Source organism: Bradyrhizobium arachidis (assembly GCF_015291705.1).
Classification (GTDB): Bacteria; Pseudomonadota; Alphaproteobacteria; order Rhizobiales; family Xanthobacteraceae; genus Bradyrhizobium; species Bradyrhizobium arachidis.
Genome location: NZ_CP030050.1, coordinates 57,082 through 506,270, shown reverse-complemented (window position 1 = coordinate 506,270; position 449,189 = coordinate 57,082). Strand labels below are relative to the sequence as shown.

Below are 449,189 nucleotides of genomic sequence, written 5' to 3'. Positions count from 1 at the left end.
ACGGCCATGATCCCGCAGTGCTGCAGCGCTATTGCAAGGACAAATGCGGCGTCGTGCTCGGCACCGGCATCGGCGATCTCTCGGGACAAGCCTTCCGCATCGCCCATATGGGCCATGTGAATGCGCCGATGCTGCTCGGCACGCTCGGAGTGGTCGAGGTCGCCCTGAACGCACTGAAGATCCCGCACGGCAAGGGCGGGCTGGAAGCGGCGGTGTCGTATCTCGGTGAAGAGGTGGCGGTGTAACGGCGCAAACCACAAACACCGCCGTCGTCCCTGCGAGAACTCTTCTTCCTTCTCCCCTTGCGGGAGAAGGTGGCGCGAAGCGCCGGATGAGGGGTTGCTTCCGCGAACTCAACAAACAGTTTTGCGCACGGATAGATACCCCTCACCCGTCTCGCCGCTGCGCGGCGAGCCACCCTCTCCCGCAAGGGGAGAGGGAAGATCAGCGCTCCACGCGATACGCCTCGACCTGCGCCTTCAGCTCATCCAGCGATGCCGTCGGCTTCTTCGGATCGACGCGATACTCCCCGCTCGCTAGCCATTTCAGCACCATCGCGTCCACCACAGGCGAATGGTGTATGACATCGCCGTAATTGGCGAAATCGTGCGTTACCGCCTTGATCGCGCGGAAATCGTGCAGGCGCACATTGGGAAGCCGCGTCAGGCGCCGCGCAATGACTGCCGTCAGATCCATGACGATGTTCAGTGTCTCCGGCGAAGCATCGCGCATCGCGACGAATTGCAGGATCGAATAGGGCGGGAAATAGATGTCGAACGTCACGTCGCGATGGCGCGTGATCAGACCGACGGCGTCCTGCTCGAAATGCCGCACCATGGCCTCATAGCCATAGCCTTCGCCGAGAAAGCGACGGCGCGAAGGCGCGGTGATATAAGCGAAGGAGGCGAGCGTCTTGTTCGCATTGTAATCGCGCGCGAGGTCGAAATCCCGCGGCAGGGCGTAGATGTCGTCAACATTCGCCAGTGCGAACTTGACCGGGAGATACGGCGCGGCCCGGCTGAGCGGCTCTCGCAGCGGCGGGACCGAGCGCAGCAACCCGAATAGGGATTCCTTCGCCATGGCCGCGCTGAACAGATAGGACGCAATGCCCTTGGCCGACCTGCGATAGAGATCGACGGAGAGATAAGGATCGGCCGCGATGTCCGCGGCATCGACGAAAATAAAGTCGTCCATCTCCCAGATCACGCGCCTTGCGCCGGCCTCGATCGCCTGCTCCAGGACGAAAGCCTGCTGGCGCGAGTTGGAGCCGGTCATCGCCAGCTTGATCGAATGGACACCGAGCGCGCGGTCGATGTCGCTCTGGCGGAAATGGATCGCCAGCGAGGTGCCCATGAAGGCGGTGTCGAACGACTGGCTGCGGATCAGCCCGGCATTCTGCACCCGCGTGTCGTCGGAATAGAAGGCGAGACGCGAGGCGCGGAACAGCTGCAGGGGATCGACGACATAGGTCAGCACTGCCGCGCCCAGCATGCACACGATGCTCGCGAGCAGAAAACGCCTCAGATGTGTGGGGGTGCCCTGCATCAGAACCGGAAATAGATGAATTCGCTGTGGCTCTGAATGCCCAGAATGCCGAACGCGAGCACCAGGGAGGCCGCATAGAGGGCCAGCGGACGCATGCGCCCCGCCCGCAAGGCCTCGCCGACGCGGCGGTTGCCGTGATCGTATCCCATGACCTCTTGCGTGTTCGGCGCCAGCCACACCAGCGCCGCGTAGATCGCAATCATCACCAGCGCCGCGATCTCCTCGCGGCCGAGGACGATGTTCGAGGGATCGGCCATCGCGTGCAGGATCCGCAGCGCCCAGGCGACGCTCTCGGCGCGGAAGAACACCCAGGCGATGACGACGGCAAGAAAGGTCAGCGCGGCGCCCGCGATGCGGACGGGGCGCGCAAGCAACGCCGGAACATCAGGCACCAGCGCGTTGAAAGCGTGATTGACGCAAAGATAAGCGCCGTGCAGCGTGCCCCACACCACAAAGGTCCAGGCGGCGCCATGCCAGAGGCCGCCAAGCAGCATCGTGATCAGCAGGTTGACATAGCGCAGCACGCGGCCGCGCCTGTTACCGCCGAGCGGGATGTAGAGATAGTCGCGCAGGAACTGCGACAGCGTCATATGCCAGCGGCGCCAGAAATCGACGATGCTGGCGGCCTTGTAGGGCGAGTTGAAATTCACGGGCAGGAAGATGCCGAACATCAGCGATATGCCGATTGCCATGTCGGAATAGCCGGAGAAATCGAAATAGAGCTGGAACGTGTAGGCAAGCGCACCGAGCCAGGCCTGGTCGAAGCTCGGCGAGCGCGCCTCGAAGGCGAGCGCAACCAGCGGCTGGATGCCGTCGGCAAGGCAGGTCTTCTTGAACAGGCCGATCGCGAAGATGATGATTCCGCACAGGATCAGATGCGCGTCCGGATGCTTGGTTTCCTTGCGCGCGAATTGCGGGATCATGTCCTTGTGGTGGAGGATCGGCCCCGCGATCAGATGCGGGAAATAAGTCACGAACAGCGCGTAATGCGGCAGTGCATAGGCCGCGACCTGGCCGCGCCAGGCATCCACGAGGAACGCAATCTGCGTGAAGGTGTAGAAGGAGATGCCGACCGGCAGCAGGATGTGGACGGCGATGTGCGTGCCGAGCAGCGCGTTGATGTTTTCGGTAGCAAACCCGGCATATTTGAAGATGCCGAGCACGAGGAGATCGCCGGCGACGCCAAACGCGAGCGCCGCCTTTCGTTGTCCGGGGGCGAGCTTCGCCACGATGAGGAGATGGCCGACGCCGTAGTTGAAGGCGATCGAGAGCAGCAGCAGGGCCACGAACTGCCAGTTGCCGATGGCGTAGAAAGTCAGCGAGGCCAGCGCCAGCCAGATCACGGGCGCCAGATTGCTGCGCCGCCCCAGCCAGAAATAGCCGGCGAGCACAGCGGGGAGGAACAGCAGGATGAACGGATAGGAGTTGAACAGCATCAGGCTGGACCGGCGGCGGGGATATGGCCCGTAAAAGCATAGAAGGGGCTGATCAACAACCCGGCGACTTGGCGCAGTGGCTGGAACGGCCATGCTGGCAATTCGCGGGCTTGTCGCCATATTATGGGCGACCCGCCGCTTTCTACGGCCGTCATTGCCGGGCTTGACCCGGCAATCCATCGCTCAAGAAATCGTCTTTGATGGATGCGCGGGTCAAGCCCGCGCATGACGAGATGGGTTCCGATGAGACGCAATGAGGATCGAGTGACCCAGGCCAAGACACCTTCAAAGCCCCCCGTCGCCCCGCGCCGGGCGCATTCCTTCACCCGGCACGGGATCACCGTGACCGACGACTATGCCTGGCTGAAGGACGAGAAGTGGCAGGAGGTGCTGCGCGATCCCGCGGTGCTCGATGCTGATATCCGCAAATATCTGGACGAGGAGAACGGCTACACCGAGAGCCTGCTCGGGCATACCTCGTCCTTGCAGAAGACGCTGGTGCGCGAGATGCGCTCCCGGATCAAGGAGGACGATTCCAGCGTGCCGTCGCCGGATGGTCCCTTCGCCTATTTCCGCAGGTTCCGCGAGGGCGGGCAGCACGAGCTGTTCGGCCGCATGCCGCGCGATGGCGGCAACGAGCATATCGTGCTCGACGGCGACGCGCTCGCAAAAGACCACAAATATTTCAAGTTCGGCGGCAGCCGGCACTCGAACGATCACAAGCTTCAGGCCTGGAGCGCGGACACCAAGGGCTCGGAATATTTTTCGATCCGCGTGCGCAACTGGGCGACGGGGAAGGATCTCGACGATCTCGTCGAGGAGACCGATGGCGGCGTCGTTTGGAGCAAGGATGCCAAGAGCTTCTTCTATGTGAAGCTCGACGACAATCACCGGCCGATGCAGGTGTGGCGGCACAGGCTCGGCACGAAACAGGCCGACGACACGCTGGTCTATGAGGAGCAGGATGCCGGCTGGTTCACCCATCTGCACGAGAGCACCAGCGGCCGCTTCTGCGTGATCGCCGGCGGCGACCACGAGACCTCGGAACAGCGGCTGATCGATCTCGCCAACCCCGAGGCGCCGCCGCGCCTTGTCGCGGCGCGCGAGGACGGCGTGCAATATTCGCTGGCCGATCGCGGCGACGAGCTGTTCATCCTCACCAATGCCGACGACGCCATCGACTTCAAGATCGTCACGGCGCCGCTTTCTTCGCCCGAGCGCAAGAACTGGCGCGACCTGATCCCGTATCGTCCCGGCATCTACATCATCGACCTCGATCTCTATGCCGGACATCTGGTGCGGCTGGAGCGCGCCAATGCACTGCCGTCGATCGTGATCCGCGATCTCGCCGGCGGGGAAGAGCACGCCATCGCCTTCGACGAGGCCGCCTACTCGCTCGACACGATGGGCTCCTACGAATTCGAGACGACGAACTTACGCTTCTCCTATTCGTCGATGACGACGCCGTCGGAAGTCTATGACTACGACATGGTCAAGCGCACGCGGACCTTGCGCAAGCGCCAGGAGATTCCGTCGGGCCACGACGTCGCCGACTATGTCACCACCCGCATCATGGCGAAGGCGCAGGATGGCGCCGAGGTGCCGGTCTCGATCCTCTATCGCCGCGGGCTCCAGCTCGACGGCTCGGCGCCGCTGCTGCTCTACGGCTATGGCTCCTACGGCATGGCGATGCCGGCCTCGTTCAGCGCCAACCGCCTGTCGCTGGTCGACCGCGGCTTCGTCTACGCCATCGCCCATATCCGCGGCGGTGCGGACAAGGGCTGGGGCTGGTATCTCGACGGCAAGCGCGAGAAGAAAACGAACTCGTTCGATGATTTCGCCGCAAGCGCCCGCGCGCTGATCGATGCGAAATACACCAGCGCAAAACGCATCGTCGGCCATGGCGGCTCGGCCGGCGGCATGCTGATGGGCGCGGTCGCGAACCGCGCAGGCGAATTGTTCGCCGGCATCGTCGCCGAGGTGCCGTTCGTGGATGTGCTCAACACCATGCTCGACGACACGCTGCCGCTGACGCCGCCGGAATGGCCGGAATGGGGCAACCCGATCGAGAGCGAGAAGGATTTTCGCACCATCCTGTCGTACTCGCCTTACGACAATATCGCAGCGAAGGAGTATCCGGCGATTTTGGCGATGGGCGGATTGACCGATCCGCGCGTGACCTATTGGGAGCCCGCCAAATGGATCGCGCGCCTGCGCGCCACCATGCGCGGTGGTGGCCCGGTGCTCTTGCGCACCAACATGGGCGCCGGCCATGGCGGCGCATCGGGACGGTTCGACCGGCTCGATGAGGTGGCGATCGTGTATGCGTTCGCGCTGTGGGCGGCCGGGATGGCGGAGGCCGGGGTGTAGCGACACCCACAGCCGTCGTCCCTGCCTAGTGCGCAATTGCGCACGGGCGCAGGGACCCATACCGCGTGATGTATCGGGAGGGTGCGAGAGCAGTACCGGCGAAGAAGTGTTCACTGTTAATCTTCGCCAAACTGCTCCCTGGGGTTATGGGTCCCTGCGCCCGTGCGCAATTGCGCACTAGGCAGGGACGACAGTGGGGATGTGGGGCGAGCTACCGCCCCACCAACACTCTCACACCGCCCCGTGCGCCTCGACATACAGCGCATAGACCGAATGGCTGCTCGCCATGTAGAGCCGGTTGTTCTTCGGGCCGCCGAAGCAGAGATTGGCGCAGCGCTCGGGCAGCTTGATGAAGGCGAGCGGCTTGCCTTCGGGGCTGAACACCATCACGCCGTCGAGATCCTCCGGCTTGCCCTTGAGCTGAAACACCTTGCGGCCGCCGACATCGGTCGGCTCGGATTGCAGCGCGCCGTTGGAGCCCCAGCCGCACCAGAGATTGCCGTCGCGATCGACGCGGAAGCCGTCGAGCGAGCCCTGGTCGGCGGCGTCGATCAGCTTGGTCTTGCCGCTCAGCGAGCCATCGTCGCCGACATTGTAGCTCCAGATGCTGCGGTTGGGCGTGCCCTTCCACTCGACGATGTAGAGCTTCTTCTCGTCCGGCGAGAAGGCAAGGCCGTTCGGGTTGACGAGGTCGGTGAGGACGGCGCTGAGCTTGCCGTCCTTGGCGATGCGGTAGACGTTGGTGGTGGCCTGCTCGGCCTTCTCCTTCTTGCCTTCCCACTCGCCGTTGATGCCGAACAGGGGATCGGTGAACCAGATGCTCTCGTCCGACTTCACCACGATATCGTTCGGCGCGTTCAGCCGCTTGCCCTCGAACTTGTCGGCGAGCACGGTGATCTTGCCGTCCTTCTCGGTGCGGGTGATGCGGCGGGTGACGGAGTGCTCGCAGGTGACGAGGCGGCCCTGGCGGTCGCGCGCATTGCCGTTGGCGTAGTTGGCGTTGGCGCGGAACACGCTGGTCTGACCAGTCTTCTCGTCGAACTTCATGATCCGGTTGTTGGGAATGTCCGAGAACAGCAGATAGCCGCCCTCAGGGAAATAGGCGGGGCCTTCGGCCCAGCGCATGCCGGTTGCGACCTGCTCGACCGTCGAGGAATAGAGCCGGTATTTGCCAAAGCTCGGATCGAGGATCTGGACGGCGGGATCGGGATAGCGCTGGTTCGGCGTGAAGGCGAACGACTGGGCGCCGGCGGCGCGGGCGAGAAGGGTGGATGCTGCCACGGCGCCAGCGCCGGCCACGAGGTTGCGTCGTGTGAAATTCATAAAAGTCCTCCCTGCTTGATAAAAGGCCGGCGCTTGATGCGGCCGGCCTGTTTCTTGATGTGGTCTGGTTTTGGTTTTAGCGGCCGTTCTTCTTCCGCCATTCCGCAAAATCGGTGAGCGTCTGCGGATCGGTGGCGGGATAGAGTCCAAAGATGCCGCGGCCCTTGCCGACTTCCTCGGTGACGAAATCCTCGAACGCGGTCATCTCGAAAGTCTCATTGGCGATCTCGTCGGCGAGATGCGCGGGGATCACGATGACGCCGTCGGCGTCGCCGAGGATGACGTCACCGGGAAACACCGGCGCATCACCGCAGCCGATCGGCACGTTGATCTCGATCGCCTGGTGCAGCGTGAGGTTGGTCGGCGCCGAGGGACGATGGTGATAGGCGGGAATGCCGAGCTTGGCGATCTCGGCGGAATCGCGAAAGCCGCCGTCGGTGACGACGCCGGCGACGCCGCGCTTCATCAGCCGCGTCACCAGGATCGCACCGGCGGAAGCCGCGCGCGCATCCTTGCGGCTGTCCATCACCAGCACGCTGCCTGCCGGGCAATCCTCGACCGCCTTGCGCTGCGGATGGGAGCGGTCCTTGAAGACATCGATGGTGTTGAGATCCTCGCGCGCCGGCATGTAGCGCAGCGTGAAGGCCTCGCCGACCATGGTCGGCTGGTCGGGGCCGACGGGATGCACATCCTGGATCATCTGGATGCGCAGGCCACGCTTGAACAAAGCGGTGGCGACGGTGGCGGTGGAGACGGATTTGAGCTTGTTGCGGGTGGCTTCGGATAGTTTGGTCATTTGGTACGCTCTCTCTTCTCGTCATTCCGGGGCATCGCGAAGCGATGAGCCCGGAATCCATAACCACGATCGGGAGTATGGATTCCGGGCTCGCGCCAAGTGGCGCGCCCCGGAATGACAGTTGTGTTAATAGATCGACGGCTCGCCGATCGGCGCGCCGAAATCGGTCTCGAGGAAGTCGAAGTCGCAGCCGTCATTGGCCTGCTTGATGTGCTTGGTGAACATCCAGCCATAGCCGCGCTCGAAGCGGCGCTCGGGCTGCTTCCAGGCGGCGCGGCGCTTTGCGAGCTCGGCCTCCGATACGTCGAGGTTGATGGTGCGCGCGGCGACGTCGAGCGTGATGCGGTCGCCATTCTGCACCAGCGCCAACGGGCCGCCGATGTAGGACTCCGGCGAGACGTGCAGGATGCAGGCGCCGTAGCTGGTGCCGCTCATGCGTGCATCCGAGATGCGCACCATGTCGCGCACGCCCTGCTTCACGAGCTTGGTCGGGATCGGCAGCATGCCCCATTCCGGCATGCCCGGGCCACCTTGCGGCCCGGCATTGCGCAGGATGAGGATGTGATCCTCGGTGACGTCGAGGTTGGGATCGTCGACCGCCTTCTTCATCGAGGGATAGTCGTCGAACACCAGCGCCGGCCCGGTGTGCTTGAGGAAGCGCGGCGCGCAGGCAGAGGGCTTTATGACGCAGCCGTCGGGCGCGAGATTGCCCTTGAGCACGGCGAGCGCGCCTTCCTTGTAGATGGGATTGTCGACCGAGCGGATCACGTCGGCATTGTGAACCTCGGCGCCGTCGATGTTCTCGCCCAGCGTCTTGCCAGTCACCGTGATGCAGTCGAGATGCAGATGCTGCTTGATCTGCCCCATCAGCGCCGGCAGGCCGCCGGCATAGAAGAAGTCTTCCATCAGATAGGCATCGCCGCTCGGCCGGACGTTGGCGATGACAGGCACCTTGCGGCTCGCGATCTCGAAATCGTCGAGGCCAATGTCCTGGCCGGCGCGGCGGGCCTGCGCGATCAGATGGATGATCGCGTTGGTCGAGCAGCCCATCGCCATCGCCACCGCAATCGCGTTCTCGAACGCTTTTCGGGTCTGGATCGTTGTCGGCGTCAGATCCTCCCACACCATCTCGACGATGCGGCGGCCGCATTCACTGGCCATGCGGATGTGGTTGGCGTCAGCGGCCGGAATCGAGGAGGCGCCCGGTAGCGTCATGCCGATCGCCTCCGCAATCGCCGTCATGGTGGAAGCCGTGCCCATGGTCATGCAGGTGCCGTAGCTGCGGGCAATGCCGGCTTCGATGTCGAGCCAGTCCTTGTCGGAGATCTTTCCGGCGCGGCGCTCGTCCCAGTATTTCCAGCCGTCGGAGCCGGAGCCGAGCGTCTTGCCCTTCCAGTTTCCGCGCAGCATGGGACCGGCCGGCAGGTAGATCGCCGGGATGTTCATCGAGGTCGCGCCCAAGAGCAGCGCCGGCGTGGTCTTGTCGCAGCCGCCCATCAGCACCACGCCGTCGACGGGATGGCTGCGCAAGAGCTCCTCGGCGTCCATCGCCAGCAGGTTGCGGTAGAGCATGGTGGTCGGCTTGAGCAGCGATTCCGACAGCGACAGCGCCGGCAGCTCGATCGGCAGGCCGCCGGCCATCAGGATGCCGCGCTTGACGTCGTCGACGCGCGACTTGAAGTGCATGTGGCAGGGCTGCGCGTCCGACCAGGTGTTGAGGATCGCGATGCACGGACGGTCCTTCCACTCCTCCGGTGCGTAGCCCATCTGCATGGTGCGGGAGCGGTGGCCGAACGAGCGGAGATCGTCGGGCGCGAACCAGCGCGCGCTGCGGAGCTGATCGGGTGTTTTCTTCTTGGTCATGATTGAGTGCCCCACTTCTGGACGGTATTCCGCTCGATGGCGCGGAAGATCAGGTTCTCGACAAAGAGCCCGATGATGATCACCGTCAAGAGGCCCGCGAACACCGCGGGTATGTCGAGCAGGTTGCGGTTCTCGAAGATGAACCAGCCGAGCCCGCCCTGCCCCGAGGACACGCCGAACACCAGCTCGGCCGCGATCAGGGTTCGCCAGGCGAAGGCCCAGCCGATCTTGAGGCCGGTCAGGATCGAGCCGAACGCCGCGGGGATCAGGATTTTCGCCACATAAGGCAAGCCGCGCAGGCCGTAATTGCGCCCGACCATGCGCAGCGTGTTGGACACGCTCTTGAAGCCGGAATGGGTGTTGAGCGCAACCGGCCACAGCACCGAATGGATCAGCACGAAGACCAGGCTGCCATTTCCGAGCCCGAACCAGATCAACGCCAGCGGCAAGAGCGCGATCGCCGGCAGCGGGTTGAACATCGCCGTCACCGTTTCCAGGAAATCGGTGCCGATCCGGGTGGAGATCGCAAGGATGGTGAAGATTGCAGCGAGCACGATGCCGGCGGAATAGCCCATGAACAAGACTTTTAGCGAGGTCCAGGCCCGCATCGGGATCGTGCCGTCCTTCACGCGGTCGTACAGCGTCAGAAGCGTGTCGTGCAGCGTCGGAAACAGCAGGGGATTGTCGAGGTAGACGCCGTAGGCTTCCCAGACCGCGGCGAGGAACAGGATGATGACGGTCTTGCGCACGAAACCGTCGTTCCACAACAGTTCAAGCACGCTCAGCTTGCGCTCGACCTCGCCTGCGCCGATGGTGGCGACCGGCGCGTCACGCAGCAGAATTCTCGCTTCGCCCATGCGCGGCTCCCCTAGTGCGCCGTTGCTTCGCCGGCAAACAGGAGATCGTGGATCTCCTTCTCGAGCCGGCCGGCGCTGCCGTCGTCATTGCTGACCTTGTCGACGTCGACGACCTCGGCCTTGACCCGGCCCGGATGCGGCGACAGCAGCAGGATGCGGTTGCCGATGCGGATCGCTTCGGCGATCGAATGGGTCACGAACAGCACGGTGAACTTGGTCTCGCTCCAGAGCTGGAGCAATTCGTCCTGGCAGGTCCGGCGCGTCAGCGCATCGAGCGCTGCGAACGGCTCGTCCATCAGCAAAATGTCCGGCTCCATCGCCATGCCGCGCGCGATCGCGACGCGCTGCTTCATGCCGCCGGAGAGCGTGTGCGGATAGGCATCGACCACGCGGGTGAGGCCGACCTTCTCGATATAGGCCCGCGCCTTCGCCTCGGCGTCCTTGCGCGACAGCTTTCGCGCCGTCAGCAGCGGGAACATCACGTTGGCGAGCACGCTCTTCCAGGGCAGCAGCTGGTCGAACTCCTGGAAGATCATCATGCGGTCGGCGCCGGGGCCGTGAATCTCGCGGCCGCTGATGCTCATGCGGCCTTCGCTCGGCGACATATAGCCGCCGACGGCCTTGAGCAGGGTGGACTTGCCGCAGCCGGACGGTCCGAGCAGCACGAAGCGGTCGGACTTGTCGACAGTGAAACTCACCCTCTCCGTGGCTGTGACGACTGCGCTCGAGGTCTTGTAGCGCAGCGTCACGGAGTTGACGTCGAGCAGCGCCATCAGTTGCCCTTCAGGTCGTGCGCGACGGGGAGATAGTAGTCCGTCCAGGCCTTGGGCTGGGTCTTCAGCGTGCCGGTCTTATAGAGATGGGCGGCGAACTTCATCGTGCCCTGCGGCTCGAGATTCCACTCCATCATGCCGGGCTGCTTGAGCAGATCGAGCAGCTCCTCGACCGAGGTCTTGTCGCCGGTGATCTCCTTGTAGATCTCGACCGCCTGCTTCGTATCGCTGCGGATCAGGTCCTGCGCCTCCTTGGTGGCATCGCGCACGGCCTTGATGATCTTCGGGTTGGCGTCAGCGAACTTGGTCGTGGTGAAGAATTGCGCCTGGCTGAGCGGGCCGCCCATCACGTCGGGCGAGTTCAGCACGACATGCGCGCCCGGCACGTTCTTCAGCTCCAGGAAGGTGAAGGGCGGGATCGAGAAGTGGGTGTGCACCTCGTGCTTCGGATTGGACAGCGCCGCATAGGCGTCGGGATGGCCGAGCTGCACGGTGTTGGCATCGAGCTTCGACCATTGGTCGGCGCCGAACGCTTCGGCGGCGGCGATCTGAAGCACGATCGCCTGGGTTGAGACCTTCACCGTCGGCACCGCGATCTTGTCGGCGGGCCCAAAATCCTTGATCGACTTGATGTTGTCGTCGCGGCTGATCAGCGTCATCGGCTGCGCCGAGGTCGCGACGATGCCCTTCACGCCGCCGCGGGTGCGATCCCACAGCAGCAGCAGATTGCCGGTGCCGGTGTTGAGGATGTCGACGCCGCCCGCGAGCAGCGCATCGGTCTGCGCGCCGCCGCCGGAGAAGGTGATCCATTTGGTGGTGACGCCGGAAACGCCGAGCGAAGCCGCATGCTTCTCGATCAGCTTCAGCTTCTCCATGATGTGGCTCGGCATGTAGAAAATGCCGGGCTGGCGCGACAGCGCGATCTCGGATTTCTGCTGCGCCTGCGCCGCGGGCGCGAAAAGGGCGGCGGCGGTGATCAAGGCCATGGCCGCAAGGCCACGCTGCAATTGCTTCATCATTGTTGTTCGTTTCCTCCGGCCGCCATTGACGTGCGATCCCGCTGATGCACTAATGCATTAGTGCATCAAAGGCAAGCCTGCCGGAGCCATTGCCATGGAAACCGTCCATACCGCGCCGCGCGCGGCCGCCCGCCTCGACCGGGCCCGGCAGGCCGCGCCGCAGGTGTTCGAGCGGCTGCGCAACGCCATTCTCGCACTCGAACTGCCGCCGGGCGCGCCGCTGTCGCGCACCGAGCTCGCCACGCAATTCGGCGTCAGCTCGACCCCGATCCGCGACGCCCTGATGCGGCTTGAGGAAGAAGGACTGGTCGAGGTGTTTCCGCAGCACGCGACCGTGGTCAGCCGGGTCGATGTCGGCCGCGCCGAGCAGGCCCATTTCCTGCGCCAGGCGCTGGAGCTCGAAATCGTCCGGCTGCTCGCGGAAGAGCATGACGCGGCCCTGGTCATCCGGCTCGACCACGCGATCGCGCTCCAGCAGCAATTCGCCAAGGCCGGCGATTTCGAGAGCTTCATCGCCGGCGACAATGATTTTCACGCGCAGCTTTATGCCGCCGCGGGCAAGCAGGAGCTCTGGTCGCTGGTGCGCAGCCGCAGCGGACATATCGACCGGCTGCGCCGGCTGCATCTGCCCTCACCCGGCAAGGCCCAGAACATCGTGCGCCATCACAAGCTGATCACGCGCGCGATCGAGGCCGGCGACCCCGATGCCGCGCAGCAGCACCTGCGCACACACCTGTCGGGCACCCTGAGCGAGCTGGACAAGATCCGGAGCCGCTATCCCGAGTACCTGACCGACTAGGGCTGCGATGAACCGTCACCGAACTCTGGAATAAACGTTCGGGCCAGTTCCACCGGCTTTTGCGGCACATCCGCCAAGACCATGTGCACGAAAGCATGCATAATGGCGACACCGGGACGAGCCGCGCCGGAAAACCGCCGCGTCGTCGCGAAGTGCTTGCAGGCTGGGCGGAATCCGCGCAACAATTTCATATTTGATGGCTTGATTTGGGGGCGCTGGAATGTCCCTCCGCCCCGGAGGATTTCAGACGTGGCCAACATCCTGATCGTGGATGACGACCCCGCCGTGCAGATCACGATCCGGCTGCTCCTGGAGAGGGCCGGACATCACGTCACCGTCGCCGGCGACGGCCGCCAGGGACTTGCAGCGTTCGAGGCCAGCCATTTCGACCTGTTGTTTCTCGACATCTTCATGCCCGGCATGGATGGGCTGGAGACGATGCGCCACATCCGGGCACAGTGGCCGGCCGTTCCGATCATCGTGATCTCCGGCCGTTCGGCCACGCCGGACGCCTATGCGGAGCCGGATTTCCTGAAGATGGCGACCAAGCTCGGCGCGGTGGCGAGCCTGCAAAAGCCGTTCGGGCCCGGCGCCCTACTCGCCGCGGTCGATGGCTGCCTGGAGGCGACTCTGCCGGAGAGGTCCGATGTCAGCTCCGGCCAGCGATGACGAGGACGGCTCCTCTGCTCCAGTCCAGAACAAGCGTGGCCATACGGGACGTCCAGCGAACATCCCCATGACGCTCACGACGCGGCTGGCCATCGCGATGATCCTGCTGGTGGCGGTGACCGTGGCCGCCGTCGGCTGGCTCGGCTATCGCAACATCACGCAAGCCGTCATTCCGCGCGTGCTGGAGCGGGTCGAAGCCCAGTCGCGGCTGCTGGCGACCAATCTCGAATCCTACGTTTCCGGCGTTCGCGGCGATCTGATCGGCTATCGCTCCGCCGCAGCCATCAACGGCCTGATCCGCGCTCACATCGGCGGCGGAATTGACGCGTCTGACGGCGTCTCGGAGCAGACCTGGCGCGAGCGCATCGCAACCCGGCTCGTGGCCGAGATCGAGGCCAAGCCCAGCTACGGGCAGTTTCGAATCATCGGCATTGACGACGACCAGCGCGAGCTGGTCCGCGTCGATCGCTCGGGCCCGAATGGGGCGGCACGGACCGTCCCCAATAGCGAGCTGGCGCACAAGACCGAGCGAACCTACTTCCAGGAAACGATCAAGCTCGCGCCGGGCGAGATTTACGTGTCGCCGATTGACCTCGCGACCCGGCAGGGCGGGACCACGGACTTGCACATTCCGACCCTGCGGGTCGCGACGCCGCTTTTCACGGCGGCGGGCAAGCCGTTCGGCATCATCGTCGCCAATATCGACATGCGTCCGGCACTCGAGCGCGTCCGCGCGGCGACGAGCTCGGGAGGCGAAATCTATGTCGTGAATTCGCGCGGCGACTATCTCGTCAATCCTGACCGCACGCGGGAATTCGGCTCGTTGCATGGCCATCCCACCAACTGGCGCAATGATTTTCCGTATTTTTCAGCCGCGGCCGGCACGCCCGACGTGTCGACGCACCTCACGACCGACGTCGCGGGCCGGCCAAGCGGCGCGGCGCTCGCGCCGGCGCTGCTTGCGGGCAAGGAGTGGATCGCGATCATCGTGACCGTTCCCCCGGCCGTGTTCGGCCGCGTGCCGGCCGCCATTCAGAAGACGTCCCTGCTCGTCGGCGTGCTCGCCGTGCTCGCCGCGGCGGCGCTCGCGGTGCTGCTGGCGCGCTCATTGACCCGGCCGATCGGACGCCTGACCGCGGCGGTGGAGGCCATCGGCAGCGGACGGCCGGCGGACATTCCGGTCGACGCCAGCGGCGAAACCGGCGTGCTGGCGCGCGCTTTTGCCCAGATGGTCGAAGAGACCAGGGCGAACACGGCCGCGCTCGAGCGCGAGGTCCGAGAGCATCGCCGCACCGAGGCCGCGCGAAGCCATCATGCGGCGCGCGAGCAATTGTTCAGCGCCGCGGTCGAATCGTCCGACGATGCGATCGTGATGCAGACGCTCGCGGCCATCATCACCGGCTGGAATCCGGCGGCAGAGCGCCTCTATGGCTATTCGGCGGACGAGGCGATCGGCCAGCCCACCTCCATCATAGTCCCGCCCGACCGCCGCGAGCAGGGCAAGGACTATCTGCGGCGGATCGCGAGCGGCGAGCCGATCGAGCGCTTCGAGACGGTGCGCGTGCGCAAGGACGGCACGCCGGTCGAGATCTCGCTCAGCCTCTCGCCGATCAGGGGACCTTCGGGCGAGATCGTCGGCGCCTCCGGCAGCGCGCGCAGCCTCACCGAGGCGCGGCGGGCCGAGCGCGTGCTGCAGCAGCGGCTCGAGGAGCGCCGCCAGATCTTCGACACCTCGCAGGATCTGATCATGATCATGGACGCACGCGGCCATGTCGCGCAGATCAGTCCGAGCAGCGAGACCATTCTCGGCTACAAGCCGGCCGAGATGATCGGCCGCAGCGGCGCCGATTTCGTTCATCCCGATCATCTGGAGCATTCCCGCGCGGAGATGCGCGCGCTGCGGCGCGGTGACCGCCCCAAGCTCGACGACACCCGCTGCTTCCACAAGAACGGGCACGAGGTCTGGCTGTCATGGCTCGGCAGCTGGTCCGAGCAGGCGCACCGGTTCTTCTTCGTCGGACGCGACATGACGGAGGCAAGGCTCGCGCAGGAATCCCTGCAAGAGAGCGAACGGCTCGCCCGCAACATCGTCGAGACCTCGCTCGACGCCTTCGTCCAGACCGACGAGGCGAGCAGGATCCTGAACTGGAACTCGCAGGCGGAACAGCTGTTCGGCTGGCGCCGCGACGAGGTGCTCGGCAAGAGCACGATCGACCTGATCGTGGCCGAGAGCGATCGCGCGCGGGTCCAGGCCGGCCTGAAGCGCTTCCTGGAAGAGGAGGACGGTAGGACGCTGAACCGCCGCCGCGAGCTCATGTGCCGGCGGCGCGATGGCAAGGAATTCAAGGCCGAGCTGAGCGTCACCGCGCTGAAGCGCCGCGAGGGCCTGCTGTTCAACGTGTTCTACCGCGACCTCACCGACAAGATCGCGGCCGAGGAGCGTATCCGCCACGCCGAGAAGATGGAGGCGGTCGGCCAGCTCACCGGCGGCGTCGCGCACGACTTCAACAACATCCTCACCGTCATCACCGGGACGATCGAGATCCTGGCGGAGGCGGTCGAGAAGGAGCCGCAGCTTGCGGCCATCACCAAGATGATCGACGAGGCCGCCGCGCGCGGCGCCGAGCTGACCCAGCATCTGCTCGCCTTCGCGCGCAAGCAGCCGCTGCAGCCGCGCGAGATCGACATCAATTCGCTGATCATCGACACCGCGAAGCTGTTGCGGCCGACCCTGGGCGAGCAGATCCAGATCGAATCGGTGTTCGAGGACGAGAACTGCGTCGCGATCGTCGACCCCAACCAGCTCACCACCGCGATCCTCAACCTCGCGCTCAATGCCCGCGACGCCATGCCGGGCGGCGGCAAGCTGATCGTGGAGACGGGTGCCGCCTATCTCGACGAGGTCTATGCCAGCGTCAACGATGTCAGGCCCGGGCATTACGTGCTGATCGCCGTGAGCGACACCGGCACCGGCATTCCGGCGAGCATGCTGGCGAGGGTGTTCGACCCGTTCTTCACCTCGAAGGGACCGGGCAAGGGCACGGGGCTCGGGCTTTCGATGGTCTACGGCTTCATCAAGCAGTCCGCGGGACACATCAAGATCTACAGCGAGGAAGGCCACGGCACCACGATCAAGATGTACCTGCCGCCCGGCAAGACGCCGACGGTGGCCACAGAGGGCGTGACACCGGTGACGATCGAGGGCGGACACGAGACGATCCTCGTGGTCGAGGACGACCGGCTGGTGCGCGACTACGTGCTGGCGCAGCTGCATTCGCTGGGTTACGTCACCTTGCAGGCCGCGAACGCCGCTGAGGCGCTCGCGATCGTCGCCACCGGCAAGCCGTTCGACCTGCTATTCACCGACGTCATCATGCCCGGCAAGATGAACGGACGGCAGCTCGCCGACGAGCTGACGAAGACGCGTCCCGATCTGAAGGTGGTCTACACGTCAGGCTATACCGAGAACGCGATCATCCATCACGGCCGGCTGGATTCGGGCGTGCTGCTGCTGGCGAAGCCCTACCGCAAGTCGGATCTCGCGCGGATCATCCGCAAGGCCCTGAGCGCTTGAGGCCTCGCTCTCGTGTCCCGGACGCACTGCAGCGCGCAGCGCTGCTGTGCAGAGCCGGAACCCAGAACGAACCAGCGCTTACGACGCGCGCTGGGCCGCGGTCATCACGATGCGGATCAGGTCGGCGGCGTTGCGTGCGCCGAGCTTCTTCATGATGTTGGCGCGATGGTCCTCGATGGTGCGCGGGCTGATGCCGAGCGTGCGGCCGGCTTCCTTGTTGGACGCACCGGAGGCGAACTGCTCCAGCACCTCGCGCTCCCTGCGCGTCAACGGCTCGCGTCCGGGGAAATGCAGCGAGCCGAATTTCGGCGAGGCGTTTTCCGCCTGCCTGCGAGCATAGGCCCCGATCGCCTCGTCGAGCCGGCCGACGATCTCGCTGCCGCGGAACGGCTTCTCGATGAAATCGAGCGCGCCGCTCTTGATGGCGCCCACCGCCATGGTGATGTCGCCCTGCCCGGAGATCATGAAGATCGGTGCCGGATAGTCCTCGCCATGCAGCTCCTTCAGGATGTCGAGGCCCGACTTTCCGGGAATGTGCACGTCGAGCAGGATCGCAGCCGGTGTGCGGTTTCGCGCGACGGAGAGCAGCGCAGCGCCGTCCGCAAAACAGATCACCTCATAACCCGCCGCCTTCAACACCATCGACAAGGTGTCGCGAACGGCAGGGTCGTCGTCGACCACGAAGATTTCACCGCGAGAGCTTTGTTCGGCCATGTGCCACATCCAGTTGGCATGAAGGACTCGCGTCCGCGCCAAACCGTTATGGCGATCGGCGCGGATTCGGCCCACCCGTATTTGTACGGGACATGGACTTAACGCACAAGTAGCGGCAGGGTGCCTAATTGCGGGGTACGGAGAATATCCATGCTAAATTACGCCGGCATACCCCCGCTCGCCGCGATGGCCGATACTGACAGCCGTCAGTTGATCGCAGCCGAACTTCGCTCTCTGATCGCGCGCATCGAGATCAGCATGCGTCTGATCGACGCGGCGATGGAGAGCGAGGACGACAGCGCATTCGCGGGTTCCACCGAGATTGTCGTGCTCGACGACGTCACGCCGCGTTATGCCACGGCGAGTGCCGCCCTCAACGCCTGCCGGGCGGAGCTCAGTCACGCCCTGCAACAATTGTCCGAATCTGGCAGCGCAGCGTAAGTCGCAATCAGCGCGGCTGACCAGCCGCAGCTGATTGCATGGCAGCTCCGCGCCTCAGGCGCGGTGCCGTTCCACGATCGCGTCGGTGGCGACACCACCCCAGGTGTGAATCGCCGGCAGGCCCATCGCGGTCTTGCCGAGATTGGCGAGGCTGATGCGCAGGGCCGCGAGGTCCAGCGGCTTCGGCAGGCTCTGGAGCTCGATCCCCACGGAGCGGGCGAAGCTGCGGGCGGCGCTGCGGCGCTTGCCGTCCATGCCGCTGATGACGATCACCGCACCGGCGAATTTCGCCTCCGCCATCTCGCGCAGCACGTCGATGCCGTCGCCGTCCTCCAGCACGAGATCGAGCGTCACGCAGTCGAAGCGCGCGGCGCGGAGCTTCTCGATGGCTTCCGCCACGGACGGCGCCACGGTGACTTCGTGGCCGGCCTGCTTGGCGGCGACCGTGATCAGGCTGCGCTGCGTGGCATCGTCGTCGACCACCAGCAGCTGAAGCGCACGCCGCTCGGCGACGTCGGGCAGGTTGGACGAGACAGGGGAGAGGGAACTTCTGGGCATTGCCGTATTCCTGAGATTGAGACCGGCAATGGGTACACGGTTCGCGCTTAGGCGCCGTAAAACCGCCGCGGCAAATTCTTCCAGATGTTTCAGCAAATATAAAGCAACGTCGGGGAAAGCGCGCAGTCCTGCGCAACTGCTCGCCGATCAGGCCGCCGCGTCGTGGCCGCCGGCTGCGCCGCGCTTCTTCCGGTTCTTGCCGCGCAGGAACTGGATGTCCATCTCGGCGCCGTTGACCCGCACCAGCTCGCAGCGGCGGTAGGCAAGACCGGTGGACGACAGCAGCAGGAAGAACTCCTTCAGGTTCAATCCCTGGATCGAGCCTTCCACCGTGAGGATGGCGTCGGTGTCGGAGATCGCATTGAGCTTGCAGTCGCGGCGCCAGGTGCCGTCGATGGCCATGATGCAGACATCATAGCCGCGACTGAACGTCACGCGTTCGGTGCCCTTGCCATCCTCGGCCATGCCTATCGTCCTGCCATGACCGCCATGCGCGGCGCCGCGCCGGCGAGCACCGGCTTGGCAACGGCGGCACGCGGGTCGTTCGGCTTGTAGAGGCCGCGCCGCTCCGGGATCGGCCTGAACGTATCGGTCAGACCGACCACGGTTTCGGCCGCACCCAGCACCAGGAAGCCGTCGGGCTCGATCTGGCGCGCCAGGCGGTTGAAGATGTTGATCTTGGTGTCCTGGTCGAAATAGATCAGCACGTTGCGGCAGAAGATGACGTCGAAGGTGCCGAGCTGGGCGAAGTCGTGCAGCAAATTGAGCTGACGGTGCTGGATCATCGCCCGCAGTTCGGGATTGATCTGCCAGGTCTCGCCGGTCTGCTTGAAATATTTCACCAGCATCTGGATCGGCAGACCGCGCTGCACCTCGAACTGGCTGTAGATGCCGGCCTTGGCCTTCTCCAGCACCTCCTGCGACAGGTCGGTCGCGATGATCTCGACACGCCAGCCGGTAAGGGCCGCGCCCATTTCCTTCAGGCACATCGCCAGCGAATAGGGCTCCTGCCCGGTCGAGCCGGCGGCGCACCAGATGCGCACGCTGCGCCTGCCGGCGCGCGCCTTGATGATCTCGGGCATGATGGTGTCGCGGAAATGATCGAACGGGACCTTGTCGCGGAAGAAGAAGGTCTCGTTGGTGGTCATGGCTTCGACCACGTCGGTGATCAGCTGGCGCGAGCCGGCCTGCAGCTTCTGCACGAGCTCGGCGATGCCGGACAGCCCCACCTTGCGGGCAAGCGGCAGCAGGCGGCTTTCGATCAGATATTGCTTGTCTGCGGACAGGTCGAGACCCGAATTATCCTTCAGGAACTTACGCAGATACTCGTACTCGGTCGGGGTCACGGATAGCCTCTTCGAAGCTGTACTGGGAACACTCTGGCCCAAACGTCAGGCCAGACACACTCAGACCATGGCTTGTCCGACCGGGATCAAACCAACTTCAGCGAACTTGTCGGCGATGATGTCTTTGTCGAAGGGCTTCATGATGTACTCGTTGGCGCCGCCGCTGAGCGCCTGAGCGATGTGAGCGACGTTGTTCTCGGTGGTGCAGAACACCACCTTCGGCTGGTCGCCGCCGGGCAGGCGGCGCATGTGGCCCATGAACTCGAAGCCGTCCATCACGGGCATGTTCCAGTCGAGCAGCACCGCATCGGGCAGCTGCTTCTGGCAGATCTCGAGCGCCTTGGAGCCGTCCTCGGCCTCGGTGACTTGGAATTCCAGGCCCTCCAGGATCCGGCGCGCGATCTTGCGCACGACGCTGGAGTCATCGACCACCAAACATGTCTTCATTTTGGTTCTCCGGGTTCGATGTTTCGTTGGTTCACGCAGCCATCTGCACTTCGGTCTTCAACTCGAGCACGCGGTCGACGTCGAGGACGACCATGAGCTGGCCGTCGAGACGGTGGACACCGCCGGCGAGCTTGGCCATGCGGGGGTCGAGGTTGACGGGGTTCTCTTCCATGCCGGCCTCGGGCAGGCGCAGCACCTCGCCGATCTGGTCGATCAGGAGGCCATAGGATTCACCGCGGAGGTCAACGCCGACCGCCATCGGCGCCTTGCCGTCCTCGGCCTTGGGCAGGCCGAGCCGGGCGCGCATGTCGATCACGGTGACGATGCGGCCGCGCAGGTTCAACACGCCGGCGATCTCGCGCGAGGCCAGGGGCACACGGGTGACGCGCTCGGGCATGAACACGTCCTGGACGCGGGAGATCGGCAGGCCGAACAGCTGGCCGCCGATCATCGCGGTGACGTATTCGACCATGGCACCTTCGCCAACTTGCGTCTTCTTGCTCATATCGTCTCTCCTCGTCCTAGCCGCTCTTTTGTTTGAGCATGATCTGGTCGGAAAACCGCTTCACACTTTTCCGGATCATGCTCTTAGGCCGCGGCCCGGCTCAGCTCGGAGGCGCCGGCCGCGCCCGCGGTCTGCTCCTTCAGCGCCGCGATCAGGCCGGGACGGTCGAACTTGGCGACATAGTCGTGGAAGCCGGCCTGCCGGCCGCGCTCGATTGCCGCCGGCGACACCAGCGCCGACAGGCCGATGATCGGCGTCGCCGCGAGGTTGTTGTCGGAGCGGATCACTTCCGCGAACTCGAACCCGTTCATGTCGGGCATCTCGATGTCGGTCAGGATCACGTCGAAGCTTTGCGCGCGCAGAGCGGCGAGGCCCTCCTGCGCGGTCGGCGCGGTGCGGACGCGGTAGCCCGCGGCCTTGAGCACCGGAGCCAGCATGTTGCGGAAGAAGGCGGAGTCGTCGACCAGCAGCACCGACTGCGAATGCATCGACGGCTTCATCTCCTTGCGGGTGAACCAGTCGGCGAACGCCATCGGCAGGAAATGGCCGACGTCGATCACTTCGGTGGCCTGGCCCTTGATCACGGCCGAGCCGAGAATGCCGGAGGAGGAGCCGCCGACCTCGATGTTGAGCCGTTCCTCGACGATGTCGATGATCTCGTCGACGACGAGGCCCATGGAGCGGCCGTCATCGGCGAACACCAGGATCGGCTGGGCGCCCTGGCTGGCGATGGTGACGCTCTCCATGGCGACCAGCGGCATCAGCTGCTCGCGGTACTGCACCATGTAGCGGCCGTTCGAGAACTCGATCTTGTCGGCCGGCAGCTCTTCCAGGCGCGTGACGAGCCCGAGCGGGACCGCCTTGGGCTGGGACGAGCCGGCGCGGAAGACGAGGAGCGAAGTGGTCTGCTCGCCCGAGCCGATGTGGTGCGCGCCGTTCTCGTCGGCCATGTCATGGGCCGAGGAGCCAGCGGCGGCGCCGAGCGCTTTCGCAATGCCGTTGGGGTCGATGATCATGATGACGGCGCCATCGCCCAGGATGGTGTTGCCGGAGAACATGTCGATGTGACGGAGCTTCGTCGACATCGGCTTCACGACAATTTCTTCGGTATGGAACACGCCGTCGACGACGATGCCAAACGTCTGGCTGCCGACCTGAGTGACCACGATGAAGCCGTTCTCGGGATCGGAGGCCGCGCCGTCGTCGATCTTGAGCAGCTTCTTCAGGTGGATCAGCGGCAGCAGCTTGTTGCGCAACCTGAGGACCGCGGTGTCCTTGATGCGCTCGATGCGGTGCTCGGAGTTGGCGCGGGCGCGCACCAGCTCGACCACCGAGAGCTGCGGGATGGCAAAGCGGTCACCGGCGGCTTCGACGATCAGCGCAGAGACGATGGCGAGGGTCAGCGGGATCTTGATGGTGACGGAGGAGCCTTCACCGGCCACCGACTTGATGTCGATGGTGCCGCCGATCTGGTCGATATTGGTGCGCACCACGTCCATGCCGACGCCGCGGCCCGAGACCGAGGTGATGGCAGCCGCGGTCGAGAAGCCGGGCGCGAAGATGAACTTGTGGATCTGGGCTTCGCTCATCTTCTCGAGCTCGGCCTCGGTGACGAGACCGGAGGAGAGCGCCTTGGCCTTGATCTTCTCGGTGTTGAGGCCGCGGCCATTGTCGGCGATGCAGATGATGATGTGGCCGCCTTCGTGATAGGCGGACAGCCTGATAGTGCCCTGCTCGCCCTTGCCGGAGGCGAGACGCTCGGCGGGGGTCTCCAGGCCATGATCGGCGGAGTTGCGCACCATGTGGGTGAGCGGGTCCTTGATCAGGTCGAGCACCTGGCGGTCGAGCTCGGTGTCGGCGCCGTGCATCTCCAGCTCGATCTGCTTGCCGAGTTCGCTGGAGAGGTCGCGGACGATGCGGGGCAGCTTCTGCCAGGCATTGCCGATCGGCTGCATGCGCGTCTTCATGACGCCCTCCTGCAGCTCGGCGGTGACGTTGGAGAGGCGCTGCAGCGGCACCTTGAACTCGGTGTCCTCGTTGCGCCTTGAGATCTCCAGCAGCTGGTTGCGGGTCAAGACCAGCTCGGAGACCATGGTCATCAGGTGCTCCAGCGTGTCCACGTTGACGCGGATCGACTGGTTGGCGATGCGGTCGCCCTCGCCGGCACTCTCGTCGGCCATCGACTTCTTCGGCGCGGCCTTCTCCTTGGCGGGCTTTGCAGTTTCCTTGGCTTCCTTCGCTGCGGGAGCGGGAGCTTCGGCAGCCGGCGCAGGTGCGGGCTCGGCCTTGGCAACGGGCGCGGGGGCTGGGGCTTCGATCGCGGTCTCGCGGAAGGCGCGCTCGAGCTCGTCGAGCGAGACCTCGCCCGGACGCAGCGGGCGCTCCAGGGTCTGGTCGATCAGCGTGCCCGTGGTCATCTCTTTTGCAGGAGCGGGTGCAGCGGCGGGCGCTTCCGGCACCAGCGGTGGGGCTTCAGCAACGGGAGCGGCAGCACCTGCCGCCATTGCGGCCATGCCCTGCTCGACCATCGCTTCCAGCTTGTCGATGAGATCGCGGTCGTTGCCCTCCGGCTCGGCCTCGGTTGCCTCGAGGCCGGCCAGAATCTCCTTGATGCGGTCGATCGAGGACAGGATCACGGTCACGGCCTGGCCGGTCACCGGCATGCCGTCGCGGAATTTGCCCATCAGGGTCTCGCCGGCATGGGCCAGCGCTTCGAGCCGCGGCAGGCCAAGGAAGCCGCAGGTGCCCTTGATGGTGTGGACGAGGCGGAAGATGTTATCCAGAATCTTGGCGTTGTTCGGCTCCTGCTCGAACTTCACCAGCTGATTGTCGACGGTGTCCAGGCTCTCGCTGGTCTCCGTCAAAAACTCCCGCAACAGATCATCCATGAGCTACGCCTTACTGACCTGGACCTGCACCTGGACGCCCGAGCCGTCGCGCCTGGCAATCGACGGAAGTCCGCTTCTGGATCGTTAGACATCCCCTTTCACGGTCCCGTTAATTTCAGCCTCCGTCCTAATACGGATATTGAAGAGAAGTTTGCCGTTCGGCCGGATGCGAAAACGTTTTTCGACAAAACCGGCGCCGCGCTGCGGCGGCAAAGCGCGTGAGGTAAACGCAATGACAATGGCGGGCTGAGCCGCGCGAGAAAGCCGTGCCTCTGAAGGGCGATACGCGTGAGGCGCGCGACACCGGATCGCGCGGCCCGCAAGCGGCAGCGCTCTCGCGGCCATCGGTTCCCCGCTTGCCTGGATTTGCGAAGTTCGCGTTTGCGGTAAACGGACGGTTACCCCGCGGCCGCGGCGCCCATTCCCGCGCTAACCCAGCCGCGCGCCGTGGCAACGCCGCCGCCGGGCAGTAATCCCGGCGCATGAAAGCCCCTTGCCGCTTTTTCCTGCGATGGCTGCAGGAAGCGGTGCGCAAGACCCTTGAGCGAATCAGCGCCCGTTCTTGTTTCGCCGCGAATGCGGCAGGCTGTCTGCCCCTAACGGCGATATGGACGATACACAACCTTTGCAATAGAATTTATCGCCGTGCAACTGGATGACGAACGTGCGCGGCGCCAATCATCCGTCGCATGTGCCGGATTGACCTGCATGACCGCGAGCAGCCGCCCACCCAATCAATTGCTGGAAAGGCTCGACGCGGCCGATTTCGATCTGCTGCGTCCTCATCTGGCGACGGTGGCAATGGTCAGGGAGTCTGTCTTGGGCGAGGCGGGCGTCGCGCTGAAACACGTCTACTTCCCGCATGACGGTTCCGTCTCCATCACGGTGGGTCTGTCCGAAGGACAGAGGATCGAGGTCGCGATGCTGGGCCGCGACAGCGTCGTCGGCGCCGGCGCGGCGCTGGCCGACGGCATCGCGCCGGCGCACGCGGTGGTCTTATTCCCTGGAACTGCCTCCATGCTGGAGATCGCGGCATTCCGGGCGGTGGCGGCCGCGAGCGCGCCGTTTCGCAGCCTCATGGTCCGCCATGAGCAGGCCATCCTCGCGCACGCCCAGCAATCTTTGCTCTGCAACACGCTCCACCCTGTCGAGGCGCGGCTGGCGCGCTGGCTGTTGCGGGCCCGCGACCTCTCCAACAGCGAGATGCTTCCGCTGACGCAGGAAGCGCTGGCGCACATGATGGGCGTCAGGCGCAACGCCATTTCGCTGGTCGCACATGCGCTCCAGCAGGCCGGCATCATCCACTACACCCGCGGCCAGATCGAAATCGTCGACCTGCAGGCGCTGGAGACGACCTCCTGCGGCTGCTATTCGGCGGTGAAAGCCCAGCATATGCGCCTGGTCGGCGCCCTGCCGTGACGATGGCGCCGGCTGCATGCCGTGATGCACACAGCGTCGCGGCGATCGGCGCGACCGGACGTCTTGTCCCAATTGCCAATATATCCCGACGGGCAGATGATGAAACTACCTGTGCGGGGAGTGATTTCGCTTGCCCCGACTTTGCTGGTGCGGGAGACGGGAGACAGCTTTGGAAACGATGGTGCGCCCATCCAACGGTTTCTTGTCCGCGCTGTCGGCAGACGATTACGAATTGATCCGCCCGCATCTGCGCACCGTGGACCTGCCGCATGACGCGGTGCTGGTCGAGACCGGCGAGACGCTCAGGCACGCCTTCTTCCCGCACCGCGGCGTCATCTCGCTGGTGGTGAAGCTCGCCAAGGGCGAGCATGTGCAGGTCGCCATGATCGGCCGCGACAGCCTGCTCGGGACGCTCTCGACCATGGGCGATGCCTGCGCGCTGAACACCGCCATCGTGCTGGTTCCCGGCGTCGCCTCGGTGATGGATCTCGACCGGTTGCGCGGCGCGGCCGAGCAGAGCAGCAGCCTGCGAACGCTGCTCACGCGCCACGGGCTGGCGGTCTACGCCCAGGTGCAGCAGACCGCGGGCTGCAACGTCGCCCATCCGGTGGAGTCGCGGCTGTCGCGCTGCCTGCTGCACACCCACGATTTGTCGGGCGACTACCGGCTGCTGCTGACCCAGGAGGCGATGGCGCACATGATCGGGGCTCGGCGCAACAGCGTGTCGCTGGTCGCCAACACCCTCCAGCAGGCCAATTTCATTCATTACAGCCGCGGGCACATCCAGATCCTCAATCTGGACGGGCTGCGCCAGACCGCGTGCGAATGCTACGCCACCGTGAAGGCCCAGTACGACCGGCTGCTCGGCCCGCACTGACCGGCGCCCGCGCATGGTAAACCCCAGGCTAACGCCGGCGCGCAAACACGCTCCGTCCTGCTACCGGAACTGAAATGCGAATGCCGTACACACGGGGCTCGCGCCGCACGCGCCGCGCGATCGATGAACCGCAATCAGGACAGGCAAAGCCATGTTTGAAGTGACCGTCGCGCCTGTTCGGAAAGCGGTCGATGCCGAGCCCGCGCGCGAGCCAGGAGCGTATGAGGCGCTGGTGGCGGAGATCGGCGAGGACGGTGCCCAGGAAGTGCGCACCGTGTTCTGGAGCGAGACCTGCGCACGCCTGCAATCGTTCCGCACGCTCGCGCTCGCGCAGCAGCACGCCAGGATCGCGCGCGAAGCGCATTCGCTGAAGAGCGCGGCCGGGACGTTCGGCTATATCAGGCTCGCGGCGCTGGCGCTGCGACTGGAGAAAACGGCGGAGACGCTTGAGGAGAGCGAATTCCACGATCTGCTGGACCGGATGGATGCCGCCTTTGACGCGGCGCGCGCGCAGGAGACGCAGAGGTAGAAAACTGCGTGCAAAGCCCGCCGTACTTCTACGGTTTGGGATTTTTAGAGATGGCTAATCATAGGTGGTGATAGTCGCCGAAAACCAGGAGGGTTTCCATGTTCACCTATGAGACCGCGGACCAGAAAGAGGTCCGTCGCTTCCGCATCGCGCAGTTCAACGGCCGCATGGCGACGGTGAAGTCTGGCGAGGCGACGGTGACTGGTTTCGTCCGTTCGGTGCTGGAGCAGGAATCGAGCATGCCGCCGCGCTGGACCATCACGATCATCCCCAACGCGCCGAAGGAAGAGCCCAAGCCGCTGCGGTCCGGCTCGCGCGCGCGTCCCTTCGCGGAAGACTATTTCTGAGCGCGGTCGGGATTTCCGGCCTGTCTCAGGCCCGGGCAATACAAGGATCTCAATCGATCGAATGCAGCAGCGCCGCACGGACGAGGTCCGCGGTGTTGCGCGCGCCGAGCTTGCGCATCGCCTCGGCGCGATGGCTCTCGAACGTGCGCGGGCTGATCTGCATCCGCAGCGCGCCCTGCTTGTTCGAATAGCCCTCGCTGATCAGCCGCAGAACTTCGCGCTCGCGCTTGGTCAGCCGCTTCTGACCGGACAGGCCGATAAGCTCGGCGCTGGGCAGGCGCTGCGGCTGCGCGGCGCGGGCGGGCTTCAATTCGGCGTCTTCGGTGCTGGAAGGGGCCGGCAGGACGCCCTTGTGAGGACCGGCAAGCTGCTTGACGAGGCCGCAAACGCGCTCGGTCTGCGCCAGCGCATTCTCCACCACCCGCTGCAAATAGGCGCGGTCGCTGGTGACAGGCGCGAGCTGATCGCTGTGATGCTTGATCTCGCCCATGTAGAGCAGCAGCGCAGTCAGGGGCCCGTTGAGCTCGCGGGCGATGGCGGCGGCCATTTCGTCGGCGGCCTTGGCCCGAGCCGCGTGCAGGCGGACGAAATCGAGCTCATCAGTTGGAGCAGCGCCGCTCTCATACCATTCCGACGGCCGCGAATCAGTGGCCGTATCATTCTGTGACCCCATGTGATCCGTTTACCGGAACCCACCCCGGTCTGTGGTTAACTTTTTGCTCCGTAAGACTACGGTGATTTTGACCGTTTTGTGCTGAAATGTCGACATCGGCACAATTTGTGCTTGCGGGTCGCCGCTGCTCACCGCGCCAGAGTTGAGATTTCCGGTCAAAGCCCGAACCGGCGCGCGGCAACCGCCTTAACCACGGCGTCCCGGCCGGACCGCGCGGCTCCTGGTTTTTACGGATTAATTAACAATGACTTGCTTCTCTTGGCAGGATTGAGAGCGCGCAAATGCCTCCCCGCCTCGGGCCTGTAGGGTTCTTGCGGGAAACGCTGCGAAAGAATTGCGTGCCATGAACGAGATCAATCGGCTGTCCGAGTTCTTGCAGAGGCTGACGCCGCTGTCGCGCAGCTGCCTGCTCAGCGAGCTCGAGCGGCTCGAGCTCTGCGGCATCGACATGCCGGGCTCGGCCGAGATCCAGGCGCGCCTGCGCGCCGAGTTTCGCAAGGACGGATCCAACCAGGCGCGCGCCACCAGCCCGTCGCGTTATTTCTTCGCGCCGCTCGAGCTGCTGCTGATCGACGGCGCGCCCGAGCATGCCAATATCGGGCGGATCTCGCGCAACACCCTCACCCCGATCTGGGAGTGGATTTGCCGCGACCTGCTGCCGACCATGGCGCGCGACTACATCAAGGCGATCAACGACCAGGTCGCCGCCAACAACCCGAAGGAAGTGCTGAAGACCGCCTCGATCTTCCAGACAAAGGTCATCAAGGTGCTCGAGAACACGCTGGCTTCAGCCGAGAGCACCGAGTTCGCGCGCGGCAAGCTCGCGCAGTACACCGCCTCGCGCGCCGCCTTCGACGACGTAAGAAAGATGCAGCATGTGCTGCGCGCCGGCGACGCGCTGCCGAAGTTCAACGAGAAGCTGCCCGAGAAGATCGCGAAATTCGACGATGGCCAGGTCGCGCAGATCACCGCGCAGCTCGACGCCTTCAAGAAGGCCCATCCCGAAGCGCTGCCCTACGCACTGACGCTGGTGGCACGGCGCCTGAAGACGTCCTGGCAATTGGTGCGCCTCGCCACCAAGGCGGCCGCCAGCAAGAGCGCCGCCGACGTCGCCGCGACGCCCTATGCTTGCGTTGTGCCGATGGTGCTCGACAGGCTCGACGACAAGCGCCTCGCCCTACGGGTCGCGCTCCGGCACAACCGCGTGCTGGTCGCGCGCGACCTGCTTGCTGAGATCTACGACACCGAACATGCGCTCAAGATCCGCATCGACGGCATCGAGGCCAGCGAATGGGGCGTCCGCCTTCAGCAATTGATGGACGCGATCGCGGCACTGGTATCCGCCGAGGTGAGCCGCTTCCCCTCCAATGTCGGTCACATCCTCGGCTCACGACGGCTACGCAGCCACGACACACTCGGCGGCAAGCTCTCCTATCTGGCCTGGAAGGGACGCGACGCCGTGCAGGACGGCGCGGCGGCGTTTCGCAAATTGATCGGGCAGACCTAGAGCATGATCCGGAAAAGTGTGCAGCGGTTTTCCGACGAGATCATGCTCAAACGATAAGGCGCGCAGCTAACGCGGCAGGCACAGGAAGCGATCCATAAATCGCCCTGACAGCACGAATCTGAACCACCAATAGACCATTCGCCGCATCGACATAGCTGTAATCCTCGACAGCCCACCACCGGCTGTGCGGAGCAATAGCGCAGGTGCAGCAAGGCGCATGTGAGGTATTTCACACTTCGGCCGTCGCGGCCGGACGCATTGTCGCAGAACTGTCACGAGCGCAGACGGAACATGCGCGCATCGCGCGAAAATGAGTTCGTCGCTCACGGCCGCTGCAACTATCCTCCGATGCTCCGCAGAAGCATTGAGAAGGAGGTCGCGATGAGACCGGCTCGATTGACATTGACGATGGTGGCGCTGCTCACGGGCGCGCTGGCGCTCACATCGGCGACGACGGCGCAGACGTCGCCGCCGCAGGGCAATGCGGCGCCGACCGCGGACAACGCTGTGCTGCTCACCGTCTTCTTCAAACACGACCAGTCCCGCCCGCTGAACGAGCTGAACGCACAGCTCGAGAAGCAAGGCTACTACAAATCCTTCCCGCCGCCCGGCGTCGAAGTCGTGAGCTGGTACGTGATGATGGGGATCGGCCAGGTGATCACGCTGCGCCTGCCGGCCTCGCGCTTACGCGAGGTCAATCGCGTCATCGAGGACACCGCGTGGGGTCCCTACCGCACCGAGTTCTATCCGACCTACGATTACAAGGCGGTCGGGATGGCGCAACACGACAAGGCCACAAGCAATTGAGGCGTCCATTATTCAATTGGGCGAAACGCAAACGGCTTCGTCCTATTGCAGGACACCGATGCTTCCTGCGCACGGACCGCGACGCGCGGGAATCTTCGGCGATGACGGTGTCACGCAACCGTCACGCACGCTCAGACGTAAAAACTTCTCTAGCGACATCCGTACAATTTTAGACGTGCTGAGCGCTTTAACGTTACCCAGATAATTCAACAATCGGCTGAAGCTCTCCATATTTGAAACTGCTCCCATCGCTAACACCGGTCGCGGAACGGGAGTGGTTGCGATGAACGATGAACTTGTAGAGCTCGCCGGACGAAGGCCCAAAACCTTCGGGCGGCGAAAAATGATGCCGCGCGCATGCGTCGCCGACAGCAAGCGCCATCTGCGCGCTTTCCTCGCCGAGGTGCTGGAGGATCTCGGCTTCGTCACCAGCGAATGCGCCAACGCCGAAGAGCTGCAAGCCGTGCTGACCGCCGACTTGCCGGACCTGATCCTGCTCGGCATCGCCGCCGACGGCATCGAGCCCGGGAAATTCCTGGAGACGCTGGTGCGCGAGGCCTTCGACGGCAAGGTTCTTGCCGTGGGCGCCCGCGAGTCGATCATCGTCAAGGCGGTGCAGCAGGTCGGCGAGGAATATGGCCTTGCGATGCTGCCGCCGCTGACGACGCCCTTTGCCGCGGAGACGCTGCGCGAGCGCATCGCGATGCTGCTGCCGGAGGAGCCGGCGCCGAGCCCGGCCGTATATGTCGGCGAGGCCCTGCATGCCGGCTGGCTCGAGCTCTGGTACCAGCCCAAGATCGACGCGCGCACGCTGATCCGCAGCGGCGCCGAGGCACTGGTGCGGATGCGGCATCCAACCTGGGGCGTCGTACCGCCCGCCTATTTCATTCCCGAGCCCCACGATCCGCATCTGCGCGACCTGTCGGAATTCGTGATCGAGCGCGCCGTGCAGGACTGGCACTATCTGCTGGAGCAGCAGAGCCCGGTCGATCTCTCGATCAACCTGCCGGCATCATATCTGAAGGAGCCGCAAGCCGCGCGCGACCTCTGCCGTCGCATGCCGACGCATCCGGCCTTCGGCGGATTGACGATCGAGATCGACAGCGAGGAAGCGATCCGCGACCTCGATCTTCTCGCCGAGGTCGCGCGCGAGGTGCGCCTGCACAATATCGGCCTGTCGATCGACAATCTCGGCGCCAACTGGCCGTCGCTGATGGACCTCGACAAGATTCCCTTCATCAAGCTGAAGGCCGACCGGCACTTCGTCACCGGCAGCGGCAATGATCGCCTCAAGCGCACGGTGTGCCGCCACATCGTCGAGCTCGCGCACGGCTACGGCGCGGGCACCATCGCCGAAGGCGTCGAGAGCCGCGCCGACCTCGTCGCCGCGAACGAGCTCGGCTTCGACCACGTGCAGGGCTACCTGTTCGGCAAGCCGATGCCGCTGAAGAAGTTTGCGCGGAGCGCGCTGACGCGGACCGTGATGGGCGGGGAGTGAGGCTATCGCCTCATTCAAACCGCCGCGCGACGCAGAGGGCGGCGCGCGCGGTCGCGGCGATCAACTCCCAAGGACAGCTCGGCTGGTTGTTTGAGCCTGATCTTTCGGAAGACCGCTGCACACTTTTCCGGATCAAGCCCTAGCGGCAGACCCAGACGCCATTGACCAGCACGCGGGCACAAGCTGGCGCCGCGACAGCGGCTCCCGCGGCCGCTGCGCCCACCGCTGCTCCACCGACGACGGCACGGCGCGTCGTTCGACGCGCGACGCCGGCGACACTCGCTGGAGTCGCCGGTCGCCCGACGCGGGCCTCTGCGCTCTGGATCGAGAATGAAAGGCCACCGTCTTCCGACCACTGCACCGCGCCCATGGCTGCGCAGACGATAATGGCACCGGCCAACCAGAAATGAGTTCCGTGTCGCATGACGCCCTCCTTCGCTTCAGGTTTCTGACAGAGCTATTTCGCATTTCGGTTCTTGCTTGCGCCCTTGAGAGGCGCCGAGGGCCGCGGGTTCGCCGATTCAGCAGCCTGAATACAAGACAGAAGATCAACGTAGCTTTGAGCGTAGGGGACTGAAGTTGCCTCGGCTTCGCAGCGATCCCGGACAGGACCGGCATTTGCGGTCCAGAGGGCGCTCAGCTGTTGCTGCGCGTCTGTTTCATCGCTCATGCATTCCTGGAGGCTCTGACCCAGAACGACTCCATTTGCCTTGTCATCAGCCACCGTCGCCTTGCACAGCACCTCCACATTCAAATGGGGGACGCGGTCAGAAACAGGCGTGACCGGTTGGCCTGCGAGAAGTGCCGCCGACAAAAGCGCAACCTTCATCCTGAGCTCCTCAGGTTCTGCCAGACCTTAAGCTGGAGCTGCTGCCGGCGTGGCTCCGCCCTGCTGGCCCCTTGCGATCAGCTGCTCGCAACCCTCCTGACGGCCGGCGGAGACCAGCTGCCGTTGATGATCGAAGGCGCCTTCTCGTTCGGCCAATACATCCGCAGCATCAGCACGAACTTGCCGGCGGGTGCGGGCAGCCAGTTCGATTCCTTGTCCGCTCCAGGCGAGTCCTTCTGGATATAGAGGTCGATCGTTCCGTCCGGATTCGGCTTGAGATTCTGACGAGCACTGATCGAATAGCGGTTGATCGGATTGGCGACGAAGAAGTACTTCTCGTCGTACATCGTCAGGGACCAGAAGCCACCGACAGGAGGAAGCTGCCCCTTCGGGAAGCGCATCACATACTTGTTGCTGCCGACGTAATCCTTGCTATCGACGTCCTTCTGCGACGTCGGATAGCAGGCATCCTGGATCCGGTTGGCACCGAGCCCGATGGCTGTGACCAGGGCGCGATTGAGGTAGTCGGTGCCGTAGACGCCGGTCTCCGTGTCGAATGCCCAGCCGTTCGTGTTCCTGATGGCCTTGTTGACCTTGAACTGGATCATGATGCGGTCGAAACCGACTTGCGGGATGCGCTTCGCAAAATCGGCGTCGAGTTTGCTGGCGTCAAAATCCTTGCCCGGAACGAGACCGATCTTCGCGAATTTGGCCAGCTCAGGAGCGTCGGCGGCCGCCGGCGGATTCCGTTTCATCAGTTGAGCCAGAAGGCTGAAATAGGCCACGGCGTCCATACGATTGACCTGCTCGCGCACCGCGGTGGTCATGTCGATCGCCGAATCGACCTTGCCAGCTGGAGGCGTGTAGGATTTCCCGTAGGCGCTCAGGGGGAAGAGCTTGCACTCATCCTGGGCGGCGTGCACCGCCGCGTAGTCCTCAGGTGTGCCGGTACAGTAGATGCGACCCAGAATCCATACGATGCTCGTGGGCGACTTGTATTCCTTCACGCCGGCAGGCAGCTTGCCTTTCCACCCCGGGCCTGTGATCGCATAAGTCTGCGCCCTGGTACCCGTCGTGCGCTTGCCCGGGACCTGGAATACGTTTGTCCAGCCATCAAGCATTGGAAACAGAAAATAGCGGTCCTTCATGTCGGGAATCCCGACGACCCAGGGCTCGTCTCCCACGTCGATCCACGCACTGGTGTAGAGCGTATCCGCGTTCGGAGCCGTCACATCCCTGAAGCTTGCGTCGGGATAGGTCCGCAGCTTGATGAATTGCCCCATAGGCCCGCGCGTGCCCTCGACGGAGGCCACATTGGTCATGACCCGTCGCGTTACCTCCATTGTCACGAGTGGATAGCCGAAGACGTAGGCATCAGTGGCAAGCCAGAAATCTTCGCCACCTTCGACCGCGCTCAACAAAGGACCGTCGTAATCCGCTCGGCCGACCGAGAGTGCAAGTGCCGAGATCGCGCTTCCCAAACTGCCAGACAAGAGATTCCGACGAGTCATGTTCATGACGCTACTCCCAAACCTGGTCTGATCTCGAAAGCTCAAACTGACCATGGACACCCCCGCAGCGATAGGCGGATTTCTGTCAGTCGAGCGAGGATGCCGATCACAGCCCCATCAGCAAACCTGCAGGGTGTTACCGGCCATGTGCTGTTACGTCATTGCGAAGAAGGCACGCGATGCATCGGGGAGGTCACTCTCCTCGTGCAATGAGATATCGCGCGCTGGCACGGACGTTGATCTAGATCAACGTTGGTGCTCGCACATGCCTGGTCCGAAATTGCGCCGTATCGAGCTCACGCGTACCGCCGTGCGAAGAACACGCAGGCGACCACGAGCGCGGTCGCGGCGATCATGCTCCAGGCGACCGGCTCGTGCAGCAGCAGACCCGCGAGCGCGAGGCCGAAGAACGGCTGGAGCTGCTGCAACTGACCGACGCGCGCGATACCGCCGATCGCAAGGCCCCGGTACCAGAAGATGAAGCCGACGAACATGCTGAAGACCGAGACATAGGCGAGCCCGATCCAGGCCGGCGCACCGACGCCGCTCCACGTCGGCGGCCATGCCCAGATCGCGACCGGCAGCATCAGCGGCAACGCAAGCAGCAGTGCCCAGGAGATCACCTGCCAGCCGCCGAGGCGGCGCGACAGCGCGGCGCCTTCCGCATAGCCGAGGCCGCACAGCACGATCGCGGCGACCATCAAGAGATCGCCGATGAGCGAAGCCGAGCCGTCGCTGGACATGGCAAAGCCCGCCACCGTCGCGCTGCCGAGCACGGCGAACAGCCAGAACAGCGGCTGCGGCCGCTCGCCGCCGCGCAGCACGGCGAAGATGGCAGTCGACAGCGGAAGGAGACCGATGAAGACGATCGAATGTGCCGAGGTGATGTGCTGGAGCGCGAGTGCGGTCAGAAGGGGGAAGCCGACCACGACACCGATGGAGACGATCGCGAGCGAGGCGAGATCCTTGCGCTCCGGCCGCGCCTGACGAAGCAGGAAGAGCACGGCCGCACCGATCAGCGCGGCAATGATCGCGCGCGCGGAGGTCAGGAACAGCGCGGAGAAGCCGCCGACCGCGACGCGCGTCGCCGGCAGCGAGCCGCTGAAGATGATGACGCCGACAATTCCGCTGCCCCAGCCACTGCCCGCAGATTGCATTTTCGTCTCGCTTGTTGGGTCGCCATCCTCGGCGTTCTGCGCTGGCGAGACCAGCGACAATCCAGTACAATCTGGCAAAACTGTATGGATATGGAAGGCAATACACCTTGGACGGCACGGCGCAGACGAAGGGACGCGGCGGAACGCGCACCCTTGATGTGATGAGCGCGATCCGCGCCAAGGTCGCGGGCCGCGCGCTCAGTGCCGGCGATCGCCTGCCCTCGATCCGCAGCCTTGCCGCGACGATGAGCGTCTCGCCGTCCACAGTGGTCGAAGCCTATGACCGGCTCGCCGCCGAAGGCCTGATCCGCGCCCGCCGCGGCTCGGGCTTTTACGTTTCGCCGACGGCTGCGCCGCCGCTGGCACTTGCCGAGGCCGAGCCGCGCCGCGACCGCGAGGTCGACCCGTTCTGGGTCTCCAGGCAATCGCTCGATACCGACACGGCCGTGCCCAAACCCGGCTGCGGCTGGTTGCCGCCGGACTGGATGCCCGAAGAAGCCCTGCGCCGCGCCACCCGCGCACTGGCGCGGACCGAGGCGAGCGTGCTGACCAATTATGGCTCGACGTCCGGCTCGCTCACGCTGCGCCGTCTGCTGCTCGCGCGCCTCGCCGAAGACGGGATCGAAGCCGCGATCAACCAGCTGATGCTGACGGGCTCGGGCACGCAGGCGACCGACCTGATCTGCCGCTTCCTGCTGCGGCCCGGCGACACCGTGCTGGTCGACGATCCCTGCTACTTCAATTTTCGCGCGCTGCTGCGCGCGCATCAGGTCAGGATCGTCAGCGTGTCCTACACGCCGTCGGGCCCTGACATCGCGCGCTTCGAGCAGATCCTCGGCAGTGAGAAGCCGCGGCTCTACATCACCAATTCAGCGCTGCACAACCCGACCGGCGCGACGATCTCGCTCCAGAGCGCGCACCGGCTCCTGACCGCGGCCGCGAGCCACGACCTCACCATCATCGAGGACGACATCTTCGGCGACTTCGAGCCGGAGCGCTCGCCGCGCCTGGCCGCGCTGGATGGCTTGAACCGCGTGATCCGCATCGGCAGCTTTTCCAAGACGCTGTCGGCCTCGGTGCGCTGCGGCTACATCGCCGCGCGGCCCGACTGGATCGAGCATCTCGTCGATCTCCAGGTCGCAACCAGCTTTGGCGGCCCGAGCCCGGTCGCGTCCGAGATCATCGCGAATGTCCTGGCCGGCGGCAGCTATCGCAAGCACATGGACGAGCTCCGGCAAAGGCTCACGCGCACGCGCCGCGACATCGCGCGAAAGCTTCAGGCCCTTAGCATCGAGCCCTGGCTGATGCCGCGCGGCGGCTTCTTCCTGTGGTGCCGCCTCGCGGGCGGGCAGGATGCCACGCAGGTCGCCCGCGCGGCGCTGAATGAGGATGTCGTGCTCGCGCCCGGCAACGTCTTCAGCGTGTCGCAGACCTCGCAAAACTTCATGCGGTTCAACGTGACGCACATGAACGAGCCGCGGATCTGGGACGTGCTGCGGCGCGCGTTGATGGCGGCGCCGGCATGATGGCCGACGAGAAGGCGCCGCGGACGACATTCAGTTCGCCTTGATGCCGGCCTCGCTGATCAGCTTGCCCCATTTCGTGCTTTCATTCTCGATGAAGCGGCCAAACTGCTCCGGCGAAGTCGGCGCGGGCTCTGCGCCGAGGGTCCGGATCTTCTCGGCGACCGACGGGTCCTTCAGCGCCTTCACGAAAGCTTCGTTCAGCTTGCGGACGATGTCGGGCGGAGTGCCGGCCGGTGCAACGAGCCCGAACCAGCCTACGGATTCGAAACCTGCGATGCCGCTCTCGGCCAGCGTCGGCACATCGGGCAGAGATGACAGACGGCGCGCCGAGGACACGCCGATCGCGTTGAGCTTGCCTTCGAGGATCAGCTGCTTCGATGCGGGAATATCCAGCACCGCGAAGGGGACGTGGCCGGCGAGGACATCGACCGTCGCCGGCGCGGTCCCGCGATACGGCACCAGCTCCATCGCGATGCCGGTCTTCTGCGTGAACAGCGCCGCCGTCAGGTGCATCGCCGTCGAATTGCCGCCATGTCCGATCGAGAGCGCGCCCGGCTTTGCCTTGGCGAGCGCGATCGTCTCCGCCGCCGAATGCGCCGGCACGTTGGCGGACGCAACGAGCACGAAGGGGATTTCCGCAAGCAGCGTGATGGGCGCGAGCTGCTTCGGATCGAACGGCATCGACGGATTGAGGTGCGGGTTCACCGTCAGCGCGCCTGCCGGCGCGACGCCGAGCGTGTAGCCGTCCGGCGCGGCCTGTGCGACCGCGGCCATGCCGATGTTGCCTCCGGCGCCAGCGCGGTTCTCGATCACCAGCCCTTGCTTGAGCTCGGCGGTGACCACCGGCTCGAGCGCACGGATGACAGTGTCGGCGCTGCCGCCGGGCGGGAAGGTCACGATGATCTTGATCAATTGCTCCGGATAGGCCGCCTCGCTGGCCTCAAACGGCAGCACGGCGAAAGTCGCGGCGGTCAGCATGGCCAGGATGCGGCGCCTTGCAACGTGATACACGTTCCCCTCCTCGATGCGTTCTCGTTACGCCGCCGCGGCGGTGATGCGCGCCAGCAAGCCCGATGGATTTTCCGGCGCGAGCTGTCCGCGCCAGGCGATGTGCTGGTCGGGCCGCACCAGCACCAGTTTTTCAGCATAGGCGCCGTTCGCCTCATCAGGCGCAATGTCGACCAGCGCGAGCGGCATGCCGCGCTCCGCCGCGGCGGATTTCAGCGGAGCCACGTCGATCGCCGGGTCGAGCCGCAACAAGGTGTAGCCCGGCCCGAATGCGTCGTAGAGCGACCGCCCATCGCGCAGGAACAGATGCGGCGCGCGGGCGCCCGGCACTGTGGAGGGCGTAAAACTGCCCATCGCGTAAGGAGGCGGGGTCTCGCCGTCATAGGCGATGATCGGCGAGGCATCGTAGTAGTAGCCGAAGTTCAATCCTGCACAGCAATATTGCTGAACGTTGAGATCATAGGCCGCCCTCGCCAGCGCCGCGCGCGCCGCGTGGCCGCGCGGGGTGTCGTCCTCGATCTCCATTGAGACGCCGCCGCGCTGCGCCATCATCTTCATCGCGTGATCCATCGCAAAGCGCGAGACCTGCTCGGTGATGGGCTGACGCTCCGCCTCATAGGCATCGAGGATCGCGGCCGGCGCCCAGCCGTTGAGATGCGCCGCCAATTGCCAGCAGAGATCGACGGCGTCCGCAATGCCCGCATTCATGCCGTAGCCGGCATAGGGCATCCACAGATGCGCAGCGTCGCCGCAGATGAACACCCGGCGATCGCGGAAGCGATCGGCCACGAGGCGGCGTCCGACCCAGTCCTCCTTGCTGAGGATTTTGTACTCGAAGCGCTCGTCCACACCGAGAATGGCGCGGATCGACCAGTCGCGATCGACAGAATCGAATTCAGGCTCGTCGGGCCTCAGATGGTTGTGGATCAGCCAGCGGTCGTGGCCGTCGATCGCAACCGTCGTGCCTGAGCGCCGTGGGTTGAGCGAGAGCACCATCCAGGCCGGCTTGTGCGCGCCCATCAGCTCCTTCAGTTGCGGTGCCTCGATGAAGGTCGATTGCACGCGCTGGATCACCGGCGTGCCGGACAGGCTCGCACCGATCGATTTGCGGACGAGGGAACGGCTGCCATCGCAGCCGATCACGAAGCTGGCTTCGATGCGAAGTGTCTCTCCGCTGTCGAGATTGCGCGCCTGCGCGACGACATGGTCGGCATCCTGTTCGATGTCGGTGATCTCGGTGCGGGCCAGAATGGTGATGCGCGGCTGTGCGGCGGCATGGCCGAACAGGATCGGCTCGAGATAGAGCTGGTTGATCCGGTGCGGCGGCTCGGGCGTCGGCCACCAGGTGTCGGGGCCGCCGGTGGCGCTGTAACGGCGCGCGCGCGAGGGAATGTCGATGCGGCAGAGTTCGATGCCGGTCGCCGTGGTCCGGTACGAGCAATCGTTCGGGAAGTCGGCGGGAAGCCCGGCGTCGCGCAGCTTGGCGGCGACGCCCAGCCGGCGGAAGATCTCCATCGAGCGCGCCGAGACGTGATTGCATTTGACGCTGGGCGGATCGCCGGCATGGCGGATCTCCGCGACGATAACGTCGATCCCGCGCGAGGCCAGGTCCATCGCCGCGGTCAATCCCACGGGCCCGGCGCCCACGACCAGCACCTGTGTCCTCATGCTCGTTTCCTCTTGCCCAGCGGATTCACCGTCCGCACAGCATGCATTTTATTGCAGGCTCGCTTATAAGATAAGCCAGAAAGAACTCATCAATTCATGAGCTTTGCCTATGAATGTCACCTTGCGCCAATTGCGGGCCTTCACCGGCGTGTACCGCACGCGCAGCATCACCCGGGCCGCCCGCGAGCTCGGGATCACGCAATCGGCGGCGAGCCTTCTGGTCCAGCAGCTCGAGAGCCAGCTCGGCGTCAAGCTGTTCGACCGTTCGACGCGCTCGGTGCAGCCGACGCTGGCCGCAGATGAGGCGTTCCTCGCCGCCGAACGCATGCTGAGCGATGCGCAGGGCCTGTCGCGGCGCATGCGGGACCTCGCGCAGGCGCGCGCCGGCCGCGTCGCGTTCCTCGCCTCCGCCGGCGCCGCCTCGGCGCTGCTGCCTCAGGTGCTGGCGAAATTCCGCGCAGCCCATCCCGACATCGAGATCGACATGCGAGATGTCGCCGCCGACGATCTCGTTCCGCGCCTGACCGCGACCGATGCGGAATTCGCGATCGGCAGCGTCGAAGGCGAATTCGCCGACATGACGATCGAGACGCTGACAAGCGGGCGCCTCAGCGCGATCGGCCGCCGCTCCGCCGACTTTGCCGCGCGGCGTTCCCTCACATGGGATGAGCTGGCGCAGATGCCGACGATCGCGATGCGCCGCGAGACGCGGATCCGCATCCAGATCGACCACGCGCTCGGCGCGCAGGGCAAGCACCTCGATCCGACCTATGAAGTGACACTGATCAACACCGCGCTCGCCATGACCGCTCAGGGGCTGGGACTTGCGATCCTTCCCGCGACCATGCTGCCGGCCGACCAGTTTCCGACACTGATCGCGCGGCCGCTGGTGCGCCCGGCCATCACGCGTCCGGTGTCACTGCTCCAGCGGCAGGGCCGGACCCTCTCGCCGGCGGCACAGGCGTTTGTCGCGACCGCGCGGACGGTGTTGGCGAGACCGTGACAAGGACTTGCCGCCGCGGTCCGGCTATTCGGCGAGATTGTGCTGCTGCCAGCGCAGCAGGTAGGCCTGCAATCGCCAGATCAGCGCGGACAGCGCAACGCCGACCAGCATCAGCACGACGACGGCGACCATCATTCCCGAGGCCTCTGCACGCGCCTCGGACTCGATGATCAGGCGCCCGATTCCCCGTTCCGCGCCGATGAACTCGCCGACGATCACCCCGATCAGGGCGAAGGAGATCGCCGGCGTCAGTGAGGCGAACACCCAGGCCATGGTCGAGGGGATGACCACCGTGCGGGTGATCTGCCACTCGCTGGCGCCAAGCAGCCGCGCTGCATTGATGAAGCCTTCATCGATCGAGCGGGCGCCTTCGAACGTGTTGAAGAACACGAGGAAGACGACCACGATCCACGACGTCACGACCTTCGAGGTATCGCCGATGCCGAAGGCCAGCACGATGATCGGCGCCAGCGCGATGCGCGGGATCGAATTCACCGCCGTGATGAACGGCTGGAAAATCGCGCTCAGCCGGTCCGAGCGACCCAGCACGAGGCCTGCGGCAAAGCCGCTGCTGACGCCGGTCACGAAGCCGAAGAAGGTGTTCTTCAGCGTCACGGCGGTCGCGATCCAGAGATTGTTCTCGGATCGCGCCATGCAGCGGGCGAATTCGCCATTGAACCAGCCGTTGAAGACACCGAGCTTGGACTTGAGACAGCTCAGGATCAGGAAATGCTCGAATATCTCTGAAGGCTTGGAGATGAAATAGGGATCGAGCAGATCCGGCACCAGCCAGGGAAGGCGGCCGTGCAGGTCGTAGCCCCATTGCCAGATCGACAGCAGCGCGACGCAGATCAGCGCCTGCCATGCCAACGTCCTGCCCGCGTGGCGCGATCGTCTCATGGCTTGCGGCCCTTGATGAACTCCTCGCCGAGCGAGTGCCAGATCAGTTGGAACAGCTCGGCATAGCGCGGCGTCTCCCGGATCTTCACCGCGTTGCGCGGACGGGCAAAGTCCACCTCGAAACTCTCCTTGATCCGGCCCGGCCGCGCGGAGAACAGGATGATGCGGTCGGCGAGCGTCAGCGCTTCGCCGAGATCGTGGGTGACGAACAGCACGGTCTGCTGCTCGCGCTCCCAGATGCGAAGCAGCACATCGTGCATGTCGATCTTGGTGTGGGTGTCGAGCGCGCCGAACGGCTCGTCCATCAGCAGCACCTGCGGCTCGACCACCAGCGTTCGCATCAGGGCGGCGCGCTGGCGCATGCCGCCCGACAATGCGGAAGGGTAGGCGTTGCCAAAGCCCTCGAGCCCGGCCTGCTTCAGGCACGCATTGACACGATCCTTCCGCTCCGCCACCGGGACACCCGCGAGCTCGAGGCCGTAGCCGATATTGTCGGCGACGGTGCGCCAGGGAAACAGGGTATCGCGCTGGAACACATAGCCGACATTCGGCGTCGCTCGTCCGTGAATGACGGGCGTTCCGTCGATCAGGATCTGACCGCTGGTCGGCTTGAGCAGCGTCGCGATCATGTTGAGGACGGTACTCTTGCCCGAGCCGGACGGTCCCAGGAGAGCAACGAATTCGCCGCGTCGGACGTTGAAGGAGACGTCGCGCACCGCCTCGATGGACGTGCCCGCCAATTGGAAGGTCTTGCACAATCCGCGCACGTCGATGCGCCGCATGTCTGGCGGCGCATCGAGCTGCGGCGCGTGTAAGGCCTGGACGCTCAAGCCGGATAGGCCTTGCGTGCGGCTTCAATGAAGCTGGTGTTGACGACATCAGCCATCGCGAGCGGCTTGATGCCGGTCATCTCGCGGAACCAGACCTTCTGGCCACGTTCGAAGCTGGCCGCATCGATGATGCAATCGTAGTCGGTGACCTTTTTCATGACCCCGCAGTCGAAAATATTCGCGTCGCGCGACGTGCTCCCGACATAGGGCTCGATCGCGTCATAGATCTCTTCGGGGGAGTGCCCCTTGATCCACTGCGTCGCGCGCCACAGCGCCGTGACGAACGCCTGCATCTTCTGAGGATCCTTGTCGATGCTCGACTGCAGGCAGAAATGCGACGTCACCGGGACCTTGCCGCCGATATATTTGGTCCAAACCGCCTCGTCCGTTCCGTCGAACAACAATGTGCCCCAGCCCTGCTCGACCGAATCCTTCAGGATCGACGGCGAGTTGATGAGAACGTCGACCTGCTTCGTTTTCAGCGTACCCATCATGGTGTCGACATTGCCGGTGCCGATCCAGGTCACCTTGTCGTCGAGGCCCATGGTTTCCATGTAATAGGAGGCCCAGACGTGGTTGGTGCCGCCCAGCGACGACACCGAGACGATCGGCTTTCGTCCGTCGGGCCGCTTCCACTTCGCCAGCGCGTCGAGCGTGGTGATGCCCTGATCGAACAGATCCTTGCGGATGATGAAGATCGCGGCGTTGCTGCGGGTATCGACCGGCATCAGAACCCGCGCGCTGCGGCCGTGATTGCTGAGCTGCATCGGGTGGGTGATGTCGCCGATGCCGATATCGCCCTGGGACGAGGCGATGATCTCCCGTGTCTTCACGCCGCTGCCGCCCTGGATCAGCTTGCAGTCGAGACCGGCCTCCTTGAAGAAGCCGATCCGGTCGGCGACGAATTGGGATTGATAGACGGGAATGGCCACCGGATAGATCACGCGGCCCGAGGGATTATCCGCCCACGCCCGCCGCGCCGCCATGGAGGCACCTGCGCCGGCGACAATCGTCAGCGCAGACCGTCTGGTGATCCTGGTCCTCATCACGCGTGCTCCCTCTCCTTGCCGGCCACCTTGTCGAGCGCGTTCAGCACCGCATCGCCCATCTCCTGGGTCGAAAGTCTTTTTGTGCCGGGTTCGGCGATATCTGCCGTTCTTGCGCCGGCGGCGAGAGCCGTATCTACGGCCTTCTCCAGCAGCGCGGCATCATCAGGCCGATTGAGGGTGATACGCAACATCATTGCGACGCTGAGGATCGAGCCGAGCGGATTGGCGATGCCCTTGCCCGCAATGTCGGGCGCGCTGCCGTGGACCGGCTCATAGAGCGCCTTGCGGCGGCCCAGCCGGTCCGGCGGCCCGAGCGAGACCGACGGCAGCATGCCGAGCGAGCCCGACGCCATCGCGGCGCAATCGGAGAGAATGTCGCCAAAGATGTTGCAGGTCACCATGACGTCGAACTGCGACGGCGCCCGCACGATCTGCATCGCGGCGTTGTCGACATAGAGATGCGTCAGCTCCACATCGGAAAATTCCGCTTGATGCAGCGCCGTCACCTCCTCGCGCCACAACACGCTGGTCTCGAGCACATTGGCCTTGTCGACGGAGCAGACCCGGCCCTTGCGCGTCCGCGCCAGCTCGAACGCGGTTCGCGCCACCCGGCGGACCTGGCTGGTGGTGTATTGCTGGGTGTTGAAGCCGCGGCGCTGGCCATCGGGCAGCGTTTCGATGCCGCGCGGCTCGCCGAAATAGATGCCGCTGGTGAGCTCGCGGATGATGATGAAGTCGACATCCTTCAGCACCGAAGCTTTGAGCGGCGCGGAATCCGCCAGCGCGGGACTGGCGACGATGGGCCGGAGATTGGCATAGAGGTCGTATTTGCTGCGCAACGACAGCAGGCTTCCCGCCTTGCGCGCCGCGGCAGGGACCTCAGTGGTCTCCGGCCCACCAGTCGCGCCCCAGAGGATCGCGTCGGCCTCCTCCATCGCTTCGGCGGTATCGTCCGGCAATACCTTGCCTGTCGCCAGATAGGGGATGAGACCATATTGCGCTTCGCGCAGCGCCACCGGAATGCCGCGCCGCGCCGAAAACCATTTGAGGATGCGATGCGACTGGTCGGTCACCTCAGGGCCGATGCCTTCGCCGCCGACCACGGCGACCTTGATCATGTTCGAGAGCGTGTTCATGCTTGATATCCTGCAAAGTGAATCCACGGCCGCGCGTCGCGGTCCGATGCCTGGAAAGCGCGAATCTCCTGGTCGCGCCGCAGTGTCAGCGAGATCTCATCTAAGCCTTCGAGCAGACCCGCGCGCCGGCGCGGATCGATCTCGAAGACGTGCCGTGACCCCGACGGCGAGGTGATCGTCTGCTCCACCAGATCGACGCTGAGGCGTCCCGCGCCCTGGCTCGCTTCGATCTCCGCGGCGAGGCTGTCGATGATGGCTTTGTCCAGCACCACCGGCAGGATGCCGTTCTGGAAGCAATTGGCGAAGAAGATGTCGCCGAAGCCGGATCCGATGATGGCGCGGATGCCCATTTCCTGCAGCGACCAAACCGCCGCCTCGCGCGAGGAGCCGCAGCCGAAATTCGGACCCGTGACCAGGATTTCCGCCTGGCGATAAGGCTCGCGATTGAGGATGAACTCCGGATTATCAGAGCCGTCAGGCAGATAGCGGAGCGAGCCGAACGCCCATTTGCCGAGACTGCCGCGAGCGGAATTTCCGATCATGCGGTTGATGCTGATGATGACATCCGTATCGACATTCGTGCGCATGATCGGCGCCGCTGTCGCGGTCAGCTTGGTGAAAGCTTGCGCCATCTATCGCTCCATGGTCCGGACGTCGGCAATGGCGCCGGAGACCGCCGCCGCGACGGCCATGGCCGGGCTCGCCAGATGGGTGCGGGCACGCGGCCCCTGCCGGCCGATGAAGTTCCGGTTCGACGTCGACACCGAGCGCTGACCGGGCGGCACGGTTTCGCCGTTGGCGGCAAGGCACATCGAGCATCCGGGCTCGCGCCATTCGAAGCCGGCGTCGATGAAGACCTTGTCGAGCCCCTCGGCCACCGCATCGCGCTTGACCGTCTCCGAGCCCGGCACGACCCAGGCGCGCACACCGGGCGCAACCTTGCGGCCGCGCGCGACTTCGGCTGCCGCGCGCAGATCGCTGAGTCGGCTGTTGGTGCAGGAGCCGATGAAGACCCAGTCGACCGGCGTGCCGGCGATCGGCGCGCCCGGCGTCAGGCCCATATAGTCGAGCGCGATCTCGATCGCGCCGCGGCGGGCCGGATCAGTGATATCTGCGGGATCCGGGATGCGGCCATCGACACCAAGGACATGCTCCGGACTGGTGCCCCAGGTGATCTGGGGGATGATGGCTCCGACATCGATCGACACCTCGCGATCGAATACGGCGTCGCTGTCGCTCCGAAGCGTCCGCCACGCCGCAACCGCCCGGTCCCACATCTCGCCCTTCGGGGCATAGGGACGGCCGCGGATGTAATCGAACGTTTTGTCGTCCGGGGCGATCAGCCCCATCTTGGCGCCGAGTTCGACCGACAGATTGCAGATGGTGAGCCGCCCTTCGATCGGCATGTCCCTGATCGCACTGCCGGCATATTCGACGGCGTAACCGGTGCCGCCGGCGGCGCCGACATGGCCGATCAGGGCGAGGATGAGATCCTTCGCCGTGACACCGAACGGCAATTTGCCATCGAACGTCACGCGCATGGTTTTGGGCCGGCGCTGGATGATGGTCTGGGTCGCCAGCACGTGGGTGAGCTCGCTGGAGCCGATGCCGAAGGCGAGAGCGCCGAGCCCGCCATGGGTGCAGGTATGGCTGTCGCCGCAGACGATCAGGCAGCCGGGCAGGCTGAGACCGAGCTCCGGCCCGATGACATGGACGATGCCCTGCCCCGGCTGGTCGATGTCGAACAGCTGGATGCCGCTCGCCGATGTCTCGGTCCGCAACGCCGCCAGCAGCTCCCACCCGGTCTTGATGGTGCCGGCCCGCCCGGACGCGGTCGAAATCGCATGATCGGGCGTCGCGAAGGTCAGCTCGGGATTGTGGACTGGAATGTTGCGGCTTTTCAGGTCGATCAGGCCGCGGGAGCCGCCGAGATCGTGCAGCAAATGGCGATCCACATGTAGCAGATCGGTATCATCGCTCAGCCGAGCGACGACATGCTGGTCCCAGATTTTGGCCAGCAGCGTACGACCGTGCGTGTCCACGATCCGTCCTCCCTATCCGGCATCTGATGTGCCGTATTGCTGCCGATCATGCCGACCGGCAGAGATGTTGGGAAGGAGGATAAAAGAGCGTTCCGCAAATGTGCAGTGACGGTTGGGCAGTCGGCCATCGCGGCCGGCGATGGCTGGCCGTCGGCACGGGCGAGGTCAGCTCCTGCTGCGGACGACCGTCAGGCGGTCGGAGCCGCTGCTCGCGGCGAGACGCGCACCATCCGGGTTGCGCAAATGGTCCACCAGCAGTTTCGTGACCGGTGGCAGCGATTTGTAATCGCGCACGCCCATGACCAGCTCGCGCCGCGCCCAGGACTCATCGAGCGGGATGGTGACGAGGCTGTCGACGCCGTAGCGGCCGCGAACGATCTCGAGCGGCACGACCCCCACTCCCATCCTGGCATCGATGACGCGGAACAGCGCATCGAAACTGCTGACGCGGATGCGCACCTTGAGGTGCTGCCCGAGCGCCGCGGCGGCCCGGACGCACAGCGTCTCGATCGAGCTGCCTTTCTCGAGGCTGACGAAGTCGAAATCGACCAGCTCGCGGAAGCGAACGCTGCTCCGGCCCGCCAGCGGATGGTCGCGCGTGACCAGCGCGACCAGGCTGTCGCTGCGATAGGACAGCAATTCCAGATCCTGTCCGTCGATGTTGCCGCCAAAGATGCCGATGTCGGCCCGGTTCTCCACCACGGCGCGGACGATCGCGGGGCTCAGATCCTCCTCGATGTCGATGTGGACCAGCGGATGCCGTTCCAGGAACAGGCTGAGCTCGTCGGCGAGAGCTTCGAGGATCGCGGACTTGTTGGCGCAGACCCGGATCAGCCCGCGCTTGCCCTGCCGGTATCCGGTCAGCTCGCTCTCGAGCCGGCTGAGGTTTCCCAGGATGATGCGGGCATGCTCGAGCAGGGCGAACCCAGCCGGCGTCGGCTCGATCCCCTTGGAATGGCGATGCAGCAGCTCGACCTGGAAACGATCCTCGATATCAGAGATGCGGCGGCTGACCGCGGACGCAGCAATGTTCTTCTTCTCCGCCGCCTTCGCGATGCTCTGCTCCTCAACGATCGCGACGAACAGCTGCAGCGTCAGGAGGTCGATTTTAGCCGTCATCGGGGGTCCTCGGGCGGGGGCTCAGACGGGGCGATTATAGCCTTCTTCAACCGCAGCCGGCGACTGATGGAACAGCTCGCGCGCCGCTTCCGTAGCCGATCAAACAAAAATGCCGAAAACAACCCCATGCACAGTAGCCGGCGGCTGCAAGATCAATGACTTACGCGCGAGCGGGAATTGGTGACGCGTCGGGCAAAAGTTCAAGAGCAAAACGAGCCAAGGGATCGCAGCTTATGGCCCGAAGGCGATCCATCGATCTTTTCATATTCTGCAAAAGAGATGCTCAAACTGCGCCAATGGTTGGAAGAGACTCGAGACTGTAGCCTTCGCTCAACATGGCCATAAACGGCCACACTGCAACGAGGGAGGACTGCATCCATGGAGTTCGGCGTCTTCGCCCTGGCGCAGCAGCGCGGTTATCATGAGACCTCGCGACAGGTGATCGACAACGCGGTCGCGCAGACCGCCCCGCGGAAGCCGCCGGTTTCGATACGGCCTGGTATGCCGAACATCCCTTCAACAATTGCAGCGTGTGCCGCCGCTGCTGATGGTGGCGCACCGCGCCGGCCTCACTGGCGAGCGTCGCCATCGAGGCGACCGGCGTTGGCGAGGCGCGACGCGGGTTGACGGTCAGCTCCGTCATCTCGCTGTGCATGGATCCACCCAGGCCTGCTGGTCGGCATCAACGTGACCTCGGCGACGCGCAGCGGCGACGGCGATCCCCCAGTCAATTTCCAGGGCTCGTTGCGGACGCTGCCGCAATTTTGATCGTTAAGAATGGGATGAGCGAATGATTGTCGAGTGTACGGCTGCAGGCCTGAGCGGGCGTCCCGCAGGGACGGTGACGAGAGCGCTCCTCTGCCTCGTCGCCGCGACGACGCTGGTGCTTCAGGCGGGCAACGCGGCGGCCCAGACGGCCGCGGAATCCTGGCCGAACCGCGCGATCACCTGGGTGGTGCCGTTCGGGGCCGGCGGCGTCACCGATCTCGTCTCGCGCAAGATCGCGGAGCTGCTGCGGACGCGGCTTGGGCAGCCCGTGGTGGTGGAGAACCGACCCGGCGCTGGCGGGACCATCGGGACGGAGTTCGTTGCCCGGGCCCAGCCCGACGGCTACACCGTGCTCTACGCCTCCGGCGGACCGATGACGATCCAGCCGAACCTGGGGATGGCGAAGCTCAACTACGACCCGCTCAAGAGCTACGTCCATATCCGCGGCGTGAGCTCGGCGAACCAGATCCTCGTCGCGACCGCAGCAGCGCCCTACAGCACGCTGGCTGAGTTCGTCGCCTACGCGAAGGCCAACCCGGGCAAGGTCAATTTCGGCTCCCCCGGCCCCGGCACCGCCCAGCACCTTGCCGGCGAGATGTTCCAGGCGGCCGCCGGCATCAAGCTGACCCACGTGCCCTACAAGTCGGGCTCGAGCCAGATGACCGACATGATGTCGGGCATCCTGGACGTTTCCTTCGATTACCTCGCCGTGCTCAGGCCGCTGATCGACACCGGTAAGGTCAAGGTGCTCGGCACCACCGGCGCGGCGCGGCTGGCCGCGCTGCCCGACGCGCCGACGGTGCTCGAAGCCGGCTACCCGGACGCCGTCAGTGTCGGCTCGACCTGGGTCTCGGTCCCGGCCGGGACCGACCCGAGAATCGTGGGCAGGCTCTCTGAGGCGCTGGCCGCAGTGCTCGCCGATCCCGGCATCGCTGCGGACCTCGCCACCAACGGCCAAGTGTCGATCGCCGACAAGGGGCCGGCCGAGATGGGACCGTTCATCGTCGAGGAGACCGCACGCTACAAGCGGGTTATCGAGAGCGCGGGCATCGCCGCGCATTAGCTCACGCGCACGGCGGTGGGCATCGTGCACTCGAAGGAGCGGCTGGCGAGCTCGAATTCGAACCTGAAGTCGTATTCGAATCTGGAGGCGCGAGGGATGTCGGCGCCGCCTCGATGGCGACCGCGGCCGTTCACGCGAACTTGGCGTCCAGACCGGAGATAGATTCCGCTTTCCGGACGCTCCTCCGGCATGAACAGCGCGTTGACCCTGGTCCGTGTACCAACGGTGATCCGGAACGAGGCCCAAAAGTCCTTTCGGATCAAAAGGCTCACTGTTTTCGGCTGTTCTCGATTCTGCTGGCGGAGAGGGAGGGATTCGAACCCCCGATAGGCTTGCACCTATGCCGCATTTCGAGTGCGGTGCATTCAACCACTCTGCCACCTCTCCTGAAGGCGCCATATAGGAGCTGCGGCCCCTGTGGTTGGGGGCGTTAATAGGCGAGGATGGCTGGCCAGACAAGGCGCGAAAGGGGAAAATCCGCTGCCTCTTTCGCCCGCCGTTCTTCAGCCCTGGAGGAACCGCCATGGAGCATCTCACGGTCAAGGCTAACGGGGCCAATTTCCACGTGGTCCGCGCCGGAGGCGGAAAACCGCTGCTTTTGCTGCATGGTTGGCCGGAATTCTGGCTGACCTGGAAGCCGGTGATGGCCCGCCTGGCGGACCGCTTCATGCTGATCGCGCCCGATTTGCGCGGCTTCGGCGACAGCGACAAGCCGGACGGGGCGTACGGTCCGGACGGCCACGCCGCCGACATGCTGGCGCTGATGGACCGCCTCGGCATCGACCGATTCGGCGTGGTCGGCCATGATGTCGGCGGCGCCGTGATGCAGCCGCTGGCCCCGCAGGCGGCGGAGCGGCTGGCAGGGCTGTTTTTCTTCGATTTCGTCTATCCCGGCATCGGGCCGCGCATGGCGGCGCCTGATCGGCTCAACCACATCTGGTACCAGTCCTTCCACCAGATGGAGATGGCGCCGGCGCTGGTTGGTGCGAGCCGCGAGACCTGCCGGCTTTACATCAGCCACTTCCTCAAGGGCTGGGCGCATCGGAAAGACGCCTTCGACGACGTCCTCGACGCGTTCGGCGACAACTTCTTCAAGGACGGCAATCTCGCTGGTGGCTTTGCGCATTATCGCGCCTCGCATGCCGGGCGCGTCGCGATGATGAAGGGCGAAGCACCCCAACTCCCGCCGATCATCGTGCCGACCTGCGTGCGCTGGGCCGAGCACGATCCGCTGTTTCCCTATGCCTGGACCGACCGGCTGGGCGAGACGTTTGGCGCGCTTGATCTCCAGATGTTTCCCGGCGTCGGCCACTTCCCGCACCGGGAAGACCCCGATCGCGCGGCCGCGGAGATCGCGGCGTTCTTTCAGCGCATCGGCTGGAGCTAGAGCATGATCCGGAAAAGTGCGCAGCGGTTTTCCGAAAAGATCCTGCTCAAACAATAACCTAAAGCGCGATGACGATTCATCCTGATCTCATCGCGCTTTGGGGCTCGCGGAAACCCAAAAACGGGTGGGACCGCCAGACGCGGTAAACACTGGCGGTCCCGGTGCCGCTCATTGAAATGCTGGCCAGGAAGGGCGGCTTCGCCGGCCAGGGTGAGGCGACGATGCGACCCTAGCGTGCAGCCTGTGCGCCGCAACGCAAAGCGGTCCTTAACCTAACCAGTCAAGGTTACTCCGGCGCCGCTTCCGTTCCGACGACGTCGGAACGGGGCTCCGGATCCCAGTGTTTGCGCGTTTTCCTGACGCGAACCGGCGTCCACTTCGCTTGAAAACGCTGGCTAGTCGTTCTTACCCTTTTTCTTCCCGTTCTCCGTGGAATCCCGGTCCTTGCCGTTGCCCTCCTTGCGGCGGTTGGTGAACCGGGCATTGCCGAGCCCGGTGCCAATGGTGAGCACGCCCCAGCGCGAGACATCCTGCATGAACGGCACCTCGGAGAGGCCCTGAACCACGCCGTCATTGTGCATCACGATCGCGGTGTCGTGCCCGCCGATCTCTGGGATACCCTCGATCAGGCTCGCCGGCAGGTTGAACTTGCTGCTCTCCCAATTGCCCGGCAGGTTCTGCGCGCCCTTCTCGATCGAACCGTCCGCGTTGATCACGCCGGGACATGCGATGCCGATGAAGGGCGCGAGCTTGAAGCCTTCGGCTTCGGCCCCGGTGATCAGTGCCTTCAGCATCTTCGTCAGCCGCTTCACCGCGCCTTCGCGCGTCGGCTCATCGTCGGCATGACGCCACAGCTCGGAGTCCACGACCTTGGCCCTCGACAGGTCCTTGGCTTTTTTCCAGCCGGTCTCGACCAGGCCGCAGCGGATGTTGGTGCCGCCGATGTCGACCGCGAGGATGCTGTCATGGGCCTCGAAGATCCAGGATGGCGCGAGGTGCAGCGCGCCGATCAGGCCGGCTTCATCGGGGTGATGGCGGATCGGCATCATGTCGATCTTGAAATCCTCGGATTTCAGGATGATCTCGGTGCGCGCGATCGCGAGCTCGCCGAGCCGGGAATCGCGAAAACCGCCGCCGACCACGATGCGCTCGGTCTTGGCCCAGGCCTTAGTCTTGAGGAAACGACGGGTGACGTAGGCGAGCTCCTGGGCAAAATCCTCGATCGCGCTGTGCACCACTGCGGAGGCCTCGGTGTCGTCGCCGATCAGGATGGCATCCAGCGTCTTCTTGCTGATGTTCTCCGACGGCTCCTTGCCGAACGGGTCCTCGCCGGTCTTGCGCAGCGGCTTGCGCCAGCGGTCGAGGATCTCGCGGAACGCGCTCTTGCTGGCGCGGTCGCCGAGGAAACCGTCCTCGTCCTTGATCTCGAGGTTGAAGCTGTCGACGTCCACCGACGGCAGCCGCTCCGCCCCGTGCTGGGCGATGCCCGTCGTATTCACCAGTTCGTCTGTTGCCATGAGAGCCCTTGCCCGCTTAACCGTCCGGCGGACTAACTGCGCGGGAACCCGATGGTTGCAGCGCGGACCGAGATTCGCTGGGGCCGTGGATGGGGCCCAAATCCTTCAAATCCGGGCCGTTTCGCCCGCTTTTCCTTGACTTGCGGAGACCAGCGGCTATAAGTCCCACAGTCGGCGCGGGGCGTTTCTCGCGCCGCTTGTTTTTGCGTGGGTTTTCAAAGGGATAACTCCCACCCGCACAAAACGCAGATAAACCCATAGCGACTGACAAAAAGCCGACCCGGACGATTCTCGTCGCGAGGCCGGGATTGAACACGGAGAAAAAAACGATGTTCGCAGTCATCAAAACCGGCGGCAAGCAATACCGCGTCGTGCCGGATGATGTTCTCGAAGTAGGCAAGATCGAAGGCGAAGTCGGCTCGATCGTGCAGTTGAATGAAGTTCTGGTGCTCGGCGGCGACACGCCGGTGCTGGGCGTTCCGACGGTCGCAGGCGCGTCCGTTGCGGTCGAGGTGCTCGACCACAAGCGCGGCCCGAAGGTCATCGCGTTCAAGAAGCGCCGCCGCAAGAACTCGCGCCGCAAGCGCGGCTACCGTGACGAGATCACGGTGCTGCGCATCAGCGAGATCCTGACGGATAACGCCAAGCCCACCAAGGGCCCGCGGCCGAAGAAGGAGAAGGTGGCAAAGGAAGCCGCCGAGTAACGAAAACCGATCACGCCAATTCACGAATTGATGCGTGCGACGTTTTGAAATGATTCCGTCAAGGAATTGACCTAGAACTACGCAGGATTTCGGAGACGAGCCATGGCTCACAAAAAAGCAGGCGGTTCATCGCGCAACGGACGCGATTCGAAGGGTAAGCGCCTCGGCATCAAGGCGTTCGGCGGGGAGATCGTCACTCCCGGCAACATCATTGCGCGTCAGCGCGGCACCACCTGGCACCCGGGCCTTAACGTTGGCATGGGCACGGACCATACCTTGTTCGCCAAGGTCGAAGGTCGTGTTGCGTTCCAGGCCAAAGCCAACGGCCGCACCTTCGTATCGGTACTCCCGATCGCAGAGGCGGCTGAATAGACGGTGGATCATTTGGAGTCCGCCGGGTCCTACCAAACCGGCGGAGTCCAGAGATCAAAAGATCGAAGGCTCCAAGGGGAGGCGGGAAACCGGCCTCCCCTTTTCTTTGACTTGCTCACTTTTCACTTAGTGACTTTCACGGAGCCGGACATGTTGCAGGATTTCTCGAGCGTGACCTTGCGGGAGGCGAGACCGAGCGTCGTCGCCACCGAGCGGCTGACCTTGCGGCGGCCGACCCTCGCCGATGTCAGGACCATCGCCCAGCTCGCCAACGACCTCCGCATCGCGGAGAACACCCGCCGCCTCCCCCATCCCTATTCGCAGGACGACGCCGTCGAATTCATCCGGGCCACGTCCGAGCTCGGCAGCGAGACCGTATTCCTGATCGAGCACGACAGCGGGCCGGTCGGCATGGTCGGGATCGACTGCTCCACGCCTGCCAATGCCGAGCTCGGCTACTGGCTCGGCGTCGAGCATTGGGGCCAGGGCTTTGCCACGGAAGCCGCGCGCGGCGCGATCGACTTCTTCTTCGAGGAGTTCGAGGACGACCATCTCTACGCCGGCGCACGCGTCACCAACCCGGCCTCGCGCAAGGTGCTGGAGAAGTGCGGCTTCCAGTGGAGCGGCGTGCAGCTGCACCGCTTCCTGGCGCTGGGCTCCTCGACGCCCGTCGACTGCTTCCGCCTCTCGCGCGGGGTGTGGTCGTCGCTGAAGAGCTGGAGCAGCGCGAGACGGATGAGGTAAGGCGCGAGGCGCTGCCGCAATCAACGTGAGGCAGGCAGAAGCGCAACCACATTCACAACTGGCGTCCCCGCGCACGCGGGGACCCATAACCACAGGAAGGAGTGTGGGACGAGGCGCCCACTCCGAGTCTTCGTCAAACCACGCCCTGGGTATGGGTCCCGGGCTCGCGACTTCGTCGCGCCCCGGGACGACGTTGTGGCTACACCGGCGGATTCACCTCCGCGCTCTCTCGCCCCAAATCGCGCTCCCGCAGATAGATGTAGAACCCCGCGCCGATGATGATGGCCGCGCCGACGATGGTGGCGACCTGTGGCACATCCCCGAATACGACGAAGCCGAAGATCACGGCCCAGACGATCATCGAATATTGGTACGGCACCACCACGCTCGCCGGCGCGAGCTTCAGCGAGCGGTTGACGCAGAACAGCGCAGTGACCGAGATGAGCCCGGCCAGCGCGAAGAACACGAGGCTGCCCGGCGTCGGCGGCACCCAATGGAATGCCGACAGCACCGCACCCAGCGAGAACGTGCCGATGAATTGCGAGGATGCCATCACGATGTCGGGCGTCTTGCGCAGGCTGCGCGTGATCAGCATCAACGTCGCGAAGGAAAGGCTGCCGCCGAGCGCGATCAGCGCCGGCAGGCTCACCGTCTGCGCCGACGGCCGCAGCGCGATCAGGACGCCGCAGAAGCCGATCAGAATCGCGGTCCAGCGCCGCCAGCCGACCTTCTCCCCCAAAAAGATCGCCGACATCGCTGTGACAAAGATGGGGCCGGCGAGATAATAGGTGATGACGTCGGCGAGCGGCAGATAGACCGTCGCGAGGAAGAAGGCGGCGACCTCGAGCGTCGAGAGCACGACGCGAAACAGCTGCAGACCCGGCCGCTCCAGATCCAGGAACTGGTGGCGCTGCATCCAGATCAGCGGCGCCAGCAGCAGCAGCGCCGCGCAGGCGCGCAGGAACAGGAGCTGTCCCACCGAATAGGTCCCGACCAGAAATTTGCCCATGGCGTCGCCGAACGAGAACATGAAGATCGACAGCACCATCAGCGCGATGCCGGCCAGGCGCGCGGAGCGGTCGTCATAGGCGGAGAGGTTTTTGAAGAAGGGCATCGCTATTGGTCGGAGTGTGAAAGTTCGTCGTCGCGAGCGGCTTGTCCGCCGAAGCTCGAAGAGCGAAGGCGGAAGCGAAGCAATCCAGACTGTCTCCGCAGCGGCAGTCTGGATTGCTTCGTCGCTTCGCTCCTCGCAATGACGGCTGAGACAGCGGCGGAAACCGGCGACTAGAGTCGCTTGCGGTCGTTTTAATGACGTGAGCCACCGCGACAAGCCCGCGCAAGCCGAATTGAACGGATTGTCGCACTCTTCGCGTCGCGGTAGCGATAGGCCGCCCACGAACGAAAGAGCATCGACATGACCGACTTCGATCCAGCCCAGCATCGCATGATCCCCACGCAACGCTGGTTTGAGGATTTCGTGGTCGGCGAGCGCTTCGTGCTGCCGAGCCGGACCCAGACCACCGCGGTGTTCGCGGCATTCCAGACCGCGAGCGGCGACACCCATCCCGTGCACTATGATGTGGAATATTGCCGCAGCCGCGGCATGCCGCATCTGCTGGCGCACGGCTTCCAGACCCTGATCCACACCGCGCCCGGCGCCGGCCTGTTTCCGTTCATGGTCGAGGAATCCCTGGTCGGCTTCCTCGAGCAGTCGAGCCGGTTCCTCAAACCGGTTTTCGCCGACGACACGATCTATCCCGCGCTGGAGGTCACCGAACTGGTGCCGGGCCGCACGACCGGCGCGGTGACGCTGAAGAGCACCGTGTTCAACCAGCGCAAGGAGCTGGTGCTGGAGGGCGTGCAGAAATTCCTGATCCGGCGCCGGCCGGGCTAGCGGACACGTCTCACGGCGCGAGCGAAGCAAGCGGGACCGCGTGAACCACGACGGAGAAGGTGCCGACAAACCCCGTGCACACTTCGCATCATGATGGTCCGCGATGGCACTGCTTCCGCCCTGCTCCGAGACATTCAAGCGTTCGCTCCAGCGCGCGACTTCAGCCGCACGGGCGCAAGGCCGCACGCATCCGGGCCCGCAGGATTTGCTCACCGCATTGATCGAGGACGAAGACGCATCGCCGGTGCTGAAGGCCTGCGGCATCGACCTCACGCGCCTGCGGAGGGATGTCGAGGCTGCGAGCGCGACGGAGCCAACGACGGGCCTCGGTCATCTGCTTCAGCTTGCCTTCAACGAGGCACAGCTGTCCGAACGGACGGTCGTGACGGGCGCCGACATGCTCGTCGAGCTGTTCGCCGAGCCGATCGGTCGCTTCCTTTCGGCGCAGGGCGCAACCCGCTACGACGCCCTGGTTTATCTGAGCCATGGTATCGCCAAGGGCGTAGCGGCCGATGTCGAAGCCGATCGCAGCGAGGCGGCTTATCTGGAGCTCGTTCTGCTCAATGACCCCTATACGCCATCGGAGTTCGTGACCTTCGTTCTCGAAAGCGTGCTAGGGATGGGCCGCGAGCGCGCCATCGCGATCGTGTTTTGCACCCATGCGCGCAAGCGCGGCTCCTGCGGGATCTTTCCCCGCATCGAAGCCGCGGCCTTTCGCGAAAAAATCCAGAACCTCGCGGCGGCCCGTCAGCACCCACTTCGCTGCGTCCTGCTGCCGGCCGGCGATGCACCGGCCCAGGACCGGCCGTCGCCAAATTGAGGCAAGACCGGGATCAGGGGTTAAGCAAGCACCAAAATTTGCGGAATTTCCTGGTTTTCACGGACAAGTCCGGGTTGCCGCTTCCCCGCCTCTGGCCTACCTATGGCCCATGAAATTCCTCGACGAAGCAAAGGTCTATATCCGCTCCGGTGACGGCGGGAACGGCTGCGTGGCGTTCCGCCGCGAGAAGTTCATCGAGTTCGGTGGTCCCTCCGGCGGCAATGGCGGCCGCGGCGGCAATGTCATCATCGAGGTCGCCGACGGCCTCAACACGCTGATCGACTACCGCTATCAGCAGCACTTCAAGGCCCAGAAGGGCGAGAATGGCATGGGCTCCGACCGCCACGGCGCCAACGGCAAGAACATCGTACTGAAGGTGCCCGTGGGCACGCAGATCTTCGACGAGGATCGCGAGACGCTGATCCACGATTTCACCAAGGTCGGCGAGAAGTTCGTGCTGGCCGAGGGCGGCAATGGGGGCTTCGGCAACGCGCATTTCAAATCGTCGACCAACCGCGCGCCGCGCAACGCCAATCCCGGCCAGGTGGGCGAGGAGCGCTGGATCTGGCTGCGGCTGAAGCTGATCGCCGATGCCGGTCTCGTCGGCATGCCCAATGCCGGCAAGTCGACCTTCCTGTCCAAGGTCAGCGCGGCGCGGCCGAAGATCGCCGACTATCCCTTTACCACCCTGCATCCGCAGCTCGGCGTCGTGAACGCCGACGGCCGCGAGTTCGTGCTTGCCGACATCCCCGGCCTGATCGAAGGCGCGCATGAAGGCACCGGCCTCGGCGACCGTTTCCTCGGCCATGTCGAGCGCTGCCGCGTGTTGCTGCATCTGATCGATGCAACCTGCGAGCATGCCGGCAAAGCCTACAAGACCGTGCGCAAGGAGCTCGATGCCTATGGCGGGCAGCTCACCGACAAGATCGAGATCGTCGCGCTGAACAAGATCGACGCAGTCGAGCCGGACGAATTGAAGAAGCAGAAGGACCGGCTGAAGCGCGCCGCCAAGAAGACGCCGCTGCTGCTCTCCGGCGTCACCGGCGACGGCGTCAAGGAAGCGCTGCGCGCGCTCGTCGAGGTGATCGGCGAGGCCCCGGTGTCGGCCAAGGCCAAGAGCGCGGCCGAAACGGAGCCGTGGTCGGCTTGATTTTTCTCGTCGTCCCCGCCTAGTGCGCAATTGCGCACGGGGCGCGGGGACCCATACCGCGTGATCCATCGGTTGTGGACGGTTGTAGTCCCGCTCGACGAGTCTTCGCCAAACCACTCCCTGGGATTATGGGTCCCTACTTTCGCAGGGACGACAGTGGAGTTTATGGCCACAGGCACGTGCATCACTGGCTTGTCATCGCGCCTGCGATAGCGCAGCATCAAGCAATCAAGAAAATGCAGGGGCGAGGCATGGCGCGCGCGAAGAACGTTCTCTGGATCATGTGCGACCAGCTTCGCTATGACTATCTCGGCTGCACCGGCCATCCCACGCTGAAGACGCCGAACATCGACGCCATGGCGAAGCGCGGCGTGCTGTTCTCAAAGGCCTATGTGCAGTCGCCGATCTGCGGCCCGTCGCGGATGTCATTCTACACCGGCCGCTACATGCGCTCGCATGGCTCGCACTGGAACGGCTGGCCCTTGCGGGTCGGCGAGCCCACGCTCGGCGATCATCTCAAGAAGATCGGCGTCCGCAACGTGCTGGTCGGCAAGACCCACATGGCGCCCGACCTCGAAGGCATGAAGGCGCTCGGCATCCCCCCGGAATCGGTCATCGGCGTGCACGTCGCCGAATGCGGCTTCGAGCCCTATGAGCGCGACGACGGCCTGCATCCGACCGGACGGCCGCGGCCCAAATACGACGAGTATCTGCGCCAGCAGGGCTTTGACGCACCGAATCCTTGGGAGCACTGGGCCAATTCAGGCGCAGCGGAAGACGGCAGCTTGCAGAACGGCTGGCTGCTGGTGCACGCCGACAAGGCCGCCCGCGTACCGGACGAGCATTCCGAGACGCCCTACATGACGCGGCGCGCGATGGACTTCATCGCCGAAGCCGAGACCGACGGCCGGCCGTGGTGCCTGCATCTGTCCTACATCAAGCCGCACTGGCCCTACATCGCGCCCGAGCCCTATGCCAGCATGTATTCGACCGATGACATGATCCCGGTGATCCGCTCCGAGCGCGAGCGGCAGAATCCGCATCCGGTGTTCGGCGCCTATATGGACATGCGCTACTCCCGCAATATGGCGCGCGATGAGGCGAGAGAGAAGGTGATCCCGACCTATATGGGCCTGATCACCCAGATCGACGATCAGATGGGCGTGCTGATGAAGTTTCTGGAGACGCGCGGCCTCTTGGACACCACCCTGATCGTGTTCACCTCCGATCATGGCGACTATCTCGGCGATCACTGGATGGGCGAGAAGGATCTGTTCCACGAGCAGTCGGCAAAAATCCCGCTGATCATCATCGATCCCTCGCAGGAGGCGGATGCCACGCGTGGCACCCGCAGCGACGCGCTGGTGGAAGGCATCGACCTCGCGCCGACCTTCGTCGATTATTTTGGCGGCAAGGTGCCGGGCCACATCCTCGAGGGACGCTCGCTGCTGCCGCTGCTGCGCGGGCCAACGCCGACGGATTGGCGCAAGGTGGCGTTCTCCGAATACGACTACGCCATGCAGGACGTGCGGTTGAAGCTGAACCAGCCGATCGAGCGCTGCCGCCTTTTCATGGTGTTCGATGGCCGTTGGAAATACATCCACGCCTCCGGCTTCCGCCCGATGCTGTACGATCTCGAAACCGATCCAGAAGAATATGTCGATCGCGGCGACGATCCGGAATGTGCCGCGATCATTGCGCGACTCCAGGCCGAGCTGTTCGACTGGGCGCTGCATCCGAACGACCACATCACCACGCCGCGCGAGAAGATCGCGAACTATGCGGACAACCAGCTGCAGGTGAAGGGCGGGGTCTTGATCGGCATCTGGGACGAAGCCGAACTCGCCGCGATCAAGGACGGCATCGCCCAGCGCGCGAAGATGTAGACTTCATGGTGAGGAGGCGCGACAGCGCCGTCTCGAACCGTGCAGACCCCGCTGCGACAGCCGGGCCTTCCATCCTTCGAGACGCGCGCAGGAGCGCGCTCCTCGGGATAAGGAATAGAGCACCGGCTAGCTAGCGATCAACCACGTGCCCTTCAAATTCCGGCTTACCCCGCACCAGAAAGAGTCGGTACCACTCGATATCCTTTCGCTCGGCGATTTCGGCGTCCGAGAGTTTCGTCTTCTCGCCGAGATTCAACTGATCGATTCCAAGATTTTGCCCGGCCACATAGATTGCGTAATCGCCCCGCTCGACATCCGCAGTGATTGCCGCATTATTGTCGATCACCGACATGACATGGATCCGTCCGCTTCCGGAATGAAAATGCACACAGGTAATCCGCTGCCATTCGTCCGGCGAAGGCGGCTGATCGCTTGATATCAGCTCAATCCAATGATCGTTGAGGTCCGCTTCCGTGCCGATCATCCGGAACGCGGGAACGCCGGCAAAGCCGCGTTTGGATTTAGCAGCATCCCAGTTCCAGTCATCCTCGCTGCCAAGCGAGCTCAATGGATCGTCGCACACGACGATCTGATAATTGCTGGCAAATAACCGGGCAGCACCGAGCAAGCGCCGAGTCATGTGCAGCACCTCAGTTAAAATCGGGCTCTAATTCTCGATCTTGTACCCCGTCGCCTTCACGATCGGCTGCCAGAAGGCCGTGTTGGCGGCCAGCTCCTTCGATAGCCCATCCGCGCTGCTCCCGACCGGGATCAGCCCGATCGCGGTGAGCTTCTCCTTCACCTCGGGCTTGGCGAGCGCGGCGCTTGCGGCCGCGCTGAGCTTGCTGGCGAAGTCGGGCGGGCTGCCGGCGGGGAGCCACATGCCGTACCAGGCGTCGGCAACGAGATCGATGCCGCTTTCCTTCAGCGTCGGAACGTCAGGCGCGAATGGCGAACGCTCGGCGCTCGAGACCGCGATGATCTTCACGCCCTTGGCGCGATGCTGCGGCAGCGCATCCGCCAGCGTGGTGATCCCAAAAGAAATGTGGCCGCCGACGAGATCGTTGAGGATCGGCGCACTGCCGCGATAGGGCACGCGCGTGAGCGGAATGCCGAGATCCTTCTCGAGCTTGGAGCCCATGAAATGCGGAATGGTGCCGTTGCTGGGCACGCCGAACGAGGCCTTGTCCGGATGCGCCTTCAGCCAGGCGACAAATCCCTTGAAATCGGCGACGTCCATCGCCGGACTGACCACCAGTGCGAATTCGAACCGCGCCAGGAGCGACACCGGCATGAAATCCTTGGCCGTGTCGAAGCTCGGTGTCGTCTCCACCATCGGCAGCAGGTACATGGTCGGCCCCGTCGTCACCAGCACCATGCTGCCGTCGGGGCTTGCGCCCTTCACCGCCTTGATGCCGATCAGGCCATCGCCGCCGGTGCGGTTCTCGACCACGATGGTCCGTTGCAACACCGGCGCCATCTCCTGCGCGATCAGCCGGCACAGCGTGTCGCCGCCGGCTCCCGCCGCGAAGGGAAAGATGATCTTGCTCAGCCCGGCCTGCGCCTGCACCTCGCCCGCCTGCGCCAGCAGCGGCAGGCCCATACATCCGGCGATGAATTTGCGGCGATCCATACGTGTCCTCCCCAGCCCATTATTGGTTGGCGGCATTAGAGCCGGGCCGGCGCTCAAGACAAGGCCCAAGGACAGCGCGGACCTTCGCCGTTTACCATTCTGGCCGCCTTGCGCCGGTCACCATCCTGCTGCAAAAGCAGGGCTCATCGGCGCCGCCCGTCGCTCCGCCGTTTCCCGAGCAATTCGTTACACGCGCCAGCACATACCCACATGGCCAGCCCCGAACTCAGTCAATTCCGCCGCATCGTCGTCAAGGTCGGCTCCGCGCTGCTGGTCGATTCCGACAAGGGCGAGGTGCGGGCCTCGTGGCTCGCCGCGCTCGCCGACGACATGGCCAAGCTGCACCGCGAGGGCCGCGACGTGCTCGTGGTGTCCTCGGGCTCGATCGCGCTCGGCCGCAGCCGGCTCAAGCTGCCGCGCGGCACGCTGAAGCTGGAGGAGAGCCAGGCCGCAGCCGCCGTCGGCCAGATCGCGCTGGCGCGGATCTGGTCGGAGGTGCTCGGGGCGCATGGCATCGGGGCCGGGCAGATTTTGGTGACGCTGCAGGACACCGAGGAGCGCCGCCGCTATCTCAACGCCCGCTCCACCATCGGCAAGCTGCTGGAATGGCGCGCGATCCCTGTCATCAACGAGAACGACACCGTCGCCACCAACGAGATCCGCTACGGCGACAACGACCGCCTCGCCGCGCGCGTCGCCACCATGGCGAGCGCGGACCTCCTGGTGCTGCTGTCCGACATCGACGGGCTCTACGACGCCCCGCCGAAGAACAATCCGAACGCAAAACTGATTCCAGTGGTGGAAAGCATCTCCTCCGAGATCGAGGCGGTGGCGGGAGACGCCGAGTCCGAGCTGTCGCGCGGCGGCATGCGCACCAAGGTCGAGGCCGCCAAGATCGCGACCACCGGCGGCACGCATATGCTGATCGCCTCCGGCAAGATCGAGCATCCCTTGCAGGCGATCGCCAATGGCGGCCGCTGCACCTGGTTCCTGACGCCGGCCAATCCCATCACCTCGCGAAAGCGCTGGATCGCGGGCTCGCTGGAGCCGAAGGGTACGCTGACCATCGACGCCGGCGCGGTCGCGGCGCTGCGTGCCGGCGCCAGCCTGCTGCCGGCCGGCGTGATCAAGGTCGAGGGCCAGTTCGCCCGCGGCGACGCCGTGATCGTGCGTGGCCCCGATACCAGCGAGGTCGGCCGCGGCCTGATCGCCTATGACGCCGACGACGCCGAACGGATCAAGGGCCGCTCCTCTCCGGACGTGATGGCCATCCTCGGCATCAGCGGGCGGTCGGAGATGATCCACCGCGACGATCTGGTGGTGGGCGGGTAAGGCCGCCTCCGTCATTCCGGGGCGGTGCGCTAGCACCGAACCCGGAATCTCGAGATTCCCCGGTGCGCAATTGCGCATCTGAGGTCCTGGTCCTTCGGACCATCCCGGAATGACGGCGTAGGTGGTGCGTGGATGGCCGGGTCAAGCCCGGCCATGACGCCGCGGCTGGGCCAGTGGCCGAGGCCCGAACCCGCGTTCCGAAGCCCAGCCATACCCTCCCCGCCCTTCGCAAAAGCGGGATTTCCGTGCTAGGACACCGCCTTAGCAGAAGGTTTTGACCCCCATGGCCGCCCCCCTCAAAGCCGTTGACGGCAATGCCGACCTCCAGGCGCTGATGTCCGATCTCGCCACCCGTGCCCGCGCCGCCGCGCGCGTGCTGGCGCTGGCGCCGCCGGAGCAGAAGAACCGGGCTCTGGAAGCCATGGAGCGGGCGATCCGCGCGAACTCCGCCGCGATCCTCGCCGCCAACGCCGAGGACGTCGCGGAGGCCCGCGCGTCGAGCAACATGACCGCCTCCTTCATCGATCGCCTGACGCTGACGCCGGCGCGCGTGGAGTCGATGGCCGAGGGCATCGGCATCGTGCGCGGCATCGCCGATCCGATCGGGATCGTCACCGAGAGCTGGCAGCGGCCGAACGGCATGACCATCGAGCGCGTGCGCGTGCCGCTCGGCGTCGTCGGCGTGATCTTCGAAAGCCGGCCGAACGTTGCGGCGGATGCCGGCGTGCTGTGCCTGAAGTCCGGCAATGCCGTGATCCTGCGCGGCGGCTCCGACAGTTTCCGCTCGTGCCGCGCGATCCATGACTGCCTGGTGCAGGGCCTGCGCGACGCCGGCCTGCCCGAAGCTGCGATCACGCTGGTGCCGACGCGCGACCGCGCGGCGGTCGGCATGATGCTGTCAGGATTGAACGGCGCCATCGACGTGATCGTGCCGCGCGGCGGCAAGAGCCTCGTCGCGCGCGTCGAGCAGGAAGCGCGCGTGCCGGTATTCGCGCATCTCGAAGGCGTCAACCACGTCTATATCGATGCCAGCGCCGACCTCGCCATGGCGAAGTCGATCGTGCTCAACGCCAAGATGCGCCGCACCGGCGTCTGCGGTGCGGCCGAAACGCTGCTGGTCGATCGCGCCGCTGCCGGCACAAATCTGAAGCCGCTGGTCGAGATGCTGCTCGAGGCCGGCTGTGAAGTGCGCGGCGACGATGCCGTTCAAAAAGCCGACGCGCGTGTAAAGCCTGCCAGCGATGACGATTGGGATACGGAGTATCTCGACGCGATCATCGCGGCGAAGGTGGTGGACGGCGTCGACGGCGCGATCGCACATATCCAGAATCACGGCTCGCACCACACCGACGCGATCGTGAGCGCGGATGAGGTTGCTGCGAAAAAATTCCTCAGCGAGGTCGATTCCGCGATCGTGCTGCACAACGCCTCGACGCAGTTCGCCGATGGCGGCGAGTTCGGCTTCGGCGCCGAGATCGGCATCGCCACCGGTCGCTTCCATGCCCGTGGCCCGGTCGGCGCCGAGCAACTCACGAGCTTCAAGTATCGCGTTCACGGCACCGGGCAGACGCGGCCGTAAAGTCGCAGGGCGGGCATTGAGCAACAATTTCGTCGTGCCGCGTTTCGTGGCGCAAGCGGTCCCGTCCCACACCGAGGGCATGCGCATCGGCCTGCTCGGCGGCTCGTTCAATCCGCCGCATCAGGCCCATCGCGCAATCAGCCGCTTCGCGTTGACGCGATTGCAACTCGATCGTGTCTGGTGGCTGGTGACCCCCGGCAATCCGCTCAAGGAGAACGGCAATCTGCATGAGCTCGGCGAGCGCATGCAGGCCGCGCGCGACGTCGCTGATGACCCGCGGATCGAGGTGAGCTGTCTCGAATCCGTCATTCGTACCCGCTATACTATCGACACGATCAACACCTTGCGCCGCCGCTTCTCGGGCCTGCGCTTTGTCTGGATTATGGGCGCCGATAATCTCGCTCAATTCCATCGTTGGCAGGACTGGCGGCGCATCGCTGCCCAGGTGCCGATGGCAGTGATCGATCGTCCGCCGAAGAGTTTTCGTGCCCTCGCCTCGCCCGCCGCCAGGGCCCTGGCGCGCTACCGCCTGCCCGAGGAAAAGGCGGCATTGCTCGCGGACCGGCCTGCGCCGGCCTGGGTCTTTCTGACCGGTTTGAAGCTTAATCTCTCCTCAACGGGCCTGCGGAACCCGGACGGGAGCTGGAAGGGAACCACGTGAGAGGGCGTGTGTGGAGCGGCGTGGGGCTTGGGGCTGTCTGGCATATTGAAACCCTTAACCCTACATGATGTAGTGTAACCGGTGGGCGCCGGATTCGGCGTTCGCGATACAGTGAAAGGAATGGTCCCTGACCACATCTGTATTGTCCAAGTCTGTTTTACCCAAGGTTGCCAAGCCTACGCGTAAAACATCGACCAAAGCGGCCTTGCAGGCGCAACCCGACGCCGACAAGACGCTGAGCCTGATCCTCTCCCGCCTCGAGGATATGAAGGCGGAAGAGACGGTCACCATCGACCTTCGCGGCAAATCGGCGTACTCCGACTACATGATCGTCACCACCGGCCGGGTGAACCGGCACGTCGGCGCGATCGCGGACAACGTCACGAAGGGCCTCAAGGAAAACGGCATCAAGAGCATCCATGTCGAGGGCTTGCCCAATTGCGACTGGGTGCTGATCGATTCCGGCGATGTGATCGTGCACGTGTTCAGACCCGAGGTCCGCGAGTTCTACAACCTTGAGCGGTTGTACACGCAGGGCCCAGGGGCGGCGAAAGCGATCTAGGCTCACCGAGCCGATTTCGAATCGGCTGACGCGCATGTTAGCGTCGTGCGCGCGCAACCTGCGCGCGGTCTCGAAAACGACTCTGAAGATATCATGCGCGTTGCTGTCATTGCGGTGGGCCGGCTGAAGCAGGGCCCCGAACGGGAGCTTGCCGACCGCTATTTCGAGCGGTTCGACGAAGCCGGTCGCAAGCTCGGATTCCGCGAGCTCAGCATCCACGAAATCCCCGAAAGCCGCGCACGCGACGCCGCGACGCGGATGGCCGAAGAGGCCGCGGCGATCTCCGCGCATGTTCCCGAAAAATCGATCCTGGTGGCGCTGGACGAGCGCGGCCAGAATCTCGACTCCACCGTATTCGCACGGCATCTCGGGCGCTGGCGCGACGAAGGTGCCGGTCATACTATCTTCGTGATCGGGGGGGCGGACGGACTTTCGCCCGAATTGCGCCGTAAGGCGAAGCTCGCGATCGCGTTCGGCGCTGCGACCTGGCCGCATCAAATGGTCCGCGTCATGCTTCTGGAACAGCTTTATCGGGCCGCCACCATCCTGGCCGGCCATCCCTATCACCGCGCGTGACGCGCGCCACAACGAGCACCTTTGCCTAACGCGATGCGAGCGCCTGCCCTTAACCTGCTGCTGATTGCGAGCGTCTCGGGCGCAAGCCTCGCGCAGGCTTGCATAAGCCTCGCGCAAGCTCAGACCGCAGCGCCGGTGCCGCAGACCGCGGCGGTCTCGCCCGACGCGATCAAGCAGCGCGAGCAGGAGCTCGAGGCCGCGCGCGCAAGGCAGAAGAGCGCGGAGGAGGCGCAGGCCAAGCTCAAGGCCGAGATCTCCTCGCTCGGCCAGGACCGCACCCAGCTCAATCAGCAATTGATCGATACCGCCGCCAATGTGCGCACTGTCGAGACCAAGATCGACGAGGCCGAAGCGCGGCTGCGCACGCTGAGCGGTCGCGAGCAGGAGATGCGCTCCTCGCTCGATTCGCGCCGCGCCGACATCGTCGAGGTGCTGGCGGCGTTGCAGCGCGCCGGAAGGCGCACGCCGCCGGCCCTGCTGGTACGGCCCGAGGATGCGCTGCAATCATTGCGCACGGCGATGCTGCTCGGCGCGGTTGTGCCGGAATTGCGCGGCCGCGCGGAGAAGATCGCCAGCGAACTCGGCGAGCTCGTGGCCCTGCGCAAGACCATCGCGAGCGAGCGCGACCAGCTCGCCTCCGACCGAGACAGGGTCAGGAACGACCAGACCCGCCTCGCCGCCCTGATCGACGAGCGGCAGCGCCAGCAGGCCTCGCGCGAAAAGGACCTCGATGCCGAGAGCTCGCGCGCCATCGCGCTTTCAAGACAGGTCGGCGATCTCCAGGGGCTGATCACCAAGATGGAGCAGGACCTGCAAAGCGCCGCCAAGGCCGCCGAGAAGGCGGCCGAGGCAGCAAGGCAGGCCGAGGCCAAGGCAGCCGCCAGCGCCAATGCCAGCGCAAAGTCCGGCCCTGGCGCTTTCAAGGACCGCTCCCGGACCACCCCTGCGATTGCCTTCGCGTCGGCCAAGGGGCTCCTGCCGCTTCCGGTTAACGGTAACAAGATCAGGGACTTTGGCGGTTCCGACGGGGTCGGCGGGGTCCAGAAGGGCATTTCCCTGGCCACCAAGCCCGGCTCCCAGGTCACAACGCCGTGTGACGGCTGGGTGGTCTATTCCGGCCCATTCCGCAGCTATGGACAACTCTTGATCCTCAATGCCGGGGGCGGGTATCATGTCCTGATCGCCGGGATGGAGCGCATTTCGGTAAACATCGGACAGTTTGTGCTCACGGGGGAGCCAGTCGCGACCATGGGGTCGACCTCTCAAGTCGCCTCCATTCTCGCCACGAACGCGAGTCAACCTGTGCTGTATGTCGAGTTCCGCAAAGACGGCACTCCAATCGATCCAGGCCCATGGTGGGCCGCAAATGAAGGCGAGAAGGTTCGCGGATGATGCGCAAGACTTCAGTTATTCTCCTCAGCGCGGCCACCGGTGCGGCGCTGACGCTGTTCGTTACCCAGCCGCGCGCAGTGTTCATGGGCTCCAGCGCGCGAGCCGCGACTGCGGACACCTATCGCCAGCTCAACCTCTTCGGCGACGTCTTCGAGCGCGTCCGCTCCGACTATGTCGAGAAGCCCGATGACACCAAGCTGATTGAATCCGCCATCAGCGGCATGCTCACCGGCCTCGATCCGCATTCGAGCTACATGGACGCCAAGAGCTTCCGCGACATGCAGGTGCAGACCCGCGGTGAGTTCGGCGGTCTTGGCATCGAGGTCACGATGGAAGACGGCCTGATCAAGGTGGTCTCGCCGATCGACGACACGCCCGCCTCGCGCGCCGGTATCATGGCCAACGACATCATCACCAATCTCGACGACGAGGCGGTGCAGGGCCTGACCCTGAACCAGGCGGTCGAGAAGATGCGCGGTCCGGTCAACACCAAGATCAAGCTGAAGATCATCCGCAAGGGCCAGGACAATCCGATCGACGTCACGCTGGTGCGCGACAACATCCGTGTCCGCTCGGTGCGCGCCCGCATCGAGGCCGACGACATCGCCTACATCCGCATCACCACCTTCAACGAGCAGACCACCGAAGGCCTGAAGCGCGAGGTCGCCAACCTCTCGAATCAGATCGGCGACAAGCTCAAGGGCTACATCATCGACCTCCGCAACAACCCGGGCGGCCTGCTCGAGGAAGCGGTCACCGTCTCCGACTCGTTCCTGGAGAAGGGCGAGATCGTCTCGACCCGCGGCCGCAATGCCGAGGAGACCCAGCGCCGCACCGCGCATGCGGGCGACCTCACCAAGGGCAAGCCGGTCATCGTGCTGGTCAATGGCGGCTCGGCCTCGGCGTCGGAAATCGTCGCCGGCGCGCTGCAGGACCACAAGCGCGCGACCATCGTCGGCACGCGCTCGTTCGGCAAGGGCTCGGTGCAGACCATCATCCCGCTCGGCTCGGGCAACGGCGCGCTGCGCCTGACCACGGCGCGCTACTACACGCCGTCGGGCAAGTCGATCCAGGCCAAGGGCATCGTGCCCGACATCGAAGTGCTCCAGGACGTGCCGGACGAGCTGAAGTCGCGCACCGACACCAAGGGCGAGGCTTCGCTGCGCGGCCATCTCAAGAACGACGGCGACGAGAAGACCGGCTCGCAGTCCTACGTCCCGCCGGACGCCAAGGACGACAAGGCGCTCAAGCTCGCCGACGATCTGCTCCACGGCATCAAGAACAGCGCCTCCGCAGCGCCGACGCCGGGCGGCGACAACAAGGCGACGGCCGACAGGCCCAAGGCCGCGAACTAAGGCAGCGCATCAAGCGATCCAAAGAAAAGGGCGGCTCCCAGAGCCGCCCTTTTTGCTTTGGAACTCAGGTCCGCGGCTCCGGAAGAGCGGCGCTTCCTCACCTCTCCCGCTTGCGGGAGAGGGGCGCACCTCCATCCGATTCGATCACGCCCCCCGGCCTCTCCCGGCCTGCCGCCACTTGACCCCGGCGTGGTATCGTCGGGGTGAGTGATTCGGGATCTCGCATGACTGAAACGGCCGATGATCTGAGCGCCCCGCTCGGACAGGACAAGCCGCGCCGCAAACGCCGGCTGCGGCTGCCGTTCACGGCCATGCAGCTCCTCGCCGTCATGCTCGGCCTGTTCCTCGTCACCTTCGCCGGTTTCGCCATCTTCAACAAGGATCCGCTCGGCGGCGAGCCGATGACGCGGATCGCGATCCGCGAGCCCAAAGCGACCGACGAGAAGCCGGTCGCCTCCGGTCATGGGCAGGATCAGGCCCAGACGAGCAAGCATGAGACCAAGGAAGCGGCGAAGCCGGCGGGCGAGCAGAAGACCGTCACCATGATCGACGGCTCCACCGGCGCGCGCCGTGACGTCGTGATCGGCGCCGGCGATGCCGCGGACAAGGGTGACGCGGCGGCCGCATCAGCCCCGCCGCCCGTCATGGCGGGGATCGACACGAAGCTGCTGGAGAAGTCGCGCTATGGCATGATCCCCGTGGTCGCCGGAGACCTGAAGCCCTTCAACGTCTATGCGGCGGACGCCGATCGCGCCAAGGCCGCCAAGATGCCGGTGGTCGCGATCGTGATCGGTGGCCTCGGCGTCGGCGCGGCAAAAACCACCGATGCGATCATGAAGCTGCCGGCCGCGGTGACGCTGGCCTTCACGCCCTACGGCGCCGATCCCGGCAAGCTCGCCGAACGCGCCCGCGCCCAGCGCCACGAGATCTTCCTCCAGATCCCGATGGAGCCCTACGACTTTCCGGACAACGATCCAGGGCCGCAGACGCTGCTAACCTCGCTCACCACCGACCAGAACATGGACCGCCTGTACTGGCACCTGAGCCGGATGCAGGGCTATGCCGGCATCACCAATTTCATGGGCGCCCGCTTCATCGCGACGGACGCGGCGATGCAGCCGGTCATCCGCGAGGCGGCCAAGCGCGGTCTCGGCTTCTTCGACGACGGCTCCTCGCCGCGCAGCATCGCGCCGCAGGCCGCCGGGAGCCAGGCGATGCCGTTCGGCAAGGGCGACATCGCGATCGACGCGGTGCCGACCGCGACCGAGATCGACCGCGCCCTCAACAAGCTCGAAGCGGCAGCGCGCGAGCGCGGCGCCGCAATCGGCACCGCCTCGGCCCTGCCCGTCTCGATCGAGCGCATCAGTGCCTGGACCCGGACATTGAGCGACCGAGGTATCCTTTTGGTGCCATTGACAACCGTGATGCTGAAATCAAAATCCAGCTAAATCAACGGATTGGTACGGCACGAGGTCGGCGGGGCCTGTTCGAGCCCTACCGACAGCACGCGGAGAGGTCTGGCGGAATGGCGCGTTACGAGGATCTGCCCTACCGGACCTGCGTCGGTGTGATGCTGATCAACCCAAAGGGACTGGTGTTCATCGGCCGCCGCGCCGGCGGCGTCGAGCATGTCGACGACAGCCATGTCTGGCAGATGCCGCAAGGCGGCGTCGATCCCGGCGAGGACACCTGGGAGGCCGCGCGCCGCGAGCTCTATGAGGAAACCAGCGTGCGCTCGGTCGAGCGGCTCGGCGAGGTTCCGGACTGGCTCACCTACGACATTCCGCGCACGGTGGCGGGCCGCGCCTGGAAGGGCCGCTATCGCGGCCAGCGCCAGAAATGGTACGCAGTGCGCTTCACCGGCAAGGACAGCGAGATCAATGTCGAGAAGCCCGGCGGCGGCGGCCACAAGGCCGAATTCGTGAGCTGGCGCTGGGAGCCGATGAAGAACCTCCCCGGGCTGATCATCCCGTTCAAGCGCCCGGTCTACGAGCGCGTGGTGCAGGAATTTTCCGCGCTGGCGGACGACTAGATCAGTCGTCGCGCCCTCGGTCGTCGTCCCCGCGAAGGCGGGGACCCATAACCCCAGGGAGTAGTTTTGCCACGGATGGCAACCACGAGCTTTCAACCGACGGCGGCCTGTGGTTATGGATTCCGGGCTCGCGCTTTGCGCGCCCCGGAATGACTGAGATGACCAACGAAAAACCCTACCGCCCCAACGTCGGCATCGCGCTGTTCAATGCCCACGGCCGCGTGCTGATCGGCCACCGCTTCAAGGGCGACGGGCCCGAGATCATCCTGCCCGGCCTCGACTGGCAGATGCCGCAGGGCGGTGTCGACGAGGGCGAGAACCTGCGCGATGCGGCGATGCGCGAGCTGTGGGAGGAGACCAGCGTCGTCAGCGCCGACTATCTCGGCGAGACCGACTGGTTCACCTACGAATTCCCGCCCTATGACGGACCGCAGACGCATCGCCTGGCAAAATTCCGCGGCCAGCGCCAAAAATGGTTCGCGCTGCGCTTCACCGGCAAGGACGACGAGATCGATCCGCTGACACCGCGCAACGACCAGCCCGCCGAATTCGACGCCTGGCGCTGGGAGCGCCTCGACCGCGTCGCCGACCGTGGTGCCGTTCCGGCGCGAGGTCTATCGCGCCGTGGCACGAGAGTTTGCGCCGTTCGGAAACTGAGCCTGCGAAAACAACCCCATGCACAGTAGAGCGGGGGGTTGAAATCATTAGAGATCTTTTTGTCGGGGGTGCGTGTAAGGGAGGCACCGCTCTCTCCCTCTCTCCCCCGCAAGGGGGGAGGGAACGCACCTCCGCTAGCGCGCTAGTCGGGGCTGATCCAGGCAAGTCCTAATTGATCGGTCCCACCGTGAACGGGCCGATGGCGATGACGTGGCAATCGCTGTCGCGCTTGGCGCACTCGCCGAGTGCGGCATTGACGGCGGTCTGCTCGTCGGCGGCTTTCAGGCCGAGACCCGGGCGGCCGGCGGTACCGACCGCAACCGCATTCCAGCCCATGGCATCGCCGAGCTTGCGCACGACGTCGTCGCGCGCGTCGGCGACGATCGAGGGATTGCTGGCGGCATGGAAGAAGCCGGTGATCCTGAACAGGGCCGGGATCGGCACGACGAAATTGTCGTCGACCGCGACGATCATGCAGGCGACGCCGGCGATGGCGCCGCACGATTCCAGCGAACGCCGCGCCGCATCCTCGGCGGAGGCTGCACCGAGCACCATGAAATATTGTCCGCCCGGGCCGAGTGCGACCGATCGGGATTTCGCCGCCGGCACGAACATGTTCTCGAGCCGCACCTTTTGCTGTTCGCGCACGATCGGAAAATCCTTCGACGCGAAGGCCCGCTCGGTCATGGCGTCATGCCGGAAGTACGGCGACGGCGGCATCGGCGGCTTGCCGTGGGCGTAGACGACGTTGTTGCCGACCGCATAGATCTCGCAGCGCCGCGGCGATTGCGCCGCATCGGCGCGTTTCTGGCACTGCTCGATCGCGCCGTTGCGCGCAGCCTCCTCGCTCGGCTGGTTCAACACCGAGCCGGTGAAGCCGCCGATATTCAGCGCGAAGGCCTTGTAGTCGCCGGCGGCCGAATAATCGCCGGCGAGGTAATTGCGGACGCGCTCGTTGATGAAGGGCACGCTGTCGGCGGCAAGCTTGCCCGTCATCGGCGCGGCGGATGGTGACGGCGTTGGCATCGGCGCCATCGCAGCGCCGGCATTCGACGGCGCCATCGGGGCCATCGGCGCCTTTGCAATTTGGGTCGGCGTTGGGCTCGGCGCCGCGGCCGTCGCAGTCGGCGTTGCGCTCGGCACGGCACTGGGAGTGACCGTCGGCGTCGATGCGGCGTTCGCCGTCTGCTTGAGCTTGGTGTTGTAGAGGAAGCCCGAGACAACGATGGCGACGATCGAGACGACGGCCACCACGAGCGGCCACATCCACACCGGCGCGGCGGCGAGCTTCGCACCCGCCTTCTTCACCTGCGGCTTGGCGTAGGTGCCGTCCTCGCGCCGCATCGCCACCATGTAGGCGTGCACGGGCGTCGGGATGTTCTTGACCTCCTGCGCGCCGATATCGGCGAACTGCACCGAGAGCTTGTTGGCGACCTGCTCGTGCACCGCGCGGGAGACGCAGATGCCGCCGACCTCGGCGAGGCCTTCGAGCCGCGCCGCGATATTGACGCCGTCGCCCAGCAAATCGCCGTCGCGCTCGACCACGTCGCCGATGGTGATGCCGATGCGGAACGACATCTGGCGGCTCGGTGGATAGGCCATGTTGCGGGTACGCAAGGACTCCTGGATGTCGATCGCGCAGCGCACCGCATCCACCGCGCTCGGAAATTCCGCGAGCACGGCATCGCCCGCCGTGTTGAAGATGCGTCCGCCCGCCTTGGCGATGAAATCGTCGACGACCTCCCGATAGGAGGCGAGACGCCGCAGCGTCTCCTCTTCGTCCTCCGCGACCAGCCTCGAGTAACCGGCAATATCGGCTGCGAAAATCGCCGCGATCTTGCGTTTCATCTGCACCCAGCCCCGGAACAAATTCGCGGGCGCAGAATGCCGCTATCTTCGGCGCGGTGCAACAAAGTTTCAGCGCCCGCCACGGTCGGTGACGAGCGCTGAACTTGTTCAGGAATTTTAGCTTGAGCCCCGGAGCGGAAGCCCCGGGGCTTAGTGCATAGCCGTGGTGTTGAGCTCGTGCTGGATGCTCTTGTAATGGTCGAGCCGCGCGATCGCGAGATCCAGCTCGGAGCCTTCCTTCTCGGACAGCTTTTCCTGCAGTTCCGCGATCTTGTCGGCGAACTGCGCCCGATCCAGCTCCTCGATCGACGTTGCGACGTCGGCGAGCACGGTCAGGCGATCTTCGGACACTTCGGCGAGCCCACCGGTCACGATGACCTTCTGCTTCTGGCCGCCGGTGATGATCGTCAGGATACCCGGCCGCACAGCAGCCACGAGGGGGGCATGTCCGGCGAGCACGCCGAAATCGCCTTCCCAGCCGGGGACATCGACCTGGTCGACCTCACCCGAGAATGCGAGCCTTTCCGGCGAGACGAGATCGAAATGGAAGGTGGCCATGGAGAACCTGCGAATGGTGAGTGGCGAATGGCGAGTGGCAAAAGAGAGAGCAGCTATTCGCTACTCCCTATTCGCTATTCGCCAGCTTAGGCGGCCTCGGCCGCCAGCTTCTTGCCCTTCTCGACCGCCTCTTCGATCGTGCCGACCATGTAGAAGGCAGCTTCCGGCAGGTGGTCGTACTTGCCTTCCACCAGGCCCTTGAAGCCCTTGATGGTGTCGGCGAGGTCGACGAACTTGCCCGGCGAGCCCGTGAAGATTTCGGCGACGTGGAACGGCTGCGACATGAAGCGCTCGACCTTGCGGGCGCGGGCCACGGTCAGCTTGTCCTCTTCCGAGAGCTCGTCCATGCCGAGAATGGCGATGATGTCCTGGAGCGCCTTGTAGCGCTGCAGCACCTGCTGGACCTGACGGGCGACCGCGTAGTGCTCCTCGCCGACGACCAGCGGGGAGAGCATGCGCGAGGTCGAGTCGAGCGGGTCCACCGCCGGATAGATGCCCTTTTCAGCGATCGAGCGCGACAGCGTGGTGGTCGCGTCCAAGTGCGCGAACGAGGTCGCGGGCGCCGGGTCGGTCAAGTCGTCGGCCGGAACGTAGATGGCCTGCACCGAGGTGATCGAGCCCTTCTGCGTGGTGGTGATGCGCTCCTGCAGCGCGCCCATGTCGGTGGCGAGCGTCGGCTGATAACCCACCGCCGAAGGAATACGGCCGAGCAGCGCCGACACTTCCGAGCCGGCCTGGGTGAAGCGGAAGATGTTGTCGACGAAGAACAGCACGTCCTGACCCTGGTCGCGGAAGTCTTCCGCGATGGTCAGACCGGTGAGCGCGACGCGGGCGCGGGCGCCCGGCGGCTCGTTCATCTGGCCGAACACCAGCGCGCACTTCGACTTCACGCTCGGATCCGGATTCTTCGGGTCCGCGTTGACCTTGGACTCGATGAACTCGTGATAGAGGTCGTTGCCCTCGCGGGTGCGCTCGCCGACGCCGGCGAACACGGAGTAACCGCCGTGCGCCTTCGCGACGTTGTTGATCAGCTCCTGGATCAGCACGGTCTTGCCGACGCCGGCGCCGCCGAACAGGCCGATCTTGCCGCCCTTGGCGTAGGGAGCGAGGAGGTCGACGACCTTGATGCCGGTGACGAGAATTTCAGCTTCGGTGGACTGGTCGGTGTAAGTCGGCGCTTCCTGGTGGATCGCGCGCAGGCCTTCCGTCTTGACCGGACCGGCTTCGTCGATCGGCTCGCCGATGACGTTGATGATGCGGCCGAGCGTGCCTTCGCCGACGGGAACGCGGATCGGAGCGCCGGTGTCGGTGACTTCCTGGCCGCGGACGAGACCCTCGGTGGTGTCCATCGCGATGGTGCGGACGGTGGACTCGCCGAGATGCTGGGCGACTTCGAGCACCAGGCGATTGCCGCCGTTCTTGGTCTCGAGCGAATTGAGAATGGCCGGGAGGTGGCCTTCGAACTGCACGTCGACGACGGCGCCGATGACCTGGGTGACGCGACCGACCTGGGCTGCCATTGAATGTCTCCTTCGATCCGAACTTCTAGACCACGGTCAGCTGACCGGGATGTTGCGTTGATGGGTACCGATGCGTCTTTGCTAGACGGCTTCGGCGCCCGAGATGATTTCGATCAGTTCCTTGGTGATCTGCGCCTGACGCGTGCGGTTGTAGACCAGCGTCTGCTTGCGGATCATCTCACCGGCGTTGCGCGTCGCGTTGTCCATCGCGCTCATCTGCGCGCCGTAGAACGAGGCGTTGTTCTCGAGCAGCGCGCGGAAGATCTGGACCGCGAGGTTGCGCGGCAGCAGGCGGGTGAGGATCTCGTCCTCTTCCGGCTCGTATTCGTAAGACGTCGTGTTGGCGGCAGCGCCCTCCTCGACCACCAGCGGGATGATCTGCTGGGCGGTCGGGATCTGCGCGATGACCGACTTGAAGCGCGAATAGAACAAGGTGCAGACGTCGAACTCGCCGGCCTCGAAGCGCGCCAGGACCTTCTTGGCGATGTCCTCGGCGTTGACGAAGCCGAGCTGGCGGACGCTGCGCAGATCGAGATGCTCGACGATCTGCTTGTCGAACTGACGGCGCAGCTGCTCGTAACCCTTGCGGCCGACGCAGAAGAATTTCACTTCCTTGCCCTGCGTGATCAGCGCCAAAGCGCGCTCGCGGGCAAGACGCACGATCGAGGAGTTGAAGGCGCCGGACAGGCCGCGCTCGCCGGTGCAGACCAGCAGCAGGTGGACCTGATCGCGGCCGGTGCCGGCCAGCAGCGTCGGCGCGCCGGGCGAACCCGCAGCGGCGCTGGCGATGTTGGAGATCACCGCGCTCATCTTGTCGGCATAGGGACGCGCGGCTTCCGCCGCGGTCTGCGCGCGACGCAGCTTGGAGGCCGCGACCATCTGCATGGCCTTGGTGATCTTTTGCGTCGCCTTGGTGGAGGCGATGCGGACGCGCATGTCTTTAAGTGACGCCATTCTTCGTCCCCAGCGATCAGCCTGTGGCTCGACCGCGACCCTATCCTTTCGTCATGCCCGGGCTTGTCCCGGGCATCCACGTCTTTCCCCTCCACGCGGCGACGCGTGGATGGCCGGGACAAGCCCGGCCATGACGGGCCTCTTAAGCGAAGCTCTTCGCGAAGCCTTCGACCACCGACTTCAGCTTGGCGGCGCTGTCGTCCGAGAGGTCACGGCTGTCGCGGATCGTGTTGAGGAGGTCGGCATTCTTGCCGCGCAGCAGCGACAGCAGGCCGTCCTCGAACGCGCGCACCTTGTTGACCGGAAGCGGGTCGAGATAGCCGTTGGTGCCGGCCCAGATCACGCAGACCTGCTCTTCCATCTTCAGCGGCGAGAACTGCGGCTGCTTCAGGAGCTCGGTCAGGCGCGAACCACGGTTCAGCAGGCGCTGGGTCGAGGCGTCGAGGTCGGAGCCGAACTGCGCGAACGCCGCCATTTCGCGGTACTGCGCGAGCTCGCCCTTGATCTTGCCGGCGACCTTCTTGGTGGCCTTGGTCTGCGCCGAGGAGCCGACGCGCGACACCGACAGACCGACGTTCACCGCAGGACGGATACCCTGGAAGAACAGGTCGGTTTCCAGGAAGATCTGGCCGTCGGTGATCGAGATGACGTTGGTCGGGATGTAGGCCGACACGTCGTTGGCCTGGGTTTCGATGACCGGCAGCGCCGTCAGCGAGCCCGAACCATGGTCCTTGCTGAGCTTCGCCGCGCGCTCGAGCAGGCGGGAGTGCAGATAGAACACGTCGCCCGGATAGGCTTCGCGGCCCGGCGGACGGCGCAGCAGCAGCGACATCTGGCGGTAAGCGACGGCCTGCTTGGACAGATCGTCGTAGATGATGACGGCGTGCATGCCGTTGTCGCGGAAGAATTCGCCCATGGTGCAGGCAGTAAAGGGGGCGATGTACTGCATCGGCGCCGGATCCGAGGCGGTGGCGGCGACGACGATCGAGTATTCGAGCGCGCCCTGCTCTTCCAGCACCTTCACGAACTGGGCGACGGTCGAACGCTTCTGGCCGACCGCGACGTAGACGCAATACAGCTTGATGTTCTCGTCGGGCTGCGCGTTGAGCGGCTTCTGGTTCAGGATGGTGTCGAGCGCGATCGCGGTCTTGCCGGTCTGACGGTCGCCGATGATCAGCTCGCGCTGGCCGCGGCCGATCGGGATCAGGGCGTCGATCGCCTTGAGGCCGGTCGCCATCGGCTCGCTCACCGACTTGCGCGGAATGATGCCGGGCGCCTTGACGTCGACGCGCATACGCTTGTCGGCCTGGATCGGACCCTTGCCGTCGATGGGATTGCCGAGCGCGTCGACGACGCGGCCGAGCAGGCCCTTGCCGACCGGCGCGTCCACGATGGCGCGGGTGCGCTTGACGGTCTGGCCTTCCTTAATCTCGCGGTCGGCACCGAAAATAACGACACCGACGTTGTCGGTTTCGAGGTTCAGCGCCATGCCGCGGGTGCCGTTCTCGAACTCGACCATTTCACCGGCCTGGACGTTGTCCAGACCATAGACGCGGGCGATACCGTCGCCGACGGACAGCACCTGTCCGACTTCGGAGACTTCAGCTTCCTGGCCGAAATTCTTGATCTGGTCCTTGAGGATCGCGGAAATTTCCGCGGCGCGGATGTCCATCAGCCTGCCTCTTTCATCGCGTGCTTGATCGAATTGAGTTTGGTGCGAAGCGAACCATCGACCATGCGGCTGCCCAGCTTGACGACGAGGCCACCGATGATCGAGGGATCGACTTTCACGTTCAGCGCGACGTCCTTGCCGGTCACCGACTTCAGGGCAACCTTGAGGGCGTCGAGATTCTTGTCAGAGAGCGCTTCCGCCACGGTCACGTCGGCCGTCGTCTCGCCCTTGAACTTGGCGACGAGGGCGCGATAGGCGCGGATGACGTCAGCCACCGCGAACAGGCGGCGGTTGGCGGTCAGCACTTTGAGGAAATTGGCGGAGATGCCGGCGATGCCGGCCTTGTCCAGCACAGCCCCAAGCGCCTTGGTCTGGGCCTCGGCCGCGAACACCGGGCTGCGGACGAGGCGCTTGAGATCGGCGCTCTCGTTCAGCAAGGCATCGAATTTATCGAGATCGGCCTTGACCTCGTCGACCACTTTCTGGTCGCGGGCCAGTTCAAACAAGGCCGTTGCATAACGGCCCGACACACCTGAAACGGACGTATCTTCTGCAGCCACAGACGCGCTCTTTTTGCTGTCAAACTCGCAAGGGAAAAACCGTCGCCACGAAGCGGCGCCTAGCGATCCAAGCCCTTGGAATTCAAGCGGGACTTCGATTTTCGGCCGACACGGGAGGTGCCGGGTCCGTTAAAATCGCGGCTTTGCTAACATAGCAGGCGCGCACGTGCAACATGACGCCAAATTAAAGGCATGAGGTTCGTTCGCCAGTTCGTCGCAGTCGCGCGCGCGGAATGATGAGCTCTCAGGCAACCTTTCCAGTCAACCTGCCGTGCCACGGAATTGCCGCGAGCCTTACGGCGACATCTCGCCATTTCGTTCCTGCCCCCAGCGCATAGCGGCCATGAACACGGATCGCAGAGGCGTGACAGCGGGCCGGCCTGCGCCCCCTTCCGAATACTTATCGAATTCTAAAGATCGGGAACAACGACTTCGCTTTACAGTATTCGTAAGTAAATTGAAGGTTAACGAATTATTAAAATGGAAAATTGCGGAACATCCGCTGCAATATCGGTGCCAGTCACAAGACATGTCATGACGACATATAATGGATTTACTGCCCAATTCACGCCTCATTGGGAATCGAAACGCCGTCCCGCTCACAAACTGATGGGGGCTCCACTTGCCACATATGTGGCAATACTAGCTTAGGGACCGATAAATGCTGTCTTTGAAGACGCTGGGCACCGTGACCCGGCCGCGCACGGCGATTGCCTTTGTTGCCGCAACTCTCATCGTCGGTGGAACTGCCACCGAAGCTTCCGCCAAATCCCGGCATCACCACCGGCACTCGCACCATCACCGCCACCACGCCCAGGCCGACACCAATGCCGGCGCAGAGTGGCGCAACGCCAATGCGTCCATGACCCCGTCCTCGGGCACCGGCCGCAGCTTCTCCGGCATGGCCTCCTATTACGGCAACGAATCCGGCAGCCGCACCGCCTCGGGCCAGCGCTTCAACCAGAATGCCATGACCGCGGCACACCGTTCGCTGCCGTTCGGCACCAAGCTCCGCGTCACCCATGGCGGCCAGAGTGTCATCGTCACCATCAATGACCGTGGCCCGTTCATTCGCGGCCGCGTGCTCGACCTCTCCACGGGCGCAGCCCGCGCCATCGGCCTCACCGGCGCCGGTGTCGGCCGCGTCACCGCCGAAGTCGTCTCGTAAGGCGTTCAAGACGCCTCACATTGCCCGCGCAGATTTCATCAGTTTGATGCGCGCATGAAACAAGCCCGCGGTCTTGGGGGACCGCGGGCTTTTTTATTCCCTGTCATTCCGGGGCGCGACGAAGTCGCGAGCCCGGAATCCATTGGGCGACAGAGTCTGCGGTGAAATGGATTCCGGGCTCGCGCTGCGCGCGCCCCGGAATGACGGTCGCTACAAAAAGCTCTGCGGATCGACGTCGACTTCCAGCTTCAGATTGCCTGTCGGCTTCGGGCACACCGCGAGCCAGTTGCGCAAGTAATCCGAAAGGTCAAAGCCGCGCGCCGACTTCACCAGGATACGGAAGCGGTAGCGGCCCTTGATCACGGCGAGCGGGGCTTCGGCCGGGCCCAGCACGACGACGCGCTCGTCGCGCGGGGCGAGCGCCACCAGCTTGCGGCCGAAACCATCCGCGCTCGGGCGGTCGCCCGCGGAGATGATCAGGCTCGCGAGCCGGCCGAACGGCGGATAGAGCGTTCTCTCGCGCAGGTCGATCTCGCTGTCGTAAAAGGCCTCGCGGTCGCAGGCGATCAGCGCCTTCATCACGGGATGATCGGGCTGGTGGGTCTGGAGATAGCCGACGCCGCGGCCCTGCTCGCGGCCGGCGCGGCCGATCACCTGGTTGAGCAATTGCCAGGTACGTTCCGCCGCGCGCGGATCGCCATTGCTAAGGCCGAGATCCGCATCGACCACGCCGACGAGATTGAGTCGCGGGAAATTGTGGCCCTTGGCGACGAGCTGGGTGCCGATGATGATGTCGACGCGGCCCTCGGCGATCTCGGCGAGCTCCGAGCGCATCGTCTCGATCGAGGTGATGAGATCGCTCGACAGCACCATGGTGCGTGCGTCCGGGAACAGCGCGGCCGCCTCCTCCTGCAAACGCTCGACGCCGGGCCCGACCGCGACCAGCGATTCCTCCGCCGAGCAGTTCGGGCAGAGATGCGGGCGCGGCATCGAGAAGCCGCAATGGTGGCAGACGAGGCGCTGGCGGAATCGGTGATCGACCAGCCAGGCATCGCAGATGGTGCAGGCGAAGCGATGGCCGCAAGCGCGGCACAGCGTCAGCGGCGCATAGCCGCGGCGGTTGAGGAACAGGAGCGCCTGCTCGCGCCGCTCGATCGCGGTCCTGATCTCGCCTGCAAGCCGCGGCGAGATGAAGCGGCCGCGCGCGGGCGGCTCGCGGCGCAGGTCGATGGCCTCGATATGCGGCATGTGCTGGCCGCCGAAGCGCGACGGCAGCGCGACGCGCTGATAGCGGTTCTTGCGCGCATTAACCTCGGATTCGACCGAGGGCGTCGCCGAGGCCAGCACGACCGGGATCTTTGCGATGTGCCCGCGCACCACCGCCATGTCGCGGGCGTGATAATGCACGCCCTCGTCCTGCTTGTAGGCCTGGTCGTGCTCCTCATCGACGACGATGAGGCCGAGATTGGCATAAGGCAGGAACAGCGCCGAGCGCGCGCCGACCACGACGGGCGCCGATCCCTCGGAGATCGCCGCCCAATTGCGCGCGCGGGTGCGCGGCGTCAGCTCGGAATGCCACTCGATCGGGCGCACGCCGAAGCGCTGCGCAAAACGGTCGAGGAACTGGCCGGTGAGCGCGATCTCCGGCATCAGGATCAGTGACTGTTTTCCGCGGCGGATGGTCTCCGCAACGGCCTCGAAATAGACCTCGGTCTTGCCCGAGCCGGTGACGCCGTCGAGCAGCGCGACGTGGAAGGTGCCGTTGGCCGCGAGGGCGCGCATCGCATCGACGCCGGCACGCTGCAGCGGCGAGAAATCCGGCCGGCCGAAATCGGGATCGGGTGCCGGCGGCGGCGGAGGCGGCGGCATCGGCTCGACCGTGAGCGTGCCTTCGTCGACGAGGCCATCGATCACGCCGGCGGAGACGCCGGCTTCCTTGGCGGCCTCGGACTTGCCGTGCAGCAGCCGGTCGGACAGCACCTCGATCACGCGCGCCCGCGCCGGCGTCAGGCGCCTGGGGGGATCACCGACCAGGCGCACGCCGGGGCGGACCCGCTCGGGACCCAAATTCTCGCCCATGCGCAGGCACATGCGCAGCACCATGCCGCGCGGGCTCAGCGTGTAATTGGCGACCCAGTCGACGACCGCGCGCAATTCGGGTTTCAGCGGCTGGATGTCGAGCTTCTCGCTGACCTCCTTGAGGCGGTTGTGCAGGCGCGGATCGGGGTTGGCGTTCTCGCCCCAGACCACGGCCAGCACCTCGCGCGGGCCGAGCGGCACACTGAGGAGATCGCCCGCCTTCAGCTCCATGCCGCGCGGCACCTTGTAGGAATAGGTCTGGTCGAGCGCGACCGGCACCAGCACGTCGACCATGCGGGTCGCGTTGGTAGGGGCGGCGTTGCTGCGCGACGTGTGATCCATCAACGGTCTTTGGAGGGAGAATCGGAACCTTGCGGCCTTCAGGCTAGCGCCGTGGCGCGGCCTTAGCGAACAGTAAACTGGTGTGATGCGATATACTGTGCGGAATCATTACGTCCAGAGCGCATGAGCAAAGCGGCCGCCCCCCCAATCGAGCTCGCCAGCGCCGATCCCACGATCGCGCTGGAGATGACGCGCTGGCTGGCGCATCTCGGCGCCGAGCGGCGGCTGTCGCCGAAGACGCTGGAGGCCTATGGCCGGGACTTGCGGCAGTGCCTGGATTTCCTTTGCAGCCATTGGGGCGAGCGCGTGACGCTCGAACGATTCGCATCGCTCGAAGCCACCGACATCCGCGCCTTCATGGCGATGCGCCGCGCCGACGACATTGCCGGCCGTTCATTGATGCGCGCGCTGGCGGGCCTGCGCTCGTTCGGCCGCTTCCTCGAGCGCGAGGGCAAGGGCAAGGTCGGCGCTCTCTCCGCCATCCGCGCGCCGAAGGTGGCGAAGAGCCTGCCTAAGCCGCTGCCGATGGCGTCGGCAAAGCGTCTTGCCGATGCCGACGAGCGCGCCGGCGAGGAACGCGAGACCTGGATCCTGACGCGCGATGCCGCCGTGATGGCGCTCTTGTATGGCTCGGGCCTGCGCATCTCCGAGGCGTTGGGGCTGAAGCGCCGCGAGGTGCCGCGGCCCGGCGAAGGCGACGTGCTGATCGTCACCGGCAAAGGCAACAAGACCCGCATGGTACCGGTGCTGCAGAACGTGCTGGAGCTCGTGCAGGAATACGTGTCGATGTGCCCGTATCCGTTGCCGGCGGAAGGCCCGATCTTCGTCGGCGCGCGCGGCGGTCCCCTCAGCCCACGCATCATCCAACTCGCGATGGAGCGGCTGCGCGGCGCGCTTGGCCTCCCCGACAGCGCGACGCCGCACGCGCTGCGCCATTCCTTCGCCACGCATCTGCTCTCGCGCGGCGGCGATTTGCGCGCCATCCAGGAATTGCTCGGCCATTCCTCGCTCTCGACCACGCAAATCTATACCGGGATCGATTCCGAGCGCCTGCTCGAAGTCTATGCGAGTGCGCATCCGCGGCGCTGAAGCTTAGTTGGCGAGATATTCGATCTCGTAGACATAGTTCGACCCGCGCCCGACTTCGACGCGAACCTTGGGTCTGAATTGCTGCAGCCGCTCGTAAAGCGGCGCCGTCACCTTCACGGTTTGACCCGCGATGATAACGATATAATCGGCCCTGCGCCCACTTGTTCTGCTGGCGTATTGAACACGGCCCTCGATCACGAGGCGGGACGTGAAGAGGTCGAGAACGAGCATCCGTCCGAAGAACCATGCGATGATGCTGCCGAACAGCACGATCGCGATCATCCCGCCGTACCCTTTCGCCTTGTCGCGCCATGAGCCTTGAGGCGCAGGGGCTCGCAGCTGGGAGCCGACGACCACCAGGCCGAAGAGAACGAGAAGGGCATTCATGTCGTTGATCGCGATGATCGAGCTGTTGACCCAGAGCACCACCAGCAGGAAGTAGGCCAGGCCGAACCAGATCACGATCTTGAGGATGATCGGAAAGGCCGCGCTGTTGCGGGCCTTCAGCAACGCAAACGCAGCGATGACGGCGGACGGCCAGAAGCAGGCTGCGATGAAATCCGCTGTGGTCATGTGACAGGACTAGAACAGCCAGACGGCAAAACCATTAATTGCATGCGCCATCCCGCTTGCCACTTGCGCGCGCCGCACGGTTCGGTCAATCGTTGGTAAATGAGCAGGAGGGGATTTTTATGAGCGCACATGAGAGCATGGAGCATGCCGAGCACGCCGAACACGCGTCCGGCTCGAACAAGAAGATCGCCCTCCTGATCGCCGTGCTGGCGCTGTTCCTGGCGATCTCGGAAACGCTCGGCAAGGGTGCGCAGACCGAAGCGATCAGCAAGAACGTCGAGGCCGCCAATCTCTGGGCGTTCTTCCAGGCCAAGAGCATCCGCCGCACCGTGGTCGTGACCGCGGCCGAGCAGGGCAAGCTCACGCTCGGCGCCACCACCGACGACGCGCAGAAGGCGCTGGTGCAGAAGCAGATCGACGACTGGACCAAGACCGCGCAGCGCTACCGCTCCGAGCCGGAGACCGGCGAAGGCACCGAGCAGCTCGCCGAGAAGGCCAAGCACGCCGAGCACGAGCGCGACGAGGCGACCGCGAAGTATCATCATTTCGAGCTGGCATCGGCCGCCTTCCAGATCGGCATCGTGCTGGCCTCGGCCACCATCATCACCGGCATGGTCGCACTCGCCTATGTCGGCGGCATCCTGACGCTCGCCGGCCTGATCATGACCGCGCTCGGCCTGTGGTGGCCGCACCTGATGCATTTGCATTAGGGAGCGTGTGGCGCGCGGCGTGACGCTACACAGACAGTGTCATGCCCCGGCTTTGACCGGGGCATCCAGTACGCTGCGGCCCTTCGGTTCAATCACGACTGCTGTTGGAATACTGGATCGCCCGGTCAAGCCGGGCGATGACAGCGAGTGTGTGGCGATGGCAGCGAGTCTGTAGCGAGCAGCTCACCGCGCCTCGTGCACGCTCTTCCTGAAGCGCTGGATCAGACGCAGCGTGCGGGACGACCAGCCTTCGCCGTTGCCGGCGATCAGCTCGCGGATGCGGCGTTTGATCGGGTCGACCAAGAGGTGCGCCTTGGCGCGCAGCTTCATGACGAGATCATAGAGCCGCTCGAACCAGTGCATCTCCAGCAGCTTGTCGCGCGTGACGTCGAACACGAAGGCGGTGACGCCGACGCCGAGCAGCTTTGCGAACAGGAACGTGGAGACGCCGCTCAGCCAGTATTCATGCGTGAGCAGCCACAGGCCGATCAGCTTCAGCGGAAACAGCGGGATGATCGGCACGACGAAGATGATCAGCGTCATGGCCGGCGACAGCGCATCGACGCGCTCCGTCAGCCATTGCTTGAACCGCGCGAGCGGGATGGCTGCGACAACCCGCGCGACGATCGGCTCGAGATGGTCCCACAGCCAGGCTTCGATCAGGAAGACGATCGCCAGCAGGACCCAGAGCGGTTGAAGTAGGCGGCGCAGCATGTGTTTCCCGCCCGATTCGGAGCTGGGCGTCGCCTACATATGGATGGCCCGCTTGCCGACTGCAAGCGCGGCTTCCTTGACGGCCTCCGAGCGGGTCGGATGCGCGTGACAGGTGCGGGCGAGATCTTCCGCACTGCCACCGAACTCCATGAGAACGCAGGCTTCATGGATCATTTCGCCGGCCTCGATGCCGATAATGTGCACGCCGAGCACGCGATCGGTCTTCGCATCTGCGAGAATCTTCACAAAGCCATCAGTCGTTTGGTTGACCTTGGAGCGGCCGTTGGCGGTAAAGGGAAACTTCCCGACGGTATAAGCCACACCCGCCTGCTTCAGCTCCTCCTCGGTCTTGCCGACGGAGGACACTTCCGGCGTGGTATACACGACGCCTGGGATAACGTCGTAATTCACGTGGCCGGCCTGGCCGGCGATGATCTCGGCAACCGCAACGCCTTCGTCCTCGGCCTTGTGCGCGAGCATCGGGCCTGCGACGACGTCGCCGATGGCATAGACGCCCTTCAGGCTGGTGGCGAAGTGCGGATCGATCTGCACCCGGCCGCGATTGTCGAGCGCAACGCCGGCTTCCTTCAGACCGAGACCATCCGTGTAAGGCACGCGCCCGATGCAGACGAGCACGACGTCGGCTTCCAGCGTCTCGGCGGCACCACCCGCAGCCGGTTCGATTTTCGCGAGCAATGCCTTGCTGTTCACTTCGACGCCGGTGACCTTCGAACCCAGCTTGAACGCAAAGCCCTGCTTCTCAAGGATGCGTTGGAATTGCTTGGCGATCTCGCCGTCCATGCCGGGCAGGATGCGATCCAGGAATTCGACGACGACGACTTCGGCGCCGAGCCGCTTCCACACCGAGCCGAGCTCGAGGCCGATGACGCCGGCGCCGACGATCAGGAGCTTGCCGGGGACCTTGTCGAGCGAGAGCGCGCCGGTCGAGGAGACGATGCGCTTCTCGTCGATCTCGATGCCCTTGAGACGCGCGATGTCCGAGCCGGTGGCGATCACGATGTTCTTGGTCTCGATGACCTGCGACTTGCCGTCGGCGGAGACTTCGACCTTGCCGGTGCCGAGGATCTTGCCGGTGCCCTTGAGCACGTCGACCTTGTTCTTCTTCATCAGGAACTCGACGCCCTTGACGTTGCCGTCGATGCCCTGCTGCTTGAAGTTCATCATGGCGGGCAATTCGAGCTTCGGCGCGGAAACGGAAACGCCCATCTTGGCGAAGGAATGCCCGGCTTCCTCGAACATTTCGGAGGCGTGCAGCAGCGCCTTCGACGGCATGCAGCCGACGTTGAGGCAGGTGCCGCCGAGCGTGGCGTTCTTTTCAACCACGGCGACTTTCATGCCGAGCTGGCTGGCGCGCACCGCGCAGACATAACCGCCCGGTCCGGTGCCGATGACGACGAGATCGTAGGTAGCCATGAGAGAAAGTCCCGTAAGGTTTTAGCGTGATGAGGATGTGTCAGCGTCCGCGCGGCGCGTCAGCGTCCGCCGGACACATCGAGAGTGGCTGCGGTGACGTAAGAGGCCTCGTCCGACAGCAGCCAGACGATGGCATTGGCGATTTCGTCAGATGTGCCGACGCGCTTCATCGGCACCAGATGGGCCAGACGATGGGCGCGGTCGGGCTCGCCGCCGGCGGCGTGGATCTCGGTGTCGATCAGGCCGGGGCGAATGCCGGCGACGCGGATGCCTTCGCTCGCGACCTCATAGCCGAGGCCGATGGTGAAGGAATCGATCGCGCCCTTCGACGCCGCATAGTCGACGTAAGTGTTGGGCGAGCCGAGCTTGGCAGCGACCGACGACAGATTGACGATGACGCCGCCCTTGCCGCCATGCTTGGTCGACATCCGCTTCACCGCCTCGCGCGCGCAGAGAATGGAGCCGGTGACGTTGACGGCCATGACGCGCTGGATGCGCTCGGCCGACATCTCGTCGACGCGCACGCCGCTCTTGCCGACGATGCCGCCATTGTTGACGAGGGCGCCGAGCGTGCCGAACTTGTCCGCTTCCTTGAACAAATTGAGGATGTCGTTTTCCTCGGCGACATCGCATTTCACCGCGATGGCCTTGCCGTTGCTGGCCTCGATCGTAGCTACGACCTCGTCGGCGGCCTGCTTGTTGCTGGCATAGCCGACCACGACGCGGAAGCCGCGCGCGGCCGCCGCAAGCGCGGTCGCCCGCCCGATGCCGCGGCTGCCGCCGGTGATGACAACGACTTTATCCGTCACGCGCGCCTCCATGGTTCGACACGCGCCGTCGCGAATGGCGACGGCGCTCGCAAAGCATCAGGGATCAGAGATCGAGCACCAGGCGCGCCGGATCTTCCAGGCTCTCCTTGACGCGCACCAGGAAGGTGACGGCTTCCTTGCCGTCGATGACGCGGTGATCGTAGGACAGCGCCAGATACATCATCGGGCGGACCTCGATCTTGCCTCCGACGACCATCGGGCGATCCTGGATCTTGTGCATGCCCAGGATGCCGGACTGCGGCGCGTTCAGGATCGGGGTCGACATCAGCGAGCCGTAGATGCCGCCATTGGTGATGGTGAAGGTGCCGCCCTGCATCTCGTCGATCTTGAGCTGGCCATCGCGGGCGCGGCGGCCGAAATCGGCGATGCCCTTCTCGATGTCGGAGATCGACTTGTGGTCGCAGTCGCGGACAACAGGCACGACGAGGCCCTTGTCGGTGCCGACGGCGACGCCGATGTGATAGTAGTTCTTGTAGATCAGGTCGGTGCCATCGATCTCGGCGTTGACCGCTGGGATGTCCTTCAGCGCCTGCACGACGGCCTTGGTGAAGAAGCCCATGAAGCCGAGCTTGGCGCCGTGCTTCTTCTCGAACGCGTCCTTGTAGTGGGCACGCAGCGCCATCACGTTGGTCATGTCGACCTCGTTGAAGGTCGTGAGCATGGCGGCGGTGTTCTGCACGTCCTTGAGGCGGCGCGCGATGGTCTGGCGCAGGCGGGTCATCTTGACGCGCTCTTCGCGGGCGGCATCATCGGCCGGCGACGGCGCGCGGACCTGCACGGCGGCGGCCGGCTGGTTCACCGGGGTCGGCGCGGAGGCGGCGCGCTCGATCGCAGCGAGCATGTCGCCCTTGGTGACGCGGCCGTCCTTGCCGGAGCCCGGAACGGTCGAAGCGTCGATGCCGGTCTCGGCGGAGAGCTTGCGCACGGACGGGGCGAGCGGCGCATCGGCCGGCGGCGCCTTCGCGGCCGGAGCAGGCGCGGGAGCAGCAGCGGCGGGCGCCGGAGCAGCAGCAGGCTTGGCAGGCGCGGCGGCGGGCTTCGCAGCGCCGGCGCCATCGGTGATCTGGCCGAGCAGCGCGCCGACCGCAACGGTCGCGCCATCGGCGGCGATGATCTCGCTCAGCGTGCCGGCGGAGGGCGCGGGGACCTCGATGGTGACCTTGTCGGTCTCGAGCTCCACCAAGGGCTCGTCGACGGCGACGGGATCGCCGGCTTTCTTGAACCAGCGGCCGATGGTGGCCTCGGTGACGGATTCGCCGAGCGTCGGCACACGAATTTCAGTCATGGTCTTTTCCTTAAGGGATCGCCAATGCGGTCATAGGTCGGTCGTCAATGGCCCGCGAAAAGCAAGCCATCCAGCAAGCCGGACGTTCGTACTCTGCACGGACGTCGCGGCGTACTGGATGCTCCGCCCCGGTGCGCGATTGCACACGAGGCGGGGCATGACGCAGTTCAAGAAATTCAGCTCAGTGCTTCGTCCAGGAATGCCTTCAGCTGCGCCTGATGCTTGGACATCAGACCAGTCGCGGTCGCGGCGGAAGCGGCGCGGCCAACATAACGCGGACGCCGGCTCACGCCGTTCACCTGGTTCAGCACCCATTCCAGATAGGGCTCGATGAAGTGCCAAGCACCCATGTTGCGGGGCTCTTCCTGGCACCACACCATCTCGGCTTTCTTGAAGCGCGACAGCTCGGCGACCAGCGCCTTCAGCGGCACCGGATAGAGCTGCTCGACGCGCATCAGGTAGATGTCGTCGATGCCGCGCTTCTCGCGCTCCTCGTAGAGATCGTAATAGACCTTGCCGGAGCACAGCACGATGCGACGGATCTTCTCGTCGGGGACGAGCTTGATCGCCTCGTTCGGCAGCATCTGGGCGTCATCATAGAGGATGCGGTGGAAGGTCGTTCCCTTCGCGAGCTCTTCGAGACGCGAGACCGCCCGCTTGTGGCGCAGCAGCGACTTCGGCGTCATCACGATCAGCGGCTTGCGGATCTCGCGATGGAGCTGCCGGCGCAGCACGTGGAAGTAGTTCGCCGGCGTGGTCGGATAGACCACCTGCATGTTGTCTTCGGCGCTCATCTGCAAATAACGCTCGAGGCGCGCCGAGGAATGCTCCGGTCCCTGGCCTTCATAGCCGTGCGGCAAGAGGCAGACGAGGCCGGACATGCGCAGCCATTTGCGCTCGCCCGAGGAGATGAACTGGTCGAACACGACCTGCGCACCGTTGGCGAAGTCGCCGAACTGGGCTTCCCACAGGGTCAGCGTGTTCGGCTCGGCGAGCGAATAGCCGTATTCGAAGCCGAGCACGGCCTCTTCCGACAGCAGCGAGTTGATGACCTCGTAGTGACCCTGCTCGTGACCGAGATGGTTGAACGGCGTGTAGCGACTCTCGTCTTCCTGGTCGATCAGGACCGAGTGGCGCTGCGAGAAGGTGCCGCGCTCCGAATCCTGTCCGGACAGACGGACGTGATGGTTTTCATTGAGCAGCGAGCAGAACGCCAGCGCCTCGCCGGTCGCCCAGTCGATGCCGTTGCCGGTGTCGATCGCCTTCGAGCGGTTATCGAGGAAACGCTGGATGGTGCGGTGAACGCGGAAGCCGTCCGGCACCTTGGTGATCTTGCGGCCGATGTCCTTGAGGATCGGCAGATCGACGCCGGTGACGCCGCGCCGTGCATCCTCTTCCTGGTCGGCGATCTTGAAGCCGGACCACTTGCCGTCTAGCCAGTCGGCCTTGTTCGGCTTGTAAGAGGTGCCGGCCTCGAATTCGGCATCGAGCCGCGAGCGCCAGTCGGCCTTTAGCTTGTCGACCTCGCCCTCGGTGACCACGCCTTCGGCAATCAGGCGCTTGGAGTAGAGAGTGAGGGTCGAGGGATGGGCCGCAATCCGCTTGTACATCACCGGCTGGGTGAACGCGGGCTCGTCGCCCTCGTTGTGGCCGTAACGGCGATAGCACCACATGTCGATGACGACGGGCTTGTGGAACTTTTGACGGAATTCGGTGGCGACCTTCGCCGCGAACACCACGGCTTCCGGATCGTCGCCGTTCACGTGGAAGATCGGCGCGTCGATCATCTTCGCCACATCCGACGGATAGGGCGAGGAGCGCGAGTAACGCGGATAAGTCGTGAAGCCGATCTGGTTGTTGACGATGAAGTGCACGGAGCCGCCGGTGCGGTAGCCCTTCAGGTCCGACAGGCCGAAGCACTCGGCCACCACGCCCTGGCCGGCGAATGCGGCGTCGCCGTGCATGAGCAGCGGCATCACGGAGATGCGCTGGTCCGGCGGATCACCGTGCTGGTCCTGCTTGGCGCGCACTTTCCCGAGCACCACGGGATCGACGATCTCGAGATGCGAGGGGTTGGCGGTCAGCGACAGATGGATGCGGTTGCCGTCGAACTCGCGGTCCGAGGAGGCGCCGAGGTGATATTTGACGTCGCCGGAGCCTTCGACCGCGTCGGGATTGGCCGAGCCGCCCTTGAACTCGTGGAACAGTGCGCGGTGCGCCTTGCCCATCACCTGGGTCAGCACGTTGAGGCGGCCGCGATGCGGCATGCCGAGCACGACTTCCTTCACGCCGAGATTGCCGCCGCGCTTGATGATCTGCTCGAGCGCGGGAATCAGCGATTCACCGCCGTCGAGGCCGAAGCGCTTGGTGCCGGTGAACTTGGTGTCGCAGAACTTTTCGAAGCCTTCAGCCTCGACCAGCTTCATCAGGATCGCCCGCCGGCCTTCGCGGGTGAACGAGATTTCCTTGTCCGGTCCCTCGATGCGCTCCTGGATCCAGGCCTTCTGCGCGGCGTTGCTGATGTGCATGAACTCGACGCCGAGCGTCTGGCAGTAGGTGCGCTCGCAGATCGCGGTGATCTCGCGCAGCGTGGCGTATTCGAGACCCAGCACGTGATCGAGGAAGATTTTGCGGTCGAAATCGGCTTCGCTGAAGCCGTAGGTGCGTGGGTCGAGCTCTTCGCGGTTGCGCGGGGCTTCGATGCCGAGCGGATCGAGCTTGGCGTGGAAGTGGCCGCGCATGCGGTAGGAGCGAATCAACATCAGGGCGCGGACCGAGTCACGCGTCGCCTGAAGCACGTCAGCGGAGGAGATGTCGGCGCCCTTGGCTTGCGCCTTGGCCGCGATCTTGGCACCGACCGCCTTCTCGACCTCAGCCCAGTTGCCGTCGAGGGCGGAGGTCAGATCGTCCTGCGGGCTCAGCGGCCAGTTGTCGCGTTCCCAGGACGGTCCTTCCGCGTTCTTGCGGACGTCGGCCGGCTGATCGTTGAGGCTCTTGAAGAACTCCTGCCACTCGGCGTCGACCGAGGACGGGTCCTTCTCGTAGCGGGCGTAGATTTCGTCGATGTAGGTGGCGTTGGTGCCCTGCAAAAACGAAGAGAGGGCAAAGGCTGCGTTCGCGTCCTGGCGAGACATACTTGAGTTCCTGGCGATTTCGGTTCGCGCATAACAAACGGCGCTGGCGTCGGGCTCCCCGGCAGAGGCCCGACGCGACTGGCACCATTTACCCTATTTGCTGCGAAACTTCGCCCGGAAAAGCACGAAGAAGTGAATTAGCCTTTCAACTTTTCGGCAAGCGTATGGCCGAGGCGCGCCGGCGACGGAGACACGGTAATTCCGGCCGATTGCATCGCTTCGGTCTTGGAACCGGCATCGCCCTTGCCGCCCGAGATGATCGCGCCGGCATGACCCATGCGACGGCCGGGAGGTGCGGTGACGCCGGCGATGAAGCCGACCATCGGCTTCTTGCGGCCGCGCTTGGCCTCGTCCTTGAGGAACTGGGCGGCGTCCTCCTCGGCGGAACCGCCGATCTCGCCGATCATGATGATCGATTCGGTCTTGGGATCGGCCAGCAGCATTTCGAGCACGTCGATGAACTCGGTGCCCTTGACCGGGTCGCCGCCGATGCCGACCGCGGTGGTCTGACCGAGGCCTTCCTGCGAGGTCTGGAACACGGCTTCGTAAGTGAGCGTGCCGGAGCGGGAGACGATGCCGACCGAGCCGGTCTTGAAGATGTTGGCCGGCATGATGCCGATCTTGCACTCGCCGGCGGTCATGACGCCGGGGCAGTTCGGCCCGATCAGGCGCGACTTGGAGCCGGCCAGCGAGCGCTTCACGCGGACCATGTCGACGACCGGAATACCCTCGGTGATGCAGACGATCAGCGGGATCTCGGCGTCGATGGCTTCGCAGATCGCGTCGGCCGCGCCCGGCGGCGGCACGTAGATCACCGACGCATCGGCGCCGGTCTTCTCACGCGCATCGCGCACGGTGTCGAACACCGGCAGGCCCAGATGCGTCGAGCCGCCTTTGCCCGGCGAGGTGCCGCCGACCATCTTGGTGCCATAGGCGATCGCAGCCTCGGAGTGGAAGGTGCCGTTCTTGCCGGTGAAGCCCTGGCAGATGACCTTGGTGTTCTTGTCGATCAGGATGGACATGAGGTCTGCTTTCGCGAAACTAACAGAGTGAGAGGGTCAGTGGATGCGGCGGTAGACGCCAGTGAGCACGTCGGCCCAGCCTTCCGCGTCCGGCGAGAACTGGATCTTCAACGAGTAGGAATTGTCGTCGATGATCTCGTAGACGTGGCGCGCATTGCCGCGGAGCGAGCCGCGCACCAGCGTCAGGGTCTTGCCGACCCACCCGCCGGAAGCGGGCGAGGGCGGCGTGTAGCCGAGCGAGTCGTACCAGAACAATTTGTAGGTCCGGTCGTCACGATCGTAGGTGAAGATGCCATGGGTCGCGAAGACCTGCTTGCCGTCGCGCATCTGCACCGAGTCCTGGATCAGGTAGAACCCGTTGAGATCCATGCGCGCGACGGTGCGCGAGGTCGCCGGGCCGCCTTCGGTCCAGCGCGATGGGAAGACCGTCTCTTCGCCATCCCATTCGCCGGCGAACGCGGCGAGACGCGCGTGCTCTGCAAGCGGAGATGATGCGGCGAGATGGTCCTGGGCCATGGCCTTAGCCTCCCTTGACGGCCTTCACGATCTTCTGCGCGGCGTCGTCGAGATTGTCGGCCGGCACCACGTTCAGGCCGGATTCACGGATGATCTTCTTGCCGAGCTCGACATTGGTGCCTTCGAGGCGCACCACCAGCGGCACGCTGAGGCCGACTTCACGAACCGCAGCCGTGACGCCCTCGGCGATCACGTCGCACTTCATGATGCCGCCGAAGATGTTGACCAGGATGCCCTTCACGTTGGGATCGGCGGTGATGATCTTGAACGCGGCCGCGACCTTCTCCTTGCTGGCGCTGCCGCCGACGTCGAGGAAGTTCGCCGGCGACATGCCGTAGAGCTTGATGATGTCCATCGTCGCCATGGCGAGACCGGCGCCGTTGACCATGCAGCCGATGTTGCCGTCGAGGGTGACGTAGTTGAGGTCGTACTTGGACGCCTCGATCTCCTTGGCGTCTTCCTCGGTCTCGTCGCGCAGCGCGAGCACCTCGGGGTGACGGAACAGCGCGTTGTCGTCGAACGACACCTTGGCATCGAGCACGCGGAGCTGGCCCTGCTTGGTCACGACCAGCGGGTTGATCTCCAGCATCGACATATCCTTGGCGACGAAGGCGGCGTAGAGCTGCGCGGTGAGCTTCTCGGCCTGCTTGGCGAGATCACCGGAGAGCTTCAGCGCGTTGGCGACGGTGCGGCCGTGATGGCCCATGATTCCGGTCGCGGGATCCACCGAGAAGGTCACGATCTTCTCAGGCGTGTTGTGCGCGACGTCCTCGATGTTGACGCCGCCTTCGGTCGAGACGACGAAGGAGACGCGCGAGGTCTCGCGATCGACCAGGATCGAGAGATAGAACTCCTTGTCGATGTCGGAGCCGTCCTCGATGTAGAGGCGGTTGACCTGCTTGCCGGCGGGGCCGGTCTGCACGGTCACCAGCGTTGCGCCCAGCATCTGCTTGGCGAACTCGGAAACTTCAGAGGCCGACTTGGCGATCCGGACGCCGCCCTTGTCGCCGGCTGAGGCTTCCTTGAACTTGCCCTTGCCGCGGCCGCCGGCGTGGATCTGGCTCTTCACGACATAGACCGGACCGGGCAGCGCCTTGGCGGCGGCTTCCGCGTCGGCGGCCTTGAGAACCGGGACGCCCTTGGAGATCGGCACGCCGAACTCACCCAGCAGCGCTTTGGCCTGATATTCATGGATATTCATATGGTCGCTCCCTGAACCCGCGGGCGGTGACCCCATGGGCCCACCTCAGTCTTGTGGCTGGCATACCATATACCACAGGAACTGCAACCCGGATTCTTTGACTTCGAGATCTCTGGACTGCTGAACCGAGAGCCCGCCCGGTCTGCCGGGCCCCGGAAGTGAAACCGCCGAAGACCGGGTTTCGGTCTTCGGCGGGATTGTTTGCGCCTTAGCGGCCGAGAAGATCGGGTGCGATCTTCTTGCAGGCGTCGACCAGGCCCTGCACCGCACCGACCGACTTGTCGAAGGCCTCGCGGTCCTTGCCGGCGAGCTCGATCTCGACGACGCGCTCGACGCCCTTGGAGCCGATCACGACGGGTACGCCGACATACATGTCCTTCACGCCGTATTCGCCGTTGAGGTAGGCGGCCGAAGGCAGCACGCGCTTCTTGTCGCGCAGATAGCTCTCAGCCATCGCGATCGCCGAGGCGGCGGGGGCGTAGAAGGCCGAGCCGGTCTTGAGCAGATTGACGATCTCGGCGCCGCCGTTGCGGGTGCGGTCGACGATCTCGTCAAGGCGCGCCTGCGAGGTCCAGCCCATCTTGACGAGGTCGGGCAGCGGGATGCCGGCGACGGTGGAGTACTTCACCAGCGGCACCATGGTGTCGCCATGGCCGCCGAGCACGAAGGCGGTGACGTCCTCGACCGAGACGTTGAACTCGTCGGCCAGGAAGTAGCGGAAGCGCGCGGAGTCGAGCACGCCGGCCATGCCGACGACCTTCTTGTGCGGCAGGCCCGAGGCCTTCTGCAGCGCCCAGACCATCGCGTCGAGCGGGTTGGTGATGCAGATGACGAAGGCGTCGGGGGCGTACTTCTTGATGCCGGCGCCGACCTGCTCCATGACCTTGAGGTTGATGGACAGGAGGTCGTCGCGGCTCATGCCGGGCTTGCGCGGCACGCCGGCGGTGACGATGCAGACCTTGGCGTTGTCGAGCGCTTCGTAGGAGTTGGCACCGGTGTAGTGCGCGTCGAAGCCGTCGACCGGCGAGGACTGCGCGATGTCGAGCGCCTTGCCCTGCGGCACGCCTTCGGCGATGTCGAACATCACCACGTCGCCCAGTTCTTTCAGGCCGATGAGATGAGCCAGCGTTCCGCCGATCTGACCGGAGCCAATCAAAGCAATCTTGTCGCGCGCCATGTGAACCTGTCCTTTAGACACGTAAGGAGGGGAAAACTGAGACGGGTGGTTATCCCTTTCGCCTCCCCCGTTCAAGTCGCTGGATGCCCATTTGTCGGGCTTGGCGCATATACAAGCGCAACCCCGTCATTCCGAGGCGCGACGAAAGTCGCGAGCCCGCAATCCATCAGGCGGCAGAGTCTGTGGCGCGATGGATTCCGGGCTCGTCGCTTCGCGACGCCCCGGAATGACAGCGCTGGCAAATAGGACTTAAGTCTCCACCAGCCCCTTGGTGGAGCCGCTGGCGGTGGAATCCTTGCGGCCGTGGGCCAGCGCCAGATAGGATTCCGAGCTCATCTCGATCAGGCGCGAGGCGGTCCGCTTGAACTCCATGGCCTCGTTGCCCTCGTGGGCGAGGTAGAGCGAGATCGGGTTGGCGTCCGCCGAGGCCATCAGCTTCACGGCATTGTCATAGAGCGTATCGATCAGCGTGATGAAACGCTTGGCGGCGTTGCGCTGGGAGAAGTCCATCACTGGAATATGGTCGACCAGGATGGTGTGATAGTCGTGCGCGAGCCTGAGATAGTCGGATGCCCCGAGCGGCTTCTCGCAGAGATCGGCGAACGAGAACCGCGCCACGCCGTGAGCCGAGCACGGCACGTGCAAAGTGCGGCCCTTGATCGAAATGTCGCGCGACTTGCATTTGGCGTTGCCGGTCATCTTCGCCCAGGCGCGGTCGAGCGCGGCGTCCGCATCGCCATCCGCCGGCGTCAGCCACATCGGCACGCCCTGGAGCTTCTCCAGGCGGAAGTCGGTGCGCGCGTCGAGCCGCGCCACGTCCATATGGTCGGTGATCTGCTTGATGAAGGGCAGGAACAGCGACCGGTTCAGGCCGCCTTTGTAGAGGTCGTCGGGCGCGACGTTGGAGGTCGCGACCACCACGGTGCCGAGCTCGAACAGCTTTGCGAACAGGCGTCCCAGGATCATCGCATCCGCAATGTCGGTGACGTGGAATTCGTCGAAGCAGAGCAGCCAGCTCTCCTCGAAGATCGCCGTCGCGGTCAGTGCGATGACGTCGCCGTCGGCGATCTCGCCGCGCGCGATGCTCTGGCGATAGTCGTAGATGCGCTCATGCGCTTCGGCCATGAACTCGTGGAAGTGTGCGCGGCGCTTGTGCTCGACACTCGCGTGCTGAAAGAACAGATCCATCAGCATGGTCTTGCCGCGACCGACCTCGCCATGGATGTAGAGCCCGCGCGGCGCCTCGTCCTTGTCGCTGCTGAACAGGCGGCTGAGCAGGCCCTGCTTGCGCTGCGGCTTGTAATTCGCGAGCCGCTGGTCGAGCGCGGCATAGGCTTCGGCGACCTCGGCCTGCGCAGCATCGGGCTCAATCGCGCCTGACGCGATCTGGGCCTGGTATGCCTCGCGGAATGAGGAGTTTGGGGTGGAGAGCATGGCTCTTTACCGCCAGAGATGGGCGGAAATTGCAAGCCGTGAATTGGTGGACGGGGTATGCGGTTTCATGTCCCGGACGTGGAACGCTGCTGCGCAGAGCCGGGACCCACTGTTTCGTTCATTGCTGGGAGCTATGGGCCCCGGCTCAGCAGTGCACCACTACGTGGCGCACTGCGTCCAGGGTACGAGAGCAGTGCTACTCACACAGCTCGTAAGCGTCCTCGACCACATACGGTCCGCCACCGGTCGATGCGCGCGACGAGAACAAGACAAAACGTTCGGCCATGAAGGCCTTGCTCGGGAAGTAGCCGCGGATCGAGAGATAGTCGGCGACGTCGCGGTCGGTGGCGTCATGCAAACGAGCCAGCGTGACGTGCGGGATGAACTTGCGTCCCTCGGGATCGAGACCGATCCGCTGCATCATGCGTTCGAGCTCGGCCTGCAATTCCATCAGCGGCTTGCTCGGCGCGATGGTGGCGACCACCGCGCGCGGCTTGCGGCCGCCAAAACTGGTCAGGCCCTGCACCTTCACCTCGAACGGCTTTCGGTCGACGCGAAACAGCATCGAGGCGATCTCGTTGGCGGAGGCGCCGTCGATATCGCCGATGAAGCGCAAGGTGACGTGATAATTTTCGGGATCGATCCACCGGGCGCCGGGAAGGCCGCCCCTGAGATTGGAAAGCGACTGGCCGATCTCGGCCGGAATTTCCAGACCAGTGAACAAACGCGGCATCGTTCAGCCTCCCGATGCTTGGGTACGACCCTCGAGGCGAGGACCATATCCAAATTAGAGCCGGCGACGAATCAACCGGTACCCTGATTCCTATCGCAGTTGTGTGACTCTGCGAAGCATGCCGCGCCTCACCCCGGTAAAACCCTGGGAATTAGGGTTAGCGCTGCCTGTTTTTCAACGCTGCTGCTCGTGGATCGTGCCAACGAATGCCTCCACAGTGGGCATGATCCTGCCGACGATGATGTCGACGCCGGCCGCTGTCGGATGAATGCCGTCGGCCTGGTTGAGCTTGGCGTCGGCCGCGACGCCCTCGAGGAAGAACGGATAGAGCGGCACGTCGAACGTCTTCGCAAGATCCGGATAAATCGAATTGAAGCGCGCAGCATATTCGGCGCCGTAATTCGGCGGCGCCAGCATGCCGCACAGCATCACCGGGATCTTGCGCGCCTTCAGACGCGCGACGATGTCGGTCAGCGCTTTGCGCGTCAAGTCGGGATCGATGCCGCGCAGCGCGTCGTTGGCGCCGAGCTCGACGATCACGCCATCGGTTCCATCGGGCACCGACCAGTCGAGCCGGTCGCGGCCGCCGGAAGAGGTGTCGCCGGACACCCCCGCATTGGTCATGTCGACGGCTATGCCTTTGGCTTGCAAGGCTTTTTGAAGTTTAATGGGGAATGCCTCCTGGCCCGGGAGACCGAGGCCGGCGCTCAAGGAATCGCCGAGAACGACAAGCTTGACCGGCTTTGTCGCCTCCGCCCAGGCCGGGTTCGCCATCGTCATCAAAGCGAGCATCAACACGGCTATGTGCATGAAGAATCCGCAACGCCTCTCGACCGCGCGTGCGGAGTTGCCATATGACCGGACCATGGACACTCGCATCGATCCCTCTTCGCTCGCCGACACCTCGTCGGACACCATCGCCATCTCCAACGTCAATCTTTCTTTGGGTACGGGCGCGGCGCGCGTTCACATTCTCAAGGATATCAGCCTGCGGGTCGGCCGTAGCGAGACGATCGGCCTGATCGGCCCGTCAGGCTCGGGCAAATCCACGCTGCTGATGGTGATGGCGGGGTTGGAGCGTCCTGATAGCGGAGAGGTGGTGGTGAACGGCACGCCTTTCAATGCCCTCGACGAGGACGCGCTGGCCCGCTTCCGCGGCCGCCAGGTCGGCATCGTGTTCCAGTCCTTCCATCTGATCCCGACCATGACGGCGCTGGAGAACGTCGCCGTGCCGCTCGAGCTCGCCGGCAATCCCGATGCCGCCAAGCGCGCGGCGCAGGAGCTGCAATCGGTCGGGCTCGGTGACCGCCTGCATCACTATCCGACGCAGCTGTCCGGCGGCGAGCAGCAGCGCGTCGCGCTCGCCCGTGCGCTGGCGCCCGATCCGGCCATCCTCGTCGCCGACGAGCCGACCGGCAATCTCGACGAAGCCACCGGCAAGCAGATCGTCGATCTCTTGTTCAGCAAGCATGCCGAGCGCGGCATGACGCTGGTGCTGGTCACGCACGATTCCTCGCTGGCGCATCGCTGCGATCGCGTGATCCGCCTGCGCTCCGGCCGCATCGACACGCAGACTGCGCCGGCATGAGCGCTGTGGCCGAACCGTTCGCAAAGCCGAGCGCCGTCGCGCTGTCGCTGCGCTACGCATTGCGCGAATTGCGCGGGGGCCTGCGCGGCTTCTACGTCTTCATCGCCTGCATCGCGCTCGGCGTGATGGCGATCGCCGGTGTCGGCTCGGTGTCGGCGAGCCTCTCCGACGGCCTCGCCCGCGAAGGCCGCACGCTGCTCGGCGGCGACGTCTCCTTCGTGCTGTTCCAGCGCGAGGCCAAGCCCGAAGAGGTCAGCTTCCTGCGCTCGCGCGGCACTGTCTCGACCGCCGCGACGTTGCGCGGCATGGCGCGCTCGGCCGAGGGCAAGCTGGCGCTGGTCGAGATGAAGGCGGTCGACGACGCCTATCCGATGCTCGGACAGCTGACGCTGGCGCCGCCTCTGCCGATGTCCGATCTCGTCGCAGAACGCGATGGCGCGTTCGGCGCGGCCGCCGATCCGACGCTTCTTGCACGTCTTTCCCTCAAGACCGGCGACCGCGTCACCATTGGCTCGGCGACATTCCAGATCCGCGCGACTGTCGAGGCCGAGCCGGACAAGCTCGCCGGCGGCATCGGTTTTGGCCCGCGCTTTTTGATCAGCGAGGCGGGCCTGCGCGCCACCGGCCTGATCCAGCCCGGCAGCCTGGTACGCTGGGTCTACCGGGTGAAGCTCCCCGATGGCGCCAACAGCGAGCGCGCCACCGAAACCTTCATCAATGATGCGCGCAACGCTGCGCCGCAGGCCGGCTGGGAGATCCGCAGCCGCTCCAATGCCTCGCCGCAGCTCGAGCGCAACATCAACCGCTTCACACAGTTCCTGACGCTGGTCGGCCTTGCCGCGCTGCTGGTCGGCGGCGTCGGCGTCGCCAACGCCGTGAAGAGCCATATCGACCGCAAGCTCGAAGTGATCGCCGCCTTCAAGGCGGTCGGCGCCACCGGCCGCGACGTGTTCGGCATTTACCTGGCGCAGGTGCTCCTGCTCGCCGCGATCGGCTCGGTGATCGGCCTTGCCCTCGGCGCCGCGATGCCGTTCGCGATCGTCGGCCTGTTCGGAAAATTGCTGCCGCTGCCGGTGGTGCCGGCCGTGCATGCCGACGAGCTCGCGCTGTCCTTCGTTTATGGCCTGCTCACCGCGCTCGCCTTCGGCCTGTGGCCGCTCGGGCGAGCGCACGACGTGCCGGTCGCCGCGCTGTTCCGCGACACCATCAGCTCCGAATGGCACCGGCCACGCGCGAGCTATCTCGTGTTCATGGGCGTCGTGATCGCCCTGCTCGTTGCGGTCGTGATCGGGCTTTCGTTCGACAAGCGCATCGCCGCGGTGTTCGTCGCGTCCTCCGTCGTCGTGTTCGCCCTGCTACGCGGCATCGCCGCGCTGCTGATGGGTATCGCGCGGCGCCTGCCGCGGACGCGGCTGCCGATGCTGCGGCTGGCGATCGCCAACATCCACCGGCCCGGCGCGCTGACGCCCTCGGTCGTGCTGTCGCTCGGTCTCGGGCTCGCCGTGCTCGTCACCATCACCCAGATCGACGGCAATCTGCGTCGGCAGTTCCTGGCAGCGCTCCCGGATCGTGCACCCTCGTTCTTCTTCATCGACATCCCGAGCACGCAGGCCGAGCAGTTCGACGATTATCTGCGGCAGATCGCACCCGGCGCGAAGGTCGAGGACGTGCCGATGCTGCGCGGCCGCATCGTCGCCGCCCGCGGGGTGCGCGCCGAGGACCTCAAGCCCAGCACGGATTCGGAGTGGGTCCTGCAAAGCGACCGCGGCCTGACCTATACCGCCGAGCTGCCGAAGGGCTCCAAGGTGGTCGAGGGCGAATGGTGGGGCCCCGACTATTCCGGCCCGCTGCTGGTCTCGATGGAGAAGAAGATCGCCGACGGGCTCGACCTCAAGCTCGGCGACGAGATCGTGGTCAACGTGCTCGGCCGCGACATTCCGGCCAAGATCGGCAATCTGCGCACCATCGACTGGCAGGGGATGGGCATCAATTTCGTGCTGGTGTTCTCGCCGAACGCCTTCAAGGGCGCACCCCACACCCACATCGCGACGCTGACCGAATCCGGCGGCGATGCGACCGGTGACGGCAAGATCATCAAGCAGGTTGCGGATGCCTATCCGATGGTGACCAGCGTGCGCGTGCGCGAGGTGATGGAGACGGTCGGCTCGGTCGTGACCAACCTGGCGCTGGCGATCCGCGGCGCCAGCGCGGTGACGCTGATCTCGGCGATCCTGGTGCTGGGCGGGGCGCTGGCCGCCGGCCACCGCCACCGGGTCTATGATGCGGTAATCCTGAAGACGCTGGGCGCAACCCGGCTGCGGCTGCTCGGCGCCTATGCCCTCGAATACCTCCTGATCGGGCTCGCCACCGCGGTGTTCGGCGTGATCGCGGGCAGCATCGCGGCCTGGATGATCGTGACACGGCTGATGACGCTGAGTTTCGTCTGGCAGGCCGGCAGCGCCGCCGGCGTGGTCGCGGCCGCACTGGTCGTCACCGTGGGGCTCGGGCTCGCCGGCACGCTGCTGGCGTTGAACAAAAAGCCCGCTACGGTGTTGCGGAATTTGTGACAAAATGTAGCGGGATGCCGCGCGGTAGCGGAATCGCACGATTCCTGCGATTAACCACGTCCGCTCGCCAGGATTGTGCCCGAGGGCGACATTCAGCCGCGCGTGGACGGTTGCAGCGAATGTGTTAGTTTCCCACATATCGAATGGGTTCGGAGCCCCCGATTGTTAGCCAAATTTAATGTCGGCAGACATCGGTATCCGGATAGAACTTGACGAACCGGCGGCGTGGCGACCCTCATGCCGGACCGGCCAACCAACGGGAATTCGACCATGTCGGACCTAGACCGTAACTACGCTTCTCCTTTCGGCAGGGCCGCCGGGCGTGTTGACGCCGCGACGGTCGACGCCGGCCTGCGCGCCTACATGCTGCGCATCTACAATTACATGAGCATTGGCCTTGCCATCACCGGCCTGGCCGCGCTCGGTGTCTACCTGGCTGCTGTGACTGACGTCCCGACCGCGGACGCCGTCCGCGTCGGCAAGCTGTTCCTGACGCCGTTCGGCTACGCGATGTTCGTCAGCCCCCTGAAGTGGCTGTTCATGCTCGCGCCGCTCGCGATGGTGTTCGTGATCTCGGCGGGCATCAACCGTCTCGCTCCCTCGACCGCCCAGATCCTGTTCTGGGTGTTCTCGGCGCTGATGGGCATCTCGCTGTCGTCGATCTTCCTGGTGTTCACCCACACCTCGATCGTGCGGGTGTTCTTCATCACCGCGGCGACTTTCGGTGCACTGAGCCTCTACGGCTACACCACCAAGCGTGACCTGACCGGCATGGGCTCGTTCCTGTTCATGGGCCTGATCGGCATCATCATCGCGAGCCTGGTGAACCTGTTCCTGGCGAGCTCGATGCTGCAGTTCATCGTGTCGGTGGTCGGCGTGCTGGTGTTCGCGGGCCTCACCGCCTGGGACACCCAACGGCTGAAGAACGACTACATCTACGGCTACGCTTCGGCCGGCGGTGACATCGCAGAGCGTGCGGCCATCACCGGCGCCCTGTCGCTGTACCTGAACTTCATCAACCTGTTCACGCTGCTGCTGCAGCTCCTCGGCCAGCGCGACTAAGCGCCAGACGAGAGAACGGACACGAACCCCGGCCGAGAGGCCGGGGTTTTTGTTTGGGCCCCGGTAGCTCTCCTCGTCATTGCGAGGAGCCCTTGCGACGAAGCAATCCGGAGGCCCTCCGCGGATGCATTTCTGGATTGCTTCGCTACGCTCGCAATGACGATGGGGAGACGGTGGTGGCCTCTTCCAGCAACCGGGCGAAGCCTCTAGTCTGAGGCCATGTCCGCACCCGATATCAGGCCCACGACCGAGGCCGACCTTCCCGCCATCACCGCCATCTACCAGCAGGCCGTTCGCGAGGGCACTGCGACGTTCGAGCTGGATCCGCCTGACCTAGCCGAGATGACCCGCCGTTACCGCACGCTGGTCGACGGCGGCTATCCCTATTTCGTCGCCATCCTCGACGGCAGCGTCGCCGGCTATGCCTATGCCGGTGCCTACCGGCCACGGCCGGCCTATCGCTTCACGGTCGAGAACTCGATCTACCTCGATCCGAGTTTCCACCGCCGCGGCATCGGCTCGCTGCTGCTGGAGCGGCTGATCACCGAATGCGAGGCGCGCGGCTTCCGCCAGATGATCGCCGTGATCGGCGATTCCGCCAATGCCGGCTCGATCGGCGTGCACACCAGGGGCGGCTTCAAGATGATCGGCACCCACCCCAATGTCGGGCTGAAGTTCGGTCGCTGGCTCGACACGGTGATGATGCAGCGCGACCTCGGCGAGGGCGCGAAGACGGTGCCGGGGAAGTAGGGCCTCGCCACGGCACCGCTCGTAGGGTGGGCAAAGCGAAGCGTGCCCACCATCAGGGCGATTACGGAAAGGTCGTGGGCACGGCGCTTTGCGCCTTTGCCCACCCTACGGCACCGTTCGTGCGGCTAGACCACCGCCAATTTCCGATCGATCACCAGCAGCACGCGCTCGAGCTCGTGGCCGCGGCGCAGGATCAGGCCGGTCGCCGAGATCACGCTGTACATGCCCTGCTTGCGCGCGAGGCGCGGGTCCTTCTCGATGCGGTAGATCGGCACTTCCGAGGCGCGGCGATAGACCGAGAACACGGCGCGGTCCTTCAGGAAATCGATGGCATAGTCGCGCCACTCGCCGTCGGCGACCATGCGGCCATAGAGATTGAGAATGCGGTGCAGCTCGAGCCGGTTGAACGTCACCCGGTTCGGCTGCGCGTTCGCCGCGACGGGCCGCGCCGCCGCGCGCTGCTCGCTCGGATCGGCATCCTCCGACGTCAGACTCATGGGAGCGCTCCTCATCGCACAGCATGATCGCGCCCGCGAAACCGTCCCAGGGTACCGCGGATCATGACAGTCACATGATCGCGCCAACCGCTCCTCGCCGCAAGGGCTCTTGCAGGAATCCGGGACAGGGCTCTGGGCTCAACCCGTCTGATCGGGTACGAATCGGAGCACACGCAAAAGTGGAACTCTGTCGCGGCAAACCGTCACGGGATCGTTAGCAGGAATCATACTGTCGCCGCTTTTCCGCCCAGTGCCCGCCGCCCTGCATTGCGAAAAGATTCGCGTGCGTTGGCCCGGTCCTTTCGGTTCCGGATTCCTCAGCCCCCAGCCCCCCGGGGTCGAACAGGATCGGGTCTGTACGCGCGACAAGGAGGGCCAACGCAAGTTGGTCCTTTTTTGTTTGTGTCGGATTGTTTCTGACGCGCTGTCATTCCGGGGCGCGCCGCTTGGCGCGAGCCCGGAATCCATTTCTCAGCTCGGATTGTGGATCGATGGATTCCGGGCTCGCGCTTTGCGCGCCCCGGAATGACGGGAGACAAGATCTCCTGAGACGATCTCGCGCATACTTTCGCTCTCCACATGAAGAGTTAGAGCGAGTGCGACGCTAGAGAGAAATTCGAATCAATGCAGCGACGTGTACGCCGCGCCCAGCATCGGGCCGGGCTTGTCGCGGCTGCCGTCCTGGACATAGACCACCGCGCCGTCGACGCCGTCGCGCGCGAGGTTCTCGAGCGGCACGGTCCAGCTTTCCGGACGGCCGGTCCAGTCGCCGACCTTGAGCAAATTGCGCACCACGTTGTGATAGGTGATCTGCTGTCCGCGATTTTCGCCGCGACCGATCGAGATCGGCACCGATTTGGCGACCGAGCAGATCCAGACCTCGCCATGCGAGACCGCCGGCTCCTTGCTTGCGGCCACCGACACGTTGATCTGCTTGCCCGAGAGCGACATCGTCACCGGCACGCTCATCACGCCACTGCTCTTGTCGGTCTTGCCGATCGCATTCTCGATGCCGGCACGATCGCTGCCGATGACATGCGCCGAGCCATTGACCACGACCTGCGGCGTGTAGACCTCGCGGTCGCCGCGCATGCGCGAATAAGCGCGCTGCCGCGCCGAGAAACGCGAATCCGCCAGCGTGTCCTTCCAACCGAGATAGTCCCAATAATCGATCGGCATGCTCAGCGCGATGATCGAGGGATCGCTGGAGAGATCGCCGATGATCTTGTCGGCGGGCGGGCAGGACGAGCAGCCCTGCGAGGTAAACAATTCGACAACGGCGCGCGGATCGGCGTGGGCGGGACGGATGATGGCGGCGATGGCGCAGATGCCGAGCGCTCCCGACCAGAGTGCACCGGACCAGCGCGAAACCAGATTAGAAGCCGTCATTGTCGTCATGTCGAACGTCACACATCGTCAGTCGTTGGGGGGAAGCTTATCGCCTGATGGTCACCGTAATCTTACGGGGCGCGGCACGTTCAACCGTCCTGGGCGGGATTTCCGCCGGGCGGGCCCATCTGAAGCATGCCGCAAACGCGCGAAGGCGGCCCTGTGATAGGCCGCCTTCGTTTAACCTTCTACTCACGTCGCAGTGAGCCACCGTTCACAAATTCGCGCTTAGGCCGCGAGCTTGCGCAGCACGTAGTGCAGGATGCCGCCGTTCCGGTAGTAGTCGAGCTCGTCCAGCGTATCGATGCGGCAGAGCAGCGAAACGCGCTGCAGCGAGCCGTCACCGGAGACGATCTCCGCGGTCAGCTTCTGGCGCGGCTTGAGGTCGCCGACGAGGCCACGCAGCGTAACCTTCTCGTCGCCTTTCAGGCCCAGCGACTGCCACGAGGTGCCTTCCTCGAAGGTCAGCGGCAGCACGCCCATGCCGACCAGGTTGGAGCGATGGATGCGCTCGAAGCTCTGGCAGATCACGGCGCGAACGCCGAGCAGACGCGTGCCCTTCGCAGCCCAGTCGCGCGAGGAGCCGTTGCCGTATTCGGCGCCGGCGAACACGACGAGCGGCACCTGCTCCTGCTGATACTTCATCGCGGCGTCGTAGATCGACATCTGCTCGCCGTCGGGCCAGTGCTTGGTCAGGCCGCCCTCGGGGATGTTTCCATCCGCGCCCTTGAGCATGAAGTTCTTGATGCGGATGTTGGCGAAGGTGCCGCGCATCATCACTTCATGGTTGCCGCGGCGCGTGCCGTACTGGTTGAAGTCGGCGGGGCGCACCTGGTGCTCGCTGAGATATTTGCCGGCGGGCGAGGTCAGCTTGATCGAACCGGCCGGCGAGATGTGGTCGGTGGTGATCTTGTCGCCGAACATCGCGAGGATGCGCGCCTCGACGATGTCGGTGACCGGCTCCGGCTCCTTCTTCATGCCATCGAAGTAGGGCGGGTTCTGCACGTAGGTCGAAGACATGTTCCAGCGATAGGTCTCGCTCTCGACAGTCTTGATCTTGCGCCAGTTGGTGTCGCCCTTGAACACGTCGGCATACTTCTTCTTGAAGATCGACGCGGTCACGAACTTCTTCATGAAAGCGTTGATCTCCTTCGTCGTCGGCCAGATGTCCTTGAGGTACACCGGCTTGCCGTCCTTGCCTTCGCCGAGCGGCTCGACGGCGAGGTTCTTGGTGACGCTGCCCGCGAGCGCATGCGCGACGACCAGCGGCGGCGAGGCGAGATAGTTCGCCTGCACGTCCGGCGAGACGCGGCCTTCGAAGTTGCGGTTACCGGAGAGCACGGCCGCGGCGACGATGCCGTTCTCGTTGATCGACTTCGAGATCTCCTCCGGCAGCGGACCGGAATTGCCGATGCAGGTGGTGCAGCCAAAGCCGACGAGATTAAAGCCGACCTTGTCGAGATCGGCCTGCAGACCGGAATCGGCGAGATAGCCCGCGACCACCTGGCTGCCCGGGGCGAGCGAGGTCTTCACCCACGGCTTGGCCTTGAGGCCCTTGGCGGCAGCGTTGCGAGCCAGGAGGCCTGCGCCGATCAGCACGCTCGGATTCGAGGTGTTGGTGCAGGAGGTGATGGCGGCGATGACGACGTCGCCATGACCGATCTCGTACTTCTTGCCTTCGACGGCGAAGCGCTTGTTGGGCTCCTCGGCTTTCTTGTACTCGGTGCCGAGTGCGAGCGAGAAACCTTCGGCGACCGACGGCAGCGCGATGCGGCCTTCGGGACGCTTCGGGCCGGCCATCGACGGCACGACGTCGGCGAGGTCGAGCGTCAGCGTTTCCGTGAACACCGGATCAGGCGACTTGGCGGTGCGGAACAGGCCCTGCGCCTTGGCATAGGCTTGCACCAGCGCGACACGCGCCGGCGCGCGGCCCGAGGTCTTGAGGTAATCGATCGCAGCGGCGTCGACCGGGAAGAAGCCGCAGGTCGCGCCGTATTCGGGCGCCATGTTGGCGATCGTCGCCTTGTCGGCGACGGAGAGATTGTCGAGGCCCGGGCCGAAGAATTCGACGAACTTGCCGACCACGCCGAGCTTGCGCAGCATCTGCGTCACGGTCAGCACGAGGTCGGTCGCGGTGACGCCTTCCTTCATCGCGCCCTTCAGCTTGAAGCCGACGACGTTGGGCAGCAGCATCGACAGCGGCTGGCCGAGCATGCAGGCTTCCGCCTCGATGCCGCCGACGCCCCAGCCGAGAACGGCGAGACCGTTGACCATGGTGGTGTGGGAGTCGGTGCCGACCAGCGAGTCAGGATAGGCGACCTCGAAGGTGCCGGTCTTCTTGCCGACCGTCATCTTCTCCTTCTTGGTCCAGACCGTCTGGGAGAGATATTCGAGATTGACCTGGTGGCAGATGCCGGTGCCGGGCGGCACGACGGAGAAGTTCGAGAATGCCTTCTGGCCCCACTTCAGGAACTCGTAGCGCTCCTGGTTCTGCTTGTACTCTTCAGTGACGTTCTTGGCGAAGGCCTTGTTGTCGCCGAAGAAGTTCACGATCACGGAGTGGTCGATGACGAGATCGACCGGCACCAGCGGGTTGATCTTCTCGGCATCGCCGCCGAGCTTCTGCATCGCGTTGCGCATCGCGGCGAGGTCGACGACGGCCGGAACGCCGGTGAAGTCCTGCATCAGCACGCGGGCCGGGCGGAAGGCGATCTCATGCTCCAACGACTTCTTGCGCAGCCACTTCGACACCGCGACGACGTCTTCCTTCTTGACCGAGCGGCCGTCCTCGTTGCGCAGGAGGTTCTCGAGCAGGACCTTCATCGAATAGGGAAGTTTCGAAATTCCCTTCAGACCATTCTTCTCGGCCGTGGGCAGGCTGTAATAGACATAGGTCTTGGCGCCGACCTTGAGGGTCTTTTTGCATTTGAAGCTGTCGAGCGAGGTCATGTAGGAAATCCCAATTGTTAGTTATACCCGGCAGGGTATTTTAACACCGTCAGCATAGCAGGCTGGGTCGCTTGCAGGGGCAGGTTGAGTTGCTGCATCAAGTAGTTCCGGGCTTATAGAAGCTTTCTAACCGCGCCGCCACAGCCACAATCGAACCCAGCAAGTCGCGAGCCAAAAATTCTGATGCGCTACCCCAAGTTTTCCTGAGGCCCAGCGTTTGGACGGGTTGATACCAGGCAAGATGCAGCTGTCCGGGCGAGGGGTCACCTGCGTGCGCGGCGGCCGCGAGGTGTTCGCCGGGCTCGATTTCGAGGCCGTCGCCGGCGAGGCCGTGGCGGTGGTCGGCCGCAACGGCTCGGGCAAGACCTCGCTGCTGCGGCTGATCGCCGGCCTGCTCGTTCCGGCTGGCGGCACGATCATACTCGACGGGGGCGACGCCGACATGACGCTGCCCGAGCAGTGTCACTATCTCGGCCATCGCGACGCCCTGAAGCCGGCGCTGAGCGTGGCTGAAAATCTGGCATTCTGGGCTGATTTCCTGGGCGGCGAGCGCCGCGACGCGGCTGAAAGCCTCGCCATTGTCGGCCTCGACCACGCCGCCCATCTGCCCGCAGCCTTCCTGTCCGCGGGCCAGCGCCGCCGGCTGTCGCTGGCCCGGCTGCTGACGCTGCGACGGCCAATCTGGCTGCTGGACGAGCCGACCAATGCGCTGGATGTCGCCGGCCAGGAGATGTTCGGCGGCCTGATGCGAGAGCATCTGGGGCGCGGCGGGATGATCGTCGCGGCGACCCACGCGCCGCTGGGGATCGAGGCGCGGGAGCTGCGGATCGGGGGGACGGCGTGAGGCGGCCTGACCCTCAGCTTTCCAAGCGGCCGGGCGCCGCTCTCTCCGTTCCCTCCCCCCTTGCAGGGGAGGGTCAGGAAGAGGGGTGCCGCACCGCACAGCCTCTCGGTTCTGGCGTTGGGGAGGCGAGCGCATTGCTGTTTGCAATCCGCCCCTCAAAGGCATCTCGCCCGAGGCTACCCCTCTCCCCCTCCCTCCCCCGCAAGGGGGGAGGGAGCGCGGTTTGCCTGGGGCGCGAGCCGGGCTCCCATGGCCGCCGCACCGCCGGAGCCACCCCATGACCGCCCTCGCCGCCCTGATCCGCCGGGACATCAGGATCGCGCTCCGCGTCGGCGGCGGGGCGCTGATCGGCGTGCTGTTCTTCCTGACCGTCGTCGTCCTGATGCCGTTCGCGGTGGGACCCGATCTGGCGCTGCTGTCGCGGCTCGGGCCTGCCATCCTGTGGCTTGGCGCACTGCTGGCGAGCCTTTTGACGCTCGACCGGCTGTTCATGGCCGACCATGAGGACGGCTCGCTCGACCTGATCACGATGAGCCGGACCCCGCTGGAACTTGCCTGCGCGGCCAAGGCGCTGGCGCATTGGCTGGCAGCGGGACTGCCGCTGATTGTCGCAACCCCCGTGCTGGGCCTGCTGCTCAACCTCGACATGGTCGCAACCGGAGCCGTGGCACTGACGCTCTTGGCCGGCACCCCGGCGCTGACCTTCACCGGCATGATCGGCGCGGCGCTGGCGGTGACGCTGCACCGAGGCGGGCTCCTGATGGCGGTGCTGGTGCTGCCGCTGTCGATTCCCGTGCTGATTTTCGGCGTTGCGGCCTCGCAGGCTGCGATCGTCGGCCCCATGACCTTCGGCGCGCCGTTCTCGATCCTGTGCGCGCTGTCGCTGGTCAGCCTCGTGATCGGCCCGTTCGCGGCCGCTGCAAGCCTGCGGCATGGGCTCGACTGACCATGGCTCGGCCGGCCTTGACCCCGATCAACTTTCGGTACGCACTTTTATGCTGATTGCGTGAGCGCCGACCTGTGATTAATCAGAAGACCATGACGCTGATCGACCTTGCCAATCCGACACGGTTCCTCGCGCTGACGGCGCGGCTGCTGCCGTGGCTCGCGGGTGCAACCGTCATCCTGCTCGCGATCGGTCTCTATCAATCGGCGCTTGCACCCGACGATTATCAGCAGGGTGCGACCGTCAAGATCATGTTCATCCACGTTCCCAATGCGTGGCTGTCGATGTTCGTGTGGGGCGTGATGAGCATTGCCTCGCTGGGCACGCTGGTGTGGCGGCATCCGCTTGCCGACGTCGCCGCGAAGGCGGCAGCGCCGATCGGCGCCAGCTTCACCTTCCTCGCGCTGCTCACGGGCTCGCTGTGGGGCCGGCCGATGTGGGGCACTTATTGGGAATGGGACGCGCGGCTGACCTCGGTGCTGATCCTGTTCCTGATGTATCTCGGCCTGATGGCGCTGTGGCGCGCGGTCGACGATCCCTCGCGCGCGGCGCGCGCCGCCGCGGTGCTGACGCTGGTCGGCGCGATCAATCTGCCGATCATCAAATTCTCGGTCGACTGGTGGAACACGCTACATCAGCCGGCCTCGGTGATGCGCATGGGCGGCTCGACGCTCGACAAATCCTTCCTGGTCCCGTTGCTGGTGATGGCGGTCGCGTTCACGCTGCTGTTCGTCACGCTGCATCTGGCTGCGATGCGTAACGAGATTTTGCGCCGGCGCGTCCGCTCGCTGCAGATGATGCAGGCGAGCCGCATCGCGTTTTCGAACGAGTTAAGCCCCGGTTCGCGTGAAGAGAACGCGTCAAAAGGGGCTGCGTGATCATGTCGCTCGGTCCCTACGCGTCCTTCATCGTGACGTCCTATGCGGCAGCCGCTCTCGTGGTCGCGATCTTGGTCGGCTGGATCGTGCTCGACTATCGCAGCCAGACCGAACGGCTGCGCGAGCTTGACCGCAGCGGCGTCACGCGCCGCTCGGGCCGCAGCGCGACGGACTCACGATGAGCGATCAAACCACATCTACGGCACCGCAGCGCCGCACTTTCCTGATGGTGCTGCCGCTCATCGCCTTCATCGCCCTGGCGCTGTTGTTCTGGTTCCGGCTCGGCAGCGGCGATCCCTCACGGATTCCCTCCGCATTGATCGGTCGTCCCGCGCCGCAGACCACGCTGCCGCCGCTCGAGGGACTACAGACCGGCAATGCGCAGGTGCCGGGGCTCGATCCCGCCGCATTCAAGGGCAAGGTCAGCCTCGTCAATGTCTGGGCGTCCTGGTGCGTGCCCTGCCACGACGAGGCGCCGCTGCTGACTGAGCTGGCAAAAGACAAGCGCTTCGAACTCGTCGGCATCAACTACAAGGACAGCGCCGATAACGCGCGCCGCTTCCTCGGCCGCTACGGCAACCCGTTCGGCCGCGTCGGCGTCGACGCCAACGGCCGCGCCTCGATCGAATGGGGCGTCTACGGCGTGCCGGAGACGTTCGTCGTCGGCCGCGAGGGGACGATCGTCTACAAGCTGGTGGGGCCGATCACGCCGGACAATTTGCGGACAGTGCTGCTGCCGCAGATGGAAAAGGCGTTGAAGGCGGGGAGCTGACGCTGGCCTCGCGCCGCGTACTCGACTGTCATCGCCCGACTTGATCGGGCGATCCAGTATTCCAGAGACGTCAGTCGTATACGGAGAGGCCGCGGCGTACTGGATGCCCCGGTCAAGCCGGGGCATGACAGCGGTATGCGGAGCGACGCTTCGCTTACCCCTTCCTCACGTCCCCCGCTTCCGCCTCGCTCGCCTCCAGCGAGGCCGGCTCGATCCCGTAGCGCTTGGTCAGCGGCATCTGGGCGAGGGCGAAGATCATGGTGATCGTGGTGACGCCGAACACCTTGAAATTCACCCAGAAGTCCGTGCTTTGCGTGCGCCAGACGATCTCGTTCAGCACCGCCATGCCGGCGAAGAACAGCGCCCAGCGCAGCGTGAGGATGCGCCAGCCCTGCGGCGTCAGATTGAACATCTGGTCGAACATCACGGCGATGAAGGAGCGGCCGAACAAGAGGCCGCCGCCGAGGATCGCGGCGAACAGGCCGTAGATGATGGTCGGCTTGACCTTGATGAAGGTCTCGTCGTGCAGCACCAGCGTCAGCGTGCCGAACACCAGCACGATGACGCCTGTGACGACCGCCATTATCGGGATGTGACGCGTCACCACATAGGACGCGATCATGGCCGCGACGATCGCGACCATGAAGGCGCCGGTCGCGGCGAACAGATTGAACTTCGCATTGACGAAGAAGAACACGAGCAGCGGTCCGAGCTCGGTCGCAAGCTTGAACAGTGGGTGCGGCTGGGTCTTGTCCATTCGTCAGCTTTCGATTCCGGCGATCGCGCGGGCGAAATCGCGCGCGGTGAACGCGGCGAGATCGTCGACGCCCTCGCCGACGCCGATGAAATGCACCGGCAGTTTGAATTTCTCCGCGAGCGCCACCAGGATGCCGCCACGCGCGGTGCCGTCGAGCTTGGTCATCACGAGGCCGGTGACCCCGGCGGTGCGATGGAAGGCCTCGACCTGCGACAGCGCGTTCTGGCCCACGGTGGCGTCCAGCACAAGCAGCACGGCATGCGGCGCAGTGTCATCCACCTTGCGGATCACGCGCACGACCTTCTCGAGCTCGTTCATCAACTCGGCCTTGTTCTGCAGGCGCCCGGCGGTGTCGATCAGGAGCACGTCGATGCCCTGCTCTTTCGCCGCGGTCAGCGCGTTGAAGGCGAGGCTCGCCGAATCCGAGCCCTGCGCGCCCGCGATAACAGGCGTCTTGGTGCGCTCGCCCCAGACCTTGAGCTGCTCGATGGCGGCGGCGCGAAACGTGTCGCCGGCGGCCAGCATCACCTTGCGGCCTTCGGAGGCGAATTTCTGCGAGAGCTTTCCGATGGTGGTGGTCTTGCCGGAGCCGTTGACGCCGACCACGAGGATGACGAACGGCTTCTTGGCCGTATCGATCACGAGCGGTTTTGCCACCGGCGCCAGCACCTTCTCGACCTCGGTCGCGACGACGTCCTTGACCTCGTCCGCCGAGATCGCCTTGTCGTAACGACCCGTGCCGACGGCCTCTGCGATCCGCACCGCGACCGACGTGCCGAGATCGGCGCGCAGCAGCACGTCCTCGATGTCGTCGAGCATGGCGCGGTCGAGCTTGCGCTTGGTGACGAGATCGGCGACCGCGGTCCCGAGCGAGGACGAGGTCCGCTTCAGCCCGTTGGACAGGCGGCGCCACCAGCTCAGCTTGGGGGGATCTGACGTGGTATCGTTCATGGCGGGGGTGTGTTAGCCGTTCCGGCTGCCAAACGAAAGTCTTGACCGAAAGTCCTGCGATTGCTCGATGTTCCCCAATTGACCGCCGACGAGATCCTGGCCCGTGTGCTCCACCGCGACGGCCTGATGCTGATCATCGACAAGCCGGCCGGTCTTCCCGTGCATCGCGGCCCCAAGGGCGGCCCCAATCTGGAGGATTCCTTCGACGCGCTCCGGTTCGGCCTGCCGCGGCCGCCGGTGCTGGCCCACCGGCTGGACAAGGACACCTCCGGTTGCCTCGTGCTCGGCCGCCATCGCAAGGCGACGGCGTCGCTCGGCCTGCTGTTCAAGCACGGCAAGATCGGCAAAACCTACTGGACCGTGGTCGAGGGCGGCCCCACCGAGGACGAAGGCACCATCGACATGCCGCTCGGCCGGCTCAATGCCGAGCGCGGCTGGTGGCAGAAGCCGGATCCGGACGGGCAGAAGGCGATCACCAACTGGAAGGTGATGGGCCGGGGCGACGGTTTCACCTGGCTCGCCATGGAACCGGTGACCGGGCGGACCCATCAATTGCGGGTGCATTCGGCCGCATCCGGCTGGCCGATCTTCGGTGATAACATTTACGGCAACGGCCCGCGCTTCGGCGAGCCGAAGCTTCACCTGCATTCCCGCGAGATCGTGGTGCCGATCTCCCGGAACAAGGAGCCGGTCCGCGTGGTCGCGCCCGCCCCGCCGCATATGCATGAGAAGCTCAGGGCGTGCGGGTGGAACGGGGAATAGCGGCGCTGTCGCTTAACCTCTCCCGCTTGCGGGAGAGGTCGCGCCGAAGGCGCAGGTCATTGCCCATGGTTTACGAAACCTTCAGCGCTCGCCTCTAATGATAGCGGTTGCTTAGAACAAGCTTCCGTCAATCCGCTCAGGACGAGCCGCGCGTCATGTCCAAGGCCGAGCTATCGATCATCGACGAGGTCGAATCCGCAATCCGGATGGGCTCGGCGGAAAAGGGCCTGGAAACCGCCCGGCGCGTCACCGACCTGTTCCTCTCCTCCGCCGGCAGTTTCGACGACGAGCAGATCGCGCTGTTCGACGACGTGCTCGAGCGCCTGATCCGCACCATCGAGCTGCGCGCCATTGCCGACATCGGCGCGCGCGTCGCCCTCGCCGAGATCAGCGCGCAGCTCGCGCCGATCGCGCAGGCGCCGCCCTCCGTGATCCGCCGCCTCGCCAACAACGACGAAATTCGTATCGCCGGTCCCGTGCTGCAGGAATCCGCGCGCCTCGACGATGGCGAGCTGGTCAGGATCGCCTCCAGCAAAAGCGAGCCGCATCTGCTCGCGGTCGCCGGACGCTGGTGGCTGAAGGAGATCGTCACCGACGCGCTGCTGGCGCGGCGCTATCCCAGCGTCAGCCGCCGCCTCGCCGCCAATCCGGGTGCGCGCGTGTCGGGCAACGGATTTGCCATCATCGTCGGACAGGCCGAGGGCGATCCCGAGCTCGCCGTCAATGTCGGCGTCCGCGTCGATTTGCCGTCGGAGCTGCGCCGGCAATTGCTGCGCTCGGCAACGGATGCGGTGCGCACCCGCCTGCTGTCGCGCGCGCCGCCGCATCTATTCGAGGAAATCCAGAGCGCGATCACGGCCGTCACCGTCGGCGTCGAGCGCGAGATGTCTGCAGTCCGCGACTTCGAAGGCGCCAAGCGGGCGATCGCCAATCTCAAGGCGGCCGGCCAGCTCAACGAGGCGACGCTGCTCGGCTTCGCCACGCAGCGGCGCTATGAGGAGACCGTCGCGGCGCTGGCCGCGCTGTCTGGCTCGACCGTCGAGGTGATTCGCCCGCTGATGCAGAGCCTGCGCGACGACGGCCTGCTGGTGCCGTGCAAAGCGGCGCAGCTCCGCTGGGAAACCACGGCCGCCGTGCTCGAAAGCCGCTATGCCACCGGCGCGATGAAGTCGGCCGACCTTGCCAGAGCGCAGGGGCATTTTGCGCGGATGACGCCGGAGAACGCGCGGCGGACGCTGCGGTTCTGGCAGGTCAGGGCGCAGTAGGGCGCGCTGCACCCTCGGTGTCGTCCCTGCGAACGCAGGGACCCATAACCACAGGGAGAGGTTTGGCGACGACTAGCCGTTGCTCTGCTTCGTTGGGACAAGCACCGTTTTCGACCGATAGATCGCGCGGTATGGGTCCCTGCGTGCGCAGGGACGACGTTGAGGATAGAGCGCGGCGAAATTCCTCGCAGCCGGATTACGCGGTCAGCCGCTCACCATCACTGCCGGCGATCCTCAGCGGCACGACGCTCCCCACACGCTCGCCCGCGACCGCCACCGGCAGATAATGCTCCGTCCGCCCCTGCCCGTCGCTCTCGATCAGCACCTCGCGCGTTGCGCCGATCTCGGCTTGCAGCCTCCGACGCAGGGCCACTTCACCGGCTGCACGCAGCCGCTTCGCGCGCTGCTTGATCGCACCACCCGCGACCTGCGGCATGCGCGCGGCCGGCGTGCCGGGGCGTGGCGAGTACGGGAAGACGTGCAGGAAGGTGAGGCCGCATTCCTCGACGAGATCGAGCGAGCGCGAAAACATCTCCTCGGTCTCGGTCGGAAAGCCCGCGATGACGTCGGCACCCAGCGCAATGTCCGGGCGGAGGCGGCGGACCTGTTCGCAGAACGCGATCGCTTGCTTCCGCGAATGCCGCCGCTTCATGCGCTTCAGGATCATGTCGTCGCCTGACTGTAGCGACAGATGCAGATGCGGCATCAGCCGCGCATCGTCGGCGATGGCATCGAGCAGATCGCTGTCGGCCTCGATCGAATCGATCGAAGAGATGCGCAGGCGCTTCAACTCCGGCACATGCCGCAGGATCTGCTTGGTCAGCATGCCGAGCTTTGGTGCGCCCGGCAGGTCCGTGCCGTAGCTGGTGAGATCGACGCCGGTCAGCACGATCTCGGCATGACCGCGCTCCGCCAGCGTCCGCACCTGATCGACCACCGCACCCATCGGCACCGAGCGTGAATTGCCGCGGCCATAGGGGATGATGCAGAAGGTGCAGCGGTGGTCGCAGCCGTTCTGCACCTGCACGAACACGCGCGGCAGGCCGCTCGCAAAGCCGTCGATCAGATGCGGCGCCATCTCCTTGACCGACATGATGTCGCTGACGGCGATCTTTTCGCTGGCGTCGATGTCGAACGCGTCGCGGGTCTGGCGCCACGCATCACTACGCAGCTTGTCGTCATTGCCGACGACGCGATCGACCTCGACCATCTCGGCGAACATCGCGCTCTGCGTCTGCGCCGCGCAGCCGGTGACGACGATGCGCGCTTCCGGCCGCTCACGCTTCAGCTTGCGGATCGACTGCCGCGCCTGCGCCACCGCTTCGTTGGTGACGGCGCAGCTGTTGATGACGATGGTGTCGGACAGGCCCGCGCCCTCGGCCTCACGGCGGATCACCTCGGCCTCGAAGGCGTTGAGGCGGCAGCCGAAGCTGACGACGTCGACGGTCATTACCCGACCGGCGCGAACAGCGCCGGATCGAAATTGCCTTCATATTCGAAGGTCGCCGTGCCGGTCATCAGCACGTGGTCGTCGCGCTCGCGCCATTCGATGCCGAGCTTGCCGCCGGGCAGCGTAATCTCGACATTGCGCTCCGCGCGCTTCAGCCGCGCAGCAGCAACGGCAGTCGCGCAGGCCGCCGAACCGCAGGCCCTGGTCAGGCCGGCACCGCGCTCCCAGGTACGGATGGTGATGTGCTCGCGATCGACGATATGTGCCAGCGTGATATTGGCGCGCTCGGGGAAGATCGGGTGGTTTTCCAGCAGCGGACCGAAGCGGCCGAGGTCGTAGGCGTTGACGTCGTCGACCCAGAACACCGCGTGCGGATTGCCCATGCTCACCGCCGAGGGCGAATGCAGGATCGGATTGTCGATCGGGCCGATCTGCAATTCGATGTAGCGGGTGTCGCGAAACTCTTCAGCGAGCGGAATGTCCTGCCAGCCGAACTTCGGCGCGCCCATGTCGACTGTGTAGAGATCGGGCGCCGGACCCTGCCAGGCATTGAGCAGGCCGGCCGCGGTCTCGAACGTCGCCGTGGTCTGGCCGGTCCTCTCGAAGATCCGCCGCACCACGCAGCGCATGCCGTTGCCGCAGGCGCCGGCCTCGGAGCCGTCATTGTTGTAGATGCGGATGAAGGCCTCGGTGCCATCGAGCCGCGGCTTCTGCAGCACCATGAGCTGGTCGTAGGGCACGCCGCCTTGCGCGGACGCCACCGCACGGGCATCGTCCGGCGTCACCGGCGAGGCAGAATCGCGCATGTCGACAACGACGATCTCGTTGCCGATGCCGTTCATCTTGGCAAATGCGTGGTTGGCCAGCGCGCTCATGAAAATTCCCGAATTTCGCCTGCCTTATATGGCGATCCTTACCGGCTTGGCCAGCCATTTGGCGCCGGCCAGGGTGGCCTGCCAGGTGAACTGCCATGACGCATCTGTCATGGGACGAATTTGGCGCTCGCGTGTTAGAACGGCGCGACTCGCGCGGACCGGGACACGCGGGCGGGCACAAGGGTGGATTTAGGCCTTGGTACACAAGGCCTTGGGGAGAATAAAATGATCAGGTTTCGTCGTCTCGCTCTGGCCGCGCTGATCCCGGCGGCGGCCATGTCGATTGGCCTGTCCAGCGCGCTGGCGCAGACCCCGAGCCCGGTACCGGCCGCATCAGCAAGTCCCTCGCCGGCCCCGTCGGCTTCGCCCGCCCCGGCCGCAAGCGCTTCGCCCGCCCCGGCCGCAAGCCCGTCGCCGGCGGCGAGCGCCTCGCCGGCCCCCGCGGCGACGCCTTCGCCCGCGGCCAGCGCCTCACCCAGCCCGGCAGCCCCGCCGCCCGCAGCCTCCGCCACGCCCGCCCCGGTGCAGACCGCCGACCCGTTCGGCCAGGAGACCACGCTCGAGGCCAAGAAGGTCGTGATGGTCAAGGGCACTGCCAATTGGGACTCGGCCTTCGACACCCTGATCGACGCATTCAAGGCGCTGAACACGCTGCTGGACAAGCAGGGCATCAAGGCATCAGGCAATTCGATGATCGTCTACACCTCGACCGACGACACCGGCTTCACCTTCCTCGCCGAGATTCCGGTCGAGCAGGATCCGAAGAACCTGCCCAAGGACATGAGCATCGGCAAGTCGCCGGAGGGCAAGGCGCTGAAATTCGTCCATCGCGGCTCCTACGACAACATGGACAACACCTATGAGGCGATCACCAATCACCTCGACGACAAGAAGCTGGAAGCCAAGGACACCTTCATCGAGGAGTACCTCACCGATCCCCTGAAGACGGCCGAGGACAAGCTGGTGATCAACGTGTTCGTGCCATTGAAGTGAGAGAGATGAAGAAGCCTGCCGTACTCGCCGCCGCTTTCGCCGCCACGCTGCTGGCAACGCCTGTGCTGGCCGACGATTTCCCCTCCGCCATCTCGGTAAGCGGCGAAGCCCATGTTTCCGCGGCACCGGACCTTGCGCAGATCGATGCCGGTGTCGCCAACGACGCCAAGACGGCGAAAGAGGCCTCCGATGCCAACAACGCGGCGATGGGCAAGGTGCTGCTGGCGCTGAAGGGCGCCGGGATCGCCGAGAAGGACTACCAGACCTCGCGCCTGTCGCTGCAGCCGCAATACGGCCAGAACAAATCCACCGGCGCCTCTCCTGTCGTCGGCTTCCGCGCCTCCAACCGCGTCACCGTGAAAATTCGCGACGTGACCAAGGTCGCCGGCATCATCGACACGCTGGTCAGCGCCGGCGCCAACGACATTGGCAACATCTCGTTCGAGGTGACGCAGGCGTCAAAACTGCTCGACGATGCGCGCGAGCAGGCGGTGGCCGATGCGCGCCGCAAGGCCGAGATCTACGCCAAAGCCACTGGCGTGACGCTGGGCGCGCCGCTGAGCGTCTCCGAAGGCAGTGGCCCGGTGCCGCTGTTCAAGGCGCGGATGGCGACAGCGCCGATGGCGGCCCCCGCCGCGGTCGCGCCGGGCGAGGAGACGCTGTCGGTGACGGTGAATGTGAGCTGGGCGATCAAGCCGAAAGAGTAGCAGACGTAAGAGGCTCACGACTCAACACAACAACGGTGTCGTCCCCGCCTAGTGCGCAATTGCGCACGGGCGCGGGGACCCATAACCACGGGGAGTGGTTGTGACGCGCAGGCGGTAACTCCGAACCCTCGCCAAACTCCGCCCTGTGGTTATGGGTTCCGGGTTCGCGACTTCGTCGCGCCCCGGGACGACAGCGGAGTAATGACGCCAAATCTCTGCTAAATCTCCACCACCTGCCCCGGCTTCATCGCGACGAACCGCTCCTGCGGAATCTTCGCGGCATCGAGCGCCTCCACGAGTGCCTTGGCTGGCGCGTCGATCGCTTCATCCGTCAGCTGGAACGTGCCGTGATGATGCCCGAGCGCGGCTTGCGCGCCGCAATCGGCCAGCGCTTTCACCGCGTCTTCCGGATTCATGTGCTGGTCGCGCATGAACCAGCGCGGCTCGTAGGCACCGATCGGCAGGATCGCGAGGCGCAGCGCCCCGTGCTTCTCGGCAACACGGCGAAAATGCCCGCCATCGCCATAGCCGGAATCGCAGACGACATAGATTTTCCCGGCCGGCGTCTCCAAGACAAAGCTCGCCCACAGCGCCTTGTTGCGATCGAACACGCCGCGCGCGGTCCAGTGCCGGGTCGGCACCAGGTGCACGGCAACGCCTTCGCCGAGCTCGACGCGATCGTGCCAGTCGAAGGCTTCAGCCTTGATGGTGCGATCGAAGCTCCGCATCGCCACGTCGTTGCCGAGCGGGGTGACCACGCGCGGGGCAAAATTCTTGGCAAGCCGCGACAGCGTCACGATATCGAGATGGTCGTAGTGCCCGTGCGAGACCAACACGACGTCGATCTTCGGCAGCTTCTCGAAAGCGATGCCGGGATCATTGTGCCGCTTCGGCCCCGCCCAGGCGACCGGCGAGACCCGCATCGACCAGACGGGATCCACCAGGATGTTGAGTCCGCCGGTCTGGATCAGCCAGCTGGCATGGCCGACGAAGGAGAGCCGCACCTTGTCGCCATCGACCCGCGCGGGCGGGATGTCGGCATGGGGGCTGGGGACCCAGTCCGGCCAGGTCTCACGCTTCCGGCCGCCGCCGAACTGCCAGCGCAGGACCTCGCCGAGCGATCGTGGCGACGCCCCGTTGGGATCGAAGAAGTGCAGGCCGTCGAAATGATCGGAGACGGGACCGTCATAGGTTTTCATACGGGACATCCAAACGGGCGGAACGCCGACCAGCGCGCCGGCCCCGGCCAGCACTCCGAACAGGCGGCGGCGGGTGATGCGCACGGGCGGCTTCAGCGATGATAGCGGAGGGAAGTCATGACCGGCTATATGGGCGGGACCGCCGAAAAAGGAACCCGTCGCCGGAAGTGGCCAGATTTCAAGGCCTTATTTCAGGGTTCGGCCCTGGCAAGGGTGCCTGGGCACCCTAACTTTCCTTGACTTTTGGGCGGGAGCGGCGTTTAACCCCGCCACTTTCTCGAAAAGGCTTTCTTTTCGACCCGCCGACCGGCCCTGGAGGCCGGAGGTCAACGCCCGACAGCGCTATGCGCCCTCGGGCGCAAAGGTGTTTGGACTTTCTTCTCCCTCGCCCCGCTCTTGCGGGGAGAGGGTCGGGGTGAGGGGCTCTCTCCGCGCGTGATGCGCGTGGATGGTCCCGTACCCCCTCACCCGCCGCGCAAGGGCGCGGCGACCTCTCCCCGCAGGCGGGGAGAGGTAAAAAAGGACAACGGCATTGTTCGACAATCTGTCGGAACGGCTTGGTGGCATTCTCGATCGTCTGACGGGGCGCGGTGCGCTGACCGAAAAGGACGTCGACGCCGCGATGCGCGAGGTGCGCCGCGCGCTGCTGGAGGCCGACGTTGCGCTCGAAGTCGTGCGCAGCTTCACCGAGCGCGTGCGCGAGCAGGCGATCGGCGCCACCGTCGTCAAGTCGGTCACCCCCGGCCAGATGGTGGTCAAGATCGTCCATGACGAGCTGGTCAACACGCTCGGCGCGGAAGGCCAGACCATCGACGTCAATGCCGTGCCGCCGGTGCCGATCATGATGGTCGGTCTGCAGGGCTCGGGTAAAACGACCACCACCGCAAAGCTCGCCCGCCGCATGGTCCAGCGCGACAAGCGCAAGGTGCTGATGGCCTCGCTCGACGTCTACCGTCCGGCGGCGATGGAGCAGCTGGCCGTGCTCGGCCGCGACCTCGACATCCCGACCCTGCCGATCGTAGCGGGCCAGCAGCCGCCGCAAATCGCCAAGCGCGCGCTGGAAGCCGGCAAGCTTGGCGGCTACGACATCGTGCTGCTCGACACCGCCGGCCGCACTACGCTCGACGAAGAGATGATGGCGGAAGCAGCCGCGATCAAAGCTGCGGCGAATCCGCACGAAGTGCTGCTGGTCGCGGACTCGCTCACCGGCCAGGACGCGGTGAACCTTGCGCGCGCATTCGATCAGCGCGTCGGCCTCACCGGCATCGTGCTGACCCGCGTTGACGGCGATGGCCGCGGCGGCGCCGCGCTCTCGATGCGCGCGGTCACCGGCAAGCCGATCAAGCTGATCGGCACCGGTGAAAAGACCGACGCGCTGGAGGATTTCCACCCCGATCGTATCGCCGGCCGCATCCTCGGCATGGGCGACGTGGTCTCGCTGGTCGAGAAGGCTGCGGCGAACATCGACGCCGAAAAGGCCGCGCGCACCGCCGAGCGCATGCGCAAGGGTCAGTTCGACCTCAACGACATGCGTGAGCAGCTGCTGCAGATGTCGAACATGGGCGGCATCAGCGGGCTGATGGGCATGATGCCCGGCATCTCCAAGATGAAGAACCAGATCGCGGCCGCCGGCATCGACGACAAGATCTTGAAGCGCCAGGTCGCGATCATCGATTCCATGACGCGCGACGAGCGTCGTCATCCCGACCTGCTGAAAGCAAGCCGCAAGAAGCGCATCGCCGCAGGCAGCGGCCAGAGCGTCGAGCACGTCAACAAGCTCTTGAAGATGCACCGGAACATGGCTGACGTGATGAAGGCCATGGGCTCGGGCAAGCGCGGCCCGCTCGCCGGCATCGCGCAGGCGATGGGCTTTGGCGGCGGCATGAAGATGCCCTCGCCGGAAGAGGTGAAGGCGCTGCAGGAGAAGATGCAGAGCGGCGGCGGACAAGGCCTGCCGAATTTGCCGAAGGATTTGCCGGCCGGTCTTCGCGGCGGCCTGCCCAACCTTCCTGGACTGACCGGGCTGAGCGGCAAGCCGACGCTGCCGGGCCTCGGCGGTTTCCCGGGCAAGAAGAAATGAGGAATTCGTCGCACGGGATCGCATCGGTCTCGCGTGACGCGGAATACCAATCAACCGAACAAAACGTACTTTGAAGGAGAACTGAATGTCCGTCGTTATCCGCCTCGCCCGCGCAGGCACCAAGAAGCGTCCCGTCTATCACGTCGTCGTCGCCGATTCGCGCTTTCCCCGCGATGGCCGCTTCATCGAGCGTCTCGGCTATTTCAACCCGCTGCTGCCGAAGGACAACGAGACCCGCCTGAAGCTCGACATGGAGAAGGTGAAGTCCTGGCTCGCCAAGGGCGCGCAGCCGTCGGACCGCGTGATGCGTTTCCTCGACGCCGCCGGCGTCAAGAAGCGCGAAGCGCGCAACAACCCCGAGAAGGCCGTGCCGCGCAAGGAGCGCAAGGCGCAGGCCGAAGCCGCCGCGAAGGCCTAAGGCCAGATCATGTCGGCGCTGGTCTGCGTCGCGCGGATCGGCGCCGCGCATGGTGTGCGCGGTGCGGTCAAACTATGGACCTTCACCGAAGATCCGTTTGCCGTGCGCCGCTACGGTCCGCTTCTCGCCAAGGACGGCAAGCGCCAGTTCGAGGTCGCAACGGCGCGCGAGGCAAAAGATCATCTGGTCGCGACGTTCAAGGGCGTCACGACCCGCGATGAGGCCGAGCGCCTCAACGGCATCGAGCTTTACGTTCTGCGCGAAAAGCTGCCCGCGACGGACGAGGACGAATATTACCATACCGATCTGATCGGGCTCGCCGCCGTCACCACCGACGGCGACGCGCTCGGCCGCGTGCTCGCGATCCATAATTTCGGCGCCGGCGACATCATCGAGATCGCGCCGCTCAAGGGGCCGACCATGCTGCTGCCGTTCTCGAACGCCGTGGTGCCCGAGGTCGACCTCAAAGGCGGCCGTGTCGTGATCGCGCTGCCGCAGGAGATCGAGGGCGATGATCAGGACGCCCCGAGTCGTCCTCGCGAAAGCGGGGACCCATAACCACGAGACGTGGTTTTGGCTAAGCTGGTGGCCCCGATCATCGCAAAACGAACTGCGGTGGTTATGGGTCCCGGGCTCGCGCTTCACGCGCCCGGGGACGACGAGAGTTGAGAGACCATGACAACCCCCTCACCCTGGCGCGCGACGGTGCTGACGCTGTTTCCGGAGATGTTTCCGGGGCCGCTCGGCGTGAGCTTGGCCGGCCGGGCACTCGCCTCCGGGCTGTGGGAGATCGAGGCGCGGGACATCCGGGCCTCCGCGACCGACCGGCACCGGAGCGTCGATGACACGCCTGCCGGCGGCGGACCGGGCATGGTGCTGCGGGCGGATGTTCTGGCGGCGGCGATCGATGCCGCCGAGATCGCTCCGGATCGGCCGCGTTTGCTGATGAGCCCGCGCGGTCGGCCGTTGACCCAGGCCCGCGTGGCCGAGCTCGCACAGGGGCCCGGCCCCCTGATCGTCTGCGGGCGGTTCGAGGGGATCGACCAGCGAGTGATCGATGCGCGGGGCCTCGAGGAGGTCTCGATCGGCGATTACGTGCTGTCTGGGGGCGAAATCGCAGCCCTGGCCCTGATCGACGCCTGCGTCCGGCTGCTGCCGGGGGTGATGGGCAAGGAAGCTTCGGGAACAGAGGAGAGCTTTTCCGACGGCCTGCTCGAATACCCCCAATACACCCGGCCGCAGCTGTTCGAGGGGGTTCCGATCCCGGAGGTTCTCACCTCGGGCGACCATGCCAAGGTCGCTAGCTGGCGGCGGGCGCAATCCGAGGCTCTAACCGAGGCCCGGCGGCCGGATTTATGGGCCCAAATCCCGCCCAAGCCCCCGAATCGGCCCCGTCGCCAAAAAACGCCAAAAAACAAGACAGACGGGTGACAAACGCTCCGGCTTGCCTTATAGGAGCGGCCACATCCGCAATGGCTGGATAAACGAATTTCGCGCAGCCCCCGTTTCCAAGGCTGGGCGCGCCGATGGAGATTTACCCATGAACCTGATCAAGCAGCTCGAGCAAGAGCAATTCGACAAGCTGTCCGCCGGCAAGGAGATTCCGGAATTCGCCCCCGGCGACACCGTGATCGTCAACGTGAAGGTCGTCGAAGGCGACCGCACCCGCGTGCAGGCCTATGAAGGCGTCTGCATCGGCCGTTCCGGCGGTGGCCTCAACGAGAGCTTCACCGTCCGCAAGATCTCCTATGGCGAGGGCGTCGAGCGCGTGTTCCCGCTGCTCTCCCCGATGATCGACTCGATCAAGGTGGTCCGCCGCGGCAAGGTGCGTCGCGCCAAGCTCTATTACCTCCGCAACCTCCGCGGCAAGTCGGCCCGCATCGTCGAGAAGCAGGACCGTCAGGCCGCCGTCGGCGAGTAAGCTTTCGCCACCAGGCAAGCTTTTCGAAAGCGCGGGGCTCGGCTCCGCGCTTTTTTGTTGCGTCAGCCGTGCGCGTCAAAGCCCTCGCGCTTCCAAATCGGCCTGCTATATATTCCTAGAATGTTTCCAGATCTGACCAGCTTCGTAAGCCCCCAGCGCATCGTCATCGACGATCGCTCGCGGCTGCCTGGCCGGTTCTTCGGACGCTTCGCGACCTCGGCAACGTCAGAGCTTACGCGCGCAGCCTAAAAGCTGCGCTGACGATTTTGTTGCCCGCGCGCTCGCCGCGCTCATCGCTTACACACAGTCTTCGGAGCTGACGCTCATGTCCAAGCCGACCACATTGTACGACAAGATCTGGAACGACCATCTGGTGCACGAAGCCGACGACGGCACCTGCCTGCTCTATATCGACCGCCACCTGGTGCACGAGGTGACCTCGCCGCAGGCGTTCGAAGGCCTGCGCGCCACGGGGCGCAAGGTCCATGCGCCCGAGAAGACGCTCGCCGTCGTCGACCACAACGTGCCGACCACCGACCGCACCAAGCCCAATCCCGATCCTGAGAGCATCGAGCAGATCAAGGCGCTGGCCGAGAACGCCAAGGAATTCGGCATCGAATATTACAACGAGTTCGACAAGCGCCAGGGCATCGTCCACGTCATCGGCCCCGAACAGGGTTTTACGCTGCCCGGCACCACCATCGTCTGCGGTGACAGCCACACCTCGACGCATGGCGCGTTCGGCGCGCTCGCGCACGGCATCGGCACCTCCGAGGTCGAGCACGTTCTGGCGACACAGACGCTGATCCAGAAGAAGGCCAAGAACATGCGCGTCACCGTCGACGGCAAATTGCCCGACGGCGTGACCGGCAAGGACATCATCCTGGCAATCATCGGCGAGATCGGGACCGCGGGCGGCACCGGCTACGTGCTGGAATATGCCGGCGAGGCGATCCGCGCGCTCTCGATGGAAGGCCGCATGACGGTCTGCAACATGTCGATCGAAGGCGGCGCCCGCGCCGGCCTCGTTGCGCCCGACCAGAAGGCCTACGACTTCCTGCGCGACCGTCCGAAGTCGCCGAAGGGCGCGGCCTGGGACGCGGCGATGCGCTATTGGGAGGGCTTGCGCTCCGACGAAGGCGCGCATTTCGACCACGAGCTGCGCCTCGATGCGGCAAAACTGCCGCCGATCGTGACCTGGGGCACCAGCCCTGAGGACGTCATCTCGGTGACCGGCATTGTGCCCGATCCCGACAAGATCGCGGACGAGGCCAAGCGCATCTCCAAGCACCGCGCGCTGAAATATATGGGCCTGACCGCGGGGACGAAGATCACCGACATCAAGCTCGACCGCGTCTTCATCGGCTCCTGCACCAACGGCCGTATCGAAGATCTTCGCGCCGCCGCCAAGATCGCGGAAGGCAAGCAGGTTGCAGGCACCGTCAACGCCATGGTCGTGCCGGGCTCCGGGATCGTGAAGGAGCAGGCCGAGGCCGAGGGTCTGGACAAGATCTTCATCAAGGCCGGCTTCGAATGGCGCGAGCCAGGCTGCTCGATGTGTCTTGCGATGAACCCGGATAAGCTGAAGCCGGAGGAGCGCTGCGCCTCGACCTCGAACCGCAATTTCGAGGGTCGCCAGGGCTTCAAGGGCCGCACGCATCTGGTGTCGCCGGCGATGGCGGCGGCAGCGGCGATCGCGGGTCACTTCGTCGACGTCCGGGACTGGCGCTAAGCCCGTCCCTGCAATTTGAACTAACCCGGCAAACGGCCGTTAATCGGCAGCGCCGACAGTGTCCTCGCGACGATCTCGCGAGGACACCTCTGATGGCCAACAAGCCTGAATATGTCGATCTGATCAGCGAGGCGACGCGCCAGCACCGCCGGCGCGCGACGCCGCTGCGCATCGTCGCCAAGCCTGAGGTCGAGGAGACCTCGAAGCTGAGCCGCTGGCCGCCGGCGATGTTTCGGCAGTGGAAGGCCGAGACGCTGATGCGGTGGAAGGCTTCGTCCTGGAAGCTGAAGGATTGGCTCTAAGTGATGGTGTCATTCCGGAGCGCCCGAAGGGCGAATCCGGAATCTCGAGATTCCGGGTCTGGCGCTTGCGCGCCATCCCGGAATGACCGCTCTAACTTATCTCACCAATAGTACCGGTACGGACGATGCCAGCGATGCCAATGGTGCCAGCGGCAGATGCGGCGCGGGCCGTAATAGGTCCAGATGATCCGGCAGCGGCGCGGATAGTGATAGTAGGGATAATAGCCGCCGTAATAATAGCGCCGGTGGAAGTGACGGTAGCCGTAATGCGGGCGATAGATCCCGTAGCGATGAAAGCCGCCGTAGCGGTGGAATCCGCCATAGCGATAGCCGCCGCCGTGAAACGCCGGCGCGGCGCGGAAGCCGCCGCCATGGAAACCACCACCATGGAAACCACCGCCGCGAAAGCCACCGAAATGTCCGCCGCCACCATGGAAGCCGCCGCCACGGAAACCGCCGCCGCCGTGAAAACCTCCACCATGTCCGCCACCACCGCCGCCATGGCGGACTTGGGTGACGAGATCTTCGGTCGCAGCTTTCGTCGCGGGTGACGTCGCCGGATTGATCAAGGTCAGCGCTTCAGCACGACGCACAGTCCCGGCCGACAGCATCAACGTCGCGGCCGCTGCGATCCCGAGCAAGCGCATCGGGCTTGCCCTGAGACCCAAACTCCTCAGCATGGACTTCTCCCTGAAACTGGACAGCGGAGTTGCGACGTTCGTAACCGGCCCGCGTCATCCCTGTTCATTTGCAGCCGCTCCCAAGATTAAGTTAGGGACAGCGACGTGAATGCCCCATGAATGAACGACGTTGCAGGCAACGCGGTGCCGCGAGGTGAGGATTCGAGATGACTGTCTACGCGATTGCGCAATTGAAGATGACGGACCGCGCGGCCTACGACCGGTATCAGGCGCGGTTCTTCGACGTGTTCAGGAAGTACAACGGACGCCTGCTCGCCGCCGATGAACATCCGCGCGTGCTCGAAGGCACATGGCCGCACGACAAGCTCGTCATGATGTCGTTTCCGGACGAGGCCGCATTCCTCGCCTTCTCGAATTCACCCGAGTACGAAGAGATATCACGCGATCGCAAGGCGGGCGCGCGAGCAACGGTGCTGCTGGTCAAGGGATTTGCGCCCGCCGGTTAGCGGATCACCAGAACGGCCCGTAGCCGAGCACGAACGGCGCGGGCACGCCGTAGGGATAGGGACGGTAGTAGACCGGCCGCGCGTAGTAGCGGGGATCGCGGCGCACGGCGGGCCGCACGATGTCATGGGCTCGCGCGTGTCGTCGCGCATCGAAAACCGCGATCCCTGCCGAGGCCTCGGGTATCGTCATCCTGTGCGCAGCGGACGCGCAGGGCAGACCGGCGGCGAGCGTGACGGCAACGGCGACTAGTGCAATCGATCTTGCCATGACCACCCTCACGAGGCCTCCGCGCTGCGCATTGAACTCGGCCCGTCAGCCCCGCCGCCAGTAGCAGCTCATATGCGGCGTGATCACGGTGCCGCTGGGCCTGTGCTCCTGCACATAGGCGACGTTGCATTCGCGGACCGCATCGGGGCCCGGGTTGTAGCGCGGATAGACGCCGTCGGGGCTGTAATAGGGCGTGACGCGCAAGCGCGCCGGAGGCCGCCTGCGCGGCGGAGGGACGTCGTCAGGCGAGGCCACCTGGGCCAGCCGGATCTCGGGGCCGGCCGTCTGGGCTTGGGCCTGACATTCGGCGCCGACAAAAAAAGTCGAAAACAACCCCATGCACAGTAGAACCGGTATCGCTGTTCCCGCCCGCATCACACCCACCACTGACCTCTGCCAACCCCTTGAAGCGCCGTACGCTCCCCGTTTTCGCGCGCGGCGTCAACGCCCCATCTATAAAGCCGGATGCATCGCCGCGGAACCCGGGTTAAGAGTGACCCATGTGGACGGAATTGAAAGCGCCCTCGCTGGCCGAGATGGAAGCGATGGCTCACGACGTATTCGAGCGCCTGCCGGCGGAGTTTCTTAAGCTCTGCGAGGGCGTGATCCTTCGCGTCGACGACTTCCCGACCGACGAGGTGCTCGACGAGATGGAATGCGAGAGCGAGTTCGACCTGCTCGGCCTGTTCCAGGGCGTCGGCCTGCCCCAGCAGAGCTTTGGCGACGTGGCGCGGCTGCCCAACATGGTCTGGCTCTATCGCCGGCCGATCCTGGACTACTGGGCCGAGCACGACGAGAGCCTCGGCCACATCGTCCGCCACGTCCTGATCCACGAGATCGGCCACCATTTCGGCCTCTCGGACGATGATATGGCCGCGATTGAGGCCAAGGCGGAGTAGAGCGGTATCGAGCCGCGGGCTCCCTAGCCTCTCCCGCAAGCGGGAGAGGGGGCGCCCTCGGCCGTGGCTTGATCCAGCCAAGCAGACGAGATCTGCCGAATTCGGCCTAGGATTCCCGCTCCGTTCGCGATAAACACCGGTTCCCTGAACCACCCCTGGGAAAGCGCAACATGGACAAGTTCACTACGCTGGAAGGCGTCGCGGCGCCGCTGAAGATCATCAATGTCGACACCGACATGATCATTCCGAAGCAGTACCTGAAGACCATCAAGCGCACCGGCCTTGGCAAGGGGCTCTTCTCCGAGCAGCGCTACAAGGACGACGGCAGCGAGAACCCGGATTTCGTCCTCAACCAGCCCGCCTATCGCAACACGAAGGTGCTGGTCGCCGGCGACAATTTCGGCTGCGGCTCGAGCCGCGAGCACGCGCCCTGGGCGCTGCTCGACTTCGGCATCCGCTGCGTGATCTCGACCTCGTTCGGCGACATCTTCTACAACAACTGCTTCAAGAACGGCATTCTGCCGATCCGCGTCTCGCAGGAAGACCTCGACAAGCTGTTCGACGACGCCGAGCGCGGCGCCAACGCGACGCTGACGATCGACCTGCCGAACCAGGAGATCCGCGGCCCCGACGGCGGCAAGGTCAAGTTCGAGATCGACCCGTTCCGCAAGCACTGCCTGATCAACGGCCTCGACGACATCGGTCTCACCATGGAGAAGAAGGCCTCGATCGACGACTACGAGGACAAGCTCAAGCGCGAGCGCGCCTGGGCCTGAGTTCGACATCCCGTTCGAGCCCCGGCGCCTGGCGCGCCGGGGCTTTTTCTTTGCCCTCGATATACCCTATAGCTTTTCCCTGATGCTGCCCGACATCGTCACCTTCTGGCACGGCCCGATGGATGCGCTGCGCCAGACCTGTCTGCGCTCGCAGCTTGCCGCTGGCCACAAGGTCACGCTCTACAGCTTCGATCCCATTCCCGGACTGCCCGCGGGCGTCGAGAACGCCGATGCCGAGGCAGTCCTGCCGCACGCGTTCTCCGAGCGCCTGCGGCCGCCGCAGCCGGACGGCAGCTGGCGCGACTGGACCACGCTTCAGTTCAGCGACTTCTTCCGCATGAAGTTGATGGCGATGGGCCTCGGTCTCTGGCTCGATGCCGATGTGGTGCTGCTGAGGCCTGTCGAGATCGATCTGGCAAAGCCGTACTTCGCCTGGGAGCGGTCGCGCCGGCTCGGCAACTCCGTGCTCTATCTGCCGCGTGGACATCAGATCGTTCGCGCCTTCGAGGCGCTGATGGAGCAGGAGGAGCTAACGCCGGAATGGCTGTCGCTGAGCCATCGCCTGAGCTTTGCGATGCGACGGCTGGGCGGCGGCTCGCAGCGCCTGTCCGATCTGCGCATCGCCATCTACGGGCCGCCGGCACTCACCATCCTCGCCAAGCGTTCGGGCGATCTTCAAAAGGCCTTGCCGAAGAAATCGTTCTACGCGGTGCATTCCGAGCCGAAGTTGTTTTTCGAGCCATCGAGCTATCTCGGCATCGTCACCGACCCCGAGGTGATCGGCCTGCACATCTCGGGCAAGGGACGCAGCAAGCAGCCGGCGGTGCCCGGCAGCCTCTATGCGTGGGCGACGGAGCGGTTCGCGTAGCGCTCCTGCTCGCGCACGGCGCTCTCGTGCCCCGGACGCGGCGCAGCGCGAAGCGGTGCGCTGCAGAGCCGGGGCCTAGCGAGTGGCGAAATGGGTCCCGGCCCAGCGGAGCAGCGTTGCACGCTGCACCGCGTCCGGGACACGAGACCTATCACCGAGGCGCCAGGCTCCAACCCTTCTCAATTTGATCCAGCGCAACGCGCCTCTGCATCATTGTGCGTAGTCTCGCTCCAAATCCACGATCCCCATGGAGCCTCGCATGAGCACCGCAAGCAGGCCGTATCCCATCGTCCAGGACCTCATCGAGTCCTTTGCCGCCTGGCTGAAGCATCGCCGCGAGATGAACGAGATGCGGCGGCTCGACCGCTCCGATTTCGACCGGATCGCGAGCGATCTCAGGATCGCGCCTGACGATCTCGAGGAATTGGTCCGCCACGGCCATCATGCCGCCGACGAGCTGCCGAAGATGCTGGAGCAGCTCGGCATCAACGCAGAGCGGCTCGGGCAGGCGCAGCCGCTGCTGCTACGCGACATGGAGCGGGTCTGCGCGCTCTGCACGCAGAAGCGACAGTGCGACCGCGACCTCACTGAGGGCACCGCCGCGGAGACCTATCACGGCTATTGCGGCAACGCCTCGACGCTGGAGTCGCTCGATCGCGCCGACCTCGCGCCGCACTGAGGCGACGCGCTCAATGCGCAACGCTCAGAAGCCGACCTTCTCGTTCACATAGAACGTGTTGAGGATGGTGACGCGGTCGCGATCGGTCTGGATCGGCGGGCGGCCGTGCCAGCTCATCCTGGTCAGGGTGTGATAGGCCTTCAGGACCACGAAGGCGTAGCCGACATTGGGCAGGAACGGGATCGTCTTCACCGGCTCGAGGCAATACGAGCCGACGTGAAACAGTCCCTTGAGCGAGGCCTGGTAGAGCGTCGTCCCCAAGGCTTCCTGGCTGGCGTCGGCCGGACAATAGAGCTGCATCGTCACGACCTTCTTGCGCGTGTCCGGATGCGGCTTGATCTGATAGCCGTCCCTGTCCACGTACACGACCGGCTTTGCCACCAACGTCAGATCCTCGGCTCTGGCTACCTTGTCGCCCTTGGCACGAATCTCCAGCCCGTCATGCAGCCGCTTCCGGATCGCCTGCTCGATGCTCTCTGACGTCAGCATGGCCGACACCGCGGCCCATGCCGGCCGCAGCGACGGCTCGATCTTGTCGACGTTCTCGCCGTAGAGGCGCAGCGCCATGCGCGTCCCGGTCCCGGTGATCGGATCGTAGCCCTGCGTGGGCACGCTCCGGATCAGGTCACGGTAGAAGTCGGCGGGAAAGAAATCGCGGAAGACGATGTGCGGAAACGGAGCCGCGGAATGATCGGCGGCCTCGATGCTGCGCACCGCGTGCGCGGTTAGTTCGTCAACCAGGTTGGCAGGAGCCGCGACTTCCGCAAGCGCCGTCATGGGGACACCTCGTCCAAGGTTGGGCCAAATATGTTCAACTGTTGCTGGAGTTAGCCTGCGACGTGGACCTGACGCAAGTCAACGGCGGCAATCGCGGCGGATATTCGCGCGGTCGTGATCAAAAAGCATCTCGGCGCCGCAGCATCAGACAAATCAAGGGATTAGCTGAGTTCCTGGCCGAAAATTCCCCTGCTCCGCCGCGCACGACGAAGCGCGTGCTCGGGCAATCTCAGCCCTTGCTCATCGCAGCGATCGCGTCCGCGATCTCGATCGTGCGGCGGGCCATGTCGGCATGCAGGCGCTCGACCATCGCGCCGTCGAGGCGGATCGCGCCGCGCGACACGTTCTCCGGCAGCTCGAACGCCGCGATGATCTTTCGCGCACGCGCGACTTCCTCCTCGGGCGGCGTGAAGATCACGTTGCAGGCTTCGATCTGCGAGGGATGAATCAGCGTCTTGCCGTCGAAGCCGAGATCGCGGCCCTGCGCGCATTCGGTGGCAAAACCGTCGGAATTGGCGATGTCGCTGTAGGGGCCGTCGAGGATCTCGAGGCCATGAGCCCGCGTCGCCAGGATGCAGTGCGTGATCATCGGAATCATCGCGGCGCGGCCCGGCAGCATGCGGATGCGCGTCTCGCGCGAGATGTCGTTCGGCCCGAACACGAATCCTGACAGCCGCGTGTTCGGATCGCGCCCGGCCGCGGCGAGTTCCTCGGCATGCAGCACCGCGCGCGCGGTCTCGATCATGGCCCAGACCTTGACGGTGGGCGCGGCGCCAAGCTCGGCCAGCTTGCGGCCGATCGTGTCGAGATCCTCGACGCTGGAGACCTTTGGAACCAGGATGCCGTCCGGCGAGGCCTTGGCAGCCATCGCGACGTCGTCGGCCCACCAGGGCGTGTCGAGGCCGTTGGTCCGGATCAAAATCTCGCGCTTGCCGAACTCCTTGGCCGCGATCGCGGCGGCAATGCCGTCGCGCGCCACCGCCTTGGCGTCGGGCGCGACGGAATCTTCGAGATCGAGGATCAGGCCGTCGGCGGCGAGATTACGCGCCTTCTCCAGCGCACGGGGGTTGGAGCCGGGCATGAACAGATGGCTGCGGCGCGGGCGGGTCATGCTACGTTCCTTCCGGTTTCCTCGTGTCTATTCTGGTCGAAGCCGATAGCACTTGGCCTGCCTATTCGAAAGGCTTGTTCGTTCCCCGGCTCTATGGTTAGGCATAGGTCATGATCACATTCCCGAAGCATTTGCTGGAAGGCTACAAGGCCTTCGCCACCCAGCGGCTGCCGACCGAGCAGAGCCGCTACCGCGAGCTGTCGGTGAAGGGGCAGTTCCCGGAAGTGATGGTGATCGGCTGCTGCGACAGCCGCGTCTCGCCCGAGGTGATCTTCGACGTCGGCCCCGGCGAATTGTTCGTGGTCCGCAACATCGCCAATCTGGTGCCGGTGTACCAGCCCGACGGCAACGCGCATGGCGTCTCGGCGGCGCTGGAATATGCGGTGACGGTGCTCAAGGTGAAGCACATCGTGGTGCTCGGCCACGCGCAATGCGGCGGCATCCGCGCCTTCGTCGACAAGATCGAGCCGCTCACGCCCGGCGACTTCATCGGCAAATGGATGCAGATGTTCATCAAGCCGGGCGAAGTGGTGGAGCAGCGCGACCACGAGAGCATGGCGCAGTTCGTCGAGCGCATCGAGAAGGCCGCGGTGTTCCGCAGCCTGGAGAACCTGATGACGTTCCCGTTCGTGCAGAAGGCCGTCGAGGGCGGCCAGATGCAGACCCACGGTGCCTATTTCGGCGTCGCGGAGGGGACCCTGTTCGTGCTGGACAAGGCGAGCAAGGAATTCAAGAGGGCGAATGGCGAATAGGGGATGGCGAATAGCCTATTCGCTATTCGCCACTCACCATTCGCCAGCTACGCCGCCTTCTTCTTCGCGCTGATCAGCTTGCGGTTGATCAAGACTTCCGCGATCTGGATCGCGTTGAGGGCTGCGCCCTTGCGCAAATTGTCCGACACGCACCAGAGCGCCAGACCGTTCTCCACCGTCGCGTCCTCGCGGATGCGGCTGATATAGGTCGCGTCCTCGCCGGCCGCCTCGTACGGCGTGGCGTAGCCGCCGGGCTCCTGCTTGTCGATGACGAGACAGCCGGGCGCCTTGCGCAGGATCTCGCGCGCTTCGTCCGCGGTGATCGGATTCTCGAACTCGATGTTGACGGCTTCGGAGTGGCCGACGAACACGGGCACGCGCACGCAGGTCGCCGAGAGCTTGATCTTGGGATCAAGAATCTTCTTGGTCTCCGCCATCATCTTCCACTCTTCCTTGGTGTAGCCATCCTCCATGAAGACGTCGATGTGGGGGATGACGTTGAAGGCGATGCGCTTGGGGAATTTCTTCGCGACCAGCTCGTCATTGGTGTAGACGGCCTTGGTCTGCGAGAACAATTCGTCCATCGCGTCCTTGCCGGCGCCCGACACCGATTGATAGGTCGAGACCACGACGCGCTTGATCGTCGCCTTGTCGTGCAGCGGCTTGAGCGCGACCACGAGCTGCGCGGTCGAGCAGTTCGGGTTGGCGATGATGTTCTTCTTCTTGAAGCCTTCGGTCGCGGCCGCGTTCACCTCGGGCACGATCAGCGGCACGTCCGGATCCATGCGCCAGGCCGAGGAATTGTCGATCACGACCGCGCCGGCGGCGCCGATCTGCGGCGACCATTCCTTCGACACCGAGCCGCCCGCCGACATCAGGCAGATGTCGACGTCGGAGAAATCGTAATGCTCGAGCGCTTTGACCTTCAGGGTACGATCGCCATAGGAGACCTCGACGCCGACACTGCGGCGCGACGCCAGGGCCACGACCTCGTCCGCGGGGAATTTGCGCTCATCGAGGATGTTGAGCATTTCCCGTCCGACATTGCCGGTCGCGCCGACGACTGCGACTTTGTAACCCATCGTTCACTCTCCGATGAAAAAGCCCGTTCCCGAAGCTGACGCTTAACCAGGAAGAGCAGCGCTTCTATGCGAGAACCGGCCCCAAGACAACGTTGGACCATGCCTGAAGGCCGTGGATGCAATCGCCTGAGGCCAGGACGGCCGAAACTCCTACCCAGCTCTATCTGGCGCTTGCAGCCTTCGCCGACGAGGTGGTCGGCACGCTCGCGCGCCTGTTTGCCTATGTGGGGGCGCTCGCCCTGTTTGCCATCCTGGCGCTGGCGGCCCTCAACCAGCTGCCTGACATGCGGGACGATGAGCCGGCCGCAAGGTCCGGCTGGAGCGTGGCCGACCGCTCGCATCCGGCCTTCGCCGTCAGCCGGCTGGATTCATCAGAAAAAACAGCCTCTTACACCATCTTCAGGCATCCCGAGGGCGGCCGCAGGGACGTGATGCGCTGGGCCGGCGAGGCGGACAAGCCTGTGGCCGAGCTCGAGATCTACCGGGAAGGCGGCGAATTCGACGTGACCCGTCCGGCGACGGCGGATCTAGCGGCCAATCTGGCCGCCCAGCTGGGCCTGGGCTCGACGACCCCGCTCGAGCAGGCCGGCCTGATCGACACCAAATTCGGCCCCGTGGCTCTGTTCCGGCCGGTCGGCACGGACAAGGCGGCGCCGTCCTGCCTCGGCTACCTCAAGCGCAACGAGGAGCCGGCGCTGCAGATCTCCGGCTTCTCCTGCCAGGGCGACACGCTGCCCGCCCGGCGCGCGGCGGTCGCCTGCCTGCTGAACCGGCTGACGCTGCTGGCTTCGGGCAACGAGCCGAAGCTGGCGGAATTCTTCGCCCATGCCGAGCTGAAGCGCCGCGCCTGCGATGGCGCTGCTGCCTCCGACTGGCTGCTGGGCGCGGCCAACGCGCAATTGCGCGGGGCGCTCTGATCGGCATCAAGTCCAAGTGGCTGGTATTGATGCAACTTTTGCCGGCCCGCACGATTATTCACCGCTGGTGTGACCCAATAGACCTAGTTGCAGCCACCCCGGCCGGGCTAGTATGGGGCGAAATCGACTGGCGGCCTGCCGCCTGAAGGGGACGTGATGAGCTCGAAATTCTCTGCGGCAACCAAATTGGCGACCTGGCTAGCGGCAGGCGCCGTCATTGCCGCGGCCTTCGCGACGCCGGCTGCGGCCGACACCAAGACCAAGCGCTATGACGAGCGCGGCCGCCCGGTTTACGGCCCGAGCGGCCCCAACGCGGTCTATCAGCAGGGCCGCACCCGCATCTATGTGAGCAAGCGCTCCTGGCTCGACGGCGGCACCGAGGTCAATCCGGGCGACCGCAAGTTCAGCGACTACGCCTTCCCGCCGGAGATCGGCTATCCGACCTTCGCACGCGAGAACAACAACCGTCCGATCGATCGCCAGCCGCTCTCGACGCCGGCCGATGTCGGCGGCTATCCGCGGAATTTCCCGCTGTACTGAGCGGACGTCAGGACCGAATCAAAAGGCCGGGCTCACGCCCGGCCTTTTTGCTTTTGCGAGGTGCCGTAGGGTGGGCAAAGGCGCTCTTGCGCCGTGCCCACGACCTCTCTCCGGTCGCAAAAATGCGTGGGCACGCTTCGCTTTGCCCACCCTACGATTCCTGTTGCTTGGGTGAGATGCGTGCGCCTCACGCGTTCGCTGCCGGATCGTACCGCCTACAAAATTCCTCGATCGCCTCGGAGCGGAAATCGCCGAGACGCTCGAAGATCAGCTCATCCGGCCAATCCCACCATGCGATGCGGCGCAGGCTCTCCGCGACGGAATCGGAAAAACGCTTGCGGATGGGGCGCGCGGGAACGCCGCCGACGATCGTGTAGGGCGCGACATCGCGGCTGACGACCGCGCCTGCGGCGATCACCGCGCCGTCGCCGACCGTGACACCTGGCAGCAGGATGGCGGCGTGACCGATCCAGACATCATTGCCGACGATCACCCGGTCGCCGCGGCGGTCCGCGAAGAAGTCGCGGTCACGCGTCGCGCCCGCCTCGTAATATTCGGGGACATAGGTGAAGCGATGCTGGGACGGCCGGCCCATCGGATGATTGGGCGCACCGATCCGCACCGAATTGGCGATGGCGGTGAATTTTCCGATCGCGGCGTCGGCAACCTCGCAATTCTCGCCGAGATAGGAGTAGTCGCCGAGCGAGGCATATTCGATGCGCGTATTGGCGAGGATCTCGCAGCGCCGCCCGATCTGCGCCTCGCGCTGGCGCACGGTTTCATGGATGATTGTTTCCGCGATCTTGGGGCGGGGTGCATCCATGAGGTAACTCCGGGAGCAGGTGCCGTAGGGCGGGCAAAGGCGCAAAGCGCCGTGCCCACCATCTCTCTCTAATCGCAATCGATTGGTGGGCACGCTTCGCTTTGCCCACCCTACGAGTGCGGTGCCCGCCTTACGCGTGCAGCTTCTGCAATTCCTTCAAAATCGCTTCGCCCATCTGCGTGGTCGAGGCCGCCGTGGTGCCTTCCGACTTGATGTCGGCGGTGCGCAGGCCACTGGCCAGCACCGCGGCGATCGCGGCGTCGACCTTGTCGGCGAGCTCGCCCATGTCGAAGGAATAGCGCAGCGCCATGCCAAAGGACGAGATCATCGCGATGGGATTCGCGAGGCCCTTGCCGGCGATGTCGGGGGCCGAACCGTGCACCGGCTCGTACAGCGCCTTGCGCTTCTTGCTCTTGACGTCGACCTCGCCGAGCGAGGCCGAGGGCAGCATGCCGAGCGAGCCGGTCAGCATCGCCGCGATGTCGGACAGCATGTCGCCGAACAGATTGTCGGTGACGATGACGTCGAACTGCTTCGGCGCCTTCACCAGCATCATGCCGCCGGAATCGGCGAGCTGGTGCTCGAGCGTGACGTCAGGATATTCGCGCTTGTGGACCTGGGTCATGACCTCGTTCCAGAGCACGCCCGACTTCATGACGTTGCGCTTCTCCATCGACGTCACCTTGTTCTTGCGCTTCCTGGCAAGCTCGAAGGCGACGCGGCCAATGCGCTCGATCTCATAGGTGTCGTAGACCTGGGTATCGACGGCGCGCTTCTGGCCGTTGCCGAGATCGGTGATGGTCTTGGGCTCGCCGAAATAGACGCCGCCGGTGAGCTCGCGCACGATGACGATGTCGAGCCCTTCGACCGCCTCGCGCTTCAGGCTGGAGGCATCGGCCAGCGCCGGATAGCACACCGCCGGGCGCAGGTTGGCGAACAAAGCGAGGTCCTTGCGAAGGCGGAGCAGGCCGGCTTCGGGACGCACCTCGTAGGGAACCGCGTCCCACTTGGGGCCGCCGACCGCGCCGAAGATGATGGCATCGGCGGCCAGCGCCTTGGCCATGTCGCCCTCGGAGATCGACACCTTGTGGGCGTCATAGGCCGAGCCGCCGACGAGGCCGGTGTCGGTCTCGAACTTGGCGATCCCGGCCGAATTGAGCCAATCGATCAGCCGCTTCACCTCGCCCATCACCTCGGGGCCGATACCGTCGCCGGGGAGCAGCAGCAATTTGTGGGTCGCCATGGTCGTTTCCTTCTCGATCCTCTCTTGTCATTCCGGGACGCGCCCTCTTAGGCGCGGGCCCGGAATCCATCCTCCCGATCGTGGTTATGGATTCCGGGCTCGCGCCAAATGGCGCGCCCCGGAATGACAGGTCGGCCGGAGTGCTAGAGCGGCGTTGCGCGCTTGGCAAGACACCATTGCCGCACCGCGGCTGTGCAAGGCGCACCGGGCCTGCCACAGTGCCAGATGCCGGAGAACCCCTTGCACGCGCCTGACCGCCCCCGACCCGACACGCACCCCGCGCGACTGATCCTGACCCTGTCGCTGGCGGCGACGGTCGGGCTCGGCATCGGCCGCTTTGCCTATGCGCTGGTGCTGCCCGACATGCGCGAGGACCTTGGCTGGTCCTACTCGGCGGCCGGTTTCATGAACACCATCAACGCCGTCGGCTACCTCGTGGGCGCGCTGGCCGCGTCGCGGCTGATCCAGCGGGTCGGCTGGGCGGCAGCGATCCGCGGCGGGACCCTCGCCTGCGTCGCCGCACTCGCGACCTGCGCGCTGACGGGCAATTTCGTCGCGCTGAGCCTCGCCCGCCTCGTGCTGGGCCTCGGCGCCGCGGCCGGCTTCGTCGCTGGCGGCGCGCTCGCCGCGACCATCGCGCAGTCGCACCCGGAGCGGGCCAATTTCCTGCTCAGCCTGTTCTATGCCGGGCCCGGCATCGGCATCCTCTCCTCGGGGCTGATCGCCCCGTTCACGCTGCAATATTTCGGGCCGGGCTCGTGGTGGATCGTATGGTGGGCGCTGACGCTGCTCTCGGCGGCGATGACCGTGCCGCTGTTCCTGACCCGCATCGAAACCGGCGCGCGCTTCTCCGAAGGCAGCCACGCCGCCTTCGCGATTCTGCCCGTGCTGATCTATCTCGCCGCGTATTTCCTGTTCGGTGCCGGCTACATCGCCTACATGACCTTCATGATCGCCTATGTCCGCGACGGCGGCGGCGGAGCGGCGGCGCAAGCCGCGTTCTGGGGCCTGATCGGCCTGTCGGCGTTCGTCACGCCCTGGGCCTGGCGCGGCGTGCTCGCGCTCGATCGCGGCGGGCTTGCCACCGCCATCATCCTCGGCACCAATGCGATCGGCGCCGGCTTGCCGATGCTCGGGCATTCCCCGACATGGCTTGCGATTTCAGCGGTGGTGTTCGGCGTCGCCTTCTTCGCCGTGGTTGGCTCGACCACCGCCTTCGTCCGCTTCAACTATCCGCCGCAGGTGTGGCCGACCGCGATCGCGGCGATGACGATCTCGTTCGGCGTGGGCCAGACGCTCGGCCCGATCGTCGTGGGTGCGATCACGGATGCGCTGGGGAGCTTGAGCTACGCGCTCAATGTGTCGGCGGCACTGCTGGCCTTGGGAGCGGTGGCGGCGCTGTGCCAGCGCAAGGTGGGGCCGAAAGCGGCGAATGGCGAGTAGCGAGTGGCGAATTGTGAGCCGCGAGCGCGTTTACGACTCGCCACTCCCCATTCGCTACTCGCTGCCTCAGCTCCCACTAAACGAATTATACCCCTGGTCTTCCCAGTAGCCGCCCTTGTATTCGTTGGTGACTTCCATCGAGACCACGTATTTCGGATTCTTGAAGCCGAGCTTCGTCGGCACGCGGATCTTCATCGGAAAACCATAGGCGCGCGGCAAAATCTCGTTCGCGTATTTGAACGTCATCTGGGTCTGCGGATGCAACGCGCTGCGCATGTCGAGCGGCGAGTTGTAGCCGTCCTTGTCGGCGCACTGGAACCAGACATATTTCGCGCGCGTGTCGGCGCCGATCAGTTTCAGGAAATCGCGCAAGGGCGTGCCGGTCCAGCTGCCGATCGCGCTCCAGCCCTCGACGCAGATGTGGCGGGTGATCTGGTTGACCTGCGGGAGCTTGTAGAGCTCCTCCAGCGTCCAGGACTTCTTGTTGTCGACGAGACCGCGAACCTCGAGCTTCCAGTCGGCGCCATCGATATCGGGGGCGTCATCGAGATCGTAATAGGCGTTGAACGGGAACGGCTTCGTAATCGCGCTCTCGGGGAAAGTCGGCGCCAGCGCGTCGGGATTGAAGATGAAGGCCTGCACGGCGTCGTTGAACTTCGAAACCTTCGCCAGCATGGTCTCGGCCGAAGACGAGTCCACCACGTCACAGCCGGTGAGCAGCGTCAGCGCCCCCAGGCTGGCGCCGCCAGCGATGAAGCGGCGACGGGTAAAATCCGGCATCGCCTTGATGGAGTCCTTGATCAGCAGCCGCTTGTCGACGCCGGGGATCAGGAATGAACGCTTGGCCATGATAATTCTCCTAATCAGCGGCCAATGATCATCGCGCGCAGGCTCTTCGGCACCAGCAGCGCGAGCAGGACGTGAATGACGAGGAAGGCGCAGATCGCGGCCATGCAGATGAAGTGGACATAGCGCGCGGTCGGATAATCGCCGAACAGCATCACCAGGTAATAGAGCTGCACCGGCTTCCACATGCCGAGGCCGGACAGCACGATCAGCACGCCGACCACGATGATGCCGGCATAGAGCAGGCGCTGGACGTAGTTGTAGACGGCGAGGTCGTCATGGCCGAGCTTGAAGGTCAGCGCGGCCCTGACGTCGTGGAGCACGCCGGACGGCGTGATCGGCAGCAGTTTTTTCCGGAAGCGGCCGGTGGCAAAGCCGGTGATGAGATAAGCAAGGCCGTTGATCATCAAGAGCCACATCGCGGCAAAATGCCAGAGCAGGCCGCCGCCGAGCCAACCACCGAGCGTGTATTCGCGCGGGAAGCTGAAGCCGAACAGCGGCGAAGCGTTGTAGATCTGCCAGCCCGACAGGATCATCAGGATCATGGCCAGCGCATTGATCCAGTGCATGACGCGGACCCAGGCCGGCTGGATCACTTTGGCCGGGGTGGCGCTGACCTGCTCGCCTGAGACTGTGAGGCTCGACATGATGGTTCCGTCCTGAACGTCGTCTGACACTGAATATACGCCGCTGCGTCGGCTTTCGTTACGCCCTGTCCGGCATCGAATCGATACCGTCAGGCTATGCCGGTCACAATAAAGCGAGCCGGGTGCCCCCGGCTCGCCGTTTTCGTCGCATCCGGTTTGGGGGATGAAACCGGGCTGCGCGGGGTTACGTCGCCGGCATCAGCACGGTGTCGACCACATGGATGACGCCGTTGGACTGGTTGACGTTGGAGATCGTCACCATCGAGGTGCCGCCCTTGGCATCGACGATCCAGGTCTTGCCGTCCATCTTCTTCACCGTCAGCTCCTCGCCTTCGGCGGTCTTCAGCTTCTTGCCGTCGACGAGGTCGGAGGCTTCGAGCTTGCCGGGCACGACGTGGTAGGTGAGGATCTTGGTCAGCGTCGCCTTGTTCTCGGGCTTGACCAGATTATCGACGGTGCCAGCCGGCAGCTTGCCGAAGGCGGCGTTGGTCGGCGCGAACACCGTGAACGGGCCCTTGCTTTCCAGCGTCTGCACCAGACCGGCCGCCTTCACGGCCGCAACCAGCGTGGTGTGGTCCTTCGAATTGACCGCGTTCTGGACGATGTTCTTGGACGGGAACATCGCGGCACCGCCGACCATGACGGTCTTCTCCTCGGCACGAACAGGCGCGACGACGGTCGCGGTGATCGCGAGGGCGCTGAAGGCGGCGGCAGCGAGATAGGCAATACGCTTCGACATGGAAAGTCTCCCGATTGAATGGTGACCGGCGATGGCCGGCGTTGAGTTGGGGCAACAACGGTGGCTGCGACCTTTTTTGCGTGAAGCAGCAGCACCGTCGTTGGCCGAACTACGGGAGGGTTTGCGCAGCGGTTTCGGGAAAAACTTCTTTGTGATACGTGAAACTATGTGGGCGCGTGTTCGTGTGCGAGCGCCGCGCCAACCGGACGGTGCCGTAGGGTGGGCAAAGCGCAGCGTGCCCACCAAACGCAAATGGAGGGAGATGGTGGGCACGGCGCTTCGCGCCTTTGCCCACCCTACGGCAGTGTGCCCGTTGCGGCAGTGTGCCCGCCTCAATCCCTGCTCTGCGGCGTCTGGATGAACCCGCGATTATGCGTCGGGCTGATCAGCAGCTCGTTGATGCAAACGCGCGGCGGCATCGAGGCGATGAACGCGATGGTGCGGCCGAGATCCTCGGACTGCAGCATCTTGGCCTGCTCCTCCTCGCTCGGCACCACCGGGCGCAGCTTCAGGATCGGGGTCGCCACCTCGCCCGGCATCAGACAGCAGGCGCGCAGGCCGTTGACGCACTCGTCCATGTTGAAGGAATGAGTCAGCGCCAGCACCGCATGTTTCGTCGTGGTGTAGGCCGGGCCCGGCATCCTCGAGACATGACGGCCGGCCCAGGACGAGACGTTGATGATCGAGCCGTCCTGCTGCTTGCGCATCGTCGGCAGCACAGCCCGCATGCAATAGAGCACGCCGTTGAGATTGACCTGGACCAGCTTGTCCCAGCCCTCCAGTTCCATGTCCTTCCAGCTGCGCTTGGGAACATTGATGCCGGCATTGTTGACGAGCAGATCGATCCGGCCATGCTTCGCGACGATCTGATCGGCCGCCTTCTGGGCCTGGTCCGCGTTGGCCACGTCCAGCGCGATGGCCTCGGCCGTGCCGCCGGCCTTGGTGATCTTCGCAACCACGGTATCCAGGGCGTCTTTGCGGCGGCCCGAAACCACGACGATCCAGCCGTCGGCCGCCAGCGCCTCGGCGCCGGCCTCCCCGATCCCGCTGCCGCCGCCCGTGACCCAGGCCACGCGTTTCCCGTTTTTGGTCATGCAAACTGTCTCCGTTGCTTCATTGGGGCGGTTTTTGCTAATCCAGCCCTCGGTTTTGACCGGCCTTGTCAGTCTTGCGGTCGAGGAAATCTTGCATGAACCAAGCAGCAAACGCCAATCTGTTTTCCCGCCTGTTCGACGGCCTCGACGACCCCAAACGCCTCGCGATCGAGACGCAGGACGGTGGCCATATCAGCTATGGCGATCTGATCGCGCGGGCCGGGCAGATGGCGAACGTGCTGGCCGCGCGCGGCGTAAAGCCCGGCGACCGCGTCGCGGTGCAGGTGGAAAAGTCCGTCGCCAATATCGTGCTGTATCTCGGCACTGTCCGGGCCGGTGCGGTCTATCTGCCGCTCAACACCGCCTATACGCTGAACGAGCTCGATTACTTCATCGGCGATGCCGAGCCGTCGCTGGTGGTCTGCGATCCCTCCAAGGCCGAGGGCCTTGCCCCGATCGCCGCCAAGGTGAAGGCCAGGGTCGAGACGCTGGGGCCCGACGGCAAGGGCTCGCTGACGGACGCCGCCGACAAGGCCAGCAGCGAATTTGCGACGGTGACGCGGGCCGGCGACGATCTCGCCGCGATCCTCTACACCTCGGGCACTACCGGCCGCTCCAAGGGCGCGATGCTGACGCACGACAATCTCGCGTCGAACTCGCTCTCGCTCGTCGGCTACTGGCGCTTCACCGACAGGGACGTGCTGATCCACGCGCTGCCGATCTATCATACGCACGGCCTGTTCGTGGCGACCAACGTGACGCTGTTCGCCCGGGCGTCGATGATCTTCCTGCCGAAGCTCGATCCGGACCTCATCATCAAGCTGATGGCGCGGGCCACGGTGCTGATGGGCGTGCCGACCTTCTATACGCGGCTGCTTCAGAACCCCGCGCTGTCGCGCGAGACCACCAGGCACATGCGCCTGTTCATCTCGGGCTCGGCGCCGCTGCTGGCCGAGACCCATCGCGAATGGTCGGCGCGCACCGGTCATGCTGTGCTCGAGCGCTACGGCATGACCGAGACCAACATGAACACGTCGAACCCGTATGACGGCGAGCGCGTGCCCGGCGCGGTCGGTTTTCCGCTGCCCGGCGTCTCCGTGCGCGTGACCGAGCCGGAGACCGGCAAGGAGCTGCCGCGCGAGGAGATCGGCATGATCGAGGTGAAGGGTCCGAACGTGTTCAAGGGCTATTGGCGCATGCCGGAGAAGACCAAGTCGGAGTTCCGGCCCGACGGCTTCTTCATCACCGGCGACCTCGGCAAGATCGACGACAAGGGCTACATCCACATTCTCGGCCGCGGCAAGGATCTCGTCATCTCCGGCGGCTTCAACGTCTACCCCAAGGAGATCGAGAGCGAGATCGACGCCATGCCGGGCGTGATCGAGTCCGCCGTGATCGGCGTGCCGCATGCCGATTTCGGCGAAGGGGTCACCGCCGTGCTGGTCTGCAACAAGGGCGCCGATGTCACCGAAGCCGCCGTGCTGAAGGCACTCGACGGGCGCCTTGCAAAGTTCAAGATGCCCAAGCGCGTCTTCGTCGTCGACGAGCTGCCGCGCAATACGATGGGCAAGGTGCAGAAGAACGTGCTGCGGGATACGTACAAGGATATCTACGCGAAGAAGTGAGGGGCCTTGACACCCTTCTAGACCCTCATCCTGAGGAGCGCGGAACGCGCGTCTCGAAAGGGCGAGGCCACCGCCCGGGCCTTCATCCTTCGAGACGCGCGTTCCGCGCTCCTCAGGATGAGGAATTGGCCGTCTGGATTGCCGCGCTCGCAATGACGGAGTGCGTGGCGTCTACTGCCCGCCCACCAGGCTCATCACAAACCTGCTTCCGACGACAAACAGGTAACACCCGAACGCGGCCTCCAGCGTCCGCTTCGACATCGCATGCGCGGCCTTCACGCCGAGCGGCGCGGTGACGAGGCTCATCGGCATCACCAGCACGGCGCCGATCAGCGAGACGTAGCCGAGCGCGAAGGGGATTTGCAGTGCTGCGACGGCCGGATAGGTCGCCGCCGCAGGCCAGCCGGCGTAGATGTAGCCCAGCGCGCCGGGGATCGAGATCAGCACCGCGAGCGCCGAGGAGGTCGCGACGGCCTGGTGGATCGGGCGGCCATAGAAGGTCATCAGCAGGTTCGAGAACAGGCCGCCGCCGATGCCCATCAGCGTCGAGAGGATGCCGACGCAGAGGCCGTAGACGCGCATCAGCGGCCCCTTCGGCAGATCGTCGCCGAACTTCCAGCCTTCGCGCGCGAAGATGAGACGCGCGGCCGCGGACCAGGCGACGCAGACGAACACGATCTTGAACAGTTTTTCCGGCGCGTAGCGCGCGATCACGCTGCCGGAGACAACGCCGATCACGATCGGAAGCCACCAGACGCGCAGGATCGACATGTCGACTGCGCCGCGCTTGTAATGCGCCTGGAACGAGCGGATCGAGGTTGGAATGATCACCGCGAGCGAGGTGCCGATGCAGAGCGGCATGCGCACCTCCAGCGGCACGCCGGCGATGCGGAAGCATTCGTAGAACACCGGCACGAGAATCGCGCCGCCGCCGATACCGAACACACCGGCCAGAAATCCCGAGAGCGCGCCGGTTGCGATCAGCAGTAGCGCGAGCTCGACGACGTCAGAAACCTCCAGGCCGCTCATCGGCGGCGATCCGTCGGCAGCTCTCGCGGATGCGCGACGCAGAAGGCTGCGGCTGCGGCGAGGACGGGCGCGGAGAGGACCAGAAGCAAACCTGCGAAACCCGGGCCTTGCCGACTATAGGCCTCAAACGCGGCAAGGCCGTCGATGGCGACGCCGGCCAGCGAGAAGGCAAGCAGCGGAAGCAGTTCACCCGGCAGGACGTCATTGAGGCCGCGCGCGGTGCGCGGGTGGGGGATGGACGTCAGGCTGACATGGGTGGGCATGGTAGGTCCTGGACTTGCTTGGAGGTAGTGCAACGTAGACCCTTCCGTTTTTCAGCGCTATCTCTGCCAGCCGGCATGCTCCCTTGCGAATTACGGAAGGATGACCATGGACCAACTGGCGGCGTTGGCGACCTTCGTGCGGGCCGTGGACCACGGCAGTCTGTCAGCGGCGGCGCGATCGGTGCCGAGCTCGCTGACTTCGGTGAGCCGCCAGATTTCTGCGCTCGAGCGGCATTTCGGCACGCGCCTGCTGGTGCGGACGACGCGACAACTCGCGCTCACGGAAGATGGACGCATGCTCTACGAGCGCGCCAAATCGATCCTCGGCGAGCTCAAGGAGATCGAAGAGAGGCTGGCCGGCAATCGCCGCGAGCCGTCGGGACGACTGCGCGTGAGCGCGCCGGCATTGATGGGGCGCCTGCTGATCGCACCGCTTCTCGGCGATTTCCTGCGCGCCTATCCATCGCTCTCAGTGGACTTGCTGCTGGTCGATCGCAATGTCGATCTGATCGAGGAGGACGTTCACCTGGCGCTTCGCGTCGGGCGCATGCCCGATTCGCAGCTGGTGATGCGAAAGCTCGCGGAGGTGCAGATGATTCACTGCGCTTCGCCCGATTACCTCGCACGCCGCGGCGAACCGCATACGCCTGCCGACCTGGCGCAGCATGATTGCCTGGTGTTTTCGGATGCGCCGGGCGCTGCAACCTGGCGGTTCGGCCGCGAGGCGAACAGCGGAGCGCGGATCCGCATCTCGGGACGGCTCTGGGTCAATAGTCTCGATGCGCTCGCCGTCGCCGCAGAGAACGGAGCAGGCATCGTCCGCGTGCCGTCATGGCAGGTGGAGAAACAGCTGGTGGAAGGACGCCTGCGACGTCTGCTGCGCGAGCACGAGCCTGCGCCGGCGCCGCTGAACGCGCTATATCAACCGTCGCGACTGGGCTCGACGAAGATTCGCGCCTTCATCGATTTCCTGGTCGAGCGGTGGCGCAGAAGCGATCCCCTCTGCCGGTGATCTCCGCGGCGGGGTGGAATGCAGGGTGCGCATATCCGGACCGGATCAAATCGGATGGTGAGGAGGGCGGTCGGCGCCCCGGTGAATGAGGCTGGCGACGCCTTTGGCCGATCTCAGTCCGGTTTGGACGGCATGGTCCGTTTAGAGGTGTTCCAATAGCAATTTCAACGCGCCTCGGCGCTTTCGAAATCGATGAATCAGGATTCTTTTCTTCGCTGGCGGACCGAGGCTCTGGTATACCAAGCCGCTGATTGGCCTTGTTTCATCAAGGCTCTAGGGCTGAACCGGCGTTCGATTTATGGCGATTTGGTGATTGCGCAGGCGAAACCGACTCCGTAAATAGAGCCGACCCTTCGCGATCCCCGCGCGCGCCCTGTTGGGCCGCCATAAAACATCAAAGCCCATGACCGCACGGATCGAACGACCGCTTTCACCACACATGCAAGTCTACCGCTGGACGCTGACGATGGCCCTGTCCATCGTCCACCGCGCCACCGGTATTGCCCTCTATGTCGGAACCCTGCTGCTGGCCTGGTGGCTGATCGCAGCGGCCTCCGGCCCCGCTGCCTATGCCCATGTCCAGGCCTTTACCGGCAGCATCATCGGCCGGCTGATCGTGTTCGGTTACACTTGGGCGCTGATGCACCATATGCTCAGCGGTATCCGGCACTTCGTCTGGGACCTCGGCTATGGCTTCAAGGCCAATGAGCGCGAGGCCCTGACCTGGGGCGCAGCGATCGGCGGCATCGCCCTGACGGTGCTGATCTGGATCATCGCCTATGCGATCGGAGGTGGACGATGAGCGCGACCGATACGCCGAAGCGCAGCATGCGTACCCCGCTCGGCCGCGTCCGCAATCTCGGCGCGGCGCATTCGGGCACATCCGACTTCTGGCGCCAGCGCCTCACGGCGGTGGCGATGACGCTGCTGATGATCCCGGTGCTGGTGATCATCATGATGCTGCTCGGCCGCAACCAGGCCGGCGCCAAGCAGATCCTCGGCTCGCTGCCGGTCGCCATCATCATGGTGCTCTTCATCATCGCCAGCGCCTGGCACATGAAGATCGGCATGCAGGTCGTGATCGAGGACTACGTCCATAACGAGAAGCTGAAGCTCACCGCGATCATGCTCAACAATTTCTTCTCGATCGCGGTCGCGCTCGCCTCGATCTACGCGATTCTCCAACTGTCATCCGGAGTGTAACCCATGGCCAACGAGACGAATGGCAAGGGCAACGGCGCTCCCGCCACCAACGGCAAAGCCTATCCGATCGAAGATCACACCTACGACGTCGTCGTGGTCGGCGCCGGCGGCGCGGGCCTGCGCGCCGTGGTCGGCTGCAGCGAAGCCGGTCTGCGCACCGCCTGCATCACCAAGGTTTTCCCGACCCGCTCGCACACTGTCGCGGCGCAGGGCGGCATCTCCGCTTCGCTCGGCAACATGCACAAGGACGACTGGCGCTGGCACATGTACGACACCGTGAAGGGGTCGGACTGGCTCGGCGACCAGGACGCGATCGAATACATGGTGCGCAACGCGCCCGACGCGGTCTACGAGCTCGAGCATTGGGGCGTGCCGTTTTCGCGCACCGAGGACGGCAAGATCTACCAGCGCCCGTTCGGCGGCATGACCACCGAGTTCGGCAAGAGCCAGGCGCAGCGCACCTGCGCCGCCGCCGACCGCACCGGCCACGCCATGCTGCACACGATGTATGGCCAGTCGCTGCGCCACGCGGCCGAGTTCTTCATCGAGTTCTTCGCCATCGACCTGATCATGGACGATCAGGGCACCTGCCGCGGCGTCATCGCGCTCAAGCTCGACGACGGCACGCTGCACCGCTTCCGCGCCCAGACCGTGATCCTCGCGACCGGCGGCTACGGCCGCGCCTACGCCTCCTGCACCTCGGCGCACACCTGCACCGGTGACGGCGGCGGCATGGTGCTGCGCGCCGGCCTGCCGATGCAGGACATGGAGTTCGTGCAGTTCCACCCGACCGGCATCTACGGCTCGGGCTGTCTCGTCACCGAGGGCGCGCGCGGCGAAGGCGGCTATCTCGTCAACTCCGAAGGCGAGCGCTTCATGGAGCGCTACGCGCCGTCCGCGAAGGACCTCGCCTCGCGCGACGTCGTCTCGCGCGCGATGACCATTGAGATCCGCGAAGGCCGCGGCGTCGGCAAGAAGAAGGACCACATTTTCCTTCATCTCGACCATCTCGATCCCGCGGTGCTCGCCGAGCGCCTGCCGGGCATCTCCGAATCCGCAAAGATCTTCGCCAATGTCGACGTGACGCGCGAGCCGATCCCGATCGTGCCGACCGTGCACTACAACATGGGCGGCATCCCCACCAATTATCACGGCGAAGTCCTGACCAAGAAGGACGGCGACGACAACGCCATCATCCCCGGCCTGATGGCGATCGGCGAAGCGGCCTGCGTCTCCGTGCACGGCGCCAACCGCCTCGGCTCCAACTCGCTGATCGACCTCGTGGTGTTCGGCCGCGCCGCCGCGCTGCGGCTCGCCGAGAAGCTCACGCCCAATGCCAAGCAGCCGGAGCTGCCGGCGAACTCCGCCGAGCTCGCGCTCGGCCGCCTCGACCACTACCGCTACGCCTCCGGCGGCACGCCGACTGCAAAGCTGCGCGAAGGCATGCAGCACGTGATGCAGAACAATTGCGCGGTGTTCCGCACCGGCGACGTGCTGAGCGAAGGCCAGAACCTGATCGAGAAGGTCCACAGCGGCATCACCGACATCGCCGTGTCCGACCGCTCGCTGGTGTGGAATTCGGACCTCGTCGAGACGCTCGAGTTCGACAATCTGATCTCGCAGGCGGTGGTGACGATGGACTCCGCCGCCAACCGCACCGAGAGCCGCGGCGCGCATGCCCGCGAGGACTTCTCCGCGCGCGACGACAAGAACTGGATGAAGCACACGCTGGCCTGGCTCGACGATTCCGGCAAGGTCAAGATCGAGTACCGCCCCGTTCACGACTACACCATGACCAACGACGTGCAGTACATCCCGCCGAAGGCGCGCGTGTATTGATTTGCTGCTTGTCATTGCCGGGCTCGACCCGGCAATCCATCCTTCAACGATGGAGGCGCGGGTCAAGCCCGCGCATGACGAAAGAAACCAGAGGCAGGACTAATGGTTGAATTCGCACTTCCGAAGAACTCCAAGATCACTGGCGGCAAGACCTGGCCGAAGCCCGCGGGGGCGACCGAGACGCGCGAGTTCCGCGTCTATCGCTGGAATCCCGACGACGGCAAGAATCCGAGCGTCGACACCTATTACGTCGACACCCATGATTGCGGTCCGATGGTGCTGGACGGGCTGATCTGGATCAAGAACCACATCGACCCGACGCTGACCTTCCGTCGCTCCTGCCGCGAAGGCGTCTGCGGCTCCTGCGCCATGAACATCGACGGCCAGAACACGCTGGCCTGCACCCGCTCGATGCACGACGTCAAGGACGGCGCGGTGAAGATCAACCCGCTGCCGCACCAGCCCGTGGTGAAGGACCTGGTCCCCGATCTGACCAATTTCTACGCGCAGTACGCCTCGGTCGAGCCCTGGCTGAAGACGACCTCGCCGACGCCGCAGAAGGAATGGCGCCAGAGCCACGAGGACCGCGAGAAGCTCGACGGCCTCTACGAGTGCATCCTGTGCGCCTGCTGCTCGACCTCCTGCCCGAGCTATTGGTGGAACAGCGACCGTTATCTCGGCCCCGCCGCGCTGCTCCAGGCCAACCGCTGGGTCTCGGACTCCCGCGACGAGGCGACCGGCGAGCGGCTCGACAATCTCGAGGACCCGTTCCGCCTCTACCGCTGCCACACCATCATGAACTGCGCCAAGGCCTGCCCGAAGGGCCTGAACCCGGCGGAAGCGATTGCCGAGCTCAAGCTCAAGATGGTCGAGCGCCAGATCTAGGCCTCGATTATGCTACGACCCCGGCCGCGGCGGCCGGGGCATTCTACGATCGGCGTCAGTTTGAGTAGAATTTGCCACGACCCGTGTCGCGGGCGAATCATTGGAACACAACCAAAGGTTCCATTCATAAGCCGCTTCCTTCCCGGCGGGAAATTCAAGTAAGCTCTCCGGCCAGGGACCGGGAGCGACCGTGCAGGGCGCGCAACGCAACTCGCTGAGACTGCTGCAGTGGATGATGGCTGCATCCCTGGCGCTCCCGATTGCGCTGTTCGTCTTCGCCTCTACGATCTCCTACACCTCAACCAACGATATCGCCGACCGCGAGATCGAGCGCACGCTCGACGTCGCGCATGAACACGCGCTCAAGGTGTTCGAGACCATCGACCGCAGCCTCGCCGAGATCAACGAGGTCGTGCGCGGCCTTCCCGACGATGCGATCCGCGCACGCGAGCCGGCGCTGCACCAGCGCCTGAAGCGCCTGACCGATTCGCTGCCGCAGCTGAAATCGGCCTGGATCTTCGATGCGGACGGGCGGTCGCTGGTCAACAGCCTCGTCTCACCGCCGCCGGAGCAGGGCTTTGCCGACCGCGATTATTTCCTCGCCCATGTCGACCACAGCATCGGCACCTTCATCGGCACGCCGCTGACGCCGCGTCCGCCCTATCAGGGCGCGCGCTTCTTCGGCGTCAGCCGCCGCCGCGACTCCGACGACGGCCGCTTCATCGGCGTGATCCAGGCGTCCGTCCTGCCGGAATATTTCGAGAGCTTTTACGCCCGGATCGGCTCCGACCCCGGCAGCTTCTTCGCGATCGGGCGCACCGACGGCACGGTGCTGGCGCATTTTCCGCGGCTCGACCGCGATCTCCGGCTCGATCCAACCGGGCCGGTCGGCCAGAAGATCGCAGCTCACCCGGACCATGGCCTCATGACCATCGACTGGGCGTCGGACGGGATCGAGCGCCGCATCGGCTACCGGCGCGTCGCCGAATATCCGATCTATGTCAGCGCGGGCCTCGAGACCTCGGCGATTCGCGCGCGCTGGTACGCCACCATCGGCCAGCATCTGGTGTTCGGCGTGCCCGCCACCGCGCTGCTGTTCCTGCTGCTGGCGTTCGCGTTCCGCCGCACCCAGCATCTCCAGGCCGAAGCCGCCGCGCGGCGCGAGGCCGAGGAGGCGCTCAAGCACAGCCAGCGCCTGGAGGCGCTCGGGCAGCTCACCGGCGGCGTCGCCCACGACTTCAACAATCTGCTGACGGTGATCCGCGCCTCGGTCGACCTGTTGAACCGGCCGCAGCTGACCGAGGAGCGACGGCAACGCTATGTCACCGCCATCGCGGACGCGGTCGCGCGCGCGGCCAAGCTGACCTCGCAGCTGCTCGCCTTTGCGCGGCGGCAGACCTTGAAGCCGGAAGTGTTCGACGTCGGCGAGCGGATACGATCGCTGCACGACATGCTCGCCACGCTGCTCGGCTCGGCGATCGAGATCGCGATCCGGCTGCCGGCCGAGCCCTGCCTCGTCAATGCCGATGCCGGCCAATTCGAGACCGCGCTGATCAACATGGCGACCAATGCGCGCGATGCCATGCAGGGCAAGGGCAGGATCACCTTCGCTGTGCAGGTGGCGACGACCGTTCCGGACACGCTGACGCATCTCGTCGGCAGCCACGGCTTTGTCAGCGTCGCGGTCAGCGATACCGGGATCGGCATTCCCGCTGCACGGCTCGGCCGCATCTTCGAGCCGTTCTTCACCACCAAGCAGGTCGGCCACGGCACTGGTCTTGGCCTGTCGCAGGTGTTCGGCTTCGCCCGGCAGTCCGGCGGCGAGGTGACCGTGATGAGCGAGGTCGGCCAGGGCAGCACCTTCTCGCTCTATTTGCCGCGCGTGCCGCCGGACCTGCTGCCGCAGCGTCAGGCGCCGAACACCGCGCCGGCATTGGCCGGCAGCGGCATGTCGGTGCTGGTGGTCGAGGACAATATCGAGCTGGCCAATTTCGCAGCCGACGGCCTCACCGAGCTTGGCTACAGCATCACGCTCGTCGACAACGCGACCGACGCGCTGGCCGAGCTCGTCGTCGACGCGGACCGCTTCGATGTCGTGTTCTCGGACGTGGTGATGCCGGGGATGACCGGGCTCGACCTCGCGCACGCCATCGGCGACCGCGGCATCGGCGTGCCGGTGGTGCTGACGACCGGCTACAGCGAGGCGCTCGCGCAGGAGGGCCGTCTCGGCTTCGAGCTCGTGCAAAAGCCCTATTCGATCGAGGAGCTGTCGCAAGTGCTCTACAGGGCTGCGCGGCTGCGCCGGGTGCGCGACGGCGCCGCGGAGTAACCGGTACCGTGGAACCGAAGGGAACCGATTGATTTCCTTTGCGTTGTCCGCGCATGCAGAAGCCGGCCGCAAAGCGCGAACAGGGCGAGAAGCCGCCCATCGTCGAGATCACCGGCGAGAATGGCGATGACGTCGCCCCGCCACCGCCGGAATTGCTCGAGCCCGATCCCGAGCTGTCGCCCGAGGAGGCCGAGCAGGCCCGCAAAGATTATCTGCTGACGCGGTTCTGGATCAGCGCGCGCGGCTTCTGGGGCCGCAACGGCGACCGGCTGGCCTGGCCGTTCTCTCTCGGCCTCGTCGTGCTGATCGTCCTCACCGTCGGCTTCCAATACGGCATCAATGTCTGGAATCGCGCCATCTTCGACGCCATCGAGAAGCGCGATGCGGCGAGTGTGTTTCATCTCACCGCGCTGTTCTTCCCACTCGCGATCGGCAGCATCGTGCTCGGCGTCGCGCAAGTGTTTGCGCGCATGAGCATCCAGCGGCGCTGGCGCGCCTGGCTGACTGCAAGCGTGCTGACGCGCTGGCTCAAGAACGGCCGCTACTACCAGCTCAATCTCGTCGGCGGCGATCACGAGAATCCGGAATACCGCATCGCCGAGGATCTGCGCATCGCGACCGATTCGCCGGTCGACTTCCTCGCCGGCGTGACCTCGGCGCTGCTCTCGGCCGCAACCTTCATCGTCGTGCTCTGGACCATCGGCGGCGCGCTCACCGTGACGCTCGGCGGCGCCGCGATCACCATTCCCGGCTTCCTCGTGATCGCCGCGATCCTCTACGCCGCGATCGCATCCAGCTCGATCATGGTAATCGGCCGGCGCTTTGTGCAGGTCTCCGAGGACAAGAACCAGGCGGAGGCTGACTTCCGCTACACGCTGACGCGCGTGCGCGAGAACGGCGAGAGCATCGCACTGCTCGGCGGCGAAGAGGAAGAGCGCGACGGCATCGACCGCAATTTTACCAGCGTGCTCGGGCAATGGGCGCGGCTCGCTGGACAACACATGCGCACCACGCTGGTGTCGCAGGGTTCGAGCCTCGTTGCGCCCGTGGTCCCTCTCTTGCTCTGCGCGCCAAAATTTCTCGACGGCAGCATGACGCTCGGGCAGGTGATGCAGGCGGCCTCTGCCTTCACCATCGTGCAGAGCGCGTTCGGCTGGCTGGTCGACAATTATCCGCGGCTCGCCGACTGGAATGCCTGCGCGCGCCGCATCGCCTCGCTGATGATGTCGCTCGACGGCCTCGAACGCGCCGAGCAAGGCGACGGCTTCGGCCGCATCAAGCGCGGCGAAACCAATAACGACGCCATGCTGGAGCTGAAGGATCTCTCCGTCACGCTCGATGACGGCACCGCTGTGGTCGGCGAGACCGAGGTGGTGATCGAGCCCGGCGAGCGCCTGCTGGTCGCCGGAGAATCCGGCACCGGCAAGAGCACGCTGGTGCGCGCCATCGCAGGGCTCTGGCCCTGGGGCGGCGGCAGCGTCAATTTCCATGCCGACCGGCGGCTGTTCATGCTGCCGCAGCGGCCTTACGTGCCGTCGGGCAGCTTGCGCCGTGCCGTCGCCTATCCCGGCGCGGCCGAGAACTGGAGCGAGGCGGAGATCGGCGAGGCCCTGCACAAGGTCGGCCTCGATCATCTCAAGGAGAAGATCGAGGAAGAGGGGCCGTGGGACCAGACGCTGTCGGGCGGCGAGAAGCAGCGCCTCGCCTTCGCGCGGCTCTTGCTGCACAACCCCGACATCGTCGTGCTCGATGAGGCGACCTCCGCGCTCGACGAGAAGAGCCAGGACAAGATGATGAAGATGGTCACCGACGAGTTGCCGAAGGCGACCATCGTCAGCGTCGCGCATCGCGTCGAGCTGGAAGCCTTCCACAGCCGCAAGATCGTGCTGGAGCGCCGCAAAGGCGGCGCCAAGCTCGTCAGCGACGTCGACCTGATCCCGCGCAAAGGCAAGCGCAAGCTGCTCGGGCGATTCCTGAGGCAGCGGAAGGCGCCGAAGAAAGCGGCATAAAGCTCTCTCCGTCGTCCCGGGGCGCGAAGCGCACCCGGGACCCATAGCCACAGGATTGAGTTTGGCGACGACTCGTAGTTACCAGTGTCGCCTCACACTCCTCCCTGTGGCTATGGATCCCGGGCTCGCGCTTCGCGCGCCCCGGGACGACACCTGTGATGGAGCGTTGGAGTCCCCACCAAAACCAGCTATGCATGCGCCGCCTGCAACGAGGACCACCTGCTTGACGCCCGACAACGCCCCATCAACCGCGCCGTTCGGCGCGTTTGCGCCGAATGCGGCGCAGGCCGCGATCATTCGCCTGACGCAGCAGTCGGGCTTGAAGCGCGGGGCGTTCCGGCCGTGGATGTCGCGGCTGGTCAACCTGCTGCGCGGCGGCCCGGTCGACGTGCAGTACCAGGGCGCCTCGTTCCGGCTCTACCACCAGGGCAGCGCCACCGAGCGCGGCGCGCTGTTCAATCCCGACTACAACCTCGACGAGCTCGACTTCCTGCGCCAGCACACCCCAGCGGGCGGCACCTTCGTCGATGTCGGCGCCAATGTCGGCACCTTCGCTTTGGTGATGGCGCGACAGGTGGGGCCCAATGGCAAGGTTGTCGCGATCGAGCCGCATCCGCTGACATTTGGACGGCTCTCGTTCAACCATGCCGCATCGAGAGCAACGCAGGTGCGCCTGGTGCAGGCGGCGGCCGGCGATAGCGACGGCGAGCTGATGATCGAGAGCGGCGGCGGCAATCTCGGCGCCACGCATGTCGTCACCGGCACCGCCAGCACCGAGGCGATCAAGGTGCCGTCGCTGCGGCTCACGCGCATTCTCGAAGAGGCCGGCGTCGCGCAGGTCGATTCGCTCAAGATCGACGTCGAAGGCTTTGAGGACCGCGTGCTGATCGGCTTCTTCCGCGACGCGCCGCAATCACTGTGGCCGCGCGCGGTAGTGATCGAGCATCTGTCACAAAACGAATGGCAGCAGGATTGTATTGCCGACATGGTGGCGCGCGGCTTTGCGATCGCGCGCAAGACGCGGAGCAATACGTTCCTGTCGCGTTGACGAGGACCAACAAACGGAGGTTACGATGATCGACCATCTGGGTTTCTCCGTCTCCGACTATGAGCGCGCGAAGGCGTTCTACGCCAGGGCGCTGGCGCCGCTGGGCTACAGCCTGATCATGGAGGTCACGGCAGAGCAGACCGGACACGCCGCAGCAGCCGGCTTCGGCGCGAACGGCAAGCCGGACTTCTGGTTCGGTGCCGAAGGCGCGATGAACAAGCCGCTGCATGTCGCCATCGCGGCGAAAGACCGTGCGACGGTCGACGCCTTCTACAAGGCCGCGATGGCCGCCGGCGGCCGCGACAACGGTCCGCCCGGCATCCGTCCGCATTACCATGCGAATTACTATGGCGCGTTCGTGCTCGATCCTGACGGCCACAACATCGAAGCGGTCTGTCACGCGCCGGAATAGGCGGGTTCCGAGACGCCGCGACAAGGAACATCGGCGCGCCATCATCGTTGTCGTTCTCCTGACAACTGATGTCGATGATGCTGATGCCGATCGAGCCGCCCGAGATTCCGCCGTCGACACCGGGCACTCCGAGTGAGCCGCCGCCAGGAATTCCGCCGGGCAATCCGCAGCCCGAAATCACGCCGCCGGTGCGCGAGCCCGGCGAATCACCGCGGCCCGACGAACTGCCGGGCCGCGTCCCTGAAGAGATTCCACCACGCGGACCGAACGGACCGCTCACACCGAATCCTGCGACGGACGCAACTTCGCCGTGACCATCACATGAGACGAACCATCACATGTGAGGCGATTGCAACCAGCGTCTGAATGCGCAATGAACGTCGCTATAGTGACGTGATTTACATGCAGAAATAAATCGGCCCGCGACTGCTTCGCTCGCCACAATCCGGCCTAACGCGTAGCTGTTCATCCCAACACTTCGTCAAAGAACCTTCCGGGGAAGTTCACCATATGACCAACCTTCGTTTCGTGCTGCTTGCGACCACGGCTCTGACCGCGATGCAATTGGCAAGCTCCGCATCGCATGCGCAAAGCGCTTCGCCGCTCGTGGTCGCGCAGGCCCAGACTCAAGAAACGGGCCCTGACGGAAAACCGAAGCAGCCGCCGAAGGCACCGCCAGGGGCTGCGCCGCCTGCAGCGCCCGCGCGCCCGGCTGCACCGCCGCCCGCTGCTGCACCGCCTCACCCGCCCGCCGCGCCGCCGCCGGCTGCCGCACCGCCACGCCCTGCAGCGCCTCCGCCGCCACCGCCTCCGCCTGCGGCCCGTCCGGCTGCTCCGCCGCCGCCCCCGCCGCCTGCCGCTCCGAAGCAGCCTTCAGCGCCGCCTCCGGCCGCGGCTCCACAGCAGCACGCCCCGACACCGCCGCCTCCGGCACCGCCTGCTGCTCGTCCGGCGCCGACGCCGCCAGCGCCGCCGCCTGCCGCGGCTCCGCAGCAGCATGCTCCGACTGCCACGCCGCCCGCAGCACGTCCGACCCCGACGCCTCCGCCGCCTCCGGCTGGAGCGCGTCCCGCACCTGCACCGGCGGCAACGCCGACACCCGCGACCCCGCCTGCGGCGGCTGCGCCTGCGGCCCGTCCTGGCGCGCCCGCGCCGGCAACGACTCCCGCTCCGACAGCGACGCCCGCTCCGGCGACAACGCCTGCGCCGACCGCAACGCCCGCTCCGGGCAGCACGCCTGGCGCGCCGCCAGCGGGCCGTCCCGGCGGACCGCCGCCCGGCGGCGGACGCCCGGGTGCGCCGCCGGCTGCGGGATCGCCGGCTCCGGGGGCCACGGCCACGCCGGCTCCCACTGGCACTCCGACCCCGCCGCCCGGACGTCCGGGTGCGGCGGCGCCGGCTCCCGGTGCGACGACGCCAGCGCCTGGCGCTGCTCCAGCCCCGACGGCGACGCCGACGCCCGGCCAACAGGGTGGAACGCCTCCCGCTGGCGCGCCCGCGGCCGGAGCTCCGGCTGCGCCGCCCCAGGCCGGCGGTCTCCCGCCCCGGCCCGCGGCGCCCGCAGGCGCTGCAGCTCCGACGGTCGTCCCCGGCTCCGCGGCTGCAACGCCTCCGCCCAACCGGGCCCAATACCGCCCGCCGACGGTCGCTCCGGCCTTCCAGGCCGCGCCGACGGTTGCAGCACCGCTGCCGCCGCCGCCGCGTCCGCAGCAGCGTGACCTGACGCCGCTCGCGATCGGTGCAGGCGTGGTGGCCGGTGCGGTCATCGGCGCCACCATCGCCGACATGCATAACCAGCGACAGGAGGTCGTCGAGGGCGGCCGCACCGTCTACACCGAGCCGGACCGCATCATCATCCGCGATCCAGGCGGGCAGGCCTATGTCCGCGGCAACGATCTCTATCGCTTCCGCTATGGCGCCCGCGACATCCGCACCTTCAACGAAGGCGGCGAAACCCGCACCGTCGTGGTCCGTCCCGACGGCAGCGAGGTGATCACCGTGGTCGGTGCGGACGGCTCGCTGCGGCGGCGAATCCGCAGGGACCCCGGCGGGCGCGAGATCATCATCATCGACAACACCTACCGCGATCCGCGGGCAGTCGGCGGCTTCTATGTCGACGTGCCGCCGCCGGTCGTGAACATTCCCTATGATCGCTACATCGTCGACGCCCAGGAAGCGTCGCCGGACGTGATCTACCAGACCATGGTTGCACCGCCTGTGCAGCGGATCGATCGGCGCTACTCGCTCGACGAAATCCGCTACAGCCCCAATGTTCGCATGCAGATGCCGAGCATCGACGTCAACTCGATCAACTTCGAGACGGGATCGTGGACCATCCCGCCGGACCAGGCGGCCCGGCTTCAGGTGATCGCCGACGGTCTCAACCAGGCGATCCAGCGCAACCCGCGCGAGGTGTTCCTGATCGAGGGACACACCGACGCGGTCGGCAACGAGGTAGACAATCTGTCATTGTCGGACCGCCGCGCGCAGGCCGCGGCCGAATTGCTGACGCAGCAGTTCGGCGTGCCCGCCGAGAACCTGACGTCGCAGGGTTATGGCGAGCAATATCTGAAGGAGCAGACGCAAGGGCCGAGCGTGATCAACCGGCGGGTCACCATCCGCAACATCACGCCGCTGCTCAACGGCGGCCAGGCCTCGCTGCCGCCGCCCCCGCCCGGCACCGCGCCGCCGCGGTAACGGCACCAACAAACGCAAATGGCCGGGAGCGATCCCGGCCATTTTTGTTTTGGGCGATTACGCGCGGCCTGGTGACACGGGTGCGAACTCGTAGGGTGGGCAAAGGCGCGCACGCGCCGTGCCCACCATCACTGCCTTCGTGGAAAGGTGGTGGGCACGCTACGCTTTGCCCACCCTACGAGAGCGGCGACTTTAACCCTTGTCGCTCTCGAGCTTGAAGATCTGCGAGCCTTCGCTGCCCGAGAGCAGGCCGGTCTTCGAATAGAGACCGAGCTTCGTGCGCGTGTCGGCGATGTCGAGATTGCGCATCGTGAGCTGGCCGATGCGGTCGGCCGGCGTGAAGGCAGCGTCCTCGACCTTCTCCATGCTGAGCCGTTCCGGCGCATAGGTGAGGTTCGGACTTTCAGTGTTGAGAATGGAATAATCGTTGCCGCGGCGCAGCTCGAGCGTCACCTCGCCGGTGACGGCGCGCGCGACCCAGCGCTGCGCGGTCTCGCGCAACATCAAGGCTTGCGAGTCGAACCAGCGGCCCTGATACAGCAGACGGCCAAGACGCATGCCGCTGATGCGATACTGCTCGATGGTGTCCTCGTTGTGGATGCCGGTGACGAGACGCTCATAGGCGATGTGCAGCAGCGCCATGCCGGGCGCTTCATAGATACCGCGGCTCTTGGCCTCGATGATGCGGTTCTCGATCTGGTCGCTCATGCCGAGGCCGTGGCGGCCGCCGATCGCGTTGGCTTCGAGGAACAGCGCGACGGGATCGGTGAACGTCTGGCCGTTCAGCGCGACCGGCTGGCCTTCCTCGAAACGCACCACGACCTTCTCGGCTTTGACGGCGCAGTCATCGCGCCAGAACGGCACGCCCATGATCGGGTTGACGATCTTGATGCCACTGTCGAGGCTTTCGAGATCCTTGGCCTCGTGCGTGGCGCCGAGCAGATTGCTGTCGGTCGAATACGCCTTCTCAGCACTCATCTTGTAGGCAAAGCCCTGCGCGGTCATGAACGCCGACATCTCGGCGCGGCCGCCGAGCTCGTCGATGAACTGCTGGTCGAGCCAGGGCTTGTAGATCTTCAGGCTCGGATTGGTCAGCAGGCCGTAGCGATAGAAGCGCTCGATGTCGTTGCCCTTGAAGGTCGAGCCGTCGCCCCAGATGTTGACGCCGTCTTCCTTCATCGCCGCGACCAGCATGGTGCCGGTGACGGCACGCCCCAGCGGCGTGGTGTTGAAATAGGTGATGCCGCCGGTCGAGATGTGGAAGGCGCCGGACTGGATCGCGGCGATGCCTTCGTGCACCAGCTGCGTGCGGCAATCGACCAGCACGGCCTTCTCGGCGCCGAACGCTTCGGCCTTGCGCGGGATCTCGTTGTAGTCGGCCTCATCGGGCTGGCCGAGATTGGCGGTATAGGCGTAGCAGCGCGCGCCCTTCTGCTTCATCCAGAGCAGCGCCGCGCTGGTGTCGAGACCGCCGGAAAACGCGATGCCGACTTTCTCACCCTTGGGCAGGCTTTTCAGGATCGTGGTCATGGGGCTTCCAATCGGGTCTCAAAGGGCTGGTGTCAGGGCGTGGTTTGACCGCGCGAATATCAAATTTCGCAGGGCTGGGCACGCATTTAATGGCTTAGACCGAGGGCTCGGGGCCTGTCCTGCGGCCGAACAGGCGCTGGCGGAGCCGGTAGGCAGGCATGTTCAGCCGGGTCAGGGCGGCATCGACCGCCGCGTCCGAGAACCGCGTCCGCGGCCAGCGGTAGATCAGTCCGTAGAAAAGCCAGATCACGACGAAGGTGACGAGGCCGGCGATCGAGACGTCGGTGAAGAAGTGACCGCCGAAGGCCATCCGCAGGCCGCTGGTGACAAGGCCGAAGATGACCGCGCCGGTATAGGCGAGCGGCCGCCAGGCCGGCGGCGCCAGTGCGGCGGGCGCCAGCGTCCAGAACGCGGTCGCGCCTTCGCCGGAGAAGAACGAGCAATTGCGCGTGCAATCGCCGCGCGGATCCCACCACGGCACGAATTGCTGATCGCCGGCAAACTCGGTTACGACCACCGGGCGCGGCCGGCCCCAATAGGTCTTGAAAGTGAGATTGGTGAGGACGCCGGCCGACAGCGTCAACGTCACGAGCAGGAAGATGATCGCGCGCCCCGACACCAGCAGCGGCCGGTCGGGCCTGATCATCTTGACCACGAGCGCGACCAGTGACGGCAGCGCGAACGCCCAGGCGATCCACATCGCAGCATCACGCGCGATGCCGGCCCACTCGTTCAGCTTGAGCGGAAACGTCTTGGTCTCGGGGTCGAAGAACAGCGACGCGAGCTTGAGATCGAGCTCGGGATAGAGGCCGAAAACCACGCCGATCACGAGCCACAGCACCAGGGCGATGAAAAGTCCAGTCCGGTTCATGGCGCGCGGTTTAGCGGAGTGGGACGGGGATGGAAACCCTGGATTCCAGCCGTTGCAACCAGCAATGAGCTGCTTCCACGACGTCGTCCCGGACAAGCGAAGCGCAGATCCGGCAACTGTTATGTTGGGTTGGCTTTCAGGTACGGCTTTCTGTCACGCATCATGGCATTGAGGACCGTTAGCAGCTTCCTGGCGACGGCAATGAGGGCGCGCTTGGCTGGTTTGCCGGCCCGTCGCAGCCGTGCGTAGAAGGCCTTGAACGGATCGGCCCTGCGAACCGCGTTGAGCGCAGCCATGTAGAGGGCCTCACGGACGCGCTTTCGGCCGCCGGCAATCTTGCGTTTGCCGCGGAAGGCTCCGCTGTCGACGTTGAAGGGAGCCAGGCCGGCGAGCGCCGCGATCTGCTTGGCTCCCACATGTCCGAGTTCCGGCATCTTCGCGATGAGTTGCATGCAAGCCACGGGACCCACGCCAGGCAGTGAGCGCATCAATCGCGCATCGTCCGCAATCTCTCGCTCGGCTTTGATTAGTCCCCTGATGTCGGCCTCGATCTCGGCGATCTCGCCGTCGAGGACTTCAATGAGGCGACCGATGCGCTCGGCCATGGCACGGTCGTCGGTCTCGCTGCGCCGGTTCTTCTCCTGCGCGCGCATGCGAACCAGCTGATCTCGCCGTTTTGCAAGTCCCGCCAAGGCGTTGCGGGCGGGATTGGCAGTCGGCTCCGTTGCTGGCTGCATGGCCCGCGCAAAGGCTGCCAGCATTCGCGCGTCGATCGGGTCGGTCTTGGCGAGCTGCCCGCTGGCGCGCGCGAAGTCACGAGCCCGGGCCGGGTTGATCCGGGCGAAACGGATGCCGGCCTCGCTCAGCGCTTCGCGAAGCTCGAGGTCATAAACACCCGTGGCCTCGAAGACGACCAGCACATCGCATCGCCAACGCGCCGCGATCTGGGTGATGGCCTGCGTCGCGTTGGCGATGCGCTCCGGCACGCCCAGGCCTTCATCGAAGATATCGAGATATTGTTTGGAGACGTCGATTCCGACGCAACGAAGGGGTATGATCACGGTGCCTGTCCCTGTGATGCGAGGTCTGTTGGCGCAGCCTCGTGCAACTGTTCAGGTTGGTAATGGAACGGGCGGGAGACCGAGCCGGCTCACGGCGTCAAGCGCCAAGGACCCAACGGCTTCCCGCCCAACCCATCCTGACAGACTTCCAAGACACAGGGACCCATAACCACAGGGAGGTGTTTGGCGAAGACTCGCAGTTACCAGTTTGCGCCAAACTCCTCCCTGGGGTTATGGGTCCCCGCGTTCGCGGGGACGACACCGAGTGTGTGGCAAATTGCTTCGCATCCGGTCGAACGACGCACGTGCCTTCACCGCACATCCGGCCTCGAATTCGACGGCAGCGGCGGGGGCGGCTTGTGCGGGGGCGCCGGGATACGCCAGGCGCCGGCATTGCGGCCGGCAATCAGCCAGTAGACCACGCCGGCAACGATGCCCGCGCCGGTCATGATCTCCAGATGCCGCCGCACGATGCCCTCGAACTGCAAGGTGTCGGGGTGGAAGGGAACGAGACCGAGATAGCAGGCGAGCCCGACGAGACCGCCGCCGACGGCATAAGCGAGAGCGCTGCGGATATAGAGTGCTTCAGTGACCGCGACGATCACCGCCGCCGGCACCAGCGCAAAGCCCGAGACGAAGATGAAGCCGAAGCCGAGCAGGATGTCGATCGCACCCTGATCGACGGGGCCCGCGCCGAGATCGGCGAACTCCGGAAACAGCAGCGCAATGACGACGATCATCCCACCGACGAAGCAGGCGGCAAGAAAGCCGATGAAGATGACGATGAGGCGGCCGATCAGTGCCATGAAGAATCTGTCCTTGCGGCCTCAGCTCGCCAGTTCCGCCGGTCTCATCTTGCGCCAGACGCCGGCGGTGCGACCTGCAATCAACCAATAGGCAGCGCCCGCGACGATCCCGGCGGCGACAATCGAAATGGGGTAGGGCCTAACAAGTCTTGGCGTGTTGTGCCCAGCCGGGATGAGTGTCTCCTCAAACGGAGCGACCACCAGATAGCAGACAAGAGCTGTCGCCGCGCCCGCAACGAGATAGACCCATAAGGCGCGGCGATCCGTCAGTTCCGTGATCGCTATTGCGACGCTTGCCGGCAACACGGTCGCGCAACATAGCACCTTGAAACCGAGGCCAAACAGTACGGTCACACCGATGAGAAAGTGCAGATGTGCGAGCCTTCCAAACGCCAGAAGAGCTTCATATTCCACCACCACGATGACGTAGAACGCCTCCGCGATCAGACAAGCAGCCAGAAACGCGAGCACGATGACCGGCAAGCGTCGGATCAGCGCCATCGCTAATCCGTCATTGCCATGGCGCGCAGCGCCTGGCGCTCGCGGGCCGAGAGCTTTTCGGTCTCCGACTTGAGCTGACCGCACGCGGCGAGGATGTCGCGGCCGCGCGGGGTGCGCACCGGCGATGAATAGCCGGCATTGAAGATGTATTCGGAGAATTTCTCGATCTGGTCCCAGTCCGAGCATTCATAGGCCGTACCCGGCCAGGGATTGAACGGGATCAGGTTGATCTTGGCCGGGATGCCCTTGAGCATCTTCACCAGCAATTTCGCATCGTCGAGCGAATCGTTGACGCCCTTGAGCATCACATATTCGAAGGTGATGCGGCGCGCGTTCGAGGCGCCGGGATAGTCGCGGCAGGCCTGCAGCAGCTCCTTGATCGGATATTTGCGATTGAGCGGCACGAGCTCGTTGCGCAATTCGTCGCGCACCGCATGCAGCGAGATCGCGAGCATGACGCCAATCTCCTCGCCGGCGCGCACGATGTTCGGCACCACGCCCGAGGTCGACAGCGTGATGCGGCGGCGGGAGATGCCGATGCCTTCATTGTCGCCGACGATGAGAAGCGCATCGCGCACGGCGTCGAAATTGTAGAGCGGCTCGCCCATGCCCATCATCACGATGTTGGTGACGCGGCGCGTGCCGTCCTCGCGATCGGCCCAATCATTCAGGCGATCGCGCGCGACCATCACCTGGCCGACGATCTCGCCCGCAGTGAGATTGCGCACGAGGCGCTGCGTGCCGGTGTGGCAGAACGCGCAGTTCAGCGTGCAGCCGACCTGAGAGGAGACGCAGAGCGTGCCGCGATCGGTCTCGGGGATGTAGACGCACTCGACTTCATGCGCCTTCTCGACATTGTCGCCGCTCGGCAGGCGCAGCAGCCATTTGCGGGTGCCGTCATTGGAGATCTGCTCGGCCACGACTTCGGGCCGGTCGACAGTGAAATGCTGGGCGAGCTCGGCGCGGATGCCCTTCGAGATCGAGGTCATGTCGTCGAAGCTCTGGGCGCCGCGGAAGTAGAGCCAGTGCCAGAGCTGCTGCACGCGCATCTTGCGCTGGGCAGGTGCGACGCCGATCTCGCCGAGGCGATCGGCAAGCTCGCTGCGCGACAGACCGATCAGCGACGGTTTTGCCGGCGGCACATAGGTTTCGAGTGGAGTCTTCTCCACCAATGTTGCGTTGTGCGGCTCGGCAGTCGGTTGCATCTATGGACCTGATGGTTTGGTCGTTCCGGGATGGTCCGAAGGACCAGACCCGGAACCTCGAGATTCCGGGTTCGATGCTTCGCATCGCCGCGGAATGACGGAAGAAAAATCTGGAACCGTCCCTATATAGCAACCGGAACACCCGATTGCGACCTTATCGCCTCAGCCTTAACGCCTAGGCGTTACCGCCTACAATCCTGGGCGATCTTGTCGAGCGCCTGGGCGAGGCCCTTCAGCGAGAAGGTGTCGGTCGTCTCCGTCCCCTTGGCCGAGACACCCTTGACCACGAGATCGGCGGATTTGCGCATGGCTTCCACCATCCGCTCTTCCTCGGCCGCGTTCTTGATCCAGAGGCCGTCGCCCTGCGTGTACATCGCAAACGCGGCGCCACCGACCTCGACGGTCGATTCCGAGCCCGGCTTCAGCGCGTAGCCGATCATGACCGAGACTTCGTTGTTCACCTTCTCCGCCGGCCGGGTCGAGACGAAGGCATAGGCGGGATCGCGCGGCCTGTTCGGCGGATTGGTCTTCGACGACGAGGGCTTTGCCAACGCGAAGCAGACCTTCTTGCCGTTGGGCGTCGCCGAATAGGCGCCCCAAGTGCCGAACTGGCCGATCAGCGTCGGCTCCGCGCCGCCGGCAACCGCAGCGGGCGGGGCCACGGGTTTGCTCTCGGGCTTTGCCGCCGTCTTTGCGGCCGGCGCAGCCGCTTTCGGTGCAGCCGATGCCGGCTTGGACGCCGGTTGCGCCGTCTGCGCCCGTGCGGACCCAGTGAGTCCCCACGCCGCTACGCCAGTCATCAAAGCTAAAATCAGCACCCGCCACATGCTGGAGTGGTTCCCTCAATATTGTGACTGGAAGATGGCCCGGCCGCGCGTTGTCCCCGGCGCAGGGATAGCCGGGAAAGCCCTGTTTGGGAAGGCAGTTAGCCGGTCATTCCTTCGATCGCGCGGCGCGCTGCGCGGCCCATTGTGCATCGCTCCAGCCGAGCAAATCCTCGGCACCAGAACTGCGCAGATGCGCGCCGCCGTCGATCACCACCATCTCGCCATTGATGTAACCAGCACGGTCCGACACCAGGAAGCTGGCGAGGTCGGCAAGCTCGCCGTGCTCGCCAGTACGGCCAAGCGGGTTGCGCGCGGTCCAGCCCTCGTCGCGGCCCTCGGGGCGGAGCTGCCCGGATGCGCCGGCGGTCGGGAACGGGCCGGGCGCGATCGCGACGGTGCGGATGCCCTTCGGGCCCCATTCCACGGCGAGGCTTCTGGTCATCGCCAGCACCGCCGACTTCGCCATCGCCGAAGGAACGGTGAAGGCGCGGCCGGTGATGGTCGAGGTCGAGAGGATCGAGAGCACGACGCCCTTGTGCTTGCTATCGATCCAGCGCTTGCCGGCGGCGAGCGTACAATACATCGCGCCATGCAGCGTCGGCGCCAAGATCGCGTCCGCCGCGCGGAACGACAGATGCTCGCTCTGCGCGATGAAGGTCGCCGCCGCATTGTTGACGAGGATGTCGAGCGGCGCCTCGCGCCAGATCTGATCCATCATGCCGTCGACCGCCGCGCCATCGCGAATGTCGCACGCGATCGTCGTGACCTTGCTGCCGGTCTGTTCGCGCATCTCGCGCGCCGCTGCTTCGAGCCGGTCGAGCTTGCGGCCGCAGATCACGAGCTCGGCGCCGAGCGCGAGGAAGCGGCGCCCCATCGCGGCGCCAAGACCCGAGCCGCCGCCGGTGACGAGGATGCGCTTGTCCCTGAGCAGACCTGTTTCAAACATCGTTTGAATGCTCCCTTTTCCGTCATTGCCAGCGAAGCGAAGCAATCCTGAGTCCGTCCGGCGGAAATAGTCTGGATTGCTTCGCTTCGCTGGCAATGACCAGGATAGGCCCGTGCGCTCCTCAAACAAAGAATCCTGATTGTAGGGTCGGCCCAAATCCGGCAAAACCGGGCCAACGATAATTCCGCCCTGAAACGCCAAGTGCTCTCAAGAAGGTGCTGCCATGAAAGCCATCCTCTGCTCGCAATATTGCCAGCCCGACGATCTCGTGCTCGCCGAAGTGCCGGATCCGGTGGCGGGTCCCGGCGAAGCCGTGATCGCGATCAAGGCGGCGGCGCTGAATTTCTTCGACATCCTGATGATCCAGGGCAAGTACCAGATCAAGCCGCCGTTCCCGTTCTCGCCGGCCGCGGAAGTCGCCGGCGTGATCGAGAGCATTGGTCCTGGCGTGACCGATCTGAAGGTCGGCGATCGCGTGGTCGCCTCCTGCGGCCACAACGGTGCGCGCGAGAAGATCGCGCTGCCGGCGGCGTCGATCGTGAAGATTCCCGACAATCTCGACTACGACCGCGCGGCCGGCATCATCATCATCTACGGCACCGCGCTGCATGCGCTGGAAGATCGCGCGAGCCCGAAGCCGGGCGAGACGCTCGCGGTGCTTGGAGCTGCCGGCGGCACGGGCCTTGCGGCCTGCGAGCTCGGCAAGCTGATGGGCCTGAAGGTGATCGCCTGCGCCTCGTCGGACGAGAAGCTGGAATTCGCCAAAGCGCACGGCGCCGAACTGACGCTGAACTACGCCAAGGAAGATCTGAAGGAAGGCTTGAAAAAGCTCACCGGCGGCAAGGGCGTCGACATCGTCTTCGATCCCGTGGGTGGTGCTTACGCCGAGCAGGCGCTGCGCTCGATCGCCTGGGAAGGCCGCTTCCTCGTCATCGGCTTTGCCGCCGGTGACATTCCGAAGATGCCGCTCAACCTCGCGCTGCTGAAAGGCTGCGACATCCGCGGCGTGTTCTGGGGCGCCTGGACCCGGCTCAACCCGGAGAAGAACCGCGCCAATCTCGAGAAGCTTGTGAAGTGGACCGCGGAAGGAAAGATTTCATCGCATGTCGATCGCACCTTCCCGCTGGCTCAGACCGCCGACGCCCTGAAGGTGCTGGCGGGACGTCAGGCCATGGGCAAGGTGATCCTGCATCCGTGAGGTGATGGGATGGCGGCGCGATACTGCGCGCACTCTCGCAATACATAAAACTGTCGTCGTCCGGCTTGACCGGACGACCCTGGATTCCAGAGACAGCAGAGACTTAGCCGAGAAGCCGCGGCGTACTGGATTCCCCGCCTTCGCGGGGAATGGCAGCGAAATTTGCGCGGGCAACGCAATGCCTTCCGCTGCTCGTGCGACGTTGCGCACGGCCCGGCTTGGTTAAAAATCCCTCAACGGATTACGCCAAAATGGCGGTGCATTCCCCGGCCTTGCCGCAATCAAACCCAAATATTTCCCGATTCGCGCAAACCGCCGTCGTTTTTTGGGCTGATTCAGACGGCGATTTACCGGTTCCAGTTTGCGGGGCGCTTCTGGACAATAATAAGAAGACTGAAGCCGGACTGCCCCCAGCGTTGCGTCAGTAATGGGGAGCATCACCATGGAGACGACGGCGTACCGTCAGTCCAGGGAGTCGCGGACGTTCGACTCCGATAATTCTGTGTCACAATCGTCCACCGCGGACTACATCCGTGCGCGTGCCGCACGGGCTGATCTTCCACAGGACGAGCCAATGCCGCTGTTCCTGTCCGACCCCCTCGGGGCGCCGGACCCGCGGGAATATGCGCCGCGGGCGCTGCGCTCGAGAACCAGGTTCATCCCGGCCATTCTCGGGACGGTTCTGGCGGTATCCGCGGCCACGATCCTGGCCGGGGTGTTCCAATCCGACCTGCGCGATCTCGTCGCCGCCTATGCCGGCGCCTCGACGCTGCAGACCGTCGCCTCTCCGCCGCCGACTGCACGGCAGACCCCGGCCAAGGACGCGGCCCGCGTCACCAATGCGGTGCTGGCGAGCGCCGACGCTCAGAGCCTACCGGCGCCGCCGGTGCCGAGCCGCGAAGCGATCGCGAGCGCTTACCAGACTGCGCTCCAAGCCCAGACGCCCGTGCAAGCGCCCGCGCCTGTCGCAGCGCAGCCAGCACCACCACCGCCCGAGCCCGTCAGGACGCTCGACGCCGACACGCTGGCAGGATTGATGACGCGCGCGCGGAGCCTGATCGGCGTCGGCGACATCGCCGCGGCGCGCCTGCTGCTCGAACGCGCGGCCAATGCGAGGGATGCAACCGCCGCGCTGCTGCTGGCGCAGACCTACGATCCTGCGGTGCTCGGCACAAGCGATGCGCGGACCGTCATTGGCGACGCGTCCACCGCACGCGACTGGTACCAGCGCGCCGCAAGCCTCGGATCGGCGGAGGCGCGGCAGCGCCTCGGCCAACTCTCGAACTAGAACTCTTCAGAGGACACCATGCGTAACGTCTATCGAATGGCGCTCGCTGCCATCATGACCGTCTGTGCCTTCACCGCCCGCGCCGAGCAGACCGAATACGATCCGGCCAAAGTCTCGGACAGCCTGAAGGCCATCTTCCAGTTCGGCTCGAACTCGACCAAGCAGGCGCTGAACGCCAATACCGTCACGCTGATCACAGGTACGATCGGTGGCACCTATGTGCAATTCGGCGCCGACCTCGCCTCCGTGCTCGACGACGGCAACAAGATCCGCGTGCTGCCGATCGTCGGCCGCGGCTCGGTGCAGAGCGTCGCCGACATCCTGTTCCTGCAAGGCGTCGATCTCGGCATCGTGCGCGCCGACACGCTCGACTATCTCGAGCGCAAGGGCTTTGCCAAGGATATCAAAAAGCAGTTCACCTATGTGACCAAGCTCTACAATGAAGAGATGCAGGTCATCGCGCCGAAGTCGATCGCGACGCTGAAGGACCTCGAGGGCAAGAAGGTCAGCGTCGATCTGCCGAACGGCGGCACCTTCGTCACCGCACTGACGGTGTTCGAGCGGCTCGGGATCAAGGCGAACTTCGTCTATGTCGAGCAGCGCATCGCGATGGAGAAGCTGAAGGCCGGCGAGATCGACGCCGTCATCGTGGTCGGCGGCAAGCCGTACAAATCGGTCTCGACGTTCGGCAATGACGGCCGCTTCCATCTCGCCAAGGTGGACTACGCCAAGCCGCTGCAGAGCGACTATCTGCCGGCGACGCTCACGGCCAAGGACTATCCGAACCTGATCAAGGAGGGCGAGAGCGTCGACACGATTGCGGTGCCCGCGGTGCTCGCGGCCTATAATTGGGCGCCGAACACCGAGCGCTATCGCAAGCTCGCGCTGTTCGTGGACGCGTTCTTCACGAAATTCCCAGCGCTCCAGAACCCGCCGTTCCATCCCAAGTGGAAGGAAGTCTCGCTTCCCGCGCCGCTCGCCGGCTGGAACAGACTGCCGGTGGCGCAGCAATGGCTCGACAAGCACGGCGTGGAGCCGGTGACACGCCAGCGCTTCGAGGCGTTTTTGAAGCAGAATCCCGCGGCCGCGAAAGTGTCCGACGCGGAGAGGGAAACGCTGTTCAAGCAATTCCAGGCCTGGGACGCGGAGAAGGCGCGGACGGAGGCGGGGAAGAAGTAGCGGGCGTCGTTACGACCGACGGCATCGCAGGCGCTGTCCACACACTCACTGTCATCGCCCGGCTTGACCGGGCGATCCAGTACTCCGAGACATCAATGATTGAATCCGGAGGCCGCGGCGTACTGGATGCCCCGGTCAAGCCGGGGCATGACAGTGGTGGGTGCGGCGGCGTGCAGCGAGCGACGTCTACTGCGCCACATCCCCCTCATCCACACCGCGCTTCAACACAGCACGCGCGGCTTCGCGATGCTCGTTGGTGATGTGGCTCGCGACCATGCGGATGGCGGCGGCGAGCACGGCGGCGTCGTCGGTGAAGCCGAGGATCGGCATCACGTCGGGAACGAAGTCGAAGGGCAGGATGAAATAGGCGATCGCGCCCAGGAGCGAGGCCTGGACATGGCGCGGCGTCTGCCGGTCGAACGCGCAGTAATAAGCCGCGAGCAGATCTTCCGCGAACGGCAATTGCGCGGCAACGCGCTTGAGCTTGCGCCAGAAGCGACGGCGAACGCTCTCGCGATCCTCCGCGAGCCGATCGGCCGGCTCGAAACCGACGCTGTGTTCGGCAGCCATGTCCTGCAAACTCCCCGTTCAGCCAGGGCGGCAGATCGCCGCATCCATTGCTGATCACAAGATGGGGACGCTGCCCGCCCCGACAAGATGTAAGCCCGGTGTCAGCCGGCGATGGCGTTCATCTTCTGGGCGAGCTCGATATCGAGCCTGGTGACGCCGCCGGCGTCATGGGTCGAGAGCACCACCTCCACCGTCTTGTAGACGTTCCGCCATTCGGGATGATGGTCCATTTTCTCGGCGACCAGCGCCGCGCGGCTCATGAAGCCGAACGCCTCGTTGAAATCCTTGAAGACAAAGGTTTTCCCGATGGCCTCGCGGCCCTGGACCTCGGTCCAGCCCGGTATGGCGCCCAGCGCCTGCTTGCGTGCTTCCGCCGTCAGCCGCTCTGCCATGATCGCCTCCGTCCTTCAGGGGAACTTTACCCTAACACCGTGCATATGGCCCGAGTTCACCGGGATTTGGCCCATCCGCTAACCATGACGGAGATGTAACCCCTCCGGACAAGAAATTTGCTACAATTACGGGCGTAAATCGCCGGCCGAGATGAAACTGAGCCTCAAGCGCCTGTTCGGGAGATCGATGACCGGGGGTCTGGACCTGGCCGAAACACCCAACTCGACGTCGCCGCGATCAGCGGCGCGGCGTACCGCGCTTGTCTCTCTCGCATTGGTGCTCGCGATCATCGGCGCTATCACCGGCGGCTATTATTTCGCGATGCGGCCGGTGACGCTGAAGATCGCGGTCGGCCCCGCCAACAGCGACGACGTCAAGGTCGTGCAGACGCTGACGCAGGCCTTCTCGCAGAATAAGAGCTATGTGCGGCTGCGGCCGATCCAGACCGACGGCGCCACCGCCAGCGCCGAGGCGCTTGCGGAGAGCAAGGTCGATCTCGCCATCGTGCGCGGGGACGTCGACGTTCCCAAGAACGCGCAAGCGGTCGCGACCCTGCGCAAGAACGTCGTGGTGCTGTGGTCCGTGCCCGGCAAGGGCAAGAAAAAGGGCGCGAAGATCACCAAGATCGCGCAGCTCGCCGGTCATCGCGTCGGCGTGGTCGGCCGCACCCAGGCCAACGTCAATCTGCTCAAGGTGATCCTGCAGCAATACGGCGTCGATCCCGCCAAGGTCGAGATCATCCAGTTCCCGGCCAATGAAGCCGCCGAAGCGATCAAGGCCCAGAAGGCCGATGCCTATCTCGCGGCCGGTCCCGTCAACAGCAAGATCACGGCGGATGCGATCGCGGCCTCGGCCAAGGACGGTGGCACACCGACCTTCATCGCGATCGATTCCGCCGACGCGATCGCACAGAACCATCCGGTCTATGAAGCCTCGGAGATTCCTGCCGGCACCTATGGCGGCTCGCCTGACAGGCCCGAGGACGAGGTCAAGACCATCAGCTTCTCGCACCATATCGTGGCGCGCAAAGGCATCTCCGAAACCACCATCGCGGCATTCACCCGCCAGCTGTTCGCCGTGCGCCAGCAATTGGTGACGGAATTCCCGCTCGCGGCGAAGATCGAGACGCCCGACACCGACAAGGACGCCGTGATCCCCGTGCATCCGGGCGCCGCGGCCTTCGTCGACGGCGAGGAAAAGACCTTCCTCGACAAGTACAGCGATTTCATCTGGTGGGGCCTGATGGCGCTTTCGGCCATGGGCTCGCTCGGCGCCTGGTTTGCGGGCTACCTGAAGAAGGACGAGCGCGACAACAACAGCCATCTGCGCGAGCGCCTGCTCGACATGATCACGGCCGCGCGCAAGTGCGAGACGACCGAAGAGCTCGACCAGATGCAGACCGAGGCCGACGACATCCTGCGCGATACGCTGCGCTGCTATGATCACGGCGCGATCGAGGAAGCCGCGCTCACCGCCTTCAACATCGCGCTCGACCAATTCCACGCCGCGGTCGCCGACCGCAAGGCCGTGCTGTTCAGCCTGTCGCAGAACCTGCAACGTACGGGCGCGCAATTCCGGGCCGCCGGCAACGCGTAAACGCTTGCGCGCGTAATTGCTGCGTCACATTGTCTCAATATAGCTTGCGCCGTCATTCCGGGGCGATGCGCCAGCATCGAACCCGGAATCTCGAGATTCCGGGTCTGGTGCTCGCGCACCATCCCGGAATGACGGCGAGATGCGCACGAGACAGCCAGCCCGCGAGCCAGCCATGAAGATCAAATTCTCCCGCCGCCGTTTCCTCACCACCAGCGCCGGCGCGCTTGGTGCGATCGCGATGCCCCATCTGTCGCGCGCGGCCGACCGGCCGGCGGTGACACACGGCGTGCAATCGGGCGACGTCACCGTCGACGGCGGCGTGGTGTGGGCGCGCACCGATCGGCCCGCGCAGATGCTGGTCGAGGTGGCGACGACGGAATCGTTCAAGGACGCCCGCGCGCTGCCGCCCATCGCGGCCCTGCCCGAGAGCGACTTCACCGCCAAGATGCTGCTGGAGAATCTGCCGGGCGGCCAGGACATCTTCTACCGCGTCCGCTTCCGCGATCTCTCGCACACTGCGATCGAGGGCGAGCCGGTGGTGGGCCGCTTCCGCACCGCGCCGGCCGACCGCCGCGACATCAGCTTCGTCTGGGGCGGCGACGTCGCAGGTCAGGGCTGGGGCATCAATCCCGACGACGGCGGCATGTTCACCTTCTCGGCGATGCGCAAGCATCGTCCGGATTTCTTCCTGCATTCCGGCGACACCATCTATGCTGACGGCCCGATCCAGTCCGAGGTGAAGCTCGCAGACGGCAAGATCTGGAAGAACGTCACGATTCCGGAGAAGGCCAAGGTCGCGGAGACGCTGGACGAGTATCGCGCCGCGCACAAATACAATTTCACCGACGACAATGTCCGCGCCTTCAATGCCGAGGTGCCGATCTTCGTGCAGTGGGACGACCACGAGGTGACCAACAATTGGTCACTGTCGAAGGAGCTGCCGGCGTCTTACAAGGTGCGCGACATTACGCTGCTCGCGGCGCGGGCGAGCCGCGCCTTCCACGAGATGTATCCGATGCGCGAGAGCATCGTCGAGCCCGGCCGCGTCTATCGCCAGATATCCTACGGCCCGCATCTCGACGTGTTCGTGCTCGACGAGCGCAGTTATCGCGGTCCGAACGGCGCGAATCTCGAAACCGCTTACGGCCCGGCCGCCTACTTCCTCGGCCCCGACCAGATCGCCTGGCTCAAGCGCGGCCTGCTCAACTCGCGCGCGACCTGGAAGGTGATCGCGTCCGACATGCCGCTCAGCATCCTCGTCTATGACGATGCCGCAAACAAAAAAGGTTCGGAAGCGTTTGCGCAAGGCGATGGCCCGGTGCGCGGCCGCGAGTTCGAGATCGCCGACCTGCTGCGCTTCATCAAGATGGCGCCGATCAAGAACACGGTATGGCTGACGGCCGACGTGCACTACGCGGCCGCGAACTACTACAACCCGGACAAGGCACAATTCCAGGAATTCGATCCGTTCTGGGAATTCGTCTCGGGCCCCCTGCACGCCGGGACGTTCGGGCCTGGCGAGATGGACAACACCTTTGGACCCGAGGTGCGCTTCGTCAAAGCGCCCGGCCCCGACAAGCAGAACCTGCCGCCCTCGGCCGGCATGCAGTTCTTTGGTCACGTCAAGATCGACGGCGCATCCGGCCAGATGACGGTGACCTTGCGCGACCGTGCCGACGTCGCGCTGTGGTCGACCACACTCGATCCGAAGCTTGGCTGAAGCCGCGCGGACGCGAGTGAGCGATCAGGCGCCGCGCGAGCGCAGGGCGGCCTCCAGTGCGTCGCTCGAGCAGGGCTTTTGCAGCCGGGGCCGCGCCTTGAATTCGGCCGGGATCCGGGTTTCGGCACCGTAGCCGGTCACGAAGACGAACGGGATTTGTGCCGCCGCCAGCCGCTCGGCGACGGCAAAGCTTTTCTCGCGGCCGAGCTCAACATCGAGCAGCGCGAAATCCGGCGCATGCACCGCGATCGCGTCCAGCGCCTGCGCGACCGATCCGACGGTGCGCACGCTCTTCGCGCCAAATCCAAGCAGGCGGTCCTCGAAATCGATGGCGATGATCGGATCGTCCTCGACGATCAGAATATCGCTGGGCACGTCGGCCGAGCCGTCCGGGGATGCAGGTATCATGGTGTTGGCTATCGAGGGCTGCATGTTTTTTTTGCCTTAAGGACAGCCTCAGCCCGATGCCTGCGCCCAGCGCATCGGAGGGTTCCAGGAACGAAACTCACCACAGAACAGTTTTGACGTCTGTCCACTTGTGCACACAGCCAGGACGCGGAACTCGCTAGTGTCGAAAGGAGAGCAGGGGATCGACGATGGACGCGCGCATCAGCAAGATAACCGAGGTCGATACCAGGCCCGCAAATAATCTGTTGCGGCGGTTGAGCGCGGCGGATTACGCGCTGCTCGCGCCGCACGTCTCCGTCGACAAGGCTGCGGCGAGCGAACTGCTCTACAGTCCCGGCGACGATGTCCAGGTGGTCCACTTTCCCTGCGGCCCGTCGCTTGCGACTTTTCTCGTCCCCAATGAAGACGGCCGTGATGTCGAAACCATTCTGGTCGGCCGCGAGGGCGCGGTGGGCGGCATCGTCAGCGAGGGATTCCTGCCGGCCTATACCCGCATCTGCGTCAAGTTCGGCGGACCGTTTGCGCGCATCCATGTCGGCAAGCTCGAAGCGGCCAAGCAGCGCTCGGCCTCGCTGCGCAACATCTTTGCCCGTTACGCCGACTGCATGCTGGCGCAGATCTTCCAGTCCACCGCCTGCAACGCCATCCACTCGATCGAGCAGCGCACGGCCAAGTGGATCCTGGCGGCGATGGAGCGCACCGGCGACGACAGCAGCGTGCCGCTGACTCACGAGCAGCTCGCGACGCTGCTCGGTGTGGGCCGCAGCTACGCCAGCCGCGTGCTCCAATCGTTCAAGGCGGAAGGTGTGCTCGATACGAGACGCGGTTCGATCCTGGTCCGCAACCGCGACGGCCTGCGCCTGCGCGCCTGCCTGTGCAACGACGCGGTGAAGATGCACTTCGAGGAGGTGCTGCGAGGGGTGTATCCGACCGAAGAGCGCGAGGCCGGCTAGGGTCTCGCTTCTTCCTTCTCCCCTTGTGGGAGAAGGTGGCTTCGCGAAGCGAAGCCGGATGAGGGGTCTCTATCCTCGCACACCGCAGCGGCTGAATTCGCGGAGACAACCCTTCACCCAAATGAGGTTGTGGCTAATGCGGAGCTGCCCTCTCCCGCAAGGGGAGAGGGCACAAAAATGCGCCCCGCGCTTTTGAACGTGATCGTGCTATGGTTGTACCCGCATGAGCGGGGCTTTTCTTCACACGATCTTCGATATCGCGGCGTGGCTGGCGGCAGCGGCTGCCGTTTACTGGCTGTCGCGACAGGGTTTGCGGTTTCCGGCGCAATCGTTCGAGCTGCCCTACATCGCCGCGCTGGTGTTCGGCGCCGGCCTTGGCGCCTATCTGTTCGGCTCGGTCAATCTGTGGCTGTCGGGGCAGAACGGCATTGCACGCTCGGTCGAGGGCGCGCTCGCCGGCGGCATCGTCGCGATCGAGCTCTACAAATGGACCGCAGGCATCGCCGTGCGCACCGGCGCGCGGTTTGCCCTGCCGCTGGCCCTCGGCGTCGCGATCGGACGGCTCGGCTGCTATTTCGCGGTCCTTGACGATTTCACCTACGGCACGCCGACGGCATTGCCGTGGGGCCACGATTTCGGCGATGGCGTTCTTCGCCACCCCGTGCAGCTCTATGAGAGCGCGGCGATGGCTTTGTTCGCGCAGCTCTATGTGCTGGCGGTCTTGAACCGGAATGCGTTTGTGATCACCAATGGTTTCTACCTGGTTCTCGCTTTTTATGGAGCGCAGCGCTTCCTGTGGGAATTCCTCAAGCCTTATGGGACGCTGATCGGGCCCTTCACGCTGTTTCACCTGCTGTCGCTCTCCATCCTGCTCTACGCCGCCGTCATGCTGGCGACGGCGTCCCAAGCGAGGCCTGTGCATGAACGCGCCGCTGCGTAAGTCGCGCCCCTACATCTTCTGGGGCCAGACTCAGTCCCTTTGCGAGATCTGCCTGAAGCTGGTGCCGACGAAGATCCAGATCCTCGACAACGAGGTCTGGTACGAGAAGCGCTGCCGGGAGCATGGCGTTCAATCGACGCTCGTCTCCACCGACGCGGCCTATTGGCGCCTGTGCAAGGATTTCATCAAGCCGGGCGACCGGCCGCTGCAATTCCAGCAGCGCACCGAATTCGGTTGCCCCTATGATTGCGGCCTCTGTCCCGACCACGAGCAGCATTCCTGCCTCGCCCTGATCGAGATCACCGAGCATTGCAATCTCACCTGCCCGGTTTGCTTCGCAGACTCCGCGCCGGCGCGAACGAAATTCACCCCGCTCGCGACGGTCGAGAAGATGCTCGACGCGCTGGTCGCCAGCGAGGGCGAGCCAGATCTGGTGCAGATTTCCGGCGGCGAGCCGACGCTGCATCCGGATTTCTTCGAGATTCTCGACGCCGTGCGCGCCCGTCCGATCCGCCACGTCATGATCAACACCAACGGCCTGCGCGTCGCCCGCGAGAAGGATTTCGTGGCGCGGCTCGCCGAGAACAGGCGCGGGCTGGAGGTCTATCTCCAGTTCGATTCGCTCCAGCGCGATGCGCTGATCAATCTGCGCGGCGCGGACTTGCGAAAAATCCGCCAGCAGGCGCTGGAGAATCTCGAGCATTACGGCGTGTCGACCACGCTGGTCGCGACCATCAAGCGCGGCGTCAACGATTCCGAGATCGGCGACATCGTCCGCCATGCGCTCACCTGGAAGTGCGTGCGCGGCGTCACGCTCCAACCTGTGCAGGATGCCGGCCGCAACGAGAATTTCGACAAGACCACCGACCGCATCATGCTGTCGGAGATCCGCAACCGCGTCATCGAAACCGGTGTGTTCGGCGACAAGGACATGATCCCGCTGCCCTGTAACCCCGAGAGCATCTCGATCGGCTACGGCCTGCGCAACGGCGAGAAGGTGCTGCCGCTGACGTCGCTGATCTCGCAGGAGCAGCTGGTTGCGGTGATGCCCAACACCATCAGCCCGGAAAAATATCCGATGCTGCGGGAGAAATTCCAGGAAAAGTTCTTGGACCTGTTCTCGCTGTCGTCGGGTCCTCTGAACACGAGCGAGCGCGTCTGCGAATTGCTATGCTGCCTGCCGAGCTTCGAGGTGCCGGAAGGACTCACTTACGAAAACGTCTTCCGCGTCACCATCGTGCAGTTTCTCGACCGCTTCAATTTCTGCGTCGGCAACGTCAAGCGCTCTTGCATCCATTTCGTGACGGAGCAGGGCGCGATCATTCCGTTCGACACCTACAATCTGTTCTATCGGAACGGCAAGATCGACGGCATCCGCGCTGCGCTCGCGGCAGAGACCAGCGCGGAAGGGGCCTTGCAGGAATGAGCGACATCGAGGGCGCGCCGGCCTCGCAGCCACCAGCGGAGCCTCCCGTTCAACCGCCGCGAGGCGGTCCGGGCGAAGGCGGTTGCATGTCCTGGATCGTGGCGATCGTCGGATTGCTCGTCTTGCTCGTTCTTATTTGCGTCATGATCCTTAGCCGAGACAATGTCCTGACCAGGCGCTGGGTAGGAACAGGCGCACTCGTCGCGTTAACGGGGGTCCGGGAATGAACGACGCGCCTCCTCCAATCGCGCCGAGCCAACCCTCGCCGGAAAGACGGCACGGCTGCCTGACCGCGCTCATGGTGATCTCAGGGGTCGTCCTGCTGCTGCCGGGTCTCTGCGCCCTGGTGTTCGGCGGAGGTTCGGTGATCGACGGGGGCAAGATCGATTCGGACATCGCGCCGCTGGTCTTCCTGGGCCTGGTCGTCGGCATCGGAGGCGTCGCCCTGATCTGGGCGGCGATCAAGGGGCGGAAGGCCCCGACCCATCCCGGAACCCAGCCCTAAGCCCCGGGAATTCCCGGACAAAATTCAGTCAACCAACCAGCAAAGAACGCATTGTTTTTTGGCGGTTTTTGCATATATTGCGCCGCAAACGCGTAGGGTGCCCGGTCGAGCTGACCGGGCTTCCTTTTTGGGCGAAGCCGGCCCCGTTTTCCACGTTTCCAGCGTTGTCCGTGAAGAGGTCCCGGTCCGACCGGCGAGATCGCGCTTAACCCATTGTTTGACCGCAAAGAAGCTCACTCATGAACCTCCGCAACGTCGCCATCATCGCCCACGTCGACCACGGCAAGACGACCCTCGTCGACAAGCTCCTCCAGCAGTCCGGCACGTTCCGCGAGAACCAGAAGGTGACCGATCGCGCCATGGACTCCAACGACCTGGAGCGCGAGCGCGGCATCACCATTCTGGCCAAGGCGGCCTCGGTGCAGTGGAAGGACACCCGCATCAACATCGTCGATACCCCCGGCCACGCCGATTTCGGCGGTGAGGTCGAGCGTATCCTGAACATGGTCGACGGCGCCCTGGTGCTGGTCGACGCCGCCGAAGGCCCGCTGCCGCAGACCAAGTTCGTGGTCTCCAAGGCGCTCAAGGTCGGCCTCAAGCCGATTGTCGTCATCAACAAGGTCGACCGCCCTGACGCGCGCCCGACCGAGGTCATCAACGAGGTGTTCGACCTGTTCGCGGCGCTCGACGCCAGCGAGGAGCAGCTCGACTTCCCGATCCTCTACGGGTCGGCCAAGCAGGGCTGGATGGCCGATAGCCCCGAGGGTCCGCAGGACAAGGGCATGGAGCCGCTGTTCGACCTGGTGCTGCGCCACGTCGCGCCACCGAAGGTCGAGGAAGGCCCGTTCCGCATGATCGGCACCATCCTCGAGGCCAACCCCTATCTCGGCCGCATCATCACCGGCCGCATCTCGTCCGGCGTGCTCAAGCCGAACCAGCAGGTCAAGGTGCTGCATGCCGACGGCAAGCTGGTCGAGTCCGGGCGCATCACCAAGATCCTGGCGTTCCGCGGTCTCGAGCGCACCCCGCTCGATGAGGCCGAAGCCGGCGACATCGTCGCCATCGCGGGCCTCACCAAGGGCACCGTCGCCGACACCTTCTGCGATCCCACCGTCGAGGTGCCGCTGCCGGCGCAGCCGATCGATCCGCCGACCGTGTCGATGTCGTTCATCGTCAACAACTCCCCGCTCGCCGGCACCGAAGGCGACAAGGTGACGAGCCGCATGATCCGCGACCGCCTGCTGCGCGAGGCCGAGGGCAACGTCGCGCTGCGCGTCGTCGAATCCGCCGACAAGGATGCGATGGAAGTGTCGGGCCGCGGCGAATTGCAGCTCGCGATCCTGATCGAGACCATGCGCCGCGAGGGCTTTGAGCTCTCGGTGTCGCGTCCGCGCGTCGTGTTCCAGAAGGACGAAGCCACCGGCGCCACCATGGAGCCGATCGAGGAGGTCGTGATCGACGTCGACGAGGAGCATTCCGGCGTCGTCGTGCAGAAGATGAGCGAGCGCAAGTCCGAGCTGATCGAGATGAAGCCGTCCGGCGGCAACCGTCAGCGCCTGGTGTTCTACGCGCCGACCCGCGGCCTGATCGGCTACCAGGGCGAGCTGCTTACCGACACCCGCGGCACCGCGATCATGAACCGCCTGTTCCACGGCTATGCGCCGTACAAGGGCGAGATCCAGGGCCGCCGCAACGGCGTCCTGATCTCCAACGACCAGGGCGAGGCGGTGGCCTACGCCATGTTCAAGCTGGAAGACCGCGGCCCGATGATGATCGAGCCGGGCTGGAAGGTCTACAAGGGCATGATCGTCGGCGAGCACACCCGCGACAACGATCTCGAGATCAACGTGCTCAAGGGCAAGCAGCTCACCAACATCCGCACGACGTCGAAGGACGAAGCCGTGCGCCTGACCCCGCCGATCCGCATGACCTTGGAAAAGGCGCTCGCCTATATCGAGGACGACGAGCTCGTCGAGGTCACCCCGAAGTCGATCCGCCTGCGCAAAAAGCACCTCGACCCGAACGAGCGCAAGCGCGCGGAAAAGGCCAAGGAAGCGGTGGCGTAAGCAGGCGAATGGGGAATGGCGAGTAGGGAATAGGGGCGTTTGCCAGAGCCGGCGTTATCTATATTCTATTCGCCACTCGCTACTCACCATTCGCTGCTCCATGCCCCTCCCCTCCTCCGTCGACGTCGCGATCATCGGGGCCGGTGCCGCCGGCCTCGGCGCCGCACATGCGCTCGCGGGCTCGGGCCTCTCCGTGATCGTGCTGGAGGCGCGGGGCCGGCTCGGCGGCCGCGCCTGGACCGTACAGGCCTCGCCCGATGTCATCTTCGATGTCGGCTGCGGGTGGCTGCACTCGGCCGACAAGAACTCCTTCGTCGCAATTGCCAAGAGACTGAATTTCGAGGTCAACACCGATCTGCCGCCCTGGCGCGATCGTGCCTTTGGCGAGGTGTTTCCGGAGCGTGAGCGGGATGAGTTCGCGCGCACGATCGACGAATTCTACGAGCGCGTCAGCGAAGCTGCGGAAGCGGGCGAGGATGCACCGGCCGAGCGCTATCTCGAGCCGGGCAATCGCTGGAACCCGATGATCAACGCCGTCTCGACCTATGTGAACGGCTGTGAGCTCGATCGGGTCTCGATCCTCGACATGGACGCCTACGAAGACACCTATTTCAATTGGCGCGTCCGCGCCGGGTATGGTGCGCTGATCGCGGCCTATGGTGCCGCCTGCCCGGTGGCACTGAACTGCAACGTCTCCATGATCGACCATTCCGGCCGGCGCATCCGGATCGAGACGTCGTCGGGCACGCTCACCGCGGACAAGGTGATCGTCACGGTGCCGACCAATCTGATCGCCGACGAAGCAATCCGGTTCTCGCCGCCGCTGCCGGCCAAGGTCGATGCCGCGTGCGGCCTGCCGCTCGGCGCCGACGACAAGGTGGTGCTGGCGCTGGAGGATGCGGAAGCCTTTCCGAAGGAAGGCAATCTGCGCGGCGCCACCATGCGCACCGCAATGGGCACCTACCACATCCGCCCGTTCGGCCAGCCCTGCATCGACGGATTTTTCGGCGGCCGCTTCGCGCGCGAATTGGAGGACGCCGGCGAGGGCGCCTTCGCCGCACAGAGCATCGACGAGATCGCGGACTATTTGGGCAACGACATCCGCCGCAAGCTGAAGCCGCTGGCAGAGTCGCGCTGGGGCTACGACCCCCTTGCCCGCGGCGCCTATTCGCATGCGCTCCCTGGCCACGCCGGCGATCGCGCCGTGCTGGCCGCGCCGGTCGACGGCCGGCTGTTCTTTGCCGGAGAAGCAACGTCGCCGCACTTTTTCTCGACGGCCCATGGCGCGCGGGACAGCGGCGAGCGGGCAGCGAAGGAAGTGCTGGCGGCTCTGGTCAAGCCGTAACGAATTACTCGATCACCCGGGCCCGCAGATCAGCATCCGGCACGAAGCACGCGTCGTACTTCCCAAAAATGCGATAGCGGTTGCGCGCGATGAGGCTGTAGACGGGATCGCGCAGCGGCTTCGGCACGGCGAACAGCGCCCGCACCCACGCCCAGCCAGGGAGCTGCGAGAGCACCGTCAGTGCGGCGTCCGACTTCATGAACACCTCGCCGCCATGGACGACGGCATTGGTATCGGGATCATCAGGATTGATGCCGAAAGCGCGCGCCAACCGGGCCCCATAATCCGACTGGATCGGCGTGAAGCGAAACCGCCTCGCGGTGTCGCGCTTGGCGACGAACCGCACCCAGCGCGAGCAGAAGATGCAAACGCCATCGAACAGAATGACATCATCGTCGGGCCATTTGCTCATTAGCGATTATCCAGCATCAAGAGCGCGACCAGCATCAGCACGATGGCCGGCCCCGTCTTCACCAGCGCGCCCAGCGGCTCGATCCAGAGGTCGGGCGTGAGGATCGCAGCGCCGAACATATAGCCGAGCGAAGCAACGATGCCCGCAACCAGCCCGACCGCGGCGATGCGGCGGAAGGCGATCAGCACGCCGATGCTCATGTCCATCAGGCTGGTGCCGATGGTGATGGGATCGACCAGCGCCGGCGGAAAGTTGTGCGCGCTCAGGATGCTGGCAGCGGCGCGATAGGACACGAACAGCGCAATGAAGCCGGAGACGAGCCAGAACGCGACCAGGCTCGCGAAGATCAGCGCCTTCACCAAAAACAGCCGCGCGAACCATTTGTCCTGGATGGTGGCAGGATGGCGCCCGATCGTCTCGGCGAGCGACTTCGGTGCGATGCCGGTGGCGGCGATCCATGCCGAGGGATCGCCGGTGACGCCGCGGCGCAGTTCGGCGATGGCGGTGGAGCGCATCGGCGGCGTCCAGCCGAGATAATTGGCGAGATCGCCGATCCTCGCACCGAGATCGAGCATGAGCGAGGGCATGGCGAGGCGAGGCCAGCCGTCCGTACCGAAGGCGCGGCGGAATTGCTTGATGACGCCGGCCATCGTGACCGGCGCGGCCTGCATCAGGTCCCAGGTCACGGCTTTCACGCCGGCATCGCCGATGTCGCGCGCGGCGAGCCAGGCGATAGTGGCCGAAATATCCTCGACCGCCACAGGCTGGAACGGCGTCGCCATCTCCTCCGCGGGCAGGTCGAGCGGAAAGGTGGCGAGCGCGCGCAGCATGGCGCTGCCGCCATAGGCCGACGGCGCAACGACAAAGCCGGGCCGCAGGATGGCGTGGGGAATGCCGGAGGCCGCGATCAGGCGTTCGGCCTCGCGCTTGGTCGTTGCGAAGGCGGTGCGATCGGCCTCTGCGGTCCCGGGAATAGAGATGTGAACCAGCCGGATCGCGCGGCCGCTGTCGGCAACGGCCTGAAGCAGGCGCGCGACGAAATCGCGGTGCACCGCATTGGTATCACTGCCGGGTCCATCCTGGAGCACGCCGAGACAGTTGACGACGACATCCACCGCGTGCTCGCCAAACAAGCGCGTCAGCGCGGCCGCATCGAGCGACAGGATCGGCAGCTCGAGATCCAGCGCGCCCATCTTCTGCGCCGGCGACAGGCTGCGGGCGACGCCGACGACGCAAAAGCCGCGGGCGCGCAGGTCGTCGGTGACGAAGCGGCCGATCAGGCCGGAGGCGCCGAGCACCAAGATGGTCCGCTCACTCATCACTTCTCTCAAAATGGTTTGGCGATCATCAACCACAGGATCAGCATCGTCGCGCCGAAGCCGGGGAAGCCGAATGCAAACCAGCGGCGGAACAGGGCGAAGTAGCGCTCCGGCAGCGCGCTGCGTTGCTCGGCGGCCTTGCGCGCGAGATCGCGCATCTCGATCTGCATGAAGACGACGGGCACCCAGAACAGGCCGGCAAAGACGTAGAGCGCGAGCGAGGCCAGCAGCCAGCGCTCGGTGACCGGCGTCGCCGACAGCATCATCAGCAAGCCGCCCGTGAGCGGCTGGAGCAGCACGGCGGAGAGCGTGAAGATCGCATCCGCGATCACCACCACGGAGGCGGTGCGCGCGATGAATGCTGCGTCGTTGGTGCGATGGGCCATCAGCATGAAGAAGGCGATACCGGTTCCGGTGCCGAGGATGACGACGGCGCCGAGCACATGGAGAAATTTGACCAGGAAATACAGCGTCATGGCTTCTTGGTCGCCACAGGTCTGGACGGGTTCAGCGCGCGCGCGAGCTCGCTGCTTGCGGCTTTGACCCCGGCTTCGGTCTCGATCATCCAATGACCCTCGCTGCCGACAGCGGGCAGTGTGCGGAAATCGGCCTTGCCGCCGCTGGCGCGAAACGCATCCGCCAATGCTTTCGAGAATGCCGGCGCAAAATAGCTGTCGTTGGCTGCAACGAGCCATGTGACGGGAATGCGCGCCGCCTTGCCGAACTCAGCCGCGGCCGACAGAAGCGTATGCGGCGCGCAGATCCGGTTCGGCTCATCATTGGCGTGGCCACCGCGGCCCGGCGCGAACGCGATGATCGCAGCGACGGCGTTCGGATCGGCATTGGCCAGCGCCAGCGCGCCCCAGCCGCCGGCGGAATGGCCGATCACGATGGCTGTGTCCTTGCGAATAAAATCCTGCTTTCGCAGGAATTCCAACGCGCGCGAGATTTCGTCCGCCGTTGCGCGACCGGAGCGCGTGTAATCCGCTTCATCGCAGCCGCCCTGGTCCTCGACATAGCGGCCGCCACTCGCACCATGACCGAGCCGCTCCGGCACCAGCACGGCAAAGCCACGTGCGACGAGAAAGGCCGTGAGCGCGCGGTATTCCGGCTGCGGCATTTGCGCGCGACGCAAGGCGTTCTGCGTCGAGGCATGCGCGATCACCGCGAGCCGGAATGGACCAGCGCCGGCAGGGCGAAACAACAGCGCATGCGCGGCAATGTCGTCGTCGGGCGATGGCACACGCCATTGTTGCCGGCGAAACGGTTCGCCCTCCTCACCCGACGCACCGAATGTGACCTCTGCACACAGCGGTGCCGTAGTCAGCAAGGCCAGCACAGGCAGGAGAGCGAGAGCGTTGAAGAGCCGCATGAATTGCCAAAGGCGAACACGGACAACCAACAGTGAGACTAGTAGGAACGAATCATTCTGGGCGGACTTTCTGCGCTGCCATTGCCATTCATTCGTTGCCGCAAGGCAGTTTTGCACCGACGCATGGCGCTGCGATGCCATTCGAACTGGCGTCCTGTCTTTTTTCGGTACAACATGGTTCAAATACTGATGCACAAAGTCCACACGTTAACCGATAATTAACGATAGGTCTTGCCGCCGGCGCGGCGACTTGGTTTGATCACGCCCATGAGCACAACCCTGATCGAGGTCCGGCCGGCCAAAGCTGCAGATGCAACTGCGGTGGCGTCCACCCATGACGAAGCCTGGCGTTCCGCCTATCAGGGCATCATTCCCGGCGCTGAACTGGAAAAGCTGATCAACCGTCGCGGCCCGCAATGGTGGGACAGCGCGATCCGCAAGGGCAGCCGCGTCAGCGTGCTCGTGTTCGGCGACAAGATCGCAGGCTATGCGAACTATGGTCGCAACCGCGCCCGCAGCCTGCACTTCGACGGCGAGATCTACGAGCTCTATCTGCGCCCCGAATTCCAGGGCCTCGGCTTCGGCCGCCGCCTGTTCGCCGCCGCCCGCCGCGACCTGATGCAGAGCGGCCTGAAGAGCATGGTTGTGTGGGCGCTCTCGGACAACGATCCCGCGACCGAGTTCTACCGTGCCCTGGGCGGCCGCATGGTGGCGCGCTCGTCCGAGCGTTTCGGGCCGAAGTCGCTCGACAAGGTTGCCTTCGCTTGGACTAACTAAGATTGGGACCAATTAGGCTGCTGAAAGATTAGCCGGCAGCCTTTCCCTTCCGTCGATACCGCCAGCCTTTTCCGCCGGTGATCGCGGGATTCATTATTTCACAAAAACACGATGGATCGGCGGGGCAAGCCCGCGTATGACAGCGCCAAAATCGCTGCCGGGCGCGATTTAAACCTCGGCAATAACGGAGTCTTGAATGCGTATCGATGCGGTCTCGATCGGGAAAAGCGTCCCCCACGACGTCAACGTCATTATCGAAGTCCCCGTGGGCGGCGAACCGATCAAATACGAGATGGACAAGGAGGCCGGCACGCTTGTCGTCGACCGCTTCCTGTACACGCCGATGCGTTACCCCGGTAACTACGGCTTCATCCCGCACACGCTGTCAGACGATGGCGATCCCTGCGACGTGCTGATCATCAACACCCGTGCCATCATCCCTGGCGCCGTGATGAGCGTGCGCCCGGTCGGCGTGCTGTTCATGGAAGACGAGGCCGGCGGCGACGAGAAGATCCTTGCGGTGCCGTCGTCGAAGCTGACGCAGCGCTACGACAAGGTGAAGTCGTATTCCGACCTGCCCGACATCACGCTGCAGCAGATCCAGCACTTCTTCGAGCACTACAAGGATCTCGAGAAGGGCAAGTGGGTGAAGATCCTGCGCTGGGGCGGCCCGGACGAAGCCCACAAGCTGATCCTCGAAGGCATCGAGCGCGAGAAGAAGAAGAAGAAGAAGGGCTGAGCTTTCCCCCTCACCCGGCTTGCTTCGCAATCCGACCTCTCCCCGCAAGCGGGGCGAGGTGAAGAAACGCTACACCGCCGGCTTCGGCAGCCCTGCGATCGCGCAGGCGGCGCGCAGCGTATTCACCAGCAGGCACGCCACCGTCATCTGGCCGACGCCGCCGGGCACCGGCGTCACTGCACCAGCCACGGCGAGCGCTTCCTGATAGGCGACATCGCCGACAAGACGGGTCTTGCCGTCCTCCTTCGGAATGCGGTTGATGCCGACGTCGATCACGGTTGCGCCCGGCTTCAGCCAGTCGCCGCGCACCATCTCCGGCTTTCCGACCGCCGCATAGACGAGGTCGGCGCGCTTCACGAGCCCTGGCAGATCGCGCGAGCGGGAATGCGCGATCGTCACCGAGGCATTCTCGTTCAGCAGCAATTGCACCAGCGGCCTGCCGACCAGGTTGGAGCGGCCGATGACGATTGCGTTCAGGCCTTCGAGCGAGGCGTGCACGCTCTTGGTCAGGATGATGCAGCCGAGCGGCGTGCAGGGCGACAGCGCCTCGAAGCCGCCGGCGAGGCGGCCGGCATTGTTCGGATGCAGGCCGTCGACGTCCTTGGCGGGATCGATCGCATTGATGACGGCCTCGGTGTTCAGCCCCTTCGGCAGCGGCAGCTGCACCAGGATGCCGTGCACGGCGGGATCGCGGTTGAGCTTTGCGACGAGCGCCAGCAGATCTCCTTGCGAGACGTCGGCCGGCAGCTTGTGCTCGAACGAGGCCATGCCCGCGGCCTGGGTCTGGGTGTGTTTTGAGCGGACATAGACCTCGCTGGCGGGGTCGTTGCCGACCAGCACCACCGCAAGGCCCGGCACCAGATTGTGCTCGCGCTTGACCCGGGCGACCTCATCGGCGACGCGCGCGCGGAGCTCCGCGGCGATGACTTTTCCGTCGATGATCTTGGCCGTCATGTCAGTTCCCTCAGTCTGTCGATTTGGCGTCTGCCGATTTGGCGTCTGCTGATTTGGCTCGGGCCAGCCGGCGCAGAGCTTCGCCGAGCCGCCCCGGGTCGCCATCAACCGCGATCTGCTTCAGCCGCGCGGTGGCACCGGATAGCAGTTTTACGTTGGCCTTGGGCACGCCGAGCGATTTCGCCAGCAGCACCAGAACGGCCTTGTTGGCCTCGCCGCCATCAGCGATCGCGCGCACCCGCACCTTGAGCACGCTGCGGCCATCGGCCAATTGCTCGATCCCGTCGATATCGTCGCGGCCGCCGCGCGGCGTCACCCGCAGCGCGATGCTGATCCCTGCGGCGGAGTAGCGCCAAGGTTCCCTGAAAGCGTCTTTGGCAACCAAGGCGCTCCAGCCCGCTCAGATCACGTTGGGGTAGATGTAGTACAAAATCACCCGCTCGATGAACATGATGAGCAGAATCACGATGATCGGCGAGATGTCGAGGCCGCCGAGGCTCGGCAGGAAATTGCGAATCGGCGCGAGAACCGGCTCGGTGATCCGATACAGGAACTCCGCCACCGCCGACACGAACTGGTTGCGGGTGTTCACGACGTTGAAGGCGATCAGCCAGGACAGGATCGCGGAGGCGATCAGCAGCCAGACGTAGAGATCGAGCACGATGATGACGATGTCGAGAACGGCACGCATGGCTTTTGAAGACTCTGGCTGCGGGTGGGATTGACGTCTTTCGCTAGATATCGGTTCCCCCCGGCCCAAACAAGGGAAGTCGGTGCCCGGATGGCTAAAACCCCCTTACGCCCGTCCTTGACTTGACCTTGGCGGGGACTTAAATGGCGCCCGGTTGTCGGCCGCGTTTACCAGAGCGGCCAGCAAAGGGGCCATAGCTCAGCTGGGAGAGCGCGTCGTTCGCAATGACGAGGTCGGCGGTTCGATCCCGCCTGGCTCCACCACGCTTCGCCCTTCGGGCTACGCGTGGCGTAGCCGCGCGGAGCCGAAGGGTGAAGCGTGGTGTCCGGCAAAGCCCGCAGGGCGAAGACGGACTGCCCCCGGAAAATCCCCCTACCTCCCGGTAAACCGCGGCGGCCGCTTCTCCATGAAGCTCGCGACGCCCTCCCGGAAATCGCTCCCGTTCAGCGCCACCATCATCTCGCGGTTGGCCTCAATCGTCGCTTCCGCCAGGGTCTGGAACGGCACCTCGTAGAGCTGGCGCTTGATCACGGCCATCGCGCTCGGCGAGACGAAATCGGCGAGGTCGCGCGCATAGGCGTAGGTTTCCTCGCGCAGCTTCTCGGGCGGGCAGAGCCGGTTCACCAGCCCGATCCGCAGTGCTTCATCGCTGGTCACGCGCCTCGCTGACAGCAAGAGATCCATCGCATTGGCATGGCCGACGATGCGCGGCAGCATCCAGCTGATGCCGTGCTCGGCAATCAGGCCGCGCCGCGCGAAGGCCGTGGTGAACACCGTGTTGTCGGCGGCAAAGCGCAGGTCGCAATAGAGCGCGTGGACGAGGCCGATGCCGGCGGTCGCGCCGTTGAGCATGGCGATGACGGGCTTGCCGATCGACGGATAGAAGCCGTAGCGCGTCTGCCAGTCGGGCCGGCGGTTCATGTCGAACGGCGGCAGGTTCGATGCGCGCCTGACGTCGTTGGGATCGAGCCCTTTCAGCGCATCCATGTCGGCACCGGCGCAGAAGGCACGGCCCGCGCCTGTCAGCACGATGACGCGGACATTGTCATCGGCGCTCGAGGCTTCCATTGCATGGCGTACATCGCGCTCCATGATCGGCGTCCACGCATTCATGCGATCGGGACGATTGAGCGTGATGGTCGCGATCTTGTCGCTCACCTCATAGAGAATGTGCTCGTAGGCCATGGCGCTCTCCCTTTGCCGGCACGCGTTCGCGCGTGCTCGTTGGCAGCGAGCCTAGCATATAGAGGGAAGAGGCAAGAACTTGCGCGAAGGCGCGATCACTCGGCGGCTTGCGCCAACACCACGCGGCGCGCCAGCCAGCCGTCGATGAAATGATCGAGCCAGGCGCGTTCCGCCACGTCGTACACGGCGCGATCCGCGAAATGATGATGCCGCTCGCGCGCGCCGGGCGCGCTGAGGCCGTCATAGCCGCGCGTGGTCCAGCAATGCATCATCGCGTAGGTCACATCAGGATGGAACTGCACACCGAAGGCATTGTCGGCGCGGAACGCCTGGATCGGAAAATCATCGCCTTCCGCCAGCAATTCGGCGCCCCGCGGCAATTCGAAGCCTTCGCGATGCCAGTGATAGACCTGCGCCGGCCAGTCCGGGCAGAGCGCGTGTCCTGCGGCAGTCGGGCGGATCGGATAGTAGCCGATCTGGGTCAGCGCCTGCGCATGCGGCGCGACGCGCGCACCGAGCTGCATCGCCAGCATCTGCGCGCCCAGGCAAACGCCGAGGAACGGCCGCTGTTCGCGGAGCGGAATTTCAATCCAGTCGATCTCGCGGCGGATGTAGTCGTCGGGATCGTTGGCGCTCATCGGGCCGCCGAAGATCACGGCGCCGGCATGCCGGTCGAGCGTTGCAGGCAAGGGATCGCCGAAGCGGGGACGGCGAATGTCGAGGCGATGGCCGAGCGTGCGCAGCGCGTTGCCGACGCGGCCGGGCGTCGAGGATTCCTGATGCAGGACGATCAGCACCGGCAGAAGGGGTTCGGAGGCGGCGGCGCCCGGCGCCCTCTTTCGGAAGGGCACCAGTTCTGCGCCACCAAACCTGTCCGTCCGGAACGACATGGCCTTTGCGAGTGCTATCGGTCTAGTTCGCCAGCATAGCTAAGCGAAGGTTAACATCGTGTGAGTTCGCGCACACACGCCTCGAGATTAAAGCAAGCTCCGGGCCACTACGGGGCTTCTTCAATGCCGCTGGCGCTGAAACCGGCTGGTGGCCGACAGGATGAAGCCGCGCGGGAAGAATCGCAGCGCGAACGGCACGATCTTGATGCCGAGGCCGGGCAGTACTGCCCGTTTGTTGGCCATCAGGCCGCGATAGGCCTCACGCGCAACCTCAGTGGCCGACACGTTGAGCAGGGCCGTATCATGGCCGGAGCCGACGCCGGCGCGCGCCTGGAATTCGGTCGGCACCGGACCCGGGCAAAGCACGGTGACGCGAACGCCGCGCGGCGCGAGCTCCGCCCGCAGGGCTTCGGTGAGGGAAATCACATAGGCCTTCGACGCGTAGTAGACGGCCATGCCGGGGCCCGGCAGGAAGCCCGCGACCGATCCGACATTGAGCAGACCGCCCTTGTTCCTGATCAGCTGATCGGCAAAACGCAACGACAGATCGGTCAAGGCGCGGACGTTGACGTCGACGATGCCGACCTGCTCGTCGCGGTCGCGCTCGATGGCATCGCCGAACACGCCGAAGCCGGCGTTGTTGACGAGATGGTCGAGCTCGACACCTTCGGCCGCAAGCGCCGCAGCGATCCTCTCGCCAGCGTCGTTGTCCTGGAGATCGCAGGCGATCACGATCGGCTTCTTGCCGCACTTCGCGGACAGCTCGTTCGCGAGCGCCTCGAGCCGGTCCGCCCGGCGCGCCGTCAATGCGAGGCGGTGGCCATTGGCGGCGAACACGCGCGCCAGCTCCGTACCTATTCCCGCCGAGGCACCGGTGATCAACGTTACCCGCTCAGTCACGATCGACGTCTCTTGAATTGAAGTGTTTTGGCCCCGCAATGGCGGAACGAGAGCATAGGCCGTGCGCGACAGGCAAGCGGCGCCGGCAGCATGGCTGCTTGAACGGACGGCAGGAGCGCGGGAAAGCTGCAGAATTTGCAGGTGAATCCGACACCGGCGCGGCGGCGGTTACATTAAAGTTTCGTCATGTGGTCGATACAACCGGCAGGCCGCCGGGCCGAAGCGGCTCAGCCGCCGATCGCGTCGTCCTTGACCTGACCGCCATTTTGGCCGCCGGCGCGCTCGGCGATGGCATGCTTCAGGTCGATGCGGTCGCGCTGGGAGATCCCGAGCAGGTCGGAGGCGCGCCAGACGACGTTGTCCTCGAACTCGGTGACCTGGCCGTCCGCATAGACCAGCTCCCACATCATCCGGACGATGCGCTTGCGGCCCTCTTCGTCGAGCGAGCGCATGATGACGCTGGTGAAATGGTAGAGATCGACCGCCTCGCCTTCGACCTGGGTCGCATCTGCGATCAGCCGGTCCGCGGTGCCGCGATCGAGCCCGAAATGGCTTTCGATCAGGCTGTGCAGCTTGCGCTGCTCGGCCGCCGTCGGCTGACCGTCCAGCGACACCACGTGGACCAGCAGCGCCGTCGCAGCCAGGCGATAATCGCTGTCGGCGAAGGCGCGATTCTGATCATGCGGGGCGACAATGTCGGCGATGAATTGGCGCAGGCCGTCGAGCATATAAGGTCCTACCGAAATCGATGACGCCGCAACAAGCGCGGCCGTGACCAGCATTATATGAGCGGGAAACCCAACCGGCGCAATGTGCGGCAGCTCCGCGCGCCGCATTACGTTTCGGCAATCTGTTCTCTCCGTCAAGTCCGGGCTTTCCACGTATTTCCGCGAGTAGGCGTGGATGCCCGGGTCAAGCCCGGGCATGACGGCGGAGAGAGTGTGGCGCGCACGTCATTGCGAGGAGCCGTTGCGACGAAGCAATGATGGAGATTGTGGCAGCGCCGTCAGCTCCTCACGGTATCTCGTACACCACCATCTTGTCGGCGATGCCGCGCAGCGCGGCCTGCTTCTGGATCGGCTTGATCGCGCGCCGCTCCAGCACCTCGGCGACCGCTGGGGCATCGAGCACCGGGCCGGTGATGTGGATCTCCTGCGCGGTCGAGAGGCTCTGCACGCGTGCGGCGATGTTGACGGTCTGACCGAAATAATCCTGCCGCTCGTTGAGCATCACCGCGAGGCATGGCCCTTCGTGGATACCGATCTTGACGATGAGGTCGGCGGTGCCGCGCTGCCTGTTGAGCTCGTCCATCGCCGCGCGCATCCGCAGGCCGGCGACGATGGCGTGCTCGGGACGGACGAAGGTCGCCATCACGGCATCGCCGATGGTCTTCACCACCGCGCCCTTCTCGGAGGAGATGATCTCGAGCAGCGCGTGGAAATGCGCGCGCACGAGATCGAAGGCGGCGAGATCGCCAACGCGCTCATAGAGCGCGGTCGAGCCCTTCAGGTCGGTGAACAGGAAGGTGAGGGAGGTGATCTGGAGCCGCTGATCGAGGCTGAGATTGTCTGCCTTGAACACGTCGCGAAAGGTCTGGTTCGACAGCATGCGCTTGGCGGTGAGGAACGGCTTGCGCTTGCCGATGAGATGATGAAGTGCCTCGGCCGCGATGAACACCGACGGCAGCACGCGCACGCCGGCCTGGTTCTCCAGCGACAGCCGCAGCGGACCCGGCCGCATCGTCGTGGTCCCGGTCGGCGCTTGTACCTTGTTGTACATGATGGCGAGCTGCTGGCGATCCTTGGTCGGCTCGCCCTGGACGTCGATGAACTGGGCGGCGTGCGTCACCGGCTCGAAGATGATGATGAAGTCGTTCGGCAGCTGCAGCGACATCGTCGCCTTCTCGCCGGCCGGCAGCTCCATCGTATCCAGCGTCACCTCGTTGGCCAGCGTCGCGAACGATTCCTTGTTGAAGTCGACGCCAGAGCTCCAGAACACCTGCTTGAAATACTCCCACACCGGCAGCGTATCGGGGGCATGCGCGGCGATGCGCCGGACGCGCGGATTCACGGTGAAGGAGACCTCGACCTGATCGTCGACCGAGGCCTTGTAGCCGCAGGCGCAGAGCGCGCAGTGATAATCGTCCGGCTTGAGCGCCTTCAGCGTCGTGTGGGCGCCCAGCACGCCGCCGCAGCCGGGGCACAGCACGTTCCAGCCGAGATCGAACAATCCGAGCCGCGCCGCGTGCAGGAAGGCGGAGATCGCGTGCTCTTCGTCGACGCCATGGTGCTTCGCGAAGTCGAGGACATTGACGCGGTTGAGCTCGTGATCCTCGCCGTCCGCGATCATCCGCGCGATCTCATCGACCACCTTGGCGTCGGCGGTCTGCTTCAGAACGGAAAACTGGGCCTGGATGTCGCTCATGGCGCAACTCTGTCTCTCTTGGATCACGCCATCGGCCAGGCCATCGCCTGTCACCGACGCGTGATGCGGAACATGGGTGAGTGGTCCGGCTGGGTCGTGACGACGCCGAGCGGAATCACTGGATTTGTCGTATCGGCGAGCTCGACGCGGAACGCGCCGATCAGCCGCGCCAGCGCCAGCACCGATTCGGCCTGCGCGAACGGCGCGCCGACGCAGACGCGCGGCCCCGCGCCAAACGGCAGATAGGCGAAGCGATCGGGCGCCTCCGCCGACATGAAGCGCTTTGGAATGAACGCATTCGGCTGGTCCCACAGCTTCTCGTGCCGGTGCAGCAGCCAGGGCGCGATCATGATGATGTCGCCCTTGCCGATCTCGACGCCGGCCGCGTTGTCCTTCTCGCGCGCCGCTCGCGCGACAAGGAAGGCGGGCGGATAGAGCCGCATCGTCTCCTCGATCACCGCGCGGGTGAATTTCTGCCGGTCGATGTCGGCCATGCTGTCGAGATGCTCGCCGCGGGTCTCGAGCGCCACCTCCTCCTGCGTCTCCGGATCGAGCGCGAGCAGATAGAGCGCCCAGAACAGCGCGGTCGCGGTGGTCTCATGACCGGCGAGGATCATGGTCGCGACCTCGTCGACGAGCTGTTCGTCGGAAAAACCCTTGCCGGTTTCAGGATCGCGCGCGGCGTCCATGAGATCGAACAGGTCGCGCGGCGGCGCGTCCGCCTTCTTGCCTGCGGCGCGCCGCTCGGCGATCAGCGTCGCGACGAACTCGGTCCAGCGCTTGCGGAAACGGGCGCGGGCAAGATCCATCGGGGTCGGCCAGGACACCGGCAGCACCATGTCGAGGAAATAGGGCCGTCCCAGCCGATCGGCATATTCCATGACGAAGTTGCGCAAGGTCGGCCCGTGCCGGTCCATGCCGAACGAGAACATCGTGCGCCCGGCGATCTCCAGCGTCATGCGCTGCATGACCTCGCGCAGATCGACCGGCTCGCTCGTGCGCGTATCGAGCTTGGCGATGGTCTCGTCGAGCACCGCGGTCATGTGCGGAACGAGGTTCGCGGTCGCGCGCGGCGTGAAGGCCGGCGCGAGCGTGCGGCGCTGAAACGTCCAGGAATGGCCTTCCGCAATCAGAAGGCCGTCGCCGAGCACGGGGCGCAGCATGCGGATGCCGGCCGGCGTGCGCGTGTAATTCTCGTAATTGCTGAGCAGCACGTGCCGGATTGCATCCGGCTGGTTCAGGATGAAGCTGTTGCGGAGGAAGAAGCGGCCCTTGATGACCTCTTCCTCATAGGCGCGCTGGCCCCAGGTCGCGATCATGTTGCGCCTGATCACGGCGACCCGGCCGAGGAACGACATGTCGTCGGGCGCACGCGGCGGTGCCGGAGGGACGATGGGCCGACGCACGCTGGCGATATTCATGGCTCCCTCCCGAGAGATATGGCGCAGGTCAATAGCTAGTAAGTCAGCTCGGCAATCGCAATCCTGTTCTCGGCGGCAGGCCAGAGCCGTGCCACAATCCGTTCTTCGCCAAATTGGGCCACGATGTTACGCCCAACCTCGCTGGCGGGAAGACGCAAGGTTGCTGCCGCATCCGTGGGCACGCCCGGCTTGACGTCGGCCGGCTCCTGGCCGTCGAACAGCACCACGTCCCGCGGCAGGCCGAAATAGCCGCGCGGGCGCGACATGATCACGACCGCGCCGGCATCCTTGTCCGCCGGGCCGAGCGGGCGCGCAGGCCTGAGGTGCACGACGTCGGACGAGCGCGGGAAGGGCGAGCGGTAGATGTGCGTCGTCGGCGCCTCCGGCGAGGTCAGGACGAATTCGAGCGACCATGAAGGATCGACCTGCGCCACGCCCCAGCGGCCGTCGGCTCCGGTCTTCGTGCTGTGCACCGCATTGCCATTGCGCTCGCCGGTCTGGGGATCGACGCGGAAGACATCGACGGTTGCGCCCACAACCGGACGATTGGTCGGCGCGCCGCCCGGCGTGCCCGTGACGAGGCCGCTCAGCCTGACGCTCTGCTCCGGCATGATCGCGATCCGCGCCGGCTCGCGTCCCGCGATGAACTTGTAGATCTCGCGGAAGGCGCGCGGGTGGAACGCCACCTCGCGATGGTCGAGCGCGCCGAGCACGAGATTGGTGGCGCCCTTCAGCTCCGGCCCCTCGTTGGTCACATTGGTCGGCGTGCCGGGCTTGCCGATGAAGCGGCCGTCGGCCTGCGCATATTTGTCCATGCCGTCGCTGCGCAAGGTGAGGAAGGCCGTGCCCGGCGTCACCTCGCTCTCGCCCTCGTTCAGGCCGCGCAGGAACGGGCCGCGGCCGTTGAACTCGTTGTTCAGTTGATCGTCGGTTGCGAACACGCCGTGATTGGGAGTGCCGCACAAGACGGCGTGGCTGACATCGCCGGCGCCGCCATTCCTGATGACGTAGCGGATCGCATTGCCACCGCGCGAGCTGCCGACCAGCGCCACGCGAGGAGCGCCAGTCCGGCGCTTCAGGTCTGCGATGGCGGCGGCAAGCTCGCGGCGCTGGTCCTCGGTCGAGGAGCGGCCGGCCTGCTCGACCTTGTCGTCGCTGCGCGCCAGCGGATCGGTGAAATTGATCGCCATCATGCGATCACGCGCGATGCCGTTGGATTCCATCCGCCAAAGCGTCGTCATCCAGAGCGCGTCGTAGTCGCCATTGCCATGGACGAACAGGATCGGCGGCACCTCGACGTTCTGCGCCGCGGGCGCGGTCTGGGCCAGCGCCCCCGTCCGCAAGCTCGCAACCGCGAAAGGCAGGCTGCCCACCCCTTGCAGGATCGTCCGTCGCGACAGCTTCATCTGTTCCTCCCCGGCAAGCCCATCTTTGCACTGCTTATACCGGCCTAACCACTGGACAGCGAAGGACTTTCGCGGGCATCACTGGTCTTGCCGGAATCACCCGAAGACCACTCCAAGCCCACTTCTGCCAGCCCATATGGAAGGGGATATGACCGAGCAGCCGAACCGTCAGAAAATTGCGGCCGACGGCATTACCGCGCCGCTGCGGTACACCGTCTTCCGGCGCATCTGGCTCGCCAGCCTGCTCTCCAATCTCGGCCTCTTGATCCAGGGCGTGGGCGCGGCCTGGGCGATGACGCAGATGGCGGCCTCGGCCGACCAGGTCGCGCTGGTGCAGACCGCCTTGATGCTGCCGATCATGCTGATCTCGATGCCGGCCGGCGCGATCGCCGACATGTACGACCGCCGCATCGTCACCCTGGTCTCGCTCGCGATCGCGCTGACCGGCGCGTCCGCGCTGACGATCCTGGCCGGACTCAAGCTGATTACCCCGGAGACGCTGCTCGCCTTCTGCTTCGTCGTCGGCAGCGGCAACGCGCTGTTCGGGCCGGCCTGGCAATCCTCGGTCAGCGAGCAGGTGCCGCCCGAAGCATTGCCGTCGGCTGTCGCGCTGAACGGCATCAGCTACAACATCGCGCGCAGCTTCGGTCCGGCGGTCGGCGGCGTCATCGTCGCCGCACTCGGCGCGGTGGCTGCCTTTGCCTGCAATGCGATCCTCTATCTGCCGCTGCTGGTGGTGCTGCTGCTGTGGCGGCGCGTGGTCGAACCCTCGCGCCTGCCGCGCGAGAAGCTCAACCGCGCCATGGTGTCCGGCTTCCGCTACATCACCAATTCGCCGCCGATCAAGATCGTGCTGTTGCGCACGCTGGTGATGGGTCTGATCGGCGGCGCCATCATGGCGCTGATGCCGCTGGTCGCGCGCGACCTCCTGCATGGCGGCGCGCAGACCTACGGCATCATGCTCGGCGCGTTCGGCATGGGCGCCGTCGTCGGCGCGCTCAACATCCACGAATTGCGCAAGCGCATGAGCGGCGAGGCCGCGATCCGCGCCTGCACCATCTCGATGGCGTTCGCGATGGCCGCGCTTGCCGTCAGCACCGAGCCGGTGCTGACCGCGGCGGCGCTGGTGCTCGCCGGCGCAGTCTGGATGGCGGCGGTCGCGCTGTTCAACATCGGCGTGCAGCTCTCGGCGCCGCGCTGGGTGGCGGGCCGCTCGCTCGCGGCGTTCCAGGCCTCGATCTCCGGCGGCATCGCGATCGGCGCCTGGGGCTGGGGCCATCTCACCGACTATGCCGGCGTCGAGGTCGCGCTGCTGGTTGCCGCCGGCCTGATGCTGCTCTCGCCGCTGCTCGGGATCTGGCTGACGATGCCGCGGGTCGGCGCCCGCAACGAGGATGCCGACGTGCTGGCCGATCCCGAGGTGAAGCTGTCGATCACCGGCCGCAGCGGACCCTTGGTGGTCGAGATCGAATATCGCGTGTCCCAGGAGAATGCGCGCGCCTTCCACAATGTGATGCAGGATGTGCAACTCTCGAGGCAGCGCAACGGCGCCTATGGCTGGTCGATCGCGCGCGACATCGCCGATCCCGAATTGTGGACCGAGCGCTATCACTGCCCGACCTGGTTCGATTACTTGCGCCAGCGCAACCGCTCGACCCTGTCCGAACGCGCGCTGCATCAGCAGGCGATCGATTTCCACATCGGTCCCGAGCCGGTGCGCGTCCGCCGCATGCTGGAACGGCCGTTCGGCTCGGTACGCTGGAAGGAAGAGACGCCGGACCGCGCGAGCAAGGAAGTGCTGCCGGTGGTCGCGACCGCGGCGGGGAGCAGTACGTAAGCCTCGTCACTGCCCGTGGTCGGTCAGCACCTTGTCGCAGGCCTTGCTGAGGCGGGAGCGGTTCTGCTTGAGACAGACGAGCACGGCACCATCGCCATTGTTCATCACGGCGCGGCAGTGACGGCTGACATCACGCGCGCAGGCATCGTGACCGGGCTGCTGTTGCGCGGATGCAGCCGATGCGCAGAGGAGCAAAGAAACAGTGAAAAGAAATCTGGTCATCGCGTAATGCCTCTACCCGGAAAGAAAGTCGGGCGAAGCTAGTGCGACGATCTCTCAGCCGCAACGGCTTTATTGGCAGCAGACATCTTCGTCGCCGCGTCGCCCCGGCTTGATACCGGGGCGCATCGCGTAGGGAGCTTAGATCGCAACGCTTGCGGCGTTGCAAATTCTCTTAATGACTGTCCTGGGCGTCAGCGACCTTGCGTGAAGCGCCCTTGGCGAGGTCCTTGTCCATCACCGCGCGGCAGCCGGCGCTCAGATCCGAGCGATGCTTCATCATGCACGCGGTGATCTTCGGAATGTTGGGGATTTCCGACGAGCAGAGGCGGAAGGCATCGCCGGTGCACATCTGCTGGGCTTCGGCCGAGAAGGCGAAGCTCGAGGTCGTCGACACGATCGAGACGATGACGGCAAAGCCCAGCGCCAGGCTGGTATCGCGAATCTTGCTACTCAAGGACTGGGCCGAGAAGGACTTGGTCATTTGAAGCTCCCATTGGCACCGCGGACAGCGAGCCCGTTGTTGATGGGAACTACGATGCTCCGCCAAAACAGTTTCCACTGTGATGACGGTCACGGGCAGGCCACCTTCTGTGACATCGGTCACTTTGGCGCACCCCGCTGAAATTCCACCGCGTCCGCTGTCGTGTTGGTGTCACGTTAACTGTTCCTTCGCATTAATGGCTCGTCGCGCGGGGGATTCCGCCGGTTTGGTTGCGTAATTGGAAAGAGTAGCGATGCGTAATGCGTTGGGCCTGATGCTGGCCAGTGTAGTTGCCGCGGTCCTCATCGCCGCCGGCGGTTGGTTTTATTATTCCGCGCGCGCCGACCAGGGCGCTCCCAAGACAGTTGCCGCCCGTGCCGCCGATCCGCTCCCGGCACCGGCGAAGCTCGCCGCCAAGGACGACGTCGAGACCACCGCCACGGTCGCGGCCAAGCCGACCGCATTTGCCCAGGCACCCGCGCCTGCGCCGGCACCGATCATGCCGGTCCAGCCGAAGCAAGCCTGCGCCAATCCGAACGCGCTCGGCGTCTCGCGCGTGGTCGAGATCGACACCACCGGCGGCCCCGGCTTCGGCTTCGATCATTTCAAGCAGTTCGACTTCCTTACCGACAAGGAAGTCGTGCTGACCTTCGATGACGGTCCGTGGCCGGTGAACACGCCCGCGGTGCTGAAGGCGCTCGCGGATGAATGCACCAAGGGCCTGTTCTTCTCGGTCGGCAAGCATGCGACCTATCATCCGGAAATCCTGCGCCAGGTGCTGGCCCAGGGCCACACGGTCGGCACGCACACCTGGTCGCACGTCAATCTGAACGGCAAGAAGATGACCGAGCAGATGGCCAAGGACGAGGTCGAAAAGGGCATCAGCGCGGTGAAATTCGCGCTCGGTGCCAACCCCGCGCCGTTCTTCCGCTTCCCGCAGCTTCAGCACAACCCGGCGATCGTGAGCTATTTCGGCACCCGCAACGTCGCGATGTTCTCGACCGATATCGACTCCTTCGACTTCCGGAAGGGCGCGACGCCGGAGAAGATCATCGAGACGGTGATGACGCGGCTCGACAAGCTCGGCAAGGGCATCATCCTGATGCACGACTTCCAGAAGCACACCGGCGAAGCGATGCCGGCGCTGCTCGCGCGGCTCAAGGCCGGCGGCTACAAGGTCGTGCAGATCAAGGCCAAGACGACGCTTCAGACGCTGCCGGAATACGACGAGGCGCTGATGAAGGACCTGAAGGTGCCGACCGCCAGCACGACCTTGCGTCCGATCTCGAGCGTGGTGCAGACGGTTTCGCAGTAACGAGACCCGTTAGGTCCAAAACTTTTTGCGTCATGGCCGGGCTTGTCCCGGCCATCCACGTTTTTGGACCAAGGCCGAAGACGTGGATGCCCGGGTCAAGCCCGTGCATGACGGCCGTTGTGGCAATCGCCTTACCAATAGATGCCGTGACGATGCAGCTCGCCGATGATGCGGCGCTCGGTCCATTCGCGTTTGTGCTTCGGCTTGCTGGCTTTCGCCAATGTCTTCGGCGCAGGCTGAGTTGTCGTCGGCGCTGAAGCTGTCGTGGTCACGGCCGGAGCGGTTGCCGCAACGGGCGCAGGGGCAGCGGCTGGAGCCGGAGGAGCCGGGATCGCCGGTGGACGGTCGGTATATTTCGGTGTCTCCGCGGCAGGCGCGACTTCGCTCACCTGGGTGGCCGCTGTCGTCGTGATTTGCGAAGCGGAGGTATGGTCCGTCGCCGCGGACATCGACAGGCTGCGGTCGCCGGCATGGGCAGATGCGGAGGCCAGCACCATGGCGGCAACCAGAATGATCTTGCGCATGTGAAATCTCCCCGTGTTTGCGTGACGCGGAGACTAGGAGAGGTTGGGTGCGAGGTTATGTGATAGACGTCACGAAGCTGGCGCCGCACGCGAATGCAGTCGGCAGGTGCCTGATAGCGATCGGGATCTAGGCGCTGGTGCCGCAAGAGGGATTCGAACCCCCGACCCCGTCATTACGAATGACGTGCTCTACCGACTGAGCTATTGCGGCGAACCCTGCCGGAACCTCGGCGATGCCGGTCCCGATACGCGCGCTCCTGATATCGGGCATGGCCCGAATTGGCAAGGAGAAGCGGGAGGCGAAATGCGCCTCACGCGCCCCAGCGGGACCAGAATCCGCGCCAGCCGCCGGCCTGCTCCTTGGCGTGACCCTTGGGCGTGCCGATTTGTTCCGTAAATTCATCGCTCGGACCCTCGTCATCGATCCCGGGATCGTCCGGCGCACGGACGATCGGGATGACGGCCTGGATCGGCGCGGACGCAGGCTTGCCGAGGTCGGCGCGGGTTCGGAACACCGGGGTTGCCGCAACCGGCGATGATTCGGCGGTCTCGGAGGCCGATTTGACCGGTTCGGCGGGCGCGACCGCCGGCTCTTCCTTGGCGGCGACTTCCTTGGGAGCTTCCGTGACGGTTTCCTTGATGGGTTCCTGGACGATCTCCTTGGCCTCGGGAGGCGAATTGTCCTGCGCGGCCGGCGCCGGAGCCGGTGAGATTACGGCCGGTTCCACCGGGGTTTCGGTCGGCGCCACCGTCACCCGCTTCGGGGGCGGGGCGGCCAGCATGGCCTCCTCGAAGGCCGAGGATTCGATCGTGGTGCCCTTGTCGGACGGAAGGCTCGCGACCGGCGTCTGCCACTGGAAGGCATCGAGCCGGCCGGTGACCGGGGAGACCGGACGCCAGCGGTCGCTGACATAACCGTCCGCGGTCCAGGCCGGATCGTGGCGGGCACGTACCGCGCGCAAGGTCCAGGCGCGGGCACGGCCGCTGTCGCCGTGCTCGGCGCGCTCGAGCTCGGCCATCAGCAGCGCCACGCGCTGGGGCGGATCGTTGACGTAAGGCGCCAGCACCTCGCGCGCCCGCGCGAATTCAGACGCATCGATCGCGGCACGCGCGATCGCGAGCTGGCCCTCGACATGGCCCACCTTGTCGGTGGGCGTCTTGGCGGCGAGCGTCTCGACCCGCTGCAAGCGCTGCCGCGCGGAATCGCCGAGCTTCACATGCGCATAGGCGTCGGCGAGATCGGGATGCGGATTGGCGAGCCAGGCGGCCTCGACCAGCTTCATGGAACGGCGCACCTGATGCGCCTCGCTTTCGAATTTCGCGGCAAGAACGGCGGCCGGCACCAAAGTCGGCGCGAGCTTGATCGCCTCCATCACGCTCTCGCGCGCGACGTCGCGGTCCATGGTCTCCAGTTCCAGCGCGCGTGCGGTGAGCAGCACGCCGCGCTGCCGGCGATAGGCCTTCTTGTCGATCAGGCCCGAGGCCAGATTGGAGTCGAGAATCGCGAGCGCGCCGCTCCAGTCGCCGCGCGCGCAGCGGAAGCCGAGCACGGCATGCGAGGCCCAGGTCGAGGACGGCGACAGCTTGATCGCTTCCTCCGCGATCATGACGGCGCCGACCGCATCGTCGGCGCGCTGCGCCTCGATGAACAGGCCGCGCAGGCCGAGCAGGCGCGTATCCTCACGCTCGGCCATGGCGCGGAAGACGCGCTGGGCTTCGTCGCGATTGCCTTCGAGCTGGGCCGACTGCGCGTGCAGCAGCAGCGCCAGCGGATCGTTCGGGGCAAGGCGCCGGGCAGATTCAGCGTGACGGCGCGCGAGCCCGACATCGCCGTGGCCGATCGCGAGCAGTCCGTGGGTGATGGCGTGGCGGCCGCGCGCGTGACGCTTGTCGCGGCTGCGGCGGCGCAGACGTCCAGGCGCGCGCCAGATCATCGTCAAGATGCTCCAGACCAGCACGACGGCCGCGGCGAAGACGCCAAGCAGAAACACGAACCTCGGCAACGTCGTCGAGGCGCGGAAACCGCCTGCGGTCAGGACGAGATCGCCGGGCTGATCGGCAACCCAGGCCGCGCCGGCCGCTGCCAGCGCAATCAGGACAAGGAAGAGGACGATGCGAAGCATGGCGATCCCTATACGCGCTGATTATTGCGCGAACCTTATTGAACAGGCTTGGCGAGATCCGCCATGGCGTCGTCAGCGAATTTGCGGGAGGCAGCGAGCGCGGCGTCGCGCGCATCGGCCTTGTCGAGCCAAGCCTGCGCCGGCGCTCGATCGGCCTCCGCCAGCGTCTTCAGCTCGCGCCGCGCCTCGACGAAATCGTTGCGGAGCGCCGCGGCCGTGACCCGCGCAACGATCGCGCCGCGATCGTTGCCGACCCCGTCGGTGCGCTCGATGCGGACGAGCTTCGACGCTCCGGCCTGGAGACGCTCGACGATGCCGGCACCCGCGGTGGGCGCTTCCGCCGGCGGCGAGAGCTTTGGCACGATATTGAGCAGCTCGCGGCTCAGCGCGACCGGCGTCGGAATGCCGCTCGCTGCGAACGCATCGAGCGGCTTCAGCACGTCGGGCTTGGCTGCGAACGACCGCGCCGCGGCCAATTGCGACTGATAGGGATCGCCGTGACGAACGGCGACGTCGAGCAGGGCCGCTGCCACCACATGACGCAGCGGCTTGTCGTCCATCGACTTGGCGTCGGCGATCTTCTCACCCTGCTGCGCAAGCTCGGCTCTTTCGGTCCTGCTGGCGCGCTCGAGTTGCGCGATGCGGTCGTTGAGAGCGGCAAGATCGGACGCGGCAACGCTTGGTGCAGATTTCGCGTCATTCAGAGAGCTCGCGGTCTTGTCGGACTGCGTGCGCAGATTGGCGATGTCGCTGCGCAAAGAGCTTGCGGATTTTTCCAGCGCGTCGATCCGCGCCGCCATAGCGGGATCGGCGGCGGGCCTGCCCGCCTTGGCTTCGACCGCGGCGACGCGGCCGCTGAGTGCATCGACGGTCGCGCTCGTCACTTGCGGCGCGGCAGGCGGCGCCTGCACAGCGGGCCAGCCCAGCAGCCAGCCGACCGCGATCACGAGCGCGGCGGCGACGGCGCCGGAGAACGGCGCAACGACCCAGGGCGAAATCGGCGCTGAGGCGGCGGGAGCCGACGCGACCGCGGCCTGCTCCTCGACGTGCTCCGGCTCAGCAGCGGCCGGCTCGGCTGTTGCCTGCTCGGGCTCGGCGTGCTCCGGCGCCGGCGGAGCGTCAGGCTCACTCGCCGTCTCCTGCGGCTGGGTCGAGACGTCAGTCGCCTCGAGGTCGATGGTCGGCGGGGTGCGCTTGGCACGGCCGGACTCGGGGGCCAATCCTGTATCTTCAGGCTTGTCGTCGGCCATCGTGACGGTTCCTCACACTTCCATACCAGAGCGGACCCGATTGCGTCGGATTCGGCCCGACCTCTTACGCCAAACGGGTCCTCAAAGCACGCTCCAAGGTATCAAATAAGGCATTTTCGTCCGGGGTTGCGGCCACCAGAACCTGCGACGCACCGGCTTCGCGCAGCACGGCGGCCACGTTCTCGGACAGGCAGCATTGCGGGATCGCCAGCGCCGAAATTTCAACGCCTTCGTCCCGCGCCGCATCCAGGAAGGCCCGCGCGCTGCGCCGGGAGTAATGCAGCACCGCCTCGATCCCTTGAGCAGCGAATCCGTCGCAGACATCGCGCGGAAGAATTTTGACCGGCGCCATGCGATAGGTCGTCTGCGTCACGACGCTGAATCCTTCGGCGCCGAGCTCGCCGCCGAGATCGCGCGACAGATCCGCACCGGCGAGATAAAGCAGCGTGGTTTTTGTCGTCAGCAGCTTCTCGCGCGCGCTCTGCATCACCTTGTCGCGCAAGGAAGCGGCATCGCCGCCGGCTACGATCACATTCGTGAAGCCGGTCTCGCGCGCAACCGCGGCCGTATGCTCGCCGACCGCAAACAGCGGCAGCTCCAAAAGCCCGAGATCCCGTAACTGCGGCGCCACGGCACGGATCGCATTGGCGGACGTCACGATGATGGCGCCGTAGCCCGTCTCGCTCTCGTCATGGAAAGCGACCGGTTCGAACTTGAGCACCGGCGCGAGCAACACCGCATGCCCCCGCGCGCGCAAATTGTCCGCGGTCGCCTCATTGTCAGGATGCGGCCGTGTGACAAGAATGGACATCGCTGGTGTTCCCGGGCACGACGCATTGACGAGGACGGCTGAGCGTGACGATTGCGCAAGCCGACCCCGGAATGCTACCGCGTTACCAGAACTCTGCTTTCCGGATGAGCGCAAGGGCGCAAATTGGGTAACAATTCGCCAATGCTGGTATTGGGCATCGAAACCACCTGCGACGAGACCGCCGCGGCGGTGATCGAGCGCGCGCCTGATGGGCGCGGCAGGATCCTGTCCAACATCGTGCGGTCGCAGGTCGAGGAACACGCCCGCTTCGGCGGCGTGGTGCCGGAGATCGCCGCACGCGCCCATGTCGACCTGCTCGACGGCATCATCGACCGCGCCATGAGCGAGGCCGGCATCGGCTTTACTCGGCTCGACGGCGTCGCGGCGGCCGCGGGACCTGGCCTGATCGGGGGCGTCATCGTCGGGCTCACCACCGCGAAGGCGATCGCGATGGTGCACGACACGCCGCTGGTTGCGGTGAATCATCTCGAGGCGCATGCGCTGACGCCGCGCCTCACCGATGGGATCGAATTTCCCTACTGCCTCTTTCTCGCCTCCGGCGGTCATACCCAGATCGTCGCGGTCACCGGCGTCGGCCAATATGTGCGGCTCGGCACCACCGTCGACGACGCGATCGGCGAGGCCTTCGACAAGGTCGCGAAGATGTTGGGTCTGCCTTATCCCGGCGGACCGCAGGTCGAGCGCGCCGCCGCAAGCGGCGATGCCACGCGCTTTGCGTTCCCGCGGCCGATGCAGGGACGCCCCGATGCCAATTTCTCGCTGTCGGGATTGAAGACGGCGGTGCGCACCGAGGCGAGCCGGCTGGCTGAGATCACGCCGCAGGATATCAGCGATCTCTGCGCCAGCTTCCAGGCCGCCGTGCTCGATTCGACCGCCGACCGATTGAGCGTCGGCCTGAAGTTGTTCCGCGAGCAGTTCGGCGCGCCGCGCGCGCTCGTGGCGGCCGGCGGTGTCGCCGCCAATCAGGCGATCCGCGGCGCGCTGGATGACGTCGCGCGGCAGGCCGGAACGCAGCTGATCATGCCGCCGCCCGCGCTCTGCACCGACAACGGCGCGATGATCGCCTGGGCCGGCGCCGAACGCCTCGCGCTCGGCTTGACCGACACGATGGAGGCGCAGCCGCGCGCGCGCTGGCTGCTCGACGCCAACGCGACGGCGCCGGCGGGTTACAGCAAGACGCGGGCGGGATACTGAATGGTATGGTGTCGCCAAGAGCTCAGCTTCACCTCGCCCCGCGTGCGGGGAGAGGTCGGGTTGCATCGCAGATGCAATCCGGGTGAGGGGGGCTCTCCGCGAGTCTCTCTGTCACCGTCTCCGCGGACCCTCCCCCTCAGCCCAATCCTCTCCCCGCAAGCGGGGAGAGGGAGTGGAGAGATCGAGCCATGACCGCGTTCCAGTCCGTCGCTGTGATCGGGGCCGGCGCCTGGGGCACGGCGCTGGCGACCGTGGCGGCGCGGGCAGGGCGGAACGTGACGCTCTGGGCGCGCACTGCGGAGCATGCGACGCGGATCGCATCGACCCGTGACAATCCGCGGCTGCCCGGCGTACGGCTGGCGCCTGAGATCGCCGTCACGCACGAGCTTGCCGACGCCGCACGTGCCGACATGATCCTGATCGCAACCCCGGCGCAGCATCTGCGCGGTGCGGTCAACATGCTCGCCTCGCATCTGGCGAAGCCGGCGCCGATCATTGGCTGCGCCAAGGGCATCGAGCACGGCACCCACAAATTCATGACTGACGTCATCGCGGAAGCCGCGCCGCAGGCGCAGCCTGCGATCCTGTCGGGCCCGAGCTTTGCCGACGACGTCGCGCGCGGCCTGCCCACGGCGGTGACACTGGCGGCGAAGGACGAAGCCTTGGCGAGCGCGCTGGTGCAGGCGCTGGGCTCGCCGACATTCCGGCCTTATCACTCCACCGACATCCGCGGTGTCGAGATCGGCGGCGCCGCCAAGAACGTGCTGGCGATTGCCGCCGGCATCGTGGTCGGCCGCAACCTCGGCGCCTCAGCGCTCGCCGCACTGACCACGCGCGGCTTCAGCGAGCTGGCGCGGTTTGGGCGCGCCTGCGGCGCCCGCACGGAAACGCTCTCGGGCCTCTCCGGCCTCGGCGACCTCTTGCTGAGCTGCTCGACCGCGCAATCGCGCAATTTCGCGCTCGGTATCGCGCTCGGCCGCGGCGAGGCCGCGCCGGCCGGCAAGCTGGCGGAAGGTGCCTTCACCGCGCCGGTGCTGGTCGAGCTCGCAGCGGCGCGGAACGTCGACATGCCGGTCTCGCAGGCGGTCGCCGCCATCCTGGACGGCCGGCTGACGATCGACGCCGCGATCGAAGGGCTGCTGACGCGCCCCTTCAAGGCCGAGGAATAGCACCCGAGCGTCGGGTAGTACTTCACGGCCTGTGCACGCTGGTCTAGCCTAGCGGTACACCGCAGGATCCCGGTCCAACAATAATCAAACGGATCCCAGGGGAAACCGCATGCGCAAACCGCAGCACGCGATCGTTTCGATCGCCATCGTTACACTTGCCGCCATTTCGTTACCGACCACGGCCTACAGCGAGGCCGCGATCTCCTATGACGAGCTCGCCAAGAACGAGGCCGCAGCCAATGCCGAAAACGGCAAGCGGGTCGCGCCCGTCAAATCCATCGTCAATCCGTCCAACGACGTCAGCTCCGACATGCAGGCCATGATCGGCGCGCCGTTTCCACCGCATTTCAATGCCGATCCGAAAACTCCGGCCGAATGGAAGGAGCTGATCGAGCGGCGCGCAAAGCTGTCGATCGCGAACGTTCCGACCATGAAGGAGAAGCTCGGCGTCAAGGTCGAGGAGACGAAGATCGCTGGCGTGCATTGTTTCATCGTCATGCCCAACAGGATCCCGCCCGAGAACCGGCGGCGCCTCCTGGTCCACGTCCATGGCGGCGGCTATGTGTTCGGGCCGGGCGAAGCCGCGTTGCCGGAAGCGATCATGATGGCGGGCTTTGGCGGCTTCAAGGTCATCTCGGTCGACTACCGCATGCCGCCCGATTTCCCCTATCCCGCCGCGATGGATGATGCGATGGCGGTCTGGAAGGAGGTCACCAAAGACCACGACTCACGCCGGATGGCGATCTTCGGCACGTCGACGGGCGGCGCGATGACGCTCGCGATGGTGCTGCGGGCCAGGGACGAGAAGCTGCCGAGGCCGGCGGCGATCGCGCCGGGCACGCCGTGGTCCGACATCGACAAGGTCGGCGACACCTATGCCAGCAATGAGTGGGTCGACAACGTGCTGGTGACCTGGGACGGCTGGCTCGGCCGCGCCGCAAAGCTCTATGCCAACGGGACCGACCTGAAGAATCCCTACATCTCGCCGATCTACGGTGACTTCAAGGGCTTCCCGCCGACCATCCTCACCTCAGGCACGCGCGACCTGTTCCTCAGCAACACGGTTCGCACGCATCGCAAATTGCGCCGTGCCGGCGTGGTTGCGGATCTCAACGTCTATGAAGGCCAGTCTCATGCGCAGTACCAGTTCAACATCAACGCGCCGGAGACCAGGGAAGCCTTCACCGACATTGCAAAGTTCTTCGATCGCTATGTGAAGGAATGAGTGCCCGCGATGGATATCGGATGCCCGTGCTTGTCGCGGGCATCCCCGTGCCCTAAACATCGCGGCGGCGAGACGGCGCATCCAGGAATGGAGTGAGGTGCAATGAACTACTGGCTGGTGAAATCCGAGCCCTCAGTGTGGTCCTGGGACCAGCAGGTCGCGAAGGGCGCCAAGGGCGAGGCCTGGACCGGCGTGCGCAATTACACCGCGCGCCAGAACCTCGTGAACATGAAGAAGGGCGACAAGGCGTTCTTCTATCACTCCAACGAGGGCAAGGAGATCGTCGGCATCGCCGAGATCATCAAGGAGGCCTATCCCGACCCGACCGACAAGACCGAGAAATTCGTCTGCGTCGATATCAAGGCCGACAAGCCCTTGAAGACACCGGTGACGATGGCCGCGATCAAGGCCGACAAGAAGCTCGCCGACATGGCGCTGGTGAAATATTCGCGCCTGTCAGTGCAGCCGGTGACGGCCGAGGAGTGGAAGCTCGTCTGCAAGATGGGCGGGATGTAGGCGCTACGAAATCCGCGCTTGCGTCTCCGGCAGCGCGAGCACCTCGCACGGCGAGGCAATGCCGCGCAGCTTGTGCAGTCCGAGCGCGATCAGAGGCATCTCCGTCTCCGCAGCAAGTGCGCCCGACACCAGCACGGTCCTGCCGAGCGGCTTGCACAATCCCTCGAGGCGGCTGGCAAGATTGACGGCGGGACCGATCGCGGTGAAGTCGAGCCGGTTGGCGGCGCCGATATTTCCCCACAATATCTCGCCGAGATGAAGCGCGACACCGAACCATAGCGGCGGCAATCCTTGCGCGCTGCGCTCCGCGTTGAGATACGCCATGCCGGCTTCGGCCGCGCCTGCGGCACGCAGCGCGGCATCGCAGGCATGGCGCGGTGACGCCTCGACCACCGGAAAGATCGCGAGCACGCCGTCGCCGATGAATTTCAGCACCTCGCCGCCGAAGGCATGGACCGCGCCGGCGATGCGATCGAACCAGGCATCGAGCGCCGCAATGACGTCGGCAGGTGGTGTGGTCTCCGAGAGGATCGTGAAGTTGCGCAGATCCGCATAGAGCAGCGCAGCCTGAATGGTCTCGCCGAGATCGCGCCGCAGCGGCGCCGTCAGCACACGCGCCGCGCTGCGCTTGCCGAGATAGGCCTCCAGCGTCGCCCGCAAGGTGGCGCGGGCGGCGAGCACGGCCAGCGGCGTTGCGGCAAACCGCGCGGCTTCACGCAATTGCGCGGTTTCACCTGACGTGAACGGCCGCGGTCCGATCCAGCCGAGCAGCGGGCCATCTTGTCGTCCGACGACGTCTTCGTGCACCTCGCCGGCCGCGATGTCGCGCAGCCAGCGGCGGCCGGCATCGTTGGGTAGGTCGGGCGCGAGGCCGCCCGGTGCAAAGCCGAGCGCTTCGATCACCCGGCCAGTATCGGCACGCCACAGCCAGGTCCGTTTCGCGATCAGGGGATGCGGCACCTCCAGCGTCAGGCTGCCGGCCGCAAGCGGGACGCCGTCGGCGACCAGATGAGCGCCGAGTTCCGCCAGCAGGCGATCGGCCCCGGGACTGTCCGAGGCGGCGTCGACGAGCCAGGCGAGGGTCGGGGAGAGCTGCATGATCCGATGATGGCGAAGCGAGACCGACTTTGTCACGAGCAATCCTTGACGGAGCTCCATGGCGCCGCCATGTCCCATCGTCAGCCCAAGGCAAGACCAAGGATGATCGCCGATGACCGAATCCTTCGTAGTGCGACGCGAAACCCAGATCGCGGCCCCCCGCGCCACCGTCTTTGCCTATTTGACCGACCCCGAGAAGATCCTGAGCTGGATGGGCTCGGATGCGACCACCGAGCCGCATCCCGGCGGACTCTATCTGCTCAAAGGCATCGGCCCGCGCGGCGGCGTCGGCCGCGGCGCCTTCCGCGAGGTCGTGCCGGTGCATCGTCTCGCCTACACCTTCGGCTGGGAGGGCGGACAGGAAGTGCCGCCCGGCTCGAGCCTGATCGAGATCGACCTGATCGAACGCGACGGCGGCACGCTGCTGCGCATGACCCATAGCGGCCTGCCGACCGAGGAGCAGGCGGCCGCGCACGCGACGGGATGGGCGCATTATCTGGGACGGCTCACCACTGCGGCAGCGGGCGGCGATCCCGGTCCGGACAGGGGTGTTTCGACGAAGGCGTAGCTCTCGTAAGGTGGGCAAAGCGGAGCGTGCCCACGCATTTTTGCGACCATGGAGAGATGGTGGGCACGGCGCTTCGCGCCTTTGCCCACCCTACGACAGCACGACTTAAACCGCCGCGGTCGCCACCACCTGCGCCAACAGCTGCTCGCGCCGCGCCTGCGAACGCTGGCCTTTCATCGTCGCCGCGAAGCGTTCGAGGATGCCGTCCTCGAAGGCGGTGACGATGGTGTCGTGGACGTAGCTCTTGCGGCAGATCGCCGGCGTGTTGGAGAGCTGGTCGGCGGCGGCGCGGATCGCGTCCAGCACCTGCTTCTTGCGGCCGCGCTGGCTGGTCGCCGGCGTGATCCGCGACAGCGATTCCACGACGACGGCGGACGCCATCAGTGTGCGAAAATCCTTCAGCGAAATCTTGATGCCGGCGATCTCGCGCAGAAACGCGTTCACCTGCGTGGTGTTGACCGCGCGCACGATGCCGTAGGCATCGCGATACTGGAACATGCGTTTTCCCGGGACGCCGCGCAGGACGCCGATGGCGCGGACCAGCTTGGCCGCGTCGCACTCCTTGCGCACCGCCTTGCCGCCCTTCGCCTTGAAGGTCAGCACGAAGGAATCGTCTTCCAGCGTGACGTTGGACTTCAGCAAAGTGGTGGCGCCGCGGGTGCCGTTGAGGCGGGCATAGGATTCATTGCCGGGGCGGATCGCGGTGCGCGCGATCAGCTCGATCACGGCCGAGAGCGCGAATTCGCGCGTCGGCTCCTCGCCCGACAGGAACGCCGAGACCTTGCGCCGGATCTTTGGCAGCGCACCGACGAGCTTCTCCAGGCGATGCGCCTTGCGGTGCTCGCGGACCTTCTCCCAGTCGGCGTGATAGCGATATTGCAGCCGCCCCGCGGCATCGCGTCCCACGGCCTGGAGATGCGAGTTCGGATCGGCGGAGTAGCGCACCTCGCGATAGGCCGGCGGCACCGCCATGGCGTGCAGCCGGCGGATGGTACGGGCGTCGCGGATATGGGCGCCGTTGGGACGGACGAAGGAATAGCCCTTGCCGCGCCTGACGCGGCGGATGGTCAGCTCGTTCTGGTCGCCGAGCCGCAGGCCCAGCTCCCTGGCGAGCGCCTCGACCGTCGCCGCGGGCGCCTGGTCGAAGACCTTTTTCGGGCTGGGACGGGTGGAACCGGCCGGTTTCGGCCATTGTCCGAGGGCCTTGGCCAGGGCAATAGCGGCAGGATCGGCTGAAGCGGGCCGCATCGTCCCGAGATTCTGCTGATCCATCATAGTGTTATGCCTTGGCCCTGTCTGTTATCGGTCAATGCCGCTGTTCTGAATTTTGTTCCTTGGGTCTCTTTTGGACCCGGGTTAGCCACTTAGGGTGTTCCGAACCGTATTGCGAGTCCCGAATCAGTGACAGACGGTTTCTAAATACCTCCGCCGGCGCATGGGCGCCCTGCGCGGGCCTATTCCGGAGCTTGGGGTAAAGAGCTGAAAGCCCGCTGCTCCGGCTTGTTTCAGATTTGCGACAGCCGGCCTACGCAGCTTGATGCGCCGCATGGCGCGCCGCTCGCCGAAGGTCCAGCTTGTGCTGCTTGTCGGGGCCGGTTAGCCCGACGCATAATCGATTCAACGATCAGGTCGGCTTGCCAGTCGCATGCGTTCGGCTTGGCGTAGGTGGAGGGAAACATGTCCGAGAAGATTTACGACGTCCCGGCGGAGTGGGCCAAGCGCGCCTGGATCGACCAGGCCAAGTACAAGGAGATGTACGCCCGCTCGATCTCGGACCCTAACGCCTTCTGGGCCGAGCAGGCCAAGCGCATCGACTGGATGCACGCGCCGACCAAGATCGAGAACGTCTCCTTCGCGCCCGGCAACATCTCGATCAAATGGTTCGAGGACGGAATCCTCAACGTCGCCTGGAACTGCATCGACCGCCATCTCGCCAAGCGCGGCAACCAGACCGCGATCATCTGGGAAGGCGACGATCCCTCGCAGTCCAAGCACATCACCTACAAGGAGCTGCATGACGAGGTCTGCCGGATGGCCAACATCCTGCGCACCCGCAACGTCAAGAAAGGCGACCGCGTCACCATCTATCTGCCGATGATCCCGGAAGCGGCCTATGCGATGCTGGCCTGCGCGCGGATCGGCGCGATCCACTCGGTGGTGTTCGCGGGCTTCTCGCCGGACTCGCTCGCCCAGCGCATCAACGATTGCCAATCCAAGGTCATCATCACCGCCGATGAAGGCCTGCGCGGCGGCAAGAAGGTGCCGCTCAAGGCCAATGTCGATGCGGCGCTCACGAAAGCCGACGGCGTCGACTGGGTCGTCGTGGTCAAGCGCGCCGGCGGCACGGTCGAGATGAATCCATCGCGGGATCTCTGGTATCACGACGCCGCCAAGATGGTGACGACGGAATGCCCGGCCGAGCACATGCACGCCGAGGATCCGCTGTTCATCCTCTACACCTCGGGCTCGACCGGCCAGCCCAAGGGCGTGCTGCACACCACGGGCGGCTATCTCGTGTTCGCCTCGATGACGCATCAATACGTCTTCGACTATCACGACGGCGACATCTACTGGTGCACCGCCGACGTCGGCTGGGTCACCGGCCACAGCTACATCCTCTACGGACCGCTCGCCAACGGCGCGACCACGCTGATGTTCGAGGGCGTGCCGAACTATCCGGATAATTCGCGGTTCTGGAACGTCATCGACAAGCACAAGGTCAACATCTTCTACACCGCGCCGACCGCGATCCGCGCCTTGATGCAGTCGGGCGACGAGCCCGTGAAGAAGACCTCGCGCGCGAGCCTGCGCCTGCTCGGCTCGGTCGGCGAGCCCATCAATCCCGAAGCCTGGGAGTGGTATCACCGCGTCGTCGGCGACGACCGCTGCCCGATCGTCGACACCTGGTGGCAAACCGAGACCGGCGGCATCCTGATCACGCCGCTGCCGGGCGCGACCAAGCTGAAGCCCGGCTCGGCGACGCAGCCGTTCTTCGGCGTCGTTCCTGAAATCGTCGACGCCGACGGCAAGGTGCTGGACGGCGAAACCACCGGCAATCTCTGCCTGACGCGCTCCTGGCCGGGCCAGATGCGCACGGTCTATGGCGACCATGCCCGCTTCGAGCAGACCTATTTCTCGACCTACAAGGGCAAATACTTCACCGGCGACGGCTGCCGGCGCGACGCCGACGGCTATTACTGGATCACCGGCCGCGTCGACGACGTCATCAACGTCTCCGGCCATCGCATGGGCACCGCGGAAGTCGAGAGCGCGCTGGTCGCACATGAGAAGGTCTCGGAGGCCGCCGTGGTCGGCTTCCCGCACGACATCAAGGGCCAGGGCATCTACGCCTATGTCACCCTGATGGCCGGTGTCGAGCCGACCGACGCTCTGCGCAAGGAGCTCGTGACCTGGGTGCGCAAGGAGATCGGCCCGATCGCCTCGCCCGACCAGATCCAGTTCGCACCGGGCCTGCCCAAGACGCGCTCCGGCAAGATCATGCGCCGCATCCTGCGCAAGATCGCCGAGGACGAGCCGGGCAGCCTGGGCGACACCTCGACCCTGGCCGATCCCGCCGTGGTCGATGATCTCGTGAAGAACCGGCAGAACAAGAAGTCGGCGTAGGGGACGCTGTCGTGCCCCGGACGCAGCGCAGCGCGCCTTCGCGGTGCGCTGCTGAGCCGGGTCCCGGCTCTGCGCAGCAACGCTACGCGTTGCAGCGCGTCCGGGACACGAGACTGTCTTTCGCGCCAACAGGAGCCTCCTCAACAACGCCCGTTCACACGCTCACACTCTTGTCAGCGCGCGAGCCGGCGCGGCCGCATCTTTCCGGCCGAGTGTTGTTTTCTTGTCATTTACTTTATTTCGAACATTTCCTTTGTTCCCCCTGCTGGCGGGCCCTTGGCGGCCGTGCGTGGAAACCATCCGGTTAACGCGCGCGGTTAAGAATGTCTGGGCATGCCGGCGATTGCCGGTTTTGCGTAGATTTCGACGGATCCGTTCAAGGGGAAATTCGATGTTGATGAGGATTGCGGTGGCGTTGGCCGCCACCATCGGAGCAGGGGTCTTGATGTCGACGGCGGCCGAGGCGCGGCCGGAAATGGTGGGAGCGCATCTCGCCGACTATTCGCCGGGCACCATTGTGGTCAAAACCAGCGAGCGGCGGCTCTATCTCATCCTCGATAACGGCCACGCGGTGCGCTACCCGGTCGGCGTCGGCAAGTCCGGCAAGCAATGGGCCGGCACCACCCGCATCGACGGCAAGTATCGCAATCCGGCCTGGTCGCCGCCCGCCGAGGTGAAGCGCGACAAGCCGAACATGCCCGACGTCATTCCCGGCGGCTCGCCGCGCAATCCGATGGGCGTTGCGGCGATGACGCTGGCCGGCGGCGAATACGCCATCCACGGCACCAACGTGCCAGGCTCGGTCGGCGGCTTCGTCTCCTACGGCTGCATCCGCATGCTCAACGACGACATCACCGATCTCTACGGCCGCGTCTCGGTCGGCACGACGGTGGTCGTGACGCGCTGATCGAACAGATCAGGACAGGACACAGAAGCCGCGTCATCCGACGCGGCTTTTTGTTACCAGAAGCGCCAGCCGCGCGCACACCAGCCGTCGCGATGGCCGCCATTGTAACTGCGGGCGTAACCGCCGGCGAGCAACGCCGCCGAAACGTTGGCGGTTCGGCTGGTCGCGACGTCGGCGAGAACGCGACCATATTTGTCCTGGCCAAGATTGTAGATCGTGACGCCGCCCTGGCCGAGCAGATTGCGCAGCGCGTCGCTGGCGGCCTCGGCCTTGTCCAACTCAGCTTGGCAAGATGCTTTCATCTCGGGCGCATCGATGCCGCGCAGACGGACCCGCGCGACCAGATCGCGTCCGTTCGGCTGACGCACGCGCGCGAGGAAAGTATCGCCGTCGACTGTGCGGACGACATCGACCGCTAGACGCGTGTCGGAATTGCCGGACTGCTGCACGATGATTTGAGCATCGCGTGACCGTCCATCATCTGCATGCGGAATGGGCCAGATCGTTCCCTGGCGGAAGCCGAGCACGATCGCCGTCACGACGCCGACCACGAACATCCACGGCAGCAATCCGGAGAAGCGGCGGCCGAACGGCGAGCCACTATATGAGGGCCGGTAGGGATGATTGGGGTCGAAGCGCGACATCCGCGCACGCTAGGGCTGAGTCGGCTGAACCGGCAAGATGCCCTAGAAATCCGAGGCGATACCTTTGCGCTCCCAATCGCCGTAGCGGGTCGGTTCAGGCCCCTTCGGTCCCTGCAATTCCTTAGGCGCCGCTTCGGCATGCGCCTTCGCCGCAGCCTGCCGGCGCGCTTCGGCTTCGGCCAGCGCGCGCTGGGCGGCCGGCGACAGCTGCTTGCGATCGGGAACGGAGGGCTGGTCACTCATCGTGGACGGTTCCTAGCGCAGGATCGCGGGACGCGCGAGGTCCAATATCGCATTGCTGAAATGGTGATAGTCGGCTGCAAAGGCGAGATGCCATTCTTACATTTGGCATATTCGCATGCCAGATGTTGGTTGGTTAAGGCATGCGCCCATCGCGGCGGAACTGCCGCTCGCTCAGAACCTTGCTTCCGCATGCCATCTCAACGTTTCGCCCCTCCGTCCGAAGTGCCTGGTCTTGCGGCACGGCGGATTGCCGCCGACATCGTCGACGGCGTGCTGCACAAGCACCGCACGCTTGACGACCAGCTCGACGGCAGCGGCGCCCATCCCGGACTGAAGACACTGGCCGACCGCGACCGCGCGCTGATGCGTCGCTTGGTCGCGACCGTGCTGCGCCGGCTCGGCACGCTCGGCCATGTGCTGTCCCGCCTGCTCGACAAGGGCATTCCTTCCGATGCGCCGCGCGCACAGAGCGCGCTCTTGATCGGCGCCGCGCAGATCCTCTGGATGGATGTGCCCGATCACGCTGCGGTCGATCTCTCCGTGCGTCTCGTTCAATCAGATCGCCGCGCCGCGCGCTATGCCGGCCTCGTCAATGCCGTGCTGCGCCGCTGCGCACGCGAGGGCAAGGCGCTGGTCGAGGAAGTCGCGACGCAATCGCTGGACCTGCCGCCCTGGCTGCTCGCGCGCTGGAGCGCGCATTATGGCGAGGCAACCGCAAGGGACATGGCGCTGGCGCTCGGCCACGAGCCCTCGCTCGACCTCACGGTGAAATCCGATGCCGCGCAATGGGCGAGCCGACTGCATGGCGAGACGCTGCCGACCGGGACGGTGCGGATGCTGCTGCACGGCTCGGTGACCATGCTGCCGGGCTTTGCCGAAGGACAATGGTGGGTGCAGGACGCCGCCGCCGCGCTGCCGGCCCGCCTGTTCGGTGACATCAAGGGCAAATCCATTGCCGATCTGTGCGCCGCGCCCGGCGGCAAGACGGCGCAACTGGCGCTATCGGGCGCGCAGGTCACGGCGATCGACCGCTCGCCCGCCCGGGTGGCGCGGCTGCGCGAGAATCTGACGCGGCTGTCGCTCCAGGCCGAGACCGTTGTCGCCGACGCCGTGGAATGGGCCGGCCCGCTAGAAGGTTTTGACGGCATCCTGATCGATGCGCCCTGCACCTCGACCGGCACGATCCGCCGTCACCCTGATGTCGCATGGCTCCGGCAGGAGTCCGACATCGCCGCCCTGGCCGCGCTCCAGCAGCGGCTGTTGAAGAAATCCGTCTCGCTGCTGAAGCCGGGCGGGACGCTGGTCTACTGCACCTGTTCGCTGGAACCGGAGGAGGGCGAGCAGGCGATCGCTGCCCTGCTTCAGGCAGAGCCCGGCCTGCGGCGCGTGCCGATCGAAGCGTCCGAGGTGTCGGGGCTCAGCGAAATCGTCACCGCCGAGGGTGACCTGCGCACCTTGCCCAGCCATCTGCCGAACGCCGATCCCAAGCTCGGCGGGCTCGATGGATTTTACGCGACCCGGCTCGTTAAATCCTGATTTTGCACCGGATTTTGCCACCACGATACTGATTCGGACCGTTCAAGGTGGTGTCAGCCGTCCGATTTTGGGATTAATAAGGATTCGTCGGAATCCTCTCCCCTCCAAGGCAAGGCGTGTCGGTCGCTCAACGCAGACGTATCTCGACGCTGGTGATGAACCGCTTCGCGCGGAACATGCTCGCGCGCGCGAGCGGCGGCCCCGTTGCGCTGTCGCGGGTCTGGCCCGGCCGCACCGATCGGCTGATCATCGCACCACACGACCTGCGCACCGCCGATGCGACCCGCGCCGCAGAGATCTATGCCGGCCGCTTCGTCTTCGCCGGCAAGATCGTCAATTGCCATGGCCGCTCGATCTTCGATCTGGAGCCGCCGTCGGAGGATTGGGAGGTCGCGCTGCTCGGCTTTGGCTGGCTGCGCCATTTGCGCGCCGCCGACACCGCGCTGACGCGAGCCAATGCGCGCGCACTCGTCGAGGACTGGATCGCCAACCCCGGCAACAAGCGCCGCCCGGTCGCGCGACGCGCCGACGTGCTGGCACGCCGCGTGATCTCGCTATTGTCGCAGGCGCCACTGGTGCTGGGCGACACCGACAACAAATTCTATCGCCGTTACTTGCGCGCGCTCGCACGCGAGATCCGCTTGCTGCGTTACACCATGGTCGACATCCCCGACGGGGTGCCAAAGCTCCAAGTGATGATCGCGCTGTGCTACACGACGCTGTGCCTCGCCAACCAGGCGCGTCACATCCGCAGCGCCTCGAAAAAACTCTCCGACGAGCTGCAACGGCAGATCCTGCCCGACGGCGGACACATCTCGCGCAACCCGGGCGCGTTGATCGAGCTCTTGATCGACCTGTTGCCGCTGCGGCAGACTTTTGCCGCGCGCAACATCGCGCCGCCGCCGGCGCTGCTCAATGCGATCGACCGCATGATGCCGATGCTGCGCTTCTTCCGCCACGGCGACGGCAATTTTGCGCTGTTCAACGGCATGAGCGCGACGCCTTCGGACCTGCTCGCGACGCTGCTCGCCTATGACGACACCCACGGCGCGCCGATGGCGAACATGCCGCATACCGGCTTCCAGCGCCTCGATGCCGGCCAGACGACGCTGATCATCGACACCGGGCCGCCGCCGCCGGCCGGCATCAGTCACGACGCCCATGCCGGCTGCCTGTCGTTCGAATTATCCTCCGGCATCAGCCGCATCGTCACCAATTGCGGCATGCCGACCACGGGTCGCGACAATTGGCGGCCGTTCGCGCGCGGCACCGCGGCGCATTCGACGCTGACCTATCACGACACCTCGTCCTGCCAGTTCGTGGAGATGTCGGCGATGAAGCGGCTGCTGCACGGCTCGCCCGTCACCAGCGGTCCCGTCGAGGTCGAGAGCTATCGCGAGGTGGTGCAGAACGGCACGCTGCTGACGACCTCGCATGACGGCTATCTCGCCAAATTCGGCGCGATCCATCGCCGTGTGCTGATGATCGCCAATGACGGCGCGCGCATCGACGGCGAGGACACGCTGTCGCCGCCGCAGGGCGGACGCTTCAAGGGCGCGGACGCCGATTTCGCGCTGCGCTTCCATCTGCATCCGGCCGTGAAGGCGAGCCGGCTGTCGGATGCCCGAGGCGTCATGCTGGTGCTGCCGAACCGCGACGTCTGGACCTTTGAAGCGCTGGATGACAAGGTCGACCTCGAGGACAGCGTGTTCCTGGCCGGCAATGACGGCCCTCGCCGCACCGCGCAGATCGTGATCCGCCAGGACGCGCGGCAGGCGCCCTCGATCCGCTGGAGCTTCGTCCGCTCCACCGCCTCGCCAACCGTCACCAATGCCCGCCGCAACGCCCGGCGCGAGCCGGAACTTCCGCTGTAAACGCGCGAATTCGGCCCTATCTCTTCGTTGTGAAAACGGCCGAAAGCTGCTATCGAGCGCTCGTTCGCGCGACTGGCGACCTTGGATGGAGCACCATCGGGAAGCGCGACACATATCTGCCGCGCGCCTGGGCATAGACACTCCCTGAACAGAGGATCTTGCTCATGACTGACCATCCCCGCCGCGTTACCCGCGCCCTTCTCTCCGTTTCCGACAAGACCGGCCTCATCGAGTTCGCCAAGGCGCTTGCCGCGCATGATGTCGAGCTGGTCTCGACCGGCGGCACCGCGAAAGCGATCGCCGCGGCCGGCCTCAAGGTGAAGGACGTCTCCGACCTCACCGGCTTCCCGGAGATGATGGACGGCCGCGTCAAGACGCTGCATCCGAAGGTGCATGGCGGCCTGCTCGCGATCCGCAACAACAAGGAGCACGCGGAGGCGATGAAGGCGCACGGCATCGCGCCGATCGATCTTCTCGTCGTCAATCTCTATCCGTTCGAGGCCACCGTCGACAAAGGCGCAGGCTTCGAGGATTGCATCGAGAACATCGACATCGGCGGCCCCGCGATGATCCGCGCCGCCGCCAAGAACCATGACGACGTCGCCGTCGTGGTCGAGGCAGAAGATTACAAGGCCGTGCTCGACGAGCTCGCCGCCAACAACGGCGCGACCACGCTGAAGCTGCGCCGGCGGCTTGCCGCGAAAGCCTATGCGCGCACCGCAGCCTATGACGCTGCGATCTCCAACTGGTTCAACCGCCAGCTCGAGATCGATGCGCCTGACTTCCGCGCCTTCGGCGGCCGGCTGATCCAGTCGCTGCGCTATGGCGAGAACCCGCACCAGACCGCGGCGTTCTACGCGACGCCCGACAAGCGCCCGGGCGTCTCGACCGCGCGGCAGCTCCAGGGCAAGGAGCTCTCCTACAACAACATCAACGACACCGATGCGGCCTATGAATGCATCGCCGAGTTCGACGCCAAGCGCACCGCGGCCTGCGTCATCGTCAAGCACGCCAATCCTTGCGGCGTCGCGGAAGGCGCGAACCTCGTCGACGCTTATCGCAAGGCGCTGGCTTGCGATTCCACCTCGGCCTTCGGCGGCATCATCGCGATGAACCGTCCGCTCGACGCCGACACCGCGCGCGAGATCACCAAGATCTTCACCGAGGTGATCATCGCGCCCGACGCGAGCGAAGAGGCCATCGCCATCATCGGCGGGAAGAAGAACCTGCGCCTGCTGCTCGCCGGCAGCCTGCCTGATCCGCGCGCGCCGGGCCTCACGGCCAAGACGGTCGGGGGCGGCCTGCTGGTGCAGAGCCGCGACAATGCCGTGGTCGACGACATGACGTTCAAGGTCGTAACCAAGCGTGCGCCGACCGACGCGGAGATGCGCGACCTGAAGTTCGCGTTCCGTGTCGCCAAGCACGTCAAGTCCAACACCATCATCTACGCCAAGGATCTCGCCACCGTCGGCATCGGCGCCGGCCAGATGAGCCGCGTGGATTCAGCCCGCATCGCGGCGCGCAAGGCGCAGGATGCGGCGAACGAGCTGAAGCTCGCCGAGCCGCTCACCAAGGGCTCGGTCGTGGCGTCGGATGCGTTCTTCCCGTTCGCCGACGGCATGCTCGCCTGCATCGAAGCCGGCGCCACCGCCGTGGTGCAGCCCGGCGGCTCGATGCGCGACGACGAGGTGATCAAGGCCGCCGACGAGCACGGCATCGCCATGGTGTTCACGGGGACACGGCACTTCAGGCATTGATGCCCCCGCTGTCGTGCACCGAACTCTCAACGGGTCGCCCCCGCCTAGTGCGCAATTGCGCACGGGCGCGGCGACCCATAACCCCAGGGAGAAATCGCAGCGCGAGCTGGTAACTACGAGTCGTCGCCAAATCACGGCCTGTGGTTATGGGTCCCGGCTCTGCGCTCCGCTTCGCTGCGCTTGTCCGGGACGACAGCGGAGCTAATTCTCCCGCACCCGCATCAACAGTCCCAGCCCCGTCACGAAAAACACCACCAGCACGGCCATGCCGGCCTTCTGGCTTGCCGTCGCTGCCGTGATCACCCCGATCAGCAGCGGGCCGATGAAGGACGTCACCTTCCCCGTCAGCGCGAACAGGCCGAAATACTGCGCGATGCGGTCCTTCGGCGCGAGATGGATCAGCAGCGTGCGCGATGCGGCTTGAAGCGGGCCGCCGGCGGCACCGATGAGACAGCCCAGCACGAGATACGCGCGCTCGGCCGCGCTCGAGAACAGCGGCGCGCCTGCTTGCGGCGGCGCGACCTCCACGAACAGCACACTGTCCTTGTCGACCAGGAGGATCGCCGCCACCGCCAGCAGCAGGATCAGCAGGCTGCCGGCGATGACACGCTTCGGTCCGAGACGATCATCCAGCTTGCCGCCAAGCCACGCGCCGAACGTGCCGGCGATCGCCAGCATGATACCGAAGGTGCCGATCTGGATGGTGTGCCAGCCGAACGTGCCCGCGGCATAGATGCCGCCGAATGCAAACAGCGATACCAGGCCGTCGGTATAGATCATGTTGGCGAGCAGGAACGCCGCGAGCGATTTCTGCTGCGGCAGACTCCTGATCGATTGCTTCAGCTCGAGCAAGCCTTCTCGCAGAGCCTCGCCCAACGGCCGCTTCGCCGGATAGTCCGGCGTGAACAGGAACATCGGCGTCACGAAGACGATGAACCATATTCCGGTCAGCGGCCCCGCGGCGCGATCGCCCTGGTGGGTTGCGGGATCGAGCCCGAACAGCGGCGTGAAGCCAAGCAGCGTGCGTCCGGTCTCGGGATTCGCAGCTAGGAAGCCGAGCACGATGATCAGGCTGACGATGCCGCCGATGTAACCCGTGGCCCAGCCGGTGCCGGAGAGCCGCCCGATCCGATCCGGCGGCACCAGGGTCGGCATCATCGCATTGTTGAACACGGTGGCGAATTCCGCACCGACGCTGGCGAGCGCGACCGCGGTGAGCAGCGGCGGAATGATCGAGGGATCGCCGGGCTTGCCGATCCACAGCGTGCAGGAGGCCAGCACCAGCACGGCACCGAATCCCGCGATCCACGGCTTCCTGCGACCGGACGCGTCGGCGATGGCGCCCAGCACCGGCGAGAGCAGCGCGATCGCAAGGCCCGCGGCCGCCATCGCAAAGCCCCACAGCGACTGGCCCGTGGCAGCATCTGGCGCAATGCTGGTGGCGAAATAGGGCGCGAACACGAAGGTCGTGATTAGCGTGAAATAAGGCTGCGCGGCCCAATCGAAGAAGATCCAGCTGATGACGGCGGCGCGCGGCGGATAGGTCCGCTGCACGCCGGCCATGCGCGCGTCCTCGGCGATCGTCGTCATCACGCGGTCCTCATCACGAACTGTTTTGCCTCTCAGGGCGCAAACCGTATAGCATTACCGTGACGTGTGTGAACTGGCCCGAAGCCACGGCGGAAATTTGATCATGTCGTCACCTTCGACGCGGCGGATATTTTTCGCCTTCATTGCCACTCTGGCGTTTGGTTTTGCGCCTGCGACCGCACAGGATGCGCGGCGGACCTATGTCCCGCCACCGCCCGACAGCGTCCACGCCGTTTCCGCCGAACACGGAATGGTGGTGGCGCAGGAGAAGATCTCCGCGCAAGTCGGCGCCGATATCCTGCGCCGCGGTGGCAATGCGATCGATGCCGCGGTCGCCACCGGCTTTGCGATGGCCGTGACGTATCCTCGCGCCGGCAATATCGGCGGCGGCGGCTTCATGGTGATCCATTCGGCCGAGCGTAACGAAGACGTCACGATCGACTATCGCGAGACGGCACCGGCAGCGACCACGCCGCAGATCTTCCTTGGTCCCGACGGCAAGCCCGACCCGGCGAAGTCGCGCGATTCCGCACTCGGCGTCGGCGTGCCCGGCACGGTCGCGGGCCTGGCGCTGGCATTGGAGAAATACGGCTCCGGCAAATTCACCCTGGCACAGCTGCTCGAGCCAGCGATTGCGCTTGCCCGCGACGGCTTCATCATCAGCGACGACATCGCCGACAGCCTGCCGGGCTGGCACCGGCGGCTCGCGCGCTGGCCGTCTTCGGCCAAGATCTTTTCACGGCCCGATGGGACTCCGCTCGGCGAAGGTGACCGGCTGGTGCAGAGCGATCTCGCCGACACGCTGTCGGCCGTGGCCGCCCAAGGTTCGCGCGGCTTCTATGAAGGTCCGGTTGCAGACAAGATCGCCAAGGCCATGTCCGATGCCGGCGGCATCATGACATCGGCCGACCTGAAAGCCTATCAGCCCGTGATCCGCGCACCCGTGCGCGGCACCTATCGCGGCTACGACATCGTCTCGATGCCGCTGCCGTCCTCCGGCGGCGTGGTGCTGGTGGAGACGCTCAACATTCTCGAAGGCTTTCAGCTCGCCGATCTGAAGCAGGGATCGCCGGCCTCGCTGCATCTGCTGATCGAAGCCATGAAGCGCGCCTATGCCGATCGCGCCCGCTATCTTGGCGATCCCGCCTTCGTCAACGCACCGATCGAGACGCTCACCGCGAAGGACTATGCTACCAAGCTGCGCGCGAACATTTCCATCCAACGCGCCACGCCATCGAAAGAGCTCGTGCCCGCCGCTGCCGCGCCGCGCGAGGGCAGCAACACCACGCATTTTTCCGTCGTCGACGCCCGCGGCAATGCCGTCAGCAACACCACCACGCTGAACTTCAGCTATGGCGTCGGCCTCGTTGCCGAGGGCACCGGCGTGCTGCTCAACAACGAGCTCGACGATTTCACCGCGGCGGTCGGGGCGTCAAATGCTTATGGCCTCGTCGGCTACGAGGCCAATCTGCCCGGGCCCGGCAAACGGCCGCTGTCCTCGATGTCGCCGACCATCGTGCTGAGGGACGGCAAGCCGGTGCTGGTGACGGGCTCACCCGGCGGCAGCCGCATTATCTCGACCGTGCTCCAGGTGATCGTGAACGTTCTCGACTACAGGATGGACGTTGCGGCTGCTGTCGCCGCGCCACGGCTGCATCACCAGTGGCTGCCGGACGAGGTCCGCGTCGAGAGCGGCTTTCCCGAAACTGTCCTGTCCGAGCTGAAGGCGATGGGCCACCTCGTCGTCGAGCCGATGGGCCAGACCTCGGCCAATTCGATTCTCGTGACCGCCAACGGGCCGCTCGGCGCGCCCGATCCGCGCACGCGAGGCGCAGAGGCAGCAGGGCAGTAATTCTGCCCTGCATGGCGCGAAGCCCTGCTCCGGCTTGCGCAAGCCGCCGCGCGTGCTACCACCGCCCGGGCAAAGAAACTGCCGGGAAACGCACATGACCATCGCCGATCCGAACCGGCGCATCGAACGCGCCGAGATCGAGGACACCAGCCTTCTCGCCTTCTACCGCGACATGAACGTCGCGGAACGCCGGACCTTCTGGGCCTGTGCGGCGGGCTGGGCGCTCGACGGCATGGACTTCATGATCTATCCGCTGGTGATCGGCACCATCATCGCGCTGTGGAAGGTTGATGCGGCCTCTGCGGGTCTTGCCGGCACGGTGACGTTGCTCGCCTCCGCGATCGGCGGCTGGCTCGGCGGCTATCTCTCCGATCACATCGGCCGGGTCAGAACGCTTCAGATCACCATCATCTGGTTCTCGTTCTTCTCGCTGGTCTGCGCGGTCGTGCAGAATTTCGACCAGCTCCTGATCGCGCGCGCCGTGCTCGGCCTCGGCTTCGGCGGCGAATGGGCCGCCGGCGCGGTGCTGATGGGCGAGGCGATCCGGCCGCAATATCGCGGACGCGCGGTCGGCTCGGTGCAATCGGGCTGGGCGGTCGGCTGGGGCCTTGCGGTGCTATCGCAGGCGATCCTGTTCTCGCTGATGCCGGCGGAGACGGCGTGGCGCTGGATGTTCGTGATCGGCGCGCTGCCGGCGCTGCTGGTATTCTACATCCGCCGCTCCGTCACCGAGCCGGAGATCGCGGCTGAAGCCCGCGCCAGGCAGGCGGCGAGCGGCGACCGGCCGGCGCTCTGGGAAATCTTCTCAGGTCCGATCCTGAAGACCACGATCCTGGCGTCGCTGATGGCGACGGGCTGCCAGGGCGGCTATTACGCGATCACCTTCTGGGTGCCGCAGTTCCTGACCAAGGAGCGGCATCTGTCGATCGTCGGCTCGACCGGCTATCTCTCGACGCTGATCATCGGCTCCTTCATCGGCTATCTCACCGGCGCCTGGCTCGCCGACCGGATCGGGCGGCGCAATCTGTTCCTGATCTTCTCGATCGGCGCGATGGCCGTGGTGCTGCTCTACACCCAGCTGCCGCTCACCAACGAGATCCTCTGGGTGCTCGGCTTCCCGCTGGGCTTCTTCGCCTCGGGCTATTTCTCGGGGATCGGCGCGTTCCTGACCGAGCTCTATCCGACGCGGCTGCGCGGCTCGGGCCAGGGCTTCTGCTACAATTTCGGCCGCGGCATCGGCGCGCTGTTTCCGTTCCTCGTCGGTGCACTGTCGGCGACGACGTCGCTTGCAAATGCCATCGCGATCTTCGCGGTGGTGGCCTACGTGGTGTTCTTCATCGCCGCCTTCGCGCTGCCCGAGACGCGCGGGCGCGTGCTGCACGCGGACTAATCGGTCATTCCGGGGCGCCCGAAGGGCGAACCCGGAATCTCGAGATAGTGGCGCGAGATTCCGGGTTCACGCTCCGCGTGCCCCGGAATGACGGTCGGAGAGACTTACCGCCCCACCTGATACGGCCCGCCCTTCTCCAGCGCACGCGCATAGGCCGGCCGCGCGTGAATGCGCTCCAGGAACGCCATTGCCCTGGGATGGCCCTGCTCCAGTCCGCCGCGCGCTTGCGCAGCTTCGAGCGGGAAGCTCATCTGGATATCGGCCGCAGTGAACTCGTTGCCGGCGAACCACTCGCTCTTGCCAAGCTCGCCTTCCCAGTAATCCATGTGCTGCTTGAGCTGCGGATTGACCAGCGCAGTGAGCGCCTGGTTCGAGACCTTGCGCACCAGCGGGCGCAGCAATGCGGGCGCGCGCTTCGGCATCAGCGTGAACAGCAACTTCAACAGCAGCGGCGACATCGCGGAGCCCTCCGCATAGTGCAGCCAATAGGTGAAGCGCAGCCGCTCCGGCGTGTTCGGCGGCGGGATCAGCCGGCCGTTGCCGTAGGTGGCGACGATATATTCGATGATCGCGCCTGACTCGGCGATGGTGTTGCCATTGTCGGTGATCACAGGCGACTTGCCGAGCGGATGGATCGCGCGCAGCTCCTTCGGCGCGCGCATGTCGGGCTGGCGCTGATAGCGCACGATTTCGTAGGGCACGCCCAACTCCTCGAGCAGCCACAGCACGCGCTGCGAGCGGGAATTGTTGAGGTGGTGAACGGTCAGCATCGGTGGAGTCCCCAGGCTAGGCGTGGTCGATCGGCCGCGCCGTTCGTGCCAGCCCGGGACCGCAATGTCGAGCCGTCGGTACGGATATTTTCACCCGGGTATATTGACGGATATAATTTACCCGGGTATTAAGTCGCCAACGCTGCTCAAATATGGCAATGATTCCAATGCAGAAGATTTTCACCGCCTTCCAGGGTCCGCGCCGCCTGGTGTCCGGACCGGCCGGAGAGGTCGCGCTCGTCGTCAAGCGGATGGCGGCACGGCCGGACGAGCCCATCATCATCTTCGAGGACGCCACGGGCCGATCGATCGATTTCGATCTGCGCGGCGGCGACCGCGAGGTGCTGGCGCGGTTGGCGAAGCTTCTCCCGCCCCCGGTCGAGGAGACTGCACCGCCGAGCGAGCCGCGCGGGCGCGGCCGGCCGAAACTCGGCGTGGTCGCGCGCGAGGTGACGCTGCTGCCGCGGCACTGGGAGTGGCTCAACGCGCAGCCGGGCGGCGCCTCGGTCGCGCTGCGCAAGCTCGTCGACGAGGCAAGACGCGCGAGCGGCGACAAGGATCGCGAGCGGCAGGCGCGCGATGCGGCCTATCACTTCATGTCGACCATGGCGGGCAACCTGCCGCAGTTCGAGGAAGCCTCGCGCGCGCTGTTCGCGGATGACAGGCGACGCTTCACCGGACTGATCGCGGACTGGCCGACCGACATTCGCGACCACATCGTCAAGCTCGCCTACAGCGACCGCGCTTAAGGCGCGCTCTCTCTTTCAACACCATCGACGGCCGAGCCGCGCATCGCGCGGCAACGGCTTCGCGCGCCCTGATGAAAGGCACACCCATGTCGACGCCCACGCCACTCTGGACCACCTTCCTCCGCTTCCTTGCACCGCTGATGCTGAGCAACGCGCTGCAATCGCTGTTCGGCACCGTCAGCAATATGTATCTCGGCCAGATGATCGGCGTCGACGCGCTCGCGGCGGTGTCGGCGTTCTTTCCGGTGATGTTCTTCCTGTTCGCCTTCGTCATGGGCCTGAGCACCGGCGCCACCGTGCTGATCGGTCAGGCCTTTGGCGCGGGCGAGCACAACAAGATCAGAAGCGTTGTCGGAACGACGCTCGCGGTCGGCCTCCTGCTCTCGATTTCCGTCGCATTGATCGGTGGGGTCTTCAGCCGGCAATTGATGATGGCGCTCGCAACGCCCGCCGACATTCTCGACCAGGCCAGCGCCTATGCGCGCATCATGCTGCTGACGATGCCGCTCGGCTTCGTCTTCCTGCTGATGACGGCGATGATCCGCGGCGTCGGCGATGCGCTGACGCCACTGCTGGCGCTGGGGTTGTCGACTGCGATCGGCCTGATCATCACGCCGATGCTGATCCGCGGCGCGTTCGGATTGCCCGCTGCCGGCATCACCAGCCCGGCCTGGGCAGCTGCAGTCTCAAACACGCTGACTCTGCTCGCGCTGGCCGTCTATCTGCTGCGCAAGAAGCATGCGCTGGCGCCGGATGCTGTCTTGCTGCGTCATCTCCGGCTCAATCGCGCCGTGCTCGGAAAAATCCTCGGCATCGGACTGCCGAGCGCAATCGGCATGGTGGTGATGGCAATCGCCGAGCTGGTGCTGCTCGGCCTCGTCAACGGCTTTGGATCCGACGCCACCGCGGCCTATGGCGCCGTCAACCAGGTGATGGGCTATACGCAGTTCACGGCGATGTCGATTTCGATCGCGGTCTCGATCCTGGGCGCGCAGGCGATCGGCCGCGGCGACAGCGCAGGGCTCGACGGCATCGTGCGTACCGGGCTCGCATTCAACCTGGTCCTGACCGGCGGGCTGGTGGCGCTGATTTATCTCGTGCCGCGCGCCGTGCTCGGCCTCTTCATCACCGACGGCGCCGTGCTCGATCTGGCGAAAGGGCTGCTGTACATCGCCCTGTGGAGCTCCGTGCCGTTCGGCCTGGCCACCGTATTCTCCGGCGCGATGCGTGCGGCCGGCGTGGCGCTGACGCCGATGCTGCTGTCGATCTTCGCCATTGTCGCAATCGAGCTGCCGTCCGCGGTGATCCTGAGCCGCACGATCGGCCTTGACGGCGTGTGGGCGGCCTATCCGATCGTATTCTGCGCCATGTTCGTTTTGCAGATGGGCTATTACCTCCTGGTCTGGCGCCGGCGCGCGATCCGGCGTCTGGTTTGATCATCAAAGTATTATGACCATCATTAAACGGTGGACCCGTGACGCGCGCTGCGCCACAATGGGTCAAAAGCGACCTCAGGGAGATCGATCTTGACCCGCACAGCTCCGCAGTTCCTGTTCGATTTCGGCAGCCCGAACGCCTATCTCAGCCATCTCGCGATTCCCGCGATCGAGCAGCGCATCGGCGTCAAGTTCGAATACGTGCCGATCCTGCTCGGCGGCATCTTCAAGTCGACCAACAACAAGTCGCCGGCCGAGACGCTCGCCGGCATCAAGAACAAGCGCGAATTCCAGCAGGTCGAGACCGAGCGCTTCATCAAGCGTTTCAAGGTCCAGCCCTATGTCTTCAATCCGCACTTCCCGGTCAACACGCTGAATTTGATGCGCACCGCGATCGCCGCTCAGCGCGAGGGCGTGTTCGAGAAATACGTGGACGCCGCCTTCCATCACATGTGGCGCGAGCCCAAGAAGATGGACGATCCGGAAGTCGCGGCAAAGGCGCTGGCGTCCTCGGGTCTCGACGCGCAAAAGCTGCTTGCCCGCGCCCAGGAGCCCGAGGTCAAAGGCAAGCTGATCAAGAACACCGAGGAGGCGGTCGCCCGCGGCGCCTTCGGCTCGCCGACCTTCTTCGTCGGTAACGAGATGTTCTTCGGCAAGGAGCAGCTGCGCGAGGTCGAGGAGATGGTGCTGGGGACGTAATCCACGCATCTTCAGCGACAGAATGTGATCGCGGCGACATTCTGGGTTGCTTCGCTTCGCGCGCAAGGGCGACTATAGATGGACCGCCAATAGCAACAAAAAGGAATATCCCATGCGCATTCTCGTGGTCGGCGCCGGCGCCATCGGCGGCTATTTTGGTGGCAGGCTGTTGCAGGCCGGTCGCGACGTCACCTTCCTGGTCCGGCCGCGCCGCGCCAGCGAACTGGCCAGCGCCGGCCTCGTCATCAAGAGCCCGAATGGCGATGTAACCTTGAAGAATCCGCCGACCGTGCAGGCCGACGCGATCAAGGACAAGTTCGACGTCGTACTGCTTAGCTGCAAGGCGTTCGACCTCGACGACGCCATCAAGTCGTTTGCGCCCGCGGTCGGGCCGAACACGTCGATCATCCCGATGCTGAACGGCATGAAGCATCTCGACACGCTGGATGCGAAGTTCGGCAAGGAGCGCGTGTTGGGCGGCCTCTGCGCCATTGCCGCGACCTTGAACGAGAAGCGCGAGGTGGTGCAGCTGCAGCCGATGCAGTCGCTCAATTACGGCGAGCGCGACGGCAAGCTGTCGGATCGGGTCAAGGCCATCGACGAGGCTTTCAAGAGCGGCATCAACGGCGCCGCCGCGAGCCAGAACATCATGCAGGACATGTGGGAGAAATGGGTATTCCTGTCCTCGCTCGCCGCAAGCACCAGCCTGATGCGCACCTCCGTCGGCAACATCTTGGCCGCGCCGGGCGGCCGCGACTTCCTGCTCGGCATGCTCGATGAAACCAGCGCGATCGCGACCGCGTCAGGCTACGCGCCGGGCGGCCCGTTCTTCGAGCGGGTGAAGGGCAACATCACCACCGAGGGCTCGCCGATGACCGCCTCGATGTTCCGCGACATCAAGGCGGGCCTGCCGGTGGAAGCCGATCACGTGATCGGCGACCTCATCGCACGCGCTGACGCTGCCAAGGTGCCGGTGCCGAAGCTGCGGATCGCGTATACGCATTTGAAGGCGTATGAAAAGCAGCGGGCGAGCTAACCGCGGCACTGTCGTCCCGGGGCGCGCGCAGCGCGAGCCCGGGACCCATAACCACAGGGAATGGTTATGGGTCGAGCTGATCACCACGAGTCTTTCGCCAAACGCGATCCTGTGGTTATGGGTCCCGGATCTGCGCTTCGCTTGTCCGGGACGACAGCGGAGTTTTACGGCTCGCACTCTCCACTACTTGAAATACGCGAGATAGTGCGAGACCGCCGTGATCTCCTCGTCGCTCATGTGATAGGCGACATCGGCCATCGCGGCGACGCCGCCGCCGACGCGTGCGCCCGCCTTGTAGTCGTGCAGCGCCTTGACCAGATATTCTTCGCGCTGACCTGCGAGCCGCGCCACCGCCTTGGTGCCGGCAAAGCTGTCGGTGTGGCATGAGGCGCAGCGACGGCCGACGGCGACTTGTGCGCCCTTCTTCGACAGATCGGGATCGTTGTCCTCCGCTGCCTTCGGCGGCGTCATTGCTGCGAAATAGGCGCCGAAATTGCGGATGTCCTCGTTGGTGATCTCTTCCACGATCGGCTGCATCTGATCGTTCTTGCGCGAGCCGGCGCGGAAGAACACCAGTTGCCACTGGAGGAATTGATCGGGCTGGCCGGCCAGCGAGGGGATATTCTCGGTCTGTGAGATGCCGTTCTCGCCATGACAGCCGGAGCAGACGGCGGCCTTCTCCTTGATCGCGGCGTTGTCGGCGGCGCTTGCTGGAACGAATGCAAGCGTTGCGAGCGCAACCGCGCTGATCGCGTGCGAGATGAATTGCCGGCGCATGGTCGGGATTCCGATCTATCGAGCTCGTCATTCCGGGGCGCGCCGCTTGGCGCGAGCCCGGAATCCATAACCACGAATCGGGGTTATGGGTTCCGGACTTGCGCGCAAGTCCGGAACGACACCGTGGGGGCTGAAATGAAAAGGCTGCGGCCGTCACCCGGTCGCAGCCTCCGTTCGTGTCGCGCTACTTCTTGCTGTAGCTGATGCGATAGATCGCGCCGGCCCAATCGTCGGCGACGAGGATCGAGCCGTCCTTGGCGAGGATGATGTCGTCGGGCCGACCGAGATAGCCCTGGTCGCCCTCGAGCCAACCGGACGCGAACACCTCTTCCTTCGGGTTCTTTCCGTCAGGCCCGACGATCACGCGCACGATGCGCGCGCCCTGATATTTGTGCCTGTTCCAGGAGCCGTGCTCGGCGATCAGGATGTTGTTCTTGTACTCCGGCGGAAATTGGTCGCCGGTATAGAACTTCATCCCGAGCGGAGCGACGTGTGCGCCGAGGTTCAACACGGGCGGCGTGAACTCGGAGCATTTATGGCCCATCGCGAACTTGTCGTCCGGCAAGTTACCCTGGTGGCAATAGGGATAGCCGAAATGCTCGCCGATCTTGTTGATCATGTTCAGCTTGTCGCTGGGCTTGTCGTCGCTGATCCAGTCGCGGGCATTCTCGGTGAACCAGTATTTGCCGGTGCGCGGATCGACGTCGCCGCCGACGGAGTTGCGAACGCCGAGCGCCCAGATTTCGGCATTGCCGGTCTTGGGATCGACGCGCCGGATCTGCGACACGCTGGTCGGCGGAATGCCGATGTTGAAGGGCGGTCCGAACGGCAGGAAGAACCAGCCTTCCTTGTCGACCGCGATGTACTTCCAGCCATGCGCGGCATAGGACGGCATGTCGTCATAGACGACCTTGCCCTCGCCGGGATTGTCGAGCTTGTTTTCGATATCGTCGTAGCGGATCAGCTTGTCGACCGCGATGACGTAGAGCGCGCCGTCCTTGACGGCGAGACCGGTGGGCATGTTCAGCCCCTTGAGGATGGTCTTGACCTCTTTCTTTCCGTTGTTGTCCTTGATGGCATAGACGTTGCCAAGGCCGAACGAGCCGACGAACAGCGTGCCCTTGTCCCCCCATGCCATCTGCCGCGCGGCCAGCACGCCGGAGGCATAGACCTCGATCTTGAAGCCCGGCGGCAGCTTGATCTTCTTGACGATGTTGGCGAGCTCGGCGTCGGAGGCACCCGTCGGCGGCCCCGAGGGCGGCGCGAGGCCCTTCTGCGCCTCGGTCTCATCGCCGAGGAACCAGTCATCCGGCGGATGGGTCCAGAATTCCTTGGTGCCGGATTCGTATTTCTTCAGCGCCCGGTTCTTGTCCTGCTGTTGCGCATTGCCGGCGCTGGTCCCCGCAAGAAGGGCCACGGCTGCAAGCGCCAACACGGATCGATGGAACATCGATGTCATCGCGTCACTCCCCTAAGGCAGCCGTCAAGGCCGCGCTTTATTTTGTTATGGCTAGTCGAGAGGCGAAGTTAGGAGTCTGCCGAATGGCAGACGCAAAAAGGTTAGCACATCTGCCAGCCCTGAGAAGCGCGCTGCGCGTGCTGCGATTGCGCTCAATAAAAATTGAGACGGAGTGTCAATGAAGGCGACCTCCGCGACGAAAGCGCTCTCGCTGCAACGCGGAATCAAGATCGCGCGCGTCCGATCTTCAGACAGCGCGAAGGGCATCAAACAAGAACTGCGAAAACAACCCCATGCACAGTAGAACGGCCGAGGCCGGCTTGCTCCCGGCGACGCCCGGGAGACACTTGATGCATCGAGCAAAATGACGAACGCGGCGCTTATGAGGCGACGGGGTAGGGCCCGTCGTCGAAAGCCACATCATGATAGCCCTTCGAGCCGACCTCGCGCGCTAGCGCACTGCGGAAATCGCGGCCATCGCGAAGGCTGCGCAGCACATGGGCAAAGTCGAATTCCGGCCGCCAGCCTAGCTCGCGCCGCGCGCGCTCATTGACATAGACGCGGTCGATCTGCGGAAACAGGCGCCAGCCGCGTGCGGCGTAGAGGTTCTCGCAGTCGGGATAGAGCGCTCGCACGAGAGCGGCCGCGTCGCGCGCCAGCGCTCCGAGATGGTGCTCTTCGAACGGACTTGTGGCGGAGACGATGTAGCGGGCAAAGCCGATCTTCGGCGCGCGCTCGACCGCGAGCAGATGCGCGCCCACCACGTCCGCTATATCCAGCCGGCGATAGAGCAACTCATTGGCCTGCGCGTTGTCCAGCGGGTAGGCCGACCGCATCGCGGGATCGTCATCGTCCTCCGGAAAGAAGCGCGAGGTCCGCAACACCACGACCGGCAGGCCGCGCTCGCGAAAGAACAGCTCGCAGAGGTTCTCGGCCATCAGCTTGGTCGTGCCGTAAATGTTTTTCGGCACCGGCGGCAGATCCTCGGTGACCCACACCGCCGCCTGCCCGGCTTCGGGACGAAGCTGCGAGCCGAACGCGCTGGTAGTGCTGGTGAAGACGAAGCTGCGCACGCCGGCGGCCGCCGCCGCCTCGAGCAGGTTGAGCGTGCCGGTGACGTTGGTATCGACAAAATCCTGCTTGCTGTGAGTCGCCACATGCGGCTTGTGCAGCGTCGCGGTGTGGATGACGGCGGAGATGCCCTCCATCTGCCGCCGGACGAAATCGGGATCGACGATCGAGCCGACGGCATCGGTTAATGGTGATGGCTTCAGATCGACTCCACGCGCCAAGGAACCGCACCCACGAAGCGTGCGGAGGATCGCCTCTCCGAGGTGACCCGTGCTGCCCGTAACAAGAATTGTCATTTGAGACCCAATACAGCCACCAGCGGCGTGGAAAACCACGGCCCGACCTGATTTGGCTGGATGCTCTGGGAAAAATTGGAGCGGGCGAAGGGGCTCGAACCCTCGACCCCGACCTTGGCAAGGTCGTGCTCTACCACTGAGCTACACCCGCATCCTGTGTCGGCCGCGTGACGCGCCGGCAACGGCTGTCGTATGCCAAAAGCGGAAAGGGAATGCAACAGCTACCCGCGGCATAGATTGGTATCTTTGAGGCCCCATATGGAGCCTAACGCGCGGCAAATCGACCGAAAACGGCCTGGAACCGCCAAATCGGCTGCGATGGATTGAAATTCGGCCGTCCCGGCCCAATTTTAGCGCCGACACCACAGCATAAGAATCGGCGACGTGCTAAAGACCCGCCATTCCAGACATCAGACGAGGGGATCCCGTGACGATCATCGACCAGGGTAACGGAGCGGCGGGCCCGGCTGCGGCCGATCTGATCAAGGACACCACCACCCAGACCTTCGTGAAGGACGTCATCGAGGAATCGAAGCGCCAGCCGGTGCTGATCGACTTCTGGGCGGAGTGGTGCGGCCCCTGCAAGCAGCTCACTCCGGTGCTGGAAAAGGCAGTCAAGGCGGCCAAGGGCAAGGTCAAGCTGGTCAAGATGAACATCGACCAGCATCCGGCGATCCCGGGCCAGATGGGCATCCAGTCGATCCCGGCCGTGATCGCTTTCGTCAATGGCCAGCCCGCCGATGGCTTCATGGGCGCGGTGCCGGAAAGCCAGGTCAACGCCTTCATCGAGCGGCTGACCAAGGGCATGACTGCGCCCGGCGAGGTCAATGTCGCCGAGATCGTGCAGGAGGCCGAAGCGGTGCTCGCCGAGGGCGATGCCGCGGCCGCCGCGCAGATCTATGCCGAGGCGCTCCAGCATGATTCGACCAACATCGCCGCGCTTGCCGGCCTTGCGAAGTGCTACGCGGTGTCGGGCGCGATGGAGCAGGCCAAGCAGACGCTGGCCATGGTGCCGGAATCCAAGCGCAACGACCCCGCGGTGAAGGCCGTGCAGACCACGATCGAGCTCGCCGAGCAGGCGGAGCAGCTCGGCCCGGTCGCCGAGCTTGAACAGAAAGTCGCCGCAAACCCGCTCGATCATCAGGCACGGTTCGACCTTGCGACCGCCCTCAACGCGCAAGGCAACCGCACTGCGGCCACCGAACAGCTGCTCGAGATCGTCAAGCGCGACCGCAAGTGGAACGATGACGGCGCCCGCAAGCAGCTGGTGCAGTTCTTCGAGGCCTGGGGCGGCACGGATGACGCAACCGTCGAGGGTCGAAAGCGCTTGTCGACGATCCTGTTTTCGTAAGGAAAACGCGCGACTATTGTTTGAGCATGATCTTGGCGGAAAACCGCTGCACACTCTTCCGGATCATGCTCTAGCGGGGACCAGATGCCGATCAACATCGAATATCGCGGGCCCGCCGACCTTCCGGAGATCATTCCGGTGTTTCCGCTGCCGGGCGCGCTGTTGCTGCCGCGCGGCCAGATGCCGCTCAACATCTTCGAGCCGCGCTATCTCGCGATGGTCGACGATGCCTTCCGCGACGGCCACCGCCTGATCGGCATGATCCAGCCTGACGTCGCGCATTCGCCGAAGAATTCGGATAAGCCGGCGCTGTTCCGCGTCGGCTGCGTCGGCCGCATCACCCAGCTCGCCGAATCCGGCGACGGCCGCTACATCCTCGAGCTCACCGGCGTCTCCCGCTTCAAGGTGGTCGCGGAGCTCGATGTGCTGACCGCCTACCGCCAGTGCAAGGTGGATTTCTTCGCCTTCGTCGACGATTTCACCGCGCGCATGGGCGAGGACGACGTCGATCGCGAGGCACTGCTGTCCGTGCTGGCGGACTTCTTGAAAGCCAACAACCTCAAGGTCGACTGGGAAGGCGTCGAAAGCGCGCCCAACGAGGCGCTGGTCAACGCGCTGGCGATGATGTCGCCCTATGGTCCGGCCGAGAAACAGGCCATGCTGGAGGCGCCGGACCTCAAGACCCGCGCCGAGATCCTGATCGCGGTGACCGAGATGGACCTGGCCAAGAAGCGCACCAGCGGCGATCCGCCGTTGCAGTGAGGGCTGTTCCGTCATGGCCGGGCTTGACCCGGCCATCCACGTCTTTCGTGCCGCATTAAGAACGTGGATGCCCGGGACAAGCCCGGGCATGACGACGAAAGAGTGTCGCTTCGAAAACCCTACTGATGATGCCGGATGCGCTTGCGGCCGGTGAACATCGCGCGGATCAGGTTCTCGCGCTGGAGAATTCCCATCAGCACCACGCCCAATACATGCAGCACGACCAGGACGATGACCGCGTCCGATGAATAGTGATGGGTGTCCTCGACCCACCAGACGCCGAAGAACGTCACCGTCACCGACATCGCGCCGGTGATGGCCGAGACGGCAATCGAGAGCAGCAGCGCCACCAGCATCAGGGTGCCGGCGGGATTGAGCCCGATATAGCGGCCGGTGATGCCGCGGCGCAGATTCCAGAGATAGCGCGGCGCGGCACGGAGCCTGACGCCGACCATGCGGAAGCGCGAATAGCGGCTTCCCCAGAAGCCCCAGGCCAGACGGAAGGCGAGCAGCCCGAGCACCGTATAGCCGACGATGCGATGAGCTCTGTCGTAGACCGTAGGGGTGAACCAGGCGGCCAGGATGCTGGCCGCGAGAGCCCAATGCCAGAGGCGTAGCGGGAGGTCCCAGACCGCAACCGTCCGCGATGCAGTTCGATCCGCGGGGGTCCTGTCGGACGCCCCGCGCGTTTCTGGCACCGCTTCGTCGATCAAGCCGGGACCATCCCTAAACCTTACTTGACGCCTATTACTTGGCGATCGTGTGCTTCAGGCTGAGATCTTCCGGGCTGTAGAACAGCTCGTAGAGCTTGCCTTCCTTGACGCCGTAGACCTCATAGCACGAACCTTCGACCTTGGAGCGCCGCACCTCGTAGCCGGCGGCCTTGGCCTTGGCTTCGGCATCGCTCGCCGGCTTCCACGACGCCTTGTCGATCTTGGTGCAGTTCTTGAAACCGTCGGCCATCGCCGCCGAGCTCATGCCAATCCCGACCGTCAGTGCAATGGCAACAACACGAATGACCTTCACGAACGTCTCCTCTTCTGTCGTGGGCGCTGCGCAGAACCGCGAAGCGGGACCGAAGGAAGCAAAGGAGATGATGAAGTCAATCCGGTTCGGCGCGTCCCGGCTTTAGAGTTATTCTAACGATCCGAAAAACATCAGCGCTCTCCGTGTGCGGCGTACATTTCGAAGACTGCTGCGGCCTTACGCCTCACGGTTTGGGGGATGGCACCCTGGCCTTGCCAGTTGCGCTAGGCCGCGCTTCGCGTCCCCGGATCGTTGCGCCGCAGCCAGTCCGCCCAGGTGAGGCGGCCACGCACACCCTGACTGACGACAAAACCCATGCCGCGCGCCTTAGCCTCCGAAAGATCGATCGGCAGAATTTTTCGATGCAGTCTTCTCGCGTCCTGATATTGGCGGGCGAGGGCGACGAGATCGAGAGCTTCCGGCCCGCCGATCTCCGCGCGCACGCCGCGCTGCCCGTCGAATGCGCAAGCCACGACGTGGTTGGCAACGTCTGTCGTATCGACCGGATTGAACCGCGCCGTCGGCATCGGCCACACCGGAAGCCAGGACAGGCCCGAAAGCAGCCTGTCGAGCAGATAATAGAACGGCATCGCGCGAACGACGGACCAGGACAGGTCGGATGCACGCACCAGCCATTCGCCGGCGAGCTTGACCCGCGCATAGGGCAGGGTCGCCTCGTCGAGACCGACGATCGAGACGTGGAGGAAGTGCCGCACCTGAGCTTCCCCGCTAACGGCCAGCAGACGTTCCGTGCCTTCGACATCCACGGCGGAGGGCGACCTGAAGAAGTCGATCGGACGGATGCCGCCGCGCCGCGCGATCGGCGAATACGTCGCGGCATTGATGACCGTGTCCACGTCATGTAGCGCGGCCCGCAGACCGGCGCCCGTGGCAAGATCACCTGAGGCCCATTCGACATCCGGTCGCGCGCCTGGCGAGCGCGCAAACACCCGGACACGATGCCCGGCGCGAACGAGACGATCGACGATATCCCCGCCGAGATGACCTGTACCTCCGGTGACGAGCGTCAGCGCCATGGCTCAACTCCCGTCAACCTTGCGCGGTTCGCCGGTGGGGACGAGCACGGTTTCGCCGGTCGCGACGAGGGCGAGATCATCTCGCTCGTCGGCCGCGAAGAGCTCGGCGCGGGCGAACACCTGCCTGCGCCCGGCGCGGAGCGTCGTTCCCTTCGCGACAAAATAGCGGCCGATCGCCGGCCTCAGGCAATTCATCGAGAAATGCGAAGCGGTGACCGCACCGACGAGCGTCGCTGCGGCGAAGCCACAGGCGGTGTCGAGCAGGGCGGCGATCAGACCGGCGTGGAGATGCCCGGAATATTGGGTCAGATCGTCCTGCCAGCCCATGCGGATGGTCACCTCGCCATGACCGGCAGCGACCACGTCGAAGCCGGCGGAGCGGTTGAAGGCCGCCGAGGCGTTGACCGCGTCGAGTGCTTGCAGGTCGAACCCTTGCGTCTCGCTCATGCATAGCTCCATCGCGGCCTGCGGTTTTCCAGATTGCTTCTGATGGCCTCGATGTGATTGGGCGTGCCAAGCAGCGCCGCCTGTTCGGTGGTCTCCGCGGCGAGACCGGTCGCCGGATCCGCGGTCGCGGACAGGTTCAACAGGCGCTTGGCCGCGCGGACGGCGTCGGGGCTACGGCTCGCGATCTCGTGCGCCGTGGCGAGCGCAGCCGCCAGGGGATCGTCGGTCAGCCGCGTCGCAAAGCCGTAGGCGAGCGCTTCTTCCGCGGAGAAGACGCGGCCGGAATAGGTCAGCTCTCGCACGATGTCGTCGCGTGCGAGACGGCGCATCAGCTGAGTGCCGCACATATCGGGCACGAGACCCCATTTGGTCTCGATGACCCCGAGCTTTGTTCCGGGCGCGACATAGCGCAGGTCAGCACCAAGCGCGAGCTGGAAGCCGCCGCCGAACGCAACGCCATGAACCGCTGCAATCACCGGCACAGGCAGTTCGCGCCAGAGCCAGACGAGATGCTGGGCATAGTTCGCGATGCCGTGGGTTCGGCGCGTCAGGTCAATGGACGGCAGCAGCGGATTGCCGTTCGCGGTGGCGAGAAGGCGATCGAGGTCGAGGCCTGCGCAGAAGGCGCGCCCTTCGCCCGAGAGGACGACGGCGCGGAGATCCTTGGCCGCACCCAGCTGTGTGCCTGCTTCGATGATGGCCTCGAACATCGCCGGGTCGAGCGCATTCATCTTGTCCGGGCGATTCAGCCGGAGATGGGCTACGCCGTTTTCGATGGTCAGTCGAACACGATATTCCATGATGCCGCTCCGCTTGAATGCCTGACTTGTCGTCTCGATGCTCAGTATCCCGCAACCGCCAGCGCGACGACCGCGCTGAGCATCATCCAGCCGAAATGCCGGCCGCGCGTCGCCCATGCGTTGGCGCAAGCCGAAAAGCCGAACACGCAGGCCATGGTGGCGACGATCCAGTGGCGCGCCGGCTCCGAGCCCATCCAGGGCGTTGCGATCAGCAGCACGCCGCCGCCGATCCAGGCGACGGTCGAGGCCTGCCAGACCAGACGGATCAGGGTGCGCAGCCGTTCCGGCTCGATCCGGGCGCGGGGAAACACCTTGGCCTCGCCGAGATAGCCATGGATGAGGGCCACGACGATGGTCAGGACGCCGGCGCATTGGAGCAAGAGATCACGCATCGATGTCTCCATACAGCTATGTATGGTTGATTAGGCGCTGGCAAGCCGCCTGTCAATACACTAGTGTATGGTGGATCTTTTGGAACCCCGACATGACCGAGCAGCTCTCCGCCGACGACTGGATCGATCAGGGCCTCAAGGCACTGGCCAGGAGCGGCTTCACCGCGCTGAAGGCCGATCCGCTGGCGCGGGCCATGGGCGTGTCGCGCGGCAGCTTCTATTGGCATTTTGCCGATCTCGGCGCGTTCCACGCCGCCGTCCTCAAGCGCTGGCGCGAGATCGCTGCGGAGCAGATCATCGCCGATGTCGAGGCCGCCGCGGACGAGCCGCTGAGGGCGTTGCTGCGCAGGTCCTTTGGCGCGCGGCTCGACCTCGAACGCGCGGTGCGCAACTGGGCGGCGTTCGATGCGACCGCACAAGGCGCGGTCCGCGCCATCGACCGCCGCAGGATCGATTACATCGAAGCATTGCTCGCAAAGCGCGGGCTCGCGCCCGCGGCGGCGCAGGCCCGGGCGCAGATACTGTACTGGACCTTTCTCGGCTTTGCCCTGTCGGGCACGCCGGTGCCGGCGGCGCGGATCCAGGTCCTGATCGACGAGCTGCTGCGGATGATCTCCGCGTAGATGGGCGGATGCGAATTTCTGTGCTAGAGGCAACCGACTGCCGGAGACCAAAATGAACGCGCCCACCGAACGCCCCGAAGCCAGTGTCGATCCCAAACTGCTGGAGATCCTGGTCTGCCCGCTGACCAAGGGCCCGCTGGAATTCGATTCTGCCAAGCAGGAGCTGATCTCGCGCAGCGCCAAGCTCGCTTATCCGATCCGCGACGGCATCCCGATCATGCTGCCGGAAGAGGCGCGGAAGATCGATTGATCTTAGCGAGTAGGTAGTGGCGAATAGCGAATGGACACCACTCGCTATTCGCCACTCACCATTCGCCCTACAGCGCCTCGCCCTTCAACAGCCGCGGCACCTCGCCGGTCAGCCCGGCGGCCTGGCGGATGAAGAGGTTCTTCAGCGGCGGGGCGCGGTCAACGAGGCCAAGACCGATGTCGCGGACGGTGCGCAGCAGCGTCGACTGGTTGGAGAACAGGAAGTTCAGCGAGTTGGTGGCAACGCCCATCGCCATGGTGTCGAAGCGGCGCCAGCGCTGGTAGCGCTCGAGCACGTCGGCGCCGCCGAGATCCATGCCGAGCCGCGCGGCATCGACGACGACCTCGGCCAGCGCCGCGACGTCCTTCAGCCCCATGTTGAGACCCTGGCCCGCAATGGGATGGATGACATGCGCGGAATCGCCGACCAGCGCCATGCGGTCGGCGATGAAGGAACGCGCAACGAAATAGGACAGCGGAAATGCGCGCGGCTTGTCGAGCGCCTTGACCTCGCCGAGATGCAGACCGAAGCGCTGCTCGAGCTCGGCGTGGAACTCCTCGTCGCTGAGCGCAATGATGCGCGCGGCCTCAGCGCGGCGTTCGGTCCACACCAATGACGACCGTTTTCCCGACAGCGGCAGGATCGCGAACGGGCCTGCAGGCAAAAAGTGCTCTTCGGCGCGGCCCTCGTGATCGCGCTCGTGGCCGACGGTGACGACGATGCCGGACTGGTCGTATTCCCAGCCGTGGGTGGCGATGCCGGCACGTTCGCGCAGCCTCGACTTCGCGCCGTCGGCGGCGACCAGAAGGCTGGCCGCGACGACGCTGCCGTCGCCGAGCGTCACGTCGATACCCTCGGCGCGCGCATCATAGGATGCCACGGTGGTGGCGCGCAGATCGATGCCCTCGGCCTCGGCCCGCACCACCAGCGCATCGATCAGGCGGCGGTTCTCGACCATATGCGCAAAGGGCTCGCCCGGCGCGACATCGCCGGCGAAGTTCAGGAACACCGGACGGGTGGCATCCTCCAGCTTGGAGTCGGTGACGACCATGTCGAGGATCGGCTGGGCCTCAGCCCGGACGTCGTCCCAGGCGCCGATCACCTCGAACAGGCGGCGGCAGGCGGCCACGATCGCGGTCGCGCGGGGGTCGCGGCTCGGCCGTGTGCTGAGTGCGGGATCGGCGACGATGACGGGAATCTCGGAGCCCAGCGCCTGGCGCAGCGCCAGCGCCAGTGCAAGGCCCGCAAACGCGCCGCCACCGATGACAATGCTACCCTGTACCGACATACCAAGCTTCCCGGTCAATTCTCGGTCTTGCTAGCAGACTTGAGCTGGGCGAAACAGTGCGGTGAAACAAGGGCGGAACGGCCTCATTCCGTCATTCCGGGGCGCGCAAGAGCGCGAACCCGGAATCCGGAGGTTATTCAGCTCGAGATTCCGGGTTCATCGCTGGCGCGATGCCCCGGAATGACGAGACATTTGGAAGCATCATCATGTCCAAAAGCCTGTTCGACCTCATTTCGATCCTCGACCTCGAACAGCTCGAGGTGAACCTGTTCCGCGGCAACAGCCCGAAGACGGACTGGCAGCGGGTGTTTGGCGGCCAGGTGATCGGGCAGGCGATGGTCGCGGCCTGCCGCACCGTCGAGGGCCGCCTGCCGCATTCGCTGCATTGCTATTTCATCCTGCCGGGCGACCCGAAGGTCCCGATCATCTACCAGGTCGAGCGGCTGCGCGACGGCAAGAGCTATTCGACCCGCCGTGTCACCGCGATCCAGCACGGCAACGCGATCTTCTCGATCATGGTCTCATTCCATGCCGAGGAGGCGAGCGCCTTCGACCACCAGGACAAGATGCCCGATGTGCCGCCACCGGAGAAGCTGACCGCGGAGGAGGTGGCCAAGCAGCCGATCTTCAAGGAAATGCCGGAGTTCATCCGCCGCTATTACGAGATGGATCGTCCGATCGAATTGCGGCCCGTCGAGATCGGCCGCTATTTCGGCCAGAAGGTCGACGACGGCCGCATCCACATCTGGATCCGCACCGCGGCGAAGCTCCCCGACGATCCCGCGCTGCATCTGTGCGCGCTCGCCTATGCGTCGGACTTCTCGCTGCTCGATGCGATCATGGCGCGCTACGGCCGCACGCTGTTCGACAAGCGCATGATGCCGGCGAGCCTCGATCACGCGATGTGGTTTCACCGCCCGTTCCGCGCCGACGAATGGCTGCTCTACGCGCAGGATTCGCCGAACGCGCGCGGCGGCCGCGGCCTGTCGCGCGGCCTCATCTTCAAGCCCGACGGCACGCTGGTCGCGTCGGTGGCGCAGGAAGGCTCGGTGCGCGAGCGCAAGGCATGATCCCGAGAAGCGGGAACCGGTTCTCGGACGAGATCATGCTCAAGCAAAGAGCCTGAGCGACCTCAGCCGCCCTGCAAGCCCGTCGCCTTGATCACCGGCCCCCATTTGAGCCGCTCGCGCGCCTCGAACTTGGCGAGGTCCGTCGGCGTTCCGCCTGCCGGATCGAAGCCGAGCTCCTGCAGCCGCTTGCGCGTCTCGGGCAAGGCCAGCGCCTTGGCGAACTCGCCGTTCAGAAGCTCGATGATGGCCTGCGGCGTGTCGCGCGGCGCGTAGAAGGCATTCCATCCCGCCATCTCGAAATCGGGCACGCCCTGCTCGGCCACCGGCTTCACGCCCGGCAGCAGCTCGCTCGGCTTCAGCACGGTGACGCCGAGCGCCTTCAGCTTGCCGTCATCGATCTGGGTGCGCACCGCCGTGACCGTATCGATCAGCAGCGGCACCTGCCCGCCGAGCACGTCGGTCATCGCCGTCGCGGAGCCCTTGTAGGGGACGCCGAACATCGGCGCGCCAGTCACTTCCTTCAGAAACTCGAAGATGACGCGCGCCGTCGTGCTCGGCAGCGCGATGTCGATCCTATCCGGCTTCGCCTTGGCGGCCGTGATCAGATCCGCCACGTTGTTTCCGGCAAACGACGGGCTGGCCGTGATCACCAGCGGCAGCTTGCCGACCAGGATGATCGGGGCAAAATCCTTGTCCGGCACGAAGCCCATCGAAGGATACATGAACTCGTTCATGGTCTGGGTAGCGTTGGTGCCCATCATCAGCGTGTAGCCGTCGGGCTCGGAATGCGCCGCCTGCTCGGCCCCGATATTGCCGCCGGCGCCGGGCTTGTTCTCGACATAGAAGCGCTGGCCCAGCGTCCGCGACAAATGGTCGGCCAGATATCGCGCCACGACGTCGGTGCCCTGGCCCGCCTGATAGGGAACGATGATCTTGACGGGCCTGGTCGGATAGGTTTGCGCAAGGCTTGCGCAGCTCCATAGCAGGGCCAGCAATCCCACGGCCCATCTCGCGGATTTCAGCATCTTCGTTTCCTCTCGTTATATTTGTTTGTTTTTGATTGTTGTCGTCGCCTTCTATCGTTGCGCGCTGTCCTTCCGTTGCGGCGTGACGACGCCGGTGTCGATCAGGCGATCGATCGTTGCCTCGTCGAAGCCGGCATCCGCCAGAATTTCACGGGCGTGCTCGCCGAAACGCGGCGGCCGACGTCCGGTGCTGCCGGGCGTCTGCTTGAGCTTCACGGGAATGCCGGGTGCGCGGTGGCCCTCGCTCTCGACCAGCATGTCGCGGTGGGCGACATGCGCCTGCGCGAACGCCTGCGGCACGGTGTTGACGGCGCCCGCGGGAACGCCGGCCTGCATCAACTCGCGGCAAAGCGCGTCCGATTTGAAGCCGGCCAGCGTACGCTCCAGCTCAGCGCGAAGCGCGGCGACGTGGCCGAGCCGATCGGCGTTGGTCCGGAAGCGCGGATCATCCAGGAGATCGCCGCGCCCGACCTTCTGGCAGAAGCGGCGGAACTGGCCGTCATTGAGGATGCCGAGAAAGATCTCGCCGTCGGCCGCCGCGAACTTGTCGTAAGGGGCGATGTTGGGATGGGCGCTGCCGAGGCGACCAGGCGTGCTGCCCGAGCAAAGCCAGTTCGCCGCGTGCGGCACCAGGAGGCCGAGCGCCGTGTCGAACAGCGTCACCTCGACGCGCTGCCCCCGTCCGCTTCGTTCGCGCGCCGCGAGCGCCAGCAGGATTCCGGTGAGCGCATTGTAGCCGGTGATGTAGTCGACGATGGGCACACCGACGCGCGTTGCGCCGGAGTCCTGTGTGCCGTTGATGCTCATCAGGCCGCACATGGCCTGGAGCACCGCATCGTAGCCGGGCAGGCCGCCGAGCGGCCCATCGGCGCCAAAGCCGGAGATGGCGCAGTAGATCAGTCGCGGAAAGCGTTCGGACAGATGCGCCTCGTATCCGAGCCCCCAGCGCTCCATGGTGCCGGGCAGGAAATTCTCCACCAGCACATCGGCATCCTTCAGAAGCGCTTCGAGCACCGCGCGCCCGTTGGCGCGCGACAGATCGAGCGCCATGCCGCGCTTGCCCCGATTGACGGCGCCGAAATACGCCGCCTGTCCCGCCGCGTCGAAGGGCGGCCCGAGACCGCGCGTCTCATCGCCGGATGGCGGCTCGATCTTGACGACGTCGGCGCCATGATCGGCCAGCATCTGCGTGCACAGCGGTCCCGCCAGCACGCGCGAGAGATCGACGACCTTGAGGCCGGTCACCGCTCCGCGCGTGAGATCTGGTGCGGGCATGCTCATGCGCCCATCTGGTTGTTGTCAGCTGCGGCTTGGCAATTCCACGATGCCGGTGCCGAGCACGGAGAGCTCGTCATCCTGGTTGCGCGCTTCCTGCTCGATCTCGACGAGGTGACGGCCGTTCTCGACGAACTTGCGCTTCACCTTGCCCTTGATGAACAGGATGTCGCCCTCGGGATTGTGGCGACGGATCTTGCAGGTGGCGCGGCGCAGGAAGCCGTCATCGCCCATCCAGTTGGTGAGGTGATGGGTGAGCCAGGAGCAGCGCTCCGGACCGTAATCATAAGCGCCGGGCGCGCCGACCTCGAGCGCGAACTCCTCTTCCCAGTGCACGCGCTCGGGGCAGTCGGGGATATTGAAGCGGTTCGGGATGCCGAGGCCGCGATGGGCGTCGGCGAGCTTCCAGGCCAGCTTGTTGGCGCGGATGTAAAGACCGCCCCAGCCTTGCGCATAGGCGATGAAGCCGGTGACCGTCATCGGCCCCTTCAGCATCACCGGCAGCGCTTCGCCCTCGGTGACGTCCTGCCAGTAGCGCGGCCGCGAGCCCTGGATCCGCTCCTCGGCATAGTGCTTGTAGGCCGCAGCCAGCTCCTGCTCTGTATAGCGGCGCGGCTCGCGCGCCCTGACTTCCTTGTATTTGGTGCCCTGCTCGCGCGCGTGGTCGCGCTCGGTGCGGAAGCACCAGCTGTCGGCTTCGGCGACGAGGTCGCCCTGCTGGTTGAAGAAATCGACGTGATAAGTCTGCTGGATGGCGCGGCCGGCGAACCGGGTCTGATGCTCGACGAGGTCCTTCAGCTTGGCCTCGGTCGAGATCACGTCGTTGCGGCGGACGGCCTTGTGCCAGGTCCAGTCCGCGCCGGACCACATCGCGTGGACGCCGGGCAGGCCGCCGACATAGCCGGACACGATGCGGCTGGTCGAGAACAGGAAGCTCGGCAGCGCGATGATGCCGCCGTAACTGGATTTGGCGGCGTAGTCGGGATCGCACCAGAGCGGATTGTCGTCGCCGATGCCGTGCGCGTAGTGACGGATGTTGTCGCGCGTCGCCTCGTAGCACCAGGGCTCGGCGGTCACGCCGATCGTGACGCCGATGCGCTTGCGCAGATCGTCGAGGCCCTCTTCCGTGATCTTCGGAAACCTGGTTTCGGTCTTGTCCAGCATATAGCGTTCCTCTCGTTAATTCGTCGCTTCTGATTGCTTGGCGGCGTGCTCGCGGTCGCGCAGCACCTTGCGATTGACCTTGCCGGCCGGCGTCTTCGGCAGCTCCGCGACGAAGCTGACCAGACGCGGATATTCGTGATGGCTGAGGCGCTGACGCACGACGTCCTGGATCTCGTGCTCGAAGGACGCATCGCCCGGCCGGTCGGTGACCACGAAGGCCTTCACGACCTGGCCGCGGAGCGGGTCGGGAACACCGATGGCCGCGGCCTCGCGCACCTGCGGATGCTTCAGGATCGCATCCTCGATCTCGACGGCGCTCATGGTCCAGCCGGCGGAGATGATGACGTCGTCGGCCCGGCCGCCGTGATAGAAGTAGCCGTCCTCGTCGATGCGCCCGAGGTCCTTGGTTGCGATCCACTCGCCACGACGCCAGAGCTTGAGCTCGCCGGTCACGCCGGGCGCGCAGGGCTTGCCTTCGGCGTCCTGCACTTCGACGCGCCCACCGGGGATTGGCTTGCCCAGGGACCCCGGCTTGACGACGAAATCGCGCGCGCCGGGATAGCTCACCAGGATCACGCCGATCTCGGTGGTGCCGTACATGCTGCAGACCTGATGGCCGAAGGTGTCGCTGATGAAGGCTGCCGTCTCGCTGTCGATCGGCTCGCCGGTGAACGACATCTTTTCCAGCACATAGCGGTAGCGCGGCGCAGCGCCGGAATTCCGCATCATGCGATAATGCGTAGCGGCCGCCGAGATGTTGGTGAACCGGTGCCGTTCGAGCGCGGCCAGCAGCCGCTCCGGATTGAACTTGCCGGCATAGGCGCCGATGGTGATGCCGAGCGCCAGCGGCGCGAGCGTGCCGTGCCAGAGCCCATGTCCCCAGGCCGGCGATGACGGGCAGATGAAGCGATCGCCCGGGCGCAGGCCGGTGCCGTAGAGCGCCGCGACCATCAGCGTGACGATCGAGCGATGCGTGTGCTTGACCGCTTCCGGCAATTCGCGCGTGGTGCCCGAGGTATATTGAAACAGCGCCATGGCGTCGGCCGCCGTGTCCGGCGTGAAGTGCGGCGCAAAGCGTTGCAGATCGTTCAGGAAGGCGGCATCGGCGACCACCACTTCGGTTCCGATCCCGGCGAGAAGCTGGGCCTTCTCGGCGTTGGTCACGATCAGCCGCGGCTTGCAGTCGTCGACGCGCAGCTTGACGCCGTCGGGCCCGAACAGCGTGAACAGCGGCACGGCGATGGCGCCGGCCTTCATCGTGCCGAACACCGCTACGTAGAAGGCGCGTGAGGGTTCGAGCATGACCGCGACGCGATCACCGGCCTTGATCCCGCGGCTCACCAGATCATGCGCGAAGCGCGAGGACGCTTCCGCAAGCTCGGCAAAGCTCAGCACCTCGTCCTGCCCGTCCGCGTGAACGACGATCACGGCCGGATTGGATCGACCGGCATGCCGGTCGATGCATTCATGCGCGATGTTCAGCTGCGCACGATTGCCGTCGAACAATTCCCAGAGCTTCTCCGGGGCGAACATCGTCTGCGCGGCGGCGTAGCTCGTGTAGTCGGTCAGCTTGGTCATGGCCGGCAAGATACCGACGCCACGTTAATTGTCAAATAGCACTACGAATTGTATATGTACAATTAGACTGAATCGATGACGAACGCGCTGCGCCGCGACGACGACGATCTGTGCTTCGACGAGACAGTGTTGTTGCGCTCCGGCCGCTGTTGTACCGATACGATCATGCCGAATCCCAAATCACCCCGCGTCCGCGCCGTGCCCGCGGTCACGCGCGCGGTCGCCATCCTCCGCCTGCTCAGCCGCAATCCCGCGCCGCAGAGTCTCAAGGCGATCGCGGACACGCTCGAGCTGGTGCCGAGCACCGCACTGCACATCGTGCGCGCGCTGCTGGCGGAAGATCTGCTCCAGGTCGATCCGCAGACCAAGCGCTACAGCCTCGGCGTCGGCATGCTGCCGCTGGCGCGCGCGGTGCTCGAGAATGCCGATTTTCCCAGCCTGATGCGGCCGAAGCTCGAGGAGCTTTCAGGCCGATACGGCGTCACTGCGATCGGCGTCGAGGTGCCGGACCTCGACAACATGATCGTCGTCGCGCTGGCGCGCAGTCAGGCGCCGGTGCGGCTTCATGTCGACATCGGAAGCCGCTTTCCGGCGCTGATCAGCGCCACGGGACGCTGCGTCGCCGCCTTCAGCGGCCAGCCGGAGAAGGAGATCGAAAAGCGCTTTCGCCTGCTGCGCTGGCATAACGCGCCGACCTTCGAGGCCTGGCGCAAGGAAGTCGATCAGGTGCGCAAGCAGGGTTTCAGCATCGATCGCGGCAATTACATTGCCGGCGTCACGATCGTCGCGGTGCCGGTCCTGAACGCGAAGGGAACGATCTCGCACACGATCGCGGCCGTCGGCCTCGGCAGCCAGCTGGACCGCGCAACCTCGCTGGCGCTTGCGCGAGACATGCGCACCGTGGCGGAAGCGATCGCTCCACAGCTGGCGATCCACGCCTGATACATCCGCGCGGAAAAGCCCGATCGCCATAAACGCGATAATTCGCGCTGATGGCTTACCGGACCATGCTTAGAGCGACCCGCGCGGAGCGAGTTCGGTCTGCGATGCGAACCAGTTCATGATCCAGCGATACACCCACGGGATCGGGATGATCAGGCTGCACAGGATCGCTGCCACGATTCCGCGCCAGAGAATCCCGAGACCGCTGCCCTTGAACACGATCTCGCGGCGCGTGCCTTCGACGCTGCGGCAGAACCAGCGCATCTGGGCCGCGGCGACCCAAGCCCAGCCGATGATTGTGATGATCGAGATCGCGAACAGCAGATTCCAGCCGATATAGGCCCAGACCGAGCCGGAGAAGCTGAGGCCGAGCGGCTGCCCGTTGGAGGCGAGGTTCTCGACCATCCATTTGATCAGGAGCCAGTAGAGTACGATCTGCACGATGAACAGCAAATTGCTGAGCAGCTGGCTGCCGATGTAGCCAATCACGATCGCCAGCACGATGAAGCCGAAGAACCACGGCACCAGCGTCATCGCATTGCCAGTGAAGCTGAGGTTCGGACGTCCCGGGACCTTCACGCAGGACACGATCCACTTCGTGTACCAGACGAACACCCACGGGATCGGGATGATGAAGCACGAGGCGATCACCATCACGATCGTTCGCCAGGTGAACTCGAGGATGCCGAAATCGACCGCGAGTGCTCCGCCGGCGCCAGCGCCGCCGCCAGCATAAGCTCCGCCACCCATCATCGGCGGACCGCCGGCCGGGACCATCGGCGGCGCTCCGCCGCCGCCTCCGATCAGGCCGGGGATTTCGGCAGCCTTCTGCCAGCCGGCCATGCCCTCGGACCACACCAGCGTATCCGGCCGCACGATTCCTTGCGCGACCAGATCGCGGAATTGCCCTTCCTGGAACGGCCCCTGCTGCTTGCCCTCAGCCGCGTAAAACCAACTTGCCATGAAGCGTCCCCCTCAAAATACTTATGTACCGCTCGACAGGCGCAGGTTCACCGCATCCATGCCAAAAATGCATTGTGAATGATGAACGGCTGCCCTGTACAGAGGCGGCCGTTCACACGGCCAAACGTTTTTCCGCTTCAACCTGCAACTTTTTTATGCCATTTGCCCGGAAAGATGCCAGATTGACGCGGCGCCGGGGACATACGGCGCGGCGCATCCCGGGGAATAGGCCTGACCATGAAACTCGTCGTCGCGATCATCAAACCCTTCAAGCTCGATGAGGTCCGCCAGGCCCTGACGGCGATCGGCGTCCACGGCATGACTGTGACCGAGGTGAAGGGTTACGGCCGCCAGAAGGGCCACACCGAAATATATCGCGGCGCCGAATATGTCGTGAACTTCCTGCCGAAGCTGCGGATCGAGATCGCGGTCGCCTCCGACATCGCCGACAAGGCGGTCGGCGTGATCACCGCGTCCGCGCGCACCGGCCAGATCGGCGACGGCAAGATCTTCGTCACGCCGATCGACCATGCGCTGCGCATCCGCACCGGCGAGACCGACAGCGACGCGCTTTAGATTCTTGTTTGACGCGTTTTCTTCACGCGAACTGGTATCCACTTCGCTTGAAAACGCTTTGAACCTTTCGATCGCACCGGGCAACGACGCCGCAGCGTGCGACGCCAATTGATGCCGGGGGAAATGACATGGCGGGATTGTTGCGCCGCGCGGCCGCTTTGGCTGCGCCGATCGGATTCGTGTTCGCTTTGGCTGCGCCGGCGCATGCAGCAAGCTCCGAGATCAACACCGCCGACACCGCCTGGATGATCGTTGCCACCGCGCTGGTGCTGATGATGACGATCCCCGGGCTGGCGCTGTTCTACTCCGGCATGGTGCGCAAGAAGAACGTGCTCGCCACCATGGCGCAGAGCCTCGCCGCGGTGACGATCATCTCGATTCTCTGGGTCGCGTTCGGCTATTCGCTGTGCTTCGTCGGCGACGGCCCCTGGATCGGCTCGCTCGACCGCTGGTTCCTCGCGGGCATGACCATGGATAGCGTCAATCCGGCGGCGAAGACGATCCCGGAATCGCTGTTCATGCTGTACCAGATGACGTTCGCCATCATCACGGTGGCGCTGGTCGCAGGCTCGGTCGCCGACCGGATGCGGTTCTCCGCTTATCTGCTGTTCTCTGTCGCCTGGTTCATCTTCGTCTACATTCCGCTGGCGCATTGGGTGTGGGGCGGCGGCTTCCTCGCCAGCATGGGCGTGATGGATTTCGCCGGCGGCCTCGTCGTGCATCTGTCGGCCGGCACCGCCGGCCTCGTCGCCGCCAAGGTGATGGGACGCCGCCACGGCTACGGCACCGAAAATCTCTCGCCGTTCGATCTGTCGCTCGCGGTGATGGGCACCGGCCTGTTGTGGGTCGGCTGGTTCGGCTTCAACGGCGGCTCGGCGGGCGCGGCCAATTCGCGCGCGGTGATGGCGATCATCGCGACGCATCTTGCCGCCTGCTCCGGCGCGCTGACCTGGGGCGCGATCGAATGGTCGACCCGGCGCAAGCCTTCCGTGCTCGGCATGATCTCCGGCGCGGTCGCAGGCCTCGGCACTATCACGCCGGCCTCCGGCTTCGTCGCGCCGTGGCACGGCATCGTTATCGGCATCGCCGCCGGCGCGGTCTGCTACTGGGCCTGTACCTGGCTGAAGCATCGCTTCAACTATGACGACTCGCTCGACGTGTTCGGCGTCCACGGCATTGGCGGACTGACCGGCACGCTTCTGGCCGGCGTGTTCGCAACCAGCGCGATCGGCGGCACCGCCGGCCTGATCGAGGGCCATCCGCAGCAGCTCCTGATCCAGCTCTATGGCGTCGCCGTCACCTTCGTCTGGGCGGCGGGCGTGAGCTTCATCCTGCTCAAGCTGGTCGCCCTGTTCGTACCCCTGCGCGTCTCCCGTGAGCAGGAGCTCGAGGGTCTCGACATCACCCAGCACGGCGAGGCCTTGCAGTAAGGGCTTGCACGACACATAAGTAAATGCTTATGTGTTGTCATGATCGAAGCCGACATCTTCAAGGCACTCGCCGACCCGACGCGCCGAAAAGTCTTTGAGAAGCTCGCTGGCGGAAGCCTGAATGCCAGCGCCTTGCGCGACGGATTGGAGATCAGCCAGCCGGCGATGTCGCAGCATCTTTCGGTGCTGCGTGCGGCGGGGCTCGTGCGCGAGCAGCGGCAAGGCCGCTTTGTGAATTACGAGGTCGATCCGGACGGGATCGCCGCCATCGGGACATGGCTCGCGCGCTACCGCGCCTACTGGCCGAAGCGCATGGAAGCACTCGCCGATCTCTTGAAGGACATGGATCAATAAGGACAGGGATCAATGAGCGACGCCGCGAAACCTGATCATCCCGACGCAAACCTCGTGCTCGAATATGATTTCGATGCGCCGCCGGCAAAGGTCTGGCGCGCCGTGACCATTCCTGAATTGCGCGAGCGCTGGCTGCCGGATTGCGACCTTGCGGGCGCCGAGCCGGAATCAGCGATCCCTGGCGAAGAGGTGCGCTACCGGCTACGCGATTCCGAGCCGCCGTATCGAGAGAGCCACGTCATTTTCCGGATCGAGCCGAACGAGGACGGCGGCACCCGCTTCCGCATCATCCAGCTAGCCTGCGACGATCGAACGAAGCTGCCGCAGCCGGCCAACAGCAATTGCTGCCTGATGCGCGCGGCCGCTTAACCCCAACAAGACTTCATCACCCGTAGACATGGAGGTCGCCGATGCGCGACATGCTTCAGCTCGTCCCTATGGTCGTCGAACAATCGGCGCGCGGCGAACGATCCTTCGACATCTATTCGCGGCTCCTGCGCGAGCGCATCATCTTCCTCAACGGCGAGGTCAATGACGCGATGTCCGGACTGGTCTGCGCGCAGCTCTTGTTCCTGGAAGCGGAGAATCCGAGCCGGCCGATCAATCTCTACATCAATTCCTACGGCGGCGTGGTCACCTCTGGACTTGCGATGTACGACACCATGCAGTTCATCAAGGCGCCGGTCCATACGCTGTGCATGGGCACCGCGCGCTCGATGGGCTCGTTCCTGCTGATGGCCGGCGAGCCCGGTCACCGCGCCGCCTTGCCCAATGCAAGCCTTCACGTGCATCAGCCGCTCGGCGGCTTTCAGGGCCAGGCTTCCGACGTCCTGATCCATGCCAACGAGATGCAGGAAACCAAGCGGCGCCTCATCCGGCTCTATGCGCAGCATTGCGGGCGCTCCGAGGCGGAGGTGGAGCGGACCTTGGACCGCGACCACTTCATGACCGCGCAGCAGGGGGTCGAATGGGGATTGATCGATCGGGTTTTTGCAGCGCGCGATGCTGCCTGACACTCCGCCTGCGGCCGCTCATCTGCATGATCGGTTGCGCGTATCGCGTGGGCACCGGCGCCTAGGCTCGATATTTTGCGGCTCAGCGCGCCCCTCACCCCCTAAGCTGATACCTTTGGGCTGCCCGACACATGAGCAACATTGTGTCGGCAGCCTGTCGTGCTCACATTTTAAGCAGATCTGACCACGTTTTGAGCGCGACGTATTAGCGCACTGCAGCGCAATACCCGTCGAGCGCGAAAACACCCGTTTTCATAGTCCGTTAGGCAATGCGCCCGATCTGGCACGGCATTTGATTCTAAGGGTCCCGGCTGTGCCCGCGTAGTGAACTCTCCCTCGTGGCGAACCAGTCGAGAAACGCCCGGCCACGTCCGGACCGGGCTCAAGCGGGGATAGGACCCATGAAAATTGTTATGGCGATTATCAAGCCATTCAAGTTGGAAGAAGTCCGTGACGCCCTGACCGCCATTGGCGTTCACGGACTCACGGTGACGGAAGTCAAGGGATATGGCCGCCAGAAAGGCCATACGGAAATCTATCGCGGCGCCGAATATGCCGTGAGCTTCCTGCCCAAGATCAAGATCGAGGTCGCTGTCGCCTCCGACCAGGTCGACAAGACCATCGACGCCATCACGTCCGCGGCGAAAACCGGACAGATCGGCGACGGCAAGATCTTCGTGATCAGTCTCGACCATGCGGTTCGCATCCGCACCGGCGAGGCCGACGCCGCGGCCCTTTGATTTCGCGCTCAACCTTATCCAATCAGGAGTGAATAAAATGACGTTTAAGCGTCCCTATGGCGCGGGATTGGCGGCTCTCGCAGTCGGCCTGTTCGCTGCGACCGCAGCCTACGCCGAGCCAACGGTCAACAAGGGAGACAACGCCTGGATGCTGACATCGACAGTGCTCGTGCTGTTGATGACGATCCCCGGCCTCGCGCTGTTCTACGGCGGTCTCGTCCGTTCCAAGAACATGCTCTCGGTGCTGATGCAGGTGTTCTACACCGTCTGCGTCGTCACCGTGATCTGGGCCGTGTACGGCTACAGCCTCGCCTTCACGGGCGGCTCCGACTTCATCGGCGGCTTCTCCAAGGCCTTCATGATGGGTGTCACCACCGACTCGAAGGCCGCGACCTTCTCGGTCGACGCCAACATCTCGGAGCTCATCTACATGTGCTTCCAGATGACCTTCGCGGCGATCACGCCCGCCCTCATCGTCGGCGCCTTCGCCGAGCGCATGAAGTTCTCGGCGATCGCGCTCTTCATCCCGCTCTGGGTCACGCTGATCTACTTCCCGATCGCGCACATGGTCTGGTACTGGCCCGGCCCGGACGCGATCCAGGATGCGGCCAAGGCTCTTGCTGCTGCCACTGACGCGGCGGCGAAGACCGCGGCGCAGGCCAAGCTCGACGAGATCAACGCCGATGCTGGCTGGATCTTCAAGGCAGGCGCGATCGACTTCGCCGGCGGCACCGTGGTGCACATCAACGCCGGCATCGCAGGCCTCGTCGGCGCTCTCCTGATCGGCAAGCGCGTCGGTTACGGCAAGGAGCTGATGGCTCCGCACTCGCTGACCATGTCGATGATCGGCGCCTCGCTGCTCTGGGTCGGCTGGTTCGGCTTCAACGCCGGCTCCAACCTCGAAGCCAACGGCGGCGCCGCCCTCGCCATGACCAACTCCTTCGTCGCCACCGCGGCCGCCGCGCTGTCGTGGATGTTCGCGGAGTGGATCGTGAAGGGTCACCCGTCGGTGCTCGGCGTCATCTCCGGCGCTGTCGCGGGCCTCGTGGCCGTCACGCCTGCCGCCGGCTTCTCCGGTGTCATGGGCGCGATCGTCCTCGGTCTCGTGGTCGGCGTGGTCTGCCTGTTCTTCTGCACCGTCGTGAAGAACGCGCTCGGCTACGATGACAGCCTCGACGTGTTCGGCGTGCACTGCATCGGCGGCATCGTCGGCGCGCTCGGCACCGGCATCCTGGTCAATCCGGCTCTCGGTGGTGCGGGCATCATCGACTACACCGCGATCCCGCCCAAGGTTGCCGATTACGACTTCGCCGTGCAGATGCTGTCCCAGCTCAAGGCTGTCGGCACCACGCTGGTGTGGTCGGGCGTCGGTTCGGCGATCCTCTACAAGGTCGTCGACGTGATCGTTGGCCTCCGCGCCAATGTCGAGAGCGAGCGTGAAGGCCTCGACATCACCGAGCACACCGAGCGCGCCTACAACATGTAACCTCTCCTCCCGGGCGCGGTCTCCTAGGGGACCGCGTCCACAACTACGGTTTGGGCACATACCCGGCAATGCCCCGACCGTTGAGGGGCTCCAGCGCAAGTTGGAGCCCCTTTCTTTTTGACCGCGCGCAAAAGAAAAGGATTGCCATTCCAGATTGCCGGCGCAGAAATACCGGCCACAACGAACAACAAACCGGGAGGTCGTCATGCGTTTGGAAGGCGGATGCTATTGCGGCGAAGTGCGCTACGTGGCCGAGGGCGACCCGATGATGCAGGCCCAGTGTCATTGCCGCGAGTGCCAGTACATCTCGGGCGGCGCGCCCAACACCTTCATCGCGATGCCGGCGGCCGGCTTCAGCTACATTACCGGGCAGCCGAAACAGTTCACGCGCAAGGACCTCGAGCGCGCCGTGACGCGCGAATTCTGCGCCGAATGCGGCACGCATCTGGTGACCAAGGTCCCCGGCCTGCCCGCCGCGATCCTGAAGGTCGGCACGCTGGATGAGCCGAAACAGTTCCACCCGCAGATGGCGATCTACACCTGCGACATGCAGGAGTTCCACGCGATCCCCGCAGGCATGAAGACATTCGAGAAGCTGCCGGGGCATTGAGGTCGCCATGACGGTGCGCTCCCTCCCGCGAATGCGGGGGAGGGCGCCTCCGCGGTGGGATTCGCCAAGAGGAGAGAGCCCTCACCCGGCGCGCGGGACGATGCTACGCATCGCCCGGGGCGCGCCGACCTCTCCCGCAAGCGGGAGAGGCAGGAATCGCCTTCCATCCCATTGTTATCCGGTCTCATTATCCCCGCTCTGGACGGAGGCGGCGGCCGATGGTTAATCGCGTCTTAACCTCGCCCTATCTATGGTGAACTGAACCGCTTCCCGCCGGCGCCTTGATGCGACCGGCTGTTCCAAGAGTACTGGCGCCCAACGAATGGCTCTGACCGCTTCATCCCGTGCGCCGCAGGGCGGTGGTAGCTCCGATTCCCAACGCTCGCCCTTCGTCCGGCTGAACGAGCTGCTGGCCCCGCATCAGCCGGGCAAGCCCTTGATTTCGCTTGCAGTTGGCGAGCCCCAGCATCCCGTGCCCGAGTTCGTCGGCCCGGTGCTGGCCAAGCACATCGCCGATTTCGGCCGTTACCCGATGAACCAGGGCACCGAGCCGTTCCGCCAGGCAGCAGGTGCCTGGCTGTCGTCGCGCTTCAAGCTGCCGCGACCGCTCGACCCCAAGACCGAAATTCTCGTCCTCAATGGCAGCCGCGAGGGGCTGTTCCTCGCCGCGATTGCAGCGGCGCGCTATGTCGGGCCGAAGCCAGGCAAGCCTGCCATCCTGATGCCGAACCCGTTCTATCCGGTCTATGGCGCGGGCGCCGGTGCCGCAGCCTGCGAACAGGTCTATCTGCCGACCACCGTCGAAAACGGTTTTCTGCCCGATCTCGACGCCATCGACGAGGCGACGCTGGCGCGCACCGTGGCGTTCTATCTGGCCTCGCCCGCCAATCCGCAGGGTTCGGTCGCCAAGCCCGATTATTTCAGGCGGCTGAAGCAGCTCGCCGACCGCTACAACTTCATGATCCTCAGCGATGAGTGCTATTCGGAGATCTACACCCGCGAGGCGCCAGGCAGCGCGCTCGAATCCGCGGGTGCCGACTTCACCCGCGTGGCTGCGTTCCAGTCGCTGTCAAAACGCTCCAATTTGCCGGGCCTGCGCGTCGGCTTCGCCGCGGGCGACAAGAAGTTCATCGGCATGTTCCTCGAGCTGCGCAACATTGCGGCGCCGCAGGTGCCGGTGCCGCTGCAGCATGTCGCGACCGTTGCCTATGGCGACGAGGCGCATGTCGAGGAGAACCGCAGGCTCTACCGGATCAAGTTCGATCTCGCCGACCAGATCATCGGCAATCGCTACGGCTATCGCCGGCCCGACGGCGGCTTTTGCGTCTGGCTCAACACGCCCGAGATCGGTGACGACGTCTCGGTGACGCTGAAGCTGTTTAGGGAAGCCGGCGTGCGCGTGGTGCCCGGCTCCTATCTGGCGCGGCTTCAACCTGACGGCTTCAATCCCGGTGCCGGCTACATTCGACTGGCGCTGGTGCAGGATAGTGAGACCACGGCGCAGGCGTTGCACCGGCTGGTCGAAACTCTGGGTTAGGCGGGGCCCATGAGCATGTCGGCAATCGAACGTGTCATTCCACTGGTCGGCCATCTGCCGCCGTCGATCCGCGAGGGTCTGGCGCGGCGGATGCGCGAGCTCACCGGCCTCGGCATGGTCGGGCTGGCGGGCGTGGCCTCGGCCGCGCTGATGACCTGGTCGGTGCAGGATCCCAGCCTCAGCCACGCGACCTCGCGGCCGATCCGCAACATTCTCGGCTATGCCGGTGCGATCGGCGCCGACCTTGCGATGCAGATCCTCGGGCTCGGCGCCATCATGCTGGTCCTGACCGTCGCGGTCTGGGGTTGGCGCATGATGACGCATCGCCCGTTCGACCGCGAAGCGCTGCGGCTCGGTTCCTGGATTCTCTGCACGGTGATCGCGGCGGGCTTCGTCAGCTGCTGGCCGCATGGCGGCGCCTGGCCGCTGCCGACCGGCCTCGGCGGCGTGGTCGGCGACGCCCTGGTGCGCGCGCCCGCGGTGATTTTCGGACCCGCCGGCACGATCTACCGCATGGTACTCGGCACGATCCTGTTCGCCGCGATGACCGCGACGTTCCTGATCGCCTGCGGTCTCGGCGCACGCGAGCATGACGACGAGCTCGCCGAGATCGAGGATGACGACAAGCCGCTCGATGAGGACGAGGGGAGCGATCGCGGCTCGGTGTCGCTGGGCTGGCTGTTCCACGCGCTGATGAGTACCAAGGCACGCCTGATCTGGCTGTGTGGTGCCGCTTACCGCGCCCTGGTCTCGAGCGGACCGAAGACCAAGGCCGTTGCGTTCAGCCGCCAGGAGCCGAATCTCGGCGGCGGCCGCACCGCGCCCTCGATCTCGCCGCAGTCCGAAGACGAGGACGAGGACGAGCACGAGGAGGACGAAGAGGAAGGCGAGGAGGAAGAGGAAGAAGTGGAAGAGCCCGCCGCGCGCGCCCCGCGCAAGAAGGCTGCGCCGAAGGCCGCTTCCAAGAGATCCTCCGACAAGTTCGAGCTTCCGTCCGTCTCCGTGCTGGCCGCGCCCAAGGCCGGCGATCGCCAACCACTCAGCAAGGCCGAGCTGGAAGCCAATTCGCGCTCGCTCGAAGGCGTGCTGCAAGATTTCGGCGTGCGCGGCGAAATCGTGAAGGCCAATCCGGGTCCGGTCGTCACGCTGTACGAGCTGGAGCCGGCGCCCGGCATCAAGTCTTCACGCGTGATCGGCCTCTCCGACGACATCGCCCGCTCGATGAGCGCGCTGTCGGCGCGCGTCGCCGTCGTGCCGGGCCGCAATGCGATCGGCATCGAGCTGCCGAACGCGCATCGCGAAAAGGTTTACCTGCGTGAACTGCTGGTCGCGAAGGAAGCGACCGAGACGGTCGCGAAGCTGCCGCTCTGCCTCGGCAAGACCATCGGCGGTGACCCCGTCATCATCGACCTCGCGCGCACGCCGCACATGCTGATCGCCGGTACCACCGGCTCGGGCAAGTCGGTCGCCATCAACACCATGATCCTCAGCCTGGTCTACCGGCTGCGCCCCGATCAGTGCCGGCTGATCATGGTCGATCCGAAGATGCTCGAACTCTCCGTCTATGACGGCATTCCCCATCTGCTCACGCCCGTCGTGACCGATCCGAAGAAGGCGGTGGTCGCGCTGAAATGGGCGGTGCGCGAGATGGAAGAGCGCTACAAGAACATGGCCAAGCTCGGTGTGCGCAACATCGACGGCTACAACACGCGCCTCGGCGAGTTGAAGGCCAAGGGCGAGGAGCCGACGCGCACGGTGCACACCGGCTTCGACAAGGAGACCGGCAAGGCGATCTACGAGGAAGAGAAGCTCTCGCTCGACCCGCTGCCCTACATCGTCATCATCGTCGACGAAATGGCCGACCTGATGATGGTCGCCGGCAAGGACATCGAAGGCGCCGTGCAGCGCCTCGCGCAGATGGCGCGCGCCGCCGGCCTGCATGTGATCCTGGCGACGCAGCGACCGTCGGTCGACGTCATCACCGGCACCATCAAGGCCAACTTCCCGACCCGCATCGCCTTCCAGGTGACGTCGAAGATCGACAGCCGCACCATCCTCGGCGAGATGGGCGCCGAGCAGCTGCTCGGCCAGGGCGACATGCTGTACATGGCGGGCGGCGGCCGCATCAGCCGTGTGCACGGACCGTTCGCGTCCGACGAGGAAGTCGAGAAGGTGGTGCGTCACCTCAAGACGCAGGGCCAGCCGGAATACCTCGAAGCGGTTACCGCCGAAGAGCCGACCGAGGACGAGGACGGGGCGGTGTTCGACGCCACCGGCATGGGCGCGGACGGCGGCGGCGACCTGTTCGCGCAGGCCGTTGCGATCGTCAAACGCGACCGCAAGGCCTCGACCAGCTACATTCAGCGCCGCCTGCAGATCGGCTATAATCGCGCCGCCTCGTTGATGGAGCGCATGGAACTGGAAGGCATCGTCGGACCCGCCAACCACGCCGGAAAGCGCGAGATTCTGGTCGAGGAAGAAGACAGCCATATGTGAGGCAGCCGCCTCTGAACGAAATTTCACGTAGAATCGATATCTGCTTTTGCCCGAAATCACGCTAAAAGACGCCCAGCCACACAGGACGACGCGTTGATCAGACATCCGGACACTCGATTCGCTGCCAGCATTGCCGCGCGAAGCGCGCGCATGGCCGGCGTGCTTCTCGTCACCGCCGCGATGGTGACCACTGCGCTCGCGCAGAACGTCCCCGTGCCAAAACCCGCGCCGAAGGGCCGCGATGGCGGGGCATCCGCTGGCGGCCCCGCGGTCACCGGTGCGACCCAGCAGCCGCCGAATCCGGTGATCCCGGATCCGCGCCGCAATGTGCCGAGCAGCATCTTCCAGACCTTCGACGACAAGCAGAAGGCGCAGGCGGCCAAGGTCAGCGCCTATCTGTCCTCGCTCCAGACGCTGGTCGGAAATTTCGTCCAGGTCGGTCCCGACGGCAGCAAGACGCAGGGCGACTTCTACATCCAGAAGCCAGGCAAGGTGCGGTTCGAATATGACGCGCCGAGCCCGATCGACATCGTCGCCGACGGCTCCTCGCTGGTGGTGCGCGACCGCAAGCTGGCGACGCAGGACGTCTATCCGCTGTCGCAGACGCCGCTGCGCTTCCTGTTGTCCGACCGCATCGACCTGATGAAAGACACCAATGTCGTCAACGTCACGGCCGACGACCTCTTCGTCAGCGTGACCATCGAGGAGAAGCAGGCGCTGGTCGGCACCAGCCGCTTGCTGCTGATGTTCGGCGCCAAGGACGGCCAGCTCAAGCAATGGACCGTCACCGACCCGCAGGGCTACGACACCACGATCGCGGTCTACAATCTGGATTCGAGCAAGAAGCTCGATCCCGGCATGTTCAAGATCGATTTCACCAATTACGGCCCGGCGCCGGGATAAGCGCTCCGCTGCCGTAGGGTGGGCAAAGGCGCGCTTGCGCCGTGCCCACCATCTCGTCCTCGTGGAGGCAATGTGGGCACGCTTCGCTTTGCCCACCCTACGAGGGCTTGCTGTGGACAAGCATTTTGCCCACGCCAATCCATGCTAAGACGCAACCCTCATGCGTCTCTCCCTGACAACCTGGAACATCAATTCGGTGCGGCTGCGCATCGACCTGGTCGCGAAATTCCTCAAGAGCGCGCGGCCGGACGTGCTGTGTCTCCAGGAAACCAAGTGCATCGACGATGCCTTTCCGCTGAAGCGCTTCAAGCGGCTCGGCTATGAGCATGTCGCGCTGAACGGGCAGAAGGGCTATCACGGCGTTGCCATCGTCTCGAAGATTCCGTTCGAGTCAAAAGACATCCGCACCTTCTGCGACAAGGTGGATTCGCGCCATATCTCGGTGTCGTTCGGTGAGAAGGCCAACATCGCAAAGCCGCTGGTGCTGCATAATTTCTACGTGCCCGCCGGCGGCGACGTTCCCGATCCCGCGCTGAACGAGAAGTTCGACCACAAGCTCCGCTTCCTCGACGAGATGACGGCGTGCGAGCCGCTGCATCCACGCGGCGAGGACCGTCACATCCTCGTCGGCGATCTCAACGTCGCCCCGCACGAGAACGACGTGTGGTCGCACAAGCAGCTGTTGAAGGTGGTCTCGCACACGCCTGTCGAAACCGAGAAGCTGAAGGCTGCGCTTGCCGCCGGCGAATGGATCGACGTCGCGCGCGACCGCATCCCGATGTCGGAAAAAGTCTATACCTGGTGGAGCTACCGCTCCGCCGACTGGACCGTCGGCGACCGCGGCCGCCGGCTCGATCACATCTGGGTCTCGCGCGCGCTGAAGGATGCGGTCAGCGATTTCAAGATCCTGCGCGATGCGCGCAGTTGGGAACGGCCGTCGGACCACGTGCCGGTGACCATGACGCTGGAGGTTTAAACCCCTGCCGTCATTCCGGGGCGCGACAAAGTCGCAGGCGATGGTGCGCAATTGCGCATCTGAGAATCCACTCATCCACCGTCGCTGACACTCAATGGATTCCGGGCTCGCGCTACGCGCGCCCCGGAATGACGGGTGGAGAGACCGACCTCACGACGTCAGCTTCGCGCCCGCCATCAGGATATCGCTGGCAATCTGGCTCGAGCGCACCGCGAATTCATCCCGCAAGCGGACCGCGGCAGCGGGATCGCTTTCGAGCACGCGCTGGAAAAGGCTGCGCGCGACACGGATGACGGAGGCGTGCTCCAGAGCGATCGCGCTCGACGGCCGCTTCATCGGTACCACCAGCGCGAGCTCGCCGATCAGCGCGCCGGGGCCGGCGATCATCTCGGCGCCGGCGCCGTCGTCGACCCGGAAGGCGCCGCGCTGGACCACGAAGCCGGCATCGGCCTCGTCGCCGAGATTGAACAGGACGTCGCCGCGGACGAAGTTGCGCTGCTCGGAGCCGATCGCCAGCATGCGCAACGAGGCGTCTCCCAACAGGCGCAAGGTCGGGACACGCTCGAGAAGCGCTACGTCGTCGTCGATTGACATTCAGGTCCGAGGCTCAAGGGCACGATATCTAAAACGATTCGCGCGCCCCCGAAGCGTATCACGGCACCAGTTTGTAGCCACCGGCTTCCGTGACCAGGATCTCCGGGTTCGCGGCGTCCTTCTCGATCTTCTGGCGCAGACGGTAGATGTGGGTTTCCAGCGTGTGCGTAGTGACGCCGGAGTTGTAGCCCCAGACCTCCTGGAGCAGGGTCTCGCGCGAGACCGGCATCTGGCCCGCCCGGTAGAGGAAGCGGAGGATGGCGGTTTCCTTTTCCGTCAGCCGCACCTTGCGGGCATTGGCCGCGGTCAGCATTTTCGAGCCGGGACGGAAAGAGTAGGGGCCGACCGAGAACACCGCGTCCTCGCTGGCCTCGTGCTGCCGAAGCTGGGCACGGATACGGGCCAGCAGCACGGCGAAACGGAAGGGCTTTGCGACGTAGTCGTTGGCGCCGGATTCCAGCCCCAAAATCGTATCGGAATCGGTGTCATGCCCGGTCAGCATGATGATTGGGGCCTTGAAGCCGCCCTTGCGCAAGGAGCGGACCACCTCGCGGCCGTCGGTGTCGGGCAGGCCGACATCCATCAGGACCAGATCGGGGGAATTGGCCTTTGCGGCGCTTGCACCCTTGGCGCCGGTATCGACGGCGGAGGCTTCGAATTCTTCGTGCAGCGATAATTGCTCCACCAACGTATCGCGCAGATCGGTATCGTCATCCACGATCAGGATCTTGCGGGCATTGGCCATAGGGGGTCATCCTTTTGGAGTCCGGCTCAGCGCGCATACATGCTGCACCCAGCCGCGAGGGAAAGTTAGGGGTCGCCGTTATTATTGTTGTTCGTGTTGAAGTAGTGGGCTGTTACCGATTCTCAAGCCAGAACCACTCTAACGCAGAATAGCAGGGCGATTTGATGAATGTCCTGTAATGAATTCGACATTGCACGGTCACATGAAAAACAAAGCTATATCAGCTAGTTACACCCGAAATCGGAGCGCCGGACCGCTGCCTGCGATCCGCGTTAGGCCTGCCGCCGGGAATCCACGCCGGGGCTGGTTGACCGCCGGCGCGCTGACAATTCCGGTGGCGCTGGGGCGGGGCGGCATTCTCGCCAACAAGCGCGAGGGCGACGGCGGCACCCCCAGGGGCAGTTTCCGTCCCAGGCAATTGTGGTGGCGGGCCGACCGGCACAGCCGTCCCAAAACCTTCCTTGCGGCCAGGACCATCACCGGCGCGGACGCCTGGTGCGAGGATCCCGCCGATCGCCATTACAACCAGTGGATCCGGCGCGGGCAGGGCGAGGGCGGCGACCGTCTCAAGCGAGACGACCATCTCTACGACTTCATCATCGAGATCGACCACAACACAAGGCCGCGCATCGCCGGCCGCGGCAGCGCCGTCTTCCTCCACCTGGCGCGCGACAATTTCGGGCCGACAGCAGGCTGCGTCTCCATGACCAAGGCGGCGATGCTGCAATTGCTGCGACGGCTCGGACCCAAAACAAAAATCATCATCGGCTGAGGGCACATGCTCGGCAAGGATCACATCGCCACAGCTTCCAACGTCCTGGTCAAGCATTGGCGCGACGGCACCAAGCTCGGCGCGCTGGAGACGAGTTTGCGGCCGCAGAGCCGCGCTGACGGCTATGCCATCCAGGCCGCGCTCGAAACGCAGTCGCTCGGAAAACTTTTCGGCTGGAAGATCGCAGCAACCAGCGAGGCCGGCCAGAAGCACATCAACGTCGCGGGGCCGCTGGCCGGTCGTATCATGAGCGACACGGTGATCGCCGACGGCGGCACCGCGTCGATGAAGGGTAACGAGATGCGCGTCGGCGAACCTGAATTCGCCTTTCGCATGGGACACGACCTGCCGCCACGTGCCGCGTCCTACAGCGTCGACGAGGTGCTTGCGGCCGTCGAGAGCTTGCATCCTGCGATCGAGATTCCCGATTCGCGCTTTGCCGATTTCGCCAGCGCCGGCGAAGCGCAGCTCATCGCCGACAATGCCTGCGCGCATCTGTTCGTGCTGGGCGCGGCGACATCGGCGAACTGGCGCGCGATCGATCTCGTCGACGAGCGGCCGCAGATCACGCTGCGCGGCCAGCACTACACCGGCCACGGCAAGAACGTGCTCGGCGACCCCCGCGTTGCGCTCGCCTGGCTCGCCAATGAGCTGCGCGGGCTCGGCATCACCTTGCGGGCAGGGGAGGTGGTGACCACAGGCACCTGCCATCCGCCGCTGCCGATCCAGGCCGGCGATTATTTTGCGGTGGATTTTGGTGTGCTGGGGAAGGTGTCGGTGGGGTTTGCGTAGGTAGCACACCCACTGTCGTCCCTGCGAAAGCAGGGACCCATAACCCCAGGGAGGGGCGTGGCGCGAGTTGGCAACCACGAGTCTTCGCCAAACTGCTCCCTGTGGTTATGGGTCCCGGATCTGCGCTCCGCTTCGCTGCGCTTGTCCGGGACGACAAAGACTACCTGTGCCCGAAGATCGCGCTCCCCACCCGCACATGGGTGGCGCCCAGCATGATGGCTGTCGCAAAATCCGCGCTCATGCCCATCGACAGGTTCTTCAATCCATTTCGCGCGGCGATCTTCGCGGTCAGCGCAAAATGCGCCGCCGGCGGCTCGTCCACCGGCGGGATGCACATCAGGCCGGAGATCGTCAGCCCATAGGTGTCGCGGCAGCTCGCGAGGAAGGCGTCGGCCTCGCCGGGGGCGATGCCCGCCTTCTGCGGCTCCTCGCCGGTGTTGATCTGGACGAACAGCTGCGGGTGCTTTTTCTGGGATTCGATTTCCTTGGCTAACGCTTGGCAAATGCTCGGGCGGTCAACCGAATGGATGGCGTCGAACAGCGCAACGGCCTCTTTCGCCTTGTTAGATTGCAGCGGCCCGATCAGGTGCAGCGCGATATCGAGGTAAACAGACGTTAACGCCGGCCACTTGCCCTTGGCCTCCTGCACGCGATTCTCGCCAAATACGCGCTGTCCGGCGTCGATGACCGGTGTAATTGCATCCGCGGCGAACGTCTTCGACACCGCGATCAGCGTCACCGAGGCGCGATCGCGCTGCGCATCCTTGCAGGCGCGTGCAATCTCGGCTTCGACCGCGGCGAGCGCGCTTGGTGAATCGCCGGTTACCGGCGCGTCGTTGTGTTCTGTCATGACGTCGATTGACCGTGAACGTACGGGAGGTAAGTCCAATTTTACCGAGTTCAAGAAAGAGTTTTTGAACCCTTCGCTTTACCTTGCCCGCGGGGTGGGCAGCGAAGATGGCAAACGTCAGTTTCAACCGCAAACGAGCGAAACTCAAGCAGGTTCTCGGGATCCGGGCGCGGCTCGCCTTGCTCGCGGTGATTCTGGTGACGCCCTTGATGTTCGAGCGCATCCGCTCGCTCGAAGACACGCGCGCCAAGCAGATCGCGCAGGCTGCGGCCGAATTCACCACCATTGCCAGGCACAGCGCCGATGCGCAGCGCGAGGTGATCTCGTCGGTCGAGACCATCCTGAAATCGGAAGCCTTCATCCGCGCCTCCGCCGGCGGCATCAGCAAGAGCTGCGACGTGCTGCGCGCGAGCCTACCGTCGAACCTTCCCTGGATCCGCACGCTCTTGATCGCCGGCCAGGACGGCCGCATCCAGTGCGCCACCAACAACATGTATGTCGGCCTCGACCTCAGTGACCGGCCCTACTTCCAGCAGGCGCAGGAAACCGGCCGCTTCGTGCTGAGCGACTTCATCCTGTCGCGGCCGGTGCCATCGCCGACCGTGATGGCCGTCTATCCGGTGTCCGCCTTCAGCGGCGTCACGGATGCCGTCGTGCTCGCCACCGTCAACCTCGACTGGATGTCGAAGGTCATGAGCAATCTCGGCGGCCGCGCCGGCATCACCGCGGTGCTGGTCGATAGCGCCGGCACGGTGCTGGCCGCGCCCGCCGACCAGCATAGCGCGGTCGGCCGCCCCCTCGACAACATGCCGCTGATGTCGGCGATCGCCGACAAGGCATTGCGGTCGGACCAGGACGAAGGCTCGCTGTCCTTTCTCGCCGCCGACGGCTCGCGCCGCGCGGTCAGCTACATCCGCATTGCCGGCACCAATGCCCGCCTGATCGCCAGCATCGACGAGGACAAGGTGTCCGCGGCGGTCAGCCGCGACATCCGCACCGCCTATCTTCAGCTCGCTTTCGTCGTGGTGTTCGTCCTACTCGGCGCGCTGATCGCGGCCGAGAAGCTGGTGATCAAGCCGATCGAGATGCTGGCCGACATGGCCAAGCGCCTCGGCGAAGGCGACCTCTCGGCGCGCGCCGCGCGCAACCGATTGCCCGCCGAGTTCGTGCCGCTGGCCCGCGCCTTCAACGCGATGGCGGCGCAGCTCAGCCAGCGCGAGCGCGAGCTGATCGCGAGCAACGACCGCCTGACCGTGATGGCCTCGATCGACATGCTGTCGGGCCTCGCCAACCGCCGCGGCTTTCAGAGCCGGCTCGATTTCGAATGGATGCGCGCGCAGCAATATGGCAGCGAGCTCGCGCTGCTGATGATCGACGTCGACCACTTCAAGCTCTTCAACGACACCTATGGCCATCTCGAAGGGGATTCCTGCCTGACCAGGCTCGGCGAATCGCTGTCCGGCATCGCCGCTGATACGATGGGATTTGCAGCCCGCTATGGTGGCGAGGAGTTCTGCCTGCTGTTGCCGAACACCGACGTGAACCGCGCCGTCGAGATCGGCGAGCAGGTGCGCGCGGCCGTGCTGAAGCTGTGCCTGCCGCACATCACCTCCAGCCACATGATCGTCACCGTCTCGATCGGCGTTGCCGCGACCAAGCCGAACGAGGCCTTGCGTCCCGGCGATCTCATCGAAGCCGCCGATGCCGCGCTCTACGCCGCAAAACACCGCGGCCGCAACAACGTCGTCGAGCACGGCGTGCAGGTGATCGACGCCGGCGGCGCACAGATGATGATAGCCGCCAGCGCCTAGCCGGCAGCGCCGGCGCGATCGAGCTCGATCTCCGTCACCACGCGATTGCGGCCGCCGCCCTTGGCGAGATAGAGCGCGCGGTCGCAGCGCTCGATCAGATCAGTGATCGCTTCGCCGGCCCGGTACTGCGCAACGCCAATCGACACGCTGATGCCGGGCAGGGTCTCGCCGGTCGAGCGGCGCGTGATCGTGCATTCGGCGATCGCGCGCCTGATGCGCTCGGCGAGCTCGGCACAGGTGGCGAGGTCGGCGTCCGGCAGCACCGCGATCAGCTCCTCGCCGCCATAGCGCGCCGGCAGATCCCGCGGGCGGACCTTTTCGCGCAACACTTTTGCCATCAGCCGCAGCACCTGGTCGCCGACGCCGTGACCAAAATTGTCGTTGAAGGTCTTGAAGTGATCGATGTCGAGCAGGAACACGCTGAGCGGCTCACCCCAATCCGCGGTCGCCTGCGCCTTGCGCAGGAATTCGTCGAGCGCGCGGCGGTTGGCGAGCCCCGTCAGCGTGTCGGTTCGGGCGCGCTCCTCGGACCGCGACAGCGAATCGCGGATCACGCCGAGCTCGCGGGTCTTTTCGGCAAAGCCGGCCTCGAGCCGCGTCGCCCTGGTCGCGGCCCGCGCCAGCTCGTTCATGAGCTGGGCGACCAGCACCTTCGGATCGACGCCGGCCTTGCCCTGGTCCGCAACTTCGCTGATCGCCTGCATCTGGGAATGATTGTCGGCGATCGCGGTCGTCAGAAACTCCTTCGCCGTACCCATCAGCGTATGCAGCCTCTCGGACGTGTCGGCGACGACGGCGCTCACCTGTGGCGCGACATAGGTCTCGAACAGATCCAGATTGGTCCTGCTGTCGAAAGGCCGGTTGTGGTCGATCAGGAGATCGATGGCGTTGCGCAGATCGTCATGGCTGCCCGCGAAATATTGGAACCAGACGGCAAAATTGATCGGCGTCGGCGGAATCTGCTGTTCGGCCATGGCCCGCATCGCCCGTCCGGCGATGGACGCGGCATAGTCGTAATCGGGATCGTCGAAGCTGGAATCCATCGCGGCATCTGGGTCTTAGCAGGCCGCAACCTCGCACCGAGCCCTTAATCACCCCCCAACGAGGGTTCAGTACTTATGCGGATGCCGCTGGCCAAAGTTCCAAATCGCGGCAACCCATTGACCCCCCGAGGACTTCTATGGCCTAGTCCGCCGTCTTTAGACGGCCGAATCCAAGAAAACCAACGATTCCATGACCTCCGAACGCTACAACGCCCGCGACGCCGAACCGCGCTGGCAACGCCAATGGGACGAACAAGCGATCTTCGTCTCGAAGAACGACGATTCGCGGCCGAAATACTACGTCCTCGAGATGTTCCCCTACCCGTCCGGACGCATCCATATCGGTCATGTCCGCAACTACACCCTCGGCGACGTGCTGGCCCGCTTCATGCGCGCCAGGGGCTACAACGTGCTGCACCCGATGGGCTGGGACGCGTTCGGCCTGCCGGCCGAGAACGCCGCCATCGAGCGCAAGGTCGCGCCGAAGTCCTGGACCTACGACAACATCGCCGCGATGAAGAAGCAGCTCCGCTCGATCGGGCTGTCGCTGGACTGGTCACGCGAATTCGCGACCTGCGACCCCAGCTACTACAAGCATCAGCAGAAGATGTTCTTGGACATGCTCGCCGCGGGCCTCGCCGAGCGTGAGAAGCGCAAGCTCAACTGGGATCCGGTCGATATGACCGTGCTCGCCAACGAGCAGGTGATCGACGGCCGCGGCTGGCGCTCGGGCGCAATTGTCGAGCAGCGCGAGATGAGCCAGTGGGTCTTCAAGATCACGAAGTACTCGCAGGAGCTTCTGTCGGCGCTGGACGGGCTCGATCGCTGGCCCGACAAGGTGCGGCTGATGCAGCGCAACTGGATCGGACGCTCCGAGGGCCTCTTGATCCGCTTCGCGCTGGATCAGGCGACGACACCTGCCGGCGAGAGCGAGCTGAAGATTTTCACGACGCGCCCCGACACGCTGTTCGGCGCGAAATTCATGGCGATCTCGTCGGATCATCCGCTGGCGCAGGCCGCTGCCGCGAAGAACCCGAAGCTTGCGGAATTCATCTCCGACATCAAGAAGATCGGCACCGCGCAATCGATCATCGACACCGCGGAGAAGCAGGGTTTTGACACCGGCATCCGCGCGGTGCACCCGTTCGATCCCTCCTGGAAGCTGCCGGTCTATGTCGCGAACTTCGTGCTGATGGAGTACGGCACCGGCGCGATCTTCGGCTGCCCGGCGCACGACCAGCGCGACCTGGACTTCGTCAACAAGTACAGTCTCGGCAACACGCCGGTCGTTTGCCCCGAGGGCCAGGACCCGAAATCATTCGTCATCACCGACACCGCCTATGACGGTGACGGCCGCATGATCAATTCGCGCTTCCTCGACGGCATGACCATCGATCAGGCCAAGGAAGAGGTGGCGAAGCGTCTGGAGAGCGAGCTGCGCGGCAATGCGCCGGTCGGCGAGCGCCAGGTCAATTTCCGCCTGCGCGACTGGGGCATTTCGCGCCAGCGCTATTGGGGCTGCCCGATTCCCGTCATCCATTGCCCGAAATGCGATGTGGTGCCGGTGCCGGACGACCAGTTGCCGGTGGTGCTGCCGGAGGATGTGAGCTTCGACAAGCCAGGCAACGCGCTCGACCATCATCCGACCTGGAAGCACGTCACCTGCCCGAAATGCGGCGGCAAGGCGCAACGCGAAACCGACACCATGGACACCTTCGTGGATTCGTCCTGGTACTTTGCGCGCTTCACCGATCCCTGGAACGAGAACGCGCCGACGACGCCTGCGGTCGCCAACCGGATGCTGCCGGTCGACCAGTATATCGGCGGCGTCGAGCACGCGATCCTGCATCTGCTCTACAGCCGCTTCTTCATCCGCGCGATGAAGGCGACCGGACACATCGCGCTGGACGAGCCGTTCGCGGGGATGTTCACGCAGGGCATGGTGGTGCACGAGACCTACCAGACGGCCGACGGCACCTATGTGCAGCCGGCCGAGGTGAAGATCGAGATCGGCGCTAATGGCAGGCGCGCGACGCTGCTGACATCAGGCGAAGACATCACAATCGGCCCGATCGAGAAGATGTCGAAGTCGAAGAAGAACACGGTCGATCCGGACGACATCATCGAAACCTACGGCGCCGACGTCGCCCGCTGGTTCATGCTGTCGGACTCCCCGCCCGACCGCGACGTGATCTGGAGCGACGAGCGCGTCCAGGGCGCCTCGCGCTTCGTGCAGCGGCTGTGGCGGCTGGTGAACGACTCCGTGGATCTCGGCAAGGCCGCGCCGGCGGATCGGCCGGCCTCCTTCGGCCCTGACGCGACCGCCTTGCGCAAGGCGGCCCATGGTGCGCTGGACAAGATCACCACCGGCATCGAACGGCTGCACTTCAACGTGTGCCTCGCCCATATCCGCGAGTTCACGAATGCGTTTTCGGAGGTGCTGCAGCGTCCCGGCCAGCCGGCCCCTGATTTGGCCTGGGCGATCCGGGAGGCGAGCCAGATCCTGGTCCAACTGTTCTCCCCGATGATGCCGCACCTGGCCGAGGAGTGCTGGCAGGTTCTGGGTCACTCCGGGCTGGTTTCAGAGGCCAATTGGCCGCAAATCGAACGCGATTTGCTGGTTGAAGACAGCGTGACCCTGGTGGTCCAGGTCAACGGCAAGAAGCGGGGCGAGGTCACAGTTGCAACAGCGGCCCAGAATCCGGAAATCGAGGCTGCCGTTTTGGCCCTCGATGCGGTAAAGCTGGCCCTGGACGGCAAGCCCGTCCGCAAGGTGATCATCGTCCCCAAGAGGATCGTGAATGTTGTCGGCTAGGATCCGTATCGCAGCCCGCTTGGTGGCGGTTGCCGCTCTGGCGGCGCTGACGGCCGGCTGCTTCCAGCCGATGTATGCCGAGCGTACCGACGGCACCCCCGGCCTGCGCGAAAAGCTGATGGGGGTCGAGCTTCCGCCGATCGCCAAGCCGAACGCCTCCCGCGAGGCCCGTGTCGGCGTCGAGGTCCGCAACGCCCTGGCCTTCAAGCTCTACGGCACCGCCACTGGCATGCCGCCGACCCACCGCCTCGACATCCGCTTCACTTCCAGCAAGTCGTCGCTGCTGGTCGATCCCAATACGGCCCTGCCGACCAGCGAAAACTACGGGATCGACGCCCAGTACAATCTGATCGAGGTCGCGACCGGCAAGTCGGTGATGACCGGCACCACGTTCTCGCGCGTGTCCTACGACATGCCGGGCTCTTATCAGCGCTTCGCCCGCAACCGCGCCGTGCGCGACGCCGAGGATCGCGCCGCCAACGAGATCGCCGAAAACATCACGACCCGGCTCGCCGCGTTCTTCACCGCGGGCACGTAAGTCACTCCCGTCATTCCGGGGCACGCGAAGCGTGAACCCGGAATCTCGATCCCCAACCTCTGGATTCCGGGTTCGCGCTTCGCGCGCCCCGGAATGACGATCTGGATCATGGTCGCGCTGCGCGGAAAAGAGATCGATGCCTTCCTCGCCCGCCCCGATGCGGGCCGTCCGATCATCCTGCTCTATGGACCTGACGCCGGGCTCGTGCGCGAGCGCGCCGATGCGCTGATCGCCTCCGCAGTCGATGATCCCAACGATCCCTTCTCGCTGGTCAAGCTCGACGGCGACGAGCTCTCGGCCGAGCCGTCGCGCCTCGTCGATGAAGCCATGACCGTGCCGCTGTTCGGCGGCCGCCGCGCCATCCGCATCCGCGCCGGCTCGCGCAGCTTTGCCAGCGGCGTCGACACGCTTGCGGACATGAGCGTCAAGGATTGCCGCATCGTGATCGAGGCCGGCGAGCTGCGCCCCGAGTCGCCGCTGCGCAAGGCCTGCGAGAAGGCCAAGACCGCGGTGGCGATCGGCTGCTATCCCGACACCGAGCGCGACCTCGCAAAACTGATGGAAGACGAGCTCCGCATCGCCAATCTGCGCATCACGCAGGATGCCCGCGCCGCGCTGATGTCCTTCCTCGGCGGCGACCGCCAGGCCTCGCGCAACGAGCTGCGCAAGCTCACGCTCTATGCTCATGGCAAGGGCGAGATCACGCTGGATGATGTGATGTCCGTGGTCGCCGATGCGTCCGAACTGAAGCTCGATCCGATAGTCGACGGCGCCTTCGCCGGCCGGCCCGATATCGTCGAGACCGAATTCGCAAAAGCCATAATCGCCGGCACCTATCCCGGCGTAATCATCTCGGCCGCGCAGCGCCAGGCGGCGTGGCTGCACAAATCCGCGCTCGCGATCGCCGACGGACAGCCTGCCTCCGCGGTGCTCGACGGCGGCTATCCGCGGCTGCATTTTTCGCGCAAGCCTATGGTCGAAACGGCACTGCGCAATTTCAGCGTGGCGCGGCTTACCGCCGTGATCGAGCAACTCGCGACCGCCGCGCTCGACACCCGCAAGCAATCGACCCTCGCCGCCGCCATCGCCCAGCGCACACTGATGGCGATTGCCGCGAACGCGAAGCGGCGGGGCTGAGGTCTCCACTCTTACTGCCGTCATTGCGAGCGCAGCGAAGCAATCCAGAGTCCCTCCGCGGGGAGATTCTGGATTGCTTCGTTGCGCTCGCAATGACGATGTGGAAACCGATGCGCCGCAATAACGCAGCGAAACGTCAGATCCGTCATCCTGAGGTGCGAGCCGCGTGGCGCAACGCGGCGCGCGGAGAGCCTCGAAGGATGAACGGCCCCGATGCAGCCGGGCCGTCGCCCTTCGAGGGCCGCTGAAGAAGCGGCCACCTCAGGGGGACGGTGATAGAGAGTGGGTACGTCTACAGCACGCCCTTGGCGAGCCGCTTCATCACCTCGTCGAGCTGATCGAGGTTGCGGTAGTTGATCTGGACCGAGCCGCCGGGGTCGCGATGGTTGACGGTGACCTTGAGACCGAGCGCGTCACTGACGCGCTTCTCCAGATCGATGGTGTCGGGGTCCTTTTCCTTGCCACCGGTCGAGCGCGCCTTCTGCGGCTTGCGCTCGGGCACGCCCTCTTCATGCGCGAGCGCCTCGGCCTGGCGGACGTTGAGACCTTCCTCGACGATGCGCTTGGCGGCCGCAAGCGGATCGGGCACACCGATCAGCGCGCGGGCATGGCCGGCGGTCAGATCGCCGCTGGTGATCAGGGCCTGCACCTCGGTCGGCAGTTTTGTCAGCCGCATCATGTTGGCGATGTGGCTGCGGCTCTTGCCGACGACCTTTGCGATGTCGTCCTGGCTGCGCTTGAACTCGTTGGCGAGCGCGTGATAGCCGAGCGCCTCTTCCATCGGGTTGAGATCTTCGCGCTGCACGTTCTCGACGATCGCGAATTCCAGCGCATCGCTGTCGCTGATGTCGACCGGGACGATCGGCACTTCATGCAGGCCCGCCATCTGCGAAGCGCGCCAGCGCCGCTCGCCGGCGATGATCTCGTAGCGGTCCTGCGCGCCCTTCACCGGCCGCACCACGATCGGCTGGATCACGCCGTGCTGCTTGATGGACTCGGAGAGCTCCTTCAGCTCGGTGTCCGAAAAGGTGCGGCGCGGGTTGCGCGGATTGGCCTTGAGGAATTCGATCGGTACCTTGCGCTGCGTGCGCGGACGGTCGACGTGCTGAGCCTCGCCGCCGACATCACCGATCAGACTCGCAAGACCCCGGCCCAATCGCGAACGCGCTTCGTCGGCCATTGCCAACTCCCTTGGATTCACGGTGCAGCACTCCAGAACTGAATTTCGAATCGTAGGGTGGGCAAAGCGAAGCGTGCCCACCGGTTGGTCATGTGCGGAAGATGGTGGGCACGGCGAAGACGCCTTTGCCCACCCTACGGCACCGTCAATGTGTGACGCGCAGCTCGCGCTCGCGCTGGATGACCTCGGTGGCGAGCCGCAAGTAAGCTTCGCTGCCGACGCATTTGAGATCGTAGACCAGCACCGGCTTGCCGTAGGACGGCGCCTCGGAGATGCGCACGTTGCGCGGGATCATGGTCTTGTAGACCTTCTCGCCCATGAACTGGCGGACGTCGGCGACGACCTGGTTCGAGAGATTGTTGCGCGAGTCGAACATGGTCAGCACGATGCCGTGGATCGACAGGCTCGGGTTGAGCGTCGAGCGCACCTGCTCCACCGTCTGCAGCAATTGCGACAGACCTTCGAGCGCAAAGAACTCGCACTGCAGCGGCACCAGGATCGCGTCGGATGCCGCCATCGCGTTGACCGTGAGCAGGTTGAGCGAGGGCGGACAGTCGATCAACACATAGGTGTAGTCGGCGTCCGGCGAGACATTGTTGTTGAGCGCGCCGATCGCATCACGCAGCTTGAAGGCGCGGCCGGGCGTGGTGCCGAGCTCGAGCTCGAGGCCGGAGAGATCCATGGTCGAGGGCGCGATGTGCAGCCGCGGCACCGCGGTCGAGACCACCGCTTCACGCAAGCTCGCTTCGCCGATCAGCACGTCATAGGTCGAGCAGCTTCGGTTGCGGCGGTCGATGCCGAGGCCGGTCGAGGCGTTGCCCTGCGGATCGAGATCGACGATCAGGACACGCTCGCCAATCGCAGCGAGTGCCGTGCCGAGATTGATCGCTGTGGTTGTTTTTCCCACCCCGCCCTTCTGATTCGCCAGCGCCAGGATGCGCGGGTGGCCCTGCGGGACTTCTGTGGTCTGTTCTTGCTGCGGCTCGTCAATCACGGTCATCGCAAATTCCCCACTCAACCCCTGAACGTTTCACCCGCGTCGTTCAACCGAAGTCAGCTCGACGATCCAGCCGTCCCCAGTCCGGCTTTGGTAGAGTCGCGGCTGAATATTCCAATATTTAGCGGCTTCGGTCAATTCAGCCTCTACATCTTGACCCTTGAGAAATAGCGCCTTTGCGCCCTGGCGCATCAGCGGCTCCGCAAAGCCGATGAGTTGATGTAGCGGAGCCAGCGCACGCGCGGTGACGCAATCGACGGGGCCAGTGATTCTATCCACATTATCCCCGATCTCAGCGAGATGTACGACCCCCGGAGATGCGGTGACGCGAATTGCTTCACGCAAAAACGCGGCCTTCTTGGCGATTCGCTCGACGAGATGGACGCTCGTGCCCGGCGTCCCCGCCATGGCGCAGGCGAGCACCACGCCTGGAAAGCCGCCGCCGCTGCCGAGATCGGCCCAGCGCCTTGCGGTCGGCGCGAGATCGACCAGTTGAAGCGAATCGGCGATGTGCCGCGTCCAGAGGTTCGGCAGGGTCGAGGGCGCGACCAGATTGGTCTTGGCCTGCCATTCGCGCAGCAGCGCGATGTAGCGATCGAGCCGGTCCTCGGTTTCACGTGAAACGGAAGCGACCTTCAGCGCGGCAATCTTGTCGGCGGCGATGACGGCGTCGAGCGATTGATCGTTCGCGCTGGCCTTGTCGATCTTCGGTTTGGCCTGCGCCGAGTCGGATCGGCGAGCGGCGCCCTCACCCGCTCCGGGTCGTCGGGATAGCGGTCTGTCCCCGCCCGGTCCGCGCTGTTTCACGTGAAACGCCTATACGATTGGCTTATGCGATTGCCTTGGAGGTTTTCCGCGCTTCGCGGCGGAGATAGGCCGCGAGGATGCCGAGCGCCGCCGGCGTCATGCCGTCGATCCGGCCGGCCTGGCCGACCGTGAACGGGCGGGCTTTCTCCAGCTTGGCGCGGACCTCATTGGAGAGACCCGGGACCAGCTTGTAGTCGACATCCGAGAGCACCATGCCCTCGTCGCGGCGGAAGGCCTCGACGTCGGCACTCTGGCGCTCGAGGTAGACGTCGTACTTGGCGTCGATCTCGAGATGGGTGGCGATGACGGGATCGATCGCGGACAGCTCGGGCCAGATCGATCGGACCTGGCTCCAGCCGATCTCCGGATAGGCCATCAGCTCGAAGGCCGAACGGCGCTGGCCGTCCCGGTTTAGGGACAGTCCATGCTTGATCGCCTCGTTCGGAGTGATCGTGAGCGACTTCGAGAGGGTCCGGGCGGCGTTCAGAGCGTCCATCTTGGCGCGGTGATGCTGGGTCCGGGCACTCCCGACGCAGCCGAGAGCGATCCCCTTTTCGGTCAGGCGCTGGTCGGCATTGTCAGCCCGCAGCGTCAGCCGGTATTCGGCGCGCGAGGTGAACATCCGATAAGGCTCGGTGATCCCGCGGGTGACGAGGTCGTCGATCATCACGCCGAGATAGCCGTCGGCGCGGTCGAACACAGTCAGCGCCGCGCCACTGGCGGCGAGCGCGGCGTTCAGGCCGGCCACGATGCCCTGCCCGGCGGCTTCCTCGTATCCAGTAGTGCCGTTGATCTGCCCGGCCAGGAACAGGCCACGCAGACGCTTGGTCTGGAGGGTCGGATCGAGCTCGCGGGGATCGATATGGTCGTATTCGATGGCATAGCCCGGCCGGACCATCTTGACCCGCTCGAGGCCGGGGATACTGGCGAGGATCGCGAGCTGGACCTCCTCCGGCAGCGAGGTCGAGATGCCGTTGGGATAAACGGTGCTGTCATCGAGCCCTTCCGGCTCCAGGAAGATCTGGTGGCCATCGCGGTCACCGAAGCGGACGATCTTGTCCTCGATCGAGGGGCAATAGCGGGGACCGGAGCTCTTGATCTGGCCGGAGTACATCGGGGAACGATGGACGTTCGCCCGGATCACCTCATGGGTCGTGGCCGTGGTCCGGGTGATGCCGCACTGGATCTGCGGGGTCGTGATCCGCTCCGTCATCACCGAAAACGGCTCCGGCGGCTCGTCTCCCGGCTGCATCTCGACCGCAGACCAGTCGATCGTGGTGCCGTCCAGGCGCGGCGGGGTGCCGGTCTTGAGCCGTCCCAGGGTGAAGCCGGCGCGTTCAAAGGAGGTCGAAAGACCCATCGCCGGGGCCTCACCGACTCGACCGGCTGGCCAGTTTTGCTCACCGAGATGGATCAGACCGCGCAGGAAGGTGCCGGTCGTGACCACAACAGCCCCTGCCCGAAGCTCCCGGCCATCTGCCAGGCGCAGCCCGGTCACCCGGCCGTCGACCACGATCAGCTCGTCGGCCTCACCTTCGATGACCGAAAGACTCACGGTCTCCCGGATCGCGGCCTGCATCGCGGCGGCGTAGAGCTTCCGATCCGCCTGGGCCCGAGGACCACGCACAGCGGGACCCTTCCGGCGGTTGAGGACGCGAAACTGGATACCACCGGCGTCGCCGACGCGGCCCATCAGGCCGTCGAGGGCATCGACTTCACGGACGAGATGGCCTTTGCCGAGACCGCCAATGGCGGGATTGCAGGACATCGCACCGACGGTGGCGAAACGGTGCGTCACCAGAGCGGTCGTTGCGCCCATCCGCGCAGACGCGGCCGCAGCCTCACAGCCGGCGTGGCCGCCGCCAATCACGATGACGTCGAAGCTCTCTCGCTCTGTTCGCATGGGCCGACTTCTAGCTCAGAGGTGTGAAAGCCGGAAGTAGAAACTGGGTGTGCGAGTGTTTCACGTGAAACGGACGGCGGGGGCGAGAGCGATTTCTTGGAAACAACCCCATGCACAGTAGGCGGGCGCTGAGCGGACTGCTGTTTCACGTGAAACAAGCTGGTCCGACGACGCGACAGGGTGGCGACAGAGCTAACACCGCGACACCGGGGCGCAGGCGTGGGAGAGCGAGGTTGACACTAAGCCCGTCATTGCGAGCGTAGCGAAGCAATCCATAATGCCTCCGCGGAAGCAGCCTGGATTGCTTCGTCGCAAGAGCTCCTCGCCATTGACCAGCCGGCACCGTTCCCGCGGCGAAGTCGACGGGCGCGTTGGGACCCACTACTCTCTCGGTAGCGATTGCCGCCGCGTTTCTCGTGAAACCTGGTCGAGCCAATCGGCTCGTTGTTCCACGTGAAATACAAACAATGGAACAAGCACTAGTTCTAGAATGAAGAACTAGCGCTACTTTCCGATGCAGAATTTCTGGAAAATGGCCCCAAGGACGTCCTCGACGTCCACCCGGCCCAAAAGCCGGCCCAGGGCGTAAGCCGCGGAACGAAGCTCTTCAGCGGCGAGCTCCTCGCCCTCTTCTACAAGGTCCAGACTCCGGCGCAAGCTATCTCGCGCCTGGCCCAGCAGCTCGCGCTGGCGCGCCCGGGTCACCAACGCGCCCTCGCTGGTTCCGAAAAACTCGGCGGCGAATTTTATGAGCGCGTCGACCAGGGCCGGGATGCCATCCCCCCGGCTTGCCGAAATGGCGAACTCTCCCGGCGACCGGGCTTCGAACCCGAGATCAATCTTGTTGCGCACGATCCAGACCGGGCCGCCTGACTGATGATCGTCTCCGGATTTCCGAAGCGACCGCATCGCATCCGGATCGACGACTTGCTCAGCCTCCACCAGCCACAGCACGAGGTCGGCGTCTTCCGCGCGCGCCCGCGCCCGGCGCACGCCCTCCTGCTCGACCGGATCATCGGTCTCGCGAATACCAGCGGTGTCGATGACCGTGACCGGATAACCGTCGAGGTCGAGCTGCACCTCGATCACGTCACGCGTCGTGCCGGCATGCGGCGAGACGATCGCGACCTCGCGGCGCGCGAGCTGGTTCATCAGCGTCGACTTGCCGACATTCGGCTCGCCGGCGATCGCAACCACGATGCCCTCGCGCAGGCGTTCAGAACGTCCCTGTGCCGCAAGGACTTTTGCAATCTCATCATGCAGCGCCCCGATCGCGTGCACCGCCGGCGCCATCAGCTCGGCCGGCACATCACCCTCGTCGGAAAAATCGATGCCGGCCTCGATCAGCGCCGACGCCTCGATGATCCGCTCGCGCCAGTCGCGCGCGCGATTGCCGAGCAGGCCTTCAAGCTGACGCAGCGCCTGACGCCGCTGACGGTCGGTGTCGGCATGAATGAGGTCGTCGAGGCCTTCGGCCTCGGTGAGATCGAGCTTGCCGTTCTCGAACGCGCGCCGCGTGAACTCACCCGGCTCGGCCGCACGCGAATTCGGAATGAGCGAAATAGCGGCGAAGAGTGCGACGAGCACTGCGCGGCCGCCATGGACATGGAATTCGGCGACGTCCTCGCCGGTCGCGCTGCCTGGCCCCGGGAACCAGAGCACCACCGCGTCGTCGATCGGCTCGCCCGCGCCATCTCGCAGCAGTCGCCGGCTGGCTTGCCTCGGCGCCGGCAGCCTGCCCGCGAGCGCCGTCAGGACTGCGCTGGCTTGCGGACCCGAGACGCGCACCACCGCGATCGCACTCGGTGCGCGGCCGGACGACAGCGCAAAGATGGTCTGGTCTCGCAGATGCATGGCCTATTTGTCCGGCTGGCGGGGAAAAGGCAAACGCAGCTTTCCAAGCAGCCTCAGTCGTCGATTTTGCTGCGGCTCCGCGCGCAGCAAAATCTGTATTGCAATGCAGCAAACCACACCGCCTTTACTGCAATACCTTGCTCCCGCGCACAACTCATCAGCGATAAAAGTCAAGCATTCTGCTTGTATATCAATAAGTTACTAAACCCGATAGTTTCGATCGTACTCACCGGCCATGCTGCACTTTTTGCGCAGCAAGACCGCACAAACAAAAAGGGCGCCCGAAGGCGCCCTCTGATCTTTTGCTGCACCGCACTCAGGTATTCATGGAGTCGAAGAACTCCGAATTGCTCTTGGTTGAGCGCAGCTTGTCGAGCAGGAAGTCGATCGCGTCCATCGTGCCCATCGGATTGAGGATGCGGCGGAGGACGTACATCTTCTTGAGCACCTGCGGATCGGTGATGAGCTCCTCCTTGCGGGTGCCGGAGCGCGAGATGTCGATCGCCGGGAAGGTGCGCTTGTCCGAGACCTTGCGGTCCAGGATCAGTTCCGAGTTACCGGTGCCCTTGAACTCTTCGAAGATGACTTCGTCCATGCGGCTGCCGGTATCGACCAGCGCGGTCGCAATGATGGTCAGCGAGCCGCCCTCCTCGATGTTGCGGGCGGCACCGAAGAAGCGCTTCGGACGCTGCAGCGCGTTGGCGTCGACGCCGCCGGTCAGCACCTTGCCGGATGACGGCACCACGGTGTTGTAGGCACGGCCGAGGCGCGTGATCGAATCGAGCAGGATCACGACGTCGCGGCCATGCTCGACCAGGCGCTTTGCTTTCTCGATCACCATCTCGGCGACCTGGACGTGACGCACCGCCGGCTCGTCGAAGGTCGACGACACGACCTCGCCCTTCACCGAACGCTGCATGTCCGTGACTTCTTCCGGACGCTCGTCGATCAAGAGCACGATCAGATAGCATTCGGGATGATTGTGCGTGATCGAGTGCGCGATGTTCTGCATCAGCACGGTTTTACCGGTGCGCGGCGGCGCCACGATCAGTGCGCGCTGGCCCTTGCCGATTGGGGCCACGATGTCGATCACACGTGCAGACAGGTCTTTCCGCGTCGGATCGTCGATCTCCATGCGGAAACGCTGATTCGGAAACAGCGGGGTGAGATTATCGAAATTGACCTTGTGCTTGGCCTTTTCCGGGTCCTCGAAATTGAGCGTGTTGACCTTCAGCAACGCGAAGTAACGCTCGCCCTCTTTCGGGCTGCGGATGTGGCCTTCGATGGTGTCACCCGTGCGCAGGCCGAAACGGCGGATCTGCGAGGGCGAAACGTAGATGTCGTCAGGGCCCGGCAGATAATTCGCGTCGGGCGAACGGAGGAAGCCGAAGCCGTCGGAAAGAACCTCGACGACGCCTTCGCCGACGATATCGGTCTCGGCGAGCGAAAGCTGCTTGAGGATGGCGAAGAGCAGCTCCTGCTTGCGCATGGTGCTGGCGTTCTCGACCCCATTCTCTTCCGCGAACGAGACGAGCTCGGCCGGCGTCTTCGACTTGAGGTCCTGGAGTTTAATTTCCCGCATTGGGGTGGTCCTGTGGGGTAACCTGGGGAGAGGGGGTGCGAGGAGGCTCTGAAATGCGGACGTGAGAAGGTAAGGTCCGCAGGTCTGGCAAGGAGAGTGCCGGTGAGGCTTCAAACCTGATGCGGTGTCCGGCCTCTGGAAAGCTCAGACACAACCACATCCGCCTGCGTTGGGTGGGATGGCGATAATATAGAAAATCGCTTTCGGCTCTGCAAGACGAAGCGCTGAGCGAAACGTCGCGCGGGCTGCCTAGAACGGCTTCACGATTACCATGATGACGATGACAATCATCAGGACGGTCGGCACCTCATTGATAATTCGATAGAATTTCTGGCTGCGCGGGCGCCGGTCGGCAGCGAAGTCCTTCACCCAGCGGGAAAAAAAGCCGTGGACCGCGGACATCGCCAGCACCAGTGCCAGTTTTACGTGCAGCCAGCCGAAGGTGAACCAGTGGCCGGACCAGGCCAGATAGAGGCCGGCGAGCCAGGTCACCATCATGGCGGGATTGATGATCGCCTTGAGCAGCCGGCGTTCCATGATCTTGAACGTCTCGGACTGCTTCGAGCCGATCTCGGCCTCGCAGTGATAGACGAACAGCCGCGGCAGATAGAGCATGCCCGCCATCCAGGAGATGACGGCGATCACATGCAGCGCCTTGATCCAGAGATAGACGTCTTCGAACATGCTCTGCGCCCGGATTCCCGCCCAGCCTAGGGAAGGCTGGGGATAGTAAGAACTCGTTAAGGTCTTCCCCTGCACACATATCCGTCCGTAGCGCCTTCCTCAAATCTAGAATCTTAGATTCTTAAAGGTTTGAGTCTGAGTGACCGTGGATTGGACTCACGCAACGCCGTCCGCCGGTTCGCGCGCGCTTGTTCACATCCATCAACATATCCCGGCAAGCTCCGGCGACTTCCGATAAGTCGCCCAGCTTCAAAGGCTTGCACGCTTCCGTCGGCAGCTTATCAAGGGAGTTGTCCGCGCAATCCCGTTTTCCTGCCGCGAGGGCGCCGGACTTGTTCTGATGGGCAGCGGTGTGAAGAAAATTGGCACTTGTCCCGCCCCTGGTGTCGCGCATCCCTTTCCGAGCGGTTAAGCTCCACAGAAATCCACAAACCGCCCCAACGAAATTCAAAGGGTTTTTGTGCCGACCTCGAACAATTATTTCCATCTGCATCTCGTTTCCGACTCGACCGGTGAGACGCTGATCACCGTGGCGCGCGCCGTCGCCGCCCAATACGCCAACGTGACCCCGGTCGAGCATGTCTATCCGCTGGTGCGCAGCCAGAAGCAGCTCGACCGCGTGCTCGACGAGATCGAGGAGGCGCCGGGGATCGTGCTGTTCACGCTGCTTGAGAAGGACCTCGTCTCGAGGCTCGAGGACAAGTGCAAGGGGATCAATGTTCCTAGCCTGTCGATCATCGGCCCGGTGATGCAGCTGTTCGAAGCTTATCTCGGTGCTGCGACGACGGGCCGCGTCGGCGCCCAGCACGTCCTGAATGCGGAATATTTCAAGCGCATCGACGCGCTGAACTACACGATGATTCATGACGACGGCCAGCATGTCGAAGGCCTCGACGATGCCGACGTGGTGCTGGTCGGCGTGTCCCGCACCTCGAAGACGCCGACGTCGATTTACCTCGCCAATCGCGGCATCCGCACCGCCAACGTGCCGCTGGTTCCCGGCATCCCGGTGCCCGAGCAATTGGAGAAGCTGACACGGCCGCTGGTCGTCAGCCTGCACGCAACGCCGGAACGCCTGATCCAGATCCGTCAGAACCGCCTGCTCTCACTCGGCGCCGACTCCGGCAGCGACACCTACACCGACAGACAGTCGGTCACCGAGGAGGTCGCGTTTGCGCGCAAGCTCAGCGCCAAGCATGATTGGCCGCTGCTGGACGTCACGCGCCGCTCGATCGAGGAAACCGCGGCGGCGATCATGAAGCTCTACAGCGATCGTCAGCGCAACCGGCCGTCGGAATAATGGCTCTCTGGCGCGGCAAAACTCCGTTGATTCTGGCCTCGCAAAGCAGCGCGCGAAAGTTGCTGCTGGCCAATGCCGGGCTCGAGTTCAAGGCCCTCACCGCTGACATCGACGAGCGCGGCATACAGGCTGCGTCAAAACTTTCCAGCCCGCGCGAGATCGGCCTGCTGCTGGCGCGCGAGAAGGCGAAGGCGGTCTCGGCTCATCATCCGGGAAGCTACGTGATCGGCGCCGACCAGACGCTGGCGCTTGGCGATCGCCTCTTCAACAAGCCCGCCGGCCGCGCCCAGGCGCTGGCGCAACTGCGCGATCTCGCCGGCAACAGCCATGAGCTGAATTCCGCCGTGGCCGTAGCGCATGACGGCAAGATCGTCTTTGAGGATGTCTCGGTCGCCCGCATGACCATGCGGTCGATGACCGATGCTGAACTGTCCGCCTATCTCGACGCCGCCGGCGAGGTGGTCACAACCAGCGTCGGCGCCTATCAGCTCGAAGGCCTGGGCGTGCACCTGTTCGAGCGCATCGAGGGTGACCATTTCACCATTCTCGGCCTGCCGCTGTTGCCGCTGCTTGCGTTCCTGCGGCGCGAACGGCTAGTTGCGGTGTGAGTGAACAGGAATGGCTCGGCGCTGATGCGTATCCTCGGACTGACCGGCTCGATCGGGATGGGCAAATCCACCACCGCAAAATTGTTCGCGGAGGCCGGCGTGCCCGTCTACGACGCCGATGCCGCCGTCCACCAGCTCTATGAAGGTGAGGCTGCTCCCGCGATCGAGGCCGCCTTCCCCGGCACCACCGTGAACGGCAAGGTCGACCGGCCCAAACTGTCCGCGCGCGTCGTGCACGATCCCGCCGCGATCAAGCAGCTCGAGCAGATCGTTCATCCGATGCTCGGCGCCTCCCGGCAAAAATTCTTTGCCGATGCCGAAGCGGCCAAGGCGCCGGTCGTGGTTCTCGATATCCCGCTGCTGTTCGAGACCGGCGGCGAAAAACGTGTCGATGCCGTGGTCGTGGTCTCGACCTCGCCGGAACTTCAGCGCGAGCGGGTGCTGGCGCGCGGCACGATGGACGAGGCCAAGCTCGACGCCATCATCGCCAAGCAGGCACCCGACGCCGAAAAGCGCAGGCGCGCCGATTTCGTGGTGGATACGTCACACGGACTTGAACCCGTGCGGGCGCAAATCGCGCACATCCTGGCCGAGGTCGTTAAGATGCCGCAGCGGCGGACCTGATTCGTCGACCCACCCGGCTTCCTCAAGATCATGCGCGAAATCGTTCTCGACACCGAAACCACCGGCCTTGATCCGCTCCGCGGCGATCGCCTGGTCGAAATCGGCTGCGTCGAGATTTTCAACCGCATGCCGACGGGACAGACGTATCACGTCTATATCAATCCCGAGCGGGACATGCCGGCGGAAGCCTTTGCGGTACACGGGCTGTCGGCCGAATTCCTGTCGACTAAGCCGCTGTTCCACGAGGTGGTCGACGCGTTTCTGGAGTTCATCGGCGATGCGCCGCTGGTGATCCACAACGCCTCGTTCGACATCAGCTTCATCAATGCCGAGCTCGACCGCATCAAGCGTGTGGCGATTCCGCGCGAGCGGCTGGTCGATACGCTGCTGCTGGCGCGACGCAAGCATCCCGGCGTGTCGAACCGGCTCGACGATCTCTGCTCGCGCTATTCGATCGACAATTCACACCGCACCAAGCACGGCGCGCTGCTCGACGCCGAGCTTCTGGCCGAAGTTTATGTCGATCTGGTCGGGGCGCGGCAGTCGCAGCTGCTGCTGGCGTCGGACGCCGAGGAGATTCGCGTCGGCACAACCGGCGATGCGCCGCGGCGGCAGCGGCTGGTGCCGCTTGCGCCGCGGGTTTCAGACGCCGAGCGCGAGGCTCACAAAGCCTTCATCGCAACCCTCGGCGAGAAGGCGATCTGGAACGAGTACCTCGCCGCTCCAGCCGCCGTTGCGGCCGGTTAAGCTCGCTGATCAGGCTTGCTGATCAGGCTTGGCCGGGCTGACCGCCCTGGGCGGCCATTTGCCGCTCCATGTTCTGGCGGTAGAGGCCGACGAAATCGACCGGGTCCAGCATCAGGGGCGGGAAGCCGCCGTCGCGCACGGCGGTCGCGATGATCTCGCGTGCGAACGGGAACAGCAGGCGCGGGCACTCGATCATGACCAGCGGATGCAGGTTCTCCTTCGGCACGTTGGCGACGCGGAACACGCCGGCATAGGCGAGCTCGAACGAGAACATGATCTTGCCCGCGGTCTCGGCCTTGCCGTCGACCGACAGCGTCACCTCGAATTCGGTTTCGCTGAGATTGTTGGCGCTGACATTGATCTGGATGTTGATCTGGGGCGGCTGGCTCTGCTGCTGGAGCGAGCTGGGCGCGTTCGGATTTTCGAACGACAGGTCCTTGGTATACTGCGCCAGCACGTTGAGCTGGGGAGCCTGGGCCGCCTCGGGAGGGGTGCCGTTACCGTTGGTCATGAAAGTCTCTCCTTACCCGATTGGGGCTGAATTTCGCGGCGGTTGGCTAACATAGGGCCGCCTCGTTCCACAAGGACGAACGGTGCCGGATGAGGTATCCGGGGCCGCGCCCACAACTGTGACGCTCGGCCCGGCCTTTTGGCGAAATTACGCCTTAAATGATTGAAGATGCGCGATTTCCGGGCACGATCGGGTTTCCCCTTAAGGATAAAACGCGCTACACTCGCCGCTGTGCCAAAAGGCGCCATTGGCCGGGCAAGATTCCGTGCCTACATCCCATGGACCTGACGCGGGCCTAAAATGGTGATGTGGACTTGCCGTTCCCGTACGGAACGGTCTACTGGCCGGATTGATTTTCCCGGCAACGATCCTGAAGACCCTTCTCGATAAGACCAGAAAGCGAATACGACGTGGACATCTACACCATCATCTTCCTGGCGCTGGCGGTCTTTATCTTCCTGAGGCTGCGCAGCGTGCTGGGGCAGCGCACGGGCAACGAGCGGCCGCCGCCGTTCGACCGCAACGCGCTCCAGGGCGCCCAGGACAAGAACGTCGTGACCATGCCGGGCAAGGTGATCGACCAGGCCCCGCTGGCGCCGGCGACCGAGCCGGCCCCGCCCTCCGATCGCTGGAAGGGCCTCGCCGAGCCGGGCACCCCGCTCGCCCAGGGGCTCGACGCCATCGTCGAGAAGGATTCCACCTTCGACCCGCGCCATTTCATCTCGGGCGCGCGCGGCGCCTACGAGATGATCGTGCTGGCCTTTGCCAATGGCGACCGCCGCGCGCTGCGCGACCTGTTGTCGTCGGAGGTCTATGAGAGCTTCGACGCCGCGATCAAGGAGCGCGAGAAGAACGAGCAGAAGACCGAGACGCGCTTCGTCTCGATCGACAAGGCCGAGCTCGTCGGCGCCGAGCTGCGCGACCGTACCGCCCAGCTCACCGTGCGCTTCGTCTCGCAGATGATCTCGGCGACCCGCGACAAGACCGGCACCATCGTCGACGGCAGCGCCGACACGGTGGCCGACATCACCGACATCTGGACTTTCGCCCGCGACACCACCTCTCGCGATCCGAACTGGAAGCTGGTTGGCACCGGAAGCGCGAATTAAGACCCTTCTGAAGAATAGCGCGACGGCGCTCTGCGCAGGTGTCGTCGCGCTATCGTCGTTTTCGCTCGGCGCCGAGGCGGCCCGCCGCCACTATCGCAGTCATCACCATCATCTCCCGGAATTGGCTGCCCACCCTCCGCGGGCCTTGCCCTATCCGCAGCTTCCCTTGCCATTCGAGATATCAGGCGCGCAATACCTGCCGCTGGCCTGGGCCGACGTGAAGGGCTGGAGCGAGGACGACCATCTCGCCGCCTACAAGACCTTTCGCGCGAGCTGCAAGTCTATCAATGCACAGTCGGGTGCGGCTGAGCCGAAAGCGCTCGGCGCCTCGCTGAACGAGCCCTGCCGCGCCGCCAAATCGCTCGACCTCAGCGACGACGCGAAAGCAAAAGCCTTCTTCGAGCAGAATTTCGCGCCGCTGCGCATCTCCCGCCTTGGCGAGCCCGACGGTTTCGTCACCGGCTATTACGAGCCGGTGCTGGAGGGATCGCGCACGCAGACTGACGTCTTCAACGTGCCGGTCTATCGCCGCCCGTCAAACCTGTTCGTGCGCGGCTACAAGCAGGATTCGGTGAGCTTGCCCAACAAGGGGCCGGTGTACCGCAAGATCGGCCGCCGCAAGCTCGTGCCCTATTACGATCGCGGTGAGATCGAGGACGGCAAGATCGCCGGCCGCGGGCTCGAGATCGCCTGGCTGAAGGATCCGACCGATCTCTTGTTCGCCCAGATCCAGGGCTCGGCGCGGATCAAGTTCGACGACGGCGGCACCGTCCGGCTCAACTACGACGCCTATAACGGCTATCCCTACACCGCCGTCGGTCGCATCCTGATCGAGCGCGGCATCATTCCGAAGGAAGAGATGTCGATGCAGAAGATCAGGGAGTGGATGGCGCAGAACCCTGACGGCGCCAAGGAGCTGCGGCGCCAGAACCGTTCCTACATCTTCTTCCGCGAGGTCAATCTCTCCGACAAGGACGAGGCGGTCGGCGCGCAAGGCATTCCGCTCACCGCCGGCCGCTCGATCGCGGTCGACAAGTCGCTGCATGTCTACGGCACGCCGTTCTTTATCGAGGGCGAGCTGCCGATCGATTCCGAACGGTCCAAGACACCGTTCCATCGGTTGATGATCGCGCAGGACACCGGCTCGGCCATCATCGGCCCTGCGCGCGCCGATCTCTACTTTGGTGCCGGCCAGGAGGCCGGTCGCGTTTCCGGGCGGCTCCGCCATCCCATGCACTTTGTCATGTTGGTGCCGAAGGGCATCGATCCCGCGGCGCGGGCCGCGCGGCTGCCGGTGCCGGATCCCAGGCCGTCGGAGAAGATCGCAAGGCTGTTTCCGCAAACCGGGCCCACGAAGGATCTGGCCAAGGGCACGCCTGCCGCCGTCGCAACGCCGGATAAAAGCGAGACGGTCGCTACCGCCGGCCCGGTCCCGCTACCGGTGCCACGTCCCGTGATCGAGCCCGCTGCCGAGCCGCGGCGGCCGGTGAAGAATCGGTCCCATCGGCAGCAATGAAGCGATCGTCCCGTCCGCCCGTGCTGGAGCCTCGTCCCTCGCCGCGCCGCCGCGCGCTGAGCGAGGAGGAGCGCGAGCTGTGGGACCTCGTCGCCAAGCACGTCAAGCCGCTGCGCAAGCATCGCGCGCCAAAGCCGCCGGCCGGGCAGCGCGCGGAGTCTTCGCCCGCCGCGCCGGCTATGCGACCTGCGTCGTCACCGCGGCCGGTTGCGGCTGCGCCCGCGCCGCGCGTGGCAAAACCGGCGATGCCGCCGCTGGCGCCGCTCGGCAAGCGCGAGCGCACAAAACTGTCGCGTGGCCGCAGCGAGATCGAGGCGCGGCTCGACCTGCACGGCATGACCCAGATGCGCGCCCATCGTGCCCTCACCGGATTCCTGCACCGCGCCCATCATGACGGCCTGACCTTCGTGCTCGTCATCACCGGCAAGGGCCGCAGCGGCGGCGAAAGCGGCGTGCTGCGGCGGCAAGTGCCGGAATGGCTGAGCCTGCCGGAATTCCGCGCCTTCGTCGTCGGCTTCGAGGAGGCCGCAATCGGCCACGGCGGCGAGGGTGCGCTGTATGTGCGGATCAGGCGGGCGAGATTTTAAATCCGCTAGAACGGCCGGACGATTCCGACGCGCGGGATCAGGGTGAGGACCAGGCCGAAGATGTTGGTCCTCTTGTCGTCCGACGGGATCAACGCGGTTTCGCGCGCGGCGGGCAGCGTCTTCACCGCGTGCAGGATCAGGAACATGCAGACCGCCCAGTTCGACATCCAGCGCGAATAATCGAACACCATCGCGAACATGATGAGATAGGCGAGGCTGATGCCGAGCAGCGCCGCTATGACCAAGCGCCGGTGCAGCTCGTTCGCGAGCGCGGCGATCAGGTCGGCGAAATAGCGCCACAGTGGCGTGTGCAGCCAGAGCAGCAGCGCGAACACGGGCAGGCCGAGGATGTTGTGCGGCAGCCATTTCCAGGTGTCGGACACCTCCTTCGACAGCGGCTGGTACCAGATGTAGCTGAACTGGAGCAGGCTGGTGCGGGACGGATCGGCCATGCGGCTCTTCAGATAGGCCAGGAAATCCGCCTCGGGGATCGGCATCGTTCCCAGGAACTGCGCCGCCAAGAACAGCGTGCTCACGCACAGCAGCGCCACAAAACCGAATGCGATATTCGTTCTGGTGATGCCGTGCACGAGATAGTGCCTGATTCCGACGATGGTGATGATGGTCGGCACATACATCAGCAGATGGATGTGGTGGATCAGCACCAGGATGATCGCGAACAGCGTGGCTGTCGCGACGAACAGCAGCGAGCCCGCCGGCATCAGCAGCAGGATGAGCGCGAACACGCAGCCATAGATGTCGAAATGGCCGAGCGTGTGCATGAAATTCTTCAAGAAGTATGGCGAGCCCACGATCAGGACGAACAGCGGCAGCGTCTTATTGGAGAAGCCGAACGTCTTCTGGAAGAGCCTGAGGAACAGCCCCAGCGTCACCAGCCACGCCGCGCCTGAGATGGCGAACACGAGCCACACCGGCACCTTGTCCGTGAACAGCGCGACGATCGCCCCGATCAGCGCGCGCTTGATGAAGCCGAAATGGTAGTCGACGAGGAGGTGGATGTAGGGGACGTAAGGCGGCAGCAGGATCTTGTGAATGAACACGCCGACGATGACCGCCGCGTTGATCGCGAGCAGCACGCGCCAGGGATTCTTCTGGATGTCAGCGATCACGCCGCACCTGAGCTGGCGCGATCTATCTCCGCTGTCGTCCCGGGCAAGCGAAGCGCGACCCGGGACCCATAACCACAGGAGGTCGTGTGTGCCGGAATCGGAGCCGCCATCTGTTTCAATAAGGACCGCTGGTGGTTATGGGTCCCCGCGTTCGCGGGGACGACGGCGGAATAGATAGCTGATCTCTCGCGAACTACAAAATGAACCGGCTGAGGTCCGCGTTCTTGGCGAGGTCGCCGACGTGCTTCTGCACGAAATCGGCATCGACCTTGACGGTCTCACCGCTGCGGTCGGGGGCGGTGAAGGAGATCTCGTCCAGCACCCGCTCCATCACGGTCTGGAGCCGCCGCGCGCCGATATTCTCGACGGTGGAGTTGACGGCGACCGCGACGTCGGCGAGCGCGTCGACGGCGCTGTCGGTGATGTCGAGCGTGACGCCCTCGGTCTGCATCAGGGCGACATATTGCTTGATCAGCGAGGCCTCGGGCTCGGTCAGGATGCGGCGCATGTCGTCGCGGGTCAGCGCCTGCAACTCGACGCGGATCGGCAGCCGGCCCTGCAATTCCGGCAAGAGGTCCGACGGCTTTGCGACGTGGAAGGCGCCGGACGCAATGAACAGGATGTGGTCGGTCTTGACCGCGCCGTGCTTGGTCGAGACCGTGGTGCCTTCGATCAGCGGCAACAGATCGCGCTGCACGCCCTCGCGCGAGACGTCGCCGGCGGCGCGGCCTTCGCGCGCACAGATCTTGTCGATCTCGTCGAGGAACACGATGCCGTTGTTCTCGACGGCGCTGATCGCTTCCAGCGTCAGCTGATCGGAATCGAGCAGCTTGTCGGATTCCTCGTTGACGAGGATCTCGTGCGAGCCTTCCACTGTCAGCCGCCGCGTCTTGGGACGGCCGCCGAGCTTGCCAAAGATGTCGCCGATCGAGATCGCGCCCATCTGCGCGCCCGGCATGCCCGGGATCTCGAACATCGGCATGCCGCTGCCGGACGATTGCGTCTCGATCTCGATTTCCTTGTCGTTGAGCTCGCCGGCGCGCAGCTTCTTGCGGAAGGATTCGCGCGTCGCCGAGCTGGAATTGGCGCCGACCAGCGCGTCGAGCACGCGCTCCTCGGCGGCGAGCTGCGCGCGCGCCTGCACGTCCTTGCGCTTGCGCTCGCGGACCTGGGCGATCGCGACCTCGACGAGATCGCGGATGATCTGCTCGACGTCGCGGCCGACATAGCCGACCTCGGTGAACTTCGTCGCTTCCACCTTCAGGAACGGCGCATTCGCAAGCTTGGCGAGCCGCCGCGCGATCTCCGTCTTGCCGACGCCGGTGGGTCCGATCATCAAAATGTTCTTCGGCAGCACCTCCTCGCGCAGCGAGCCTTCAAGCTGCTGCCGCCGCCAGCGGTTGCGCAGCGCGATCGAGACGGCGCGCTTGGCGTCGGTCTGGCCGACGATGAAACGGTCGAGTTCGGATACGATTTCGCGGGGGGAGAAGTCTGTCATGTCTGCTTAGCTAGGGCTGGAGGCGGCCAAGGACAAGCCGCATTTTAGGTCAGATGATGGGCGGGCCGGATTGCCATTGCTTCACGGCCTCGAGCGGATGGATCAGCATCAATATATTGAGCGTCAGATTGTCGCGAATGTGGAGCGCCAGCATGATTTCGAAGGCGAGCCCGGTGAGGACGGTCACAGATATAGGGAGCACACGCGCGGCGAGGAACCCGAGCATCATGAACAGCGTGTCAGAGATCGAATTCACGATGCTGTCGCCGTAATAATCCAGCGAGATCGTGCCGGCGCGGTAACGCTCGATGATGAACGGCGAATTCTCGACGATCTCCCAGGCGCCTTCGATCAGCATCGCGATGATCAACCGGGCGGGCCAGGAGAGGCGTAGCAGCGGCAGCCGCGCGAACAGCAGCCAGGTCAGGCCATAGAACAGGAAGCCGTGCAGGACGTGCGAGAAACTGTACCAGTCGGCAATGTGCTGCGAATTCTCCGAGCTGTTCACCACGCCGTGCCAGAGCTTGACATAGCCGCAGGTGCAGATCGGCACACGCCCCATCGCGAACAGCACCGCGGCCTGCAGCGCCAGCAGCGACAGCGCGATGGCGACCCAGGCGAGCGGCGAGACTGCGGCCCTACTCGCGCGCGCGTGGACTAGCGTCATGGCTCGCGTACCATCAGCAGCGCCGTCCCGTCGGGCGTGTCGACCATGTGGTCGCGGACGAAACCTGCCTTCTCGTAAGCGCGCAGCGCGCGCGCGTTGAGCGGATCGGGGTCAGTGACCATGCGCGGCAGGCCGTGCCGGAAGCAATCATCGACAAATTGGCGGATGAACGCCGAGCCGTGGCCGCGCCCGACCATGTCGCCTTCGCCGATGAACTGGTCGATCCCACGCGTGCCCTCCGGCTGCGGCCCGAAGCCCGTATTCCAGGCGGTCAGGCGGTAGCACTGAAGATAGCCGAACGGCTTGTCGTCAGCCAACACGATGAACTGGTCCATGGCGGGCTCATCGAGGTCGCCGCTGACGAGTGTAAACTGCTCGTCCGGATCGCCCCACCATTCCCGCACATGCGCCTCCCTCAGCCACCGCCGGATCAGCGGCAGATCGGCCGTGGTCATCGGGCGGAAAGTGTAGGAGAGGCTCATCTAGCCGCCACAACGGTGCTTCGCCCCCTCTCCCGCTTGCGGGAGAGGGTTGGGGAGAGGGTATCTCAGCATCGGGACACTCCCTGGGTGGAGAGAGCCCTCACCCGGCGCTACGCGCCGACCTCTCCCGCAAGCGGGAGAGGTTACATCGGCTCCCGAGCTCCGCCGTCCAATCACAGGCAAGCTCTACCCGGTCGCCAGGCTCTCAATGGTCAGATTGCGGTTGGTGTAGACGCAGATGTCGGCGGCGATGTCGAGGGAGCGGCGGACGATGGTCTCGGCGTCCTTGTCGGTGTCGATCAGGGCCCGCGCGGCCGCCAACGCGTAGTTGCCGCCGGAGCCGATCGCCATCACGCCGGCCTCGGGCTCGAGCACGTCGCCGGTGCCGGTCAGGACCAGAGAGACGTCCTTGTCGGCCACGATCATCATGGCCTCCAGCCGCCTGAGGTAACGGTCGGTCCGCCAGTCCTTGGCCAGCTCCACCGCGGCCCGGGTCAATTGCCCCGGATATTGCTCGAGCTTGCTCTCCAGCCGCTCAAACAGGGTGAAGGCGTCGGCGGTGGCGCCGGCAAAGCCGCCGATGACGTCGCCCTTGCCGAGCTTGCGGACCTTCTTGGCGTTGGACTTGATCACGGTCTGGCCGATCGAGACCTGGCCGTCGCCTCCGACCACCACCTTGCCGCCCTTGCGGACCGTCAAAATCGTGGTGCCGTGCCAGCCCGGCGAGCTGTTCTGGGAATCCTGCATCGTAATCCTCGTTGTCCGGGCTGATTTAGGGGGTCGGGAGCCAAGGGACAACAGGCGCACAACGGGCCGTTCCGGGCCGAATTTCGCTCACCATAGGCAGAAGTAGAGGCCCCGCCAGCCGTTCCCGCAGTAGCGAAGGCGTCATTTGGCTGTTAAGAGACTGGCGTTTTCGGCTCAAAGAGCATGATCCGGAAAAGTGGGTACCGGTTTTCCGACAAGATCATGCTCAAAACCAACGTGGAAACCGATTTTCCATGCGCACCGCGACGATCAAGCGCAAGACCAAGGAAACCGACATCGAGGTCTCCGTGAACCTCGATGGCACCGGCGTGGCCAATATCGCGACCGGCATCGGCTTTTTCGACCATATGCTCGATCTCCTCGCCCGCCATTCCCGCATCGACCTCACGGTCAAGGCGGTCGGCGACCTGCACATTGATTATCACCATACCACCGAAGACACCGGCATCGCGCTCGGCCAGGCGGTCAAGCAGGCGCTCGGCAACATGGCGGGCATCACCCGCTATGCCGGCGTGCACATGCCCATGGACGAGACGCTGTCGCGCGTGGTCATCGACATCTCGGGCCGCCCGTTCCTGGTGTTCAAGGCCGACTTCCCCCGCGACAAGATCGGCGAGTTCGACACCGAGCTGGTGCGCGAGTGGTTCCAGGCCTTCGCCATCAACGCCGGCGTGACTCTCCACGTCGAGACCCTATATGGCGATAACAGCCACCATATCGCCGAGTCCTGCTTCAAGGGTCTGGCACGGGCGCTGCGCACCGCGGTCGCGATCGATCCGAAGGCTGCGGGCGAGATCCCGTCCACCAAGGGCTCGCTCGGCGGCTGACGTCTTCCGGCCGGCGGCATGCGCCGCTTGCGCTTTCTACTCAATTCTCGAGCACGGGGCATCGCCATGCCTGTCTACACAGTTCATGCTCCCTCTCCTGCCGGAGCCGATCTGCGTGCGACCGACAAGTTCGTGTTCGTGCGCGACGGCTTTCATTTCTGGGCGATGATCTTCGGCCCGTTCTGGCTGCTGTGGAACCGGCTTTGGCTGGCGCTGATCGGCTATCTGATTTTCGTGGCCGCATTCAACGCCGGCCTGTCCAGCCTCGGTGTCGGACGTTCGTCGATCTTCTTCTCAGATCTCATCGTCGCGCTCTTGATGGGTTTTGAGGCTTCGAGCCTGCGTCGCTGGACGCTGTCGCGCGGCAAATGGCGGCAGCTCGACGTCGTGATTGCCGACGACGAGGACACCGCCGAGCGCCGCTTCTTCGAGCGCTGGAGCCAGAAGCAGCACGGCATCGTCAACGATCAATGGGCCGTCGATCGCGGCGGCCCGCCACCGACCCGCAGCGTGCCGGGCCAGCAATTCTCGAACCCGCCGCCGATTCCGGCCGGCGGCATCATTGGTTTGTTTCCAGAACCGGGAGGGTCAAGATGAGCGTCGCCATCATCGATTACGGTTCCGGGAATCTGCATTCCGCCGCGAAGGCCTTCGAGCGCGCCGCGCGCAGCCTGGAAAATCCGCAAAAGGTTTTCGTCACCAGCGATCCCGATCAGGCCTATGAGGCTGACCGTCTGGTGCTGCCGGGCGTCGGCGCCTTCGCCGATTGCCGGCGCGGGCTCGATGCCGTCAACGGCATGGTTGAGGCGATCACCGAGGCGGTCCGCGTCAAGGCGCGGCCGTTCTTCGGCATCTGCGTTGGCATGCAGCTGATGGCGAGCCGCGGCAAGGAGCATGTCATCACCGAAGGCCTGAACTGGATCGGCGGCGACGTCGAGAAGATCACGCCGCGCGATGAAAACCTGAAGATCCCGCACATGGGCTGGAATACGCTCGAGGTGCTCAGGGAGCATCCGGTGCTGAACAAGCTGCCGCTCGGCCCCAAGGGCCAGCACGCTTATTTCGTGCACTCCTACCACCTCAACCCCGCCAGTGAGGCGGACGTGCTGGCGCGCGCCGATTATGGCGGGCCTGTCACCGCGATCGTCGCCAAGGACACCGCCATCGGCACGCAGTTTCACCCCGAGAAGAGCCAGCGTTTTGGTCTGGCCCTGATCTCGAACTTTTTGCGATGGAAACCGTGATTCTCTTTCCCGCGATCGACCTCAAGAACGGCCAATGCGTGCGCCTCGAGCAAGGCGACATGGCGCGCGCGACCGTTTTCAACCTCAATCCAGCAGCGCAGGCGCAGAGCTTTGCCGAGCAGGGTTTTGAGTATCTCCACGTCGTCGATCTCGACGGTGCGTTTGCCGGCAAGCCGGTGAATGCCGAGGCCGTCGAGGCGATGCTGAAGACGATCAAGATTCCGGTGCAGCTCGGCGGCGGCATTCGCGATCTCAAGACCGTCGAAGCCTGGCTCGACAAGGGCATCACCCGCGTCATCATCGGCACCGCCGCGGTGCGCGATCCCCAGCTGGTGAAGGAAGCCGCGAAGAAATTCTCCGGCCGCGTCGCGGTCGGGCTGGACGCCCGCGACGGCAAGGTCGCGGTCGAAGGCTGGGCCGAGACCTCGCAAGTCACGGTGCTGGAGATCGCAAAACGTTTCGAGGATGCGGGCGTTGCCGCCATCATCTTCACCGACATCGCGCGGGACGGCCTGCTCAAGGGCCTGAACCTGGATGCGACGATCGCGCTGGCCGACGCGATCTCGATTCCCGTGATCGCCTCCGGCGGCCTCGCCTCGATCGAGGACGTCAAGGCGATGCTGACGCCGCGGGCGAAAAAGCTCGCCGGTGCGATCGCCGGCCGCGCGCTTTACGACGGCCGGCTCGATCCCGCCGCCGCCCTCACCCTGATCCGCGACGCGCGCAGGAGCTGACACATGTTCAAGGTGCGCGTCATCCCCTGCCTCGACGTCAAGGACGGCCGCGTCGTCAAGGGCGTCAATTTCGTCGATCTGCGCGATGCCGGCGATCCCGTCGAAGCGGCGATCGCCTATGACGCCGCCGGCGCTGATGAGCTGACCTTCCTCGACATCACCGCGACCCATGAGAACCGCGGTATCATGCTCGACGTCGTCCGGCGTACGGCCGAGGCCTGCTTCATGCCGGTGACCGTCGGCGGCGGCGTGCGCGAGGTCAACGACATCAAGACGCTGCTGCGCGCCGGCGCCGACAAGGTCTCGATCAACAGTGCGGCGGTGTCGCGACGCGAGTTCGTCAAGGAAGCCGCCGAGAAATTCGGCGAGCAGTGCGTGGTGGTCGCGATCGACGCCAAGCGGGTGAAGCGCCCGGGCGGCGACCGCTGGGAGATTTTTACCCATGGCGGGCGCAACTCCACGGGCATCGATGCCATCGAATATGCCCAGGAAGTGGTCTCGCTCGGTGCCGGCGAAATCCTGCTCACCTCGATGGACCGCGACGGCACCAGGCAGGGTTTCGACATCCCGCTGACCCGGGCGATCGCCGACAGCGTTCCCGTTCCCGTGATCGCCTCGGGCGGCGTCGGCAATCTCGACCACCTCGTCGACGGTATCCGCGATGGCCACGCCACCGCGGTGCTGGCCGCCTCGATCTTCCACTTCGGGGAATTCACCATCCGCGAAGCCAAGGAGCATATGGCCCGGCGCGGGCTAGCCATGCGCCTTGATGCCTGACGACTCCGCTTCATAAAAATGCTACATAGGCGGGCGAGACCGGCTCGTTCAGCCGGACGTGTATTGAGTGTTCTGTATGGCGCGTTTCACGATCCATCACCTCGCCGAGACCATCGACGCCCGCGCGGCGTCCGGTGGCGAGGCCTCCTATACCCGCAAGCTCCTCGACAAGGGCGCCGAGCATTGCGCCAAGAAGTTCGGTGAGGAAGCAGTCGAAACCGTAATCGCAGCAGTCGAAAACGATCGCGCGCATCTGATCGCTGAAAGTGCCGACCTGCTCTATCACTTCCTTGTGCTGCTCAAGTCCCGCGGCGTAAAGCTGGAAGAGGTGGAAGCGGCGCTCGACAAGCGAACGAATATGTCAGGGTTGGAAGAGAAAGCGTCGCGCAAGAGCGGCAACTAGCCGAGGTGGAGAGGTCGCGTCATGGATATCCGCGCACCGGAGCAGCAGTATAACCCCTACCGCGTCTATTCGCGCGAAGAGTGGGCGCGACTGCGTGACGATACGCCGATGACGCTGGAGCCGGGCGAGTTCGACCGGCTGCGCTCCCTGCACGACCGCCTCGACTTGCAGGAGGTCGAGGACATTTACCTGCCGCTGTCGCGCCTGCTCTCGATCTATGTCGATGCGATGCAGCGGCTGTATTACGCCGAGCGCCAGTTCCTCAACATCCGCGACCGCAAGGTGCCCTATATCATCGGCGTCGCCGGCTCGGTCGCGGTCGGAAAGTCCACCACGGCCCGCGTGCTCCAGGCGCTGCTGGCGCGCTGGTCGCCGCGGCCGAAAGTCGAGCTGATCACCACGGACGGATTCCTCTATCCGAACGCGGTGCTCGACCGGCAGGGCATCATGCAGAAGAAGGGTTTTCCGGAGAGCTACGACCTGCCGCTGCTCTTGAGCTTCCTCTCCGACATCAAGTCCGGCCGCCGCCATGTGCGTGCGCCGGTTTATTCGCATCTGACCTACGACATCGTGCCGGGCCAGTGGGCCGAGGTCGACCAGCCCGACATTTTGATCGTCGAAGGTGTCAACGTGCTGCAGACCGGCAAGCTGCCGCGCGACGGCAAGGCGGTGCCCGTCGTCTCCGACTTCTTCGATTTCTCGGTCTATATCGACGCCGACGAGGCGGCGCTGCGGCAGTGGTACATCAAGCGCTTCCTGGCGCTGCGCGACACCGCGTTCACCAATCCAAAGTCCTACTTCAACCGCTATGCGCTGCTGTCGGACGAGGAAGCCACCGCGACCGCGATCGCGATCTGGGAACGCACCAACCTCGCCAACCTCGAGGACAACATCTTGCCTACCCGCCCCCGCGCGACGCTGATCCTGAAGAAGGGCGCCGATCATACCGTGGAGAGCGTGGCGCTGCGGCGGCTGTGACGGTGCTGTAGCCGTAGGCCGCGGTGCCGTAGTAGGGTGGGCAAAGGCGCGAAGCGCCGTGCCCACGCTCTGTGCCTGTTGTCGAACGATGCGTGGGCATCGCTTCGCTTTGCCACCCTACGGCACCTTCGATGTGGCTACACCGCCAGATGCCGCGCTGCCGCCAGTCCGGTCAGCGCCTCTTCCAGCTTCTCGCGATCGAGCGGCTTGATCAGAAACCCGTTCATCCCGGCCTCGAAACAGGCGTAGCGATCTTCCACCAGCGTATTGGCGGTGAGCGCGAGGATCGGCGTGTGCTGGCCGCCGGTAGCGGCCTCATGGGCGCGGATGCGTTTGGTCGCCTCGATGCCGTCGAGCTGCGGCATCTGGATGTCCATCAGCACGAGATCATAGGGCGTGCCCGCCGATGCCGCCGCGAGCCAGGACTCCAGCGCGGCCTCGCCATGGACGGCGATGACGACGCGGTGACCGAGTTTTGTCAGCAGCGAGCGCATCAGCAGCGCGTTGATCTCATTGTCCTCGGCGACGAGGATCGACATGCCCCTTGCCGGGGCTGCGCCGGTGGAGTCGGCCGGCGGCTCCGGCGCGAGGTCGGGCGAGGCGACCTCGGGCGTCAGCGCGAGCCGTGCGGCGAGCGAGGCGGCGCGTAAGGGCTTGACCAGGAAGCCGGTGAAATCAGCCGAAAACTTCTCGTGGCGCGAGCTCGACGTCAGCAGCACCAGCCGCTGCGCCGCATGCGCGCGCGCCAGCCCGCCAAGCCGGTCGGCGATGGCTGCGCCGATCGCGCGATCGACCAGCATTGCGTGCCAGGATCGCTCCGGCAGCAGCGCTTCCGCGACCGAGGCATCGGACGTCATGCAGGTCTGGCCGCCCCAGCGTTCCAGGCGCCGCGCGATCAGCGAGGCCTCGATGCCGTCGGCAACCAGCAGGATCGACTTCCCGGTAAGGTCAGGGTTCGGAAACGCCGTCTGTCCTGCGCCGCCCGGCGATGCCGCCAGCGGCAGCGCGACCTCGAAGGTTGCCCCCTTGCCCGGCTCGCTCGTCAGCGTGATGCGGCCGCCCATGCGCTTGACGATGCGCTCGCTGATGGCAAGGCCAAGCCCGGTGCCGCCATAGGTGCGGGCGACGCGCGCGTCGGCCTGCTCGAATTCGCGGAAGATGCGCTGCTGCGCGTCGGGTGCGATGCCGATGCCGGTGTCGCGCACCAGAAAACTGATCTCATTCTGCCAGATGCCGGGCTCGACGATCAGCGCGACCCCGCCGTTTGCCGTGAACTTGATGGCGTTGCCGGCGAGGTTGAGCAGCACCTGACGCAGCCGTGCGGCGTCGCCGACCACTTCCAGCGGCAGGCGCTCGTCGACATAGGCGGCAATCTCGAGCTGCTTGGCCTGCGCGCGCGGCGCCAGCAGCTCTGTGATCTCCTCGATCAGGGTGGAGAGCGCGAACGGGCGCAGTTCGAGATCAAGCTTGCCGGCCTCGATCTTGGAATAGTCGAGCAGCTCCTCGATCAGCGCCATCAAGGCTTCGCCCGATGTCTTCACTGCCCTGGCGTAGGTCGTCTGCTCCGGCGTCAGCGTGGTGTCGAGCAACAGCCCGCCCATGCCAATGATGCCGTTCAGCGGCGTGCGAATCTCGTGCGAGGCCATCGCCAGGAAGCGCGATTTGGCGCGGTTGGCGGCGTCGGCCTGGTCGCGCGCATCGGACAGCGCGCGTTCGCTCTCGGTGCGGTCGGTGACGTCGCGCCCGACGCTCTGCAATTCGGCGGGCTGGCCGGCGTCGAGCCGGACATAGCCTTCGCGCCAGGCGATCCAGCGCGCGCCGAGCGGGGTTGCGATCTTCTGGTCGTGGACGCGCGTGCCGCTGCTCTCGCGCGCGCTGTCGCCCTGCTCCAGCACGTCAAAGTCAAATCGCGTGCCGACCAGCGCGCCGCGCGGCTGCCCCGCGAGCGCGCAATAGGCGTCATTGGCGAAGGTGATGCGGCCCTGGGTGTCGCGCAGCACGATCAGATCGCCCTGCTGCTCGAACAGGCTGCGCGCGCGCTCCTCGGCTTCCTTCAGCTCCCAATTGCGGTCGATCAGCGCCTCGTTATGCGCGGCGAGCTTGCGCATCCGTTTGTTGACGAAGCGCAGGCGCATGCTCAGCGTGGCAAGGCCGAGGCAGGCGAGCGCGAACAGGAAGCTCGCGCCGATCGCAAAGGCGTGGGGATCGTAGCCGGAATTCTCGGCCCGGCTGCCGGTGACGAAACCATAGGCGCCACCGAAGGTCGCCGAGAAGATCATGAAGGAGCGGATCGCGAAGGCGATGCGGGGATGCCGCCGCCTGAAGCGGCGCATGCGCACCTTGATCCGGAACATCCGATCCATCTCCACCGACCCTTATCCGAAACCCCGCTGCCAGCGCGTGCGACGATGTCGTGCCGACCTTGCGAACAGTTTGAGGCTTTGGGGCAGCCTCCAAACAGGGTTGACGAGGTGTTAATGCCTCAGAGCATGATCCGGACCCGAAGGGCCGCGTTTGCGCAAAGTGTGCAGCGGTTTTCCGGAAAGATCATGCTCAAACCTAGAGCGAGGCAGCATGGAGGTGGCGGTGGCCGCCGCGGGCGCCGACGATCAGCGCCGCCGCCTCGCGCTGGGAGAACGTCCGCGAGCGCACATAGATGCGGTAATCCGCCGGTCCCTCGGTGGAGAGATAGATCACCGGACCGCCATCGACGGGCTGCGCGGCAATCGAGACGAGGCGGTTCGACGCAGTAGCCTCGCAGGAGTCCGGCTCGGACCCGAGGCCGTCGTCGACGACGGCGAAGTCCGCAGCGTCCGCATCATCGGTGATCTGAACCCGCACCGTTGCCTTGTCGGGATCGTCGGTGAAGGCGACATGGACACCGGCGGTCCAGAACAGCGATGTCAGCTCGACCGAGGTTTCGCCGAGAGCGATGCAGGGATGCGAGACCGATCCGATCTCGCCGCGGGCGAACACCGCAGCCGCCAACAAGGGAACAACCGAGGCCAGGATCTTGAAACGCAACATGACACTCTACTCACCAAGGCCGCTCGGGAACTGTCCCCTTAAGAACGCATGGCCTTATGGTTTGCAGAGCGTAAAGGAAACTCGTTACCGCCGGGTTGATGCGCAGAATGATCAGGCGAGCTGCCGCACATCCTCCGCGAGTGCGCGGTAGGACAGGGCCTCGGCGAGATGCAGCCGGCCGATCTTGTCGGCATTGTCGAGGTCGGCGAGCGTGCGTGCCACCCGCAGCACGCGGTGATAGCCGCGCGCCGATAGCCGCATGGTCTCGGCAGCGTCGCGCAAGAGTTTCTGTCCCTGTGCGTCGGGCTTGGCGACGTCCTCCAGCACGGAGGCGGGCGCTTCGGCGTTGGTGCGGACATTGGGCAGGCCGGCATCGGCATAGCGTGCAAGCTGGATGTCGCGCGCCGCCGCGACGCGCGCGGCGACTTCGGCGGATCCTTCCGCCGGCGGCGGCAGGATCAGATCGGCTGCGGTGACCGCGGGCACCTCGATGCGCAAATCGATGCGGTCCATCAGCGGGCCGGAGATGCGCGCCTGGTAGTCGCCGGTGCAGCGATCGACGCGGCCGCGCTTGCAGGCATAGCCCGGCTCGAACGCGTTGCCGCAGCGGCACGGATTCATCGCTGCGACCAGCATGAAGCGCGCCGGATAAGTGACGCGGTGGTTTGCGCGCGACACCGCGACCTCTCCGTTCTCCAGCGGCTGGCGCAGCGAATCCAAGACGCGCGGATCGAACTCCGGCAGCTCGTCGAGGAACAGCACGCCCTGATGCGCCAGCGAGATCTCGCCGGGCTTTGCGCGCATGCCGCCGCCTGTCAGCGCCGCCATGCTGGCCGAATGATGCGGCGAGCGGAACGGCCGCCGCGCGGTCAGCGCGCCGCCTTCGATCTCGCCGGCAACGGAGGCGATCATCGAGACCTCGAGCAATTCGCCCGGCGACAGCGGCGGCAGGATCGAGGGCAGGCGCGCCGCCAGCATCGATTTGCCGGCGCCGGGCGCGCCGATCATCAGGAGATGGTGTCCGCCGGCGGCCGCGATCTCCAGCGCGCGCTTGGCGCTCTCCTGGCCCTTGATGTCGCGCAGGTCGAGCGTGGAGGCGGCGGCCTCGTGCACCTTCGGCGAGGGACGCGACAGCACCTGCGTGCCCTTGAAGTGGTTGGCGATCTGGATCAGCGAGCTTGCGGCGATGATCTGGATGTCCGGGCTCGCCCAGGCCGCTTCGGAGCCGCAAGACGCCGGGCAGATCAAGCCTTCCTCGCGCATATTGGCGCCGATCGCGGCCGGCAGGACGCCGGCCACCGGCGCGATCGAGCCGTCGAGACCGAGCTCGCCCAGCACGGTAAACCCCGTCAGCGCATCCGGCGGGATCGCGCCGATCGCCGCCATCAGCCCGAGCGCGATCGGCAGGTCGTAATGGCTGCCTTCCTTCGGCAGGTCGGCCGGCGCCAGATTGACGATGATCCGCCGCGCCGGCAGCGCCAGCCCCGAGGCGATCAGCGCCGAGCGCACGCGTTCGCGCGCCTCCGAAACCGCCTTGTCCGGCAGGCCGACGATGGCAAAGGCCGGCAGGCCCGGCGCGACCTGCACCTGCACGTCGACCGCACGAGCCTCGATCCCCTCAAAGGCGACGGTAGAAACCCGCTGAACCATGCCCGAACCAGCCTGCCCTCTCGTACAATCGAGGGTAGCAGAGCCCGGCGCACTCCGCAAGAACAATACGGGAACATTTCCGGGCGAGGCAAGTCTTAACGAGCCGTAAACGGGGGCCAGACACTAAGCCTCGAATGCGAGCGGCTGCGCTCAGCACATCCCAACGAATGTTCGCTACTTCTAAGGTGCGGGATGGGCCGTGGTCTAACGGGTGAACAGTTCAAATGCTTGCAAATCGCCGGAGAAGCGAACGTCGGGTGTGCAGCCGGCTCGCCAAGATTCATTTTGGCGCGGGCTCGCTGCCGCGGGATTGCACGATCACGGATATCTCGGATGGCGGCGTGAAGGTCGTGGCTGAATTTCTGGAAGTGCCGCCGCAATTCACCATCATCTTCGCGCCGGACTATTCCCGCCAATGCCGCCTGCGCTGGCGTATCGGCTGCGAATTCGGCGCCGAATTCACCGACTAAGGTCTGAACGACTGTCTCTTTAACGGGACTTTAGCGTTAATAGGCAAAGCATCTCTGATCAGTCGCCGAGTGATCAGAGTATGTCCAAGCGTTTGCCCGTTGCCTCTCCCCCGGCGCGATATCTGTTGTCCGCGTTCCTGGCACTTGCCCTCGGCGGCTGTCAGACCACCGGCCTCGAGGACGTCACCGGCGCGCTTGGCGGCAAATCGGAGACAGCCGGCAAGGCCGATCCGAAGTCGGACATGGACACCTTGCGCGAGCGCTATCGCGCCAAGCCCAGTGATCCCAACGTCGCGCTGGAATACGGCAAGGCGCTGCGCGAGAGCGGCCAGCGCGCGCAGGCGGTCGCGGTGCTGGAGCAGGCCGTGCTCGGTCATCCCAGCAACAAGGCGCTGCTCGCCGGCTATGGCCGTGCGCTCGCCGACAACGGCAATTTCCAGCAGGCCTTCGACGTGCTCGGCCGCGCGCATTCGCCCGAGGATCCCGACTGGCGCATTCTGTCGGCGCAGGGCGCGGCGCTCGATCAGCTCGGCCGCAACGAGGAAGCGCAGCAATATTACGCCGCGGCGCTGAAGATCGCGCCCGACGAGCCGACCGTGCTGTCCAATCTCGGCCTGTCCTACGTGCTGCAGAACAATCTGCCGAAGGCCGAACAGGTGCTCGGCCGCGCCTATCAGCGCAATCAGAACGATGCGCGGGTCCGTGCCAATCTCGCACTCGTGCTGGGATTGCAGGGCCGCGAGTCCGAGGCCGAAATCCTCGTGAAGGCCGATCTGCCGCCGGACCAGGCCGCGGCCAAGGTCACGGCGCTGCGGCAGCTGCTGGCAAAGAAGCAGCAGCGGGCGGACAGGTAGCCGGCCTCTATAGACGCCTTATGGGATGAGACTCACCTAGCGCTCCGACGGAGAGCTTACGACGCCTTGCGGTGCGGCGCGGAGCTGCGGCTTGACCGGCCCTTCAGCTTCTTCAGCAGCGGACCGAGCAGCGAGCGCTTCGGCTTCTTCACCTCGCCGCGGCCGGCGAGGCGGTTCGCCATATTCTGGAACAGCTCGGTGGTGCGGTGACTCCTGGACACCTCCGCGATCATCTGGCCGTTGTTGGCTGCGGTCGAGAACAGTTTCGAATCGAACGGGATCACCGCGAGCGGCTGGCTCTCCATGGTCTTGGCAAATGCCTTGACCTCGATCTCGGCGCGCTTGTGCATGCCGACCTGGTTGATGCAGTACAGCGGCGGCCGGTCGTTCGGCCGCGCCGCCTTGAGCACGCTGAGCATGTTCTTGGTGTTGCGCAGGTTGGCAAGATCAGGCTCGGCCACGATCACGATGTCGTCGGCATTGACCAGCGCGCGCCGCGTCCAGCCCGACCATTGATGGGGCACGTCGAGCACGATGCAGGGCGTGGTCATGCGCAGCGTGTCGAACACCGCATCAAAGGCTTCCGCGCCGAAATCGTAGACGCGGTCAAGCGTGGCGGGTGCAGCAAGAAGGCTGAGGCGGTCGGTGCATTTGGCGAGCAGGCGTTCCATCAGCGCCGTGTCGGGGCGGTCCTGCGACAGCACCGCATTGGCGATGCCCTGCACCGGGTCCTGGTTGTAGTCGAGGCCGGCGGTGCCGAAGGCAAGGTCGAGATCGATCACGACGGAATCGAGCGCGAGGTCGCGCGCGATGGTCCAGGCGACGTTGTGCGCGACCGTGGACGCGCCGACGCCACCCTTGGCGCCGACCACGGCAATGACGCGGCCGGTGATGATGGCTTCGGACGCCGAGAACAGGCTGCAGATGGAGCGGACGACGTCGAGGGTCTCGACCGGTCCCACCACATAGTCGTTGACGCCGCGGCGGACCAGCTCGCGATAGGGCGCGGTGTCGTTGGGATTGCCGATCACCACCACGCGGGTGCCGGGATCGCAGACGCCGGCGAGATCGTCGAGACCCTCGAGGATGTCGCGCGTACCGTCGGACTCGATCACGATGACGTTCGGTGTCGGCATCGAATCGTAGACTTCGATCGCCGCGGCGAGGCCGCCGCTCTTGGCGGTCAGATGCGCCTTGGCGAGCCGGCGGTCCTGCCCGGCGGCGATCACCGCCTGGAGCGTCTGCTCGGTCTCGCAAAAGGCCTGCACGGAGATGCGAGGAACCGGCGCAATGTGTTCCTCGGGGTGCTGCGGATCGTCCGCCTCTTCGTCGTGGACGCTGGTCATTTGCCTGTGTCGCTCAGTTTGGCCCTGTCGGACTCTGGATAGGTGGTCGCGGTCGTCGAGCCCTTGCGGTAACGGTCGAAGGCGATCTCGCGCCGCGCGGTATAGGCCGGCGTCTCCGCGCGCGGCTGCTCGAGGTCGGCGGGATTGTCGATCATGGCCGCGAGGTTACGCTGGCTGGCGCAGCCGAGATTGAAGTAGGGATGGTTCTCGTTGTAGCCGGGATCGAGGATGGACGGACCGACGTCTTCCGGCCACAGCCCGCAGGGGCCCGCGACGGCCGTGATCTTCGAATAGCTCAGGCGGATGGTCGGCAGCAGTCCGGGATCCTCGGGGCGGTAGCGATGCTGGACGATGGCGCGCGACGGCACGCCGCCGGAGGCGAGCACGGAGCGGATCTCCTGATAGGTCGCCGCCGCGGCGCGTGAATTCGCGGTGTCCACGGGCACGTCGACCACGACGGCGCCGGTGCCTTCGCGCACCCAGTCCCGGGCGATGCCGGCGACGTCGGCGTGCTGCGCGGCCGAGAGGCCGCCTCTGGCCTTGCCGACGAAGATCACGATCGACTTCTTGCCTTCCTGCACCGCGATCGGGTGGCGCTGGCGGTAGTCGGTCGGCACCGTCTGGGTGACGATTTCGCCAGTGGTGTTGCAGGCGCCGAGCAGGACGGAGAGCCCCGTCAGCGCCAGCGCAATCCGTAAGCTGCGACGTCGATCGGCTGTCATCTTCGTCATCGCCTTATCCCCTCCTGCCCCGTGTCTCGCCCCGGCCCCCAAGCCGTCGGTCTCAGTCGATGATGAAGCCGAAATCGCCGCGGAAGCCGTCGATCGGATCGACGCGGCGGCCCGCGATGCCATAGAGGCGGTTCATGCGGCCGAGCAGCGCGGTCTGCGCATCCGAGGCCGGTGCAAAGCCGTCATCGGGCCGCGACAATTCTTTCTGGGCGACCGCGCGCACCACGTAGGGCGTCACGATCACCATCAGCTCGGTCTCGTTGTTGACGAAGTCCTGGCTGCGGAACAGCGCGCCGAGGATCGGCACCTGGTCGATTCCGGGCAGGCCGTTGATCGCCTGCTTGGTCTGCTGCTGGATCAGGCCGGCCATCGCCATCGAGCCGCCCGAGGGAATTTCCAGCGTGGTCTCGGCGCGGCGGGTCTGGATCGAGGGGATCGTGATCGAGTTGTTCACGGACGACGACACCGCCTGCGTCACGGTGATCGCCTGCTGGTTCGACAGCTCCGAGACCTCGGTCATGACCCGCAGGCTGATGCGGCCTTCGCTGAGCACGACCGGCGTGAAGTTCAGCGAGATGCCGAACTTCTTGTAGGAGATCTGGGTGGTACAGACGTGGGTGATGGGATCGCAGGAATAGCCTGCGGGAATCGGGAATTCGCCGCCCGCGATGAAGGTCGCGGATTCGCCCGAGATCGCCGTCAGGCTCGGTTCGGCCAAGGTGCGCATCACGCCGGCGGTTTCCATCGCGCGCATTGTGGCACTGACGGTGGCCACGCCCTTGGCCATGCCGGCGACGCCGAGCCCGTTGGTGCCGACCAGCGGGCCGCCGGAGACCGTGAACGGGTTCGTATTGTTGAAATTCACCACCGCAGTGCCGGCGTTCAGGCTGGCGCTGAGATCGACGCCGAGCTGCTTGACGATGTCGCGCCTGACTTCGCCGACGACGACCTTGAGCATCACCTGGTCGCGGCCGCGCACGACGATGTTGTTGACGACCTTGTCCGAGCCGCCGACGAGCTTTGCGGCGACGTCACCGGCCTGCTGGGCCTCGACCGGGCTCGACACCGAGCCGGTCAGCATCACGCTGTCGCCGACGCCTTCGATCTGCACGCCCGGCAGCGACTGGCGCAGCGCCGCGCGCATGCCGTTGAGATCGCGCTTCACCGCGATGTCGTAGGCGGCGACCTGCTGGCCGTCGGCGGTGAAGAACACGACATTGGTCTGGCCGACCTGGCCGCCGATGATGTAGGCGCGCTGGGCCGAGCGGATCACCGCGTTGGCGATCTTGGGATCGGCCACCAGCACGTCCTTGACCTCGCGCGGCAGGTCGATGACGACGGATTTGCCCACGCCAAGCGAGAGGAACCGCGTGCGGGCCGATGCAATGGTCGAAACCGGCGATATGCTGAGATCCGGCGGCGCCTGCATCGGCGCCTGGTCGCCGACCGGCGCATCCGCGGCGGTGACGAAATCGGGGGCTGCGACCAGCCCCAGCATCAGCATTGCCCCTGCTAAGGACGAGCGCGCGCGCTTCCCCCGAAGGCGCAGGCCCATCCGATCTTCCCCGTAGTTCATGCTATCCCCATCATCACTTCTGTGACGTCAGCTGCCGCGCCTGCACCCCGTAACGGATCACGTTCACACCGCCCGGACGCTTGACCGCCTCCTCAGGCGTGCCGTCGATGGCGTTGGCATCCACGATGCTGCGCAGCGCGAGCGTCAGCGTGCCGCCTTGGCGCGCGGCCGAGAGCGTGGCGACCTGGTCGGGCCTGAGCTCGAGCGTGACGGTCTTGCCGACGACGGCGTTCTGGCCGTCCTTTTCTTTCGGCGCCTGGTCGATCGCGAGCACGCGGATATTGGTCAGGATGACCTCGGACAGGATGAGGTCGTTGCCGCCGGTCGGGCCGTTGTTGTTGCCGCCGTCAGGATTCTTCAGGCGGCGGGTCAGCACGATGTCGACGCGGTCGTTCGGCAGGATGAATCCGCCGGCGCCGGTCTCGGCGGAAATCTCGGTGGAGACGGCGCGCATGCCCGACGGCAGGATCGCGGCCATGAAGCCGGAGCCCTCGGCCTTGACCAGCTTCTGCTCGCGGATCGGCTCGCCCTGCATCAACGGCACGCGCGCGATCGAGCCGGTGAGCTGGGTCTGCGCCTCGGGCCTGTTGTCGCGACGGATGAAAGCGCCGCTCGCGGTCGCCGCCGGCCAGGCCTGCCATACCAGGTCCTCGGGCTTCACGGCCTGACCGAGCTGGATGTCGTTCTTGGCGACCAGAACCTCGATCGTCGGCAGCTTCTCGACGACGGGAAGGACGGGTGCGGGAATATTCTGATAGCCGCTCGCCAGATACGCAGCGACGCCGCCGGCGCCCAGTGCGATGACGAGAACGACAATGCGTGCGGTGTTCATACGCTTCTACTCTTACGCGGGGCACTCGAACCGCACCTAGCGGGTTCCCCTGCGTCGATGAGTAGGGAGGAAAAGTATAAGGGGTGTTGCGAGGTCGAATGTGATCGCCGGTCACGCTGCTGGTTTTGGGCAGATGGTGAACGCCGCGTTATCCGGTCGGCCAGCGGCCCCGTAGTTTCACGCGGGGCCGCTCCTGCGTTCGCACGAGGCGCGAGGCGTCATGGTGAACGGGTGGTTAGTGGCGCGCGAGCTGATGCTGCGCCATGACGTGACAGGCGCCATCTCGCCCGCCGACGCCACCGCTCTCAAGATTCACTGGCAGGGATAGCGCCGGCCATCCTTTGCCGCGAATGTATTCGTCGCCGGATCGTACGAGCGATAACGTTGCGCGCAGGAGGTCGCGTGTTGCTGGGCGGCCGCCGCTTCCTGCTGCGCGGCGGCGCTGGCTGCACCGGCTGCGATCGCGCCGCCGATGAGGCCACCGACCAGTCCGCCCACACCGGCGCCGTTGTCATAGCACTGTCCGTAACGGCACCAGACCTGCTCGGTCATTTCAGGCGCCGTGGCAGCAAGGCCCGGATTGGTCTGTAACGGCGCCGACATCGCGGAGGTCGACAACAGCGCGACGCCGACGGCGGCCATCAGGACGATTTTTGACATGTGATCGTTTCGCATCGAATTTCCTGCTTCATTGCTGTGGGTGCAGGGCACCTGCCACCCGCTTCCCTTGAACGCGGCGTTCACTGGCCGGCTGCATCCACCACACGGCAGAGGTTGGTGCTGATGCCTGGAGCCACCTGTCCCGGCGGCATGATGAAGACCGCATCGATGCGGCTGCCTTTGACGTCCTTGCGCACGACGACGCGCAGCGTCTGCGGCCGCCCGGATCCGGTCGTCTCCTGCTGAGTGGTCAGCGTGCCAAGCGCCTTGTCGACGTTCACGTCGACGAAGCCTTCCGCCATGACGGCACGGGAGACCCTGTCGAGGGCAACGGCGGGATTGACCGATGGGAAGATCATCCAGACCTTGTGGGTCGTGCCCGTGACCAGCGGAACACCGCTCATCTGATAGTGGTCTGCGCAGCTGTCGGCCCGCGCCGGCATTGACGAAACAGCCATCAGCGCGACCGCGCAAATTGTTCTCGTAAGCATGTTTTCATAACCTGTTTGAGGCAGTCGGGGGGACTTAGGCCAGCCACGCCGCAAGTCCATGGTCGCCGTCGCATTCGGGATGGGGACGTTCGGATTCTGGCCTGCGTGCCGCGGCACAATTGCGCGATCTGGATGTTTCGTGCGGCAATTGGATATCGAGCGCGGCCGCTCGGCCCGCGTTCACCGGAATTGTGCTAGCGTGGTGCTGCGGTCTCTCGCGGACGCCCTGAACGATGGATGTCGCATGCTCGAAGACATAATCGCTGCGCCCCTTGCCCGATCAGGATCGTCGTTTCAGGAGCTGCTCGAAATACTTCGGCCTCATGGGATCAACGCTCATTCCGCGCCGAAGCCCGACGGATCATTTCGTTGGCATGCGGATGTTGCAGTCGGCGCCGGCATGGACGTGGTGCGGGCGGAGCTGTCCGCAGGCTGGGACTGGCGCTATTCATACGGCAAATCGTCGGGTGAGCTCGCCATCAGCCTGCTGAACGCCGGCAAAGCCGAATTGCTCATCGCAGGAAAGAGCGTACAGCGAACGTCCACTGACGTGGCCATCGTGTCGCTTCCGAACCTGCAGGAGCAGAGCGTCGAAGCGGTGGATGGAAGATATTCGAGTGTCACGCTGACATTGCACACGGATGTGGTGACCAAGGCTCTGTCTGCGACGTTCGGAAGCGCGGCTCTGGACGATCTCGATCTGACGCCGAAGCTCGATTTGTCGACCAGTGCCGGGCAGATCCTGTTTCAGCTCATTCGTGCCAGTACGGCCGGCCTGCGTGACGGGATTCTTGCACGCTCGCCGAAAGCCAGTGCTCTGCTCTCGGAAGCCGCGATGCAGCTGATCCTAGAAAATGTTCCGCATCGGCTGACCGACCGCCTGAACCGCCATCCCATGGATGCGCCGCCTCGCCACGTCAGGCGGGCCGTCGATTACATGCGGGCCAACCTGCATCTGCCGCTGACGATCGCCGATATTGCCGGGAATGTCGGGATCAGCAGCCGGTTGCTGCAATCGGGATTTCGCCGAATCCACGGCACGACGCCGGTCGCCTATCTGCGCAGAATTCGACTCGAAGCGATCCACGACGAGCTGTCGCGACCGGAGAATCTGCTCCCGGTCAGCGAGGTCGCGTTGAAATGGGGCTTTACCCACATGGGCCGGTTTGCGGCGTCCTACCGTGCAGCGTTCGGCCTATATCCGTCGGAGACAGTCCGTCGCGCCCGGGGATTCTGCGGCTGAAGGAGCCGACGCAAGGCTTCGAAGCTATTTCTTTCGCTTCTGCTCGATCGTGTCCCAGATCTTCGCCGCGACATCAGGGCCGCCGAGCCGCGCGATGGCGCGGATGCCCGTGGGCGAGGTCACGTTGATCTCGGTGAGATTGCCGTTGATGACGTCGATGCCGACGAACAGCAAGCCGCGCTCGCGCAGCGCCGGACCGATCGTCGCGCAGATCTCGCGCTCGCGCGGCGTGAGCTCGGTCTCCTTGGCCGCGCCGCCGCGCACCATGTTGGAGCGGAGGTCGTCGGTGGCCGGCACGCGGTTCACCGCGCCGGCGAACTCGCCATTGACGAGGATGATGCGCTTGTCGCCGTGCTTCACCTCGGGAATGAATTGCTGGATCACCCAGGGCTCCTTGAAGGTGACCGAGAACATGTCGAACAGCGAGCCGAAATTCATGTCCTGCGGCATCACGCGGAACACCGCCGCGCCGCCATGGCCGTGCAGCGGCTTCATCACGACGGCCCCGTGCTTGTCGCGGAACGCGTTGATCTCGTCCAAGTCGCGCGAGATCAGAGTCGGCGGCATCAGCTGCGGGAAGTTCATCACGAACAGCTTTTCCGGCGCGTTGCGCACGGAGGCGGGGTCGTTGACCACCAGCGTCTTCGGATGGATGCGCTCGAGGAAATGCGTCGAGGTGATGTAAGCGAGGTCGAACGGCGGATCCTGGCGCAGCAGCACCACGTCAAAGCCGTTCAGCGCCTCGCGCCTGGGCTCGCCGAGGGTGAAATGGTCGCCGGGCTCGTCGCGCACGGTCAGGAGCTGGACCGGAGCCACGATCTCGTCGCCGACCATCGAGAGCTTATCGGGGGTGTAATAGGACAGGCCATGGCCGCGCTTCTGCGCCTCCAGCAGCAGCGCGAAGGTCGAATCGCCCTTGATGTTGATGCGGGCGATGGGGTCCATCTGGACGGCGACGTTGAGTTTCATGGTCTGCCTTTCAGGTCGAGGCGTCGAATGCCGCCAACACATGGCGCGGAAGTGAGCGCGGCGCAATCAGCATGGCGTCGAATCGCAATTCGAATTCGGCATGCTCGGGATGCGCCACGAGCCAGCCTTGCGCGGCGTCGATGATGCGCTGCTGCTGGCGCGGGGTCACCGCATAAGCGGCGTCATCGAGGCTGGCGCGGGCCTTGACCTCGATGAAGGCGATCAAATTGCGGCGGCGCGCCACGAGATCGATCTCGCCATGCGGTGTGCGATAGCGCTTTGCCAGGATGCGGTAGCCCTTGGCCATGAGATAGGCGGCGGCGCGGCTCTCGGCCGAGATGCCGGTGCGGAACGCGGCGACGCGCTCGGGCGAGGCGACTTTCGGTTCCGCATCGCCTTTAGTCCTCGCCATCGCCGCCCCGCAGGTCCTTGGCGAGCTCGAGCGCGCGGGCATAGACCTCGCGGCGCGGCCGGCCCGAGAGCGCGACCGCATGCGCGACCGCATCCTTGACGCTGTGCGCGGCCAGCTGCTCGCGCAGGAGATCGTCCAGCGCATCCGATGTCAGCACCTCGGCGTCGGCCGCCGGCGGAGCGATCACCAGCACGAACTCGCCGCGCGTCTCCAGCCCAGCGGCGTCACGCGCCAGCTCGGCTAGCGTTGCGCGCGAAATCTCCTCGTGCAGCTTGGTCAGCTCGCGGCAGATCGCGGCCTCGCGGCTGCCCATGATCTCGGCGAGCTCGGCCAGTGTATCCTGCACGCGATTGCCGGACTCGAACATCACCAGGGTCGCATCGATGCGGGCGAGCTCGACCAGACGCGATTTTCGCGCGGCTGATTTGGCCGGCAAGAAACCCTCGAAGAAGAAACGATCGGTCGGCAGCGCGGCGACCGACAGCGCGGCCAGCACCGAGGACGGGCCGGGCAGCGCATAGACCGCATGGCCGGCGGCGCAGACCTCGCGCACCAGCTTGAAGCCGGGGTCGGAGATCAGCGGCGTGCCGGCGTCCGACACCAGCGCGACCGAGCCGCCCGCGGCAAGCGCCTCCAGGATCTTTGGGCGCGCGGCCTCGGCGTTGTGCTCGTGATATTGCTTGAGCTGGGCGGAGATATCGTAGCGCTCGGTCAGGCGGCGCGTAATGCGGGTGTCCTCGCAGGCGATCACGTCGACGCCGGCGAGGGTCTGAAGCGCGCGCAGCGTGATGTCGCCAAGATTGCCGATGGGGGTTGCGACCAGATACAGGCCCGGCGCCGCCTTCGGGGCCGGGAGCCGATGGGCGTCGATGGAGAAACCGCGTGGAGCGGCGTCTGGGCCTTCAGGCGTATTTATCGGGGCCGGCTTTGCGCGCATAATGAATCGAACTTAGGCATGATCCCCGGGGCTGGGAACCGGTCCTCCGAAAAAGATCGCGGCCAAACCCAAGATACGATGGGGTGGGGGCAGGGAAGGACGGGAATGTGATCCACCGGGTCACATGCGAGAGGGTATGAAGCGTCAACGTCATATTCGCGGCGGAAACGCCGCCTTGATGCTGTCGAGGGGTCGGCGGACAGCCAGGACCTACGGGTGCGGCCGTGTTAAGCGGTCATTATCCTTTTGTTTTGGTTAACTATTTGCCGACAATATGCCTGAATCCGCGGCTTCTGTCGCGGCAATGAATGTTGTGACCGGCTGGCGATCGCTGGTCAGAAGAGAAGCTGCAATGCTGGGCCCGCGTGATCCGAAATCTCCCGTTGAGGGGCCCCGAATGTCCGGGGCGACCCGGCGGGGTGCGCTCGGCCTGTTGCTCGGCGCCCCCCTGCTCTCGGCCTGCGCCGGCGTGCAGCAAAGCCTCAGCCAGTTCTCAAATCCCTTCAGCAGCTCCTCTCCGCCGCCGGCCCAGCCGGCCGGACCGCCGCAACAGGCGACCACCGCTGGCACCGGCGGGGTCAAGGTAGCCGTGATCCTGCCGCTCTCGGCCGCCGGCAATGCCGGCCTTGCCGCTCAGTCGATGCGCAATGCCGCCGAGATGGCGCTGGCGGAGTTCCAGAACCCGAACATCCAGCTGCTGATCAAGGACGACAATGGCACCCCGCAGGGCGCGCAGGCCGGCGCGCAGCAGGCGGTCGAGGAAGGTGCCGAGATCATTTTGGGGCCGCTGTTCGCGCAGTCGGTGCCGGCGGTGGCGCAGGTCGCGCGCACGCGCAACATCTCGGTGATCGCGTTCTCGACCGATTCCAGCATCGCCGGCCGCGGTGTGTATCTGCTGAGCTTCCTCCCCGAGTCCGACGTCAACCGCATCATTGAATACTCCGCCAGCATCGGGAAGCGCTCGGTCGCCGTACTCGTGCCCGACAATGCCTATGGCAATGTCGTCGAGGCCGCGGTGAAGGCGGCGGTGCCGCGGCGCGGCGGACGCGTCGTCGCATTCGAAAGATATGGTGCGGATCGCGCCACGCCGGCGCGCACGGTCGCACAGCAGCTCGGCAGCGCCGATGCGCTGTTCATTGCCGATGACGGCGATGCCGTCGTCGCGGTGGCCGATGCGATGACCGCGGCCGGGGCGAATTTGCGCAACATCCAGCTGCTCGGCACCGGCCTGTGGGACAATCCGCGCGTCTATGCCAGCCAAAACTTGCAAGGTGGCCTCTACGCTGCGCCGGATCCGGCCGGTTTTCGCGCGTTCTCCGGCCGCTATCGCACCAAATATGGCGCCGAGCCGATCCGCACCGCGACGCTGGCCTATGACGCCGTCGCCCTCGTCGCCGCGCTCGCGCGCACGCAGGGCACCACGCGCTTCTCGGCGGACGTGCTCACCAATCCCTCGGGCTTTGCCGGCATCGACGGCCTGTTCCGCTTCCGCGCGGATGGCACCAATGAGCGCGGACTTGCGGTGATGAAGGTGACGACTGGCGGCGGCGTGGCGGTTGCGGGCTCGCCGAAGAGCTTTGGGGCGTAGTTCAGGACGACGGTCCCGTAGGGTGGGCAAAGGCGCACTTCGCGCCGTGCCCACGATCTCTTAGCTAGATCGCATGGAATTCGTGGGCACGCTTCGCTTTGCCCACCCTACGGCATCTCGCTACGCCGCGAGATCCGCGACCACCGCATCCAGCACCGGGAATCCGCTGCTCGTCACGCGCAGGCGGCCCGTTGCATCGACCATGATCGCGCCTTCCTCGCGCAGCAGCGCGATGCGGCCGGCATCGAGCGGACGGCCGGAGAGCGCCTTGTAGCGCGCGGGGTCGATGCCCTCGGCGAGGCGCAATCCCATCAGCAAAAATTCGTCGGCGCGTTCTTCGCTGTTGAGGAGATCGTCGGTGACGACGCCATGGCCGTTGGTCTCGACCCGGAGCAGCCAGGCTTCGGGACGCTTCTCGGTGGCGGTGGCATGGCGCACGCCGTCGATATCGAGGCGGCCATGTGCGCCCGGGCCGATGCCGGCATATTCCTCGCCGCGCCAGTACACCAGATTGTGCCGGCACTCGGCGCCGCGGCGCGCGTGATTGGAGATCTCGTAGGCGGGCAGCCCCAGCTTGTCGCAGGTCTCCTGCGTCACGTCGTAGAGCGCGCGGGCGACCGCCTCGTCCGGCGTCTTCAACTTGCCGGCCTGGTGCAGGCCGAAGAACGGCGTGCCTTCCTCGATGGTGAGCTGATAGAGCGACAGATGCTCGGCGGCTTCATCGATGGCGTGCCGCAGCTCATCGGCCCACATCGCCGGCGTCTGGTCGGGGCGGGCGTAGATCAGGTCGAACGAATAGCGGTCGAACGAGCGGCGCGCGATGGCGACGGCATCGAGCGCCTCGCGTGCGCTGTGCAGGCGGCCGAGCGCCTTCAGCGAGGCATCGTCGAGCGCCTGCACGCCGAGCGAGACGCGGTTGACGCCGGCGGCGCGATAGCCGGCAAAGCGCGTGGCTTCGACGCTGGTCGGGTTCGCTTCCAGCGTGACCTCGACGTCGCTCGCGACGGTCCAGTGCTTGCCGATGGCGTCGAGCACGGCGCCGACGGTTGCGGGCTGCATCAATGACGGCGTGCCGCCGCCGAGGAAGATCGAGGTGACCTTGCGGCCGGGCGCGCGCTGCGCTGTCGTCGCGATCTCCCGCGCGAAGGCGGAGGCAAAGCGTGCCTCGTCGATCGCGGCATGGCGGACATGGCTGTTGAAGTCGCAATACGGGCACTTCGACAGGCAGAACGGCCAGTGCACGTAGACGCCAAAGGCTTCAGATTCTTGTTTTGACGCGTTTTCCTGGCGCGAACCGGTAACCACTTCGCTCGAAAACGCTCTATCGCGGCTCAAGGCAGATCTCCGCCAGTTTCACGAAGGCGCGGGCGCGATGTGACAGGGCAAGGCCGAGCGGCGGCAGGCCGTGCTTCTCGATGCTGGTCATCTCGCCGAAGGTGCGGTCGTATCCGTCAGGCAGGAACATCGGATCGTAACCAAAACCGGCATTCCCGCGCGGCGGCCAGATCAGCGTGCCGGCGACGCGCGCCTCGACCTCTTCGAGATGATCGTCAGGCCACGCGACGCAGAGCGCAGAAACGAAATGCGCGGTGCGCTTCGCTGGCGTGGTTGCGCCACGTTCCTGGAGCAGGCGCTCGATCTGGGCCATCGCCGCGGCGAAGTCCTTGCTCGGGCCCGCCCAGCGCGCAGAGAAAATGCCGGGCGCGCCGTCGAGCGCGTCGACCACGATGCCGGAATCATCGGCGAAAGAGGGAAGGTTGGTCGCCTTTGCCGCCGCGATCGCCTTGATCGCGGCATTGCTGCGGAAGTCGTTGCCGGTTTCCTCCGGCTCGCCCAAGCCGAGCTCACCGGCCGACACCGCCTCGATGCCGTAAGGCGCGAGCAATTCCTTCATCTCGGCGAGCTTGCCGGGATTATGGGTCGCGATGACGAGCTTTCCGGTGATTCGGCGGTGCATGGCTTATTGACTACGCCACGGCCAGTTTCTGCAAGTCCACCAGGCGCGCGATGCCTTTCTGCGCCAGGGCGATCAGCTTCAGGAACTCGTCCTGCGTGAACGGTTCGCGTTCCGCGGTGCCCTGCACCTCGATGATCCGGCCATCGCCGGTCATGACGAAATTGGCGTCGGTCTCGGCTTCGGAATCCTCGGCATAGTCGAGGTCGAGCACGGGCGTGCCGTTGTAGATGCCGCAGGAGATCGCGGCGACGTTGTCGCGCATGACGTTGGTCTTGATCATGTTGCGCGCCTTCATCCAGTTGATGCAATCGGCGAGCGCGACCCAGGCGCCGGTGATCGAGGCCGTGCGGGTGCCGCCGTCGGCCTGGAGCACGTCGCAATCGACCGTGATCTGGCGCTCGCCGAGCGCTTCGAGATCGACGATGGTGCGAAGCGAGCGGCCGATCAGGCGCTGGATCTCGACCGTGCGGCCGCTTTGTTTCCCGGCGGAGGCTTCGCGGCGGGTGCGTTCCGAGGTCGCGCGCGGCAGCATGCCGTATTCGGCGGTGACCCAGCCGCGGCCCTGGCCCTTCAGCCATGGCGGCAGCCGGTCTTCCAGAGTGGCCGTGACCAGCACATGGGTGTCGCCGAATTTCACGAGGCAGGAGCCTTCCGCATATTTGACCACGCCACGCTCCAGCGTCACGGGGCGCAATTCGTCGGGCGCACGGCGGCTTGGCCGCATGGAAAATCCTCCAAAAACTCACTGAAAAGGGCTGTTCGCGGTGCTTGTAGGTGGGGTGAGGGTGGGCGGCAAGGCCTTTTCGTCCCCTGATTCCAGGCCCGCAAACACCACGCTTGTCAGACGCATCGGGGATGGACAAATTATGAGCATCTGAGAGGAGTTACCGTCTGTGGCCCAACACGATCCGATCCATCTGATCGCGCCGCGCGCAGGCCTCGCCCAGCTCAACGAGCGTTCCCGCGACATCTTTCGTCAAATTGTCGAAAGCTATCTCGCGACCGGCGAGCCGGTCGGCTCGCGCAATATTTCGCGGCTGATCGCCCTGCCGCTGTCGCCGGCCTCGGTCCGCAACGTCATGGCCGATCTGGAACAGCTCGGCCTGATCTATGCTCCGCACACCTCCGCCGGCCGGCTGCCGACGGAACTCGGCCTGCGCTTCTTCGTCGACGCCCTGATGCAGGTCGGCGACCTCAACGAGGCCGAGCGGCAGTCGATCCAGAGCCAGCTTGCCAGCGTCGGCCAGGCGCAGTCGGTCGAGGCCGCGCTGGACCAGGCGTTGACGCGGCTGTCGGGCCTGACCCGCGCGGCCGCGGTGGTGCTGACGCCGAAATCCAATGCGCGGCTGAAGCATATCGAGTTCGTCCGCCTGGAACCCGAGAAGGCGCTGGTGATCCTGGTCGGCGAAGACGGCCAGGTCGAAAACCGCGTGCTGACGCTACCGCCCGGAGTTCCCTCCTCGGCGATCACCGAGGCCGGCAATTTCCTCAATGCGCGCATTCGCGGCCGCACGCTCGCCGAAGCGCGGCTCGAGCTCGAAACCGCGCTGGGCGAAGCCCGCGCCGAGCTCGATCAGCTGACGCAGAAGGTGATTTCCGCCGGGATCGCGAGCTGGTCCGGCGGCGAGAACGAGGATCGCCAGCTCATCGTCCGCGGCCACGCTAATCTGCTCGAGGATCTGCACGCGCTGGAGGATCTGGAGCGGGTTCGCCTGTTGTTCGACGATCTCGAGACCAAGCGCGGCGTGATCGACCTCTTGGGCCGCGCCGAGACCGCCGAGGGCGTGCGCATTTTCATCGGTTCGGAGAACAAGCTGTTTTCCTTGTCCGGCTCCTCGACGATCATCTCGCCGTATCGGGATGCCGCCGGTCATATCGTCGGCGTTTTGGGCGTGATCGGGCCGACGCGGCTGAATTATGCCCGCGTGATCCCGACCGTGGACTACGCCGCCCGCATCGTCAGCCGGCTCCTGGGGGGCTGACCGGCATTTGCGCCGATCACGGGCGCTTGATTTTCGCCCGCTTAGGCACGATATCCGGGCCAACAATCCCTGGAAACGAGTTCGAGATTTGAGCCGATGACCGATCGAGACCGGCAACCCGAAGACACGACCGCACCGACCGGCGAGCCCGTGGTGTCAAAACCCTACATCATGCCCGACGATCCCGAGCCGGGTTCGGTCGAAACCTTGCAGAAGGAAGCCGCCGAGGCGCGCGACCGCATGCTGCGGACGCTGGCCGAGATGGAGAACTTGCGCAAGCGCACCACCAAGGAGGTCGCCGACGCCCGCCTCTACGGCATCACCGGCTTTGCCCGCGACGTGCTCGACATCGCCGACAATCTGCAGCGCGCGCTCGATGCCGTTCCGGCCGAGGCGCGGGCCGCGGCCGATCCCGGCCTGATCTCCCTGATCGAGGGCGTCGAGCTCACCGAGCGCTCGCTGCTCAACGCGCTGGAAAAGCACGGCGTGAAGAAGTTCGACCCGCAGGGCCAGAAGTTCGATCCGAACTTCCAGCAGGCGATGTTCGAAGTTCCCGATGCGTCGGTGCCGTCGGGCACCGTGGTGCAGGTCGTGCAGGCCGGCTACACCATCGGCGAGCGCGTGCTGCGCCCGGCCCTGGTCGGTGTCGCCAAGGGCGGCGCGAAGGCGGCGGCCAACAGCAACGAAGTGAACTGAGTTCGGGCGTCATTCCGGGTTCGGCTCTGCGAGCCGCCCCGGAACGACTGTGTGAGAGCCTACGCACTCACCGCGATATCCGCCGACTGGATCCGCTTCACCCCGGCCTTGGCCATATCGGCCCAGGCCTTGGCGAGCGAGCCCTGCGTGTCGATGCCGCGGCAGGCGTCTTCCACGACATAGACCTCGAAGCCAGCCTTGCGCGCGTCGAGCGCGGTCCAGGCGACGCAGAAATCCGTCGCCAATCCCGCAACGAAGACGCGCTTGATCTTGCGGCCCTTGAGATAACCGGCGAGGCCCGTGGAGGTCTTGCCGTCGGCTTCGAGGAACGCCGAATAGCTGTCGACGTCCTTGTGAAAGCCCTTGCGGATGATGAGCTCGGCGTGCGGGATCGCGAGGTCCTTCGACAGCGACGCGCCGTCGGTACCCTGCACGCAATGGTCGGGCCACAGCACCTGCTTGCCGTAGGGCAAATCGACGGTCTCGAACGGCTTCTTGCCGGAATGCACCGAGGCGAACGAGATGTGGCCGGGCGTGTGCCAGTCCTGCGTCATCACCACATTCGCAAAACCTTTCGCGATCTTGTTGATGACGGGCACCACCTGCTCGCCCTCCTTCACCGCGAGGCTGCCGCCGGGCAGGAAGCAGTTTTGCACGTCGATCACGAGCAGCGCCGAGGTGTCGTCCGGCTTGATCGATGCCGCTGCGAAGAGTGCGGTCGGAGTAAGGGCCGCGAGCGCCGTCGTTCCAAGCGCCGCCAGGATTTGTCGCCGAGCCAGCATCGTTCGCCTCCCCTTGTGAGCCAATGAAGGCGAAGCCTAGTTCCGCGCGCGAGCGAACTGAAGCCCGAAAATGCAGCCGGCTTTGGTGAGGGGGTGGGCTTGCCAGCCCCAACATCACTGTCGTCCCGGACAAGCGCGCCCTCAGGCGCGCGCCGATCCGGGATCCATAACCACAGGGAGATGTTTGGCGAAGACGCTTGGTACTGCGACCGGCCACTACCGCCAGATCACGCGGTATGGGTCCCGGCGTTCGCCCGGACGACACCGAGTGTGTTGGACCGCTCGCAACTACCCCTTCGGCTGAATCCCGTCGCGCACCGCGCGGAAGCGGGTGAAGGCGGCCTGCCACTGGTCGCGCGGGGCGCTGGCGATGATGCGCAGCGAGGCGCCGCCGGTCGAGAAGCGGATCCACTGCACCACGGTCACCGGGACCTTGTCCTTGCCGCTGACGCCGTCGATCCGGGTCTCAAAGCCCTGCTGGCCGTTGATGCGGATCGGCTCCGACATGGTGACGCGCGACTCGCGCACGCCGGGGATCTGGAGCGCCGCCTCCTGGGCGAAGCGGGCGCGGTCGTCGGCGGCTTGCGGGGTGGCGCCGATCAGGCCGAGGATCATGAACGGCTTCTGCTCATAGCCGGTGCTCTCGTTGCCGTCGGCGAGGATGATGCTGGAGCCCGGCGCCAGCGTGCGGATGTCCTTGAAGTCGGCCAGATCAGTGATCTTGAACGGCATCAACGCGATTTGCTCTTCGGCCGAGACCTGCTTGCGGGTGGTGGCGCTGGCAAACATCTGCCGCACCGCCTCGTCGGTGTAGATCTTGGTCGCGTTCTCCGGAATCTGGACCGCGACATAGCCGGAGAAGCCGGCGCCCGGCACGATCATCGAATAGCGCTTCACCGGGGTGTCGCCCGCCTTGCCGCTTTCGGTGGTGAAATAGGCAAGACCCGCGGGGGTCTCGATCTTGTCCTGCTTGACGCCGCCAGTGCCAGCCGGATTGGAATTGAAGGCGCTGACGACCTCGCCATAGGCCGCCGGCGGCAGCTCGGTGATCAGCACCTTGACGCTGCCGTCCTCGCTCTCGAAGCCCGGAAAGGTTTTGGCCGTGTTCAGCCCGACCAACGGCACCATGCCGAGACGAAGTCCGGGCGGGTAAATGGCGTCGGCAGCAAGGGCCGGCAGCGCCGAGGCAACGAGGAGGGCGAGCGCAGCGAGGGGGCGAATCAGCTTCATGGGCACTCTGATTGGTTCACATTGAGGCCGTTCGATGGTCGGCGATCGGGCCCTTTGTCGCGCGAAGCAGCCCGGTGGCGAGGCTGTCCGGCCGGTCCGCCTTGTAGCGGGTTTGGCCTGCCGGTAACAGGGCGGGGCGGATCACGGTGGCGGGGGCTGGCGGACCGCCGGACCTGTTAATATTTCCTCACCCGCAAGGGCGGTTGAGCCCGGATATGTTCTTCCAAAACCCAATGTTTTCACGGCCGAAACTTGCGTTCGGTCCTTGCGGCCCCCTCCCCCCCTCCTATATGAGCCTCAATCATCGCAATATCGCGGATGTTTGATCTTAGGGGGTTTCGGTTCGGGTGCCTTCTGGGCCCAGCCAACCTGCCGCAAAAAGAAGGATATCAGGACCATGGGAAAGGTCATTGGGATCGACCTCGGCACCACGAACTCGTGCGTCGCCGTAATGGATGGCAAGAACGCCAAAGTCATCGAGAATTCCGAAGGCATGCGCACGACGCCTTCGATCGTCGCCGTCACGGACGACGGTGAGCGCCTCGTCGGCCAGCCTGCCAAGCGCCAGGCCGTTACCAATCCCGAGCGTACGTTCTTCGCAGTGAAGCGCCTGATCGGCCGCCGCTACGACGACCCGATGGTCGAGAAGGACAAGAAGCTCGTTCCGTACAAGATCGTGAAGGCTTCCAACGGCGACGCCTGGGTCGAGGCCGACGGCCAGACCTACTCGCCCTCACAGGTCTCGGCTTTCATCCTGCAGAAGATGAAGGAGACCGCGGAAGCCCATCTCGGCCAGAAGGTCGACCAGGCCGTCATCACCGTTCCTGCCTACTTCAACGACGCCCAGCGCCAGGCGACCAAGGACGCCGGCAAGATCGCGGGCCTTGAAGTGCTGCGCATCATCAACGAGCCGACCGCGGCCGCGCTCGCCTATGGCCTCGACAAGACCAAGGCCGGCACCATCGCCGTGTACGACCTCGGCGGCGGCACGTTTGATATCTCCATTCTCGAAATCGGCGACGGCGTGTTCGAGGTGAAGTCGACCAACGGCGACACCTTCCTCGGCGGCGAAGATTTCGACATGCGCCTCGTGGGTTATCTGGCCGACGAGTTCCAGAAGGAGCAGGGCATCAACCTGCGCAACGACAAGCTCGCGTTGCAGCGCCTGAAGGAAGCCGCTGAAAAGGCCAAGATCGAGCTGTCGTCGACGACGCAGACCGAGATCAACCTGCCCTTCATCACCGCGGACCAGACCGGCCCGAAGCATCTGACGATGAAGCTCACCCGCGCCAAGTTCGAGGCGCTGGTCGACGACCTCATCCAGAAGACCGTCGAGCCCTGCCGCAAGGCGCTGAAGGACGCCGGCGTCACCGCCGGTGAGATCGGCGAAGTCGTGCTGGTCGGCGGCATGTCGCGCATGCCGAAGGTCCAGGAAGTCGTGAAGCAGCTGTTCGGCAAGGAGCCGCACAAGGGCGTCAACCCGGACGAAGTCGTGGCGATCGGTGCCGCGATCCAGGCCGGCGTGCTCCAGGGCGACGTCAAGGACGTGCTGCTGCTCGACGTGACCCCGCTGTCGCTGGGCATCGAGACGCTGGGCGGCGTGTTCACCCGCATCATCGACCGCAACACCACGATCCCGACCAAGAAGAGCCAGGTGTTCTCGACCGCCGAGGACAATCAGAACGCGGTCACCATCCGCGTCTTCCAGGGCGAGCGTGAGATGGCGGCCGACAACAAGATGCTCGGCCAGTTCGATTTGATGGGCATTCCGCCGGCGCCGCGCGGCATGCCGCAGATCGAGGTGACCTTCGACATCGACGCCAACGGCATCGTCAACGTTTCGGCCAAGGACAAGGCCACGGGCAAGGAGCAGCAGATCCGCATCCAGGCCTCCGGTGGTCTGTCGGAAGCCGACATCGAGAAGATGGTCAAGGACGCCGAGGCCAATGCCGAGGCGGACAAGAAGCGCCGCGAGGCCGTCACTGCCAAGAACGAGGCGGATGGTCTCGTGCATTCGACCGAGAAGGCTCTGGCCGAACACGGTTCGAAGGTCGCCGAGAGCGAGCGCCGCGCCATCGAGGATGCTGTCAGCGACCTCAAGGAAGCGCTGAAGGGCGACGATGCCGAGGCGATCAAGGCCAAGACCCAGACGCTGGCCCAGGCTTCGATGAAGCTCGGCGAGGCCATGTACAAGCAGCAGGCCGAGGCCGACGCCAAGAAGGATGCGGCCAAGGACGACGTCGTCGACGCGGAGTTCACCGAGGTCGACGACGACAAGAACAACAAGAAGTCCGCCTGAACCCCGAGAGGGTGTGATGCGGACGGCTTGGACCCCACACGCTAAACTGGCCTCCCCCCTCAAGGGGGAGGCCGTCGTGTCGGGACGGGCGGGCGGGATGCCCGTTACGATCAATCAAATCCCAGCATCTATGCTCAACGCTGCCATGCAGCCCTCTGCCGCAAATCAGAAGGCTGCCTATATCGTCGCGTGGCGACGTTGTTTCGCTCCGACTTGACTCGCGATTGGATAGACCGAGCCTGCCATGTCCACCAAGCGCTGCTATTACGAAACCCTCGAAGTCGAACGCACCGCTGACGATTCCGTCTTGAAATCGTCCTTTCGCAAGCTTGCGATGAAATTCCACCCGGATCGCAATCCCGGTGACGACAGCAGCGAGGTCAAGTTCAAGGAAATCAACGAGGCCTACGAGGTCCTCAAGGACAAGGACAAGCGGGCCGCCTACGACCGCTTCGGCCATGCAGCTTTCGAGCAGGGCGGCGGCTTTGGCGGCGGCGCCGGTTTCGGCGCGGGCTTCGCCTCCTCCTTCTCCGACATCTTCGAAGACCTGTTCGGCATGGCCGGGCAGCGCGGCCGCGGCGGCCGCGAGCGCGGGGCGGACCTGCGCTACAACATGGAGATCACGCTCGAGGAAGCCTTCGGCGGCAAGACCGCGCAGATCGAGATTCCGGTCTCGGTGACCTGCGAGGCCTGCTCGGGCATCGGCGCCAAGGCCGGCACCAAGCCGAAGACCTGTTCGACCTGCGGCGGCGCCGGCCGTGTGCGGCAGTCACAGGGCTTCTTCACGCTGGAGCGGACCTGTCACGGTTGCCAGGGCCGCGGCCAGATGATCGAGGACGCCTGCCCGTCCTGCGCGGGCCAGGGCCGGGTCACTCGCGAGCGTACGCTCTCGGTCAACATTCCCCAGGGCGTCGAGGACGGCACCAGGATCAGGCTCGCCGGCGAAGGCGAAGCCGGCGTCCGCGGCGGTCCGCCCGGCGACCTCTACATCTTCCTGTCGCTGGCGCTGCACCAGCTGTTCCAGCGCGATGGCGCCGACCTGCACTGCCGGGTCCCGATCTCGATGGTGACGGCCGCCTTGGGCGGCGAATTCGAGGTGCCGACCATCGAGGGCGGGAAAACCAAGGTGAAGGTGCCGGCCGGAACCCAGTCGGGCCGCCGATTCCGCATCGCATCAAAGGGCATGCCGGTGCTGCGCTCGCGCCAGACCGGCGACATGTACGTTCAGGTCGCGGTCGAGACCCCGCAGAATCTCACCAAGAAGCAGCAGGAATTGCTGGCCGAATTCGAGAAACTGTCCTCCGGCAATACCCAGCCGGAGTCGGTCGGCTTCTTCGCCAAGGTCAAGGATCTCTTCAGTAATCGGGCGAACTGACTCGTCTTGACCGTGCCGCCTTCGGCCTATACCTGTTTATGACCATTTTCTGACACGCCGCGGTCACGCGGTCCCGTCCGGTCCAGACATGCCCTTGCCATCGTCCGCGCGTGCGTTGAAGAAGCCTCGTCTCGACGACGAGGTGCGTTTTCTCAGGTCGTGGATCGAAAAACCGCTGCATATGGGCGCGGTGATGCCGTCGGGCAAGCTCCTGGCCCGGACCATGGCGCATTACGTCGATATCGATTCGGACGCCCCGGTGGTCGAGCTCGGGCCCGGCACCGGCGCCATCACCTCGGCTCTGGTCGAGCGCGGCGTCGACCAGAAGCGTCTTGTCCTCGTCGAATACAATCCCGGCTTCTGCGCGCTGCTGCGCGACCGCTACCCGCAAGCCAAGGTGGTGCAGGGCGATGCCTACCGCCTGCGCGACACGCTCTGGAACGTGCTGAGCGCGCCGGCGAGCGCCGTCGTCTCGGGCCTGCCGCTGGTGACAAAACCGATGCTGACGCGGCTGCGGCTGATCCGCGATGCCTTCACGGCGCTGGCGCCCGGCGCGCCCTTCGTCCAATTCACCTATGCAGTGGTCCCGCCGATCCCGAAATCGCTGCCCGGCGTGTCCACAGAGGCCTCGGAACGGATCTGGATGAACCTTCCGCCGGCCCGCGTCTGGGTGTATCGCAAAGACTAATTCCGCCGGCATTTCCCTTTGCGCGGCGGGCTCGTTTCGCCGCACGCATTGGATCGGATGCCCGCACCCAAAATCCTGGTCATTCCCGGCTCGCTGCGCACCGGCTCGCACAATGCGAAGCTGGCGGCGGTAGCCGCTTATGAATTCGCCCAGGCCGGCGTCGACGTCACCCGCATCTCGCTCGCCGATTTCCCGCTGCCGATCTACGACGGCGATCTCCAGGCCAAGTCAGGCATTCCTAAGCACGCCATCAATCTCAAGCGCATGATCGGCGCGCATCATGGCGTCTTGCTCGTCACGCCCGAATACAACGCCTCGGTGCCGCCGCTGCTGAAGAACGCGATCGACTGGGTCAGCCGCGTGCAGGAGCTGCAAGAGGCGCGCGGCGACGTGTTCCGCAACCGTCCCTTCGCGCTTGCCGGCGCATCGCAGAGCCGGTTAGGTGCCGCGCGCGCGCTCCAGGCGCTCAGGCTGATCCTGACCTCCTGCCACGCCAACGTGATTGCCAGCCAACTCACGCTCGCCTTTGCCGACCAGGCCTATGACGATATGGACAGGCTGAAGAACGAGGGCGATATCGCCGCGTTGAAGCAGCTGGTCGCGCAGTTGATCGACATTTCCCAACGCATGATGTGAGGTGACATGACGCCAGCCGAGATCGTCCCGAAAGACCGCCTGATCGTCGCGCTCGATCTGCCCAGCGTCGATGCCGCGGAGGCGATGATCGCTCGGCTCGGCGACAGCGTCAGCTTCTACAAGATCGGCTACCGCCTCGCTTATGCCGGCGGCCTGCCGCTCGTCGCCAAGCTTGCCGACAAGGGCAAGAAGGTCTTTCTCGATCTCAAGCTGCACGACATCGGCAACACCGTGACGCAGGGCGTCGAGAGCATCACGAAGCTGGGTGCGACCTTTCTCACCGTGCACGCCTACCCGCAGACCATGAAGGGCGCTGTCGAAGGCCGCGGCTCTTCGAAGCTGAAGATCCTCGCCGTCACGGTGCTGACCTCCTACAATGAGGACGATCTGCACGCGGCCGGCTACCGGCTCGGTGTCTCCGAGCTGGTCGAGGCGCGCGCGCAGCAGGCGCAGGTGCTCGGCGTCGACGGCCTCGTGTCCTCGCCCGAGGAAGTCGGCAGCCTTCGCAAGATCGTCGGTCACCAGATGCATCTCGTCACGCCCGGCATCCGCCCGGCGGGCTCGGCAACAGGTGACCAGAAGCGCATCATGACGCCCGGTCGCGCGATTGTCGCGGGCGCGGATTATCTCGTCGTCGGGCGGCCGGTGGTGGAAGCCGCCGATCCCAAGGCGGTTGCTGAAGCTATCCAGACCGAGATCGCGCAAGCGCTTGGCTAACGAACAAGCAAGGAGAAGAACAATGGCAAAGGGCTACTGGATCGGACGCGTCGACGTGAGCAATGACGAGGGCTACAAGCCCTATGCCGTCGCCAACGGTCCGATCTTCAAGAAATGGGGCGGCCGCTTCGCCGTCCGCGCCGGCAAGTTCACCACCGTCGAAGGCGCCAGCCGCACCCGCAACGTCGTGATCGAATTCCCCGACTACGAGACCGCGATCGCCTGCTACAACTCGCCGGAATACCAGGCCAACATCAAGGTGCGCCGGCCGCACTCGATCGCCGACCTCATCATCATCGAGGGCTATGACGGCCCGCAGCCGCAGGACGGCTGAGGCATGCTGCCATTCCGGGGCGCCCGAAGGGCGAACTCCGGTGCGCAATTGCGCACCTGAGAATCTCGAGATTCCGGGTTCGATGCTGCGCATCGCCCCGGAATGACGGACTGTGATCCCGATCCGCCTCGGTTGCCGGAACTGCATCCCCCCGCTACAACGGCCCGAGAGAGGATCACACCATGTCCGACATGCGCTTGATTGTTGCTGGAGCTGGCGGCCGGATGGGCCGGACGCTGACGCGGGTGATTGCCGAGAGCAAAGGCGCGGTGCTGGCGGGCGCCCTGGAGGCGCCGGGCTCGGAGCTGCTCGGCAAGGATGCCGGCGTGCTCGCAGGGCTCCCCGCCAACGGCATCAAGCTTTCCGCCGATCTCTGGGCGATGTCGAAGGAGGCCGACGGCATCCTCGATTTCACCGTGCCGGCGGCCACCATTGCCAATGTCGCGATCGCCGCCGAGCGCGGCCTCGTCCATGTCATCGGCACCACCGGGCTGTCGGGTTCCGACAACGCGGTGATCAAAAGCGTCACCAACCGCGCCGTCGTGGTGCAATCCGGCAATATGAGCCTCGGCGTCAATCTGCTCGCAGCGGTGGTCAAGCGCGTCGCCAAGGCGCTCGATGAGAGCTTTGACATCGAGATCGTCGAATCCCATCACCGCATGAAAGTCGATGCGCCCTCCGGGACTGCGCTGATGCTGGGCGAGGCGGCAGCGGCCGGTCGCGGCATCCCGCTCGACGCGGCGCATTCGGAACGTGGTCGCGACGGCATCACCGGCGCGCGCAAGCCGGGTGCGATCGGCTTCGCCTCCTTGCGCGGCGGCACCGTCGCCGGCGAGCACAGCGTGACCTTCCTCGGCCCGTTCGAGCGGCTCACGCTGTCGCATCTGGCCGAAGACCGCATGTTGTTCGCGCACGGCGCCCTCAAAGCGGCGCTGTGGGCGCATGGCAAGAAGCCGGGGCACTACTCCATGGCCGACGTGCTCGGTCTCGCCGACATCTGAACAAAGCAAGCAACGGAAACAGTCAATGAGCGAACGTCTTCTCGTGCTGGTACGGCATGGCCAGAGCGAATGGAATCTGAAAAACCTGTTCACCGGCTGGAAGGACCCTGACCTCACCGAGCTCGGCGTGAAGGAAGCCACCGAAGCCGGCCGCAAGCTGAAGGCGCAGGGTCTCGTGTTCGACGTCGCCTTCACCTCGGTGCTGACGCGCGCGCAGCATACGCTCGACCTCATCCTCGGCGAGCTCGGGCAAGAAGGTCTGCCGACCTCGAAGGACCTCGCGCTGAACGAGCGCGACTATGGCGATCTCTCCGGCCTCAACAAGGACGACGCGCGCAAGAAGTGGGGCGAAGATCAGGTGCTGATCTGGCGCCGCTCCTACGACGTGCCGCCGCCCGGCGGCGAAAGCCTGAAGGATACGCTCGCGCGCGCATTGCCTTATTATGTGCAGGAAATTCTGCCCGGCGTGCTCAACGGCAAGCGCACGCTGGTCGCCGCCCACGGCAACTCGCTGCGCGCGCTGATCATGGTGCTGGAAAAGCTCTCGCCCGAAGGCATTTTGAAGCGCGAGCTCGCGACAGGCGTGCCGATCATCTACCGGCTCAATGCCGATTCGACCGTGGCCTCGAAGCTGGATCTGGCAGGCTAGGCTTTTGCCGCAAGCCCGCTGCCGCAGGGTGGGCAAAGCGCAGCGTGCCCACGCAGCGTCAGCGATCTGAGAAAGATGGTGAGCACGGCGCGTTGCGCCTTTGCCCACCCTACGGCATCTTCGCCGGAACGACGATCTACTGCACTCCGAGCCGCCCGGCTTCCCAGCCCAGCATCGCCTGCTTGCGGGTGACGCCCCAGTGGTAGCCGGTGAGCTTGCCGCTCTTGCCGAGGGCGCGGTGGCAGGGCACGACGAAGGACACCGGGTTCTTGCCGACGGCCGCACCAACGGCACGCGAGGCCTTCGGGCTGTTGATGTTGCAGGCGATGTCCGAATACGACACCGCGCGCCCCATCGGGATCTTGAGCAGCGTCTCCCACACCCGCACCTCGAAATCGGTGCCGATCAGGACCACGCGCAGCGGCTGGTCCGGCCCCCACATCTTGGGGTCGAAGATGCGCTGGGCGAGCGGCGCGGTGCCTTCGTGATCTTCCACATAGCTCGCGTTCGGCCAGCGCCGCGTCATGTCCGCGAGTGCGATCTTCTCTTCGCCGTGATCCGCAAAGGCGAGGCCCGACAGGCCGCGATCGGTCGCGATCACGATCGCGGTGCCGAACGGCGAGGGATGGAAGCCGTAGCGCAGGGTGAGGCCCGCGCCGCCGTTCTTCCATTCACCCGGCGACATCGCTTCGTGGGTGACGAAGAGATCGTGCAGCCGGCCCGGTCCCGATAGCCCCGAGTCGAGCGCGGCGTCGAGGATGCTTGCGGAGTCCCGCAGCAGGCCCTTCGCATGGTCCAGGGTGAGCGCCTGCATGAAAGCCTTCGGGGTGATCGAGGCCCAGCGGCGGAACAGATGGTGCAGTTCATCCGGCGTGACGCCGGCGGCATCCGCCATCGCCTCGATGGTCGGCTGCGCGCGCCAGTTCTCCGAGATGAACGCGATCGCCCGGCGCACGGAATCATAGTCGCGCAGCGCGGCGTTCTGGGGGCCCGGCTTGGCCAGGCGCTGGTCATGTATGGCGAGTGTCATCATGACCGGAAATGTAGGAGGACGGAGGCCATGAAACCACCCGATTTCTGACTGCGTTCAGGTCACCGGATTGTAGGTCGGGCCGCGCTTGGCGGCGTTCAGCGCTTCGACCAAGCCTTTGTAGAAACTAGCTTTTTCATCCGGCCCCAGGAACCTTGCGATCTGGATCTGATGGCCGCGCGAGATCAGATAGAGATGCTCGATGCCAAAATCCTCGTCGACCTCCATGTCGAGGCGGACCCAGAGCGGATTGAAGGTCCATTCGGCGATCGCGCCCCGATGACTGACGCGCCGCACCCGCAGCTCCGACGGCGTGACCACGATCTCCTCGCTCGCCCGTGCGGTGCGGAAATTGACCTTGAAGGCCCACCAGACCACGAGCACGTCGAGGCCAAAGAAGCCCAGCACCGGCCAGGCGCCCTTCATCAGGAAGGCAAGGCCGGTCGCAAAACTGACGACGCTCAGGAACAGCATGACGGCGAGGAAGCCGGTGCGGTTCAGCGAGCGGTGCGGCGTCAGCAGCGCGGAGAAGATCTGCACCTCGCGCGGATCTTCAGAGCTCTTGCGCTCAATTTCGTTGCCTGTGCTCATCGTCCCTCAGTATATCCCGATCATGGCGAAAATCACCCGCAAGCCGGCCCCGCGCAAAGCCGCGGTGCCGAAGAAGAAGGCAAAGCCGGCCGTCGCGAAGCCCAAGGCCTCTTCTAAGAAAGGGGCCTCCGCCAAGACATCGGCGCCCGCCAAGAAATCGCTCAAAGCCACAAGGCCGTGGACGCCGGCCGAGATCCACGAGGTCTTCAGCCGTTTCCGCAAGGCCAATCCCGAGCCCAAGGGCGAGCTCGAGCACGTCAATCCGTTCACGTTGCTGGTCGCCGTGGTGCTGTCGGCGCAGGCGACCGATGCCGGGGTCAACAAGGCGACGCGGGCCTTGTTCGAGATCGCCGACACGCCGCAAAAGATGCTCGATCTCGGCGAAGAGCGCCTGCGCGAGTATATCAAGACCATCGGCCTCTATCGTACCAAGGCGAAGAACGTCATCGCGCTGTCGGCGAAGGTGCTCAGTGATTTCGGCGGCGAGGTGCCGCGCACGCGCGCCGAGATCGAATCGCTGCCCGGCGCCGGGCGCAAGACCGCCAATGTCGTGCTCAACATGGCGTTCGGCGAGCACACCATGGCGGTGGACACGCATGTCTTCCGCGTCGGCAACCGTACCGGGATAGCACCCGGCAAGACGCCGCTCGACGTCGAGCTGGGTCTCGAAAAGGTGATCCCGGCCGAGTTCATGCTGCATGCCCATCATTGGCTGATCCTGCACGGCCGTTATACTTGCCTCGCGCGCAAGCCGCGCTGCGAGGTGTGCCTGATCAACGATCTCTGCCGGTGGCCGGAGAAGACGGTGTAAGCTGGAGGCTCCCGTCATTCCGGGACGATGCGCAGCATCGAACCCGGAATCTCGAGATTCCGGGTCTGGTCCTTCGGACCATCCCGGAATGACGATCGTGAGATTCGCGTGCGGGCAAATGGTTTAGGGTCATGTCGTGAGTCAACAGGAACAGATCGCACCGTCGGCACCTCCCGCCACCCCGACCGCGCCGCCCAAGCCCACGCAGGCTCCAGCCGTCTCGCTCTGGAGCCGGCTCGTGATCCCGCTGTTTGCCGTGATCGTTGCGCTCGCCTTCGTCGCGCTGGCGACGCAGCGCTTCGACGAATGGGTCGGCGATGCCGTGGTCCAGACCACCAATGACGCCTATGTGCGCTCCGATCTGACGCGACTTTCGAGCCGCGTCTCCGGCGAGGTGCTGACCGTTGCGGTGACCGACTTCCAGCGCGTCAAGGCCGGCGACCTCCTGATCCAGATCGATCCCGCCGATTACGAGGCCCAGGTCGCGCAATCCGAGGCCGCGGTCGCCGCTGCGCAGGCCGTGCTCGACAATCTCGCCAACCAGATCGAGCTGCAATATGCGACGATCGCGCAGGCCGAGGCCGCGCGGCTGTCGGCAGAGGCGATCGAGGTCGAGGCAAAGCAGGAGCAGGTGCGCCAGCAATCGCTGTCGCAGACCGAAGCCGGTACGCGGCAACGGCTCGAGCAGGCGGTTGCGGGTCTTGCCAAGGCGCAGGCCGACGTCCGCGCGAGTCGCGCCGTGATCGCGGCCCAGCAGCATCAGCTCGAAGTCTTGCAGGGCACCAAGAAGCAGCGCGCGGCCGATCTCAACGCCACCAAGGCAACGCTGGCCAGCGCGAAGCTGAAGCTTGGATACACCAAGATCACTGCGCCGTTCGACGGCGTCGTCGGCGAGCGCCAGGTGCAGCCCGGCGACTACGTCAACATCGGAACCAACCTCATCAACGTGGTGCCGCTGCCGAAAGTCTACGTGATCGCGAACTACAAGGAGACCCAGCTGACGCATGTTGCGCCGGGCCAGCCGGTCGAGATCACCGTCGACAGCTTTCCGCGCGAGAAATTGCGCGGCAAGGTCGAGCGCATCGCGCCGGCAACGGGCGCGCAGGTCGCGCTGCTGCCGCCGGACAACGCCACGGGCAATTTCACCAAGGTGGTGCAGCGCATTCCCGTCCGCATCCAGTTCGACGACAACCAGCCGCTGCTGGCGCGGCTGGTGCCGGGCATGTCGGTCGTCACAAGCATCGACACGAAGAGCGGCAATGGCAGAAAATGACGATGCCCGCCGCGGACCGATCTCGCTCGGCGGCATCGCGCCCCAGCCGCTGTTTGCCGTGGCGGCGGTGCTGCTCGGCTCGTTCCTCACCAATGTCGACAGCCGCCTGACCACGGTCGGCTTGCCGGATCTGCGCGGCGCGTTCTCGCTCTCATTCGACGAGGGCGCCTGGCTCTCCACCGCCGGCATCGGATCGCAGATCCTGATCGCGCCCGCGGTGCCGTGGCTTGCGACCGTGTTCGGGCTGCGCCGCGTGCTCGGCATCCCGAGCCTGATCTATGCCGTGATCTCGCTGGTCGTTCCCTTCGTGCACGATTTTCAGACGCTGATGGCGCTCAGCGTCGTCCATGGCCTGCTGCTCGGCACTTTCGTGCCGGCGACGCTGATGATCATTTTTCGAAACTTGCCGATGCGCTGGTGGTTGCCGGCGATCGCGCTCTATTCGATCCGCGTCGGCTTTGCGTTTGACACGTCGAGCTCGCTGGTCGGCTTCTATGTCGACCATCTCGGCTGGGAATGGGTTTACTGGCAGAGCGTGATCATCGCGCCGCTGATGGGCCTGATGGTCTATCTGGGCACGCCGAGCGAGCCAGTGAACCGCGCGCTGCTGCGCGAGGCCGATTGGGGCGGCATGCTTTTGCTCGGCACATCGGTTTCGATGATCTATGCCGGCCTCGACCAGGGCAATCGTCTCGATTGGCTCGGCAACGGGACGGTGATGGCGCTGCTCGTTGGCGGAGCCGTGTTGTTTGCGGGCTTCCTGATCAACGAATCGCTGGTGCGCCAGCCCTGGGCCCATGTCGATGTGCTGTTCTCGCGCAACATCGGACTGGGTCTGGTCTTGATCCTGCTTTACACGCTGACCAGCCTCTCCAATTCGTCGCTGGTGCCGAATTTCCTCGGCAATGTCGCTCTGCTAAGGCCGGAGCAGAGCGGCCGGCTGTTGCTCACCTATGGTGCGCTACCGATGTTCGTGCTGGTGCCGATCTCGATCTGGCTGCTGCGGCATTTCGATACGCGCACGGTGGTGGTGGTCGGATTTGCCTGTTTTGCTGCCGCCAATCTCTGGGGGACCCAGCTGACCCACGACTGGGCGCGAGAGGATTTCATCGGCATCGTGCTGCTGCAGTCGATCGGGCAGTCGCTGAGCTTGTTGCCGCTCATCATCACGCTACTGTCCAACGCCGATCCGAGCCGCGCCACGTCCTTTGCGGCCTATATCCAGATCATGCGGCTCGGCGGCGCCGAGATCGGCGTGGCGCTGATGGGAACCTGGCTACGTGTCCGCGAGCAGGTGCATTCCTTCTATATCGGACAGCACGTGCTGAACGGCGACATCGACGTGACGCAGGCACTGAAGCAGCTGACCGATTATTTCGCGGCCCACGGAACGGGTTCGGCGCAGGCACGCGCGATCGGCACGCTCGCAGGCTTCGTGCAGCGCGAGGCCAATGTGCTGGCCTATATCGACGGCTTCTGGCTGTGCTTCTGGCTGGCGATCGCCGGGCTCGGCGTCATCGCGCTGGTCACTCGCGCCCGGCCGGGCCCGTTCACCCCCGAACCGTTCGGCTTTGCCAAGACGGTGCTGCACAAGTGCGGGGTGAAGGTGACCTGATCGAGGTCAGCGCATCTGCCGCGCCGGCTCGATCAGCTCGGGCCGCGAGCCTGACAGGCGCTTGTGCATGTGGACCATGAAGGCCATGCCGAAGATCGGCGTCGCCAGGTTGACGATCGGGATCGAGACGAAGGCGGCGATGAACAGGCCCGCGGTGAAGATGATCGCGGCGTTGTCGCGCCGCATCGCCTTGGCCTCCTCGGGCGAGCGGAAGCGCATCGCGGCGAGCTCGAAATATTCGCGGCCCAAAAGCCAGGCGGCGGCGAGGAAGAAGATCAGGAAGCCGGCGCCGGCGAACAGCACCAGCGGCAGGGCGACGAGATACACCAAGATCGTCAGCAGCGCGGTCTTGATGCCTTCAAAGATCGCCTGATTGAACGGCAACGCCACGCCCGGCCGCTCGGCCGGATAATGCTCGCGCTCGACGATGTCGGCGACGTCGTCGACGAACAGGCTCGCCACCAGCGAGGTGATCGCGGGCATCAGGAACACGCCGCCGAATACAACGCCGAGGCCGGCCGCGATCGAGACGATCCAGGCCAGGACTTCGAGCGACGAATGCCAGCCCGGTCCGAGCAGACCTTCCAGCCAGACCTCGCCCGAGGTCGCAAACCAGCTGAGCAGCCGCTGCAGGCCGATCGCCAGCACGGTGATCAGCACCAGCGCAAGCCCGATCGATCGCCACAGGATCGAGCGCATCGGCGGCGACAGCATTTGCGACAGCGCCTTTGCGGCGGCATCCAGCATAGGGGACCTCTCAGGTAAACACCTCGCGAGAGGTAGACACCGAATGCGGCTTCGGCAAGGGCGGGCGGCTGCGGCCTGTTTCCCCTCCCCACGACCGCAGTATCGTAGGGTGGGCAAAGCGAAGCGTGCCCACCGCTTCTGTTGCCGTGTTGGATTGATGGTGGGCACGGCGCAAGTGCGTCTTTGCCCACCCTACGATTTTGAGCGAGCGGATAGACCTCCTCACCTACACGGGGAGGGAGAGCTACGCCTACTCGTGCCGGTGCCCATGCTTCCGCGCTTTCGCCGGCTTGCCCTCCCCCGTCGGGATCATCATCACCCGGCCGTAGCGCACGCCGCGTTCGGCGATGATGTGGTCGGCGAAATGCCTGACCTCGGCGGCGTCGCCGCGCAGCGCGGTCATCTCCATGCAATTGTCGTGGTCGAGATGGACGTGCAGCGTCGCGAGCGCGAGGTCGTGGTGGCCATGGAATTCCTGCACTAGGCGTTTCGACAGATCGCGCGCGGCGTGGTCGTAGACATAGACGAGACCGGCGACGCATTGGCCGGTCTGCGCGGTGTCCTCGGTGCTCTGTTGCAGCCCGGCGCGGGCGAGGTCGCGGATGATCTCGGAGCGGTTCTGATAGCCGCGCGCCTCGGCCGCGGCGTCGATCTCGGCCAGGAGATCGTCCTCGATCGTGATGGTAATTCGCTGCATGAGGTCCTCTCCGCGGGTACCGCCGAATGGACCTGTTCTACACCGATTTCGTGACCATCACAGCCGCGTCGCGCGCAGCCGCAGCGCGTTCCCGACCACGCTGACCGAGGACAGCGCCATCGCTGCCGCAGCGATGATCGGCGAGAGCAGGAGGCCGAACGCGGGATAGAGAATGCCGGCGGCGATCGGGATGCCGGCGGCGTTGTAGACGAAGGCGAAGAACAGGTTTTGCCGGATATTGCTCATCGTCGCCTGCGACAGCTTTCGCGCGCGGACGATGCCGGTGAGGTCGCCCTTCAGCAGGGTGACGCCGGCGCTCTCCATCGCGACATCAGTGCCGGTGCCCATGGCGATGCCAACCTCGGCCGCCGCCAGCGCCGGCGCGTCGTTGACGCCGTCGCCGGCCATCGCGACGCTGCGTCCGGCCGTTTGCAGTTTTGTGACGACCGCACTCTTCTGGTCCGGCAGCACCTCGGCCTCGACCTCGGCGATGCCGAGCCGGCGCGCCACGGCTTCCGCCGTCGTGCGGTTGTCGCCGGTCAGCATGATCACCTTGATGCCTTCGGCCGCCAGCGCCTTCAGCGCCTCCGGTGTCGAGGCCTTGACCGGATCGGCGATCGCGAACAGGCCGGCGAGCCTGCCGTCGATGGCCATGTTGATCACCGTGGCGCCGTCGCCGCGCAGCCGCTCGGCGTCAGTGTCGAGCATCTTGGTGTCGATGCCGATCGACGACAGGTACTTGGCATTGCCGAGCACGATGGCCTTGCCGTCGACCCTGCCGGTTGCACCCTTGCCGGTCGGCGAGTCGAACTGTTCGACCTGGCCGAGGCTGAGCTGCTTCTCCTTCGCCGCGCGCATGATCGCGTCGGCCAGGGGATGTTCGCTGGCACGCTCGACGCTGGCCGCGAGCCGGAGAATGTCGTCTTCCGCGAAGCCGGTCGCGGGCACGATCGCCACGACCTTGGGCTTGCCCTCGGTCAGCGTGCCGGTCTTGTCCACGACCAGCGTGTCGATCTTTTCCATCCGCTCCAGCGCCTCGGCGTTCTTGATCAGCACGCCTGCCTGCGCACCGCGGCCGACGCCGACCATGATAGACATCGGGGTCGCAAGTCCCAGCGCACAGGGGCAGGCGATGATCAGCACGCTGACGGCGGCGACGAGGCCGAAGGCGAGCCGCGGCTCCGGTCCGAACCAGGCCCAGGCCGCGAAGGCGGCGATCGCGACGATGATGACGGTCGGCACGAACCAGCCGGCGACCTGGTCGGCCAGCCGCTGGATCGGCGCGCGCGAGCGCTGCGCGTCGGCGACCATCTGCACGATCTGCGACAGCAGCGTCTCGCGGCCGACCTTGTCGGCGCGCATGATGAAGCTGCCGGATTGATTGAGCGTGCCGGCGATCACCTTGGCGCCCGTCTCCTTGGTCACCGGCATGGATTCGCCCGTCACGAGCGACTCGTCGAGCGAGGAACGCCCCTCCAGGATGACGCCGTCGACCGGCACCTTCTCGCCGGGCCGCACGCGCAAGGAGTCGCCGGCATGGAGCGTGTCGATCTCGACCTCATGCTCATTGCCGTCGGCATCGACGCGCCGCGCCGTCTTTGGCGCGAGCTGGAGCAGCGCCTTGATCGCGCCCGAGGTCGCATCGCGCGCGCGCAGCTCCAGCACCTGGCCGAGCAAAACCAAGACGGTGATGACGGCCGCCGGTTCGAAATAGACGGCTACGGCACCATCATGGCCGCGGAAGGTCGCCGGGAAAATCTGCGGCACGACGGTCGCAACGACGCTGTAGACATAGGCGACGCCCGTGCCCATCGCGATCAGCGTGAACATGTTGAGGTTGCGCGTCACCAGCGACTGCCAGCCGCGGACGAAGAACGGCCAGCCGGCCCACAACACCACGGGCGTGGCGAAGAGGAGCTGGATCCAGTTCGACAGGACAGGATCGATCCAGTTGTGAGGCCCTGCGAGATGGCCGCCCATCTCCAGCACCACGGCCGGCAGCGCCAGCGCGCCGCCGATCCAGAACCGCCGCGTCATGTCGGCGAGCTCCGGATTGGGCCCGGTGTCGAGGCTTGCGACCTCCGGCTCCAGCGCCATGCCGCAGATCGGGCAGCTGCCGGGTCCGACCTGACGGATCTCCGGATGCATCGGGCAGGTGTAGATCGTGCCCGCGGGCATCTCCGGCTCGGGTGCCTTGTCCTTGGCGAGATATTTCGCGGGATCGGCGGCGAATTTGGTGCGGCAGCCGGCCGAGCAGAAATGGAAAGTCTGGCCGTGATGTGTGAGGTGGTGTTTTGAAGTCGCGGGATCGACCGTCATGCCGCAGACGGGATCGAGGACCTTTGTCGCGGCGGGACCGTGGTCATGCGCGTGATGATGGCCATGACCCGCATCGCCATTGCCGCCGCAGCAGGATGAGGCCGCGGGCTTCGGAGCGGGCGCAGCGGCTTTGCTGGAACAGCCGCATCCGGAATGCGTTTCCGCGTCGTGATGATGGTTGTGGTTGGCGTCGTTCATTTCCGCACTCCGGCCCTTGTAACCTATACCCGGTAGGGGTATATAGACCTCATGCGCAAAGACATCAAGGCATCCGTCGGAAAACGTCTCGGCCGGATCGAGGGCCAGGTTCGCGGCCTCTCGAAAATGGTCGATGAGGACCGTTATTGTATCGACATCGTGACGCAGATCTCGGCGGTGCGCGCCGCGCTGCGCCGGGTCGAGGAAGAGGTTTTGAAGGACCACGTCGCCCATTGCGTCGAGCACGCCATCGCCAGCGGCGACAAGGCCGACCAGCGCGAGAAGATCGCGGAGCTGATGGCGGTGATCGGACGGGCGGAGCGGTAGGGCGCTCTCTCCACCGTCATTGCGAAGAGCTCTTGCGACGAAGCAATCCAGACTGTCACTGCGGTAACAGTCTGGATTGCTTCGCTGCGCTCGCAATGACGGGCGTTGAGGCAAGATCGCGCCACCCTCACCGGCGTCGTCCCTGCGAACGCAGGGACCCATAACCCCAGGGAGGAGTTTGGCGAAGGCTGGCTGTTCGGACTGCGACCGAATTGCGATTGACAGATCACACGGTATAGGTCCCTGCGCCCGTGCGCAATTGCGCACTAGGCAGGGACGACAGTCGGTTATGCCGCAATCTCCGGCGCGCGTCGGCGCCGCTGCGAGCGGTACATCGTCAGCTTCTTCAGCAGCGGAAAATGCCTGGAGACGGTGACACGCCCGGCCGTCTCCGCCGGCTGCGCGCTCACTTCTTCAGCCGGAACTTCAGCCGGCGTCTCTTCGTCAATCGCTTCAGGAACGAGCGGCGGCGCACGGAGCGTTTCTGGAAACACACTGAACGTGCCCGCTACCTCCTCGAGCGGCTTCTGCTTGTCGGCCCAGTGCAGGGCGGTGTAGTCGAACCCGTGCACGATGGTGGGTTTGACGACTTCGAAATAGGGCGAGATGTCGAAGTCGCGGGGCATGTAGAGCGAGGAATCGCGGATGTGCAGGATCTCGCGGCGGGCGGCGCGGCTGCCGGCCTTGGTGATCTTGGGCAGGATCGGGTAGCGCACGGCGTCGAACGCCTGCGCGATCAGTGCCGAGCAGATGATCTTGGTCGGGTCGCCCGATCCGATTGCGATCATGCGCCGCCGCCAGCGCTGCGGTATCGGCAGCGGGAACAGGAAGCGCATCAGATCGACGATGTTCTTGGTGTCGTAGCCGAAGCCGATACGGTTGATCGCATAACGGCAGACCGTGGTGCGGTCCTCGTAGGACAGCCCGACCGGGCGGCAGACGCGGGTGTGATACGGGAAGTATTTTGATAGCGGCGCCGAGGTGACGCCCTCGCCGATATTGGCCTCGATCAGCACATGCGGCTCGCCGTTAGGCTCTTCCGCACCTTCGATCGGGCCGACATAGAGCGCGGCATGCGACCAGGTCGACTGCGTCAGATATTTGATGATGCCGGAGATGCGATTGTTGCCCTCGACCAGCAGCACGTCGCCGGGCTCGACGACGCCGCGCAAGTGCTCCGGGTCGCTCGGAGTGAACGGCTCATAGCCCGGCACCTCCTTCGAGAGGTACGCGGCAATCAGCTTGCCGACTGAGTCCAGAACCGTCCCCATCTTCCACTCCCCCCGCGGCCTTTTCCGGCCACCTTTTTCCCATCTGTATCATGGTCGAAACGTGTTGCAATTCGGTTCATCAGTCTGTGAGATCAAGCACGATTGATTCACCATGATGGTTGCCGCGCAACACCAGATACGGCAAGGTTCGCGGGCTGTTCCCGTTCGCCGCAAGTCCCCGGAAACCATGACATGACAATCACGCGCCGCGGTTTCCTTTCGGCGTCGGCGGCCTTCGCTGCGATGCCGGTCTTGATGCCGGTCTTGCGGGCCACCGCCGCGCCGCTGCCGCGCGAGGCGGACATTGTCGTGATCGGGGCTGGTGCGGCCGGGATCGCTGCGGCGCGACGCATCATGGCGGCCAACCGCAAGGTCGTGGTGGTGGAGGCGGCATCGCAGATCGGCGGCCGCTGCATCACGGATGCCACCACCTTCGACACGCCGTTCGACCGCGGCGCGCGCTGGATGCACAATCCCGAAACCAATCCGATGATCCGCCTTGCGCGCGCCGCCGGGCTCGACGTGGTGCAGGCGCCGGCGGGGCAGAAGATGCGCATCGGCCGCCGCAATGCGCGGGCGGGCGAGACCGAGGAATTTCTGGCGGCGCTGGTGCGCGCCAACCGCGCCATCGACGAAGCCGCGCGCGGCAAGCTCGATACCTCCTGCGCATCCGCGCTGCCGAAGGATCTCGGCGACTGGGCCGGTGCGGCCGAATTCATGCTGGGCGCCAGCTTTGCCGGCAAGGATTTGAAGGAGCTGTCCGCGATCGACAAGGCCCGCGCGCAGGACCGCAACGCTCCGATCGCCTGCCGGCAGGGCCTCGGCACGCTCATCACCAGGCTCGGCGAGCAGGCGCCGGTGGCGCTGTCGACGCCGGCGAGCCGGATCGTCTGGAGCAATCGCGACGTCAGCGTCGAGACGCAAAGCGGCAAGATCGCCGCGCGCGCGGCCATCATCACGGTCTCGACCAACGTGCTGACCTCGGGCGCGATCAAGTTCGGGCCCGATCTTCCCAAGCGGACGCTGGACGCGGCATCAAAACTCTCTCTCGGCAGCTACGATCACATCGTGCTGCAGCTGCCCGGCAACCCGCTCGGACTGTCGCGCGACGACATCCTGATCGAGCAGAGCAACTCAACGCGCACGGCACTGCTGTACGCCAATATCGGCGGCTCCTCGTTGTGCTCGATCGACGTCGGCGGCTCGTTCGGCCGCGATCTCTCCGAGCAGGGCGAGAAGGCGATGGCCGCCTTCGCGAAGGAATGGGTCACGAAGCTGTTCGGCAGCGAGGCCGCGTCCGCCGTGCAGAAGATCAGCGCGACGCGCTGGAATGCTTCGCCTTACGTCATGGGTGCGATGTCGGCGGCCTCGCCCGGCGGCCAGCTCTCGCGCAAGGTCCTGGCCGAGCCGGTCGGCTGCATGTTCCTCGCCGGCGAAGCCACCCACGAGACGCTGTGGGGCACCGTCGATGGCGCCTGGGAAAGCGGCGAGCGCGCCGCGGATGCCGCCCTGCGCAAGATCGGCGCGATCAGGGACGAGCAGGAAGTGCCAACGCAGTCGACGAAGAAGCGCAGGGCGCCGCGAGGATAGGGCAATAAGCCGCAACGAACTCCGCTGTCGTCCCGGACAAGCGCAGCGAAGCGGAGCGCCGATCCGGGACCCATAACCACAGGGAGAGGTTTGACGAAGATTCGGAGTTATCAGTTCGCCCCATAACCGCTTCCTGTGGTTATGGGTCCCTGCGTTCGCAGGGACGACAGCGGTGGCTAACGCAAAACCCCGTCAAGCGCGGGCAGTCCGAAAATCACCGCCATGGCGATCAGCCCGTAGCAGATCCCGCGAAAGACCTTTTCACTCGCACGCCCGAACAATGACGCACCAAACGCGACGCCGAGCGCATAGACCGGGCCAACGATCAGCGAGAGCACGAGCGACTCGCGCGAGATCAATCCCGTCGTCGCATAGCTCACCATCGAGAAGAAATCCGACGCGCCGAAGAACAGCACGATGTTGGCGCGCGCGACGATCGGCGCGATCGGGCGCCCGAGCCAGTAACCGACGATCGGCGGCCCGCCGGTTTGCGCCAGGCCGCTGCAGAAGCCGGAGAGGCCACCGATGCCGACCGAGAGCCAGGCGTGGTCCTTGCCGCGATAGCGCCAGCCCGACAGCAGCAGAAGCAGCAGCGCCGCGACGAAGCAGGAGATGATCCAGCGCGTGGTGACGGGTTCGAGCACGCTGAGGAAATAGGTGCCGACGGGAACGCCGATCAGCGCGCCCAGCACGATCACGGCGGTCGCTCTTCGGTCCGCCTTCCGCCACGCATCCGGCAGCAGCGGCGCGGCGGCGACGAAATCGATCACGAGCAGCAGCGCTGCGACAAGCCGCGGCGCGGCGATGCTACTCGCCAGCGGCATGAAGATCAGCGCCGAGCCGAAGCCGGAGAAGCCGCGAGCGGTGCCGGAAACAAAAGCGACGGCGCAGAGCGCCATCGCAATGGTGAGGCTGACGTCCTTCGGAAGGAAGTCGGCGATACTCATGCCCTGCTATTCCAGAGCATCATGCGCGCAGCGTGCCGCCGGTCTTCTTCGTGACCTCCGCCACGATCTTCGCGGCGACGGCATCGATCTCCTGATCGGTCAACGTCTTCTCGCGCGGCTGGAGCGTCACCGCGATTGCGATCGACTTCTTGCCGTCCTCGATGCCCTTGCCCTCATAGACGTCGAAGACGTTGACACCGGTGATCAGCTTCTTGTCGACGCCCTGCGCCGCGCGCACGATGTCGCCGGCCTTCACGGCGCGGTCGACGATGAACGCGAAGTCGCGCGACACAGGCTGGAACGCCGAGAGCTCGATCAGCGGCTTGGCGCGGGTCGGCTTCTTCTTGGCCTCGGGGATGCGGTCGAGGATCACCTCGAACACGACAAGCGGGCCGTCGGCGCCAAGCGCCTCGAGCGCGCGCGGGTGCACCTCGCCGAAATAGCCGAGCACGTTCTGCGGGCCGATCTGGATCGTGCCGGAGCGGCCCGGATGCAGCCAGGCCGGTCCACCGGCCACGATCTGAAGCGCCTGCATCGGCGCGCCGGCCGCCGCCAGCACCGCCAGTGCATCGGCTTTCGCGTCGAACACATCGGCCTGCGCCGAGCTTGTCCAGTGCCGTCCGAGACCTTCGGACGAAGCCAGGCCGCGCCGCACGCCGCTCGCAGCCATGAACTGATCCTGCGGGCGATCGCCCTTGAAGACCTGGCCGACCTCGAACAGCGCGACGTCGCCATAACCGCGATCGGCGTTCGCCTGCGCTGCGGAGATGAGTCCCGCCAGCAAGGTCGGGCGCATGTCGGAGAGATCAGACGCGATCGGGTTGGCCACTTCGAGCTCGCGCTGGCCACCGCCGAACAATTTTGCCGCAGTCTTGGTGATGAACGACCACGTCACAGCTTCGACGATGCCGCGGCTCGCCAGTGCGCGCCGGGCGCGGCGGGTGCGGAGCTGCAGCGGGGTCAGCACGGGCTTGCGCGCGTCGTCGCCGCGCTCGAACGGCGTCATCGGCACCTTGTCGACGCCGAAGATGCGGACGATCTCCTCGACGATATCGGCCTTGCCGTGCACGTCGGAGCGCCAGGACGGCACCGCGACCTTCACCACCGGGCCGGGACCCGCCATCATGAAGCCGAGATGGGTCAGGATGCGCTTCATCTCCGGCTGCGGCACCTCGATGCCGGAGAGGCGCTTCACTTCGGTGATCGGGAAATCGATCACGCGGTCGTCGCCGAAGGCCTTGCCGACCACGACGTTCTCGGACGGCGTGCCGCCACACATCTCCATCACCAGCTTGGTCGCAAGCTCCAGACCGGGCACCATGAAGGCCGGATCGACGCCGCGCTCGAAGCGGTAGCGCGCATCGGAATTGATGCCGAGCTTGCGGCCGGTCTGCGCGATGTTGATCTCGTTCCACAGCGCCGATTCGATCAGCACGTCGGTCGTGTTCTCGTCGCAGCCCGAGGCTTCGCCGCCCATGATGCCGGCGAGCGATTCGACGCCGTGCTCATCCGCGATCACGCAAATCGAAGGATCGAGATTGTAGGTGCGGCCGTCGAGCGCCAGCAGCGCCTCGCCGTCGCGGGCGCGGCGCACCACGAGATTGCCTCTCACCTTCTTGGCGTCGAACACGTGCAGCGGACGCGCGCGGTCGTAGGTCATGAAGTTGGTGATGTCGACCAGCGCGTTGATCGGACGCAGCCCGATCGCGGTCAGCCGCTTCTGCAGCCATTCCGGCGACGGCCCGTTCTTGACTCCGCGCACGAGGCGCAGCGCGAAGCCCGGGCAGAGCGTCGCGTCCTCCACCGTCACCTTAACCGGGCACGGAAATTCGCCCTTGATCGGCTTGATCGTCGGGTCCTTGAACTTGCCCATATCGGCAGCGGCGAGATCGCGCGCGATGCCGTGCACGCCGGTGCAGTCCTGCCGGTTTGGCGTCAGGTTGATCTCGACCACGGGATCGCCGAGCGCGGCCCATTCGGCGTAGCCAGCACCAACAGGCGCGTCCGCCGGCAATTCCATGATGCCGTCATGGTCGTTGGAGATCTGCAATTCCGCCGCCGAGCACAGCATGCCGCGGCTCTCGACGCCTCGGATAGTGCCGACGCCGAGCGTGATGTCCTTGCCGGGAATGTAGGTCCCGGGCGGCGAGAACACACTGACGAGCCCCGCACGCGCATTCGGCGCGCCGCACACGACCTGCACGGGCGCGCCACCGTCACCGGTGTCGACCATGCAGACGCGCAGGCGATCCGCATTCGGATGCTGCTCGGCCGAGATCACCTTCGCGATGGTGAAGGGCTTGAGCGCCTTCGCCTTGTCCTCGATGTTCTCGACCTCAAGCCCGATCATGGTGAGCTTGTCGGCGAGCTTGTCCAAGGGCTCGTCGGTATCGAGATGGTCCTTCAGCCAGGAGAGGGTGAATTTCACGAGCTCAGCCCTCCGGCAAGCGTTGGCACTTCGAGCGGCTTGAAGCCGTAATGGGACAGCCAGCGGACGTCGCTGTCAAACAGCTGGCGGAGATCGGCGATGCCGTATTTCAGCATGGCGATGCGGTCGATGCCCATGCCCCAGGCAAAACCCTGGTACTCGTCGGGATCGATGCCGCAGGCGCGCAGCACGTTCGGATGCACCATGCCGCAGCCGAGAATCTCGAGCCAGTCCTCGCCTTCGCCGAAGCGAATCTCGCCCTTGTCGCGGCGGCACTGGATGTCGACTTCCAGCGACGGCTCGGTGAACGGGAAGAACGACGGGCGGAAGCGCATGTTGATGTGGTCGACCTCGAAGAACGCCTTGCAGAACTCGTGCAGGATCCATTTGAGGTGGCCGAGATGCGAGTGCTTGTCGATGACGAGGCCTTCGACCTGGTGGAATTGCGGCGTGTGGGTCGCATCCGAATCGATGCGATAGGTGCGGCCCGGGCAGATCACGCGGATCGGCGGCTTCTGGGTCAGCATGGTGCGCACCTGCACCGGCGAGGTGTGGGTCCGCAGCAGCATGCGCGAGCCGTCCTCCTTCGGATGGAAGAAGAAGGTGTCGTGCATCTCGCGGGCGGGATGGCCGACCGGAAAATTCAGTTTTGTGAAGTTGTAGTCGTCGGTCTCGATATCGGGACCTTCGGCGACCGAGAAGCCCATGTCGGCGAAGATCGTGGTGAGCTCGTCCCAGACCTGGCTCAGCGGATGGATGCGGCCGGCCTCGGCCGGCGGATCGCGCAGCGGCAGGGTGACGTCGATGGTTTCGGAGGCGAGCCGCGCATCGAGCGCGGCCGACTTCAAGACGTCGCGCCGGGCTGTGAGCGCCTCGGTGACCTTGTCCTTGGCCTGGTTGATCGCGGCGCCCTGCGTCTTGCGCTCGTCCGGCGACATCTTGCCGAGCGTGGCCAGAAGCGCGGAGATCGAGCCCTTCTTGCCGAGCGCGGCGACGCGCACCGCTTCGAGCGCGGCTTCGTCGCCGGCTGCGGCGATCTGGTCGAGGATGGATGTTTCGAGCGTTGCGAGGTCGGACACTGTCAAATCCTTGCTGCAAAAATTCGGCTGGGTTGTCGCCGCCCGAAGGCCGTAACGTCAAGCAAAAAGCCGGTCATTTCGGGCTGACGGACGGCAGGGTTGAACCTCACGCGGGGGCCCGGCACCAACGGGGATACGAGGAGACATTTGCGATGCTTTCGAAATCCTGCCTGGCTGTTCTGGCCGTCGTTCTGTCGGTCGCAGGCACCCCTGCGCGCGCCATGGTCTGCATGGATAAATCCATGACGCTGGACGAGGTGGCCGACGCCATCAGCACCCAGAAGAGCTGCGCGAGCGCGATGAAGCTGTTTCAGGATTGCCAATTGACCGCGAGCGGCGATGTCCAGCTCGGCGCCGCCGTCGAGAAGAAATGCGAGGCGGACTTCATGCCCGGCCTCAGCACGGCGCAGCATCAGGCTTACAAACGCGAGATGCGCGCATGCGACCTCAAGTACCGGAACAAGTCCGGCACCATGTATCTCTCGTTCGCAGCTTTTTGCCGGGCGGAGGTCGCCCAGCGTCACTCGCAACGCGCGCTGAAGGCTGCGGGCCAGAAGGCCCGCTAGCGCAAGCCTCAGGCCGCGAGCGCGGCTTTGGCCTTCTCGGCGATCGCCTGGAACGCGGCGGGCTCGGTGATCGCGAGATCCGACAGCACCTTGCGGTCCACGGTGATCCCGGACTTGGCCATGCCGTCGATAAATCGGCTGTAGGTCAGGCCGAACGGACGGACGGCGGCGTTGATGCGCTGGATCCAGAGCGCGCGGAAGGTGCGCTTCTTACGCTTGCGGTCGCGGAAGGCGTATTGCTGGGCCTTCTCCACGGCCGGCTTGGCGGCGCGGATGGTGTTCTTGCGGCGGCCGTAGAAGCCCTTGGCGGCCTTGTAGACTTTCTTGTGCTTGGCGTGGGCGGTCACACCGCGTTTGACGCGAGACATGACAAAATCCTTCAGAGATGACTTCGGTTATCGGATTGCCGCGGGATGCGCGGCACGGATGGCAGTGATCGTGGACGCGATCAGGCGTTCGGCAAGAAGTACTTCTTGACGTTGTCGCCGTCGGTCTTGAACAGCACGCGGGTGCCGCGGAGCTGACGGATCTGCTTCTTCGTCCGCTTGATCATGCCGTGACGCTTGCCGCGCTGGGCGTGCATCACTTTGCCGGTGGCAGTCACCTTGAAGCGCTTTTTAGCGCCCGATTTGGTCTTCAGCTTGGGCATTTGGCTCTCCTAATGGCCACAGAGATCCGCCCGCGAAGGCGGCTGGCCGTCAAAAATGCTCGTTAGAGCGTTGATTGTGCTCAGGTTTTCGCGAACAAGCGCGACACCCGCACGAACACCGCCACGGCAGCCCTTAAATCAGCCGGGCGATGAAGGCTGGGCTTATGCCAGAGGACAGGCCGATTGGCAACGATGAACCGCCGGAACCGGCTCGCCGACTATTGCAGGTTGTCACCCCTCATATCCCAGCCGTGTCGCTCGGAGCAGGACCAAAATGGCCCATTTCCCGCAATTTCTTTCGTCGCTGACCAATTTCGCCCGCCCGCGCCATCTGGTGCTGTTCGCCGTGCTCGCCACTGCGGCGCTGCCGTCGACTGCCGACGCCCGTGTCGGCGGCTATGACGGCATCTGGAACGTCACCTTCGCCACCACCCGGGGCAATTGCAGCTCCGGCTACAGCGTCCCCTTCACCGTGGCAGGCAGCCGGGTGTCGTCCGCCGGCGGCGGCCGGGTCTCGGGCCGGATCAACCGCTCCGGCGCGGTCGCGGTCGAGGTCTCGGTCGGCGCGTCCCATGCGAGCGGCGGCGGCCGCCTCGCCGGCGTGAACGGCGCAGGCTCTTGGAAAGGCATCATCTCCGGCGACCAGTGCAGCGGCACCTGGCAGGCGACGCGGACGTAGTGGCCGAGCATTCGAGCCGAATTCGTGGCTTGTACCGCGACCAAAGCAAAACGGCCCGCCGGAGATCCGGACGGGCCGTTGAATTCTCAAGTCCCCTGAAAAGCTCGCCTCAGCGCGGCGCCAGCACCATGACGACCTGGCGACCTTCGAACCGTGCGTCCTGCTCGACCTTGGCGAGCTCGGCGACGTCGGTCTTGATCTTGTCCAGAAGCTTGGTGCCGATCTCCTGATGCGCCATTTCGCGGCCACGATAGCGCAGCGTGATCTTGACCTTGTCGCCCTCTTCGAAGAACCGCTGCATCGCGCGCATCTTCACGTCGTAATCGTGATCGTCGATCATCGGGCGGAGCTTGATCTCCTTGATCTCGACGGTCTTCTGCCGCTTGCGGGCTTCCGCGGCTTTCTTCTGAGCGGAATACTTGTACTTCCCGTAGTCCATGATCTTGCAGACGGGAGGGCTGGTATTCGGCGAAATCTCGACCAGATCCATGCCAGCTTCCTGGGCCATCCGGATGGCGACGACGGTCTCGACCGTGCCTTTATTATCACCGGTCTGATCGATCAGCTGGATCTGCGCATTGCGAATATCATCATTGATGCGCGGCCCGTCTTTGCTGGCAGCGGGCGGAGCTTTATTAGGACGGCGAATGGGTGGTTCTCCAAAGTTGTGAAAGAAGCGGCTATTTTGAAGGAAGAAGCGTTTGCCGGCAAGCAAGTCGCGTGTGCGAGAGGCGAAAAACCCTCAAATGCGAGGCATTTGGGCCACGCCTGTCGGCACGCTGACCGACATAGACACCTTGCTTCTGTTCCGCAAGCGTCCCAAAGGGACAATGCCGGCAGCGGTTACTCAATCGCACGCGCCTAGAACTGCTGAAACCGCACAGCCAGAGTAAACGTTCCATGACCGAAACAATTCCTGATGCCATGCTCGACTTCATCGATGTGGGCGAGGGTCCATCCGCGCGCAAAATCGCGGTGCGCAGCCGGCGCGGTCAAGGACCCGGGCTGGTCTGGCTCGGCGGCTTCAAATCGGACATGCAGGGCGGCAAGGCCCAGGCGCTGGATGCCTGGGCTGGGGAGCACGGCCGTGCCGCGGTCCGGTTCGACTATTCCGGTCATGGTGAATCCAGCGGCAATTTTGCCGATGGAACCATCGGCAGCTGGCTCGAGGACAGCGTCGCAGTGTTCGAGCGGTTCTGCGAGGGACCGCAGATCCTGATCGGCTCCTCCATGGGCGGCTGGATGGCGCTGCTGCTCGCGCGCGAGATCAGGAAGCGTTCCGGCAAAGCCTCGCTGGCGGGCCTCGTGCTGATCGCACCGGCGCCCGATTTCACTGAGGAACTGATGTGGAAGAACTTTTCGTCCGCGGTGAAGAAGGAGATCGAGACCAAGGGCTTCTGGTTGCGACCGTCGGACTATGGCGACGGCTCGCCCTATCCGATCACGCGGAACCTGATCGAGGAGGGCCGCAACCATCTCGTGCTCGGCAGCGCCATCGATCTCGGCTGTCCCGTGCGCATTCTGCAAGGCGCGCAGGATCCCGATGTGCCGTGGCAGCACGCCTTCGCGCTGACGCATCGCCTGCCGGCCGACGACGTCGTGCTGACCATGATCCAGGACGGCGACCACCGCCTCTCCCGCCCGCAGGACATCGCGCGCATTCTTGCCGCGGTGGCCGAGATCGGGTGAAGTGTCTCCAAACATCCGGTGTCATCGTCCGCGAAGGCGGACGATCCAGTACGCCGCGGCCGTGGTGATCTAGCCGAGAAGCCGCGGCGTACTGGATGCCCCGCTTTCGCGGGGCATGACCAAGAGGTTGGGAGGCAACGCCAATGACCACCACCGCCATGCTGCGCGCCTTCTGCGACGCCGTCGAGCAGCGCAATGGCCGGGCCTTCGCTGAATTGTTCACCGAGGGCGGCGTCTATCACGACGTCTTTTACGGCGCCTTCGCCGGCCGCGAGAAGATCGCGGCGATGATCGACGACTGGTTCTATCGCACGGCGACCGATTTCCGCTGGAACATGCATGACCCCGTCACCGACGGCACCACGCTCTATGCCCGCTACACCTTCAGCTATCGCTCCACCCTGCCGGAAGCGAACGGCGCGCGGGCGATGTTCGAGGGCGTCGCGATCATGACGCTGCGTGACGGCAAGATCGTGAACTATCACGAGGTCGCCAACACCGCACCGGCGTTTGTCGATCTGAAGTTCGCGCCTGAAAGAATTGCGAAGATCGTCGCCAAGCAGGGCGCCGAGCTGAAGGCGCGGCCGGAGATGAAGCGGCATTTGGTGTAGCTCTCTCCTCCCGTCATTCCGGGGCGCGCCACTTGGCGCGAGCCCGGAATCCATAACCACGATCGGGAGTATGGATTCCGGGCTCGTGCTTCGCACGCCCCGGAATGACGGTTACGGCGGCGGTGGCTTCGCCATCGGCTTGCGCTGCGCCAGTGCGGCGACCGTCGCGGTGCCGATCGGGCCCTGTTCGTCATAGAGCCAGCATTCGCCGATCGCGACGCCTTCGGTCGCATGGTGGTTCACCACGTCGAAGCCGATCCAGTTCGTCACCGGCAGCCGGTGCAGATAGATCGTGACGTCGCTGTTGATGTAGCCGAGCCCCTTGTCGCCGGCATTGGCAAAGGGGCTGGCGAAATCGGCACCAACAGCGACATGCACGAACGGCGTCATCGGCACGCCGGCGACGAGCTCGCGCACCTCGCTCATCCACAGCCGGCGCGGGCCGAGCGAGCCCATGTGGCCGACAATGGGGCGCGTCGTCCATTTACCGTTCATGCCGAGCCTCGGATCGGTTGGCTTTGGAATGTCTGATGGTTTCGGCACGTCCCAGTTCGGAGGCGACCAGACATTGCCGTCGGGATTTTGCGTCTTGCGCAACAGCTGGCACGAGGCGCGCGCCATGCTGACCCCGCCGGAAAAGAATTCCGCTTCCACCACGCGGATGCGCAGGCCGTCGCGCACGAGCCGCGTCGTTACCTCGATCGGCTTGTCGATGGTCGGCAGCCGGAACATGTCGACGGTGAGCCGCGCCGGCACGAATTCAGGCCCTGAATGGCGCTCCTCGATGGCGAAGCCGAGCAGGCCGATGATGACGCGCCCGTGCAGCGATTTCGGATCCCACGGGCCATTGGCCACTTCCGTCGGATGGAAAGTATCGCCGTTGCGGATGAAGAAAGGCATGTTTGTTGTCATGGTGCGCGAATCTTGAGGGAATGCGCGGGGAAATCAAGTCTCTGCTCCTCAGGATGAGGGTCAGAGAGCGGCGCGCCATTCCTCACGAACGCTCTCGTCGCGCTCGTTGCTTATTGCCGCTGCCTTCAGCGCCTCAAGCTCTTCCCGCGACGCCAACTGCCCCAGCGCCCACACCGCCGCCCCGCGCACCAGCGGACTCGCATCGTCAAGCAATCGCCGCGCCTCATCCGCCAGCGCCGCCTCGCCGGAGTTGCCAATCGCAATCAGCACATTCCGCAAGAATCGATCGCGGCCGATGCGCTTGACCGGCGACTTCGTGAACAGCGCGCGGAACGCTGCGTCATCGAGCCGTGAAAGCTCAGCAAGACCAGGCGCGCGCAATTCATCACGCGCGGCGAGCTTGGCTTCTCGTCCCTCCTGCGCGAACTTGTTCCAGGGACACGCCGCGAGGCAATCATCGCAGCCATAGATGCGGTTGCCCATCGCTTTACGAAACTCGTGCGGGATCGGGCCCTTGTTCTCGATGGTGAGATAGGAGATGCAGCGCCGCGCATCGAGCTGGTACGGCGCGGGAAATGCAGAGGTCGGGCAGATGTCGAGGCAGGCCCGGCACGAGCCGCAATGATCGATCTCGGCAACATCGCGCGGCAGCTCCAGCGTGGTGTAGATCGCGCCGAGGAATAGCCACGAGCCGAACTCGCGCGAGACCAGATTGGTGTGCTTGCCCTGCCAGCCCAGATGTGCGGCCTGCGCGAGCGGCTTCTCCATCACTGCGGCGGTGTCGACGAACACCTTCACTTCGGACGGCGCGGTCGCGACCAGCCAGCGCGCCAATGCCTTCAGACGTTTCTTGATGAGATCGTGGTAGTCGTCGCCCTGCGCATAGACCGAGATCGCCGCGCGCGTGCGCTCGTTCAGGATCGCGAGCGGATCGGAATCGGGGCCGTAATTGACGCCGAGCATGATGACGCTGCGCACGTCGGCCCACAGCCCGCGCGGATCGACGCGGCGCTCCGGCTGGTTCGCGAGCCAGTCCATGTCGCCATGGCCGCCCGAGGCGATGAATTCGAGGAAATGCGCGCCGGCCTTTTCGATCGTGCCGGGCTCGGTGATGCCGATGCAGTCGAAGCCGAGCGCCCGCGCCTCGCGCGCGAGCGCCGTCTTCAGTTCAGTCGGGTCGGAGTTCAGAAATCCAGGTCCACGTAGGTCCGCGACGCCGGCACGCCGGCCAGCCATTCGCTCAGCAGTGGACGGAACGACGGGCGGGATTTCACCCGCGCGTACCACGCCTTCGCTGCGTCGTCCTCGCTCCATGGCACGTCGCCCAGATAGTCGATCGCCGAAAGATGCGCCGCGGCGGCGAGATCCGCGTAGGTGAGCCGGTCGCCGGCGAGGAAGTTGCGCGTCTGCGCCAGCCAGCCGATATAGGCCAGATGATAGCGCACGTTGGCCTTGGCCGCGCGCATCACGTCGGCCGAAGGCGGACCGCCGCCATTCTCCTCGCTCATGAAGCGCTTGTAGATGCGCTCGGTGACGAGCGGGTGCGAGACCTCCTCGAAGAACTTCTCGTTGAACCAGGCCATCAGTCGGCGCACCTCGACGCGCTCGAAGGTCGTCTCCGGCATCAGGCGCTTGGGTCCCATCCCGGCGCCATAGGCCTCGTCGACATATTCGGCGATGATGGCCGCGCCCGGGATCGGCGGCTGCTCGTCGTCCACCAGTACGGGCGTCGTGCCGGCCGCATTGAGCAGCAGAAATGCCTCGCGCCGTTCCCAGCTGCGCTCCTCGATCAGCTTCAGATCGAGCCCGTATTCGCCCGCGATCAGGCGGATGAAGCGCGAATGCGGACAGAACGGATGATGAAACAGCGTAAACATGAAGCCTTTGACTATTTGATGGTGCTTAAGAATCCATCAATGTTTGTGCGGCGCCACACTAGTTCCTCAAAACTGCGAAGCAAGTGCGAGACGCCGCATTTTGCGATTGCAGCATTTAGGGGAATAGGCGAGAAGAGCCCCGCTTTTCCAGCCGAAATGGACCGTAAATATGTCAGATGCAATACGGGCAGTGATCCTCGGCATCATCGAGGGTGTGACCGAGTTCCTTCCCGTGTCCTCGACCGGCCACCTGCTGCTCGCGGAGCGCTTCTTCGGCCTCGGCGAAGGCGCCTTCTGGGATTCGTTTACGGTTCTGATCCAGCTGGGTGCGATCCTCGCGATCGTCGGGCTCTACTTCAGGAAGCTCTGGGATGTCGCGATCGGCCTGTTCACGGGCGATGCCTATGCACGCCGTTTCGTGATCGGCGTGCTGGTGGCGTTCCTGCCGGCCGTCGTGGTCGGCCTCGTCGCCGGCAAATACATCAAGAGCGTGCTGTTCAATCCCTGGGTCGTGTGCTTCACGCTGATCGTCGGCGGCGCCATCCTGCTCTGGGTCGACAAGCTCGATCTCAAGCCGCGTGAGCATGACGCAACCAAATTTCCGCTACTGATGTACCTCTATATCGGCATCGCGCAGTGCGTCGCCATGATCCCGGGCGTGTCGCGCTCCGGCGCCAGCATCGTCGCCGCGATGTTCCTGGGCGCCGACAAGCGCGCCGCGGCGGAGTTCTCGTTCTTCCTCGCCATCCCCACCATGATCGGCGCATTCGCCTACGACTTCTACAAGAACCGCTCCGAGATGACGATGGACCACATGGGCATCGTCGCGATCGGCTTCGTGGTGTCGTTCATCACCGCGATCATCGTGGTGAAGGCGTTCCTCGGCTACGTCACCCGCCACGGTTTCGTGGTGTTCGCTTGGTGGCGCGTCATCGTCGGCACGCTCGGCCTGATCGCGCTGGCGCTGGGACGTTAACTTCTCAAAAACTAGCCGATACGCCTCAACGCAATATCAGCTTTTGACCGGTAGGCAGTTTCCGGAGCGGGGTGGCCCGCGGGCGGAGCTGAACGATGACCCTCGTCAGCGGCTGGGGGCGCTTCCCGGTCGTCGATAGCGAAATGCTGCGGCCGCGCTCGTTCGCGGCGCTGGGCGAAGCCGTGGTGACTGGCTCCGTGGCGCGGGGCAACGGCCGCGCCTATGGCGATGCCGCGATCGGCGCGGTCAGGACGATCGGGATGGCCGGGTTCGACCGGGTCAGGTCGTTCGATCCCGCGACCGGGCGCATCCGTCTCGAAGCCGGCGTGCAGCTCGCGGATCTGATCGACACGTTTGGTCCGCGTGGCTTCCTGCCTTTCGTCGTGCCCGGCACGCGCTTCGTCTCGGTCGGCGGCGCGATCGCCGCCGACGTGCACGGCAAGAACCACCATTGCGAGGGCGGCTTCGGCCGCTATGTCGACAGCATCCTGCTGCGCACCGGACAGAGCCAGACCATCGAGGTCTCACGCGAAGAAAATTCCGATGCCTTCTTCGCGACCATCGGCGGCATGGGCCTCACCGGAATCATCCTCGAAGCGACGATGCGGCTGCGGCCGGTTGAAACGGGCTGGATCCGCGAACGCGTGATCTCCGCATCCGATCTGGACGCCGCGATGCGCGCGCTGGATGCGGGCGATGCCTCGACCTATTCGGTGGCGTGGATCGATTGCGCCGCGCGCGGGCGCGATCTCGGCCGCTCGCTGATCTATCTCGGCGAGCACGCGCGCCGCGACGAGCTCGCCGACGGCGCCCATGCATTTCCCGCCGGCAAGAATCCCGGCCTCGCCGTGCCCATCGACCTGCCGTCGATGACGCTGAACCGCTTCAGCATCCGCGCCTTCAACGAGCTCTACTACCGCATGGGCGCACGGCGCGCCGGCGGCAGCCATGTGGTCTCGCTCTATCCCTATTTCTTTCCGCTCGACGCGATCGCCGACTGGAATCGCATCTATGGCAAGCGCGGCTTCCTCCAGCACCAATGTGTGATCCCGGAACGGAATGCGCGCGCCGTGCTCGGCGAGATCCTCGACCGCGTCGCAAGACGTGGCGATGCCTCCTTCCTCGCGGTGCTCAAGAAGCTCGGACAGGGCGACGGCATTTTGTCCTTTCCGCTGCCGGGCTACACGCTGGCGCTGGATTTCCCGGTGAAGGGCGACATCCTGAATTTCCTCGACGAGATCGATCGTCTCGTCGTCGCGGCCGGCGGCCGGCTTTATCTGGCAAAAGACGCGCGGCAGTCGCGCGAGACGTTCGAGGCCGGCTATCCCGCCTTGTCGCGCTTCAACGCGATCCGAAAATCGCTCGATCCCGCCGGGACAATCCGCTCAAAGCTTTCGCAACGCCTGTTCGATGAGGTGTAAGCCGTGACGTCACGCAAGACCGTTCTGGTGCTCGGTGGCTCCTCCGATATCGGCCGCGCCGCGGCGCGCGCCTTTGCCAAAGCCGGATACGATGTCGGCCTCGCTGGCCGTGACGTCGCTGTGCTGGAGCCTGATGCGGCCGATCTGCGCGCGCGTTACAATGTCGAGGCCAATCTCTATAAGTTCGATGTGCTCGACACCGCTTCGTTCGATGGCTTTGTCGCCGCCCTTCCCGCGCTGCCTGACGTCGTGATCTCGATCGTCGGCCTGCTCGGCGTGCAGCAGGATGCCGAGAGCGATCTTGCCCATGCCACCACGATCATGCGCTCCAACTACGAAGGCCCGTCGCTGATCCTCGGCCTGTTCGCGGAAAAATTCTTGGGCCGCGGCAATGGTACGCTTGTCGGCGTGTCATCGGTCGCCGGCGATCGCGGCCGGGCCTCGAACTATGTCTACGGCTCGGCCAAGGCCGGCCTCTCCGCCTTCCTCTCGGGCCTGCGCGCCCGCGCCAGCCGCGGCGGCGTGCATGTCGTCACTGTGAAACCCGGCTTCGTTCGTACGAAGATGACTGAAGGCATGAAGCTGATCGGGCCGCTCACGGTCGAAGCACCTGTCGTGGGCGATGCGATCCTTCAGGCCGTCGAGAAGAAGACCGACGTCGTCTATGTCAGCGGCAAATGGCGCCTCGTGATGCTGATCATCAAGACGCTGCCGGAGGCGGTGTTCAAGAAGCTGAAGTTTTGAGGCTGCAGGAACTACGCTGTAGCCGCAGCCGCGGTGCGCCCCCTCGCCCCGTTCGTCCCACAAACTCGTCATGCCCGGGCTTGACCCGGGCATCCACGTCTTGCTGCAAATGCGGAAGCGCGTGGATGGCCGGGTCAAGCCCGGCCATGACGACGGAGAGAGGGCGTCTCACACGCTCATGCGCTGGAATTGCCCGGCGGCGCGGAAGCGCCAGAGATATTGCGGGGCGATTGCCTCCAGCGAATCGGCCGTGATGCCGAGCCCTTCCAGCGTCAGGCCGGCAGCCTTCGCGGCTTCCGACACGATATTGTCGCGCTCGAGCAGCGTGACCTGGTCCGGCGTCAGCTTGAACGCGCCAGGCGCGAATTGCAGGAAGTTGGACTGGAAGCGGGCGAGCCCGAACGACAGCGGGATCAGCGCCGGCTTGCGGTTGGCGATGGCCAGAATGGCCTCGATGATCTCGCGCATGGTCAGCACCTCGGGCCCGCCGAGCTCGTAGGTCGCGCCCGCCTTGGCCTTGCCGTCGACCGCATCCGCGATCGCGGTGGCGACGTCGCCGACATAGACCGGCTGCATCTTCGTCTCGGCGCCGATCAGCGGCAGCACCGGCGACATCCGCGCCAGCGCCGCAAAGCGGTTGGTGAACTGGTCCTCGGGGCCAAACATCACGGAGGGGCGGAAGATCGTCGCCGATGGCACCGCGGCCAGCACCGCCGCCTCGCCGGCCGCCTTGGCCTTGGCATAGCGCGAGGGCGATTCGGCATCGGCGCCGATGGCGGAGACATGGATCAGGCTCGCGCCGGCTGCCGCGGCCGCCTTGGCGACGGTCTCGGCGCCCTTGGCCTGGACGGCGTCGAAAGTCTGCGCGCCGCTTTCGGCCAGCACGCCCACGAGATTGATCACGACATGCGAATCACGCAGCGCCGCCTCGACCGAGGCCGCGTAGCGCAGATTGGCCTGGACGACGTGGACCTGCCCGACCCTGCCGGAGGGCTGGAGGTATCCGGCCAGTTCCGGCCGCCGCACCGCAACACGGACCCGGTAATCGCGCCGGCACAGCGCCCGGACGACATTCCGGCCCAAAAATCCCGATCCGCCGAAAACCGTGACCAGCGTGTCCAGATTCGATGCCATGGGGTCCAATCCTGCAGGAAGAGTGCGTATTATCAGGCTTGTATCGGGCCGGTTTGCGATGCGCAATCCGCATCGCCAAAACCGGGCAAGCATGAATTGACAACGGCGTCACCGAACCGTAGTAACCGCCTCCGTGCCCCAAACGGCATGCCCAGGTGGTGGAATTGGTAGACGCGCTGGCTTCAGGTGCCAGTGGCTTAACGGCCGTGAAGGTTCGAGTCCTTTCCTGGGCACCATTTTAGGTTGGTGCGACCGTTATTCAGCGGGCGCCTCCGCGAGAAACTTAGTCCTCCGGGAAAAGCAGCCGCTCGTAGTCTCGCGCGCCGTGAAGGATGTGGATCACTTTGATCGCATCGTGGTCAACCCGATAGAAGATCAAATAATTGCCCAACGGGCGCCGACGAATGCCTTTGTGTTCGTAGCGTGGGACCAAGGGATAGCCGCGCGGTGCATCAGCAAGGGATTCGCACTTCTCACGTAGCCCACGCAAAAGCGTGAGCGCACTCCGCGTGCTTTGCTCGGCGACATACGACGTGATGTCCTCAAGATCAGCTTCGGCCTCCGCGGTGATGACGACAATCACGTGCGGTCCGCTTTACTCGTTAGTCTGGCTTCTAGCCGGTCGAAGACTTCGGAGCTTGGCTTGGTCCGACCTGCATCGGCATCATCAAGCCCGCGTGCGATCGCAGCGTCCAATACCGCGAGCCTCGCTTCGCGCTCCTGAATGAGCCGCACGCCCTCCCGCAGCACCTCGCTCTTGGAGTGGTAACGGCCCGAGGCGACCAATTTTGTTATAAAGTTTTCAAGGGCTTCGCCCAGATCTGCACTGACTGCCATGCCGCGCTTCTCCGTGGATGTTCGGCCCAATAACTATTATTGGATGGCACTTTCATCAAGCGGTATTGGGCCCTCCGGACCAAACCGGCCGCCCCTCATTAGACCACCCGCTTGCCCGCCCGCTCCGCCACCGCCTTCTGCACGAAATACATCGCAACCAGCGCGATCGCCGCCGACGCGCAGACGACGTAGCCGATCCGGTCGAAATGGAGCAGCGAGCCATCAGGTGCCTGTGCGATGATGGCGCCGGCGAGCACAGAGCCGAGGCCGCCGGAGAGCTGCTGGAGCGAGGCACTGATCGCGCTGAAGGAGCCGCGCTGGCTCTGATCGGGGATCGCCGACATCAGCGCCTGCGACGGGATCATGCGCGAGAAGATGCCGACGAACATCAGGACGTTGACGAGAATCGCGGTCGTCAGCGTGACGTGGCCGAGATGGGTGTAGATCAGCACCATGATGACAGACACCACGCTGCCGAACACGAAGGTCGGGTATTTGCCGAACCTGTCGCTGGCACGGCCGACCAGCGGCCCGGTGACGATGCTGAACAGGCCGGAGACGAGATAGATCGTCGGCAGATGCGTGATGTCGATGCCGAGATTGTGCACGGTGAAGGCGCTTGAGAACGGCATCAGCATGTAGCCGCCGGTCGCCAGCAAGGTGGTGACGCCGAAGGCCAGCGTGTAGCGCGGCTCGAAGACCGTCGCGACCAGATGGCGGAACGGGTTTCGGTCCTGCTTCAGCTTCAGATGCGCGTCGACCGGCTCCATCGCGAAGACGATGACCGCGATCGCCGCGATCGACAGGCCGACGATCGCTACGAAACAGATGTGCCAGTTCCAGTGATTGGCGAGAAACAGCCCTGCGGGAATGCCGAGCACCTGGCTCGCGGCGAACGCGGTCTGGACGAAGCCCATGACGCGGCCGCGCAGATGCAGCGGGAACAGATCGGTGATGATGGCAAGCACGACCGAGCCGATCACGCCGCCGAACAACCCGGTCACGATCCGGCCGAGCAGCAGCACGTGGTAATTCTGCGCGGCGGCGCAGAGCAGGGTGCCGAGCGTGAAGCCGACATAGAAGAACAGCAGGAGCCGCTTGCGATCGAAGCGATCGGCGAAGCCGGCGGCCAGCACGCCGGAAATTCCCGCGCTGAACGCATAGGCTGACACCGCGATGCCGAATTGGGTGGCCGTGATATTGAGCGCGGGCATCAGGATGGCGCCGAGCGGCGACATGATGATGAAGTCGAGGATGATCGTGAATTGCGTAAAGGCGAGCAGCGCGATCAGGAGCGACTGGTAGCGCGAAAAGCCGCGCTGCCGTTCCGGTTGATCGTCGATCGGCGCAGCTAACGTCTGTTCGGTCATGGGCACCTGGTTCGCGGGTGGGCGCGACAGGGCGCCGCGCGAAACTGGCAGATAGGGTGAATGGTGAGGATTTCCACGGGGCACACGGCAAAGGCTGTGTCGGAACACGAAGCTCACGCCGGGTTGTGGGATCCCTGCAACAGCCTGACACACCGATGTGACTTGATCGTCCCGCCGGGGCCGCTGGCCTTGTCCGGCCAAATTAAGCCGCCCTTAGCGAATGCCCCCTAGGCTCGCTGGCGTCCATTTCCCTGCTCCCCGGCCTGAGCGCCGGTCAGTTTTACGGCAATTCAGAGCTTTTTCGGATGGAGCAGCCCGCCCGGCAGCATGATTTTGGCACGCCCGAGCCGTCGGCCGCGGCGGCGCGGACGCTCGTCATCGACCTCGAAGGCGCGCTGCTGCGGTCCGAGCTGCTGATGGAGGCGCTGTTCTCCAGCCCCGGCCGTCTGCTGGCTCGCTTCGGCGCGGGCGGGCGCCCAGGCATGGCGGCGCTCACGGATGTCCTCGCGCAGGCCGACATCGACTACGCCCACCTGCCCTACGATTCCGGGGTGCTGAACCAGGCGCTGGCGGCGCGGGCGCGGGGCGAGAAGATTTATCTGGCAGCGAGCCGCTTCGCCCGTCATGCCGCGGGCATCGCCGCGCATCTCGGCTTTGATGGCGTCGTGACGCCGGCCGATCTTGCTGCGGGCGACAAGCTGCCGTTCGATCGCGGCTCCATCGAGCGCATCGAGAGCCGCGCCCACGCGCGCGCGAGCTTCAAGACCTGGGCCAACGCGCTGCGCGTCTATCAATACGCCAAGAACACGCTGGTGTTCGTGCCTGCGATCACCGCGCATCAGATGAATCTCGCCACGCTCGGCTATGCCCTGCTGGCGTTCATGGCGTTCTCGGCCTGTGCGTCGGGCGCCTATCTGATGAACGATCTCTTGGATCTTGGCGCCGACCGCCAGCATCCGACCAAGCGCCATCGCGCGCTTGCGTCAGGTGAGCTGCCAATCTCCTCCGCGCTGCTTGCGATCCCTGCCCTGTGGCTGTTCGCGGTCGCAGCCTCCCTCTGCATCTCGCCGCTGTTCCTCGGCGTGCTCGGCGCCTATCTCGCCACCACCATCGCCTATTCGCTCGTGCTCAAGCGCAAGATGCTGGTCGATGTCGTCACGCTTGCCGGGCTCTATAGCCTGCGCATCGTCGCCGGCGCGGTCGGCGTCGGCGTGGTGCTGTCGGAATGGCTGCTGATCTTCTCGCTGTTCGTGTTCACCTCGCTGGCGCTGATCAAGCGCTTCAGCGAGCTCAGCATGCGCGAGAGCGCAGGGCTCGCCGATCCCTCCAACCGCGACTACAGGATCACCGACCTTCATGTCATCGCCGCGATGGCGGCGGCAAGCGCGATGAATGCGGTGACGGTGTTCTCGCTCTATGTGTCGTCAACGGCGGTGACGCCGCTGTACGGCCGTCCCTGGATGCTGTGGCTGCTCAACCCGCTGCTGCTGTACTGGTTCGGCCGCGCCTTGATGATGGCGCACCGCCGCGAGATGCCTGATGATCCTATTCTCTACGCGTTCCGCGACGGCCCCAGCCGCATCACGGTCGCGGCGATGATCTGCATCATGCTGGCCGCGATCTGAACGGGCGCTTGCGCGGCCCGCCCCCAGTGGCTACATCGCGGGCCATCCGATTAGCCTATGATGTCGACAAACCGATTCGATTGAGGTTTTGACCCGCCATGACCGTACGCCTGCACCGCGGCGACCTGCCCGACCTGTCCCGCTACACCGGAGCGGTGGCGATCGACACCGAGACCATGGGGCTGAACCCGCACCGCGACCGGCTCTGCGTGGTACAGCTCTCGCCCGGCGACGGCAGCGCCGACGTGGTGCAGATCCCCAAGGGTCATACCGACGCGCCGAACCTGAAGGCCCTGCTGGCCAATCCCGCCATCACCAAGATCTTCCACTTTGCGCGGTTCGACGTCGCGGTGCTGTACCAGACCTTTGGCGTCATGACCGGGCCGATCTACTGCACCAAGATCGCCTCCCGCCTGTCCCGTACCTATACCGACCGCCATGGCCTGAAGGACCTCGTGCGCGAGGTGCTCAATGTCGATCTCTCCAAGCAGCAGCAGTCCAGCGACTGGGGTTCCGACAGCCTGTCCGAGCCGCAACTCGCCTATGCCGCGTCCGACGTGCTGCATCTGCATGCCCTGCGCGAGCGGCTCGATGCCATGCTGGTGCGGGAAGGCCGCACAGCGCTGGCCAAGGCCTGTTTCGACTTCCTGCCGACCCGCGCCCTGCTCGACCTCCAGGGCTGGGCCGAAGAGGACATTTTTGCGCATTCCTGAGCCCGCGCGCGGCGGCTAGCCTCATGGCCGCCGCCCCGTTTCGGACACTTTCGTAACGGCCTGTCGCCGGCTGCATATCGTGGCGGCACCGGGTACAATGGGGCGCTTTTCAACCGGACAGAGCGAGCGACACTCTGGAGCAGCAGTGAATTCGGCCCAGATTCCCACCTACGACGCCGCGCTTGCGGCGAAGTTTGCCAGCGCGGCGCGCCACAGCCGCCTGGTGCGGATTCTGCGCATCGCGGTGCCGGTGACGGTGATCGTGTCCCTGGCCGCGATCGTCGCCGTCTCGACCTTCCTCAATCCGTTCCAGATCCCGATCAAGCTCGACTCCGGAAATCTCGTGGTGACGGGAACCAAGATCACGATGGAATCGCCGCATATGTCCGGCTTCACGCCGGACCAGCGGCCCTACGAGCTCTGGGCCAAGACCGCGACGCAGGACATCACTGACCCCGATCACGTCGATCTCGCCGATCTGCGCGCCAAGGTGCTGATGGAGGATCAATCCACCCTGTTCCTCGATGCCCGCACCGGCCGCTTCGACAACAAGCAGCAGCAGCTCGACCTGCACAAGGACATCTTCCTGCGCACCTCGACCGGCTATGAGGCGCGGCTGAACTCGGCCTTCGTCGACATGGGCAAAGGCACGGTCTCCTCGGACGAGCACGTCGACGTCAAGCTGACCAACGGCACGCTGACCGCCGATCGCTTACGAATTACGGAAGGTGGCGACGTCATCCGCTTCGAGGGCAATGTCGTGATGCATCTGGACAAGATCAGCACGGATGATGTCGCCGCCCCCGTCGAGCAGCCGGCGCCGCCGCCGGCGAAGTCAAAGAGCAAGTCCGCTAATTCAAGATGATTTTGATGATCAGGTTTTTTCCGCGCAGCGAAGTCAAAGTGTGCGCCATCCTCGGCGCGGCCGCGCTTGCCCTCGGCATCGCGCTGACGGCGGGTAGCGCGATCGCGCAGAGCACGATACAGGGCCAGCCCAACGCCTTGCAGGGCTTTTCGCAGAATCGCGATCAGCCGATCCAGATCGAGGCCGCCTCGCTCGAGATGCGCGACAAGAAGAAGGAGGCGACCTTCTCCGGCAATGTAAAGGTCATCCAGGGCGACACCACCATGACCTCGAAGACGCTGGTGGTGTTTTACGAATCCGGCGGCGGCGACAAGCCGGCCACGCCGCAACCCGCAGCGAAAGGCGCCAAGGGTGCGCCGATGCAGTCGGCGACGCCGGGCCCGGGCGGCAGCTCCTCGATCAAGCGGCTGGAGGCGCGCGGGAATGTCGTGGTCACCCAGAAGGACCAGGTGGTGACAGGCGAGACCGCCGTGTTCGACACCAAGACCAACCTCATCACCATGTTTGGCGGCGGTGCAGGCCAGGTGGTCATGACCCAGTGCAAGAACGTGATGCGCGGCGACCGGCTGACGGTCGACATGACCACCGGCGTGTCCCGCGTGGAATCCGACAGCGGCCGGGGCGTTCAGGTCCTGCTGCCGCAGGGCGCCGGCAGTGATTGCGGTTCGGGCGCTCCGGCCAAGCCCGGCGCGGCCCCGCCCTCGGTGTTGCCCGGCGTTGGCAAAAAGTAAATTCTGAAAGTAAATTCATGGACTTGGGTCGGATGTCGCCGATCCGAGGTTGAAGCTTGCGTGGCGAGACTGTATCTACGCGCAGGGCTTCGAAGCGGGATCCGCCGCTTTTCGGGCGTGTTTCACTGGGCATGAGACATCCCTTCATTCATGCTGCTCCGGCGAATCGAAAGGCCGGCGCGGCAGATCGCGCGAACGCTGCGCAAACACCGCGCAAGAACCGCGAAAGGCTGGAAGGCGGGGATGGTCGATCTATTCAGCATGTTCCGTCGGCGCCCCGCCAAACGCGGCCGGCCAGGATTTGCGCGCGACATCACCGCGCTCGGGGACAGCGTCGGGGGCCTCGTGACCAGCCCGGTGCGGGACGCCCCGCCGATCGCCCGTGACCAGCCGATGCACGCACCCGACCATTATCAAGGCGACTATCAGGCCGACTACCAGCCTGAGCCGCCGCGTGCGGTTCACCCCGTCAGGAGCGCTGCCAAGCCGAACGGCACCGGCGGACCGCAGCTGCTGCGCCGTCCGGGCTTCCTGGCTGTGCATAGCGTGGAAAAGGCGTTCGGCAGCCGCCAGGTGGTGCGCGGCGTCAGCATCTATGTGCGCCGCGGCGAAGCGGTCGGCCTGCTCGGCCCGAACGGCGCCGGCAAGACCACCGTGTTCTACATGATCACCGGCCTGATCAAGGCCGATCGCGGCGCGATCGAGCTCGACGGCCACGACGTCACGCAACTCCCGATGTATCAGCGCGCGCGGCTCGGCATCGGCTATCTGCCGCAGGAAGCCTCGATCTTCCGCGGCCTCACCGTCGAGCAGAACATTCGCGCCGTGCTCGAAGTGGTCGAGCCCTCGCGCAAGAAGCGCGAGCAGCAGCTCGATTCGCTGCTCGACGAGTTCAACATCACGCGGCTGCGCAAATCGCCGTCGATCGCGCTGTCAGGCGGTGAGCGCCGCCGAGTCGAGATCGCGCGCGCGCTGGCGACGCGCCCGAACTACATGCTGCTCGACGAGCCCTTCGCCGGCATCGATCCGATCGCGGTCGGCGACATTCAGGACCTCGTGCGCCATCTCACCAATCGCGGCATCGGCGTGCTGATCACCGACCACAATGTCCGCGAAACGCTCGGCCTCACCGACCGCGCCTATATCGTCTATGCCGGTGAGATCCTGACGGAGGGGAGCCCGGACGAGATCGTCGCCGACCCCGACGTTCGCCGGCTTTACCTCGGCGAGGAATTCCGCCTCTAGCCCGTTTTTCCCATTCGTCAAGACGTGTACATCGGGCTCGGACTAGGATAAGCAAAAATCGGACCAACTTTTGGATCGGTTCTTGCTTCATGGCGCTTACGCAGAGATTAGAGTTCCGGCAATCGCAGTCGCTGGTCATGACGCCGCAGCTGATGCAGGCGATCAAGCTGCTGCAATTGTCCAATCTCGATCTCACGACCTTCGTGGAGGAGGAACTCGAGCGTAACCCCCTGCTGGAGCGGGCCAATGACGAGGCCCCCGGCGGCGAGACCCCGGCCGAGGCCGGCCAGTTCAGCGACCACGATGGCGAAGATTCAGGCAGCCAGGGCGATAGTGACGGCTTTGGTGGCAGCGGCGACGCTTTCGAGCCCGGCCAGGAAGAATGGATGAGCAAGGATCTCGGCACCCGCGCCGAGATCGAGCAGACCCTGGACACGGGCCTCGACAACGTCTTCTCCGAGGAGCCGGCCGAGGCCGCCGCGCGCAACGCGCAGGACGCCGCGCCGAGCGTCTACACCGAGTGGGGCGGCGGCGCCTCCGGTGACGAGGACTACAATCTCGAAGCCTTCGTCGCCGCCGAGATGACGCTGTCGGACCATCTCGCCGAGCAGCTCTCGGTCGCCTTCACCGCGCCGGCGCAGCGGATGATCGGCCAGTACCTGATCGACCTCGTCGACGAGGCCGGCTATCTGCCACCCGATCTCGGCCAGGCTGCCGAGCGTCTTGGCGCATCGCAAAAGGACGTCGAGGACGTCCTTGCCGTGCTGCAAAAATTCGATCCGCCGGGCGTCTGCGCGCGCAATCTGAGCGAATGCCTCGCGATCCAGCTCCGCGAGCTCGACCGCTACGATCCCGCGATGCAGGCCCTGGTCGAGCATCTCGATCTGCTGGCCAAGCGCGACATCGCGAGCTTGCGCAAGCTCTGCGGCGTCGACGACGAGGACATCGCCGACATGATCGGCGAGATCCGCCGGCTCAATCCCAAGCCCGGCATGAAATTCGGCTCGGCCCGTTTGCAGACCATGGTGCCCGACGTCTATGTCCGTCCGGGTCCCGATGGCGGCTGGCATGTCGAGCTCAACAGCGACACCTTGCCGCGCGTGCTTGTCAACCAGACCTACTATTCCGAGCTATCGAAGAAGATCGGTAAGGACGGCGACAAGTCCTATTTCACCGACGCGCTGCAGAATGCGACCTGGCTGGTGCGCGCGCTCGACCAGCGCGCCCGCACCATCCTCAAGGTTGCGACCGAGATCGTGCGCCAGCAGGACGGCTTCTTCACCCATGGCGTCGCGCATCTGCGGCCGCTGAATCTGAAGGCCGTCGCCGACGCCATCCAGATGCATGAATCCACGGTGTCGCGCGTCACCGCCAACAAATACATGGCGACAAATCGCGGCACATTCGAATTGAAATATTTCTTCACGGCGTCGATCGCTTCGGCCGACGGCGGCGAAGCGCACTCCGCTGAAGCGGTGCGTCACCACATCAAGCAGCTGATCGATTCGGAAGAACCCTCGGCGATCCTGTCGGATGATACCATCGTGGAACGCTTGCGCGCCTCGGGCATTGATATTGCCCGCCGCACGGTCGCGAAGTACCGCGAAGCCATGCGCATCCCGTCCTCGGTGCAACGTCGCCGCGACAAGCAGAGCGCCCTTGGTAACGTCCTCTCCAACGCACTGTCCGACCGCTCCCGCAACACCGAACCGGCCTGATTGCGCTGGCGCGAAATCGCGCTACTCTCTTCCCCCCATTGCGACCGATCCAAGCACGCGCATGATCCGGAAAGTGTACGGCGGTTTTCCGAAAAGATCATGCGCAGGGAACAACCCCAGCTACGATGACGCGTCAGCGTAGCCGGGCGCAAACCAAGCGAGGCATCACAATGACTCTTCGGATTTCGGGAAAGAGCGTCAGCGTCGGCGAGGCCCTGCGTGGCCGCGTGACCGACCGGACTGAAGAGGTCCTGCGCAAGTATTTCGATGGCAATTATTCCGGCCACATCACGCTGTCCAAGGATGGCTTCGGCTTCCGTACCGACTGTGCGCTGCATCTCGATTCGGGAATTACGCTGGAGGCCGATTCGAACGCGCCGGACGCCTATGCCAGTGCCGACCAGGCGCTGATCATGATCGAGAAGCGGCTCAAGCGTTACAAGAGCCGCCTCAAGGACCGCTCCGCCCGCAAGGCTCATGTCGCCTCTGCGGCGCTGGCTGCCCTCGACGCCACCGCTTACGTGCTGGAGGCCCCAGGGGAGAGTGAGGACGACGACGAGGTCACCGGCTACAACCCCGTGATCATCGCCGAGGCCACCACCTCCCTGAAGCAGCTCTCGGTCAGCGAAGCGGTCATGGAACTGGACCTGACCGGGGCGCCCTGCCTGGTGTTCCAGCATGGTTCCAGCGGCCGGGTGAACATCATCTATCGCCGGGCCGACGGCAATGTCGGCTGGATCGACCCGCCGGGCGGAAAGGCCGACGGCAAGGCCAGTGGCTAGGGCCAGGAACTGGGGCCAGAAGGGGGGCAGGCCCGGGACCCCGTACCATCCGCAGCCCTTAACAATGACCGGGGCAAAGCCCTACGCGGGAGTTGGCACCGGGATTGCGTTGGAGTAGAAGCGCCCCACATCAGGGTCTAGGGACTGGCTAAGTCTCCCTCCTGCTTCACCTTCTTGACGCCGGCCCGGCGCGGTTATCCCCACGCTGGCCAAATCGGAACCTGACGGTTTAATTCACCTCGGAAAGCTTCCATGCCGATTACCGATCTGGTCGCACCCGAGGCGATTCTCCCGGCATTGAAGGTCAACAGCAAGAAGCAGGCGCTTCAGGAACTTGCGGCCAAGGCTGCCGAGTTGACCGGACAGAACGAACGCTCCGTGTTCGAGGTGCTGCTCCAGCGCGAGAAGCTCGGCACCACCGCGGTCGGCTATGGCGTCGCCATTCCCCACGGCAAGCTGCCCAAGCTGGAAAAGATTTTTGGCCTGTTCGCGCGGCTCGATCGCCCGATCGATTTCGAGGCGATGGATGGCCAGCCGGTCGATCTCGTCTTCCTGCTGCTCGCCCCCGAAGGTGCCGGCGCCGATCACCTCAAGGCTCTCGCCCGCATCGCCCGCCTGCTCCGCGACCAGGACATCGCCAAGAAGCTCCGCGCCTCGCGCGATGCCCAGGCGATCTATTCGGTGCTGGCCCTGCCGCCGGCAACGGCGGCGTAAGCACTCTCCTCCATTCGAACCCGAGCCGCGTCGTCCGCGACTTATTTCGCAGCCGGGCGCTGCGAAATTTCGCCACCATGTCCACCTGCGCTCGGCACGGGTTTGGCGCGAGGATCTTGCGACATGATGTGCCGTTCGATCGGCAGGGTCTTTGGTCTGCTCTGTTCTGTCACCATCGGCGCCACGGCAATGGCCCGTGCAGACGAGGCGTCCAACGACCGCGTCATCGCCGAGAAGACCGAGATCATCGCGGGCGATCCGACCAATGCGGTTGCCTATGAGCTGCGCGGCGAAGCTTACTACCTCAAGCGCGACTGGACTCGTGCCTTCGAGGATTGCGGCGCTGCGATCCGAATCGATCCGAATTTCGGGCGCGCCTATAACTGCCGCGGCCGCGCCTATTCGGCGAAAGGCGATCGCGATCATGCCATGGCCGATTACAACGAGGCCATTCGCCTCGATCCCGGCTATGGACCGTCCTACACCTCCCGCGCCCTCGAATATCTCAACAAGCGCGATTTCGATCTCGCGATCACTGGTTTCACCGAGGCCATCGAGCGCAATCCCAAGCAAGCCTATTTTGCTTTCATCAAGAGGGGCGAAGCGTACGCAGGGAAGGGCGACACCGATCGTGCCGTCGCCGACTACAACGAGGCGATGCGGCGCAATCCCGCCGCCGCATGGCCCTACGAGCTGCGAAGCGTCGTCCATTTCGACAAGGGCGAGATCGACGCGGCTCTCGACGACTGCAACACCGCCGTCCGTCTGGAGCCGGGGAATGCCGGCGGCCACTATTGCCGGGCCATCGTTCTCCTGAAAAGGAACGACATCGACAATGCCATCCACGAGCTCGATGACGTCACCAGGATCATGCCGTCTTTCGAGAAGGCATATCTCGCACGCGCCCTCGCCTGGCACAGAAAGGGCGACGATAAGCGTGCCATTGCCGATTTCGACGAAGCGATTCGGCTGCAGCCGGGAAATTCGGCCGCCTACAACAATCGCGCCGCCGCGTTTCGCGACATGGGTGAGAACGAACGTGCGCTCGCCGACTACAACGAGGCAATCCGGCTCGATCCCAACAACCAAATCGCCCTGGCCAATCGGGGCATCCTCTATATGAAACTGTCCGACGCCAAACATGCGCGCGCGGATTTCAACAGCGTGCTCGCGCTGCCGCCGACCGACAAATGGGCCGTGGACACCGCGCGCGAAGGGCTTGGCTTTTTGAAGTGACGGCGAAGGCGTCACTCTTGCGCGTCAGCACACCGTCGGCAGCAGGCGCCGGACTTCGTCGAGCAGTTCAGCAACCGCCGTCTCGTCGCCCGCGAGGTGCCTGAGCAGCGCGCTCTGGAACAGGCCGTCGAACAGCGCATAGAGCGCAGCAGGTGACGACGCCGGCCGCTTGCCGCCGAGTTCGGCATAGCGCGAGGCGATGCGCCAGATCATCGCCTCCAGGCTCTTGTCGATCTCGAGCACGTCCTTGCGGAACGCCGCCTCGAACATCGCCTGCGAGCGCAAATCGTACCAAAGCCGGTGCATGCGGGCTTCGTTCTGCAGCGTTGCTGCGAGCTTGGCGAGGAAGCCCTCCGTCAATTCCTCGCGGCTCGTTGCCGTTGCGACGACCTCGTCATATCGCGTCACGCACTTCGCCTTGTAGTGGCGCACGCAGCAGCAGATCAGGTCGAGCTTGTCGCTGAAATAATAGTGGAACACGCCGTGCGTGAACGCCGAGTTCTGCGCGATCTCCCGCAGGCTGGTGCGGGCGAAGCCGAGCTCTCCGAGGGTTTCGAGCGCAGCCTCGGCAAGCTCGATGCGCCGCGCGTTGAACTTCTCGTCGCGCAGCACCTCGGCCGCATCGGCCACACGCCGGGCCGCCCCTGTCACCTGCCGCGCCATATCGTCCTTTCCTCAGCCCCGTTTTTTCAAGGACTTAAACCGCGTCGACCGCGGAATAGCTCCGCCTCCTCACAACCACTTCCTTAGACAACTGTCAAATTCGATCTTGACAAGTGTCAAGATTCTGGCGGAGGCTCCCGCCAATAATTTGGACAGTCGTCAAGACGTCCGGCCATGGAGGAACGCTTCGCTGGGTGCCGCCGAAAGGCCTGCGCCCATCGACTTGGTGCGCGTCGATGGACGCAGCACGAATCAATCACCAGCAACGGAGGAGTGCATCATGAGCGGGAAGAGCCTTGCAGGCAGGAAAGCCCTGGTCACCGGTGGTGCTCGGGGAATCGGCGCGGCCATCGCGCAGGCGCTGGCGCGCGCCGGCGCCTCGATCATGATCGCCGACATTCTGGAGGAGGCCGGCCGCGCCAGCGCAGCGGGAATCGCGAAGGAAGATGTCGCGACGGGCTTCGTCCAGCTCGACGTCACCGACGACGCACAATGGGAGCGGGCGGTGGCCAAGACTGTCGCCACCCTCGGCGGCTACAACATCCTCATCAACAATGCCGGCATCGAGATCACGTCGCTGGTCAGCGAAATCAGAGCCGAGGATGCGCGGCGGATGTGCGACGTCAACATCGTCGGCACCGTGCTCGGCATGAAGCACGCCTTCCGCGCGATGCGGCCGGGCGGAGCGGCGGGGAAGGGCGGCGCGGTCGTCAACATCGCCTCCGTCGCGGCGACGATCGCCTTCCCGAGCATCGCTGTCTATTCCGGTACCAAATCCGCGGTCGATCGCATGACCAAGGTCGCTGCGATGGAGGCCGGCAAGCTCGGTTATGGCGTGCGCGTCAACTGCATCTATCCCGGCCTGATCCCGACCGACATGGGTATGCAGCTGGCCAACGACATCGTGAAGATCGGTCTTGCGCCCGACGTCAACGCCGCGGTCGGCTCGGTGGTGGAGCAGACGCCTCTCGGCAAGCTCGCCGAGGTCGGCGACATCGCCGACGCCGCGGTGTTCCTGTGCTCGAACGAGGCGCGCTTCATCACCGGCATCGGACTGCCGGTCGATGGCGGCATGGGCATGTGAGGCAAAAAACTTGACAACGAACATTTCGGAGGAACGCAATGAGCGCGAAGAAGCCCGTCATCGTCTATGGCGCGTCCGGCTACACCGGCCGTCTGGTCTGCGAATACTTACGCGAGTACAACATTCCCTTCATCGCTGCCGGCCGCAGCGCCGGGAAACTCAACGCCGCGATGAAGGCGAACGTGGCCGGCATCGAGACCGCCGACTACGAGGTGGTGGAAGTGCCCCACACCGTGGGCGCACTGTCGGAGTTGTTCAACGGCGCCTCGGTGGTGCTCAACACCGTGGGCCCCTTCGCGAGGTTCGGCGGAGAGGTGGTGCAGGCGTGCTGGGCTTCCCGATGCCACTACACCGACACGACAGGCGAGCAGGACTGGCTGATCACGCTCGAGCAGGAGTGGGGCGCGAAGTTCGCCAATGCCGGCCTGCTGCTCGCGCCCGGCATCGCACAGATGTACACCACCGGCGAGATCGCCGCGCAGCTGTGCCTGGAGACGCCCGGCCTCGATACGCTCGATATCGCCGTGTTCTGGGGCGGCAGCCCGACCATCGCCTCGACGCAGACCATCCTGGTCAATGCCGCGATGGCCAAGGCCTACTATCTGGAGCAGAACAAATATGTCGAGCATCAGCCCGACGCCGGCCTCTACAACCTCGCCATCCCCGGCCAGCATGAGTTGGCATTGGCGCTGCCCTGGGGCGGCACCTCGCACCCGGTGTGGTTCAAGCGCGATCCGCGCGTAGCCAACGTCAAGGTGCTGGGCGGCGTGTTCAACCGCGCACTGATGCTGGGCGTGCCGCAGATCGTCGCCGCTGCGCTGGACGCGACCAAGGACATGAACCCCGGCGACCGCTACGCCGCGTTGGCGCAGACCGCCGCCGGCGTCATGAACACCATGCCGCCGCGCGAGAACCCGCGCGTCAACAAGTCGCTGGATTCGGTGCATGCCTCCGGCCCGCTGGGGCGTGCGCACTGCGTCATCAACGGCAACAGCAACTACAAGCAGACCGGCCTGCTGCAGGCCTATGCCGCCGCGCACCTGTTGCAGCAGCCGCCCAAGCGCGTCGGCTTTGCCTCCGGCTGCCAGGCGTTCGGCCATCACGAGCTGCTCGGCCAGCTGCGCAGTTTTGGTCTGGTCAGCAAGCCTGTTCTGACCGTACACGATTAGCTAAATTGCGGGGGGCGCGGCTTGTCGCGTCGCCCGCTGCCACTTCGGGGGCGACCATGCGCTTCATCGATTACCTGGACAAAGGTGCCTCGCTCGGCCCCGATGCGCCGTGCCTCACCATGGATGGGCGCAACCTCAGCTATGGCGAGGTGCAGCAGCTCAGCTATCGCATCGCGCGCGGGCTCGCGCGTTCGGGGATTGCCGCCGGCGAGAAGGTCGCAATCCTCTCCGGCAACGATCCGGTCGCCTTTGCGTGCGTGTTCGGCCTTTCCCGCGCCGGCTCGGTCTGGTGCCCGATCAATCCGCGCAACGAGGCGGCCGAAAACCGGATCATCCTCGACCAATTCGACTGCAGCTTGCTGCTGTTTCATTCAAGCTTCGCGCCGATGGTCGAAGCGGTGCGTGCAGAGCTGCCGAAGCTGCGCGCCCTCGTCTGCCTCGATGCCGAGTTGTCCTTCGCGCCATCGTTCGACGGCTGGCTCGCCGGCCTTTCCGACGACCCCTATCAACGCGAGACGGTCGACGATCTCGCGATGATTCCCGGCACGGGCGGCACCACCGGCAAGCCGAAGGGGGTCATGCTGTCGGGCCGCAACATCGAGGCCATGACGGCCCTGACACTGATGGGCTATCCCTTCAAGGGCCGTCCGGTCTATCTCGCGCTCGCGCCCTTGACCCACGCGGCCGGCGTGCTGTGTTTCCCGATCATGGCGCTCGGCGGCCGCATCGTGATCATGCATCACCCCGACATCGCCGAATTCCTCGATCTGATCGAGCGCTACCGCGTCACGCACACCTTCCTGCCGCCGACCGTGATCTACATGCTGCTCGATCATCCCAAGCTCGGCTCCGCCAACCTCGAATCGCTGCAATGCTTCTGGTACGGCGCGGCACCGATCTCGGCGGCACGGCTTGCGGAGGCGCTCCAGCGTATCGGGCCGATGGCGCAGCTGTTCGGTCAGACCGAAGCGCCGATGATGATTTCGATGATGGCACCAGATGAGCATTACAATGCCGACGGCACCATCGCGATGGAGCGCCTCGCTTCAGCCGGGCGGATCAGCCCGCTGGTGCAGGCCGGCATCATGGATCACGACGGCAACCTGCTGCCATCAGGCGCGCGCGGCGAGATCGTGGTCCGCGGCTCGCTGGTGATGCAGGGCTACTACAAGAATCCTGAGGCCACGGCGGAGGCCTCCGCGCATGGCTGGCACCACACCGGCGACATCGGCTACATCGACGGCGACGGCTACCTCTATATCGTCGATCGCGCCAAGGACATGATCATCACCGGCGGGTTCAACGTCTACTCGATCGAGGTTGAGAACGCGCTGCGGGCGCATGAGGCGGTACAGGATTGCGCCGTGATCGGGCTGCCCGATCCGAAGTGGGGCGAACGGATCGTGGCCGTGGTGCAGCCCCGCGCCGGCCAGCGGATTGACCCCGCGGTGCTCGCCGCCTTTGTCAAGGAACAGATCGGCAGCGTCAAGACGCCGAAGCAGATCGAGGTCTGGGACGATCTTCCGCGCTCAAAGGTCGGAAAGGTCCTGAAACCGGACATCCGTGCGCGATTGACCTGATTGGGCTTGCCCGTGCCCTCGCGCGAGGCGTAGGCGATCCTGTTCGGTACTGTCGGCCACAACTGCGGCCCAAGGCCGCCCCATCCGCCTTCTTTGAGTGCGGTCAGAGGGCGCGCGAGAGATAGCGCACCGTCCTGCTGCCATTGTGGATGTTGGCGCTGCCGACCTCGGCAAATCCCAGAGCGGCGTGAAACGCATCCGACGCCGGGTTCGCCGGCTGCCGATTCACTTGGCAGACGATGTGATCGTGTCCGGCCTCGGTTACGCGAGCGAACAGGTCGGCGTAAAGCCGGCACCACCGTCTAGCAGCAGCCCCGGATTTCAACAGCGTGCTCGCGCTGCCGCCGACCGACAAATGGGCCGTGGAGACGGCGCGCGAAGGGCTTGGTTTTTTAAAATGACGCGAGAGCGGCGTGCGCCGGCTTCGATCGCTCCGGCAGCATGGGGTCGCGTGCCCGGAATGACGGTCGCGTGACCGGTGGCCTCACGCTTCCTGCTCCGTGCCGCGACCAGAAAATCCGTCCACGCCGCCGCCGGTTCGAGTTTGACCATGTATTCAACGATATGCGCGTTCGCCGCGATATCTCCTAAAGGCTAAAGCATGATCCGGAAAAGTGCGCAGCGGTTTTCCGAAAAGATCATGCGCAAACAACAACCTAAAGCGCGATGACGATTCATCCCAATCTCATCGCGCTTTAGGGCAAAGGCTGGCCGCCACCTGGAATGCGCCGCCCCCGGACGAACCCGCGCCGGTAACACTGTGTCCGGTCGGACACAGAAAAAGTGAATTGGTGGCGGAGCTGGCGGCACACCTTGCGGGCGTCATGCGCCCCCTGCAATCTCCAGTGATCTGCCGGCAAGGCCTCCAATATTCAGCCGATACGGCGGCAAAAAAGTTGGTGGGGGCATGTCGAAACAGATTCCGGCGCATGGCGCGCCGCGCGTCCTTTCATCGCCGATTGATCTTGATGCGCCGAAGCGGCGTGGCTCGTTGCTCGCGAGCACGGCCTTTGCGAGCGCGCTCTTCGCAATGATCGTCGGCCGTCCGGGGAGCGCGCTAGCGCAATCCTGCTCGACCAGCGGATCCGGCCCGGTCACCGTGCTGTGCGACGCGCCCGGCAGCACGATCACGACCGCGAATACGACCAACAGCACCAGCCCGAACGCCGCGACCAACGACCGGGTGCAATCGTTCAATGCCGATATGATCGGCACCGTCACCGCCAACACCACCGTCAACGGGTTCGGTCTTCAGCTTGCTCCGACCGGCTCAGGCCGGACCATCACGATGACCAACAACGGCGTCGTGACGACGAACCAGGCGGCCGTCTCCGCAATCGGCCTTGTCGGCAACGGCGGGGCCGTCAGCTATTCGGGTGGCGGCAGCGTCATCAACACGGCCGCTGGCACGGCCCTCAGTGCCTCGAATACGGGCAGCGGCTCCGTGCTTGTCACGAGCGACGGCAGTGTGACCACCGGCGCCGGGGGCATCGGCATTGACGCTGCGACCAGCGGCACCGGCGGTGTGACCGTCACCGGCAGCGGCAACGTGACGTCGGGCCTCGGCATCAGTGCAGGAGCAACCGGTGGCGGCGACGTGACGGTGACCGGAAGCGGCAACATCACGGCGGGCGGCCAGGGCATTCACGCGACCGCATCCGGCGGCAACGGCAACATCGTGTTCGCACGTGACGGCGTCATCTCCTCCGGCGGGATTGCCATCGTGACGTCGGTCGTCGGTGCGGGTACGTCGACCGTGACCACCTCCAGGGACGTGACGTCGAGCGCTGGCGAAGGCGTATTGGCCATCACGCAAGCCGGAACCAATACGGTGACCGTCACCAGCGGCACGGTCCGCTCGAACTTTCCCGGCTCGAACGCCATCAGTGTGGGGTCGAGCAGCGGCGACATCAACGTCACGATCGGATCGGGCGCGACCTTGCGCACATGGAACAGTGGCGGCGGTGTCGGCATTGGAGCATTTTCCTCGACGGGCAATGTCACGATCGCGAACAGCGGCACGATCATCGGTAACGTGGTTGGTGTCAGCACGCTCACGGCCGGCGTCTCGACGGTCATCAATGCCGGCAGCATCACGGGCCTCACCGGCACCGCGGTGCGCTTCGGTTCCGGCAGCAACAACCTTCTCGTGATGGACGGTCCGAACGCAAAGCTCGTCGGCCTCGCGATCGGCCATGGCACGGACACCTTCCGTTTCGCGGGTAGCGGGAGCAACAGTTTCGACGTCAGCCAGATCTCGACCGGTTGGGCGCTGCTCGACAAGACGGGGTCGTCGAGCTGGACGCTCACGGGCGCCGCGACCTATGCCGGACCGGTGACGGTGAACGGCGGCACGCTGGCGGTGAACGGCGATCTCTCCTCAGTCAGCAGCCTCGCGGTGAATGCAGGCGGCACGCTCGGTGGCAACGGCATTCTCGGTGCCGTCGCCATCAATGGCGGCACGCTGGCGCCGGGCAATTCGATCGGCACGCTGACCACGGCGAGCCTGACCATGACGGCGGCCTCGACCTATCTGGTGCAAGTCTCCGGCGCGACCTCCGACAAGACCATCGTCACGGGCGTCGCCAGCATCAATGGCAAGGTGGTGGTGGATCCGCTGACGCGGGTGTCGGCGACGACGACCTACACGATCATGAGCGCGGGCTCGGTGAGCGGCAGCTTCACCGGCGCCGAATTCCTCACCGCCAACAGCTTTGCCCGTAACGCGCGGCTGAGCTATGTCGGCAGCGACGTGCTGCTGACGCTTGATGCCGGCACGCTCTCGCCCTCGCTGCCGGGCAATGCCAACATCAATCAGAGGAGCGTCGCGGCCGGAATCGACGGTGCGCTGCTCGGCGGCGCTGCGATGTCGGCTAGCTTCAATGCCCTGTTCGCGCTGTCGGGCACCCCTCTGCTCAATGCGCTGACGCAGGTCTCGGGCGAGACGGCGACCGGCACGCAGCAGACCACGTTCAACGCCATGAACATGTTCATGGGCGTGCTGACCGATCCGTTCGTCGCCGGTCGCGGCGATCCGCGTTCGCCCAGTGGCGCTGCGGGTTATGCGGCTGAGGACAGCGACGCGCTCGCTTATGCCGCCGGCCGCAAGCGCACCGGCGCCGAGCGTGACGCCTACGCCGCGATCTATCGTAAAGCTCCGGTGCAGGCCTTCGAGCAGCGCTGGAATGTGTGGGCTGCTGGCTTCGGCGGCTCGCAAACCACCGATGCCAACGCAACGCTCGGCGCCAACGCCGCTACCAGCCGCATTGCGGGTGCGACCGCGGGCGCCGATTACTGGTTCTCGCCGAACACCGTGGCTGGCTTCGCGCTCGCCGGCGGTGGCACAAGCTTCTCGGTGGCGAATGGCGGCACCGGCCGCTCCGACCTGTTCCAGGCCGGCGCCTTCGTGCGCCACAATGCAGGCGCCGCCTATGTCGCGGGCGCACTTGCCTATGGCTGGCAGGACATCACCACCGATCGCAATGTCACCATTGCAGGCCTCGATCATCTCCAGGCGCGTTTCAACGCGAATGCGTATTCCGGCCGGCTGGAAGGTGGCTATCGCTTCGTTACGCCCGCGATCGGCGGCATCGGCTTCACGCCCTATGCGGCCGCGCAGTTCACCACGTTCGATCTGCCGGCCTATACGGAGCAGGCGATCACCGGCAACAACGCGTTTGCTCTGACTTACGGCGCCAGGAGCGTCACCGACACCCGGAGCGAGCTCGGCCTGCGCACCGACAAATCCTTCGCCATGGCCGACGGCATTGCCACGCTGCGCGGCCGCCTCGCCTGGGCCCATGATTTCAATCCCGACCGCGCGATCGGCGCGACCTTCCAGGCGCTGCCCGGTTCGAGCTTCGTCGTCAACGGCGCGGCGCAAGCCGCCGACTCCGCGCTCGTGACGGCGTCCGTCGAAAAGACATGGCTGAACGGCTGGTCTGCTGCTGCAACGTTCGAAGGAGAATTCTCGAACGTTACGCGCAGCTTTGCCGGCAAGGGCGTGGTGCGCTACGCGTGGTAAGAGCGGCGGCCGTTTCGTCTGTCTACAGCCGGCGCGAGAGATAGCGGACCGTCTTGCTTCCGTCGTGAATGCTCGCGCTTCCGACCTCGGTAAATCCGAGGGCGGCATGGAAAGCGTCTGACGCCGGGTTCGGAGGATGCTGGTTGACCTCGCAGACGATGCGATCGTGTCCGGCCTCGGCCGCGCGATCGAACAGGTCGGCGTAAAGCCGGCGCGCGCATCCCATGCCGCGCGCGGATGCTGCGACCACGATCCGGTCGACATAGACAAAGCGCGCGTAGCCGGATCGAAACCACAGGAAGTTCGGGCTGTCGTATTGCCCGTCTTGATCGAGTGCGATCAGGAAAGCATCGAGGTCGCCGATCCTGCAGGCGTAGAACGCTTGCGCGACGAGGTCTTGCAGCCGCTCGCGCTCAAGCCACGACAATTCCTCTGCATGGTTGTTGTTGAGAGACAGCATCGTCTCGGCCAGCGCTTCGCCGGATGACAACTCGGATATCGCAATCGGGATGGGCATGTGCTGGTCCATGACCACCGTCTAGCAGCAGCACCTCACAAATGAAAACGGGCATGCCTTCCTGCGAAGGCATGCCCGCCAAATCTCTATTCGTCCGACGCGCGCTCAGTGCACGCTGACGGCTTGCAGCTCGTTGCTCCAGGCGTTAGCGATCGCGGCTTCGCGGCTGTCGGTCAGCATGATCGGCGTGCCGTCGGCGGCGTGGAGGGCGAACAGCTTGAGGCCCGGCGCAATCTTCGGCGCCTCGGGAAACAGGCCCGGAACATCCTCGGAGCGGATCTGCTTCACATAGGCGATATGGCCTTCGCCAAGGGTTGCCAGCGTCTCCGGGGAGACATTCTTGGCTTCGTATTCGAACGCAACGTGACCTTCACTCATGGTCTCGACTCCTCTAACGAACTAAGCGGTCGAGTCCGCTACTCGTTCCATTATTCGTGCTCATTGATAGCGATTGTCTTAACGATCCTCTCCGGTTCAGGCCGGGCCAGGTCGATCGACAACAACCCGTTCTTCAGATCCGCACCCAGCACCAGCATCCCCTCCGCCAGCACGAAGGTGCGCTGGAAGTGGCGCGCGGCGATGCCGCGATGGATGTATTGCCGGGCCTTGTCGTCCTGCTGCCGCCCGCGGATCACGAGCTGGTTTTCCTCAATGGTTACATCGAGTTGGTCGCGGGTGAATCCGGCGACCGCCAGCGTGATGCGCAACCGCTCGGGCTGGCCGTCCGCGCTGCCGCACCTCTCGATATTGTAGGGAGGGTAGCCGTCGGCGCCTTTGACGACGCGGTCGAGCACGCGCTCGATCTCGTCGAAGCCCAGAAGGAACGGACTGGAAAGCGTGGGAACACGAGACATAGTTTACAAAGTCCTCTCGAAGCGACTTTGGTGCTTCGGGGCCCGATCAAGGCACCCCTTGGTCAGCAATATGGTCATATCCCCGTGTCGGTTCAAGGACGTAGCGGGGGGCTGTGGATGGGGCGTTCTGCCGCCCGCGGCCCTGCCATCGCATAAAATGCTTACAATTCGTCATAGCCGCGGGGGCGCAGGCATGACGAATTGGCAGGCGATTTATCTCAATGAAAACAGGGACCCCCTCTACTGTGCATGGGGTTGTTTTCGCGGTCTTGATCAGGCGGCCCTCGGAACCCGTCAGGCCTCGATCCGCGTCCGCCCGTCGCCGCTGAACAAATGCAGCTTCGCCCGGACCGCCGCGACGCGGATCCTCGCGCCGATGGCGGGCGCCTCGGTTCCGGGGATGCGGACGATGACCTCGCCGGGGGGCAGCTCACCAGGGGTGGCGGCGACGCGCTGGTCGTCCTGCTCGCGCGAGCCGTAGACGAAGGTCTCGGCACCGACGCGCTCGATGGCCTCGACCGTTAACGGCAGCGCCACGCCGCCGGCTGGTGTCTCGTCGGTGATGAGGAAATCCTCCGGGCGGATGCCCAGAATGCCGACTCCGTCTGCGCTGCCGCCGAGCTGCGACTTGATCTCCTCGGGACGCGTCGACATCAGATTCATCGGCGGTGCGCCGATGAAGGAGGCGACGAAGGTCGTCGCCGGCTTCTCGTAGATCGCGAGGGGATTGCCGACCTGCTCGACCTGGCCGCCATTCATCACGACGAGAACGTCGGCGAGCGTCATGGCTTCCAGCTGGTCGTGGGTGACGTAGATCGACGTCGTGTTGAGCCGGCGCTGCAGTTTGCGGATCTCGACGCGCATCGCGATGCGCAGCTTGGCGTCGAGGTTCGAGAGCGGCTCGTCGAACAGGAATACCTTCGGCTGGCGCACGATGGCGCGGCCCATGGCGACGCGCTGGCGCTGGCCGCCGGAGAGCTGGCGCGGCTTGCGCTCCAGCATGGCGGAGAGCTCGAGCACGCGCGCGGCTTGCTCGACGCGGGTCTTGATCTCGGCCTCGGCCATGCCGCGGTTGCGTAGGCCGTAGGCCATGTTGTTGAAGACGCTCATATGCGGATAGAGCGCGTAGTTCTGGAACACCATCGCGATGTCGCGATCGGCGGGCTCGACCTGGTTGACGACGCGGCCGCCGATGTCGATCTCGCCGCCGGTGACGGTCTCGAGCCCTGCGACCATGCGCAGCAGCGTGGACTTGCCGCAGCCGGAGGGGCCGACCAGCACGCAGAACTGGCCGTCGCCGACGTCGACGTTGACGCCTTTGATTGCTTCGAAGCCGCCTTGATAGGTCTTGCGGACGTTGCGCAGGGTGACGTTAGCCATTGCGAGCTCCGCTCGCGCGAATGGCGAGTAGGGAATAGTGAGTAGTTGAACAAGCGGGCATGCCAGCGCCGCTCGACCGCCGGCGAACCGTTCGCCATTCGCAATTCGCCATTCGCCCTCTCACTTTTCCGTCTCGACCAGGCCGCGCACGAACAATCTCTGCATGGCGACGACGACGAACACCGGCGGCAGCATCGCCAGCACGGCGGTCGCCATCACGATGGGCCATTCGGTCAGCGCGTCGGTGGTGGTGATCATCTTGCGGATGCCGACCTGGATGGTCTGCATGTCGTCGCGCGTGGTGATCAAGAGCGGCCAGAGATATTGATTCCAGCCGAGGATGAACAGGATCACGAACAGCGCCGCCATGTTGGTGCGCGACAGCGGCAGCAACGTGTCCCAGAAGAAGCGCAAGGGACCGGCGCCGTCGATGCGCGAGGCTTCCAGCAGCTCGTCCGGCACGGTCATGAAGAACTGGCGGAACAGCAGCGTCGCGGTGGCCGATGCGATCAGCGGCAGCGCCAGGCCCGCATAACTGTCGAGCATGTGCAGGTCGGCGACGATCTTGTAGGTCGGATAGATGCGTACCTCGACCGGCAGCATCAACGTGATGAAGATGATCCAGAAGATCGCCATCCGGAACGGAAAGCGGAAATACACGATCGCATAGGCCGAGATGATCGAGATCGCGATCTTGCCGATTGCGATCGCCAGCGCCATCACCAGCGAATTGAGCATCATGTTGCCGACCGGCTCGCGGGTCGAGCCGCTCGTGCCGACGAAGATGGTCTGGTAGTAGACCTCGAAGAAGTGTCCGCCCGGCAGCAGCGACATCTGGCCGTTGGCGATCAGCGCGTTGTCCTGGGTCGAGGCGACGATGGCGATGTAGACCGGGAACGCGACGATCGCGATCCCGATCCAGAGGATGATGTGCGCGACGTAGCGCCGAAAGCCCTCTTCCTCGACCATCAGTAGGTCACCTTGCGTTCGACGAAGCGGAACTGGATTCCCGTGAGCACGATGACCATGATCATCAGGATCACCGATTGCGCCGCGGAGCTGCCGAGATTGCCGCCGAGCAGGCCGTCGGAATAGACCTTGTAGACCAGCGTGACGGTCGACGTGCCGGGACCGCCGCGGGTCATGGTGTCGATGATGCCGAACGTGTCGAAGAAGGCGTAGACGATGTTGATCACCAGCAGGAAGAAGATCGTCGGCGACAGCAACGGGAAGATCACGGTCCAGAACCGCCGCATCGGACGCGCGCCGTCGATCGCGGCGGCCTCGATCACGCTTTTGGGGATGCTCTGGAGGCCGGCGAGGAAGAACAGGAAATTATAGGAGATCTGCTTCCAGGCGGCGGCGAGGATGACCAGCGCCGCGGCCTGGTTGCCGTCGAGCAGCGGATTCCAGTCGATGCCGAGGCCGCGCAGGTAGCGCGAGAGCACGCCGAGCGAGGGATGCAGCATGAAGATCCAGAGCACGCCGACGACCGGCGGCGCCACCGCATAGGGCCAGATCAGCAGCGTGCGGTAGAGCATCGAGCCGCGCAGCGGCTTGTCTGCCATCACGGCGAGCAGCAGCGCGAAGGACAGCGACGAGATTGCGATGGCGAACGAGAAGAAGAAGGTCCGGACGATCGCCGCGAAATAAGCGGGGTCCTTGAACAGCTCGATGTAGTTGTCGAACCAGACGAAGCTCGACGACAGGCCGAAGGCGTCCTGGAGCAGGAATGACTGGATCACCGCCTGCAGGGCCGGCCAGTAGAAGAAAATCAGGACGATCGCGAGTTGCGGGGCAACCAGCGCGTAGGGCAATAGCTTTGACTGGAAAATGGCTTGCTTTTGCATGATGCCCCGGGGAGCGGCAGGCCGGGCGACCGGCCTGCCGCTGATCGCCTTACTTTACGGCGGTCTTTTCGAATTGCCGCAGCATCGTGTTGCCGCGTTCGACGGCGGCATCGAGCGCCTGCTTGGCGGTCTTCTTGCCGGCCAGCGCCTGCTCGATCTCTTCCGACCAGACGTCACGCAGCTGAACCATGTTGCCGAGGCGCAGGCCGCGCGAATTCTCGGTCGGCTCCTTGTTGGTCAGCTCGAGCAGCGGGGTCTCGAGATAGGGCTGATCCTTGTAGAAGCCCTCCGCCTTGGCCTTCTCATAGGCCGCCTTGGTGATCGGCAGATAGCCCGAGGCCTTGTGGATGTAGACCTGACGATCGGTGTCCGAGAGGAAGGTCAGGAACTTCGCGACGCCCTTGTATTCGTCGGCCGACTTGCCGCCCATGACCCAGAGCGAGGCGCCGCCGATGATCGAGTTCTGCGGTGCGCCCTTGACGTCGGGATAATAGGGCATCGGCACCGCGGTGAAGGCGAACTTGGCCTGCGCCTTGACGTTGCCGAAGAACGCCGACGAGGTCAGGTAGATCGGGCATTCGCCCGAGGTGAAGCGGCCTTCGCCGGTGTTGGTGCGGCCGGCATAGTCGTAGACCTTGGTCTTCTGCAGTTCGACCAGGTTTTCGAGATGCTTGACCTGGAGCGGGCCGTTGAATTCGAGCACGGTGTCGAAGCCGTCGAGGCCGTTGGCCTTGCTGGAGAGCGGCGTGTTGTGCCAGGCCGAGAGCTGCTCGAGATTGACCCAGGTGACCCAGGAGCCCGAGAAGCCGCAGGTGTCGTGACCGGCGGCCTTCAGCTTTTTGCCGGCCTCGAACACTTCGGGCCAGGTCTTGGGGATCTCGACATTGGCCTTCTTCAGCTCGTCGAGGTTGACCCACATCACGGTCGACGACGAGTTGAAGGGGAACGACAGCATCTCACCCTTCGAGGTCGAGTAGTAGCCGGTGATCGCGGGCAGGTAGGCCTTGGGATCGAACTTCTCGCCGGTCTCGGCCATCAGCTTGTAGACCGGCTTCACGGCGCCGGTCGCGGCCATCATGGTGGCGGTGCCGACCTCGAACACCTGCATGATGTGCGGGGCGTTGCCGGCGCGGAACGCGGCGATGCCGGCGTTCATCGTGTCGGCGTAGTTGCCCTTGTAGGTCGGGATCACCTTGTAGTCGCTCTGCGCGGCGTTGAAGTCGTTGGCGAGCTTGACGATGACGTCGTTGTTGGCGCCGGTCATCGCGTGCCACCACTGGATTTCCGTCACGGCCAGGGCCGGCGAAGCCGTCATGCCAACCGTGACTGCAATAGCGGCAGCCGCGCCAAAGTGTCGAAGAGCCATCAAGAAAACCTCCCTTGCCCGTCAATGAAGAGGCGCTTGCGCTAGCAGCGCCATATGACGTTCACATGACTGTGTAAGCGGGAGAAACGAAAGCAGCAAGCGCGGCCAAAAGGGAAGTCGTCAAATAGGCGAACGCGCCACGGACGGCCGGTGCGCATGCACGCCTCGCGCCGCAGTGCGGCATTGGATGATGAGGGAAGGAGAGCACCGTCAGCGCGGAATGGAGTTGGGTAGAACGGATGCGGCTCCGGGCTCCCTTAGCCTCTCCCGCTTGCGGGAGATCGCGAAGCGATCCGGGTGAGGGCTCCATCCTCTGGGGGAGTCTCACTGCGGAGACACCCTCTCCCCAACCCTCCCCCGCAAGCGGGGGAGGGAGCGCACCGCCATTGCGACGTGCAAATGCGCTTGATCTCAGCTTGCGCTAGCGTTTCCGCTCGGGGCCGCAGACGGTGCCCTTCTCGACCATCGCGTCGATCTCGGACTTGGAATAGCCGAACTCGCCCAGCACCTCGGCCGCGTGCTGGCTGAATTTCGGCGGCACGCGGCGCAGGCTTGGCTTGCTGCGATCGAGCCGGATCGGCGAGGCGACGCCTTTGTACCAGTCCTTCTCGATGACATCGCCGCGCGCGATCGTATGCGGGTTGGTCAACGCCTGGTCGATCTTCTGCACGGGACCTGCGGGCAGGCCGGCCGCAAGCAGGCGATTGCACAGCGGCTCGGCCTCGTGCTGGCTGAACACCGCGGCCAGCTCGGCGCGCAGCGCCTCGCGGTTGGCGATGCGGTCCTTGTTGCGGGCAAAGCGCGGATCGGTGCCGAGCTCGGGCTTGCCGATCTCCTTGGCGAGCTTGCGGAAGGTGCCGTCATTGCCGACGCCGATGAAGATGTTGTCGGTCTTGGTCGGGAAGATCGCGTAAGGCACGAGGTTCGGGTGCTCGTTGCCGGTGAGCGATGGCGGCTTGCCATGCATGAAATAGTTCGCGGTGTGCGGATGCATGATGGCAAGCCCGGTCTCGTACAGCGTCGTTTCCAGGAACTGGCCCTTGCCGGAGCGCTGCCGCTCGGAGAGCGCCATCAGGATGCCGATCGCGGCATAAAGCCCGGTGGTGATGTCGACCAGCGGCACGCCGATCCGCATCGGTCCGCTCTCGGGCGATCCCGTCGCCGCGATCATGCCGGTCATGGCCTGGATGATGGCGTCATAGCCGGGATTGCCGCCGCGCGGGCCGTCGGCGCCGAAGCCGCAGATCCGGCAATGCACGAGGCGCGGGAATTTTTCGCGCAAGACCTCGTTGCCGATGCCCCATTTCTCCAGCGTGCCCGGCTTGAAATTCTCGATCAGGACGTCGGCCGTCTCCAGCATCTTGAGCAGCACGGTTCGGCCGCCCTCGGAGGCGAGGTCGAGGCCGATTGAACGCTTGTTGCGGTTGATGCCGACGAAATAGGCCGCATCCTCCTCGTGGAAGGGAGGGCCCCATTCGCGCACCTCGTCGCCTGCGGGCGGCTCGACCTTGATCACGTCGGCGCCGTGGTCGGCGAGGATCTGGGTGCAGTAGGGACCGCCGAGCACGCGCGTGAGATCGATGACGCGCAGTCCGCTCATTGCGCCCAATGCTGCTTCAGTCATGCCTTCGCTTCCCCTGTGTCGGTCGTTTGATCACAGGCCTAGCGAGGTTTGTTTGCGCCAGCAATGGCGCCGGGCGTAGGGCCGCATGCACTGCCGCGCGGCAATCCCGCGGGGTGGCAAATCAAGCGGAAGCGGCCGGCCCGAGGGGGATCCCGGGCCAGCCAATCCGCCATTGGATCAGACGACCGTCAGGCGAACGTCGACATTGCCGCGCGTGGCATTGGAGTACGGACACACCTGGTGCGCCTTCGCGACCAGCGCCTCGGCCTCCGCACGGGCAAGGCCCGGGAGCGAGACGGCGAGGTCGATGTCGAGGCCGAAGCCGCCCTCGGAGCGCGGGCCGATGCCGACGGTCGAGGTGACGGAGGCGTCAGCCGGAACCTTCGGGCCGCCCTGCGAGGCCACGAACTTCATCGCGCCGATGAAGCAGGCGGCATAGCCGGCCGCGAACAGCTGCTCGGGATTGTTGCCGGCGCCGCCGCCACCCCCGAGCTCCTTCGGCGTGGTCAGCTTGACGTCGAGCGCGCCGTCGAGGGTCGCAGCATGGCCGTCGCGGCCGCCGGTGGCTTTTGCGCTGGTCTTGTAGAGGACGTTTACGGACATTTTCGTCTCCCTTGGGGGTTCCGGGTTAGGACCCGGTCCATATCGCAGACAATTAGATTGTGCGCAATTGAAATTACGCGGCCTCACATTTAATTGTCCGCAATTGAATATGCCGCCGGCCGGCCCCAGAATGGGAAAAACCTCGTGAGATTCGTTATGCCTCGGAAGATACCGGCGCTGGACCCGCAGCGCCTCGACAATCAGATCTGCTTTGCGGTCTATTCGGCCGCGCATGCCTTCAACCGCGTCTACAAGCCGCTGCTCGACCGGCTCGGACTGACCTATCCGCAATATCTGGTGATGTTGGTGCTGTGGGAGCGCGACGACGTGCCGGTCAAGGACATCGGCGAGAAGCTGTTCCTGGATTCGGGCACGCTGACGCCGCTCCTGAAGCGGCTAGAGGCCGCGCATCTCGTCAGACGCACCCGCTCCAGCGAGGACGAGCGGCAAGTGCTGATCGCCCTGACGCCGCAGGGCCACGCGCTGAAGGACAAGGCGCGCAGCGTGCCGCAGTCGATCCTGGCAGCGTCGGACTGCTCGGTGTCGGAGCTGGTCGCAATGAAGGACGAGATCGTCGCGCTGAGGGACCGGCTGAATGCGGTAATCGGGGAGTAGGGGTTAGCAGAGCCGTTTTTTCGAGAAAGCGCGGCCTGAGTGTGACTTGAGATATTTCTCGAATGCCAAGGCCTTCATCTTGTCGGGAAAAGCGCAGTACCAGATCAGCTTCCATGGCTTGAACTTGGCGGTGTGAGCCGATTTACCGGCATTGTGCTCAGGAAGCCGTCGCTTCAAATTCTCGGTCGCGCCGATGTATTCCTCATCGGGGAATTCGATGCTTTGGATGATGTAGACGTACCACGCCCTTCAGGCTCCGTCGTGGCTGCGCCACGCGTAGCCCGAACAAGCCAGCGCGCTATATTGGCGGCTTCCAACTGGATCGTCGATAGTTTGATCGGGAATGTCACCTGTCCGTCTTCGCCCTTCGGGCTACGCCGGACACCACGCTTCGCCCTTCAGGCTCCGTCGTGGCTGCGCCACGCGTAGCCCGAAGGGCGAAGCGTGGTGGAGCCAGGCGGGATCGAACCGCCGACCTCTTGCATGCCATGCAAGCGCTCTCCCAGCTGAGCTATGGCCCCTTAAGTCCTGGGATGATCCTGGGGGATCACTCCCGACCGGCGAGCCTTGCGACTCGCGCGGTGCACCCTTTTTCACAGATCAGGGCTGATCTCAAGTCTCTTCATCACCTCCGACATCACCAATGATGTCGGTCACGTCCTCATCGCCCTCTTCTTCGTCGGCAATGAAGGTCGAATCATCGTCATCGTCGTCATCGATGGTCTCGTCGACCTCGATATCGTCCTCCGATTCGGGCACCACGGCCTTGACCTTGCCGGTGTTCTCCTCGGCATCGGCCTCCTCGAGGGAGACCATCTCTTCGGCTTCGGCCGGCTCCGGCGCGGTGTCCTGGGCCATGCTGCGGGCTTCTGCGCCACGGGGCGCGCGAGCAGGGGCAACCGGGGCGATCGGAACCACTTCGCCGGTATAGGGCGAGATCACCGGATTCTTGTTGAGGTCGTAGAACTTCTTGCCCGTGGTCGGGCAAATACGTTTGGTTCCGAGTTCGGACTTGGCCACGGCAGGAATCCTGGGAATGTCTGAAAAGCGGTGCTTCACTTGGCTAGTTGGCGGCCCGCTGTCAATAGCGCATTACGGGAGAAAGACATGCCCGTGACGGCGGGGAGACCATGTGGTACCTGCCCCGCGAGCCCCGCAGGGATATTTCGGGCCAATCCAAGGACATAACGTGACCCATTCCGACAAGCCGACGCCCCTTCGGTCGCGCGCCAGCGGTCCACTGACCGGGAAAGTACGGGTGCCCGGGGACAAGTCGATCTCCCACCGCGCCCTGATCCTGGGCGCACTCGCGGTCGGCGAGACCAGGATTTCGGGCCTGCTCGAGGGCGAGGACGTCCTCAACACCGCCAAATCCATGCAGGCGCTCGGCGCCCAGGTCCAGCGCACCGGCGATTTCGCCTGGAAGGTCCAGGGCGTGGGCGTCGGAGGCTTTGCCCAGCCCAAGGCGGCGCTGGATTTCGGCAATTCAGGCACCGGCTGCCGGCTGGTCATGGGCGCCGTCGCCGGCTGCCCGATCTCGGCGATTTTCGACGGCGACGCCTCCTTGCGCAGCCGCCCCATGCGCCGGATCCTCGATCCGCTGGAAAAGATGGGCGCCAGGGTCGTCTCCGGCGGCGAGGGTGGCCGCCTGCCGCTGACCGTCCAGGGCGCACGCGATCCGCTGCCGATCACCTACAAGACCCCGGTTGCCTCGGCCCAGATCAAATCGGCCGTGCTGCTGGCGGGCCTCGCCGCGCCGGGCACTACGACCGTGGTCGAGAGCGAGGCCAGCCGCGACCACACGGAGCTGATGCTGAAGCATTTTGGCGCCGACATCACCTCGGTGCAGGAAGGCCAGCATGGCCGCCGCATCACGCTCGTCGGTCAGCCCGAGCTGCATGGTGCCAACGTCGTGGTGCCCGCCGACCCGTCTTCTGCGGCATTCCCGATCGTCGCTGCGCTGATCGTCGAAGGCTCCGACATCGTGCTGTCGGACGTCATGACCAATCCGCTGCGCACCGGCCTGTTCGCCACGCTGCGCGAAATGGGCGCCTCGATCGAGGAAAGCGACGTGCGGGGCGATGCCGGCGAGCCGATGGCGCAATTGCGCGTGCGCGCGTCGAAACTGCGCGGCGTCGAGGTACCGCCGGAACGCGCGCCCTCGATGATCGACGAATATCTCGTGCTGGCCGTAGCGGCCTCCTTCGCCGAGGGCACGACCATCATGCGCGGCCTGCAGGAGCTGCGCGTCAAGGAGTCCGACCGTCTCGAGGCCACCGCCGACATGCTCCGCGTCAACGGCGTCAAGGTCGAAATCGCCGGCGACGATCTGATCGTCGAGGGCCGCGGCCATGTCCCCGGCGGCGGCACAGTCGCGACCCATATGGACCATCGCATCGCGATGTCCGCGCTGGTGATGGGCTGCGCCTCCGACCAGCCCGTGACGGTCGACGACACCGCGTTCATCGCCACCAGTTTCCCGGATTTCATTCCGATGATGCGTTCGCTAGGGGCCGAGTTTTCATGATCATCGCCATCGACGGGCCCGCCGCCTCGGGCAAGGGGACGCTCGGCAAGCGCCTTGCCCATCATTACGGCTACCGTCATCTCGATACCGGCGTGATCTATCGCGCGGTGGCCTATGCCTTGATGCAGTCGGGTCATGATCTCCGGGATGAGGCAGCGGCGGTGCAGGCGGCGCTGGAACTCGACCCCGAAAAGTTCGGCAACTCCGCGCTGAAGACCCAGGAGGCCGGTGAGGGCGCGTCCATTGTTTCGGCCATTCCCAGGGTTCGCGAAGTCCTGCTCAATTTCCAGCGGCAATTTGCCGCCGATCCGCCCGGTGCGGTGCTGGACGGCCGGGACATTGGAACCGTGATCTGCCCGCATGCCGACGTGAAGATCTTCGTGGTTGCCGACCCCAAGGTCCGTGCGCGGCGACGGACCATGGAGGCAAGGGCGAGGGGCGAAGACGCGGACGAGGCGGCCGTGCTTGCCGACATCATCCAGCGCGACGAACGCGACAAGAACCGGCCGATTGCGCCTTTAAAACCGGCCCCGGATGCTTACTTGCTAGATAACTCCCAACTGGATATAGAAGGCGGCGTCCGGGCCGCCATCGACATTATCGAGGCTGTCCGAGCGGGCCGGTCGCGGGGTTAAGCCGCCGCCGTCATTGGAGGAAGTGCCCGCTCCCGCTCTTTGAGGTCGATACCCTCGGTCCCTGGTTTGGGGACCGGCGCGATCCAGGCTCCGGACACAAGAATTCCACGTATCGAATGCGCGGGCCTCAGCCGGCCCGTTTCCGTTGTTCTGGCCGCAAGGCCCGGGCAACGAGCGGTCGCTCGAAGGTTTTGCGGACCTTCCGACACTGCGTGTGCGATGCGCCCTTGAACCCAACGGCCGGCAAGACATCCGCAACTGGAGAACAAATGGCTTCGACTTCTGCTGATACCTATAGCCCCTCGCGCGATGATTTCGCCGCGATGCTCGACGAGTCCTTCGCAGGTGGCAACCTGCAGGAAAGCTCCGTCGTCAAGGGCAAGGTGGTTGCAATTGAAAAGGACATGGCCGTCATCGACGTCGGCCTGAAGACCGAGGGCCGCGTGGCCCTGCGCGAATTTTCCGGCCCCGGCCGTGACTCTGAACTCAAGGTCGGCGACGAGGTGGAAGTGTTCCTCGATCGCATCGAGAACGCCCTCGGCGAAGCCGTGCTGTCGCGCGACAAGGCGCGCCGCGAGGAGAGCTGGGGCAAGCTCGAGAAGGCGTTCCAGAACAACGAGAAGGTCAACGGCGTCATCTTCAACCAGGTCAAGGGCGGCTTCACCGTCGACCTCGACGGTGCCGTGGCGTTCCTGCCGCGCTCGCAGGTCGACATCCGTCCGATCCGCGACGTTGCGCCGCTGATGAACAACTCGCAGCCGTTCCAGATCCTCAAGATGGACCGCCGCCGCGGCAACATCGTGGTGTCCCGCCGCACGGTTCTCGAAGAGACCCGCGCCGAGCAGCGCCAGGAGCTGGTGCAGAACCTCGAAGAGGGTCAGGTCATCGACGGCGTGGTCAAGAACATCACCGATTACGGTGCGTTCGTTGATCTCGGCGGCATCGACGGCCTGCTGCACGTCACCGACATCGCGTGGCGCCGCGTCAACCACCCGACCGAGGTGCTCTCGATCGGCCAGACCGTGAAGGTCAAGATCATCAAGATCAACCACGAGACGCACCGCATCTCGCTGGGCATGAAGCAGCTGCTGGACGATCCGTGGCAGGGCATCGAAGCCAAGTACCCGCTGGGTGCCCGCTTCACCGGCCGTGTCACCAACATCACCGACTACGGTGCGTTCGTCGAGCTCGAGCCGGGCATCGAAGGCCTGATCCACGTCTCCGAGATGTCGTGGACCAAGAAGAACATGCATCCCGGCAAGATCGTGTCGACCTCGCAGGAAGTCGACGTGCAGGTGCTGGAAGTCGATTCCGTCAAGCGCCGCATCTCGCTCGGCCTCAAGCAGACCATGCGCAACCCCTGGGAGGTCTTCGTCGAAGGTCACCCGACCGGTTCGGTGGTCGAGGGCGAGGTCAAGAACAAGACCGAGTTCGGTCTGTTCCTGGGTCTCGAGGGCGACGTCGACGGCATGGTCCATCTCTCCGATCTCGACTGGAAGCTTCCGGGCGAGCAGGTGATCGACAACTACAAGAAGGGCGACATGGTGAAGGCCGTGGTGCTCGATGTGGATGTCGAGAAGGAGCGTATCTCGCTCGGCATCAAGCAGCTCGAAGGCGACCCCTTCGCCGAGCCGGGCGATGTCAAGAAGGGCGCGGTCGTGACCTGCGAAGTGCTCGAAGTGAAGGAGAGCGGCATCGAGGTGAAGATCGCCGGTACCGACTTCACCACCTTCATCAAGCGCTCGGAGCTCGCGCGTGACCGCAACGACCAGCGCGCCGAACGCTTCGCCGTCGGCGAGAAGGTCGATGCCCGCGTGATCCAGTTCGACAAGAAGGCCCGCAAGGTCCAGGTGTCGATCAAGGCGCTCGAAGTCGCCGAAGAGAAGGAAGCCATCGCGCAGTACGGTTCCTCCGATTCGGGTGCGACGCTCGGCGACATCCTGGGCACCGCGCTCAAGAACCGCGACAGCAAGTAAGCGAAACGTTCGTTTTGCTGACATCAGAGCCCCGGCGAAAGCCGGGGCTTTTTTGTTGCTCGCTCAGTTGTCGTCCCCGCGAAGGCGGGGGACCCATAACCCCAGGGAGTAGTTGTTGCGCGAAGCTGATAACTCCGAGTCTTCGCCAAACCGCTCCCCGGGGTTATGGGTCCCGGATCGGCGCTCCGCTTCGCTGCACTTGTCCGGGACGACGGCGGGTATGTGGCAGCGTGCGGGCTACACCGCCGCACAGCCTTCATTTCTTCAAATTGCGCCGCAATTGATGTATCGAGATAAGCCAATCGTCACGCTGTGACGGCACAACGCGCCAGGCCTTTCACTTGGACGCGCCTTTCATTTGGAGATATTCCGATGTCGCTCGATTCGGACATCATCGTCGATCGCCGCAGGATCCGCCGCAAGCTGACGTTCTGGCGCGTGATGGCCGCGCTGATCGCGATCGCTGCGATTGCGGGCTTCGCGATGGTCGCAACGCCCGGCGCGCGCGGCACCTTCGCATCCGCCGGCTCGATCGCGCGGGTGCAGATCGAAGGCCTGATCCGCAGCGACTCCGACCGCACGCAGGCGCTGGAGCGGCTGGAGAACTCGCAGGCCGCCGCCGTGATCGTTCACATCAACTCGCCGGGCGGCACCACCGCCGGCTCCGAGCAGCTCTACGATTCGCTCGTGAGGCTCAAGGCGAAGAAGCCGCTCGTCGTCGTGGTCGAGGGCCTTGCCGCCTCCGGCGGCTACATCACCGCGATCGCGAGCGATCACATCATCGCGCAGCAAAGCTCGCTGGTCGGCTCGATCGGCGTGCTGTTCCAGTATCCCAACGTCGCCGAGCTCCTGAAGACGATCGGCGTCAAGGTCGAGGAGGTCAAATCCTCGCCGCTGAAGGCCGCGCCGAACGGTTTTGAGCCGACCAGCCCTGAGGCGCGGGCCGCGCTCGATGCGCTGGTGAAGGATTCCTATGCCTGGTTCAAGGGCCTGGTGAAGGACCGGCGTGGCATGGATGACACGCAGCTGGAAAAAGTCGCTGACGGCCGCGTCTTCACCGGACGCCAGGCGATCGATCTCAAGCTGATCGATCAGATCGGCGATGAGAAGACGGCGGTGACCTGGCTGGTCGAGCAGAAAGGCGTCAAGAAGGGTCTTTCGGTGCGCGATTACAAGCTCCAGCCGCGCTTTAGCGATCTGCCATTCCTCAAGACTGCAGCCGCTGTGACGCTGGAAGCGCTTGGTTTAGGCGCGATTGCGCATCAGATCGGGCAAACTGGGGTGATACAGGCCGTGGATCGGGTCGGAATGGATGGAATGCTGGCCCTGTGGCAGCCGGCGGCGTCGAATTGACGGGAACCGGGCGAGGTCTAGAGGATTTTCCCGTCTGGCGGGTGGCCCGTCAGCCCGCTTTTCCGGCATTTGTCACGTATTTTCCCGACACTCAACCTTGATTTAGCGTCTTGACAGATCACAGTATTTTCACGGAAATGGTCATCCGCACGCTTCCGGGTCCTATCTCTCGATGATCAAATCCGAACTTGTTCAGCGTATCGCCGAGCACAACCCGCATCTGTACCAGCGGGATGTCGAGAACATTGTGAATGCGATTCTCGAAGAGATCGTAGCGGCCCTCGCGCGCGGTGACCGCGTCGAGCTGCGCGGTTTCGGTGCCTTCTCGGTCAAGCATCGCCCTGCACGCGCCGGGCGCAATCCGCGCACCGGCGCCCATGTGCCCGTCGACCAGAAGAGCGTTCCGTTCTTCAAGACCGGCAAGGAAATGCGCGAGCGGTTGAACCGCGATCATCCGGATCCCGGCGCTGCAGACTAAGGCTGTCGTCGGCGCTTAACCGAACGGCCGCATGATGCGGCAGCAAGCTTGATTCAAGACGAGCGATCGCGATGCGAAAGTTCCTGACCGCGCTGATCGTGATTCCGCTGGGCCTGATCCTGGTGACCTTCGCCGTCGCCAACCGGCACTTCGTCACGGTCTCCTTCGATCCCTTCGTCACCGACGATCCGTCCTTCGCGGTGACGCTGCCGCTGTTCCTGCTGCTGATCCTGGTGGCCGCCATCGGGGTCGTCGCCGGCGGCTGTGCGGTCTGGTTCGGCCAGCGGCGCTGGCGCCGCGCGGCGCGACGGAACGATGCGGATGCACGGGCTGCCCGGGTCGAGCTGGCCGATCTGCGGGCCCAGATGGCCGCCGCAAAGCCCGAATCCCAGCGCCTCCCCGTCCCCTCGGGGGTGGGCCTTTACGGGCCTATCGGGCGAGACAAGCAGCGCGCGACGTTGTAGAAGCGGCCCCGACCGAAAAACCCGTTTCCCGGCCGCCCCTTGCGGCCGCTACCCGCTTTGAGACCATGTCCCTGCTCGTCAAAATCTGCGGCCTGTCCACGCGCGAGACGCTTGACGTCGCGCTCGACGCCGGCGCCGACATGGTGGGGTTCGTGTTCTTTCCGCCGTCGCCGCGGCATCTGTCGCTGGAAGCCGGCCGTGACCTCGGCCGCCAGGTGAAGCGTCGCGCGCTCAAGGTCGCGCTCACCGTCGATGCCGATGACGCCACGCTCGACAACATCATGGATGCGCTGTCGCCGGACATCTTGCAGCTGCACGGCAAGGAGAGCGTGGCGCGGCTGCGCGACATCAAGCAGCGGTTCGGCCGCCCGGTGATGAAGGCGGTGCCGGTCGCAACCGCCGCCGATCTCGCCGTGCTGCCCGGCTATGCCGCAGTCGCCGACCGTATCCTGTTCGATGCGCGGGCGCCGAAGGATGCGACCCGCCCAGGCGGCCTGGGCGCGCCGTTCGACTGGCACCTGCTGGAAAATCTCGATCTGAAATTGCCCTACATGGTCTCGGGCGGGCTCGATGCCGGCAACGTCGCCGAAGCGCTCCGCGTCACCCGCGCCGGCGGCGTCGACGTCTCCTCCGGTGTCGAGAGCGCACCCGGCGTCAAGGATCCGCAGCTGATCGAGGCCTTCATTCGCGCCGCGCGCGCCACTCAAGAGTTGAGCGTACGATGAACATCGCCAAACCAAACTCCTACCGCAGCGGGCCCGATGAGCGCGGCCATTTCGGCATTTTCGGCGGACGCTTCGTCGCCGAAACCCTGATGCCGCTGATCCTCGATCTGGAGAAGGCCTACACCGCGGCCAAGGCCGATCCAGCCTTCCAGGCCGAGATGAACGGCTATCTCAAGAACTATGTCGGCCGGCCCTCGCCGCTCTATTTCGCCGAGCGTCTCACCGAACATCTCGGCGGCGCCAAAATTTACCTGAAGCGCGAAGAGCTCAACCACACCGGCTCGCACAAGGTGAACAACGTGCTCGGCCAGATCATGCTGGCGCGGCGCATGGGCAAGAAGCGCATCATCGCCGAGACCGGCGCCGGCCAGCACGGTGTCGCGACCGCGACGCTGTGCGCGCGCTTCGGCCTCGAATGCGTGGTCTATATGGGCGCCGTCGACGTCGAGCGGCAGCAGCCCAACGTCATCCGCATGGAGATGCTGGGCGCAAAGGTGTTTCCGGTGCAGTCGGGCACGCGCACGCTGAAGGACGCCATGAACGAGGCGTTGCGCGACTGGGTCACCAACGTGCACAACACGTTCTACTGCATCGGCACGGTCGCGGGTCCGCATCCCTATCCGACGCTGGTGCGCGACTTCCAGTCGATCATCGGCAACGAGACCAAGACCCAGATGCAGGAGATCGAGGGTCGCCTGCCGGATTCGCTGGTCGCCTGCATCGGCGGCGGCTCGAACGCGATGGGCCTGTTCCATCCGTTCCTCGACGATCCCTCCGTCGAGATCTTTGGCGTCGAAGCCGCCGGTCATGGGCTGACGCAGCTGCATGCGGCTTCGATCGCGGGCGGCCGTCCCGGCGTGCTGCACGGCAACCGCACCTATCTCTTGATGAATGAAGACGGCCAGATCCAGGACGCGCATTCGATCTCGGCCGGCCTCGACTATCCCGGCATCGGCCCCGAGCATTCCTGGCTGCACGAGATCGGCCGCGTCAATTATCTCTCCGCGACCGACGACGAGGCGCTCGCCGCGTTCCAGCTGCTGTCGCGTCTCGAAGGCATCATCCCCGCGCTCGAGCCCGCGCACGCCATCGCCAAGGTGATGGAGCTCGCGCCGAAGCGGCCGAAAGACCACCTGATGGTCGTCAATCTCTCCGGCCGCGGCGACAAGGACGTCCCGCAGGTCGGCGACATCCTGAGGGGCAAGAGCAAGTGACCACGCGTATCGACACCCGTTTCGCCGAGCTGAAAAAAGCGGGGCGCTCGGCCTTTGTCACCTATGTGATGGCCGGCGATCCCGATCTCACGACTTCGCTCAATATCGTCAAGGCGCTGCCCAAGGCAGGCGCCGACGTCATCGAACTCGGCATTCCCTTCACCGATCCGATGGCGGATGGCCCCTCGATTCAGGCGGCAGGTCTGCGCGCGCTCAAAAACGGCATGACCTTGAAGAAGACGCTGGAGCTGGTGCGCGACTTCCGCAAGGACGACAACGTCACGCCGCTGGTGCTGATGGGCTATTACAATCCGATCTACATTTACGGGGTCGATAAGTTTTTGGCTGATGCCAAGACGGCCGGCGTCGACGGCCTCATCATCGTCGATTTGCCGCCGGAGGAAGATGACGAGCTCTGCATTCCTGCGCTGAAGGCGGGCTTGAACTTCATTCGCTTGGCGACCCCGACCACCGACGACAAGCGCCTGCCCGCGGTGCTCGCGAACACATCAGGCTTTGTCTATTACGTCTCCATCGCCGGCATCACCGGTGCAGCGGCGGCGGACGCCAATGCCGTCGGTGCAGCTGTCGCGCGCATCAAGCGGCATACCAAGCTGCCGATCTGCGTTGGTTTTGGCATCCGCACGCCGGAGGCGGCGCGCGCCATTGCCGAGAAGGCCGATGGTTCGGTGGTCGGCACTGCGCTGGTCGATGCGCTCAAGAACAGCCTCGATGCCGAGGGGCGGGCGACCGCCAAAACCGTTAACGCCGTGGCTGAGCTGACGGCAGCCCTGGCCCAGGGCGTCAAGGGCGCGAAACAGGCGGCCGAATAGGCCATAATTCCGCTTTAGCTCTTTAGTTTGAGCATGATCTTGTCGGAAAGCCGCTTCACACTTTTCCGGATCATGCTCTAACGCGGACGACACGGCGGCTTGCCGGGCAGTGGCCCGGCCGCCATATATCCTTTCAGGCGATCCCGCGAGGCGGGCTCGCACATCGGAGCAAACCATGAACTGGCTTACCAATGTGGTCCGGCCGAAGATCCGCAACATGCTGCGGCGGGAGACGCCGGAGAACCTGTGGATCAAGTGCCCGGATTCCGGACAGCTCGTGTTCTACAAGGACGTCGAGGCCAACCAGTTCGTCATCCCCGGCTCGAACTACCACATGCGCATGGGCGCGGTGGCGCGTCTGAAGTCGATCTTCGACAACGAGACCTGGTTCGATGTCGCGTTGCCTGACGTGACGCCCGATCCGCTCAAGTTCCGCGACGAGAAGAAATATGTCGACCGCATCAAGGATGCGCGGGCGCGGACCAACCTCAACGACGCGATCAAGGTCGGCTACGGCAAGCTCGAAGGTGCCGCTGTCGTCGTCGCCGTGCAGGATTTCGATTTCATGGGTGGCTCGCTCGGCATGGCCGCGGGCGAGGCCATCGTGCGTGGGCTCGAGCTTGCGGTCGAGAAGAAGTCGCCGTTCATCGTGTTCGCCGCATCGGGCGGTGCGCGCATGCAGGAAGGCATCCTGTCGCTGATGCAGATGCCGCGCACCACGGTCGCGGTGCAGATGCTGCGCGAGGCAAAGCTGCCCTACATCGTGGTGCTGACCAACCCGACCACCGGCGGCGTCACCGCATCCTATGCGATGCTGGGCGACGTGCAGATCGCCGAGCCCGGCGCGTTGATCGGTTTTGCCGGCGCACGCGTGATCGAACAGACCATCCGCGAGAAACTGCCGGAGGGTTTCCAGCGCGCCGAATATTTGAAGGAGCACGGCATGGTCGACATGGTCGTGCATCGCCACGAGCTGCGTCCGACCCTGGCGCGGCTCTGCCGCCTGCTGACCAAGGCGCCGGCGCAGGATGGCGCCTCGAAAACGGTGCAGCCAATCGTCAGCCCCGCGCAGATCGTGTCGGCCGCTGAGACAGCGCCGGCTGCGCCCCACGCGTGAACGCGTCCGCTGATAACGCAAAGCCGTCGCTCGACGCATTGATCGGGCGGCTGTCGGCCCTGCATCAGAAGCGCATCGATCTGGGCCTTGAGCGGATGCACCGCCTGCTCGAGCGGCTCGGACACCCCGAGCGCAAGCTGCCGCCGGTGATCCACATCGCCGGCACCAACGGCAAGGGCTCGACGCTCGCTTATCTGCGCGCGACGCTGGAAGCCGCCGGCCTGCGCGTCCACGCCTACACCTCGCCCTATCTCGTCCGCATCAACGAATGTTTTCGCCTTGGTCGCGTCGGTGGCGGCGCGCTCGTCGGCGACGACGAGCTGCGCGCGGCGCTCGAAGAGGTCGAACGCGTCAATGCCGGCGAGGCCGCGACGGTGTTCGAGCTGAAGACCGCTGCCGCCTTCCTTCTCTTCGCGCAGAACCCGGCCGACGTCGTGCTGCTCGAAGTCGGCCTCGGCGGCCGGCTCGATTCGACCAACGTGATCGACGCGCCAGCCGCCTGCGTGATCACGCCGGTCAGCATGGACCACATGGATTTCCTCGGCGACACGCTGACGTCGATCGCCGCTGAGAAGGCAGCGATCATCAAGCGCGGCGTGCCCGTGATTTGCGCCGAGCAGACGGGCGAGGCGATGGCTGTGATCGAGGCGCAAGCCAAGCGCATGCGCGCGCCACTGTTTGCCGCGAACGAGAGCTGGCACGTCAATGTCGAGCACGGACGCCTGGTCTATTCCGACGAGCGCGGCCTGATGGATCTCGCCGCACCGCGCCTGTTCGGCCGCCACCAGTTCGACAATGCAGGCCTTGCGATCGCGACGCTGCGCGCGGTCCCGAGTTTCAGGATCAATCACGCGGCATTCGAGGCCGGCATCGTCGGTGCGGAATGGCCGGCGCGGATGCAGCGCATCACCACGGGCGCGCTGCTTCCTTGGGGGCCGCAGGGTTCGGAGATCTGGCTCGACGGTGGCCACAATGCCGAAGGCGGACGCGTTGCGGCCGCCGCTCTCGGCGATCTCGAGGAGCGGGTGTCGCGGCCGCTGGTCGTGATCGCCGGCATGATGGCCAACAAGGACGCGCTGGGCTTTCTCGCCAATTTCGCCGGCCTCACCCGTCACATCATCGCGGTGCCGATTCCCGATACCGAGAATGCGATGCCGGTCGACCGCCTCGCCGATGCGGCGCGCAGCCTCGGCATGCGGGTCGAGCCTGCGCCCGGCATCGAGGCTGCGCTGCGCGCCCTGGCGAAGCTGGCTTACGAGGTGCCCCCGCGCATCCTGATCACTGGCTCGCTCTATCTTGCCGGCCACGTGCTCGCCATCAACGGCACGCCCCCTGCATAGTCGGTCCCGTGTCCCGGACGCGGTGCAGCGTGCAACGCCGCTCCGCTGAGCCGGGACTCAGCATGCCGCGACATGGACCCCGGCTCAGCAGCGCACCACTGATGTGCTGCGCCGCGTCCGGGGCACGAGAGTGAGGACAACAATGCGTTTTGCCGCGATTGCCGACGTCCACGGAAACTATCTCGCGCTGGAGGCGGTGCTCGCCGACATCCGCGCCCTCGATATCACTGACATCCTCAATCTCGGCGACATGCTGAGCGGACCGCTCGATGCGCGTCGGACCATCGAGATATTGATGAAGCTCGACGCCGTCCACGTGCTCGGCAATCACGACCGCTATCTGCTCGACCGTCCGCCGGAAAAGATGGGCTCGTGGGACCGCCCCGCGCATGCGCAGCTCAATGTGGCGCAGCTCGACTGGCTGCGCGCGCAGCCGATGACGCGGGTGTTTCGCGATCAGGTATTCCTCTGCCACGCGACGCCTGACAACGATGAAGTCTACTGGCTCGACACCGTGCATCCCGATGGCACGGTGGCGCTATCGCCGCTGGACCGCATCGAGCAGCTCGCGCAAGGCGTCACGCTGCCGCTAATCCTCTGCGCTCACACCCATCTCGCCCGCGCGGTGCGCTTGCGCGATAGCCGGCTGATCGTCAATCCCGGCAGCGTCGGCAGCCCCGGCTATCGCGACAGGCATCCGTTCCCGCATGTCGTCGAAGCCGGAACGCCGCACGCGCGCTATGCGATCCTCGAACTCGCTAACGGCGCCTGGCAGGTGACGTTCCGCCACGTCGCGTACGATCACGAGACGATGGCCGCGCTCGCACGCCGCAATGGCCAGGCGGAGTTGGCGAACGCGCTAGCGACGGGCTGGATCAAATAGCTACGGGTACTTCAACAGCTTCATCGGATCGGCCACCTTCTGTTTCAACTGATCGAAATTGCATTGCCGCGGTGCCTTGTCGGGGCGCCAGCGCAGGATCGAGGTGCCGTGGCGAAAACGCTCGCCGCTGAAATGGTCGTAGCAGACCTCGATCACCAGCTTTGGCTTGAGCGGGCACCATTTTGCGGAGCGCTCGGTGGACCAGCGGCTCGGCCCGCCCGGCGCGTTGCCGGTGAAGCCGGGCTCGCCGATCAACGCCTCCAGCCGATCGGTCAGAGCAGGCTTTGCCGCGGTCTTGATCGCCGAGGTAAAGCCGACATGATGCAGTAGCCCTTTGTCGTCATAGAGTCCGAGCAGCAGCGAGCCGACCACCTTGCGGCCGGCGAGCTTGTTGGTGGCGTAGCGGAAGCCGCCGACCACGCAATCGGCGCTGCGGAATTTCTTGATCTTCTGCATGCCGTCGCGGTTTCCCGCCTGATAGGGCAGGTCGACGCGCTTGGCGATGACGCCGTCCGAGCCGCCGCCGGATTGCACCAGCCATTTTTTCGCGGTGGCGTAGCTCGGCGTCGTCGGCGAGAGGCGGAAGATGCTGCCCTTCAGATGGGCCTTGGCAAATGCTTCCAACGCCGGCCGCCGCTCGCTCAGCGGCTTTCCGGCAAGCTGCTTCTCCCTGGCTGTCGCGAGCAGATCAAAGGCGAGATACAGCGCCGGCGTCTCCTGCGCGAGCTTCGTCACGCGGCTTGCGGCGGGATGAATCCGCTGCAGCAGCGCGTCGAAGGAAAAGCCCTTGCCCTGCGGCACCACGATCTCGCCGTCGAGCGTGAACGGGTCCGCTCTCAGCTTCAAGGCAGCGCTGACGATCTCGGGAAAATAGCGCGCGAGGTCCTCGCCGGATTTCGAGCGCAGATCGATGCTGCCGCCATCACGCGACAGCAGGCAGCGAAAACCATCCCATTTCGGCTCGTACTGCCACTCCTTGCTGCGCGGGATGGCATCGACCGACTTCGCCTCCATCGCGACGAGCGAGGTGGATTTTCCCGGGCGTTTTTTGGGAGGGGCGGGCAAGGGCGGGACTCGTCATACGCAAGACACGTCCCGTCAACGCAAACGGCCGGCATTTCGCCGGCCGTTGTCGAAAATAATAGCAACTCAGGTGGATCAGACCGCGGAGGTGATCCACTGCTGCAGCTTCGCCTTCGGCGCCGCGCCGACCTGGCGGGAGGCCATCTCGCCGCCCTTGAAGATCATCAGGGTCGGGATCGACATCACGCCGTACTTGGACGCGGTCTTCGGGCTCTCGTCGACATTGAGCTTCACGATCTTGACCTTGTCGCCCATCGCGCCGGCGATCTCGTCGAGGGCGGGGGCGATCATGCGGCAGGGGCCGCACCATTCGGCCCAGAAATCGACGACCACGGGGCCGTTCGCCTTGAGCACTTCGGCTTCGAAATCGGCGTCGGAAACCTTGCTAACGGCCATTGGAGTACCTCACTCGGTTGAAAGAATCGGCGCGGATGGGAATCGCGCCCGGGATCATGGCGTCAACCTATGAACGGCCCCTTGCCGGGTCAAGGACGCTCACACCGAGATGAAGGGATGCCAGCGCCGCGTCCAGCGCGGGGGCCGAAATCTCCATATATTCAAGGGCCTCGGTCCAGAGCAGGACGGCGCGGATGGGCTTTTGGGGATAAAGCCGGGCCAGCACCGCCCGGTAAAGGGCAAGCTGCCGGACATAGGCCGCCGGCGCCTCAGCCGCGCTCTTGGGCGCGGCCTGGTTGGTCTTGAAATCGACGATCAGAACCTCATCCGGACGCACGACCAGCCTGTCGATCTGGCCCGACACCAGCGCCGGCGGCCGGCCCGGCCGTTCGAGCTTGCCGACGATGGCAACCTCCGCCCGGCTGCCGGCGGCGAAGACTGGGGCGAAGCGCGGCTCGGCGATCAAGGCGAGCACCTTGTCGGCGAGCGCGATGCGATCGCCCTCCGTCCAGTCCGAGGCGTTGCGCGCCATGAAGCCGAGCGCGGCCTCGCGCCGGCGCTCGGTGGCAACGTCGGGCAGGGATTGCAGCAGCCGGTGCACCAGCGTGCCGCGCTGCAATGCCAGCGCGCGGGACTGGACCGATTCGCCTGATCGCACCGAGCGGCCCTCCTCGGCCGACTGGCCGGAGGGGCGCACGGGATCGTCGTCGGCGGTTTCGCTCGGCGCCGGTGTCCGCAGCCAATCCGGCAATGCGATCGATTGGTCCACGGTCGTCGCCGGCGTGCCGAGCGCAGCGACATCCTCCGGCCGCGCGAATCGGGTCACCTTGCCGAGCGGCGTCTCGACTGTCTCCTTGGCAAGACCCGAGCCGGTGAGCCCGGTGTCGATCAGGTCGTACCAGCTCAGCTTCCGCACCGTCCGCATGTTGCCGGGCATGCATCCGCCGACGATCAGCCGGTCGGCCGCGCGCGTCATCGCGACATAGAGCAGGCGGCGATATTCGTCCTCGGTTTCTTCCAGCATCGCCTTGCGCGCGTCTGCGACGGGCTTGGGATCGTCTGCCTTGCGCCCAGCCCAGACCACGACCTCGCCGCCATTGCCGCGCGGCACGTGGATCAGCCGGACCCGCTGCGAGTCCGCGGGCGACGACGTGGTGTCGACCATGAACACGACCGAGGCCTCGAGGCCCTTGGCGCCGTGCACGGTCATCACCCGCACCTCGTCCCGCGAAATCTCCATGTCGCGCTTCACCTCGGTGTCGGCCGAGCGCAGCCAGGCCATAAAACCCTGCAGCGAGGCCGGCGCCTTGCGCTCATAGTTCAGCGCCAGCTCCAGGAATTCGTCGAGCGCGTCGTTGGCCTCATGGCCGAGCCGGCGCAGGATGCGCGCGCGCCCGCCGTCGCCGCCGAGCAGCCAGGCGTAGAAGGCGAACGGCGTCTCCTCGCGGGCACGGATTTCGCAGGCTTCCAGGCGCCGCAGCACCGTCGTGAACTTCTCGCTTCCGGCCGCATGCTCGCCGAGCGCGCGGCGCAGCGATCCCTTGCGGCCATGGGCGAGCTGAAACAAATCGTCGTCGTCGAGCCCGAACAGTGGGCTCTTCAGCGCGACCGCGAGCGCGAGATCGTCCTGCGGCAGCAGCAGCGCGTCGGCAAGATTCATCAGGTCGATGATGCCGATGTGCTCGGTGAGCTTGAGCCGGTCGGCGCCGGCGACCGGGACACCAGCGTGCTTCAGCGCCTGGATCACCGCATCGAACGCGTTGCCGCGCCGACGCACCAGGATCAGCATGTCGCCGTAACGCAAGGGACGGCGCTCGCCTGCGTGCCCGGTCAGCGTGCCGCTCTCGACCAGCCGCTTGATCTCGGTCTGGATGCGGCGCGCGAGCTTGACTTCGGGGCTAGTGGCGGCAACGCCATCGAACGGCGCGCGCCAGCCCTCGATCTCCTGCCGGTCGTCGGCCTCCGCAAGGTCCCACAGCTCGATCACGCTGGGTCCGGCGTCGGCGAGCGAATTGTGCAGAGGCTGGCCAATGTCGACCGAATGGATGCTCTTGTAGATCTGGGGCTCGCGGAAGACGTGATCGACCGAGTGCAGGATCGCGGCGCCCGAGCGGAACGAATAGGTGAAGGCGACTGGATCGAACTTCAGCCCTGCAGCGGTGAATCTGCGGCCTAGCTCCCGCTTGCGCGTATCGAATTCGTGTGGGTCAGCCCCCTGGAACGAGAAGATCGACTGCTTCTCGTCGCCGACGGCGAAGACCGTGCGGTTCAGTCCCTCGCGCGCGCCTTCGCCGGCCGTGAACTCCGAGATGATGTGCGCGACGATGTCCCATTGCCGCGGGCTGGTGTCCTGGGCCTCGTCGATCAGGACATGATCGACGCCGCGGTCGAGCTTGTAGTGCACCCAGCCCGAGGAGACGCGGTTCAGCATCGCCAGCGTCTTGTCGATGAGGTCGTCGTAGTCGAGCAGGCCGCGTTCCTGCTTCTCGCGGCGGTAGTTTGCCGCGGCGGCAGTCGCGATATGCAGGAGCGCCGCGGTGCGGTCGCGCATGGTCACCGCGCGGCGCTTCTCGATCAGTCCAGCGAGGCGCTGCGCCTCGTTCTCGAACAGGCGCGCGACGGACGGATTGTGCTCACCGAACTTCTTGGTCAGCACCGCCTTGCGCGACAGCTTCTCGTCGGTGAGGAAGACGCAGAGATAGGCATCGACCTGCGCCGCGCCGGAGAACACTTTTGCCTCGCGGAGGCGGCTGGCCTGGTCGTTGTCGGACTTGCTGCCATCCTCCAGCGCAAAGGCGATATCGTCCCAGCGCGAGCGCGGCAGGAACGGGCCGTCGAGAATCTCCGTCTCGACGTCCTCGATGCGGTCGCTGGCATCGACGCCAAGAACCGCCGCCATCTGCGCGGAAGCGGCTTCAGCGTTGCCGGCCTCGTCGGTCCAGGCCATGAAATGGTCGCGGCTCAGGCACGCCTCGCGGACGACCTCCTTGAAGGTGACGTCGGCGGCGCTGGCCATCGCCGTCAGCAGCGCGCGGCCGGTGACGGTTTCCGGATCGCGTGCGGCCTCCAGCAGCACCTTCAGGTTGGCGCGCTCCATCATGTCGGTCTGGTCGCGCTCGTCGATCACGGCGAAGCGTGCCGGCACGTTGGCCTCGAATGGAAACTGCTGCAGCAGGCGGGTGCACAGCGCGTGGATGGTCTGCACCTTCAATCCGCCCGGCGTCTCCAGCGCGCAGGCAAACAGTTTTCGCGCGTCGCGCCGCAATTTGCGATCGGGGTGGGGGATGCCGACGGCGCGGATCGCGGCATCGAGGCCGGTATCGTCGAGCGTCACCCAATGACCAAGCGTGGTGAACACGCGCTCGGCCATGTTGGCGGCGGCGGCCTTGGTGAAGGTGATGCAGAGGATCTTTTCCGGTGGCACGCCCGACAGCAACAGACGGATCACGCGCTGCACCAGCACATGCGTCTTGCCCGAACCGGCATTGGCCGACACGAACGCGGACGCGGTCGGATCGGACGCACGCGCCTGGCGCGCGCGCACCTCGTCGGGAATGGGGCGAGGCAGCTTTACCATTCCTCGATCCCCAGGCCGCCGGCCGCGGACCATTCCTTGATCCGGGCGAGATCGTCATAGGCGCCGTAACGGTTGGTCCACATCGGCAGGTTCAGCGAGGTGTAGGGCTGGTTCTCGTCCTCGAAGGCGCGGATCAGCGCCTCCAGCTTGGCCCGCGCTTCCGCAGCTGCGGTGTCCGGCGGCTGCGGCTCGTCACCCGGCTTGTATTTGAGCTCGAGGATGCGCTCCTCCCCGGGCGGATTGTTGCCGCTCAGGCGCACATAGACGAGCTGGCTCACGGACGAACCGGCGTCGATCTCGGGGAAACCGCCCTCGCGCAGGATCGCGGCCTCCAGCGTGAGCTGCGGTGACAGGCCCATGCGGACCTGCTTGCCGGTCGGCGGCTGGCCGGTCTTGTAGTCGAGGATGGCATAGCCGCCGCCCTGGTGCCGCTCGATGCGATCGGCGCGGGCGGAGAGGCGGAAGCTGCGGTTGTTGTCGAGCGTGATCGAGATCTCACCGCGCGTCTCCGCCGTGATCGCCTCGATCGCATCGCGCCGCGCGGTCTCCCATTCGCCGAACCAGCGCGCGATGCGCTGGAAACGCGGCCACCACAGCGCCCGCGCTTCAGGCCGCTCCATCAGCGGCGCAAAATGCTTTTCGCCGATCGCGCGCAACACGCGGGCGGGGTCGTCGGGCAGGCGCGTCGTATATTGCTCCGTGAACTCGCCGATCGCATCATGGATTGCCGAGCCGCGGTCGGCGGCCGAGAGCGGCATGTCGACGGGATCGAGCGCATCGAGCCGCAGGATGTATTTTGCATAGATCGTGTAGGGATCGCGCAGCCAGTCCTCGATCGCGGTCACCGACATGCTCAGCGGCCGCGTCGCGCGCGGTGGCCGCGGCTCGGGCTGCTTGATCGGCCTGACCTCGGCGGGCTGGTCGAGCGCGCCCGCGAACTGCACGTACTTCTCGCCGGCGCGGATGGCAGCCTTCCAGAGCTCGTCACCCGCGACTGCTTCGAGCCGATGCAGGAAACGCGAGGCTACCGCCGGCGCGCCGCCCGCCTTGGCGGAATGGGTGAGGATCACCTCGTCGCCGCCGAGCAGTTGCGCGAAGTCGTGCGCGGAGAGGCCGATGCGGCGTTCCGGCAGATCGAGGCCCAGCTCATGCCGCATCGGCCGGCTCAGCCAGGGATCGATCCGCGGCGCGGGCGGCCAGACGCCTTCGATCAGCCCGCCGACGATAATGCGGTCGGCCTGCATCAGGCGCGATTCCAGCGGGCCATAGATCTGCAAGCGCGCGCCGGGCTTGTCGCGCCGCCGCACCGCGCGATCGCTGAACGCGGTCTGGAACACGTCGGCATAATCAGGCAGCGTCACCATCAGTCCGCTGGTGGTGCCGCCGCGCAGCAGATCGTCGAAGGCGGAAGCGAGTGCGAGGCCTTCGCGCTCCTCGAAGGCGAGCGGAATGCCCTGCTCGTCGCGCGATAGCTCGATCATGATCTCGCGATGCCGGTGCGCGAGCTCGGCAAAGTCGAATGGCTTTGACGATGCGAGGCTCTCGATCGGCGCCAAGGCCTTCTGCAAGGTGTCGATCAGCGTCTGGATACGATCGAGGTCTTCGGCCTTGAGACGTGCGCGCGGCTCGGCCTTGTGGAGTGCGGAGAGCTCGCTACGCCACAGCTTTGTCAGCTCGTCGCGAAAGCGATTGAACTCGCGCAAGAGGCCGCCCGTGCCCGCAGGCGGGCGCGTGCCGCGCAGCACCGCGAGCTCAAGGCCCTCGATCGCCATCTTCCACGCGCTGGGCGCGCGGCCGAGCCGGCACAGCGGATGTTTCAGCATCGCCAGCAGCGTCGGCGGTTCCAGTCCCTTGGTCGCGGCTTCCGCCACCAGGCGTGCAAAGACGCCGGCGGAGGTTTCCATCAGCACGTCGCCGCCGGAATCGTCGAAATCGAGATTCCATCGCGTCAGTGCCGCCATGACCCGCCGCGCCAGCGCGCGATCCGGCGTCACCAGCGCTGCGGACTTATCGAGATGCCGCGCCTCGCGCATCGCAATGGCGATCGCGAGCGCTTCCATCTCGGGATTGGGGGCTTCGACCACCGCGAGATTTTTCATGCCGCCAGCGATCTTCGCGGCGACATCCGGTTGCTTTAGCCGATCGTGCCAGACCTCCGTCTTGGCCGACGGCCGCATCGATTCGGAGGCGAGCAGATCGCGGCCGCCGTCCGCCGGCGGCTGGAGGATCTCGACGTCGCTGCGCTTGATGCCGAAGCGATCCAGCAGCGCGTGCATGGCATATTGTGGATGGTTCGAGGCCGGATGCTCGGCGAACTTGCCGAGCGAATCGCGCACGCCGCCGATGGTGCGCCAGGCGTCGTCGTCGAGATCGGTGTCGAGGCCCGGCAGCACGACCGCGCCATGCGGCAGCGAAGCGACCGCATGCAGGAATTTTGCGGTGGCGGGCATCGAGCCGGTCGAACCGGCCGCAATGACGGGGCCATGAGGATGTGCGGTCAGGCGCCTTGCTTCGGCAGCGATCAAGAGGTCGCGCCGCGCCGCGGGCTCGATGCGGTTGATCTCGGCCAGATGCCCAGGCCAGGCGATGCGGGCGATGCGCAAAAATTCGAGCGAATGCTGCCAGTAGCGGTCGAGCATGTCAGGCACGAGCCCGTCGAGCGCGCTCCAGTCGACGCCGCGCGTGACAATATCGTCGATCAGCCGCGCGAGATCGCCGGCCAGCGCCAGCGTCGAGGCGGGCCCGCCGACAACCAGCGGCGACAGCACCGGGCCCTTGGCCCACGCCGCGACGAGCTGCGCCAGTGTCAGCCGCCGTTCCAGCTCGCCGAGCCGCGGCGGAATGTCGAGCGGCGCCAGGCCCGAAAACTGCTCGCCTTCGTCGGCGAAAGCGAGCTCGTCCTCGTCGATGTCACCGAGCGCGACGATGCGCGGCAGCACCACGGCATCGGCCTTCATCTCGTCGAGGAAGATCTCGCGGACAACGCGCATGGCGCGTCGTGTCGGCAAATACAGCGTGACGTCGGTCAGCCGCGCCGGTTCCTTGCGCGCCTCGAATCCATCGACCAGCCGGCCGTCGAGCAGGCTCGAGACGACCGTGCGCAGGAATGGAACTGAGAGGGGAACGCTGACGACGCGCATGGGCTGCCTGATTCGGAGATCACGGCAATATAGGGAGGCGGGCGCGAACGGTCATGGGCTGGGAGCGAGTCGTCCCCGCTGTTCGACCAGGACAGGTGCCGTAGGGTGGGCAAAGGCGCGACAGCGCCGTGCCCACGTGTCTCTCATCGAGTTTCTCAGGTTGAATGGTGGGCACGCTTCGCTTTGCCCACCCTACGGCACTGTGTGCGAGGGGGCCCTTACGCCACGCTCTCCAAAAACGCCTCTTCCGCGGCATGCACCGCATCCGGCGTGCCGACATGCATCCAGACGCCATCGAGGCGCAGGCCGAACAGGCGCTCCTGCTCATTGGCACGGTCGAACATCTTGGTCAGCGAGAACTCGCCTTGCGGCGCGTCAGTGAAGATCGCCGGCGACAGGATCGCAGCGCCGGCGTAGACGAACGGAACGATCTCTTTTTCCTTGCGCTTGCGCAGGGCACCGTCGGGCGTCATGCCGTAATCGCCGCGGCCGCTATAGCCGATGCTGGTCGCGGTCGGCGCCATCAGCAGCAGGATATCCATCCGCGCGGGATCGAAGTTTTCAGCAAGCCGCGCCAGGTTGGAGCGCACGCCGTCGATCCACAGCGTGTCGGAGTTGACGTGGAAGAACGGCGCATCGCCGAGCAGCGGCAGCGCCTTGACCACGCCGCCGCCGGTGCCGAGCACCTGGTCGCGCTCGTCCGAGATGGTCACGCGCGGATGTTTGCGGGATGCGGTGTGGTCGATGATCTGGTCCGGCAGATAGTGCACGTTGACCACGGCATCGGTGACGCCGGCCTGACCGAGCTTGTCGAGCACATGGTCGAGCAGCGGCTGGCCCGCCACCCGCACCAGGGGCTTTGGCATCTTATCCGTCAACGGACGCATGCGCAGGCCGAACCCTGCGGCGAGCACCATGGCTTTGGTCGGTTTGACGGACATCAATTGCTTTCTCGGATCTTCTTTCTCTGACCTGTCGATTTCGCGTTCGCAGCAATCCTAGCACGGACCGCAACCGGCCGCACCGCATCTCATCCGCCTTAACCAGCCGCCGTGACGGTTGTACGACGAGTGTTGCCTTCACGCCCCAACAGATGTGGAACGCGCCTTTTTCTTCTTGTCGCCAAGCTTCAGGAAATTGACGCCGATCTGGTCGCCATTGACCCAGGCCAGCTCGCAGCGCCGGTACGCGAGTCCGGTTGACGACAGCAGCAGGAAAAATTCTTTCAGGTGGAGTCCTTCGACCGAGCCGTCGATGGTCAGCTTGGCGCCGCTCTCGGAGACGTCCTCCATGGTGCAGTCGCGTCGCCAGGTCCCGTCGATCCCCATCATCTGGGCCGGAATCCCGCGTTCGAAAACAACCCGGCTGTTGCCGCGCTGGTCCGTCTTCACCGCCATCTGCCCTTGCTCCAGCCCCGTAATTCTCCGGCTGACTGCGGGCGATGATACCGATGCGATGGCTAACAGGCGGTAAATCAGGTTCCAGTCTGGGCTACCGGCGGCGGCACGTTGGCGAGATACCAGTCGCGCAAGGAGCTGAGCGCCGGATGCGCGAGGGAGCGCTGGAGATAGGTCCAGATCCGCGGCTGATGGCGCAGATAATGCGGCTTACCGTCGCGGCGGTTGAGCCGGGCGAAGGTGCCGAGCAGGCGCGTGTTCCGCTGCGCCGACATGATGGCGTAGAGCTCGGCAAAGCCTGCCGCGTCGAAGCCTGCATCCTCGGCGCGGCGCGCCTTGATGTAGCGCGACAGCAGCGTGAGCTCGATATTCTCGGGCACGTCGATGCGGGCATCCTGCAGCAGCGAGACCACGTCATAGGATTGCGGTCCGAGCACGGTATCCTGGAAATCGATCACGCCGACACGCGCGATGCCGGCGCGGTCCGCGAGCCAAATCAGATTGGGCGAATGATAGTCGCGGATGATCCAGGTTCTCGGCGCAGCCATCGGCTTCTTCAAAAGCTCGCGCCACATCGCGAAAAATTCGTCGCGCGTCTCCGCGCTCAGCGGCGCGTTGCGGTCGGGCAGATACCATTCCGGCATCAAGCCGATCTCGATCAGCAGCGCCTCGGCGTCGAAGACGGGAATGGCATAGGTCTGATCCGCCAGCGGCAATGTCTCCGGCAGCGTCTTGCCGTGCAGCATGGCGAGCGCGTCGGTCGCGGCCTCGTAGCGTTCGGCGATCGGTCGCGGCGGATCGCCTTCGATCACGCCTTCGCTGCCGAAATCCTCGGTGATCAGGAAGCCGTGGTCGAGATCGGCATGATGGATCGCCGGCGCCGAAATTCCTTGCGCGCGCAGGGCTTCGTCGATCGCGACGAACGGCCTGACGTTCTCGGCGAGATGCACCGCGGCGCTGTAGGACTTTCCGTTGTAGAGTGCCGCGCCATCAGGCCGCTGCGGAGAATTCATGAGGATGACGATCTCGTCATCGCGCAGCAGCCGCGCATAGGAGCGGGTGGAGGCGTCACCCGCCATGCGCTTGCGGCCTGCGTCGATGTAACCTGACGCATCGAGGAATTCCCGCAGCGTCTGCAGCCGCGCAACAGTGGCGGCAGCCTTGCCATAGCCGGTGATGTCGGCCGCGCGCGCATTCGGGCCGAGCGCCGGCCGATGCGTCAGCGCGATGTCGATGCGGTCTTCCGGCATCGCCGATGGCGCACGCTCCGGCCATTCGATCAGCACCAGCGTCGCATCGGGGAGCGGCGACAGGCCGATCTCCTCGAGCTCGCTCTCGTCCTCGACGCGGTAGAGATCGGCATGCATCACCGGGAAGGGCGGCAGCTCGTAGCCCTGCACCAGCGTGAAGGTCGGGCTCGGCACTTCCAGCTCGTCGTCGCCGGCGAGATAACGGATCAGGCTGCGGGCGGCTGCGGTCTTGCCGGCACCGAGGTCACCGGTGAGCGTGATGACGTCGCCCGGGCCGACCAGCAGCGCGAGATCGGCCATCAGTTGCGCGGTGGCCGTCTCGTTGTGAAGCGCGACGGAGAATGTGGTTGGCGCGATCATTCGGCGGCGTCGCGATGCGCCGCCTGGTCGGTCGGGAAATCGCAGATCACGACCGTGCCCCGGCCGACGATCGAATCCACCCGCACCTTGCCGCCATGCAGCTCGACGAAGGAGCGCACCAGCGACAGGCCGAGTCCGGCGCCGCGGTGACGCGAGCCCTGCGAGCGGCTTTCGAACCAGTTGAACACCTTGTCCTTCATGTCGGCGGGTATTCCGGGCCCGGAATCTGTCACGGTGAAGACCACGCTGCGCTCGGTGCGCCGCGCACTGATGCCGACGGTGGAATCTTGTGGAGAAAACCCGACGGCGTTGGCGAGGAGGTTATAGAGCACCTGCACCACGCGCTTCTCGTCGCCGACGAAGCTGCCGATATCGGGCGCGATCTCGACCTTGAGGCGGATGCGGTCGGTGGCGAGCCGGTCCTGGATACCTTCCGCGGCGAGCTCGATGGTCTTGCTGACGTCGACCGGCCCGAGTTCCAGCTTCATCGCGCCGGCATCGATGGTGGCGAGATCGAGGATGTTGTTGGTGAGCGCCAGCAGCGCGTTGGTCGATTTGGTGACGTAGTCGAGATATTCGGCCTGTTTCGGCGTCAGCGGCCCGGTCGAGGGATCGCTGAGGAAATGCGCGAAGCCGATGATGGTGGTGAGCGGCGAGCGCAGCTCGTAGGAGACGTGGTGGACGAAATCCACCTTCATCTGGTCGGCGGCCTCCAGCGCCTCGTTGCGCTCGCGCAGCGCACGCTCGACATTCTCGGTGTCGGTGATGTCCTGGAACGTCAGCATGGTGGCGCCGTCATGCAGCGGGCGGATCATGCCGTCGAGCACGCTGCCGTCCTTGCGCTCCAGCTTCAGCGGCACATCGCCGCGGTTCTCGATCGAGGTAATGGCCTCGCGGATCTGCCGCCAGACCACGGCGTCGTCGAACAGCTGATGGCACCAGCCTTCGACGGTCTGGATGTGGGGCTCGTCGCGCATCGCGTCGCTGGAGAGCTTCCACATCCGGACAAAGGCCGGGTTGAACAGCTGGGCCTTGCCGTTGCTGCCGAACACCGCGACGCCCTCGGCGAGACTGTCGAGTGTCTCACGCTGGACCCGGATCAGGCCGTCGAAGCGGCGGGCGAGGTCGAGGCTTTCGGTGACGTCGTCGAACAGATAGGTGACGCCGCCTTCCGGATTCGGCGTCGTGACGACGGAGAGCGCGCGGCCGTTCGGCAAATACCAGGTGTCATGGGTCGCCTCGACCGCGCGATAGGCCTCGTGCAGCTTGGCCTTCCAGGCGCGGAAATCCGGCTGCTCCTGCAATTTGCGCGCAGCGCGGAGCTGGTCGAGCACGCTGGAATCGTCGGGGTTGGCGTCGAGGAAGGTGCGGTCGAGGTCCCATAGCCGTCGATAGGAATCGTTGTAGAAGGCAAGGCGCCGATGGCCGTCGAACACGGCAACGCCAGAGGAGAGCTGGTCGAGTGTGCGGCGATGCGCCTCGGCCATCCGCACCAGCGCCGAGCTCAGCGCATCCGCTTCGCTGGCGTCGATCGCGACCCCGACACTGTTGCTGCCGACATTGACCGCGCGCACGTCGTACATGCGCCGCTCGCCACTGACGACGATCGGCAGCCGCGAGGTGAAGCTGGCGGCGTCCTTCAGTCCCCGCTCCATCGCGGTGCGGTCGGCGCTGTCGAGCAGCTCGAGCTTGCGCTCATGGGCATCGGCGATGCTGGCGGCCTCGGTCGCACGGACATAGGCCGGGTTGGCGTAGGTCAACGCACCGTTCGCGGCCTTGGCCCAGATCGGCCAGGGCGCGGCGGCGGCGAAGCCGCGCAGCATCTCGGTCTCGTCCGAGAGCGCCTTGTAGCGCAGATGGGTCTCGGCCAGATCGCGCCGCAGTCCGGACAGTTCGCGAATCCTGACAATGGCCTGGCCGCCGATGGCGCGGCCGATGGCCTCGAGGGTGTGGCCATGCGCGGTGGTCAGCGTCAGCTGGAACCCGTCGCCGCGCTCGCGCAGCGCATCGACCGCGTGGTCCATCTGCAGCGCGGGTTCCGGCGGCAGCCAGGTTCCGAACGCCAGCACGCGCTGCGGCGAGGAATCGCGCGGCATCACCATCGAGATGTCGCCGGTAATCTGGGCGCGGTTGTCGCCGGCCGGCCACGAGATCATGATCTGCGGTTCGGCGAACAGCAGCGCGCCATAGCGGTCGGCCTGGAGCTGGAGTTCGCCGATCCGCGCGAGCAGCCGCGCCTCGTTGTCCGCCGTGCGCACGCGCGTGCGCATCAACAAGATCGCGGCCATCACCGAGAAGCCGAGCAGAGCCAGCGCAGTGGCGAGCACTGCGAGTTCCTGCCGGTTGAAATCCAGCAATGTGGAGAGGGTGTCGATGAGGTCGGCGGCCTCGGCCGGCGCAGCCGGCAGCAGCGCTGCGAGAGCGCCTCCCAACAAGCTGTTGCGCGCCAACGATGTGCACGACAGCAGCGTCCGACGCATCGACACGATCACGCCTGACATAGTTGCCCCAAGACCGCACGGATTTGCGCGCAGCGACCCCCGCCGCACGCGAATCAAACGACAATACCCCCACCGCGACTCCAGCGGTAAGAGTCCAGATCGTGAACGCAAAGGCGGCCCCAAAAAAATGCGGGGCGCGAGGTTCCAGGCTCGCGTCATCCTGCGGGTGATTCGTTTGGGATTGCCGTGGGTTAGCGCGTCACGCGGATTGCCTGCCCCGATGAAGCTGCGCCGCCTTCCCCGCTTGCGGGGGAGGTGAAGCCAGCTCGCGGGCTGCGTCAGCGCCCAGTCGAACCAAAACCGCCGGCGCCGCGATCGGTCGCCGACAATGTCGCCACCGGAACCAGCGCGGCCTGCACCACGGGTGCGATCACCATCTGCGCGATGCGCTCGCCGCGCTTGATCACGAACGGCGCGGTGCCGTGATTGATCAGGATCACCTTGATCTCGCCGCGATAGTCCGCATCGATCGTGCCCGGCGAGTTCAGCACCGTGACGCCGTGCTTGGCGGCAAGGCCCGAGCGCGGCCGCACCTGGGCTTCAAAGCCGGGCGGCAATGCGATCGCAAGGCCCGTCGGCACCAGCGCATATTGGCCGGGCGCGAGCGTCAGCGGCTCGCTCTCTGGAACTGCAGCCATCAAATCGAGCCCGGCGGCCTCCGCGGTCTGATAGGCCGGCAGCGGCAGGCCCTCGGCATGGGCGAGGCGTTGCAGTTCGACCGTGACTTTCGTGCTCAAGATGCGGACTCCAGGGATTTGCCGGTCACGCTCTTTGCGACATGCGCGACCAGTTCGATGGCGACCTGTTCCTTGGTCATCACCGGCCAGGAATCAACAGCAATCTCGCCGTCCTTCTCACCATTCTTGCGGCTGATGAGGTGGACCGTATTGCGGTCGCCGCCCATCACGCCGGTTGCGGGCGAGACGTCGTTGGCGACGATCCAGTCGCAGCCCTTGCGGGCGAGCTTCGACTTGGCGTTGTCGATCAGATGCTCGGTCTCGGCAGCAAAGCCGATCACCAGCGGCGGGCGCTTGTCGGTCAGTTTCGAGATCGTGGCGAGGATGTCGGGATTCTCGACCAGCTGAAGTGGCGGCATGCCGGCCGAGGTCTTCTTCAGCTTCTGCTCGCCCTCATTGGCGACGCGCCAGTCAGCCACGGCGGCCGCGAAGATCGCGATGTCGGCGGGCAGTGCGGCCTGCACCTGCTCCAGCATCTGCCGGGCGGATTCGACATGCTTGACGGTGACACCGGCGGGATCGTCGAGATCGACGGGGCCGCTGACCAGGATCACCTCGGCGCCCGCGGCCTGCGCTGCGGCGGCAATGGCAAAACCCTGCTTGCCGGAGGAGCGGTTGGCGATGTAGCGCACCGGATCGATCGGCTCATGCGTCGGACCCGCGGTGATCAGCACGCGCTTGCCGGCGAGCGGGCGCGGCACCGGCGGCCGCAGCAGCCGCTCGGCGGCGGTGGCGATCTCGATGGCTTCCGACATGCGGCCGACACCGGCTTCGCCCGCTTCCGCCATCTCACCGGAATTGGGTCCGATCAGCACCACGCCGTCGCGCTGCACCTGCGCGACGTTGCGCCGCGTCGCCGCGTTGTTCCACATCAGCGGGTTCATCGCCGGCGCCAGCAGAATCTTGCGGTTGGTCGCGAGCAGGATGGCGCTGGCGAGATCGTCGGCATGGCCGTTCGCCATCTTCGCGATGAGGTCCGCCGTCGCGGGCGCCACCACGATCAGATCGCAGTCGCGCGCCAGACGAATGTGGCCGGCGTCGAACTCGCTCTGGGGATCGAACAGGTCGGTATAGACGCGCTCATGCGAGAGCGCGCTCACCGCCAGCGGCGTGACGAATTGCTGCGCGGCCTTGGTCAGCACGCAGCGGACCTCGACGCGGCGTTCCTTCAGCCTGCGGATCAGGTCGAGCGATTTATAGGCCGCGATGCCGCCGCCGATGATCAGGGTGACGCTGGCCTCTGGAACGGCGCCGGTGCGCTGGGAGACAGGAGCCGGCGCATGATCCGGGGGAGCGGCCATCGGCGTCAGCGGCTCCTCGTGGCCCTGGATCAGCTCGCCCAGGATGATGCGGACCTCTTCCTCGACCGATCTGCGGTTCTTGGCCGAGCGCAGCCGCAAATAGGTTTTGACGCCCTCATCGAGCTTGCGGATGGTCAGGCTTGCCATGACGCCCCTCCAGCACGGAATGATAGCGATGCTATCATCCACGTGATTGCAGTGCAATCACAGATTCCGGACGGCGATCAGGATCCCGATGAAGGTCGCGGCGATGATCCAGAGCGCCACGGTGCGCCAACGGTTCTTGCGGCCCTCGCTGCGGCCCATGGCGGCGATGCTCTCCGGCGACAGCCGGATGCCCTCCCGCGTCATGGTCTCGAGCTGCTCGAGCACCGCGACCGAGCGCTGGGCGATGTCGGGCAGGCGCATCAGCACGCGGGCGAGGTCGCCGCCGCCGGCGAGCGCGCCCTGCACCCGGCCGATCGGACCGAGGTTACGCTCGATCCATTCCCGCACCACGGGGTCGGCGATCTTCCAGATGTCGAGCTTGGGATCAAAGGCGCGCGCCACGCCCTCGACCACCACCATGGTTTTCTGCAGCAGGATCAATTCGGGCCGCGTCGTCATGTCGAACAGGCCGGTGACCTCGAGCAGCAGCGTCAAGAGCCGCGCCATCGAGATCTCCTCGGCGGTGCGGTTGTGGATGGGCTCGCCGATGGCGCGGATCGCCTGCGCGAAATTCTCGACCGAGTGATGCGCGGGCACGTAGCCCGCCTCGAAATGCACCTCGGCGACGCGGCGATAATCGCGGGTGATGAAACCGAGCAGGATCTCGGCGAGGAAGCGCCGCTCCTTCATCCCGAGCCGGCCCATGATGCCGAAATCGACCGCGACCAGGCGGCCGGCCTCATCCAGGAACAGATTGCCCGGATGCATGTCGGCATGGAAGAAGCCGTCGCGCAGCGCGTGGCGCAGGAAGCTCTGGATCACCTTGCGGCCGAGATCGGGCAGGTCGACCTGCGCCTCTTCCAGGCGCTTGTGATCGTTCAGCGCGATGCCGTCGATCCACTCCATGGTCAGCACGTTGTGCGTGGTGCGGTCCCAGTCGACGGTCGGCACGCGGAAATCGGGATCGTCCTGCGTGTTCTCCGCCATCTCGGACAACGCGGCAGCCTCGAGCCGCAGGTCCATCTCCATCGCGACCGAGCGCGACATGGTGTTGATGACCTCGATCAGACGCAGGCGCCGCGCCTCGGCCGAATAGGTCTCGGCCTTGTGCGCGACGAAGAAGAAGTCGGAGAGGTCGCGGCGGAAGCGCGCGGCCACGTGCGGCCTGAGCACCTTGACCGCGACAGGCTTGCAAATGCCATCGCGCAGCACCTCGCCGCGATGCACTTGCGCGATCGAGGCGGCTGCGACCGCCGGGCCGAAGCTGGCAAACACGTCCTTGAGCGGCCGCTCCAGCGACGTCGCGATGGCAGCTTCCGCCTCCGCCTGCGGAAACGGCGGCAGGCGGTCCTGGAGGCTTTCCAGGTCGCGCGCCATGTTGAAGCCGACCACGTCGGGGCGGGTCGCCAGGAACTGGCCGAGCTTGAGATAGGCCGGGCCCATCCGCGTCAGTGCGCGCGAGATCCGCGGGCCCTGCTTGACGCCGCGCCGCTCGACGATGCGCGCAAGCTTCAGCGCAAGCTGGCCGGGCGGCGGCACCAGGCTGGGATCGACCGAGCCGAACACGCCCTCGCGCGCAAATACGAACGCGGCGCGGATCAGGCGCGCAATGTGGGTAAAGGCAGAGATCACAAACGCCAGCCCGAATGCAGAGCGACGATGCCGCCGGACAATGTCTGCCAGCTGACGCGGGCGAAGCCGGCGTCGCGGATCATGTCGGCGAAGGCGTTGGGCTTGGGAAACTTGCGGATCGATTCGACCAGATATTGATAGGACTCGGCATCGCCGGTGACCATGCGGCCGAGCGGCGGGATCACCTTGAACGAGAACAGGTCGTAGATCCGGTCGAGCCCGGGCACCTCGACGGTGGAGAATTCCAGGCACAGGAAACGGCTGCCGGGCCTGAGCACGCGATAGGCCTCGCGCAGCGCAAGGTCGATCCGCGGCACGTTGCGAATGCCGAAAGCGATCGTATATGCATCGAAGCTGCGGTCGGCGAAGGCGAGCGCCTCGGCATTGCCCTCGACGAAATCGACCTGGGTATCGAGATGTTGCTTGGCGGCGCGCTCACGGCCGACGTCGAGCATCCCGGAATTGATGTCGCAGACGGTGGCATGGAAGCCCGGGCCCGCCGCCTTGGCGGCGCGGAACGAGATGTCACCGGTGCCGCCGGCCACGTCGAGCAACGCGAACGGCCGGTCGCCCTTGGGTGGGTTGAGGGTGTTGATCATGATGTCCTTCCAGACCCGGTGCAGGCCACCGGACATCAAATCGTTCATCAAATCATAGCGCGACGCCACGCTGTGAAACACATCGTTCACCAGCGTCTGCTTGTCCCCCAGGGGAACGTCCCTGAAGCCAAAATGCGTGGTTTCGCCCGGCCGATCCATTACTCTACTCCACGAGGCGGACCATAGCCTGCCCGCCGCAATGGCGCTATCACACCGCCCTCATAAGGTGAATGCCTGACCATGCCTGAATTGCCCGAAGTCGAGACCGTCCGCCGCGGCCTTCAGCCCGTCATGGAAGGCGCAAAAATCCTCAAGGCGGAGGCCCGCCGGCCTGATCTGCGCTTTCCGTTCCAGCCGGACTTCGTGGCCCGGCTCAAGGGGCAGGTCGTCACGGGCCTCGGCCGCCGCGCAAAATATCTCATGGCCGATCTCGCCTCCGGCGACGTGCTGCTGATGCATCTGGGCATGTCGGGCTCGTTTCGCGTCGTCAAGCCGGACAACGAGGCGGCCCCCGGCGAGTTTCACTATCCGAGGGGTAAGGACTCCACGCACGACCATGTGCTGTTTCGGATGTCCTCCGGCGCCGACATCGTCTTCAACGATCCGCGCCGCTTCGGTTACATGAAAGTGATCGCGCGCAACGCGCTCGACGATGAGCCGCTGCTGCGCGGGCTCGGCCCCGAGCCGCTCGGCAACGAATTCGACGCCGCGATGCTGGCTCGGTCGTGCGAAGGCAAGACCACGAGCCTCAAAGCGGCGCTGCTCGACCAGCGCGTGGTCGCGGGTCTCGGCAACATCTATGTCTGTGAAGCGCTGCACCGCTCGCATCTGTCGCCGCGCCGGATCGCCGCGACGCTCGCGACCAAGGGCCGCAAGGGCGCTGGCGGCGGCGAGCCGACCGATCACGCGAAGCGGCTCGTCAGCGCGATTCACACCGTGCTGAACGACGCCATCAAGGCCGGCGGATCGTCGCTGCGCGATCACCGCCAGACCTCGGGCGAACTCGGTTACTTCCAGCACTCCTTCAAGGTCTATGACCGCGAGGGCGAGAAATGCACGACGCCCGGCTGCGGCGGCACGGTCAAGCGTTTCACCCAGAATGGCCGGTCGACCTTCTGGTGTCCGAAGTGCCAGAAGTAGCAGGCCATGCAGACGCCGCAGCTCGAGACCGAACGCTTGATCCTGCGTCCGCTGGCGCTATCCGACGCGCCTGCGATCCAGCGCCATTTCGACAATTGGAATATCATCCGGCATCTCGCTGCCGTCGTGCCCTGGCCGTATCCGGCTGATGGTGCGGAGACCTTCGTCAGGATGCAGCTCGGCAAGATTTCAGCCGGCGAGGAGATCAATCATTGGGTGCTGGTGCTGAAGGGCTGCGATAGCGAGGCGATCGGCAACATTCATTTCCGTCCCCGTGCCGACGGCGCCAAAGGCAATCGAGGCTTCTGGCTGGCTGAACCCTACTGGGGCCGCGGCCTGATGACGGAGGCCATCACCGCGGTGAACGATTTTGCATTCCTCACGCTCGGCCTCGATCATTTCTACGTCTGCAACGCTGCCACCAACAAGGCCTCGCGCCGGGTCAAGCAGAAGACCGGCGCGGAGTTTGTCGGCTTCATCGAGCTCGCCCATCACGGCGGGCAGACGAAGTCGGAGAAATGGATCGTGCGGCGGGAGGCTTGGCTGAGTGGCAGGTCCGTGACGCCAGTGGCGAAGCCAGGCGAGATTTGACGCAGTCTAAGTCGTTGTTCGCCGAACGGCGGTTTTGCCCGAGCAGTCAAATATCTACGCCCCGTCACCGAGATGATTCGGTCGAAGGCGGTTCTACTGTGCATGGGGTTGTTTTCGACAAAAACCGCGAAGCGAAGCAATCCGGCCGGGCTGGTGGCCGAATTGCTTCGTCGCTTGGGCCTTTCACCGGATAGCGAGGAGCCCGCCTGTCGCCCGAGCGATCGCCCCGCTCAGGACGCCAGTGTCGTGGTCTCGTCTGCCGCAAGCCCGGCGGCGACGTGCAACACGCCGTTCGCGGCCAAGATGACCTGGTCGATGAGGACGTTGGTCGTGGCCTCGAGCTCGAGCCGGTTCTCGATCCAGCGCCAGAGGCCGCGGATCTCGTCCGCCGACTTGCCGTTCGGCGCGAACTCGCTGACGGCGAGGCCCGAGGCGAGCGAATCCTGGTGGTCGTTGCGCATCACGATCAGGGGACGCGCGAGCACCTCAGCGAGATCGAGCGCGGCCTCCTCGGCGAGCGCGACCGCGGCATTGTCGATGCGCTGGCCGCGGATCGGGGTCTGGTTCAGCACGAAGCTGTAGGGCCGCTTCCAGGCGCGCGCGACGCTCAGCGTCGAGACGGTCGCCTCGATGTCGGCGACGGTCGGGCGGGACGGGATCAGGCAGAGGTCGGAATGGCGGATCGCGGCGGTGGTCACGGCGGACAGGCCGGCCGCGGTGTCGACGATCGCGACTTGGAGGCCGCTGTCGGCCAGCATCTTCAGGCGCGGCTCGTAATCGGCGGCGTGATAGATCGGCTCGACGACGACATCGTCGGTGTTGCGGCGACGCAGCCAGTTGGACAGCGTGCCCTGTGGGTCGGTCTCGATCAGGCGGACGGTGAAGCCGGCCTGCTTGGCTGCCAGCGCGAGGCCGATGGCGAGCGTGCTCTTGCCACTGCCGCCCTTTTGGGTGGCCAGTACGATCGTATGCATGGAAAGTTCAATCCTTTGGAATGCCTGGGTCTTTGGGGTAACGCCACACGCGAACGTGCATCGCTTCTCGATGCTGAGCTCTTCTCGCTCAGGACGTGCCCTGCCCGATCCAAAGGGGACCGCGGATGTCCGAATCAACGGGTACGATGATGGCAGAATCGGGAATGCCAGCCAATCCGTACCATCACTGGACCCGTCGTTGTGCGCGTGATGTGCTGGCCGCCGTGAACAAGAAGGCAGGCGGCATGGGCGGAAATTGGCGCGACCGGACGGCAACTACCTTTGAATGCCAGAAGATGCCGGCGGTTTCGAGCCGCGGCATGGTGGTGAGCAACCACCCGCTGGCCTCCAGTGCCGGCGCCGAGATGCTGGCGGCCGGCGGCAACGCTATCGATGCCGCGATCGCGACCCTGTTCACCCTGACCGTGGTCGAGCCGATGATGGTCGGCATCATCGGCGGCGGTATGGCGCATATCCGTCTCTCCGACGGCAGCCACCGCTTCATCGACGGCCAGAGCACCGTGCCGGCCGCGGTGCGCGACACCACCTACACCTCCAAACCGGGCTCGGCGCACGACGTTTTCGACACTGTCGGCAACGAGAACCTCAACGGCCCGAAGGCGGTCGCAGTGCCGGGCTCGCTGAAGGCCTGGTGCGAGACGCTGCAAAGGTTCGGCACCATGCCGCTCGCCGATGTCATGCAGCCGGCGATCAAGCATGCCGCGCGCGGCTATGCGGCGACGCCTTATCTGCACGAATGCATCAGCGAGAGCGCCGCCGAGATGCGCAAGGACAAGCCGATCGCGGCGATCTACCTGCCTGATGGCGAGCCGCTGAAGGTCGGCGAGCGGGTGGTGCAGGCCGAATATGCCGAGACCTTGCGATATATCGCCGATCACGGCGAGAAGGCGCTGTACGAAGGGCCGCTCGGCGACATTCTCGTCGACTACATGGAGACGACCGGCGGCTTCATCCGCCGCAACGACCTCAGCAATTACAAGACCGTCGAGCGGCAGCCGATCCGCGCCGACTATCGCGGCTGGGCCATCCTTGGCCCGCCGCCGCCAGCGGCCTCCGGCGTGCATATCACGCAGATGCTGAACATTTTGGAGGGTTACGACATAGGCGGTCTCGGCTTCGGCACGCCCGAGACCATCCACTATCTCGCCGAAGTGCTGAAGATCGCCTTCGCCGACCGCGCCGCGGCCAGCGGCGATCCTGACTATGTCGGCGTGCCCGTGGAGAAGCTGACCTCGAAGGCCTATGCCGAGGAGCGCCGTCGCGCCATCGATCCGGCACGGGCGCAGGCCTGGGGCGCCGGCGTGTCGCAGCTCGAAGGCGCGCATACCACGCATATGACGGCGGCGGATGCCTTCGGCAACGTGGTCGCGACCACGCAGACCATCAACAATCTGTTCGGTGCCAAGATCATGATCCCGGGCCTGGGCGCCATCGCCAACAACTACATGAACCTGTTTGATCCGCGTCCGGGCCATGCGCTGTCGGTCGCGCCAGGCAAGCGCGTGACCACCTCGATGTCACCGATGATGGCCTTGCGTGACGGCAAGCTGCGCTATGCGCTCGGCCTGCCCGGCGGGAAGCGCATCTTCCCGAGCGCGATGCAGGCGCTGGTCAACCTGATCGACCACGACATGAGCCTGCAGGAAGCCGTCGAGGCGCCGCGGGTCTGGACTGAGGGCAATGCGCTGGAGGTCGAGCAGACCGTGCCGGATAGCGTGCGTCTAGGGCTCGCCGCGCTCGGCCACGAGGTGCAACCCGTCGCAACCGTCGCCGGCGGCATGAACGGCATCGCCTTCCATGACGACGGCACCATGACGGGCGCCGCCTGCTGGCGCGCGGACGGCACGCCAGTTGGGATTTCGGGTGGGCTCGCGAAGAGCGGGATCCGGTTCAGACTGGGCTAGCCAACACCCGGAAGGTCGGCTCCCTCTCCCGCAAGCGGGAGAGGTGAAGACGCGACATCGCGTTTCGCTACCGCATCACGAACGGATTGGCTGGCACGTCCGTCGCGGTCGAGATCCAGACGCTCTTGGTTTCCTGATACTCGCGCACTGCGTCGATGCCGCTTTCGCGGCCGACGCCGGAGTGCTTCATGCCGCCGAATGGCATCATGTAGCTGATGGCGCGATAGGTGTTCACCCACACTGTTCCGGCGCGCAGCTGCTTTGGCACGCGGATGGCGCGCGCGAGGTCGCGGGTCCAGATGCCTGCCGCAAGACCGTAGATCGTGTCATTGGCGATGCGGATGGCGTCTTCCTCGGTGTCGAAGGCGATGATCGAGAGCACCGGGCCGAACACCTCCTCGCGCGCGATCCGCATCGTATTGTCGACATCGGTAAAGATCGTCGGCTCGACGAACTGGCCGCCGATGATGCCTTCGCCCGTAGCCGGCTTGCCGCCGAGCAGGCAGCGCGCCCCTTCGGCCTTGGCGATATCGATATAGTCGAGGATCTTCTTGTACTGCGCGGGCGTCGTGACGGGGCCGATGTTGGTGTCAGCCTGCATTGGATTGCCGATCTTGGCCGAGCGTGCGAGCTCCAGCAGGCGGTCCACGAACTTGTCCTTGATCGAGCGTTGCACGAGCAGGCGCGATCCGGCGATGCAGGTCTGGCCAGTCGCGGCAAAAATGCCGGAGACGGCACCGGCGGCTGCCGCGGCGAGATCGGCATCCTCGAACACGATGTTGGGAGACTTGCCGCCGAGCTCGAGCGACACACGCTTCAGGCTGCGTGCGGCGGTCTCGTAAACCCGCGCGCCTGTCGTGTCTGAGCCGGTAAAGGTGATCTTGGCGACGCCGGGATGCGAGATCAGCTCGCTGCCGATCTCGGGGCCGAAGCCCGTGACGACGTTGAAGATGCCGTCGGGAATACCGGCTTCCTTCGTCAGCGCCGCAAATTCCAGCGTGCTGGCCGAGGTGAATTCCGACGGCTTGACCACGACGGCGCAGCCGGCGGCGAGTGCTGCGGCGCATTTCCACGCGACAAAGAGCAGCGGTGAGTTCCAGGCGGTCAGCGCCGCGACGACGCCGACAGGCTCATGCGTCGTGTAGGCGAAGGTGTCGACCTTGTCGATCGGCACGAGGCCGCCTTCCAGCTTGTCGACCAGTCCGCCAAAGTACCACCACCATTCCGGATGGTAGCGAAGCTGGCCCAGCATCTCGGCCATCAGCTTGCCGTTGTCACGCACCTCGATCTCGGCAAGACGTTCCGCGTTTGCAGCAACGAGGTCGCCAAGCTTGTGCATGACCTTGCCACGCGCGGAGGCCTTCATTTTCGCCCATGGGCCGCGCCACATCGCCTCATTGGCCGCCTTCACGGCCTTGTCGGCGTCGGCAGCCGATCCGCGGGGAATTTTTGCCCAGGGCTTGCCCTGATAAGGATCAACCGTGTCGAACCACTCGCCATTGGCTGGGTCGACATATTGGCCGTTGATGTAGAGCTGATAGGTCTTCATGAAATCCTCCCGACCGGGCGCATTATGATTGCGGCTGAAGGGGAGGCTATCACGGCTACCATGACTTCGTTGCGGCGGAGCCAGTCACAAAAGTTGCGGCTGCCCTGCGCTTGCGGCGCCAGTCTACTTCCGTACGCAGATTACGCGCACGACGGACGCCTTCGCGTCAGTGGACGTGCCGTTCGCGGTGACGGCGTTCGCTTTCAGGAAATCGCGCACCGTCTCCGCGGAGACCATCACCGCCTGCGATGCCGGCACTGCCGTCGCGGGCCCCGCGACCATCGCCGGCTTCAACAGCGTGATGCCGGCGAACTTGCCATCGCCGTCGATGGTCGGGCCGCCGGAGAAGCCGACCGCGGGCGGCGGTGACAATGCGGAATCGCTCGATGTGACCGGCGCCAGCGCGCCCTTGACGGTCGATATGTTGGCCGCGCCGCCCTGGCTTTGGGGATCGGCGATGCCAATGATATCGACACTCGTCTTCATCCCGCCTCCGGCGAGGCTGAGCGGCTTCAGGCCGCGCGCGCCGTAGATGTGCAGCAGCGCGAGATCGTGCTCCTTGTCCTCGGCGAGGCGGTCGGCGCTGCCATAGCCGGCAATGGTGATCGCGAGGCAGCTATCGGTGACGAGGCGATCCGCGATAATCGCGCCGTCGTCGCTGACGACGATGCCAGTGCCGTATTCGACGGTCTTGCGCGGCGGCGGACCGGCCTGCGGTCCTGACGGGAATGCATTGAACGCACTCGACATCGCGATCACGACGGGCTCGACAGTGTTCTCGGTGGCCTGGTCGTAGAGGATCGTCATGATGCGGACCTCGTCACCCTTGAAGGTGCCGCGGACGTAAAACTTCTTCAGGCCCTGGAGCCCCGACAGCACGAAGAAGTCGGGCTTCACCACGGTGTAGTCGACCTTGCGGCCGGCCGGCTCCTTCTTCTCGGCGTCCGCGAGCTTCGCGGTCGTCGGGTTTGCCTCCTTGCGGCGGCTCAGCAGCACCTGCACGGTTCCGGTCGGCGAGGTCCATTTCGAGCCGTTGGCGTCGGTCACCTGCTGCGGCACCAGCTTTGCGGGAATGCCGAGCCGCGCGCCGCTGGTCATCTCCGTCACGATCTTCCAGCCGACGCTCTCCTGCTTCCGCCGCGCGGTGTCGGCGAGCGCGGCGCGCTCCTGCGGGTTGAGCACGCCGGTCGGCTTGCCGCCCTTGAGCTTCTGGTATTCCTTGATGGCCTCGACCATCCGCGTGCTGACATCGCCAGTGATGGCGCCGTTATACTGGCCGACCCAGGCAAGATCAGACTGGAGCGACAGCCGCTCGCCCTGCGTCATGCCGTCCGCCGTTTCCGACGGCGTCTGGAGGGCGGGCGGCTTGATCGGAACGGTCTGGACGACCTTCGGCTTGGTGCCGGGGACCTGTGGCGTCGTCATCTGGGCGTTCGCAGCCGCGGCAGACGCCAACATCAGTGTTGCCGCAAGCATCGATCTCATGACAAATCCAGCCAGCCCATTGAACGCCATGCCATTGAAGCACATCTCGTTGGTCGCGAACAATGTTGGGGTGGTTCAGGCCTGCAATAAGGGCCAAACCCTCATCCTGTGGAGCCGTTGGCGCCTCCGCACCATGAGGGTTGAGAGGAACGAAGGATGCTGAGCCCGGACGAACTCGAACGCTATGCCCGCCACATCGTGCTGCGCGATGTCGGCGGTCCCGGCCAGGCTGCGCTGAAAAGGGCTTCCGTGCTGGTGATCGGCGCCGGCGGGCTCGGCGCGCCCGCTTTGATGTATCTGGCCGCAGCCGGCGTCGGCACGCTCGGCGTGGTCGACGACGACGTGGTCTCGCTGTCCAATCTCCAGCGTCAGGTGATCCACACCACGCCCGATATCGGCCGCCACAAGGTCGAGAGTGCGGCGGAGCGGATCGCCGCGCTCAATCCGCATGTGCGCTTCGTCGGACACGCCACCTGGCTCAACGCGGATAACGCACTCAGCCTGATCGGCGACTACGATCTCGTGCTCGACGGCTCCGACAATTTCTCGACGCGCTATCTGGTCTCCGACGCCTGCTTCTTCGCGAAGCGGCCGCTGATCACGGCGGCGCTCGGCACTTTCGACGGCTCGCTCACCACCATCCGCGCGCATGAGAGGAACGAGCAGGGCGAATTCAACCCAACCTATCGCTGCCTGTTTCCGGAAGCGCCGCCGCCCGGCACGGTGCCGGCCTGTGCGGAAGCCGGCGTCATGGGCGCGCTTGCAGGCGTGCTGGGCTCGATGATGGCGCTGGAGGCGATCCGCGAGATTGTCGGCTTCGGCGACGGCCTCATCGGCCGCCTCCTGATGATCGATGCGCGCGCGATGCGCTTTGAGACGCTGCGGTACGGACGTGATCCCGCCAATCCGCTCAATGGCGACGGGCCTGTGATCACCGATCTCAGCGCCCATCGCACCTGAGTGCTGGCGCTACCTCGTCGCCGGCTTCTCGCTGTCGAGATGCGCCATCTGCTCGGCCGCGTAACGTGTGCCGGCGGCAACGTTCGGCGGAAATGCCTTGGCCAGCGCCGCGAGATGAGCCGGCGTCAGCGTCACCTTCGTCGCGCCGAGCGCTTCGCTGAGGCGATTGCGGGTGCGGGCGCCGATCAGCGGCACGATCTCCTTGCCTTGCGCCGCCACCCAGGCGATCGCGATCTGCGCCGGCGTGGCGCCGATCTCGGTCGCGATGGCGCGCAACTGCTCCACCAGCGCGAGATTGGCGTCGAGGTTGGATCCCTGGAAGCGCGGCGTCATCAGCCGGTAGTCGCGGCCGGCTTTCCCGGAATCCTTCGTCCAATGGCCGCTGATCAGGCCGCGCGCGAGCACGCCGTAGGCGGTGACGGCGATGCCGAGCTCGCGGCAGGTTTTCAAAATATCGCGTTCGATCCCGCGCTCGATCAGCGAATATTCGATCTGGAGATCGGCGATCGGATGCACGGCATGCGCGCGGCGGATCGTGTCGGAGCCGACCTCGGACAGGCCGATATGCCTGACATAGCCGGCCCTCACGAGGTCGGCGATGCCGCCGATGGTCTCCTCGATCGGCACGTTGGGATCGAGCCGGGCCGGGCGATAGACGTCGACGTAGTCGGTGCCGAGGCGCTGGAGCGAGTAAGCGAGAAAGTTCCTGGTCGCGGCCGGCCTCGTATCCATTCCGGCGAATTCGCCGGCGGGTCCGCGCAGCGCGCCGTACTTCACGCTGATCTGCACCTTTTCGCGCGACACTTCCTCGAGTGCGTCCCGCATCAGCATCTCGTTGTGACCCATGGCGTAGAAGTCGCCGGTATCCAGCAGCGTGATGCCGGCATCGAGCGCCGCATGCACCGTGGCGATGGCCTCGCCGCGGTCGGCGGGGCCGTAGACTTCCGACATGCCCATGCAGCCGAGCCCGAGGGCTGAAACAATAGGGCCGGTTGAACCGAGTTTGCGCTGTTCCATGATGCCTCTCCTCGAAAGGGCGGCTGATCGCGCCGCGTGACGAGGCGAGATATGCGCCGGCGCGATTGCGCCGATAAGCTGGACAATACGGAACGGCTTGTTCACATTAGCGAACAATGGCCGATCCCGACCTGCGCGATCTCGACGTCTTTCTGGCGGTCGCCCGCACCCGCAATTTCCGGCGTGCGGCGGTCGAAATGCGCGCGTCGGTATCGAGCCTTAGCCAGCGGCTGCGGGACCTCGAGGAGCGCCTCGGCGTCCGCCTGATGAACCGGACCACCCGCAGCGTCGCGCTAACCGAAGCCGGCGAGCTGCTGCTGTCGCGCGTCGCCCCGGCGCTGCGCGATGTCGGCGACGCCCTGGATCAAGTGCGGGGCCTGCGCGAGGTCGCCTCGGGCCGGCTGCGCATCAACGCACCGCCGCCGGCGGTCGACCTCGTGCTGGCGCCGATGGTCGGCCCATTCCTCGCCGCGCATCCGCAGGTCGACCTCGACATCGTCTCGGAAAGCGGCTTCGTCGACATCGTGAGCGGGGGCTATGACGCCGGCGTGCGCTACGGCGAGCATCTTGCGCAGGACATGGTCGCGATTCCGCTGAGCGGTCCGCAGAGTTACGTCGTCGTGGCGTCACCCGATTACATCGCGCGTCGCGGCAGGCCGCTCCATCCGAAGGACCTGCTCGAACATGATTGCATCCGCGCCCGTTACTCGAGCGGCGTCATGCACGATCTGGAGTTCGAGAAAGCGGGCCAGATCGTGAAGGTCGATCCGCCGGCAAAACTGATCTCGACGAATATGAATCTTGCGATGCGCGCTGCGCTTGATGGCGTCGGTGTCTGGGCAACGCTCGACGGCTATGTCGGCGATCCCGTGAAGTCCGGCGCGCTGGTCAGCCTGATGGAAGATTGGTGCGAGCCGTTTCCGGGCCCGTTCCTGTATTATCCGAGCCGTCGCCAGACGCCGCCCGCGCTGCGTGCCTTCATCGAGTTCGTCGCGGAGTGGCGCAAGCGCGAAGAGCGCGGGAAGTAAATCTCAAAGCATGCTCGGCAGCACGCGATCCGGCGGCTTGTGGGCGTCGAGGAAGGTGCGGATGTTGATGATCACCTTCTCGCCCATCTCGACGCGGCCCTCGATCGTGGCCGAGCCCATATGCGGCAGCAGCGTCACCTTGCCGGCCTTGGCGAGCCGCACCAGCTTGGGATTCACCGCGGGCTCGTGCTCGTAGACGTCGAGGCCGGCGCCGCCGATCTCGCCGCCTTCGATCAGCTTGATCAGCGTGTCCTCGTCGGTGACCTCGCCGCGCGCGGTGTTGACGATGTAGGCGTCCTTGCGGATCAGCTTCAGCCGCCGCGCCGAGAGCAAATGATAGGTCGCCGGCGTGTGTGGACAGTTCACCGAGATGATGTCCATCCGCGCCAGCATCTGGTCGAGGCTTTCCCAATAGGTCGCGCCAAGCTCCTCGGCGATCTTCGGCGCGACGGGACGGCGGTTGTGATAGTGGATCTGAAGGCCGAAGGCGCGGGCGCGGCGCGCCACCGCCTGGCCAATGCGGCCCATGCCGATGATGCCGAGACGCTTGCCGCCGATGCGGTGGCCGAGCATCCAGGTCGGTGACCAGCCCGGCCACGGCTTTCCTTCGGTCAGGATCGAGGCGCCTTCGATCATCCGGCGCGGCACCGCCAGGATCAGCGCCATGGTCATGTCGGCGGTGTCCTCGGTCAAAACCTTCGGCGTGTTGGTGACGGTGATGCCGCGGGCATGCGCGGCCTCGACGTCGATATTGTCGACGCCGTTGCCGAAATTGGCGATTAGGCGGAGCTTGCAGTCCGGCTGGTTGACGATGTCGGCGGTGATGTGGTCGGTGACGGTCGGAACCAGCACGTCGGCGGTGCGCGCGGCTTCCGCGAGTTGCTCGGCCGACATCGGCGTGTCCTCGAGATTGATCCGCGCGTCGAACAGCTCGCGCATCCGCGTCTCGATCGAGTCCGGCAGCTTGCGCGTCACCACGACGAGGGGCTTTTTCTTCACCGACATATCCTGCCCTCATGAGGCGCTGGGGGCCGCCTCTGTCACCAAAGGCCGGCCGTTCAGGCCTCATTAACCCGGTTGTTCGACACTGCCCTTGCCGTGTCGTCCCCGGCGTTTCCTTCAAGCTCTCCCGACATTTCCGGCCGGAAAATCGGGGCAAACTGGTTGTTCAAGTGCCCGTCCTCTCTAGCAGAAGGCCGGGCCAAGACAAGAACCACGGGTCAGCTTCGGGAACACCCGCGTGGGGCGGGCGGGGTGCACGGCAGAGTTTGGAATTTGGGTGAGGACCTGGCCTGGCCGGGTCTTCGACAGGAGACGGGTTTGATGGCGTTGGGGCGTTTTTGTTCGGTGATGGCGCTCGTTTGCACCTGGTTGGGCGCCTCGGTCGGTCCCTCGCATTCGGCCAAAGACAGCACGCCGCAGACCGCCAGCGGGCTGCCCGTGCCGCGCTATGTCAGCCTCAAGTCCGACCACGTCAATGTCCGCGCCGGTCCGACCAAGGACAACGACGTCGCCTGGGTCTATACCCGCGCCGGCCTGCCGGTCGAAATCACCGCCGAGTTCGAAAACTGGCGCCGGGTGCGCGATTCCGAGGGCGCCGAGGGCTGGGTCTATCACTCACTGCTGTCGGGCCGCCGCACTGCGGTCGTCACCATGAAGCACAAGGACGATTTGGCGCCGATCTATGACCGCGCCGATCCCGACAGCGCGGTTGCAGCAAAGCTCCAGGCCGGCGTCGTCACGCAGGTGAAAAAGTGCGTCGCAAGCTGGTGCCGCGTCACCGGCAACGGTTTTGACGGCTGGATCCAGCAGGAACGCCTCTGGGGCGTCTATTCGGACGAGCAGGTGAATTGACGCAAGGGTCATCCCGTAGCGATGCGCAGCATCAAATCCGGGATCTCGAGATTCTCAGGTGCGCAAGCGCGCACCGTAGTTCGGTGCTGCGCACCGCCCCGGAATGACGACGTGAAACGACAATGGCCGGGACAAACCAGGCCATGACAATCTCAATCCGATCTTGGGACGATCTCAGCGCTTCTTGCGCAGCCGCACGACCATGTCGATGCGGGAGATCTCGTAACCCTCCGGCACCTCCGGCATCTTGGACAGCGCCAGATGCGGATCCTCGATGTCGACCAGCTCATGGCTGTTCTCGAGGTAATAATGGTGGTGGGTGGTGACGTTGGTGTCGAAATAGGTCTTGGTGCCGTCGACGCTGACCTGGCGGAGCAGGCCGGCATCGGTGAGCTGGTTCAGCGTGTTGTAGACGGTCGCCAGCGACACCGGAACCTTCGCGAGGGTTGCTTCCTCGTAGAGCATTTCAGCCGTAAGGTGGCGCGCGCCCTTGCCGAACAGCAGCCAGCCGAGCGCCATGCGCTGGCGCGTCGGGCGAAGGCCGGCCGACTGAAGCATTTCGTTGACGTCATGCCACGGGCAGCCGGTCAGCGCCGGCTGGCGGCCGGACAGAAGGGCCGCCGTGTGGGCATCGTCGTCGTGATGATGCGGTGTATTCTCGCTCATTTCCAGATTTCGGCACGCATTGACACTATCTATCTGCAATATATGGACAGATAGATGCAGATGCAAGTTTCTCGCAACTAGAGAGGTTCTAATTAACCTTGGAACTGGGCGAGGACCCCCGTCATTTTACCTTCATGACAGCGCTTTGCCACCGAAAAGGCCTGTGTTAGAGAGCGCGCGGTTCCGCTGGCCGATTTTGGCGCGGCCAGGCAGGCAAGCCCGGCCAGCAGCCCATCCGGGCGGCCTTGCGGGAACGGCGCCCGACGGTGGCAGTTGGCGTTGCTCTCCGATCGCGACGGGGCCCATTTTCGCCAAAAAACGCCGCTCAATCGGGATTAGAACAGAGGCTCGTGCATGCTGAACAAGCGCAACGGTTACGAATACGAAGATCTGCTGGCATGTGCCCGTGGCGAGATGTTCGGTCCGGGCAATGCCCAGCTGCCGTTGCCGCCGATGCTGATGTTCGACCGCATCACGGAAATTACCGAGACTGGCGGGGAGTTCGGCAAGGGCCTGGTCCGGGCCGAGCTCGATGTGAAGCCCGATCTCTGGTTCTTCGGCTGCCACTTCAAGAACGATCCGGTGATGCCGGGTTGCCTCGGCCTCGATGCGCTGTGGCAAATGGTCGGCTTCTATCTCGGCTGGGTCGGCGGCGAAGGTCGTGGCCGCGCCCTCGGCCTCAGCGAATTGAAGTTCGGCGGCCAGGTGCTGCCCGAGGCCCGCAAGGTTGTGTACAACGTCGACATGAAGCGCGTGATGCGTTCAAAGCTGGTGCTCGGTATCGCCGACGGGTGGCTTTCGGTCGATGACCAGATTATTTATCGCGCCAAGGATCTGAAGGTTGGCCTGTTCAAGCAGGGCACGAGCCTGGGCTGAGCGCATTAGCAAGAAGACAACGATTAAGGCGAGGCTGTCATGAGGCGGGTTGTGGTCACCGGGATGGGCATCGTCTCGTCCATCGGAAACAACACCCAGGAAGTGCTTGCGAGCCTTCACGAGGCGAAGTCGGGCATTTCGCGGGCTGAAAAATATGCCGAGCTCGGCTTCCGGTCGCAGGTCGCGGGTGCACCGACGCTCGATCCTTCGACGGTGGTCGACCGGCGTGCAATGCGTTTCCTCGGCCAGGGCGCGGCGTGGAATCACGTCGCGATGGAGCAGGCGATCCAGGACTCCGGCCTGTCGCCTGAGGAAGTCTCCAACATCCGCACCGGCATCATCATGGGCTCCGGCGGCCCGTCGGCGCGCACCATCGTCGAATCCGCCGACATCACCCGCACCAAGGGCCCGAAGCGCGTCGGTCCGTTTGCAGTGCCGAAGGCGATGTCGTCCACGGCCTCCGCGACGCTTGCGACCTGGTTCAAGATCAAGGGCGTGAACTACTCGATCTCCTCGGCCTGCGCGACCTCGAACCATTGCGTCGGCAACGCCTATGAGACGATCCAGATCGGCAAGCAGGACGTCATCTTCGCCGGCGGCTGCGAGGAGCTCGACTGGTCGCTCTCGGTGCTGTTCGACGCCATGGGCGCGATGTCCTCGAAGTACAACGACACGCCCGCCACCGCCTCGCGGCCCTACGACCTCAACCGCGACGGTTTTGTCATTGCCGGCGGCGCGGGAGTCCTCGTCCTGGAAGAGCTCGAGCATGCCAAGGCGCGCGGCGCGCGCATTTATGGCGAGGTCGTCGGCTATGGCGCGACCTCTGACGGTTACGACATGGTCGCGCCGTCGGGTGAAGGCGCCGAGCGCTGCATGCGCATGGCGATGTCGACGGTGAAGACCAAGGTCGACTATATCAACCCGCACGCGACCTCGACCCCGGCCGGCGATCCGCCGGAGATCGACGCGCTCCGTCGCGTGTTCGGCGCCGGCGAGAAATGCCCACCGATCTCGGCGACCAAGGCGCTGACCGGCCACTCGCTCGGTGCGACCGGCGTGCAGGAAGCGATCTACTCGCTGCTGATGATGAACAACGGCTTCATCTGCGAGAGCGCGCACATCCAGGAGCTCGATCCGGTTTTCGCCGACATGCCGATCGTGCGCAAGCGCATCGACAATGCCAAGATCGGCACCGTACTGTCGAACTCCTTCGGCTTCGGCGGCACCAACGCCACGCTGGTGTTCAGCCGGCTGGATGTGTGAGGCCTTGCGTACGCACTGGTAGTTTTTCGTCATGGCCGGGCTCGTCCCGGCCATCCACGTCTTTGTTACCGGTTGGAAGAACGTGGATGCCCGGGACAAGCCCGGGCATGACGGACAGCGGAGAGTAATTGCGAAATGGAAGGACTGATGAAAGGCAAGCGCGGTCTGATCATGGGCATCGCCAATGATCATTCGATCGCCTGGGGCATGGCGAAGACGCTGCATGCCCACGGTGCCGAGCTTGCCTTCACCTTCCAGGGCGAAGCCCTCGGCAAGCGCGTCAAGCCGCTGGCGGAGCAGCTCGGCGTCGATCTGGTGCTGCCCTGCGACGTCGAGGACATCGCCAGCGTCGATGCGACCTTCGCTGCGCTCCGCGAAAAGTGGGGCAAGCTCGACTTCGTCATTCACGCGATCGGCTTTGCCGACAAGAACGAGCTGAAGGGTCGCTACGCCGACACCAGCCGCGAGAATTTTTCGCGCACCATGGTGATCTCCTGCTTCTCCTTCACGGAGGTGGCAAAACGCGCGGCCGAGCTCATGACCGACGGCGGCAGCATGATCACGCTGACCTTCGGCGCCTCCGAGCGTGCGATGCCGAATTACAACGTGATGGGCCTGGCCAAGGCGGCGCTGGAAGCCTCGGTGCGCTATCTTGCCTCCGATTTCGGACCGCGCGGCATCCGCGTCAACGCGATCTCCGCGGGGCCCATCCGCACGCTCGCCGGCTCCGGCATCGGCGAGGCGCGCGCGATGTTCGCCTTCATGCAAAAGCATTCGCCGCTCCGCCGCGGCGTCACGCTCGACGAGCTCGGCGGTTCGGCGCTGTATCTGCTGTCGGATCTGTCAGGCGGTGTGACCGGCGAGATCCACTATGTCGATTCCGGCTACAACATCGTCCTGATGCCGCGCCCGGACGATTTGAAGCCGGAATAGACGATGCCGTAGGGTGGGCAAAGGAGCGCAAGCGACGTGCCCACCATCTCTCAATAATTGCAGATGGTGGGCACGGCGCGCTGCGCCTTTGCCCACCCTACGAGAGTCACTTCAGCCCGCCGCGATCTTCTCCGCGCGCTGGAACGCCGGCCGCGCCATGCAGCGCGCGAGATAGGCATCGAAGGCCGGGCGCGACGGCACCATCTTGAACAGGCGCACCGCAAAGTTCAGGCCCGAGCCGACCGTGATGTCGGCGGCGGAAAATTTTTCGCCCAGAATCCACGGTCCCTCGGCAAGCGCGGCCTCCAGCACGTCGAACACCTGCGTCGCGCTGCCCCAGGCTGCGGTCGAGGTCGGGATCTCGATCTTGGTGAAGATCTGGATGATGGCCGGCTCGATGCAGCCGGGCGAGAAGAACAGCCATTGCAGATAGCGCGCGCGCTCCGGATCGACAATGTCGGGTGCCAGCCTGGTCTCGGGATAGCGGTCGGCGATGTAGGCGCAGATGGCCGCGGCTTCGCCGAGCGCGGCATCGCCGTCGCTAAGTGCGGGCACCTTGCCCATCGGATTGACCTTGAGGAACTCCGGCGCCTTCTGTGCACCGGTCGAGATGTCGGTCAGCACGCGCTCATAGGGAAGCCCACTTTCTTCCATCAGCCAGAGCGTCGTGAACGAGCGCGAGCGGGGCGACCAATAGAGCTTGATCATGGCGGGATTCCCTTCTTCCACCGGTAATACTTCATCATGAACCCGTTCGACGGTTCGATCTCTTCCTTCTCGAACACAAAACCTTCGCGCTCATACCAGCGCCAGGCCTTCTCGTTCTCGCGAACACAGCGCAGGTATATCTCGTCGGGCATTTGCGTGCGCGAGAAGGCGAGCAGTTTCCGCCCGAGCGATTGCCCCTGGTAGGCGGGCCCGACGAACAGCATGTCGAGATAAAGCTTCGGCAGATGGAGCGCCAGCATCGCGGCGATGGTACCGTCGTCGTCGGCGACGAACAGGCTCCAGCCGTTGTCGATCTCGCGCCGAATCCGCGCACGCAGGTTCGCCAGCAGGAATTCGCTCGCTTCGGCCAGACCCGTCGAGACCCAGCTCTCCATCCAGACGCGGCCGATCTCGTCATATTCGTCGGTGCGGGCGGGGCGGATGATCGGATCAGGCATCGGTGTTCTCGGCTCGATCTGCCCGCCATGCGCGGGAGGTCACTTGAATGATCCCGACTGTCTCGAGAAATTCCCGCTTCAGGCCCGTTGGCTGCGCACGACTTGCTTCGGTCGTGCCTTGCCGGCCGACAGGCACACCACCTCGGAGATCTGCAGGAGCTGACGCGCGAGCGGGCTGGTCTTGCGCCAGACCATGCCGATGGTGCGCGAGGGCTGCGGGTCGCGAAAGCGCGCCAGCGAGACCGAGGCCGAGCGCGTCTCCACCGGCACCGCCATCTCCGGAATGAGTGTGACGCCGATGCCGGCGCTGACCATCTGGACCAGTGTCGACAGCGAGTTGGCATCCAGCATCTCGCGCGGCGGCGCCGATTGCATGTTGCAGAACGACAGCGCCTGGTCTCGGAAGCAGTGTCCCTCCTCGAGCAGCAGCAGCCGCATCTCGCGCATCATCTCGCGTGACGGCACCGGGGTGCCTTCGTCGGAGCCGGGGCGCACCAGCAAGAATTTCTCGTCGAACAAGGCGACCTCGGTGAGCGAGGGCTCCGACACCGGCAGCGCCACGATGGCGGTGTCGAGCCGGCCCTCCACCAGCTCCTGGATCAGCCGCGGCGTCATCGTCTCGCGCACGCGGATGTCGAGCTCCGGATGCAGGCGCGTGAGATTTTTCGTGATCTTGGGCAGCAGATAGGGCGCGATGGTCGGGATCATGCCGATGCGCAGGCGGCCGGCAAAGCGGTCCCGCGACGCCCGGGCGAAATCGCCGAGCTCATCGACCGAGCGCAAAATGTCGCGGACGCGCTGGGCGAGTTCCTCGCCGAACCGGGTCAGCGCCACTTGCCGGGCGCTGCGTTCCAGCAGCAGGCCGCCGAGCGCTTCCTCCAACTCCTTGATCTGCATCGACAAGGCCGGCTGCGAGATCGAGCAGGCCTCCGCCGCGCGGCCGAAATGACCGTGGCGCGCCAGCGCGTCGAAATACCGGAGCTGGCGCAGCGTCAGATTGATCATCAGAAAATCCTATCGCAGCGATCACTAAAGTCAACTTCACCTGATAGGAGGCGGCGCTTAGAGTGGTTCTACCTGGTCAAAGGCGCGAGTTCGACGCCACCAGAGGAGGTAATCATGGATGACACTTCGAAGTGCCCGTTTTCGGGCGGAAAACCCACGCGCGTGAACCGCGACTGGTGGCCGACCCAGCTCAGCATCGAGATGCTGCACAAGAATTCCGACTTGTCCGATCCGATGGGCAAGGACTTCGACTATGCCAAGGAATTCAAGACGCTCGACCTGAACGCGGTCATCAAGGACCTGACCGCCTTGATGACGGATTCGCAGGAGTGGTGGCCCGCGGACTTCGGTCACTATGGTGGCCTCATGATCCGCATGGCCTGGCACAGCGCGGGCACCTATCGCACCACCGACGGCCGCGGCGGCGCCGGCGCCGGTCAGCAGCGTTTCGCGCCGCTGAACAGCTGGCCTGACAACGCCAATCTCGACAAGGCGCGCCGTCTGCTCTGGCCGATCAAGCAGAAATACGGCCGCAAGATCTCCTGGGCCGATCTGATGGTGCTCGCCGGCAACGTCGCACTGGAGTCGATGGGCTTCAAGACGTTTGGCTTTGCGGGTGGCCGCGCCGACGTGTGGGAGCCGGAAGAGCTGTATTGGGGTCCGGAAGGCACCTGGCTCGGCGATGAGCGCTACAGCGGCGAACGCCAGCTCGCCGAGCCGCTCGGCGCCGTGCAGATGGGCCTCATCTACGTCAACCCGGAGGGTCCGAACGGCAAGCCGGATCCGGTCGCCGCGGCCAAGGACATCCGCGAGACCTTCTTCCGCATGGCCATGAACGACGAGGAAACCGTCGCGCTGATCGCCGGCGGCCACTCCTTCGGCAAGACCCACGGCGCCGGCGATCCGTCGCTGGTCGGACCGGAGCCGGAAGCGGGCGCGCTGGAAGACCAGGGCCTCGGCTGGAAGAGCAAGCATGCGTCGGGCCTCGCCGGTGATTCCATCACCAGCGGTCTCGAAGTGACCTGGACCGCGACGCCGACCAAGTGGAGCAACAACTTCTTCGAGAACCTGTTCAAGTACGAATGGGAGCTGACGAAGAGCCCGGGCGGTGCGAACCAGTGGACGGCCAAGGGCGCCGACGCCATCATTCCGGATGCCTTCGACAAGTCGAAGAAGCATCGGCCGACCATGCTGACCACCGACCTCTCGCTGCGCATGGATCCAGCCTACGAGAAGATCTCGCGTCGCTTCCTGGAGAACCCGGATCAGTTCGCGGACGCCTTCGCCCGCGCCTGGTTCAAGCTCACCCATCGCGACATGGGCCCGATCCAGCGCTATCTCGGCCCGCTGGTGCCGAAGGAGACGCTGATCTGGCAGGATCCGATTCCGAAGGTCGACCACGAGCTGGTCAGCGACCAGGACATCGCGGCGCTGAAGAGCAAGATCCTGGCTTCGGGCCTCTCGGTCTCCGAGCTGGTCTCGACCGCCTGGGCGTCGGCCTCGACGTTCCGCGGCTCGGACAAGCGCGGCGGCGCCAATGGTGCGCGCATCCGTCTTGCCCCGCAGAAGGATTGGGAGGTCAACCAGCCGGCCCAGCTCTCCAAGGTGCTCGGCAAGCTCGAAGCGATCCAGAAGGAGTTCAGCACCGGTGCGAAGAAGGTCTCGCTCGCAGACCTGATCGTCCTCGGCGGCACCGCCGCGGTCGAGAAGGCCGCGAAGGATGCCGGCGTCGACGTCAAGGTCGGCTTCACGCCGGGCCGCATGGATGCTTCGCAGGAGCAGACCGATACGGAGTCTTTCGCTCCGCTCGAGCCGCGGGCCGATGGCTTCCGCAACTATATCGGCAAGAAGCAGCAGTTCCTGCAGCAGGAAGAGGCGCTCATTGATCGCGCGCAGCTTCTGAAGCTGACCGGACCCGAGCTGACCGTGCTGGTCGGCGGCCTGCGCGTGCTCGGCGCCAACGCGAACGGGTCGAAGCACGGTGTCCTCACCTCGAAGGTGGGCACGCTGAGCAACGACTTCTTCGTCAACCTGCTCGACATGAGCGCGCAGTGGACCCCGGCGGCCGACGGCAGCTACGAGGCCCGCGATCGCAAGACCAATGCGGTGAAGTGGACCGGCACCCGTGCCGATCTCATCTTCGGCGCGCACTCGCAGCTCCGCGCCTTCGCCGAGGTCTATGCGACCTCGGATTCGAAGGAGAAGTTCGTCAAGGACTTCGCCAAGGCCTGGACCAAGGTGATGAACCTCGACCGCTTCGACATCGCGGCGTGAGTTACTGCACCTCTCCCGCTTGCGGGAGAGGTGCACAGCGCTTCGGACACAAACAAAAAGGGCGGCCTCTCGGCCGCCCTTCGTGTTTCTGATGCAGCAGCGAGGCTTACTCGCCGGCGGCTTCGCGCGGGGCCTTCTCGCCCTCGGCGGCCTTGTCCTTGGCCTCGAGGTCCTCGCCGGTGGTCTGGTCGACCACCTTCATCGACAGGCGGGTCTTGCCGCGATCGTCGAAGCCGAGCAGCTTGACCTTGACCTTGTCGCCTTCCTTGACGACGTCGGAGGTCTTCTGCACGCGCGCCGAAGCGAGCTGGCTGATGTGGACGAGACCGTCCTTGGAGCCGAAGAAGTTCACGAAGGCGCCGAACTCCATCACCTTGACGACGGTGCCGTCATAGATCTGGCCGACTTCCGGCTCGGACGCGATCGACTTGATCCACTTGATCGCAGCCTTCATCGCCTCGCCGTCGCTGGAGGCGACCTTCACGGTGCCGTCGTCCTCGATGTTGACCTTGGCGCCGGTCTTCTCGACGATCTCGCGGATCACCTTGCCGCCGGTGCCGATCACTTCGCGGATCTTGTCGGTCGGGATCTTGAAGGTCTCGATGCGCGGCGCGTATTCGCCGAGCTCGGCGCGCGCAGCGGTCAGGGCCTTGGCCATCTCGCCGAGGATGTGGATGCGGCCTTCCTTGGCCTGGCCGAGGGCGACGCGCATGATCTCCTCGGTGATGCCTTCGATCTTGATGTCCATCTGGAGCGAGGTGATGCCCTGCTCGGTGCCGGCGACCTTGAAGTCCATGTCGCCGAGATGGTCCTCGTCACCGAGGATGTCCGAGAGAACCGCAAAGCGCTTGTCTTCGAGGATCAGGCCCATCGCGATGCCCGCGGTCGGCCGCTTCAAGGGCACACCGGCGTCCATCAGCGCGAGCGAGGCGCCGCAGACCGAAGCCATCGACGAGGAGCCGTTGGATTCGGTGATCTCCGACACCACGCGCGTGGTGTAGGGGAATTCGTGGTGCGGCGGCAGCACCGGATGGATCGCGCGCCAGGCCAGCTTGCCGTGGCCGATCTCGCGGCGCTTGGTGCCGCCGAGGCGGCCGGTCTCACCGACCGAGTAGGGCGGGAAGTTGTAGTGCAGCAGGAACGTTTCCTTGTACGTCCCCGACAGCGCGTCGATGTACTGCTCGTCCTCGCCGGTGCCGAGCGTGGTCACGACCATCGCCTGGGTCTCGCCGCGGGTGAACAGCGCCGAGCCGTGGGCGCGGGGCAGCACGCCGACTTCGGCGACGATGTTGCGCACGGTCTTGGAATCGCGGCCGTCGATGCGCTTGCCGGTGTCGAGGATGTTCCAGCGGACGATCTTGGCTTCCAGCTCCTTGAACACGCCGGCGACGCGGAGCTTGTCGTATTTCGGCTCCTGTCCTTCCGGGAAGTAGTGGGCCATCACCTTTTCCTTGGCGACGCCGACCGCGGCATAGCGATCCTGCTTCACCGGGATCGCGTAGGCGGCGCGCAGCTCCTGCTCGATCAGGCCGAGCATTTCCTTCTCGAGCGCCGAATTGTCGATGACGGTGACTTCGCGCGGCTCCTTGGCGGCCTTCTCGGCGAGATCGATGATCGCGTTGATCACCGGCTGGAAGTGGCGGTGACCGAACATCACGGCGCCGAGCATCACGTCTTCGTTGAGCTCCTTGGCTTCCGATTCCACCATCAGCACGGCGTCGGCGGTGCCGGCGACGACGAGGTCGAGCTGGGTGTCGACCATCTCGTCGAGCGTCGGGTTGAGCACGAATTCGTCATTGGCAAAGCCGACGCGGGCGGCGCCGATCGGGCCCTTGAAGGGCGCGCCGGACAGCGTCAGCGCAGCGGAGGCTGCGACCATCGCGACGATATCGGGATCGTTTTCCATGTCGTGCGAGAGCACGGTGACGATCACCTGGGTCTCGTTGCGCCAGCCGTCGACGAACAGCGGACGGATCGGACGGTCGATCAGGCGGGAGACCAGGGTCTCCTTCTCGGTCGGACGGCCCTCGCGCTTGAAATAGCCGCCGGGAATGCGGCCCGCGGCGTAGGTTTTCTCCTGGTAGTCGACGGTCAGCGGCAGGAAGTCGACGCCCTCGCGCGGCGCCTTCGCCGCAACGACGGTGGCGAGCACCACGGTCTCGCCATAGGTGGCGATGACGGCGCCGTCGGCCTGGCGCGCGATCTTGCCGGTTTCCAGCTTGAGAGGGCGTCCGCCCCAGTCGATCTCGACTGAATGCTTATTGAACATAGAGGTCTTCTTTCATGGGTTCTCGAAAGAAGGGACGGCGCTCGAAAAACAAAAACCATGCGCAAGATTGCGGGACGCTGATCGAAGCGGGCGATCAGCGTCCTGCGATCCTGCCATGGTTTTTGGATGTCGGATGGCGTCCATCCTTTCGGGTCATACGGGCGCCTTGCCCGTTGTGCCCAGCCGCCGGATTGCTGCTGGACTGTCAGTCGGCACGAACGCGAACACCGAACCGCGGTCTTCGCCGATCATGCCTCGGATGCTTGCCGTCACTCGAGCATGATCCGGAAAATGCGAAGCGGCTTTCCGAAAAGATCATGCTCAAACAACAATCCAAAGTGCGCTTCTTATCGCGCTTTGGGTCTGCATCCGACGCGCACGCAGCCTCGATCAAAAACCTTTAAATAAGTGCTTTCGTTCGAAACCACGCGAAAACGCGCGCCAATGGCGCGCGCAGGAACACTTAACGACGAATGTTGTGCTTCTCGAGCAGCGCCTTGTACCGCGCCTCGTCCTTCTTCTTGAGGTAGTCGAGGAGCGAGCGGCGGGTCGAGACCAGCTTCAAGAGGCCGCGACGCGAATGGTTGTCCTTCACGTGGGTCTTGAAATGGTTGGTCAGGTTGTTGATGCGTTCCGACAGGATCGCGACCTGAACCTCGGGCGAGCCGGTGTCGCCGGCCTTGGTGGCATTCGTCTTGATGACTTCCGCTTTGCGTTCTGCGGCAATCGACATCGTCAATTTCTCTCGTTGCGACCGGGGCTGGCAGTCAGGCCGGTCAGGTTGAACACACGCTTGGGGATGATTTCGCCATTGCCGACTTCAGCAAGCGCCAAAAGACGGCCTGCCACCGTGACATAGACTGTGCCGCTACAAGTGGGCGCATCCCGTCCGCGCAACAAAACGGCTTGGCCCCGATGGAGCCTTGCCGCATCAGCCCGAGTGACGGCCAGTGCCGGGATGTCGTCCAGCGCGGTCTCAACGGGCATGAGCGCGTCGGCGAGGCTGCCCTCGCCGGACGCGGCTCTATCGCACAAAGCCTCCAACTGATCCAGCGGAATCATGTCGTTTTCGTCAAATGGGCCGACCAGGGTCCGCCGCAGCGCGCAGATATGGCCGAAAGTGCCGAGAATCCGGCCCATATCGCGGGCCAGCGCCCGGACATAGGTGCCCTTGCCGCACTCGGCCTCGAACACGGCACGGTCGTTATCCGGTTGATCCACAAGGGTTAAATGGTGAATCTCGACCGGACGGGGGGCCAGTTCCACGACCTCGCCGTCGCGGGCGAGGTCATAGGCCCGCTCGCCCTGGACCTTGATCGCGGAATAGCGCGGCGGGATCTGCTCGATCACCCCGGTGAAGCGGGGCAGCAGCGCCAGGATTGCCTCCCGGGTCGGGCGCTGGTCGGAGGTCGCGGTGACGCGCCCCTCGATGTCGTCGGTATCGCGCTCCTCGCCCCAGCACACGGTGAACTGGTAGCGCTTGCGGCCGTCCATGACGAAGGGGACGGTCTTGGTGGCTTCTCCAAGTGCAATGGGCAGGCCGCCCGAGGCGAGCGGGTCGAGCGTGCCGGCGTGTCCGGCGCGCTTGGCGTTGAACAGGCGCTTGAGCACCGCAACGGCCTGCGTCGAGGTCATGCCGATCGGCTTGTCGAGCACCACCCAGCCGTGGACGTCGCGGCGGTCGCGGCGAGGCTGGTTGCCCTTCTGCTGCCTGGCGCGCGGGTCGTTGTTGACGCGGCGCGGCTCCTGATGCGGCTGGGAATTGCCGCCGAGATCCGCAAAATTATTTTTCGTCACGTCGCGCTGATCGGCATCGTTGCCGCCGATCGTGCCGTGTACGGGGTCCATCGTCATTGCTCTTCTTCCCGATCCGAATCCGGATCCTGTTCCAGGTCCTTCTGCACCGCAGGTGTTCGCAAAAGCTTCTCGATCCGTTCCGCTTCGTCGAATCGCTCGTCGACGCGGAAACGAATGTCAGGTGCAAATTTCAGGTTAATGCGCCGCGCGACTTCGCCGCGCAGGAATTTCTTGTTGCGCTCGAGCGCAGCGATCACGATCTCGGTGTCGCGGCCACCGAGCGGCATCACATAGACTGTCGCGAGCTTCAGGTCTGGCGACATCCGTACCTCCGGCACGGTGATGATGTGACCTTCGAGGTCCGCATCATGCACATTGCCTTGCGCCAGAATCTCGGCCATCGCATGGCGAACCTGCTCGCCGACGCGCAACTGCCGTTGCGAGCCGCCGGGCGCGGAACTCTTCTTCTGGTGGTGGCGCGGCATCGTCGAAAATCACCTCGTCGTGCCCGTGTTTGGGACACGAGCATTGTCATTTGTCCTGTTGAAACGAATGAGGTGTGGATGGCCGGAAAAAATCCGGCCATCGCACTCCCGCAATTTCAGCTCAAAAAGATCCGGGCGCTTCGGTAAGATTTGGACTTACAGGGAGCGCTGGATCGTCTCCACGCGATAACACTCGATCACGTCGCCGGCACGCATGTCGTGATAGTTCTCGAAGGCCATGCCGCATTCCTGACCGGACTGGACCTCCTTCACTTCGTCCTTGAAGCGCTTCAGCGTCGACAGCTTGCCTTCGTGCACGACGACGTTGTCGCGGATCAGGCGCACATTGGCGCCGCGTTCCACGGTGCCGTCGGTGACGCGGCAGCCGGCAACCTTGCCGACCTTGGAGATGTTGAAGATCTCGAGGATCTCGGCATTGCCCAACATGGTTTCGCGCAAGGTCGGCGCGAGCAGACCGCTCATCGCCTTCTTCACGTCGTCCACGAGGTCGTAGATGATGTTGTAGTAGCGGATCTCGATGCCGTTGCGCTTGGCGGCCGCAGCGGCCTCCTTGTTGGCACGAACCGAGAAGCCGATGATCGCGGCGTTGAAGCCCTCCGCGAGCGTCACGTCGGATTCCGAGATGCCGCCGACGCCGGCATGCAGGATGCGGGCTGCGACTTCGTCGGTGCCGAGCTTCTCCAGCGAGCCGAGGATCGCTTCCAGCGAGCCCTGCACGTCGGCCTTGACGATCAGCGGGAACTCCTTGCGGCCCGCCGTCTTCAGCTGCGACATCATCTGCTCGAGCGAGCCGCGCATGCCGGAGATCGAGGCCGCCGCGTTCTCGCGCTTCTGGTGCGCGCGGTAGCTGGTGACCTGGCGGGCGCGAGCTTCGTTCTCGACCACGGCGAGACGATCGCCGGCTTCCGGCGGACCGTTGAAGCCGAGCACTTCGACCGGCACCGAGGGGCCGGCTTCCTGCACCGTCTCGCCCTGATCCGAGATCAGCGCGCGGACGCGGCCCATCTCGGCGCCGGCGACGATGATGTCGCCGACACGGAGCGTGCCGCGCTGGACCAGCACGGTTGCGACCGGACCACGGCCGCGATCGAGCTTGGCTTCGATCACGGTGCCTTCGGCCGGACGCTCCGAATTGGTCTTGAGGTCGAGGATTTCGGCCTGGAGCGCGATCATCTCGAGCAGCTTGTCGAGATTGGTCTTGTTCTTGGCGGACACCTCGACGTCGACGACGTCGCCGCCGAAGGATTCCACCTGCACCTCGTGCTGGAGCAGCTCGGTGCGCACGCGCTCGGGCTTGGCATCGGGCTTGTCGATCTTGTTGATGGCAACAATGATCGGCACGCCTGCCGCCTTGGCGTGGTTGATGGCTTCCACCGTCTGCGGCATCACGCCGTCGTCGGCCGCGACCACCAGCACGACGATGTCGGTGACCTTGGCGCCGCGGGCGCGCATCGCGGTGAACGCGGCGTGGCCGGGCGTGTCGATGAAGGTGATCTTCTTGCCGGTTTCGGGCGAGGACACCTGATAGGCGCCGATATGCTGGGTGATGCCGCCGGCTTCGCCGGAGACCACGTTGGCATGACGGAGCGCGTCGAGCAGCGAGGTCTTGCCGTGGTCGACGTGGCCCATCACGGTCACGACAGGCGAGCGCGTCTCGGTGTCGGTGGAATCGTCGACCTGGTCGAACAGGCCCTCTTCGACGTCGGAGGCGGCAACGCGCTTGACGGTGTGGCCGAGCTCTTCGGCGATCAGCTGCGCGGTATCGGCATCGATCACGTCGGTGATCTTGTGCATCGCGCCCTGCTTCATCAGCATGCGGATGACATCGACCGCGCGTTCGGACATGCGGTTGGCGAGTTCCTGGATGGTGATCGCTTCCGGGATCGTCACCTCGCGGATGAGCTTTTCCTTCGGCTCGTTCGAGGCGTGACCCTTCAGGCGCTGGGTACGGCGGCGGAACGAGGCGATCGAACGCTCGCGCACCTCGTCGGCATTGAGCGCGGTGACGACGGTGAGGCGGCCGCGCTCTTTCTGCGGGCCGGGCTTGTGGGTGGTCTTGGGAGCTGCCGCAGGACGCGCAGCGCCGCCAGGACCGCGACGGATCTGGCGCGGACCATCATCCTCATCCGGGCCGGCCGCAACGGCGGGGGCGCGACCCAACGGGCCGCCGGCCGGCCTTGCTGTGGTCGTTCCGGGGCGCGCGGTCGTTGTTCCCGGGCGTGCCGTGGTCGTGGTGGTAGCGGGCCGGGCCGTGGGCGCGCCGGGCCGGGGCGCAGAAGCGGCCGGGGCGGCCGCAGCGGGGCGCGGAGCAGATTGCGGCTGCTCGCCTTCGCCAAAACGCTTCTTGGCCTCGGTTTCGGCCTTGCGCTTGGCCTCGTCCTCGTGACGGTGGCGCTCTTCCTCGGCCTTGCGGCGGGATTCGGCAGCCTCGCGCTCGGCGCGTTCGGCGGCCTCGCGGACAGCACGGCGCTGGGCCTCTTCCTCGGCCTGGCGGCGTTCCT

At 65.1% G+C, this 449,189-nt stretch carries 427 protein-coding genes, 6 tRNA genes, 2 pseudogenes and 1 riboswitch (2 of these 436 only partly in view); of the genes and pseudogenes, 213 read left to right on the top strand and 222 right to left on the bottom strand.

The genetic code is table 11. The features are described from left to right. Positions 1-245, top strand: the 3' end of a protein-coding gene (locus WN72_RS02410; RefSeq protein WP_027563577.1) for a pyridoxal-phosphate-dependent aminotransferase family protein. It extends 943 nt beyond the left edge of the window; only the last 245 of its 1,188 coding nucleotides appear in the window; its start codon lies beyond the left edge, outside the window; it ends in the stop codon at positions 243-245. Between the two features lie 199 nt (positions 246-444). On the opposite strand, the gene WN72_RS02405 is transcribed toward WN72_RS02410, so the two are convergent. Continuing rightward, positions 445-1,545: a hypothetical protein gene (locus WN72_RS02405; protein WP_092219481.1), complete on the bottom strand. Its 1,101-nt coding sequence runs from the start codon at positions 1,543-1,545 to the stop codon at positions 445-447. Continuing rightward, positions 1,545-2,981 carry an MBOAT family O-acyltransferase gene (locus WN72_RS02400; RefSeq protein ID WP_027563578.1) on the bottom strand — a complete coding sequence of 479 codons (1,437 nt, stop codon included), beginning with the start codon at positions 2,979-2,981 and terminating at the stop codon, positions 1,545-1,547. Before WN72_RS02400 ends, WN72_RS02405 begins: the two co-directional genes overlap by 1 nt. A gap of 264 nt (positions 2,982-3,245) precedes the next feature. Here WN72_RS02400 and WN72_RS02395 point away from each other — a divergent pair, with 264 nt between their 5' ends. Then, a complete protein-coding gene (locus tag WN72_RS02395; RefSeq protein ID WP_092219483.1) occupies positions 3,246-5,351 on the top strand; it encodes a S9 family peptidase in 2,106 nt (701 codons plus the stop codon). A 231-nt stretch (positions 5,352-5,582) separates the two neighbouring features. On the opposite strand, the gene WN72_RS02390 is transcribed toward WN72_RS02395, so the two are convergent. The 6 genes from WN72_RS02390 to WN72_RS02365 form a co-directional block, all read right to left on the bottom strand. Beyond that, positions 5,583-6,674, bottom strand: coding sequence for an SMP-30/gluconolactonase/LRE family protein (locus tag WN72_RS02390; protein WP_027563580.1), 1,092 nt, complete (start codon positions 6,672-6,674; stop codon positions 5,583-5,585). A 76-nt stretch (positions 6,675-6,750) separates the two neighbouring features. Next, on the bottom strand, positions 6,751-7,470 hold the full coding sequence (locus tag WN72_RS02385) for a ribonuclease activity regulator RraA (protein ID WP_092219485.1): 720 nt from the start codon (positions 7,468-7,470) through the stop codon (positions 6,751-6,753). Positions 7,471-7,596: 126 nt separating this feature from the next. Continuing rightward, positions 7,597-9,333 carry an L-arabinonate dehydratase gene (araD, locus tag WN72_RS02380; protein ID WP_027563582.1) on the bottom strand — a complete coding sequence of 579 codons (1,737 nt, stop codon included), beginning with the start codon at positions 9,331-9,333 and terminating at the stop codon, positions 7,597-7,599. Further along, positions 9,330-10,190 carry an ABC transporter permease gene (locus tag WN72_RS02375; RefSeq protein WP_027563583.1) on the bottom strand — a complete coding sequence of 287 codons (861 nt, stop codon included), beginning with the start codon at positions 10,188-10,190 and terminating at the stop codon, positions 9,330-9,332. The genes araD and WN72_RS02375 overlap by 4 nt, the downstream gene beginning before the upstream one ends. A gap of 11 nt (positions 10,191-10,201) precedes the next feature. Next, positions 10,202-10,963 (bottom strand): ABC transporter ATP-binding protein, encoded by a 762-nt coding sequence (locus WN72_RS02370; RefSeq protein ID WP_092219487.1) that lies wholly within the window; start codon positions 10,961-10,963, stop codon positions 10,202-10,204. Next, the gene (locus tag WN72_RS02365; RefSeq protein WP_092219489.1) at positions 10,963-11,982 is read right to left on the bottom strand and encodes an ABC transporter substrate-binding protein; all 1,020 of its coding nucleotides are present in this window, start codon (positions 11,980-11,982) and stop codon (positions 10,963-10,965) included. The genes WN72_RS02370 and WN72_RS02365 overlap by 1 nt, the downstream gene beginning before the upstream one ends. A gap of 94 nt (positions 11,983-12,076) precedes the next feature. Here WN72_RS02365 and WN72_RS02360 point away from each other — a divergent pair, with 94 nt between their 5' ends. From WN72_RS02360 to WN72_RS02350, 3 genes are all read left to right on the top strand, one after another. Then, positions 12,077-12,781, top strand: a complete 705-nt coding sequence (locus WN72_RS02360; RefSeq protein ID WP_092219491.1) for a GntR family transcriptional regulator — start codon at positions 12,077-12,079, stop codon at positions 12,779-12,781. 249 nt (positions 12,782-13,030) lie between these two features. Continuing rightward, complete coding sequence (locus WN72_RS02355; protein WP_092219495.1) at positions 13,031-13,450, top strand: response regulator; 420 nt, start codon at positions 13,031-13,033, stop codon at positions 13,448-13,450. Further along, positions 13,428-17,024, top strand: a complete 3,597-nt coding sequence (locus tag WN72_RS02350; protein WP_092219497.1) for a PAS domain S-box protein — start codon at positions 13,428-13,430, stop codon at positions 17,022-17,024. Before WN72_RS02355 ends, WN72_RS02350 begins: the two co-directional genes overlap by 23 nt. Before the next feature lie 78 nt (positions 17,025-17,102). Here the strand turns inward: WN72_RS02350 and WN72_RS02345 are convergent, their stop codons facing one another. Beyond that, on the bottom strand, positions 17,103-17,738 hold the full coding sequence (locus WN72_RS02345) for a response regulator transcription factor (RefSeq protein ID WP_027563589.1): 636 nt from the start codon (positions 17,736-17,738) through the stop codon (positions 17,103-17,105). A 150-nt stretch (positions 17,739-17,888) separates the two neighbouring features. On the opposite strand from WN72_RS02345, the gene WN72_RS02340 reads away from it, so the two are divergent. After that, positions 17,889-18,179 (top strand): hypothetical protein, encoded by a 291-nt coding sequence (locus WN72_RS02340; protein WP_027563590.1) that lies wholly within the window; start codon positions 17,889-17,891, stop codon positions 18,177-18,179. 54 nt (positions 18,180-18,233) lie between these two features. Here WN72_RS02340 and WN72_RS02335 read toward each other — a convergent pair whose 3' ends face one another. From WN72_RS02335 to WN72_RS02310, 6 genes are all read right to left on the bottom strand, one after another. Beyond that, positions 18,234-18,737 (bottom strand): response regulator, encoded by a 504-nt coding sequence (locus WN72_RS02335; RefSeq protein WP_027563591.1) that lies wholly within the window; start codon positions 18,735-18,737, stop codon positions 18,234-18,236. Between the two features lie 147 nt (positions 18,738-18,884). Beyond that, positions 18,885-19,202, bottom strand: a complete 318-nt coding sequence (locus WN72_RS02330) for a hypothetical protein (RefSeq protein WP_027563592.1) — start codon at positions 19,200-19,202, stop codon at positions 18,885-18,887. Positions 19,203-19,204: 2 nt separating this feature from the next. Continuing rightward, positions 19,205-20,083, bottom strand: coding sequence for a CheR family methyltransferase (locus WN72_RS02325; protein WP_092219499.1), 879 nt, complete (start codon positions 20,081-20,083; stop codon positions 19,205-19,207). A gap of 60 nt (positions 20,084-20,143) precedes the next feature. Next, a complete protein-coding gene (locus WN72_RS02320; RefSeq protein ID WP_027563594.1) occupies positions 20,144-20,530 on the bottom strand; it encodes a response regulator in 387 nt (128 codons plus the stop codon). Positions 20,531-20,561: 31 nt separating this feature from the next. After that, positions 20,562-21,035 (bottom strand): chemotaxis protein CheW, encoded by a 474-nt coding sequence (locus WN72_RS02315; RefSeq protein WP_028146486.1) that lies wholly within the window; start codon positions 21,033-21,035, stop codon positions 20,562-20,564. A gap of 83 nt (positions 21,036-21,118) precedes the next feature. Continuing rightward, positions 21,119-23,923, bottom strand: a complete 2,805-nt coding sequence (locus WN72_RS02310; RefSeq protein WP_194482975.1) for a hybrid sensor histidine kinase/response regulator — start codon at positions 23,921-23,923, stop codon at positions 21,119-21,121. 708 nt (positions 23,924-24,631) lie between these two features. On the opposite strand from WN72_RS02310, the gene WN72_RS02305 reads away from it, so the two are divergent. The 4 genes from WN72_RS02305 (at position 24,632) to WN72_RS02290 (ending at position 27,095) form a co-directional block, all read left to right on the top strand. Continuing rightward, positions 24,632-25,342, top strand: a complete 711-nt coding sequence (locus tag WN72_RS02305) for a Crp/Fnr family transcriptional regulator (RefSeq protein WP_092217800.1) — start codon at positions 24,632-24,634, stop codon at positions 25,340-25,342. A gap of 178 nt (positions 25,343-25,520) precedes the next feature. Beyond that, the gene (locus WN72_RS02300) at positions 25,521-26,219 is read left to right on the top strand and encodes a Crp/Fnr family transcriptional regulator (RefSeq protein WP_194482974.1); all 699 of its coding nucleotides are present in this window, start codon (positions 25,521-25,523) and stop codon (positions 26,217-26,219) included. A gap of 151 nt (positions 26,220-26,370) precedes the next feature. Next, the gene (locus WN72_RS02295) at positions 26,371-26,748 is read left to right on the top strand and encodes an Hpt domain-containing protein (protein WP_027561922.1); all 378 of its coding nucleotides are present in this window, start codon (positions 26,371-26,373) and stop codon (positions 26,746-26,748) included. Positions 26,749-26,846: 98 nt separating this feature from the next. Next, on the top strand, positions 26,847-27,095 hold the full coding sequence (locus WN72_RS02290; protein ID WP_027561921.1) for a hypothetical protein: 249 nt from the start codon (positions 26,847-26,849) through the stop codon (positions 27,093-27,095). A gap of 49 nt (positions 27,096-27,144) precedes the next feature. Here the strand turns inward: WN72_RS02290 and WN72_RS02285 are convergent, their stop codons facing one another. After that, the gene (locus tag WN72_RS02285; RefSeq protein ID WP_027561920.1) at positions 27,145-27,768 is read right to left on the bottom strand and encodes a helix-turn-helix domain-containing protein; all 624 of its coding nucleotides are present in this window, start codon (positions 27,766-27,768) and stop codon (positions 27,145-27,147) included. A 343-nt stretch (positions 27,769-28,111) separates the two neighbouring features. Here WN72_RS02285 and WN72_RS02280 point away from each other — a divergent pair, with 343 nt between their 5' ends. The 3 genes from WN72_RS02280 (at position 28,112) to WN72_RS02270 (ending at position 31,580) form a co-directional block, all read left to right on the top strand. Next, the gene (locus WN72_RS02280) at positions 28,112-29,275 is read left to right on the top strand and encodes a hypothetical protein (protein WP_092217802.1); all 1,164 of its coding nucleotides are present in this window, start codon (positions 28,112-28,114) and stop codon (positions 29,273-29,275) included. A 381-nt stretch (positions 29,276-29,656) separates the two neighbouring features. Further along, positions 29,657-30,082 carry a hypothetical protein gene (locus WN72_RS02275; RefSeq protein ID WP_027561918.1) on the top strand — a complete coding sequence of 142 codons (426 nt, stop codon included), beginning with the start codon at positions 29,657-29,659 and terminating at the stop codon, positions 30,080-30,082. Positions 30,083-30,365: 283 nt separating this feature from the next. Continuing rightward, complete coding sequence (locus tag WN72_RS02270) at positions 30,366-31,580, top strand: EAL domain-containing response regulator (protein WP_027561917.1); 1,215 nt, start codon at positions 30,366-30,368, stop codon at positions 31,578-31,580. Between the two features lie 139 nt (positions 31,581-31,719). Here the strand turns inward: WN72_RS02270 and WN72_RS02265 are convergent, their stop codons facing one another. From WN72_RS02265 to WN72_RS02250, 4 genes are all read right to left on the bottom strand, one after another. Then, positions 31,720-32,004, bottom strand: coding sequence for a hypothetical protein (locus WN72_RS02265; RefSeq protein ID WP_035730514.1), 285 nt, complete (start codon positions 32,002-32,004; stop codon positions 31,720-31,722). 33 nt (positions 32,005-32,037) lie between these two features. Beyond that, positions 32,038-32,409 carry a hypothetical protein gene (locus tag WN72_RS02260; RefSeq protein WP_084334622.1) on the bottom strand — a complete coding sequence of 124 codons (372 nt, stop codon included), beginning with the start codon at positions 32,407-32,409 and terminating at the stop codon, positions 32,038-32,040. A gap of 77 nt (positions 32,410-32,486) precedes the next feature. Further along, positions 32,487-33,926 (bottom strand): DUF1254 domain-containing protein, encoded by a 1,440-nt coding sequence (locus tag WN72_RS02255; protein WP_092217804.1) that lies wholly within the window; start codon positions 33,924-33,926, stop codon positions 32,487-32,489. Positions 33,927-34,216: 290 nt separating this feature from the next. Next, positions 34,217-35,077 carry a DMT family transporter gene (locus WN72_RS02250; protein ID WP_027561915.1) on the bottom strand — a complete coding sequence of 287 codons (861 nt, stop codon included), beginning with the start codon at positions 35,075-35,077 and terminating at the stop codon, positions 34,217-34,219. Between the two features lie 107 nt (positions 35,078-35,184). Here WN72_RS02250 and WN72_RS02245 point away from each other — a divergent pair, with 107 nt between their 5' ends. Then, positions 35,185-36,603, top strand: coding sequence for an aminotransferase-like domain-containing protein (locus tag WN72_RS02245; RefSeq protein ID WP_167381002.1), 1,419 nt, complete (start codon positions 35,185-35,187; stop codon positions 36,601-36,603). A gap of 30 nt (positions 36,604-36,633) precedes the next feature. Here WN72_RS02245 and WN72_RS02240 read toward each other — a convergent pair whose 3' ends face one another. After that, positions 36,634-37,614, bottom strand: coding sequence for a Bug family tripartite tricarboxylate transporter substrate binding protein (locus tag WN72_RS02240; RefSeq protein ID WP_092217805.1), 981 nt, complete (start codon positions 37,612-37,614; stop codon positions 36,634-36,636). 24 nt (positions 37,615-37,638) lie between these two features. Further along, positions 37,639-39,279, bottom strand: a complete 1,641-nt coding sequence (locus tag WN72_RS02235; protein WP_092217806.1) for an FAD-dependent oxidoreductase — start codon at positions 39,277-39,279, stop codon at positions 37,639-37,641. 109 nt (positions 39,280-39,388) lie between these two features. Between WN72_RS02235 and WN72_RS02230 the strand changes: the two genes are divergently transcribed. Beyond that, positions 39,389-40,282, top strand: a complete 894-nt coding sequence (locus WN72_RS02230; protein ID WP_092217807.1) for a LysR family transcriptional regulator — start codon at positions 39,389-39,391, stop codon at positions 40,280-40,282. Between the two features lie 24 nt (positions 40,283-40,306). Here the strand turns inward: WN72_RS02230 and WN72_RS02225 are convergent, their stop codons facing one another. The 7 genes from WN72_RS02225 to WN72_RS02195 form a co-directional block, all read right to left on the bottom strand. Further along, positions 40,307-41,182 carry an ABC transporter permease gene (locus tag WN72_RS02225; RefSeq protein ID WP_027561910.1) on the bottom strand — a complete coding sequence of 292 codons (876 nt, stop codon included), beginning with the start codon at positions 41,180-41,182 and terminating at the stop codon, positions 40,307-40,309. Continuing rightward, positions 41,179-41,964, bottom strand: a complete 786-nt coding sequence (locus WN72_RS02220; RefSeq protein ID WP_092217860.1) for an ABC transporter ATP-binding protein — start codon at positions 41,962-41,964, stop codon at positions 41,179-41,181. The genes WN72_RS02225 and WN72_RS02220 overlap by 4 nt, the downstream gene beginning before the upstream one ends. A 44-nt stretch (positions 41,965-42,008) precedes the next feature. Then, on the bottom strand, positions 42,009-43,058 hold the full coding sequence (locus WN72_RS02215) for an ABC transporter substrate-binding protein (protein ID WP_167381003.1): 1,050 nt from the start codon (positions 43,056-43,058) through the stop codon (positions 42,009-42,011). Beyond that, entirely contained in the window at positions 43,058-44,197 is a 1,140-nt protein-coding gene (gene leuB / locus WN72_RS02210; RefSeq protein ID WP_167381004.1) for a 3-isopropylmalate dehydrogenase, read from the bottom strand. Before leuB (WN72_RS02210) ends, WN72_RS02215 begins: the two co-directional genes overlap by 1 nt. Then, positions 44,194-44,829 (bottom strand): 3-isopropylmalate dehydratase small subunit, encoded by a 636-nt coding sequence (leuD, locus tag WN72_RS02205; RefSeq protein WP_092217810.1) that lies wholly within the window; start codon positions 44,827-44,829, stop codon positions 44,194-44,196. The genes leuB (WN72_RS02210) and leuD (WN72_RS02205) overlap by 4 nt, the downstream gene beginning before the upstream one ends. Next, a complete protein-coding gene (gene leuC, locus WN72_RS02200) occupies positions 44,830-46,239 on the bottom strand; it encodes a 3-isopropylmalate dehydratase large subunit (RefSeq protein WP_092217811.1) in 1,410 nt (469 codons plus the stop codon). A 165-nt stretch (positions 46,240-46,404) separates the two neighbouring features. Beyond that, positions 46,405-47,358: a LysR family transcriptional regulator gene (locus tag WN72_RS02195; RefSeq protein ID WP_092217812.1), complete on the bottom strand. Its 954-nt coding sequence runs from the start codon at positions 47,356-47,358 to the stop codon at positions 46,405-46,407. A 378-nt stretch (positions 47,359-47,736) separates the two neighbouring features. On the opposite strand from WN72_RS02195, the pseudogene WN72_RS46550 reads away from it, so the two are divergent. Together WN72_RS46550 and WN72_RS02190 are read left to right on the top strand one after the other, a co-directional pair. Continuing rightward, positions 47,737-47,932: pseudogene (locus WN72_RS46550) on the top strand (LLM class flavin-dependent oxidoreductase); the annotation flags it as partial. Between the two features lie 216 nt (positions 47,933-48,148). Then, on the top strand, positions 48,149-49,189 hold the full coding sequence (locus WN72_RS02190; RefSeq protein WP_167381005.1) for a Bug family tripartite tricarboxylate transporter substrate binding protein: 1,041 nt from the start codon (positions 48,149-48,151) through the stop codon (positions 49,187-49,189). Positions 49,190-49,486: 297 nt separating this feature from the next. Here WN72_RS02190 and WN72_RS02185 read toward each other — a convergent pair. Beyond that, positions 49,487-49,576, bottom strand: a tRNA-Ser gene (locus WN72_RS02185). A gap of 136 nt (positions 49,577-49,712) precedes the next feature. Here WN72_RS02185 and WN72_RS02180 point away from each other — a divergent pair. Then, positions 49,713-50,576: an alpha/beta fold hydrolase gene (locus tag WN72_RS02180; protein WP_092217814.1), complete on the top strand. Its 864-nt coding sequence runs from the start codon at positions 49,713-49,715 to the stop codon at positions 50,574-50,576. A gap of 395 nt (positions 50,577-50,971) precedes the next feature. On the opposite strand, the gene WN72_RS02175 is transcribed toward WN72_RS02180, so the two are convergent. Continuing rightward, positions 50,972-52,093 (bottom strand): ROK family protein, encoded by a 1,122-nt coding sequence (locus tag WN72_RS02175; protein ID WP_092217815.1) that lies wholly within the window; start codon positions 52,091-52,093, stop codon positions 50,972-50,974. A 329-nt stretch (positions 52,094-52,422) separates the two neighbouring features. Between WN72_RS02175 and rplU the strand changes: the two genes are divergently transcribed. The 3 genes from rplU (at position 52,423) to WN72_RS02160 (ending at position 53,913) form a co-directional block, all read left to right on the top strand. Next, entirely contained in the window at positions 52,423-52,797 is a 375-nt protein-coding gene (rplU, locus tag WN72_RS02170; RefSeq protein WP_027561901.1) for a 50S ribosomal protein L21, read from the top strand. 102 nt (positions 52,798-52,899) lie between these two features. After that, positions 52,900-53,169, top strand: coding sequence for a 50S ribosomal protein L27 (gene rpmA, locus WN72_RS02165; RefSeq protein WP_018643862.1), 270 nt, complete (start codon positions 52,900-52,902; stop codon positions 53,167-53,169). A 150-nt stretch (positions 53,170-53,319) separates the two neighbouring features. Continuing rightward, complete coding sequence (locus WN72_RS02160) at positions 53,320-53,913, top strand: GNAT family N-acetyltransferase (protein ID WP_167381006.1); 594 nt, start codon at positions 53,320-53,322, stop codon at positions 53,911-53,913. Positions 53,914-54,112: 199 nt separating this feature from the next. Here the strand turns inward: WN72_RS02160 and WN72_RS02155 are convergent, their stop codons facing one another. Further along, positions 54,113-55,027 (bottom strand): DMT family transporter, encoded by a 915-nt coding sequence (locus tag WN72_RS02155; RefSeq protein WP_092217817.1) that lies wholly within the window; start codon positions 55,025-55,027, stop codon positions 54,113-54,115. 300 nt (positions 55,028-55,327) lie between these two features. Here WN72_RS02155 and WN72_RS02150 point away from each other — a divergent pair, with 300 nt between their 5' ends. From WN72_RS02150 to WN72_RS02135, 4 genes are all read left to right on the top strand, one after another. Further along, positions 55,328-55,807 (top strand): MaoC family dehydratase, encoded by a 480-nt coding sequence (locus tag WN72_RS02150; protein WP_027561898.1) that lies wholly within the window; start codon positions 55,328-55,330, stop codon positions 55,805-55,807. A 103-nt stretch (positions 55,808-55,910) separates the two neighbouring features. Continuing rightward, positions 55,911-56,627: an ATP-dependent Clp protease adaptor ClpS gene (locus WN72_RS02145; protein ID WP_092217818.1), complete on the top strand. Its 717-nt coding sequence runs from the start codon at positions 55,911-55,913 to the stop codon at positions 56,625-56,627. Between the two features lie 109 nt (positions 56,628-56,736). Then, positions 56,737-57,777, top strand: a complete 1,041-nt coding sequence (obgE, locus tag WN72_RS02140; protein WP_092217819.1) for a GTPase ObgE — start codon at positions 56,737-56,739, stop codon at positions 57,775-57,777. Positions 57,778-58,028: 251 nt separating this feature from the next. Next, on the top strand, positions 58,029-59,663 hold the full coding sequence (locus tag WN72_RS02135) for an alkaline phosphatase family protein (RefSeq protein WP_092217820.1): 1,635 nt from the start codon (positions 58,029-58,031) through the stop codon (positions 59,661-59,663). Between the two features lie 130 nt (positions 59,664-59,793). On the opposite strand, the gene comJ is transcribed toward WN72_RS02135, so the two are convergent. Together comJ and WN72_RS02125 are read right to left on the bottom strand one after the other, a co-directional pair. After that, positions 59,794-60,303: a competence protein ComJ gene (gene comJ / locus WN72_RS02130; RefSeq protein ID WP_143130712.1), complete on the bottom strand. Its 510-nt coding sequence runs from the start codon at positions 60,301-60,303 to the stop codon at positions 59,794-59,796. A 27-nt stretch (positions 60,304-60,330) separates the two neighbouring features. Continuing rightward, a complete protein-coding gene (locus WN72_RS02125; protein WP_027561893.1) occupies positions 60,331-61,296 on the bottom strand; it encodes a Bug family tripartite tricarboxylate transporter substrate binding protein in 966 nt (321 codons plus the stop codon). Between the two features lie 210 nt (positions 61,297-61,506). Between WN72_RS02125 and proB the strand changes: the two genes are divergently transcribed. From proB to WN72_RS02075, 10 genes and pseudogenes are all read left to right on the top strand, one after another. Then, positions 61,507-62,628, top strand: coding sequence for a glutamate 5-kinase (proB, locus tag WN72_RS02120; protein ID WP_027561892.1), 1,122 nt, complete (start codon positions 61,507-61,509; stop codon positions 62,626-62,628). A gap of 283 nt (positions 62,629-62,911) precedes the next feature. Then, positions 62,912-64,207 (top strand): glutamate-5-semialdehyde dehydrogenase, encoded by a 1,296-nt coding sequence (locus WN72_RS02115; protein ID WP_092217823.1) that lies wholly within the window; start codon positions 62,912-62,914, stop codon positions 64,205-64,207. Positions 64,208-64,223: 16 nt separating this feature from the next. Then, on the top strand, positions 64,224-64,868 hold the full coding sequence (locus WN72_RS02110) for a nicotinate-nucleotide adenylyltransferase (protein ID WP_167381007.1): 645 nt from the start codon (positions 64,224-64,226) through the stop codon (positions 64,866-64,868). 205 nt (positions 64,869-65,073) lie between these two features. Continuing rightward, the gene (rsfS, locus tag WN72_RS02105; protein WP_092217824.1) at positions 65,074-65,430 is read left to right on the top strand and encodes a ribosome silencing factor; all 357 of its coding nucleotides are present in this window, start codon (positions 65,074-65,076) and stop codon (positions 65,428-65,430) included. A 93-nt stretch (positions 65,431-65,523) separates the two neighbouring features. Continuing rightward, the gene (gene rlmH / locus WN72_RS02100) at positions 65,524-66,006 is read left to right on the top strand and encodes a 23S rRNA (pseudouridine(1915)-N(3))-methyltransferase RlmH (RefSeq protein ID WP_027561888.1); all 483 of its coding nucleotides are present in this window, start codon (positions 65,524-65,526) and stop codon (positions 66,004-66,006) included. Positions 66,007-66,039: 33 nt separating this feature from the next. Next, a complete protein-coding gene (locus WN72_RS02095) occupies positions 66,040-67,398 on the top strand; it encodes a murein hydrolase activator EnvC family protein (RefSeq protein WP_092217825.1) in 1,359 nt (452 codons plus the stop codon). Then, positions 67,395-68,753, top strand: a complete 1,359-nt coding sequence (locus WN72_RS02090) for a S41 family peptidase (RefSeq protein ID WP_027561886.1) — start codon at positions 67,395-67,397, stop codon at positions 68,751-68,753. The genes WN72_RS02095 and WN72_RS02090 overlap by 4 nt, the downstream gene beginning before the upstream one ends. Before the next feature lie 224 nt (positions 68,754-68,977). Beyond that, positions 68,978-70,201: a divergent polysaccharide deacetylase family protein gene (locus WN72_RS02085; protein ID WP_092217826.1), complete on the top strand. Its 1,224-nt coding sequence runs from the start codon at positions 68,978-68,980 to the stop codon at positions 70,199-70,201. Positions 70,202-70,278: 77 nt separating this feature from the next. Then, a complete protein-coding gene (locus WN72_RS02080) occupies positions 70,279-70,785 on the top strand; it encodes an RNA pyrophosphohydrolase (RefSeq protein WP_027561884.1) in 507 nt (168 codons plus the stop codon). 158 nt (positions 70,786-70,943) lie between these two features. Beyond that, positions 70,944-71,442 (top strand): annotated as a pseudogene (locus tag WN72_RS02075) (RNA pyrophosphohydrolase). 168 nt (positions 71,443-71,610) lie between these two features. On the opposite strand, the gene WN72_RS02070 reads toward WN72_RS02075, so the two are convergent. The 6 genes from WN72_RS02070 to WN72_RS02045 form a co-directional block, all read right to left on the bottom strand. Beyond that, positions 71,611-73,290: an adenylate/guanylate cyclase domain-containing protein gene (locus tag WN72_RS02070; RefSeq protein WP_092217827.1), complete on the bottom strand. Its 1,680-nt coding sequence runs from the start codon at positions 73,288-73,290 to the stop codon at positions 71,611-71,613. Between the two features lie 150 nt (positions 73,291-73,440). Further along, on the bottom strand, positions 73,441-73,848 hold the full coding sequence (locus WN72_RS02065; RefSeq protein ID WP_027561881.1) for a F0F1 ATP synthase subunit epsilon: 408 nt from the start codon (positions 73,846-73,848) through the stop codon (positions 73,441-73,443). 86 nt (positions 73,849-73,934) lie between these two features. Beyond that, positions 73,935-75,368, bottom strand: coding sequence for a F0F1 ATP synthase subunit beta (atpD, locus tag WN72_RS02060; RefSeq protein WP_027561880.1), 1,434 nt, complete (start codon positions 75,366-75,368; stop codon positions 73,935-73,937). Positions 75,369-75,449: 81 nt separating this feature from the next. Then, the gene (locus tag WN72_RS02055; protein WP_027561879.1) at positions 75,450-76,322 is read right to left on the bottom strand and encodes a F0F1 ATP synthase subunit gamma; all 873 of its coding nucleotides are present in this window, start codon (positions 76,320-76,322) and stop codon (positions 75,450-75,452) included. 142 nt (positions 76,323-76,464) lie between these two features. Further along, positions 76,465-77,994 carry a F0F1 ATP synthase subunit alpha gene (gene atpA, locus WN72_RS02050; RefSeq protein WP_027561878.1) on the bottom strand — a complete coding sequence of 510 codons (1,530 nt, stop codon included), beginning with the start codon at positions 77,992-77,994 and terminating at the stop codon, positions 76,465-76,467. After that, on the bottom strand, positions 77,994-78,554 hold the full coding sequence (locus tag WN72_RS02045; protein ID WP_027561877.1) for a F0F1 ATP synthase subunit delta: 561 nt from the start codon (positions 78,552-78,554) through the stop codon (positions 77,994-77,996). The genes atpA and WN72_RS02045 overlap by 1 nt, the downstream gene beginning before the upstream one ends. Positions 78,555-79,215: 661 nt before the next feature. Here WN72_RS02045 and WN72_RS02040 point away from each other — a divergent pair. Further along, a complete protein-coding gene (locus tag WN72_RS02040; protein ID WP_027561876.1) occupies positions 79,216-79,722 on the top strand; it encodes a septal ring lytic transglycosylase RlpA family protein in 507 nt (168 codons plus the stop codon). Between the two features lie 210 nt (positions 79,723-79,932). On the opposite strand, the gene WN72_RS02035 is transcribed toward WN72_RS02040, so the two are convergent. After that, the gene (locus tag WN72_RS02035; protein ID WP_092217828.1) at positions 79,933-82,143 is read right to left on the bottom strand and encodes a primosomal protein N'; all 2,211 of its coding nucleotides are present in this window, start codon (positions 82,141-82,143) and stop codon (positions 79,933-79,935) included. Between the two features lie 123 nt (positions 82,144-82,266). On the opposite strand from WN72_RS02035, the gene WN72_RS02030 reads away from it, so the two are divergent. Continuing rightward, positions 82,267-83,232 (top strand): tyrosine recombinase XerC, encoded by a 966-nt coding sequence (locus WN72_RS02030; RefSeq protein ID WP_027561874.1) that lies wholly within the window; start codon positions 82,267-82,269, stop codon positions 83,230-83,232. Positions 83,233-83,235: 3 nt separating this feature from the next. Here the strand turns inward: WN72_RS02030 and WN72_RS02025 are convergent, their stop codons facing one another. After that, the gene (locus WN72_RS02025) at positions 83,236-83,805 is read right to left on the bottom strand and encodes a hypothetical protein (RefSeq protein ID WP_092217829.1); all 570 of its coding nucleotides are present in this window, start codon (positions 83,803-83,805) and stop codon (positions 83,236-83,238) included. A 119-nt stretch (positions 83,806-83,924) separates the two neighbouring features. Here WN72_RS02025 and WN72_RS02020 point away from each other — a divergent pair, with 119 nt between their 5' ends. Next, positions 83,925-84,515 carry a DUF4337 domain-containing protein gene (locus WN72_RS02020; RefSeq protein ID WP_027561872.1) on the top strand — a complete coding sequence of 197 codons (591 nt, stop codon included), beginning with the start codon at positions 83,925-83,927 and terminating at the stop codon, positions 84,513-84,515. Positions 84,516-84,698: 183 nt separating this feature from the next. Here WN72_RS02020 and WN72_RS02015 read toward each other — a convergent pair whose 3' ends face one another. From WN72_RS02015 to WN72_RS01960, 12 genes are all read right to left on the bottom strand, one after another. Then, positions 84,699-85,229, bottom strand: a complete 531-nt coding sequence (locus WN72_RS02015; RefSeq protein ID WP_027561871.1) for a hypothetical protein — start codon at positions 85,227-85,229, stop codon at positions 84,699-84,701. Between the two features lie 33 nt (positions 85,230-85,262). Beyond that, the gene (gene lpdA / locus WN72_RS02010) at positions 85,263-86,663 is read right to left on the bottom strand and encodes a dihydrolipoyl dehydrogenase (protein ID WP_027561870.1); all 1,401 of its coding nucleotides are present in this window, start codon (positions 86,661-86,663) and stop codon (positions 85,263-85,265) included. Positions 86,664-86,722: 59 nt separating this feature from the next. Continuing rightward, positions 86,723-87,484: an SDR family oxidoreductase gene (locus WN72_RS02005; protein ID WP_092217830.1), complete on the bottom strand. Its 762-nt coding sequence runs from the start codon at positions 87,482-87,484 to the stop codon at positions 86,723-86,725. A gap of 52 nt (positions 87,485-87,536) precedes the next feature. Then, a complete protein-coding gene (gene odhB / locus WN72_RS02000; RefSeq protein ID WP_027561868.1) occupies positions 87,537-88,778 on the bottom strand; it encodes a 2-oxoglutarate dehydrogenase complex dihydrolipoyllysine-residue succinyltransferase in 1,242 nt (413 codons plus the stop codon). Between the two features lie 176 nt (positions 88,779-88,954). Next, positions 88,955-91,912 (bottom strand): 2-oxoglutarate dehydrogenase E1 component, encoded by a 2,958-nt coding sequence (locus WN72_RS01995; RefSeq protein WP_027561867.1) that lies wholly within the window; start codon positions 91,910-91,912, stop codon positions 88,955-88,957. Positions 91,913-92,049: 137 nt separating this feature from the next. After that, a complete protein-coding gene (sucD, locus tag WN72_RS01990) occupies positions 92,050-92,934 on the bottom strand; it encodes a succinate--CoA ligase subunit alpha (RefSeq protein ID WP_027561866.1) in 885 nt (294 codons plus the stop codon). A gap of 36 nt (positions 92,935-92,970) precedes the next feature. Then, positions 92,971-93,450 carry a DUF1579 domain-containing protein gene (locus tag WN72_RS01985; RefSeq protein WP_027561865.1) on the bottom strand — a complete coding sequence of 160 codons (480 nt, stop codon included), beginning with the start codon at positions 93,448-93,450 and terminating at the stop codon, positions 92,971-92,973. 4 nt (positions 93,451-93,454) lie between these two features. Further along, positions 93,455-94,651 carry an ADP-forming succinate--CoA ligase subunit beta gene (sucC, locus tag WN72_RS01980; RefSeq protein WP_027561864.1) on the bottom strand — a complete coding sequence of 399 codons (1,197 nt, stop codon included), beginning with the start codon at positions 94,649-94,651 and terminating at the stop codon, positions 93,455-93,457. Between the two features lie 208 nt (positions 94,652-94,859). Further along, complete coding sequence (gene mdh, locus WN72_RS01975; protein ID WP_008145224.1) at positions 94,860-95,828, bottom strand: malate dehydrogenase; 969 nt, start codon at positions 95,826-95,828, stop codon at positions 94,860-94,862. Positions 95,829-96,077: 249 nt separating this feature from the next. Next, positions 96,078-97,262, bottom strand: coding sequence for a cell division protein ZapE (gene zapE / locus WN72_RS01970; RefSeq protein WP_027561863.1), 1,185 nt, complete (start codon positions 97,260-97,262; stop codon positions 96,078-96,080). Between the two features lie 196 nt (positions 97,263-97,458). After that, entirely contained in the window at positions 97,459-97,995 is a 537-nt protein-coding gene (gene thpR, locus WN72_RS01965; protein WP_027561862.1) for an RNA 2',3'-cyclic phosphodiesterase, read from the bottom strand. A 174-nt stretch (positions 97,996-98,169) separates the two neighbouring features. Further along, positions 98,170-98,805, bottom strand: a complete 636-nt coding sequence (locus WN72_RS01960; RefSeq protein WP_027561861.1) for an arylesterase — start codon at positions 98,803-98,805, stop codon at positions 98,170-98,172. A gap of 55 nt (positions 98,806-98,860) precedes the next feature. Between WN72_RS01960 and WN72_RS01955 the strand changes: the two genes are divergently transcribed. The 4 genes from WN72_RS01955 (at position 98,861) to WN72_RS01940 (ending at position 103,962) form a co-directional block, all read left to right on the top strand. Further along, the gene (locus WN72_RS01955; RefSeq protein WP_092217832.1) at positions 98,861-99,583 is read left to right on the top strand and encodes an ABC transporter ATP-binding protein; all 723 of its coding nucleotides are present in this window, start codon (positions 98,861-98,863) and stop codon (positions 99,581-99,583) included. Continuing rightward, the gene (locus tag WN72_RS01950; protein ID WP_092217833.1) at positions 99,580-102,150 is read left to right on the top strand and encodes an ABC transporter permease; all 2,571 of its coding nucleotides are present in this window, start codon (positions 99,580-99,582) and stop codon (positions 102,148-102,150) included. The genes WN72_RS01955 and WN72_RS01950 overlap by 4 nt, the downstream gene beginning before the upstream one ends. Positions 102,151-102,420: 270 nt before the next feature. Next, a complete protein-coding gene (locus tag WN72_RS01945; RefSeq protein ID WP_027561858.1) occupies positions 102,421-103,212 on the top strand; it encodes a Bax inhibitor-1/YccA family protein in 792 nt (263 codons plus the stop codon). Between the two features lie 219 nt (positions 103,213-103,431). Further along, the gene (locus WN72_RS01940; RefSeq protein ID WP_027561857.1) at positions 103,432-103,962 is read left to right on the top strand and encodes a GNAT family N-acetyltransferase; all 531 of its coding nucleotides are present in this window, start codon (positions 103,432-103,434) and stop codon (positions 103,960-103,962) included. A 125-nt stretch (positions 103,963-104,087) separates the two neighbouring features. Here WN72_RS01940 and WN72_RS01935 read toward each other — a convergent pair whose 3' ends face one another. The 3 genes from WN72_RS01935 to acnA form a co-directional block, all read right to left on the bottom strand. Further along, the gene (locus WN72_RS01935) at positions 104,088-104,459 is read right to left on the bottom strand and encodes a DUF2794 domain-containing protein (protein WP_027561856.1); all 372 of its coding nucleotides are present in this window, start codon (positions 104,457-104,459) and stop codon (positions 104,088-104,090) included. A 621-nt stretch (positions 104,460-105,080) separates the two neighbouring features. Then, entirely contained in the window at positions 105,081-105,857 is a 777-nt protein-coding gene (locus WN72_RS01930; RefSeq protein ID WP_092217863.1) for a DUF1223 domain-containing protein, read from the bottom strand. Between the two features lie 219 nt (positions 105,858-106,076). After that, positions 106,077-108,797, bottom strand: coding sequence for an aconitate hydratase AcnA (gene acnA / locus WN72_RS01925; protein WP_027561854.1), 2,721 nt, complete (start codon positions 108,795-108,797; stop codon positions 106,077-106,079). A gap of 241 nt (positions 108,798-109,038) precedes the next feature. Here acnA and ccmA point away from each other — a divergent pair, with 241 nt between their 5' ends. The 5 genes from ccmA (at position 109,039) to WN72_RS01900 (ending at position 112,237) form a co-directional block, all read left to right on the top strand. Then, entirely contained in the window at positions 109,039-109,641 is a 603-nt protein-coding gene (gene ccmA, locus WN72_RS01920; protein WP_027561853.1) for a heme ABC exporter ATP-binding protein CcmA, read from the top strand. A 277-nt stretch (positions 109,642-109,918) separates the two neighbouring features. After that, entirely contained in the window at positions 109,919-110,587 is a 669-nt protein-coding gene (ccmB, locus tag WN72_RS01915; protein WP_027561852.1) for a heme exporter protein CcmB, read from the top strand. 92 nt (positions 110,588-110,679) lie between these two features. After that, complete coding sequence (locus WN72_RS01910; protein WP_092217834.1) at positions 110,680-111,465, top strand: heme ABC transporter permease; 786 nt, start codon at positions 110,680-110,682, stop codon at positions 111,463-111,465. Continuing rightward, on the top strand, positions 111,462-111,647 hold the full coding sequence (gene ccmD, locus WN72_RS01905) for a heme exporter protein CcmD (RefSeq protein WP_027561850.1): 186 nt from the start codon (positions 111,462-111,464) through the stop codon (positions 111,645-111,647). Before WN72_RS01910 ends, ccmD begins: the two co-directional genes overlap by 4 nt. Then, positions 111,644-112,237 (top strand): DsbE family thiol:disulfide interchange protein, encoded by a 594-nt coding sequence (locus tag WN72_RS01900; RefSeq protein ID WP_027561849.1) that lies wholly within the window; start codon positions 111,644-111,646, stop codon positions 112,235-112,237. Before ccmD ends, WN72_RS01900 begins: the two co-directional genes overlap by 4 nt. A gap of 154 nt (positions 112,238-112,391) precedes the next feature. Here WN72_RS01900 and WN72_RS01895 read toward each other — a convergent pair whose 3' ends face one another. Together WN72_RS01895 and ftsY are read right to left on the bottom strand one after the other, a co-directional pair. Beyond that, complete coding sequence (locus WN72_RS01895) at positions 112,392-112,994, bottom strand: septation protein A (RefSeq protein ID WP_092217835.1); 603 nt, start codon at positions 112,992-112,994, stop codon at positions 112,392-112,394. Positions 112,995-112,997: 3 nt separating this feature from the next. Further along, positions 112,998-113,945: a signal recognition particle-docking protein FtsY gene (gene ftsY, locus WN72_RS01890; protein WP_027561847.1), complete on the bottom strand. Its 948-nt coding sequence runs from the start codon at positions 113,943-113,945 to the stop codon at positions 112,998-113,000. Between the two features lie 60 nt (positions 113,946-114,005). Here ftsY and WN72_RS01885 point away from each other — a divergent pair, with 60 nt between their 5' ends. Both WN72_RS01885 and WN72_RS01880 read left to right on the top strand, forming a co-directional pair. Then, complete coding sequence (locus WN72_RS01885) at positions 114,006-114,707, top strand: RluA family pseudouridine synthase (protein WP_027561846.1); 702 nt, start codon at positions 114,006-114,008, stop codon at positions 114,705-114,707. A 155-nt stretch (positions 114,708-114,862) separates the two neighbouring features. Next, positions 114,863-115,972 carry a DUF2336 domain-containing protein gene (locus WN72_RS01880; protein WP_027561845.1) on the top strand — a complete coding sequence of 370 codons (1,110 nt, stop codon included), beginning with the start codon at positions 114,863-114,865 and terminating at the stop codon, positions 115,970-115,972. 196 nt (positions 115,973-116,168) lie between these two features. Here WN72_RS01880 and mtaB read toward each other — a convergent pair whose 3' ends face one another. Together mtaB and dapF are read right to left on the bottom strand one after the other, a co-directional pair. Beyond that, positions 116,169-117,422, bottom strand: a complete 1,254-nt coding sequence (gene mtaB / locus WN72_RS01875) for a tRNA (N(6)-L-threonylcarbamoyladenosine(37)-C(2))-methylthiotransferase MtaB (RefSeq protein WP_092217836.1) — start codon at positions 117,420-117,422, stop codon at positions 116,169-116,171. Further along, positions 117,422-118,297: a diaminopimelate epimerase gene (gene dapF / locus WN72_RS01870; protein WP_027561843.1), complete on the bottom strand. Its 876-nt coding sequence runs from the start codon at positions 118,295-118,297 to the stop codon at positions 117,422-117,424. The genes mtaB and dapF overlap by 1 nt, the downstream gene beginning before the upstream one ends. 225 nt (positions 118,298-118,522) lie before the next feature. On the opposite strand from dapF, the gene WN72_RS01865 reads away from it, so the two are divergent. Further along, positions 118,523-119,290 carry a GyrI-like domain-containing protein gene (locus tag WN72_RS01865; protein WP_092217837.1) on the top strand — a complete coding sequence of 256 codons (768 nt, stop codon included), beginning with the start codon at positions 118,523-118,525 and terminating at the stop codon, positions 119,288-119,290. A 5-nt stretch (positions 119,291-119,295) separates the two neighbouring features. After that, the gene (locus WN72_RS01860) at positions 119,296-119,997 is read left to right on the top strand and encodes an SIMPL domain-containing protein (protein ID WP_027561841.1); all 702 of its coding nucleotides are present in this window, start codon (positions 119,296-119,298) and stop codon (positions 119,995-119,997) included. 218 nt (positions 119,998-120,215) lie between these two features. On the opposite strand, the gene WN72_RS01855 is transcribed toward WN72_RS01860, so the two are convergent. Then, a complete protein-coding gene (locus tag WN72_RS01855; RefSeq protein ID WP_167381008.1) occupies positions 120,216-121,280 on the bottom strand; it encodes an MBL fold metallo-hydrolase in 1,065 nt (354 codons plus the stop codon). 448 nt (positions 121,281-121,728) lie between these two features. Here WN72_RS01855 and ffh point away from each other — a divergent pair, with 448 nt between their 5' ends. From ffh to WN72_RS01820, 7 genes are all read left to right on the top strand, one after another. Further along, on the top strand, positions 121,729-123,276 hold the full coding sequence (gene ffh / locus WN72_RS01850; RefSeq protein WP_027561839.1) for a signal recognition particle protein: 1,548 nt from the start codon (positions 121,729-121,731) through the stop codon (positions 123,274-123,276). A gap of 85 nt (positions 123,277-123,361) precedes the next feature. After that, the gene (gene rpsP / locus WN72_RS01845; protein WP_027561838.1) at positions 123,362-123,694 is read left to right on the top strand and encodes a 30S ribosomal protein S16; all 333 of its coding nucleotides are present in this window, start codon (positions 123,362-123,364) and stop codon (positions 123,692-123,694) included. A 9-nt stretch (positions 123,695-123,703) separates the two neighbouring features. Next, entirely contained in the window at positions 123,704-124,252 is a 549-nt protein-coding gene (rimM, locus tag WN72_RS01840; protein WP_027561837.1) for a ribosome maturation factor RimM, read from the top strand. A gap of 117 nt (positions 124,253-124,369) precedes the next feature. Next, a complete protein-coding gene (trmD, locus tag WN72_RS01835) occupies positions 124,370-125,125 on the top strand; it encodes a tRNA (guanosine(37)-N1)-methyltransferase TrmD (RefSeq protein WP_027561836.1) in 756 nt (251 codons plus the stop codon). Positions 125,126-125,234: 109 nt separating this feature from the next. Continuing rightward, on the top strand, positions 125,235-125,615 hold the full coding sequence (rplS, locus tag WN72_RS01830; protein ID WP_027561835.1) for a 50S ribosomal protein L19: 381 nt from the start codon (positions 125,235-125,237) through the stop codon (positions 125,613-125,615). Positions 125,616-125,940: 325 nt separating this feature from the next. Continuing rightward, a complete protein-coding gene (gene leuC, locus WN72_RS01825) occupies positions 125,941-127,347 on the top strand; it encodes a 3-isopropylmalate dehydratase large subunit (protein ID WP_092217839.1) in 1,407 nt (468 codons plus the stop codon). A 92-nt stretch (positions 127,348-127,439) separates the two neighbouring features. Next, the gene (locus tag WN72_RS01820; protein ID WP_027561833.1) at positions 127,440-127,649 is read left to right on the top strand and encodes a hypothetical protein; all 210 of its coding nucleotides are present in this window, start codon (positions 127,440-127,442) and stop codon (positions 127,647-127,649) included. A gap of 101 nt (positions 127,650-127,750) precedes the next feature. Here the strand turns inward: WN72_RS01820 and WN72_RS01815 are convergent, their stop codons facing one another. Next, entirely contained in the window at positions 127,751-128,329 is a 579-nt protein-coding gene (locus WN72_RS01815) for a hypothetical protein (protein ID WP_092217840.1), read from the bottom strand. Positions 128,330-128,496: 167 nt separating this feature from the next. On the opposite strand from WN72_RS01815, the gene WN72_RS01810 reads away from it, so the two are divergent. Continuing rightward, the gene (locus WN72_RS01810; protein ID WP_092217841.1) at positions 128,497-128,796 is read left to right on the top strand and encodes a DUF1330 domain-containing protein; all 300 of its coding nucleotides are present in this window, start codon (positions 128,497-128,499) and stop codon (positions 128,794-128,796) included. Positions 128,797-128,800: 4 nt separating this feature from the next. Here the strand turns inward: WN72_RS01810 and WN72_RS01805 are convergent, their stop codons facing one another. Continuing rightward, complete coding sequence (locus WN72_RS01805) at positions 128,801-129,064, bottom strand: hypothetical protein (RefSeq protein ID WP_027561830.1); 264 nt, start codon at positions 129,062-129,064, stop codon at positions 128,801-128,803. A gap of 45 nt (positions 129,065-129,109) precedes the next feature. Further along, positions 129,110-129,403 (bottom strand): hypothetical protein, encoded by a 294-nt coding sequence (locus tag WN72_RS01800; RefSeq protein ID WP_027561829.1) that lies wholly within the window; start codon positions 129,401-129,403, stop codon positions 129,110-129,112. 161 nt (positions 129,404-129,564) lie between these two features. Here WN72_RS01800 and WN72_RS01795 point away from each other — a divergent pair, with 161 nt between their 5' ends. The 4 genes from WN72_RS01795 (at position 129,565) to WN72_RS01780 (ending at position 132,286) form a co-directional block, all read left to right on the top strand. After that, the gene (locus WN72_RS01795) at positions 129,565-129,963 is read left to right on the top strand and encodes a metallopeptidase family protein (RefSeq protein WP_027561828.1); all 399 of its coding nucleotides are present in this window, start codon (positions 129,565-129,567) and stop codon (positions 129,961-129,963) included. Between the two features lie 170 nt (positions 129,964-130,133). Further along, positions 130,134-130,739, top strand: a complete 606-nt coding sequence (gene leuD, locus WN72_RS01790) for a 3-isopropylmalate dehydratase small subunit (protein ID WP_027561827.1) — start codon at positions 130,134-130,136, stop codon at positions 130,737-130,739. A gap of 82 nt (positions 130,740-130,821) precedes the next feature. After that, a complete protein-coding gene (locus tag WN72_RS01785; protein WP_092217843.1) occupies positions 130,822-131,607 on the top strand; it encodes a hypothetical protein in 786 nt (261 codons plus the stop codon). A gap of 259 nt (positions 131,608-131,866) precedes the next feature. Then, on the top strand, positions 131,867-132,286 hold the full coding sequence (locus WN72_RS01780) for a DUF6455 family protein (RefSeq protein ID WP_027561825.1): 420 nt from the start codon (positions 131,867-131,869) through the stop codon (positions 132,284-132,286). A 24-nt stretch (positions 132,287-132,310) separates the two neighbouring features. On the opposite strand, the gene WN72_RS01775 is transcribed toward WN72_RS01780, so the two are convergent. Then, positions 132,311-133,063, bottom strand: coding sequence for a hypothetical protein (locus tag WN72_RS01775; RefSeq protein ID WP_027561824.1), 753 nt, complete (start codon positions 133,061-133,063; stop codon positions 132,311-132,313). A 229-nt stretch (positions 133,064-133,292) separates the two neighbouring features. Next, positions 133,293-134,174, bottom strand: coding sequence for an HpcH/HpaI aldolase/citrate lyase family protein (locus WN72_RS01770; RefSeq protein ID WP_027561823.1), 882 nt, complete (start codon positions 134,172-134,174; stop codon positions 133,293-133,295). Between the two features lie 110 nt (positions 134,175-134,284). Between WN72_RS01770 and WN72_RS01765 the strand changes: the two genes are divergently transcribed. Continuing rightward, a complete protein-coding gene (locus WN72_RS01765; protein WP_027561822.1) occupies positions 134,285-134,926 on the top strand; it encodes a carbonic anhydrase in 642 nt (213 codons plus the stop codon). 47 nt (positions 134,927-134,973) lie between these two features. Here the strand turns inward: WN72_RS01765 and WN72_RS01760 are convergent, their stop codons facing one another. Next, positions 134,974-136,008: an aspartate-semialdehyde dehydrogenase gene (locus WN72_RS01760; protein WP_092217844.1), complete on the bottom strand. Its 1,035-nt coding sequence runs from the start codon at positions 136,006-136,008 to the stop codon at positions 134,974-134,976. Positions 136,009-136,124: 116 nt separating this feature from the next. On the opposite strand from WN72_RS01760, the gene WN72_RS01755 reads away from it, so the two are divergent. Together WN72_RS01755 and WN72_RS01750 are read left to right on the top strand one after the other, a co-directional pair. Then, the gene (locus WN72_RS01755; protein ID WP_027561820.1) at positions 136,125-136,925 is read left to right on the top strand and encodes a hypothetical protein; all 801 of its coding nucleotides are present in this window, start codon (positions 136,125-136,127) and stop codon (positions 136,923-136,925) included. A 156-nt stretch (positions 136,926-137,081) separates the two neighbouring features. After that, on the top strand, positions 137,082-137,465 hold the full coding sequence (locus WN72_RS01750) for a hypothetical protein (RefSeq protein WP_027561819.1): 384 nt from the start codon (positions 137,082-137,084) through the stop codon (positions 137,463-137,465). A 187-nt stretch (positions 137,466-137,652) separates the two neighbouring features. On the opposite strand, the gene WN72_RS01745 is transcribed toward WN72_RS01750, so the two are convergent. Then, positions 137,653-138,288, bottom strand: a complete 636-nt coding sequence (locus tag WN72_RS01745) for a DapH/DapD/GlmU-related protein (protein ID WP_092217845.1) — start codon at positions 138,286-138,288, stop codon at positions 137,653-137,655. A 130-nt stretch (positions 138,289-138,418) separates the two neighbouring features. Then, on the bottom strand, positions 138,419-139,531 hold the full coding sequence (leuB, locus tag WN72_RS01740) for a 3-isopropylmalate dehydrogenase (protein WP_027561817.1): 1,113 nt from the start codon (positions 139,529-139,531) through the stop codon (positions 138,419-138,421). A gap of 240 nt (positions 139,532-139,771) precedes the next feature. On the opposite strand from leuB (WN72_RS01740), the gene WN72_RS01735 reads away from it, so the two are divergent. Then, positions 139,772-140,974: a YbfB/YjiJ family MFS transporter gene (locus WN72_RS01735; RefSeq protein WP_092217866.1), complete on the top strand. Its 1,203-nt coding sequence runs from the start codon at positions 139,772-139,774 to the stop codon at positions 140,972-140,974. Between the two features lie 66 nt (positions 140,975-141,040). Here WN72_RS01735 and WN72_RS01730 read toward each other — a convergent pair whose 3' ends face one another. The 4 genes from WN72_RS01730 to WN72_RS01715 all read right to left on the bottom strand — a co-directional run bounded on the left by WN72_RS01730 (position 141,041) and on the right by WN72_RS01715 (position 144,300). Then, positions 141,041-141,823 carry a molybdopterin-binding protein gene (locus WN72_RS01730; protein WP_092217846.1) on the bottom strand — a complete coding sequence of 261 codons (783 nt, stop codon included), beginning with the start codon at positions 141,821-141,823 and terminating at the stop codon, positions 141,041-141,043. A 14-nt stretch (positions 141,824-141,837) separates the two neighbouring features. Then, entirely contained in the window at positions 141,838-142,467 is a 630-nt protein-coding gene (locus WN72_RS01725) for a cytochrome b/b6 domain-containing protein (RefSeq protein ID WP_092217847.1), read from the bottom strand. A 184-nt stretch (positions 142,468-142,651) separates the two neighbouring features. Then, on the bottom strand, positions 142,652-143,206 hold the full coding sequence (locus tag WN72_RS01720; RefSeq protein WP_092217848.1) for a fasciclin domain-containing protein: 555 nt from the start codon (positions 143,204-143,206) through the stop codon (positions 142,652-142,654). Between the two features lie 332 nt (positions 143,207-143,538). Then, a complete protein-coding gene (locus WN72_RS01715) occupies positions 143,539-144,300 on the bottom strand; it encodes an SDR family oxidoreductase (protein WP_092217849.1) in 762 nt (253 codons plus the stop codon). A gap of 95 nt (positions 144,301-144,395) precedes the next feature. Between WN72_RS01715 and WN72_RS01710 the strand changes: the two genes are divergently transcribed. Continuing rightward, positions 144,396-145,925: a malonate--CoA ligase gene (locus tag WN72_RS01710; protein WP_092217850.1), complete on the top strand. Its 1,530-nt coding sequence runs from the start codon at positions 144,396-144,398 to the stop codon at positions 145,923-145,925. A 171-nt stretch (positions 145,926-146,096) separates the two neighbouring features. On the opposite strand, the gene WN72_RS01705 is transcribed toward WN72_RS01710, so the two are convergent. Both WN72_RS01705 and WN72_RS01700 read right to left on the bottom strand, forming a co-directional pair. Next, entirely contained in the window at positions 146,097-146,954 is an 858-nt protein-coding gene (locus WN72_RS01705; protein WP_092217851.1) for a sulfite exporter TauE/SafE family protein, read from the bottom strand. Next, positions 146,951-147,217: a hypothetical protein gene (locus WN72_RS01700; RefSeq protein WP_027561809.1), complete on the bottom strand. Its 267-nt coding sequence runs from the start codon at positions 147,215-147,217 to the stop codon at positions 146,951-146,953. Before WN72_RS01700 ends, WN72_RS01705 begins: the two co-directional genes overlap by 4 nt. 106 nt (positions 147,218-147,323) lie before the next feature. Between WN72_RS01700 and WN72_RS01695 the strand changes: the two genes are divergently transcribed. The 11 genes from WN72_RS01695 to WN72_RS01650 all read left to right on the top strand — a co-directional run bounded on the left by WN72_RS01695 (position 147,324) and on the right by WN72_RS01650 (position 160,651). Further along, positions 147,324-148,229 carry a LysR family transcriptional regulator gene (locus WN72_RS01695; protein WP_167381009.1) on the top strand — a complete coding sequence of 302 codons (906 nt, stop codon included), beginning with the start codon at positions 147,324-147,326 and terminating at the stop codon, positions 148,227-148,229. 403 nt (positions 148,230-148,632) lie between these two features. After that, a complete protein-coding gene (gene sdhC / locus WN72_RS01690; protein WP_027561807.1) occupies positions 148,633-149,031 on the top strand; it encodes a succinate dehydrogenase, cytochrome b556 subunit in 399 nt (132 codons plus the stop codon). Then, the gene (sdhD, locus tag WN72_RS01685) at positions 149,028-149,432 is read left to right on the top strand and encodes a succinate dehydrogenase, hydrophobic membrane anchor protein (protein WP_027561806.1); all 405 of its coding nucleotides are present in this window, start codon (positions 149,028-149,030) and stop codon (positions 149,430-149,432) included. The genes sdhC and sdhD overlap by 4 nt, the downstream gene beginning before the upstream one ends. Positions 149,433-149,435: 3 nt before the next feature. Beyond that, complete coding sequence (gene sdhA, locus WN72_RS01680) at positions 149,436-151,271, top strand: succinate dehydrogenase flavoprotein subunit (protein WP_027561805.1); 1,836 nt, start codon at positions 149,436-149,438, stop codon at positions 151,269-151,271. 102 nt (positions 151,272-151,373) lie between these two features. Continuing rightward, on the top strand, positions 151,374-152,156 hold the full coding sequence (locus tag WN72_RS01675; RefSeq protein WP_027561804.1) for a succinate dehydrogenase iron-sulfur subunit: 783 nt from the start codon (positions 151,374-151,376) through the stop codon (positions 152,154-152,156). Positions 152,157-152,346: 190 nt separating this feature from the next. After that, entirely contained in the window at positions 152,347-154,485 is a 2,139-nt protein-coding gene (locus tag WN72_RS01670; protein WP_092217853.1) for a hybrid sensor histidine kinase/response regulator, read from the top strand. Between the two features lie 53 nt (positions 154,486-154,538). Further along, positions 154,539-156,494: an ABC transporter ATP-binding protein/permease gene (locus tag WN72_RS01665; RefSeq protein WP_092217854.1), complete on the top strand. Its 1,956-nt coding sequence runs from the start codon at positions 154,539-154,541 to the stop codon at positions 156,492-156,494. 223 nt (positions 156,495-156,717) lie between these two features. After that, positions 156,718-157,542: an FkbM family methyltransferase gene (locus WN72_RS01660; protein WP_027561801.1), complete on the top strand. Its 825-nt coding sequence runs from the start codon at positions 156,718-156,720 to the stop codon at positions 157,540-157,542. A 25-nt stretch (positions 157,543-157,567) separates the two neighbouring features. Then, on the top strand, positions 157,568-157,954 hold the full coding sequence (locus tag WN72_RS01655; protein ID WP_092217856.1) for a VOC family protein: 387 nt from the start codon (positions 157,568-157,570) through the stop codon (positions 157,952-157,954). A gap of 83 nt (positions 157,955-158,037) precedes the next feature. Then, positions 158,038-158,268 (top strand): hypothetical protein, encoded by a 231-nt coding sequence (locus WN72_RS46545; protein ID WP_027561799.1) that lies wholly within the window; start codon positions 158,038-158,040, stop codon positions 158,266-158,268. A gap of 196 nt (positions 158,269-158,464) precedes the next feature. Beyond that, positions 158,465-160,651, top strand: a complete 2,187-nt coding sequence (locus WN72_RS01650; RefSeq protein ID WP_092217857.1) for an OmpA family protein — start codon at positions 158,465-158,467, stop codon at positions 160,649-160,651. Between the two features lie 192 nt (positions 160,652-160,843). Here the strand turns inward: WN72_RS01650 and argG are convergent, their stop codons facing one another. The 8 genes from argG to WN72_RS01610 all read right to left on the bottom strand — a co-directional run bounded on the left by argG (position 160,844) and on the right by WN72_RS01610 (position 168,398). Continuing rightward, entirely contained in the window at positions 160,844-162,181 is a 1,338-nt protein-coding gene (argG, locus tag WN72_RS01645; protein ID WP_027561796.1) for an argininosuccinate synthase, read from the bottom strand. 94 nt (positions 162,182-162,275) lie between these two features. Then, positions 162,276-163,052 carry a phosphatase PAP2 family protein gene (locus WN72_RS01640; RefSeq protein ID WP_092217858.1) on the bottom strand — a complete coding sequence of 259 codons (777 nt, stop codon included), beginning with the start codon at positions 163,050-163,052 and terminating at the stop codon, positions 162,276-162,278. Between the two features lie 119 nt (positions 163,053-163,171). Continuing rightward, positions 163,172-164,113: an IS110 family RNA-guided transposase gene (locus tag WN72_RS01635; RefSeq protein WP_194482973.1), complete on the bottom strand. Its 942-nt coding sequence runs from the start codon at positions 164,111-164,113 to the stop codon at positions 163,172-163,174. A 311-nt stretch (positions 164,114-164,424) separates the two neighbouring features. Then, positions 164,425-164,919 (bottom strand): hypothetical protein, encoded by a 495-nt coding sequence (locus tag WN72_RS01630; RefSeq protein ID WP_027561794.1) that lies wholly within the window; start codon positions 164,917-164,919, stop codon positions 164,425-164,427. A 21-nt stretch (positions 164,920-164,940) separates the two neighbouring features. Next, on the bottom strand, positions 164,941-165,420 hold the full coding sequence (locus WN72_RS01625) for a hypothetical protein (RefSeq protein WP_092211513.1): 480 nt from the start codon (positions 165,418-165,420) through the stop codon (positions 164,941-164,943). A 2-nt stretch (positions 165,421-165,422) separates the two neighbouring features. Further along, a complete protein-coding gene (gene rlmN / locus WN72_RS01620) occupies positions 165,423-166,625 on the bottom strand; it encodes a dual-specificity RNA methyltransferase RlmN (protein ID WP_027561792.1) in 1,203 nt (400 codons plus the stop codon). 182 nt (positions 166,626-166,807) lie between these two features. After that, on the bottom strand, positions 166,808-167,452 hold the full coding sequence (locus WN72_RS01615; protein ID WP_027561791.1) for an invasion associated locus B family protein: 645 nt from the start codon (positions 167,450-167,452) through the stop codon (positions 166,808-166,810). A gap of 106 nt (positions 167,453-167,558) precedes the next feature. Further along, a complete protein-coding gene (locus WN72_RS01610; protein ID WP_092211516.1) occupies positions 167,559-168,398 on the bottom strand; it encodes an SDR family oxidoreductase in 840 nt (279 codons plus the stop codon). 223 nt (positions 168,399-168,621) lie between these two features. Here WN72_RS01610 and WN72_RS01605 point away from each other — a divergent pair, with 223 nt between their 5' ends. The 3 genes from WN72_RS01605 (at position 168,622) to WN72_RS01595 (ending at position 172,063) form a co-directional block, all read left to right on the top strand. Continuing rightward, on the top strand, positions 168,622-169,596 hold the full coding sequence (locus tag WN72_RS01605) for an NADPH:quinone oxidoreductase family protein (RefSeq protein ID WP_027561790.1): 975 nt from the start codon (positions 168,622-168,624) through the stop codon (positions 169,594-169,596). 442 nt (positions 169,597-170,038) lie between these two features. Beyond that, the gene (locus tag WN72_RS01600) at positions 170,039-170,884 is read left to right on the top strand and encodes a hypothetical protein (RefSeq protein WP_092211518.1); all 846 of its coding nucleotides are present in this window, start codon (positions 170,039-170,041) and stop codon (positions 170,882-170,884) included. An 18-nt stretch (positions 170,885-170,902) separates the two neighbouring features. Continuing rightward, positions 170,903-172,063, top strand: coding sequence for a TAXI family TRAP transporter solute-binding subunit (locus WN72_RS01595; protein ID WP_092211520.1), 1,161 nt, complete (start codon positions 170,903-170,905; stop codon positions 172,061-172,063). 186 nt (positions 172,064-172,249) lie between these two features. On the opposite strand, the gene WN72_RS01590 is transcribed toward WN72_RS01595, so the two are convergent. Together WN72_RS01590 and WN72_RS01585 are read right to left on the bottom strand one after the other, a co-directional pair. Beyond that, a complete protein-coding gene (locus WN72_RS01590; protein ID WP_092211522.1) occupies positions 172,250-172,633 on the bottom strand; it encodes a YkvA family protein in 384 nt (127 codons plus the stop codon). Between the two features lie 101 nt (positions 172,634-172,734). Next, the gene (locus WN72_RS01585) at positions 172,735-173,025 is read right to left on the bottom strand and encodes a 4a-hydroxytetrahydrobiopterin dehydratase (protein WP_027561786.1); all 291 of its coding nucleotides are present in this window, start codon (positions 173,023-173,025) and stop codon (positions 172,735-172,737) included. A 151-nt stretch (positions 173,026-173,176) separates the two neighbouring features. Between WN72_RS01585 and WN72_RS01580 the strand changes: the two genes are divergently transcribed. Both WN72_RS01580 and WN72_RS01575 read left to right on the top strand, forming a co-directional pair. Continuing rightward, positions 173,177-174,622, top strand: a complete 1,446-nt coding sequence (locus tag WN72_RS01580; RefSeq protein ID WP_027561785.1) for a TAXI family TRAP transporter solute-binding subunit — start codon at positions 173,177-173,179, stop codon at positions 174,620-174,622. Between the two features lie 172 nt (positions 174,623-174,794). Further along, positions 174,795-176,342: an alkaline phosphatase D family protein gene (locus tag WN72_RS01575; protein ID WP_092212337.1), complete on the top strand. Its 1,548-nt coding sequence runs from the start codon at positions 174,795-174,797 to the stop codon at positions 176,340-176,342. Positions 176,343-176,366: 24 nt separating this feature from the next. Here WN72_RS01575 and WN72_RS01570 read toward each other — a convergent pair whose 3' ends face one another. After that, positions 176,367-176,774 (bottom strand): response regulator, encoded by a 408-nt coding sequence (locus WN72_RS01570; protein ID WP_092211524.1) that lies wholly within the window; start codon positions 176,772-176,774, stop codon positions 176,367-176,369. Positions 176,775-176,938: 164 nt separating this feature from the next. Between WN72_RS01570 and WN72_RS01565 the strand changes: the two genes are divergently transcribed. The 6 genes from WN72_RS01565 (at position 176,939) to WN72_RS01540 (ending at position 183,985) form a co-directional block, all read left to right on the top strand. Further along, complete coding sequence (locus WN72_RS01565) at positions 176,939-177,703, top strand: Crp/Fnr family transcriptional regulator (RefSeq protein WP_092211526.1); 765 nt, start codon at positions 176,939-176,941, stop codon at positions 177,701-177,703. A gap of 223 nt (positions 177,704-177,926) precedes the next feature. Then, positions 177,927-178,643 (top strand): prolipoprotein diacylglyceryl transferase family protein, encoded by a 717-nt coding sequence (locus tag WN72_RS01560; protein WP_092211528.1) that lies wholly within the window; start codon positions 177,927-177,929, stop codon positions 178,641-178,643. Then, positions 178,624-180,069 (top strand): radical SAM protein, encoded by a 1,446-nt coding sequence (locus WN72_RS01555; protein ID WP_092211530.1) that lies wholly within the window; start codon positions 178,624-178,626, stop codon positions 180,067-180,069. Before WN72_RS01560 ends, WN72_RS01555 begins: the two co-directional genes overlap by 20 nt. Before the next feature lie 223 nt (positions 180,070-180,292). Next, a complete protein-coding gene (locus WN72_RS01550) occupies positions 180,293-180,574 on the top strand; it encodes a hypothetical protein (RefSeq protein WP_027561779.1) in 282 nt (93 codons plus the stop codon). A gap of 239 nt (positions 180,575-180,813) precedes the next feature. Beyond that, positions 180,814-182,640 carry a translational GTPase TypA gene (gene typA, locus WN72_RS01545; RefSeq protein WP_027561778.1) on the top strand — a complete coding sequence of 609 codons (1,827 nt, stop codon included), beginning with the start codon at positions 180,814-180,816 and terminating at the stop codon, positions 182,638-182,640. A 100-nt stretch (positions 182,641-182,740) separates the two neighbouring features. Further along, positions 182,741-183,985, top strand: a complete 1,245-nt coding sequence (locus WN72_RS01540) for a flavin monoamine oxidase family protein (protein WP_092211532.1) — start codon at positions 182,741-182,743, stop codon at positions 183,983-183,985. Positions 183,986-183,989: 4 nt separating this feature from the next. On the opposite strand, the gene WN72_RS01535 is transcribed toward WN72_RS01540, so the two are convergent. Genes WN72_RS01535 through WN72_RS01520 form a run of 4 tightly spaced genes read right to left on the bottom strand, consistent with a single transcriptional unit; the run spans position 183,990 to position 187,088 of the window. Beyond that, complete coding sequence (locus WN72_RS01535) at positions 183,990-184,397, bottom strand: thiol-disulfide oxidoreductase DCC family protein (protein WP_092211534.1); 408 nt, start codon at positions 184,395-184,397, stop codon at positions 183,990-183,992. Beyond that, the gene (locus tag WN72_RS01530; RefSeq protein ID WP_167380550.1) at positions 184,397-185,716 is read right to left on the bottom strand and encodes an SDR family oxidoreductase; all 1,320 of its coding nucleotides are present in this window, start codon (positions 185,714-185,716) and stop codon (positions 184,397-184,399) included. Before WN72_RS01530 ends, WN72_RS01535 begins: the two co-directional genes overlap by 1 nt. 8 nt (positions 185,717-185,724) lie before the next feature. Continuing rightward, the gene (locus WN72_RS01525) at positions 185,725-186,192 is read right to left on the bottom strand and encodes a DUF2269 family protein (RefSeq protein ID WP_027561774.1); all 468 of its coding nucleotides are present in this window, start codon (positions 186,190-186,192) and stop codon (positions 185,725-185,727) included. Beyond that, positions 186,189-187,088 carry an alpha/beta hydrolase family protein gene (locus tag WN72_RS01520; RefSeq protein ID WP_092211538.1) on the bottom strand — a complete coding sequence of 300 codons (900 nt, stop codon included), beginning with the start codon at positions 187,086-187,088 and terminating at the stop codon, positions 186,189-186,191. Before WN72_RS01520 ends, WN72_RS01525 begins: the two co-directional genes overlap by 4 nt. 267 nt (positions 187,089-187,355) lie before the next feature. Between WN72_RS01520 and WN72_RS01515 the strand changes: the two genes are divergently transcribed. Together WN72_RS01515 and ppa are read left to right on the top strand one after the other, a co-directional pair. Further along, a complete protein-coding gene (locus tag WN72_RS01515; RefSeq protein WP_008136728.1) occupies positions 187,356-187,865 on the top strand; it encodes a GNAT family N-acetyltransferase in 510 nt (169 codons plus the stop codon). Positions 187,866-188,061: 196 nt separating this feature from the next. Continuing rightward, positions 188,062-188,604: an inorganic diphosphatase gene (ppa, locus tag WN72_RS01510; protein ID WP_092211540.1), complete on the top strand. Its 543-nt coding sequence runs from the start codon at positions 188,062-188,064 to the stop codon at positions 188,602-188,604. 69 nt (positions 188,605-188,673) lie between these two features. On the opposite strand, the gene WN72_RS01505 is transcribed toward ppa, so the two are convergent. From WN72_RS01505 to WN72_RS01495, 3 genes are read right to left on the bottom strand one after another with little or no spacing between them, the layout of a single operon-like run. Further along, positions 188,674-189,558 (bottom strand): bifunctional methylenetetrahydrofolate dehydrogenase/methenyltetrahydrofolate cyclohydrolase, encoded by an 885-nt coding sequence (locus tag WN72_RS01505; protein ID WP_092211542.1) that lies wholly within the window; start codon positions 189,556-189,558, stop codon positions 188,674-188,676. Between the two features lie 10 nt (positions 189,559-189,568). Next, complete coding sequence (locus WN72_RS01500) at positions 189,569-189,943, bottom strand: DUF167 domain-containing protein (protein ID WP_092211543.1); 375 nt, start codon at positions 189,941-189,943, stop codon at positions 189,569-189,571. A 15-nt stretch (positions 189,944-189,958) separates the two neighbouring features. After that, positions 189,959-190,249 carry a YggT family protein gene (locus WN72_RS01495; RefSeq protein ID WP_027561769.1) on the bottom strand — a complete coding sequence of 97 codons (291 nt, stop codon included), beginning with the start codon at positions 190,247-190,249 and terminating at the stop codon, positions 189,959-189,961. Between the two features lie 187 nt (positions 190,250-190,436). On the opposite strand from WN72_RS01495, the gene WN72_RS01490 reads away from it, so the two are divergent. Beyond that, positions 190,437-190,512, top strand: a tRNA-Ala gene (locus WN72_RS01490). A gap of 109 nt (positions 190,513-190,621) precedes the next feature. On the opposite strand, the gene WN72_RS01485 is transcribed toward WN72_RS01490, so the two are convergent. From WN72_RS01485 to WN72_RS01455, 7 genes are all read right to left on the bottom strand, one after another. Then, complete coding sequence (locus WN72_RS01485) at positions 190,622-191,434, bottom strand: enoyl-CoA hydratase (protein WP_092211544.1); 813 nt, start codon at positions 191,432-191,434, stop codon at positions 190,622-190,624. A gap of 95 nt (positions 191,435-191,529) precedes the next feature. Further along, a complete protein-coding gene (locus WN72_RS01480) occupies positions 191,530-192,324 on the bottom strand; it encodes a glutamine amidotransferase (protein ID WP_092211546.1) in 795 nt (264 codons plus the stop codon). A gap of 120 nt (positions 192,325-192,444) precedes the next feature. Then, positions 192,445-193,224 carry an SDR family NAD(P)-dependent oxidoreductase gene (locus WN72_RS01475; RefSeq protein WP_027561766.1) on the bottom strand — a complete coding sequence of 260 codons (780 nt, stop codon included), beginning with the start codon at positions 193,222-193,224 and terminating at the stop codon, positions 192,445-192,447. A 227-nt stretch (positions 193,225-193,451) separates the two neighbouring features. Further along, positions 193,452-193,952 carry a tellurite resistance TerB family protein gene (locus tag WN72_RS01470; protein ID WP_027561765.1) on the bottom strand — a complete coding sequence of 167 codons (501 nt, stop codon included), beginning with the start codon at positions 193,950-193,952 and terminating at the stop codon, positions 193,452-193,454. A 286-nt stretch (positions 193,953-194,238) separates the two neighbouring features. Further along, on the bottom strand, positions 194,239-195,648 hold the full coding sequence (locus tag WN72_RS01465; protein ID WP_027561764.1) for an adenylate/guanylate cyclase domain-containing protein: 1,410 nt from the start codon (positions 195,646-195,648) through the stop codon (positions 194,239-194,241). Positions 195,649-195,698: 50 nt separating this feature from the next. Then, positions 195,699-197,069 carry a cytochrome P450 gene (locus WN72_RS01460; protein WP_092211548.1) on the bottom strand — a complete coding sequence of 457 codons (1,371 nt, stop codon included), beginning with the start codon at positions 197,067-197,069 and terminating at the stop codon, positions 195,699-195,701. Between the two features lie 35 nt (positions 197,070-197,104). Next, a complete protein-coding gene (locus tag WN72_RS01455) occupies positions 197,105-198,475 on the bottom strand; it encodes a hydrolase (RefSeq protein ID WP_027561762.1) in 1,371 nt (456 codons plus the stop codon). A 148-nt stretch (positions 198,476-198,623) separates the two neighbouring features. Between WN72_RS01455 and WN72_RS01450 the strand changes: the two genes are divergently transcribed. Continuing rightward, the gene (locus tag WN72_RS01450; protein ID WP_027561761.1) at positions 198,624-200,312 is read left to right on the top strand and encodes an MFS transporter; all 1,689 of its coding nucleotides are present in this window, start codon (positions 198,624-198,626) and stop codon (positions 200,310-200,312) included. 6 nt (positions 200,313-200,318) lie between these two features. On the opposite strand, the gene WN72_RS01445 is transcribed toward WN72_RS01450, so the two are convergent. Then, the gene (locus tag WN72_RS01445; protein ID WP_092211550.1) at positions 200,319-200,534 is read right to left on the bottom strand and encodes a hypothetical protein; all 216 of its coding nucleotides are present in this window, start codon (positions 200,532-200,534) and stop codon (positions 200,319-200,321) included. 172 nt (positions 200,535-200,706) lie between these two features. Then, complete coding sequence (locus tag WN72_RS01440) at positions 200,707-201,015, bottom strand: hypothetical protein (protein ID WP_092211552.1); 309 nt, start codon at positions 201,013-201,015, stop codon at positions 200,707-200,709. A gap of 253 nt (positions 201,016-201,268) precedes the next feature. Here WN72_RS01440 and WN72_RS01435 point away from each other — a divergent pair, with 253 nt between their 5' ends. Beyond that, the gene (locus WN72_RS01435; protein ID WP_092211554.1) at positions 201,269-202,330 is read left to right on the top strand and encodes a polysaccharide deacetylase family protein; all 1,062 of its coding nucleotides are present in this window, start codon (positions 201,269-201,271) and stop codon (positions 202,328-202,330) included. 131 nt (positions 202,331-202,461) lie between these two features. Here WN72_RS01435 and WN72_RS01430 read toward each other — a convergent pair whose 3' ends face one another. The 5 genes from WN72_RS01430 to WN72_RS01410 form a co-directional block, all read right to left on the bottom strand. Continuing rightward, a complete protein-coding gene (locus WN72_RS01430) occupies positions 202,462-202,854 on the bottom strand; it encodes a hypothetical protein (RefSeq protein ID WP_092211555.1) in 393 nt (130 codons plus the stop codon). Between the two features lie 135 nt (positions 202,855-202,989). Beyond that, positions 202,990-203,065: transfer RNA gene (locus WN72_RS01425), tRNA-Thr, on the bottom strand. A gap of 100 nt (positions 203,066-203,165) precedes the next feature. After that, positions 203,166-204,977, bottom strand: a complete 1,812-nt coding sequence (locus tag WN72_RS01420) for a heme biosynthesis HemY N-terminal domain-containing protein (protein WP_092211557.1) — start codon at positions 204,975-204,977, stop codon at positions 203,166-203,168. A gap of 35 nt (positions 204,978-205,012) precedes the next feature. Then, entirely contained in the window at positions 205,013-206,227 is a 1,215-nt protein-coding gene (locus tag WN72_RS01415) for a COG4223 family protein (protein ID WP_092211558.1), read from the bottom strand. Positions 206,228-206,291: 64 nt separating this feature from the next. Then, positions 206,292-207,038 carry a uroporphyrinogen-III synthase gene (locus WN72_RS01410; protein ID WP_092211559.1) on the bottom strand — a complete coding sequence of 249 codons (747 nt, stop codon included), beginning with the start codon at positions 207,036-207,038 and terminating at the stop codon, positions 206,292-206,294. 141 nt (positions 207,039-207,179) lie between these two features. Here WN72_RS01410 and tsaD point away from each other — a divergent pair, with 141 nt between their 5' ends. The 4 genes from tsaD (at position 207,180) to WN72_RS01390 (ending at position 211,163) form a co-directional block, all read left to right on the top strand. Next, on the top strand, positions 207,180-208,253 hold the full coding sequence (tsaD, locus tag WN72_RS01405; RefSeq protein WP_027561753.1) for a tRNA (adenosine(37)-N6)-threonylcarbamoyltransferase complex transferase subunit TsaD: 1,074 nt from the start codon (positions 207,180-207,182) through the stop codon (positions 208,251-208,253). Positions 208,254-208,441: 188 nt separating this feature from the next. Continuing rightward, positions 208,442-209,422, top strand: coding sequence for an NAD(P)H-dependent glycerol-3-phosphate dehydrogenase (locus WN72_RS01400; protein ID WP_092212339.1), 981 nt, complete (start codon positions 208,442-208,444; stop codon positions 209,420-209,422). A 109-nt stretch (positions 209,423-209,531) separates the two neighbouring features. Then, positions 209,532-210,647, top strand: a complete 1,116-nt coding sequence (locus WN72_RS01395) for an alpha/beta hydrolase (RefSeq protein ID WP_092211561.1) — start codon at positions 209,532-209,534, stop codon at positions 210,645-210,647. A 102-nt stretch (positions 210,648-210,749) separates the two neighbouring features. Further along, positions 210,750-211,163 carry an EVE domain-containing protein gene (locus WN72_RS01390; protein ID WP_092211562.1) on the top strand — a complete coding sequence of 138 codons (414 nt, stop codon included), beginning with the start codon at positions 210,750-210,752 and terminating at the stop codon, positions 211,161-211,163. A 3-nt stretch (positions 211,164-211,166) separates the two neighbouring features. Here WN72_RS01390 and WN72_RS01385 read toward each other — a convergent pair whose 3' ends face one another. Next, a complete protein-coding gene (locus WN72_RS01385; RefSeq protein ID WP_167380597.1) occupies positions 211,167-212,261 on the bottom strand; it encodes an adenylate/guanylate cyclase domain-containing protein in 1,095 nt (364 codons plus the stop codon). 112 nt (positions 212,262-212,373) lie between these two features. Here WN72_RS01385 and WN72_RS01380 point away from each other — a divergent pair, with 112 nt between their 5' ends. Beyond that, positions 212,374-212,829, top strand: coding sequence for an SRPBCC family protein (locus WN72_RS01380; RefSeq protein ID WP_092211563.1), 456 nt, complete (start codon positions 212,374-212,376; stop codon positions 212,827-212,829). A gap of 105 nt (positions 212,830-212,934) precedes the next feature. On the opposite strand, the gene WN72_RS01375 is transcribed toward WN72_RS01380, so the two are convergent. Further along, positions 212,935-214,104 (bottom strand): DNA topoisomerase IB, encoded by a 1,170-nt coding sequence (locus WN72_RS01375; protein WP_092211565.1) that lies wholly within the window; start codon positions 214,102-214,104, stop codon positions 212,935-212,937. A 402-nt stretch (positions 214,105-214,506) separates the two neighbouring features. Between WN72_RS01375 and acs the strand changes: the two genes are divergently transcribed. Next, on the top strand, positions 214,507-216,453 hold the full coding sequence (gene acs, locus WN72_RS01370; RefSeq protein WP_167380551.1) for an acetate--CoA ligase: 1,947 nt from the start codon (positions 214,507-214,509) through the stop codon (positions 216,451-216,453). Between the two features lie 391 nt (positions 216,454-216,844). Further along, positions 216,845-217,360, top strand: coding sequence for a L,D-transpeptidase (locus WN72_RS01365; protein WP_027561745.1), 516 nt, complete (start codon positions 216,845-216,847; stop codon positions 217,358-217,360). A 53-nt stretch (positions 217,361-217,413) separates the two neighbouring features. Here WN72_RS01365 and WN72_RS01360 read toward each other — a convergent pair whose 3' ends face one another. Further along, positions 217,414-218,004: a thermonuclease family protein gene (locus WN72_RS01360; RefSeq protein ID WP_092211568.1), complete on the bottom strand. Its 591-nt coding sequence runs from the start codon at positions 218,002-218,004 to the stop codon at positions 217,414-217,416. Between the two features lie 42 nt (positions 218,005-218,046). Beyond that, the gene (locus tag WN72_RS01355) at positions 218,047-218,247 is read right to left on the bottom strand and encodes a DUF1674 domain-containing protein (protein WP_027561743.1); all 201 of its coding nucleotides are present in this window, start codon (positions 218,245-218,247) and stop codon (positions 218,047-218,049) included. A 189-nt stretch (positions 218,248-218,436) separates the two neighbouring features. Here WN72_RS01355 and WN72_RS01350 point away from each other — a divergent pair, with 189 nt between their 5' ends. The 3 genes from WN72_RS01350 (at position 218,437) to purH (ending at position 223,414) form a co-directional block, all read left to right on the top strand. Continuing rightward, positions 218,437-219,783 carry an RsmB/NOP family class I SAM-dependent RNA methyltransferase gene (locus WN72_RS01350; RefSeq protein WP_027561742.1) on the top strand — a complete coding sequence of 449 codons (1,347 nt, stop codon included), beginning with the start codon at positions 218,437-218,439 and terminating at the stop codon, positions 219,781-219,783. Positions 219,784-219,938: 155 nt separating this feature from the next. Next, entirely contained in the window at positions 219,939-221,657 is a 1,719-nt protein-coding gene (locus WN72_RS01345; protein ID WP_167380598.1) for a heparinase II/III family protein, read from the top strand. Positions 221,658-221,715: 58 nt separating this feature from the next. After that, a riboswitch (ZMP/ZTP riboswitch) is annotated at positions 221,716-221,797 on the top strand. 24 nt (positions 221,798-221,821) lie between these two features. After that, complete coding sequence (gene purH, locus WN72_RS01340) at positions 221,822-223,414, top strand: bifunctional phosphoribosylaminoimidazolecarboxamide formyltransferase/IMP cyclohydrolase (protein ID WP_092211572.1); 1,593 nt, start codon at positions 221,822-221,824, stop codon at positions 223,412-223,414. Positions 223,415-223,615: 201 nt separating this feature from the next. On the opposite strand, the gene WN72_RS01335 is transcribed toward purH, so the two are convergent. Further along, positions 223,616-225,004, bottom strand: a complete 1,389-nt coding sequence (locus WN72_RS01335; RefSeq protein ID WP_092211574.1) for an MFS transporter — start codon at positions 225,002-225,004, stop codon at positions 223,616-223,618. Positions 225,005-225,107: 103 nt separating this feature from the next. On the opposite strand from WN72_RS01335, the gene ggt (WN72_RS01330) reads away from it, so the two are divergent. After that, positions 225,108-226,856 (top strand): gamma-glutamyltransferase, encoded by a 1,749-nt coding sequence (gene ggt / locus WN72_RS01330; RefSeq protein WP_194482972.1) that lies wholly within the window; start codon positions 225,108-225,110, stop codon positions 226,854-226,856. 94 nt (positions 226,857-226,950) lie between these two features. Then, positions 226,951-228,246, top strand: coding sequence for an MFS transporter (locus tag WN72_RS01325; protein ID WP_027561737.1), 1,296 nt, complete (start codon positions 226,951-226,953; stop codon positions 228,244-228,246). Positions 228,247-228,350: 104 nt separating this feature from the next. Here the strand turns inward: WN72_RS01325 and WN72_RS01320 are convergent, their stop codons facing one another. Then, positions 228,351-229,016 (bottom strand): glutathione S-transferase family protein, encoded by a 666-nt coding sequence (locus tag WN72_RS01320; RefSeq protein WP_027561736.1) that lies wholly within the window; start codon positions 229,014-229,016, stop codon positions 228,351-228,353. A gap of 152 nt (positions 229,017-229,168) precedes the next feature. On the opposite strand from WN72_RS01320, the gene WN72_RS01315 reads away from it, so the two are divergent. The 4 genes from WN72_RS01315 (at position 229,169) to panE (ending at position 232,936) form a co-directional block, all read left to right on the top strand. Continuing rightward, complete coding sequence (locus tag WN72_RS01315) at positions 229,169-229,765, top strand: DUF2239 family protein (protein ID WP_027561735.1); 597 nt, start codon at positions 229,169-229,171, stop codon at positions 229,763-229,765. An 86-nt stretch (positions 229,766-229,851) separates the two neighbouring features. Continuing rightward, complete coding sequence (locus WN72_RS01310; RefSeq protein WP_027561734.1) at positions 229,852-231,201, top strand: MATE family efflux transporter; 1,350 nt, start codon at positions 229,852-229,854, stop codon at positions 231,199-231,201. A 90-nt stretch (positions 231,202-231,291) separates the two neighbouring features. Next, the gene (locus tag WN72_RS01305; protein WP_027561733.1) at positions 231,292-231,900 is read left to right on the top strand and encodes a 2-hydroxychromene-2-carboxylate isomerase; all 609 of its coding nucleotides are present in this window, start codon (positions 231,292-231,294) and stop codon (positions 231,898-231,900) included. 112 nt (positions 231,901-232,012) lie between these two features. Continuing rightward, complete coding sequence (panE, locus tag WN72_RS01300; protein ID WP_092212345.1) at positions 232,013-232,936, top strand: 2-dehydropantoate 2-reductase; 924 nt, start codon at positions 232,013-232,015, stop codon at positions 232,934-232,936. 183 nt (positions 232,937-233,119) lie between these two features. On the opposite strand, the gene WN72_RS01295 is transcribed toward panE, so the two are convergent. Together WN72_RS01295 and WN72_RS01290 are read right to left on the bottom strand one after the other, a co-directional pair. Beyond that, entirely contained in the window at positions 233,120-233,713 is a 594-nt protein-coding gene (locus WN72_RS01295) for a c-type cytochrome (RefSeq protein WP_027561731.1), read from the bottom strand. Positions 233,714-233,897: 184 nt separating this feature from the next. Next, the gene (locus WN72_RS01290; RefSeq protein ID WP_027561730.1) at positions 233,898-235,172 is read right to left on the bottom strand and encodes a PQQ-dependent sugar dehydrogenase; all 1,275 of its coding nucleotides are present in this window, start codon (positions 235,170-235,172) and stop codon (positions 233,898-233,900) included. A gap of 178 nt (positions 235,173-235,350) precedes the next feature. Here WN72_RS01290 and WN72_RS47440 point away from each other — a divergent pair, with 178 nt between their 5' ends. Beyond that, positions 235,351-235,476 carry a hypothetical protein gene (locus tag WN72_RS47440; protein WP_265441393.1) on the top strand — a complete coding sequence of 42 codons (126 nt, stop codon included), beginning with the start codon at positions 235,351-235,353 and terminating at the stop codon, positions 235,474-235,476. Between the two features lie 76 nt (positions 235,477-235,552). Here WN72_RS47440 and WN72_RS01285 read toward each other — a convergent pair whose 3' ends face one another. Together WN72_RS01285 and WN72_RS01280 are read right to left on the bottom strand one after the other, a co-directional pair. After that, on the bottom strand, positions 235,553-236,539 hold the full coding sequence (locus WN72_RS01285; protein WP_027561729.1) for an NAD-dependent epimerase/dehydratase family protein: 987 nt from the start codon (positions 236,537-236,539) through the stop codon (positions 235,553-235,555). A 76-nt stretch (positions 236,540-236,615) separates the two neighbouring features. Next, positions 236,616-236,690, bottom strand: a tRNA-Gly gene (locus WN72_RS01280). Positions 236,691-236,966: 276 nt separating this feature from the next. Here WN72_RS01280 and trxA (WN72_RS01275) point away from each other — a divergent pair. Further along, on the top strand, positions 236,967-237,890 hold the full coding sequence (trxA, locus tag WN72_RS01275; RefSeq protein WP_027561728.1) for a thioredoxin: 924 nt from the start codon (positions 236,967-236,969) through the stop codon (positions 237,888-237,890). Positions 237,891-237,974: 84 nt separating this feature from the next. Continuing rightward, positions 237,975-238,652: an LON peptidase substrate-binding domain-containing protein gene (locus WN72_RS01270; protein WP_027561727.1), complete on the top strand. Its 678-nt coding sequence runs from the start codon at positions 237,975-237,977 to the stop codon at positions 238,650-238,652. Between the two features lie 119 nt (positions 238,653-238,771). Here the strand turns inward: WN72_RS01270 and WN72_RS01265 are convergent, their stop codons facing one another. From WN72_RS01265 to WN72_RS01240, 6 genes are all read right to left on the bottom strand, one after another. Then, positions 238,772-239,365, bottom strand: coding sequence for a cytochrome b/b6 domain-containing protein (locus WN72_RS01265; protein ID WP_027561726.1), 594 nt, complete (start codon positions 239,363-239,365; stop codon positions 238,772-238,774). Positions 239,366-239,399: 34 nt separating this feature from the next. Then, entirely contained in the window at positions 239,400-239,678 is a 279-nt protein-coding gene (locus WN72_RS01260) for a PepSY domain-containing protein (RefSeq protein ID WP_092211585.1), read from the bottom strand. A 224-nt stretch (positions 239,679-239,902) separates the two neighbouring features. Next, positions 239,903-240,715, bottom strand: a complete 813-nt coding sequence (locus WN72_RS01255) for an SDR family oxidoreductase (RefSeq protein ID WP_027561724.1) — start codon at positions 240,713-240,715, stop codon at positions 239,903-239,905. A 3-nt stretch (positions 240,716-240,718) separates the two neighbouring features. Continuing rightward, a complete protein-coding gene (locus tag WN72_RS01250; RefSeq protein ID WP_092211587.1) occupies positions 240,719-241,162 on the bottom strand; it encodes a PaaI family thioesterase in 444 nt (147 codons plus the stop codon). Next, the gene (locus tag WN72_RS01245) at positions 241,159-241,962 is read right to left on the bottom strand and encodes a crotonase/enoyl-CoA hydratase family protein (protein ID WP_092211588.1); all 804 of its coding nucleotides are present in this window, start codon (positions 241,960-241,962) and stop codon (positions 241,159-241,161) included. The genes WN72_RS01250 and WN72_RS01245 overlap by 4 nt, the downstream gene beginning before the upstream one ends. Before the next feature lie 41 nt (positions 241,963-242,003). Continuing rightward, the gene (locus tag WN72_RS01240; protein ID WP_092212347.1) at positions 242,004-242,354 is read right to left on the bottom strand and encodes a hypothetical protein; all 351 of its coding nucleotides are present in this window, start codon (positions 242,352-242,354) and stop codon (positions 242,004-242,006) included. Between the two features lie 92 nt (positions 242,355-242,446). Between WN72_RS01240 and WN72_RS01235 the strand changes: the two genes are divergently transcribed. Further along, positions 242,447-242,977 (top strand): TetR/AcrR family transcriptional regulator, encoded by a 531-nt coding sequence (locus tag WN72_RS01235; protein ID WP_027561720.1) that lies wholly within the window; start codon positions 242,447-242,449, stop codon positions 242,975-242,977. 52 nt (positions 242,978-243,029) lie between these two features. After that, positions 243,030-243,227 (top strand): Trm112 family protein, encoded by a 198-nt coding sequence (locus tag WN72_RS01230; protein WP_007598651.1) that lies wholly within the window; start codon positions 243,030-243,032, stop codon positions 243,225-243,227. A 67-nt stretch (positions 243,228-243,294) separates the two neighbouring features. On the opposite strand, the gene WN72_RS01225 is transcribed toward WN72_RS01230, so the two are convergent. Next, the gene (locus WN72_RS01225; protein ID WP_092211589.1) at positions 243,295-244,515 is read right to left on the bottom strand and encodes a ubiquinone biosynthesis hydroxylase; all 1,221 of its coding nucleotides are present in this window, start codon (positions 244,513-244,515) and stop codon (positions 243,295-243,297) included. Between the two features lie 206 nt (positions 244,516-244,721). On the opposite strand from WN72_RS01225, the gene tesB reads away from it, so the two are divergent. After that, on the top strand, positions 244,722-245,585 hold the full coding sequence (gene tesB, locus WN72_RS01220) for an acyl-CoA thioesterase II (protein WP_028146488.1): 864 nt from the start codon (positions 244,722-244,724) through the stop codon (positions 245,583-245,585). 62 nt (positions 245,586-245,647) lie between these two features. Here the strand turns inward: tesB and WN72_RS01215 are convergent, their stop codons facing one another. From WN72_RS01215 to WN72_RS01200, 4 genes are read right to left on the bottom strand one after another with little or no spacing between them, the layout of a single operon-like run. Next, complete coding sequence (locus WN72_RS01215; protein ID WP_051378275.1) at positions 245,648-246,610, bottom strand: Bug family tripartite tricarboxylate transporter substrate binding protein; 963 nt, start codon at positions 246,608-246,610, stop codon at positions 245,648-245,650. Positions 246,611-246,661: 51 nt separating this feature from the next. Beyond that, complete coding sequence (locus WN72_RS01210; protein WP_347337464.1) at positions 246,662-247,891, bottom strand: CaiB/BaiF CoA transferase family protein; 1,230 nt, start codon at positions 247,889-247,891, stop codon at positions 246,662-246,664. A gap of 18 nt (positions 247,892-247,909) precedes the next feature. Next, on the bottom strand, positions 247,910-249,049 hold the full coding sequence (locus tag WN72_RS01205; protein WP_027561715.1) for an FAS1-like dehydratase domain-containing protein: 1,140 nt from the start codon (positions 249,047-249,049) through the stop codon (positions 247,910-247,912). 15 nt (positions 249,050-249,064) lie between these two features. Beyond that, positions 249,065-250,627: an acetate--CoA ligase gene (locus tag WN72_RS01200; protein WP_092211592.1), complete on the bottom strand. Its 1,563-nt coding sequence runs from the start codon at positions 250,625-250,627 to the stop codon at positions 249,065-249,067. A gap of 75 nt (positions 250,628-250,702) precedes the next feature. On the opposite strand from WN72_RS01200, the gene WN72_RS01195 reads away from it, so the two are divergent. After that, complete coding sequence (locus tag WN72_RS01195; RefSeq protein WP_244553635.1) at positions 250,703-251,569, top strand: IclR family transcriptional regulator; 867 nt, start codon at positions 250,703-250,705, stop codon at positions 251,567-251,569. A gap of 69 nt (positions 251,570-251,638) precedes the next feature. On the opposite strand, the gene WN72_RS01190 is transcribed toward WN72_RS01195, so the two are convergent. Then, positions 251,639-252,532 (bottom strand): DUF4339 domain-containing protein, encoded by an 894-nt coding sequence (locus tag WN72_RS01190; protein ID WP_092211594.1) that lies wholly within the window; start codon positions 252,530-252,532, stop codon positions 251,639-251,641. A 237-nt stretch (positions 252,533-252,769) separates the two neighbouring features. Between WN72_RS01190 and WN72_RS01185 the strand changes: the two genes are divergently transcribed. From WN72_RS01185 to xth, 12 genes are all read left to right on the top strand, one after another. Next, positions 252,770-253,108: a P-II family nitrogen regulator gene (locus WN72_RS01185; protein ID WP_027535359.1), complete on the top strand. Its 339-nt coding sequence runs from the start codon at positions 252,770-252,772 to the stop codon at positions 253,106-253,108. A gap of 128 nt (positions 253,109-253,236) precedes the next feature. After that, positions 253,237-254,538, top strand: a complete 1,302-nt coding sequence (locus WN72_RS01180; protein WP_027561711.1) for an ammonium transporter — start codon at positions 253,237-253,239, stop codon at positions 254,536-254,538. Between the two features lie 39 nt (positions 254,539-254,577). After that, positions 254,578-254,892: an ArsR/SmtB family transcription factor gene (locus WN72_RS01175; RefSeq protein ID WP_027561710.1), complete on the top strand. Its 315-nt coding sequence runs from the start codon at positions 254,578-254,580 to the stop codon at positions 254,890-254,892. Positions 254,893-254,904: 12 nt separating this feature from the next. Further along, a complete protein-coding gene (locus WN72_RS01170) occupies positions 254,905-255,261 on the top strand; it encodes an SRPBCC family protein (RefSeq protein WP_092211595.1) in 357 nt (118 codons plus the stop codon). Between the two features lie 41 nt (positions 255,262-255,302). Continuing rightward, positions 255,303-255,905: an ATP-dependent Clp protease proteolytic subunit gene (locus tag WN72_RS01165; protein WP_092211597.1), complete on the top strand. Its 603-nt coding sequence runs from the start codon at positions 255,303-255,305 to the stop codon at positions 255,903-255,905. A gap of 401 nt (positions 255,906-256,306) precedes the next feature. Continuing rightward, positions 256,307-256,645, top strand: coding sequence for a P-II family nitrogen regulator (locus WN72_RS01160; RefSeq protein WP_027525082.1), 339 nt, complete (start codon positions 256,307-256,309; stop codon positions 256,643-256,645). A gap of 37 nt (positions 256,646-256,682) precedes the next feature. Further along, on the top strand, positions 256,683-258,131 hold the full coding sequence (locus tag WN72_RS01155) for an ammonium transporter (protein ID WP_027561707.1): 1,449 nt from the start codon (positions 256,683-256,685) through the stop codon (positions 258,129-258,131). A gap of 205 nt (positions 258,132-258,336) precedes the next feature. Further along, the gene (locus WN72_RS01150) at positions 258,337-258,741 is read left to right on the top strand and encodes a GFA family protein (protein WP_092211598.1); all 405 of its coding nucleotides are present in this window, start codon (positions 258,337-258,339) and stop codon (positions 258,739-258,741) included. 322 nt (positions 258,742-259,063) lie between these two features. Next, complete coding sequence (locus WN72_RS01145; protein ID WP_092211600.1) at positions 259,064-260,278, top strand: aminotransferase class I/II-fold pyridoxal phosphate-dependent enzyme; 1,215 nt, start codon at positions 259,064-259,066, stop codon at positions 260,276-260,278. A gap of 9 nt (positions 260,279-260,287) precedes the next feature. Next, a complete protein-coding gene (locus tag WN72_RS01140) occupies positions 260,288-262,774 on the top strand; it encodes a DNA translocase FtsK (RefSeq protein ID WP_092211601.1) in 2,487 nt (828 codons plus the stop codon). Positions 262,775-262,924: 150 nt separating this feature from the next. Beyond that, on the top strand, positions 262,925-263,677 hold the full coding sequence (locus WN72_RS01135) for an outer membrane lipoprotein carrier protein LolA (protein WP_092211603.1): 753 nt from the start codon (positions 262,925-262,927) through the stop codon (positions 263,675-263,677). A gap of 160 nt (positions 263,678-263,837) precedes the next feature. Continuing rightward, positions 263,838-264,653 carry an exodeoxyribonuclease III gene (xth, locus tag WN72_RS01130; protein WP_092211604.1) on the top strand — a complete coding sequence of 272 codons (816 nt, stop codon included), beginning with the start codon at positions 263,838-263,840 and terminating at the stop codon, positions 264,651-264,653. 150 nt (positions 264,654-264,803) lie between these two features. Here xth and WN72_RS01125 read toward each other — a convergent pair whose 3' ends face one another. Continuing rightward, positions 264,804-265,247 carry a cyclic nucleotide-binding domain-containing protein gene (locus WN72_RS01125; RefSeq protein WP_092211606.1) on the bottom strand — a complete coding sequence of 148 codons (444 nt, stop codon included), beginning with the start codon at positions 265,245-265,247 and terminating at the stop codon, positions 264,804-264,806. A gap of 58 nt (positions 265,248-265,305) precedes the next feature. Then, complete coding sequence (locus tag WN72_RS01120; protein WP_008142830.1) at positions 265,306-265,992, bottom strand: response regulator transcription factor; 687 nt, start codon at positions 265,990-265,992, stop codon at positions 265,306-265,308. 202 nt (positions 265,993-266,194) lie between these two features. On the opposite strand from WN72_RS01120, the gene WN72_RS01115 reads away from it, so the two are divergent. Further along, positions 266,195-266,764, top strand: a complete 570-nt coding sequence (locus tag WN72_RS01115) for a L,D-transpeptidase family protein (RefSeq protein WP_167380552.1) — start codon at positions 266,195-266,197, stop codon at positions 266,762-266,764. Between the two features lie 6 nt (positions 266,765-266,770). Further along, positions 266,771-267,556: a 2-keto-4-pentenoate hydratase gene (locus WN72_RS01110; protein ID WP_027561699.1), complete on the top strand. Its 786-nt coding sequence runs from the start codon at positions 266,771-266,773 to the stop codon at positions 267,554-267,556. A 160-nt stretch (positions 267,557-267,716) separates the two neighbouring features. Here the strand turns inward: WN72_RS01110 and WN72_RS01105 are convergent, their stop codons facing one another. Beyond that, positions 267,717-268,406 carry a YggS family pyridoxal phosphate-dependent enzyme gene (locus WN72_RS01105; protein WP_092211609.1) on the bottom strand — a complete coding sequence of 230 codons (690 nt, stop codon included), beginning with the start codon at positions 268,404-268,406 and terminating at the stop codon, positions 267,717-267,719. Between the two features lie 107 nt (positions 268,407-268,513). On the opposite strand from WN72_RS01105, the gene WN72_RS01100 reads away from it, so the two are divergent. Continuing rightward, positions 268,514-270,217: a sensor domain-containing diguanylate cyclase gene (locus WN72_RS01100; RefSeq protein WP_027561697.1), complete on the top strand. Its 1,704-nt coding sequence runs from the start codon at positions 268,514-268,516 to the stop codon at positions 270,215-270,217. Here the strand turns inward: WN72_RS01100 and WN72_RS01095 are convergent. Next, complete coding sequence (locus tag WN72_RS01095) at positions 270,214-271,260, bottom strand: GGDEF domain-containing protein (RefSeq protein WP_194482971.1); 1,047 nt, start codon at positions 271,258-271,260, stop codon at positions 270,214-270,216. The two genes, WN72_RS01100 and WN72_RS01095, sit on opposite strands and share 4 nt — an antisense overlap. Before the next feature lie 190 nt (positions 271,261-271,450). On the opposite strand from WN72_RS01095, the gene leuS reads away from it, so the two are divergent. From leuS to holA, 3 genes are all read left to right on the top strand, one after another. Continuing rightward, entirely contained in the window at positions 271,451-274,075 is a 2,625-nt protein-coding gene (gene leuS, locus WN72_RS01090) for a leucine--tRNA ligase (RefSeq protein ID WP_092211611.1), read from the top strand. After that, entirely contained in the window at positions 274,062-274,613 is a 552-nt protein-coding gene (gene lptE, locus WN72_RS01085) for an LPS assembly lipoprotein LptE (protein WP_027561694.1), read from the top strand. Before leuS ends, lptE begins: the two co-directional genes overlap by 14 nt. A 108-nt stretch (positions 274,614-274,721) precedes the next feature. Next, positions 274,722-275,750 carry a DNA polymerase III subunit delta gene (holA, locus tag WN72_RS01080; protein ID WP_092212355.1) on the top strand — a complete coding sequence of 343 codons (1,029 nt, stop codon included), beginning with the start codon at positions 274,722-274,724 and terminating at the stop codon, positions 275,748-275,750. A 292-nt stretch (positions 275,751-276,042) separates the two neighbouring features. On the opposite strand, the gene WN72_RS01075 is transcribed toward holA, so the two are convergent. From WN72_RS01075 to hemJ, 7 genes are all read right to left on the bottom strand, one after another. Beyond that, positions 276,043-276,930, bottom strand: coding sequence for a ParB/RepB/Spo0J family partition protein (locus WN72_RS01075; protein WP_167380553.1), 888 nt, complete (start codon positions 276,928-276,930; stop codon positions 276,043-276,045). A 145-nt stretch (positions 276,931-277,075) separates the two neighbouring features. Continuing rightward, a complete protein-coding gene (locus WN72_RS01070; protein WP_092211616.1) occupies positions 277,076-277,930 on the bottom strand; it encodes a ParA family protein in 855 nt (284 codons plus the stop codon). A gap of 30 nt (positions 277,931-277,960) precedes the next feature. Beyond that, positions 277,961-278,734: a 16S rRNA (guanine(527)-N(7))-methyltransferase RsmG gene (gene rsmG / locus WN72_RS01065; RefSeq protein ID WP_092211618.1), complete on the bottom strand. Its 774-nt coding sequence runs from the start codon at positions 278,732-278,734 to the stop codon at positions 277,961-277,963. Between the two features lie 22 nt (positions 278,735-278,756). Next, the gene (mnmG, locus tag WN72_RS01060; RefSeq protein WP_092211620.1) at positions 278,757-280,637 is read right to left on the bottom strand and encodes a tRNA uridine-5-carboxymethylaminomethyl(34) synthesis enzyme MnmG; all 1,881 of its coding nucleotides are present in this window, start codon (positions 280,635-280,637) and stop codon (positions 278,757-278,759) included. A gap of 504 nt (positions 280,638-281,141) precedes the next feature. Next, positions 281,142-282,491 carry a tRNA uridine-5-carboxymethylaminomethyl(34) synthesis GTPase MnmE gene (mnmE, locus tag WN72_RS01055; protein WP_092211622.1) on the bottom strand — a complete coding sequence of 450 codons (1,350 nt, stop codon included), beginning with the start codon at positions 282,489-282,491 and terminating at the stop codon, positions 281,142-281,144. A gap of 316 nt (positions 282,492-282,807) precedes the next feature. Then, on the bottom strand, positions 282,808-284,073 hold the full coding sequence (gene rho, locus WN72_RS01050) for a transcription termination factor Rho (protein ID WP_011083462.1): 1,266 nt from the start codon (positions 284,071-284,073) through the stop codon (positions 282,808-282,810). Positions 284,074-284,322: 249 nt separating this feature from the next. After that, the gene (gene hemJ / locus WN72_RS01045) at positions 284,323-284,757 is read right to left on the bottom strand and encodes a protoporphyrinogen oxidase HemJ (protein WP_027561687.1); all 435 of its coding nucleotides are present in this window, start codon (positions 284,755-284,757) and stop codon (positions 284,323-284,325) included. A 460-nt stretch (positions 284,758-285,217) separates the two neighbouring features. Between hemJ and WN72_RS01040 the strand changes: the two genes are divergently transcribed. From WN72_RS01040 to dnaQ, 4 genes are read left to right on the top strand one after another with little or no spacing between them, the layout of a single operon-like run. Beyond that, entirely contained in the window at positions 285,218-286,057 is an 840-nt protein-coding gene (locus WN72_RS01040; protein ID WP_027561686.1) for a pyruvate, water dikinase regulatory protein, read from the top strand. Continuing rightward, the gene (locus WN72_RS01035; RefSeq protein ID WP_027561685.1) at positions 286,057-286,665 is read left to right on the top strand and encodes a Maf family nucleotide pyrophosphatase; all 609 of its coding nucleotides are present in this window, start codon (positions 286,057-286,059) and stop codon (positions 286,663-286,665) included. The genes WN72_RS01040 and WN72_RS01035 overlap by 1 nt, the downstream gene beginning before the upstream one ends. A 24-nt stretch (positions 286,666-286,689) precedes the next feature. Next, entirely contained in the window at positions 286,690-287,289 is a 600-nt protein-coding gene (gene coaE / locus WN72_RS01030; protein WP_092212357.1) for a dephospho-CoA kinase, read from the top strand. Positions 287,290-287,319: 30 nt separating this feature from the next. After that, positions 287,320-288,036 (top strand): DNA polymerase III subunit epsilon, encoded by a 717-nt coding sequence (gene dnaQ / locus WN72_RS01025; RefSeq protein WP_027561683.1) that lies wholly within the window; start codon positions 287,320-287,322, stop codon positions 288,034-288,036. Positions 288,037-288,058: 22 nt separating this feature from the next. Here dnaQ and secB read toward each other — a convergent pair whose 3' ends face one another. After that, positions 288,059-288,547 carry a protein-export chaperone SecB gene (gene secB / locus WN72_RS01020; RefSeq protein ID WP_027561682.1) on the bottom strand — a complete coding sequence of 163 codons (489 nt, stop codon included), beginning with the start codon at positions 288,545-288,547 and terminating at the stop codon, positions 288,059-288,061. Between the two features lie 410 nt (positions 288,548-288,957). Between secB and WN72_RS01015 the strand changes: the two genes are divergently transcribed. Genes WN72_RS01015 through WN72_RS01005 form a run of 3 tightly spaced genes read left to right on the top strand, consistent with a single transcriptional unit; the run spans position 288,958 to position 291,759 of the window. Beyond that, positions 288,958-289,656: a Tim44/TimA family putative adaptor protein gene (locus WN72_RS01015; RefSeq protein ID WP_027561681.1), complete on the top strand. Its 699-nt coding sequence runs from the start codon at positions 288,958-288,960 to the stop codon at positions 289,654-289,656. Continuing rightward, complete coding sequence (gene mltA / locus WN72_RS01010; protein ID WP_027561680.1) at positions 289,634-291,172, top strand: murein transglycosylase A; 1,539 nt, start codon at positions 289,634-289,636, stop codon at positions 291,170-291,172. The genes WN72_RS01015 and mltA overlap by 23 nt, the downstream gene beginning before the upstream one ends. After that, the gene (locus tag WN72_RS01005) at positions 291,169-291,759 is read left to right on the top strand and encodes a Smr/MutS family protein (protein WP_027561679.1); all 591 of its coding nucleotides are present in this window, start codon (positions 291,169-291,171) and stop codon (positions 291,757-291,759) included. The genes mltA and WN72_RS01005 overlap by 4 nt, the downstream gene beginning before the upstream one ends. A 5-nt stretch (positions 291,760-291,764) precedes the next feature. On the opposite strand, the gene WN72_RS01000 is transcribed toward WN72_RS01005, so the two are convergent. The 5 genes from WN72_RS01000 to hslV form a co-directional block, all read right to left on the bottom strand. Beyond that, positions 291,765-292,889 carry a hypothetical protein gene (locus WN72_RS01000; protein WP_092211624.1) on the bottom strand — a complete coding sequence of 375 codons (1,125 nt, stop codon included), beginning with the start codon at positions 292,887-292,889 and terminating at the stop codon, positions 291,765-291,767. Between the two features lie 193 nt (positions 292,890-293,082). Next, positions 293,083-294,387 (bottom strand): ATP-dependent protease ATPase subunit HslU, encoded by a 1,305-nt coding sequence (gene hslU / locus WN72_RS00995; protein WP_027561677.1) that lies wholly within the window; start codon positions 294,385-294,387, stop codon positions 293,083-293,085. A gap of 49 nt (positions 294,388-294,436) precedes the next feature. Continuing rightward, positions 294,437-295,054: a DUF2585 domain-containing protein gene (locus WN72_RS00990; RefSeq protein ID WP_092211626.1), complete on the bottom strand. Its 618-nt coding sequence runs from the start codon at positions 295,052-295,054 to the stop codon at positions 294,437-294,439. Then, positions 295,051-295,536, bottom strand: a complete 486-nt coding sequence (locus WN72_RS00985) for a GNAT family N-acetyltransferase (RefSeq protein WP_092211628.1) — start codon at positions 295,534-295,536, stop codon at positions 295,051-295,053. Before WN72_RS00985 ends, WN72_RS00990 begins: the two co-directional genes overlap by 4 nt. Before the next feature lie 186 nt (positions 295,537-295,722). Continuing rightward, positions 295,723-296,283 carry an ATP-dependent protease subunit HslV gene (gene hslV / locus WN72_RS00980; protein ID WP_027561674.1) on the bottom strand — a complete coding sequence of 187 codons (561 nt, stop codon included), beginning with the start codon at positions 296,281-296,283 and terminating at the stop codon, positions 295,723-295,725. A gap of 254 nt (positions 296,284-296,537) precedes the next feature. Here hslV and hisB point away from each other — a divergent pair, with 254 nt between their 5' ends. The 7 genes from hisB (at position 296,538) to coaA (ending at position 301,267) form a co-directional block, all read left to right on the top strand. Further along, positions 296,538-297,131, top strand: a complete 594-nt coding sequence (gene hisB / locus WN72_RS00975) for an imidazoleglycerol-phosphate dehydratase HisB (RefSeq protein WP_027561673.1) — start codon at positions 296,538-296,540, stop codon at positions 297,129-297,131. A gap of 66 nt (positions 297,132-297,197) precedes the next feature. Beyond that, a complete protein-coding gene (locus WN72_RS00970; RefSeq protein WP_027561672.1) occupies positions 297,198-297,728 on the top strand; it encodes a DUF2628 domain-containing protein in 531 nt (176 codons plus the stop codon). Next, positions 297,725-298,375 carry an imidazole glycerol phosphate synthase subunit HisH gene (gene hisH, locus WN72_RS00965; protein ID WP_092211630.1) on the top strand — a complete coding sequence of 217 codons (651 nt, stop codon included), beginning with the start codon at positions 297,725-297,727 and terminating at the stop codon, positions 298,373-298,375. Before WN72_RS00970 ends, hisH begins: the two co-directional genes overlap by 4 nt. Then, positions 298,372-299,109: a 1-(5-phosphoribosyl)-5-[(5-phosphoribosylamino)methylideneamino]imidazole-4-carboxamide isomerase gene (gene hisA / locus WN72_RS00960; RefSeq protein WP_092212361.1), complete on the top strand. Its 738-nt coding sequence runs from the start codon at positions 298,372-298,374 to the stop codon at positions 299,107-299,109. Before hisH ends, hisA begins: the two co-directional genes overlap by 4 nt. A 3-nt stretch (positions 299,110-299,112) precedes the next feature. Further along, entirely contained in the window at positions 299,113-299,886 is a 774-nt protein-coding gene (gene hisF, locus WN72_RS00955; protein ID WP_027561669.1) for an imidazole glycerol phosphate synthase subunit HisF, read from the top strand. A gap of 76 nt (positions 299,887-299,962) precedes the next feature. After that, entirely contained in the window at positions 299,963-300,289 is a 327-nt protein-coding gene (locus tag WN72_RS00950) for a phosphoribosyl-ATP diphosphatase (RefSeq protein ID WP_027561668.1), read from the top strand. 21 nt (positions 300,290-300,310) lie between these two features. Next, complete coding sequence (gene coaA, locus WN72_RS00945) at positions 300,311-301,267, top strand: type I pantothenate kinase (protein WP_027561667.1); 957 nt, start codon at positions 300,311-300,313, stop codon at positions 301,265-301,267. Positions 301,268-301,404: 137 nt separating this feature from the next. On the opposite strand, the gene WN72_RS00940 is transcribed toward coaA, so the two are convergent. From WN72_RS00940 to WN72_RS00930, 3 genes are all read right to left on the bottom strand, one after another. Then, positions 301,405-303,630, bottom strand: a complete 2,226-nt coding sequence (locus WN72_RS00940; RefSeq protein WP_167380554.1) for a PAS domain-containing hybrid sensor histidine kinase/response regulator — start codon at positions 303,628-303,630, stop codon at positions 301,405-301,407. A 196-nt stretch (positions 303,631-303,826) separates the two neighbouring features. Then, complete coding sequence (locus WN72_RS00935; protein WP_027561665.1) at positions 303,827-304,294, bottom strand: hypothetical protein; 468 nt, start codon at positions 304,292-304,294, stop codon at positions 303,827-303,829. A gap of 111 nt (positions 304,295-304,405) precedes the next feature. Beyond that, the gene (locus tag WN72_RS00930) at positions 304,406-305,944 is read right to left on the bottom strand and encodes a YifB family Mg chelatase-like AAA ATPase (RefSeq protein ID WP_092211635.1); all 1,539 of its coding nucleotides are present in this window, start codon (positions 305,942-305,944) and stop codon (positions 304,406-304,408) included. A gap of 224 nt (positions 305,945-306,168) precedes the next feature. Here WN72_RS00930 and WN72_RS00925 point away from each other — a divergent pair, with 224 nt between their 5' ends. Together WN72_RS00925 and WN72_RS00920 are read left to right on the top strand one after the other, a co-directional pair. Next, positions 306,169-306,414 carry a PilZ domain-containing protein gene (locus WN72_RS00925; RefSeq protein WP_011083489.1) on the top strand — a complete coding sequence of 82 codons (246 nt, stop codon included), beginning with the start codon at positions 306,169-306,171 and terminating at the stop codon, positions 306,412-306,414. An 80-nt stretch (positions 306,415-306,494) separates the two neighbouring features. After that, positions 306,495-307,268 carry a tetratricopeptide repeat protein gene (locus WN72_RS00920; protein ID WP_092211637.1) on the top strand — a complete coding sequence of 258 codons (774 nt, stop codon included), beginning with the start codon at positions 306,495-306,497 and terminating at the stop codon, positions 307,266-307,268. Between the two features lie 56 nt (positions 307,269-307,324). On the opposite strand, the gene WN72_RS00915 is transcribed toward WN72_RS00920, so the two are convergent. The 6 genes from WN72_RS00915 to WN72_RS00890 all read right to left on the bottom strand — a co-directional run bounded on the left by WN72_RS00915 (position 307,325) and on the right by WN72_RS00890 (position 312,871). Continuing rightward, a complete protein-coding gene (locus tag WN72_RS00915; protein ID WP_092211639.1) occupies positions 307,325-308,614 on the bottom strand; it encodes a CpaE/TadZ family protein in 1,290 nt (429 codons plus the stop codon). Then, on the bottom strand, positions 308,611-309,345 hold the full coding sequence (locus WN72_RS00910) for a CpaD family pilus assembly protein (RefSeq protein WP_092211641.1): 735 nt from the start codon (positions 309,343-309,345) through the stop codon (positions 308,611-308,613). Before WN72_RS00910 ends, WN72_RS00915 begins: the two co-directional genes overlap by 4 nt. A gap of 52 nt (positions 309,346-309,397) precedes the next feature. Then, entirely contained in the window at positions 309,398-310,921 is a 1,524-nt protein-coding gene (locus WN72_RS00905; protein WP_027561657.1) for a type II and III secretion system protein family protein, read from the bottom strand. A gap of 13 nt (positions 310,922-310,934) precedes the next feature. Next, complete coding sequence (gene cpaB / locus WN72_RS00900) at positions 310,935-311,753, bottom strand: Flp pilus assembly protein CpaB (RefSeq protein WP_092211643.1); 819 nt, start codon at positions 311,751-311,753, stop codon at positions 310,935-310,937. 312 nt (positions 311,754-312,065) lie between these two features. Continuing rightward, a complete protein-coding gene (locus tag WN72_RS00895) occupies positions 312,066-312,497 on the bottom strand; it encodes a BA14K family protein (protein WP_084334613.1) in 432 nt (143 codons plus the stop codon). Further along, positions 312,494-312,871, bottom strand: a complete 378-nt coding sequence (locus tag WN72_RS00890; RefSeq protein WP_244553636.1) for a hypothetical protein — start codon at positions 312,869-312,871, stop codon at positions 312,494-312,496. Before WN72_RS00890 ends, WN72_RS00895 begins: the two co-directional genes overlap by 4 nt. Before the next feature lie 277 nt (positions 312,872-313,148). On the opposite strand from WN72_RS00890, the gene WN72_RS00885 reads away from it, so the two are divergent. Continuing rightward, positions 313,149-314,147, top strand: coding sequence for a helix-turn-helix transcriptional regulator (locus WN72_RS00885; protein WP_244553637.1), 999 nt, complete (start codon positions 313,149-313,151; stop codon positions 314,145-314,147). A gap of 24 nt (positions 314,148-314,171) precedes the next feature. Here the strand turns inward: WN72_RS00885 and gshB are convergent, their stop codons facing one another. From gshB to rsmI, 3 genes are read right to left on the bottom strand one after another with little or no spacing between them, the layout of a single operon-like run. Further along, positions 314,172-315,116, bottom strand: coding sequence for a glutathione synthase (gene gshB, locus WN72_RS00880; RefSeq protein ID WP_092211647.1), 945 nt, complete (start codon positions 315,114-315,116; stop codon positions 314,172-314,174). Positions 315,117-315,126: 10 nt separating this feature from the next. Continuing rightward, entirely contained in the window at positions 315,127-315,528 is a 402-nt protein-coding gene (locus tag WN72_RS00875; protein ID WP_092211649.1) for a YraN family protein, read from the bottom strand. Beyond that, a complete protein-coding gene (gene rsmI / locus WN72_RS00870) occupies positions 315,515-316,465 on the bottom strand; it encodes a 16S rRNA (cytidine(1402)-2'-O)-methyltransferase (RefSeq protein WP_092211651.1) in 951 nt (316 codons plus the stop codon). Before rsmI ends, WN72_RS00875 begins: the two co-directional genes overlap by 14 nt. A 352-nt stretch (positions 316,466-316,817) precedes the next feature. Here rsmI and WN72_RS00865 point away from each other — a divergent pair, with 352 nt between their 5' ends. Then, complete coding sequence (locus tag WN72_RS00865) at positions 316,818-318,053, top strand: penicillin-binding protein activator (RefSeq protein WP_027561649.1); 1,236 nt, start codon at positions 316,818-316,820, stop codon at positions 318,051-318,053. A 120-nt stretch (positions 318,054-318,173) separates the two neighbouring features. On the opposite strand, the gene hemW is transcribed toward WN72_RS00865, so the two are convergent. The 3 genes from hemW to rph are packed head-to-tail and all read right to left on the bottom strand — an operon-like array spanning position 318,174 to position 320,734. Further along, entirely contained in the window at positions 318,174-319,358 is a 1,185-nt protein-coding gene (gene hemW / locus WN72_RS00860) for a radical SAM family heme chaperone HemW (protein ID WP_051378281.1), read from the bottom strand. Between the two features lie 16 nt (positions 319,359-319,374). Continuing rightward, positions 319,375-320,010, bottom strand: a complete 636-nt coding sequence (rdgB, locus tag WN72_RS00855; protein WP_092211653.1) for an RdgB/HAM1 family non-canonical purine NTP pyrophosphatase — start codon at positions 320,008-320,010, stop codon at positions 319,375-319,377. A gap of 10 nt (positions 320,011-320,020) precedes the next feature. Continuing rightward, positions 320,021-320,734 (bottom strand): ribonuclease PH, encoded by a 714-nt coding sequence (gene rph / locus WN72_RS00850; protein ID WP_027561646.1) that lies wholly within the window; start codon positions 320,732-320,734, stop codon positions 320,021-320,023. A 169-nt stretch (positions 320,735-320,903) separates the two neighbouring features. On the opposite strand from rph, the gene hrcA reads away from it, so the two are divergent. Then, complete coding sequence (hrcA, locus tag WN72_RS00845) at positions 320,904-321,992, top strand: heat-inducible transcriptional repressor HrcA (RefSeq protein WP_027561645.1); 1,089 nt, start codon at positions 320,904-320,906, stop codon at positions 321,990-321,992. A gap of 96 nt (positions 321,993-322,088) precedes the next feature. Further along, positions 322,089-322,688, top strand: a complete 600-nt coding sequence (gene grpE, locus WN72_RS00840) for a nucleotide exchange factor GrpE (protein WP_027561644.1) — start codon at positions 322,089-322,091, stop codon at positions 322,686-322,688. 59 nt (positions 322,689-322,747) lie between these two features. Here grpE and pncA read toward each other — a convergent pair whose 3' ends face one another. Next, positions 322,748-323,470 (bottom strand): bifunctional nicotinamidase/pyrazinamidase, encoded by a 723-nt coding sequence (gene pncA, locus WN72_RS00835; RefSeq protein ID WP_092211655.1) that lies wholly within the window; start codon positions 323,468-323,470, stop codon positions 322,748-322,750. Positions 323,471-323,758: 288 nt separating this feature from the next. After that, positions 323,759-324,700 carry a hypothetical protein gene (locus tag WN72_RS00830; RefSeq protein WP_027561642.1) on the bottom strand — a complete coding sequence of 314 codons (942 nt, stop codon included), beginning with the start codon at positions 324,698-324,700 and terminating at the stop codon, positions 323,759-323,761. A 397-nt stretch (positions 324,701-325,097) separates the two neighbouring features. Between WN72_RS00830 and dnaK the strand changes: the two genes are divergently transcribed. The 8 genes from dnaK to WN72_RS00790 all read left to right on the top strand — a co-directional run bounded on the left by dnaK (position 325,098) and on the right by WN72_RS00790 (position 332,399). Next, positions 325,098-326,999 carry a molecular chaperone DnaK gene (dnaK, locus tag WN72_RS00825; protein ID WP_025033017.1) on the top strand — a complete coding sequence of 634 codons (1,902 nt, stop codon included), beginning with the start codon at positions 325,098-325,100 and terminating at the stop codon, positions 326,997-326,999. A 244-nt stretch (positions 327,000-327,243) separates the two neighbouring features. Beyond that, positions 327,244-328,374: a molecular chaperone DnaJ gene (gene dnaJ, locus WN72_RS00820; RefSeq protein WP_027561641.1), complete on the top strand. Its 1,131-nt coding sequence runs from the start codon at positions 327,244-327,246 to the stop codon at positions 328,372-328,374. Positions 328,375-328,462: 88 nt separating this feature from the next. After that, complete coding sequence (locus WN72_RS00815; RefSeq protein ID WP_027561640.1) at positions 328,463-329,062, top strand: class I SAM-dependent methyltransferase; 600 nt, start codon at positions 328,463-328,465, stop codon at positions 329,060-329,062. 57 nt (positions 329,063-329,119) lie between these two features. After that, a complete protein-coding gene (locus WN72_RS00810; protein WP_027561639.1) occupies positions 329,120-329,698 on the top strand; it encodes an NADPH-dependent FMN reductase in 579 nt (192 codons plus the stop codon). Between the two features lie 6 nt (positions 329,699-329,704). After that, positions 329,705-330,415: an orotidine-5'-phosphate decarboxylase gene (gene pyrF, locus WN72_RS00805; protein WP_027561638.1), complete on the top strand. Its 711-nt coding sequence runs from the start codon at positions 329,705-329,707 to the stop codon at positions 330,413-330,415. Between the two features lie 22 nt (positions 330,416-330,437). Then, entirely contained in the window at positions 330,438-330,749 is a 312-nt protein-coding gene (locus WN72_RS00800) for a DUF1330 domain-containing protein (protein ID WP_092211660.1), read from the top strand. A gap of 182 nt (positions 330,750-330,931) precedes the next feature. Beyond that, positions 330,932-331,750, top strand: coding sequence for a 4-hydroxy-tetrahydrodipicolinate reductase (dapB, locus tag WN72_RS00795; protein WP_027561636.1), 819 nt, complete (start codon positions 330,932-330,934; stop codon positions 331,748-331,750). Positions 331,751-331,775: 25 nt separating this feature from the next. Further along, the gene (locus tag WN72_RS00790; RefSeq protein ID WP_027561635.1) at positions 331,776-332,399 is read left to right on the top strand and encodes a 2,3-bisphosphoglycerate-dependent phosphoglycerate mutase; all 624 of its coding nucleotides are present in this window, start codon (positions 331,776-331,778) and stop codon (positions 332,397-332,399) included. Positions 332,400-332,535: 136 nt separating this feature from the next. On the opposite strand, the gene WN72_RS00785 is transcribed toward WN72_RS00790, so the two are convergent. Next, the gene (locus tag WN72_RS00785) at positions 332,536-333,432 is read right to left on the bottom strand and encodes a methylated-DNA--[protein]-cysteine S-methyltransferase (RefSeq protein WP_027561634.1); all 897 of its coding nucleotides are present in this window, start codon (positions 333,430-333,432) and stop codon (positions 332,536-332,538) included. A 54-nt stretch (positions 333,433-333,486) separates the two neighbouring features. Next, complete coding sequence (locus tag WN72_RS00780; RefSeq protein WP_027561633.1) at positions 333,487-334,020, bottom strand: DUF2244 domain-containing protein; 534 nt, start codon at positions 334,018-334,020, stop codon at positions 333,487-333,489. A gap of 22 nt (positions 334,021-334,042) precedes the next feature. Between WN72_RS00780 and nth the strand changes: the two genes are divergently transcribed. The 3 genes from nth to WN72_RS00765 all read left to right on the top strand — a co-directional run bounded on the left by nth (position 334,043) and on the right by WN72_RS00765 (position 337,719). Next, positions 334,043-334,831, top strand: a complete 789-nt coding sequence (gene nth / locus WN72_RS00775) for an endonuclease III (RefSeq protein WP_027561632.1) — start codon at positions 334,043-334,045, stop codon at positions 334,829-334,831. A gap of 136 nt (positions 334,832-334,967) precedes the next feature. Continuing rightward, positions 334,968-336,104, top strand: coding sequence for an HlyD family secretion protein (locus WN72_RS00770; RefSeq protein WP_027561631.1), 1,137 nt, complete (start codon positions 334,968-334,970; stop codon positions 336,102-336,104). After that, positions 336,091-337,719, top strand: a complete 1,629-nt coding sequence (locus WN72_RS00765; RefSeq protein ID WP_092211662.1) for an MFS transporter — start codon at positions 336,091-336,093, stop codon at positions 337,717-337,719. The genes WN72_RS00770 and WN72_RS00765 overlap by 14 nt, the downstream gene beginning before the upstream one ends. Positions 337,720-337,725: 6 nt before the next feature. Here WN72_RS00765 and WN72_RS00760 read toward each other — a convergent pair whose 3' ends face one another. From WN72_RS00760 to WN72_RS00750, 3 genes are all read right to left on the bottom strand, one after another. After that, complete coding sequence (locus WN72_RS00760) at positions 337,726-338,466, bottom strand: sulfate transporter family protein (RefSeq protein WP_092211664.1); 741 nt, start codon at positions 338,464-338,466, stop codon at positions 337,726-337,728. 250 nt (positions 338,467-338,716) lie between these two features. Beyond that, on the bottom strand, positions 338,717-339,163 hold the full coding sequence (gene nikR, locus WN72_RS00755) for a nickel-responsive transcriptional regulator NikR (RefSeq protein ID WP_027561628.1): 447 nt from the start codon (positions 339,161-339,163) through the stop codon (positions 338,717-338,719). 57 nt (positions 339,164-339,220) lie between these two features. Then, positions 339,221-341,680, bottom strand: a complete 2,460-nt coding sequence (locus WN72_RS00750; RefSeq protein WP_092211666.1) for a heavy metal translocating P-type ATPase — start codon at positions 341,678-341,680, stop codon at positions 339,221-339,223. Positions 341,681-341,731: 51 nt separating this feature from the next. Here WN72_RS00750 and WN72_RS00745 point away from each other — a divergent pair, with 51 nt between their 5' ends. Beyond that, positions 341,732-342,007, top strand: coding sequence for a metal-sensitive transcriptional regulator (locus tag WN72_RS00745; protein WP_092211668.1), 276 nt, complete (start codon positions 341,732-341,734; stop codon positions 342,005-342,007). Between the two features lie 287 nt (positions 342,008-342,294). Here WN72_RS00745 and WN72_RS00740 read toward each other — a convergent pair whose 3' ends face one another. Next, positions 342,295-343,278 carry a YiiX/YebB-like N1pC/P60 family cysteine hydrolase gene (locus WN72_RS00740; protein WP_092211672.1) on the bottom strand — a complete coding sequence of 328 codons (984 nt, stop codon included), beginning with the start codon at positions 343,276-343,278 and terminating at the stop codon, positions 342,295-342,297. Positions 343,279-343,470: 192 nt separating this feature from the next. Between WN72_RS00740 and WN72_RS00735 the strand changes: the two genes are divergently transcribed. Beyond that, positions 343,471-344,868, top strand: a complete 1,398-nt coding sequence (locus tag WN72_RS00735) for a flavin monoamine oxidase family protein (RefSeq protein ID WP_092211674.1) — start codon at positions 343,471-343,473, stop codon at positions 344,866-344,868. A gap of 176 nt (positions 344,869-345,044) precedes the next feature. Here WN72_RS00735 and WN72_RS00730 read toward each other — a convergent pair whose 3' ends face one another. Genes WN72_RS00730 through pheS form a run of 3 tightly spaced genes read right to left on the bottom strand, consistent with a single transcriptional unit; the run spans position 345,045 to position 349,322 of the window. Beyond that, positions 345,045-345,815, bottom strand: a complete 771-nt coding sequence (locus WN72_RS00730; RefSeq protein WP_092211676.1) for a sulfite exporter TauE/SafE family protein — start codon at positions 345,813-345,815, stop codon at positions 345,045-345,047. A 19-nt stretch (positions 345,816-345,834) separates the two neighbouring features. Then, the gene (gene pheT, locus WN72_RS00725; protein WP_092211678.1) at positions 345,835-348,243 is read right to left on the bottom strand and encodes a phenylalanine--tRNA ligase subunit beta; all 2,409 of its coding nucleotides are present in this window, start codon (positions 348,241-348,243) and stop codon (positions 345,835-345,837) included. Then, the gene (pheS, locus tag WN72_RS00720; protein ID WP_027561622.1) at positions 348,240-349,322 is read right to left on the bottom strand and encodes a phenylalanine--tRNA ligase subunit alpha; all 1,083 of its coding nucleotides are present in this window, start codon (positions 349,320-349,322) and stop codon (positions 348,240-348,242) included. The genes pheT and pheS overlap by 4 nt, the downstream gene beginning before the upstream one ends. A 32-nt stretch (positions 349,323-349,354) precedes the next feature. Here pheS and WN72_RS00715 point away from each other — a divergent pair, with 32 nt between their 5' ends. After that, positions 349,355-349,888, top strand: coding sequence for a hypothetical protein (locus tag WN72_RS00715; protein ID WP_430640347.1), 534 nt, complete (start codon positions 349,355-349,357; stop codon positions 349,886-349,888). Between the two features lie 8 nt (positions 349,889-349,896). Here WN72_RS00715 and rplT read toward each other — a convergent pair whose 3' ends face one another. Further along, on the bottom strand, positions 349,897-350,256 hold the full coding sequence (gene rplT, locus WN72_RS00710; RefSeq protein WP_092211680.1) for a 50S ribosomal protein L20: 360 nt from the start codon (positions 350,254-350,256) through the stop codon (positions 349,897-349,899). A gap of 80 nt (positions 350,257-350,336) precedes the next feature. Continuing rightward, positions 350,337-350,537, bottom strand: a complete 201-nt coding sequence (gene rpmI, locus WN72_RS00705; protein ID WP_008539890.1) for a 50S ribosomal protein L35 — start codon at positions 350,535-350,537, stop codon at positions 350,337-350,339. Positions 350,538-350,811: 274 nt separating this feature from the next. Here rpmI and WN72_RS00700 point away from each other — a divergent pair, with 274 nt between their 5' ends. Next, positions 350,812-351,216: a hypothetical protein gene (locus WN72_RS00700; RefSeq protein ID WP_092211682.1), complete on the top strand. Its 405-nt coding sequence runs from the start codon at positions 350,812-350,814 to the stop codon at positions 351,214-351,216. Positions 351,217-351,325: 109 nt separating this feature from the next. Here the strand turns inward: WN72_RS00700 and infC are convergent, their stop codons facing one another. Then, positions 351,326-351,865: a translation initiation factor IF-3 gene (infC, locus tag WN72_RS00695; RefSeq protein ID WP_080134054.1), complete on the bottom strand. Its 540-nt coding sequence runs from the start codon at positions 351,863-351,865 to the stop codon at positions 351,326-351,328. 251 nt (positions 351,866-352,116) lie between these two features. On the opposite strand from infC, the gene WN72_RS00690 reads away from it, so the two are divergent. Beyond that, positions 352,117-352,905, top strand: coding sequence for an alpha/beta hydrolase (locus tag WN72_RS00690; protein WP_027561617.1), 789 nt, complete (start codon positions 352,117-352,119; stop codon positions 352,903-352,905). A gap of 143 nt (positions 352,906-353,048) precedes the next feature. Then, positions 353,049-353,516, top strand: a complete 468-nt coding sequence (locus tag WN72_RS00685) for a nuclear transport factor 2 family protein (RefSeq protein WP_092211684.1) — start codon at positions 353,049-353,051, stop codon at positions 353,514-353,516. Positions 353,517-353,627: 111 nt separating this feature from the next. Here the strand turns inward: WN72_RS00685 and WN72_RS00680 are convergent, their stop codons facing one another. From WN72_RS00680 to WN72_RS00670, 3 genes are all read right to left on the bottom strand, one after another. Further along, positions 353,628-354,416: an acyl-CoA thioesterase domain-containing protein gene (locus tag WN72_RS00680; RefSeq protein WP_194482970.1), complete on the bottom strand. Its 789-nt coding sequence runs from the start codon at positions 354,414-354,416 to the stop codon at positions 353,628-353,630. A 72-nt stretch (positions 354,417-354,488) separates the two neighbouring features. Beyond that, a complete protein-coding gene (queG, locus tag WN72_RS00675; protein WP_092211688.1) occupies positions 354,489-355,664 on the bottom strand; it encodes a tRNA epoxyqueuosine(34) reductase QueG in 1,176 nt (391 codons plus the stop codon). Further along, positions 355,613-356,305 carry a glutathione S-transferase family protein gene (locus WN72_RS00670; RefSeq protein WP_027561613.1) on the bottom strand — a complete coding sequence of 231 codons (693 nt, stop codon included), beginning with the start codon at positions 356,303-356,305 and terminating at the stop codon, positions 355,613-355,615. The genes queG and WN72_RS00670 overlap by 52 nt, the downstream gene beginning before the upstream one ends. Positions 356,306-356,474: 169 nt before the next feature. On the opposite strand from WN72_RS00670, the gene WN72_RS00665 reads away from it, so the two are divergent. The 3 genes from WN72_RS00665 to WN72_RS00655 all read left to right on the top strand — a co-directional run bounded on the left by WN72_RS00665 (position 356,475) and on the right by WN72_RS00655 (position 359,446). Continuing rightward, entirely contained in the window at positions 356,475-357,281 is an 807-nt protein-coding gene (locus tag WN72_RS00665; protein WP_027561612.1) for an undecaprenyl-diphosphate phosphatase, read from the top strand. Between the two features lie 95 nt (positions 357,282-357,376). Then, positions 357,377-358,702 (top strand): FAD-binding oxidoreductase, encoded by a 1,326-nt coding sequence (locus WN72_RS00660; protein WP_092211690.1) that lies wholly within the window; start codon positions 357,377-357,379, stop codon positions 358,700-358,702. Between the two features lie 3 nt (positions 358,703-358,705). After that, positions 358,706-359,446: an SDR family oxidoreductase gene (locus tag WN72_RS00655; protein ID WP_092211692.1), complete on the top strand. Its 741-nt coding sequence runs from the start codon at positions 358,706-358,708 to the stop codon at positions 359,444-359,446. Positions 359,447-359,614: 168 nt separating this feature from the next. On the opposite strand, the gene WN72_RS00650 is transcribed toward WN72_RS00655, so the two are convergent. Then, positions 359,615-360,580 carry a complex I NDUFA9 subunit family protein gene (locus WN72_RS00650; RefSeq protein WP_092211694.1) on the bottom strand — a complete coding sequence of 322 codons (966 nt, stop codon included), beginning with the start codon at positions 360,578-360,580 and terminating at the stop codon, positions 359,615-359,617. A 149-nt stretch (positions 360,581-360,729) separates the two neighbouring features. Between WN72_RS00650 and WN72_RS00645 the strand changes: the two genes are divergently transcribed. After that, positions 360,730-360,816 (top strand) — tRNA-Leu (locus WN72_RS00645). Positions 360,817-360,863: 47 nt separating this feature from the next. On the opposite strand, the gene WN72_RS00640 is transcribed toward WN72_RS00645, so the two are convergent. From WN72_RS00640 to WN72_RS00630, 3 genes are all read right to left on the bottom strand, one after another. Then, positions 360,864-361,163, bottom strand: coding sequence for a type II toxin-antitoxin system RelE/ParE family toxin (locus WN72_RS00640; RefSeq protein ID WP_092211696.1), 300 nt, complete (start codon positions 361,161-361,163; stop codon positions 360,864-360,866). Beyond that, entirely contained in the window at positions 361,160-361,417 is a 258-nt protein-coding gene (locus WN72_RS00635; protein ID WP_092211698.1) for a type II toxin-antitoxin system ParD family antitoxin, read from the bottom strand. Before WN72_RS00635 ends, WN72_RS00640 begins: the two co-directional genes overlap by 4 nt. A gap of 98 nt (positions 361,418-361,515) precedes the next feature. Further along, positions 361,516-362,787 carry an MFS transporter gene (locus WN72_RS00630; RefSeq protein WP_092211700.1) on the bottom strand — a complete coding sequence of 424 codons (1,272 nt, stop codon included), beginning with the start codon at positions 362,785-362,787 and terminating at the stop codon, positions 361,516-361,518. 305 nt (positions 362,788-363,092) lie between these two features. Here WN72_RS00630 and WN72_RS00625 point away from each other — a divergent pair, with 305 nt between their 5' ends. From WN72_RS00625 to WN72_RS00585, 9 genes are all read left to right on the top strand, one after another. Continuing rightward, positions 363,093-364,412 carry a UbiA family prenyltransferase gene (locus WN72_RS00625; protein WP_027561604.1) on the top strand — a complete coding sequence of 440 codons (1,320 nt, stop codon included), beginning with the start codon at positions 363,093-363,095 and terminating at the stop codon, positions 364,410-364,412. A 98-nt stretch (positions 364,413-364,510) separates the two neighbouring features. Then, complete coding sequence (locus WN72_RS00620) at positions 364,511-365,125, top strand: ribonuclease D (RefSeq protein ID WP_027561603.1); 615 nt, start codon at positions 364,511-364,513, stop codon at positions 365,123-365,125. Positions 365,126-365,270: 145 nt separating this feature from the next. Continuing rightward, positions 365,271-365,990: an LPS export ABC transporter periplasmic protein LptC gene (gene lptC / locus WN72_RS00615; RefSeq protein ID WP_092211702.1), complete on the top strand. Its 720-nt coding sequence runs from the start codon at positions 365,271-365,273 to the stop codon at positions 365,988-365,990. Between the two features lie 5 nt (positions 365,991-365,995). Then, complete coding sequence (locus WN72_RS00610) at positions 365,996-366,721, top strand: LptA/OstA family protein (RefSeq protein ID WP_167380555.1); 726 nt, start codon at positions 365,996-365,998, stop codon at positions 366,719-366,721. A gap of 243 nt (positions 366,722-366,964) precedes the next feature. Continuing rightward, complete coding sequence (gene lptB, locus WN72_RS00605; RefSeq protein ID WP_027561600.1) at positions 366,965-367,966, top strand: LPS export ABC transporter ATP-binding protein; 1,002 nt, start codon at positions 366,965-366,967, stop codon at positions 367,964-367,966. A gap of 89 nt (positions 367,967-368,055) precedes the next feature. Then, on the top strand, positions 368,056-369,684 hold the full coding sequence (gene rpoN, locus WN72_RS00600) for an RNA polymerase factor sigma-54 (RefSeq protein WP_027561599.1): 1,629 nt from the start codon (positions 368,056-368,058) through the stop codon (positions 369,682-369,684). Positions 369,685-369,854: 170 nt separating this feature from the next. Continuing rightward, on the top strand, positions 369,855-370,466 hold the full coding sequence (gene hpf, locus WN72_RS00595; RefSeq protein ID WP_092211706.1) for a ribosome hibernation-promoting factor, HPF/YfiA family: 612 nt from the start codon (positions 369,855-369,857) through the stop codon (positions 370,464-370,466). A gap of 252 nt (positions 370,467-370,718) precedes the next feature. Beyond that, positions 370,719-371,180: a PTS IIA-like nitrogen regulatory protein PtsN gene (gene ptsN, locus WN72_RS00590; protein ID WP_008141251.1), complete on the top strand. Its 462-nt coding sequence runs from the start codon at positions 370,719-370,721 to the stop codon at positions 371,178-371,180. Positions 371,181-371,303: 123 nt separating this feature from the next. After that, positions 371,304-372,416 carry a tetratricopeptide repeat protein gene (locus tag WN72_RS00585; protein ID WP_027561597.1) on the top strand — a complete coding sequence of 371 codons (1,113 nt, stop codon included), beginning with the start codon at positions 371,304-371,306 and terminating at the stop codon, positions 372,414-372,416. A 24-nt stretch (positions 372,417-372,440) separates the two neighbouring features. On the opposite strand, the gene WN72_RS00580 is transcribed toward WN72_RS00585, so the two are convergent. Next, the gene (locus tag WN72_RS00580) at positions 372,441-373,079 is read right to left on the bottom strand and encodes a TetR/AcrR family transcriptional regulator (protein WP_035730566.1); all 639 of its coding nucleotides are present in this window, start codon (positions 373,077-373,079) and stop codon (positions 372,441-372,443) included. Positions 373,080-373,359: 280 nt separating this feature from the next. Here WN72_RS00580 and WN72_RS00575 point away from each other — a divergent pair, with 280 nt between their 5' ends. The 4 genes from WN72_RS00575 to WN72_RS00560 all read left to right on the top strand — a co-directional run bounded on the left by WN72_RS00575 (position 373,360) and on the right by WN72_RS00560 (position 380,936). Continuing rightward, the gene (locus WN72_RS00575) at positions 373,360-374,163 is read left to right on the top strand and encodes an SDR family NAD(P)-dependent oxidoreductase (RefSeq protein WP_092211708.1); all 804 of its coding nucleotides are present in this window, start codon (positions 373,360-373,362) and stop codon (positions 374,161-374,163) included. Positions 374,164-374,201: 38 nt separating this feature from the next. Further along, entirely contained in the window at positions 374,202-375,332 is a 1,131-nt protein-coding gene (locus WN72_RS00570) for a DUF5938 domain-containing protein (RefSeq protein WP_092211710.1), read from the top strand. Between the two features lie 56 nt (positions 375,333-375,388). Further along, positions 375,389-376,912, top strand: a complete 1,524-nt coding sequence (locus WN72_RS00565; protein WP_092211712.1) for an acyl-CoA synthetase — start codon at positions 375,389-375,391, stop codon at positions 376,910-376,912. A gap of 907 nt (positions 376,913-377,819) precedes the next feature. Beyond that, the gene (locus WN72_RS00560) at positions 377,820-380,936 is read left to right on the top strand and encodes an autotransporter outer membrane beta-barrel domain-containing protein (protein ID WP_092211714.1); all 3,117 of its coding nucleotides are present in this window, start codon (positions 377,820-377,822) and stop codon (positions 380,934-380,936) included. Between the two features lie 22 nt (positions 380,937-380,958). Here WN72_RS00560 and WN72_RS00555 read toward each other — a convergent pair whose 3' ends face one another. From WN72_RS00555 to WN72_RS00515, 9 genes are all read right to left on the bottom strand, one after another. Beyond that, on the bottom strand, positions 380,959-381,453 hold the full coding sequence (locus tag WN72_RS00555) for a GNAT family N-acetyltransferase (RefSeq protein WP_244553638.1): 495 nt from the start codon (positions 381,451-381,453) through the stop codon (positions 380,959-380,961). Positions 381,454-381,558: 105 nt separating this feature from the next. After that, the gene (locus WN72_RS00550) at positions 381,559-381,831 is read right to left on the bottom strand and encodes a BQ00720 family protein (RefSeq protein WP_007598581.1); all 273 of its coding nucleotides are present in this window, start codon (positions 381,829-381,831) and stop codon (positions 381,559-381,561) included. 50 nt (positions 381,832-381,881) lie between these two features. Next, positions 381,882-382,307, bottom strand: a complete 426-nt coding sequence (locus WN72_RS00545; RefSeq protein WP_027561590.1) for an Hsp20 family protein — start codon at positions 382,305-382,307, stop codon at positions 381,882-381,884. Positions 382,308-382,601: 294 nt separating this feature from the next. Continuing rightward, positions 382,602-383,687, bottom strand: a complete 1,086-nt coding sequence (locus WN72_RS00540) for a sn-glycerol-3-phosphate import ATP-binding protein UgpC (protein ID WP_092211718.1) — start codon at positions 383,685-383,687, stop codon at positions 382,602-382,604. 120 nt (positions 383,688-383,807) lie between these two features. Then, entirely contained in the window at positions 383,808-384,656 is an 849-nt protein-coding gene (ugpE, locus tag WN72_RS00535) for a sn-glycerol-3-phosphate ABC transporter permease UgpE (RefSeq protein ID WP_027561588.1), read from the bottom strand. Continuing rightward, a complete protein-coding gene (ugpA, locus tag WN72_RS00530; protein ID WP_027561587.1) occupies positions 384,656-385,537 on the bottom strand; it encodes a sn-glycerol-3-phosphate ABC transporter permease UgpA in 882 nt (293 codons plus the stop codon). Before ugpA ends, ugpE begins: the two co-directional genes overlap by 1 nt. A 49-nt stretch (positions 385,538-385,586) precedes the next feature. Beyond that, complete coding sequence (gene ugpB / locus WN72_RS00525) at positions 385,587-386,903, bottom strand: sn-glycerol-3-phosphate ABC transporter substrate-binding protein UgpB (RefSeq protein WP_027561586.1); 1,317 nt, start codon at positions 386,901-386,903, stop codon at positions 385,587-385,589. Positions 386,904-387,324: 421 nt separating this feature from the next. Further along, on the bottom strand, positions 387,325-388,527 hold the full coding sequence (locus WN72_RS00520) for a CaiB/BaiF CoA transferase family protein (protein ID WP_027561585.1): 1,203 nt from the start codon (positions 388,525-388,527) through the stop codon (positions 387,325-387,327). A 177-nt stretch (positions 388,528-388,704) separates the two neighbouring features. After that, a complete protein-coding gene (locus WN72_RS00515; RefSeq protein WP_018645071.1) occupies positions 388,705-389,130 on the bottom strand; it encodes an organic hydroperoxide resistance protein in 426 nt (141 codons plus the stop codon). 156 nt (positions 389,131-389,286) lie between these two features. Here WN72_RS00515 and WN72_RS00510 point away from each other — a divergent pair, with 156 nt between their 5' ends. Next, positions 389,287-389,745 (top strand): MarR family winged helix-turn-helix transcriptional regulator, encoded by a 459-nt coding sequence (locus WN72_RS00510; protein WP_027561584.1) that lies wholly within the window; start codon positions 389,287-389,289, stop codon positions 389,743-389,745. Between the two features lie 3 nt (positions 389,746-389,748). Here WN72_RS00510 and WN72_RS00505 read toward each other — a convergent pair whose 3' ends face one another. The 3 genes from WN72_RS00505 to WN72_RS00495 all read right to left on the bottom strand — a co-directional run bounded on the left by WN72_RS00505 (position 389,749) and on the right by WN72_RS00495 (position 390,765). Continuing rightward, a complete protein-coding gene (locus tag WN72_RS00505; RefSeq protein WP_027561583.1) occupies positions 389,749-389,976 on the bottom strand; it encodes a GIY-YIG nuclease family protein in 228 nt (75 codons plus the stop codon). A 214-nt stretch (positions 389,977-390,190) separates the two neighbouring features. After that, positions 390,191-390,266, bottom strand: a tRNA-Ala gene (locus tag WN72_RS00500). A gap of 91 nt (positions 390,267-390,357) precedes the next feature. Then, positions 390,358-390,765, bottom strand: coding sequence for a TIGR02300 family protein (locus WN72_RS00495; protein WP_027561582.1), 408 nt, complete (start codon positions 390,763-390,765; stop codon positions 390,358-390,360). Between the two features lie 169 nt (positions 390,766-390,934). On the opposite strand from WN72_RS00495, the gene aroA reads away from it, so the two are divergent. The 12 genes from aroA to WN72_RS00435 all read left to right on the top strand — a co-directional run bounded on the left by aroA (position 390,935) and on the right by WN72_RS00435 (position 403,290). Then, positions 390,935-392,272, top strand: a complete 1,338-nt coding sequence (aroA, locus tag WN72_RS00490) for a 3-phosphoshikimate 1-carboxyvinyltransferase (protein ID WP_027561581.1) — start codon at positions 390,935-390,937, stop codon at positions 392,270-392,272. After that, positions 392,269-392,907 carry a (d)CMP kinase gene (gene cmk / locus WN72_RS00485; RefSeq protein ID WP_092211720.1) on the top strand — a complete coding sequence of 213 codons (639 nt, stop codon included), beginning with the start codon at positions 392,269-392,271 and terminating at the stop codon, positions 392,905-392,907. The genes aroA and cmk overlap by 4 nt, the downstream gene beginning before the upstream one ends. Before the next feature lie 269 nt (positions 392,908-393,176). Beyond that, positions 393,177-394,883, top strand: a complete 1,707-nt coding sequence (gene rpsA / locus WN72_RS00480; protein ID WP_027561579.1) for a 30S ribosomal protein S1 — start codon at positions 393,177-393,179, stop codon at positions 394,881-394,883. A gap of 372 nt (positions 394,884-395,255) precedes the next feature. After that, a complete protein-coding gene (sppA, locus tag WN72_RS00475) occupies positions 395,256-396,236 on the top strand; it encodes a signal peptide peptidase SppA (protein WP_027563875.1) in 981 nt (326 codons plus the stop codon). A 172-nt stretch (positions 396,237-396,408) separates the two neighbouring features. Next, on the top strand, positions 396,409-396,714 hold the full coding sequence (locus tag WN72_RS00470) for an integration host factor subunit beta (RefSeq protein WP_008539997.1): 306 nt from the start codon (positions 396,409-396,411) through the stop codon (positions 396,712-396,714). Positions 396,715-396,785: 71 nt separating this feature from the next. Next, the gene (locus tag WN72_RS00465; RefSeq protein ID WP_027563876.1) at positions 396,786-397,178 is read left to right on the top strand and encodes a lipopolysaccharide assembly protein LapA domain-containing protein; all 393 of its coding nucleotides are present in this window, start codon (positions 396,786-396,788) and stop codon (positions 397,176-397,178) included. A 65-nt stretch (positions 397,179-397,243) separates the two neighbouring features. After that, positions 397,244-397,903, top strand: a complete 660-nt coding sequence (locus WN72_RS00460) for a phosphoribosylanthranilate isomerase (RefSeq protein ID WP_092211724.1) — start codon at positions 397,244-397,246, stop codon at positions 397,901-397,903. Next, positions 397,900-399,117: a tryptophan synthase subunit beta gene (gene trpB, locus WN72_RS00455; RefSeq protein ID WP_092211726.1), complete on the top strand. Its 1,218-nt coding sequence runs from the start codon at positions 397,900-397,902 to the stop codon at positions 399,115-399,117. Before WN72_RS00460 ends, trpB begins: the two co-directional genes overlap by 4 nt. Continuing rightward, on the top strand, positions 399,114-399,950 hold the full coding sequence (trpA, locus tag WN72_RS00450; protein WP_027563879.1) for a tryptophan synthase subunit alpha: 837 nt from the start codon (positions 399,114-399,116) through the stop codon (positions 399,948-399,950). Before trpB ends, trpA begins: the two co-directional genes overlap by 4 nt. Before the next feature lie 175 nt (positions 399,951-400,125). Then, positions 400,126-401,067, top strand: coding sequence for an acetyl-CoA carboxylase, carboxyltransferase subunit beta (gene accD / locus WN72_RS00445; RefSeq protein WP_092211728.1), 942 nt, complete (start codon positions 400,126-400,128; stop codon positions 401,065-401,067). Then, positions 401,064-402,407, top strand: coding sequence for a bifunctional folylpolyglutamate synthase/dihydrofolate synthase (locus WN72_RS00440; protein ID WP_092211730.1), 1,344 nt, complete (start codon positions 401,064-401,066; stop codon positions 402,405-402,407). Before accD ends, WN72_RS00440 begins: the two co-directional genes overlap by 4 nt. 142 nt (positions 402,408-402,549) lie before the next feature. Further along, the gene (locus WN72_RS00435; protein ID WP_092211732.1) at positions 402,550-403,290 is read left to right on the top strand and encodes a metallophosphoesterase family protein; all 741 of its coding nucleotides are present in this window, start codon (positions 402,550-402,552) and stop codon (positions 403,288-403,290) included. Here the strand turns inward: WN72_RS00435 and WN72_RS00430 are convergent, their stop codons facing one another. The 12 genes from WN72_RS00430 to ubiE form a co-directional block, all read right to left on the bottom strand. Continuing rightward, entirely contained in the window at positions 403,291-404,304 is a 1,014-nt protein-coding gene (locus WN72_RS00430; protein ID WP_092211734.1) for an ATP-dependent DNA ligase, read from the bottom strand. Positions 404,305-404,448: 144 nt separating this feature from the next. Continuing rightward, entirely contained in the window at positions 404,449-404,769 is a 321-nt protein-coding gene (gene trxA, locus WN72_RS00425) for a thioredoxin (protein ID WP_008540017.1), read from the bottom strand. 67 nt (positions 404,770-404,836) lie between these two features. Next, positions 404,837-408,346, bottom strand: a complete 3,510-nt coding sequence (gene addA, locus WN72_RS00420; protein WP_167380556.1) for a double-strand break repair helicase AddA — start codon at positions 408,344-408,346, stop codon at positions 404,837-404,839. Further along, on the bottom strand, positions 408,340-411,486 hold the full coding sequence (gene addB, locus WN72_RS00415; RefSeq protein WP_092211738.1) for a double-strand break repair protein AddB: 3,147 nt from the start codon (positions 411,484-411,486) through the stop codon (positions 408,340-408,342). Before addB ends, addA begins: the two co-directional genes overlap by 7 nt. Positions 411,487-411,704: 218 nt before the next feature. After that, positions 411,705-412,427: a nucleotidyltransferase family protein gene (locus WN72_RS00410; RefSeq protein WP_092211740.1), complete on the bottom strand. Its 723-nt coding sequence runs from the start codon at positions 412,425-412,427 to the stop codon at positions 411,705-411,707. Positions 412,428-412,565: 138 nt separating this feature from the next. Continuing rightward, complete coding sequence (locus WN72_RS00405; protein WP_027563887.1) at positions 412,566-412,883, bottom strand: PilZ domain-containing protein; 318 nt, start codon at positions 412,881-412,883, stop codon at positions 412,566-412,568. Positions 412,884-412,960: 77 nt separating this feature from the next. Continuing rightward, complete coding sequence (gene tsaE / locus WN72_RS00400) at positions 412,961-414,493, bottom strand: tRNA (adenosine(37)-N6)-threonylcarbamoyltransferase complex ATPase subunit type 1 TsaE (RefSeq protein WP_092211742.1); 1,533 nt, start codon at positions 414,491-414,493, stop codon at positions 412,961-412,963. After that, positions 414,490-416,994 (bottom strand): sensor histidine kinase, encoded by a 2,505-nt coding sequence (locus WN72_RS00395; protein ID WP_167380557.1) that lies wholly within the window; start codon positions 416,992-416,994, stop codon positions 414,490-414,492. Before WN72_RS00395 ends, tsaE begins: the two co-directional genes overlap by 4 nt. 278 nt (positions 416,995-417,272) lie before the next feature. Next, complete coding sequence (dut, locus tag WN72_RS00390) at positions 417,273-417,731, bottom strand: dUTP diphosphatase (protein ID WP_027563890.1); 459 nt, start codon at positions 417,729-417,731, stop codon at positions 417,273-417,275. After that, a complete protein-coding gene (coaBC, locus tag WN72_RS00385; protein WP_027563891.1) occupies positions 417,728-419,179 on the bottom strand; it encodes a bifunctional phosphopantothenoylcysteine decarboxylase/phosphopantothenate--cysteine ligase CoaBC in 1,452 nt (483 codons plus the stop codon). Before coaBC ends, dut begins: the two co-directional genes overlap by 4 nt. Before the next feature lie 57 nt (positions 419,180-419,236). Beyond that, on the bottom strand, positions 419,237-420,811 hold the full coding sequence (gene ubiB / locus WN72_RS00380; RefSeq protein WP_027563892.1) for a 2-polyprenylphenol 6-hydroxylase: 1,575 nt from the start codon (positions 420,809-420,811) through the stop codon (positions 419,237-419,239). Further along, positions 420,808-421,569 carry a bifunctional demethylmenaquinone methyltransferase/2-methoxy-6-polyprenyl-1,4-benzoquinol methylase UbiE gene (gene ubiE, locus WN72_RS00375; protein ID WP_027563893.1) on the bottom strand — a complete coding sequence of 254 codons (762 nt, stop codon included), beginning with the start codon at positions 421,567-421,569 and terminating at the stop codon, positions 420,808-420,810. Before ubiE ends, ubiB begins: the two co-directional genes overlap by 4 nt. Before the next feature lie 81 nt (positions 421,570-421,650). On the opposite strand from ubiE, the gene mutM reads away from it, so the two are divergent. Together mutM and WN72_RS00365 are read left to right on the top strand one after the other, a co-directional pair. Further along, positions 421,651-422,550, top strand: a complete 900-nt coding sequence (mutM, locus tag WN72_RS00370; RefSeq protein WP_092211744.1) for a bifunctional DNA-formamidopyrimidine glycosylase/DNA-(apurinic or apyrimidinic site) lyase — start codon at positions 421,651-421,653, stop codon at positions 422,548-422,550. Positions 422,551-422,556: 6 nt separating this feature from the next. Continuing rightward, positions 422,557-423,141, top strand: a complete 585-nt coding sequence (locus WN72_RS00365) for a GNAT family N-acetyltransferase (RefSeq protein ID WP_092211747.1) — start codon at positions 422,557-422,559, stop codon at positions 423,139-423,141. A gap of 230 nt (positions 423,142-423,371) precedes the next feature. On the opposite strand, the gene WN72_RS00360 is transcribed toward WN72_RS00365, so the two are convergent. Then, positions 423,372-424,115 carry a ParA family protein gene (locus WN72_RS00360; protein WP_027563896.1) on the bottom strand — a complete coding sequence of 248 codons (744 nt, stop codon included), beginning with the start codon at positions 424,113-424,115 and terminating at the stop codon, positions 423,372-423,374. Positions 424,116-424,360: 245 nt separating this feature from the next. On the opposite strand from WN72_RS00360, the gene ggt (WN72_RS00355) reads away from it, so the two are divergent. Further along, complete coding sequence (ggt, locus tag WN72_RS00355) at positions 424,361-426,040, top strand: gamma-glutamyltransferase (RefSeq protein WP_092212369.1); 1,680 nt, start codon at positions 424,361-424,363, stop codon at positions 426,038-426,040. Positions 426,041-426,107: 67 nt separating this feature from the next. Here the strand turns inward: ggt (WN72_RS00355) and WN72_RS00350 are convergent, their stop codons facing one another. Then, complete coding sequence (locus WN72_RS00350; protein WP_092211749.1) at positions 426,108-427,589, bottom strand: aldehyde dehydrogenase; 1,482 nt, start codon at positions 427,587-427,589, stop codon at positions 426,108-426,110. A 123-nt stretch (positions 427,590-427,712) separates the two neighbouring features. Further along, complete coding sequence (locus WN72_RS00345) at positions 427,713-429,074, bottom strand: serine protease (RefSeq protein ID WP_167380558.1); 1,362 nt, start codon at positions 429,072-429,074, stop codon at positions 427,713-427,715. A 156-nt stretch (positions 429,075-429,230) separates the two neighbouring features. On the opposite strand from WN72_RS00345, the gene WN72_RS00340 reads away from it, so the two are divergent. Beyond that, positions 429,231-430,034 (top strand): HesA/MoeB/ThiF family protein, encoded by an 804-nt coding sequence (locus WN72_RS00340; protein ID WP_092211751.1) that lies wholly within the window; start codon positions 429,231-429,233, stop codon positions 430,032-430,034. A gap of 9 nt (positions 430,035-430,043) precedes the next feature. Here the strand turns inward: WN72_RS00340 and WN72_RS00335 are convergent, their stop codons facing one another. After that, positions 430,044-431,051, bottom strand: a complete 1,008-nt coding sequence (locus WN72_RS00335) for an aldo/keto reductase (protein WP_027563901.1) — start codon at positions 431,049-431,051, stop codon at positions 430,044-430,046. A gap of 116 nt (positions 431,052-431,167) precedes the next feature. On the opposite strand from WN72_RS00335, the gene WN72_RS00330 reads away from it, so the two are divergent. After that, complete coding sequence (locus WN72_RS00330) at positions 431,168-432,079, top strand: LysR family transcriptional regulator (protein WP_092211753.1); 912 nt, start codon at positions 431,168-431,170, stop codon at positions 432,077-432,079. A gap of 3 nt (positions 432,080-432,082) precedes the next feature. On the opposite strand, the gene WN72_RS00325 is transcribed toward WN72_RS00330, so the two are convergent. Further along, on the bottom strand, positions 432,083-433,084 hold the full coding sequence (locus WN72_RS00325) for a 2-hydroxyacid dehydrogenase (protein WP_027563903.1): 1,002 nt from the start codon (positions 433,082-433,084) through the stop codon (positions 432,083-432,085). Positions 433,085-433,402: 318 nt separating this feature from the next. On the opposite strand from WN72_RS00325, the gene WN72_RS00320 reads away from it, so the two are divergent. Continuing rightward, on the top strand, positions 433,403-433,933 hold the full coding sequence (locus WN72_RS00320) for an SH3 domain-containing protein (RefSeq protein ID WP_027563904.1): 531 nt from the start codon (positions 433,403-433,405) through the stop codon (positions 433,931-433,933). 174 nt (positions 433,934-434,107) lie between these two features. Here the strand turns inward: WN72_RS00320 and irrA are convergent, their stop codons facing one another. Next, positions 434,108-434,599, bottom strand: a complete 492-nt coding sequence (gene irrA / locus WN72_RS00315) for an iron response transcriptional regulator IrrA (RefSeq protein ID WP_027563905.1) — start codon at positions 434,597-434,599, stop codon at positions 434,108-434,110. A gap of 354 nt (positions 434,600-434,953) precedes the next feature. Here irrA and fabA point away from each other — a divergent pair, with 354 nt between their 5' ends. The 3 genes from fabA to fabI all read left to right on the top strand — a co-directional run bounded on the left by fabA (position 434,954) and on the right by fabI (position 437,671). Continuing rightward, complete coding sequence (gene fabA, locus WN72_RS00310; protein WP_027563906.1) at positions 434,954-435,475, top strand: bifunctional 3-hydroxydecanoyl-ACP dehydratase/trans-2-decenoyl-ACP isomerase; 522 nt, start codon at positions 434,954-434,956, stop codon at positions 435,473-435,475. 39 nt (positions 435,476-435,514) lie between these two features. After that, positions 435,515-436,738 carry a beta-ketoacyl-ACP synthase I gene (gene fabB, locus WN72_RS00305; protein ID WP_092211755.1) on the top strand — a complete coding sequence of 408 codons (1,224 nt, stop codon included), beginning with the start codon at positions 435,515-435,517 and terminating at the stop codon, positions 436,736-436,738. 135 nt (positions 436,739-436,873) lie between these two features. After that, entirely contained in the window at positions 436,874-437,671 is a 798-nt protein-coding gene (fabI, locus tag WN72_RS00300) for an enoyl-ACP reductase FabI (RefSeq protein WP_092211757.1), read from the top strand. A 111-nt stretch (positions 437,672-437,782) separates the two neighbouring features. Here fabI and WN72_RS00295 read toward each other — a convergent pair whose 3' ends face one another. The 3 genes from WN72_RS00295 to WN72_RS00285 all read right to left on the bottom strand — a co-directional run bounded on the left by WN72_RS00295 (position 437,783) and on the right by WN72_RS00285 (position 439,842). After that, entirely contained in the window at positions 437,783-438,379 is a 597-nt protein-coding gene (locus WN72_RS00295; protein ID WP_092211759.1) for a glutathione S-transferase family protein, read from the bottom strand. Next, positions 438,376-438,837: a GNAT family N-acetyltransferase gene (locus WN72_RS00290; protein ID WP_092211761.1), complete on the bottom strand. Its 462-nt coding sequence runs from the start codon at positions 438,835-438,837 to the stop codon at positions 438,376-438,378. Before WN72_RS00290 ends, WN72_RS00295 begins: the two co-directional genes overlap by 4 nt. Positions 438,838-438,915: 78 nt before the next feature. Further along, on the bottom strand, positions 438,916-439,842 hold the full coding sequence (locus tag WN72_RS00285; protein WP_092211763.1) for a hydrogen peroxide-inducible genes activator: 927 nt from the start codon (positions 439,840-439,842) through the stop codon (positions 438,916-438,918). Positions 439,843-439,956: 114 nt separating this feature from the next. Here WN72_RS00285 and katG point away from each other — a divergent pair, with 114 nt between their 5' ends. Continuing rightward, complete coding sequence (katG, locus tag WN72_RS00280) at positions 439,957-442,116, top strand: catalase/peroxidase HPI (RefSeq protein ID WP_167380559.1); 2,160 nt, start codon at positions 439,957-439,959, stop codon at positions 442,114-442,116. A 106-nt stretch (positions 442,117-442,222) separates the two neighbouring features. Here katG and pnp read toward each other — a convergent pair whose 3' ends face one another. The 5 genes from pnp to infB all read right to left on the bottom strand — a co-directional run. Next, the gene (pnp, locus tag WN72_RS00275) at positions 442,223-444,385 is read right to left on the bottom strand and encodes a polyribonucleotide nucleotidyltransferase (protein WP_092211767.1); all 2,163 of its coding nucleotides are present in this window, start codon (positions 444,383-444,385) and stop codon (positions 442,223-442,225) included. A 463-nt stretch (positions 444,386-444,848) separates the two neighbouring features. Further along, positions 444,849-445,118, bottom strand: coding sequence for a 30S ribosomal protein S15 (gene rpsO, locus WN72_RS00270; RefSeq protein WP_008540131.1), 270 nt, complete (start codon positions 445,116-445,118; stop codon positions 444,849-444,851). Positions 445,119-445,120: 2 nt separating this feature from the next. After that, the gene (gene truB / locus WN72_RS00265) at positions 445,121-446,239 is read right to left on the bottom strand and encodes a tRNA pseudouridine(55) synthase TruB (RefSeq protein ID WP_027563914.1); all 1,119 of its coding nucleotides are present in this window, start codon (positions 446,237-446,239) and stop codon (positions 445,121-445,123) included. Continuing rightward, entirely contained in the window at positions 446,236-446,667 is a 432-nt protein-coding gene (rbfA, locus tag WN72_RS00260; RefSeq protein ID WP_027563915.1) for a 30S ribosome-binding factor RbfA, read from the bottom strand. Before rbfA ends, truB begins: the two co-directional genes overlap by 4 nt. A gap of 156 nt (positions 446,668-446,823) precedes the next feature. Continuing rightward, positions 446,824-449,189 carry the 3' portion of a translation initiation factor IF-2 gene (infB, locus tag WN72_RS00255; protein ID WP_027563916.1) on the bottom strand. The gene runs 340 nt beyond the window's last position, so only the last 2,366 of its 2,706 coding nucleotides appear in the window; the start codon falls outside the window, past its right edge; its stop codon occupies positions 446,824-446,826.

Excerpts from the sequence above, each read along its gene's own strand:
- WN72_RS02405 (WP_092219481.1), bottom strand. The coding sequence starts at position 1,545 with ATGCAGGGCACCCCCACACATCTGAGGCGTTTTCTGCTCGCGAGCATC.
- WN72_RS02400 (WP_027563578.1), bottom strand. The coding sequence starts at position 2,981 with ATGCTGTTCAACTCCTATCCGTTCATCCTGCTGTTCCTCCCCGCTGTG.
- WN72_RS02390 (WP_027563580.1), bottom strand. The coding sequence starts at position 6,674 with ATGAATTTCACACGACGCAACCTCGTGGCCGGCGCTGGCGCCGTGGCA.
- WN72_RS02385 (WP_092219485.1), bottom strand. The coding sequence starts at position 7,470 with ATGACCAAACTATCCGAAGCCACCCGCAACAAGCTCAAATCCGTCTCC.
- araD (WP_027563582.1), bottom strand. The coding sequence starts at position 9,333 with ATGACCAAGAAGAAAACACCCGATCAGCTCCGCAGCGCGCGCTGGTTC.
- WN72_RS02375 (WP_027563583.1), bottom strand. The coding sequence starts at position 10,190 with ATGGGCGAAGCGAGAATTCTGCTGCGTGACGCGCCGGTCGCCACCATC.
- WN72_RS02370 (WP_092219487.1), bottom strand. The coding sequence starts at position 10,963 with ATGGCGCTGCTCGACGTCAACTCCGTGACGCTGCGCTACAAGACCTCG.
- WN72_RS02365 (WP_092219489.1), bottom strand. The coding sequence starts at position 11,982 with ATGATGAAGCAATTGCAGCGTGGCCTTGCGGCCATGGCCTTGATCACC.
- WN72_RS02360 (WP_092219491.1), top strand. The coding sequence starts at position 12,077 with ATGGAAACCGTCCATACCGCGCCGCGCGCGGCCGCCCGCCTCGACCGG.
- WN72_RS02350 (WP_092219497.1), top strand. The coding sequence starts at position 13,428 with ATGTCAGCTCCGGCCAGCGATGACGAGGACGGCTCCTCTGCTCCAGTC.
- WN72_RS02345 (WP_027563589.1), bottom strand. The coding sequence starts at position 17,738 with ATGGCCGAACAAAGCTCTCGCGGTGAAATCTTCGTGGTCGACGACGAC.
- WN72_RS02340 (WP_027563590.1), top strand. The coding sequence starts at position 17,889 with ATGCTAAATTACGCCGGCATACCCCCGCTCGCCGCGATGGCCGATACT.
- WN72_RS02335 (WP_027563591.1), bottom strand. The coding sequence starts at position 18,737 with ATGCCCAGAAGTTCCCTCTCCCCTGTCTCGTCCAACCTGCCCGACGTC.
- WN72_RS02330 (WP_027563592.1), bottom strand. The coding sequence starts at position 19,202 with ATGGCCGAGGATGGCAAGGGCACCGAACGCGTGACGTTCAGTCGCGGC.
- WN72_RS02320 (WP_027563594.1), bottom strand. The coding sequence starts at position 20,530 with ATGAAGACATGTTTGGTGGTCGATGACTCCAGCGTCGTGCGCAAGATC.
- WN72_RS02315 (WP_028146486.1), bottom strand. The coding sequence starts at position 21,035 with ATGAGCAAGAAGACGCAAGTTGGCGAAGGTGCCATGGTCGAATACGTC.
- WN72_RS02310 (WP_194482975.1), bottom strand. The coding sequence starts at position 23,923 with ATGGATGATCTGTTGCGGGAGTTTTTGACGGAGACCAGCGAGAGCCTG.
- WN72_RS02305 (WP_092217800.1), top strand. The coding sequence starts at position 24,632 with ATGACCGCGAGCAGCCGCCCACCCAATCAATTGCTGGAAAGGCTCGAC.
- WN72_RS02300 (WP_194482974.1), top strand. The coding sequence starts at position 25,521 with ATGGTGCGCCCATCCAACGGTTTCTTGTCCGCGCTGTCGGCAGACGAT.
- WN72_RS02295 (WP_027561922.1), top strand. The coding sequence starts at position 26,371 with ATGTTTGAAGTGACCGTCGCGCCTGTTCGGAAAGCGGTCGATGCCGAG.
- WN72_RS02290 (WP_027561921.1), top strand. The coding sequence starts at position 26,847 with ATGTTCACCTATGAGACCGCGGACCAGAAAGAGGTCCGTCGCTTCCGC.
- WN72_RS02285 (WP_027561920.1), bottom strand. The coding sequence starts at position 27,768 with ATGGGGTCACAGAATGATACGGCCACTGATTCGCGGCCGTCGGAATGG.
- WN72_RS02280 (WP_092217802.1), top strand. The coding sequence starts at position 28,112 with ATGAACGAGATCAATCGGCTGTCCGAGTTCTTGCAGAGGCTGACGCCG.
- WN72_RS02275 (WP_027561918.1), top strand. The coding sequence starts at position 29,657 with ATGAGACCGGCTCGATTGACATTGACGATGGTGGCGCTGCTCACGGGC.
- WN72_RS02270 (WP_027561917.1), top strand. The coding sequence starts at position 30,366 with ATGAACGATGAACTTGTAGAGCTCGCCGGACGAAGGCCCAAAACCTTC.
- WN72_RS02265 (WP_035730514.1), bottom strand. The coding sequence starts at position 32,004 with ATGCGACACGGAACTCATTTCTGGTTGGCCGGTGCCATTATCGTCTGC.
- WN72_RS02260 (WP_084334622.1), bottom strand. The coding sequence starts at position 32,409 with ATGAAGGTTGCGCTTTTGTCGGCGGCACTTCTCGCAGGCCAACCGGTC.
- WN72_RS02255 (WP_092217804.1), bottom strand. The coding sequence starts at position 33,926 with ATGAACATGACTCGTCGGAATCTCTTGTCTGGCAGTTTGGGAAGCGCG.
- WN72_RS02250 (WP_027561915.1), bottom strand. The coding sequence starts at position 35,077 with ATGCAATCTGCGGGCAGTGGCTGGGGCAGCGGAATTGTCGGCGTCATC.
- WN72_RS02235 (WP_092217806.1), bottom strand. The coding sequence starts at position 39,279 with ATGAGGACACAGGTGCTGGTCGTGGGCGCCGGGCCCGTGGGATTGACC.
- WN72_RS02230 (WP_092217807.1), top strand. The coding sequence starts at position 39,389 with ATGAATGTCACCTTGCGCCAATTGCGGGCCTTCACCGGCGTGTACCGC.
- WN72_RS02225 (WP_027561910.1), bottom strand. The coding sequence starts at position 41,182 with ATGAGACGATCGCGCCACGCGGGCAGGACGTTGGCATGGCAGGCGCTG.
- WN72_RS02220 (WP_092217860.1), bottom strand. The coding sequence starts at position 41,964 with ATGCGGCGCATCGACGTGCGCGGATTGTGCAAGACCTTCCAATTGGCG.
- WN72_RS02215 (WP_167381003.1), bottom strand. The coding sequence starts at position 43,058 with ATGAGGACCAGGATCACCAGACGGTCTGCGCTGACGATTGTCGCCGGC.
- leuB (WP_167381004.1), bottom strand. The coding sequence starts at position 44,197 with ATGAACACGCTCTCGAACATGATCAAGGTCGCCGTGGTCGGCGGCGAA.
- leuD (WP_092217810.1), bottom strand. The coding sequence starts at position 44,829 with ATGGCGCAAGCTTTCACCAAGCTGACCGCGACAGCGGCGCCGATCATG.
- WN72_RS02195 (WP_092217812.1), bottom strand. The coding sequence starts at position 47,358 with ATGACGGCTAAAATCGACCTCCTGACGCTGCAGCTGTTCGTCGCGATC.
- WN72_RS02190 (WP_167381005.1), top strand. The coding sequence starts at position 48,149 with ATGATTGTCGAGTGTACGGCTGCAGGCCTGAGCGGGCGTCCCGCAGGG.
- WN72_RS02180 (WP_092217814.1), top strand. The coding sequence starts at position 49,713 with ATGGAGCATCTCACGGTCAAGGCTAACGGGGCCAATTTCCACGTGGTC.
- WN72_RS02175 (WP_092217815.1), bottom strand. The coding sequence starts at position 52,093 with ATGGCAACAGACGAACTGGTGAATACGACGGGCATCGCCCAGCACGGG.
- rplU (WP_027561901.1), top strand. The coding sequence starts at position 52,423 with ATGTTCGCAGTCATCAAAACCGGCGGCAAGCAATACCGCGTCGTGCCG.
- rpmA (WP_018643862.1), top strand. The coding sequence starts at position 52,900 with ATGGCTCACAAAAAAGCAGGCGGTTCATCGCGCAACGGACGCGATTCG.
- WN72_RS02160 (WP_167381006.1), top strand. The coding sequence starts at position 53,320 with ATGTTGCAGGATTTCTCGAGCGTGACCTTGCGGGAGGCGAGACCGAGC.
- WN72_RS02155 (WP_092217817.1), bottom strand. The coding sequence starts at position 55,027 with ATGCCCTTCTTCAAAAACCTCTCCGCCTATGACGACCGCTCCGCGCGC.
- WN72_RS02150 (WP_027561898.1), top strand. The coding sequence starts at position 55,328 with ATGACCGACTTCGATCCAGCCCAGCATCGCATGATCCCCACGCAACGC.
- WN72_RS02145 (WP_092217818.1), top strand. The coding sequence starts at position 55,911 with ATGGCACTGCTTCCGCCCTGCTCCGAGACATTCAAGCGTTCGCTCCAG.
- obgE (WP_092217819.1), top strand. The coding sequence starts at position 56,737 with ATGAAATTCCTCGACGAAGCAAAGGTCTATATCCGCTCCGGTGACGGC.
- WN72_RS02135 (WP_092217820.1), top strand. The coding sequence starts at position 58,029 with ATGGCGCGCGCGAAGAACGTTCTCTGGATCATGTGCGACCAGCTTCGC.
- comJ (WP_143130712.1), bottom strand. The coding sequence starts at position 60,303 with ATGACTCGGCGCTTGCTCGGTGCTGCCCGGTTATTTGCCAGCAATTAT.
- WN72_RS02125 (WP_027561893.1), bottom strand. The coding sequence starts at position 61,296 with ATGGATCGCCGCAAATTCATCGCCGGATGTATGGGCCTGCCGCTGCTG.
- proB (WP_027561892.1), top strand. The coding sequence starts at position 61,507 with ATGGCCAGCCCCGAACTCAGTCAATTCCGCCGCATCGTCGTCAAGGTC.
- WN72_RS02115 (WP_092217823.1), top strand. The coding sequence starts at position 62,912 with ATGGCCGCCCCCCTCAAAGCCGTTGACGGCAATGCCGACCTCCAGGCG.
- rlmH (WP_027561888.1), top strand. The coding sequence starts at position 65,524 with ATGCGCGTTGCTGTCATTGCGGTGGGCCGGCTGAAGCAGGGCCCCGAA.
- WN72_RS02095 (WP_092217825.1), top strand. The coding sequence starts at position 66,040 with ATGCGAGCGCCTGCCCTTAACCTGCTGCTGATTGCGAGCGTCTCGGGC.
- WN72_RS02090 (WP_027561886.1), top strand. The coding sequence starts at position 67,395 with ATGATGCGCAAGACTTCAGTTATTCTCCTCAGCGCGGCCACCGGTGCG.
- WN72_RS02085 (WP_092217826.1), top strand. The coding sequence starts at position 68,978 with ATGACTGAAACGGCCGATGATCTGAGCGCCCCGCTCGGACAGGACAAG.
- WN72_RS02080 (WP_027561884.1), top strand. The coding sequence starts at position 70,279 with ATGGCGCGTTACGAGGATCTGCCCTACCGGACCTGCGTCGGTGTGATG.
- WN72_RS02070 (WP_092217827.1), bottom strand. The coding sequence starts at position 73,290 with ATGAAACGCAAGATCGCGGCGATTTTCGCAGCCGATATTGCCGGTTAC.
- WN72_RS02065 (WP_027561881.1), bottom strand. The coding sequence starts at position 73,848 with ATGGCCACCTTCCATTTCGATCTCGTCTCGCCGGAAAGGCTCGCATTC.
- atpD (WP_027561880.1), bottom strand. The coding sequence starts at position 75,368 with ATGGCAGCCCAGGTCGGTCGCGTCACCCAGGTCATCGGCGCCGTCGTC.
- WN72_RS02055 (WP_027561879.1), bottom strand. The coding sequence starts at position 76,322 with ATGGCGTCACTTAAAGACATGCGCGTCCGCATCGCCTCCACCAAGGCG.
- atpA (WP_027561878.1), bottom strand. The coding sequence starts at position 77,994 with ATGGACATCCGCGCCGCGGAAATTTCCGCGATCCTCAAGGACCAGATC.
- WN72_RS02040 (WP_027561876.1), top strand. The coding sequence starts at position 79,216 with ATGCTGTCTTTGAAGACGCTGGGCACCGTGACCCGGCCGCGCACGGCG.
- WN72_RS02035 (WP_092217828.1), bottom strand. The coding sequence starts at position 82,143 with ATGGATCACACGTCGCGCAGCAACGCCGCCCCTACCAACGCGACCCGC.
- WN72_RS02030 (WP_027561874.1), top strand. The coding sequence starts at position 82,267 with ATGAGCAAAGCGGCCGCCCCCCCAATCGAGCTCGCCAGCGCCGATCCC.
- WN72_RS02025 (WP_092217829.1), bottom strand. The coding sequence starts at position 83,805 with ATGACCACAGCGGATTTCATCGCAGCCTGCTTCTGGCCGTCCGCCGTC.
- WN72_RS02020 (WP_027561872.1), top strand. The coding sequence starts at position 83,925 with ATGAGCGCACATGAGAGCATGGAGCATGCCGAGCACGCCGAACACGCG.
- WN72_RS02015 (WP_027561871.1), bottom strand. The coding sequence starts at position 85,229 with ATGCTGCGCCGCCTACTTCAACCGCTCTGGGTCCTGCTGGCGATCGTC.
- lpdA (WP_027561870.1), bottom strand. The coding sequence starts at position 86,663 with ATGGCTACCTACGATCTCGTCGTCATCGGCACCGGACCGGGCGGTTAT.
- WN72_RS02005 (WP_092217830.1), bottom strand. The coding sequence starts at position 87,484 with ATGGAGGCGCGCGTGACGGATAAAGTCGTTGTCATCACCGGCGGCAGC.
- odhB (WP_027561868.1), bottom strand. The coding sequence starts at position 88,778 with ATGACTGAAATTCGTGTGCCGACGCTCGGCGAATCCGTCACCGAGGCC.
- WN72_RS01995 (WP_027561867.1), bottom strand. The coding sequence starts at position 91,912 with ATGTCTCGCCAGGACGCGAACGCAGCCTTTGCCCTCTCTTCGTTTTTG.
- sucD (WP_027561866.1), bottom strand. The coding sequence starts at position 92,934 with ATGTCCATCCTGATCGACAAGAACACCAAGGTCATCTGCCAGGGCTTC.
- WN72_RS01985 (WP_027561865.1), bottom strand. The coding sequence starts at position 93,450 with ATGGCCCAGGACCATCTCGCCGCATCATCTCCGCTTGCAGAGCACGCG.
- sucC (WP_027561864.1), bottom strand. The coding sequence starts at position 94,651 with ATGAATATCCATGAATATCAGGCCAAAGCGCTGCTGGGTGAGTTCGGC.
- mdh (WP_008145224.1), bottom strand. The coding sequence starts at position 95,828 with ATGGCGCGCGACAAGATTGCTTTGATTGGCTCCGGTCAGATCGGCGGA.
- zapE (WP_027561863.1), bottom strand. The coding sequence starts at position 97,262 with ATGCTCTCCACCCCAAACTCCTCATTCCGCGAGGCATACCAGGCCCAG.
- thpR (WP_027561862.1), bottom strand. The coding sequence starts at position 97,995 with ATGCCGCGTTTGTTCACTGGTCTGGAAATTCCGGCCGAGATCGGCCAG.
- WN72_RS01960 (WP_027561861.1), bottom strand. The coding sequence starts at position 98,805 with ATGCACATAGCCGTGTTGATGCTCGCTTTGATGACGATGGCGAACCCG.
- WN72_RS01955 (WP_092217832.1), top strand. The coding sequence starts at position 98,861 with ATGGACACTCGCATCGATCCCTCTTCGCTCGCCGACACCTCGTCGGAC.
- WN72_RS01950 (WP_092217833.1), top strand. The coding sequence starts at position 99,580 with ATGAGCGCTGTGGCCGAACCGTTCGCAAAGCCGAGCGCCGTCGCGCTG.
- WN72_RS01945 (WP_027561858.1), top strand. The coding sequence starts at position 102,421 with ATGTCGGACCTAGACCGTAACTACGCTTCTCCTTTCGGCAGGGCCGCC.
- WN72_RS01940 (WP_027561857.1), top strand. The coding sequence starts at position 103,432 with ATGTCCGCACCCGATATCAGGCCCACGACCGAGGCCGACCTTCCCGCC.
- WN72_RS01935 (WP_027561856.1), bottom strand. The coding sequence starts at position 104,459 with ATGAGTCTGACGTCGGAGGATGCCGATCCGAGCGAGCAGCGCGCGGCG.
- WN72_RS01930 (WP_092217863.1), bottom strand. The coding sequence starts at position 105,857 with ATGACGACAATGACGGCTTCTAATCTGGTTTCGCGCTGGTCCGGTGCA.
- acnA (WP_027561854.1), bottom strand. The coding sequence starts at position 108,797 with ATGACCTCGCTCGACAGCTTCAAATGCAAAAAGACCCTCAAGGTCGGC.
- ccmA (WP_027561853.1), top strand. The coding sequence starts at position 109,039 with ATGCAGCTGTCCGGGCGAGGGGTCACCTGCGTGCGCGGCGGCCGCGAG.
- ccmB (WP_027561852.1), top strand. The coding sequence starts at position 109,919 with ATGACCGCCCTCGCCGCCCTGATCCGCCGGGACATCAGGATCGCGCTC.
- WN72_RS01910 (WP_092217834.1), top strand. The coding sequence starts at position 110,680 with ATGACGCTGATCGACCTTGCCAATCCGACACGGTTCCTCGCGCTGACG.
- WN72_RS01900 (WP_027561849.1), top strand. The coding sequence starts at position 111,644 with ATGAGCGATCAAACCACATCTACGGCACCGCAGCGCCGCACTTTCCTG.
- WN72_RS01895 (WP_092217835.1), bottom strand. The coding sequence starts at position 112,994 with ATGGACAAGACCCAGCCGCACCCACTGTTCAAGCTTGCGACCGAGCTC.
- ftsY (WP_027561847.1), bottom strand. The coding sequence starts at position 113,945 with ATGAACGATACCACGTCAGATCCCCCCAAGCTGAGCTGGTGGCGCCGC.
- WN72_RS01880 (WP_027561845.1), top strand. The coding sequence starts at position 114,863 with ATGTCCAAGGCCGAGCTATCGATCATCGACGAGGTCGAATCCGCAATC.
- mtaB (WP_092217836.1), bottom strand. The coding sequence starts at position 117,422 with ATGACCGTCGACGTCGTCAGCTTCGGCTGCCGCCTCAACGCCTTCGAG.
- dapF (WP_027561843.1), bottom strand. The coding sequence starts at position 118,297 with ATGAGCGCGCTGGCCAACCACGCATTTGCCAAGATGAACGGCATCGGC.
- WN72_RS01865 (WP_092217837.1), top strand. The coding sequence starts at position 118,523 with ATGATCAGGTTTCGTCGTCTCGCTCTGGCCGCGCTGATCCCGGCGGCG.
- WN72_RS01860 (WP_027561841.1), top strand. The coding sequence starts at position 119,296 with ATGAAGAAGCCTGCCGTACTCGCCGCCGCTTTCGCCGCCACGCTGCTG.
- rpsP (WP_027561838.1), top strand. The coding sequence starts at position 123,362 with ATGTCCGTCGTTATCCGCCTCGCCCGCGCAGGCACCAAGAAGCGTCCC.
- rimM (WP_027561837.1), top strand. The coding sequence starts at position 123,704 with ATGTCGGCGCTGGTCTGCGTCGCGCGGATCGGCGCCGCGCATGGTGTG.
- trmD (WP_027561836.1), top strand. The coding sequence starts at position 124,370 with ATGACAACCCCCTCACCCTGGCGCGCGACGGTGCTGACGCTGTTTCCG.
- rplS (WP_027561835.1), top strand. The coding sequence starts at position 125,235 with ATGAACCTGATCAAGCAGCTCGAGCAAGAGCAATTCGACAAGCTGTCC.
- leuC (WP_092217839.1), top strand. The coding sequence starts at position 125,941 with ATGTCCAAGCCGACCACATTGTACGACAAGATCTGGAACGACCATCTG.
- WN72_RS01820 (WP_027561833.1), top strand. The coding sequence starts at position 127,440 with ATGGCCAACAAGCCTGAATATGTCGATCTGATCAGCGAGGCGACGCGC.
- WN72_RS01815 (WP_092217840.1), bottom strand. The coding sequence starts at position 128,329 with ATGCTGAGGAGTTTGGGTCTCAGGGCAAGCCCGATGCGCTTGCTCGGG.
- WN72_RS01810 (WP_092217841.1), top strand. The coding sequence starts at position 128,497 with ATGACTGTCTACGCGATTGCGCAATTGAAGATGACGGACCGCGCGGCC.
- WN72_RS01805 (WP_027561830.1), bottom strand. The coding sequence starts at position 129,064 with ATGGCAAGATCGATTGCACTAGTCGCCGTTGCCGTCACGCTCGCCGCC.
- WN72_RS01800 (WP_027561829.1), bottom strand. The coding sequence starts at position 129,403 with ATGGGGTTGTTTTCGACTTTTTTTGTCGGCGCCGAATGTCAGGCCCAA.
- WN72_RS01795 (WP_027561828.1), top strand. The coding sequence starts at position 129,565 with ATGTGGACGGAATTGAAAGCGCCCTCGCTGGCCGAGATGGAAGCGATG.
- leuD (WP_027561827.1), top strand. The coding sequence starts at position 130,134 with ATGGACAAGTTCACTACGCTGGAAGGCGTCGCGGCGCCGCTGAAGATC.
- WN72_RS01785 (WP_092217843.1), top strand. The coding sequence starts at position 130,822 with ATGCTGCCCGACATCGTCACCTTCTGGCACGGCCCGATGGATGCGCTG.
- WN72_RS01780 (WP_027561825.1), top strand. The coding sequence starts at position 131,867 with ATGAGCACCGCAAGCAGGCCGTATCCCATCGTCCAGGACCTCATCGAG.
- WN72_RS01775 (WP_027561824.1), bottom strand. The coding sequence starts at position 133,063 with ATGACGGCGCTTGCGGAAGTCGCGGCTCCTGCCAACCTGGTTGACGAA.
- WN72_RS01770 (WP_027561823.1), bottom strand. The coding sequence starts at position 134,174 with ATGACCCGCCCGCGCCGCAGCCATCTGTTCATGCCCGGCTCCAACCCC.
- WN72_RS01765 (WP_027561822.1), top strand. The coding sequence starts at position 134,285 with ATGATCACATTCCCGAAGCATTTGCTGGAAGGCTACAAGGCCTTCGCC.
- WN72_RS01760 (WP_092217844.1), bottom strand. The coding sequence starts at position 136,008 with ATGGGTTACAAAGTCGCAGTCGTCGGCGCGACCGGCAATGTCGGACGG.
- WN72_RS01755 (WP_027561820.1), top strand. The coding sequence starts at position 136,125 with ATGCAATCGCCTGAGGCCAGGACGGCCGAAACTCCTACCCAGCTCTAT.
- WN72_RS01750 (WP_027561819.1), top strand. The coding sequence starts at position 137,082 with ATGAGCTCGAAATTCTCTGCGGCAACCAAATTGGCGACCTGGCTAGCG.
- WN72_RS01745 (WP_092217845.1), bottom strand. The coding sequence starts at position 138,288 with ATGGATGCACCCCGCCCCAAGATCGCGGAAACAATCATCCATGAAACC.
- leuB (WP_027561817.1), bottom strand. The coding sequence starts at position 139,531 with ATGGCGACCCACAAATTGCTGCTGCTCCCCGGCGACGGTATCGGCCCC.
- WN72_RS01730 (WP_092217846.1), bottom strand. The coding sequence starts at position 141,823 with ATGGCCAAGCGTTCATTCCTGATCCCCGGCGTCGACAAGCGGCTGCTG.
- WN72_RS01725 (WP_092217847.1), bottom strand. The coding sequence starts at position 142,467 with ATGTCGAGCCTCACAGTCTCAGGCGAGCAGGTCAGCGCCACCCCGGCC.
- WN72_RS01720 (WP_092217848.1), bottom strand. The coding sequence starts at position 143,206 with ATGTCGAAGCGTATTGCCTATCTCGCTGCCGCCGCCTTCAGCGCCCTC.
- WN72_RS01715 (WP_092217849.1), bottom strand. The coding sequence starts at position 144,300 with ATGACCAAAAACGGGAAACGCGTGGCCTGGGTCACGGGCGGCGGCAGC.
- WN72_RS01710 (WP_092217850.1), top strand. The coding sequence starts at position 144,396 with ATGAACCAAGCAGCAAACGCCAATCTGTTTTCCCGCCTGTTCGACGGC.
- WN72_RS01705 (WP_092217851.1), bottom strand. The coding sequence starts at position 146,954 with ATGAGCGGCCTGGAGGTTTCTGACGTCGTCGAGCTCGCGCTACTGCTG.
- WN72_RS01700 (WP_027561809.1), bottom strand. The coding sequence starts at position 147,217 with ATGCCCACCCATGTCAGCCTGACGTCCATCCCCCACCCGCGCACCGCG.
- WN72_RS01695 (WP_167381009.1), top strand. The coding sequence starts at position 147,324 with ATGGACCAACTGGCGGCGTTGGCGACCTTCGTGCGGGCCGTGGACCAC.
- sdhC (WP_027561807.1), top strand. The coding sequence starts at position 148,633 with ATGACCGCACGGATCGAACGACCGCTTTCACCACACATGCAAGTCTAC.
- sdhD (WP_027561806.1), top strand. The coding sequence starts at position 149,028 with ATGAGCGCGACCGATACGCCGAAGCGCAGCATGCGTACCCCGCTCGGC.
- sdhA (WP_027561805.1), top strand. The coding sequence starts at position 149,436 with ATGGCCAACGAGACGAATGGCAAGGGCAACGGCGCTCCCGCCACCAAC.
- WN72_RS01675 (WP_027561804.1), top strand. The coding sequence starts at position 151,374 with ATGGTTGAATTCGCACTTCCGAAGAACTCCAAGATCACTGGCGGCAAG.
- WN72_RS01665 (WP_092217854.1), top strand. The coding sequence starts at position 154,539 with ATGCAGAAGCCGGCCGCAAAGCGCGAACAGGGCGAGAAGCCGCCCATC.
- WN72_RS01655 (WP_092217856.1), top strand. The coding sequence starts at position 157,568 with ATGATCGACCATCTGGGTTTCTCCGTCTCCGACTATGAGCGCGCGAAG.
- WN72_RS46545 (WP_027561799.1), top strand. The coding sequence starts at position 158,038 with ATGCCGATCGAGCCGCCCGAGATTCCGCCGTCGACACCGGGCACTCCG.
- WN72_RS01650 (WP_092217857.1), top strand. The coding sequence starts at position 158,465 with ATGACCAACCTTCGTTTCGTGCTGCTTGCGACCACGGCTCTGACCGCG.
- argG (WP_027561796.1), bottom strand. The coding sequence starts at position 162,181 with ATGACCACGATCCTGAAAAGCCTGCCCAAGGGTGAGAAAGTCGGCATC.
- WN72_RS01640 (WP_092217858.1), bottom strand. The coding sequence starts at position 163,052 with ATGAACCGGACTGGACTTTTCATCGCCCTGGTGCTGTGGCTCGTGATC.
- WN72_RS01630 (WP_027561794.1), bottom strand. The coding sequence starts at position 164,919 with ATGGCACTGATCGGCCGCCTCATCGTCATCTTCATCGGCTTTCTTGCC.
- WN72_RS01625 (WP_092211513.1), bottom strand. The coding sequence starts at position 165,420 with ATGGCGCTGATCCGACGCTTGCCGGTCATCGTGCTCGCGTTTCTGGCT.
- rlmN (WP_027561792.1), bottom strand. The coding sequence starts at position 166,625 with ATGCAACCGACTGCCGAGCCGCACAACGCAACATTGGTGGAGAAGACT.
- WN72_RS01615 (WP_027561791.1), bottom strand. The coding sequence starts at position 167,452 with ATGTGGCGGGTGCTGATTTTAGCTTTGATGACTGGCGTAGCGGCGTGG.
- WN72_RS01610 (WP_092211516.1), bottom strand. The coding sequence starts at position 168,398 with ATGTTTGAAACAGGTCTGCTCAGGGACAAGCGCATCCTCGTCACCGGC.
- WN72_RS01605 (WP_027561790.1), top strand. The coding sequence starts at position 168,622 with ATGAAAGCCATCCTCTGCTCGCAATATTGCCAGCCCGACGATCTCGTG.
- WN72_RS01600 (WP_092211518.1), top strand. The coding sequence starts at position 170,039 with ATGGAGACGACGGCGTACCGTCAGTCCAGGGAGTCGCGGACGTTCGAC.
- WN72_RS01595 (WP_092211520.1), top strand. The coding sequence starts at position 170,903 with ATGCGTAACGTCTATCGAATGGCGCTCGCTGCCATCATGACCGTCTGT.
- WN72_RS01590 (WP_092211522.1), bottom strand. The coding sequence starts at position 172,633 with ATGGCTGCCGAACACAGCGTCGGTTTCGAGCCGGCCGATCGGCTCGCG.
- WN72_RS01585 (WP_027561786.1), bottom strand. The coding sequence starts at position 173,025 with ATGGCAGAGCGGCTGACGGCGGAAGCACGCAAGCAGGCGCTGGGCGCC.
- WN72_RS01580 (WP_027561785.1), top strand. The coding sequence starts at position 173,177 with ATGAAACTGAGCCTCAAGCGCCTGTTCGGGAGATCGATGACCGGGGGT.
- WN72_RS01575 (WP_092212337.1), top strand. The coding sequence starts at position 174,795 with ATGAAGATCAAATTCTCCCGCCGCCGTTTCCTCACCACCAGCGCCGGC.
- WN72_RS01570 (WP_092211524.1), bottom strand. The coding sequence starts at position 176,774 with ATGCAGCCCTCGATAGCCAACACCATGATACCTGCATCCCCGGACGGC.
- WN72_RS01565 (WP_092211526.1), top strand. The coding sequence starts at position 176,939 with ATGGACGCGCGCATCAGCAAGATAACCGAGGTCGATACCAGGCCCGCA.
- WN72_RS01560 (WP_092211528.1), top strand. The coding sequence starts at position 177,927 with ATGAGCGGGGCTTTTCTTCACACGATCTTCGATATCGCGGCGTGGCTG.
- WN72_RS01555 (WP_092211530.1), top strand. The coding sequence starts at position 178,624 with ATGAACGCGCCGCTGCGTAAGTCGCGCCCCTACATCTTCTGGGGCCAG.
- WN72_RS01550 (WP_027561779.1), top strand. The coding sequence starts at position 180,293 with ATGAACGACGCGCCTCCTCCAATCGCGCCGAGCCAACCCTCGCCGGAA.
- typA (WP_027561778.1), top strand. The coding sequence starts at position 180,814 with ATGAACCTCCGCAACGTCGCCATCATCGCCCACGTCGACCACGGCAAG.
- WN72_RS01540 (WP_092211532.1), top strand. The coding sequence starts at position 182,741 with ATGCCCCTCCCCTCCTCCGTCGACGTCGCGATCATCGGGGCCGGTGCC.
- WN72_RS01535 (WP_092211534.1), bottom strand. The coding sequence starts at position 184,397 with ATGAGCAAATGGCCCGACGATGATGTCATTCTGTTCGATGGCGTTTGC.
- WN72_RS01530 (WP_167380550.1), bottom strand. The coding sequence starts at position 185,716 with ATGAGTGAGCGGACCATCTTGGTGCTCGGCGCCTCCGGCCTGATCGGC.
- WN72_RS01525 (WP_027561774.1), bottom strand. The coding sequence starts at position 186,192 with ATGACGCTGTATTTCCTGGTCAAATTTCTCCATGTGCTCGGCGCCGTC.
- WN72_RS01520 (WP_092211538.1), bottom strand. The coding sequence starts at position 187,088 with ATGCGGCTCTTCAACGCTCTCGCTCTCCTGCCTGTGCTGGCCTTGCTG.
- WN72_RS01515 (WP_008136728.1), top strand. The coding sequence starts at position 187,356 with ATGAGCACAACCCTGATCGAGGTCCGGCCGGCCAAAGCTGCAGATGCA.
- ppa (WP_092211540.1), top strand. The coding sequence starts at position 188,062 with ATGCGTATCGATGCGGTCTCGATCGGGAAAAGCGTCCCCCACGACGTC.
- WN72_RS01505 (WP_092211542.1), bottom strand. The coding sequence starts at position 189,558 with ATGACGGCCAAGATCATCGACGGAAAAGTCATCGCCGCGGAGCTCCGC.
- WN72_RS01495 (WP_027561769.1), bottom strand. The coding sequence starts at position 190,249 with ATGCGTGCCGTTCTCGACATCGTCATCATCGTGCTCGATCTCTACGTC.
- WN72_RS01485 (WP_092211544.1), bottom strand. The coding sequence starts at position 191,434 with ATGGCCTACGAGCACATTCTCTATGAGGTGAGCGACAAGATCGCGACC.
- WN72_RS01480 (WP_092211546.1), bottom strand. The coding sequence starts at position 192,324 with ATGTCGTTCCGGACGGACAGGTTTGGTGGCGCAGAACTGGTGCCCTTC.
- WN72_RS01470 (WP_027561765.1), bottom strand. The coding sequence starts at position 193,952 with ATGCTCGACGGCCTGCGCCAATTCATCGCCGACATTGTCGCCCCGCAT.
- WN72_RS01465 (WP_027561764.1), bottom strand. The coding sequence starts at position 195,648 with ATGAGCGACATCCAGGCCCAGTTTTCCGTTCTGAAGCAGACCGCCGAC.
- WN72_RS01460 (WP_092211548.1), bottom strand. The coding sequence starts at position 197,069 with ATGAATATCGCCAGCGTGCGTCGGCCCATCGTCCCTCCGGCACCGCCG.
- WN72_RS01455 (WP_027561762.1), bottom strand. The coding sequence starts at position 198,475 with ATGAAGCTGTCGCGACGGACGATCCTGCAAGGGGTGGGCAGCCTGCCT.
- WN72_RS01450 (WP_027561761.1), top strand. The coding sequence starts at position 198,624 with ATGACCGAGCAGCCGAACCGTCAGAAAATTGCGGCCGACGGCATTACC.
- WN72_RS01445 (WP_092211550.1), bottom strand. The coding sequence starts at position 200,534 with ATGACCAGATTTCTTTTCACTGTTTCTTTGCTCCTCTGCGCATCGGCT.
- WN72_RS01440 (WP_092211552.1), bottom strand. The coding sequence starts at position 201,015 with ATGACCAAGTCCTTCTCGGCCCAGTCCTTGAGTAGCAAGATTCGCGAT.
- WN72_RS01435 (WP_092211554.1), top strand. The coding sequence starts at position 201,269 with ATGCGTAATGCGTTGGGCCTGATGCTGGCCAGTGTAGTTGCCGCGGTC.
- WN72_RS01430 (WP_092211555.1), bottom strand. The coding sequence starts at position 202,854 with ATGCGCAAGATCATTCTGGTTGCCGCCATGGTGCTGGCCTCCGCATCT.
- WN72_RS01420 (WP_092211557.1), bottom strand. The coding sequence starts at position 204,977 with ATGCTTCGCATCGTCCTCTTCCTTGTCCTGATTGCGCTGGCAGCGGCC.
- WN72_RS01415 (WP_092211558.1), bottom strand. The coding sequence starts at position 206,227 with ATGGCCGACGACAAGCCTGAAGATACAGGATTGGCCCCCGAGTCCGGC.
- WN72_RS01410 (WP_092211559.1), bottom strand. The coding sequence starts at position 207,038 with ATGTCCATTCTTGTCACACGGCCGCATCCTGACAATGAGGCGACCGCG.
- tsaD (WP_027561753.1), top strand. The coding sequence starts at position 207,180 with ATGCTGGTATTGGGCATCGAAACCACCTGCGACGAGACCGCCGCGGCG.
- WN72_RS01400 (WP_092212339.1), top strand. The coding sequence starts at position 208,442 with ATGACCGCGTTCCAGTCCGTCGCTGTGATCGGGGCCGGCGCCTGGGGC.
- WN72_RS01395 (WP_092211561.1), top strand. The coding sequence starts at position 209,532 with ATGCGCAAACCGCAGCACGCGATCGTTTCGATCGCCATCGTTACACTT.
- WN72_RS01390 (WP_092211562.1), top strand. The coding sequence starts at position 210,750 with ATGAACTACTGGCTGGTGAAATCCGAGCCCTCAGTGTGGTCCTGGGAC.
- WN72_RS01385 (WP_167380597.1), bottom strand. The coding sequence starts at position 212,261 with ATGCAGCTCTCCCCGACCCTCGCCTGGCTCGTCGACGCCGCCTCGGAC.
- WN72_RS01380 (WP_092211563.1), top strand. The coding sequence starts at position 212,374 with ATGACCGAATCCTTCGTAGTGCGACGCGAAACCCAGATCGCGGCCCCC.
- WN72_RS01375 (WP_092211565.1), bottom strand. The coding sequence starts at position 214,104 with ATGATGGATCAGCAGAATCTCGGGACGATGCGGCCCGCTTCAGCCGAT.
- acs (WP_167380551.1), top strand. The coding sequence starts at position 214,507 with ATGTCCGAGAAGATTTACGACGTCCCGGCGGAGTGGGCCAAGCGCGCC.
- WN72_RS01365 (WP_027561745.1), top strand. The coding sequence starts at position 216,845 with ATGTTGATGAGGATTGCGGTGGCGTTGGCCGCCACCATCGGAGCAGGG.
- WN72_RS01360 (WP_092211568.1), bottom strand. The coding sequence starts at position 218,004 with ATGTCGCGCTTCGACCCCAATCATCCCTACCGGCCCTCATATAGTGGC.
- WN72_RS01355 (WP_027561743.1), bottom strand. The coding sequence starts at position 218,247 with ATGAGTGACCAGCCCTCCGTTCCCGATCGCAAGCAGCTGTCGCCGGCC.
- WN72_RS01350 (WP_027561742.1), top strand. The coding sequence starts at position 218,437 with ATGCCATCTCAACGTTTCGCCCCTCCGTCCGAAGTGCCTGGTCTTGCG.
- WN72_RS01345 (WP_167380598.1), top strand. The coding sequence starts at position 219,939 with ATGAACCGCTTCGCGCGGAACATGCTCGCGCGCGCGAGCGGCGGCCCC.
- purH (WP_092211572.1), top strand. The coding sequence starts at position 221,822 with ATGACTGACCATCCCCGCCGCGTTACCCGCGCCCTTCTCTCCGTTTCC.
- WN72_RS01335 (WP_092211574.1), bottom strand. The coding sequence starts at position 225,004 with ATGACGACGATCGCCGAGGACGCGCGCATGGCCGGCGTGCAGCGGACC.
- ggt (WP_194482972.1), top strand. The coding sequence starts at position 225,108 with ATGTCGTCACCTTCGACGCGGCGGATATTTTTCGCCTTCATTGCCACT.
- WN72_RS01325 (WP_027561737.1), top strand. The coding sequence starts at position 226,951 with ATGACCATCGCCGATCCGAACCGGCGCATCGAACGCGCCGAGATCGAG.
- WN72_RS01320 (WP_027561736.1), bottom strand. The coding sequence starts at position 229,016 with ATGCTGACCGTTCACCACCTCAACAATTCCCGCTCGCAGCGCGTGCTG.
- WN72_RS01315 (WP_027561735.1), top strand. The coding sequence starts at position 229,169 with ATGGCAATGATTCCAATGCAGAAGATTTTCACCGCCTTCCAGGGTCCG.
- WN72_RS01310 (WP_027561734.1), top strand. The coding sequence starts at position 229,852 with ATGTCGACGCCCACGCCACTCTGGACCACCTTCCTCCGCTTCCTTGCA.
- panE (WP_092212345.1), top strand. The coding sequence starts at position 232,013 with ATGCGCATTCTCGTGGTCGGCGCCGGCGCCATCGGCGGCTATTTTGGT.
- WN72_RS01295 (WP_027561731.1), bottom strand. The coding sequence starts at position 233,713 with ATGCGCCGGCAATTCATCTCGCACGCGATCAGCGCGGTTGCGCTCGCA.
- WN72_RS01290 (WP_027561730.1), bottom strand. The coding sequence starts at position 235,172 with ATGACATCGATGTTCCATCGATCCGTGTTGGCGCTTGCAGCCGTGGCC.
- WN72_RS47440 (WP_265441393.1), top strand. The coding sequence starts at position 235,351 with ATGAAGGCGACCTCCGCGACGAAAGCGCTCTCGCTGCAACGCGGAATC.
- WN72_RS01285 (WP_027561729.1), bottom strand. The coding sequence starts at position 236,539 with ATGACAATTCTTGTTACGGGCAGCACGGGTCACCTCGGAGAGGCGATC.
- WN72_RS01270 (WP_027561727.1), top strand. The coding sequence starts at position 237,975 with ATGCCGATCAACATCGAATATCGCGGGCCCGCCGACCTTCCGGAGATC.
- WN72_RS01255 (WP_027561724.1), bottom strand. The coding sequence starts at position 240,715 with ATGGCGCTGACGCTCGTCACCGGAGGTACAGGTCATCTCGGCGGGGAT.
- WN72_RS01250 (WP_092211587.1), bottom strand. The coding sequence starts at position 241,162 with ATGAGCGAGACGCAAGGGTTCGACCTGCAAGCACTCGACGCGGTCAAC.
- WN72_RS01245 (WP_092211588.1), bottom strand. The coding sequence starts at position 241,962 with ATGGAATATCGTGTTCGACTGACCATCGAAAACGGCGTAGCCCATCTC.
- WN72_RS01240 (WP_092212347.1), bottom strand. The coding sequence starts at position 242,354 with ATGCGTGATCTCTTGCTCCAATGCGCCGGCGTCCTGACCATCGTCGTG.
- WN72_RS01235 (WP_027561720.1), top strand. The coding sequence starts at position 242,447 with ATGACCGAGCAGCTCTCCGCCGACGACTGGATCGATCAGGGCCTCAAG.
- WN72_RS01230 (WP_007598651.1), top strand. The coding sequence starts at position 243,030 with ATGAACGCGCCCACCGAACGCCCCGAAGCCAGTGTCGATCCCAAACTG.
- WN72_RS01225 (WP_092211589.1), bottom strand. The coding sequence starts at position 244,515 with ATGTCGGTACAGGGTAGCATTGTCATCGGTGGCGGCGCGTTTGCGGGC.
- tesB (WP_028146488.1), top strand. The coding sequence starts at position 244,722 with ATGTCCAAAAGCCTGTTCGACCTCATTTCGATCCTCGACCTCGAACAG.
- WN72_RS01215 (WP_051378275.1), bottom strand. The coding sequence starts at position 246,610 with ATGCTGAAATCCGCGAGATGGGCCGTGGGATTGCTGGCCCTGCTATGG.
- WN72_RS01210 (WP_347337464.1), bottom strand. The coding sequence starts at position 247,891 with ATGAGCATGCCCGCACCAGATCTCACGCGCGGAGCGGTGACCGGCCTC.
- WN72_RS01205 (WP_027561715.1), bottom strand. The coding sequence starts at position 249,049 with ATGCTGGACAAGACCGAAACCAGGTTTCCGAAGATCACGGAAGAGGGC.
- WN72_RS01200 (WP_092211592.1), bottom strand. The coding sequence starts at position 250,627 with ATGACCAAGCTGACCGACTACACGAGCTACGCCGCCGCGCAGACGATG.
- WN72_RS01195 (WP_244553635.1), top strand. The coding sequence starts at position 250,703 with ATGACGAACGCGCTGCGCCGCGACGACGACGATCTGTGCTTCGACGAG.
- WN72_RS01190 (WP_092211594.1), bottom strand. The coding sequence starts at position 252,532 with ATGGCAAGTTGGTTTTACGCGGCTGAGGGCAAGCAGCAGGGGCCGTTC.
- WN72_RS01185 (WP_027535359.1), top strand. The coding sequence starts at position 252,770 with ATGAAACTCGTCGTCGCGATCATCAAACCCTTCAAGCTCGATGAGGTC.
- WN72_RS01180 (WP_027561711.1), top strand. The coding sequence starts at position 253,237 with ATGGCGGGATTGTTGCGCCGCGCGGCCGCTTTGGCTGCGCCGATCGGA.
- WN72_RS01175 (WP_027561710.1), top strand. The coding sequence starts at position 254,578 with ATGATCGAAGCCGACATCTTCAAGGCACTCGCCGACCCGACGCGCCGA.
- WN72_RS01170 (WP_092211595.1), top strand. The coding sequence starts at position 254,905 with ATGAGCGACGCCGCGAAACCTGATCATCCCGACGCAAACCTCGTGCTC.
- WN72_RS01165 (WP_092211597.1), top strand. The coding sequence starts at position 255,303 with ATGCGCGACATGCTTCAGCTCGTCCCTATGGTCGTCGAACAATCGGCG.
- WN72_RS01160 (WP_027525082.1), top strand. The coding sequence starts at position 256,307 with ATGAAAATTGTTATGGCGATTATCAAGCCATTCAAGTTGGAAGAAGTC.
- WN72_RS01155 (WP_027561707.1), top strand. The coding sequence starts at position 256,683 with ATGACGTTTAAGCGTCCCTATGGCGCGGGATTGGCGGCTCTCGCAGTC.
- WN72_RS01150 (WP_092211598.1), top strand. The coding sequence starts at position 258,337 with ATGCGTTTGGAAGGCGGATGCTATTGCGGCGAAGTGCGCTACGTGGCC.
- WN72_RS01145 (WP_092211600.1), top strand. The coding sequence starts at position 259,064 with ATGGCTCTGACCGCTTCATCCCGTGCGCCGCAGGGCGGTGGTAGCTCC.
- WN72_RS01140 (WP_092211601.1), top strand. The coding sequence starts at position 260,288 with ATGAGCATGTCGGCAATCGAACGTGTCATTCCACTGGTCGGCCATCTG.
- WN72_RS01135 (WP_092211603.1), top strand. The coding sequence starts at position 262,925 with ATGGCCGGCGTGCTTCTCGTCACCGCCGCGATGGTGACCACTGCGCTC.
- xth (WP_092211604.1), top strand. The coding sequence starts at position 263,838 with ATGCGTCTCTCCCTGACAACCTGGAACATCAATTCGGTGCGGCTGCGC.
- WN72_RS01125 (WP_092211606.1), bottom strand. The coding sequence starts at position 265,247 with ATGTCAATCGACGACGACGTAGCGCTTCTCGAGCGTGTCCCGACCTTG.
- WN72_RS01120 (WP_008142830.1), bottom strand. The coding sequence starts at position 265,992 with ATGGCCAATGCCCGCAAGATCCTGATCGTGGATGACGATACCGATCTG.
- WN72_RS01115 (WP_167380552.1), top strand. The coding sequence starts at position 266,195 with ATGAAAAACAAAGCTATATCAGCTAGTTACACCCGAAATCGGAGCGCC.
- WN72_RS01110 (WP_027561699.1), top strand. The coding sequence starts at position 266,771 with ATGCTCGGCAAGGATCACATCGCCACAGCTTCCAACGTCCTGGTCAAG.
- WN72_RS01105 (WP_092211609.1), bottom strand. The coding sequence starts at position 268,406 with ATGACAGAACACAACGACGCGCCGGTAACCGGCGATTCACCAAGCGCG.
- WN72_RS01100 (WP_027561697.1), top strand. The coding sequence starts at position 268,514 with ATGGCAAACGTCAGTTTCAACCGCAAACGAGCGAAACTCAAGCAGGTT.
- WN72_RS01095 (WP_194482971.1), bottom strand. The coding sequence starts at position 271,260 with ATGGATTCCAGCTTCGACGATCCCGATTACGACTATGCCGCGTCCATC.
- leuS (WP_092211611.1), top strand. The coding sequence starts at position 271,451 with ATGACCTCCGAACGCTACAACGCCCGCGACGCCGAACCGCGCTGGCAA.
- lptE (WP_027561694.1), top strand. The coding sequence starts at position 274,062 with ATGTTGTCGGCTAGGATCCGTATCGCAGCCCGCTTGGTGGCGGTTGCC.
- holA (WP_092212355.1), top strand. The coding sequence starts at position 274,722 with ATGGTCGCGCTGCGCGGAAAAGAGATCGATGCCTTCCTCGCCCGCCCC.
- WN72_RS01075 (WP_167380553.1), bottom strand. The coding sequence starts at position 276,930 with ATGGCCGACGAAGCGCGTTCGCGATTGGGCCGGGGTCTTGCGAGTCTG.
- WN72_RS01070 (WP_092211616.1), bottom strand. The coding sequence starts at position 277,930 with ATGACCGTGATTGACGAGCCGCAGCAAGAACAGACCACAGAAGTCCCG.
- mnmG (WP_092211620.1), bottom strand. The coding sequence starts at position 280,637 with ATGCGAACAGAGCGAGAGAGCTTCGACGTCATCGTGATTGGCGGCGGC.
- mnmE (WP_092211622.1), bottom strand. The coding sequence starts at position 282,491 with ATGCATCTGCGAGACCAGACCATCTTTGCGCTGTCGTCCGGCCGCGCA.
- rho (WP_011083462.1), bottom strand. The coding sequence starts at position 284,073 with ATGCGGGAAATTAAACTCCAGGACCTCAAGTCGAAGACGCCGGCCGAG.
- hemJ (WP_027561687.1), bottom strand. The coding sequence starts at position 284,757 with ATGTTCGAAGACGTCTATCTCTGGATCAAGGCGCTGCATGTGATCGCC.
- WN72_RS01035 (WP_027561685.1), top strand. The coding sequence starts at position 286,057 with ATGGCTCTCTGGCGCGGCAAAACTCCGTTGATTCTGGCCTCGCAAAGC.
- coaE (WP_092212357.1), top strand. The coding sequence starts at position 286,690 with ATGCGTATCCTCGGACTGACCGGCTCGATCGGGATGGGCAAATCCACC.
- dnaQ (WP_027561683.1), top strand. The coding sequence starts at position 287,320 with ATGCGCGAAATCGTTCTCGACACCGAAACCACCGGCCTTGATCCGCTC.
- secB (WP_027561682.1), bottom strand. The coding sequence starts at position 288,547 with ATGACCAACGGTAACGGCACCCCTCCCGAGGCGGCCCAGGCTCCCCAG.
- WN72_RS01005 (WP_027561679.1), top strand. The coding sequence starts at position 291,169 with ATGAAGCGATCGTCCCGTCCGCCCGTGCTGGAGCCTCGTCCCTCGCCG.
- hslU (WP_027561677.1), bottom strand. The coding sequence starts at position 294,387 with ATGACAGACTTCTCCCCCCGCGAAATCGTATCCGAACTCGACCGTTTC.
- WN72_RS00990 (WP_092211626.1), bottom strand. The coding sequence starts at position 295,054 with ATGACGCTAGTCCACGCGCGCGCGAGTAGGGCCGCAGTCTCGCCGCTC.
- WN72_RS00985 (WP_092211628.1), bottom strand. The coding sequence starts at position 295,536 with ATGAGCCTCTCCTACACTTTCCGCCCGATGACCACGGCCGATCTGCCG.
- hslV (WP_027561674.1), bottom strand. The coding sequence starts at position 296,283 with ATGCAGGATTCCCAGAACAGCTCGCCGGGCTGGCACGGCACCACGATT.
- hisB (WP_027561673.1), top strand. The coding sequence starts at position 296,538 with ATGCGCACCGCGACGATCAAGCGCAAGACCAAGGAAACCGACATCGAG.
- WN72_RS00970 (WP_027561672.1), top strand. The coding sequence starts at position 297,198 with ATGCCTGTCTACACAGTTCATGCTCCCTCTCCTGCCGGAGCCGATCTG.
- hisH (WP_092211630.1), top strand. The coding sequence starts at position 297,725 with ATGAGCGTCGCCATCATCGATTACGGTTCCGGGAATCTGCATTCCGCC.
- hisF (WP_027561669.1), top strand. The coding sequence starts at position 299,113 with ATGTTCAAGGTGCGCGTCATCCCCTGCCTCGACGTCAAGGACGGCCGC.
- WN72_RS00950 (WP_027561668.1), top strand. The coding sequence starts at position 299,963 with ATGGCGCGTTTCACGATCCATCACCTCGCCGAGACCATCGACGCCCGC.
- coaA (WP_027561667.1), top strand. The coding sequence starts at position 300,311 with ATGGATATCCGCGCACCGGAGCAGCAGTATAACCCCTACCGCGTCTAT.
- WN72_RS00940 (WP_167380554.1), bottom strand. The coding sequence starts at position 303,630 with ATGGATCGGATGTTCCGGATCAAGGTGCGCATGCGCCGCTTCAGGCGG.
- WN72_RS00935 (WP_027561665.1), bottom strand. The coding sequence starts at position 304,294 with ATGTTGCGTTTCAAGATCCTGGCCTCGGTTGTTCCCTTGTTGGCGGCT.
- WN72_RS00930 (WP_092211635.1), bottom strand. The coding sequence starts at position 305,944 with ATGGTTCAGCGGGTTTCTACCGTCGCCTTTGAGGGGATCGAGGCTCGT.
- WN72_RS00925 (WP_011083489.1), top strand. The coding sequence starts at position 306,169 with ATGCTTGCAAATCGCCGGAGAAGCGAACGTCGGGTGTGCAGCCGGCTC.
- WN72_RS00920 (WP_092211637.1), top strand. The coding sequence starts at position 306,495 with ATGTCCAAGCGTTTGCCCGTTGCCTCTCCCCCGGCGCGATATCTGTTG.
- WN72_RS00915 (WP_092211639.1), bottom strand. The coding sequence starts at position 308,614 with ATGACCAGCGTCCACGACGAAGAGGCGGACGATCCGCAGCACCCCGAG.
- WN72_RS00910 (WP_092211641.1), bottom strand. The coding sequence starts at position 309,345 with ATGACGAAGATGACAGCCGATCGACGTCGCAGCTTACGGATTGCGCTG.
- WN72_RS00905 (WP_027561657.1), bottom strand. The coding sequence starts at position 310,921 with ATGAACTACGGGGAAGATCGGATGGGCCTGCGCCTTCGGGGGAAGCGC.
- cpaB (WP_092211643.1), bottom strand. The coding sequence starts at position 311,753 with ATGAACACCGCACGCATTGTCGTTCTCGTCATCGCACTGGGCGCCGGC.
- WN72_RS00890 (WP_244553636.1), bottom strand. The coding sequence starts at position 312,871 with ATGGCTGTTTCGTCAATGCCGGCGCGGGCCGACAGCTGCGCAGACCAC.
- WN72_RS00885 (WP_244553637.1), top strand. The coding sequence starts at position 313,149 with ATGCTCGAAGACATAATCGCTGCGCCCCTTGCCCGATCAGGATCGTCG.
- gshB (WP_092211647.1), bottom strand. The coding sequence starts at position 315,116 with ATGAAACTCAACGTCGCCGTCCAGATGGACCCCATCGCCCGCATCAAC.
- WN72_RS00875 (WP_092211649.1), bottom strand. The coding sequence starts at position 315,528 with ATGGCGAGGACTAAAGGCGATGCGGAACCGAAAGTCGCCTCGCCCGAG.
- rsmI (WP_092211651.1), bottom strand. The coding sequence starts at position 316,465 with ATGCGCGCAAAGCCGGCCCCGATAAATACGCCTGAAGGCCCAGACGCC.
- WN72_RS00865 (WP_027561649.1), top strand. The coding sequence starts at position 316,818 with ATGCTGGGCCCGCGTGATCCGAAATCTCCCGTTGAGGGGCCCCGAATG.
- rdgB (WP_092211653.1), bottom strand. The coding sequence starts at position 320,010 with ATGCACCGCCGAATCACCGGAAAGCTCGTCATCGCGACCCATAATCCC.
- rph (WP_027561646.1), bottom strand. The coding sequence starts at position 320,734 with ATGCGGCCAAGCCGCCGTGCGCCCGACGAATTGCGCCCCGTGACGCTG.
- grpE (WP_027561644.1), top strand. The coding sequence starts at position 322,089 with ATGACCGATCGAGACCGGCAACCCGAAGACACGACCGCACCGACCGGC.
- pncA (WP_092211655.1), bottom strand. The coding sequence starts at position 323,470 with ATGCTGGCTCGGCGACAAATCCTGGCGGCGCTTGGAACGACGGCGCTC.
- WN72_RS00830 (WP_027561642.1), bottom strand. The coding sequence starts at position 324,700 with ATGAAGCTGATTCGCCCCCTCGCTGCGCTCGCCCTCCTCGTTGCCTCG.
- dnaK (WP_025033017.1), top strand. The coding sequence starts at position 325,098 with ATGGGAAAGGTCATTGGGATCGACCTCGGCACCACGAACTCGTGCGTC.
- dnaJ (WP_027561641.1), top strand. The coding sequence starts at position 327,244 with ATGTCCACCAAGCGCTGCTATTACGAAACCCTCGAAGTCGAACGCACC.
- WN72_RS00815 (WP_027561640.1), top strand. The coding sequence starts at position 328,463 with ATGCCCTTGCCATCGTCCGCGCGTGCGTTGAAGAAGCCTCGTCTCGAC.
- WN72_RS00810 (WP_027561639.1), top strand. The coding sequence starts at position 329,120 with ATGCCCGCACCCAAAATCCTGGTCATTCCCGGCTCGCTGCGCACCGGC.
- pyrF (WP_027561638.1), top strand. The coding sequence starts at position 329,705 with ATGACGCCAGCCGAGATCGTCCCGAAAGACCGCCTGATCGTCGCGCTC.
- WN72_RS00800 (WP_092211660.1), top strand. The coding sequence starts at position 330,438 with ATGGCAAAGGGCTACTGGATCGGACGCGTCGACGTGAGCAATGACGAG.
- dapB (WP_027561636.1), top strand. The coding sequence starts at position 330,932 with ATGTCCGACATGCGCTTGATTGTTGCTGGAGCTGGCGGCCGGATGGGC.
- WN72_RS00790 (WP_027561635.1), top strand. The coding sequence starts at position 331,776 with ATGAGCGAACGTCTTCTCGTGCTGGTACGGCATGGCCAGAGCGAATGG.
- WN72_RS00785 (WP_027561634.1), bottom strand. The coding sequence starts at position 333,432 with ATGATGACACTCGCCATACATGACCAGCGCCTGGCCAAGCCGGGCCCC.
- WN72_RS00780 (WP_027561633.1), bottom strand. The coding sequence starts at position 334,020 with ATGAGCACAGGCAACGAAATTGAGCGCAAGAGCTCTGAAGATCCGCGC.
- nth (WP_027561632.1), top strand. The coding sequence starts at position 334,043 with ATGGCGAAAATCACCCGCAAGCCGGCCCCGCGCAAAGCCGCGGTGCCG.
- WN72_RS00765 (WP_092211662.1), top strand. The coding sequence starts at position 336,091 with ATGGCAGAAAATGACGATGCCCGCCGCGGACCGATCTCGCTCGGCGGC.
- WN72_RS00760 (WP_092211664.1), bottom strand. The coding sequence starts at position 338,466 with ATGCTGGATGCCGCCGCAAAGGCGCTGTCGCAAATGCTGTCGCCGCCG.
- nikR (WP_027561628.1), bottom strand. The coding sequence starts at position 339,163 with ATGCAGCGAATTACCATCACGATCGAGGACGATCTCCTGGCCGAGATC.
- WN72_RS00750 (WP_092211666.1), bottom strand. The coding sequence starts at position 341,680 with ATGAACGACGCCAACCACAACCATCATCACGACGCGGAAACGCATTCC.
- WN72_RS00745 (WP_092211668.1), top strand. The coding sequence starts at position 341,732 with ATGCGCAAAGACATCAAGGCATCCGTCGGAAAACGTCTCGGCCGGATC.
- WN72_RS00740 (WP_092211672.1), bottom strand. The coding sequence starts at position 343,278 with ATGGGGACGGTTCTGGACTCAGTCGGCAAGCTGATTGCCGCGTACCTC.
- WN72_RS00735 (WP_092211674.1), top strand. The coding sequence starts at position 343,471 with ATGACAATCACGCGCCGCGGTTTCCTTTCGGCGTCGGCGGCCTTCGCT.
- WN72_RS00730 (WP_092211676.1), bottom strand. The coding sequence starts at position 345,815 with ATGAGTATCGCCGACTTCCTTCCGAAGGACGTCAGCCTCACCATTGCG.
- rplT (WP_092211680.1), bottom strand. The coding sequence starts at position 350,256 with ATGTCTCGCGTCAAACGCGGTGTGACCGCCCACGCCAAGCACAAGAAA.
- rpmI (WP_008539890.1), bottom strand. The coding sequence starts at position 350,537 with ATGCCCAAGCTGAAGACCAAATCGGGCGCTAAAAAGCGCTTCAAGGTG.
- WN72_RS00700 (WP_092211682.1), top strand. The coding sequence starts at position 350,812 with ATGGCCCATTTCCCGCAATTTCTTTCGTCGCTGACCAATTTCGCCCGC.
- WN72_RS00690 (WP_027561617.1), top strand. The coding sequence starts at position 352,117 with ATGACCGAAACAATTCCTGATGCCATGCTCGACTTCATCGATGTGGGC.
- WN72_RS00685 (WP_092211684.1), top strand. The coding sequence starts at position 353,049 with ATGACCACCACCGCCATGCTGCGCGCCTTCTGCGACGCCGTCGAGCAG.
- WN72_RS00680 (WP_194482970.1), bottom strand. The coding sequence starts at position 354,416 with ATGCCTTTCTTCATCCGCAACGGCGATACTTTCCATCCGACGGAAGTG.
- queG (WP_092211688.1), bottom strand. The coding sequence starts at position 355,664 with ATGGCTGGCCGGCGTGCCGGCGTCGCGGACCTACGTGGACCTGGATTT.
- WN72_RS00670 (WP_027561613.1), bottom strand. The coding sequence starts at position 356,305 with ATGTTTACGCTGTTTCATCATCCGTTCTGTCCGCATTCGCGCTTCATC.
- WN72_RS00665 (WP_027561612.1), top strand. The coding sequence starts at position 356,475 with ATGTCAGATGCAATACGGGCAGTGATCCTCGGCATCATCGAGGGTGTG.
- WN72_RS00660 (WP_092211690.1), top strand. The coding sequence starts at position 357,377 with ATGACCCTCGTCAGCGGCTGGGGGCGCTTCCCGGTCGTCGATAGCGAA.
- WN72_RS00650 (WP_092211694.1), bottom strand. The coding sequence starts at position 360,580 with ATGGCATCGAATCTGGACACGCTGGTCACGGTTTTCGGCGGATCGGGA.
- WN72_RS00635 (WP_092211698.1), bottom strand. The coding sequence starts at position 361,417 with ATGGCAGTCAGTGCAGATCTGGGCGAAGCCCTTGAAAACTTTATAACA.
- WN72_RS00630 (WP_092211700.1), bottom strand. The coding sequence starts at position 362,787 with ATGACCGAACAGACGTTAGCTGCGCCGATCGACGATCAACCGGAACGG.
- WN72_RS00625 (WP_027561604.1), top strand. The coding sequence starts at position 363,093 with ATGGAGCAGCCCGCCCGGCAGCATGATTTTGGCACGCCCGAGCCGTCG.
- WN72_RS00620 (WP_027561603.1), top strand. The coding sequence starts at position 364,511 with ATGACCGTACGCCTGCACCGCGGCGACCTGCCCGACCTGTCCCGCTAC.
- WN72_RS00610 (WP_167380555.1), top strand. The coding sequence starts at position 365,996 with ATGATCAGGTTTTTTCCGCGCAGCGAAGTCAAAGTGTGCGCCATCCTC.
- lptB (WP_027561600.1), top strand. The coding sequence starts at position 366,965 with ATGGTCGATCTATTCAGCATGTTCCGTCGGCGCCCCGCCAAACGCGGC.
- rpoN (WP_027561599.1), top strand. The coding sequence starts at position 368,056 with ATGGCGCTTACGCAGAGATTAGAGTTCCGGCAATCGCAGTCGCTGGTC.
- hpf (WP_092211706.1), top strand. The coding sequence starts at position 369,855 with ATGACTCTTCGGATTTCGGGAAAGAGCGTCAGCGTCGGCGAGGCCCTG.
- ptsN (WP_008141251.1), top strand. The coding sequence starts at position 370,719 with ATGCCGATTACCGATCTGGTCGCACCCGAGGCGATTCTCCCGGCATTG.
- WN72_RS00585 (WP_027561597.1), top strand. The coding sequence starts at position 371,304 with ATGATGTGCCGTTCGATCGGCAGGGTCTTTGGTCTGCTCTGTTCTGTC.
- WN72_RS00580 (WP_035730566.1), bottom strand. The coding sequence starts at position 373,079 with ATGGCGCGGCAGGTGACAGGGGCGGCCCGGCGTGTGGCCGATGCGGCC.
- WN72_RS00575 (WP_092211708.1), top strand. The coding sequence starts at position 373,360 with ATGAGCGGGAAGAGCCTTGCAGGCAGGAAAGCCCTGGTCACCGGTGGT.
- WN72_RS00570 (WP_092211710.1), top strand. The coding sequence starts at position 374,202 with ATGAGCGCGAAGAAGCCCGTCATCGTCTATGGCGCGTCCGGCTACACC.
- WN72_RS00565 (WP_092211712.1), top strand. The coding sequence starts at position 375,389 with ATGCGCTTCATCGATTACCTGGACAAAGGTGCCTCGCTCGGCCCCGAT.
- WN72_RS00560 (WP_092211714.1), top strand. The coding sequence starts at position 377,820 with ATGTCGAAACAGATTCCGGCGCATGGCGCGCCGCGCGTCCTTTCATCG.
- WN72_RS00555 (WP_244553638.1), bottom strand. The coding sequence starts at position 381,453 with ATGCCCATCCCGATTGCGATATCCGAGTTGTCATCCGGCGAAGCGCTG.
- WN72_RS00550 (WP_007598581.1), bottom strand. The coding sequence starts at position 381,831 with ATGAGTGAAGGTCACGTTGCGTTCGAATACGAAGCCAAGAATGTCTCC.
- WN72_RS00545 (WP_027561590.1), bottom strand. The coding sequence starts at position 382,307 with ATGTCTCGTGTTCCCACGCTTTCCAGTCCGTTCCTTCTGGGCTTCGAC.
- WN72_RS00540 (WP_092211718.1), bottom strand. The coding sequence starts at position 383,687 with ATGGCTAACGTCACCCTGCGCAACGTCCGCAAGACCTATCAAGGCGGC.
- ugpE (WP_027561588.1), bottom strand. The coding sequence starts at position 384,656 with ATGGTCGAGGAAGAGGGCTTTCGGCGCTACGTCGCGCACATCATCCTC.
- ugpA (WP_027561587.1), bottom strand. The coding sequence starts at position 385,537 with ATGCAAAAGCAAGCCATTTTCCAGTCAAAGCTATTGCCCTACGCGCTG.
- ugpB (WP_027561586.1), bottom strand. The coding sequence starts at position 386,903 with ATGGCTCTTCGACACTTTGGCGCGGCTGCCGCTATTGCAGTCACGGTT.
- WN72_RS00520 (WP_027561585.1), bottom strand. The coding sequence starts at position 388,527 with ATGACTGAAGCAGCATTGGGCGCAATGAGCGGACTGCGCGTCATCGAT.
- WN72_RS00515 (WP_018645071.1), bottom strand. The coding sequence starts at position 389,130 with ATGTCCGTAAACGTCCTCTACAAGACCAGCGCAAAAGCCACCGGCGGC.
- WN72_RS00510 (WP_027561584.1), top strand. The coding sequence starts at position 389,287 with ATGCCTCGGAAGATACCGGCGCTGGACCCGCAGCGCCTCGACAATCAG.
- cmk (WP_092211720.1), top strand. The coding sequence starts at position 392,269 with ATGATCATCGCCATCGACGGGCCCGCCGCCTCGGGCAAGGGGACGCTC.
- rpsA (WP_027561579.1), top strand. The coding sequence starts at position 393,177 with ATGGCTTCGACTTCTGCTGATACCTATAGCCCCTCGCGCGATGATTTC.
- sppA (WP_027563875.1), top strand. The coding sequence starts at position 395,256 with ATGTCGCTCGATTCGGACATCATCGTCGATCGCCGCAGGATCCGCCGC.
- WN72_RS00470 (WP_008539997.1), top strand. The coding sequence starts at position 396,409 with ATGATCAAATCCGAACTTGTTCAGCGTATCGCCGAGCACAACCCGCAT.
- WN72_RS00465 (WP_027563876.1), top strand. The coding sequence starts at position 396,786 with ATGCGAAAGTTCCTGACCGCGCTGATCGTGATTCCGCTGGGCCTGATC.
- WN72_RS00460 (WP_092211724.1), top strand. The coding sequence starts at position 397,244 with ATGTCCCTGCTCGTCAAAATCTGCGGCCTGTCCACGCGCGAGACGCTT.
- trpB (WP_092211726.1), top strand. The coding sequence starts at position 397,900 with ATGAACATCGCCAAACCAAACTCCTACCGCAGCGGGCCCGATGAGCGC.
- accD (WP_092211728.1), top strand. The coding sequence starts at position 400,126 with ATGAACTGGCTTACCAATGTGGTCCGGCCGAAGATCCGCAACATGCTG.
- WN72_RS00435 (WP_092211732.1), top strand. The coding sequence starts at position 402,550 with ATGCGTTTTGCCGCGATTGCCGACGTCCACGGAAACTATCTCGCGCTG.
- WN72_RS00430 (WP_092211734.1), bottom strand. The coding sequence starts at position 404,304 with ATGGAGGCGAAGTCGGTCGATGCCATCCCGCGCAGCAAGGAGTGGCAG.
- trxA (WP_008540017.1), bottom strand. The coding sequence starts at position 404,769 with ATGGCCGTTAGCAAGGTTTCCGACGCCGATTTCGAAGCCGAAGTGCTC.
- addA (WP_167380556.1), bottom strand. The coding sequence starts at position 408,346 with ATGGTAAAGCTGCCTCGCCCCATTCCCGACGAGGTGCGCGCGCGCCAG.
- addB (WP_092211738.1), bottom strand. The coding sequence starts at position 411,486 with ATGCGCGTCGTCAGCGTTCCCCTCTCAGTTCCATTCCTGCGCACGGTC.
- WN72_RS00410 (WP_092211740.1), bottom strand. The coding sequence starts at position 412,427 with ATGTCCGTCAAACCGACCAAAGCCATGGTGCTCGCCGCAGGGTTCGGC.
- WN72_RS00405 (WP_027563887.1), bottom strand. The coding sequence starts at position 412,883 with ATGGCGGTGAAGACGGACCAGCGCGGCAACAGCCGGGTTGTTTTCGAA.
- tsaE (WP_092211742.1), bottom strand. The coding sequence starts at position 414,493 with ATGATCGCGCCAACCACATTCTCCGTCGCGCTTCACAACGAGACGGCC.
- WN72_RS00395 (WP_167380557.1), bottom strand. The coding sequence starts at position 416,994 with ATGTCAGGCGTGATCGTGTCGATGCGTCGGACGCTGCTGTCGTGCACA.
- coaBC (WP_027563891.1), bottom strand. The coding sequence starts at position 419,179 with ATGGCAAGCCTGACCATCCGCAAGCTCGATGAGGGCGTCAAAACCTAT.
- ubiE (WP_027563893.1), bottom strand. The coding sequence starts at position 421,569 with ATGGATCGGCCGGGCGAAACCACGCATTTTGGCTTCAGGGACGTTCCC.
- mutM (WP_092211744.1), top strand. The coding sequence starts at position 421,651 with ATGCCTGAATTGCCCGAAGTCGAGACCGTCCGCCGCGGCCTTCAGCCC.
- WN72_RS00365 (WP_092211747.1), top strand. The coding sequence starts at position 422,557 with ATGCAGACGCCGCAGCTCGAGACCGAACGCTTGATCCTGCGTCCGCTG.
- WN72_RS00360 (WP_027563896.1), bottom strand. The coding sequence starts at position 424,115 with ATGCATACGATCGTACTGGCCACCCAAAAGGGCGGCAGTGGCAAGAGC.
- ggt (WP_092212369.1), top strand. The coding sequence starts at position 424,361 with ATGGGCGGAAATTGGCGCGACCGGACGGCAACTACCTTTGAATGCCAG.
- WN72_RS00350 (WP_092211749.1), bottom strand. The coding sequence starts at position 427,589 with ATGAAGACCTATCAGCTCTACATCAACGGCCAATATGTCGACCCAGCC.
- WN72_RS00345 (WP_167380558.1), bottom strand. The coding sequence starts at position 429,074 with ATGAGATCGATGCTTGCGGCAACACTGATGTTGGCGTCTGCCGCGGCT.
- WN72_RS00340 (WP_092211751.1), top strand. The coding sequence starts at position 429,231 with ATGCTGAGCCCGGACGAACTCGAACGCTATGCCCGCCACATCGTGCTG.
- WN72_RS00335 (WP_027563901.1), bottom strand. The coding sequence starts at position 431,051 with ATGGAACAGCGCAAACTCGGTTCAACCGGCCCTATTGTTTCAGCCCTC.
- WN72_RS00330 (WP_092211753.1), top strand. The coding sequence starts at position 431,168 with ATGGCCGATCCCGACCTGCGCGATCTCGACGTCTTTCTGGCGGTCGCC.
- WN72_RS00325 (WP_027563903.1), bottom strand. The coding sequence starts at position 433,084 with ATGTCGGTGAAGAAAAAGCCCCTCGTCGTGGTGACGCGCAAGCTGCCG.
- WN72_RS00320 (WP_027563904.1), top strand. The coding sequence starts at position 433,403 with ATGGCGTTGGGGCGTTTTTGTTCGGTGATGGCGCTCGTTTGCACCTGG.
- irrA (WP_027563905.1), bottom strand. The coding sequence starts at position 434,599 with ATGAGCGAGAATACACCGCATCATCACGACGACGATGCCCACACGGCG.
- fabA (WP_027563906.1), top strand. The coding sequence starts at position 434,954 with ATGCTGAACAAGCGCAACGGTTACGAATACGAAGATCTGCTGGCATGT.
- fabB (WP_092211755.1), top strand. The coding sequence starts at position 435,515 with ATGAGGCGGGTTGTGGTCACCGGGATGGGCATCGTCTCGTCCATCGGA.
- fabI (WP_092211757.1), top strand. The coding sequence starts at position 436,874 with ATGGAAGGACTGATGAAAGGCAAGCGCGGTCTGATCATGGGCATCGCC.
- WN72_RS00295 (WP_092211759.1), bottom strand. The coding sequence starts at position 438,379 with ATGATCAAGCTCTATTGGTCGCCCCGCTCGCGCTCGTTCACGACGCTC.
- WN72_RS00290 (WP_092211761.1), bottom strand. The coding sequence starts at position 438,837 with ATGCCTGATCCGATCATCCGCCCCGCCCGCACCGACGAATATGACGAG.
- WN72_RS00285 (WP_092211763.1), bottom strand. The coding sequence starts at position 439,842 with ATGATCAATCTGACGCTGCGCCAGCTCCGGTATTTCGACGCGCTGGCG.
- katG (WP_167380559.1), top strand. The coding sequence starts at position 439,957 with ATGGATGACACTTCGAAGTGCCCGTTTTCGGGCGGAAAACCCACGCGC.
- pnp (WP_092211767.1), bottom strand. The coding sequence starts at position 444,385 with ATGTTCAATAAGCATTCAGTCGAGATCGACTGGGGCGGACGCCCTCTC.
- rpsO (WP_008540131.1), bottom strand. The coding sequence starts at position 445,118 with ATGTCGATTGCCGCAGAACGCAAAGCGGAAGTCATCAAGACGAATGCC.
- truB (WP_027563914.1), bottom strand. The coding sequence starts at position 446,239 with ATGACGATGGACCCCGTACACGGCACGATCGGCGGCAACGATGCCGAT.
- rbfA (WP_027563915.1), bottom strand. The coding sequence starts at position 446,667 with ATGCCGCGCCACCACCAGAAGAAGAGTTCCGCGCCCGGCGGCTCGCAA.